Here is a 442,309-nt window from a genome sequence, read left to right as displayed (position 1 = left end):
GCCGTGGAGTTGGTAGTCTTCTGGGCGATCAACGCCTACGTCGTGAGCCTCGACCTCGACATCTCGACGGCCGCCTCGGAGGCGGCGGCGGGGCTCGGCTTATAAGGGGCGGCGAGATCGCCTGCGCCGTTCTCGCGGCCTCCGGCGGCTCGTCTGCCCGGTGCGGCCTACCGCGGCCGGTAGTCGGAGAGCGTCCCGGCGTAGACGCTCACGTCGTCGAACCGACCCTCGTAGGCGACGTTGGTCGGGAGCGTCGGCTCGTCGCCGGAGAGGAACTGTCGGTCGACCTTCTCCCAGGTGTTCTCGTACGCGAGGTGCGCGAACTCGACGAGCCCGCGGAGTTGGTGGCCGGCGCCGCCGCGGTGGACCACGGTCCGCGGGCGGCGCTCGCGGAAAGCCGCAACGACCTCGTCGACGCCGTCGAACGCGCCGTCGAACTCGGTCCACGCCTCGCCGACGGTGCCGGAGAGGTGCGCGTACGACGAGCCGAATCCCGGCTGGCCGGTGGCCGCGGCGATGCGACGCATTCGGGCGTTCTGGTGCGGGAGGAGTTTCGTGTTGTACGTCTCTATCGCGTCGATCCGCGCGCCGTGCGCGTCGATCTCCGGGCGGGTGAGCGAGATGGTCGCGAAACTCGGGTGCGGCGCGAGGACGGCCGCATCCTGTCGGTCGACCTCGGCCATCGCCGCCTCGAAGGTGATGTAGTCGGGGACGGGTTCGTCTAAGCCGAGAACGAGGATGTGTCGCCGGTTCCCCCAGTCGCCGGTGAACACCTCGCGGGCGGGGACCACGGTGAGGTCGTCGTCGGAGAACCGGGCCGCGCGCTCGCGGATCGTCGGCAGCCGGGTGAAATGTGGCGCGTACACGAGCGCGTCGATCCCCCGTTCCTTCGCGAGGGCCACGACGTCGTCGTCGAGCACCTTCACGTGGGCGTCGACGCGCGTTCTCGATCGGGTCACGGATACGCGTTCTTCGTCGCCGAGCAAAGGGGTATCGTTCGACGGCGAGCCGCCGAGGGCCGACGGTCGGGACGGCGTGACGGACGGTCGCCGGGGGAAACGGTTAATCCCCCGCGGCGGCGACGGGTTCACATGCCCCGTTGGACGTGCGGAATCGGCGATTGCGACGCCGCCTTCGACGACGTGGAGTCGACTATCGTCCACCAGACGAACGAGCACCAGCGCCACGAGTGTAAGGTGTGCGGCACAATCGTCCCCGACGGCTACTTCGCGATCCGGCACGCGTTCGACGAGCACACGCGCGCCGAGTTCGTTCGCGCGTACGACGCCGACTCCGCGGCGGTCCGAAAACGCGAGGAGATCAAAGGCGAGGTAGAGCGCGAGGCGGACCTCCAGCGGATCGTCGACCGGCTCGACCGGAGCCCCTGAGCGCGCCGTCGGGTCGAACGCACCGGTCGTTCTCAGAGGACGCGCTTTCCGAACGCGCTCGCCGCCAACTCGGTGGAGAGCTCCGCCGTCTCGTTGTGCTGGTCCAGCGTCGGATTCACCTCGACGAGCTCCATCGACCGGACGGAGTCGGTCTCCGCCACGATCTCCATGGCGCTGTGAGCCTCCCGGTAGGTGACCCCGCCGCGGACGGGCGTCCCGACGCCGGGGGCCTCCTTGGGGTCGAGCCAGTCGAGGTCTAAACTGACGTGGACGCCGTCGACGCCGTCGGCCGCCTCGGCCATCGCTTCTTCCGTCACGGCCGTGATACCCCGTTCGTCGATGTCGGTCATCGTGTACGCCGAGAAGCCGTGGTCGCGGATCACGTCGACCTCCGCGTCGTCGACGGAGCGGAGCCCGACGAGCGCGACGTTCTCCGGGTTGAGCCCCGGCGCAGTCGCCCAGTCGGAGCCCGCGAACTCGCCGAGCCCGAGGGCGGCCGCGAGCGGCATCCCGTGGACGTTCCCCGAAGGCGTCGTCGCGGGCGTGTTGAGGTCGGCGTGCGCGTCGAACCACACCGCGCCGATCTCCGCGTCGCGAGCCGACCCGACCAGCGAGCCGATGGCGATGGAGTGGTCGCCGCCGAGCGCGAGCGGGACGTCGCCCGCGGCCAGCGTGTCGCCGACCTCGTCTGCCAGCCGGCGAGAGACGTCCGCCGTCTCCCGGAGGAACTTCGCGTCACCCTCGCGCGGGGCCTCCACGTCGGGGTCGCGCTCTTCTGCACGGGGGACGGCGAGGTCGCCCGCGTCGACCGTGTCGACGCCGGCGCCCGCGAGCTGTTCGGCCAGTCCCGCATAGCGGATCGCCGACGGTCCCATGTCCACGCCGCGTCGGTTCGCGCCGTAGTCCGTCGGTGCGCCGATGATTCTGACGGTAGTCACAGTAAACAGAGCAGCCCGCCGGCGCTTGAAAGGTGGGGTTGCCGGCCGGAACGGTGGCTGTTTTCACGACCGCCCGCCTACGGAGGGTATGAGCGGCGGGAACTCCTTTGAACCGGCTGATCTCGAACCGATCGGCGCGATGATCGCCGTCGCGTTCACCGGGGCCGTCATCGGGCTCGTCGGCGCCGCCCTCGCGTTTTTCGTCGGCGACCTCGGAATCGCCCTCATCGGCGTCGGCGTCGTCGTGGCCCTCACCAGTCCGATCGCGTATATTCGGCTTCGTCGACTCCGCGAATCGTGAGAACCCACACGATCATTTATAACGAGTTTCCATCGCATTTAAGCGGTACGGCCATCTATTCGTGTCCATGTCATCCATCGAGCTTACGTCAAGTCAGAAGAGCATACTCACGGCGCTGATCAACCTGTACGGCGAACAGGAGGACGCGGTCAAAGGCGAGGCCATCGCCGAGGAAGTCGACCGCAATCCGGGGACGATCCGCAACCAGATGCAGAGCCTGAAAGCCCTCCAACTGGTCGAGGGCGTACCGGGGCCGAAAGGCGGGTATAAGCCCACCTCGAACGCGTACGAGGCGCTCGACATCCAGCGCATGGACGAGCCCGCCGACGTGCCCATTTCGCACGAGGGCGAGGAGGTACCGGGCGTCAACGTCGACGGCATCGACCTGTCCAGCGTTCACCACCCCGAGCTCTGCCGCGCCGAGATCCACGTTCAGGGGTCCGTCCGTGACTTCCACGAGGGCGACTCCGTGACGGTGGGGCCGACGCCCCTCTCGAAGCTCGTCATCGACGGGACCGTCGACGGGAAAGACGACACCGCGAACATCCTCATCCTCCGGATCGACGACATGCGCGCGCCCGACGAGCCCGCCGAACACTGAACGCGCCCGCCGCGACCGGCAGTTTTCTCTCCACTCGACCGTGAGCGCAGACGACGCCGCGGCTATTTAAATAGCGATCGGAGAACGGGGAAAGTCGCGCCGCAGCCGGGTTTTTCGGCCGACGTTACATGTCGCCGAACGCGCTCACGCCGCGTCCGGCCGAGGAGACCTTCGCGATCCACCGCACCGCGATCGACTTCTTCAGCAGCTTCGCCGGGGTGCCGCCGAACGTCTTGATGGGCATGCCGACCACGTCGTGGGCGACCGCCTTCTCGCCCACCGAAATGACCGTGCCCTTGTCCGAGTGCTGCCACGACTGCAGCGGCGCACCGCGGGCGGCGCGGGCGAGGTTCTCGCCGGCGACCTCCGCGGCCTGCCAGGCGGCCTGTGCCGTCGGCGGCGCCACGTCGTCGTCGCCCTGCTCGACGAGCGCGGTGTCGCCCAGCGCGAACACGCGGTCGTCGCTGGTCGCGAAGTCGGAGCCGGCGTGGACGCGGTGCGAGCGCTCGTCTTTGTCGATTTCGACGTCCTCGATCTCGGGCTGGCCCGTGATGCCGCCGGTCCAGATCAGCACGTCGTAGCCGAGCTCCTCGGGCGCTTCGTCCTCGCCGCCGCCGAGGTAGACCGCGTCCTCGTCGGCCTTCGAGATGAAGTCGCCGGTGAGGATCTCCACGTCGGCGTCCTGGAGTCGCTGGCGGAGCGCGCCCTGGATCTGGGGGTCGTTGCCGGGGAAGACCTCGTCGAGCCCCTCGACGAGCTTGATGTTGATGGGCGCGCGGTGTTTGTCGCGGTACTCCGCGATTTCGCCCGCGGTCTGGATACCGGAGAGCCCGGCGCCGCCGACGATGACCTCGACCGGGTCGGACCGGGTCGCCTCGGCGGCGGCCGACCGCACGTCCTCGTGGATCGCCTTCGCGTCGTCGAGGCTCTTGAGCTGATGTGCGTGCTCTTTGAGCCCGTCGATGCCGAAGAAGGCGGTCGTGGAGCCGACCGCCAAGAGGAGGTAGTCGTAGTCGACGGTGGTCCCGTCGCCCGTCTCGACCACGCGCTCGTCGGTGTCGACGTTGACGACGCGGCCCTGCACGAAGTCGGACTCGGGCGATTTGATCTCGTCGACCGGGATGGTGATCTTGTCGGCGACCGCCGGGTTTCGGATCGCGCGATGGACCTCGTGGAGAACGAGATGGTAGTCGTGTTCCGCGACCCACGTGAGTTCGGCCTCGCCGTCGCCGACCTCGTCTTCGAACGCCTTCACCGCCCCTGCGCCGGCGTAGCCGGAGCCGACGACGACGACCTGTGTACTCATACGTTCTGGTCTGCGGTCCGCGGGTAAAATCGCTTTGGAACGTCCCTCAGCCGGCCGTCGGCGAGCCGACACGTACGGGGGAAAGCGGGTCGGTCCGGGGGCGTTACAGCGAGAGTCCCGCGTGCCAGCGGTCGGCGCCCGCTTCCTCTTTGACCTCGTCCATCCGAGCGAGGAGGCGGACGGCGAGGCTCGCGGTCTCGGCCGCTCGCGACTCGCCCTCGGTCCGGAACTCGCCCGTGACGCGGTTCGCGTAGACGGAACAGACCGCGCCGGCCCGGAGCCCGTACACGTTCGCGATGGTCAGGATGGCCGACGACTCCATCTCGATGTTCTTGACGTTCGCCTCCTGCAGTTCGGCGACCAGTTCGTCGGAGCCGGCCGCCTCGAACCCGTCGAGGCCGGGACGCCCCTGCCCGGCGTAGAACGAGTCGGCGCTCATCGTCACGCCGGTGTGGTAGTCGTACCCGAGTCGCTCCGCGGCGGCGACGAGCGCCGAGACGACCTCTCCGTCGGCGGCCGCCGGGTAGTCCTCCCGGACGTACTCGTCGCTCGTCCCCTCCTGTCGGACCGCGCCGGTCGTGATCACGAGGTCGCCGACGTCCATCTCGGGCTGGATGGCGCCACAGGAGCCGACCCGAATGAACGTGTCGACGCCGACGCGCGCGAGTTCTTCGACGGCGATGGCGGCCGACGGCGAGCCGATGCCGGTCGACGTCACCGATATCGGGGCGTCGTCGTAGGTGCCGGTGGCGGTTCGGTACTCGCGGTGGTGGGCGACCTCGTCGTGGCCGTCCCACAGGGCCGTGACCTTGTCTACGCGGTCTGGGTCGCCGGGGAGCAAGACGGCGTTCGCGACGTCTTCGGCGGCGACCTCAAGGTGGTACTGCACCTCGTCGTTCGGGTCTTCGCTCTTCGCGCTTTCGTCGGTCATGTCTTCGCTCTTCGCGCTTTCGTCGGTCATGTCTTCGCCCTTCGGCGAGCCGTTTCAAAGCAGTTCCGTCTCGGCGGCTTCGGGCGGCCCGCCGCCTCAGGCGTTGCGGGCGTCGTCGAGCGTCCCCTCGGAGATGGTGTTCGGGAGGAGCTCGCCGAGCGTGTACTCGCTCGTCTCCCCCTCGCCTTCGTCACAGACGACGACGAGGTCGTCGGCCGCGAACTCCGCGAGCGACTGGCGGCACATCCCGCAGGGGGTGACGCCGTCGCGGACCCCGGAGGCCACGGCGATGCGGTCGAACTCGCGGTGGCCGTTCTTCACCGCCTCTGCGAGCGCGACCTCCTCGGCGTGGAGGCTGTTGGAGTAGTTCGCGTTCTCGATGTTACAGCCGGTGTAGACGGTGCCGTCGGCGGTCCGGAGCGCGGCGCCGACGCGGTAGTCGGAGTACGGGACGTGCGCGTCGGCGAGGGCGTCGCGCGCGGCCTCGATCAGGTCTGCGTCCATACGGTGGCGTTGCTCGGCAGGCCGATAAGCGGTCGGATCACGGTCGACTCGCGGCAGGCGTCGTCGCGCGCCGGGCGCGGCTATCGCCCGGTGTCGTACTTGTACGTGGCCGACTCGGGGTCGATGCCGAAGTCCTCGGCCGACTCGGTCGTGTCGTCGGCGCCGGCCGCGTCCGCCGGCTCTGCCGATTTAAACGCCTCGCGGAACCGGTCCGCCATCTCGAAGTCGTCGACGGCGAGTCGGAGGCCGACCACGTCGCCGCCGAGGAACTCGCGTTTCTCCGTGAGCCGGTCCGAGAGCGCCTGCGGGAGGTCGTCGGTGTCGACGCGCTCGAAGCCGAACTGCGTCAGGTACTCCGGCTGGTCGGTGAGCACGTACACCGTCTCGAACCCGTCCGCGGCCGCGGTGTCGACGAGCCGTTCGACGACGTGCGCGCCGACGCCGCGGCCGCGCCACTCGGGGAGGACCCCGATACCGGTGAGTTCGATGCGGTTCGGCGCGTCCTCGTCGTCCGCCCGATGCAGGCGAAGCCGCCCGAATCCCGCTCTGTCGCCCGACTCTTGGTCGACCGCGATCACGTAGTCCCGTGACCGAAAGGCGACGTCGTCGAGCCCGAGCCGCTCGATCGCGTCCAGTAACCACGCCTCGTCACGGTTCTTGGCGTCGCGGGCGTACATACCTACGCCTACGCCGGGCGACGTAAAAACGGTTCCCCGCGCGGCGCCCGGTTAAATACCCTGTCCCATCAGGTGGCTGCGCAGCACGTCGGGCGTCTTCAGCCCGGCGTCGCTGTTCACCAGGACCACCGTCTCGTCGCCGTCGAAGAAGCCCGCCTCCTTGAGCGCCCACGCGCCGGCCGGCGCGGCCCCGCCGGTGGCGCCCATCTCCATGACCTCGTTTTGCGCGACCGCGACCGCGCTCGCGAGGATGTCCTCGTCTTCGACGGTCACGGCCGTCCCGCCGCTCTCCGTGACGGCCTCGACCGCCGCTGCGCCGCCAGCGGGGTCGGCAATCTCGAGTTCGCCGCAGATGGTGTCCGGCGTCGACCACGGCTCCGGCTCGTCGAGGTCGCGCTCGACCGCCGCCGCGATCGGCGCGCAGCCGGCGGCCTGGGCGGCGACGATCTTCGGAACCGACTCGATCGCGCCGACGCGCTCCAGTTCGGTGAACCCCTTATAAACGCCGGCGACGACCTCGCCGGAGCCGGTCGGGACGACGACGACGTCGGGCGCCGCGCCGAGGTCGGCGACCAGCTCGAAGGCGAGCGTCTTCACGCCGTCGTGGCGGTACGGCGTCGTGAACTCGCCGAGGTCGGTGTACTCCGTCTCCAGCTGCTCGTCGACGGCGTCGGCGGCGTCCGGGAAGCGACCGCCGACCACGCGCATGTCGCCGCCGTGGACGTTCGTCATCGCCTTGTTCGAGAACGCACAGCGCGAGGGGACGAACGCGTACGAGCGCAGGTCGGCCCGGCCCGCGTACGCCGCCATCGACTGCCCGGCGTTGCCGGGGCTCGCGCAGGCGAGCGGCTCCACGTCCTGCCCCTCGGCCGCCCGCGCGGCGACGGCCGTCAGCGCGACCGAGAGCCCGCGGTCGAACACGGTGCCGGTGGGGTTCCGCCCCTCGTCTTTGACGTACACCGCGTCGACGGCCAGCTCGTCCGCGAGGCGCTCGGTGGGGACGAGCGGCGTGGCGCCCTCGCCGGCGGAGATGGCCGACTCGGCCGGGAAGGGGAGCAGCGCGTCGAAGCGCCAGTGACCGCGGCCCGCTCCGGCCGGCCCGTCCGCCGGGGGGGCGAGCAGCGACTCGGGGTCGACCGCGTCGTAGTCGTAGGCGGGGTCGAGCCCGCGCGCCTGCTCGTCGGCCGGCACGGTCGTCGGATCGGCCGTCTCGTGGACGCGACCCGACGCGCGACTCTCCAGCCCGCGGAACGCCGTCGTCGTCTCCGTCGTCTCCATACCGACCCTTACGGCGGCGGCGACTAATCGCTTCCCTCTCGCGGACCGCGGCGGCCGAGGCCCCTCGCCGCCGCGCCGCGGCCGCTTATAAACCCGCAACCCGATACTCCGCGTATGAACGGAGACGTCACCGTCGTCGGCGGCGGGATCGCGGGGCTCGTCGCGGCGACTCGGCTCGCGGAGGCCGGCGCAGACGCGACGCTTCTCGAACGACGACCGGATCTTGGCGGCCGCGTCCGGACCGAGACGGTCGACGGGTTCACCCTCGACCGCGGCTTTCAGGTGCTCTTCACGAGTTATCCGGCCGTCGCGAGCGAACTCGACGCCGACGCCCTCGACCTCCGAACGTTCGCGCCCGGCGCGACGATCTGTCGCCCCGGCTCGCGCGCGACGCTTTCGGACCCGCTGCGCGACCCCCGCGGGGCGATCCCCTCCCTCCTGAACCGCGAGGTGTCGGTCTCGGATAAACTCCGGACGCTCGCGCTCCGGTACGACCTCGCGCAGCGCGAGGAGGCGTCGTTTTTCGGCGGCCCGGACGCCTCGATCCGCGAGTACCTCCGCGACTGGGGGTTCGCCGACGACTACATCGGCAACTTCGTCGAGCCCTTTTACGGCGGTATCACCCTCGATCGGAGCCTCTCGACCTCGAAGCAGGTGTTCGAGTACACCTTCCGCGCCATGAGCCGAGGGGCGATAGGCGTCCCCGCGGCCGGGATGCAGGCCATCCCCGAGGCGCTCGCCGCCCGCGCCCGCGACGCCGGCGTGGACGTCGAGACCGGCGCCGACGTGGAGACCGTCCGAACCGCGGGGCAGGGCCGGATCCCCTTCCGGACCGGGAGCGCCGACGCCGAGGGCGCCACGGTCGAACTCGCCGACGGGTCGACCCGCGAGGCCGACGCCGTCGTCGTCGCGACCACGCCGCCGGAGGCCCGCCGGCTCACGGGCGTCGAGTCGATTCCCACGGAGGCCGTGCCGAACGCGACCGGCTGGTACACGCTCCCCGCGGGCGAGTCGTTCGAGACGGGGAAGCGCATCCTGCTCAACGCGGCCGAAGCGTCGCCGAACGCCGTGATCCCGATGTCGGAGGTCGCGCCCGAGTACGCCCCCGACGACCGCGCGCTGCTCGCCGCGACGTTCCTCGGCGAGGCGGCGCAGGACCGGCCGGCGGACGCCCTGCGCGAGGACGTGCGCGACGCGCTTGCGGCGTGGTATCCGAAACGCGAGTTCGGCGGCCTCGAAACGGTCGATGTCCACCGGATTCCGTTCGCGCAGTTCGCACAGCCGCCGGGCGTCCACGACCGCCTTCCCGACCCGGACGACCCCGAGGGGCCGGTGGTTCTCGCCGGCGACTACACCGAGTGGTCGTCGATTCAGGGCGCGTTAGCGAGCGGGCGAGAGGCGGCGACCGTCGCGACTGAGTATTTATAAATAGAGTTGCTCACGGCCGCGGGGTCACTCGTCGCGGACGAACGCGTCGTCGCCGTGTTCCGCGACCATCCCGAGCAGTTCGTCGCGCTGGCGACGGATCTCGGGCGGGATATCGTCGTACGCGTAGTCGAACATGTCGCTCGGGTCGGCCGTAACCGACTCGGCGGCGTCGATGGCGTCGGCGACGACCTCGTCGGCGTCCTCGCGGATCGCTTCGACGCCCGCGTCGTCAATCCGACCGGTCTCCCGTAAGAACGTCTCCATCCGGTCGAGGGGGTCGAGCGCGCGCCACGGTTCGACCGCGTCGGCGTCTCGGTACGCGGTCGGGTCGTCGGCGGTCGTGTGCGCGCCGAACCGGTACTCGACGAACTCGACGAGAGTCGGTCGAGGGGAGCCGGTGTCGTCGGCCGCCGCGTCGGCTCCGCCGCGGGCGCGCTCGGCAGCCTCGCGCGTGACGGCGTAGCTCGCGAGCGGGTCCATCCCGTCGACGCGAACGCCCTCGAAGCCGTAGGCGGTCGCCTTCCGCGCGAACGTGTCGCTCGCGGTCTGTCGCCGCTCGGGGATCGATATCGCCCAGCCGTTGTTGTGACAACAGAAGACGGTCGGGGTGTCGAACACGCCCGCGAAGTTCAACGCCTCGTGGAAGTCCCCCTCGCTCGTCGCGCCGTCGCCGAAGTGGGCGGCGACGACTCGGTCCTCGTCCCGGTAGTCGAACGCCCACGCGGCCCCGACGGCGTGGGGGAGGTGCGCGGCGATACCGATGTTCAGCGGGAAGACGTTGCCCTCGGCGATGGCCTCGGTCCCCGATTCGTGTCCCAGCCAGTACGGGAGGTAGTCGGCGAGGAGGTCGCGGACGACGACCGCGCCGTGCTCGCGGTACTGGTAGCTTATCAGGTCCTCGTCCGCGAGCGCGTGGGTCGATCCGACCGCGGAGCCCTCTTGGCCCGCGCAGGGCGCGTACGTCCCGATACGCCCCTGTCGCTGGAGGCTGACTGCGCGTTCATCGAACCGGCGCGTGATGACCAGATCGCGGTAGATCGCGCGGAACTCCTCGTCTGACAGGTCAGGGACCGTCGCGTCCGGCAGCGGCGACCCGTCCGGCCCCAGCACGCGGTAGACGTCCTCGTCGGCGAGAGGGTCGGTCGCGGCGTCGTCGGACTCGGGGGAGTCGTCCTCGTCGGCGCCGTGCTCGTCCATACCGTCTGTGTGGCCCACGATCACAAGGAGTTAGCGGTCGCGTCGGCGTCCGACCGCACCCGGCTCCGCCGGCGGACGAAGGTGAACGGAAGTCCGACGAGCACGCCCGCGACGCCGACCGCGCCGAGCACGAAGCCGACGAGCAGCGGGACGGGGCCGGCCGTCAGCATCTCGACGCTCCAGACGGAGACGAACCGAGCGGTCCAGACGCCGCCGGTGAGCAGCGCGGTGAGTAGCCCGAACGCGGCCCCGCGAGGGTAGGTGGCTGTCTCCCGCCGCTCGACGAGCGTCCACCAGACGCCCGCGCCAACGATCAGCGCCGGCGTCGCGAGAAGCGGCAGCGCGACGGCGGCCGGCAGTCCGATCACCTCCGCGAAGAGGCCGAGCATCCCGGAGAGCGCGAACGCCGTGAGGGTCGCACAACCGAACGCGTAGACGCCGGCGAGCAGCGACCACTGCCGGGCGGTGAACGGGCCGAGTTCGGCGGCGCGAGAACTGTCCATGAACCAACATCAGCCACGCCGGGTAAAGTCCTTGTCGTGGCTACAGTCCCGACTTGTCCCTCACAGGGCGTGATCACGGCGCGGCCGTCGGTCTCGCCGCGTTCGAGCCCCTCCGCGACGGCTTTCACGGCGCCGAGGTCGTAGCGACTGGTGTGGAGGTCGACGACCCCGACCCGTCTCGGCGAGCGGCGGCGTTCGAGTCGCGCTCGCGTTATCGGCCGAAGCCCGTCTGCGGGTCGGCGCGGTCGGATCGCGTGGCCCGAGCGGCCGGGCCGCCTCGTCCGACGCCGCCGTCCGCGTCGCCGGTGTGGTTGCGAGCGGTCGCGTACGCCTCGCGGACGCGTTTAAACGACTCCTCGTCGCCGCCCTGGTCCGGGTGCGTCTCCTTGACGCGCTCGCGGTAGGCGCGTTTCACCTCGGCGGCGTCGGCGTCGCGGGCGACGTCGAGTTCCGCGAACGCGGCGGCGACCGGATCGCGGCCGCCGCTCCTGGGCGGTCGAGACGGCCCCCAATCGGGTTCGGTCACGTCGAAGGGGAGCCGCCGACCCAGCCCGCGGCCGGGCATCTCGTGTTCACAGAGGACGGTGTAGACGCCCTCGCCTTCGAGTCTGAAGTAGTCGTGCGCGTCGAAGGTGATGGCGACCCCGCGCTCGGGGAGATAGAAGGGAACCGTCACGCTCCCGAGCCCGTGGTCCTCGTGGAACCGCTCGCCGATAGCCGTCAGGTACTCGCGAAGCTCTCGGCGCCGTCGCTCGTCGCCGGTCGCGCTGCCGGCGCCCTGCCCGCCGGCGTTGGGGGCCTGGTCGACGTAGCGGTCTCCGAGGTAGAAGGCGAGCGCGACGAATCCGGACGCGACGGTGCCGAGCGCGAGGCCCAGCGCAACCCACGGCGGCAGGAGACGGATCAGTTCGACGACCACGAGCGTAGTAACGGCTCCGAGGGTATCAACCTCTCGCCGGGGACATCGCGAGTACTCACCAACGCGTTCGGCGAGCGGAGAACGGAGCGCAGTTGCGGCCGCCGTTTCAGAGCATGCCCTTCGCTTCGAGCCCGTCGATGATGTCGTCGACGAGCGCCTCGGCGGTGTCGTAGGGGAACTCCTGTTCGCTGCCGAGCTTCGCGGCCATCTCCATCGCGGTGAAGCTCACGTCGCCGGCCTCGAACTTCGTGCCCGGCCCGTCCGGGAGCGCGGGGACGAGGTCCATCTGGTTATCGACGGGGAAGTCGGCGCCGCTGAACGCCTCCATGAACTGTTCGCGGAGTTCCGCTTTAACGTCTGACATACACACACTTCCCGCAAGCGACCGCAAAAGCGTTGCGGAACAACGACAAACCGGTTGAGGGTTTTAAAAGACCGATCCGCCGATGCGGGCACGGGGCGCGCCGACGACCGCGACCGACGCCGAGACGGCGTGCCGGATCGCGTGAATCTTTGTCGACGGGGCCACGAGAGTGAGGCATGTCGTTCGATTTCGCGTACGACCTGTTGCGTGAACTGACCGAGGCCCGAGGCGTTCCGGGGTACGAGGACGCGGTGCGGGCGATCGCTCGCCGCGAGTTCGCGGAACACACGGACCGGGTTCGGACCGACGCGATGGGCAACGTCGTCGGCACCATCGAGGGCGACTCGGACTACTCGGTCGCCGTCGCGGCCCACATGGACGAGATCGGCTTCATGGTCCGGCACGTCACCGAGGACGGGTTCGTCAAGGTGGACCCGCTCGGCGGGTTCGACCCCCGCGTCCTGCGAGCCCAGCGCGTCACCGTCCACGGCGATGAGGACCTCACCGGCGTCATCGGCTCCGTGCCGCCGCACACGCTCACCGAGGAGCAGCGCGAGAAGGCCGACGCGGTCTCGGACGTGTTCATCGACCTCGGCCGCGACGCCGAGACGGTCGAGGAACTCGTCGGCGTCGGCGACGTCGTCACCCTCGATCAGACGACGACGCGCATGGGCGATCGGATCACGGGGAAGGCGCTCGACGACCGGGTCTGCCTGTTCGCGGCCATCGAGGCCGCAAAGCGGATCGAGGACCCGGACGTGACGATACACTTCGCGGCGACGGTCCAAGAGGAGGTCGGACTCCGGGGCGCGACCGCGCTCGGCGTCGACATCGACCCGGACCTCGCTCTCGCCTTGGACGTGACCGTCGCGAACGACGTTCCCCAGATCGGCGACGCCGCCGACGCGGTGACGAAACTGGGTGAGGGGACGGCGATCAAGCTGAAAGACGCCTCCGTGATCACGAGCCCGAAGGTTCACAAGCGGCTCACGGCGGTGGCCGAGACCGAGGGGATCGACCATCAACACGAGGTGTTGCCCGCGGGCGGCACCGACACCGCGGGGTTCCAGAACACCGCGGGCGCGAAGCCGGTCGGGGCCATCTCGATTCCGACGCGCTACCTCCACACCGTCACCGAGACCGCGGACGGCGACGACATCGCCGCGACGATCGATCTGCTGACGGCGTTTCTGACCTCCGAGACCGGCGAACACGACTACACGTTATAAAAGAGACCGTCGAGGGTTGCGGCCCGCGGGACCCTTACCGCTCGTCGATCGGCGTGATCGTCGCGTCCTCGGCGCCGGTGTAGCGCGCTCGCGGACGGATGAGGCGGTTTTCGCTCTGGTACTCGACGACGTGGGCGATCCAGCCCCCGGCGCGGCTCATCGCGAAGATGGGGGTGTACATGTCGACCGGAATCCCGAGCGAGTCGTAGACGGAGCCGGAGTAGAAGTCGACGTTCGGCGCGATGCCCTTCTCTAAGAGCCCCTGATCCGTGAGGTACGACTCGATCGCCGAGGTGTACTTGAGCCACTTCGTGTCGCCGGACGACTCGGAGAGGTCGCGGAGCTTCTCTTCGAGAATCTTCGCGCGGGGGTCTTTCACCTTATAAACGCGGTGGCCGAAGCCGGGGATGCGCCGCCCCGCGTCGCGGGCGTCCGTGACCCACTCGACGGGACCTTTGTCCGAGGCGTCGACCTCGTGGAGCACCTCCATGACGTCCTGGTTCGCGCCGCCGTGAAGGGAGCCGGAGAGCGCGCCGATACCGCCGGTGACGGCCGAGTACACGTCGGCCATCGTCGAGCCGATGACCATCGCGGTGAACGTCGAGGCGTTGAGCCCGTGGTCGGCGTGGAGCGTCAGCGCCATGTCGAACGTCTCGGCGCTCACGTCGTCCGGCTCGGTCCCGGTGAGCATATACAGGAAGTTCGCGGCGTGCGAGAGGTCCGGGTCGGGAGCGACCGGCGCTTCGCCCTGCCGGGCGCGCTCGAAGGCCGCGAGAACCGTCGGAACCTTCGCCGTGATCCGGCGTCCCTGTCGGCGCGTCGCGTCGAGATCCTCCGGGTCCGCGTCCGGTTCCGGCTCGTACGCCGAGAGCATGGAGACCGCGGTTCGCAGCGCGGCCATCGGGCGCTCGCCCGCGTCGGCCAGCGTCTGAACGGTCGCGAGAACGTCGTCGTCGACGTCGCGTTCGGCCGCGAGGTCGGCCGAGAACGCGTCGAGTTCGTCGCGCGTCGGCAGCGAGCCGTGCCACAGGAGGTACAGCACCTCCTCGTAGCTCGCCTCGCGGGCGAGGTCCTCGATGTCGTATCCACGGTATACGAGCTTGCCGACGGCGCCGTCGACGTAGCTCAGTTCCGACTCCGCGACGAGGACGCCTTCGAGCCCGCGCTTTAACTCGTCTGACATGCAGTCACCTTCCGACCAGCGCCAAAAAAGCGTTATCTTTCAGGAGGAATACGCACGACGATCGTCGAGCGGCGTCGCGTCGAACGACGCTGCCGCCGTCCGTCGGTTTTCGGCGCGTCGGTCGGCGCAAATTCGAGTGCGACGCGCTGACAGGGCGCAAAAAGCGACGATCAGCGAGCCGGGACGACCGTCACGGTCCGTTTGCGGTCGATGGCGTCCTCTAACTCCTCGGCGATGGCGGAGCCGCGAGACACCTGCACTTCGCCGCCGCGGCCGACGGTGGCCGTAAAGAGGTACTCGCCGTCGGCGCGCACCTCCACGGTCTCGCCGACGCCGGCGTCGACGCCGATGACGACGTGTCTGGCGGTGATCTCGGGCGTCACGACGGTGCCGCGCTCCTCGCCGACCTGCCCGCCCTGCCCGCCGGCGTGTCCGTTCGTCTCGCGGCCGGACCCGCCGCCCGGCTGCTCGTCGTGCGTGCGGACGTCGATTTCGATCCCGAGCCGGTTTTCGATGTCGCTGATGCGGCCGCCGCCCTTGCCGATGACGGTGCCGATGTCGCCCTCGGAGACGTACACTACGGCCTCGTCGTTCCCTTTGAGTTCGACGTCGACGCGCCCGTGTGCGACCGACTTGATCTCGCGTTCGATCTCCTGTTTCGCGATCCGACCGACGCCGGTCTCCGTGTCGGCCTCGTCCTCGTCGTTGAGGGGCACCGTGACGACCTGCCGGTTGAACGTGTAAATCTCGTACTCCGGCCGGCCCGTCTCGAAGTTCGACACCTGGATGACGGGGCGCGCGAGGTCCTCGGCGGTGAGCCCCGCGGGCACCTTCACCTCGGTGGTCACGTCGTAGACGGTGTGAACCTCGCCGGCCTCGATGTAGACCACGGTGTCGACGATCTGGGGGATCATCCCGAGTTCGACCCGACCGACGAGGCGCTGGAGCGCGTCGATGGCGCGGGAGGCGTGGACGACGCCGACCATCCCGACGCCGGCCATCCGCATGTCCGAGAACACCTCGAAGTCGTTCGTCTTCCGGACCTCGTCGTAGATTGTGTAGTCGGGCCGGACCAGGAGGAGGGAGTCTGCCGTGTTCTCCATCTCGCCGCCGAGCGCACCGTACTGAGTGATCTCCGGACCGACTTGGAGGTCCCGCGGCTTCTCCATCGTCTTCACCGCATAGTCGCTATCCGAAAGGAACTCCGCGACCGCCTGCGCGAACGTCGACTTCCCGGCGCCCGGTGAGCCGGAGATGAGCACGCCGCGCTTCCGCTCGGTGAACCGATCGCGAAGTTCGTCGGCGAACTCGTAGTCGTCGAGCGTCGTCTTCGCGATGGGCCGCACCGCGGTGATCTCGATCCCGTCGGCGAACGGCGGCCGCGCGACCGCGATCCGGTAGTTCCGGAACTGGACGATGTCCATCCCGTCGTTCGACAGTTCGATGAAGCCCTCGTTGGACTGGCGGGCCAGGTCGACGATGGCGTTGGCCCACTCGCGCATCTGCGTCTCGTCGGTCTCCGCGTCGTCGATCTCGACGTACCGCATCTCGCCTAAGGCGCCGCGTTTGGCCTTCGGCTTCGTCCCCGTCTTGAGGTGGACCGACATCGTCTCCTCGGTGAAAAACTCCTGTATCGGCAGTTCGTCGACGACGCCGCGGGCGACCGGCTCGACGTACTCCACGTCGATACCCTTCGCGCGGGCGACCTCCGCCTGCACGATGTCGCTGGAGAGGAGCGTCGCGTCGCGGTCGTCGGCGACCTCCCGGATGAGCGCGTCCACGTCGCCCTCGTGGGCGTTCGAGCGCGCGTCGCCGTCGGCCCGCTCGCCGACGTACACCAGTTCGATCGTCCCCTCGTCCGAGTAGTCGGCGAGGCGTTTCAGTTCGCTCAGGCCGTCCCACCCCGACTCGAGGCCGTCGTTGGCCTGCGACTCCAGTTCGCCGACGACGGCCTCCGGGACCAGCACCGTCGCCGCCGCGTAGGTCCCGTCCTCGACGCGTTCGGACACGCGGCCGTCCACGACCGCACTGGTGTCCGGTACTACGTTCATACGCAGGAATCGGTCGGGAAGCGTATAAGCGTGTTCGACCCGAGCGACCGCGTCAGTCCCCGGCCGCCGCGGACGGCTCCCGGTCGGCCTTCAGCCGACGGGCGTACTCGGTGAAGTTGTCGAACAGCGACTTCGCCTCGCAGGCGGCGTCGTGCGCCTCGGGCGTGGCGTCCGCCAACACCGCGTCGACGCGAGCGTCGCCGAGTTTCTCGCGTTTGCCCTCCGCGACCTCGCGTGCCGTCTGGAGGTCGTACTCCGGGTGGAACTGTACGCCCCAGCAGTGCCCGTCGCGGAACGCGTGCAGGCCGTGGTCGTTCTCCGCGAGCGGCGTCGCGGTCGGGGGGAGTTCGACGACGGTGTCGCCGTGCGTCGTGAAGACGGTGAACGACTCGTCTATCCCCGCAAACAGATCGTCGCCGCGGTGGCGCACCGTGTTGTATCCGATCTCGAAACCGTCCATCCCGGCGACGCGACCGCCGAGCGCCTCGGCGAGCACCTGGTGGCCGTAACAGACGCCGAGGATCGGGAGGCCGGCGTCCGCGGCCTCGGCGACGTAGTCGACGAGCGCCGGGATCCACGCCTCGTCCCAGTAGACAGAGGAGCGCGACCCGGTGACGACCACGCCGTCGAACCGGGTGTGGTCGGGGAGGTGCCCGTCGGTGGCCGAGAACTCGACGAGGTCGGCGTCGATCTCCCGGCGGAAGTTCCGCCGGGTGTTCGCGTCGTCGTGGGCGGCGTTCAACAGTGCGAACCGGAGCCGTGTCATTGCTCGGTGAGAGGCGTGACGGCGCAAAAACGGTTGCGACGGCGAGCCGCGTGAACGAGGGGATGACGCAGCGGCGCCGCCGACCGCGACCCCCTCACCCCGAGAACGGGTCCGTGGCGTGTTCCGCGAGCCAGCCGACGAGGGCGTCGTTGACCGCGGCGGACGCCTCCACGCCGGCGAGGTGGCGCGCGCCGGGGACCGGATGGAGCTCCCCCCGCGGGAGCCCGTCCGCGAGCCCCTCAGCGGCCGACTTCGGACAGACCGCGTCTTCGGTCCCGTGGACGACGAGCGTCGGGGTCGTGAGCTCGTACAGGGTGTCGGAGCGGTCGAACCCCTCGACCGCGGCGCGGTGTGCCTCGAAGGTCTCGCGGCCGGCGTCCTCGCCGACCCGCCAGTCGGCGATCCGAGCGAGCACGTCCGGATGGCCCTTGCGAAACGACGCCGAGAGCAGGCCGTTCAGCGACCGCTCGACGGCCGCCGGCGTCGCCGGGTCGGCCCACACGCCGTCGGGGTTGTACGCGTCGCCCGCGGGCGGTGTGCCGACGACGGTGAGACTCGCCGGGCGCGACGAGGCGAGCGCGTACGCGAGCGCGACCATCCCGCCGAGCCCGTACCCGACGAGGTGCGCGTTTCGGAGCCCCTCCGCGGCACACACCGCGTCCACGTCGCTCGCCAGCTCCTCGACGGTGTACGGCCCCGGCGGGGCGTCCGAACGCCCGACCCCGCGCGTCTCGGGCGTCACGACCGTGTGCGGGCCGGCGATCGCGGCGTGTTGCCAGCCGAACTGCCAGGCGCCGAGCCCCACGTCGCCACAGAAGACCACCGCCTCGTCGTCGGGGCCGGCGTTGGGGGCGTCGACCTCGTACCGGATCTCGACGCCGGCGTTGTTCGCGTGTGGCATGAAAGGGGGAGTCGGGTTCGTTACGCCTCCTGGAGGCTGCGAAGCACGTCCGGGGCCGACGCGAGCGCGTCGTCGAGCGCCTCGGCGTCGGGGCCGCCCCCCTGCGCGAAGTCCGGCGGCCCGCCGCCGCCGCCGCCGACGCGGCCGGCGAGTTCGGAGACCACCTGTCCGGCGTTCACGTCCACGCCGTCGGGGACGCCGACGACGAAGGACGCGGAGCCGTCGGCGCCGCTGCCGACGACCGCCACCTTCCCGTCGTCGACGTGGGCGTTGGCCGTCGCGCGCAGTTCGTCGGCGTCGCCGTCGAGCCGCTGGATCACGGCCGTGGCGTCGCCCAAGTCGACCTCCTCGGCGTCGGCGCCGCCGGAGGCCCGCGCGGCCGCGAGCTCCTCTTTCAGCGACTCGACCTCCTTGCCCCGCGCCTTCCACTCCTCGAAGAACCGCTCCGCGGTCTCCGGCACGTCGAGCGGGTCGACGTCGAGCGCCTCCGCGGCGTCGTACAGCGCGTCCTCGGTGCGCTGTGTCGCCTCGACGGCCGCGCCGCCGGCGGCGAACACGATCCGCTCGACGCCGTCCTGGACCGGCTCGGTTTTTAAGACCTTTATCGCGCCGATGTCGCCGGTGCGGTCGACGTGGGTGCCGGCGCAGGCCTGCACGTCGGCGTCGCCGACGTGGATCAGTCGGATGTTCGTTCCCGGCGGGACGCCGCCCTGGTACAGGTCGAAGCCGTGTTCGGCCTCGGCCGCGTTCCGGTCGGGCCACTCCTGTCGCACCGGGACGTTGTCGCGGACGAGGTCGTTGGCGACGCGTTCGATCTCTTTGACCTGGTCGCGGCTGATCCGATCGAAGTGGCGGACGTCGAGCCGCGAGGAGTCGATCCCCTTCTGTGCACCCGCCTGCCGGACGTGCTCGCCGAGGACCTCTCGGGCCGCGTGCCCGATCAGGTGGGTCGCCGTGTGGTGCGCGCGCAGTCGGTCGCGGCGGTCGCCGTCGAGCTGTCCGCGCACGAACTCGCCTTTTCCGGGGTCGGCGTCGGTCCGGTGTAAGACGACGCCGTCGCGCTCCTGTACGTCGACCACGTCCACGACCGTCTCGCCGGCCGCGAGCTGTCCCCTGTCCGCCGGCTGGCCGCCCCCTTCGGGGTAGAACATCGTCTGGTCTAAGACGACGTCGTACCCCTCCTCGCGCTCGAACACGTCGAGGACGACGGCCTCGAACTCGGTTCGGCCCTGGTTCTCGTAGAACAGTTTCTCCGTGTCGGGGAGGTCCGCGACCCGGTCGTCGCGGTCGGCCACGGTCTCGTCGCCGTCCTCCTCTTCGTGTCGGTCGGCGACGAGCGCGTAGAAGTCGTCCGGCACGTCGACGGTCGCGCCGCGCTCGGCCGCGATGTCGGCGACCATGTCCGGCTGGATCCCGTGGGAGTCGTACAGCTCTAAGAGCGCCTCCGTGGGGATCGGTTCGCCGGTGCCGGCGTACTCGTCCGCGAGCGACTCCACCTTGCGGGAGCCGCGTTCGAGCGTCTTGCGGTATTTCCGCTCTTCGGTGCGGACGATCTCGCGGATCGTGTCGCGGTTCTCGTAGCCGAGCCGTTCGGCCTGCATGTCGACCAGTTCGTCGAGCGGGGCGTCGACGCCCGCCTCGTCGACGAGCCGCTTCGTGCGTCGCAGCACCATCCGCGCGAGGTAGCCCGTTCCGACGTTCGAGGGGACGATGCCGTCGCCGAACATGTACGCGAGCGTTCGCGAGTGGTCGGCGATGGCGTAGATCGATTCGAGCGGCTCGACGAGTTCGCGGAGCCGGTCGACGTCGACGTCGAGCCGGTCGGCGATGTCGCCGCGGGCGGCCTCTACGTCGTCGACGTCGTCGATGTCGAGCCGTCCGGAGAGCTTCGCGGCGCGGTGAACGATCGTGCGTTCGGTCTCGGTGTGTTCGATCCCCGCGTTCTCTTTTAAGAAGTCGATCGCGTCGGGGTAGACGGCCTCGTACACCGTCGCCGTCCCCTGGCTCATCCACGTCCACCGTTCGAGCCCGTACCCGGTGTCGACGATGTACGTGTCCATGAACGAGTACGTGTTCCCGTCTTTCATCTCGTAGTCGCCGTCGGGGTCCCGCTCCATGCACATGAAGACGAGCGTTGCCAGCTCGGCGCCTTTATAAATGACTTCGATGGCCGGTCCGGCGTTGCCGCCGCCGACCCACGGGTCTTCGATGTACGTGATCTCTTCGAGGTCGGCGCCGAGACTCTCGAACAGTTCGTCACAGTACTCGACGGTCTCGTCTTTCCAGTACACCTCGCCGTGGTAGGCGTACTCGTCCTCGTCGACCTCCTCGCGCGTGTTGAACGCGTGGTGGGCCATCATCTCGAACGCCATCGTGTGCCGGCCCGTCTTCCCCACGTTGTCGATGTCCTGCATCCGGATACAGGGCTGGGAGATGGTAAGGGGGTTCGCAGGCGGCGGCGTCTGTCCAGAGGTGACGAGCGGTTGGAAGTCGTAGATCGACGCCTGTGTCAGAAGGACGTCGTCGCGCCAGCGGTTCGCGGCGACCGGGTACGGCTCGATCCGCTCGTGGTCGTGATCCTCGAAAAAGGAGAGGAACGCCTCTCGCATCTCGGTCAGCGAGTGCGGCTCGGGAAAGCCCGGATCGTCGATGAAGCTGTAGTCCGCACAGGGCGGCTCGCCGCACAGTTCGCGGTCGGCGTCGCGGGTCCAGAAGTGCGCGCCGCAGTCGGGGCACTCCTTGCGCTCGAACCCCTCCTCTTCGAAGTAGTCAAGGCGGTACTCCGCTTCGAGATCGCTCATTACTGAAACGTGGCCCGTGTTCATCCAAAAGGGTTCCGGGGTACCGCGCGACCCGGTTTCCGCGCTCAGTACGACGGTTCTTCGCCCGCGCGACCGATATCGAGGTGGCACGGTCGTTGAGGAAAATTTATGCGCATGCGAACAGTTATCAAATGTATCGTGGAGTCTGAGTCCGAAGCGCGGCCGTCCGTTCTCGTTCTCGCCGGGGACGCGGAGACGGCGAGCGACGTGGCCGGCGCGATACCGTCCGCCGAGGCCACTGCCGCGGCCGCCGCCGACGTTTCGCCCTCGCGTTCTCCCGGCGACGGCGACACGGACGTCGGGAGGGCGGACGTCGTCGTCGTGGTCGACGCGGAGGGACTCGACTCCGTCAGGGGGCAGAGCCGAGCGTGCCGAGTGGTCGCGCTCGTCGACGACCCCACCGGGGCGACGGCCACCGACCCGCTCGTCGACGCAGTCGCGACCACCCGCGCCGAGTTGGACGCGACGGTCCGCTGGCTCGCCGCCAGAGGCGACGCCGACCGGAGACACGACGAACCGGCGCGGACGCCGTCACGGATCGAGCAGTTGAACGCCGAGATGACGCGGCTCGCGTCGGTGCGGTCGACCGAGGAGGCCCACCAAACGGCCATCGACGTCGCAAGCGAGGTGTTCCCTCGATACCACTGCGTCGTCGGCGTGCGCGACGAGGAGTGGGTCGAACCGAGCGCGGCGTCGGCCGAGGTCGCGGTCGAAGACTGCGAGCGGGTCCGCGTCGGCCGCGGCTCGGCCGGCGCCGCCATCGAGGACGGCGAACCGGTGATCGAGTCCCGGTCGAGCGACGAGAGCCCCTACGACTCGGTCCTCTCGATTCCGGTCGGCAGCGACACCGTGTTCCAGCTCGCGACCGACGAGGACGGGTTCGACGCGGGCGACCGGCGACTCGCGGCGCTGCTCGCGTCGCACGTCGAGGAGACCCTCGACCGGATCCGCGTCGACGAGGCCCTCCGGACGGAACACGAGCACTTGCTCGCGCTGTTCTCGAACATCCCCGACCCGGCCGTCGCCTACGATTACGTCGACGGCGAGCCGGTCGTCTACCGCGTCAACGAGGCCTTCGAGGCGACGTTCGGCTACGACGCGGAGACCGTCGTCGGCGAGTCGATAGACGACTACGTCATCCCCGACGAGACGACGGCGGTCCAAGAGGTCGCCGAGATCAACACCCGGCTCCAGCGCGGCGAGAGCGTTCGGTGCGAAGCGGCCCGAAAAACGGCCGACGGCGCCCGCCACTTCATCGTTCACGTGGTCCCGGTCCGGCTCGACGAGGACAACGGCTCGGGGTACGCCATTTATACCGACGTCACGGAGCAACGCGAGCGCGAAGCGAAACTCAGGGAGCAAAACGAGCGGCTCGACGAGTTCGCGAGCATCGTCTCACACGACCTCCGGAACCCGCTGTCTGTCGCCGAAGGGTACGTCGACCTTGCGAGCGAAACCGGGGAGACGGCCCATCTCGCGACGGCCGGCGAGGCGTTGGGTCGGATAGACGAGCTCGTCGGCGACCTGCTCTCGCTGGCCAGGCAGGGCCAGTCGGTCAGCGACACGGAATCGGTCTCGCTCGCGGCGGTCGGTCGAGAGGCCTGGCAGAGCGTCGACACCCCCCGCGCCGACTTGGTCGTCGCGAACGACGTGGCGCTCACCGCGGACCCGGCCCGGACCCGTGAGCTGTTAGAGAACATGTTTCGGAACAGCGTCGAACACGGGCAGCCGGCGGGCGATGAGCCCGAGTCTCCCACAGAGGAGTGTGCGGGCGACCGCCTCACGGTGCGCATCGGCGGCCTCGGCTCCGAGACTGCGGACGGCGACGGCGAGGGGTTCTTCGTCGAAGACGACGGCTGTGGGCTCCCGGAAGAGGCGCACCGCGTGTTCGAGAGCGGGTTCACGACCAACGAGGAGGGGACCGGGCTCGGGCTCGCGATCAGCGAGCGCATCGCCGAGGCCCACGGGTGGGAGGTTCACGCGGTGGCCGGCGAGTCTGGCGGCGCGCGCTTCGAGTTCAGAACATCGTAACCGAATCGAGGACTGCAATCGCGGCTCCGAGTCGGTCCGAAACGACCTTACGACACGCGCTCGCGTCTCTGATATATGGTCGAGAACGTCGTCTATCCAGCGTACTTCGACGCCGATCTGTCGCGGTCCGCGGGGCGTCGCGTTCCGATGGACCTCGCGATCGAGGAGCCGACCGTCGACGAGATCGCGAAGGCGGTCCAGCAGGTTGGGTACGACGCGGTGATCGAACGCGAGAAAGCCTACTCGCGGGAGTTCGAGCCCCGCGGCGCGGTGGTCGTTCGGGGAACCGAAGACACCGCGAAAAACGACCTCGTGCAGGCGGTCGGGGCCTACCTCGGCGTCATCCGAGAGTGACGATGCGCCGCGTCGGCACCGTCGTCCGCACCGCCGGCGGCCTCGCCATCGCGCGCACGGCCTCGGAGACAGAGCCGCCGCGCATCGGGTCGTCCGTCGTCGACGAGTCGCTGGCGACGGTCGGCCGCGTCGTCGACGTGTTTGGTCCCGTCGAGCGGCCGTACGTGGCGGTGACGCCGAACGACGACGACCTCGCGGCGCTCGTCGGCGGCAAACTGTACGCCCGGTAACGCTGCTCGGCGCTATTTGAGCGCGGGCGACTCGCCCGGCTCGCCGTCGGCGCCCTCGTCCGGCGCGCCACTGTCGACGATTTCGAAGTCGGCGAGCGTCTTCGTCGAGCGGACGAGCCGCTCTGCGACGACGAGCTTCTCCATTTTGTCGAGGCGGTTCCACTCGAACTCCGGCGGCGGCGACTCCTCGAACGACTGAAACCGTTGGTACACCGCCTCGTTGACGAACCGCTCGAACGAGTCGCAGTTCGGGCACGTCACCGAGAGGTGCGAGGTGTCGAACTCGCGGCTCACGGTGTGTTCGAGACAGTTCAGACAGCGGTACGTCCGAGTTCGACTCATACCGAATGGTGGGACCGAACGCGCTAATACCTGCGGATAGCGGTACCGAAGGCCCGTATAAAACGGCGAAAAACGGAGCCGGCGCGTCAGAACAGCGCCGACGCGGCGGCCTCGGCGGTCTCGATGACCGGGCCGAAGCCGGGCAGGAGCAGCACCGTCGCGACCGCGGCGAAGACGACCGCCGCGTACAGGCCGGTCGGCCGCACGTCGATCGCGTCGAGCGCGCTCGACGACGCCGGATCGTCGATGAACAGCGCCTTCACGACCCGACTGTAGTAGTACAGCGAGATGACGCTGTTGACGGCGCCGACGGCCGCCAGCCACAGGAAGCCGTTGTCGATGGCGCCCATGAACAGGAAGTACTTCGAGAAGAACCCGGCGAAGGGTGGCAGGCCGGCGAGCGAGAACATGAACACGGCCATCGCCGTGGAGGCGACGGGCGCGCGCTTGGCGAGCCCGGCGTAGTCCTCGAAGGTCCGGCCGACACCCCACCGCTCCGCCATCGCGACGAAGAGGAACGCGCCGGTGTTCATAAAGCCGTAGACGAGCAGGTGCGCCATCGCGGCGCCCATCACGGCACCGTTCCCGCCGGAGCCCTGCGAGAGGGCCGCGACGCCGATGAGCACGTAGCCCGCGTGCCCGATCGAGGAGTACGCGAGCATCCGCTTGACCTCCTCTTGGACCGCCGCCGCGAAGTTACCGAGCGTCATCGTCACGGCCGCTAAGATCCCGAACGCGAGCACCCAGTCGATGGCGGGCGCTGCGCCCACCGGGAACGCCTCGGTGAAGAGGCGGAACGCGACCACGAACCCGGCCGCCTTCGAGGCGGACGAGAGGAACGCGCTCACCGGTGCGGGCGCGCCTTCGTACGCCTCCGGCGCCCAGAAGTGGAACGGCACGGAGGCGGTCTTGAACGCGACCCCGCCGACGATCATCACGATGCCGATGCCGGCGACGCCGGCGAGACCGTCGAGCGAGCCGATCCCTTCAGCGACGTCGGCGAACAGGAGCGACCCTGTCGCCGCGTACACGAGCGAGATGCCGAACAGGAATATCGCCGACGAGAGCGCGCCGACGAGGAAGTACTTCATCCCCGCCTCGACGCTCCCGCGGTTCTCCTTGAGGTAGGCGACGAGGACGTACGACGGCAGCGACACCATCTCTAAGGCGACGAAGACGACCGCGAGGGAGTTCGCGGCCGCGAGCAGCGCCATCCCGGTCGCCGCGAACACGACGAGCGAGTAGAACGCCGCCGGGCTCGGGTGGTCGTGGAAGTAGTCGTGGGCCGCGACGACGACGAGCGCCGTCACGGAGGCGAAGATGGCGGTGAAAAACAGCGCCATCGTGTCGACTTTGATCGCCTCGGCGAGCAGCGTGATCGGCTCGCCGCTGCCGGCGACGACCAGCCAGACGCTCGCCGCGAGCGCGGCCAGCGATCCGACGGCGCCGACGATCGCCATCGAGGTGTTCGACCGCGCGTCGGGACTGATCGTGTCGACGAGCAGCAGCGCGAGCCCCGTGAACGCGAGCAGGAGGACGGGGAGCAGCGCGACCAGGTTCGGTAGCGTGCTATCCATCGACGGTCACCCCCTCGACCACGGGGACGGCAGCATCACGGATCATCTCGAAGAAGATGTCGGGCGCGACGCCGAGCACGATGATCGCCACCAGAAGCACCGCGAGCGGGGCGACGTCGTGGAACGGCGCGGGACCGATGTCGTAGTCCGTTTCGATCTCGAAGGGTCCGAACAGCGTGCTCTGCATCGCCGACAGCAGGTAGCCGGCGACGATGACGATACCGAACATCGCGAGTGCCGTGAACACCGGCGCGTACGGCAGCGTCGGCGCGGCGAAGGAGCCGACGAAGATGAAGAACTCCCCGGCGAAGCCGGCCATCAGCGGGAGTCCCATGTAGCCGAACGCCCCGGCGACGAGGATGCCCACGGCGATGGGCATCCGGTCGGCCATGCCGGACATGTCGCCGACCATCCGGGTGTGCGTCGCGTTGTAGATGACGCCGACGGCCATGAACATCAGCCCCGAGATGAGGCCGTGTGCGACCATCTGGAAGGTCGCGCCGCCGACGCCGTACTCGGTGAACACGATCAGGCCGAGGATGACGTAGCCCATCGAGGAGACGGACGAGTACGCGACGATGCGCTTGAGGTCTTTCTGTGCCAGCGCCAACATTGCGCCGTAGATGACGCTGATGACGGCGATGGCCGCGATCGGCACCGCGAGCGCGGACGCCTGCTCGGGGAGCATCGTGAAGTTGAACCGGAGCAGCGCGTACGTCCCCATCTTCAGGAGGACGCCCGCCAGGAGCACCGACACCGGTGTCGGCGCCTCGACGTGGGCGTCCGGGAGCCACGTGTGGAACGGCACGATCGGGACCTTCACCGCGAACCCGAGGAACATCGCGAGGAACGCGAACAGCGCGATCTGTCCGCCGGCGATGCCGAAGAACTCACCGAGTCCGCCGTTGGCGATGGCCCCCGTGATCTCCGGCAGCGCGAACGAGCTCACGGAGTCGCCGAGCGCAAAGGTCAGCGACATGAACCCGATGAACATCAGCAGCGACGCCGCGTTCGTGTACACGAAGAACTTGATCGCGGCGTACTTCCGGCGCGGACCGCCCCAGACGCCGATGAGGAAGTACATCGGGACGAGGACGGCCTCCCAGAAGACGAACCACAGGAAGAAGTCCAGCGCGGTGAACACGCCGAGCAGATTCGCCTCCATGAACAACATGAGCCCGTAGAACTGACTCTGCCGGGCGTCGATCGGCGTCCACGCGCTGACGATTGCGAGCGGGACGAGGAAGGTCGTGAGGACGACGAGCGGGAGGCTGATCCCGTCCAGCCCGACGAACCACGACACGGTCCGTCCGCCGACTTCCAGCCACTCGACCTGCGTCGCGTACGCGATGTCGCCGCCCTTGAGTGCGTTGCCGGCGGCGTCGAAGCCGGACCAGAGGTACAGCGACCCGGCGAACGGGAGCAAACTTAACACGAACGCCAGCCGGCCGGCCCACGCGTCCGGGGCCAAGAGCACGAGGAGCGCGGCGACGAACGTCACGCCGATGAGCGCTTCAAGTATCATAGGAACCCTCCTTCGGTCAGGCCGAGGACAAGGATGAGCGCGACGAGCCCCAGCGTAAGCAGCATGGCGTACTGCGACACCACGCCGTTCTGGAGCCGCCGGACGCGACTCCCTCCGAAGAGGCTCACCGACGAGACGCCGTTGACGACGCCGTCGATGATGCCTTGGTCGAAGGTGTTTGCGCCGCCGGCCACGTCCTCAGTTCGATACGCGAGCCATACCTGCAGTTCGTCTAAGTAGTAGTTGTTGTACAGCACGTCTTTGATCCCGCCGAGCTTCGCCGTGTGTTCCGTCGGCGACGGAACGTTGTAGAGCCGCCAGGCGACGCCGAGGCCGGCCAGCGCCAGGCCGAGCGAGACGGCCGCGCCGGCGAGCACCGTGCCGACCTCGCCGCCGACGAGGTACTGGCTGCTGTACGGCCCGATGTCTCCGTAGTGGTGCGAGGAGAGTCCCTCGATCCCGCCCCACTCGTTGTCGAGCCACAGGTGGAGGAAGTCGATCCCCTCGAGTCCCAGGACCTTCTGGACCGGCACCATGTTGATGAATCCGGTCACGACCGCGAGCGACCCGAGGACCGTCAGCGGCCCCTTCACGTTCCAGCGAACGGGTTCGGGGTCGCGTGCGGTGTCGCTCCGGGCCTCACCGTGGAAGGTCAAGAACACCATCCGGAAGGTGTAGAAGGCCGTGACGGGCACCGCGAGCAGCCCCATCAGGTAGCCGCCGAACAGCAGCGGTTCGCCGGGCGCGTGAACGAGCGCCTCGTAGAGGATCTCGTCTTTCGACCAGAAGCCGGCGAACGGGAAGATGCCGGCGAGCGCGAGCGACCCGGCGAGGAAGGTGTAGTAGGTGACGGGCATCTTCGATTTGAGCCCGCCCATGTCCCACATGTTCTCGTTGTGGTGCATGGCGATGATCACCGCACCGGCACCGAGGAACAGCAGTGCCTTGAAGAAGGCGTGCGTGGTCAGGTGGAAGACCGCGGCCACGTACCCGCCCGAGCCGAGCGCGAGCATCATGTAGCCGTACTGCGAGATGGTCGAGTACGCGAGCACCTGCTTCAGTTCGTCTTTCACGAGCCCCATCGTCGCCGCGAACAGCGCGGTAAAGCCGCCGATGAAGGCGATTACCGCGAGCGTCGTCGGCGTGAGGGCGTAGAACCCGTACATCCGCGCGACGAGGTAGACGCCGGCCGCAACCATCGTCGCGGCGTGGATGAGCGCGGAGACGGGCGTCGGGCCCTCCATCGCGTCGGGGAGCCAGGTGTGAAGCGGGAACTGTGCGGACTTCCCGACGACACCGCCCAACACGAGGAGCCCGACGACGGTGAACCACGTTTGGACGCCGACGCCGCCGGGAGTCCATGCGAGCGATCCCTCACCGGCGAGCGCCGCCTCGGCGAGCGCCGGGAACGATTCCGGACCGCCGAACTGCGCCGTCCCGAACGTCGCGAGGACGGCGACGACGCCGATAAGGAAGAAGTAGTCACCGAAGCGGGTGACGAGGAACGCCTTCTTCGCCGCCGACGGCGGGCCGGGCTCGCGGAAGTGGAACCCGATGAGCAGGTACGAACAGAGTCCGACCAGCTCGAAGAACATGAACGCCATCAGCAGGTTGTCGGCGACGACGAAGCCGAGCATCGACGCCGTGAACAGGCCGAGTCCGGCGTAGTACCGGGGGAGCCCGGTCTCGCCCTCGTCGTTCATGTAACCGAGCGAGAACACGTGGACGAGCATCGCCACGAGCGTAACGATGACGAGCATGAGCGCCGACAGCGGGTCGATCAGGATGCCGAAGGACAGCTCCACGTCCGTCGGGCCGATCCCGCCGCCGCTTGCCCACGTGTAGAGCGTGCGGTTCGCCGCCTCCCCGCCCGCGACGGACGCGAGTACCCACAGCGAGAGCAGGAACGAGCCTGCCGTCGCCGCGATACCGCCGAACGCGCCGCCTTTCGGGAGGTACTTCCCGACGCTGAGAGCGACGAGGAACGAGAAGAACGGGAGGAGAACGATCGCCGGAACGTACGAAAACACATCAATCATGTTACCATCTCATCTCCGTTGGAACGGTGACGTCGGTGACGCCGAAGTTGCGGTACAACACCAGGATGATGCCGATCCCGATCGCGACCTCGGCAGCCGCGAGCGCGATGACGAACAGCGCGAACACCTGCCCCGTGAGGTCGCCGTAGTACAGCGCGAACGCGACGAAGTTGATGTTCGCGGCGTTCATCATGAGTTCGACGCTCATGAGGAAGTACAGCGCGTCACGACGCGTGAGCACGCCGAACAGACCGATACAGAACACCCCAGTGGCGAGCAGCAGGTACCACTGGGGCGGGATCGACGACGCGACGGCCGTCATTGCCGGTCACCTCCGTCGCGACCGCCGTCGGTGAGGGCGGCACTAACTGCAGAGACGATGGAGCCGTCTTTCTCGCGTTTCGCCAGGTAGACCGCGCCGTCAACGGCCACGTCGAGCGCGACCGCCGCGATCAGGAACGCCGCGAGGAACCCTTCGGACGGCACCGAGCCGAGTTCGTACTCGCCGAGGTTGAACAGGGCGTACCCGATGTTGTGGACGATAGACGCGTCCGCCGGGAACGCCGCCATCTCGGCGCTGAACTCGGCCGAGAGGACGGTAAACGCCATCACCGCGAACAGGAGCCCGACCGTAAGTGCGGGTACGAGACGCCCGCCGCGCCGCGTTTCATCGTCACTCATGCACTATTCACCTCCGTTTTCGTGTCCGATCGCGTGAGCATCACGGCGAACGTGACGAGAATCAGCACCCCGCCCACGTAGACGAGGATCTGCATGGCGGCGATAAACTCCGCCTGCAGCATCACGTAGTGAACCGCAACGCTCGTGAGGGCACCGCCCAGAAGCAACGCGGCGTGGAACACGTCGCGCGCCAGGACGACCCCGAGGGCGAACGCCAGCGTGACCGCGGCGAACAGCCCGAACGCGATGGTAGGATAAACCATTGTGTTTGTCTCCTATGAGAACCCCTTTGAAGATTTCGAGACGCGCCCGCTACTGGTAGTCGACCTCGCCGTCTCCCTCCCCGATCCACGCGCCGCGATCGGGGTTCCGGGACTCCAGCGGGTCGATTCCCTTGTACCACGGGACGTTCTTGAGCTGTTCTTTGTTGAACACGAAGTCGTCTTTCGTGTCCGCGGTGAACTCGAAGTTCTGCGTCAACAGGATGGCGTCGACGGGGCAGACCTCCTCACACAGCCGACAGTAGATACACTGGCCGATGTGGAGGTTGTACTGCTCGCCGTTTCGCTGGTCGTCTTGGACGATCTGGATGGTGTCGTTCGGGCAGACGTTCTCACACTGCCGACACCAGATGCACCGTTCCTGGCTGAACTTGTGAACGCCGCGGAACCGCGGGCTCACGTCGGGCGCGTCCTCGGGGTATTCCACCGTGAACGTCGTCCCGTCCAGCGCGTGTTTCATCGTCGTCGCCATGGATTTCATCAGTCCAATCATATTACGCGATCACCCCCACGATTACGGCCGTGAGCACCAGGTTCGCGAACGACAGCACCAGCATTCCTTTCCAGCCGATCTCGATCAGCTGATCGATCCGGACGCGGGGAATCGCCGCGCGGGCCCACTGCGTGAACAGGAAGAAGCCCCAGACCTTCACCACGAACCAGATGAAGCTGATGCTCTCCGGACCCGGACCGGACGCCCCGCCGAGGAACACCACGGAGAGGATGGCCCCGCCGAGGAAGATGTGGACGAACTCGCCGAGGTAGAACAGCACGAAGTACGCCGAGGAGTACTCGGTCTGGTACCCGCCGACAATCTCGGTCGGCGCCTCGGGGATGTCGAACGGGTTCCGCCCGATCTCCGCCATGTTCGCCGTGAGGAACAGCACGAACGCGAACGGGTTCACGAACGCGTACCACGACGGGATGTCGAACCCGGCGATCGTCACGAGCGTCTCGGTCTGTGCCCCGACGACGCCGCTGATCTGGAGCGTCCCCGCGAAGATCACGACCGACATGGCCGTGACGATGAGGGGGATCTCGTACGCGAGGTTCTGTGCGACCGCGCGGAGCCCGCCGAGAAGCGAGTACTTGTTGCTCGACGCGTAGCCCGCCATCACCAGCGAGACTGAGGCGATGGAGGCGAACGCGAACACCAGCGCCAGCCCGACTTCGGGGTCCGCGAGGTGGATGTTCAGCGGGCCGATCTGTCCCATCGGAATCACGGAGAAGCCGAGCAGCGCCGACGCCGGGAGGATTATCGGGGCGATGTCCCACGTCGGGCGGTCGACGCCTTCGGGGATGATGAGCTCTTTCGCCAGCAGCTGAACCGACGCGGCGGGGATGATGAGCAGCCCGAACGGCCCGATCCGGTCGACCGCGATGCGGTCGGTGAACGCGGCCGTGATCTTCCGTTTCGCCCACGGTCCGGCGACGCCGGAGAAGGCGAGGATGATACTGGCGACGACGGTCGCTCCGATAAGGGAGCTGACGATCTCGGCGAGGAGCCCCTCGACGCCGACCGCGTTAGCGAGGAACTCGGGGAACAGCTGTGCGGGCACCGCGCCCATTAGCGGTCCACCTCCCCGAGAACGATGTCGAGGCTACCGAGGGCGGCGACCACGTCGGGGATGTACTCCCCGTTCGCCATCTCCGGCAGCGTTTGGAGGTTCGAGAAGCAGGGCGACCGGATCTTGAACCGCGCCGGCTTGTCGGTGCCGTCGGCGCGGATGTAGATACCGAGCTCGCCCTTTGCGCCCTCGACGGCACGGTAGATTTCGGTGTCGTCGTCCGGGCGGAGCGTGCGGGGCACGTTCGCCTGGATGTTGCGCTCGTCTTCGGGCCAGTCTTCGAGCAGGTCGATGCACTGCTCGATGATCTTCGCGGACTCTTCGACCTCGCGCATCCGGACGAGCAGCCGGCTGAAGTTGTCACAGCCCTCCTCGGTGACGACGTCCCAGTCGAGTTCGTCGTAGTAGCCGTACGGGTCGTCACGACGCAGGTCGTAGTCGACGCCCGAGCCGCGGGCGACGGGGCCGGTCGCACCGTAGTTTTTCGCGACATCCGGCGGGAGCACGCCGGTGTCGATCGTCCGCATCTGGAAGATCTCGTTCGAGGTGATCAGGTTGTGGTACTCCTCGACGGACTCCGGGAGCTGGTCGAGGAAGTCGCGCGTCTTCGAGAAGAACTCCTCGCGCGGCTCCGGCAGGTCCCAGACGACGCCGCCGAGCCGGAAGTAGTTGAACATCAGGCGCTGACCCGTCAGGTCCTCTAAGAGGTCCTGTACGCGCTCGCGGTCGTTGATGGCGTACATGAACGTCGCCGTGAAGTCGCCGTTGATGTCGAGCGCGAACGTGGCGAGCGCGAGCATGTGCGCGGCGATCCGGCACATCTCCGCGCCCATCGTCCGGATGACCTGCGCGTACTCGGGGACCTCGATGTCTGCAAGGTCCTCGGCCGCGCGGGCGTACGCCCACTCGTTGAGCAGCCCCGCCGAGATGTAGTCCCAGCGGTCCGGGTACGGCATGATCTGGTGGCGGTAGGTCCCGGACTGTGCCATCTGCTCTTCGCTCCGGTGGAGGTAGCCGATGTCGGGCTCGACGTCGACGACCTGCTCGCCGTCGAGGACCGTCTTCAGGTGGAGCACCCCGTGAGTCGCCGGGTGGTGCGGCCCGATGTTGAGGAACATCGTGTCGGACTCGGCGTCCTTGTGGTGTTCCTCGAGCGGGTTCGCGTGCTCCGGCAGCGTGGCGATCTGCGGCCGGTCTTTGTCGTAGTCCATCGACAGGGGGTGTCCCTGCCAGGTCTCCGGCAGCAGGATCCGGCGGAGGTCGGGGTGGTCGTCGTACTCGATGCCGATCAGGTCGTACGCCTCTCGCTCGTGCCAGTCGGCGGTACGGAAGACGGGCTCGGCCGACTCCGAGACCGGGTTGTCCTTGTCGGCGGGCACGACGATGCTGACCTCTTGGGTCGGGTCGTCGTACTTTTTTAAGTGGTAGATCGACTCGTACCGGTTTTCGTACTCCTGTGCGGACACGACCGAGAGGTGGTCGTAGCCCGCCTCCTGTTTCAGCGTCGAGAGCGTCTCCTGGACGGTGTCCGGGCGGATGACGAAACCGGGGGCGTTCAGGTGGTCGTCGCGGTCGACGACGAGGTCGCCCAAGAGCGCCTCCAGTTCGTCCGGAGTGCGCTCGAGGGCGCCGTCGTCGACGGGGTCTTGTCGTTCGAGGCTCATGGCGAATCAGCGAAGTTGTACCGCATGACGAGTTCGTCGTCGTCTATCTGGTCGGCGAGCTTGTCGACGAGCTCGTCGCGTTCGAGGTCGGAGAACTCCTCCAGTTCGTACGGCTTGACCGTCACGGGGGCGGCCTCGCCGTTGGCGACGCGCTCTTGCAGCTTCACGACGCCGTAGACGAGCGCTTCCGGACGGGGCGGGCAGCCGGGGACGTGAATGTCGATCGGGATGACCTCCTCGGCGCCTTTGATCACGTTGTACCCCTCCTGGAACGGGCCGCCGGAGATGGTACACGAACCCATGCCGACCACGAACTTCGGCTCGGGCATCTGGTCGTAGACGCGCTTCATCCGGGGGGCGAACTTCGAGACGATCGTCCCCGGAACGATCATCACGTCGGCCTGTCGCGGCGAGGCGCGGGGGACCCCCGACCCGAAGCGGTCAAGGTCGTGTTTCACCGCGTAGGTGTGCATCATCTCGATGCTGCAGCAGGCGATACCGAACTGCAGCATGAACATCGAGGAGCCGCGACACCAGTTCAGGAACTTGTCGAACTTGGTGAGGATGAACGGCGAAGAGCCGAACGCCTCGCGGAGGCGGGAGTTAAACCGGTCTCCCTGCCCGGTCATCCGGGCGTCCCGCGTCTCGGTCACGACTTGCGATTCGTCGGTGATGAATGGTTGATCGCTGCTCATTAGTTGAGGTCACGCTCCGTCTTTCGGTTTGTCGCGCGCGGACTCCGCGCCCAGCTGATGGCGCCGGAGCGCCACGCCCAGACGAGTCCGACGGCGAGGATGCCGACGAACGCCAACATCGGCCACAGCAGGTCGATCATCGGGACGCCCGCGCTGATGGCCGGGCGGTAGATGACGGCCCACGGGAACAGCAACACGGTCTCGATGTCGAACACGACGAACAACAGCGCGACCATGTAGTACTGAATGTTGAACCGGATCTTCGTCCCGCCGGTCGGGGTTTCGCCGGACTCGTAGGTGGTACTTTTACCGGTCTCAGGCACGCTTGGTCGGAGCAACGCCGACACTGTCATCATCGCTATCGGGATGAGCAGGCCGACGACCGCCAAGGCGCCAATCGCTATCCAATCGCTCATATAGGTCTCCGTAACGTCCGAGGGTTTGAACCGCCCCCTCATAAGCGTTGAGTCTTCACCGCAACGAACCCAACGTCACCGAAAACGGCACCGAACGGGACGGCGCGTCGGTCACCGCTCGCCGCCCCGGTACGCTCGCCCGGAGTTACGCGTCGTCGCGCTCGCTGAATCCGGCGAGCCCGCGGTCGTGGAGGGCCGCCGAGACGTCGGCGACGCCGGCCTTCTGGTCCTCGTGGAGGGCGACCAGTCGGTCCTCAACGGTATCGTGTTCGCGCGCGATGACCTGCGCCGCCGACAGCGCGGCGTTGTACGATTTGCCGGCGTCGACCGCGACGATCGGGGCGCCGGTCGGCATCCCGATCACCGAGTCGACCGACTTCTCTTGGACGGGGACGCCGATCACCGGGATCGGGTACGCGATCGACGCGGTCATGTTCGGGAGGTCGGCCGACTTCCCACCCGCGCCCGCGATCACGATATTGAGCCCCCGAGCCGCGGCGGTCTCCCCGTACGCGTACATCAGATCGGGCGTCCGGTGTGCGGAGACGACGTAGCTCTCGTAGGTGAATCGCTCAGCGGGCGCCTCGTCGAAGTCGGTCTGCTCTGCGAACCCGAGGTCGTCGAGCGCGTCGTACGCCCCCTCCATGACGGGGAGATCCGAGTCGGACCCCATGATGATCCCCACGTCGGGGGTCGTCGCCGGGTCGGCGTCGGCCGCCGCCTCTGCGTCGAGTCGATCGATAAGATCCTGAACCGTGGTCATGGACGTGAGTGACGCGAGCGAGGGTGTAAATCGTGACGGTCTGTGAGTCGGCCGGCTACTCGCTGATAAATGTCAACTCGTCACGGAGGGCCCGCGCTCGCGAGAGCAGCGCGTCGCGGTCCGACTCGCCGGCCGTACCAGCATCGCTGTCGTCCACGAGCGTCGCCGTCAGATGCCCCATCTTCCGGAGCGGTCGCACGTCGGCTTTGCCGTACCAGTGGAAGTCTGCCTCGGCCGCCTCCAACACCGCGTCGACGTTTCGCAGCGTCGCGGACTGGGTCTCTTCGACGTCTCCGAGCACGTTCGCGGTGACCGAGGGCGCGACGAGGTCGGTCGGTCCGAGGGGCCACCCGAGCACGGCGCGAACGTGGTTCTCGAACTGGGAGGTGCGCGCCCCCTCGATCGTCCAGTGACCGGAGTTGTGCGGGCGGGGGGCGATCTCGTTGACGAGCACCTCGCTGTCGCGGGTCTCGAACAGCTCGATCCCGAAGACGCCGCGGCCGTCGAGCACGCCGAGCACGTCGCGAGCGACCGACTCGGCCTCGGCGACGATGGCGTCGTCGGTGCGGGCCGGCGCGACGCTCTCGCGGAGGATCTCCTCCCGGTGGATCGTCTCGGTGACGGGGTAGGTCCGGATCTCGCCGTCTGTCCCTTTTAACCCCATCACGGCGATTTCGCGCTCGAAGTCGAGGAGTTCCTCGGCCATCGCGGCGCCGCCGATCTCGTCGAGCGCGTCGGCCGCGTCGTCGGGGTCCTGCACCGGAACGTTTCCGCGGCCGTCGTAGCCGCCCTCGCGGGCCTTCAGCATGACGCCGCCGTACTCTTCGACGACTCGTTTGAGCCCATCGGCCGTGGCGGTAGCGACGAACTCGGGGACCGGGATTCCCGCGTCGACCAGCGCCTCCTTCTGGACGAGTTTGTCCTGGATGGTGCGGAGGGTGTCCGGGTCCGGATGGACCGGCACGTCGTGGTCGGCGGCCGCCTCGGCCAGCAGATCCGGGTCGGCCAACTCGATCTCGAATGTGAGGGCGTCGACTCGGCTCGCCAACTCGCGGATCGCCTCGGGGTCGTCGAACCCCCCGACGATCTGGTCGCTGACGACGGGACTGGCCGGGCAGTCCGGCGTGGGGTCTAACACGACGACTTCGACGCCGAGCCGCGCGACCGACTCGCCGATCATGCGCCCGAGTTGGCCGCCGCCGACGATACCGAGCGTGGGTCCCGGCAGGGTGACACTCATGCGCGCCGCTACCGGACGTTACTGCATAAATATTCCCACATTGGGCGGGTGAATGTGCACATTCGTGGACAACAGCGCCGCCACCGGCTCCCTCAGGGAGCGAGTTCGACCGCCGCGAGATCGCTTTCTACCTCCGCGACGAACTCGTTGTACGCCTCGATGAATCCCCGGACCGCGTCGGCGTGTTCGCGCACGTCGACGGCCGACGGGGCCTCGTACTGCGAGAGCAGGTAGAGCCCGCCGGAGCCGCCCACCCGGAGGTACGAGACGGCGCCTTCCTCCCACTTTAACTCCCACCGGTCGCCGTCGACGCGGGCGGTGAAGGTGCCGTAGTCGTCTCCCTCGTATCGGTAGATCTCGCCGGCCATGACCGAGGCGGCCTCGCGGATCGCGTCCAGCACGCGGTCGCGCTCGGCGACGAGGCCGTCCGTCGAGGCGGGCTCGGGGAAGTCGACGTGGACGTCGTCTAAGACGCCGGACAGCGAGTCGACCCACTCGTTCCACGCCGCGACGAAGTTCGCGTAGTCGCCGAGCGCGGCCGACAGGTCCGCTGGCTCGGGCGGCTGTTTCGTCGAGATGACGTACACGTCGGAGCCGGATTTCGGTGAGAACAGCAGGAACTCCAGTTCGCCCGCCTCGTGTTTGACCGTCCAGGTCCCGCCCGGCGTCGACAGCTCCTGGCGGCCGTAGTCGCCGCCCTGCAGCCGCGCGAGTTGGTAGGCGATCGTCCCGGCGTGGTCCCGGACGGCCGCGACGAGGTCGTCGCGTCGGTCGGCGACCGCGTCCGTGTCGCGCACGTCGAGATCGAGTCCGAGGTCGGCGGATGTCACGGGCGTACTGGGCGCCTCATCCGGTTAACGAGTTCGGGTCGGAACCATGGTGGACCGTCGTCGCTCCTCACGCGATCGACGACCGAATCTCCCGGATTCGCGGCGGCTCGTCGACCCCCGATCGCACGACCACTGCAAACACCTCGTCGCCGTCCGGGACAGGAGCGTCGCCGCTTAGGATCGCGCCCGATCCGGTCTCGTCGGCGAGCCACCGCCGGCCGTCGGCGATCGCCTCGCGGTTGAGCCACGCCGGCGGGCCGCCGACAACGAGCAGGGTCCGATCGGCTCGGCCCTCGGGGACTTCGCTCGTGTTCTTCCCGCGAGCGGCCTTCCGGATCGTCGTCTCTATCGCCGAGACCGCGGCGCTCGTGTCGACCTCGGCCGGCTCCGAGGAGCCGAACAGTCCGAGGCCGAACCGAGACCCGGAATCGGGGGGTTCGACCGCCTGCGTCGCATGACCGATGACCGCGATCTCCCCGTCCGACCCCACCGCGCGGGCCACGTCGCTCGCGTCGAGCACCTGCTGGGGCGTCGAGTCCGCGTCGTCCGCCTCGCCGGCGCCGAAGAGCGCCGCGAGCCGCGTCGCGAGGACGCCGTTCAGTCGGTCTCGGGCGTCGGCGATGTCCTCGCCCGGCCGGATCCACGCGGCGTTGTCGAAGGGAAAAATCGCCGCACAACGGTCAGAGAGCGCGTTCAGCGTCCGGGCCGCGTTCTGCTCGGCCAGCGGGCGGTCCGGGGTGCGACGCTCGGGGTCGTCGCCCGCGGACCGCGGCGCGTCGGGGTCGTCGGGCGCAGACTCGTCCGGGGTCGGCAGGAGGCCGACGGCGTAGACCGGCGTGTCGTACAGCCGGGTCAGTTCGTCCGCCAGCGCAGGCGCGACTCCCGCGCCCGCACCCCCGCCGACGCCGACGACGAGCACGAACGCCTCCGCGAGCGACGGCTGCTGGTCGTCCATCGCCCGGCTGAGTTCGCCGGCGTGCGCGTCGCCCAGCCGGCGGGCCGCGTGGAGGTCCCCGTCGAGTCCGCTCCCGGCGGCCGCGTCGCCGAAGCGGTACCGCCGCGACTCGCCGACCGACTGGAGCGCGTCGAGCGCGGCGGCGTCGGTGTCGAACGCGTTGACGCCGTGCAGGAACCGGTCCCCGTCGCGGTCGGCGGCGAGTCGGTCGACGACCCGGCCGCCGGCGCCGCCGAGACCGATGACGTGTACACGCATACGTCACCCCGGTCGTCGAGCGAGGGTTTATATATTCGCAAAGCCGCCACCGCGGGCCGAGTCGGTCGTCGCGTCGGGCGGGGGGTCGGTCAGAACTCGTCGAGTTGCCGCTGTCCCCGCGACAGTTCTGGGCCGGGGTCGTCGACGTCGCCGCCGAGGAGCCGTATCAGGGCGGTGTTGGCGAAGGTGAGCGCGAGCACGAGGATGATCGGCGCGAGGAACAGCCCGTGGAAGCCGAAGACGACCGGCCCGAAGATGTACGCGAGCATGAGCAGCCCCACGTGAGTGGCCTTTCCGCTGAAGTACGGCCGGAGGACGATATCGGGGATCGTGTCAACGACGATGGCGGCGACGACGAGGAACCCGGCGACGTAGACGAGTCCGGTGAGTTCGTTGCCGAGGACCGAGGGAACCGCGGTCGCCGCCGCGAGCGGGATGTACACGATCTTCATCCCGATGACCGGAATGAGGCTGGCCACGCCGGTGAGCGCGCCCGCGAGCGCCGGGTACGGCACCTCCACGATTTCGGGCGCGATCATGTTGTAGCCGGTGTACGTCACGACGGCGATGATCGAGATGGCGATGACGTTGAGCAGGTTCCCGTACAACACCGCCTCCAGCTCGTCGTCGGCCGTCTCGAGGTACTCGCGGACGACCGCGTCGTCGTCGAAGGTCAGGAGCCACTCGTGGAACTTCGAGCCGTCGAGAAGCAGGTAGTAGGTGACGACGACGGTGATCACGAGGTTCAGCGTGAGCCCGGAGAGGGTACTCGCCAAAATCGACGCCTGTTCGGACACGAAGTCGATGAGCGGGTCGAGCTGACCGGACCGGTAGGCCTGCAAGACGCCGTCGAAGGTGGGGTTCGAGAGTTCGGCCAAGTCGCCGACCCACGAGTTTTCGGCGCCGACCGTCTCTGCGACCGGATACTGCTCGATGAACCGGCGCGCTTCCACGATCAGAAGCACCACGGTGTAACTCAACAACGCGATGAGCGGAACCCCGACCAACGACAGCGAGACGGCCGCCCTGACTCTTGCGGGGAGCCGGAAGCGTTCGAGCCGGTGGTAGAGCCGTCGCGTGGAGTAGTAGAGGAAGACCGCGACGGTGAGCGGGGCGACGAACCGGTAGGCGATGAACCCGACGAGCGCCGCGATGACGAGTCCGAAGAGGGCGATGACCAACCGCTTTTCGTCCATAGCGGCCTCTCTCAGTGATTCGTCATAAACTATGTGGGCTCGATCCGCGCGAGCGAGCGCGTCACTCGGCCTCCTCGGCCGTTCCGGCGTCGTCGACAGAGGGACCGGAGCCGGTCTCGGCCGCCCCCTCCGCGTGCCGGTCGACCGCGCGCTCGAAGCGCGCGACCTGCTCGCGGTGGAGCGAGTGGATCATGTCGGCGAGGAAGCCGAAGATCAGCAGTTGGATGCCGAGGATCGCCGACCCCACGGCGCCGATGGCGATTATCTCGTGGGTGGCGCCGAACACGAGCCAGCGGTAGAGGACGTACGCGGTCAGGGCCGCCCCGGTGGCCGTCGAGAGGACGCCGAGGCTCCCGAAGTAGAACAGCGGGTTGTTCGTCTTCGCCTTCCGGTACAGTTCGATGAAGATGACGCCGCCGTCGCGAACGGGGTGGAGGTTGGTGGCGGAGCCGCCGGGCCGCTCGCGGTAGGTTATCGGGACGACCGTCACCGACTGCTGGTTTTTCACGCACTCGACTGCCATCTCCGTCTCGATGCCGAACCCGTCGGCGGTGAGGTGGAGCCTGTCGAACGACTCGCGGGAGAACGCGCGATACCCGGAGAGGATGTCTCGGTAGGACTCGCCGTGGATGACGCGGAACGAGAGGTTGATGATCCGGTTCCCGATCTGGTTCAGTCGCGTCATGGCACCCGGCCGCATGTCGGCGAACCGGTTCCCGATGACGTGGTCGGCCTCGCCGTCGACGAGCGGCGCCAGCATGGCGTCGACGTCGCTCGCGTCGTAGGTCGCGTCGGCGTCGGCCATCACGACGTACGGCGCGTCGATGTGGCTCCGAACCGCCTCCCTGACGGCCTGTCCCTTGCCGCGTCCGGACTGTTCGACCACGCGCGCTCCCGCCTCGCGGGCGGCCGCCTGCGTCCCGTCCGTCGAGCCGCCGTCGATGACGAGAATCTCGTCGAGGCCGACCTCGCGGAACGACTCGACGACGCGCGCGACCGTCTCGACCTCGTCCATCGTCGGAAGCAGGACGCAGACGTCGTCGTAGTCGCTCATTACCGGGGTGATATCAGGCGAGTCGCTAAACTCTGTCCCTCTGTGTCGTGGCGGTCCGTCGAAACCGACGGACGCGCACAGCGCGTGAGGGCCGCGGACACCCATACGCTCATGTAGCAGACGGTCGATCGTGATAGCATGGCACATCCACTCGGGGCCGACGGCGACGAACTGCTCAGCGCGGCGCGAACCGCCACGGGAGACGAGCTGCGGAGCCTCACGTACTTCACGGAGGAGGCGGTCGAACAGCTGTACCTCCGAAACGACCTGAGCCGGACGGCCGACCTCGTCGGCTTCGCGGAGAGCGAACGACACGGGTTTCACGCGCAGTCGCTGTACGCCGACACCCAGCTTGGCGCGTACAAGTTCACCGTCCGCGTGTTCGAGAACGGGTACCTCACGCGCGTCATCGCCAACGGTCACGGCGTGTGGGTGACCACCGATTCGATGGACATCGACCGCTTCGAGGAGTTGGCGAGCGCGCTCGCGGCGATACTGCGCTCGTTCGACCCAGCGTAGTCGACGGCAGTCGCCCTCGCGCCGTCGACGCCGGTTGTTTCGGCGACGCTGATGTCGGCCGTCTACATCGGCGACGCTGATGTCGGCCGCTTCGGCGTATCAGAGCCGGGCGATTAGGTATTTAAACCGGCAATGAGGAGTTAAAAGCGAACCGCTCGGTATTCAAACCGGACCTCCTCGTCGAGCGCGGTCGGCGTCGACCGCGAGGCTCACTCGAAGTGGCTCTGCATCTCGGGCACCAGCTTGTCGGGGTCGACCGGCTTCGTCACGTAGCCGTTTGCGCCGGCTTTCACCGCCTCCATCATCTTCTCCTGTTGGTCCACGCTCGTACACATCACGATCACGGCGTCCGGCCAGCGCTCTTTGATCGCGGCGGTGGCCTCGATACCGGTCATCTCCGGCATGACGACGTCCATCGACACCGCGTCCGGCTCGTACGCCTCGAAGAGTTCGACTGCCTCCGCACCGTTTTCTGCCTCGCCGACCACCTCGAAGGGGCCCTCCAGCGCGTCCCGGACGACGGTCCGCTGGAACGAGGAGTCGTCGACGACGAGTACCCGTTCGGTCATGTCAAGCGCTCGGGCGCTGACCGGCATAAGCCCCCGGATCGATCACGTGTCCCAAGTCGGCTCCCCGTCGACCGCCATACACCTTGTATATCGAGCGAGACGTATAATGAACATAGGAACAACGTTAAGGTGTGTCCAGCGGTACTGGCGGTCATGGAAACGCGGAAAGTCCAGCGGTTAGGGCCATCGACCCTGGCGATGACCCTCCCCGCCGAGTGGGCGAAGGAGCACGGCGTCAACAAGGGCGACGAGGTGTCTCTGCGGATGGGCGGAAAAGGGACGCTCACGGTGCTTCCGGAGTCCGTGAGTACCGAGGAGTCGGAAGCGGTGATCAACGCGGACGGCCTCGACGCGCAGTCCCTCGAACGCGCCGTCGTCGCGCAGTACGTCCTCGGCCGGCGCGTGATCCACGTCCGAAGCGAGGGGACGCTCGACAGCGCACACATCAACGCGGTTTATAAAGCCGAGACGCAGTTGATGGGGCTCGGCGTCATCGAGGAGACGCCTTCGGACATCTCGATCCGGTGTTCCGTCGACCCGGAAGACTTCACCCTCGACAACCTGCTCGAACGGCTGGAGAACACGGGCTCGACCATGCGCGGGGAGGCCGTGAAGGCCCTCGCGCACGGCAACCCGGACCTGGCACAGCGCGCGCTCAACCGGGAGCGGCAGGCGAACAAGATCTTCGTCCTCCTGCTCCGGCTGATCTTCACGGCGTACCAGAACCCCAACCTCGCCCGTGCGGTCGGATTAGAGGAGGGGTTCCCCCTCATCGGCTACCGCTCGGTCGCGAAGAACCTCGAACTGACCGCCGACAACGCGGAGGACATCGCCGACATCGTGATGGAGGCGGACGGCCACACCCTCGACGTCGACAGCGCAACGATGCGCCAGATTCGGGAGTTCACCGACCAAGTCGACGACCTGACCGCTCTCGCCGTCCGGGCGGTCGTCGAGCGGGACTACGACCTCACCGTCGAGTGTCGGGAGCTGTTCGCGCGGCTCGAAGACCGCGAGCAGGAGATCCTCGGGGAGCTCCCGAGCGAACTCGACAACGACACGCTGCTGATGACTCGCGAGGTGCTTGTCAGTCTCCAGCACACCGCCGAGTACGCGATGCGGAACGCCGAGATCGCGGCGAACCTCGCCCTGAACGAGGAGTCCGAACACGTCGAGATCATCTGAGGCGCCGCCGCGCCCCCGCGTTCGTATGAACTAAGTGGCCACCCGCTAAGCGTCAAGTATGAGCGAGGCATCCATCGAGTCTGACAAGGAGATCGGCGTGGCGCTCGCGTTGGGCGCGGTCGCGGTCGTCGGCGCCGTCGTGATGTTCGGCCACCCGGAGCAGTTAGGGAAAGCCTGGGGGTTCGGCGCGGCGCTCGTGTTCGCCCTCTGTTCGGTCGTCGCGGTGCAGGTTTTCGACTGAGCGCGGGTCGGACGAGAAACCGTTAATAACGTTTGTCGCGTACCTTCTGTGTATGAGCGAGTACACCGAGGAAGAGCAGCGCATCCTCGCGTACCTCACGGACAGCGTCACCCGTGGCGAGCGGTACGTCCGCTCGAAGACGATCGCCGACGCCATCGGCCTCACCGCCAAGCAGGTCGGCTCCAGACTCCCGCGACTCGCCGAGAAGTCCGACGACGTGGACATCGAGAAGTGGGGTCGCGCGCGGTCGACGACGTGGCGCGTGACGCCGCAGGGCTGAGTTCGACGCGACTCCCGGCGATTCCGGTTTTGCTTCGACCGTTCTGTGGTTTCCGAGCGATCCGCGGCGGCCGCGCTCGCGCGACTCGCGTGGTTTTAACCCCCCCAGTCCCAACAGGAATCGTATGACCGTCCGAGTCTCCCGGACGTTCGAGTTCGATGCGCCCGCAGCGGACGTATGGGCGTTCATCTCGGACGCCGAGCAGCGCGCAGGGGCGATAAGCGTCGTCGACACCTTCGAGGTACACGGCGACGGACGAGCGACGTGGCACGTCGCGCTCCCGATCCCGATGATCCGGTCGACCATCTCCGTCGACACCGAAGAGATCGAACGCGACCCGCCGCGCCGCGTGAAGTTCGTCGGGAAGTCGCGCGCGTTCCGCGTTACCGGAGAACACACGATCACCGAGAGCGACGACGGCTGTCGGCTGGCAAACGAGTTCGTGGTCGACGGGCGGCTTCCGGGCGTCGAGTCGTTCTTCAAGAGCAACTTCGGCGAGGAGTTGGACAACTTGGAGGCGGCCCTCCGCGCGTCGCTCGGACGCACGGCATGAGGCTCGCCTGCGTCCAGCTCGGCGTCGAGGGCGGTGCCGTCGCGAAGAACGTCGCCGCCGCGCTCGACGCGGTGCGCGACGCGGCCGCCGCGGGAGCGGACCTGGTCGTCCTCCCGGAGCTGTTCGACGTGGGATACTTCGCGTTCGACGCCTACCAGCGCGCGGCCGAGAGCCTCGCCGGCGACCGACTCGGCCGCTTCGCCGCGGTCGCCGCCGAGGCCGGCGTGAACGTGCTCGCGGGGACCGTCGTCGAGGACCTCGCCGCATCGGCGGCGGACGGGATCGCGGTCCCGGCCGACGACGGGCTCGCGAACACCGCGGTGCTTTTCGACCGAGACGGGGAGCGCCGGCTCGTCTACCGGAAGCGCCACCTGTTCGGCTACGGCTCCGAGGAGACCGACAGAATGGTCCCCGGCGACCGGGTGCCAGTGACGGAAATCGAGGGGGTGTGCGTCGGCGTGACGACCTGCTACGACCTCCGGTTCCCGGAGCAGTTCCGGCAGATGGTCGACGCCGGCGTCGAGTGCGTGCTGGTGCCGAGCGCGTGGCCGTACCCCCGCGTCGAACACTGGCGGACGCTCGGGCGGGCGCGAGCGATCGAGAACCTCTCGTACGTCGCGGCGGTCAACGGGAGCGGCGCGTTCGACGGCGACGCGCTCTGCGGCCGGACGACCGTGTACGACCCGTGGGGAACGACGATGGCGTCGGCGGGCGAGGCGCCGGCGACGGTGACCGCAGAGGTCGACCCCGCCGAGGTCGCGACGGTGCGCGAGGAGTTCCCCGCGTTGCGGGACCGACGGTAACGCCGGACCGTCTCATTTATACCGGAGAAGTGTATAGACAAACTTGCCGAAGTCCGACGCTTTTCTCGTTGGGGTTCGGTGACAAAACCACGCGCCCGTCCCGACCACTCGGGCGGCGACGCCGGTGACAGCCTGGGGGTCCGCTGTTCGGCCGCCGCCCGCCCGCCTCCCGTCGTTCGAAGTTCGCTTCGCCTTCGCCACAACCGTCGTCCGCCTCTCTTCGCCGCCTCCCTTTCCGTGCGCTCTCTCGAACGCCGCCTGCATCGACCGAGCGGCGTCGCCAATCGTCGCGCGTGCCGATGGAGACGACCACCCGCCCGCCGGACGAGAATCAATCGCGATAATGTGAGCGATAGCTACTTAGGCCGATCGGGACTGCAATCACACGCCGCGGACGAAGTCGGCCGGCCCCACCCCGTTCTCGGACGGGCCGGCCGGAGACTCGCTTCCACCGTCCGTCGTCCGTTGGCGTTCGGGCTCGGGTAACCTGCTCCCACACCGTACCCGATCCCCATTCTACGACGCGACCGACGTTCGCCGAGAGGCGTCGCCGCCCGCCCGAGGCGAAGCGCAAGGACAAAACCCTCGGATATCGAACCGACGGTCGAATGTTCCCCCGCGAGTACCGCGGCGTCGCCTTCGTCGTGGGCCTCTTCCTCGTCGTCCAACTGGGCGCGCTGGCCCTGGTGCCGGAGTTCGCCGAGAGCGGCTATCAGGCGGTCGAAAACCCCGATAATCCGACGAACAGCGTCGTCTACATCCTCGCGATCATCGCCATGACCGGGGTGATGCTCGCGGCGTTCCGCTACGACCTCGATCAGGGGATCAGGCTGCTCATCGTCGGGGTCTCGGCGTGGCTCTCGTGGTACGTCTTCTCCGCGCTCGTCTCGCCGCTCGCGGCCGCGGTCCCGGCGGCGGCGGTCGGCGTCGCCCTCCTCGTCTACCCCGAGTGGTACGTGATCGACGCCGCGGGCGTGCTGATGGGCGCCGGCGCGGCGGGGCTGTTCGGCATCTCGTTCGGGCTGTTGCCAGCGCTGCTCCTGTTGGGCTTTCTGGCGGTGTACGACGCGATATCGGTGTACGGGACCGAACACATGCTGTCGCTCGCGGAAGGCGTCATGGACCTGAACATCCCCGTGGTGCTCGTCATCCCGCTTTCGGTGTCGTACTCGCTGCTCGACGCGGAGCCAGACGACGGCGAGTCGGGAGCGGGCGACGCGGTGGCAGACGGCGACTCCGCAAGCGACGATGCCGGCGACGCGGACAGCGACGTCACGGATCCGACCGACATCGAGGACCGCGACGCGTTCTTCATCGGCCTCGGCGACGCCGTGATCCCGACGGTGCTGGTGGCGAGCGCGGCGACGTTCTCGCCCGCGGCCGCCCTCTCCGTCCCCTTCATCGGCCTCAACCTCCCGGCGCTGCTCGCGATGGTCGGCAGCCTCGGCGGGCTGTTGGTGCTGATGAGTTGGGTGATCAAAGGGCGGCCACACGCCGGGTTACCACTCTTAAATGGAGGCGCGATCGGCGGCTACCTGATCGGTTCCGTCGTCGCGGGCGTCCCCCTCGTCGAGGCGGCCGGCATCGCGGGCTTCCTCTAGGGGACGCCTCCTAGAACAGACCCGTTCCTCACCCGAGTCGCTTCAAAGAGACCAGCGCCGTCGGGATCACGATCGGAATCGTGAGAATCGCGCCGGTGATCACGACGAACGGCGCGACTGCGCCGACCGGGTACGCGAGCACGTCCACGGCCAATAGGTTGATCGTGTTCACCGCAACCGCGTACGCCACCAGCGTGAGCGTCACGATCGTCGCGAACACGCCCCCGACGACGACCGCGGGATGTGGATCGCCGCCCGCGTGCGCCGCCGATTCCCCGTTCATCCGCCATCAGCCACCATATAGTATTGTATATATTGCGTATTAGTATAACTATTACTTTCGCCGTTGCACGACCGACAGGAGCGAAAAACAGCGACTCGGGCCGCTGTCGGCCTACTCGAAGTCGGCACGCGCAAAAGGAGGAGCCGACCGTGAATCCGGACGCCGCGGTCCATCGTTCGAGGTCGCCCTCGTCGAGATCCTCGGGGTCCTCGTCGCGTTACTCGCCGTCTCCGTCCCGACGCACGTCCATGCCCAGCGTCTCCATCGTCTCGAAGAAGTCGGGGAACGAGACGTCGACGTGTTCGCCGCCGCGGATCGTCGTCGTGCCGTCGGCGACCAAGGCGGCCACCGCGAGCGACATCACGATCCGGTGGTCCGCGCGCCCGTCGACGCTCGCTCCCTGAAGTTCGCTTTCAGCGCCGTGAATCGTCAGCGTGTCCGGCTCCTCGGTCGTCTCGGCGCCCAGCGTCGCCAGCTCCTCGGCCATCGCCGAGACGCGGTCCGTCTCCTTGTACCGGACGTGTTCGCAGTTCGTAATCGTGGTGTCGCCGTCGGCGACCGCGCCGAGGGCCGCGATGGTCGGGAGCAGGTCCGGCGTGTCTCCCACGTCGACCTCGACGCCGGACAACTCGGAGCGACGGACGGTGATGACGCCCGCCTCGCGGTCCCACTCGATATCCGCGCCCATGCGCTCCGCGATGTCGACGATGGCGGAGTCGCCCTGCGCGCTCGGCACGGCGCCGTCGATTCGAACCGGCTCGCCGGGCTCGGCGGCGACCGCGCCGGCGGCGACGAGATAGGAGATCGAAGAGAAGTCGCCGGGGACGGTGTACTCCCCGTCTGCCGGCGCGTACGACTGGCCGCCCTCGACCACGAATCCGGCCGCGCCGGCCGCGCCGTCGAGCGCGTCGCCGTCGCCGTCGACCGGCGTGGCCTCGACGCCGAAGTCGGCGAGCAGTTCGAGCGTGATGTCGACGTACGGGGCCGATTTGAGCGGCGTCGTCAGGTCGATCTCGACGCCCGACTCGGTGACAGCGCCGGCCATCAGCAGCGCGGTGACGTACTGCGAGGAGACGTCGCCGGGGATCGAGACCTCGCCGCCCGCGAGCGGCCCGCCCACGACGAGGGGGGCCTGCCCGTTCCCGCGAGTGGACTCCGCGCGCACGCCGAGGTCGTCTAAGGCTTCCAGAAGCGGTCCCTGGGGGCGCGAGCGGAGCGACCCGTCCCCGGTCAACACGGTCGTCCCGTCCGCGAGCGCCGCGGCGGCGGTGACGAGCCGCATCGTCGTCCCGGAGTTCGCGCAGTCGATCACGTCGTCGGGGACGGCGGGGCGGCCGCCGAAGCCGTCGACTGTGAGTTCCGCGGCGTCGTCGAGACTCGCTCCAGACGCCGGGTCGACCGCGCCGCCGAAGGCGCGCACGGCGCGAGCGGTCGCCTTCGTGTCGGCCGAGACGAGGGGTGAGCGCACGGTCGCGCCGTTGCTGTACCCCGCGGCCAGCAGCGCGCGGTGCGTGTAGCTCTTCGAGGGCGGCGCGCGGGCGGTGCCGCGCACGGTCGAGGTGGTGACGTGAACGTCCATACCCCCACTGCCGGCCCCGACGACAAGTGGGTACCGGCCGCGGCACGATTCTGCGGGACGCCGCTCTCGCCCGGCCGGCCTACGGCGCGGGCCGGCGGCCGCCGTGAGCCGCCGGCGCACCCTTTATACCATCGGGAGCGTTACCGACGCGTATGCCCCAGTGTGAGATGTGTGGCGCCGAGCAGGCCTCGCTGACGACGACGAAGGTCGAAGGCGCCGAGCTGGAGCTGTGTAGCTCGTGTACGGACTTCGGCACCGAGGTCCGCGACGAGTCCACCGGCTCCGGTGGCAGCAAGTACTCCACGAGTTCGAGCACCGGGAAGTCCTCGGGGTCGTCCTCCTCGTCCGGCTCCAGCGGCTCGTCCGGGTCCGGCGGCTCGACCCGTCGCCGCGACATGTTCGACGACATGGACGAGATCGCCACGGACTACGACGACCGGATCCGCACGGCCCGCGAGTCGCGCGGACTCAGCCAGGAGGAGCTGGCCAACCAGCTCAACGAGAAGGCGAGTCTCATCCGGAAGCTCGAACGCGGCGACACCCTCCCGACCGACGATATCCAGCGGAAGTTAGAGAGCGAACTCGACATCACGCTCGTCGAAGGCGAGTCGGTCGACGACGCGGATTGGGACAGCGGCGACGCCGGGACGATGACCCTCGGCGACGTCGTGAAACGAAAGGACTGATCGGTCGGCGCCGCTCGGAAATCCGCCGTTTCTCGCCGGTCGTCGTCGGTTACTCCCGCACCCGGGCCACGACGAGCAGCGCCGCGATCGTCCCGAACGCGACGAGAGAGACGTTCGGAATCGAGAGCCCGAACACGGGGCTCCGCCAGAGCACGGTCACGCACGAGCCCCCGAGCGTGCACGCCGTCATCGTCGCCTGCAGGTAGGAGTGGTAGGCGGCGAGCCCCAGTCCGAGACCGACGAGCGGCAGCGCGGTCCGGGAGACCGCCGCTCGCCGCTCGAACGTCGCGACGCTGAGCACCACGACGAGCGGATACATGAAGATACGCTGGTACCAACACAGATCGCAGGGCGTGAGCCCGAGCCCGAGGCTGAACCAGAGGCTCCCCGCGGTCGCGACCGCCGCGACGAGCGTGGCGGCCGAGAGGCACAGCGTCGTCGCCGAGGGCCTGGCCGTCACACCGTGGCGCCGCCGTCGTCCGTCGGCTCCGACTCGCCGTACTGTTCTCGCAGGTACTCGATGATCGAGTCGACCGTCTCGGGGTCGTAGCTCCAGAACCCGTAGAACTCGCCGGGCGCGCGCTCCTCCGCGAGCAGGGCGCACTTCGCTTGGTCGTAGCCGCCGCCGTCGTAGGCGACGAACCACGTTTCCCGTATCTCGGCCGTCTCGCCCACGTGAACGGTGTAGTGTTCCACGCTGGGCGCGGCGCCTTCCGCGGCGGCGTAGGCGTGAACGTCCAACTCCTCTTTCCCGCCGAGCAGGTCGTAGGTGTCTGTCTCGCCGGTCAACACGTCGAGCGTCTGGAACCCGGCGTGGAGTTCGCCGTTGCCGACGCGCCACGCGCGGTCCTCGATCTCGCGGGAGGCGGCGACCATGTCGTCGCGGGAGTACGAGGTGAACATCGTCTCGTCGAGGTGGTCCAAGACGGGCTCCCCGACGCGGCCGTCGCTCGATCCGCCGCCTTCCGACGCGGTCGACCCCCCCTTTCCGCCGTCCGATCGGGGCAGCAGGTCGCCGACGGGGACGGCGGTGACGAACCCGCCGTCCCGCGCCAACACCGCGAACTCCTCGGGCCCGGAGGCGGTCTGCTCGTCGACGATCCGGATGTTCCGGTCGGCGAAGTACGCCCGGAGTTCGTCGGTGACAGACGGCTCGGCGTTGAACACGGTCAACGTGGCCTCGTGAGCTTCCACGCCCGCGATGAGCTCGATGAGGGACATTCCTTGTCGAACCCACAGCAGCGGGGTATAAGGTCGTTTCTGCTCCCGGAGTCCGGCGGATCGGGGAGGGGGACCGAGGAGGATCGGCCACTGGGCGGCGGGGAGCGGCCACGTGACGCCGACCGTCTGGCCCGCCGAGGCGCGGTGAAGGCGTTGCTCGGGAGGGTGTAAGCGTGGCCGAGGCGTCGCTCGGGAGGATGCAAGCGTGGCCGAGGCGTTGCTCGGGAGGATACAAGCGTGACCGAGGCGTCGCCCAAGCGTCGCCGAAGCATCAACCTATTTGCGCCCCCGTCCCTCACGTCGGGTATGTTCATCCTGGTGAATCTCAAGGCGTACCCGTGCGATCCGATCGAAGTCGCGACCGCCGCTCGCGACGTCGCAGAGGCGTCCGGCGCGCGGATCGCGGTCTCGCCGCAGGCGGCCGACATCGCTCGCGTCGCCGAGACGGGCGTCGAGACGTGGGCCCAACACGTCTCGCCGAACGCGCACGGCTCGCACACGGGCTCGACCCTGGCCGAGGCCGTCGCCGACAACGGCGCCGAGGGGACCCTGATAAACCACTCCGAGAACCGGCTGAAGCTCGCCGACATCGACGGCTCGGTCCACGCGGCCGAGCGCGCCGACATCTCCACCGTCGTCTGCGCGAACAACCCCGCACAGATCGGCGCCGCCGCCGCGCTCGGTCCGGACGCGGTCGCGGTCGAGCCCCCGGAACTCATCGGCGGCGACGTCTCCGTGGCGACGGCCGATCCCGGCATCGTCGAGGACGCGGTCGCGGCCGCCGAGGCCGTCGACCCCGACGTCGACGTGTTCTGCGGCGCCGGCGTCTCGACGGGCGAGGACGTGGCCGCCGCCGGCGACCTCGGCGCTGCGGGCGTCCTGCTCGCGTCCGGCGTGGCGAAAGCCGACGACCCGGCGGCCGTGCTCGAAGACCTCGTAAGCGGGATCTGAGCGCCGACGAGATCGCATCCGAGTTGGCATTTTTCTACGACGAGTACCTGTCCGGGCGTCAGCGACGGCCACACGGCCGCGGCCGTCTCCCGAGTGACGCCCCCGTCGAACCGGAAGCGGGGTGCTGCGATTGCGGATCGGTATAAATACACCGATGTTATGCGTTCACACGATCGCGGAAATCGCACGACTGCGCCGGGATCGGTGCGCGCCGGAGATCGCGCCGTCTAGTAACCTTTAACCGACACAAGCCGCTACCTGTGGGCAAGATGGCGAGCAACAAGATCCTCGGTATCGACCTCGGTACCACCAACTCCGCGTTCGCGGTGATGGAGGGCGACGAGCCCGAGATCATCGCCAACGCAGAGGGCGATCGAACCACTCCCTCGGTCGTCGCCTTCGCCGACGACGACGAGCGACTCGTCGGCAAGCCGGCCAAGAACCAGGCCGTGCAGAACCCCGACCGCACGATCCAGTCGATCAAGCGGCACATGGGCGAAGACGGCTACACGGTCGATATCGGCGACGAGGAGTACACGCCCGAGCAGGTCTCGGCGATGATCCTCCAGAAGATCAAACGCGACGCCGAAGAGTACCTCGGTGACGACATCGAGAAGGCGGTCATCACCGTCCCCGCGTACTTCAACGACAAGCAGCGGCAGGCGACGAAAGACGCCGGCGAGATCGCCGGCTTCGAGGTCGACCGCATCGTCAACGAGCCGACCGCCGCGTCGATGGCGTACGGCCTCGACGACGACGCCGACCAGACCGTGCTCGTGTACGACCTCGGTGGCGGCACCTTCGACGTGTCCGTCCTCGACCTGGGCGGCGGCGTCTACGAGGTCGTCGCGACCAACGGGGACAACAGCCTCGGCGGCGACGACTGGGACGAGGCGCTCATCGACCACCTCGCCGACGAGTTCCAGAACAACCACGGCATCGACCTCCGTGAGGACCGACAGGCGCTCCAGCGGCTGAAAGACGCCGCCGAGGAGGCGAAGATCGAGCTGTCGAACAAAAAGGAGACCACGGTCAACCTCCCCTTCATCACCGCGACCGACAGCGGTCCGGTCCACCTCGAACAGTCCGTCACGCGCGCGACGTTCGAGAAGCTCACCTCGGACCTGATCGACCGCACCGTCGACCCGACGAAGCAGGCCCTCTCGGACGCCGGCTACTCGGAGTCGGACATCGACGAAGTGATCCTCGTCGGCGGGTCCACCCGGATGCCGCAGGTCCAGGAGAAAGTCGAGGACCTCGTCGGCCAGGAGCCGAAGAAGAACGTCAACCCGGACGAGGCGGTCGCGCTCGGCGCGGCGGTCCAGGGCGGCGTGCTCTCCGGCGACGTCGACGACATCGTCCTGCTCGACGTGACCCCGCTCTCGCTCGGTATCGAGGTGAAGGGCGGCCTCTTCGAGCGACTCATCGAGAAGAACACCACGATCCCGACCGAGGAGTCGAAGGTGTTCACCACGGCCGCGGACAACCAGACCTCCGTTAACGTCCGCGTCTTCCAGGGCGAACGCGAGATCGCGGAGGAGAACGAGCTGCTCGGCGCGTTCCAGCTTTCGGGCATCCCGCCGGCGCCCGCCGGAACCCCGCAGATCGAGGTCTCGTTCAACATCGACGAGAACGGGATCGTCAACGTCGAGGCCGAAGACCAGGGCTCGGGCAACGCCGAGTCGATCACCATCGAGGGCGGCGTCGGCCTCTCCGACGACGAGATCGAGGAGATGCAGGAGGAAGCCGAGAAACACAAAGAGGAGGACGAGGCTCGCCGCGAGCGGATCGAGGCCCGGAACGAGGCCGAGACGACGATCCAGCGCGCCGAGACGCTCTTAGAGGAGAACGAAGAGGAGTTGGACGACGACGACCTCGTCGCCGACATCGAGGCGGCCATCGAAGACGTCGAAGAGGTCCTCGAAGACGAGGACGCCGAGACCGACGAAATCGAGGCCGTCACCGAGTCGCTCACCGAGGAGCTCCAAGAGATCGGCAAGCAGATGTACGAGGGACAGCAGGCCGCGCAGGCCGGACCCGGCGGTGCCGGCGGCGCTGGCCCCGGCGGCATGGGCGGCATGGGCGGCGCGGCCGGTCCCGGCGGTGCCGGCCCCGGTGCGGACGCCGACGACGAGGAGTACGTCGACGCCGACTTCGAAGACGTAGACGACAAAGACGACGCGTAACGCCGCTCGGGTCTCGGACCACCATTTACAACCAACACACCGAACGTAACGCATGAGCGAGAACTTCTACGACGTCCTCGGGGTATCGCGGGACGCCAGCGAGGAGGAGATTAAGCAGGCGTACCGCAAGCAAGCCGCCGAACACCACCCGGACGTCAGCGACGACGACGACGCCGAGGAGCGGTTTAAGAAGATACAGAAGGCCAAGGAGGTGCTCACCGACGAGCAGAAGCGACAGCAATACGACCAGCTGGGTCACGACCGCTTCACCGAGGCCGACAAGCGCGGCGCGACCGGCGGGGGCGGCCCCGGCGGCGCGGGCGGTCCCTTCGGCGGCGCCGGCGGTGCGGGCGGCGCCGGCGGCTTCGAGGACATCTTCAACCAGTTCTTCGGCGGTGGCGGCGGCCGCGGCGGTCGCGGCGGCGGTGGCGGCAACCGCCCCCGGCAGGGACAAGACCTCCGAACCGGGCTCTCAATCGACCTCGAGGAAGCGTTCGAGGGCGCGACCAAGGAGGTCACGCTCACTCGGCCGACCGCCTGCGACACCTGCGACGGCGCGGGACACCCCCCGGACGCCGACGTGGAGACCTGTCCGCAGTGTAACGGACAGGGGCAGGTCCAGCAGGTCCAGCAGACCCCGCTCGGTCGCGTCCAGCAGACCTCGACGTGCCCGCGGTGCGAGGGCGAGGGCGAACTGTACAGCGAGGACTGCGCCGACTGCGGCGGCGACGGCGTCGTCCGCGAGGAGGCGACGCTCTCGGTCGAGATTCCGGCCGGGATCCGGTCCGGACAGAGCCTCCGGATGGAGCGCGAGGGCGCCCCCGGCGAGAACGGCGGCCCCAACGGCGACCTGCTGATCGAAGTCGACGTCGACGTCGGCGACCGGTTCGAGCGCGACGGCGACGACCTCCGCGTCAACGAGGCCGTCTCCTTCCCACAGGCCGTCTTCGGCGACACGATAGACGTCGAGACCGTCGACGGCACCGTGGAGATGGACGTTCCCGGCGGCACGCAGAGCGGGGAGACGTTCCGGCTCAAAGGGAAAGGGATGCCGCGGCTCCGCCGGCGGGGACGCGGCGACCTCTACGTGAAGGTCGGCGTCGTGATTCCGGACTCGCTCAACGACGAACAGCGCGAGGCGCTGGAGGCGTTCGCCGAGGCCGGCGGCGAGGACGTCGACGTCGGCGGCGGCTTCTTCGAGAAGCTCAAAAGTTCCTTTTAAGAACTGACGGGTTCCGAAGCGACCGAGCCGCCCTCTCGGCCCCGCGGGGGCCTGCGGCGTCGACGCCCGCTTACCACCCCCGACCTTTTCTTCGCGCCGGCGTGTGGTACCGGCATGGGCTACGACGCGACCGCCTACGACGACGTGGAACCGCGCGCTCCGGGCATGTACTTCCTCCGCGACGCGCTCGGCTGTGAGGGACTCGGCGTGACCGTCGTCGAGGCCGACGACGGCTGGGAAGGCATGGAACACGACCACGGCGAACAGGGCCACGAGGAGGTGTACGTGCTGCTTCACGGGGAAGCGACGCTCACCGTCGACGGCGACGCCGTCGCACTCGGCCCCGGCGACGCGGTTCGGGTCGATGCCGATTCGACGCGCGACCTCGCCTTTACCGCAGACGGGTCGAAGATGGTCATCGCCGGCGCGCCCTGAGTCCTCCGCGTTTTTAAGTCTCACCCGCTCCGAGAGCCGGGTATGGATGTCGTCGGGGACCTGCTGGCACGCGAGAGACGGAGCCGCGACGCCGCGCTCGTCACGGCCGACGGACGCGAACGGACGTACCGCGACCTGATCACCAACGCGTACAAGGCCGCCAACGTGTTGCGGTACCTCGGCGCGCGCGAGGGGTCGACCGTCGCCGTCGACGCGACGCCGCGGCTCCACACGACGCTCGCCTTTTTAGGGGCCGCGGGGGTGGGCGCGCCCGTCCGCTTCGACCCCGCGGCGGGAATCGAACGGGGCGACCGCGTGGTCCTCGTCGACGTGGCCGACGAGCCGACGACCGAGCCGGCGCCCGGAACCAACCTCGCCGTCTTCGGCGGGCCGCCGGAGCGACCCGAGACGACCCACTGGGAACAGGAGCTGTGGAGCGAGAATCCGGGGATGCCGCCGAGCGGCGTCGGCCCTGCCGACCCGGTCGTGCGCGAGGGCGACGCGCCCGTCACCCACCGTGCCCTCCTCGCGGCGGCCGCCGCGGTCGTCGAGCGACACGGCATCGACGCCGAGACGCGGGTCGTCCTCCGGGGCGACTTCGCGGACGCGCGGGCGCTCGCGGCCGGCGTGGTCGCCCCGCTCTCCGTCGGCGGAACCGCCGTACTGACCGCACGCGCCGACGGCGAGCCTGCCGAGCGTCGCGGCGACGTGGCGGTCGTCGCCGCCGACAGCGAGGCCACGGTTCCGGAACCGGTCCGGGCGACGTTGCCGTCGTTCGCTGGCGACTGACCGCGAGCACGCCGCCGGAGCCGGCGAGCGCGAGACCGGCCCGCGGCGACCGACGCCAAGGAGCCGGGAGGACGGATCCCAAAGCCACTAAGCCGCGCCGATGAACGTACCGACATGACCGAGATACATCCGCACCAGCGCGTCGCGGTGCTCGCCGACTCACAGAACCTGTATCACTCCGCACAGAGTTTTTACTCCCAAAACATCGACTACTCCGGGCTCTTGTCGGCCGCGGTCGACGACCGCTCGCTGGTCCGGGCGATAGCGTACGTGATCCGCGCCGACTCGCCGGAGGAGGAGAGTTTCTTCGAGGCGCTCCGCGACATCGGCTTCGAGACGAAAATAAAGGAGATAAAGACGTTCGCCGACGGCTCGAAGAAGGCCGACTGGGACCTCGGGATGAGCCTCGACGCCGTGTCGCTCGCGAGCCACGTCGACACCGTCGTCCTCTGTACCGGCGACGGCGACTTCGCGCGGCTCTGCTCGCACCTCAGACACGAGGGCGTCCGCGTCGAGGCGATGGGGTTCGGGAACTCCGCGGCCGACGAGCTCATCGAGGCCGCGGACGACTTCGTGGACCTCGCCGAGGACGAGGAGACCTTCCTCTTATAGGTAGTCGGCCGTCCGGTCCGTCAGCGCCCCGCGGCGAGCAGCGCCGAAACCGCACGCGAGACCGTCTCCGCGGCCGCTTCGACCTCCGAGACGCGGACGTACTCCCGCTCGGCGTGGGCGACCGCGCCGGCGTCGTCCGCCAGGTCGCCGGGGCCGAACACGACCGTCGGCGTCGGCGCGAAGTACGAGGCCTCCGTCGCCGCGCCGAAGGGACGCACGCCGGCGCCCCGGTCCGCCGGGAGACCGGCCGACTGGCCGGCGGTCCGGGCCGCCTCCGCGACCGCGCCGACGAGGTCGTGGTCCGGGTCGGTCGAGAACGCCTCGAAGAACGGCGACGCCCGGTCCGTCAGGGCGACGTCGACGCCGACCGCGGCGGGCGTCGACTCGCGGACCGCGGCCGCGAGCGCCGACCGGAACCCCTCGGCCGACTCCGGCGGGACGCTCCGCCGGTCGACGGTGATCGCGCAGCCGGCCGGCACCTGGTTCGTCGCCCCGCCGCCCTCGATGACGGTCGGGGTGAGCTTCGGGGGGCCGAGTTGCGGGTGCTCGTCGGCGCCGTCGTCGAACGCGCGTATCGCGCCGAGCGCGCCCTCGGCGGCCGCAACCGCGTTCGCGCCCGCGAACTCCGCCGCGTGTGCCGCGGTCCCCGACAGTTCGACCGTTCCCTGAAACCGTCCTTTCGCCGCCGTACAGACGTCGAGTCCGGTCGGCTCGCCGACGAGGAAGAGGTCGGCGTCGAGTCGGTCCGCCGTGTCGGGCAGCCGGCCGGTCAGCTCGGCGGCGCCGAGCGACAGCGCCTCCTCGTCCGGCGTGAGCGCCAGCGTGAGCCGACCGACGTCCGGGTCGGCCGCGAGGAAGCCCGCCAGCAGCGCCGCCAGCGGCCCCTTCGCGTCGCAGGCACCCCGGCCGCGGATCACCTCGGTCTCGGCCCCGTCCGCGCCGCGCTCGTCGTCGGTGGCCGCGCCGCGCTCGAAGGGCACGTGCGGGGTCACCGTGTCGAGGTGCGTATTGAAGACGAGATGGGGGCCGTCGGCGGGCGCGGGCGAGCGTTTCTCTGCAAGTAGGCAGCCGCCGGCGACGACCTCGGCGTCGGCCCCGAACCGGTCGAGCGTCTCGACGACGAACTGCCGCATGGCGTCGACCGACTCGTGGGACGGGGTCTGTACCGCCGTTTCGAGGAACGACACCGGGTCGAACGCCGGGTCGCTCATCGCGGGTCGACGGGGAGCGTCCCCTCGTACTCGCGGGCGACGGCGCCCGTCAGGGTCGCGTGCCCGCGGTCGGGCACCGTGATCTCGAGATCGCCGCCCGGCGGGCGACTGACCGCGGACTCGCCGGCGATCAGGCCGAGGCGGCGCGCGACCGCGACGACGGCGACCGCGCCGGTGCCACAAGAGCGCGTCTCGCCCTCGACGCCGCGCTCGAAGGTGCGCTGGTCGATGACGGCGGGCCCGTCGCCGCGCCCGTCGTCGACGACGCTCGCGAGGTTCACGTTGGCGCCGTGGGGGAAGACGTCGGCGTTGCGGACCGGCGGCGCGACCGCGTCGAGGTCGACGGAATCGATGCCGGCGGGGTCGTCGCGGCCGCCCTCGACGAACGCGACGGCGTGCGGGACCCCGGTGTTGACCGCGGTGACCCTCAACCCCGCGACCGACTCGTCTATCAGCGGCTCGTCGCGTGCGAGGGGGACGCGAGCCGGGTCGAACGTCGGCTCGCCCATCTCGATGGTGGCCGCGGTCGCGTCCGCGTTCACCGAGGCGCGCCGGGTGCCGGCCTGCGTGTCGATCATGAACTCGCGGTCGCCGGTCCGGTCGTGGGCCCACCGAGCGACCACGCGCGCGCCGTTGCCGCACATCGTCGCCGTGGAGCCGTCGGGCTGGACGAGCGTCATCACGACGCGAGTCGGGTCGAACCGCTCCTCGATACTTAAAAAGAGGACGCCGTCGGCGCCGCGTCGTCCGGTTCCGCCCGCTCGTTCCGCGTCGTCGAGGAAGTCCGCGCCGTCGACGCCCGTGTCACGATCGCAGTGCGCGCGCGCGAAGGCCGCGCGGTCGCCGACGGCCTCGGCGGCCGCGTCGACGACGAGGAAGTCGTTGCCCGTCCCGTGGTACTTCTCGAACGGGACGGCGTGGGTGCTCACCGGTCCACCCCCGAGCGCGCGGAGCGGTCGGCTCCCGCCTCCCGCTCGACCGTCGTCAGGTCGTCGAGTGTCTCTCGGCGGCGGACGACCGTCGAGGTGTCGCCGTCGAGTGCAATCTCCGCCGGTCGCGGCCGCGAGTTGTATTGGTTCGCCATCTCGTATCCGTACGCGCCCGCGATCCCGACCGCGAGGAGGTCCCCCCGAATCGGGTCGGCGAGCGCTCGGTTCCTACAGAAGACATCTCCGGTCTCACAGATAGGTCCGGCGACGGTGACAGGGGTTGCCGGTCGGTCGTCCGGGGCGGGTGCGTCCGAACCGTCGCCGCCGAGGTTGCGGATCGGGTGGTACGCGTCGTACATCGCCGGGCGCAACAGGTCGGTCATCCCGGCGTCGACGCCGACCACGCGCTCGTCGCCAGCCGGCTTCACCGTGTTGACGCGCGTCAGGAGGACGCCGGCGTCGGCGACGACGTACCGGCCCGGTTCGATCGCGAGGGTCGCGTCCGCCGGGAGCGGGGCGACCGCCTCGCGCGTCGCTTCGGCGACGGCGGGCAGGTCGAGCGGCGAGTCGGCCGGTTCGTAGGGGACGCCGAACCCGCCGCCGACGTCGACGTACTCGATATCGATGGGTGCCGCATCACCGTCGGGCGACGCCAGCTCGCGTGCCAGCTCGCCCATCCGGGCGACCAGTTCGCGGTGGCTGTCCAGTTGGTCCGAGTCGATCCCGGAGCCGGCATGGGCGTGGATCCCGACCACGTCGAACCGCTCGGCCGCAGTTCGCGCCGCCTCTGCGGCCCGGTCGTAGGGGATCCCGAACTTCGCGGCGCCGCCGGTCCGGACCTTCTCGTGGTGGCCCGCGCCGACGCCGGGGTTCACCCGGACACAGACCCGGCCGTCGTACCCGCGCTCGGCCAGTCGGTCGAGGGTGTCGACGGCGCCGACGGTGACGGTGAGGTCGGGTTCGGCCGCGGCGACGCCGACGACGTAGTCGAGGTCGCGAGCGGGCGGGTTGACCGCGGTGTAGTGGAGTCGTTCGCCGTCGAATCCGGCCGCGAGCGCGCGGTCGAGTTCGCCGGCGGAGGCGCACTCGGCGTCGAGGCCGGCGGCCCGGACCGCTTCCAACACGGCGCGGCCGGTGTGTGCCTTCACCGCGTACCGCACGTCCGCGTCCGGGAAGGCGTCGGTCAGGCGCTCGCAGTTCTCCCGGACCCGATCGAGGTCCTGGACGTACAGGGGGGTGTCGTGGTCGGCGGCGAGGCGCCGCAGTCGGTCGGCGTCCCAGTCGGTCACGCGACGGACCGGCTCGGTTACCGGGGCGTCCGCGTCCGCGTCCCGCGCGTCGCGTTCGCTCATTCCCGGAGCGCGTCCTCGCGCTGTGTCGCCTCCAGCGTCTCCTCCTCGACGTGGGTGGCGACGACCGCGGGCTTGTACGCGCCGCCGTCGAACAGCTCGTGGTCCCCGACGGACGACTCGACCATCCGGGTGAACGCGCGGCGCTCGGCGGGCAGGTGGCCGTAGATGACGTCCTCCTCGACGAGATCGTAGACGGGAATTCGCGGGGTGAGGAGCGTGTTCTCGCCGACGATGGAGTGCTCGCCGACCCGGAACCCCGAAGTGACTCGGCAGCCCGCGCCGAGCGAGACGCCGTCTTCGATCACGACCGGCGCGTCCTCGACCGGTTCGAGGACCCCGCCGATCAGCGTGTTGGCGCCGAGTTTGACGTTCTCGCCGAGTTGCGCACAGGAGCCGACCGTGTCACAGGAGTCGACGAGGGTGCCGTCGCCGACGTACGCGCCCATGTTGACGAACGAGGGGCTCATCATGATACAGTCGCTGCCGAGGTACGCCCCGCGACGGATCGCCGTGCCGTCCGGCGTGTTTCGGGTGCCGCGCTCGCCGAGGTCGGCGGTGTCACGCAGGGAGAGCACGTCGTGATAGGTGACGCCGCCGTACTCGCGCGGCTCGGTCTCGCGCAGGCCGAAGTTGAGCAGGATGCCTCGTTTGACCCACTCGTTGGCCTCCCACGAGGTCACGTCGTCGCCGGTCTTCTCGGCGGCGCGGACCTCGCCGGCCTCCAGCGCGGCGAGGAACTCGTCGATCACGGCTGCGTCCGCGTCGGTCGCGTCCGCGGTCGTCAGTCCCTCCTGGTAGCGGTCCCACAGATCGGAGACGTCGGCTTCGAGTGTCATTGGCTAGTGTATCGCAGGGTGTCGGTATTTACTCGTCGATGTCCCGACACGCGTCACGCGTCCGCATCCGCGTCCAGCACGTCGCCGAACCCGTACCAGCCGGGGTCGCGGTCGGCGAGCCAGTCGGCGGCGTCGAGCGCGCCCTCGGCGAACACCCCCCGGTCGCCGGCGCGGTGCGTCAGTTCGACGACCTCGCGGTTCCCCGCGAGGAGGACCTCGTGTTCGCCGGTCACGTCGCCCGCACGCCGCGCGTGGACGCCGATTTCGCCCGCCTCGCGCGGCGCGTCGCCCTCGCGACCGTGAACGCGCTCGTCGAGGTCCTCGCGGACGGACTCCACGTCGTCGAGGATCGACGCCGCGGTGCCCGAGGGGGCGTCCCGCTTGGCGTTGTGGTGCGTCTCGGTCACTTCCACGTCGTAGCCGGGGAGCGCGGCGGCGGCCGTCCGGACCGCGCGTCGGAGCGCCGCGACGCCGCGCGCGAAGTTCGGCGCCTTAAGAACCGGGATCGACTCGCTCGCGGCGGTGAGGGCGTCGCGCTGCGGCTCGGAGAAGCCGGTCGTCCCCGTGACCATCGGCACTCCCGCGTCGGCGCAGGTCTCGGCGTACGAGACCGCCGATTCGGGGCCGGTGAAGTCGACGAGCACGTCCGGCTCCGCGGTCGCGATCAGTTCGTCGAGACGGTCGGCGTCCTCGACGGCGACGCCCGCCACCGGGTCGGTCGGCGTGCGGTTCACCGCGACCGCGACCGCGACCCCCTCGCGGTCGGCGGCCGCCGCGATCACTTCCTGCCCCATCCGGCCGCCGGCGCCCGTGACGGCGAGAGAGAGGGGTTCGCCGCTCATTCGGCGCCCCCGGAGACGCGTTCGGTTTCGGCCGGCTCCGGCGTGCCGTTCTCGTACTCGGCCAGCAGGGCGCGGAGCGACTCGCGGCGCTCCTCGGAGAGTCGGCTGAGCGGCGGGCGCACGTGCGGGCCGCCGCGGTCGCGGAGGTGCATCGCCTCCTTGACCGGAATCGGGTTCGTCTCGGCGAACAGCTCGCGGATCAGCGGCGCCAGCTCGTGGTGGAGCGCGCGGGCGCGGTCGTAATCGCCCGAGAGCGCGGCGCCGACCATCGCACAGGAGCGCTCCGGTTCGACGTTGGCGACGACGCTTATCGTTCCGGTGCCGCCGATAGAGAGGACGGGGAGGGTGAGCCCGTCGTCGCCGGACAGCACGGAGAACTCCTCGTCGCGCGTGCGCTCTATCACCTCGCTGATGAGGTTCAGATCGCCGGAGGCGGCCTTGTACCCCTGAATGTTCGGGTGGCTCGCGAGTTCGACGCTCACGTCGACGGGGATCGACTGGCCCGTCCGACTGGGGACGTTGTAGACGATCTGCGGGAGGTCGACCGCGTCGGCGATGGTCCGGTAGTGGGTCAAAAAACCCTCCGGCTCCGGCATGTTGTAGTACGGGGAGATGAGGAGGAGCCCGTCGGCGCCCGCGTCGGCCGCGCGCTGGGACAGCGAGAGCGCCTCCTCGGTGTTGTTCGAGCCGGTGCCCGCGATGACCGGCACGTCTTCGACGGCGTCGCGGACCGTCTCGATCACGTCGATGTGTTCGTCGTGGGTCATCGTGGCCGACTCGCCGGTTGAGCCGACGGGGACGACCCCGTCGACGCCGGCGCGTTCGAGGTAGCGGGCGTTGGCGGCGAGCTGGTCGTGATCGACCGCGTCGTCGTCGGTAAAGGGGGTCGTCATCGCGGGATAGACGCCCTCGAAGGGCTCGTCTGTGGTCTCTCGATCCGTCTCGTCGGTCGTGTACGGCGTGGTTGTCGTGGTGTCCGTCATGGTGTGGGAGTCGTCGCAGCGAAGGTCGGTCGTCGAGTACGCGCTCGCGCGGTCGGGGGTCGTCCGGGACGGGGATGCCACTCCCGCCTCCGAACAGGTCACGCGCGTTTTTTCGAGAAGAACCGCGTCGCTGCCGGCGTTCGCGAGCAGCGTACTGACGCGGGGCGGGTCACACCAACCAGTGTGACCGACGCGCGCTTATAGATTATGCCTCGGGTCGAAACTGCCGGTCGCCGCGCCCGGCTCGCGCATTTATCCGTATCGAGCGTCTCTGCAGGATCCATGAGCGACAGCACGGACGACGTGGAGGCTGAAACCGACAGCGACCGCGCGCTTGACGACGCCGTCGACGTCGACCGCGAAGTCGACCCCAACCCGGACGCCGACCGCCACGAGTTCCACCCGGACGGCGACCACGCGTTCCCCGACGACCGGCTCAGAGCGGTCCTCGACCGGATCGAGTCGGACCCGGAGATCACGGCGTACCTGGAGGCACAGAACGTCAACCCCGTCGACCGGAAGGGGTACAACGACCACGGCGCGAAACACGTCGAGATCGTCCGCGACCGGGCGCTCCGCCTCTACGATCTCTTAAAAGCCGGCGGCGTCGAGTTCAACGGCGCCCGCCAGCAGGGGCTCGACGAGGCCGACGAGTCGGTCATCATCGCGCTCGCGGCCACCCTCCACGACATCGGCCACGTCGTCCACCGTGACGACCACCCGTACTACTCGATTCCGCTCGCGGCCGACCTCCTCGACGACTTCCTGCCCTCGTTTTACGACGTTCCGGAGCGGGTCCGGATCAAAGCCGAGGTGTTACACGCCATCCTCTGTCACCACACCGAGGAGCGTCCGCTGACGCGCGAGGCGGGCGTCGTCCGGGTCGCCGACGGCCTCGACATGGAGCGCGGGCGCTCGCGGGTCCCCTACGAGGAGGGCGGTCGCGGCATCAACACCGTCTCCTCGCAGTCGATCGAGCGCGTCTCGCTGCGTCAAGGCGAGGAGACGCCGGCGCAGGTCGTGATCCGGATGAACAACGCGGCGGGGGTGTACCAGGTCGACTCCCTGCTCAAAGCGAAGATCGACGGGTCCCTGTTACAAGACCAACTCCGGACGGTCGCGATCAACACCCACCGGGACGGCGACGGGTCGATCGTCGACCGCATCGAGCTGTAATCGAAGCGCGCCGCCCGCCGCCCGTGGGCGTCTCGCGTCTTCGCGGCGCGTCACCGAGCGCGCCGGGCGGCGTGTCGCAACCGCTTTGCGGGTGGCCCCGATAGCCGGTGTATGAGCGACGTAGCGGCCTTCGCGGACCTGCGGACCGGCGCCGACTACCAGTTCGGTGCGGGCGCGGGCGACGCGCTGTTTCCCCCGGACGAGACGCTGACGCTGCGGCGGTCGAGCGGCGGCCGCCCCCGACAGGTGATCGTCGGCGACGTGGACGACGACCCCGGCAGCCCGGAGGGCGACCGTCTCGTCTCCTACGGAACCGACGGGCGATTCACCCTCGGGGTCGCCGGCGGGCGCCGGCTCCGCGGGGCCTTTCCGGCCCCGCACCACCGAATGGTCGTCGGCGAGGAGAGCGAACCGTTCGTCCGCGAGGGGCGCAACGCGTTCGCGAAGTTCGTCACCGCGGCCGACGACGGGATCCGCCCCGGCGACGAGGTGCTCGTCGTCGACGAGGACGACGCGCTGTTCGCGGTCGGGCGGGCCGAACTCTCCGGCGCCGAGGCCGAGCAGTTCGCGAGCGGCGTCGCGGTCAAGGTGCGGAACGGCGCCGGAAGCGACTGAGCGTCGGCGAGCCGGTCGGTGGGGTGGCGGTCGTGCAGTTCCTTATAACTGGCCAGCCCAGATTCATCTGTATATTTAAATGCGGAAGAAGGGCGGTAGAGCGCCTTCGGACGCTGTCGTCGGGCTGCAGGTCGCTGCCGCCGGTCCCGCTGGTCGCTGTCGTCGGGCTGCTGGTCGCTGTCTGCGGTCCCGCTGACCGCGCCCTGCCGGTCGCCGTCGATTTTTGTGCCCGTGTGAGGTACGCCGGCCGAGTGGGGGGAACAGTGAAGTCACCGACGCGAGTCCTCCGGGTATGTCAATCGTCGAGGCGTCAGGCGCTGCCGTCGTCTTCCTGCTCATCCTCGCCGTGTTGGTCGCGTTCGTCACCGAGGTGGTCCCCAACGACGTCACCGCGATCAGCGTCGTCGCCGCCCTCGTCGTGCTCGAACCGTGGACCGGCGTCGGCGCCAGGGCGGCCATCTCCGGGTTCGCGAACCCCGCGACGGTCACCATCATGGCGATGTACATGCTCAGCGCGGGCGTCCAGAACACGGGCGTCGTCGAGCGGCTCGGCCTGTACCTCGCCGATTTCACCGGCGGGCGCGACTACCGCGCGCTCGTCGCCACCGTCTGTACGACCGGCCCCATCGCGGGGTTCGTGAACAACACGCCCGTCGTCGCCGTCTTCATCCCCATGGTTACCAGCCTCGCCGAGGAGTCCCGCGTCAGCCCCTCGAAGCTCCTGCTCCCGCTCTCGTACGCCGCCATCCTCGGCGGGACGCTCACGCTCATCGGCACGGCGACGAACATCTTGGCCAGCGACCTTGCGCGCCTCCTCATCGACGGCCGGGACGGGATCGGGATGTTCGAGTTCACGGGGCTCGGCGCCGTGTTGCTGGTCGTCGGAACCGCGTACCTGCTGACCGTCGGCTGGCGGCTCACGCCGGCCCGCGTGCCCGTCGACAGCGACCCCGTCGCGGAGTTCGACCTCGACGACTACCTCACTCACCTGTACGTCAGACCGGGGTCGCCCGCGGCCGGCCAGTCGGTCGAGGCGTTCGACGACGCGCACCCGGACGTCCGCATCCTGCAGATCCGGCGCGACGGCGGGGCGTACGCCGGCCCGCACTCCGACCGGATCATCGAGACGGGCGACGGCGTGATCGTCCACGGCCCCCTCCAGGCCGTCACCCGGTTTCGCGAGGCGGCGACGCTCGGGCGGCGGCCTCGCGAGACCGTGACCGAGGAGACGTTCGAGTCGACGGCCACCGACGGGATGCTCGCGAAGGCGGTGGTCACAGACCAGTCGCCGTTCGTCGGCGAGACCGTCGCCGAGACCGGCCTCCACGACTACCACGAGACGAGCGTGCTCGCCCTCCGTCGGGGTGGCGACCTGTTCCGGACGGAGTTCGGCGACCGCACGCTCGAGGCGGGCGACCTGCTTTTGGTTCGGACGACGCCGGCGGCCGTCCGGTACTTCACGGACACCGGCAGTCTCGTCGTCGCCGACGAGCGCGCGCTCGACCGGCTGGCCGACGCCGACATCGACGACATCGCGCCGCTGTCGCCGAAGACGCCCGTCGCGGTCGGCGTCCTCGTCGGCGTAGTCGCGCTCGCCGCCCTCGACGTCCTCCCGATCGTGATCGCGGCGCTGGCCGGCGTCGTCGCGATGGTCGTCTCCGGCTGTTTGACGACGAGCGACGCCTACGACGCCGTCTCCTGGAACGTGATCTTCCTGCTGGCGGGGGTGATCCCCCTCGGGATCGCGTTGGAGTCGACGGGCGGGGCGGCCCTCGTCTCAGAGTTCCTCGTCGCGACGGACAGCGTCCTCCCGCCGGTTGGCGTCATGTTCGTCCTGTACGCGGTCGCGGGCGTCCTCGCGAGCGTCATCACGCCGGTCGCGACCGTCGTGTTGATGATCCCGGTCGGCGTCAACGCGGCTGCACAGCTCGGTGCGAACGAGTTCGCGTTCCTGTTGACGGTGATGTTCGCGTCGGCGACGTCGTTTATGACGCCGGTCGGCTACCAGACGAACCTCATGGTGTACGGCCCCGGCGGGTACGAGTTCACCGACTTCCTGCGCGTCGGCGGCCCGCTCCAGTTGCTCCTCGCCGTCGTCGCGACAGCGGGCATCGCCGTCATCTGGGGGGTTTAAACGGCGCGGCAGGGGTGGAACGACGGGCGCCGCGGCCGGCAACGCGGACGCGGCCGGAGCGCCGGGACGAACCGGGACCGACGGGTACACAAGCGGGCCGCACCCACGACCCGGTATGGACGATATCGACGTCGAGCCGGTCGATCGCGTCGAGGACGCAGCCAGCGACGAACGCGCCGACGCCGCGGGCGCCGAGTCGGACCTCCCGACCGAAACCGACGTGACCACGCAGCTCCCGGTGGGCGTCGACGCCCCCGAATACGTGCTCTACGGCGGGAAAGGCGGCGTCGGGAAGACGACGATGGCGGCCGCGACCGGGCTGTCCTCGGCGGCCGGCGGGATCAACACGCTCGTCGTCTCCACCGACCCGGCCCACTCCCTCTCTGACACCTACGAGACGGAGATTCCGGCGGAGCCGACGCGCATCCGCGAGGACGTCCCGCTGTACGCCGCCGAGATCGACCCCGACGACGCGATGGAGGAGGGGATGTTCGGCGCCGACGGCGACCCGCTCGGCGGTATGGGCGAGATGGGTGACGCGATGGGCGGGATGATGGGCGGCGCGGGCGACGCGGACGGCCCCGGTGAGGACGAGGGGGGCCTCGGCTCGCTGCTCGGCGGGACGATGCCCGGCGCGGACGAGGCGGCCGCGATGCGCCAGCTGCTGGAGTACTTAGACGACCCGCGCTTCGACCGGGTAATCGTCGACACCGCGCCGACGGGTCACACCCTCCGGCTGCTCCAGTTACCGGAGATCATGGACTCGATGATCGGTCGCGTGATGAAGCTCCGCAACCGCTTTTCGGGGATGATGGACGGGATCAAAGGGATGTTCGGCGGCGACGACGACCCCGACCCCTCGGCCGACTTAGACGAACTCCGCGACCGGATCGAGCGGCTCCGAAACGTGTTGCGCGACCCCGCGAAGACCGACTTCCGCGTGGTAACCATCCCCGAAGAGATGAGCGTCGCCGAGTCCGAACGCCTCGTCGCGCGCCTCGACGAGTTCGGGATTCCGGTGAACACCCTCGTCGTCAACCGCGTGATGGAGGGCGTCGGCGACGTGACCGAGCCGGCGGACGGCGAGGACGCGCCGCGGATCGACCCCGACTGGATCGTCGAGCCGAACCCGGACACCTGCGAGTTCTGCGCCCGGCGGTGGGAGGTCCAGCAGGCCGCGCTGCGCCGAGCGACCGACCTGTTCCGCGGCCGCGAGGTAAAGCGGGTGCCGCTGCTCGCGAAGGAGGTTCGCGGCGAGGACGCGCTGCGGGTCGTCGCCGCCTGCCTGCGTTAGGCCCGGTCTTCGGACGTTCCAAACAGGGCCTCTCGGACGGTCTCTGCGACTCCCGAGAGGTGCGCCTGCCCGAAAATCGCCACGAGCAGCGCCCCGACCGAGTTGTACATCAGGTCCGCGACGGTGTCGTCGAGGCCGAACTGCGCGAGCGGCATCGAGATTCCCGTCTCGTCGGCGACGATGTCGAGGCCGAACTCGAAGAGCTCCCAGACCACGCCGAACGAGAGGACGACGACGAAGATGAACACGAACGCGAACCGCGAGGGGATGTAGATGTCGTCGCTGTGAAGGTCGATGGCGCGGAGCGTCGTGTACCCGGCCCCGGCGATGAGCGACGCCGACAGCGCGTGCGTGAGGTGATCCCACCAGGATATCTGCGCGTAGAACCACGCCGACCCAAGCGTGTGGAGGAAGACGGCCGACGTGATCCACACGCCCAGCCACGGGTCGAGCGGGATGTTGTAGTTGCGTTCGAGCAGCGCCGGCACGAAGGTGACGAAGAGCCCGAGCCCGCCGTTCGTGATCGCCTTCGGCTGGCCGAAGACGACGCCGTAGAGGACGATACCGACGAGCAGGACCTGCATCACTCTGGTGAGGCGACGCTGCGTGCGCAGCGACGGGCGGAGGCGGACGACCCCGCGGAGGTTCATCGGCTCACCACCCGGCGGATGGCCCGGCGGAGCCGCAGCCCGCGCCGCCGGAAGTACGCGTCGAAGAGGACCCCGGCGACGAGCCCGGCCAGCGTCACGTAGAGCCACTCGATCATCAGCGCCTCGTTCGTCGTCAGGAAGGCGGTGTCGAGCAGGCGGTCGGCGTTCCATCGGAGGATCGTCCACGCGGCCGCCGTCGCCATCGTCGTCAACACGACGAAAAGTACCGCGAACCAGTGCGTGACTCGCAGCGAGGTGAACATGTGGAGTTCGACGGTGACGATGAGCGCGAACGCGGCGATCGCGAGGTACGTCGCGAACGTCCCCAACTCCCCGCCGAGAAGCGTCCGCACGAGTATCGGCAGCAGCGCGAGCCCGAGGACCTCCCACGGGAGCATCACCTGCGGGTTCCGCGCGGCGACCGCCGGTGCGACCACGACGGCGGCGACGGCGGCGACGAGGACCATCGGAAGGATGTCGAGACCCAGCAGGCTCTCGACGAACACGCCGGCGAGGACGGCGACCATCGACCACGCGATCACCGCGTTGGTCCGCCCGCTGCGGAACAGCCGCGCCAACCGGTCCTCGATGGCGTCTCCCTCCGGGAGGTCGGGGTCGGGAGCGGCCGGATCGGCGTCGTCACCGGACTCACGCTCCGGGGGATCCGCCGCGGATCGGTCGGTGTTCATACCACTACCAGGCCGTCGCCGGCTAAATGGGTTGTCTCCGCGACTCGGCGAACGGACGCGCTTTTATCCGTCACGCTCCTCCGTGGAGTATGAACTGTCGGCGGTGTGGGACCCCGCTTCGCAAGCCCGGAGACTACTGTCTCACGTGTAACACCGCCAACGCCGACGCGGTCGTCGTCGAGTTCGGCGAGCGCCGCGCGCGGCTGACGATGCTCGACGACGAGGAGGTCGTCGGCGAGACGACCGTGACGACTCGCCCCGAGACCGACGAGCAGCTCACCGAGATACAGCTCCGCAACTTCGCCGGGCGCGTCGCCGACGAGATCCGCCGAAAGCGACCGGACACCGTCTACGCCGCCGGCGACCGAGAGCCGCTCCGCGAGACGCGCGCGCAGGTCCACCACGAGTTCTACCGCGTTCCCGACGCGGGCGTCGACGGGGAGTCTGCCGACGACGAACACGCGAGCCCCGTCGTCGCGTGGGTCCTCGACCGTCGCGGCGACCGCGCGTTGGAGGTGATCGAGACGCCGCCGAGAGAGAAGATCGGCGGGTCCCACTCGACGCTCATCGGCGACCGAAAGGGTCGAAAGGCGGTCAGCACGGTCGCGAACCACCCGCACGTAAAGAAGATCGTCCCCGGTCCGATAGACGCCGGCGGCACCGGGTCGCGGACGGGGCTGCGCGCGAAGGCCACGCGCGCCGGGACGAACGGGAACGTGCGGCTGCTCTTGCGAGACGGCTCCAGCGTTCAGGAGAACCGCATCGTCACCACCGCGATGGACCGCGAGACCGGCGAGCGCGTCCGCGAGGACCTCAACGAGGCGCTGCGCGAGGCGGAGCTCCAAGACGAGTAACCCGGTCGTCGACGGCCGTTCACGGCTCACACATCGCCGTCTCCCGGTAGGTATTTCAGCCGGCGTCCGCGATCGTTTATAAATGCTGAGCGACGTGATGGAGGACTATTTAAAAGCAATATACGTCCTCCAGTCCGAACAGGACCCGCCGGTTTCGACCTCGGCGATCGCGGAGTACCTCGATAAGACCGCGCCCTCGGTCACGGACATGCTGGGCAAGTTAGAGGAGCGCGGGCTCGTCGAGCGCGAGCCGTACCGCGGGGTGGAGTTGACGGCGGACGGCGAGGCCGTCGCGTTGGAGATCGTCCGCCACCACCGGCTGTTGGAGGCGTTTCTCGCCGAGCGGCTCGACTACGACTGGAGCGAGGTCCACGACGAGGCGGACGCCCTAGAACACCACATCTCCGAGGCGTTCGAGCGCCGCGTGGCGGAGGCGCTCGGCGACCCCACCGTCGACCCCCACGGCGACCCGATCCCCGGCGCGGACCTCGAACCCGTCGACGAGGGGACCGGCGCGCGCCTCGCGGACCGGACCGAGGGCGACCGCGTGGTCGTCAGTCGCGTCTCCGACCGCGACGAGGACGAACTCGCGTACCTCGCCGACGCCGGGATCACGCCGGGAACGAAAATCGAGGTCACCGACGTCGCCCCGTTCGGGATGGTGACGGTGACGACGCCGACCGGCGAGCAGAGCCTCCCGGCGGAGATCGCCCGGTCGATCCGGGTCGAAGACGCCGACTGATCGGCGCGTGGCGCCTCGCGCGGACGGCCCTCATCGACTGCGCACCCACCAACGCACGGCACCCACAATCGTACATCGATGCGGGTTCGTCGGCCGTGACGCCCACGGTTTGTTCGCGAGTTTTTTCACGAAACCAACCCTCTGTTCCCGTGTGACTCTGCTCGTAACGCTGGGTGCCGGCGTCGTCTTCGGGCTGGCGCTCGCGGCCCCGCCGGGACCGATGAACGCCGTGATCGCCGAGGAGTCGGTGTTGCGTGGCCGACTCGCCGGCTTCCGGGCCGGGCTCGGCGCCGCGACCGCCGACGCGATATTCTTCGTCCTCGCGTACCTCGGCGTCGTCGCGGTCGTGGAGGCGTTCCCCCTCCTCCGCGGCGCGATGATCGCGGTCGGCGGCGTCCTCATGCTGTACTTCGCCGTCGGCGCGGTCCGCGGCGCGCGGGCGTCGTTCCGGCCGACCGCCGGCGACGAGCCGCTCGTCTCTGAGGGGAAGGGGTTCCAGAAGGCGCTGGTGCTCGCGCTGACGAACCCCTATCAGGTCCTCTTCTGGCTGACGGTCGGGGTCGGGCTCCTCCGACCCGGCCAGCTCGACGTCCTCGCCAGGCTCCCCGTCGTCGGCGACGACCTCGCGGGGACGCTCGTGGTCGCCACCGGATCCCCGGCGCTCATCGGCGGCTTCTTCCTCGGCGTGTTGACGTGGATCGTCGGGTTCCCGACGGGGCTCGTCGCGGCCGAGCGCCGGATCGAGACGTTCGCGCCGTTCGTCGCGGTCGGCTCCGCCGTCGTCCTCGCCGGGTTCGGCGTCTACTTCCTGTACGACGCCGCGACGACGCTCGCGGCGCTTGGGGTCTGACGCTCGGCGGCGACGCGGCGACGGTCGCGTCGGGCTACGCACCGCCGGCATGGACAACGGCTTTCACGCCCGCGGACGACCGGCCGGTATGTTCGAGAAGACCACGTGGATCAAGCTCCCGCGAAACGTGCTCGTGGGACACGGCGTCCTCGACGACCTCGGGGAAGCGGTCGGCGAACTCTACCTCACCGGGCGGCCGCTCATCGTCACCAGCCCGACGCCGAACGACATCGCCGGCGACCGCGTCCGGGCGCAGTTCGACGACCCCGCCACCGCCGTCGTCGAGGAGGCCTCCTTCGACGCGGTCGAGGACCTGAAAGCGACCGCGGAGGCGGTCGACCCCGGCTACCTGATCGCCCTCGGCGGCGGGAAACCGATCGACATCGCGAAGATGGCGGCCGACCACCTCGGCGTCGGCTTCGTCTCCGTCCCGACGGTCGCCTCGCACGACGGGATCGTCTCGGGGCGCTCGTCGATCCCCGAAGGCGACACGCGCCACTCGGTCGCGGCCGACCCGCCGCTCGCGGTCGTCGCGGACACGACGCTGATCGCGGACGCCCCGTGGCGGCTCACCACCGCGGGCTGTGCGGACATCATCTCGAACTACACCGCGGTGAGAGACTGGCGGCTCGCCCGTCGGCTGCGAAACGTCGAGTACAGCGAGTACGCCGGAGCGCTCTCGGAGATGACCGCGGAGCTGCTCGTCGAGAACGCCGACATGATCCGCCCCGGCTTAGAGGAGTCGGCGTGGGTGGTCGTGAAGGCGCTCGTCTCCTCCGGCGTGGCGATGTCGATCGCCGGGTCGTCTCGGCCCGCTTCCGGCGCGGAGCACCTCATCTCACACCAGCTCGACCGGATCGCGCCGGGGAAGGCGCTCCACGGCCACCAGGTCGGCGTCGCCTCGATCCTGACCGAGTACCTCCACAGCGGCGAGAACGGGGAGTGGGCCGCGATCCGCGACGCGCTCGCCGAACTCGACGCGCCGACGACCGCCGCCGAACTCGGCATCGACGACGCGGAGCTGCTCGCCGCGCTCACGAGCGCCCACGAGATCCGCGACCGATACACGATCTTACAGGGCGGCATAAACGAGGAGGCGGCCATCGAGGTCGCGACCGCGACGGGCGTCATCGAGCGATAGCGCGGACACGACCTCGATTGCACCCCGGCGACGACCCGCGTGCTCCCCGAGCCTCGAAAGCGAAATAACCGTCCCGCGACAAGCGTTCGTATGTCCACCGCCAGCGTTCGCGACCGGGCTAAGGGTCGGGCCGGCGCGATCACCGTACTCCTCACGATCATCGGCTACGGCGCCGTCGGCGGCGTGTTCCTCGTGCCGCAGTTTCAGGCGCTCTTCCCGGACCTGACGCGGGACACCGTCGACCTCCTCGCGCACGCCATCGCGGCCGTCAACTCCGTCACGATACTCACGCTCTCGCTCGGGTGGTACTGGATCCGAAACAACGAGGTGAAGAAACACGCGGCCGCGATGACGACCTCCTTTACCCTCATCCTCGTGTTCTTGGGGATGTACCTCCCGAAGGTCGCCGGCGGCGGAACGCGGGAGTTCGTCCTGGAGTCGTCGTACGGCTGGGTCCCCCTGTGGGACTGGGTCTACCCGGCGTACCTGCTGATGCTCGCGATCCACATCATCCTCTCCGTGGTCTCCGTCCCGGTCGTCCTCTACGCCATCGTCCTCGGGCTCACGCACACCGAGTCGGAACTGCGCAACGAGACGCCGCACCGCCGCGTCGGCCGGATCGCCGCGAGCGCGTGGCTCCTCTCGCTGGTGCTCGGCGTCGTCACGTACCTCATGTTGAACCACGCGTACAGTTCGACGTTCGCGGCCGCCGAGGCCGCGACGCTCCTGCTCCCGCTCGGGAGCGGCGTATAATCCCCGGCCCCGCCGGCCGCCACCGAAACCCTTGACTCGCCGCCGCCGAACCGACACCCCATGACCGACTGGATCGGTGAGACGTTCACCAGCGACGCCGGATGGGACCACCTCGAAGCGCTCGTCGACGTCGGCGACCGGATGGCGGGGTCCGAGGGCGAGCGCGCCGGTCTCGAACTGACCCGCGACGCGCTGGCAGACGCGGGCGCGCGCGACGCCCGGATCGAGGAGTTCGAGATCCAGGGCTGGACGCGCGGCGACAGCGAGATCCGGCGGGGCGACGAGGTCCTCGCCGCCGGAGGGAACGCCTGTATCGCGCTCCCCCGAAGCCCGAGCGACGAGGCGACCGGCGAGTTCGTCGACCTGGGGTACGGCGTCCCCGAGGACTTCGAGCGCGACCTGACCGGAGCGGTCGTGATGGTGTCGTCCGACACGCCCGACTCGGTCGACCGCTTCATCCACCGCCGAGAGAAGTACTACCACGCGGTGGAGGCGGGCGCCGCGGCGTTCGTCTTCGCGAACCACGTCGAGGGAACCCTGCCGCCGACCGGAAGCGTCGGCACCGAAGACGCGCCGATAGGCGAAATTCCGGCGGTCGGCGTCTCCAAGGAGACCGGCGCGCGCCTCGCGCGTCGTTACGAGGGCGAAGAGGTGACCGTCGCCGTCGACTGTGAGACTCCGGACGCGACGAGCGGGAACGTGGTCGCCGACGTCGGCCCCGACACGGACGAGTACGTCGTCGTCTCCTCGCACGTCGACGCCCACGATCTGGCAGAGGGGGCGATGGACAACGGCGCCGGCACCGCGACGGTCGTCGAAATCGCCACGGCGCTCGCCGCCCGCGAGGGCGACCTCGACACGAGAGTTCGGTTCGTCGGCTTCGGCGCCGAGGAGGTGGGGCTGGTCGGCTCCGGGCGCTTCGCCGAGGGCGTCGATCCGGATCGGGTCAAGGCCGTCGTCAACGTCGACAGCAACGTGTTCGGTCGCACGCTCAGGCTCGACCACCACGGGTTCGACGCGTTGGAGGCCGCCGGCGAGCGCGTGAGCGAGCGGTTCGACCACCCGATCGCGCTCGCCGGCGCGCAGGTTCCTCACAGCGACCACTGGTCGTTCGTCCAGCGCGGGATCCCCGGCTACATGGTCTCCGGCGAGACGGCGGGGCGCGGGCGGGGGTGGGGACACACCGGCGCCGACACGATCGACAAACTGGAGTCGCGGACCCTCCGCGAGCAGGCGATCCTCCTGACGGCGCTCGTCGTCGACCTCGCCGGCGACGACGTGTCGACGGAACGCCGGCCGACGGCCGATATCGCGGCCGCACTCGAACGGGAGGGGAAGGCCACGGGGATGAAGATCACCGGCGACTGGCCGTTCTAGGGGAGTCGGCCTGTCGCGAACCGGGAGGTTTTCACGCTCGCCGGTCGCACCGTCGGACATGGAAGCGTCGGAACGCCGCGTCGCCGTCGTCGGTGACGACGGGCGCGCGTCGACCCTTCGGGACGCGGTCGAGGGCGCCGGAGCCGACCTCACGGACCTCGCGAGCGCGAGCGACGCGGCCGAGGCGCCCATCGTCGTCGCGCTCGGCGACGAGGCGATCCGCGACGCCGCCGTCTCGGCGCCCGACGGGACGGTGATTCCGGTCGGCGACCGGCGGCTCGCGTTCGATCGCGACGGCGCGGTCGCGGCCCTCCGGGAACTGCTCGACGCGGCGGCGGCCGGCGAACGCGTCGCGCGCGTCGAACACCCGGTGATGGCGGTCACGGACGGCACGGCCCCGCCGGCGAAAGCGCTGTTCGACGTGGCGCTCGTCACCAGCGAGCCGGCTCGGATCTCGGAGTTCGCCGTCGAGTTCACCGAGCGACAGACCGAGTCGGTCCGCGCCGACGGCGTCGTCGTCGCGACGCCGCTCGGCAGCGACGGCTACGCGAACGCCGTCGGCGGACCGATCGTCGAGCCGGGTGGCGGGTTCCCGGTCGCGCCGATCGCTCCCTTCAGCACGCGGACGGACACGTGGGTGACGCCCGACCGGGTTCGGCTCACGGTCGAGCGCGAGGGCGAACCGGTCGCGATCGTCGTCGACGGGGAGCGGCGCTCCGTGGTCGCGCCGCACCGACCGGTCGCGATCGAACCCGTCGATCGGGTCGCGTTCGCGGCACCCGTGGCGGCTCGCGAGCGCGCCGATCGGAAACACTCTAATAACTCGTAACCGGATGGATCGGTATGGACCCACTGCAGTTCCTCGTTCCGCTCGGCTGGCTGTCCGAAGTCGGGCCGATGCTGCCATACGCGCTGCTCGTGATGGCGGTCGCGAACCTCGCGACCAGACACATCGCGCACCGGCGCCACGTCGAGCAGGGAACGGACGGAGAGAGCGTCGAGCCGTACACGCCTCACGCGTTCACGAACATCGGGCTGGTGCTCCTGTCGTTTCTGTTCACCCTCGATGCCCCGGTCAGCGGCGTGATCGTGGCGGTGATCGTGATCACCATGCTGATCGCCGACCTGTTCGAGCTGGAAGCGCGTAACGTCGAAGCGCGCAACGACATGCCGATCGAGGCGCCGAAGAGTTCGATCGCCGCCTCGCTCGTGTTGATGGTGTTCGTCGGCTACTACTCGCTTTTCTTCCTCGTCTCGGGGATCTGGAACCAGTTCGTCGTCGCGTGAGGTGAGCCGCCCGGCGAACCGGGTTCCCGCTTGAATATCGATCGCGAAACCGAGCGCCGCCCGTCGTCGACGCGGCGCCGCCGTGTGCATTTTTAACTAGTGCGTATGTGAGCCTGTGCGCCGTCGTCGAGACGGGACACAGACCGGAGCGCGCGATGACGGCCGATGCGCTCGCGAGTTCCGAAGGCGACGGCGCACCGGCAATCCAGCAGTCGCGAACGGCTAGCGGGCGCGTCGTCTATCCGAGCCGATAAGACGGAGCGAGCGCAGACCGCAACACGCGAAGCGGCGTCGTCGCTCAGCGGGGAAGGAAGGCAGAGGAGAGAGGCGACGTTAGTTCGCGGTTTCTGCGTCGTCGTCGAGCATGTCGCGAAGCTCGCGACTCGCCGGGATGAGCACCCAGAACGTGAGTGCGCCGAGGATCATGATCCAGAACGACGCGTCGCCGGCGATCAGACCGATCTCTCCGTACGCCGTGTTGACTCCCTCGGCCGGGTTAACGAGCTGAACGATCTCGTAGTACGAGGGCGTCCGGTACCAGCCGCCGAAGGTGAGCCATCCGAGACCGCCGAGCGTGAACAGGGTGAACCCCTTCATGAACTCGTCTGCCATTACCTTACTGTTCGCTGGAGTCACCTTGAGCCTTTCCCATCCCTTGCCCGCGGAACCGCGTCCCGAGAACGTACACCGTCGTTCCGGCGACGAGGAACGCGATCCCGGTGATCACGAGGGTCGCGACCAGCAGGTCGTTCGACGGGAACAGCCCGGCGCTGTTGAGCAGGTAGACGATGGCCGTCCGCACGAAGCTGATCTGCAGCGTCGCGGCGTCGATCAGCGTGAAACCGATCAGGTAGGCGACGACCGCGGCGAGCGTCGAGAAGACGGTAACGGCCTTATAAAGCCGGAAGGGGACGACGACCTCCCGACCGTCGGGACCGACACGCGGCCCGGTCGGTTCGTCTCGCGGGTCTTCTTGATCGGCTTTCGCGACCGGATCTCCGGTCTCGTCGAACGCCTGCGTGTCGTTGGTGTCTGGTGATGGTGACATCGGGAAACGGGTACCGCAAAATCGGTGGTCGGTCGCCTTACTTCGGGGGCCGCAGCATGTAGTACCGGCGGTTCAGGTCGTACATGTATCCTTCACGCATGGTCTTCAACACCGCGTAGGTGAGGATGCCGCCGAGGACGGGCAGCATGAACGTGAGGGTGAGCAGCAGGTCGAGCGAGATCGGGAAGAAGTTCTGGATCGCCAGCGCCGCGAGCGTAAACGCCAGGATGACGCCCGTCACGCCGACGGCGGCCCAGAACGGCTGCTCGACGGGACGGCGCGCGCTCCCCTTGTTGAGGAACGGCACGAGCCCGATGATCCCGAAGATGATCCCGTGAGCGACGATGCCGAGCAGCTCGTTCGACATCACGATGTTGCCGCCGAGAACGGCGAGCTGGGGGTTGAGCGGGTTCAGCTTCAGCAGCCCGAACGACCAGTAGAGGTACCAGTCGGGGAGGATGATGGCGGGCGTCGCGCCGGGGTTGGCGGGCTCACCGAAGTGAGCCGGCATCAGCGCCGCGACCAGGATCATGATCCCGACGAAGAAGCTCGTGATAGCGAAGTTCCGGAGCGTCTCGTGGGGCCAGGTCGGGAACCCGAGGACGTCGCGCTCGACGTACGTCGACTCGGCGCGTAAGTCCTCGTCCTCGCGGCGCGACCGCTCGAAGTACTGGTACGTGAGCTGTGCGAGCCCCTGAGAGTGCTCTTTACGCTCCGTCCAGGTCGGCGTCTCGTCGTCCGGCGGCACGGCGGCGGGCGGGCCGCCGTCCGTCCGCGCGTCCGCGTCGGTGCCTCCGTCCGTCATGGGAGTGGTGTCGTCAGTCATTGGATTAGTGCGGTTCCGCGATGCCCTGCACCCAAACGATGCCGACGTGGAGGGCGATGAGGCCCGTCACCACGAACGGCAACACGAAGACGTGCAGGATGTACATTCTCACCAGCGTCGCCTGCCCGAGGGTGAAGCCGCCGAACAGGAGCTGTGCCGCCCACTCGCCCACGAGGGGCGTCGCGAGCGCCATCTCGACGCCGATCTGCGCCGCCCAGAAGGACAGCTGCTTCCACGGGAGGACGTACCCGGAGAAGCCGAACAGCAGCGTCAGGCCGATGAGGACGATCCCGAGGATCCAGTTGACCTCACGGGGCTCCTTGTAGGAGCCGGTGAAGTACACACGAAGCATGTGCAGGAACACCGCCGCCACCATGAACTGGGCCGCCCAGCGGTGGATCGAGCGGAGCATGTACCCGAACTGGACGTCCTTCATGATCATCACGAGGGAGTCGTACGCGGCCGTCGGGTCGCCTTGCGCGGCGGCGCCGGCGGTGGACGGGGCGTAGTAGAACCCCAGGAGCGCCCCCGAAACGGCGGCGACGAGGTACGCGATGATCGAAAGGGACCCGAGCGAGTACAGGGGGTACCAGTACCAGAACTTGTTGTCGAGGTCGTACTGTTCGGTGTGGCTCTTCGGCATCTGGAGGTTCGCGCGGTAGTACATCGTCTCCAGCAGCTCGAGGTAGTCGACGATGCGAAGCCGCTTGTCGAGCCAGATGAGCGTGGTGAGGAACGCGGTCTCGATGACCGTCAGATCCTGGTTTTTGAGCCACGCGTTGTGGTCCATCTCGTCTTGTTTTTTAAGACTCATTGTCAGATCACTTCTTGTAGTACGGGTAGACGGCCCGTTTGAGCGTCTCGGTCAGGTTGTCGGTGTCAACGGTGGTGCCGTCTTTGTCCTCCTCGCGGATGTACAGGTCCTCCCACTTGCGGCGGCGCTTCTTCACGATCATCACGTCAGGCAGGAACTCCTTGCGGTACAGCAGGAGGATGAAGGCGAGATCGATGAAGATCATCGCCAGGAGCGCGCCCGCGAACATGTTGCCGGCCTCCGTCGACGCCCACGCCGACATGAGCCCGTACACGAAGAGCGCGACGAACACGACTTCGATGACGGTGAGCAACACGATCGCGATCGCCGCGGCCGTGCTCTCTCGAGCCGGTTCGTACCGGTGGATGTCACCGTACGAGGAACCGCCGGAGCTCATTGTGCACCCCCGTGGCCGGTGTGTGCCGACTCACCGTACTTCAGGAGGTAGAACGTGAACACGAACGTCAGCGCGATACCGAGGATCGCGGCGATACCGACCCAGTGGGCGTGCAGCGGAACGCCGACGTGGGCGATGTTCTCCGGCCACCCGGTGTTGCCGCCGCCCGTCTCGACGGTGGGGACGTCCCCGCCGACGGCGATGCCGGCGTGCATGCCGACCGCGGTGTGGGGCACGCAGTGGTAGTGGGTGATGCCCGCGTCTTCCTCGGTCACCTCGTACTCGTAGGTGTACCCCTCTTCGCCGACGGGGTCGCCGCTGTCGAGGCTGGCCGGCCCGCCACCCTCGACCGTCTGGACGTTGTGGGCGCCGCCGGCGCCCGTCCACTCGAAGGTGATCGTCGTGCCGGTGTCGACCCACAGCTGTGTCGGAGCGAACGCGAGCCCGTTGCCGCCCGCGCCGACCTCAACGGTCACCTCACTTTCGCCGCGGGCGTCCTGGTACTCTCCGAGATTCCCGTCGGTGACCCCGCTCGGCCAGTCCGGTTTCGCTTCCTGTGCGGCGGCCGTTCCGGTCGCCCCGGCCGAGGCCGCGACCGCGGCGCTGGCACCGCCGGCCGTCCGCACAAATTCCCGCCTTTTCATACAGGTTCACTCGGGACGGCGTGCGCTTAAACCCACCGACTGAATCCGTCGACGTGGAGGGGTTTACAAGGCCTCTATCTATCGATATCGACGGTTTACTCGTCCCGCTCCTCGTCGTTTATGACCCCCCCTTCGACCGGCACGAAGTCGGGGCGCTCTTTGGCCTGTCGGAGGGCCCGCAGACGCTCGCGATACTCCTCCGATCGGAACCGGTCCGAGAGGCGGGCGTTCGCGACCATCACGAAGAGCAACAGCCCGATTATCAGGAACACGATCCCGATCGCCGGGGCGACGATCGTGTTCAGGTCCATGACGAACGACGCGACGAGCAGCGCGGCGCCGGCGAGCACCTGTACGGCCGCGATCACCTGTACCATCAGGTTGCCGAACTCGCCCGTGCCCTGCGGGACGGTGTCGGGATGCGGGAGCGACCAGTCGTCCGGGGGCTCCGGCACGTCGTACGCCTCCATCGCCGCCAGCGCGACGATCGGCTCGATGTCGCGGAGGACCGTCCCCTGCCCGCTCACCTCGCCCGACGGACGGACGATGGCGTACCCCTCGTCGGAGTAGACGAGGATGCGCTCTTCGCCGTCCTCGCGGACGCGCTCTAACACGCCGAACACGTCCCGGCGGGCGATACGGGTCTTCAGCTCCGCCTCCGCGCGGTCGAGGAGTCGCCGACCGGTGATCCACGAGTCCGGGTCGAACGCGGCGTCCCACTCTTCGGCGCTCATCCGCGCCATGTCGGAGGGCCCGAAGTCGTCGAAGTCGTACTCCTCGTCGACGCGCTGGCGGAGCGCGGCGAGGTCGTCGTCGCCCTCGGCGTCCGTTTCGCGGGCGTCGCCGTCACCTCCCGCGTCGCCGGCGGCGTCCGTGTCGCCGTGAGACGCGTCGGCTCGTGGGCCCTCGCCGTCGCCCGCGGACTCGTCCGGCGCCCGGTCCGGCCGCGGCTCCGGCTCCGGTTCCGTCGAGGTGTCCTCCATTGTTCCCCGATATGTGCTCCGGACGCTAACTGTTTTCGTCTACGGTCGCGCCGAGCCGCGACGCCGGGCCGCCCGCTGCGAGGCGGGAGCGTCGCGGCGGTCGCGAGTCGCGCGCGCCGCGGACCGCGGGACTTTACGCGCCAGAGACCTAACTCACCGATAATGGTCGACGAGTCGGTTATCGCGGCGGCTGCCGGGCTGTCGGTGACGGCGAGCCTCCCGTTTCTGCTGTACGGGGCCTGGATAATGATCGACACCGAAACCGTGACGTGGACCGTGCTCATGCGTCACCTGCGATACATCGCCGTCGGGCTGGTCCTCACCACCGTCCCGATCGTTGGGTGGATGATCCCGCGGCTCTTCGTCGATCTCATCAACCTCTCCGGAATCGCCGTGATCCACGCGTTCTTCGGCGTGCAGGCGTACGCGCTGCTGGCGTTCGCGCTCACGGGCATCGTGCGCATCCTCCAGGCGAAGCGCAACGCGGACGCCTACGAGGACCCGAGCGTCGACATCGACGAGATCCACGAGGACATGGGCCACTGGCGCTCGCGGCTTCGGGCCGGCGTGGCCGGATTCATGGTCCTGTGGCTCTGTGCGTGGGTGACCGGCCTCTACCGGCTGTACTCGCTGCACCTGGCGCCGCTGCTCTGAGGACTCCGGACCGGCCGAGCGCGAGCCGGGAGACAGCGGCATCGACCGCGCCGACCGACAGGTTCAATCCCGTTTTCGTCGTAGTGTGCGTATCGTGGCAGTCACATTCGATCTGTTCGGGACGCTCGTCGACGTCGAGTACCCGTCCGACCCCGCGGAGATCGTCGCCCGCGAACTCGAGTCGCGCGGCGTCGAGGTGCCCGACGACTGGCACGCCGCGTACGGCGAGCGACACGTAGACGCCCCGGTGGGCGCGGAGGTCCCGCTGCCGGCCCACGTCGCGCACGCGCTCAACTCCCGCGGCGTCGACGCGGCGGACAACGTCGTCAGACACGCCGTCGTCGCGGCGTTCGACCCCGACGTAACCCGACGAGACGGCGCGTTAGCGGCCGTCCGCGACGTGAGCGAGCAGGGCCCCGTCGGTCTCCTCTCGAACTGCGCGGTGCCGGAACTGGTGCCGAAGACCCTGATCCGCGCGAGGCTCCGCGGCGAGTTCGACGCGGTGACGACGAGCATCGGCTGCGGGTGGCGAAAACCCCACGCGAAGGCGTTCGAGACGGCGGCCGAGTCGCTCGGCGTCGACCCGGCGTCGCTGGTCCACGTCGGCGACGACCCCGAGACGGACGGCGGCATCGAGGAGGTCGGCGGCCGGTTCGTCGACGTGACGGAGACGCCGCTCGACGGGTTAGCGGCGCAGCTCGAAGCCGAACTCTGAGTTCGGACGACGAGCGCGCAGTTGAGCGGACTGATTACTCGAAGCGACCGCCGATGAGGACGTATCCCACCCCGAGCGTCACGCCCCAGATCCCGTGCGACAGGAGACCGATCCAGGGGAGGTTCGGCAGCGTCGCCAGGATTCCGACAGCCCGGAGCCAGATCGGCATGACCAGTCCGGCGGCGACTAACCAGAGCAGCACTCCCCACGCGAGACCGGCGACGCTCGCTGCAAGCGGGCGGTGCGTGCGGTCGCTGAGGGGGGATCGCGACACCCCGGCGACGAACAGCAGCGCGAACACGACGCTGTGGAACTGGTGTGTTATCCACCCGATAGCGGCGCTCTCGGCGCCGTAGAGCGCACCGATCACCGGGAGCGTGCCGCTCGCCGTCAAGAACAGGCCGCCCATGGCGATACCAGCGGCGAACCCTGCGGTGATCGCACGAACCAAGGACGGGTACTCAACGCCGACCGCGGCCACTGCCGCGTCAGCGCTTTTTAATGGGAGCCGAACAACGACTCGCGTTTCCTCGCCGCGCTCGACGCGGATCGTTCCCTCGTACTCGCCGACGAGGAGGGAGGCCGCCTGCAGTTCGAACCCGTTCGTCGGGTCGTCGAACTCGGGGAACGACCCACGCTCGAGAACGCCGCGCTGTCGGTCGGACGGCAGGGAACCGTCGTCGATCATCGTCACGGTGGCCGCGTGTCGCTCAACCGTCGTCTCGATCCGGACAATCTCGGCGCCACGGACATCCACAGCGTGCTCGATCAACCGCTCGAACACGATTGAGAGCCGGTCGTCGGCGTCGACGCGCACCGAGTCGGCGGTGGCGCTGCCGACATCGATCGACACGTCGCGGTCATACCTCCCGCCGTCACCGACCGAGTCGACCGCAGTACGGATCATCTTCGCGAGCGAAACCGCGTTTCTCGTGCGGTCTTCGGCGATCGTTCCGACCCCGTTGATCGTCGACTCGATCCGAGCGGCGCCGCGGCGGATGGCGCCGACGGACCGCTCCCGGTCTCCGCCGTCGTCGCGAAGCAGGTCGGCGTGTCCGTCGATGATCGTCGCGGCGTTCAACACCTCGTGACGCAGCAGCCGATTAATAAACCGAGCCCGGTTCGCGCCGCGCATGACCGCCGCCCGCCGCTGGCGGAGGAACGCCTTGCGATAGCCGTTGACCATGCCGCCGATGGCGCCCGCGAGGAGGACGTTGGCGACGAGCAACTGCGTGCCGACCGCCGCATCGATCATGCCAACGCTGGTCGCCGCAATCGTGATGGCGATGGCGGCCGCCGTCGCCCCGGTTCCGAGCAGACACCCGCGGCTGACATCGGCGACGAACGCCGAGGTGAACGCGCCGACTGCGAGCCCGACGCCCGCGACCGTGAGGGAGAGTCCGACCACCAGCGACCCGGCGGTGGCGGCGACGGCGATCGGTTCGCCGGAGAGGGTGACCGCCTCCGCAACGAAAAAGCGCGTGATGACGAATCCCAGCCCGGCGACGATCGGTCCGCCGTACCGACCGAGGAGCCGTGTCGACATCGACGGATCGCCGGAATCGTCTCCCATACCCCGTCCATTCCGGTGGACCTGATAAAACTACATCGACGGATCGGGGTCGGATTCCCCGCTCCACGTCTCGTCGATCCGCCCCTCCGCGACCAGTTTCTCCAGATGCGCGACAACCGTTGCCCGCGCGAGGTCGGCGACGCCCGTCAGATCCTTCTCGTAGGCGGCGTCGACCACGGCGTCGACGTCGCGTGCGCCGGCTTCGACCGCCGCGAGAACCGACCGCTCGCGGTCGAGCCGGTGATCTCGCAAACGGGTACAAACCTGCTCGGGGTCGTCGATCGGCGGGCCGTGGCCGGGATACAGCCGGTTGACGCTCAGCTCTCGGACGCGTTCGAGGCTACTTAAATAGTCGTTGAGATCGCCCTCTGGAGCGCCCACGACGACGCTTCCCTCGGCGACGGCGAGATCACCACAGAGGAGAGCGAGCGAGCCGTCCTCACCTGTTTCTGGCTCGCGCTCGTCGCGCTCGGTGCCGACCGCGAACGCAACGTGATCGGGTGCGTGGCCGGGGGTGTCGACCGCGCGGACGGGCGTCGGTCCGATTCGGTCGCCGTCGCGGAAGGTTCCGTCCGGATCGACGCCGGTCGCCGCCGCGAACCGATCCGTGTGGTCCGCGTGCGCGAAGACCGGCGCGCCCGTCAGTTCGGCGTACTCGGCGACCGCGCCGACGTGATCCGGATGGGTGTGCGTGACCGCTATCGCGCCGACCGGACTGGTCGCTGCGTCGGCTCCGTCCCCCTCTTTTAAACCGACAGCCGCGTCGAGCGCGTCCGTCCGAGCCGCCGGGTCGACGAGGAGGCCGGTCGCGAGGTACGCGTTCGTCGTTCCGCCGGGAGCGCGGGTGTCGACCGACACGTCGACCCGAGTGACGGTCGGGTTCGTCGCCGGCGCCGGCATCGGCTCAGTCCCCGCGTCCGACCGAGGATTCGTCCCGCCGGTCGAGCAGCGATCGCGCGGCGGGGCCGGGGCCGGACCCGGCGCGTTCGCGTCCCGGAATCGAGACGTCGGCGGCGTCGGCGACGGCGAACCGCGAGATGTCGGCGACGCCGGCGTCGACCTCCTCGACCGACCCGTACGGGCGCCCGACGACGATGTCGCCCGCTTTGCTCCGGTTGATACCGGGAATCGCCGTCAGTTCGGCCATCGATGCGGCGTTGACGTCGAGAGGGTACGGAACCCCCGTCACCGAGCGGTAGCCGTGGTCGGTGATCGCCACGTCGATGGCGGTGCCGAGCTCTCGTTCGCCCGGCACGGCGACGAGGAGCGCGTAGGTGCCGAGCTGCCGCCCGAACGTCTTGCCGTCCTGATGGTACTCCAAGTGCACGTCGGGGAGGACCGTCCCCGGCGGCACGACCCGGTCGAGCATCGGGTTGTCGACCGTCTCGCGGACCTCGCGTTTGTACGCCTGGAACTGGTCTTTGTGCTCCTGTGCGATGTCGGCGCCCGTCTCGGCCATCTCCGTGCCGGCGAACGCCATCACCTGCCGGACGTTTATCCGGCGGAGCATCAGCCCCTCGTCGTAGACGCGCCGGAGGAACCGCTTGTTGTGCTCGTAGGTCTCGGGGCGCTCGCCGGCGAGCCCGTGGACGAGGTTGATTCCGGGGAGGAGCTTCGGGAGCCGGGGCGAGGCGTCCGGCCCGGTCGAAGGACCCATGACGCGGTCATCGGCGCCGGGCGTCGTTTCGGCCGTGTCACCCGGCCGCCACCCGCCCTCCTCGTTGACGACGCGGACCGCCTCCAAACACTCCTCGGCCGTGACGAGCAGGTTGTTCTGCTCCTGGACGACCGGATCGGCCGATTCGAGGCCGAACGCGGCCGTGTCGCCGGGCGTGTTGTGCGCGGCGATGACGCGGATCGCCTCGCGGGAGGCCTCGGGGTAGTCGGTGATCGTCACCGGGTTCATGTTGTCGAGGTGGAGCGTCCGGAGGTCGGGCGCGACCTCGCGGATCCCGCCGTACAGCTCCCTGAGCGCGTCGGGGTTCGGTGCCTCGCCGTCGCCGCCGAACGCGAGGATGTCGGCCTGCCGGCCGAGTCGGAAGTGTCTGACCCCCCTGTCGGAGAGCGCGTCCACCTCGTCGACGACGGACTGCGGCGCCCGGAAGGCGGGGTCGCCGTACAGCGGCTCCGTGCAGAACGAGCACCGATACGCGCACCCGCGAGAGGTCTCCATCTCGCAGATGAGGTAGTCGGGGTGGTTCGGGTGTTGCTCGACGACGAACGCCCCCTTCTCGGCCCATCGGTCGATCTCGGCGTTCTCGCGCATCCGGTTGCCGAACCCCTCTAACCCCTCGCGAACGAGGTCGTAGGCGGCCGCCTCCACGTCGCCCATCGCGACGAAGTCGTAGTCGAGGTCGTCGCGCTCCGTCTCCGTCGCGCCCGCGTTCTCCTCGCCGACCCCGAACCGAACCGGGCCGCCGAGCAGGGTGACGCCGTCGGCGGTCCAGCCCAGTTCGCGCACCTCGTCCGGTTCGGCGGGGGTCCCGCCGACGTACTTGCCGGGGACCGTCATCCCGCCGACGTACACCATGAGGTCGGCGTCGGCGACGTCGGCGTGTTTGCTCCGGTCGTCCCGCAGTTCGTCGATCGTGTGGTAGGTGATCTGCGATTCGGGGACGCCCGCATCGACGAGCGCACCGGCCGTGTACCGCGGATACGTCGAGACGTAGGGCGGCACGCCGAAGTGCGCCGGCTCGTCGACGTAGCCGTCGACGATGGTGACAGCGAGGTCGTTCGGGTCGGGCGGGAGCGAACCCCGGCCCGACGCGGGCGAGTCAGTCATGTTGCCCCACCGTAGTCGGCCGAGACGGGAAAAGCGTGCGGAACGGTGGGGGATCGCTGTTCGTCGCCGCGAGCGCCGACGCGCCGCCACGCCGTTTAAGCCCTCGCCGATCCAACGGATGGACATATGCCAATGACCATGGAGGTCAAGTGCGAGTCCGACGACTGCGAACTCGACATGTTCGAGAACCACTACACCTACGACGTTCCCGACGACCACGCGGTCGAGGACCTCTCGTGTCCGTACTGCGGCGGAAGCGACCTCGCCGAAATCGAGGTGTAACCCGTGAGCGAACTCGTCGAGACCGGCCGGTCGGTCGTCCGTCGCGCGCTCGAACGCGTCGGCCGCGGCTGGAGCAAGATGCAGGAGCGCCGACCGCTCTCGTACGACCTCCTCGAGAGCGACGACGCGTACCTCGTCGTCTTCGACGCCCCCGGCGTCCGGGGCGAGGACCTCAACGTGACGTTCCTCGACCACACCGTCGAGGTCGAACTGGACCGATTCCGGGAGTTCTACGACGGCTACGAGATGCTGTTCCCCGGTCGCGGCGTCACGCTCTCGGGACAGGCCGACCTCCCCCGCGACGCGAACGTGACGCCGCAGGGAGCGAACGCGACGCTCACCCGGAACGGCACGCTCCAGGTCGAAATCCCGAAAGAAGACGACGGTCGCGACGTCGCGGTGGTCGAAGAAGACGAAGCCGACGACGACGAGTAACCGAGACGCGATCCATCTGTTATCAGCGCTCACTCTGTCTGCCGCCGCTCGACCGACATTCCCTCGACGATCTCGAACGTCTCGTCGCCGTCGAAGCGGTTGGGATCGAACGCGTCGATCCACGGTGAGTCTGCGCGCCCCGCAGAGACGCCAGTGAGCGACGCCAACACGCCCTCGGCCAGTAGTTCACCGATCGCCGGCGCGCGCATGAATCCGTGTCCCTGCCAGCCGGCGGCGACGAACACGCCGTCCGCCGGGTCCCCGACCGGCCCCACGAGCGGGTCGCCGTCGGGCGTCGCCGTGCAGAGCCCGGCCCACGCGCGCTCGACTGTCGGACCCCCCGCACCCACCGCGTCCAGTCGCTCGCGCAGCGTCGCCGAGACCGACTCGACGAACCAGTCGTCGCCCGACTCGTCGTACGCGTCCGGATCGGCCGGGACCGGCTCCGTCCCGTCGCCGGCGAGCAGCCCGGTCGGGTGCGGGCGAGCGTACACGCCCGCGGTCGCGTCGTACACCATCGGGCCGTCGTAGCCGGTCGAAGTCGGACTGTCGAACCCCGTCGAGTCGTCACCGAGTCGAGCCGTCAAGGCCTGCACGCGATACGGAACGACCGGCACGTCGACTCCCGCGCCAGCGAGGAATCGGGCCGTGTGCGCGCCGGCGGCGACGACGACGGCGTCGAACGCGCGGACGCCGCCGCGATCCGCGCCGTCGACCCGCAGTTCCGAGCCGCCGCCGGTGAGCGAGACCGAGGTGTCGGTCTCGACGGCGACGCCTTCTCGACGCGCGCGATCACCCATCGCGGCGACGTAGCTCGCGGGGGCACACCACCCGGCGCCGTCGGCGACCCCGGCGACCGCGAGGTCGTCGGTCGCGAGGGGGTATCGCGCGCCGAGCGCCGCCGGGTCGACGAGCGAGACCGCGCGGCCGTGGTCGCGCATGCGGTCGACCATCGCCGGCACGGCCTCGGCGTCGGCGTCGCCCTCGCGGACGGCGATGACGTAGGGGCACGGGGTGAACGAGAATCCGGGGAGCGACCGATCGAACGCGCGGAACCGCTCCATCGCGCGGGCGGCGATCGCGGCGTCGACGTCCTCGGCATAGGCGTCATACAGCACGCCCGCGGCGCGTCCCGAGCTCTCCGCGGCGAGGTCGCCCCGGTCGTACAGGGTCACGTCGGCGCCGCGAGCCGCGAGGTCGGCGGCCGCGGTGACGCCGACGGCGCCGCCGCCGACGACCGCGACGGATGGCGCGTCCGCGTCGGTCGCGCCGCCGCCGGCTACCGACGCGTCTGTGCGGGTCATACGCTGCCGTTTCGCGGGCGTGGTTTAAAAGGCGGCGACGGCGCTTATACGAACTCGGCCAGCCCGCGTGCGGGGTAGCCGACGATGTGATCGACGCCGACCTCGCGCAGCGCGTCGACGCGCTCGCGGACCGTCTCGGGGGACCCGACCAGCGCGAAGTCCCGCGCGGCCGCCGAGAGGACTTCGCGCGTGCGACCGGTGGCTGAGGCGTCCGTCGAGGGGGCGTCGGCCTCGCCGCCGTCCGGAAGCGCGCGAGCGACCGGGCGGCGGCGGGCGACGTACGCGCCCACGGCGTCGAGGACCGCGTCCTCGTCGTCGGTGAGGACGGTCGGGGCGTACACCGCGACCTCGCCCTCGAACCCGGCGGCGCGGAGCCCGCGCACGTCCCGGTCGGTCGACCGGGAGAGCAGTTCGAACTGGGTCCCGCCCGCCGCCAGCGCGACGCGCTCGATTCCCTCGGTGCCGACCCACGCGCCGGAGGCGTTCCGTTTCGCGGCCCCGAGCCGCGGCGCGACGGCGCGCGACGACTCCTCCTCGGAGAGGTACGCGCCGTGTCCGGCGACGAGGACGCGACGGGCCGCGTCCGGGATCCGGTCGACCAGCGAGTCGTCGCCGAGCGGGTCGAATCCGTCCGCCCGGACCGGCGTGGTGACGTACAGGTCCGTCTCGTCGGCCAGGCGGTCGAGCGTCTCGTCGTCCGGGAGGTGTTCGCGGCCCTCGTAGTCGATCGTCACCCGGTCGATCGGGAGGTCGACCGCCCGCGACACGTCGCACTCGGCGGGTTTGAGCGCCACGGCGTCGATACCGGTTCGGGCGACCGCTTCGCGACCGGTCAACATCGACCGATCGCCTCCGTTAGCGACCCGGCGGGAGCCCGTGCGCCGACTGGGTCGCCGACTCCGACGGCTCGCGGCCTGTCGGCTCGGCGCCCGGAGGCGTCGGGTCGGTGGGCAGTGTCGATACTCACGGAAAAGACCTCATCACGATCGCGGAACGCGATCTATCGCCTGTGCGGCCATAACTGTCAGTCGGTATTCGCGTGCGTCTCATAAACCCGTCGCGAGCCGGCAATATTCCGGTCGGTGCCGACGGGAGGCCGGCGGGCCTCTTGCGGCGGTCGAACCCGGTGACATGCGCGTCCCCGGCCACGTTATGAGGCTCCCGCCCCTCCGATCGCGTATGAATCAACTCGTCGACGGCGAGTGGCGGACGGACACCTACGAGGCGACCGACGAGGACGGCTCGTTCCAGCGCGGGGAGACCACGTTCCGGAACTGGATCGCCGGCAGCGACATGCCCGACCACGTCGACGCCGAACCGGACGAGCGGTTCCAGCCGGAGGCCGGCCGGTATCACCTGTACGTCTCGTACGCCTGTCCGTGGGCGCACCGCGTGCTGCTCGCCCGGTCGCTCCTGGGGCTCGAAGACGCTATCGGCGTGTCGGTCGTCGACCCGTACCGCGGCGAGGGGGGCTGGCAGTTCTCGCCGGAGAAGGACGGCTGTACGCCCGACCACCTCCACGACAGCGACTACCTGCGCGAGCTGTACGTCGCGGCCGACCCCAACGCCACCTGCCGGGTGACCGTCCCCGTCCTGTGGGACACCGAGGAGGAGACGATCGTCAACAACGAGTCACGCGAGATTCTGCGGATGCTCTCGACGGCGTTCACGGAGCTCGGCAACGGCGTCTCGCTGCTGCCCGACGCGGGCGACGACGCGACCGTCGCGGCGGTCGACCAGGTGATAACCGACATCTACGAGCCGATCAACAACGGCGTCTACCGCGCCGGCTTCGCGACCTCGCAGGAAGCCTACGACGAGGCGGTCGCCGACCTGTTCGGCGCGCTCGACCGCTACGAGGACCGCCTCTCGGACCAGCGCTACCTCGTCGGCGACTCGCTCACCGAGGCCGACATCTGCATGTTCACCACACTGGTCCGCTTCGATCAGGTGTACCACACCCACTTCATGTGCAACCGGAAGTTCATCCACCAGTACGACGCCCTCTGGCCGTACCTGCGCGACCTCTACCAGACCGACGGCGTCGCTGAGACGGTGGAGATGGACCACATCAAAGAGCACTACTACACCACCCACCCGGACGTGACGCCCACGCGAATCATCGCGCGCGGCCCCGACCTCGACTTCGCGGCCCCCCACGACCGCGACCGACTCGACGGCGAGGCGCCGACGCCGGACGCGGCGGACTAAAGGGGACCGGCGTAACGCGACGACGAGAGCGGCGCACCCGGCGAGAGTACGGACCGACGGGCCGAGGCGGTCGGCCTATCCCTCCATCCCGCCGAAGGAGAGGCCGTCCTCGACCGACCGCTGGGCCGCGAAGTAGACGATCGCGACCGGCAGCGCGAACAGGTTCGCGAACGCCGCGAACCGCGTCCACGGCGTCGAGAACCGTCCCTCGGTCGCGATGTTGTACAGCTCGACCGAGAGCGGGTAGTTCTCGGGACGCAGCAGCGTCTGCGCGATGATGAACTCGTTCCAGCCGGCCAGCCACACGAAGATGAGGACGACCGCGAGCCCCGGCTTCGTGAGGGGGATGATCACCTCGCGGATCGTCTCTAAGAAGCTCGCGCCGTCGACCATCGCCGCCTCCTCGTAGGAGACGGGGATGTTGTCCATGTACGTCTTCAACAGCCACGTGTTGAACGGGATCGCCGACGCCGCGTAGAACAGCCCGAGGATGAACAGGTTGTTCGTGAGCCCGTAGGAGCTGAAAAGCGAGTACAGTGCCACGAGCGTCGCGATCGACAGCCCGGCGCCGATCTGGGTGAACAGCACGTAGCCGTAGAGGATGCGCTTGCGGCCCACGAACTGCCGGCGCGAGAACGCGTACGCCGCCGGGACGATCATGCCGAACCCGGCCGCGAGCGTCACGCTGACGATGTACAGGCTGTTGAACACCGCGCCCGGCCCGGTCTCGGTGCCGGCCCACCGGAAACCGATCAGTCCGTCGGCTCCCCCGAGGACGAGTTGGGGGTACCCCCAGTCGCCGTCGACGAAGAAGAAGTCGGACTCGAAGATCACCCACCGGTACGCGCCGAGGTTGTACGTCGACGGGTCCGGGAAGATGCCGCTCGTGTTGAACAGCCGCGACCCTTCCGCGAGCGACGCCGTCGTGATCCAGAACAGCGGGAACAGCAGCACGAGCACCATCGCGAGCCCAAACAGCGTCATCAGGACGCTCTTCGAGACGTCCCACACGCTGCGTTTCCCCGTGCGAACGTCGTAGATCGCTCGCTGGATCAACACGGCGAGCCGCTTCGGCGCGGTCGCGAGGCCGACGAGTTTCGCGCGAACCAGCCCGACCGCGGAGGCGACCAGCGCGACCGCAGAGTCGAGGGGGCTCATTCGTCACCCACCCCCTCGGCGAGGCCGCCGTAGCGGACGGCGACGTACATGAACAGGCCGACGAACGCGATCCCGACGATCAGGATCGCGGCCGACAGGCCGAACTGGTTGAACGTGATCGCCTCGCGGTAGCCGTACACGATGATCAGTTCGTTCTGTCTCGACGGCCCTCCCTGATTGAACACCCACGGGATGAGGAACTGCTGGAAGGACGTGGCGGCCGTGAGGATCGACGCGAACAGCACCGGGCCCTTGATCGCGGGCAGCGTCACGGTGCGGAACCGCTGGAGCCAGCCGGCGCCGTCGACCATCGCGGCCTCGTGGAGCGACCGGGGCACGTCCTGTAAGGCGCTCACGATGATGATCACCATGAACGGGTACGCCAGCCACACCTCGGTGGTGACGTACGCGAAAAAGGCCGCCCAGCGACCGCTGAGGAAGCCGATCGGCACGTCGAAGAGCAGGGCCTGCGGCGCCGACAGCGACACCAACAGATCGTTGAACCGGCCCAAGATCGTGTTGAACACGCCGTAGCGCGCGTCGCTGAACATCCCGCGCCAGACGGTGATCGTGAAGATGCCGGGGAAGCCCAGCGGAACGATCACCGCTGCGCGCATGTACCGCTTGCCGGCGACGCGCACGTGGTTCAACAGGAGCGCGATCCCCACCGCGAGGATCACTTTGAAGACGAGCGAGACGGCGACGAAGAGCCACGTCGTCAGCATCGACGTCCTGAACTGCGGATCGGAGAGGAGCTGCGCGTAGTTCGACAGCCCGATCAGCTCGGCGCCCCCGCCGATCACCGACCCCGCGAACGTCGCGTCGGTGAGCGAGATGTAGAAGAGGTAGAAGATGGGGTACAGCATGAAACTCGAAAAGAGGATGACGCCGGGCGCGACGAGGAGCAGCCCCCAGTCGCGACTGGAGAACGGCAGCACCGAGCGGAGGCGTGCCAGCCCGCTCACACCTGTTCCGGTTTGCGAAGAGGCCATCGGTCCGAGGGGTGCCTACAGCGCCTCCCGGATCTCGGAGGCGGCCTGGTCGAGCGCGGCGTCGCTGTCCTGCTCGTCGTTGAAGACGCGCTCTAACGCGTCCGTCACGGGCGTCCAGACGCTGTTCATGTCCGGGTGCGTCGGGATCGGGACGCCGTGGTCGACCTGCTGAGCGAACGCCTGGACCTCGCTGGAGAGGTCGTCGTTGCCGACCACGTCGGTCAACACGGGGATGTACCCCTGCTCTGCGGCGTTGGTCTGGATGACCTCCTCGTTCGTCGTGTACCACTCGGCGAGCCCGGTCGCGGCGTCGACCCGCGACTGGTCCGCGTCGGCGAGCATCGACGAGAAGTAGAACAGCTGGATGCCGGAGTACGAGCGCGGGTGGTTCCCGTCGACGGTCGGCAGCGTCGTGACGCCGAGGTTCTCGACCGCGCCGTCGAGGTTGCCGAGCTCCCACGGCCCGTTGATCGCGAACGGCGCCAGCCCGTCCGCGAACGCGACGATCTGCGATTCGTAGCCGGGGTCGGCCGGAACGTACTGCGACAGCGTCTCGAGCGCGTCCATGCCCCGCTTGCACGCGTCGCTGTCGACGCCGACCTCGCGGCTCTGTTCGTCGAAGATGTTCCCGCCGTACGCCTGGATGAAGCCGCTGACGAAGTAGGGGTCGGTGACGGGGTACGAGAGGCCGTACTCCCCGTTTTCCGGGTCGTGGTACTCGTCCATGACCGAGACCATCTCCTCGAAGGTCTCCGGCGGCTCGTCGACCATGTCCTCGTTGTAGAACAGCGCGACGGTCTCGGAGGCGAACGGGAGCCCATACAGGGAGCCGTCGAACTGCGCGGCCTCGCGGGCCGCCTGCGTGTAGCTGTCGAGCGAGACGTCGACGTCGTCGCTCGCGTCGTAGAGGAAGGACGGGTCCTCGCGGACGGCGAACCGGCCGACCCAGTCGTGCGCCCAGACCCACGAGTCGGGGCCGTCGCCGGCCGGGATGGCCGTCTCCAGCTGCTGGTCGAGCTCGCCACCGGGCGCCTCCTTGTTGATCGTGTCGCCCGTGTCGGACTCGTACTGGTCGATGTACTCCGAGATCGCCTCGTCCTCGGCGTCGGAGAGGTCGACCCACAGCCGCGCGGATCCGGTGTCTCCGCCGCCGGATCCGTCAGAACCGTCCGAACCGTCGCTCCCGCCGGACCCGTCCGAGCCGTCGCCGCCGGTGCTGATACAGCCCGCGAGCCCCGCGAGCGCAGTCGATCCCCCCACCGCCTTGAGCAGCGTTCTACGTTTCTCGTTCATGTGACTGGAACAAGTGATGAATTATATTTTCATACATTTAGTGTTTGGGATACCTCCCGATCGATCAGGATTGATGCGGGTCGATCCGGACCGATTCGCCGCCGAGGATCCGGCCCCGGTCGCGCGATATATTTGAGAAGAGATTATTCACCATCTATCAGTAAAACAGCAAAGGACTCATATGCCATCGGACCCGTCATCAGGGAAATGGCACGCGTCACGCTCGATACGCTCCGGAAGGAGTTCGACCGAGGAACCATCGTCGCCGTCAACGATCTGGATCTCGAGATCGACGACGGGGAGTTCGTGACCGTGGTCGGGCCGTCCGGTTGCGGGAAGACGACGACGCTCCGGATGGTCGCCGGCCTCGAAGAGCCGACCTCGGGGACCGTCGCCTTCGACGACGAGGACGTCACCGACATCCACGCGAAGGAGCGCCCGGTCGCGATGGTGTTCCAGAACTACGCGCTGTACCCGCACAAGACGGTCCGAGAGAACATGGCGTTCGGGCTCAAGATGAGCACCGACATGACGACGGAGGAGCGCCACGAGCGCGTCCACGAGATGGCGGAGATGATGGGGATCGAAGACCTGCTCGACGACAAGCCGGACGAGCTCTCCGGCGGGCAGAAGCAGCGCGTCGCGCTCGGTCGGGCCATCGCGCGCGAGCCCGAAGTGTTCCTCTTCGACGAGCCCCTCTCGAACCTCGACGCGAAGCTCCGCACCGAGATGCGCGCGGAGATACAGAAGCTCCAGAAGGAGTTCGGCGTCACCGCGATGTACGTCACCCACGACCAGGAGGAGGCGATGACGATGGGCGACCGCCTCGCCATCTTGAACGACGGCGAGCTCCAGCAGGTCGGGGAGCCGACCGAGGTGTACCAGAACCCCGTCAACGAGTTCGTCGCGGGCTTTATCGGCTCGCCGTCGATGAACTTCGTCGACGTCGACGTGGCGACGGACGGCGCCGGCGCGACGGTCCGGAACGAGGACGCCGGCCTCGAACTCGACCTCTCGGCGGAGTACGTCCGGGGCCACGACCTCGGGAGCGGTCGGTACACGCTGGGCGTTCGGCCGGAGAACATCGCCGTTGAGGAGTCGCCCGGCGGGACCGAGACCCTGCGCTCGACGGTGGAGGTCGTCGAGCCCATCGGCTCGGACAACTACGTCCACCTCACCGTGACCGACGACTTCCTCGCGCGCTCGCCCGCGGACGTGAAGCCGGCGGCCGGCGACGCGGTCGGCGTCTCGTTCAAGGAGGAACACATCCACCTGTTCGACCCCGAGACCGGCGAGGACGTGTTCTTGACCGACGAGGAGATCGCGGCCGCGGTCGCGTAAGAAGAACCGATTCCGGGAGGCGGCCCCGACGTGTGAACCGATCGTTCGTCCTTTCTCGCCGGATCGGGATCGGGAACGGTCGGGGTGTCGTTCACGAGACCGGAAGCCGCTGCCGCCGCGGTGAACGCTTCCACAGCCCCAACTGTTCGCTTATAAATGACGGACGGAGGAACGGCGGTGGACACTCCCAAATCTCCAGCCGCGAGGCGGGCCCTTTGAGTCTCTCCCCGCTCCGCACAGCACCTCACACCTCGTCAGCCGGCGGCTCTGCCGCCGGCGACGCCACCGCACCGCGGTGTTACTTATCAATGACAGTCCGTGAGAGCCGGACCGACCTCGCGTCGCCGCCGCCGACAACGGCTTGAAGTGCGCGCTCGTCCGATGTGCCACGAATGGAGCCGCCAGACATCGAGCGGTTGGACGAACGGACCGTCCAGCGGATCGCGGCCGGCGAGGTCGTCGAGCGCCCGGCCAGCGTCGTCAAGGAGCTGATCGAGAACAGCCTCGACGCGGGCGCGAGCCGCGTCGCCGTATCGGTCGAGGCCGGCGGCGCCGAGGGGGTCCGCGTCCGCGACGACGGCGTCGGTATCCCGGAAGGCCAGTTGGAGGCGGCCGTCGCGGAGCACGCCACCTCGAAGATCGGCGACATCGAGGACCTCGACCGCGGCGTCGGCACCCTCGGCTTCCGCGGCGAGGCGCTGTACACCGTCGGCGCCGTCTCGCGTCTCACGGTCCGATCGCGCCCGCCGGACGCAGCGGCGGGCGCGGAGATACGCGTCGACGGCGGCGACGTGGGCGAGGTCCGTCCCGCCGGCTGTCCGACCGGGACGACCGTTGAGGTCGACGACCTCTTTTATAATACGCCGGCGCGCAAGAAGTTCCTCAAACAGACCGCGACCGAGTTCGACCGCGTGAACACGGTGGTGACCGGCTACGCGCTTGCCAACCCCGGCGTCGCCGTCTCGCTGGAACACGACGGTCGAGAGACCTTCGCGACCGAGGGGAACGGCGACCTCCGGTCGGCCGTGCTCGCCGTCTACGGCCGCGAGGTCGCGGAGGCGATGATCGACGTGGACTGGACGCCGCCGGGCGACGAGTCACTCGCCGAGAACTCGCCTCCCGAGGACTCGCCTCCCGAGGACTCGCCTCCCGAGGACTCGCCTCCCGAGGACTCGCCTCCCGAGGACTCGCCCGTCCGCGCCGTCAGCGGCCTCATCTCGCACCCCGAGACGACGCGGGCGAGCCGCGAGTACCTCGCGACGTACGTGAACGGCCGGTACGTCACCGCGAGCGCCCTCCGCGAGGCCGTCCTCGAGGCGTACGGCGGCCAGCTCGCGCCCGACCGATACCCCTTCGCCGTGCTGTTCGTCGACGTGCCGCCCGGCGACGTGGACGTGAACGTCCACCCCCGCAAACTCGAGGTCCGGTTCGACGAGGAGCCGGCGGTGCGGGCCGCCGTCAAGGAGGCGGTCGAGGCCGCGCTGATCGACCGCGGCCTGATCCGCTCGACCGCACCGCGGGGCCGGTCGGCGCCGGAGCAGACCGAGATCAGACCCGAGTCGGCCGAGACCGAGGCCGTCGGCGGCGCCGGAACTGACCACGAGCGCGCCGCACGGCGCGATCGGGATGACGACGACGCGAGCGAGTCGGGCGACGCGGACGAGTCGGCCGAGTCGGGCAGCGCGACCGGCGAGGCGAACGCGACGACCGCCACGGAGTTGGACCCCGCGGACGAGTCGGCGTGGGCGGTCGGCGACGTGACCGCGGACGACGGCCCCGACCCGAGCGCGTCCGCGACCGATCGGTCGGTCGAGACGGTCGATACCGGCGGGTCATCGGATTCCGCGGCTGCCGCCGACTCCGCCAACGCCGCCTCCGCCGATTCCGAAACCGCGACCCCGCCGTCGCGAACCGGGCGGCCGTCACCCGCGACCGGCGAGAGCGAGGCGGGCGACGACAGAGACGCCGACGCGACGCGCCCCGAGACGGACGCCGAATCACCGGACGGCCGCGACCGATTCGGGGCGTCGGCCGCGAGCGACCAGCACACCCTCGCCGGCGAGCCCACGAGCGCGGAGCGCACCTACGACTCGCTCCCGTCGCTCCGGGTGCTCGGCCAGCTTCACGAGACGTACGTCGTCGCCGAAGCGCCCGACGGGCTGGTGTTGATCGACCAACACGCCGCCGACGAGCGGGTGAACTACGAGCGCCTGCAGCGCGTGTTCGCCGACGGCGCGGACGCGCAGGCGCTCGCCGAGCCGGTCCGGATCGAACTCACCGCGCGCGAGGCGGCGCTGTTCGAGGAGTTCGGAGACGACCTCGCCGCCGTCGGGTTCCGGGCCGAGCGCGCGGGCGAGCGCGAGGTCGTCGTGAAGTCGGTCCCGGCGGTCTTCGACGCCGCGTTCGACCCGTCCCTGCTCCGCGACGTCCTCTCCGCGCTCGTCGGCGACGCCGGCGCGGGCGAGGAACCCGTGACGGACGTGGTGGACGAGCTGCTCGCGGATCTCGCGTGTTACCCGTCCGTGACCGGGAACACGTCGCTGACCGAGGGGTCGGTCGTGGACTTACTCGACCGGCTCGACGACTGCGAGAACCCGTACGCCTGTCCGCACGGCCGGCCGGTCGTGATCCGCCTCGACCGCGAGGAGATCGGGTCGCGGTTCGAGCGCGACTACCCCGGTCACGCCGGACGACGCGCAGAGTGATCGCGGGGGCGGCGGCCTGGGCGGCCTCCCGCGCTCCCAGAGAGGTACGTTTTAGGCGGGCGCCGTGGACCCACGCGTATGGAACGCGTAGCAATCATCGGCGCGTCGATGACCCAGTTCGGGCAGCGCGACGCGTGGGTCCGAGAACTGCTGGCCGAGGCGGGCGCAGCCGCCCTCGACGACGCCGGCATCGACGGCGACGACCTCAATCACCTGTACGTCTCGAACATGGCGAGCGGCGAGTTCGAGGGCCAAACTGGGGTCCCGAACGCGCTGGCACACGATCTGGCGGCGACCCCGGCGTACACCGCCCGTATCGACCAGACCTCCTCGTCGGGCGGGGCGGGCGTGTACGCGGCGTGGCAGTCGATCGCCTCGGGCGCCTCCGACCTCACGATGTTGGTCGGCGGCGAGAAGATGACCCACCGGACGACCGCGGAGGCGACCGACGTGATCGCCTCGCTCACCCACCCGGTCGAGTACAAGCAGGGCGTGACGCTCCCCTCGTTCGCGGGGCTCACCGCGCGGCTCTACCTCGACACGTACGACGCCCCCCGCGAGAGCCTCGGGAAGGTCGCGGTGAAGAACCACCGGAACGGCGTGGACAACCCCCACGCGCAGTTCCGGAAGGAGGTCGACCTCGACACCGTCCTCGAATCGCCGATCGTCGCCGACCCGCTCCGGCTGTACGACTTCTGTCCGATCACGGACGGCTCTGCGGCGCTCGTCTTCTGTCCAGAGTCGGTCGCCGAGGAGTACGTCCCCGAAGACGAGTACGCGGTCATCTCCGGTATCGGCGGCGCGACCGACACCCACGTCGTCCACGAGCGCGCGGACCCGACGACGATGGGCGGGGTCGCCGACTCCTCGGACATCGCCTACGAGATGGCCAGCATCGGCCCGGACGACATCGACGTGGCGGAGCTCCACGACATGTTCACCATCCTCGAATTCCTCCAGAGCGAGGACCTCGGCTTCTTCGAGAAGGGCGAGGGGTGGAAGGCGGTCGAGGAGGGCGTCACCGACCGCGACGGCGACCTCCCGATCAACACCTCCGGCGGCCTCAAATCGAAGGGCCACCCGCTCGGGGCCAGCGGCGTCGCGCAGGTGTACGAGATTTATAAACAGGTCACCGGCGACGCCGGAGCCCGACAGGTCGACGCCGAGACGGGGCTCGCCTGCAACGTCGGCGGGTTCGGGAACTGCGTGACCACCGCGATTCTGGAGGGCAACCAATGAGCGACCACGAGACCGACGACGCGACGGGGACGAACCGCGACGAGGAGCCGACCTTCGCGGCCGCCGAGTACGCCGACGGCGCCGTCACGTACCCGCCGCACACCGTGAGCCCGACCGGCGCCGAGCGCGTCGGGACGGTCGACCTCCGGGAGTACGAGGGTCACGTTCTCACCTGGACGACCTCGACCGCGACCCCGCCCGGCGTGCGCGAGCCGAACACCCTCGCTATCGTCGAGTTCGACATGGGGCCGGCGTACGACGGCCCGGCGGTGCGCGCGCTCGGGCAGATCGCCGAGCGCGAAGACGGGTCCGAGGAGGCGTTCGACGTCGACATCGGCGACCGCGTCGAGCCGGTCTACGCGACGGAGCTCCGCGAGCCGGGCGCCGGGATCAGGGAACCGGAGAGCCAGGCGTGGGACGGGTTCCGGTTCCGACCGGTCGACGAGTAGAGGCGTGTTTTTAACCGGCTCACATTTGTAACCGGCTCACACCCGACGGAACGCGCCGAGTCGCGTCCCGTCCAGCAGGTACGCGTCACTGTCCGGGAGCGCCGCCGGAAGGAACGGCGCGAGAAACGACTGGCCGTCGACGTTGACCCAGGTCCCGCCGGAGCGCTCGTTGAACGCCGGGAAGACGACGAGTTCGGGCGGGTCCGCGGCTTGTTCTGTTGTCACGGTGCCGCCCTCCACGAACGCCGCCGGGTCGAGCGTCCCGCGGAGCCACGCGCGCTCCACCCGCGAGCCGCCGACCGCGTCCTCCAGCCGGACCTGCGGGTGTTCGTGACCCATACATATCACGTCGACATCGAGGAGATCCGGGGTCGGCCACGTGTGGCCGTGGAGGACGCCGACCGTCGGCCCGTCTCCCTGCCGCGAGCCGCCGAGAACGCCGCCGGCGGCACCGATCACGTCCAACTCGTCGGCGAACGCCTCGGCGACCCCGCCGTCGTGGTTGCCCTCGACGAGCGTCATCGGAACGCGGTCGGTGACCGCTTCGATCAGTTCGACCAGTTCGTCGCGCTCGTCGCCTTCCGGGGCCGCGATGCGGTGTGCGAGGTCGCCGAGGACGACGAGTCGGTCGGCGCCGGTCTCAGTTATCAACCCGCAGAGCCGTTCGCGTCGCTCGGCGGCTCGGCTGTCGAGTTCGACGCCGCGCTCGTACCGGAGCCCGACCTCGATGCCGGCGTGGACGTCAGCGACGAGCAGCGCCCGTTCGTCGCCGAGGTCGGCGACGGCCGCCGGCTCGTCGACCACGGGCTCGACGGCGAGCGGTCCGCCAGCGGCCATCAGATCGGCTTGAGCACGCCCTCGCCGGGCTCGTAGCACTTCCCGCTCATCAGCGCGTCCTGGATCGCGTCCTCGACTGCCTCGGCGTCGACGCCGTGGTCGTCGACGACCGCCTCAACCACCGCCTCGCGGTCGGCGCCGTCACCGTCGTCGAGCGAGCCCATCGCGTCGACGGCCGCGGCTTCGAGGTCGACGTCGGCGGCTGCGCCCTCGTCGGCCGCCGGCTCGTCGGCGGGCGTCGCGTCGGCTTCCGGGGCGACGGGCTCGTCCGCGCCCTCGTCTGCAGCGCCCGCGGGCTCCTCTGTCGGCGCCTCTGCCATCTCCTCCGGGTCGGGCACGTCGATGTCGGCCTCGCCGGGGTCGTCGACCTCGGTCCCGGTCGCGAAGTCGGTGCCGAACTCGGACTCTATCTCCTCGCGCTCGGCGTCGTCGAGTTGGTACATCTCGTCGGCGTCGCTCGCCGACTCCTCGACTGCCGGCTCGTCGGCAGCGGGCTCGCCGTCTGCGGAGTCGGCCCCCGCGTCGTCCGGGCCGGCGTCGAAGTCGCCGAGGCCGACGCCCTCGTCGTCGGCTGCAGACGCGTCGGAGGCGGCGGGCTCGGAGGCAGCCGGATCGGAGGCGGCCGGGTCGGAGTCAGAAGCGGTTTCGATCGGATCGGAGTCGTCCGCGGCTGCCTCCGTCTCGATCGTATCGCCGGCGTCGGCTCCGGTCGTTTCGACCGGGTCGGTCTCGGTCGACGCGGTGGAAGCCGACTCGCTTGCGGACATCTCGCTCGCAGGCGGTTCGGCCTCAGACGACTCGGCATCGAGCGACTCGGCCCCAGTCGGTTCGGCCTCAGCCGGTTCGGCGTCGAGCGACTCGGCCTCGGCCGAGTCGGTGGAGTCGTCCGCGGTCGCTGTGGACGCCGACTCGTCGGTGGGATCGGTCGCCTCGGAGACGGGGTCCGCCTCGGAGACCGACTCGCTCGGCGGTTCGATCGTCACGTCCGTCTCCGGGAGGGCGCCGATGACGGCCTCGCCGCCGCCGTCAGGCGCGATCTCGGGCGATCGGACCTCGTCGCGGTCGCCGGCGATCAACTCCAAGGCGTCGACGGCGAGCCGGCGGACCGCCTCGACGTAGGCCGTCGAGGTGTCGTAGTGGGCGATCGCCTTCGGGATGCCGGCCGCGAGCGACGCGGACGCACCGCCGGCTTCGAGGGCCGCGCGGAGGTCCTCGCCCCGGAGGTCGGAGTCCAGCGCCTTCGCGAACACGGCGAGGCGGTCGAGCGTCGCCTCCGCGGCGGTGACGACCGACCGATCGCGGGTGTCGGCGTCGACCTCGTTGAGGCTCTCGGGGCGGACCGAGGTGAACACGCGGTCGGAGTCCTCCGGCTCGAAGGTCCTCGCTTTGCCCGTGAGCGCGACGAACGACGGCGGCTCCGCGCGTTCCAAGAACGCCTGCGCCTCGGGCTGGTACTGGCCGGCGTAGGTGACGAACGCGCCGGAGGGGTCGACGACCCGGCCGCGTCGCGTCTCGTCGTTCACGCGCTCGACCTCGGTGAGCACGCCCGCGACGAACAGTCGGTTCACGCGCGCGCCGGTCGGCGTGACGACGTAGTTCGGGGCGCGCTCCTCGTCGCTCTCGGAGTACGAGAGGGAGGCGTCGTCGAACTCGGCGGCGAACAGCCGGTGGGCGACCTCGCGGGTGCCCGGCCCGTCGTCGCTCATTCGCTCACCTCCGCGAGCGCGGCGCGGGCGGCGTCGGCCGGCGCGTCGTCCGCGAGCGCGAACTCGGTGGCGTCGAGGTTCGCGCCGTAGTCGTCCACCGAGAGATTCCCGCGGACGCGGTACGCGTGGCCGACGACCGAGTCGGCGATCGCGTCCGCGACAACCTCCTTGTCCATCGCCGCTTTCGCGGCTTCGAGGGCGTCGTCGAGTCCGCCGCCGTACACCTCGGCCGTGAGCTCGTCGTCCAAGACGACGGTGACGGTGTCGGTGCCGTCGTCGACGATGGCCTTCACCCGGAGGTCGTCCTGACCGTCCACGTCGCCGTGGCTCCGACACTGGCCGTTCTGGACGACCCGGCCGCACTCCGGACACCGCTCGATGAGCCCCGAGCCGTCCCGGATTTCGAGGACGTTGCCGACCACCTCCACGTCGAACATCCCGCCGGAGCCGACCGCCTCGGCGATCGACAGGCGGGGCGCGTCCTCGGCGACCTCGACGGGGTCGGGGAGGGGCGTCACCGCCGAGAACTCGGTGAGGTTGATCGAGGGGACGCCGCGGAACTCGCGGACGTACACGTCCTCGATCCGCAGGTCGGTCCCCGGCGTCAGCTCCGACCGCGGCTGCCAGTCGGTGAAGGGGAGCTTCGCGGTGGCGTCGCCGACGACGCCCTCCAGTATCTCCGTCTCGCCGTCGCGCCCGGAGATCGTCTTCTCGTCGACCTCCAACACCCGGACCTCGACGTTTCGCCCGCGGTCGCCCGCGTCGATGTCGACCAGGCTCCGGTCGCCGCCGACCTCGTGATCGACGTCGACCGGCTCGTCGGCGATGGCGACGGTGGTGGAGTCGTTGAGGTTGAGCTCCGGCTCGCCCTCCCACTCGCGGACGCCGGCGTTACCGATCGTCAGCGAGTCGCCCGCCTCGAACCCGAAGTCCTGCCACGCGGTGTAGGAGATGACGCCCGTCTCGTCGGCGACCTCTCCCTCCCGGATCGTGAGGTCGTCCCCCTGATACCGGATCGTCCGCGTCCCCTGCGTGAGCACCCGGACGGTGACCGTCACGCCGCTGTTTTCCGTGGTTATCTCGCCCACGTCGACCGCGTCCGGGGTCGGCGACGAGCCCCCGCCTCCGCCGCCGTGTTTCCGGCGGACGCTCTGTTTGGCCTCGTCTATCGGGACGCTGTACTCCAGTAGGTTCTGCAGGTCTGCGATGACCTCCTCTTTGTCGACGCCGAGGTCGGAGGCGAGCTCCTCGGCATGGCTGTTGACGTCCATCGGCCCCAACTTCGATGCGGCCGCACAAAAGGATTCACCACCCCCGGAGAGAGGCCGGGCACGACCGAACGGAGCGCGGGCGCGGCGCGAGCGCGGCGACCGCCGGTAGTGCTAAACCGTCCCCGGTCACAACGTGGGGCATGGACGAGATCGACATCGACACGCGCGTCACCGACGACCGGACCGTCATCGACGTGACCGGCACCCGCGACGTCGCCGTCGTGGTGCGCTCCGCGAGCGGCGAGCGGATCTACCTCCCCCCGGAAGACTTCGACGAACCCGTCTCCGAGTCACCGTACACCTCGCCGTATCAGGGCGGAAGCGGCGTCGACGGCGAAGAGAGCCCGTACGGCGGCGCGTCCGCGAGCACGCGCGGCGTGATAGAGACCGCAGAGGGATTCCGGATCACGCACCCGGAGCCGACGACCGAGTTCGACGTGTACCGCGGCGCCGAGTAGACGGGGCCGAGTAAACGAGGCAGAACGGTCGAGCGCGCACAAATAACTGACAGCGGCCGCCTACGCGACGTCTTCGTACAGCGCCAGCGTGTCCTCACAGACGTCCGACCACTCCCGGCGCTCGAACGCGGGCGGCTCCTCCCGGTCGAGGGCGGTCGCGATCCCGTCGGCGATCGACTCAGAGTCGGTCTCGACCTCGACGAGACACCCGTCCGGTAGCACCTCGGCGACGCCCGACCGCGTCGCGACGACCTGCGTTCCGGCTTCCAGCGCCTCGGTGATGGTGATCCCGAACGGCTCGGCGTACGACGGCGAGACGAACACGTCGGCGGCGGCGTAGTAGTCGCCCAGTTCCGCTTCCGGCACGTACCCCACGAACTCGATGCGGTCGTCGATGCCGAGCAGTTCGGCGAACCGCTTCAGCTGGTCGGTCTGGTGGCCCGACCCGCCGACCACGAGCGTGACGTTGGGTCGACGGAGTTTCTTCAGCGCGTACAGCAGGTGCGAGATGCCCTTCTGGTCGGTGTGTCGCCCGACGAAAAACAGCATCTCGCCGTCGATACCGAGGTCCTCGCGAACGTCCTTCCCGGAGAACGTCGGCGTCGAGAAGCCGTTGTAGACGACCCGCGAGTCGGCGTCGTACAGCTCTTTGATGTCCTCGCGGACGAGTTCGCTGACCGCGATGTTGGTGTCCGCGGCGTTCGCGAGGCGGCGCTCGGTTTCGACCTCGCGCGTCGGCGGGTCGATGTTCCGGTCGCTCGCGAGCGAGTGGAACGACGACACCCACGTCGCGTCCGAGGCGCGGGCGGCCTGTCGGCCGGGGCCGTAGCCGAACCAGTCGTGCGTGTGGATCACGTCGTGGTCGGGAGCGAGTTCCGCGAACCGGTCGCTGAGTCGGTCGACGCGCGCGGCGACGTCGCCCTCGCCGGTCTCGACCGGTTCGATACCGTCCTCGTCGTCGGGCGCGAACTCTGCGGGCAACACGAGGGTGGCGTCGACCCCGAAGTCGTCGCGGAGCCCGGAGAACAGTTCACCGACGTGAACGTCGAGGCCCCCGGTGATGTTCGGCGGGTAGCCCCATCCCAGCATGAGTACGCTCGGTGGCATACCACCCCGTTTCGGGAGTCGCCACTTAGGTATGCCCCTCGCCCGCGCGGTCGCGACTCGCGAGCGTCGGCGAGCAGCGCGAGCGAAAGCGAGGAAAAAACCGAGTGAAAGAGACGCCCGCGAGGTCAGGCCGCCTGCACCGCGTCGCGCAGCGCGTTCGTCCGGTCCGTGATCGACGCCGCGGCGTCGGCGAGCACGTCGAGCGGGTCGCCGGACTCGGCTTTCACCGTCAACACCGGCTCCGTCTGGCCGCCAGACTGCTCGGGGTTCATGTCGTAGGTCGCGGCCGCGACATCGTCGGTCTCTAAGAGGACGCCCTTCAGCACGTTCATGAACGTGTGGTCTTCGCCGGCGATCTCGATGCGGAGTTCCGTGTCGGTCTTCTCGATGACCCGCAGTTCCATACGCCTCGATTCGCCCGAGGCGCGTTTCAAGGTTTCGTCTCCCGGATATCGGCGGATGCGGACCGTCCGCACGCCACGACAGGCCTTTTAAGCGACGTGGACGCAGGCGACGACATGGCGATCCGACGCCTCCCCACCGACGACGAGTCCCTCCGCCGCTACGCGGCCGAACTGTGGCTCCCCTACCACCGGGGTCTCGCGACCGAAGTCGACGCGCACGCGCTGGCCGACTGGCCCGACGAGCGGTTCGTCGAGCGCAACGTCGAGTTCACCCGAAACCGGCTCGAAGACGAGGGGAACCGGGGGTGGGTGGCGGTGAGCGGCGCGGACGACGCCGAGGTCGACCCCGCAACCGCGCCGGTCGCGGACCCAGCCCTCGAACTGACGGGCCTGCTGTTGACGAGCGTCGACGAGTGCCCCGACCCGTTCGACCGCTCGGACCGGCTCGTGGTCGGGGAGATATACGTGACGGAGCCGCACCGCGGTACCGGCCTCGCAGACCGCCTGCTGGACCGCGCAGCGGCCGACGCCCGCGAGCAGGGCTGCGGCGAGATCCGGCTCGACGTCGACGTCGACAACGAGCGCGCTCGGGCGTTCTACGCGAAGCACGGGTTCGAGCCGTATCGCGAGCAGTTGACGCGGGACGTGGAGTGAGGAGGTGCGTGATAGCTATTTAAAACTGAGTCGGCGGGAGACCCCGCCCAACGCCCAGTCAACGGCGCCGCCGCTACGCGATTTATAAACGGGAAAACGGCGGTGCGCTCGGCGAGGTTACTCGTCGGCGTCGACGGCCACTTCGTCGGCGTCGACGTCGACGGCGGTCTCCTCTTCGGCGGCGACCTCGGACGGGCGCGCCTCGAGCGTCAGTTTCTGGACCTCGACGCGGCGGAGCGGGTAGATGAGCTTCGCCTCGCCGTAGATGGCCGACGAGAGGTTCCCCTCGACGATGGCGTCGACGAACGACTCGAAGGTGCGGTCCTCGGCGGCCGCGTGGACCTTGTCGATCATGACGCGACGGATCGCCTTCTCCTGGGACCGGTCGGCCTTCTTCGTCGTCAGCGCGACGGGCTGGACGCGGATGCGGTAGTCGTCCGTCGTCAGCACCGTGATCGACGCCTCGACCTTCGAGGCGCCGCGGCGGACGAGCGAGCGCAGGTAGTCCCGCGTGAGCTCGTACGTGATGAACTCGGTGTAGGCCGTGTCGCTGCCCACGTCGGTGATCTTGAAGGTTAGCTTCGTGTTGTTCGCGCCGGAGTCGCCGGTGAGCTCGCCGAGCGTCGTCGTAATCGTGCGGCCGACGACCTGGTCGGGCTCCTCGGCGAGGGTCTCGCCGATCTCCTGCCGGTCGAACTGTTCGGGCGCCAGCACGGTGTACCAGCGCTTCTGTTCTCTGCTCTTGGATACGGATCGTTCGCTCATGTGTTGGTGTCTGTGTCGCCGTTGGTGTCGGAGCGGCGCGCTCCGTCGTCGGTCGCGAGGTGCGTCCTCGCGCGCTCGACGATTCGGTCTGCGACGCGGAGGTTCACGACATGGTCGTCCACGGTCGACCGCAGCCCGCCGGTCGTGGGACGCTCGACGACGCACTCGATCGCGTCGCCGTCGACGCGGGTGGTCATCGAGTCGGTCTCGTCCGGAGCGAGCGCGGCGGCGACGAGGGGGGCGTCGGCGTGACGCGTCCGGACGGTCGCCGTCCGGTGGGTCGCGTCGCCGTGAGCGACCTCGCGTTCTGCGGTGTCGTCGCTCATAGCGCCTCCCTGAGCGCGGCGAGCGCGCTCGTGATGTCGCCGTCTGTCGCACTGTTTCCCGTGGTATCGTCCGCATCGACTGCGATCCCGCCGCGGTCGGTCGTCCCCCAGCCGTCGGCGCCGACCTCGCTCGCCGCCGAGCGGCAGGCGTCGCCGAGACCGACGGGTTCGGTCGCGGCGGCCGCCAGTTCGCCGGCGCTCTCGTCGACCGCGACGGCGACGGGCTCTGGCGACCGGAAGTCGCGGGCGAGCCGGGCGACCGTCGGGAGGGCGGCGAGCGCGTCTGGCGCGTCGTCGCCGCCCGTGAGGTCGTCGCCTGCACGGTCGACGCGCGCGACGAGACAGCCGTCGTACCGGCCGGTCGTCGCGTCGTCGAGCGCTCGGTGTGCGGCGAGCCCGTGGGCCCGCCACGCGTCGAGCGCGGCGGTGCGAAGGGCGTCGCTCGGGTCGGCCGCGAGCGCCAGCGCGACCCCCGTTCCGGGGGCCTCGCGGGCCAGCGCGTCGAGGACGTCGGCGTAGCCGCCGACCGTCTCGAACGGCGACGCGTCCCCGACCGTCTCGTACGGGCGGAGCGCGCGCTCGACCGTCGAAGCCGCTCTGTCGCTCGCGTCCTCGGCGTCGGCGACGTCGACCGCGACCAGCGAGGCGAGCGTCCGGTGCGCGTCGTCGTCGAGGTCGGCCGGCAGGCCGAGCGCCGCGAGCGCCTCGCTCGTGGCCTCGGGGTCGCCGGAGTAGAGCGTCCGCACGAGCGTCGAGGCCGCGAGCCCGTCCGCCACGTCAGCGGTCGGGAGCGCGACGCCGGGGCGCCGGCGGATGCTCTCCGAACTCTCGGCCGCCGCCATCGCGTCGCCGGAGCCGTCCGTTCCGGGGACCGAGCCCGCCGCGACGACGCCCGCGAGGGCGACTATCGGGTCGGGATCGGCGCCGAGCGAGCGCGCTATCGCGAACGCGGTCGTGCTCGCCGGGCGTCCGGCGCCGGGGATGGCGTGCGGCCCGCGGTCGGCGCCGACGGTCAGCGCGACGGCGTCGTCGCCGGCGTCGGGGACCGGATCGCGGGCCACGCGGACCTGGAACGGCGTGTCGACCGCCCGGAGCGCCGCGGCGATCAAGCCGGCGGCTGCGACTGCGTCGCCGTCGTCGGTCGCGACGAGCCGAACGAACGGCGCGTCCGCGAGGACGTCGGCGACGGCGTCGGGGGCGGGCGTGGCGGATGTCGCTTCGGTCATGGTGAGTCGGTCGTGGGTCGGTGTGGGGTCGATGCGTCGTGCGTCGGTGCGTCGCGACTCGGTGTCGCGTCAGTCGTTCGTCGGCTCGGTGCGCGGCGCTACTCGTCGTCGAATCGTTACTCGTCTTCGAGCAGCTCGGCGGCGAGCTCGTAGGTGTACGTGAACTCCTCGTCGAGCTCGTCGCCGCGGTAGTAGTTCACGAGGCGACGGATCTTCGACTCGGTGTTCTGGAGCGCACGCTTGTTCTGGTGGTCCTGTCCGTTCTCCGCCATGTGCTCGCGCAGGCGGACGGCCTGGGACATCAGGTTGCGCAGGTCCTCGGGGAGCTCGGGCTCCGCGTCGTGTTCGTCGAGGATCTCGGTGACCTTCTTGCCGGTGGCCAGCTTCACGTCGGGCACCGGGACGCCCTTGACGCCCTCGTCACGGAGTTTGAGTCCGATGACGCTGGGGTCGTGGCCCTGCTCTGCCAGTTCGACGACGCGGGACTCGATGTCCTCGGCGTCGACGTCGCTCCACTCCGGGTTCTCGTCCGTCGCCGGCTTGTCCGAACCGGACGAACCGCGACGGCGCGTGTGCATTCGTGCCATTGTGTATCTGGTTGGAACGGCACAACCGCAACGTGACCGCGACTCCGCGTGACGCGGCTGACGGACGGCTCGCGAACGCGAGCGATCCGACCGGACCGGCCGCGTGAACGGCTCGTCCGACCGCGACGCCGGAGGCGTCGGCGCACTGCTACATTCCCAAGCCGTGGGCGAAAAGACCCCGGCGCGTCGGATCTGCAGCTGTGCTGTTCCCGTTCGAACGGTCGGCGTGGGGGTTCTTAAGCGTGTTCGTGTGGCCCGCTCGGCCGGTTCCGGTGGGATTGCGTCGGTGACGCCGGCGGGGCGGAGTCGGGACAGAGACGGGCAGCGACCGAGCGCCGACCGCAGGAAGACAGGAGGGTTTACGTAGGTCGTGGGACACTGAGCCCGTGGGAAAGACAGATGATCGACGACTCCGACGGTGACCCGATCGATCGGACAGGCGACGAACCACCAGACGGTGCGACACCCGGCGGGTGTCGGGGCGGGCGAGGAGGCTCCGGGGCGTCCGACGGCGGGTCCGCGGTGGGAGACGAAGTCGGTGCCGGCGACGGGGTCGCGGGTGACGGCGAACTCGCGACCGACGGCGGCCTCGACGCCGAGACGGGCTCGGAGCCGCGCATACAGTTTTACGGCGGGAAGTGGGCCAGCACGATCCCGATCGCGTTTTTTATCGTCTGGGCCATCTTCCAGAGCGGCGTCCTCGGGATCGGCGACACCAACGGGCTGGTGATCGGGGCGCTGCTCGGGACGATTCTCGGGATGTTCTTCGTGCGCGGGGACTGGAAGGCGTACGCCGACACCATCTTCGAGGGGATGACCCAGCGCGTCGCCGCGACGGCGATCGTCGCGTGGCTGTGGGCCGGGATGTTCGCGGAGACGCTCCAGGTCGGCGGCTTCGTCGAGGGGCTCATCTTCGCGGCCGACGCGCTGAACGTCGGCGCGGCCACCTTCCCGGCGGCCGCGTTCGTCCTCTGTGGCCTGCTCGCGACCGGGATCGGGACGGGGTACGGCGCCACCGTCGCGTTCGTGACCCTCTTTTTCCCGGCGGGGGTCCTCATCGGCGCGAACCCCGTGCTGCTGTTCGCCGCGATCCTCTCGGGCGCCGTCTTCGGCGACAACCTCGCGCCCGTCAGCGACACGACCATCGTGAGCGCGGTGACGCAGGACGCCGACATCGGCGGCGTGGTCGCTTCGCGGTTTAAATACGCCATTGCGGCGGCGATCCCGGCGTTCATCGCGTACCTGGTGATGGGGTCGGTGCTTTCGGGCGCGAGCCTCGACGGGTCGGCCGCGCTCCGCGAGTCGGCGACCGCGATCGGGTTGGTCCACCTGATCTCGATGGGCGTCGTCATCGCGACGGCGGTCGCGGGCCGCCACATCGTTGAGGCGATCTCGTGGGGCCTCGTCGTCGCCGTCGGCTTCAACCTCGTCTTCGGGCTCTCGTCGGTGAGCGACGTGCTCGTCTTCACCGTCACCGAGGCCGGGACGTTCACCTCGCTCCCGTTCGTCGCGGTCGGTGAGACGGCGAGCGTCGGTGGCAGCCTCTACTCGGGAGCCATCGGCTTCTTCCCGCTCATCGTGTTGACGCTGCTCATCGTGTCGATGGCGCAGATCATGATCCGCGGCGGCGGGTTCGCCGCGATTCAGGAGTTCCTGCTCGACTCCGTCGCGACCACCGTGCGCCGGGCCGAGCTGACGATGGTCCTCGGCACGGCGACGATCAACGGGATGATCACGATCAACACCGCCGCGGAGATCGCGATCGCGCCCTACGTCGCGCGCATCGGCGAGAAGTTCAACATCAACGGCTACCGGCGGGCGAACATCTTAGACGCCAACACCTCGGCGCTCGGGTACATCTTCCCGTGGGCCGGCGGCGTCCTCGTCGGCTATCAGGTGATGGTCGGCCCCGAGGGGCTCGGCGCCGAGTACGGCCCCGAGATGGTGGTCAATCCGATAGCGGTCGTGCCGTACGTCTTCCACGGCTGGTTCCTCGTGATCATCTTCCTGCTCGCCGCGGTCACCGGCTTCGGGCGGGAGTACATTCCCGACCGGACCTCGGAGGAGGTGTCGCGCGCATGAGCCGCTTCGAGAAGTTCCTCGCGGGCCTGTCGTTCCGAGCGTCGACGCCCGACTACGAGCCCGGCGACGTGATCGAGGTGATGGTGACGGGCGTGGAGGGCGGCACGGCCGTCGCCCGCATCGGCGACTCCGTCCTCCGGATCGAGGACGCGCCGAGCGACGCCGTGAACACCCGCGTGCTGGTCGACGTGTCGTCGTGGGACGCGAGCGACCACCGCGGGACGGGAACGTACCGCGAGACGGTCGGCGAGAGCGCGTTCTGACCGATCCGAGCGGTTCGCTTTTATAAGTAGTCTCGGTCGCACGTGACCGACTCCTCGAACCTGAATCCCTCCAAAGCCCCAGCCTCGCGGCTCACTTCGTTCGCCGCCTCCCTCGCGGGCTCCTCGCGGCCGCCGGGGGCGGCCGCTCGGCGGCGCGCCCCCGCACGTGTCTGTGTGAAGAGCGCATCGCCGGCGACAGAGTTGTGTCGGGGGGCCGGACCAGACCGAACCGGAGCGGAGCGGACCGAACTGGCGCGGACCGGGGCGCTTTTTAAGTCGACTCTCGAAGAGAGAGGCGTGCTATCGGTCGAACTGCACGCGCACTCCGCGCTGTCCTACGACGGGCGCGACCCGGTCGACCTCCTCTTGGAACAGGCGGCCGGAGTCGGGTTAGACGCGCTCGCCGTCACGGACCACGACGAGATCGACGCCAGCATCGAGGCGGCCGAGAAGGCCCCCGAGTACGGGCTCGTCGGCATCGTCGGCATGGAGGTGACGTGCGCGGCGGGCCACGTTCTCGCGTTCGGCATCGACGAGCGCGTCGAGAGCGGGCTCCCCTTCGACGAGACGCTCGACCGGATCCGCGATCAGGGCGGGATCGCCGTCGTCCCCCACCCCTTCCAGAAGTCCCGCCACGGGGTCGCCGCCCACATCAGCGACGAGCAGTTGGCGAGCGCCGACGCCCTCGAAGTGTACAACTCCCGGCTGTTCACCGGGCGCTCGAACCGCCAGGCCGAGAAGTTCGCGATCCGAAACCGGCTGCCGATGACCGCCGGCAGCGACGCCCACATCTCGGAGATGGTCGGCCAGGCCGTGACGGAAGTCGGCGCCGACGACCGCTCGGCCGCAGCGATTCTCGAGGGCATCGCCGACGGGCGCACCAGCGTCGTCGGAAAACGCACCCCGTGGCGCGTCTCGTTCCGCCAGTTCGGCGGCGGCGCCAAGCGTCGCGCGCTCCGGACGATCAAGGCGCTCTTCTGACGCCGATGGACCCCAATACCACAGCCGACCTGCGCGGCGCGTCCCCCGAACACGTCCGCAACGCCATTCGCGACGGCGACCCGCTTCCCGGCGGTCGCGGCTTCGCCGGACGCCTCCGTGACCCCCCGAACCGCAAGGGGCCGGTCCTCGTTCGCGACGTGCTCGGCCGCCAGCCGCTGTTCGTCGAACGCGACCGAACGCCCCTCGACGCGTGGAGTTTCGACCGGACCGACCTCGACGACCCGGAACCCGTTCCGGCCGGGAGCGTCGTGTGGGGGACGGGGACCGAACGCGTCTGGTCGCTCCCCGAGGACGGGCCGGTCGAGCCGGACGCAGGACAGGCCGCAGTCGACCGCGCGCTCGATTCCGCACTCGGCGACGTGGACCCCGACGGGCCGGGAGGCGACCTCGCAATCGCCTTCTCCGGCGGCGTCGACTCCGGGGTCGTCGCCGCCGCGGTCTCAGACACACCCTGTTACGTCGCCGGGTTCGAGGGCTGTCACGACGTGACGGCCGCCCGCGAGGCCGCCGCGGAGATGGAACTCGAACTCCGGGTCATCGAAATCACTCACGAGGACCTCCTGCGCGCGGTCCGGGCCGTCGCCGCGGCGACCGGCCGCCGAAACCCGATGGACGTGGCCATCGCCGTCCCGCTGTACCTCGCCGCGGAAGCGGCGGCGGCCGACGGATTCGACCGGCTCGCGGTGGGGCAGGGCGCCGACGAACTGTTCGGCGGCTACAGCAAGGTCGTCGCTCCCGCCGGCGACGACCGGGTCGCGGCGGAGACGGTTCGGGGCGCGCGGACCGAGACCGTCCGGAGCCTCCCCGACCAACTCGAACGCGACGTGCTCGCGCTGCGTGCCGCCGGGGTCGAACCGGTCGCGCCGCTGCTCGACGACCGGGTGGTTGCGGCCGCCCTCGCCCTGCCCGGCGAACTGCTCGCGGCCGACGGCGACCGGAAAATCGCGCTCCGCCGGGCGGCGCGCGGCCGGGTTCCGGAGTCGGTCCGGACGGCGGACAAGAAGGCGGTCCAGTACGGCACGTACGTCTCGCGGGAACTCGACCGGCTCGCGCGGCAGGCGGGGTTTAAACGGCGGATGGACGACCACGTCGGGCAGTATCTGGACGCGCTGCTGGAGGAGTCGGGGGCGCCCTGAAAAACGGCCCGTGAGGGCCGAAGCTGACCAAGCCGCCGTATGGAGTACCAGTCCTACGGCCGACGCCCGAACGCTCGGGCGTCTACTGATTGCTTACCGGGGATGATATAAAATACGGGGAGTAGCGACAAATATCACACCCCCGTCCGGCGGAGACGTGACGTTCGCACAGAAATCGTTCCGGGCGGCTTCGAAAGCGCCGATCGCAGCCGCGCAGCGCCCGCGGAACTCCACATCCATCCGACCTCACCTGACGAGGTAGGGGTCGCTGCCCGGAATGAAGCGGCCGAGGTCGCTTTCGCGCCGGAAGTCCGTCGATTGGAGGTCGCGGAGCGCCGCGACCAGGCGGTCGGCGTCGGCGTCGGTCCACTCGCCGGGGTCTTTGATCGGGAGGACGAGCCACCCGGAGCCGAGCAGTTCGGTGGCGTGGAGCGCGTCCATGTCCACGGGCGTCTTGTGCGCCCGCGAGGTGTACTGTCGGAGGACGTGGGCGGTCGCCCGAGCGCCGACCGGGAGGAGGACGTGGGCGGCGATCGCGCGGAGTTCCGCGTCGAAGAACCGCTCCATGTCGGCGTACGCCGCCTCGTCGGGCGCCTCGTCGGTGACGCACATGTGGAGGTACGACGCGAACGTCCGGTCGGTGACGAACGGGTCGCTCCCGTCGGCGGTCGACTCGGCGCTCGGCTCGGCACTCAACTCGGCACTCGACTCGGCGCTCGACTCGTCGAGGGGATCTATCAGTCCGCCGTCGGCCAGCGCCTCGAAGAAGGTCGGCGACCACGGCTCGCCGGTGAAGGGGACGCCGGCGTCGACACCCCCGTGGACGCCGGGATGGTCGCCGACGAGGTGGAAGTCGGCGTTCGCGTCGCCGTAGCCGGGGACGAACGACTCACAGTCCGGGCGCATCCCGAAGGGGTTCCGCGTTCGGTCCGTAACGTTCTGCACGGGCATCCGTAGGCGCCAGCCCGATTAAATCACGTCGGTCCGGCGCGGGCGGCGGCGGGACGAAAAGCGCCGAGGGCGAGGGCGGACGGGCACCGAGGGCGGGGGCGGACGAGCGCCAACGCGAAGCGCACGAGTCCGCGTGAATTCTCATAAGTTATGTGAACGAGCCGCGTTCGACGCCTCGTCGATATGCCTGGATCGGCCGCGCCGGCGATATGTATCAGGAAGATTAATTTACAACCGGAAACCGCACGACTGCGGCGGGGTTACTTCGAACTCGACGACACAAGATTCTTATACCCCTCGCTGTTGGGGACGTTCGAAGACCCATGTTCGACCGCATCCGCACGGCGGCCCTGTTCGGGCTGCACCAGGCGACAGTCGCCATCGGCATCTCGCTGCTCCCGGTGGCCGTTTTCGCTCGCGATCAGCTCGGCATCACCGTTCCCGTCGGTCGGCTCGTCGAGACCACCGGCGACGTGTACGAGGCCGCCGAGGAGTGACGACGCCCGAGGCCGTCGCGGCGGGGCGGCGATCGATTCGACACGGAGAGGCGGTCCGGCGACACCTTTTATAAACAACTGCTATCGGGAGCGGGCGGTTCGGCCACGCATAGACCCGTCGGAACCGGCGGTCGGTCCCCGAAGGGTTGCCTTTATCAGCGCGCCGGGCTTACGACGGCGTAATGCGAACACCGACTGGCGATCTCTCCGACGGACCGGCCGAAGAGTTGGGCCGCGATCAGCCCGTCTTCGGACCGGAGATCGGCGAGTTCGAACACAGCGAGCGCCGCGCGGCGCAGGCCGACGGCGAAGGCGAGATGAAGACGGGCACCACGACGGTCGGCATCAAGACGGCCGACGGCGTCGTGATGGCGACCGACATGCGCGCCTCGCTCGGCGGGATGGTCTCCTCGAAGGACGTCCAGAAGGTCGAGGAGGTCCACCCCCGCGGCGCGCTGACCATCGCCGGGTCCGTCTCCGCCGCCCAGAACCTCATCTCGACGCTGAAAGCCGAGACGAGCCTCTACGAGACCCGCCGCGGAAAGGACATGACCATGGAGGCGCTGTCGACGCTCACCGGTAACCTCCTCCGCTCCGGCGCGTTCTACATCGTCCAGCCGATCCTCGGCGGCGTCGACGACGACGGCGCCCACATCTACTCCATCGACGCGCTCGGTGGCACCACCGAAGAGGAGTACACCGTCACCGGCTCCGGCTCCCAGTACGCCCTCGGTGTCTTAGAACAGGAGTACCACGACGACGTGACCGTCGACGAGGCGACCGAGATCGCGGCGAAGGCGATCCAGTCCGCCGTCGAGCGCGACCTCGCGTCCGGCAACGGGATCAACGTCGCCGTCGTCACCGACGATGGCGTCGACATCACCCGCTACAAGGACTTCGACGACCTGCTGTAGACGGAGACGCGGCGTCGACCCTTTTTATTTTCCACCGCGTGCCGCGCCCGGCCAGTGACTTCGCTTCGGCTAGTGACCTCGCTCCGAACCCTCGCGTCGACGCGGTCGCTCGCGCACGGAAGCCAGCGGTTCCGACACCCGCGTCGAGGCGATGGTTCAGGCGCCGCGGTCACCGACGTCGGCGGCGTCGCCGTCGGTCGCCGCCGTCGGTGACCGGATGCCGTCGCCCCAGTAGAAGCGCGGGCCGAGGACGAGGTAGCCGACGGCGAGGAAGAGCAGGGCGAACGCGAACCCCTCGCCGATCCACGCCGGAAGCATCGAGGTGACCGCGTGAGCGAGCGGCGTGAGTATCACGGCCGCCTGCACGACGCCCATCACCAGCGCGTCCTGCGCGTGGAGGTCGGGGTACGTTACCGTCGACCCCATGAGCAGGGCGAAGACGGCCGTCGCCGCGACGAGGAGCGCGGGCGCGGTGTAGCCGGCGATGACCGCGGCGGCGAGGACGGTGGCTGCGAGCGTCGTCGGGACGCCGACGGTTTCGCGCTCGTCGGCGTCGTAGGCCGTGTACAGGCCGAGGCGGGCGACCGCCATCGAGACGAAAAGCGCCGCGACGCCGACGCCGACGCCGACGAACGCCGGGTCGGCCGCGAACGACCGCGCGTCGAGGAGGACGAACGCCACGAGGGCGGCCGGCGCGACCCCGAACGACGCCACGTCGGCGAGCGAGTCGAGGTACGGGCCGGCGTCGGTCGACCCGCGGTGGCGCGCCACGACGCCGTCGAGCCCGTCGGCGACGGCGGCGACCAAGATGAGCCGGGCCGCGAGCCGCACGTCGACGGCGGCAGCGACGACGGCGAGGAAGCCGACCGCGGCGTTCGCCACCGTCACCGCGTCGGCGAGCCCGAGCCGACCGACGAACCGGAAACGCATATCGGATCGGTCGACGAGGCGTGATTTAGGGTTTGTTATCTGCCCGGCGGCCGGCGGCGCGGAGCGTCGCTGGAGCCGCCGTCGGCGGCGCGTCGGCCCCGCCGTCACGGGGGGGTCGTCCGGCGGTGAGGGGTCCGGCGGATCAGTCGCGCGAAACAATCACTAAGCCAACAGGTGCGCGACGGGTCACGCGGACGCACACGAACGCCTACGCCGGCGCCTGCCCGAGCCGACGGCCGACTCGTCGGTTCGGGTTCGGGAGGCGCGTGCGAGATCGCCTGACGAGGGCGGTGTGTCGCGCTCGGTCACACAGGTCGGCGGCGGCGTCGTCACGGGCGTCCGCGTCGGGACGGACGGGCGTTTATCGAACATGACACCATACGTTTGTGTACGCTTTCCGTGGTATCTGATACCATCAAGCCTTAATTCGTTGGCCGACGAATCGGTTGCTATGTCGGGTTCTCGGGCACTGTTGGTCCACCCCAAAGAGGGGAGTGATCGGATCACGTCGGCGCTCAGCGCCGCCGGGTTCGACGTGACGACGGTCAACAACGCCACCGCTGCCGTCGCGAAGGTGACCACGAGTGAGTACGACTGTATCGTGAGCGAGTACTCGCTCCCAGGAGACGACGGTATCGCGCTGGCCGAGGCGATAGCGGAGTCGGACGCTCGGGTCCCCATCGTGATGTTCTCCGCGGTGGACGACGACGCCGTCTTGGAGGCCGCCTTCGACAGCGGCGTCGACGAGTTCCTCCACAAGAACGGCTCGGCGTCCATCGACCGGCTGGTGACCGACGTGTCGACGGTGTGTTCGGTCGAGGGGGCGTCGGGAACCAAACAGGACATCTCGGGCCACGAGCCGGCCGCGGAAGGGGTCAGCCGAGCCGTCAGCGAGGCGCCGGTCGGGATCAGCCTCAGCGATCCGGACCTCCCCGACTACCCGCTCGTATACGTCAACGACGCCTGGGAGGACCACACGGGGTATTCGGTCGAGGAGGCGCTCGGGCGAAACCCGCGGTTCCTGCAGGGACCGGGAACGGACCCGGAGACCGTCGAACGGCTCTCGACGGCCATCGCCAACGAGAACCAGGTGACGGTCGGCATCCGGAACTACCGGCGGGACGGGACCCCGTTCTGGAACGAGCTGACGGTCGCGCCCGTGTACGACGACGACGACGAGTTGGCGCACTACGTCGGGTTCCAGAACGACGTGACCGACCGGAAGCGGGCCGAGCAGCTGGCCGAGGAGCGCGCGGAGAAGCTCGCGACGGAGCGGCAGGCGCTCGACCGGGTTCTCGGCCGGGTGAACGGCCTGCTCAGCGAGATCAGCCGGATCCTCGTCGAGAGCCGCGACTCGGAGACCATCGCCGAGCGCGTCTGCGAGGAGATCGCCGACGAGCCGGGGTACATGGGCGGCTGGATCGCCGAGGTCTCCTCGGCGACGGGGCGGCTGGACATGACCGCGACGAGCGGGATTCCGATCGAGGCGGGCTCCTCTTTCGCCGTCAGCGAGACGCCGCGGGAGGTCCAACAGACCATCGAGACCGAAGAGGTACACGGCCGGCCGGCCGGGAGCGGCTCCGACGGCGACCTCGCGCCGAGCGCGATCGGCGCGGCGCGCCTCCTCGTCGTCCCGATCACTTACGGCCACCGGCGGTACGGCCTGCTCGGCATCTACAGCAGCGAGGGGAACGCCCTCGACCGGCGCGAGCGGAAGGTGTGTGAGTCGGTCGGGAAGATGATCGCCAACGGGCTCCACTCGGTCGAGACGACCCGCATCCTCACGACGGACCGGGTCATGGAGCTACAAGTGGAGATCGGCGACCCCTCGGTCTCGCTCTCGCGGGTCGCGGACGCGATCGGCGGCCCCATCGAACACCTGGGGACGACGCGCCTCGACGACGACGCCTGCGAGCTGTACCTCAGGGCGACGGACCCGGACGAGGACGCAAGCGCCGTCGAGGCGCTCCCGTTCGTCGAGTCGGTTCGGCAGGTGTCCGAGACGGCCGGCGACGTCACCATCGCCGTGACCGCCACCGAGTCGCCGCCGCTGACGCGGCTTGCGGAATACGGCGGCGTCGTCGTCACGGCCACCGCGGACGCGTCGAGCGCGAGCCTGACCATCGAGGCGCCGCCCGAGCAGGACGTCAGAGCGATGCTCGACGTGTTCCGGGCGGTGTACGACGGGGTCGAACTCCGGTCCCGCGTGGAGCGTGAGAGCCGCGACCGGAGCCTGACCGAGTTCGCGTCCGCCGTGGACGACAAGCTCACCGACCGGCAGCGTTCGGCGCTGAAGACGGCCGAGCTGAACGGGTACTTCGAGTGGCCCCGACCGGTCGACGGCTCGGAGATCGCCGAGCGGATGGGGATCACGCGACAGACCTTCCACCAGCACCTCCGGGCGGCCGAGCGCAAACTGGTCGAAGCGTACGTCGACCCGCGGTCGCCGGGCGACCAGGACTGAGCCGTCGGACGGAACGCCCGTCAGACGGACGACCATCGCCGGAACGACACACAGAGCAGATGTTCACCGCACGAGATGCCGCCGAGATCGACGCCCCCGTCGAGCGGGTGTTCGCCTTCCTCGACGACCCGCACAACCACGCCGCTGTCACCCCGCGGCTGGAAGACGTGAGAGACGTCCGCCGGCTGCCGAACGGCGGGAAGCGCCTCGCGTACACCTATCGCATGGCGGGCGTGGGGATCGACGGGGAGATCGTCCAGACCGTCCACGAGCCGAACGAGCGCATGACCTTCGACCTGCGCGGGCGCCTGACCGGGACCATCGATCTGACCTTCGAGTCCACGACCGACGGGACCGAGCTGACGTACGCGGCCGAGTACGACATCCCCGAGAACGCGCTGACCGCCCTCGGCGCGCCGCTGGTGCGCCGATTCAACGAGCGACAGGTGCGCGCGACGCTCGCTGCCGTCGCGGATCGAGTCGGGGGCGACGCGGGCTGACTCGCGTACGGCGCGCGACGCTCCGCGGAAAATCGGCGGATACGGCGGCGGTTCGGGCGAAGTATTAACAACGGCTTAGCCCGAAGAGAACGTCATGGATATGATAGCCCTCCAACTCGGTTTCGGCCTCGTGAGCGTCGGGCTGCTCTTCTTGCTGCTCGTGGTCGTCACGCTCTGGCAGTCGTTCGAGATCGTCGACGCCTACGAGAAGAAGACGCTCACCGTCTTCGGCGAGTACCGGAAACTGCTCGAACCGGGTATCAACCTCATCCCGCCGTTCGTCTCCCGAACGTACCCGTTCGACATGCGGACGCAGACCCTCGACGTCCCGCGACAGGAAGCGATCACACGGGATAACTCGCCGGTGACCGCCGACGCGGTCGTCTACATCAAGGTGATGGACGCGAAGAAGGCCTTTTTGGAGGTCGACGACTACAAGAAGGCCGTCTCGAATCTCGCGCAGACGACGCTCCGCGCCGTCCTCGGCGACATGGAGCTCGACGACACGCTGAACAAGCGCCAGGAGATCAACGCGAAGATCCGCAAGGAGTTAGACGAGCCCACCGACGAGTGGGGGATCCGCGTCGAAAGCGTCGAGGTCCGCGAGGTCAACCCCTCGAAGGACGTCCAGCAGGCGATGGAACAGCAGACCTCCGCCGAGCGTCGCCGCCGCGCGATGATTCTCGAAGCGCAGGGTGAGCGTCGCTCTGCGGTCGAGCAGGCGGAGGGTGACAAGCAGTCGAACATCATCCGCGCGCAGGGTGAAAAGCAGAGCCAGATCCTCGAAGCGCAGGGTGACGCCATCTCGACTGTGCTCCGCGCCCGCTCCGCCGAGTCGATGGGCGAGCGCGCCATCATCGAGCGCGGCATGGAGACCCTAGAGGAGATCGGGAAAGGCGAGTCGACGACGTTCGTCCTCCCGCAGGAGCTCACCAGCCTCGTCGGGCGCTACGGCAAGGCGCTCTCCGGCTCCGACGTCCAGGAGATGGAGGGGCTCGAAGGCAAGGAGTTCGACGGCGACACCCGGAAGATGCTCGGGCTCGACGACATCGACGAGATCCTCGGCCAGATCGAGGAGTCCGCGGAGATGGACGTCGAGGAGTTAGAGAAGGAGGCGGAGGCGGTCAAGGCGGGCGGCGCCGGCGCGGACATCAAGTCGGCCGACGAGGTCATCCAGGAGATGGACGACGAGGGCGTCGAAGGGGAAGTCGAGACCGAACGCGAGTGACCGGGTCGGCCCGTCCCGTCGGACCGGCGTCACGGTTGGAAACAGGGTAGAGCGTCCGGGAGCGACCCGAGCGAAGTGTTTTTCTCGATACGACGAGTATCATCGGTCGTGACAGACGGAATCGACGGACGGAAGCGCGAGACGCTCCGGCGGTTCGCCGCCATCGGAGCCGCCGCGCCGTTCGTCGGAACCGCGAGCGCCGACACCGGGGACGGAGGGGAGGCCAACGAGACGCGCGAGGCCATCCGCGGGTACGTCCCCACCACCCCCGGCGCCCACTTCTCGAAGCTCCGCGACGACCTCCACCTCGGGACCGGCGAGGCCCAGTACCACCTCCGAAAACTCGAGGAGGCGGGCGAGGTCGAGTCGCTCAAGGACGCCGACTACCGCCGCTTTTTCCCGGCCGGTCGGTTCGACGAGCGCGACAAGCGCGCGCTCGGCTACCTCCGCCGGGACACCCCCCGCGGGATGATCCTCGCGCTCTTGCGCGACCCGACGGCGACCGGCGCGGAGTTGGCCGCCGAACTCGGCGTCTCGCGGCCGAGCGTGAGCGCCGCCGCCGCCGACTTGGCCGCCGCCGGTCTCCTCGACCGGACCGACGGCTACGCGCTGACCGAACCGGAGCGGCTGCTCACGCTCGTGGTCCGATACGCCGACTCCTTCGACGCGGCCGCCGTCGCCTTGGCGGACGACGCGGCGTCGCTGGTCTCGTACGACCCCTGAAAAGCGGCCGGCTGCGACCGTCCGCGCCGATTACGCCGTGACCATCCAAGTCGTTCCCGAGGAGTAGCCCCACTTTTCGACGTCGATGCCGCCGGCGTCGGCGACCGCGCTCATGTTCGCTCCGACCTCCTTCGCCGAGAGGCCGAGCTCGTCGGCGATCAGTCGCGATTTGAAGTACGTCTGCTCGCCGGCGTTCTCGCGGAGGTACCGCAGAATCTGCTCTTGTTTCGGCGAGAGGCCGGTCGGCTCGGCGACGACCGCATCGGAGTGTACCATGCTCATACGTCGTACACGACGTATCGGCACTTAACCGGGTTGGTAGACCGGGTTAACAGCCCGCAGTCGTGCGATTTTTCCCCGAGAGGGCGGTCACGACGAGCGGCTCACGCCGGGTTTCGGTACGATCCGTGAACGGCGAGTCGGTCGGCGAACGGACCGAAACAGGCGCGCCGGTCAGCCGTCGACAGAACCGAGGCGACGAAGGCTCAGTAGAGGTCGGAGACGAACGGGCCGAAGGCGCCGGCGACGGCGGCCGCGAGGGCGTCCGCGCGGTCCACGCGTCCGTTGGTGAGCGCGCCGGCGGCGCCGCCGCGTCTGGCGACACCCTCCGTGTCGAGAAGATCATCCATCACCGGGCCGAGTTCCTCACCGCTGGCGATCCGCGCGGCGATGTCGGTCGGGAGTTCGAGGCTGGGGCCCGCCCCGCGACCGACTTGGGACCCGTCCGAGGCTACCGCCCACATGACGAGGAAGAACCCATCCGCCCCGTCGAACCGCGCGACGCCGCCTTCGATACCCACGCCGAGGTCGTAGGCGTCCGGCTCCGAGTCGAGGACCGCCGCGGCGCGGTTCTCCGCGCCGGCGATGGTCTCCGCGTGACCCGTCGGCTGTTCGCTCACGCCGGAGGGGACCGGGACGGCATCCACCGCGACCGTCGACGGGTCGCCGGCGAGCCCGTCGAGGACTGCGGTGTCGCCGTCGGTCCGGTCCGCCTCGGAGTCGGGGTCGCTCGCGGTGCCGAGCGCCTGTTCGACCGCGCGTCGCTTCACCGGGTTCCCGCTGCCGACGCCAACTCGCATACCCGTACTCGGGGAACGGCCTACGAATACGTCTCGGTCTCGGGATGGAACAGCCCCGCCAGCCGTTCGACCCCGTCGATAAGGGCGGGGCTCGGCTGGTTTAACAGCGAGTCGTCGATCACGTGGACCGGCGCGTCGACGGCCCAGTCGCGGCTCGCGATGGTTTCGGGGTCGACGCGGTCGCCGTGGCCACAGACGTGAACGATCACGTGGTCGGGGTCGGCGCGCTCGACGGCGGCGAGGTCGACCTCGCGGGAGCGCTCGCCGGGGTCGACGAAGGGGTATCGGCCGCCGGCGGCGCGCACGGCGTCGGGGACCCAGTTCCCGGCCGCCATCGGCGGGTCGGACCACTCTTCGCAGTAGACCGTCGGACGGGGGCGGGATTCGACCGCGCTGGCAACATCGTCGAGGCGTCGCCGGGAGTCGGCGGCCAGTCGCTCCCCGGCCGCGGGGCGCCCAACGTCGGCGCCGCGGGCGGCGAACGTCTCGACCGCCTCGTCGAGGGTCGCGGGGGCGCGGTGGCGGACGTCGAACCCGCGCTCGCGGCAGTCCTCGGCCAGGTCGCTCTGGAGGCCGTCGCTGGTGAGAACCACGTCGGGGTCGAGATCTGCAACCCGGTCGAGGTCGGGGTTCAGCCACCCGCCGATGGCGATTGGGAACTCCTCGCCGTGCGCCGACCCGATGTCCGCGGGGCGGTCGCAGTGGTGGGTGACGCCGACGAGGAGTTCGGCGGCGCCGAGGGCGGTCACCGTCGCTGTCGCGCTCGGGGCCAGCGAGACGACGCGGGGAGCAGTCATCGGTGTCGACTCGGAGCGCCGGTAGCCCAAGCGTTTCGGTCGGCGGCAGTAGTAGCAGCTATTCGACTACACGCGCTCGGCCTCGAACCTATACAGTCATTGACATCCTCCTCCGCGTAAACGCGGAGGAATCCTGAGCGTTGGAGATTTCAGGTTTGCAGTTCCACCGAACCCCAGCACGGTGAGAATCCGTGCGGGGTTCACGGACTGTGGCGGGTGGGACTGCTGGGAGTGCCAAGCCCCCGGTACTCCTATCCTCCATCGTGTTCGGACTCCCAGAGTTGTTTGTGCCTCGGGGAGTCCGGCAGATGTCGACGGACTTGGAGTTACTTTCTGTGGTGCGTACGGCAGTCGGGCACTGCATCGGTTCATTGTAGGAACCGACCGTTCACCCGACTGGTTCCGATTACTGTCTCATTGCTTGAGGCGGACAGGCCGCCATCGTAGGACTGATCGGAATCGCTCTATTTCCGGTCTGATTCCTGTCTGTATGTAGGGCTGCCTGTCACTTTAAGCCACGGATTGTCAAATCTCTGATCGGCTATCACTACGTGGACAGGCTCAGAATTGTCGGATTCATCCTGCGGCTGAAGCCGCAGGTATTCTCCTTGATACTCTATAAACATGAATAAGTAGGCTACAAATCAGGTACCACTATGAGTGATGTATCGTGTGTCGTTTGCGGATCGGTTTCCAGCCCTGACGGGATGGCGTACCGATGCGCATACTGCGGGGATCCGGTCTGTCCGGACCATCGGCTTCCGGAAAACCACAGCTGTACCGGTGAACGGCTTCCTGCGGACGAAACGCCAGAGAACCGAAGTCCACAGCCGATGGATCCAGAAGATGTGACTACGATGGGGACGACACCGGACGACATTGGTCAATCATCGCCGGACGTAGCTCTCGACGGTTCAATCGCCGGAACCCAACAGAATGATTCGAAGGAGGAAACTACAGAAGCATGGTGGCGAAGGCTCCTCCCGTGGTGATCTCGTGGTTCCCGTAGCGAGAGGCGTCTGCTGTGTGGCCCAAGAGCGCGAGACGCCCGAAAACCCGTGATAGATCGTGTTCTTTTGCCGGCTTTTCGCCGATGCGTTCCGGTCGTTTTAAGTTTAGTTCTACCCTCTTTGAGGTAAGATCGCTCTCGGGCCGTGTTCAGTTACCGAGAGGGGGTTTAGCCATGAGTGAACGAATACACACGCGGGGGAGTCGCTCCCGAACGGAGACGACGGAGACGGAATCGGAACAGACTGACGAGACGTTGAGTTGTCCTGAGTGCGACGGCAACGTCATCAACGACGAGGAACACGGCGAGAGCGTCTGCGCCGACTGCGGGCTCGTCGTCGAGGCCGACTCCGTCGACCGCGGGCCGGAGTGGCGCGCGTTCGACTCTCGCGAGAAAGACGAGAAGAGCCGCGTCGGCGCCCCGACGACCAACACGATGCACGACAAGGGGCTCTCGACGAACATCGACTGGCGCGACAAGGACGCGTACGGCCGGTCGCTCGGCGCGCGCCAGCGCCAGAAGATGCAGCGCCTCCGCAAGTGGAACGAGCGGTTCCGCACCCGCGACTCGAAGGAGCGCAACCTCAAGCAGGCGCTCGGCGAGATCGACCGCATGGCCTCGGCACAGGGGCTCCCGGACAACGTCCGCGAGACCGCCTCCGTCATCTACCGGCGCGCGCTCGACGAGGACCTGCTCCCCGGCCGCTCCATCGAGGGCGTCTCGACCTCCTGTGTGTACGCCGCCGCGCGGATGGCCGGCGTCCCCCGTTCGCTCGACGAGATCGCCGACGTCTCCCGCGTCGAGAAAGCCGAGATCGCCCGGACGTACCGCTACGTCGTCCGCGAACTCAAGCTCGAAGTGAAGCCGGCCGATCCCGAGCAGTACGTTCCCCGCTTCGCCTCCGACTTAGAGCTCTCCGAGGAGTCCGAGATGCGCGCGAAGAGCCTCCTGCGTAACGCCAAGGAGAAGGGTGTCCACTCCGGCAAGTCGCCTGTCGGCCTCGCCGCCGCCGCCGTCTACGCCGCCGCCCTCCTCACGAACGAGAAGACGACCCAGGCCGCCGTCAGCGAGGTCGCCGACATCAGCGAGGTCACGATCCGCAACCGGTACCACGAGCTGTTAGAGGCCGAAGACGGACTCGTCGCCTGAACCGACGACGGACGCCGTTTTGCCGCGAGTCGGACCCGTTTTTCGCCGGACGCGTACACCTAAGTCCCCGGCCGCGGAACGCCCGCGTATGTTCGACGAGTTCGTTCTGACCGCGAGTACGGCCGACCTCTCGGAGGAGCCGGCCGCCCGCGAACACGCAGACGCCGTCGAGTACCGAATGGACCTCGCGAGCGACCCGCTCGACCAGCTGGAGGCGTACGACGGCGAACTCCCGCTGCTCGTCACGAACCGGGCGTCGTGGGAGGGCGGCGAGGCCGAGGGGCTCGGCCGGTACGACGCGCTCTCGACCGCGATCGGTCACGAGGCGGTCGCCGCGGTGGACGTGGAACTCGCCGCGCTGCACGGCACGCACCCGGACCCTGCGGAGGAGTCGCACGCGGCGGCGCTTCGCGAGGCGGCCCGCGAGGCGGGCGCGAGCGTGGTCGCCTCGGTTCACGACTTCGAGTCGACGCCCGAGCCCGCGGCCCTCGTCGACCTCCTCGCCGACGCCGCGAGCGAGGGGGACGTGGGGAAACTGGCGACGACGGCGACCGCGCCGGTCGACGCGCTCGCGATGCTGCGGGCGACCCACGAGGCGACCGCGGCGGGCCACCGCGTCGCGACGATGTGCATGGGCGAGCCGGGGCGGCACACGCGCGCCGTGGCGCCCGTCTACGGGTCGAAAATCGGGTACGCGCCGGTCGACCCCACGAACGCCACGGCGCCCGGACAGTACCCGCTCGCGACGCTCAGAGCACTCGTCGACGGACTGCGGGAGGACGGAACGGGTAAGTGACCAGATATAAATCGTCGATCACCGACCGCGACGGCCGGTTATAAGTGAACGGGCGGTGCGGTGGCGCGTGCCTGCGAGGCCGCTTCGCGGCCGAGCAGCACCGCGCGAGGGACGCCGCGAACGCCCGCAGGGCGTGAGCGGCGAGGCTGGGGAGGCGTGAGGTGCAGGGCTGTGCGGTCGGGTGGGGCTTTGGCGGTGTTCTCCGGCGAGTCACCGACTATCGGTCATAAACCGCCACGAAGGCCGGCGACTGCCTGTTAAAGGACCACGGATAGAGCCAAACCGCTTTACCACCGCCCCCGTAAGTGGCGACAATGGCGACGTGTGACGTGTGTGGGGAGTACGAAAACCTTCCCTACCAGTGTAAACGGTGCGGCCAGACGTTCTGTGCCGACCACCGCCTTCCCGAGAACCACAACTGTCCGGGGCTCGCAGAGTGGGACGACCCCGGCGGGGTGTTCGACAGCGGCTTCGACGACAGCGTCGAGGCCAACGCCGGGTCGAGCGGGGGCGGTTCGGCAGGCGTCACCGATCGAATTAAGCGACGGATCGACCGCGAGACCAGCACCGGCGGGCTCGTGAGTTACTTCCGCGGGAACGCGACGTACGCGCTCCTGCTCGCGATGTGGCTCACGTTCGTCGCGCAGTGGGTGGCTCTCACCGTCGGCGGCCGGCCGCTCCACAACACCCTCTTCGTGCTCCAGTCGGAGGCGCTCGGGAACGTCTGGACGTGGGTGACCTCGGTGCTGTCTCACTCCCCCGTCGGCCTCTACCACATCATCGGGAACAGCGTCGTGCTGTTCTTCTTCGGCCCGCTCGTCGAGCGCGCGGTCGGCTCGAAGCGGTTCGTCGGGTTCTTCTTCGCCGCGGGGGCCATCGCTGGCCTCGGCCACGTCCTGTTCGCGATCGCGACGGGCGCGCCGCCGACGGGTGTGCTCGGCGCCAGCGGCGCGGGCTTCGCGATCTTGGGCGTGCTCACCGTCTGGCGGCCGAACATGCAGGTGCTCCTCTTCTTCGTCGTCCCGATGAAGATCAAGTACCTGACGTGGGGGATCGCGCTCGTCTCGGCGGTCCTCGTGATCCAGAGCGGGACGGGCGGCGTCGGCGGTATCGCACACCTCGCGCACCTGATCGGCTTCGCCATCGGGCTCGCGTTCGGCAAGCGATACGAGGGGCTGTCGCGCTCCGCGGGCGGCATGGGCGGCGTCTCGATGGGCGGCGCGAGCGGTCCCCGCGGGCCGGGCGGTCCCGGTGGTCCGGGCGGGCGCTTTTAAATGTCGTCGCCCGTGGACCCGGACAGCATCGCGCGCCCTGAGTTCCTCCCGGACCCCTCGCTCTCCCGCGCGGAGATGGAGTCGCTCCAGCGCGACCTGGCGGCGGCGGCGACGGAGGCCGACGACCACGACCTCGACCCGGCGAGCGTCGCGATCGACGAGCCGGCGGACCTGACCGACGGCCTGCCGGAGGCACGGACCGATACGAGTCCCGACCAGTCAACGCCCGACGCGCCGGTCGTCGTGGGGGTCGACCAGGCGTTTCTGACGCCCGACGAGGGGCCGGAGCGGGCCGTCTCCGCCGCGGTCGCGTTCCGCGCCGGCGACGTGATCGAGTACGCGAGCGCGGTCACGCCGCTGTCGATTCCGTACGTGCCGGGCCTGCTCGCGTTCCGGGAAGGCGGGCCGATACGGGCGGCGCTCGCCGCACTGGACGCCGAGCCGGATCTGTTGGTGTGTGACGGCTCCGGCCGGATCCACTTTCGCGAGGCCGGGCTGGCGACGCACATCGGCGTGCTGGTGGACGCACCGAGCGTGGGCGTCGCAAAGCGCCTGCTGTGCGGGGAGCCGGACGAGTCGACAGACGAGCGGCCCGCGGGCTGGCGAACGCCGATCCGCGCCGACGAGCGCGTGACGACCGCCGAGCCGGGAACCGTGATCGGGCACGCGCTTCAGTCCCGACAGTACCCGAACAGCCGGCGCGTCAATCCCCTGTACGTGAGCCCCGGACACCGGGTGTCGACCGGGACGGCGACCGACCTCGTCGAGGCGCTGTGTGCGGGGTACAAACTCCCGGAGCCGACCCGACTGGCCGACGCGTACGCCGACGCGGTCAAACGAGAGGCGCAGGCGGCGGGGAGCCGCTGACGCGGTGTGCCAGGAACTGACATAGGCAGGCGGTTTATATATGCTGGACTGCGAACGCGAAGGTATGGCAGACGAGGAGATGGAAGGCCCGATGTCCGCCCAGGAGTTCCGCTCGCTGACAGACGGACTGGTCCGGCAGAGCTCCGGGGGCGGGACGACCGTTTATAAGAACGCCGCGGGCGTCGGCTGCCCGAACCCCGACTGCGACCGCGGGGTGTTCCAGACGCTGTTCGTCAGCGACCACGGCTGGCAGCAGATCGGCGCGACCCGCGACGGGATCGACCTGTGCCTGTGTAACACCGAGTCGAAGCGACTCGTGTTCATCCACGACGACTGACGTGATCGGGATAGACCAGTGAGCGACGATTCCGACCCGCTCGCGGCGTTACACGACCACCTCGCGGCCACCGAGGAGCTGCCGGTGGAGCGCGAGGCCGGTTGGCGACTCGGCGAGGCGCAGGCGCTCGCCGCGGAGATCGCCGACGGCGGGGTCGACGACGCGACGGTCGTCAGGCGAGCCGACGAGATCCGAACCCTGCTCGCGGCGGTCGACGGGACCGGCGATCCGGAGGCCGACGACCACGTCGCCGCCGCGCGGGAGCTCGCGAGTCGAATCGCGGACCGAGCGGACGGCGGCTGACCGCGGGCGCTCGGATCGGTGCGTCTCTCTGTTCGACGCGGAGCGACCGCCACGGGCTGACGACCCCGACGACCGAGATATCAGTCGTCCGCGGCGGGCTCCGCCCCGGCGTCGGCGGCACACCGGTTCGGACCCAGCTCTAGCTCGATGGCCGCGACCTCGTCGGGCGGCGACTCGACGCCGCGGTTCGCCGCGATGACGGCCTCGTAGTTCGGCGGCTTCTCCGGGAGCGTCGCCGTGATGCGCTCCACGAACGCCCCGCGGTCGAGGTCGAGCACGTCGAGCCCCCGTCGAGCCGCGCCGACCGTCGTCGTCACCGGCTCGCCGGGCGTGACGTCGCCGGTCGTCCCGTCGTTCGCGACCGCGAAGTGCCCCGGACAGACGACGATCCGGTCGGGCTCCGCGAGCAGGGTTCCGTGGAGCGACTCGTAGAGCCGCTCTGCGCCGGTCGCCGCGCCGGCGGTCGCTTTCTGGTCGTCGCCCGCGTCGTCGTCCCCGCCGTCGCCGCCAGCCGCGAACTGCAGTTCCGTCCGCCCGACGCTGTCGGTGAACAGCGTGTCGCCGGTGAGCAGCGCGGACCGCCCGACGAGGTAGCTCGCGCCGTCGTCGGTGTGGCCGGGGGTCGCGAGCGCCTTCACGTCGACGCCGCCGACGTCGAGCGTCTCGTTGCGCGCGAGCGACTCGAACGCGTACGCCACGTCGCGCGCTTCGGCCGCCGCCGGGAGGTAGTACGGGACGCCGAGTTCGTCGGCGAGGTCCCGGCCGCCGGAGAGGTGGTCGGCGTGGACGTGCGTGTCGAGGACCGCGGCGATGGACGCGTCGCGTGCGGCCGCCGCCTCCCGCCACTCGTCGCCGTGTCGGGAGACGTCGATAGCGATGGCGACGCGGTCGGAGCCATCGGAATCAGCGATAGCGAGGCGGTCGGAGCCGTCGGGATCATCTCGTTCACCGTCGCCCCCGGACGACCGCCCGCCCACCACGAGGTAGCCGAGACAGCCCTTCGCGCGCCGCTGGATCTGGACGACGTCGAGGGGTTCGTCGCCCGCGTCGGGGAGCGGGACCGCGGTCCGGTCGTACACGGCAGACCACCCACGCATCCCGTCCGCGAGGACCGTGACGTCGTCGTAGCCCGCCGCCTCCAGCTCCTCGGCGAAGTCGAGCGAGGCCTTCCCCTTCGCGCAGGTCGTCACGATCGCGTCGCCGGGACCGACGCCGGTCTCCGCCTCGAAGTCGTCGACGTCGAACTCGTGAAACGGCTTATAAAAGTAGTGGACGGAGTCGGCAATCTGCCAGCTCTCGTAGCTCTCCGCCGGTCGCGTGTCGACGAGGGCGAACGACCGCTCGCCGCGTCGGCGCTCGTCTATCATGTCGCGGAACGCGTTCGCGTCGATGACGGTTGGCATAGGTGGTAGTTGGCACCGAGGGGCAAAACGCTGTGCAGTGGAATCGACTCCCGACCGCTCCGTCGCCCGCCCGGCGGCGCCCGCGATGGACAGGTTTTAGCCGAGCGGTCGGTCAGGTGCGCGCATGGTCGAGGCGTTCGCGGTCGCCAGCGGGAAGGGCGGCACGGGCAAGACGACGAGCACGCTCGCGCTCGGGATGGCGCTCGCCGAGGAGCACGACGTCACCGTCGTCGACGCCGACACGGGGATGGCGAACCTCCTCTTTCACGCCGGACTCGACGACGCGGCCGTCACGCTCCACGATCTGCTCGTCGCCGAAACCGCGACGACCGTCTCGGAGGCGACGTACGACCGGTTCGGGCTCTCCGTCGTCCCCTGTGGCACGTCGCTCGCCGGCTTCGAGGCCGCCGAACCGGAGCGGCTCCGCGACGTGGTCGCCGAACTCGCCCGCGACACCGACATTCTGCTGCTCGACTCGCCGGCCGCGCTCGGCTCGAAGTCGGCCGTGTTACCGGTCGTGTTGGCGGACCGCATCGTCGTCGTCGTGGAACCGACGATCCCCGCGCTCTCCGACGGGCTGAAGGTACAGGAGTACGCGCGCTCGTACGGCACGGGCACGGCGGGCGTGCTGTTCAACAAGGTCCGCGACGACGCCGCCGACGTGACCGAGCAGGCCGAACGCCGCTTCGGCGGCCCGGTGCTCGCGACCGTGCCCGAAAGCGACGCCGTGAGAGACGCGCGACGCGCCGGCAAGCCGCTGCTCGCGCACGCTCCCGAGAGCGACCCCGCCGCCCGCTACCGGCGGGCCGCCGCGCGGCTCGACGTCCGCGACGGGGACGAAGGGGCCGTCGCCGACCGCTTCCGAAGCGCGGTCGTCCCGGACACGCCATGACCGAGAGCGCCGGGAGCACGGCGCTTCGCATTCCGCGCGGGGACCTGTTGCGCTCCCGCGTCGTCTCCGACGTGGGGACGACGCTCTCGCGGGCGCTCGACCGGGAACTGACCGGGTACGCGACGCTCGTGCCACAGGAGACGCTCCTCTTGGAGGGCGACGCCCGCGGCGTCGTCACCTTCGCCGACGGCGTCCCCGTGCTCGCGTACAACACGGTGAGCGACAGCGGCGGCCCCGACGCGCTCGCCGAGCTCGCGGTTCCCGGCCCCTACCGCGTCGAGCTGTACGCGGTGGCGGACGCCGCGCTCGAAACCGCCCACGAGGAGGAGACGCTCCGCGTCGCGCCCGGCGCCGCGGCGACGGAACTGGCCGACGACCCCGCGCTCGCCGACCGCACCCGCGAGGCCGCCCCCGACGAGCGACTGGACGACGGCGACGACGACGGCGACGCGGTCGCGGCGTTCCTCGAAGACGACGAGCGGATCGAAGCGATCCGCGAGCAGGCCCGCTCGGAGGCGGAAGAGCGAGCGGCCGAGTGGGGGCTCGACGACGCGCTCGCCGGCGACGACGAGGCCGAGGCCGACGCGGAGTTCACCTGACGGGCGACGCGGCGGGCCGGCTCGGCGGAGTCGCCGACCGGAGCGTCACAGCAGTTAGGTCGATGCGACTCCTACGGAGGGTATCACCGTCCTCCACCTTCTCCGTCTGACGACGCCGACCGACTTCGCCGACTGGTACGACGCGAGCCGCGCGTACACCCGCCACGTCGCCGCGGGAATGGGGTTCGACGGCGCCGACGCGCTCGACGGCGCAGGGGTCGCGGCCGCCCTCCGAGAGAACCCCTCAGAACTGTCCCCCGCGGCGGCCCGGTCCGTCGCGGCGACGTTGCTCGCCGACGGCCGGTTCTCCGAGCCGTACTGCGAGTGGCTCCCGGCGTGGTACGAACTCGGCCTGATAGCGCCGGTCCGCTACGGGGAGTGGCGGCTCCGACGCGTCGCCGGCGCGGTCGCAGACGCCGCGGACGTGACCGTGACGGCGCCGCAGTTCTCCCGGCCGAGCGACGTGACCATCGACGGGAAGCCGGCGCTGGCGCGGGTCTCCGGCTTCCGAGAGCGGTTTCTGCTGGCCGACGCGCTGTTGCACCTGGAGTGGTTCGAACACGCCGCGGCCGCCGACGGCATCGAGGTCCCGGCGGGGCTCGTCGAGCAGACGCGGACGGAGTCGCTGTCGTACTACGGCGGCGTTCGCGACGAGTTATCGCCGCCGGTGCGACGCTTCCAGCGGCTGCTGTTCGCCGACGACGCGTGGGTCAGGCGGGTCGACGAGCGCTACGGGCTGAACAGTCGGCTGTTCGGGTTCTGGGAGCGACTGCTGTCCGCGGAGCGAGAGCGGCTGGCGGCGGGCGCGGGCGCTTCGGGGGCGCAGGCGGGCGCGAGAGGTGACTGAACGGGCACCCGCGGGAGGCGACTGAGCGATCGGAGGAGAGACGGTATCCTGCGGCCGGCGTTGGCTCGCGCGCTGTTACAGACCCTGTAACATGTCTTCGGGTGTGTGGTTCTCGCGGGAGGTAAGTATTCCAATAGACGGACCGTTTGTGGTGATACGAGCCGGATGTCGGTTCGTCTTTCCCCGCCTCGGCCCTCTCTGACGGTTCCAGCGTCGCACCGGGCGAGACTGCGGTCACTCCACGGCCGGTCGCGACGCTGTTTCGATTCGATCACTCGTGGGCGAGTAATCTTTTATTCACCGTTGCGTATGCCGGAACCTTCATAGGGTGCCTCCCGAATCCTCCGGACATACGAATGGCAGTACTCTGGCTCGAGGATGTCAACGCCGACGACGTCGGGACCGTCGGCGGCAAGGCGGCTTCGCTCGGTGAACTCATCGGCGCTGGGCTTCCGGTTCCGCCGGGGTTCACCGTCACGGCAGGTACGTACCGCACGTTCATCGAAGAGGCGGGGATCGACGAGGAGCTGTTCGCCGCGGTCGACGTCGACCCGGAGGACTCCGTCGCGCTGCGAGAGGCCGAGCAGACCGCCTCGGAGCTCATCATGGAGACGCCGCTCCCCGACGACGTGCGCGAGGAGATCGTCGAGCGATATCGGTCGATGGGCGAAGACGGCGCGGAGGCGTTCGTCGCGGTGCGCTCGTCGGCGACGGCCGAGGACCTCCCGGACTCGTCGTTCGCCGGCCAGCAGGAGACGTTCCTCAACGTCCGCGAACAGGCCCTCATCCGGCGGGTGAAGGAATGCTGGGCGTCGCTTTTCACGCAGCGCGCGATCTACTACCGGCAGCAGCGCGGGTTCCCGCACGCCGACGTCGACATCGCGGTCGTGGTCCAGCGGATGGTCGACGCCGAAAAGTCCGGCGTGATGTTCACCAGCCACCCCTCGACCGGCGACCCGCAGATTACGATCGAGGCGGCGTGGGGGCTCGGCGAGGCGGTCGTCTCGGGGACGGTGTCGCCCGACAACTACGTCTACGACCGCGAGGAGGGCGTCGTCGACAAGGTGACGGTCGCGGACAAGAAGGTGGAGATGGTGAAAGACCCCGAGACGGGCGAGACCGTCGAACTCGACGTCGAGGGCGACCGCCGCACCGCGCGCGTCCTCAGCGACGAGGAGATTGATGACCTCGTCGTACTCGGCGAGCGCGTCGAGGAGCACTACGGGACCCCCCAAGACGTCGAGTGGGCGATCCACGAGGGGGAGATATACATGCTCCAGTCGCGCCCGATCACGACGATTCAGGAGACCGATGACGGCGCGGAGGCGACCGGAACCGGCGGCGACACCCCACGGAAGTCCACCGCCGGCGACGCGTCCTCGGGCCAGCCCGGCGCGGGGAGCGTCTCGAACGGCGGCGACGACGAAGACGTGCTCGCCGACGGGCTCGGCGCGAGTCCGGGCGTCGTCTCCGGCGCGGTCCGGATCGTCCACAAACTCGACCACCTCGATCAGGTCCAGGAGGGCGACGTGATGGTGACGGAGATGACGATGCCGGACATGGTCCCGGCGATGAAACGCGCCGCGGGCATCGTCACCGACGAGGGCGGGATGACGAGCCACGCCGCGATCATCTCTCGCGAACTCGGCGTCCCGGCCGTGGTCGGAACCGGAAACGGGACGCGGCTCCTCGAAGACGGCCAGCAGGTCACCCTCGACGGCGACAAGGGAACCGTCCGCGCCGGCGCCGACGACGAGGCCGAGGCCGGCGAGGAGTTCGAACCCGTCGAGGCGGCGCGGCCCGAGACCCCCGTCAAGCCGATGACGGCGACGGAGGTCAAAGTGAACGTCTCGATTCCGGAGGCCGCCGAGCGCGCCGCGGCGACGGGCGCCGACGGCGTCGGGCTGCTCCGGATCGAACACATGGTGCTGTCGCTCGGGAAGACGCCCGAGAAGTACATCCAGGACCACGGGGCCCGCGCGTACCAGGACGAACTCATCGAGGGGGTCCGCCGCGTCGCCGACGAGTTCTACCCCCGGCCGGTGAGGGTCCGCACCATCGACGCGCCGACAGACGAGTTCCGGGAGCTGGAGGGCGGGGACGGCGAGCCGGCGGAGCACAACCCGATGCTCGGGTGGCGCGGGATCCGCCGGAGCCTCGACAAGCCGAACCCGTTCCGGCAGGAGTTGGCCGCGTTCGCCCGCCTCTTCGAGATGGGCTACGACAACCTCGAAGTGATGTTCCCGCTCGTCAACGACGCGAGCGACATCGAGGGGATCAAAGCGCACATGCGAGAGACGGGGATCGACCCCGACGCGCGCCGGTGGGGCGTCATGATCGAGACGCCGGCGAGCGCCTTACAGATCGAAGAGCTCGCGGCCGCCGGCATCGACTTCGCCTCCTTCGGAACCAACGACCTCACCCAGTACACGCTGGCGGTCGACCGCAACAACGAACACGTCGCCGGCCGCTTCGACGAGTTGCACCCGGCCGTGCTCAAGCTCATCGGCGACACGATAGAGACCTGCCGCGAACTCGGCGTCGACACGAGCATCTGCGGGCAGGCCGGATCGAAGACGGAGATGGTCGAGTTCCTCGTCGACGAGGGGGTCTCGTCTATCTCGGCGAACATCGACGCGGTGCGGGACGTCCAACACGAAGTGAAACGGACCGAACAGCGGCTCCTCCTCGATTCGGTCCGCTGACGCGGGCGAGGAGCGGCGACTCGGTGTCACGGAGCGGAACGGGTAAGACCCCGCCGCGGCAATGGGTGGTCAAATGCAGCAGCCCGAGCCGCAGTCGTTCGACCGGGTCCTCTCCTCGATGTGTACGGAGCCGCATCCGGCGGCTCGGGAGGCGGCGGAGCGATACCTCGCGACGAATCCGGGCGATCCGGCCACCTACGAGTCGATAGCGGCGCTGGAAGCACGCGCGGTCGAACTGCTCGCCACGGTCACCGACCACCCGACGCCGACCGACGCCACCGGGTACGTCACCTCGGGCGGGACGGAGGCGAACGTGCAGGCGGTCCGGTCCGCGCGAAACCGCCACGACGCGGGCGACGTGAACGTCGTCGTGCCCGAGAGCGGCCACTTCTCCTTTCATAAGGCCGCGGAGCTGCTCGACGTGGAGCTCCGGACCGTACCCGTCGACGACGAGTACCGGGCCCGGACCGATGCCGTCGAGGCGGCCGTCGACGAGACGACCGCGCTGGTCGTCGGCGTCGCCGGAAGCACGGAGTACGGGCGCGTAGATCCGATTCCGGCGTTGACGCGGATCGCTCACGACGCCGGGGCCCGGATGCACGTCGACGCCGCGTGGGGCGGCTTCGTGTTACCGTTTACCGACGCAGACTGGTTGTTCGCCGACGCCCCCGTCGACACGCTGACCATCGACCCGCACAAGTTCGGACAGGCGCCGGTGCCGGCCGGCGGCCTCCTCGCGCGTGACGCCGCGGCGCTGGACGCGCTCGCGGTCGACACGCCGTATCTCGAGACGCGGTCGCAGGCCACGCTGACGGGAACGCGGAGCGGCGCGGGCGTCGCCGGCGCGGTCGCCGCGATGGAGGCGCTGTGGCGGGAGGGGTACCGGGAGGCGGCCGACCGCGCGGCCGCCAACGCCGAGTGGCTCGCGGCCGCCCTCGACGAGCGGGGGTACGACGTGGTCGACCCGGAGCTCCCGCTCGTGGCCGCCGCGGTCCCGGAGCCCGAGTTCGACGCCCTCCGGGAGGCGGGCTGGAAGGTGTCGCGCACGGCGAGCGGCGAGCTCCGCGTCGTCTGTATGCCGCACGTGACGCGGGAGGCGCTGCGGCGGCTGGTGGCCGACCTCGACCAGATCCGGCGATAGTCCGCCGGCGAGCGACACGGCCACGACGCCGGACCGTCAGATCGAACCGCCTCCGCCATCCCCCCGCTTTTCCGCCGAGCCGCGGCCAGACGCACCGTGACACCCTTCAGCGACCTCGCTCGCGCGGCCTACTGCCCGCGACAGCTCTACTACGCGCGCCGCGACGGCGACCGAGACGTGCCCGAGACGACGCGGGCTCGGATGGACCTCGCCTATCGGTACCCGACGCTCGCCGGCGCGCCGGACGCGACGCTCCGCCGGCTCCCGATCCGACGTTCGCCGGCGGCGTACCGCCGGAACCTCGCGCGACTCAGCGAGCGGGACGACTACGCCCGCCTCGTCGACCCGGAGTTCGAGCGCGTCGGGCGGGCCGGGAAGGACTGCCGCGGAACCGTACACAAGATTCTCGACGACGGCGACGGCCCACCGGTTCCGACCGTCGTCTCACCGGGCGAACCGCCCGAAAACGGCGTCTGGGAGCCACAGACGGTCAGGGCCGTCGGCGTGGCCAAGGCGCTCGCGTGGGAGCGAGAGCGGGAAGTGCCGCGCGCGCTCGTCGAGTACCCGAGCGTCGGCGTCGTGCGCGAGGTGCGGCTCACGACGCGGGCGAAGGCGGCCTACCGGCGGGCGCTTCGGGCAGCGCGAGCCATCGACGGGCCGCCCTCGCGCGTCGACGACGACCGATGCACCGCCTGCGACTACCGGGACCGGTGTGGGACCGGGCGGCGAACGCTCCGGTCGCTTCTGGGGTGAGCCGGCGACCCGGACCGACGCAGAGCGGACGACAGCCTCACGGCGAAAACGACGTGCCGCACTCGGTGCAGGTGAAGCGGAACCGTCCCGCGTCGGTCAGTTCGGTCGCGTGGACGCGCTCCGCGTCGCACTCGCGGCACTCGATCAGCGACTCGATCTGGTCCCAGTCGTGACGCGCGCCGGGCGCGCCGAACGCCCACGCGACCACGTCCTCGTCGGCGTCCTCGCGCACGAAGCCGGACTGGAACTCGCCCGGCGCAAAGCGGATCAGCTCGCCGGCCTCGACGTCGACGCGCTCGTGGTCTCGCCCCACCTCGAAGGTGGCGACCCCCGAGAGGACGTAGAACACCTCTTCTTGATCGCCGTGGGTGTGGAGCCCGCCCGCGAACGCCTCGCCGGGCGCGAGTTCGAAGTAGTTCATCGCGACGTGTTCGGTCCCGAGCGCCCTCGAGACCGGCTTTCGCACGTCGTGGACGCCCATCGGGTTCGCGACGACGTCGACGTCGTCGATAGCGGCTTTCTGCATACCGGGTTGTCCGACGGCGGCCGTATAACCGTGTCCCCGCGGCGAGCGTCGGTCCTGTCGGCATCGAACGAACACACGGCGCGCCCGGCCTGCGTATTGCTGTCACGACCCGACGATTTTATCAGTGTGTGATACGTCGGCACGGATACGAATGACACGAGACGCTCGTGATCGTTCGGAGGATAGAGGAAGTCGCCTCACGGCGGCTGGCCGCGAAATTCTCCGACGATAACGACTCCGGGGCGCGGCCGCCCCGCGGCGGTACCGGTCCCGAACCTACTGACAAGCCGACGGACTCTCTTTTGACCCGAACACCACTCACCACACTCGACGAGGTACAGCTGTTAGACACCACGCTGCGCGACGGCGAACAGATGCCGGGCGTCTCGCTCACGCCGAGCGAGAAGGTCGACATCGCCCGCGAACTCGACGCCGCCGGGATGCACCTGATCGAGGCCGGCTCGGCGTGCACGTCCGAGGGCGAACGCGAGGCCATCCGCCGCGTGGCCGACGAGGGGCTCGACGCCACCGTGACGAGTTTCGCCCGCGGCGTGCAAGCCGACATCGACCACGCCCTCGACTGCGGGGTCGACGGCGTCAATCTGGTCGTGCCCGCCTCCGACAAGCACGTCGAGACGAAGGTCGGCTCGACCCGCGAGGCGGTCGTCGAGACGACCGTCGAACTCGTCGAGTACGCGAAAGACCACGGCCTCTGGGTCGAGGTGCTCGGGGAGGACGGCTCGCGCGCCGAACTCGACTACCTCGAACGGCTGCTGGGCGCCGGGCTCGACGCCGGCGCCGACCGGATCTGCTACTGCGATACCGTCGGCGCGGCCGATCCGGAGCGGACCGCCGAAGTCGTCTCGCGGCTCGCCGACCTGGGCCCGACGAGCCTCCACACCCACGACGACCTCGGGTTCGGCGTGGCGAACGTCCACGCCGGGCTGAAGGCCGGCGCCGACACGGTCCACGGGACCGTCATGGGCGTCGGCGAGCGCGCCGGCAACGTCGCCTTAGAGGAGGTGGCCATCGCGCTCAATCGCTCCTACGACATCGACACCGTCGATCTGGAACGGCTCTACCGGCTCTGCCGGACCGTGAGCGAGGCGACCGGCGTCGCGCTCCCGCCGAACAAGGCGGTCTGCGGCGCCAACGCCTTCGCGCACGAGTCGGGCATCCACACCGACGGCACGCTGAAAGACGGGACGATGTACGAGCCGTATCCGCCGGAGCGCGTGGGCCGCGAGCGACGGCTTGTCCTCGGGAAACACGCCGGGCGCGCGGGCGTCAAGGCGGCCCTCGCCGAGCACGACGTGGCGGTCGACGACGACGAGTTGAGCGAGGTCGTCCGCCGGGTGAAAGAGCTCGGCGACCGCGGGAAGCGCGTCACCGACGCCGACCTGCTCGCGATCACCGAAGACGTGCAGGGCCGCGAGCGCGACCGACACGTCGAACTCGTCGACCTCTCGGCCACCTCCGGCGGGAACCTCCCGACCGCGTCGGTCCGGCTCCGCATCGGCGACGACAAGCGCGTCGCCTCCGGCACGGGCGCCGGGCCCGTCGACGCCGGACTGGAAGCGGTCCGGGCCGCACTCGCGGACGACGCGGCGGGAGAGGGCGTCTCCTTCGAACTCGACTCGTACCACGTCGACGCGATCACGGGCGGGACCGACGCCGTCGTCACGGTCGAGGTCGACCTCTCGCGGGGCGACCGCTCCGTGAGCGTCTCCTCGACGGACGCGGACATCACGCGCGCCAGCGTCGTCGCGATGGTGGACGGGCTGGACCGCCTGCTGGCGGCGGAGGCAGACGCCACGGACGCGGACCCCGACGCGGTCGCGGACGACTGACGGGGACGCGCGTCTCACGTCTGACGGGGTTTTTAAGCGATGCCGCCCGAACGTGACCCGTGAGCGTCGTCGTCGCGGTGAAACCCTCTGCGCGCAAACGCAACGCGAAGGTGGGCCGGCTCGTCTTCGAGGACGGCTCCCGCCACGCGTTCGAGAGCCGCGCCGCCGCGGAGCGCTGGGCCGACGACCTGTCGGCGGGCGACGGCCACGTCTGGGTCGCGAGCGCGCACCCCCGAGACGACGACGAGGCCGACCTCTACCTGCTCTCGCGGGCGACCAACGCGAAACTGGAAGCCGCCTACGACAAGCGCCGCCGTCGGCTGCGCGGCGATTCCGGCTCCGAGCAGGAACTGCTCGGCGGGGAGCCGTAGGGGTCACCGCGAGTCCTTTTAAGTAGCGCCGTCGGAGAATTCGCGGCGAGACCGGTCGCTGGTCGGTAGAGTCGTCGAGAGAAGCGCCGAGGCGGAGATTTGAACTCCGGTGTCCGAATGGACAGTAGATTTCGAATCTACCGCCTTGGCCAGGCTAGGCTACCTCGGCTCACTTTCGGGTTGGCCGGTTCCGCTGTTATGCGTTTCGATCGTCCGCGACGATTCGTCGGCGGGCGGCCCGCGGACCCCGACCGCTGACAACGCTTTTTGCGGCGGATCGTGTGCACTCCGTATGAACGTCCCCGAAGCCGCGGCGGCCTGCTCGCGGGTCGTCGACGAGGTCGGCGGCGCGGTCGTCGCCGACCGCGAGTTCCTCGACCGCGTCACGCTGGGCATTCTCGCCCGCGGTCACGTCCTCTTGGAAGACGTCCCCGGCACCGGAAAGACCCTCTCTGCGCGCTCGTTCGCGGCCGCGCTGGGACTGGAGTTCTCGCGGGTCCAGTTCACGCCGGACCTCCTCCCCAGCGACGTGACCGGGACGAACGTGTTCGACGAGGGCGACGGCTCGTTCGTCTTCTCGCCCGGCCCGATATTCGCGAACGTCGTCCTCGCCGACGAGATCAACCGCGCCCCGCCGAAGACGCAGGCCGCCTTACTGGAGGCGATGGAGGAGGGACAGGTGACCGTCGACGGGGAGACCCACGACCTCCCCGACCCCTTCTACGTCATCGCGACGCAGAACCCGGTCGAAAGCGAGGGCGCGTTCCCGCTCCCAGAGCCCCAACTCGACCGGTTCACGATCAAGACTGCCATCGGCTACCCGGACGAGGCGGGCGAGGTCGAGCTGCTGCGCCGGCGCGCGGGCCGGGTCGCACAGGCGCCGACCGTCGACCGCGTGCTCGATGCGGACGCCGTCGCCGACCTCCGTGCGGTGCCGGAGTCGGTCCGCGTCGACGACGACCTGCTCTCGTACGCGGCCTCGGTCGCCCGCGCGACGCGGGAAGACCGCCGCGTCGAGGTCGGCGTCTCGCCGCGGGGGACCCAGCGGCTCTTCGAGACGGCGCGGGCCGCCGCGGTCGTCGCCGGCCGCGAGTTCGTCACGCCCGACGACGTGAAACGCGTCGCGGAGCCGGCGCTCGCGCATCGGCTCGTGTTGACGCCGGACGCCGCCGTCAACGACGCCGACAAGCGGGACGTGATCGCCGACGTCCTCGATCGGGTCGCGGTGCCGACCGTGGAGACGACCGAGGCGTAATCGCGGGAGAAAGGCTACTCCGCGTCTCGCTCCGCCAGCAGTTCCGTCGCCGTGAGCAGCGACTCCAGTTCGATATCGTGGTCGGCGAGGAGGTCGGCTGCGCCCTCCTCGCGGTCGACGACGACCAGGACGCGGTTCACCGTCGCGCCCGCCTCACGGAGCGCCTCGACCGCGTCGACGGCGGACTGGCCGGTCGTGGCGATGTCTTCTAAGACGATGACTTCCTCGCCCTCGTCGAGTCGCCCCTCGATGCGGTTGCCGGTGCCGTACTCCTTCGCCTGCTTGCGGGCGATGACGTACGGGCGGCCCATCTCGGCGGCCGTGACGGCCACGAGCGGGACCGCGCCGAGCGCGACGCCCGCGAGCGTCGCGTCGGTGTCGGCGAGTCGGTCGGCAAAGGCCGCGGCGATCAGCCGGAGCGCGTCCGGGTCGGTCTCGAAGAGGTACTTGTCGACGTAGTAGTCGCTCGTGCCGCCGTGTGAGAGCTCGAACTCCCCGTACTGGACCGCGTCGGCCGCTCGCAGCGCGGCGATGAGTTCGGCCCGCCCCTCGTCGTCTGTCATACTCGCACGGCGTGCGGCGGCGATTATAAACGGGTCGAAACGCGAGCGACCGCGACGATTGCGACCATCGCGGCGATTGCGACCATCGCGGCGGCGCGCGAGTCAAGGGCCCGCCCTCGGATCAACATATTCACTACAGGCCGTCACGAACCGGGGTGTATGAGCACGGACGACGTCTCTCGGCGCACGTTCATCCGGACCGCCGGCGGCGCGGCCGGCGTCGCGGGAGCGACGGCGGCGACGACGGGGACCGCGGCGGCACAGGAGGAACAGCCGGTCTGGCCGAGCGGGGCCAGCAGCGGGAACGTCGGGTCGTATCAGGACGCTCGCGGCGAGAGCGAGGTCACGGTGCAGGTCGGCGCCGGCGACCAGGGGCTCGCGTTCGACGCGACGCTGCTTTGGGTCGACCCCGGCACGACGATCACCTTCGAGTGGACGGGCGCCGGCGGCGCCCACAACGTTCAGACGGTCGAGGGCGGCGGCCCGGCCGCCCTCGACAGCGGCGACCCGGTCGGCGAGGAGGGCGCGACCTACGAGTACGAGACGAGCGAGGACGATGTTGGAATCACCCACTACCACTGTGTCCCCCACACCGCGGTCGGTATGCACGCCGGCCTCGCCGTCGGCGGCGACATCGAGACCGAATCGACGGGCGGTGGCGGCGGCTCCGACGCCGTGTTCGTCCCGCAGGGCGCCCGCGCGCTCAGCGTCGCGACGTTCGTCGCGATGGTGAGCACGCTGGGGCTCGCGTTCATCTTCATGAAGTACGGCGGCGACATCACCGACGAGGAGTAGTCGGCCGGCCGCCGCGCCTTACGATTCGTCTCGCAAGTCCCGATAGAGGTTCGTCACTCGGTCGAGCACCGCCTCGTGGTCGTAGTCGGCGAAGTCGCGCTCGACCGACTTCCGGTCGAGGTCGGCGACGGCGACGAACTCGTCGGCGAGTTCCGCCGGGCTCGTGACGAGTCGCCCGCGTCGACGCCCCTCCACGAGCTCGTGGGCGCTCGAATCCGCCTGATACTCGACGAGCGCCACGCAGCCGCACGCCAGCGCCCACAGCAGGTCCGTCGGGAACGTCTCCCACGTCGCCGTCGCGGCCACGACGTGTGTGCCTTTAAATAGTTCGACCCGCTCGCGCAGCGGCACGTCGCCGAGGAACGACACCCGGTCGGCGATCCGGAGGTCGCTCGCAGCCGCCTCGATCCGCGCGCGCTCGGGGCCGTCGCCGACGACGGCGGCGGTCCAGTCGCGGCCGCGGAGTTCCGCGAGGCCGAGCAGGAACGTCTCGACGTTGGCGTGGCGGTCCAGCCGGCGCGCGTACACGGCGTCGAACCGGTCGTCGACGCCGGCGCTCTCGACGAGGTCGAAGTCGATGCTCTCCGGGACCACTCGCACGTCGTCGCCGGCCGCGCCGTGTTCGCGCACCAGCGTCTTGGTCGTCCGGGAGGGGGCGGTGACGGCGTCGGCCCGGCGAGCGAGGAGCCCGTACCGCTGCCGAGAGTCCGCGGGGTGGTCGCGCCACCAGTCGACGACGACGGGCGTCCGCGAGAGCGTGCCCGCGACCGTGGCCGCGAGTCCCGGCGTCGGCGGGGTGTTGACCGCGTGGACCACGTCGGGGGCCACGCGCCGGAGCGCGAAGGGGAGGCGGGCGGAAAACGTCGCCGGCGACGGGTCGGCGGTCACCGAGCGGTACGCGATACCGTCCTCCTCGAAGGCGTCGTGGTCGCCGCCCCACCACCGAGCGCAGAGCCAGACCACGTCGTGGCCGCGCTCCGCGAGCCCCGCGGCGATCCGTCGCGTCCGCGACCGCGCCGGCGTGTCGCCGTGACCGGGAGCGAAAAGCGAGACGAACGCGACGCGCATACGCCGACCGGACGGCAGGGGTAACCAAAAAGACACGGCATCCGGACGGCGCGGGTCGACGGACGGCCCGTCCGGTGGCGCGTGTCCCACGTTGTCACCCGAAACGGTTTCCCACTACGCCGGGAATCGAAGCGCATGCACCGGTACGACATCGAGCGATACCTCAACGTACGGAACGCCGGCGGCGCGGACCTGGGTCCCGACGGTCGCCTCTCCTTCCTCCTGAACACGACCGGCACCGGACAGGTCTGGTCGCTGACCGAGCCGCTCGGATGGCCCGAACAGCACACCTTCTTCGACGAGTCGGTCTCCGCTATCGACTCCTCGCCGAAGCGCGCGGAGGCCGTCTTCGCGATGGACGAGGGGGGCAACGAGCGCGCTCAGCTGTACCTGCTCAACTACGAGTCGGGCGTGATAACCGACCTCACGGCGCGACCCGGCGCGAAACACCGCTGGGGCGGGTGGGACAGCGAGGGCGACCGCTTCGCGTTCGCCTCGAACCGCCGCGACGAGGCCGTCTTCGACGTGTACGTGCAGGCCCGCGACGCGACCGGCAACGACGCGGAACTGGTGTACGAGGGCGACGGCTGGCTCTCCGTGGCCGGCTGGTCGCCGAGCGACGACCGGCTGATCGTCCACGAGGCGCACTCGTCGTTCGACCACGACGTGTTCACCCTCGACATCGCCTCCGGCGACCTGACCCACCACACGCCCCACGAGGGCGACGTGCGGTACGGGAGCCCGGAGTGGGGGCCGGACGGCGACGCGCTCTACCTCGTCACCGACCGCGACAGCGACACGCTGCGCTTAGAGCGGCTCGACCTCGACACGGGCGAGTTCGCCGTCGTCGCCTCCGGAGCCGACGAGGACGCCGACGAGGACGCCCCCGAGACGCCCGGCGGCGACGACGGCTGGAACGTGGACGGCGTCGCGATCCACGAGGACTCCCGCCGCGTCGTCTACTCGCGTAACGTCGACGGCCGCACCGAGATAACCGTCGGCGAACTGGTCGAACCCGACCGAGTCGACCCGTACCCGGCGCCCGACCTCCCCGACGGCGTCGCCGGCGGCGTGAGCTTCGGCCCCGACGGGGACCGCTTCGCCATCACCGCGACCGGCAGCACCCACAACGCGAACGTCTACGTCGTCGAGACGACGACCGGCGAGACGACGCGCTGGACCGCCGCCTCGACCGCGGGTATCCCGCGGGACACCTTCGTCGAGCCCGAACTGGTCCACTACCCGACCTTCGACGACCGGAAGATCCCCGCCTTCTTCTCCGTCCCGGAGACTGAACCGCCGGCCGACGGCTACCCCGTCGTCGTCGACATCCACGGCGGCCCCGAGTCGCAGCGCCGGCCGTCGTTCGCCTCCGTCAAGCAGTACCTGCTGAACAACGGGTACGCCGTCTTCGAGCCGAACGTCCGCGGCTCGGCCGGGTACGGGAAGGCGTACGCCGCGCTCGACGACGTGGAAAAGCGGATGGACTCGGTCGCGGACGTCCGGGCCGGCGTCGAGTGGCTCCACGACCACCCCGAGGTCGACCCGGACCGCGTCGTCGCGATGGGCGGCTCCTACGGCGGGTTCATGGTGCTCGCGGCGCTGACGGAGTACCCCGAGCTGTGGGCCGCCGGCGTCGACATCGTCGGTATCGCGAACTTCGTGACGTTCTTAGAGAACACCGGCGAGTGGCGCCGCGAACTGCGGGAAGCCGAGTACGGCTCGCTCGACGCGGATCGTGAGTTCCTCGAATCCATCTCGCCGATCAACAACATCGAGGCCATCGAGTCGCCCCTCTTCGTCCTGCACGGCGCGAACGACCCGCGGGTTCCCGTCGGCGAGGCCGAACAGATCGTCGAGCAGGCGCGCGAGCAGGGCGTCCCCGTCCGGAAACTGATCTTCGACGACGAGGGACACGGCTTCTCGAAGCTGGAGAACCGCCTCGAAGCGTACCGCGGGGTCGTCGATTTCCTCGCCAAACACGTCTGAGACGGGACCGAGACGGGCGGGATCCTTATCCGTCGTCGCAAGGAAGGTGGAGGCCGATGGAACAGTCCGAGCAACTCGGACTCCTGCTCGATCGGACACAGGACAAGATCGCCCTCCTCGACGAACGGGGAACGTTCACCTACGTCAACGAGGCGGCCCGGCGGATCCTCGGCTTCGCCCCGGACGACCTCGTCGGCGAGTCGGCGTTCGCGTACGTCCATCCCGACGAGCGCGCGTTGGTCCGGCAGTCGTTCGCCCAGGCGATAGAGAGCGACGGCTTCGCCGAAGAGGTCGTCGAGTACCGCCACCGGAGCGCGGACGGGTCGTGGGTGTGGGTCGAAAGCCGCATGTCGAACCTCACCGACGCCGCGCTCGACGGCTTCGTCGTCAGCTCTCGGGACATCACCGACCGGGTCGAAGCCGAGCGGGACCGTGCCGAAAGCGAGTCGCACCGCAAGGAGGTCGCGGCCGTCTCCGGCGACGTCCTCTGGATGTTCAACGACGACTGGTCCGAGCTGTTGTTCGTAAACCCCGCCTACGAGGAGATATACGGGACCTCGCGTGAAGCCTTACAGGAGGATCCGACGGCCTTCTTCGAGTCGATCCACGACGCCGACGCGCCGAGAGTCAAGGAGGCGATGGACCTCCTCTCGGCGGGCACCGCCGTCGACATCGAGTACCGGGTGAGCCCGAGCGAGGGCGACCACAGCTGGGTCTGGGTGCAGGCCGAGCCGATCACGGTCGACGGCGAGGTGGTCCGCATCACGGGGTTCACGAGGGATGTCACGAACCGCCGCCGGCGCGAGCGCCAACTCGTCGTGATGGATAACCTCCTCCGGCACAACCTCCGGAACGATCTCAACGTGATCTTCGGGAAGACGGACATCCTCGAGTCCGAGGTGCCGGGCGCGGCCGAACACACCGCGGTGATCCGACGCGTGGGCGAGGCGCTCCTCGAGACCGCCGAAAAGGAGCGGGGAATCATCAAGCTCATCACCGAACAGCAGGACCGCGTGCGCATCGACCTCGAGCAGGTGGTCGGCGAGTGCGTGGCGGACATCCGGGACCGCTACCCGAACGCCACAGTCGAGGTGTCGGCCCTCGAATCGGTCACGGTCGAGGCCTGCACGGAGCTACAGCTCGCGGTCGTCGAACTGATCGAAAACGCGATCAAACACGCCGCCGACGGCGAGCCGAGCGTCCGCGTCGCGCTCCGAGCGACGCCGACCGAGGCCGTGGTCGTCGTCCGAGACGACCACGCGCCGATACCCTCGGCGGAGACGGACGTGCTCACGGGCGACCACGACATGAGCAGCGTCTACCACAGCACGGGGCTGGGGTTCTGGCTGGTGTACTGGTGTGTGGACATCTCCGGCGGGAGCATCGCGGTGTCGGCGGACCCCGACGACGGCAACGAGATCACGATTCGGCTGCCGAGAGTGTCAGACTGAGGCCCTGCCATTCCCTGTCGCGCGTCACGCAGGGAGACTCCTCAGTCCCAGTCCGGGCCGAAGTCCGGGTCGACTCGGCGGTCGGTCCGGTCGATGGCGTCGACCGCTTCGATGTCCTCCGCGTCGAGTTCGAGGCCGAGACTCGCCCAGTTGTCGGCGATGTGAGACTCGCTCGTCGCCTTCGGGATGGCGGTGACGCCCTTCTCGCGGAGCCACGCGAGGCTCACCTGCGCCGCGCTGGCGTCGTGTTTCTCGGCGATGTCGGTAATCTCGGGCGCGTCGAAAACGTGGCCGCGGGCGAGCGGCGAGTAGGCGACGAGTTCGATGTCGTTGGCGTCGGCGTACGCACGCAGGTCGTCCTGCTGGAGCATCGGGTGCATCTCGACCTGGTTCGCGAACGGCGTCTCGCCGAGCGCATCGGTCGCGGCGTCGAGGTGTTCGGGCTCGAAGTTCGAGACGCCGATGCGGTCGATCAGGCCGTCGTCGCGAAGCTCCGCGAACGCGGGCAGCGTCTCGGCGGGGTCGTACGCGCCGGCCGGCCAGTGGACGTACAGCAGGTCGACGTACTCGGTGCCGAGCTTTTCGAGGCTCTCGCGGGTCGACGCCGCCACGTCCTCGGGCGCGAGCTGGTCGATCCACACCTTCGTCGCGAGGAACACGTCGTCGCGGTCGACGTCGGCGTCGGCGATACCGTCGCCGACCGCGGCCTCGTTCCCGTAGATCTGTGCGGTGTCGACGTGGGTGTAGCCGGATTCGAGCGCGGTCGTCACCGACTCGGTACACTGCGCGGGGTCGTCGTTTTCCCACGTGCCGAGGCCGAGGACGGGCATTCCGTCGCGGGTCGGAACGTCGAAGGACTGCTGTCGCTGTGACATGGCCAGCAGTACTCGCGTGACGGGAAAGTCGCTTGCGGTCGCGGCGGGCCTGGGTGGCGACCTACTCCTCGCCGAGCAGCGGGCGCGAGGAGTTCGTCACGACGAGGAGGCTGGACGCCCCCATCGCGACCGCGGCGAACAGGGGGTTTAAGAATCCGGTCACCGCGAGCGGGATGGCGACGGCGTTGTAACAGAACGCCCAGCCGATGTTCCCCTTCACGCGCCGCCCCGCGGCCCGCGACAGGTCGAAGACGGTCGCCACGGAGTCGAGGTTGTCGTCGACGATGGCCACGTCGGCCGCGTCGGCCGCCATCGCGGTGCCGCCGCCGAGCGCGACGCCGAGGTCGGCCGCGGCGAGCGCCGGCGCGTCGTTGGTCCCGTCGCCGACCATCACCGTCCGGCCGCGCGTTTTTAAGCGCTCGACCGTCTCGGCTTTGCCCTCGGGGGGCACGCCCGCGAACACCGACGAGACCGCGTCGTGCTCGCGGAAGACCGTCGCCGCCCGCGCGTCGTCACCGGTGAGAACGACCACCTCGACGCCCGAATCGCCCAGCGCGGTCACCGTGTCGTCCCACCCTTCGCGAAGTTCGTCGCCGACCACGATGACCCCCTCCGCGGCGCCGTCGCGGCCGACCGCGACCGGGACGCGCCCCACTTCGCGGGCCGCCGCCACCTCCTCGCGGATCGCGTCGGAGACCGACCAGCCGCGCTCGTCGAACAGGTCCGGGTGGCCGACGACGACCGAGACACCGTCGACGACCCCGGAGACGCCCCGCGCGTGGCTCTCGAAGTCGGTGACTGCGAGGCCGTCGTTCGCGGGGGCCGCCGCCGTCTCCCCGCCGTCGGCGACCGCGGGGGACGCGCCCTCGGCGTCCGAAGCCGGGTCACCGGCGAGGCGCCCGTCGTCGGCGCGCGCCGCGGCGATGGCCTGCCCGACCGGGTGCGCCGAGCGCTCCTCGACGGCGGCGGCGAGCCGGAGCAGGTCGTCGTCGACATCGGCTGCGACCAGCTGCATCTCGCCGGTGGTGAGTGTCCCCGTCTTGTCGAAGACGACGGTGTCGGCGCCGCGGAGGCGCTCGAAGACGGTGTCGTCGAAGATGACGATGGAGCGTTCGAGCGCGTCGCGAATCCCGGCCGCCACCGCGAGTGGGGTCGCGAGCCCGAGCGCACACGGACAGGAGACGATGAGCACCGTGAGGCCGACGAGCATCGCCTCGGTCACGCCGTTGCCGAGCGCGAGGTTGGCGCCCGCCGCGAGGATCGCGAGCGCGAGGACGACCGGGACGAAGACGGTCGCGAGCCGGTCGGCGAGTTTTTGCACGCCGTGGTTCCCGCTCTGGAGGTCCCAGACGAGTTCGGCGACGCGGTCGAGACTGGAGGTGGCGTCCGGCCCGACCGCGACCGTGATCGACCCGTCAGCGACCACCGAGCCGCCGACGACGGCGTCGCCGGGGGTCTTCCGGACCGGCATCGACTCGCCGGTGATGACCGACTCGTCGACCGCGGCGTCGCCGGCGATCGCTTCACCGTCGACCGGGACCCGCTCGCCGGCGCGCACGAGCAGCCGGTCGCCGGGTTCGAGGGCGTCGAGCGGCACCTCCTCCGTCTCGCCGTCGCCGCCGTCGCTCACCAGCCGTCTGGCGCTGTCGACCTGTACCGCCGTGAGATCGGAGAGGAGTTCGGTCGCGCGCCGTTTGATCGAGTCCTCGTAGTGGTTGCCGACGGTGACGATCACGATGATCGCGACGGTCACGTCGTAGTAGATGGACGGCGACTCGACGAAAATCACGGCGAGCGTGCTGTACGCGTATGCGCTCAGCGCGGCGAGCGCGACGAGGAGGTCCATGTTCGGCGAGCGCGTCTTCGCGCTGACGTACGCGCCCCGGAGGATCGGCTTCCCGGTGACGAACAGGACGATGGTCGTCAACACGGCGATGACGATGAAGAAGTACGTCCCCGAGGTCGAGGCCATCGCCTGGTTGAGGTACTCCAAGGTGCGCTCGTTGTAGAAGGGGAACGCGAAGTACGTCGGATAAATGATGACGATGTACTGGAGCATGATCGCCATCCCGACGAGGACGCCGACCGCGAGCCGCGCCGTCGCCATGTTGTTCGCCTGACGGCGCGAGAAGGCGTCTGCGCGGTCGTACGCGCTGTAGCCGAGCCCGCTCACCGCCTCCGAGAGGTCGGCGGCGCTGACCGTCTCGGGGTCGTGGTCGATACGTACCGTATCCGTGACGTAGCTGGCGCTCGCGGCGCTGACCCCGTCGGTCTGCGTGGCGACCGTCTCGATGAACGCCTCGCAGGTCGCACAGTGCATCCCGTCGACCTCCAAGAACGTCGCCTCGTGGCCGGCGGGAACCGTCGCGGCGTCGTCCGGGTCGTCGTCGCCGTCCTGCCGACGCTCGCGGACCGCGTCGGCGTCGACGTCGACGTCGCCGAGCGTCTCGTACACGTCGCGACAGCCGGTACAGCAGAAGCGGTTGCCGTCGCCGTCGGTCACGTCGACGCCGGCGGTCGGTAACTCGCAGAGGGTACAGCCCGGCGCCTCGTCGGCGCTCCGCCCCGACGGCGTCGGTGCGCCCATCTCACATCCCCCCGTGGCCGGCGGCCGCGACGTCGAGCGGGTTCCAGAAGGGGAACATCGGGTGCGGCACGTGGATGCCGACCGCCATCAGCCCGTGGGCGAACAGGACGTAGCCCAGCGCCACGAAGGCGACCCCGAGCAGCCGGTGGACCCGCCGGCGGTGGACGGCGTCGATGCTCTCGATGACGGTTCCGTACAGGAAGACGGCGGGCATCGTCCCGATGCCGAGCGCGCCGAGCGCGACCGCGCCGCCGACGGCGGAGCCGCTGGCGAACGCGTAGAGGTACGCCGGGTAGAGGATCGGGCAGGGGAGCAGGCCGTGGACCGCGCCGAGGCCGACGATCCCCGGCCCGTTGGCGAGGCGGTCGACGTGGCCGGTGAGCCAGCCGGTGACCCGCTGGAGTCCGGGCAGGTGAACGCCGCCGGTCGCGCCGCCGAGCGCGTACCGGACCCCGATGAGGATGACGGCGGCGCCGACGCCCAGACCGACGACGCCCCGGACCGCCTCCGCCGCGCCCGTCAGCGTGGCGGTCGTCACGAGGACGGCGCCGCCGAGCGCGCCGAGCGCCGCGCCGATGGTCGCGTAACTCACCGCGCGGCCGAGGTTGAACAGCGCGTGCTGGCGGACCTCGTAGGTCGTGAGGTGGCTGTCGCGGCGAGCGGCCCCGGTCGCGTCGGTCGCCGTGCTCCCGCCGTCGGCGCGTTCGGTCCCCTCGCGCATCCGACCGGCGTACACCGTGACGAGCGGGCCGCACATCCCGATACAGTGGGCGCCGCCGAGCAGGCCGATGGCGAGGAACAGCAGGACGTCGGTCCCGAGGAGCGACGAGAGGGTCATCGAATCAATCACGCCCCGTTCGGCGCCCACGCACGAATGGGTTTCGTCGGGTCGCGCTGGACCGTCGGTCGGGTCGTTTCAGGCCCCCTCGCGACGACCCTCGCGACCGGCGAGAGAGACACGTCACGGGCGAGTCACTCCTCCACGACGACGGTGCCGTACATATTGCCTTTCCTGTGCGGAATACAGACGTACTCGTAGACGCCGGGGACCGTGAACGTGTGTTCGAATCGGTCGCCGCTCTCCAAGATCCCGCCGAAGTCGGCGTTCCACGCCGCCTCCGCGGACGCGTAGTCGTCGAATCCGCCGGAGGCGAAGAACTCGGCGTCGGACGGGATCCCTCCTTCAGTCGCGGTGACCGTGTGCGCCCGAGCGCTCGTGTTCTCCCAGACGACGGTGTCGCCGACGGCGACCGTGATCTGCCGCGGGCGGTACCCGCTGGCGACCATGCCGACGTCGTGGTCCGGTTCGCCGCCGACGGCCGCACAGCCGGCGAGGCCGATGGCCGCCGCCGCGCTCCCGACGGCGCCGCCCTTCCGAAGGAACCGTCTCCGATGCATACCGTATCTGAGGGCCTGAGCGGTTTCAATATCGCGGTCGGCACCGTCGACTGAGAACGAGTCGCCGGCGGTCGGTCGGTGCGCGGCGAGGCCCCGCGACGGCGGCGCACGACACCGACAGGAGCCGTCGAACGCCGTGAGACGGCGCACGGACCGGACGAGAGCCGCGAGAAAAACCAACACGAATAGTCACTTATACGCAAAAATACGGCATAAATGAATGAGAATATCGGTAATAACGTGGATCTTCTAGAGAACCTTACTGGTAAGGTTAGTACGCTTAAGTTGTCGGACACGTACACCTAGGTGTTGTATGATTGAAACAGCAGCGGCTGGCCTGATCACGCAGGGAACCGTCCCGCTTGAAATGACCCAAACCGAGATATTCCAGTACATCCAGGCGGACTCACTGTTGAGCGCGTCGCTCTGGGTGAACATCGCCCTCGCGGGGCTGTCGATACTCCTCTTCGTCTATATGGGACGTAACATAGAGGACCCCCGCGCGCAGTTGATATTCGTCGCCACGCTGATGGTACCGCTGGTGTCGATTTCCAGCTACACCGGGCTCATCTCCGGAATCACCGTCGGCTTCCTCGAAATGCCGGCCGGTCACGCGTTGGCCGGGCAGGAAGTGTTCACGCCGTGGGGTCGGTATCTCACGTGGGCGCTGTCGACGCCGATGATCCTCATCGCGCTCGGTCTGCTGGCCGGGACGAACATGACCAAGCTCTTCACCGCGGTCACGGCCGACATCGGCATGTGTATCACGGGACTCGCGGCGGCGCTGACCACCTCCTCCTACATGCTTCGGTGGGTGTGGTACATCATCAGCTGTGCGTTCTTCGTGGTCGTCCTCTACATCCTGCTCGCTGAGTGGGCACAGGACGCCGAGATCGCCGGCACCGCCGAGATATTCAACACGCTGAAGATCCTCACGGTGGTCCTCTGGATCGGCTACCCGGTCTTCTGGGCGCTCGGCGCCGAGGGCTTCGCGGTGCTCGACGTCGCGATCACCTCGTGGGCGTACAGCGGGATGGACATCATCGCGAAGTACCTCTTCGCGTTCCTCCTCCTGCGGTGGGTCGTGGAGAACGAGCGCACGGTTGCGAAGATGGCGTCGGGGCTCGGTGCCGCCTCGGGCGGCGGCGCGGCGCCGGCCGACGACTGAGGACGCGCGAACCCGACCGTCGACGGGAGCCGATCGGCCGCGGTCGATAACGCGGTCGCGGCCCGCCGTCGGGGATTTTTATGCGTCTCGACACCCGCTAGCCGCCGGCACGGGAGCCGAGAGACAAGCGCTAAACCCGCGGCGGCGGTGAACCCTCTATGAAGCAAGCGATCGTCGCGCGGACGGACATCGGCATGGGCGAGGGGAAACTCGCCGCGCAGGTCGCACACGCGTCGCTGTCGGCGTACCAGGACGCGGGTCGGCGGGCGCGCAAGAAGTGGCAGGGCGAGGGCCAAAAGAAGGTGGTTTTAAAAGGCGACTCCGAGAGCCAGCTGTTCGCGCTGGCCGACAAAGCCGAGACGGAGGGGATCCCGTACGCGATCGTTCGCGACGCCGGCCACACCCAACTGGAGCCGGGCACGGTGACGGCGCTCGCGGTCGGTCCCGCCCGCGACGACACCGTCGACCGCGTGACCGGCGACCTCTCGCTGTATTAAATGGCGCCGTCAGACACGCTCCGAGAGGCGCACCCGACCGAGCGCGCGGCGGGCATCGACTACTACGTCAGCGACGCCGACGGCATCGGCGGCCGGCTCCGCGAGACCCCCGAGGACTTCCGCGTCCGCGAACTGGAGGCGTTCGATCCGGAGCCGCTCGGGGCGGACACGGGGAGTTACCCCGAACTCGTCGTCCGCGTCACGCTCCGCGACTGGGACACGAACGACTTCGCGCGACGGATCTCCGACGCGCTCGGAATCAGCCGCGAGCGCGTCTCGTGGGCGGGGACGAAGGACAAACGCGCCGTCACCACCCAGCTGTTCACCCTCCGCGAGGTCGACCCGGGCGACCTGCCCGCGATCCGCGGCGCCGACATCGAGCCGCTTGGGCGGGCCGGCCGGCGCCTCTCGTTCGGCGACCTCGCCGGCAACGCCTTCGACATCCGAGTCACCGACGCGGTCGACGAGGCGCCGGAGCGCGTCGCCGACGTGGTGAGCGACCTGCGGGCGTTCGGCGGCGACGCCGGCGGGGCGGAGGACGGCGCGGCCGTCGGCGTCCCCAACTACTTCGGCCAGCAGCGGTTCGGGAGTCGCCGCCCCGTCACGCACCGCGTCGGGCTCGCGGTCGTCCGCGAGGACTTCCGCGAGGCGGTGCGGCTGTACGCCGGAAACCCCTCGGAGACCGAACCGGACGACACGCGGGCCGCCCGCGCTCGCGTCGACGACGCGTTCGGGGTCGCCGGAGGCGACGCGGGGGACGACGCAGGCCCCGCCGACGGCACCGGCGACGGCGACTGGGCGGCCTGCCTCGACGCGATTCCGGGCAAGCTCCGCTTCGAGCGGTCGATGGTCCACCGGCTCGCCGACCGCGGCGTCTCCCCGGACGCGCCGCCGGACCACGACGACTGGCGGCACGCGCTGGAGGCCGTCCCCTCGAACCTCCAGCGGCTGTTCGTCAACGCCGCGCAGTCGTCGCTTTTCAACCGAATGCTGAGCGAGCGGCTCCGCCGCGGCCTCCCGTTCGACCGGCCGGTCGCCGGCGACGTGGTCTGTTTCGCCGACGGCGACGCCTCGGAGGAGCTGTACGCCCCGGACACGGACCGCCTCCAACGGGTCGACGCTGACCGCGTCAGCGTCGTCACCCGGCACTGCGAGCGCGGCCGGGCGTTCGTCACCGCGCCCCTGATCGGGACCGAGACCGAACTCGGCGACGGCGAACCCGGCGCCATCGAGCGCGAGGTGCTCGACGAGGCGGGCGTCGAACCCGGCGACTTCGCGCTCCCCGGCGAGTTCGACTCGACTGGGACGCGGCGAGCGATACTCCTCCGGACCGATCTGGACGTGACGGTCGACGACGGCGACCCCCGGTTCGCGTTCGCGCTCCCGAGCGGCTCGTACGCGACGGTGCTCCTCCGGGAGTTCACCAAGTGCGGCCCGCTCGACCTCTGATCGATCCGCGTTCGTGCGTACTTGTCGCGTTTCGGCGGGCAAAACCACCACGATACTGCGCTCCATTCCGAGCCGTTTTTGTGCGAGAGTCGTCAATCGGCGCCATGACACGGATCGTCGTTATCGACCTCCACGGTCAGTTCACCCACCTCGAACGGCGGGCGCTCCGCGACGTGGGCGTCGACACGGAAATCGTCTCGGCGGACACGGACCCCGAAGCCCTCGACGCCGACGGGATCGTTCTCTCGGGCGGCCCCGACATGGACCGCGTCGGCAACGCGCCCGCGTACCTCGATCTGGACGTCCCCGTCCTCGGGATCTGTCTCGGGATGCAGCTGATCGCGGTCGAGCGCGGCGGCGCGGTCGGCGGCGGCGACTACGGGGGCTACGCCGACGTCGACGTGGAGATCGTCGACGACGAGGACCCGCTCGTCGGCTCGCTGGCGCCCGAGACGCGCGTCTGGGCCTCCCACGCCGACGAGGTGACCGAGGTCCCCGAGGGGTTCGTCCGAACCGCGACCTCCGACGTGTGCGACGTGGAGGCGATGGCGAACACCGACGAGAACCTGTACGGCGTCCAGTGGCATCCGGAGGTCGCCCACACCGAACGCGGCGAGGAAGTGTTCGAGAACTTCGTCGCGATCTGCGAGTCGGCGTAAGAGCTCCTGCGAGCCGGTACACTCGAATCTGCTTTTCGTGCTACTCGTACTGGGGTAATCGAGACCGCAAAAGCCGGCGCGACGCCTTACGCGCCGAACAGTTCGTCGACAGCCTCGCCCGCGGTCTCGGCCGCCTCGCGGGCGACCGCGTCGGGGTCGGGGTCGTCGGGGGCGTTCAGATAGACGTCGACGTCGAGGACGCCGTCGTCGAACGTGACCGTCACGTCCAGGTCGGTCACCGCCGACTGGTCGTAGTTGGCGAAGACGACGCCTTCGGCCGCCTCGGCGGCGGTCCGGACGACCTCCTCGTCCGACGGTTCGTCGCCGGCGGCTTCGGAAGTCACGTCACGCGATTCGTCGCTCAGTTCGTCGGCCATCGACGCTTACGCGCCGCCCGCGCCCGGACCGCCCGGACCCATCGGGCCGCCGCCGGCGCCGCCCTGGAGCATCTGCTGCAGCTCGCCCTGCAGGTCATCGAACTGCTCTTGGACGCGCTCCTCCTGCTTTTCGAGCTGCTCGGCGCGCACTTCGAGGGAGTCGACCTTGTTCTCGAGGTCGTCGTAGGCGGACTCGTAGTCCGTCTCGACGAGCACTTCGCCGATCTCGCGGTACATTCCGGCGTCCTCGTCGACGTCTTCGAGGGCGTCGAGCGCCGTCTTGGACTCGTTGAGCGCGGACTGGGCCTGCTCTTTCTGCTCGGCGACCTGCTGTGCGGTCTCCTGCAGCTCCTGCAGCTCCTCGATCTTCTCCTGTGCCTCGGGCGGCATGTTCCCTTGCATAGGCGTCACGAAGCGACCCGGACGGAAAAACCCCCGACTTCTCCGACGACGAGCGATTCTGACGATTTGGACACAGACAACGCCGCAATCGGCTGTTTAGCCGACTAGGGACGGTGGCCAACGCCGACTCGCTCGGCCACCTCGACGAGTCGCGACCAGCTGTTGATCCCGGCGCGGAGCGCGACGAGGTCGTCGGCAACGACGCGGACGCGGACCGCGTCGCCGTCGCGGGAGACGGTCGCGCCGGAGCGGGCGTCGTCTATCTCGCCGACCTCGGGGTCGAGGGCGTCGCCGACGAGGCGAGCGTGTCGCTCCGAGGCGTACTGAAAGGAAAGAACCGTCTCGTGTGTCCGGTCGGCCGTCACGGTCGGAGCGCGACGTTACTCGACGTTGACTTCCTTCACGTCGCCGCCGCGCTCTTTTAAGAGGACGCGGTGGCCGCAGTACGGGCAGCGCACGCCGCCGTACTCGTCGAGGGTGACGTCGCGTTTACAGCGGGAGCACTTGTAACTCATCGCCTTACTCCTCGTCGGCGAGTGCGGCGCGGATGGAGCGGCGGACGGTGCGACCGCCGGGCGTCTCGGGGCGGTACGCGCCGCCGGTGAACGTCTCGCCGGTCTCTTCGTTGACCCAGATGCCGGTGCCAACGCGTTTCACGTCGTCGCCGTCGACGGTGGCGTTCTGCATCTCCTCTTCGATGTCCTGGACTCGCTTGCGGGAGACCCGGCCGTAGCGGGCGCCGAATCGGCCCGCGCTGCCGGTGCTTCGTGCCTTGTCCTCAGCCATAGTGAGTCCGTCTACCGCCAGCGCGGGTAAAAAGGCTACGAGTCGAGGTGGTCGCCGAGGCGCGCCGCAGGACCATCACGAACGTTCACTCAGTGGCGACTCAACCGTGTGGCTTTTTCCGGTGCTGCGCCGAATCCGGCGATATGCGAAACGCCAAGATCGTCTGTACGATCGGTCCCGCCTCGGACGGCCGGGACACGATCCGCGAGCTCGCGAACGCGGGGATGTCCGTCGTCCGGTTGAACGCCAGTCACGGCACGACGGCCCACCGCGAGGAGGTCATCGAGGACGCCCGCGCCGTCGACGACGAGATCGACGACCCGCTCGCGGTGATGGTCGACCTGAAGGGCCCGGAGGTCCGGACCGCCGAGCTCGACGACCCAATCACGCTGCCGACCGACTCGGAAGTGACCTTCGTCGAGGGCGACGACGCGACGCCGGAGCGCGTCGGGCTCACTCACTCGATCGCGGCCGCCGGACCGGGCGACACGGTCCTCCTCGACGACGGCCGGATCGAGTGTCGCGTCGAGCGGGTCGACGGCGAGTCGGTCGTCGCCACCGTCGTCTCCGGCGGCGAACTCAGCTCGCGAAAGGGGGTCAACCTGCCGGGCGTCGCCATCGACGTCGACCTCATCATCCCGGCTGACGAGGCGGAACTCGACCTCGCGGCGCGGGCGAACGCCGACTTCGTCGCGGCCTCGTTCGTGCGCGACGCCGCCGACGTCTACCAGATCGCGGACGCGCTGGAGGCCCGCGACGCCGAGGACATCCCGATCATCGCGAAGATAGAGCGCGCGGGCGCCGTCGAGAACCTCGAAGGGATCGTCGACGCCGCCGACGGCGTGATGGTCGCGCGCGGCGACCTCGGCGTGGAGTGCCCGCTCGAAGACGTGCCGGTGATCCAAAAGCGGATCATCCGCACGTGCGTCAACGAGGGCGTACCCGTCATCACGGCGACGGAGATGCTCGACTCGATGATCTCGTCGCGCCGGCCGACGCGCGCAGAGGCGTCCGACGTGGCGAACGCCGTCCTCGACGGGACGGACGCGGTGATGCTGTCCGGCGAGACGGCCATCGGCGAGGACCCGGTCAACGTCGTCGAGACGATGGACCGGATCGTCAGGGAAGTCGAGTCGAGCGACGAGTACGCGGAGACCCGCGAACAGCGCGTGCCGACCGCCGCGGAGGGGTCGCGAACCGAGGCGCTGGCCCGGTCCGCGCGCTACCTCGCGCGCGACATCGGCGCCTCGACGGTCGTCGCCGTCTCCGAGTCCGGGTTCACCGCCCGCAAGACGGCGATGTTCCGGCCCGGAGTCCCCGTGGTCGCGACGACGCCGAACGACCGCGTTCGGCGACAACTGGCGCTCTCGTGGGGAGTTCGACCCGTGATAACGGAGTACGCGCACGACATGGAGACGGTCCTCGACAACGCGGTCGACGCCGCGCTCGGGACCGGGGGCGCCGCCTCCGGGGACACCCTCGTGGTCCTCTCCGGAATGTTGACGGAGTTCGAGGGGACGAACACGACGAACACGCTCAAGGTCCACGTCGCCGCGGAGACGCTGGTGACCGGGAAGGCGGCGGTCGCGGGCCACGTCGCCGCGCCGGTGTACCACACCGACACGGGCGATCTGACCGAGATTCCGGACGGCTCCATCGTCGCGCTCGGCCCCAACTTCGAGGGCGAGTTCACCGGCGACCTCGACGCGGTGGTCGGGATCATCGACGCGCGCGAGGGGATGACGGGGTATCCGGCCGTCGTCGCCCGCGAACTCGGCGTGCCGATGGTGTCGGGCGCCCGGCTCCCGGAGCGCGTGAGCGACGGGAGCGTGGTGACGGTCGACGGCGAGCGCGGCATCGTCTACGACGGCGACGTGATCGCGGCGGCCCGCGAGCGGTAAGCCGTCTCGCCACCCGCCAGTCATATACAACCGCGCCGCGTATTCGGCGATATGAGCAGCGACGACGACCGCGGCGAGACCGGTCGTGACGACGTTCGGAGTCGGGCGAACGAGGTCGAGGCCGACGACGACACCGACGACGAGCGTCAGTGGCGGTTCGCCGTCGACGAGGTCGGGCCGGGCGGCGTCACCGAGAACACCCACACGCCGGAGAGCGAGCCGATAGAGCCGGGGGCGATAGACGCCGAACACGCCGTCTTCGTGGCGCTCGGCGTCGCGCTCACCGTCGGCGTGTTCCTCCTCGGCTTCTAGTCGACCGGTTCCTCCGTGCGCTGATCGCTCGGCGCGGCGCCGTTCCGCACAACCACTTATACCGACGCAGCCGTACCTCCGAGCATGAACGCGCTCGCGCAGTCCGGGCTCCTCTCGCCGGACACGCTCCCCCTGCTTCTGTTGACGGCCGGGCTGTTGCTCTCGATGGCGGAGGCGCTCGCGCCGGGTGCGAACTTCATCGTGGTCGGCATCGCGCTGATCGGAGCGGGGCTCGGCGGCCTCCTGCTGTCGACGCTCATCGCTGGTGCCGGGCTGATCGTGGCGATGGCGCTCCTGACGCTCGTCATCGGCGCGGCGGCGTTCTACGGCTACCACGAGTTCGACCTGTACGGCGGGAAGGGCCAACAACAGACGAGCGACAGCGACGCCTTAAAAGGGAAGACCGGGACCGTCACCGAGGCCGTGACTACCGCCGGCGGCGAGGTGAAACTCGCCGGCGGCGGGTTCAACCCCTACTACTCGGCGCGCTCGATAGAGGGGACCATCGAGGAGGGCGAGGAGGTGATGGTCGTCGACCCCGGCGGCGGCAACGTCGTCACCGTGGAGTCGATGGGGTACGTCGAAGACGACATCGACAAGGAACTCGCCGCGGACCGGGCGCGGAAAGACGCACAGCGTGCGGCGGACGAGACGACAGAAGAGACAGCCGGCACCGTCGAGCGAGAGACCGAAACCGAACGCGGGTAACCACGACTACTTATAAAAAGCTTCAAACGCGCTGCGGGCCACAACTGCGTATGGACGCGGACCGCAGAATCGCCGCGGTCGAGGAGGTTCCGGAGGACAGCACGCTGCTCGTGACGCTGCGGCCGGTCGACGCGGACGACGTCGACGAGGGCGAAGGCGACGTTGGCGAAGCCGAGGACGGCACCCCGGAGGCGGAGGCGATTCTCACGCGGGCGGCCGGCGAGGTGCGCGCGTTCCGCAACTACTGTCAGCACTGGACCGACGTGCGCCTCGACAAGGACGACGGGGCGTTCGTCCGGAACGGCGAGGTGTTCTGTCAGAAGCACGGCGCCACCTTCGAGGCCGACGGCGGCTACTGCAACTTCGGTCCGTGCGAGGGCGCCGTGTTGGAGGGCGTCGACGTCGCCGTCGACGGCGACGACGTGTACCTCGCGGACGACGCCTACGAGTTCGTCCGGCGCGGCCACGCGAACCGCGACGGCGACAGCGGCGACTCGCGGATCGATTTTACCGGGAACTGAGACCGAGACCTGACGGCTCGTCGGTCCTACTTAAAAGCGCGTGCGTCCGCTCGCCCCGCCGGCGTCGTCGCGGCCGAGCGCCTTTTTTAAGAAGCTCATCCAGCGCTTGCGGTCGGCGGCCTCCTGTCGCTTCGCTTCGGTCTCGGGGTCGGCCGCGTCGAGCCCCTCTAACGCCTCAAGCGCGCGGTCGATCCCGATTATTGACGCCGCGAGCGCCTCGCCCTCCTCGTAGCTCACCTCGTTCTCTTCGATGGGTTCGAGCCGCGCTAAGCGCTCTCGGCGGAGGTTTCGTTTCGCCTGTTCGACGCGGTCGCGCTCGCCGGGCGGAATCGTGTCGCGCCGCTTGATCTCGAAGACGAACGACCGGAGGTCGATCGACTCCCCCTGGACCTCGATCTCCTCGGGGATGTCCGCGCCCACGGTCGCGGCCTCGCGGTTCACCCGTTCGAGGAGCCCCTTCCGTTCGTACTTCTTCACGCCCGATCGATGGGCCCGTTCGCACTTTGCTCCTTCGGCGCGAGCGCGTCCGTGGCGGATCGCGCGCTACGACCCGGACGAGGGCGGGTCCCCCGGCCGCCGCTGCGGCGGGAGGTAGAACCGAACGCGGTTCCCCCGCGGTTCGCGCCGCTCGAAGGTCAGCTCCCCGCCGAGCGACTCGATACACCACTGCATCACGAACAGGCCGACGCCGGTGCCGTGACGCGTGGTCGTCAGCTCGGAGACGGTGTCGAGCGCGTCGACCTCGACCTGCGGGATGTACGGGTTCGTGTCGGAGACGCGGATCTCGACGCGACCGGTGTTCGGAGACGGGCCGACCGTCACCTCGACCGTGGGGTCGGACTCGTCGGCGTGACAGACGGCGTTTTCGAGCGCGTGACGGAGCGCGTGGTCGAACGCGGCGTCGACGCGTATCCACATCGGCCGCCGCTCTTCGAGGAGGAACGTGGCGTCGGGGTAGGAGGCTTCGAGAACGGCGATAACGTCTCGAACGGCGTCGGCCGCCGGCCGGGGCGGCCGGTGCGTTTCGGACTGTGCGGCGGCCTGCTGGATCTCCTTGACCGAGGTCGCGATGGTGCCGAGGTCCAGGGCGGTCGCGCGCGCCTTCTTTCCTGCCTCGCGGAGGCCGTCGCGGTCGGTCTCGCGCATGACCGCTTCGGCGTAGCCGACGAGCTTGTTCGCCTCGTTGCGGAGGTTGTGCCGGAGCACGCGCCAGAACAGCGTCTCCCGCCGGCTCGCCGCGTAGTGGTCGGTGATGTCGCGGACCTCGGCGAGGACGTGCGCGTCCCGCCCGCCGTCCCACGCCGAGAGCGACACGCGGACCCAGGTTAGCTCGCCGTCCGCGCGCTTGATGCGCCACGGGAACTGCTGTGGGTCCCCGCCCGCCGCGTCGCGGAGCCGCTCGGCGAAGTCCGCCTCCGAGAACCGATACGTGTTGGCGGTGTACCGACCCGGCGACAGCGTTCGGAGCTCCTCCGCCGCGTAGCCGAACAGCGACTCGAACCGGCCGTTCGTTCGCTCGATCCTCGCGTCCTCGGCGTCGTACATCGCGATCGCCAGAGAGAGCGCGTCGTACTCCGGCGGGAAGGGAGTGTGTTGTTCCGCAGCCATACGTGTGCCACTCGCGAGGGACCGGACATGGCTCTTGGTAAGAGCCCTATATACCGCTCTATCTTCTCGGGAGGCGCCGGGCGATCGAAGAGAGGGGTTATGACCGTCGCGACGCAACGCAGCCCATGAACTCGCTCGAAACCGACCTCGACCGCGCCCGCGACCTCGACGCCGCCGAGCTCGCCGACGCCATCGAGTCGATCGGCTTCGAGTGTACGCGCTGTGGCGGCTGCTGTACCGGCTACGCCCCGGACGAGCCCGGCGGCGCGCCGGCGGGAGCGGGGTCCAGCGACGAGGACGCGTCCGGGTGTCACGAGACCGACCGCGAACCCCACACGGCCACCGTCTTCCCCGGAGAGGTCCGCGAGGTGGCCGACGCCGCCGAAGACCGATTCGGCGAGGCGTACGACTGGCGCGATGTCGCCCGCCCAATGCCATTCGGCCTCTCCGAGGGCGACGACGGCGAGCCGGCCGGCGAGACGTTCGAGTGGGCGCTCGCGACCGACGACTGCGGCGACTGCACCTTTTATGAGGAGACGGACGGGCGGGGCGCCTGCGCAGTCCACGACTCGCGGCCGCTCATCTGTCAGACCTACCCGTTCAGCGTCGCGCTCGACGGGACGAGCCAGCCGATGGGCGAGGCGGTCGACGAGTCGGGCGCCGTCCGCGCCCACGAGTGCGAGGGGCTCGGCCGCGACATCTCGCGCGAGGACGCCGAGGCGCTGGCGGCCGCGCTAAAGGAGCGCGCGGTCCGCGAACTGGAGGAGGCGATCGGTGTCCGCGACGGCTACGACCCGGCCGCCGCCGACCGGGCCGCGGGCGACGCCGTCGTCTTCGACTCCGAGGGCCCGAAAGAGGTCGACGGGACGCCGGTCGACGGCGACTGAGAGGAGAGCGGACCGCCGGACGGAGATCCTTTTAAACGGCGTCGAGCGCCGCGTCCACGTCGGCGGCGATCGCCTCGCTCGCCGACTCGTCCGGGAGCGTGAGCGGCGGGCGGACGCGGGGGTGCGGCACGAACCCGCGGTGTGCGGCGGCGACTTTCGTCGCGGGCGCGAACCCGTGGTCCGCACAGCGCTCGAAGAGGGGGGTTATCGCCCGGCGGTGGAGCGTTAGCGCGCGGTCCTCGTCGCCGGCCCGCAGCGCCTCGCCGAGCGCGACGAACGCCTCCGGGATCACCTGCGAGAGCGCGTGAATTCCGCCGTCGACGCCGAGCGACGCGCTCGGATACAACAGCGCGTCGACGCCCTGGAAGACGGTGAAGTCGTCCGGCGTCCGGTCGACCGCAGCGTCGACCGCCGAGAGGTCGCCGCTCGTGTCTTTCAGCCCGACGATCGACTCGCGCTCCGCCACGGCGGCGAGGACCTCGGTGTCGATGGGCTCGCCGACCGTCATCGGGATGTCGTAGAGGAGGAACGGGAGGGGCGCGTCGTCGGCGACCGCTTCCAAGAAGGCCCGCTGTCCGGCCGGCGACGTCGAGCCGTGATAGTACGGGAGCGTGACCAACCCGGCGTCGGCACCGGCCGCGTCGGCGGCTCGGAGCCGGTCTAACACGCCCGAGACCGTCGTATCCGCGGCGCCCGCGATCACCGGCACGTCGCCGCCGACCGCCTCGACCGTCGCCTCCACGACCGCCCGGCGCTCGGCGTCTGTGAGGCTGGCGAACTCGCCGGTCGTTCCGCAGGGGACCATCCCGTCGAGCCCGGCGTCGACGAGCGTCGAGACGTGGCTCGCGAGCGCGTCGGTGTCGACGTCGCCGTCGGCGTCGAACGGGGTCACGATCGGGGGCGAGACGGCGGCGTGTCGGAACTCGGGTGGGGTCACGTGGCCGGGTTCGACGGCCACGGAGAAGGGCTTTCTCCCCACGCAGACGGCAGGGCGCCCCGCAAGAGAGCCGAACGCGAGAGGGACGCGCCCGTCAGTTCGGGCGCGAATCGGCGGCTGGCAGGTCGCGGCCGCACCGACGCCAACGGTACAACTATACTGGTTCGTCGCCATAATATGATGGAGTCTACTATGGAGATCTCAGAGAAGCTCCTTTGTCTGTTCAGCGCCGACGTTCGTGAGGAAGACGACGAGTACGTCGTGACGGTCCCGCGACGCGAGATCGAGACCGGATCGGTGGAGCCGGGCGAAACGTACCGGGTCGCGCTGATCGAACGCGGCGAGCCCGACGGCGAGGGAACGGAGGCCGCCGTCGACACCTCGGCGTCCCGCGCCGACGACGGCCCGCAGCCGCCCGTCGAACCCGGCGAGATGCGCTACGTCGAGATCGAAGACCTCGGGAAACAGGGCGACGGGATCGCCCGCGTCGAGCGGGGGTACGTGATCATCGTCCCCGACACCGAGGTCGGCGAGCGCGTGAAGATCGAAGTGACGGAGGTCAAGTCCAACTTCGCGGTCGGCGAGGTCGTCGAGGAGTCGGCGTAACGCCGGCCCCCGGTCGCGTCCGGATCCCCCCGGACGCCCTCGCGTCGGAATCGTCGTGGCTTCTATGTGCGATCCGCCCCTACCGATCGGTATGGATCGCACGACCGTCGCCGGCGAGGCAGTTACCCGACCATGCCGCGCATGAGCGTCCGGCTCCCCGTCGTCGACGGCCACGCGTCGACCGGGGACCGCCGCGTCGGTCTCACCCCGTCGGTGCTGACGGAGCTCGGCGTCGAGCCCGGCGGGACCGTCGCCGTTCGCGGCGGTCGAACGACGGCCGCGGTCGTCTCGCGGGTCGACGCCGACGCCGGCGGCGCCTGTCTCTCCGAACCGCTACGCCGGAACGCGGCCGCCGACATCGGCGAGACGGTCACGGTCGAGCCGGTCGACGCCCCGCCGGCGGCGACGGTCACGCTCCGCCTCGACGAGACGATGGAGCTCACTCGCGCGGCGGCGGCCCTCAAGCGGCGCCTCGACGGGACGGCCGTCTCCGCCGGCGACGAGGTGGGCGCCACGCTGCTCGGCGGCGCGCTGTCGCTGACGTTCGTCGTCGAGGACGTGCTGCCGTCGTCGCCGGGAGTCGTCGGCGCGGAGACCGACATCGACATCGTGACCGAGAGGACGGACGATGTCGTGAGCGAGCCGACCGGAGACGGGGACGACCCCGTGCCGGCGGCGACGTTCCGGGAGTTGCGCGAGGCGGCATCGACGCGGCTCGACGGCCGGGAGGCGTTCGCCGCGGCCGGGCGACCGACGACGCTCGGCCTGCTCCTCCGCGGGCCGCGCGGCGCGGGGAAGACGACGCTCGTCGAGTCGGTCGCGGCCGCGGTCGACGCGAGCCTGGTGACGGTCTCCGCCGCACAGCTGCGCGGCGAGAGTCCTGGTGACCGCGAGCGACGGCTCAACCGGGTCGTCGGGGCGGCCGAGGACGCCGACCGAGCGGTGGTCCTGCTCGACGACCTCGAAGTGCTCGGCGAGGACGGCAGCGGGGCGCTCGGCGACCGCTTCAGGAAGACTCTGGACGATCTGCGGGCCACGGACGGGACGGTCGTGGTCGGCGTGACGACCGACGCCGAGCGCGTCCCCGAGGCGCTCCGGCGGGGCGGGCGGTTCGACCGCGAGGTCGACCTCGCGCCGCTGAGCGTCGAGGACCGCCAGACGGCGCTCGAACGCGCGACGCGGAACGTCCCCCTCGCGATGGACGTCGACTTCGCGGAGACCGCGACCCGCATCAACGGGTTCGTGCTCGCCGACATCGGGGTCCTCGTCGACGCCGCCTTGGAGCGCGCCGTCCGGCGCGAGGGGCGGCTGGCGGTTCGGCAGGCCGACCTCGACCGGTCGATGGAGTCGATCGACCCCGGCGGCCTGCGAGACGTCGCCGTCGAGTTCCCGTCGGTGTCGTGGGACGGGGTCGGCGGGTTGGCGGCCGCGAAACGCGAGATCGTTCGGGCGGTGTACTGGCCCCTGGAGTACGCCGACCGCTTCGAGCGCGCCGGCATCGACCCGCCCTCCGGCGTGCTTTTGTACGGGCCTCCCGGCACCGGGAAGACGCTGCTCGCGCGGGCGGCCGCCAGCCTCAGCGACGCCAACTTCATCTCAGTGAACGGCCCGGAGCTGCTGAACCGTTACGTCGGAGCGAGCGAGCAGGCGGTCCGGGACCTGTTCGCGACGGCCAGGGAGAACGCGCCGGCGGTCGTCTTCTTCGACGAGGTCGACGCCATCTCGCCGAAGCGACGCGGCGACGATACCGGCGCCGGCGAGCGCGTGGTCTCGCAGTTGCTGACGGAACTCGACGGGCTCGAACCGCTGACGAACGTGGTCGTCGTCGCCGCGACGAACCGGCCGGACTCCATCGACAGCGCCCTGTTGCGGCCAGGCCGGATCGAGAAGGCCGTCGAAACCCCGCTGCCCGACGAGGCGGCGCGTCGGGAGATCCTCGCGATCCACACCCGGAACACCCCGACGGCCGCCGGGGTCAACCTCGGCGCGCTGGCCGCGCGGACCGAGGGGTACAGCGGCGGCGACATCGCCGCCTTGGTCCGGGAGGCCGCGATGCTCGCGATAGAGGAGACGATAGTCGACGGGAGCGCGGCCGCGAGCGACGACATCGCCGTGAGCGCCGATCACTTCGAACGCGCCCTCGCCGAGACCACGCCGTCGGTGGCCGCGCGCGAGGAGGCGAGGCCGCCGCGGGAGTGACGTCGACGTCGCGGTCGGTGGGACACAAAGGCGGCTGTGACTGAGAGCGGTGTCGGGGTTTGCGTGGCGAACGCGCCGGGAGAGTCGGCTGCGTCTCGTGATCGCCGCCGGCGGCTCGGGACCGAACTACCCGCGTTCCTCGTGTAAGTTGAGGATGAAGTAGATGATCCCGAGGGCCGTGAACAGTTCGACGGCGGAGACGGACCAGAACGCGACGGTGAAGCCGACACCGTAGCGCTGCAGCGTCGGCAGCGCGAACAGCGCGGCTGCCGCGAGTACGAAGCAGACGACGATCCCGACGACGGAGCCCGTGTTCAGTACGGCAACGGTTTCGTTTGCGTCGTCGGACATGTGTTGGAAACGTCGGAAAACGGTGATCGCAGTTCGAGTAGTCGGTGCGAGGGAGGGAGGGATCCCTTAGTCGGCGGCCGACGGCTCGGCGGCAGACGGTTCCGGCGCGTCGGTGTCGCCGAGGATGGCACGGCTGCGGAGGAGGATGAAGCCGAATCCGACCTTCGCAGTCACGTCGAGGACCATGAAGCCGAGCGTCTCGACGCCGAGGCCGACGACGCCCGCGCCCTCAGTCCCGATGATCCACAGGATGGGGTACGCCGTCCAGAGGACCGCGACCAACACGGTGAGCGTGTTGAACGTGGTCTGCACCTCTTTGGAGCGTTGTTTCGCCGCGCTGCGGAGGCTCGTGAGGAGGTAGTACAGCACGAAGATGAACGCGATGGTGCTGAACAGCCACCAGGTGTACCGCGCCAGCATCGTCTGCGACAGGGCACCGATGAGGCCGGTGACGATCATCAGCGCGTCGACGCCGATGAGCGTGCCGGTGGTGACCCGGTCGACCTTCGCGAGGAGCGCGAGGTCGAGCAGGAGCAGCGGCGTGGTGAACAGCCAGTCAGCGTATCGTGCGTAGTAGATATCGAGCGTTCCGCGGCCGACGACTTCGACCTCTGAGAGCCCGATACCGAAGAACATCGACAGGTACGCGGCCGACGCGATGCCCGGCACGAGGATTGTGATCGCGTAATACTCACGGGCCTCTTTGTCGGTGACGCCCCACCCTTTGGCGATGAAGTAGAAGGTCCCGATGAGCATAAGTAGCGTCCCGATGCCTAGCCACAACGTTTCGGGTCGACCGTCGTTGAGGAGGTCGAACCCAGCCTGTAGTACTGTCGGATCCATGCGCACCTTATCGTATGGACTATTGAATCATCAACTTCGACACAGCATAGTAAGGTATCCGCCGCCGATTCGTCGTCGGGGGGCCGCACTCACCGACCGCCAGAGGGGCTCCCGGGTCGCAGGATCTGCCATCGATCGGCCAGTACGAGCCTTCTTGCCGACCGATCGCTCGTTAGGGTGCGGGCACATACCTTACTAGTGACCCGAAAGCAAACCACCCTGGAATCCGTAGGGACTGTATGGCCAACGACAAGACCGAGACCGAGACCGAGACGACCGAGGAAAGCGACGCCGCGACCGAACTCGAAGCGGAGACCGAGGCGGCGGCCCTCGACGTGGAGGCGCTCGACACGTACGAGGACCGAGTCGAGGAGCTCGCGTCCGCGGTGGAAGAACGCGAGGAGACGATAGCCGAGCTCGAGTCGGTCGTCGAAGAACAGTCCGAACAGATAGAGACGCTCAAAAATCAGTTCCTGGACCTGTCGGCCCGCGTCGCCGACGGTCGGAACCTCGGCGTCTGTCCGGAGTGTAACGGCCCGACGGAGAAACAAGAGCGGCTCTTCCGGAGCGACACGATCGAATGCCTGCGGTGTGGCGAAGTCATCCACACGTACTGATCCGAGCGATTTGGGCCGAACGGCGCGGGAGCCACCGACCGAACGCAGAATACGAGGCACGGATGCCGGCCGTGAGGACCGACCCGCAGCGCGACTGCGCCGTTGTCTACGACGCGACCGTCGCTATCTGACCGTCGCTATCTACACTACGTCTCGTCGCTCGCGGGGACGCGCGCGTCCCAGTAGGAGACGGACGCCACGTAGTCGCCGGGGATCGTGTTGCCGATGCAGCTGTCGACCAGCCGGAACGGCTTCGCGACCGGGCCGGGGAGTTCGCGGTAGAAGCCGTACGGCAGCACGAAGTCGTGGTTCTCGCCGGCGAGCGTCATGTCGGCCGCGCAGAGCATGTCGACGACCTGCTCTTCGGCGTAGAGCCGGGACCCCATCGGGAGCAGCCACGTGTACAGCGTCCGCAGGCTGCGGCTGTTGAACGTGTCGAAAAACACCTGATTCGCGCTGACGCGACAGAGTTCGGAGAGGAACGGGATCGGATCCTCCATCAGGTGGAAAAACCGCATCGCGACCACCGAGTCGAAGTGATCGTCCGGGAACGGGAGCCGAGAAGCGTCGCCGCGAACGAACTCCACGGTGCCCGAGAGCCCTGCGTTCGCCGTCTTCTGCCGGCCCTGTTCGAGCATCTCGCGGGAGATGTCGATGCCGACGATGTCGGCGCCTCGGTCCGCGAGCATCGTCGTGAACCGGCCGGTCCCGCAGGCGACCTCCAGCACGCGGTGGCCCTCCTCTATCGGTCCGAGCGCGGAGAGGACCGCCTCCTTCTCGCGCTGGTCGATGAGCTCACCGCCGCCGGAGAACCGTACGTCCTCGTACTCCTCCGCGACCTCGTCGGCCTGGTACCAGTCCTGTCCCTTCACGTTATCCGTACTGAACTCCCGACCGACAAAACCGTACTGGATGCGGTCGGGGAAGACACGGTCGCGGAGGCGGACCCGAACGCCGTCGGCGACCCGAGCGCGCAGTCGCGTCGCGAGGTGGCCGGCCGACCGGCGCCCCGGCGGTCCGAGTCGTGATATTAACACATTATATTATCCCAATCGGATTGCCCAATATGTAGCCAACCTTTACCAATAAGCCAAGGGTGACACAAGAGTATGAGTACCAGTCCCGCGGAAACTGCTGACCAAGACCGTCTCTCAGAGTCCGAGTACCGCGACCGCTTACGCGAACTCCCCCCGAGCGCCAAACTCGTGGCGAAGGTGCTCGAAGGCGACGCCCCGCTCTCGCAGGGCGGCCTCGCCGACGAGTCGCTGCTTCCCGACCGCACCGTCCGCTACGCGCTCAACCGCCTCGAAGAGGAGGGTCTCGTCGACTCCCGCTACAGTTTCAAGGACGCGCGCAAGCAGGTGTACTACCTGACCGTCTGAGCGACCCCCGAACCGACGGGCCGTCCGAACGACCGCTCGTCGGGTGAACCGCGCTCCGGCGACCGATAGCGCTGCGGCCAGCACGGAGCCCTTTTTAATCCCTGGACCCGACACTCTGTCACATGGACCTCTCGGTCGTCGTTCCCACCCTCAACGGGCGGGACCGGTTAGCCGGCTGCCTCGACGCGTTGGCAGCGCACGCACCGGAGGCGGAGGTGATCGTGGCCAACGGCCCTTCCGCTGACGGCACCACCGGGATGGTGCGGGACCGCGACGACGTGGACGTGTTGGTCGAGATATCGGATCGCACGGTCAACGTCGCCCGCAACGCCGGCATCGAGGTCGCCAGCGGCGACGCGGTCGCGCTCGTCGACTACGACAACCGGATCACCGCCGAGTGGCTCGACGCCGTGCGGGCCGGCCTCGCCGAGGCGGACGCCGTGACGGGCCCGGTGACGCCGATCGAGTCGCCGGAGGCGGCCCGTGACGACGGCGCGCCCGCCACCGAAAAGGCGCCCGCCGCCGATGGCACGCCCACAAGCACCGAGCGGGCGCGCGACGGCGAAGGGCGAGACGCCCCCGAGCGCCGGACGATAGCCGGCACCGACGTGACCTACTTCGAGGGCGGAAACGTCGCGTTCCGTCGCGAGACGCTCCGGGACCTCGACGGCTTCGACGAGTACCTCCACACCGGCGGGGCGCGCGACGCGGCCCACCGTCTGGCACAGATGGACCACGGCGTCGCGTGGCGCGACGGGATGGCGGCCGACAAGGCGCTCGTCGCCGCGAAGGCCGCCGACGGCGGGCGGACGGCGAGCGAGTGGGGATGGAAGTACCGGGCGCTCGCGTACCGCCTTTTAAAGAACTACGGGGTTCGCCCGACCGTCGTCGCGCGCGCGGGGAGCCACGCGGCGACGGACGCGGTGGGCGCCGCCGGCGACGTGGTCCGCGGCGACTCGACCCCCTCGCGATGGGTCGCCACCGGCCGGGACGTGCTGTTCGGCCTCGTCGGCGGGAGCTCTGACGGGCTCGTGGCGCGGAGCCGCGACCGAACGCCGGCGCGGAACCCGAACGGCATCTCGAAGCGCGCCGACCGGGCCGTCGCGAAGTACGACCGGCGGACGGGCGAGGAGTGACGACCGAACTTAAACGCCGCCGGGAGCGTCTCCCCCGGCCGCGACCCCACGGCTTTTAACCTCGGTCGTCACGAACGGGTCGGTAACGAATGGGACTCACGAAGCGGATCATCCCCTGTATCGACGTCGACCTCGACGACGACGGGGACGCGGCGGTGTACACGGGCGTGAACTTCGAGAATTTGGAGTACACCGGCGACCCGGTCGAGTTGGCGAAAAAGTACAACGCCGCGGGCGCCGACGAGTTCGTCTTCCTCGACATCACCGCGAGCGCCGAGGGCCGCGAGACGATGCTCGACGTGGTAAACGCGGTCGCCGACGAGTGTTTCATCCCGCTGACGGTCGGCGGCGGCATCCGGACGAAAGCCGACATCAAGGAGACGCTTCGCGCCGGCGCGGACAAGGTCTCGATCACGACCGGCGCCTTAGAGCGCCCCGAGCTCATCGAGGAGGGCGCCGCGGCGTTCGGCAGCCAGTGTATCGTCATCTCCGTCGACGCGCGGCGTCGACACGACGACGAGGGCGAGCACTTCTACGAGGACGACGACGGCGAGACGGTGTGGTTCGAGTGTACGAAGAAGGGCGGCCGCGAGGGGACCGGCATCGACGCGGTCTCGTGGGCGAAGGAGGCCGAGGAGCGCGGCGCGGGCGAACTGTTCGTCAACTCCATCGACATGGACGGGACGAAGGACGGCTACGACATCCCGCTGATGACGGCCGTCTGCGACGCCGTCTCGACGCCCGTCATCGCCTCGTCCGGCTGCGGCAGCCCGGAGGACATGCGCGAGGTGTTCACCGAGGCGAACGCCGACGCCGGGCTCGCGGCCTCCATCTTCCACTTCGGCGACTACTCCATCGAGGAGACGAAAGAGTACCTCGACGAGCACGGCGTCCCCGTCAGGCTGTAAGCCGAGCGAAATCGCCCGGCGACCGTGCTCGTGGCGACGAAAACGCCCCGGCGGCGAGGACGGTTGTTTCGCCGATCCCGAACTGAAACCAACACTTATTATTCGATCGGGGACGAACCGTGACGTATGTCCACGTCATCGACGCGCGTCCGGGCCGAACGGCCTGAGCTCGTCTGTAAGCGGACCGACGACGGCGACTCTGACGGCGGCGAGGTGACGTTTTTCGAACGGGCGTTGGCGCCCGACGAGCGGACGACGCGCTGGATCACGGTCAGCGAAGCGGACTGCGTGCCGATGTCCGAGTGGCGCTGACGCCGGCGTCGTTACGCCGGTCCGGGCGTGCGTGTCGTCGTTCGCTGTCGATTGCTGCGTGCTGAGACACAGCCGCGGCTCCCGTCAGTCGTCGGCCGCGACCCGGCCCGCGGTCTTCGGGAGTTCGTCGTCGAGCAGCGCCACGGTCGCCAGTCGGATCGCGTGGGGCCACCCGAGCGGGGTCGCGCTGTCCGGCGTCCCGTCGTCGAAGAACTGCTCGGGGAGGTACGTCGTCGGCTCACAGAGCGATCCGCCCGGCGAGACGTGTCCGAGCAGGTCGCGGGCGCGCTCGGCCATCGCCGTCGCCCGCGGGTCGTCGCGGTCGGCGAGCAGCACCGCGAGTTCGGCGCAGGCGTTCGCGCCCCACGCCGTCGAGACGGTCCACACCTTCTCGGAGTACTGGCCGGCCCGGCGCCAGCCGTCGCCCTCGTACCGGATCAGGCCCTCGATCTCGTCGCTCTCGTGTGCGAGCCCGTCCACGACCGTCTCGACGTGTGACACCAGTCGGTCGAGCCGGTCGTCGTCGACCGTGCCGGCGTCGCCGCCGAGCGCGTCGAACGACCGATGCGCGCTCGCCAGCGCCAGCGTCGAGGAGTCGAGCCGGTCGTCGATCTCCCCCTCGGGCGTCTCGCGGAGCGCGTAACAGCCCCGCTCCGGCACCCACAGGTCGTCGAGGGCGTCGTACACGCGCGTCGCCTGGTCGCGGGCGTGCGCCGGGAGGTCCGCCGGGAGCGCGTCGGTGTCGACCGCGCCGTCGTCGAGGGCGTCGGCCGTCAGCCCGTCGCCGTGGAGCGCGAGTTCGCTGTACGCTTCGAGGAACGTCGCGGTCGTGTGCGCGAAGCGGCCGGCGCTGTCCTCCCACGCGTTCTGACAGACGACGGGGCGCCCGTCGGCCGCGAGGGTCTCGTCGAGCCCGGCGAGCGCCGCGACGAGCGTCCGGTCGAGCCCTTCTACCTCGACGCCCGCCTCGCGGGCCTGCGCGAGGAACGCGATGACGCTGCCGGTCTGGTCGGCCTGGTAGTCCACGTCGGGGCCGTCCTCGATGCGCGCGTTGGCCCAGCCGGGAGCGAGCGCCCCGTTCCGCGGCCACACGCGGTGGGGCCACGAGCCGTCGGGGCGCTGGGTGGCGACGTACATCTCGGCCGAGCGCGCGTGCCAGTCGTCGAGCCCGAGTCCCAGCCGGTCGTCGGCGCCGAGCGCGAACGTCGATATCTCGGCGTCGTCGCGGAACCACGTGTAGCCGTAGCCGCCGGAGGTCGCGTAGAAGGGGTCGAAGTCGGGGCCGGCGATCCGGAGGCCCGACTCCGCCGAGAGCAGCGAGAGCACGCGGAGGTCGGCGACGACCGACTCCCGCGACGGGACCGACTCGGGGGGCGACGGGATCGTGTCGCCCGCGGCCGCGGCGAGCGCGTCGGGGGTGTCGAGGTCCTCGAACAGCGCCGCGAGCAGGTCGCGGGCGTCGTCGCGGCTCGTCTCCGCGCGGTCGGTCAGCAGGCTGCCGACGGTCGCGACGCCGTCTTCGAAGGGCGCGTCGACGATGACCTCGCCGGAGAGCCGCTCTTCCTCGTAGCGGTCGCCGTCGCGGTCCCGCGGGAGGTCGGTGGGCGCGTCGTCGAGCAGTTCGGGGAACGTCGCCGGGAGCTGGCCGCGCAAGTCGGTGAAGCCGGTGGCGCTCGCGAGGAAGTCGTGCTCGTCGGCGTGGTACACCTCGATGGCGTCGTCGTATCGGAGTTGGCCGACTCGGTCGTCGCGTCCGTCCGGCGCGAACCGGGCGTAGACGACGAGCGAGAGCTCCTCGGGGTCGACGTTCGAGTGCCCGTCGTCCGCGTCGATGCTCGCGCGCGTGAGGTGCGCGTCGCCGATGGTCGCGTCGTACCGCGTCACGGTCCCCCAGTCGGTGTCGTGGACGGTCTCTATCAGCGTCGTGTCGTCGACGTAGCGCTGCTCGGTCGCCGCCTCGTCGAGCCACGTGACGTCGTTGCCGACCGCGAGCCCGATCCGAGAGCGGACCAGCCCCGTCTGCCCGGTCAGCGGGTAGCCGAAGTCGCGCAGTTCGCCGTCGGCGTCGACGTGAACGAGTCGCCCCTCACCGCCCGAAAACCGTCCCGTGACGGTCCGGCGTTCGCCGGGGAACCGGGTGGCGTGCCCGGTGTTGCGCTTGTAGTCGTCGAGCGCGTCGCGGAGTTGCATTACGGGGACACACGACACCGCTATGTATGAAGTTTTGGTGTAATTATTATTCATTTATTGTACGGACGGAAACGCTCAAGCCGGGTCGCCGTCGGAGGCAGGTATGCACGAACCCGGCCCGCCGCGCGCGACGAGCGTCGGCGAATCGGTCGAGCTGGCGCCTCGAAACCCCGATCCGGAGGGAACCTACGAGTGGACGCTTCGGAGCGCGCCGCCAGAGAGCGACGCGGGCGCCGGGGACACGCCCGAGAGCGACGCGAGCGCCGGGGACGACCCCCGAAGCGCGAGCGCGGCCGACGAGCCGGTGCTGCTCGCCGGGGAGACGAGCCGCGACGACGCCCCGGTGGTCCACCTCCGCCCCGACGCCCCCGGCACGTACGTCGTAACTCTCGACGCGCCCGACGGGACCCACCGACAGCGGGTGCGCGCCTTCCCCGACGAGCGGCGACCGGTCGAACTCCGCGTCCCCGCGACGGACCTCCCGGTCGACGACGCCGACGTGGACCGCGTCTCCCTGCTGTGGCCGCACAACGACCGCCTGCTCGCGCGCGACCGCCCGACCCGCGACGGCGACGACTGGGCGTGTGACGTGCAGATCCCCCCCGGACGCCACGGGTTCAGTTTCGTCGCCAACGACGACCTCGGCAACGGCCACCGCGACGAGGTGACGGTGCCGGGGCCGGGGCGACCGCGCCTCTCGCTGTCGGCGACCGTCGACGAGGGCGACACCGCAGCGCCGGTCGTCCGGATCGCCGCCGACGCGTCGGCGCCGCCGTCCCTCAACGACGAGTCGGGACGGACCGGCGGCGCGTCCCCGGTCGACGTGGAGTACCTCGTCGACGACCGCGACGCGTCCCCCGAGACGGTCGAGCGGATCGAGTCGCTGGCGGCGGAGGGCGGCCTGTCGATCCCGCTCTCCGACCTGCCCAGCGACGGCGCGCTCCGCGTCCACGCCGTCCCGCACGCGGACCGGTACGGGGCGGCGGAGACGGTGGCGATCGAACGCGACGAGGCGGGCAACGTGACCGTCTCCGACCCCCACGCGCTCCCCGACTGGGCCGACTCGCCGACGATCTACGAGGCCTTCGTGCGCTCGTTCGCCGGCGACACGCTGCCGACGACGTTCCGCGAGATCGAACGGCGGGTCCCCTACATCGAGAGCCTCGGCGTCGACGCCCTCTGGCTCACCCCTGTGCTCGCCTCGCCGACCGAGCACGGCTACCACGTCACCGACTACTACGACACCGCCGCCGACTTGGGCGACCGCGAGGCGTTCGCGTCGCTCGTCGAGGCCTGCCACGAGGCGGGGATCAAGGTTATTTTTGACCTCGTCATCAACCACACCTCCCGCGACCACCCCGCCTTCCAGATGCACGCCGCCGGCGTCGACGCCTACGCTGACCACTACCGGCGGACGGACGGCGCCTTCGACGTGACCGACACCGACTGGGCGGAGCTCGAAGACGGCGACATGCCCGAGTACTACTTCAACTGGCGGCGGATCCCGAACCTCAACTTCGACAGCCCGGCCGTCCGCGAGTGGCTCTTAGACGTGGTCGACGAGTGGAGCGCGGTCGTCGACGGCTTCCGCGCCGACGTGGCGTGGGGCGTCCCGCACGGGTTCTGGAAGGAGGTGGCCGACCGCGTCCCCGACGACTGTCTCCTCCTGGACGAGACGCTCCCCCACGACCCCTTCTACGGCGAGGGGCAGTTCGACATCCACTACGACACCTCGGTGTACGAGGCGCTCCGGGCCATCGGCGCCGGCGACGCGCCGGCGGACGCGCTCGCCGACGCGTTCGACCGCGCGGCGTGGCTCGGCTTCGGCGACCCGACCCGCCAGATGCGATACGTCGAGAACCACGACGAGGAGCGCTACCTCGCCGAGTACGGGCGTGCGGCCCTTCTCGCGGCCGCCGCGGCGACGTTCACGCTCCCCGGCGCGCCCCTGGTCTACGCCGGACAGGAGCGCGGCAACGAGACGTACCGCGGGCCGATCCGGTGGCACGACGGCGACAACGGTCTCACCGACTTCCACCGCGCCCTCGCCGCGCTCCGCGAGCGCGAGCCGCTCCTCCGCGACGGCGCCGTCGACTTCGAGGGCCGCGCCGCCGACGTGTCGGTCGTCGACGGCGACGCCGAGCGCGTGGCGGCGTACGAGCGAACCGCCGCGGAACCGGTCACGGAGCCCGGAGATCAAAGCGTCGACGCCGGTGGCGATTCAGACTCGCTGCTCGTCGTCCTCAACTTCGCCGACCGACCGGCGACCGTGACGGTACCGGCGAGATACGAGACCGTCCTGTTCGCGGACGGACGCGGCGCGCCGGCGGACATCGAGGCGGCCGACGAAACGGTCGCGCTCGACGGCGTCGCGGTACTCCGATAACGCGGGCCCCGGCGCGCGGTCGGTCCGCCTCTTATAAGTGAGTGCCTGACCCAGTGCCGGTATATGGACGATCGGACGCTGAACGACCTCCTCCGCCGGTTCGGACTCTCTGATAAGGAAGTCGACACCTACCTCAGTCTGTTGGCCCACGGCGAGGCGAAGGCGAGCACGGTCGCCGACGCCGCCGGCGTGTCGAAACGCTACGTCTACAGCGTGAGCGAGTCGCTGGCGGAGCGCGGCTTCGTCGAGGTGAACGACCACGTCGTACCGACGACGATCCGCGCGAACCCGCCCGACGAGGTGATAAACCGCCTCCGGTCGGACGTGGACGCGATCCGGCCCGGCCTGGAAGAGCGGTTCTCGCGGACCGAGCGAGAGACGGAGCAGTTCGAGGTCATCAAGTCCCGCGTCACCGTGATGAAGCGGATCCGCTCGCTGCTCGCGGACGCGGACTCCGAGGTGGCGCTTTCGATCGCCGGAGAGCACCTCCCCGAGATCCGCGAGGCGCTCGCCGCGGCCGTCGACCGGGGCGTGCTCGTGCTCCTCATCGTCTCCGGCGACGACGTGCCCGACGACGTGGAGGGCGGTGTCGACGGCGTCGCGAACGTGGTTCGGGCGTGGGGAGAGGCGATGCCGACGCTGCTCACGGTCGACTCCGCGACCGGCGTCGTCGCGCCCCCGGCGCTCCTGCGCCGGGCCGACACCGACCGACAGGCGATCCACTTCGCGCAAGAGCAGCTCGCCCCGGTGATCGTCGGGTCGTTCCTCGGGAACTACTGGCCGGCGGCGACCGAAGTCGCGACCGCCGCGCCGGCCGCGCTCCCCACCGAGTACGCGAACTTCAGACACACCGTCTTTCAGGCCACGCTGCGGCTCCGCGACGGGGAGACCCCCCGCGTCACCGTCGGGGGGCGGTGGACGGCCGCCGACGAGCCGGTCGAGATCACCGGGCGCGTCGTGGAGTCGAAACAGGGGATGGTGGAGCCGACGACGAACGAGTTCCCCGTCGAACACTCGCTGGTCGTCGAGAGCGACGAGGGCGAGCGCGTCACCGTGGGCGGGCAGGGCGCCTTCGTGGAGGACGTCGAGGCCGACCTCGTCCGGATCGAGGCGGCCGACGAGCGCGGGGATGCCGATGGCGACGGGCGGGGAGATACCGAAGGCGGTGAGCGCGGGGACGCCGAGGGCGACGAGTAGCGTCGGCTCGTTTTTAAATAAAGACTCACTCCTCGACGCTCGGATGCGTCTCCTGCGGGTCGGGGTGGGGCGCCGCGAACCGCTCGCGCATCGCCTCGCGGGAGGCCGCTTCGCGTTCGCGGCGCTCGTCGGCGTCGATCTCCTCACAGCCCGGCGGGACCGGCCGGTCGCGGTCGGTGAAGTACCCGTCCGGCGCGACCCAGTCGTGGTAGAAGCCCCGGTCGGCCGCCTCCAGGATGGTGACGCCGACCTCGGCGCCGTGACCCGCACACACCGCCGCCTGATGCGGTTTCTCCGCGAGCCGCCCCGCCGCGTACAGTCCGTCGACGCCGGTCCGACCGCGCTCGTCCGCGTCGACGTACGACTTTCCGCGGTCGAGGATGCCGACCCCGTCGATCCCGTCGAGGTAGCCCACTTCGTTTTTCGTCGCGGCGACGGCGAACCGGGTTCGAATCCGGTCGCCGCCGTCGGTGTGGACGACGAACCGAGGGCCGTCGGTCGCGTCGTCGCCCGAATCAGCAACGGTGGCGAGTTGGGTGACCCGCGCGTCGAGCCGGTCCGCGCCGGCGTGTTCGGCCTGTTCGCCACACAGGTCGAGGAGTTGGCGCGCGTTGACGCCGAGCGGGAACCCCGGAACGTTCTCCAAGTGCGCGTTCCGCCGGAGTATCGACTCGCCCGAGTCGACGACGAGCGTGTCGAGCCCTTGTCGAGCCGTGAACACGGCCGCCGAGAGGCCGGCGACGCCCCCGCCGACGACGACCACGTCGCGTGACTCGTACGAGTCGGGGTCGCCGTCGGTCGGGGACGCGACGCGCGTTGGCGCTCCGTCCTCGCTCATCGGTCGTCCCCCCGTCCGAGCCGCGAGTCGTCGCTGTCGATAGCCATACCGGTCGGGGGCCGCGAACCGTGGTAGTCGCTTCGGTCCGCCGTCGGCCCGGCTCCGGCCGGTTCCGCCGCCTCGTCACCGAGCCCGAACGCGCTCACCGACGCACCCGGACCGGCTTCTCCGCCGCGATGAACGGCTCGTCGCTGTCGACGGCCGCGAACGCGAGGCCGTCGTCGCTCCGTTCGACCCGCAACGTCCGGAGGGTCGGCAGGTCGTACGCCTCCGGGTCGCCGTACCTCGCCGCGACGGCCCACTCGCGGGCGCGCATCTACAGGTCCCCGTTGATGGCGTCCGCGACGCGCTGGCGGTCGAACAGCCGTTCCGCTTCGGGTATCTCCGGGTACGGCCCCTCCTCGTAGCGCGGCCAGGCGCCGAACTCGTCGGGGTATAACTGCTTCGCGGTCATCTCGAGTTGGAAGAGATTCAGGACGGGGCCCTGATACCGGGCGCCCTGTGGGTGCATCCGGTCGTTCTTGATCGCCGTTATCTCCGAGCCGACCGGGTCTTCCTCGAAGGCCGCCCGGCGACCGGCCATGTCGGTTCCCGGTTCGAAGCCGCCGAGGTAGAGGATGACGTCCGGGTCGGCTTCGAGCATCGTCTCGAAGTCGACGATCGTCCCCGACTCGACGCTCCCCTCGAACGCGTCGTGCGGGCCGAGCGGGCGCGTGTGCGACGTGAGGAAGCCGGGGTTGCTCAGGGTGTACGCGTAGATGCTCTCGATGTCGTGGGCGGCGATCATGACCGCGGTCGGGCGCTCCGACTCCGGCGGCAGGCCCTCCTCGATCGTCGCGAGGAGGTCGTCGTGGACCGCCGCGAGCGCCTCGTAGCGCTCGCGCTCTCGGAACGCGTCGGCGACGATCTCGAACTGCTCCCAGAGCCCGTAGTACTGGTAGTCGCCCGCCCACTCGCCCGTCGGGTCCTGGTGGCGGTCGGACAGCGAGTTGCCGAACCACGGCGAGACACGCTCGGCGATCTCGTCGATGTCCTCGGGGCTCCACGCGTCCTGCCGGGTGATCCACGCGGGGTCGGCGAGGTGGACGTCGCTGTCGAGCGCGTAGAGCTTCTCTTTGTCCGGCTGCCACGAGGAGTACAGCCCCGACCAGTCGAGCGAGACGCCGGGGAGCCGCTCGACAAACTGGTTCCAGAGGCCGTCGTAGTAGTCGGGGGCGTGGAGCGCGGTCACGTCGTCTCCCCGCCCCAGCGCGAACGCCATGCCCGCGTGGTGGGTCAGACGCGTGAACACGGTCTCCGGCGCCGACTCGAACGCGACCTCGCCCATGGGCGAGATGGACGCCGTGTACCGCTCGTCCGCTGCGTCCTCGCTCTCGCCCGACGAACCGTCCGAAGAGTCGCCCGAACCGTCGTCTGCGGGTGCCGACTCGTTTTCGTCGGCGTCCGGCGAGTCGGAGCCGGAACCGCCGGAGCAGCCGGCGAGGAGGCCGCCGAGGGCGACCGAGCCACCGTACTTCGCGAACGCTCTGCGGGTCGACGCTGCGGGTACTTCGTCGTTGGGCATATTTTTAGGCTACCCTAAAACAACTTAACGGCTCCGATTTTTAGGTCTACCTAAAGACTGGCGGCCCTGAACGGCACCGGGCGCCGAACTGCGTCACTCCCCGTGTCTGGCCCGCAGCGGCGTGACGCGCGGCCCCTGGTCGGTGTCGACGACGTGGGCGTCGACGCGGAACACCTCGGAGAGGAGGTCCTCCGTGACGACCTCCTCCGGCGGGCCGCGCGCTCGGATCTCGCCGTCGTTGAGCGCGACCACGCGGTCGGCGATGCGGGCGGCCTGTTCGAGGTCGTGGAGCACGACGACGACGGTGACCTCGCTGTCCGAACGCAGCGTCTCGATTATCTCCATCACCTCCATCTGGTGGTGCAGATCGAGGAACGTCGTCGGCTCGTCGAGGAGGAGCACGTCGGTGTCCTGCGCGAGGACCATCGCGATCCAGGCGAGCTGTTTTTGCCCGCCGCTCAGGCTGCCGACCTCGCGGTCTCTGAGGTGGCCACAGCCCGCCAGATCGATCGCGCGCTCGACGGCTCGGGTGTCCGCCTCGGTCGTTCGCTCGAAGAACCCCCGGTGTGGGTATCGCCCGTGGTAGACGAGCTCTTCGACGGTGATGCTGTCGGGCGAGGTGCTCTCCTGCGAGAGCAGCCCGAGCTTCCGGGCGAGCGCCTTCGTGTCCATCGAGTGAACGTCGCGCCCGTCGAGCAGCACGGAGCCGTCGTCGGGCGCGATCTGGTTCGCGAGCCCCTTCAAGAGGGTGCTCTTCCCGGACCCGTTCGGCCCGACGAGCGCCGTCACCGCGCCCGGCTCGGCCGCGATCGACTCGCCGTCGATCACGGGCTCCGGGGCCGACGGATAGCCCAACACGAGCGACTGGCCGTCGAGGTCGCTCGCGTCCGTCGCCGCGTCGTCCGGTCCGTGAGACCCTGCGATGTCGTTCGAGCCGCCCGATTCGTCCCGGTCCGTCGCGTTCACGCGTTCTATCGACATTCAGAGGTCACCTACGTTCTGCTGTCGCCGCATCAGGTACAGGAAGTACGGGCCGCCGACCAGCCCGGTGACGATTCCGACCGGAACCTGCGCGTCGGCGCCCGTAATCGCGCCCATCCCGAGGCGCGCGCCCACGTCGGCGCCGACCAGCAGCGCCGGGCCGACGAACAGGCAGCCGACGATCACCCGCTTGTAGTCGCTCCCGACGAGGGTCCGAACCACGTGCGGGACGATGAGCCCGACGAAACTGACGATACCCGCCACCGCGATGCTGGCGGCCGCCGCGAGCACGGCGACCCCCGAGAGCGCGAACCGCACTCGCTCGATGGACATCCCCAGCGCCTTCGCCGTCTGCTCGCCGAGGAGGAGGAGGTTCAGCTGCCGTGAGCCCGCGAGCGACAGCACGAGCGCCACGAGCGTCCACGGGAGCGCCATCCGCACCTGCTCCCAGTCGGTCCCCGTGAGCGATCCGGTGGTCCACTGGATCGCCGACTGGACGACGCTGATGTCGTCGGCGAAGAAGAAGAGGCCGGTTTGGAGGCTGTTGAAGACGGTGCCGACGATGACGCCCGCGAGGACGAGGCGGACCGGGCTCGTCCCGTTCTTCCACGCGATGGCGTACACGAGCAGGAACGCGACTGACCCGCCGACCGCCGCGATCAGCGGTAGGAACGCCGAGAGCCCGCCGAACACGACGAGCGTGAGGAGGATCATCAGCCCGGCGCCGGAGGAGACCCCGAGGATGAACGGGCTCGCGAGCTCGTTCCGCGTCACGGCCTGGAAGATGGCCCCGGAGACGGCGAGGTTCATCCCGACGATGGCCCCGACCAGCACCCGCGGCAGGCGGATGTTCCAGACGACAAGCGTCTCGCGGGTCAGTTCTGGCAGCGCGCCCTGAAAGCCCGTGATCGCGCGCATCAGCTCTTCGCCGACGAGGAAGTTGAGCAGCCACCGCGGATCGAGTAGCACGGCGGGGTCGAGGACGGCCCGCCACGCTTGGCCGACCGTCATCGAGTACGTCCCGAAGCTCACCTGGACGAGTCCGGCGAGCGCGACGACGGCGACGCTCCCCCCGGCGACCAGCAGGAGCCGCGGGTCGAACAGCCACCCGAGTCGCCCCCCTTCTGCCGGTCGCCGAGCCGAGCCCCCGTAGTCGACCGACCCCGTCGCGCCGCCGGCGGTCGGCTCGTCGCCGCTCATCGCGTCGCCTCCTCGTCGCGCTCGACGGTTCGCCCGCCGGCGGCCGCGTGCGCCGCGACCGCCTCGTCGTCCATCGCGTCGAGCAGCGCGTCCGCCCCGTGCGCCGCGACGACCGCTTCCGGATCGAGGTGTGCGGCGAGGGCTCGGTGTCCGGCCGCCGCGCGGGCGGCCTCCTCGTCTGCGTCGACGTGCGAGGAGCGTTCGGCCTCGACCGCGGCATCGCGGACCCGTGCGAACCGCTCCGAGTCCGGGTCGACCGGCCCGTCGGCGTGGGTGGCGTCGAACCACTCGACCCACCGCTCGCGGTCGCTCCACTCGTCGCCGAGTTCGGCTTCGCGGCGGACCCAGTCTCTTCCCTCCGCCGCCGCGGGCCACCAGCCCTCGTCGACCCGCGCGTCGGCGACGACCCGCTTTCCGACGCGGGCGCCCTGTCCCGCGGCCGTGATCGCCTGCCGGTCGGCGTCGGACGGCGAGGCGACGTAGAGCCCGTCGATAGCGGTGGTCCCGTCGCGGTCGGCGTACTCGCGGTCGAACGTCTCCTCCGTCTCCTCGCCGCGGTCCCGACGTGCGAACAGCGCGTCGTCGTCGTCGAGGCCGCGGAGGTACTCGCCGTCGTAGCGCGTCGCGGCGACCACTCGGGCGGCGGTGACGGGTGCGCCCTCCTGGGGGGTGACGACGAACCGCCCGCTCTGATCCTCGGGGCGGTCGGCGTCGTCCCCCGCGCGGTCGACCGATTCGACGAGGTCGTCGACGACCGTACACCCCGCTCGCTCGGCCTGTTCGCGCATGAGGTCCGACAGCGTCCCGACGTCGATGCCGGCGGGGAAGCCCGGATAGTTCGACAGGTGCGCACAGCGCGCGAGCGACGACCGACCGCGGTCGAAGACGACGACGTCGAGGCCGTCGCGCGCGGCGAACACCGCGGCCGCGCAGCCGGCGGGCCCCGCGCCGACCACGACCACGTCGCTTTCGGCGCCGCTCACGCTTCTCCTCCGATGGCGACGGCAGCGACCGGATCGCGACGCGTGCCGGCGAGTCGGTCGGCCTCTCGGTCCATACGGTTTAGGCCACCCTAAATGATTAAGAGGGTTTCGAATCTTAGGCAGCCCTAAAACAATTCGAGAGGCAGTGGTGGTCAGAGAGCGCCACGGAGACGCCGTGGCGGCGAAAGGCGGGTTCGGCGAGCGGGAGACGTTACGCGAGCAGCGGGGTGGCAGTTTCGTATCGCGCTATACGATTTACTCCGCGTCGAACGACCGAACGCTGTCGAACGTCCCGTCGGCGATAGCGGCGGCGATGCCTTCGATGTCGGCGTCTCGCGAGACTTCGTGCGGGTACTTCCGTCCGAAGTAGCGCAGGAGGTTCCCCACGTCGCGTTCGAGGAACTCGCGGGCGTTCTCGTGGTCGACCGGGACCGCCTGCGGCCAGTCGAAGATGGTGATCCCGCCTTCCGCGACCGCGACGTTGTGTTCGGACATGTCGGCGTGGACCCAGCCGAGGTCGTAGGCCGTTACCAGTTCGCGGAGGACCAAGTCGAGGACGCCGACGGCCTGCTCCGGGTCGAGTTTCGCGCGCGACAGCTCGACGCCGTCGAACTTGTCCATCACGATGGCGTGGCGATTGTGATCGACCGGCCGGGGGACCGAGACGGTGGGGTACAGCTCCTCGATGGCTTCGTACTCGCGTTCGGCCGCCTTGCGCGCGGTGTAGAGCCACGAGACGTGGTCGCGGTCGGCGGTGTACTCGCGCTCGCGGTTCACCTCGCGGAAGTTGGTGTACCCCTCGCGGTGGTATTTCAAGGCGAGCGGCTTGAACGACTGCGCCTCGTACACGTCGCCTTCCTTGCCGAACCCCAGGGGTGAGCCCACGCCGTCGATGGTCTCGCGCTCGGAGAAGGTGCGGAGCGCCAGCGCGTCGTACCCCTCGAAGGTGAGCTGATACCCCTCGTACTGGATCGTCTTCCGCTGGATGAGTTCGCGGTCGAGACACCGGTCGATCCGGTAGTCGACTTCCTCGCGCGTCAGGTTTGCGTACTCCGGGATCTTGTCCCGCCGGACCCACTCCGAGAAACGCATCCCCTGCTCGACGCCCGAGAGGAGATAGAAGTCCTCGGGGTCGAGCGCGGCCATGTCGCCGGCGACGTTTCGAACCATACGCGCCCCTACTCCGGGGATTCCTAAAAGGGACGCGCGTTCCGAACGCCCGTTAATAAATTGCATACCGCGATAGCAAATGTGGATATCGGGGCGACACGCCGAATCGGCGTCGCATCACGGACGCAGCCGAGTGCGGATGTGCGCTCGGGCGAGTGGGACGAAGAAGAGCAGCGGGATGGCACCGAGGAGGATCCCGTGCGAGAGCGTGTTGCCGACGAGACTCAGTGCGGCCTGTCGCGTTCCGGCCGCCGGTTCGAACAGGAAGAAGGCGAAGCTCTCGAAGAACGCCTGGACGAACGCGCCGAGAATCGCTGCGACTGCGAGCCCGCGCCGGGACGACGGGTCGTCCGCGACTCGGTGGAGGTACCACCCGAAGATGACGAACCCGAGGACGTATCCGACGAACCCGACGGGGTCGTCGAGTTCGTAGCCCTCGAAGACGTCTAACACGCCTTCTCCGACGGCCGCTCCGAACCCCACGGCGAGCGTCGGGAGACCGAACCGGACCGCTGCGATGAGCAGATACGGGATGAAGAACGGTTTCAGGTCGATGTCGGTCCCGATTTCGCCGAACCACTCGGTGACGAGGAGCCCCCCGGCGAAGGCGAGTAAACTGACACCACACAGAAGTACGAGCGAACGCGACGGCCACGGCGTGTCTTCGGACATGGTCGGCGGTACGGGTGTCGAGGTCACACGACGGACTGCTTGGCAAAAAGCGATAACCGTTGCTATGACCCCCGTCCCCTCCTACGGAGACGTATATATCAATCATAGTAATGATAAACACCGCCTCGGTCGATCCGCCAACCGGGTAGGATGCACAACGATCACCAACCGCCGATTTCTACGACGCGACTGATGGGTGGCTTGTGCGGCGTGTTCACGCTGGCGTACCTCGTCTTCTTCTACGTGTTTCAGGATGCGCGCGAGATCGCGGACTCGAACCTCGATGGCTACCTCGAAGTGCTGCTGTTGGCGATCCCGATCGTGGTCCTGCTGGCGGCGACGCTGTGGCTCTCCGAGTCCGACACGGAAGCGGACCTTCGTCTGCCCGTCGTGGCGTGGACGGTGGGCGGTGCCCTGCTGTTCGCGATCGCGATGAACACCGCCCTGTTCGTTATCGAACCGGAGTTCGACCGGGGAGAGCAGTGGTTGATACTCCTCCTTTCGACCGGGTTCGGCGCATCGGCCGGGTCGGTCACGGGCGTCATGGGTCTCATCTCGAAGCAACGCGAACGCGAGCGGAACCGGAAGAACAAGCTCGCACAACGGCGAAAACGCGAGCGAGAGCAGCTGGAGTATCTCAACCAGTACCTCAGACACGAGGTGCTCAACGAGGTCACGAAGATCAACGGATACGCGGGCCTCCTCGAGGACCGCTTCGACGTGGGTGGGGAAGACGCGGGCTATCTCGACATTATCCGTCACAGTAGCGACGACATCGCCGTGTTCATCGAATCGATCCGCGAAATCCTCGATGCGACCGACCACGACCCCCAACTCGAACCCGTCGACGTCGTTAGCGCCGTCGAGACGGAGCTCGGCTGGTTGCGACGCTCGAACCGAGATGCGACGCTCGAACGGCGCGGCGACGAGGATGCCTATGCGTTGGCAGGTGGGCTCCTCGATAGAGTCGTCGTGAACCTGATCGAGAACGCACTGGAGCACAATTCCGGTCACGTCTCCATCTCGATCGATATCTCCGCCGGCGACCAGTGGACGACACTCGAGATCTGTGACGACGGCGGTGGTATTCCGGAAGCGAAACGAGCCCGGCTCTTCGAGCCGCCCAAGTCGGGCGATCACGGGTACGGCTTGTTCCTGACCCACAACATCGTGGAGCTGTACGGCGGGCAACTAATCCTAGAAGAAACGGGTCCGGAGGGAACCACCTTCCTGGTACAGTTGCGCCGAGCGACCAAGGCGAACCGCACGTCTCGGGTCACCCCGGCCGTGCTTCGTGGCGCCGCGGCGTCGCAAGCGAGCGACTGAGACGCCGGCCCGACGCCGCCCGCGGAGCGTCACCACCTGCTGTCGGACGACTGCGCGTGTTCACAGCTGGTTGATATATAAGAAATATACTCCTTTGTCGAGTGTGTCGTTCGAAATCGATCCGGATATGTGCGGTACTGAGAGAGTCACCTGGGTCGAACCTCGGCGGAAATTGTGAGACCAATATATCCCAATATAGCCGTATGACGTATTTATAGGCGATATCAGGGGATATAATTTGAGCGCTGCAAATTAATCGGCTCCTGTCAGAGGCCGACACAGATGCTAGATTCAGTCGCTCCGGCGGCGGTCCGACAGAGCATTTTCAGAAAGTTCCTTATTCTGACAGTCTTTCTCGCGTTGCTCGTCGGTGGAGTCGGATTCTACGCCGATCAGCGCGTCTCGGGCCTCGTACAGGAGTCTGTCGAGTCCCAACTGACGATGCAGGCCGAACAGCAGGCACAGGAGACGGCCTCGTGGATCGGGACGTACAAGCAATCGGCCCAGATGGTCTCACAGCGGAGCCTCCTGACCGACGGGGCGGCGGCTCAGGGGATCATCACGAGCGACTTCCACTCGCTGCCGCCCGACGCACGAGCCATCCACGTGGTCGACCTCTCGAGCGGACGGTACATCGCGAGCACGAACCTGTCGGGGAAGGGTACCACGTTCGACCGCGGTCAGTATACGTGGGCGCAAGGGTCGAGAGAGACGGAGCGGCTGGCGTTTTCCGATTGGACGAACGTCGCCGTCTCGGAGGTGTACGAACGGAACGGGGTCGAGCAGATCGCCTTCGCGACCCCGACCAAGCAGATGACGACCGCGGTCGTCATCACGGTCAACGTTACGAAACGCTCCGCGATGTTCGAGACCGCCTCGGACTCGTCGTACGTGCAGGTGGTGAACGAGGACGGGAGCGTCGAACTCTCGCAACGGACGGCCGAGGTCGGCTCTGCGTATTCGTACGGAGGCGACGCGACGCACCTGCGACGCGGGCTCAACGGGACGGTCGGGCTCTCCGAGACGGCCGACGGTGCGGTCGTCGCCTACGCGCCGGTCGAGGGAACCGAGATGGCGGCGCTCATCCGGCAGCCCAGATCCGAGGCGTACGCCGTCTCGCGTGCCGTGAGACAGAGCCTGATACTGATAACGGGCGTCTCGCTTCTGGGATTCGCGCTGTTCGGGCTCACCTTCGGCCGGTCGACGATCGGGTCGCTGCGGCGACTCCGAGACCGAGCGACGGCGCTCGCGGACGGAGACCTCGATGCGACCCTTTCGACCGAGCGGAGCGACGAGGTGGCCGACGTCTACGACGCCTTCGACGAGATGCGCGTCGCCCTCCGGGAGCGAATCGAACGCTTGGAGTCCCTCTCGGCGTCGTTAGAGGCCAGCGCCGACGAGTACGGACGGGTGATGGACCGGGCTGCCGACGGCGACCTGACCGCCCGGATGGACCCGGAAACCGAACACGAGGCGATGGCCACCATCGCCGAGCAGTTCAACGAGATGATAGCGGAGATGGAAGCGACCGTCCTGGAGATCCAGCGGTTTGCCGCCGCCGTCGACGACGAGACGCAGACCGTCGTCGACAGGACCCGCGACGTCGAGGCGGCCAGTCAGCGGGTCAGCGACTCCGTACAGGGTATCGCGACGACCAACACGAGACAGACGGAGCGTCTGGAAGCGGTGTCAGACGAGATGAACGACCTCTCGGCGACCGTCGAGGAGGTCGCGTCGGCGGCGGACGAGGTCACGAAGACGGCCACGGCGGCGGCCGGCCGCGGTCAGACCGGGCGGGAGAACGCCACCGATGCGATCGCGGCGTTGACCGAGATCGAGGCGGCGAGCGAGCAGACCGCGGCGGAGATCGAATCGCTCGACGCGCAGATGACGGCGATCGGTGAGATCGTCGACCTCATCGACAGCATCGCCGAACAGACGAACCTCCTCGCGTTGAACGCCTCGATCGAGGCGGCTCACGCCGGCGACGCGGGCGACGGCTTCGCCGTCGTCGCCGAGGAGATCAAGTCGCTCGCGAGGGACGTCGGCGAGGCGACCGAAGAGATCGAAGACCGGATTTCGGAGGTGGAGTCGGCGACGTCCAGCGCCGTCGGGGAGATCCACGGGATGCGGTCCGAGGTGAAAGGCGGTGCGGCGACGATCGAACGGAGCGTCGAAGCCCTCGAAGACGTCACCGAAGATGTCGAATCGATCGCCGACAGCATCCAAGAGGTCAGTCGCGCCACGGACGAGCAAGCCGCCTCGGCACAGGAGGTGGTCACGATGGTCGACGAGGTGGTGGTCGACAGCCGACAGACCGTCGAGGAGGCCGAAGAGGTGTCGGCGGCCACCGAGGATCAGACGGCGTCGCTCGGCCACGTGACGAACAGCGCCGACGGGCTCGCCGACCGGGCGTCGGAACTGGCGGACCACCTCGCGACGTTCGATATCTCGGCTGAAGACGGCGGCGGGGCACCGACGCCGGACGGGGCCGTGACCGGCGCCGGCGGCGAGCGTACCGCGGCCGACGGCGGGAGCGACGCTGACGCCGCGTCCGACTGAGCAGTCGACGTGTCGGCGAAGGGTGCCGCGTTCGACCGGGGCCGCGACGCGGCCCACCGTCGGCAGCCTCACCGCCCGAGCGCAACCGCTTTCGGATCGGCGAGCGGAGGGCGACCATGACCGCACCCGCGGGCGACTGGCGACTGATCCGCGAGGAGTCGCGGCCCGGCCCGATGCAGATGGCGCTGGACGAAGTCGCAGCGGAGACCGCGGCCGCCGGCGGCCCGGCCACCGTGCGAACGTATCGGTGGGAGCCGAGCTGTCTCACCCTCGGCTACCGGCAGGACCCGGCGACCGTCGACTGGGGGTTCTGCGAGCGCGAGGGGATCGACGTCACCCGGCGACAGACCGGCGGCGGGGGGATCTACCACGACGCGCACGGCGACGTGGCCTACTCGATCGCGGTCCCGGCCGCCGACGTGCCGGGGGCGCTCATGGACTGTTATCACCGCCTCTGTGAGCCGGTTCTGGACGCGTTCGAGCGCCTCGGCGTCGACGCCGACTACGTCGACACCGCGGTTCCGGAGCTGTACCACCCGGCCTGCTACCTGCGGGAACTCCACCCGGCACACGACGTGGTGGCGGGCGACGCCGGCGAACCCGACGCCCGCCGGAAGATCGCCGGCAACGCCCAGTACCGGAAGCGAGACGCGGTGATCCAGCACGGGTCGCTCTCCTTTTCAGTGACGCCAGAGCGACACCTCGGGACGTTCGCGGACCCGCCCGTGACGCCCGCCGCGTTCCGCGACCGGGTGGTCGGCATCGACGAACTGGCCGCCGTCGACCGGGCAGACGCGGTGGCCGCGCTGGAGGCCGCGCTCGCCGCGTGGGTGGTCGGGGACGGCGAGGCGACCGACCTCGACCGCGACGGGTCGTGGACCGAGGCGGAACTGGCCCGAGCCGAAGAGCTCGTCGAGACGAAGTACCGAGCCGACGAGTGGGTCCGGACCCGTCCCGGAGCGAGCGACTGACGCCGGCGCGCGGTTCGGCTCGGCGCGTGCACGTTCCGGCGATAACCGGGCGGTTCCGAAGGGGCTTTTTCCGACGCTCGCGTGAATCGGCTATGAGTCTCAAGGTCGGCGCGCACGTCTCCATCGCGGGCGGCGTAGACAACGCGGTCGAGAACCAGGTCGAGGTCGGCGGCAACTGCGGACAGATATTCACCCACTCGCCGCAGGTGTGGCAGGACCCGAACATCGGCGACGAGGAGGCCGAAAGGTTCCGTGAGGGGACCGAGCGCGACCTCGACGGGCCGTGGGTGATCCACACCTCCTACCTCGTGAACCTCTGTACGCCGAAAGACGGGCTCCGCGAGAAGTCGCTCGACTCGATGCAAAAGGAGGTCGACGCGGCCGCGAAGCTCGACATCCCCTACGTCAACGTCCACCTCGGCGCCCACACCGGCGCGGGCGTCGAGGGCGGCCTCGACAACGCCGCCTCGGTGATAGACGACATCGACGTGCCGGAGGGCGTCACGATCCTGATCGAGAGCGACGCGGGCGCGGGGACGAAACTCGGCGGCGAGTTCGAACACCTCGCGGGGATCATCGACCGCACGGAGACCGACATCGACGTCTGCGTCGACACCGCACACGCCTTCGCGGCCGGCTACGACCTCTCGACGCCCGAGGCGGTCGACGAGACGCTCGCGGAGTTCGACGACGTGGTGGGGTTAGAACACTTGGCGTACGTCCACCTCAACGACTCGAAACACGCCTGCGGCACCCACAAAGACGAGCACGCCCACATTGGCGAGGGCCACATCGGCGAGGCGGGGATGGAGCGGTTCCTCAACCACCCGGCGCTCGCGGACGTGCCGCTCGCGCTGGAGACGCCCACCGAGGACGGGAAGAGTTTCGCGTGGAACATCGACCGCGTCCGGGAACTTCGCGCCGACTGACGCGTGACTGACGGGCGCCCGACGGAGCGGCCCAGCGTCCGACGCGCTTTTATATACGTCGGCGTCCGATCCACGAACATGACCACCACGGAGGCGCTACTCATCGGCCAACGGCGCCGGTTGGCGCTCACGATGGTCGGCGGGTTCGCCGGCGTCGTGGCGCTGTCGCTCGTGGTCGCCATCGTCGCCGACCTCGCGGACGTCCAGTCCGCGGCGGCGCTGACCGACCGGCTCGTCCCGCTCTTGGTGTTTTACGCCCCGGCTCCCGTCGCGGCGGCCGGCGCGTACGCGCGGTGTGGCGGCCCGGCGTGTCTGACGGTGGGCGTCGTGCCCGCCGGCGTGTTCGCCGCGCTCGTCGCGGTCGGGTCCGTCTTCGGCGTCCCCGGCGTCGGCAGCGGCGGCGATCCGCTCGCCGGGGTGACGTGGTCGTTCGCGCTCATCGGGCTGAGCGGGGCGTTCGTCGGCTACTGCGCCGGCGTCTCGGCGGCACTCCTCGCGGACGTTGCCGGGTTCGGCGGCGACGGCGAGGGCGACGACGAGGACGACGGCGACGACGAACTCTGAGTCCGGTCGGTCCGAGTCCCGCACGTTTATTCGCGCCTGTGTCGAACCCGGTGGCGTGCGACGCTTCTCCGCGGAGTACCTCGAACACACCCGCCGCGGGATGTGGAACGACGACCGGGAGGCGCTCGACGGCCTGGAGTTGGCGGACCGCCGCCGCGTCCTCGACGCCGGCTGCGGCACCGGCGAGTTGACCCGCGTCATCGACGCGGAGACGCCGCCGGACGCGACCGTGGTCGGCGTCGACGCCGACCCGACGCTGCTCGGCGTCGCCCGCGAGGAGACCGGGCTCCCGTACGCCGTCGGCGACGCGACGCGGCTCCCCGTCCCGGACGACGCCGTCGACCTCGCGGTGTGTCAGGCCCTCCTTATCAATCTCCCCGACCCGACCGCCGCGGTCCGGGAGTTCGCGCGGGTTTCGTCGGGATTGGTCGCCGCGGTCGAACCCGACAACGCCGACGTGACGGTGACCTCGACCGTCGACGCCGAGGAGCGCTTAGAGCGGGAAGCGCGGGCGGCGTACCTAGAGGGGGTCGACACCGACGTGGCGCTCGGCGACCGGGTCCGCGAGGCGTTCGCGGCGGCGGGGCTCAAAGGGATACAGACGCGGCGGTACGTCCACGAGAAGCGCGTCGCGGCGCCGTACGCGGAGCCGGCGCTGACCGCCGCGGCGCGGAAAGCCTCTGGGGCGGGGCTCGCCGACAATCGTGAGGAACTCATCGCGGCGACCTCCGAGAGCGCGTACGACGACCTGCGCCGGCGCTGGCGCGCGATGGGTCGCGACGTGGTCGCGGCCATCGACGACGAGTCGTACGAGCGCGTCGAGCGCGTTCCGTTCGACGTGACCGTGGGTCGGGTCGAGACCGAGGCCTGACGAAAGGATCCGCCGTGGCAGGGACACCGAAATCGATTTGGACCAATCGATCTGGATCGATTCTGCGTGGCACACCAGCGGAAACGCATGGACTGGTGGTTTTTAAGATACGGTTAATACCTCAGCGAACGTATATGAAAGGTAGGAGCTGAACAATCATGCAAAAAAATGTAGGCGGATACGACAGGAGCGTACGGTTCGTACTCGGTCCGATACTGATTCTCGTGGGCATCGCCGCGTTTGGCGGATTCGTCACGTTGTCAGCAGGGACCCTCGGCCTCGTCCTCGCCGGAGCGGCAGTCGTGGTCGGGGCGGTATTCACAGCCACCGCCACGACGCAGAAATGCCCGCTCAACGCTGCCATCGGCATGAATACGTACAAGGAACGCCTGGGCGGCCAGTCGCCGCCTGAAGAGACGAAGCCCAGCGCGAAGTAATTCAGGTGACGCCGCCCTCAGGGTCTTCGATGACCGAGGGACGTTTTTTCCGTATTTTTCCGAACGGTCCGACACGACCGCAACGAATAGCGAGGCACAGCCGAGAGCCCGGCAGACGCCTACACCATGTCGCCGCGGACGGACGGCCCCTCCTGTTCGGCGCGCTGTCGTTTGAGCACGTCGGCGGCCTCGTTTGCCACGTTCTCGTCGGCGCCGAGCATCCCGAGCGCGGCGGCCAGCGTCGGCATCGCGAGCGAGGCGTCGCGGAGGCGGTCGAACGCCTCCGTGTCGCGGGTGCCGTCGACCCACAGACAGACGCCGCGCGGGTCGAGCACCTCCTCGTAGGCGTCGCGGGCCAGCGCCCCTTTTAAGCGCTGGCGCACGTTGTCCTCGAAGCTCGCGTTACACACTTCGAGGTGGATCGGCTCGTCGGCGGCGACCAGTTCGGCGGCGAGACACTGCTCGGGCGCGGCGTACCCGTTGTCGCTCGCTCGCACGCGGTCCGGGTGCGCGTTCGCCCACTCGGCGCGGACGGAGGTGCCGACCCCCTTCACGCCGTACTCGGCGGCGAAGTCGGCGGCCGCGTCGGCGTCGCCGCCCATGATCACGTCCTTCGTGAGGTACACGTCGAGGCGGTCGACGGGGTCGAGCCCGAGCGCCACGTCGCCGAACGCCCACACCTCGCGGACGGGGACCGGCATCGGCTCGGTCTCGACGCGGTCGACGAGGGTTTCCAGCCGGTCGACGGCCTGCTCGCGGTTCATTACCGGCTCGTAGGAGCGTCCCGGCCAAACCGATTACGCTCGGCGGGTGCGGGTCGGGGGTCGAAGACCGGTCACAGGTCATCGAGCCGCGCCGCCACCGACTCCCAGTGGCCGCCCTTCCAGAACCAGCGTCCGCAGTCGCGACAGCGCCACGCGGGTCGGGGCTCGGCGTCGCCGTCGCTCGCGGGCGCCGCGCCAACGTCGTCGGGCACGTAGTCGGGTCGGGCGCCCGGTGGCACGGCGACCCCGCCCTCGCCGACGCGCTCGACCGGCCCGTTACAGTCGCCGCAGCGCGTCGGCGTCGCGGCGAGTTCGACCGGCAGTCCCGCCGCCGCGACCTCGCGAAGCTGGTCGAGCACGTCGCGCTCGGTGAGGAGGACCGCGCCGGAACCGTCGCCGTCGGCCCGGCTCGCGAGCTCGCGGTCGCGCGTGAGCAGGAGCCGCCCCTCGTCGGCCGCGAGCGCGAGGAGCCGGTCGTCGGCCTCGATTCCCCGGTCGAGCGCGTACGCCGCGTCGTACCCGCACATCCGGAGGTGCGTCGCGAGCGACCCGCACATCACGTCCACGAGGACGCGCGGCGGGTCGGGGGCGGCCGCGTCGCGCGCGCTCTCGGGCCGTGCGCTCTCGTCGACGAGCTCGTCGCCGCGGGCGTCGACGCCGTCGTCGTTCGGCGGCATCACTCGCGGAGGAACGCGGCGAGGTCGGCGACCGAGCGCGCGTTGAGCACGTCGGCGACCTCGGCCCAGCCGCGCCGGGCGGTGTGGACCCCGTAGCGGGCGTATCCGAGTTCGCGGGGCGCGTGTGCGTCGGTGTTTATCGCGATACTCGCGCCCGCGTCGACGGCGGCGCGGACCGCGTCGCCGTCGGCGTCGAGCCGGGCGGGGTTCGCGTTCACCTCGATGGCCGTGCCGGCGGCCGCGGCCGCCTCGACCACCGCCGTCACGTCCGGGTCGAGACCGGGGCGGCTGTTGATGAGCCGGCCCGTCGGGTGGCCGAGCACGTCGACGTGCGGGTGTTCGACCGCCCGGATCAGTCGCTCGGTGGCGGCCGCCGAGTCCTGTCCGAGCGCGGAGTGCGGCGACGCGACGACGACGTCGAGGGCGGCGAGCGTCTCGTCGTCGGTGGTGACCGCGCCCTCGGCGTCGATGTTGGCCTCGATCCCGTGGCACACGACGAGGTCGGCGTCGGCCGCGTCGGCCGGCTCGCCCGCGTCCTGTACGTCGCCGAACGCGACTGCCCCGTCGATCTGGCGGGCCGCCGCCGCGACCGCCTCGGCCTGGTCGGCGATTTCGGCCTCGTCGAGGCCGGTGTTCGCGACGACGCCCGGCCCCGCGGCGTGGTCGGTGATCGCGTACAGGTCGTCGCCGCGCGCCGCGGCCGCCTCGATCATCTCCGCGATCGAGAACCCGCCGTCGGACCAGTCGGTGTGGGTGTGCAGATCGCCGTGGAGATCGCTCATCTCGACGAGATCCGGCAGGTCGCCGGCCGCGGCCGCCGCGACCTCCCCGGTGTCTTCGCGCAGCTCGGGCGGGACGGGCGCCATGTCGAGCGCCTCGTAGACGCCGTCCTCGGTCGCACCGGCGACGCGCTCGCCCACGCGCCGGCTGTCGGCGTCGGCCGCGTCGGGTTCGGCGGCCGCCTCGTCGACCTCGCTCACGTCGAAGAGCCCGTACTCGTTGAGCTTCAACCCGCGGTCGATGGCCCGGTTGCGGACCGCGACGTTGTGCGCGCGCGATCCCGTGAAGTACTGGAGCGCAGCGCCGAACTCGTCGGGGTCGACGATCCGGAGGTCGACGCGGGTGCCGTTCGCGCGGACGCTCGCCTTACCGGTGCCCGCCTCTATCGTCGCGTCCGCCTCGGGCCAGTCGGTGAACGCCTCGACGATGGGCTCGCGCGCCTCGCTGGCGACGAGGATGTCGATGTCGCCGATGGTCGCCTTCCACCGGCGGATCGAGCCGCACACCTCGACCGACGCGACCGCGTCGACCGCGTCGAGGTGCGACAGCGCGGCGTCGGCGACGGGCCGGGCGTCGCCGAGGCGGGTTCGCTTCCGGGCCTCGCGCGCGAACGGGATGTTCTCCAAGATGTTCGTTTCTGTTTTTGCGCCGAACCCGGAGACAGTCTGAATCTCTTCCGCCTCCGCGGCCGCCTCCAGTTCGTCGAGGGTGGTTATCTCCAGCGCCTCGTAGAGGCTCCCGACCGTCTTCGGGCCGACGCCCTCGACCGCGGTCAGCGCGCCGATGTCGACGGGGAGCTCCTCGCGCAGCGATTCGAGCTCCTCGATTTCGCCGGTCTCGACGTACTCGACTATCTTCGCGGCGATGGCGTCGCCGACGCGGTCGATCTCGGCGACCGCGGCCTCGCCGTCGGCCGCGAGGTCCTCGACCGGCGCGGTGTGTTCGCGGACGTTCTCGGCGGCGCGGCGGTAGGCCGTCGGCTTGTACTCGACGCCCGTCGCTTCGAGCCGGTCGGCGAACTCCTCCAAGCGGGCGGCGACCTCGTCGTTTCGGCTCATTTGGTAGCCGTTCGGGCGGACGCTACTAATAAGTGAGAGCGAGAGTGGTAAACTATTTGTCCGTTGTGGCGAACGGTCGGCCATGCCCTCCCCACTTGCCGCGTTCGCTAGCGCGGTCGCCGGACTCCTCGACCGCTCGCGCGCCGGTTTCGACCGGCTCGACTCGGGCCGGCAGGCGCTCACCCTCGGCGTCGTCGTCCTCGTCACGTTCGCGTCCGCGTTCGGGATCGTCGCCCTCGGGTCCGTCTTCGACGCGACCATAGACCGCGAGGTAAGCGTCGAGAACCCGGAGCGACCCTCCGAGGCGACCTGCGAGACGTTCGGCGACGACGACGAGTCGGTGTTCGCCGACCGGTGTGACCAGCCCGCGATGGTCGACATCGACGTGGGCACAGAGCTCCAGCGCACGACCGGCGAGTACGTCGGATACGGACTGTTAGGGGTCCCGATTTGGTGGGCGCTCTTCGCGCTCGTCCTCCACGGCGGGACGCGGCTCGCGGGCGGAACCGGATCCCTCCGGGACTCGTTCGCCATCGCGGCGTGGGCCATCGCCGTCGAGGTGGTCCGGCTGGCCGCCGGGGTCGCCGTGGTCTGGTACGCGCTTTCGACGACGACGGTCGGCGGGGCCACGATCGGCGCCGTCACAGACGAGCTCATCGCCGCAATCTCGGCGACACGGGGGCCGCTGCTGCTCGCGTCGGCCGTCGTTATCGCGATACAGTGGGTCGTTGTCGTCGGCGGGCTGGAGGCGTATCACGACCTCGACCGCGGGGTCGCCGGCGTCGTCGGCGGGATATTCGGCGCGTTCGGACTCCTGCTCGCGGCGGTGTGAACCGCGCCCGCGGAGTTGGGAGTTTTTATCCCGGTCGGGACCGCCTCTCCCGACATGATCCTGTCGGATGCAGATATCCTCAACCGCCTCGCGGAGGGGGACCTGGTGGTCGAACCGCTCGACGATATCGACCAGCAGGTCCAGCCCGCGAGCGTCGACCTGCGGCTCGGCGAGCGCTTCTTGGAGTTTCAGCGCACGAACATCCCGTGTATCCACCCGACCGAGGCCGACGAGGTCGGCGAGTACGTCACGGAGACGCGCGTCCCCGAGGGCGAGGAGTTCATCCTCCACCCCGGCGACTTCGTTCTCGGCACCACGACGGAGCGCGTCGAGATTCCGCCGGACCTGCTCGCGACCGTGCAGGGCCGGTCCTCGCTCGGCCGGCTCGCCATCGTCATCCACGCCACGGCCGGCATCGTCGATCCGGGGTACCACGGCCAGATCACGCTGGAACTGTCGAATCTCGGCACCGCCCCCGTCGCGCTCACGCCCGGCATGCGCGTCTCACAGCTCATCTTCACGGAACTCAAATCGCCCGCCGATCGCCCCTACGGCGTCGAGCGCGGCTCGAAGTACCAAGACCAAGACGGCCCGCAGGCCTCTCGGATCGGCGCCGATCCGGAGTTCGAGCGGTCGTCGCCCGCCGAGGACGAGCGATGAGGTTCATCGAGGAGGTCGTCGTCGACGAGTTCCTCCCGACGGTGCGCTCGATGCTGGCCGAGGACCTCCGCGAGCGCGGCTTCACCCAACACGAGGTCGCCGAGGCGCTCGGCATCTCTCAGTCGGCCGTCTCGAAGTACGCGCACGGCGACGTGGCTCGCCACGACCGGATCGTCGCCGACGAGCGCGTCCGCGAGCTCGTCGAGCGCGTGGGCGAGGGGCTCGCGACGGAGGAGCTGACGCCGGTCGCCGCGCTCGTCGAGATAGAGGTGCTGATCCGGCGGCTCGAAGAGGGCGACCTCCTCGCGGACCTCCACGAGGAGGCGATGCCCGCGCTCGCCGACGCCGACGTGGAGTTCGCCGTCCACGACCCGGACAGCGGCCTCCGCGAGCGCGAGCGGGTCCGCTCGTCGGTCCGGCGCGGACTCCGGACGCTCACGAACGCCTCCGGCTTCGCCGGGCTCATCCCGAACGTCGGGGCGAACGTCGCGGAGTGTCTCGACGACGCACGGACGATAGACGACGTGGCGGCCGTCCCCGGTCGCCTCGTCGACGTGAAAGGGCGGGCGATGGTGCCCGGCGAGCCCGAGTTCGGCGTGAGCGAGCACGTCGCGAGCGTCCTCCTCGCCGCCCGCGAGGCCGGGGCGTCCGCCCGCGGTGCGGTGAACGTCCGGTACGCGCCCGAAACCGTCGAGGCGCTCGCCGCCGACCACCCGACGGTCGCGTTCGACCCCGAGCGCTCGACGCGCGAGGCGGTCGCGGCGGCGGTCGAGAGCGCCGAGGAGACGGGCGGGGACACCCTCGTCCTGTACCAGACGGGCGCCGTCGGCGTCGAACCGATCGCCTACGTGCTCGCCCCGACCGCGGCCGACGCCGCGGACATCGTCCGCGAGCTGATCTGAGACGACACGACGGAGCGACCGCGTCGGGGTCGGCCCCCACTCGCTCGGCGCGGGCCCTCAGTCCGTCGCCTGCTGGTCGACCGGCACCGAGCAGATGTCCAGCTCGGTCTCGACGTCCGCGCCCGGTTCGGCGACGTCTCGCGTCTCGACGCCCGTGACCTCGAACCGCGCCCCGTCGCCCGTCCCCTCGGCGACGGCGATGGACCAGCCGTGCGCCTCCACGATGTCGCGGACGATGGAGAGGCCGAGCCCCGTCCCCTCCTCTCGGGTGGTGTAGCCGACGTCGAACACCTGATCGCGGTCCGCCGGCGAGATGCCGGGGCCGTCGTCCTCGACGTAGAAGCCGTCCGCACAGGGGCCGATCGTCAGCGAGACCGCGCCGTCGACGTGGTCACAGGCGTTGCGACACAGGTTGTCGAGCACCTGTCTGAGCCGCGCTCGGTCGGCCGTCAGCCGCACGTCGTTGGCGACCGCGACCGTCAGGTCCGGGTCCGCGATGGCGTCGCCGACGTCCTCGGCGACGGCCGTGAGCGACACCGGCTGGAGGTCGGTCACCGTGTCGCCGCGCTGGGAGAGCTGGAGCAGCTCTTCGAGGAACTCCTGCATCTGTGCGGCCGTGTCCTGGATCACGTCGATGTGCGCGGGGTCGCCGGTGTCGCGCGCGAGGTCGGCGTACCCGTCGATGACCGCGAGGGGGTTCCGGAGGTCGTGTGAGACGACCGACGCGAACGAGTCCAGCCGCTCGTTTTTCCGTTCGAGCTCCCGGCGCTGCCGTTCGAGTTCCGTCACATCCCGGAGGAGGACGGCGTGGCCGTACTGGGTCCCGTCGCGGTCGAGCGGCGAGCGCGTCAGCTGGAGGTGCGCCTCCTCGCCGTCCGCCTCGACCGTCACAAGCGTCGAGCCCGCCACGTCGAGCCCCGCGTACTCGGGGACGTGGTCCGAGAGCGGGGTGCCGATCAGCGCGTCGCGCCCGCCGAGGAACCGCTCCGTCGCCGGGTTCACGTCGACTATCGACCCGTCGGTGTCGAGGACGACGACCCCGTCGCCGATCTGTGTCAGGACGACCCGCGACGCGATGGGCGTCAGGTCGAGCAGCCGGTATCGGAACACCGCGACGCCGAAGAACACCGTCGAGACCACGAGCGAGACGGGCGTCAGGTTCACCTCGCCGACGGCGCCGAACGGGCCGAGCGAGAAGAGGTGGAGGAAGCTCAGGGCGAGCGGCACGACGGCCCCGGCCGCCATCAGCCCGGCCTGTCGCCGGACCCGGCCGCCAGACTGAATCGACTCGCCGATGACGAGCGCCGCGCCGCCGATGACGAGGAGGTAGGTGTACGCGAGGTTGAGCTGGTACAGCGGCCCGCTGCCGGTTGCGAGGAACGCGGTCGAACCCGACGTGACCAGCGACACGTCGGTCAACACCAGCGACGCGGGGTTCGTCGGGAACGCGACGAGTAGCGCCACCGGAACCGCGAGCAGCGCCGGGACGGTGGTGCGGGTGAGGTACGAAGAGCGGCCGGTGTAGCTCAGCGCGAACGCGAGCCAGATCGGGCCGACGAACGCCGCACCGAGGTGTAAGGCCCCGTACGCCGCGATCTTCGCGTCGAGCGTCGGCGCCGCGATCTGGACGGCGTACGTGCCCGCCCACAGCGAGCCGGCGGCACAGAGCGCGATGAACGTCCGGACGGTCGGCGTTCGGTCGCCCCGACCGACCGCGGCCACGGCGTACAGCCCCGACGCGAGCGCCGTCAGCGAGGTGAAAAAGAGGAGGAAAACGTACGGGGTCGTCTGCCAGTGCATTCGTGTTCGCTCGGACGGTCGCCCGCTCGTTATTTAAAAGACGGGTCGAAGTCACAGCGAGTGATAATTCGAGGGCCGGCGTCGTCGCACAGGCTGGTCCGAAGCGCTCGGGGCGCGTGCGCCGCGACGGGGGCGAACCAGCGGGCTTTAGGCCTGTATCCACACACCTCGATACACACGACATGAGCCACGACGACTTCCCCACCGACGACCCGGCGGTGGTGACGTGTGGACTGCCGTACGCCAACGGCGACCTCCACATCGGCCACCTCCGCACCTACGTCGGCGGCGACGTGTACAGCCGCGCGCTCGAACGGCTCGGGCAGGAGACCGCGTTCGTCTCGGGGTCCGACATGCACGGGACGCCCGTCGCGGTCAACGCCGAGCAAGCGGGGGTCTCCCCCGAGCAGTTCGCGCTCGACTGGCACGAGCAGTACGCCGCGACGTTCCCCGAGTTCAACGTCGAGTTCGACAACTACGGCCACACCCACGACGAGACGAACACGGCGGTGACCCAACAGCTCGTCCGCGACCTCGACGAGGCGGGCCACCTCTACGAAAAGGAGATCATGGTCGCGTACGACCCCGTCGACGACCAGTACCTCCCCGACCGCTACGTCGAGGGGACCTGCCCGTACTGCGGCGAACACGCCCGCGGCGACGAGTGCGACGAGGGGTGTCAGCGCCACCTCGAACCCGGCGAGGTCGAGGACCCCGAGTCGACGATCACCGGCAACCCCGCCGAGTACCGCGAGCGGACCCACAAGTTCTTCGCGGTCTCCGAGTTCGCCGACTACCTCTCCGACTTTCTCGACCGCCTCGAGGGCACCTCGAACGCCCGGAACCAGCCCCGCGAGTGGATCGAACAGGGGCTCCAAGACTGGTGTATCACCCGCGATATGGACTGGGGGATCGACCTGCCGGGGGAGAACCCGCAGGATCTGGTCTTGTACGTCTGGGTCGACGCGCCCATCGAGTACATCTCCTCGACGAAACAGTACACCGAGCGCGTCGGCGCCGAGACCTTCGACTGGGAGGCCGCGTGGAACGAGGGCGCGAGCGACGACCACCCCGAGGGCGGCGAGATCGTCCACGTGATCGGCCGCGACATCATCCAACACCACACGATCTTCTGGCCCGCGATGCTGGAGGCGACGGGCCACACGGAGCCGCGCGCGGTGATGGCGAGCGGGTTCGTCACCCTCGGCGGGAAGGGCTTTTCCACGAGCCGCGACCGCGCCGTCTGGGCCGACGAGTACTTAGACGAGGGGTTCCACCCCGACCCGCTCCGCTACTACCTCGCGACCAACGGCGGGTTCCAGCAGGACGTGGACTTCTCGTGGGAGAAGTTCCGCGACCGCGTCAACACCGAGCTGGTGGGGACGGTCGGCAACTTCCTCTACCGCTCGCTGCTCTTCGCGCACCGCAACTACGACGAGGCGCCCATCGCGGACGCGACGAGCGAGGAGGTCGCCGAGCGGATCGACGAGGCGATCACCGACTTCGAGGCCGCCGTCAACGACTACTCCGTCCGCGAGGTCGGCGACGCCGTGACCGACCTCGCGCGGTTCGGGAACGAGTACATCCAGCGGAGCGAGCCGTGGAAGCTCGTCGACGACGACCCCGAGGAGGCCGCGCAGGTCATCCACGACTGCGTCGCGGTCGCGAAGGCGATCGCCGTCCTGTTCGAGCCGATCGCGCCGCAGAAAGCCGAGCGGCTCTGGAACCAGCTCGGCGAGGACGGTTCGGTCCACGAGGTCACGGTCGAGGCGGCCCGCGAGGGGCCGACGGGCGACCTGGCCGAGCCGACGGAGCTGTTCGCACAGATCGAAGACGAGCGCGTCGAGGCGTTAAACGAGAAGCTGGAGGCCCGCGTGAAGGCGGCCGAAGCCGACGAGGGCAGCGAGGCGGACGACGAGGACAGCGAGGCCGAAGGCGCAGACGACACCGACGACACCGACACCGACATGACCGACATCGAACCTCTCAGCGACGACCGCATCAGCTTCGACGACTTCCAGGAACTGGACATCCGGATCGGCCGGATCGAGGCGGCCGAGGGCATCGAGGGCGCCGACGACCTCCTCAGACTCAGCGTCGACCTCGGCGCGGAGACCCGGACGATCGTCGCGGGGCTCAAACAGCTCCACGACGTGGACGACCTCCCCGAGACGAAGGTCGTCGTCCTCGCGAACATGGAGAAGGCGGAGCTGTTCGGCGTCGAGTCCAACGGGATGGTGCTGGCCGCCGGCGAGGAGGCCGACCTCCTCACGACCTACGAGGACGCCGGGCCGGGCACGAAGGTGAAGTGAAGCGGAGTGGAGTGAAGTCGAGTGAAGTCGAGTGAGGTGAACTGACCGGGGCCGACCGCCTCAGGCGTCGAGCACTTCGATCAGGTTCCCCTCCGGGTCCCTGACGAACAGGATCGTCGTCCCGCTCTCCGTGGTTCGCGGCGGGCTCAGCGTCTCCACGTCGTCGTCGAGGTCGGCGTGGAAGGCCGCCACGTCGTCGACCGAGAGGCCGAGGTGCGTCGCGCCCCGATGGTTGAGTTCGGGGGCCTCGCCGGGGGCGGCGGGGTCGTACGCGACGAGTTCGAGGACGATGTCGCCGGCGTCGAGGTGCGCGAACGCGGCCGACGCGTCGTCGACGGCGACCGCCTCGGCGAAGGCGTCGCCCCCGACCGCGAACTCGGCGACGATGTCGAACCCGAACGTCTCGGTGTAGAAGTCGACGGCGCGGTCCAAGTCGGCGACCGTGATCCCGACGTGGTGGGCGCTTGGATCGGACACGATCAGCCGGTCGGGCGGCGGCCGAAAAACGGTGTCGGCCGCGACGGGGGCGGTCGGCGACCGGTAGCATCCGGGCGGTTCCAGCTGTTTGGATCCACTACCATAATCGCTTACTGATGTTTTCTCGCATCCGTGCTGCAATACAGGGTGCGTGCCCTCCGGGGAATTACTTCGAACCTCTACTCCGAGCCGTACCTGCCGATTGCCGCCGCAGTCAACAACAGTAGGAGCACGACGGGCGTGTACCCGATCTCGCCGGTGTATGCCATAACCCCGACGAACATCGCGGCGATGAAGATGACAACGTTCTTCGAGCGTACATCGGTGATCCGATGAATTTCTGGACTCATGTACGCATTGCGGGTGATCAACTATTAGTTGTTACTCCGATCTGCTCTATAGGAGACTGTAACGCCTATCGGAATACGGTGTTCGCCGCCGCGCTCACTCGGCCGCTCGGCCGTGGAGCTTCCACATCGTGGTCTCCAAGTTCCGGATGGCCGTAGCCCGTTGCCCGTTCACGAGATCCGTCCAAGACGCGATCCCTGGGAAGACCAGCGGCGTCGTATGCACGGGGATTTTGGTCCAGTCGACGTCGGCTGCAGCGGTCGCGGGCTCAACCTCGTGAGCCACTAAGGGCGGCGGAAGGTCTGCCGTCCGTTCGGGAGTCACCCCGAGACCGAGCCGGTGGGCGTAGCCAGCCCAGTGCCAGCGCTTCCCGGCGCCGTGGTGAATCGCGGGTGCCCACAGGTAGATCTCGCCCGGAGACAGCTGCGTTGTGTCCGAGGGGGTATCGGTTACCAACGGACGTGACATTGTGACGACCCACTCGTCTCCGGTCCACGTGCCCGAGGCGGTCCAATCGGCGGCACTTCCGGTGGGCTCGCGGACGGGGCGGCGTGGAATCATCGCCCCCTCCCACTCGGCCACACCGGGGTCGAACGGGACCGTCACGTCCGGTGTAAGCGCGTACGTTCCCGAACCCTGTGCCGGGAACTCGCCGGCAGAGACGGCGTGGTAATCGAGTGCGCCCCCGTCGACGACATCCGGATCAAACATCAGCTCCGGCCCCGCGTCCGATGTCCACTCCTGGCTCGTGTAGGTTCGACGGCCGTCGTCGGCGTGCCGGTAGTCGAGAACGTGAGCATCGGTCCCGTATCCGACCGGGTCGGACCGGTGTGCGCGCCACATCGGCAGGTCGAGAAACTCGCCGTGGGCCTTCATCGCCTGTAGTTCGCCGGGGGAACGCACCTCTCGCCAGTCGCCTTCCCACCACTCGCCGGCACATGCCTGTGGAAGGAACTTCCGGATATCGGACTTCCCGAGACGGTCGCCGTAGTGGGGGTGGGACGTGACATCGGCGACAGACGCTGCGCTCGGCAGCGAGCGCATCCCCTCGTGAGCCGTCAGCCATCCGGCGAACTCCTCGAACCCGCGAACGCTCCCGTCGTCGAGGAAGAAGCTCAGACGGTCCTCGTAGAACCCGGTGTGCCCGTCGTCGCTCACCCACGGTGACGGGTCGGCAAACTGTCGCCACTCGCCTTCGTGGTAGGCCAGCATATCGTGGATCCAGCCGCCGGGGTCGGGTTGATCCCACCGAAACTGGAAATGCAATCGCTCTCGGTCGTGTGCCACCCGCGTTCGAAGCTGTTTCTCTTGTTCGGCTGGCATCCAGTCGTCGTTCATCGACCCAACTCATCGTACGGTGGGCAGCTTACTTGGCTCGTGCTACGTTGTGGTAAGGTAGCATACATACATAGCGGGCGCGCACCTCACAGAGAGTCATCTTCCGGCTTGGTCGGGAACCGCTCAGCACGGTTCACGTGTGAGTTAAATTGGCTCGTTCTGATTCGAGAGTTCTCTGAGCGCTTTCGCTACGGCCTCGACTTCTATGGTAGACTCAAACTTGTTGAACCCATCAAGCACACTGTCCGACCAATCACCTGTGCTCTTTTTCTCTTGAATGAACCCCTCAAGAAAGACAGCGGCACGGTATGCTTCCTTTGGGGAGAGGGTAGCAGGCACATCTGACGGGGTGATTAAATTGAGGTCGGCGTGATATTCTTGAATTTCAAACGACCATTCACCATCATCATCACGAAATGACTCATACCGCTTCTCAAAATTGGAAGGGTCTATCTGGCTTCTCATATATATATATAGTGTTATGTCCCCATCCAATAAACAACTTTCTGTGCGCTCAAATGGGCGTGCGAGATACAGCGCGGAGTTTGGTATACACACCAGATTCACTCAACTCCCGAGCCTCCCCTGCCCGTACTCTTGACGAAGCCGTCGCAGCCTACCTCGGCGCCGGGGAGTCGCCGAGCGACGAGGAACTCTGTATGACGGAGAGTAACCCGGTCCCGCTACGCGACGAGGTTAAGAGGTCCGTCGGTAGGCATTCAACAGCCGCACTGAGCTGGTCGAATGCCTCTCGACTGGTTAGTTGTGTGCTGACAGGAATCCGTCGTCATGAGAGAGGGCACCGTCCGGGAGCCACGTATCCTCGAGATCCGTCCACTCCTCCGTCGGAAGTTGCTGATGACGTTCTTGGGGGATGACGATTTCAGTAGCCGCAGAAACGATCCCGTACTTTCGAATCGCCGTCTTCGGCTCATCAAGCTCATGTTCCCGGAGATGAGCTTTTGCCCGCGAGAACAGGTCCTGTCTGGAGTACTCGTTCCGACGGCCTTCGAGTGCGAAAACAGCGTCACAAAGCGAACATCTGAGCAGGACTGCCGACTCCATGTTTAATAGGTATGACGCTATCAAGAAAAAACCCGAGTGATAGTAGTATACAGCAATATATATTCAAACGAGTTCGCCGGCTGCGTCGGCGATTGCTGACTGATCAATGTACTCGAGACCGTTTCCATACACCACCAGCACAGGTTTGTCTTGGAACCGACCGATTTGGCGAGACCTGACAGCCTCTATCGCAACGTACGTTCCGCCTGGGAGTGTCGGCGCGTCGGCGTACGCCGCCGGAAGGTCGTCTCTGTGCACGGCCGCCAGCATGTGACCAGGGAGGATCACCATCGCAGTTCGGTAGTTGAAAATCGGTTGTGAGAGCAGTCCGACCAGTAGAAACGTGAGGTCCTCACAATCACCGCACCCATCGACCAAAGTCTCCTCAACAGAACGGACATAATCCGGCGCACCGGTCGACTCTGCGTCTGTCACGTATTCGAGCGAGTGAACGAGCCCGATCACCGCTTCAAAACGGACCGACTCGGGAAGCGATCGCCAGGCACTCTCACCTCCCGTACGTGCGTCGGCGAGTGCTTCCGTGAGTCGTTCGGCATGAGCACTCGCCTTCGCCGCTTCAAACCCACTCAAGTAACCGTGTGTCTCGTCAGCCGCCTCTCGGTGCACGGATCGATCGATAGGGAACTCCAGACGCCACTCGCGCCCGGATCGGTCCGTCCACTCGTACGTCATCGCGTAGCCGTCCGGGGTCAGTTCGCGGGCAACGACCCCTCGGTTGTCTGTGGGCGTTGATTGCGTTGGTTCACTCGCAAAGAGGGACATCGACGCAGACCACAGATCGAACAGTTCGAGGACAGAAGAGACAGCAGCCCCGAGCACGGCGCGGTGCAGGGTGGTACTAAGGAGTTCACGTCGTTTCATATTGCCCGAGAGATCACCTCGGTTGCAGACAGCACCGACAGCGGCACCCCCGCCGATGTCGGCATGAATATCTGAGTTGGCGCCGATGGAGGCAGTCGGGCTGATCCGACTTGCCAATGTCGGGCCCGGCGGCGGAGTCGCTTGATGCGGCCGCCCCGTATCCGGATACCTATCGGAAGCATTCGGGTTTGACGACGGAGTCGACGTCCACCGTCATCCACGTTGAAAGCCGTTCGTCGTCGGTGGCGTTAGCCGGGTACACTGTAACCCGGTCGGGCCCTGACGGACGATTGTCAACTTGATGTACTAAGCCGGTGTAGGGAGGGCCCGTCGACCTTCGACCGGTCGTCTCGCCGCTTGCCGACGTCCAGTTGGCATCTGTGGTCATCTCTTACTCAATAGAGTGATTCGGCGACCGCCCCTTGAACGCTTATAATAGGAGAATAGAAGCGTCAGAAGTCCACTAGTGGAATATATAGTTCAAGTCTACGCCGTGGTACTCCGCTTCGCTCCGCGGGCGTCAGTTATATTGACAGAGCGCTAATTCCGGAGGCCAACTGACGCGTGTGATCTCGAACCGTGGACTGCTTCAGCGCGCTCTGGTTCTCTCGATAGCGCTCCGGACGGGTCGGGATAGAAACGGTGTCATAATATATAATATTTGATAAGAATGAATAGGCGTCGACCGTCACCCGAGGTATGGGACGTGATGAATCACCGAACGTATTGCTCGTTGTGTTGGATTCGGTCCGTGCGAAGAACTGCTCGCTGTACGGCGCTGCCCGTCCCACAACGCCGTTCTTGGAGTCACTCGCAGCGGAATCGATCACATACACCCAGGCTCGAGCACCGTCGAACTGGTCGCTACCGAGCCACGTGAGCATTTTCACCGGCTTCGAAGCCCACGAGCACAGGCTGACTGTCCACGACAGGCTCCGTCCGGGCAACACCGTCTTCGAGTCGCTCGCCGAGGCCGGGTACGAGACCGGTCTGTTCACCGAAAACGGGTTTCTGAACGGTCGCAGCTCGGGAATTCAGGAGTGTTTTGAGACGGTCACAGGGGTCCCGGACGAGTATGACGAAACGTACGACACGGCGTCGCTCAACCCTGGCCCCGACGGGTTTTACTATGCCGACCAGCTGCTCGACTGGACGGCCGAGCAGGACGGAGAGTGGGCGGCGTGTCTCAACGTGATGGACAGCCACCGACCGTTCGAACCGCGCGAAGAGTATGATATGTGGGGCGACGAGCAGGCCCGACAGCTGCAGGCGGACCTCGATGTTCGTTGGGAGTGGCAGTTCTATGGCGATACACATCCGTACTGGCGTCTTGCCGGGCTCGAATCCCTCTACGATGGCGGAATACGGCAGGCCGACGCCGTCGCCAAGCGGACGATCGAAACACTCCGGCAACGCGGCGAACTCGACGACACCCTCGTCGTCGTCTGCGGCGATCACGGCGACGGATTCGGTGAGCCCGGCCGTCTGCCCGACGAACCGAATGCCGTCTCGCACATCATCCCGATGCACGAGGAACTGCTTCACGTCCCACTCCTTGTTCGGCCGCCTGGCGGCACGGCGGGGGAGATGTGTCACGAGCCGGCCGCACTGACTCAGTTCCCAGCTGTGGTTGAGGCGTACGTGGACGGCGATCCGTCGGGAGCTGCATTCGCCACGGAGCGAGTGGTATCGTCAAAACAGCCAGTCACCGCGGATCTGCGTGATCGGTTCGAAGATGCTTGCGGAGACGTCACCCCATTTACGGCCGCGAGCCACGCCGTCTACACGAACGAGGAGGGGAGAGCGGTTCGCAAGCGATATCACTGGGGCGACGAGGGGTTGGAGGCGTCCATCTCCGGGGCGGGTGATTTCAGGCTGCTTCGAGAGATCGATCCGACAGCGGTCACCGGCGCGTTCGACGCTCCCGAGGCTGGCGTCAGAGAGCCGATGGGCGGTCGACAGGCCACTGAGCAAGCCAAAGAACAGCTCGCGGCGCTCGGATACTACTGACGCCGGTGCCGGGAGGTGAACTACCCACTCTGCTCGCTCGCAGTTTTCGCCATCTGCCGTTTGCGCGGGGTCCAGAGTCAGTCGTCAAGTAATCGGTTGGGAATCGCTTTGAAAACGCACCGATTCACCGTTCGATCCGTATCTGGACACCGCCATTCCAACAGAGCCGGTCATTTATAACCGTCACCGGGGTAGCCACGAGCGATGAACCTCGGGCGGGCCAGGGAGTACGACGTGCTAGTGCTCACGTCGCTGGTCTGGTTTCTCGGGAAATTCGTGCGGTACGCGTTCCCCCCGCTCTTCGAGCCGCTACAGGCGAGCTACGGCGTGAGCAACGCCGCCGTCGGCGCGGCGTTCTCGGGATTCATGGCCGTCTACGCCCTGCTGCAGTTCCCGAGCGGCGCCGTCGCCGACCGGGTCGGCGCGGTCCGGGTGATCGCGACCGGGGCGGCCGTGGCGGGTGCGGGCGCCCTCGCGCTGCTCTTCGACACCCCCTTTGCGGTGCTGGCGGTCGCGATGCTCGTGATCGGCGCGGGGACGGGCGCGCACAAGACGGTCGCGGTGCGGCTGCTCTCGCGGATGTACCCGGCGCGGACCGGACGCGCGCTCGGCGCCTACGACACGTTCGGCGCGCTCGGCGGCGTCGCGGCGCCGGCGGCCGTCACCCTCGTTCTCGCCGCGCCGCCGGCGCTCGAAGCGATGCTCTCGCGGCTGCCGGGCGCGGACTGGCGCGGGCTGTTCGTCGTCACGGGCGCCGCCGCGATCGGGCTCGCCGCGGTCTTCGTCGGACACGTCCCAAAGCGACTCCCGGAGGGCACCGACCGCGGGCCGGAGCGCGAGGGGCCGGAGCCGAGCGCGCGCGACTACCTCGGGCTGTTCGAGGACCGCCGGCTGGCGGCGTTCGTCCTCGCGACGATCGCCTTCTCGTTCGCCTACAACGGGGCGGTTGCCTTCCTCCCGCTGTACCTCTCGCGGGCGGCCGACCTGTCGACCGCGACCGCGAACCTGCTCTATTCGGGGCTGTTCGCGGTCACGTTCGTCCAACTCGTCTCCGGCGACCTCTCCGACCGGCTCGGGCGGTTCCCAGTGATGGTCGCGGCCCTCTCGCTCGCGGCGGCGGCCCTCGTCGGCGTCGTCGCCGGCGCCGGCTCCGGGCCCGTCGTTCTGGGGGCCCTCGTCGTCGCCTTCGGGCTCGGATCGCACGGGTTCCGCCCGGTTCGGGGCGCGTACCTGGTCGAGGCGCTCCCCGAGCGGCTCGCGGGGGGTGGCCTCGGCGTGACTCGGACCCTGCTGATGGGCGCCGGGGCGCTCGCCCCCGCGACGGTCGGCGCCGTGGCCGACGCGACCGGGTTTCGGCTCGCGTTCGGGCTGCTCGCCGCCGCGCTCGCGCTCGCGGCGGTCGTGGCGGCGGGGCTGTGGGCGACCGAGTGAGACGTCGACCGCCGCGACCGAAACGACCATTTCCCGCCCGTACGACCGGCTCGTATGCACGTCGTCGTCAACGCCGCACAGAGCGTCGACGGGAAACTCGCGACGCGTCGCCGGGAGCAGCTACGGATCTCCGGCGCGGAGGACTTCGACCGCGTCGACCGGGTCAGGGCGGCCGCGGACGCGGTGTTGGTCGGGGTCGGGACCGTCCTCGCGGACGACCCGCACCTCACGCTCGACGAGGAGGCCCGGCGCGTCGAACGCCTGCGAAACGGACGCGCCGGCAACCCCGCTCGCGTCGTCGTCGACTCGACCGGGCGCACCCCGACCGACGCCCGCATTCTCGACGACGCCGCGACGACCTACCTGCTCGTCTCCGAGGCGGCGCCCAACGCCCGGCGCGAGGCCCTCGCCGACGCCGGCGCGGAGGTGGTGGTGGTCGATGAGCCGACCGGGAAGGGGGGGTCCAGGGGCGACCACGTCGACCTCGCGGCCGGCGTCGACGCGCTCGCAGCGCGGGGCGTCGGCCGGCTGATGATCGAGGGCGGCGGCGAGATCATCTACTCGTGTTTCGACGCCGGTCTTGTCGACGAGCTACACCTCTACGTCGGCTCGATGGTTATCGGCGGGCGCGACGCCCCGACGCTCGCCGACGGCGAGGGGTTCACGGAGTCGTTCCCGCGGCTCGAATTAGTCGACACCGAGCGGCTCGACGACGGTATCGTGCTCTCGTACGCGGTTGGCGAGTCGGCGGGGTGAGTCGTGAACGCGTCGGGCTGCGCGGCGGCGTGACCTGCGAGCGGTCGGTTGTCGGCTCGCTACTGACGGGTTGGTATGTGATCGGTGATCACGGATCGGGGAGTAGACGGCCCGTGCTACCGTCTTACACCCGATCCACCGAAGTATTTATATGTCGGCCTGCGGTATCGTTTGATACCAGAACGCCTCCGGCGCTGGTGGGATCGCACGCTGAAATGAACGGGAGCTCTTGTGTACGGCTTGACGCACAGTGGCGAGCGCCCGCTACCCCCGGAGCGGTGATGGAGAGATAAAAAATGGTAACGAAAGAAGAAGTCATCGAACAGTACGATATCGAGGCGATGGACGGAGCGGACAACGTGGACCTTTCTGAGGACGACCTTGAGAACGGGTCGAAGGGCCAGCTCATCAAACGCGCCGGACAGCTGCGAGACCGACGCAACGAGCTGAACCAGATGGCCTCCGAGCGCGCCTCCAAGCGCGACGACCTCAACGCGAAGACGCGCGAGAAGGTCGACGAGGCCCAGGAACACCGCGAGAAGCGCGACGAGCTCAACGAGCAGGTCCAGGAACACAAGGACAAGCGCAACGAGCTCAACGCCGACGCCAACGAGCTGTTCGACGAGGTCGAGGAGCTCAAACAGGACATGGAGCTCGGCTCCGGCAAGTCCATCGAGGAGCTCGAATCCGAGATCGAAGACCTCGAATTCCGCCAGCAGACGGAGGTTCTCGACGCCGAGGACGAGCGCGAACTCATCGAAAAGATCGACGAGAAGCGCGAGAAGCTCGCCGAGAAGAAAGAGAAGGTCGACGACACCAGCGAGCTCGACGACCTTGTCGAGGAGGCCGAGGAGGTTCGGTCCGAGGCGTCCCAGCACCACCAGAAGGTGACGGAGCTCGCGGACAAGGCCCAGGAACACCACAACCAGATGATCGAGGCCTACCGCGAGGCCGACGACATCCGCGACGAGGCCGACGAGATGCACGAGCTGTTCGTCGAGGCCCAAGAGGCCGCCGACCAGCACCACGAGGACTTCGTGCGCGTCCAGAAGCGCCTGCGCGAGCTCGACAAGGAAGAGGAGAAGGAGCGCAAAGACGAGCGCGCCGAGAAGCGCGAAGAGGAGAAGGAGGAAGCCGAGGAGATCTATCAGAAGTTCAAGGAGGGCGAGACCCTCGACACCGAGGACCTGATGAAGCTCCAGAAGACCGGCCTGCTGTAAGTTCGGACGCCAATTTTCCTCTGCGGTTGCGGTTTTCGCAAAGTCCCCAGCGACGGCCCCGCCGACGCCCGCAGCGATAGCATATAAACCGCCGGGCCTCCATTCGACGGTATGGCAAGCGATGCGCGGTCGGACGGGCGGGCTCTCCTCGCGGCCGCCGTGGTCGGCGCGACGGCGACGGTGGCGGGCGGGCGAATCGTCTCGCGGCTCACCCGCGGGCGGTTCGGCGAGAGCGAGGAGTACAACGTCGCGAAGGTACGCGTCTCCGGACCGATCCGGCGCAACAGCGGTCGTCCCTCGCCGCTCTCGGGCCCCGGCGGGACGACCGCCGACGACGTGGTCGAGCAGATCGAGGCGGCCGACGACGACGAGGACGCGGCGGCGCTCGTCGTCGAGCTCAACACGCCGGGCGGCGAGGTGCTCCCGAGCGACGACATCCGGCGCGCGGCGGCCGACTTCGACGGCCCGACGCTGGCGTACGCCACCGACACCTGCGCGTCCGGCGGCTACTGGATCGCGAGCGGCTGCGACGAGCTGTGGGCGCGCGACGCGAGCCTCGTCGGCTCCATCGGCGTCGTCGGCTCTCGCCCGAACGCGGCCGGGCTGGCCGACAAGCTCGGCATCTCCTACGAGCAGTTCACCGCCGGCGAGTACAAAGACGCCGGGGTGCCGCTCCGCGAGATCGAAGAGGAGGAGCGCGAGTACCTCCAGGGGATCATCGACGGCTACTACGAGCAGTTCGTCGAGACCGTCAGCGAGGGGCGAGACATGGACCCGGACGCGATCCGGGAAACCGAAGCGCGGGTGTACCTCGGGACCGACGCCGCCGAAATCGGCCTCGTCGACGAGCTCGGGACGGAGGACGACGTGGAAGACCGACTCGCGGAACTGATCGACGCCGAGCCCGAGATTCGCGAGTTCACGCCCGAGCGGGGGCTGGCGGAGCGGCTCGGCATCGGCGCCGAGCGCGTCGCCTTCGCGGCCGGCAGCGGCGTCGCGAGCGTGTTCACGAACGAGGGCGGCGACGTGGACATCGAACTGCGGTGAGCGGCGACGGCCTCGGGTGACGGTGAGCGACGGGGAACTTTTTATCCGGTCGGATCGAGTGTCGGCACGTGACGACGCTGGTCATCTGTATCGACCGCTCCGGGGCGATCGGCCGGGCCACGAACGTCCCGATGCCGGTCGCCGGCTGGGAAGCGGTCCGCTCGCTCGTCACCGACGCGGGCCTGAGCGACCCCGAAGACGCCAGCGTCAACTGTCTGCTCGAATCGCTGCGAGTCGCTCGCGACCTCCGCGACGAGCGCGAGGAGTCGGTCGTCGCGGTCGTCTCGGCGGAAAGCGACAGCGCGGTCGGCGCCGACCGCTCGATCGCCGCCCAGCTCGACGACCTCGTTGACCGCTACGACCCCCGAGCCGCCATCGTCGTCGTCGACTCGGCCGAAGACGAGCGGGTCCTCCCGATCGTGGAGTCGCGTATTCCCGTCGACTCGGTCGACCGGGTGGTGGTGCGGCAGGCCCGCGACATCGAATCGACCTACTACCTGCTCAAGCAGTTCCTCGCCGACGAGCAGCTCCGATCGACGATCCTCGTCCCGTTCGGGATCGCGCTCCTCTTGGTGCCCGCGCTGTTCTACTGGTTCTCCGCCGGCGAGGCGATCGCGGGCGTCGCCGGGCTGCTCGGCGGGGCGCTCCTTTATAAGGGACTCGCGATCGACCGCGCCGTCGCGGGGATGCCGGAGCGGATACGCGAGGCGCTGTACGCCGGGCAGGTGTCGATCGTGACGTACGTGGTCGCGGGCGGACTCGCGCTGGTCGGCGGCTTCTTCGGCTTCCTCGCCGCGTCGGGATTAACCGACACGCCGGCGCTGGTGGAGGCGGTCGAGTTCGTCTACACCGCGGTCCCGTGGTTCGCCGTGGCCGGTGTGACCGCGGCGGTCGGGCGACTGCTCGACGAGCTGATCCGCGACGAGGGCATTCGCACCCCGTACCTCAACCTCCCCTTCGTCATCGCCGCGGTCGCGCTCGTCGTCCGCGGGTTCGCCGGCTACTTTCTCGCACAGGAGTCGATCCTTCCCGCGTTCGAGATGGGGAGTCTCACCGTCAGTCCGGTCCAGCAGCTCACGGCGTTCATCGTCGGCGGCATCGTGGTGTCGCTCGTGGGCGTCAAACTCGCGAGCGACGTGGGCACGGAGACGCTCGAAGACGTGATCGACACGGACCGAGAGACGGACGGCAAGTGACGCGTCCGACCGACCACGCCGCTTTAGTCGGTCGCGGCCGCCTGAGCGGGCATGGACGTGTACGGACTGATCGGGAACCCGGTCGGCCACTCGCTGTCGCCGCCGATGCACGAGGCCGGCTACGGGACGCTTGGAATCGACGCGCGCTACCTGACGTTCGAGCCGGCCCCGGACGACGCCGTCGCCGCCATCGAGGGCGCCGGCGCGCTCGGCGTCGCCGGGCTCAACGTCACGGTCCCTTTTAAACAGGACGCGCTGACGGCGGTCGACCCCGCGCCGCTCGCCGAGCGGATCGGCGCGGTCAACACGGTCGATTTCGAGCCGGTCCGGTCCGGCGACGCCGACCGCCCCCGCGGCCACAACACCGACGCCGCGGGCGTGAAACGCGCGTTCGCCCACCACGGCGTGGAGTTGGACGGACGAGAGGCGGTCGTGGTCGGAGCCGGCGGCGCGGGGCGGGCGGCCGCGTTCGCGCTGGCCGACGCGGGCGCGGCGATCCACGTCGCGAACCGCACCGCCGAGCGAGCGGTCGAACTCGCCGAGGCGGTCCCCGGCGCAACCGGCTCCGGCCTCGACGACCTCGGCGAGCGCGTCGCCGGCGCCGACGTGTTGGTCAACGCGACCAGCGTGGGGATGGACGCCCCCGAGACGACGCCGGTGCCGGCCGACCACCTCCACGGCGACCTCGCCGTCCTCGACGCCGTGTACGCGCCCATCGAGACGCGGCTCCTCCGGGAGGCGGCCGAAGCCGGCGCGACGACGATAGACGGCGCGTGGATGCTGCTGTTTCAGGGGATGGAAGCGTTCGAGATCTGGACCGGCGCCGACGCGCCCGTGGAGGCGATGAACGCCGCGCTGCGGGCGGAGTTGGAGTAGTCGGGCGCGGTCGCGGGCCGCAACCGAGTTACAGCAGCGTCGGGCTCGCGAGGAGGCCGGCCGTCACGACGAGCGCCACCGAGAGCCCGGCGGCGCCGTAGAAGAAGGGTTTCGCGTCGCGGGCCGGCTCGCGGAGTTTGCCGGCGTCGAGACCGTCTGTGAGTTTCCCGCTGCCGGCCTCAACGAGGCCGGTTATCAGGAACCACAGGCCGATCATCGTCAAGACGAGGTGACCGCGGCCGGTGCTCGTGAGCGACTCGACCGTGTAGAGGGTGCCGGCCATGTGGCCGCCGGAGGCGAGGAACGCGAGCGCGGCGATACGGGTGATCCACCGGAGTCGGTCGACCATCGAGCCGAGCGCGTCGCCGTCGATTTCGCCGCGGAGCGCGGGGGGAAGCACCGCCGTCGCGACGAAGAACACGCTGCCGGTCCACAGCACCGCGAAGCCGACGTGGACCGACCACATCACCGGATTGAGAGCGTCCATGCCGGTCGTTCGCGCCGGTGACGCTTATAAGCCGGCGGGACGGCCTCGCCGGGAGCGGGCGGCAGCCGGACGCGACGCGGCGAGGCGTTTCGCGGCGGCGACGGCTTTTAAATATCCCACGGTCGTACCTTCGCGTAATGGCCCTACTACAGAAGATCAAAGCGAAACTCGGCATCGGGAGCGACCCCGCAGAGCGCGAGGAGACAGACCCGGAAGTGACCGTCGAACGCGAGTCCGAGCGCTCCGACGCGGGCGACGACGAGGACGCGGACGAGGCGGCAGTCGAGGAAACCCCCGCCGCCGAAGACGAAGCGGAGGACGCGGGCGACGAGAGTGAGTCGATCGATGACGAGCCTATCGACGACGAGGCGGCCGATGACGAGGCGGCCGAGCCTGCTGACGACGAGTCGGCCGACGAGACCGAACTCGCAGACGAGACCGAGGAAGCGGCCGACGACGAGCCGGCCGCCGCGGAGAGCGAGGAAGTAGCCGACGACGAGAGCGATGCACCCGCCGCGGAGTCGGGCGTCGGCGTCGAGGAGATAAAGGGAATCGGCCCGGCCTACGCCGAGCGACTCGCCGACATCGGCATCGAGACCGTCGCGGACCTCGCGGCGGCCGACGCCGAGGCGGTCGCCGAGGGAACGAGCGTCGGCGAAAAGCGGGCCGCGACGTGGATCGACCGCGCCGGCGAGTTCTGAGCCCCCCGACCGCAACTGTTTCGTCCGCGCCGCCGAACCGGGAGACATGCAGCGATCGGTACACACCGACCGGGACCGATTCCGCGAGGTCGCCGCCGCGGCGCCCGCGGGCGCCCGCGTCCCGGTCGAGCGCCGGGTCGCCGTCGACGACCCCTTCGCGGCCTACCGGCGCGCTCGCGACGGCCCCGGCGGCTTCTGTTATGAGACCACCGGCGGCCAGCCCGGCTGGGGGTACTTCGGCGTCGACCCGGTCGAGCGACTCACCGTCTCCGACGAGGCGGCGATGGCGACGCACGAGGCCGACACCGGCGACTACCGACGCCCGAGCCCCACGCTCGCGGCCTTGGAGGGCCGACTCGACGGCGAGACCCTCGCGCGCGGCGACTGTGCGGTCCCCTACCCCTGCGGCGCGTTCGGGTGGCTCTCGTATGACGTGGCCCGCGAACTGGAGACGTTCCCGGCGTCGGCGCCGGCGGGTCCGGGCGCGGTCGACGACCGAGGGCTCCCCCGGCTCGCGGTGGGCCTGTTCGACCGCGTGGCGGCGTGGGAGTGCCCGGTTTCGTCGGGGAGCGGCGAGCCCGTCACACTCCGGGTGACGGCCTGCCCGCGCGTGCCCGAGGGGCTCGACGACCCCGCGGGCGACCGCGACGCGCTCGACGCGCTGTTCGACGACGGGGCGGCGCGGGCGGGCGCGCTGATCGATCGGATCGAGTCCGGCGACCCCGCGGTCGGCCCGGCTCCCGACCCGGAGGCCGAGACGGCGACCTTCGAGAGCGACGCGGGCCGCGAGGCGTACGCGGAGGCGGTCCGGCGGGTGAAGGGGTTCGTCCGCGACGGCGACACCTTCCAGGCGAACGTCTCACAGCGGCTTCGCGCCCCGGCCGCGGTCCACCCCGTCGAGGCGTACGACGCCCTCAGGAGCGTGAACCCGGCGCCGTACTCCGGGCTGATCGAGTTCTCGCGGCGGCCGACCGGAGTCGACCTCGTGAGCGCGAGCCCGGAGTTGCTCTTAGAGCGGATTCCAGCCGAGGAAACAGGCGAAACAGGTGGCGACGAGGAGACAGCCGAGGCCGGCGCGCGACTCGTGACGGAGCCCATCGCCGGCACCCGACCGCGCGGCGAGAGCCCCGCAGAGGACGCCGAGATGGAGGCGGAGCTCACCGGCGACGCGAAAGAGCGCGCGGAACACGCCATGCTCGTCGACTTAGAGCGCAACGACCTCGGGAAGGTCTCCCGGTTCGGCACGGTCGACGTGGCCGAGTACCGCCGGGTGGACCGGTACAGCGAGGTGATGCACCTCGTGAGCCTGGTGGAGGGAGAGGCGCACCGCGACGTCGGGCTCGCGGACGCCGTCGCGGCGTGTTTCCCCGGCGGGACGATCACCGGCGCGCCGAAGCCCCGGACGATGGAGATCATCGACGAGCTGGAGGCGACGCGGCGCGGCCCCTACACCGGCTCGATGCTCGCGGCCGGCTTCGACGGCCGGGCGACGCTCAACATCGTCATCCGGACGCTGGTCCGGTGGGCGACCGAGTACCACCTGCGCGTCGGCGCCGGTATCGTCCACGACTCCGAGCCGGACGCCGAGTACGAGGAGACGCTCGCGAAGGCCGGCGCCCTCGTGACCGCGGTCGACGAGGCGCTCGCGGCCGGCGGGATGGCCGTGGAGGAGGAGCGATGACCGACGAGACCGACCGGGCGGCAACGGGGGCGGCCGCCGGGTGGCGGCCCGGCGCGGGCGACTCGGACGTTCGGATCCTCGTCGTCGACAACTACGACTCGTTCGCGTACAACCTGGTCCAGTACGTCGGCGAGGTCGCCGGCGCGGTCGCGGTGCGGCGCAACGACGCGGTCGGCGTCGAGGAGATTCGAGCCCTCGACCCCGACGGCGTCGTCGTCTCGCCGGGGCCGGGGACCCCCGCGGCGGCCGGGGTGTCGATCGACGCCTTCGAGCTGGACCGGCCCGTGTTCGGCGTCTGTCTCGGCCACCAAGCGCTGTGTGCACACGGTGGGAGTCCGGTGGGCCACGCCCCGGAGGTCGTCCACGGGAAACCGTCGACTATCACCCACGACGGTGCGGGCGTGTTCGCCGGTCTCCCCGACCGGCTTCGCGTCGGCCGGTACCACTCGCTCTGTGTCGAGCGCGAGGACCTCCCCGACGAGCTGGTCGAGACCGCGCGCACGGAGGACGAACGCGAGGTCGTCATGGGCGTGCGCCACCGCGAGAAGCCGCACGTCGGCGTCCAGTTCCACCCGGAAAGCATCCTGACGCCGCGGGGAAAGGCGATGGTCGCGAACTTCGTGGAGGTGTGTGAGGATGTCTGAAGGCGACGGCGACGAGCCGCGGTACCACGTCGACGGCGAGGTGGTGCCCGCCTCGGCGGCGACCGTCTCCGTCGAGGACCGCGGGTTCGCCTACGGCGACGCCGCCTTCGAGACGATGCGCGCGTACGGCGGCGAGGTTTTTCGGTGGGACGACCACGCGGCGCGGCTCGCGGACACCTGCGAGACGCTCGGGCTCGATCACGGGCTCGCGGATACGGCGTTAAAATCGCGGGTCGACGAGACGCTCGCGGCCAACGACTTCGAAGACGCCTACCTGAAACTCTCGATCACTCGCGGCGTCCAGCCCGGCACGCTCGACCCACAGCCCGAGGTCGACCCGACCGTCGTCGTGATCGCGAAGCCGCTCCCCCGCGGCGGCGTCGGCTCCGAGCCGGTCCACGACGGGCCCGCTGCGCTCCAGACGACGAAGACCCGGAAGCCGTCCTCGCGGGCGCTCCCGGCCGACGCGAAGACGCACAACTACCTCAACGGCATCCTCGCGCGACTGGAACTGCGCGTGACCGGCGCCGACGAGGCACTCCTGCTCGACCCCGAGGGCAACGTCGCCGAGGGAGCGACCGCGAACCTCTTTTTCGCCGACGGCACCGCCCTCAAGACGCCCTCGCTCGACGGGCCGATCCTCCCCGGCGTGACGCGGCGCACGGTGATCGAGATCGCCGAGGAGGAGGGGATCCCGGTCGAGGAGGGGACCTACGCGCCAGACGCGGTGCGCGAGGCCGACGAGGTGTTCCTCACCAACTCGACGTGGGAGGTCCGGCCGGTCGCCACGGTGGACGGTATCGCGGTCGACGGCCACGGCGAGGGCGTCGCGGGCCCCCTGACCACGCTGCTCTCGCGGCTGTTCGATCGACGGGTGGAAAAAGAGTATTACGACGGCGAGCGCTTATAAACGGCTGATGGAGGCGAACGCGCCTTCGTTCCCGCCCGCCCAGAGGAGCGCGCCACCGCGGTTTATTTATAAATCGATCTACCGGTCGATCCCACCCGCGCCGTCGACGACGCCCTCGACGTCGTCGGGCGTGACCACCGCGAGGTCGCCGTCGACGGTGCGCTTCAGCGCGGCGGTCGCGGCGGCCCACTCCAAGGCGTCTGGCACGCTCCCCCCGTCGATCCGCTTCGTCAGGTACCCGGCGACGAACGCGTCGCCGGTGCCGATCGCGTCGAAGGTGTCGGCCTCGAAGACGCCCTGCTCGTGGACCGCGCCGTTCCGGAGGGCGACGGCCCCCTCGGTCCCGCGGGTGACGACGACCGTCTCGAAGTCGAACGACGACGCGAGCCCGTGGGCGACGTCGATTGCACCGCCCTCGCGACCTAACACCTCGCGAGCGTCCCGCAGGGGGACGAAGAGGGTGTCGACGTGTTCGAACAGGTCTTCGTACGCGGCGCGGGCGGTCGCGGGGTCCCAGAGCTTCGCCCGGTAGTTGAGGTCGAACGAGCGCGTCACGCCGGCCTCGCCCGCGGCGCGGAGCAGGGCCGTCGTCGTCTCGGCGGCCCGGTCCGAGAGCGCTGGCGTGATCCCCGTGGTGTGGAACCGCTCGGCCGCCTCTAAGGCTCCGGTCGGGAGCTCCGCGGGCGTGACGGCGGTGATCGCGGCGTCCGCGCGGTCGTAGATCACGTTCGTCCCGCGCGGCTCGCCGCCGTGTTCGAGGTAGTACGTGCCGAGCCGACTCGTCTCCGGGTCGGCCCACGAGACGCCCATCCGGACGCCGTGGCTCCGGAGTTCGCCGACGACCCGCCGCCCGAGCGGCGAGTCCGGGAGCCTGGAGAGCCAGACGGCGTCGGCGCCGAGCCGCGCGGCGCCCACCGCGACGTTGCTCTCTGCGCCGCCGGCCTGCACGCCCAGGCTGTCGGTGGTCTCCAGTCGCTCGCCGCGCGGCGGCGAGAGCCGGAGCATCGTCTCGCCGAACGTCACGAGATCCGTCACGCGGACCACCGCCGGGAGAGCGAGGGGGCCGGGGCGGTTCGGGCGAGACGGGAACGCTGGGCGGTCCGGGCGGTCGGCTCCGGCGCTTCGAGGTGCATACCGAAGCGTCGGCGAGAGGGCTTAAAAGCGTCCGCGATCGGTGGTGGGTCGCCGAGGCGTCCTCACCGGAGCGCCGACGCCAGCGCCACCGCCCCGAAGAGCAGCAGCGCGAGCGCGGCGATCGGCTGGTTCCCCGCCGCCGTCAAGTAGGTGCCGTAGACGACCGCGACCGAGAGCCCGCCCGCGAGCAGGTTCGTCCCGGCGTGGACCGCGACGTTCCGGCGCGTCCGGGCCTCGCGTCCCACCTGCCTGCCGAGGGTGATCCCGTGGTCCGCGAGGTCCCACGCCAGCGCGAGCCCGACGCCGGCCGCGAGCAGGGGCTCGACCGCGCCGCCGCGGTACCCCGCGACCACGAGGCCGACGACGCCGACGCCGACGCCCCACGAGAGGAGGCGATGCGCCCGTCGGAGCGAGCCGGCGAGGAGGGCGACCGCGGCGAGCCCCACGACCGCGCCGCCGAGGGGATCGGCGAGCGCCGCCGCCAGCGACGCGACCGACCCGGCGACGAGGCTGCCGAGGACGGCGGCGGTCGGGGGGCGGTCGTCCCGCTCCGGTCGGCTCACCGCGACCACCGCCCGGTAGCGCGCGCGACAGCGACCGGGAACGACCGGTCGCCCCACTCGATAGCCCGGATCCCCGACCCGCGGAGGTTGCGGAGTCGCTCGCGACGTTCGAACGCGGCGAGTCGCCGGCCGAGGGTCCCGCCCGTAGTCACGTCCGGTGAGAGGACGGTGACGAGGTGGCCGTGGACGTCGATCCGACGCGCGAGCGACGCGGCCACGTCGTCGACAAGCGGGGTGAAGAAGAGCACCTGCGCGTCGCCCGGCAGTCGCCGCCGGAACCGCCGGAGCCACAGCGACCGGTAGAACGACCCGTCGCTCGGCGTCGGCGCCAGCGCGGGGTCGGTCGCCAGCGTGTCGCGGGCGCGGGCGGCGTGTGCCGTCCCCGACCCCGGCGAGAGCCAGCAGTCGCGGGGGCCGAGCGCCGCGATACCGACCCGGTCGCCGGCGTCGACCAGCGCGGAGAACGCCTGCCGGGCGGCCTCGACGCTCGCCTCGACGGCGGTGTCGGCGTCGGGGTCGCTGGCGGCGTACGCCGACTCGCGGGCGTCGATCAGGAGGACGACGGTCGCGGCCCGCTCCTCGCGGAGTTCGAGCGTCGCCAGGTCGCCCGTCCGCGCCCACCGGTTCCAGTCGATTCGCTTGACCGGGTCGCCGCGGCGGTACTCGCGGGTGGCGTGGAACTCCACGCCGGACCCCCCGATGTCGGTCGGGAGGCGGCCGTGAGACACCGTCGTCAGCCCGCGCAGCGGGAGGTCGCCGCCGGCCGAGAGCGTCGGCGTACAGACGATCCGCGTCGGCGTCGCAAGGGCGGTGGTCCGCTCTTCGGTGCCCGCCGCGTCCCGCGTGACCGCGAGCGCGGGTTCCCACTCGTGGGCCCCGCGGCTCGCTCGGACGGTGTAGTCGAAGGCGGCCGTCGCCCCCGGTCGGAGCGCGGTCGCGATCCGCGCCGGCCCGTCGACCACGGCCAGTCCGGGGGGGACCCCGTCGACGAGCCGGAGGTCCGGGATGGCCTCGTCGCCGACGTTGCGGGCGCGGACGGTGACGACCACCTCGTCGCCCGGTTCGGGGTCGTCGTCGCTCACGCGTCGCTCGAGGTCGAGCGTCGCCGCGGGCGCCGACCCGATCCGAGCGTACACCGCGTAGCCGACGCCGACCGCCCCGACAACCACGAGCGCCGGCTGTCTGGTGACCACGCCCGCGCCGACGAGCGCGAGGGCGACGCCGGCGACGCCGCGCCAGCGCTCCGTCTCTGCTCGTCTGCGGTGGGTCCGTTCGGTCGGTGGGCCGTCCGCTGACGCCTCGGTCGGCGGGCCGTCCGCTGACGCCTCAGTCGGCGGGCCGTCCGCTGACGCCTCAGTCGGCGGGCCGTCCGCTGACGCCTCAGTCGGCGGGCCGTCAGACGACGTATCGGTCATCGGGTCGCCTCCGACGACTCGGCGGTCGTACCCTGCGGTGCGCCCGCGTCGGCCGGGTCGGTTGCCCCAGCCGAGTCGGTCGCGTCGAGCCGGTCGATCGCGTCGACGGCGGCCCGGAGCCCGTACCGGTACCGCGAGCGCCCTCGAACCGCGGCTCGGAGGCGGACCCGGACCGGGTAGGCCGCGTCGTCGTCGAAGAACGCGACCGCCGCCGGGTCGTCGGTCCACGCCCCCGTCGCGACGACGCGCTCGGCCGCGGCCGTCGGGCAGTTCCGGGTGCGAGCGACGGCCGCGACCGCGACCCTCCGCACTCGCTCGCGGAGCGTCCGGCGGGTGGAGTGGCGGCCGATCGAGGCGTTCGTCGCCTGCGCGATCTGCTCGTCGAGGTCGGTGCCGGGCACGGTCGCGGGCGTCCGGCGCTCCGGCTCCCCGAGGGCGGCGATCCGCCGGTCGCGACCCCGGCGCTCGGTCGCGTATCGAACCCCCTGGACGACGGCGAGCACTCCGACGAGCGTGACGACGGTCGCCGAGGGGTCGATGGCGGCGGCGATCGAGCGGTTCACCACGGCGACGAACCCGACCGCGACCGCGACGACGCCGGCGAGGGCGGCGAGGCGCACTACCGATCTCCCCCGGACTCGTTCGGGTCGCCGTGGCGCCGTTCGATCCGGCGTAAGGCCTCGACCGCGCGCCGCTCTCGGTCGGCGGTCGGCGCCTCGCCGCCGTATCGGACGCGCTCGAACACGTCCGTGAGCGCGGCGACCGGCTCCTCCTCGACGCCGGCCGCGACCGCGGCGCTCGCGAACTCCGCGGGCGTCGAGGAGGCGGGGCGGTCGACGTCGAGGACCGCCGTCATGTCGCGCCAGGCTCGGTACACCTCGTTGTCGGCGTCCGACGACTCGATCCGATCGGCGGCCGCCCCGGCGGTCCGTCCGACCGCGGCGAGATCCGGCGGCGACTCGTCGGGGTCGTCGTCAGCGGCCGGGGCCGCGTCGGTCGCCTCGTCGTCGCCGCCGGCGAGCAGCAACACGGCGACGCTCGCGACGAGGGCGGCGATCACGACAACCACGAACAGCAGTTCCGACGCGGTGGCCGCCCCCTCGCCGCTACCGAGGCCCGCGCCGCCGGCCGCACCCTCGGAGAGGAGTCCCTCGGCCGCGCCGACGATACCGAAGGTCAGCGGCTCGCTCTCAGACGCCGACCCGCAGGTGGCCAACCCCCACCAGATGACGCCGATCGGGGCGCCGATCGCGGCGGTGGTCGCGACCGCCGCGAGCGACGAGCGCGTGTCCCAGTAGACGACCGCCGCGAGCGCGGCGAACGCGGCGAACAGCGCGAAAAGCGCCGGCGGTTCACCGAGGAACGCATAGCAGATCGGTCGGGTCGCGAGCGACAGCTCGCCGCCGGGCGACGCCGAGAGCCCGGAGTCGGCAGCGTCGGTGCCGGCGCTCGGCGCGTCGCCCCCGGCGCCGCCGAACCCGCCGCCGCCGAGGGTGACCGCCGAGTCGAGCGTCGCGGCGGCGACGCCGAGCGCGACGACCGCGAGGAGGGCCAGCGCGACCGCGAGGAGGGTCTCCCGTTTCACGTCCGTGGATACGCCGTTCGTCGGGAATAGTTTTCGGCGGGGCGGGAGAGAAACGGGGGCGGTCGCCGCTTCGGGGTTATGCGCTCGCGCCGTCGACGGCGTCGTCGAGCGGCGTCGTCGGGAACAGCGCGTCGACGTCGGGGTCGTCGTCGATCAGGCGGTAGGCGGTTCCGTCGCGTTCGACGACGCCGGCGTCGGCGAGGTGATCGAGGTGCGCGAACGCCTCGCCGGGGCCGTGGAGGGTGTGGATCTCGGTGAGGTCGCCGAACAGCGCCGCCGAAACGTCCCACGCGGTCGCGGGGCCGGCATCGGCGAGCACGTCGATCACGCGGCGGGTGCGGTGGCGGTGGTGGTCGAGGATCGTCGCGGCCCGGAGACTCGGCTCGTCGATGCGCTCGCGGTGGCCGGGGTGGGCGGCGTCGAAGTCGCGCTCGACGATCCGCGCGAGGCTCTCGGCGTAGGCCGCGAGCGGGCCGTCGACGCGGACGTCCGCGCCGCCGACGTTCGGGGTGTACCGCGGCAGGAGGGCGTCGCCGGAGAATATCTCTTCGGTCGCGTCGGCGCCGGCGACCGGGTCGTGGTCCGGGACCTCGCGGGGGTCGACGACGAACCCCGTGAGCCCGGCGGTGTGGCCCGGCAGGTGCATCGCTTCGAGGGCGACGCCGCCGACCGCGACCGTCTCGCCGGCGCCGAAGGTCGTCACGTCCGCGGGGCGTCCCCCGAGGTCGGCGCTCACCGACTCGAAGAAGCCCATCAGCCGCTCACGGTCGGCCGCCGGCATCCCCCACCGGTCGAAGGTCTCGCGCTGGAGGTCTGGGTCGGTGAAAAGCGGGGTCTCGCTGCCGTCGACTAAGCCCGCGTCCGCCTCGTGGACGTACACCTCGGCGTCGCCCGCGGCCTGAATCTCGCCGGCGAGCCCCGAGTGGTCGGGGTGCCAGTGCGTGAGCGCGACGGCGTCCACGTCGGCGAACGCCAGCCCGTGCTCGGCGAGGCCGGCCTCCAGTTCCTCGCGCACCGCCGGGAGCGCGACGCCGGTGTCGACCAGCGCGGTCGTCTCGCCGTCGAGTAAGTACACGTCGTTTTCGCCCTCGAAGACGGTGTTTCCGAGCTGTATTCGTTTCACGGACGAACGGTCGGGGGGCGTCCTTTTCAGCGTTGCCACCGCGGAACGGCGTTCCGGGTCGCGGGGCGCGGGGCGCCGTCAGTCGAGCACGTCGACGCCGGTGAACTCGAAGCGGGCGCCGCCGTCCGTGGCGTCGGTGACGCACACGTCCCACCCGTGGGCGGTCGCGATGGCCTCGACGATTTCGAGGCCGAGGCCGGTCCCCTCGGCGGTCGTCGAGTACCCCGCCTCGAACACCCTCGTGCGGTCGCTCTCGGGAACTCCCGGCCCGTCGTCGGCGAGGAAGAAGCCGCCGTCGACATCGCCGACCGTCACCGTCACGTCCTCGCCCGCGTGCTCGATGCTGTTCCGCAGGAGGTTCTCGAATATCTGCCGGAGCCGGCTCCGGTCCGCGCGGATCGTGCGGTCGGTCTCGACCCGAAGCGCGGCCGCGCCGGTCTCGACGCCCTCCCAACACGCCGTCGCGAACTCGTCGAGCGCGACCGTCTCGGTCACTTCGACGCCCTCGCCGTCGCGGGCGAGCGTCAGCAGGTCGTCGATGAGTCCCGCCATCCGCTCGTGGGCGCGGGCGACCGCGTCGAGGTGGTCGGAGTCGTGTTCCTCGCGGGCGAGCTCCAGTTGGCCCTGCGCGACGTTGAGCGGGTTCCGGAGGTCGTGTGAGACGATGCTCGCGAACTTTTCGAGCCGGGCGTTCTTGCGGCGAAGCGTCTCCTCGCGTTGTTTGCGCCCGCTGATGTCGCGGATGACGCCGACGCGGTTCAGTTCCTCGCCCGCCTCGCCGGTCAGCCGGGTGAACCGCATCTCGACCGGAAACCGCTCCCCGTCGGCCGTGAGGAACTGGTACTCGATGGTGCCGACGTCGCGGTCGCTCGACGCCATCTCGCGGCGGGCCTCCCTGGCCTTCGCCGCGGTGTCTTCGGAGACCCAGTCGTAGATCTCCGTCCCGAGCAGCGACTCACGGCTCACGCCTTTCATCTCCGCGTAGCGCTCGTTGACGTACGCGATCGTGCCGTCGGGACGCACGGCGTAGACGGCGTCGTCGAGCGAGTCGAGGATCCGCTCGTAGCGCCGCAACTCGTCGTCCCGAGGTGGCCCTTCCGTCATGGAACTACTTGGACGGAACTACCGGCCGTTCGGTATTAAAAGGACCCGTCGCAGGGCGGCGGCGAGGGCGTGCGGATCCGGTGTGTTTTCGTCGCCGCGGCCCCACCCGAACGCATGGAGTATCAACCGGGCGTGTGTAACATCGGACCGGCTCAACAGCGACGGCGACTCCTCCTCGGCGTCGGGTCGCTGCTGCTCGCCGTCGTCGCCGTCGGCGCGATCGTCGCGACGGAACTGCCCCGCTGGACGCTTTTCCTCTCGCTTTTCCCGCTGTACGGCGCCGCGATGGGGTACTTCCAGTACCGCGAGCGGTTCTGCGTCGGCTTCGCCGGCATCGGGGTCTTCGACGTCGGCGACGGGACCAATCAGGTACAGGACGCGGAGGCGCTCGCGGCGGACCGCCGACGCGCCGTGCGGCTGAACGCGAAGTCGCTCGCGGTCGGCGTCATCGGCGCGGCGGTCATCTACGGCGCGCTGCCCGCTCTTTTTTGACATCCTCCCCGCCCTGAAGGGCGAGGATTCCCGAGCGTTGGGATATTATGGTTCACAACCCGCCTGTTCGCTCGGTGCGAAACGCCCCGAGGTTTGGTTGAACAAGCGAACTGCTGGCCGTGCCAAACGACCGTTACTCATATCCACCGATGGGGGATTCTGAGTTATCTTTCTGCGAATATTCACCGCACCATTCACGTCTGCGTTCATCGTCGCACCGCACGACTCACAGACGTACAAGCCACGCTCCACTCGATTCGCGTCACGCTTCCGACCACAACACGAACACGTCTTGCTCGTATCTCGCTCGCTCTTTCGGTCAACAAGGATTCCGTGTTCCTCTGCTTTGTACTCCAAGAGCGTCGTGAAGCGGTCAAACTCCCAGCCGTGGAGTTTCTTGTTCCCGCTTCGACCCCAGTTCCGTGACTCTCCGTTCTCGTCTTCACGAATCTCGCTCAAGTCACCGATGGCAATACGACCGACTTCGTGGCCGATACACTGCTTTACAATGTGCTTGGCGAGCGAGTGTAGGAAGTGGTCTTTCCGACGCGAGAGTTTCTGCCGGGCGCGAAGCGCACGATGTGACGGGCCGTTCTCGCCCTCTGTATCGTACTCGTCGCGGGTGAAGTAGTGCTTGTCTTGCTTGAGCACGTTCCCCGGATACAACTCGGCGTCACCGTTGTCGTAAGCGATGGTGAGGTAATTCTTGATGCCGAGGTCGATTCCAGCGGTGTTGTCGCCGGGAGCATCATCTACGGGAATTTCGACTTTACAGACGAGGTGAAGTTCCCAACGATCGCCGTTCCACACGGCTCGAACCTGTTGGATGTTCTCTACGGCCACGTCTGGGCGTGTTTCGTACTCTGCGAGGATGAAGTCAGAGCGGTGGTTTTTCAGGTTGAAACCCTTGCTCAGACGGAGTTGGTTGTGCTTGGGGTCGTGCTTGATGCCGTTTTGCTTCCACGTCACGGTGGAGCGTGGGTGATTGTCGCCTCGCTTCCGGTATCCCGGTGGATTCGCGTCTGTGTCGCTGTTCTTGCGTTTTTTGAACCAGCCGTTGAACGACTCAGCAAGCTCTTCTAGAACTCGCTGACTTGACTGAGAATGTAGGTCACTGTATCGTTCGTGGTCTTTTAATTCGCGCTTGAGGTCGGCTTCGGACGGAATCTCGCCGATGTCGTCCCATTCTTCTTGGATGTGGTAGCGTGCGACGTTCCACAGTTTCGATGCTGAGTGCCCGCAGTCATCGAGGTCGTCACTCACCTGTTGGTGATTGACGATTTTCGCTCGATATGTTCGGGTGGTTTCCAACATCGGACTGTGTTCATAAATGCTTATGAGTATTAGTATGTTAAAAATAACGGCTACAGCGTGGAATATCCGGCAGTGCCATCGACGGTGGGTTGTGTAGGAGTTGTCGGCTGTATCCCCGCCCTGAAGGGCGAGTTTTTATCCTTGCAACTTCCATAAAAGCCGTCGCGCAGCGGCCCGCCGATAACTCGCGGCCGGGCGACAGGTCGAGATCCGAGCGGCTCGCCGGCTCGCCGACTCGGCGGCCGGCCCCGAGAAACCACACGAACATGCACATAGAAAAGCATTAGAACGGGCTCGATAACCACGTAAGTGAATGAGTCTGTCCGATCCGGACCACGAGCTCGTCGTCGGGGAGCTCGGCCGGGAGCCGACGGCGGCCGAGGCCGCGCTGTTCGAGAACCTCTGGAGCGAACACTGCGCGTACCGCTCCTCGCGACCCCTGCTGTCGGCATTTAAAAGCGAGGGCGACCAGGTCGTCGTCGGCCCCGGTGACGACGCGGCAGTCCTCGCCCTCCCCGAACCGGACGCCGCCGACGTGCCCGCGGCCGACCGCTCGGCCGACGACTACGGCGACCAGTACGTCACCTTCGGCGTCGAGAGCCACAACCACCCCTCCTTCGTCGACCCGTTCGACGGCGCGGCGACCGGCGTCGGCGGCATCGTTCGCGACACCATGTCGATGGGGGCGTACCCCATCGCCTTGCTCGACTCGCTGTACTTCGGCGGCTTCGACCGCGAGCGTTCCCGCTACCTCTTCGAGGGCGTCGTCGAGGGCATCTCGCACTACGGCAACTGCATCGGCGTGCCGACCGTCGGCGGCAGCGTCGCCTTCCACGACGGCTACGAGGGGAACCCCCTCGTCAACGTCGCCTGCGTCGGTCTCACGAACGAGGATCGGCTGGTGACCGCGACCGCACAGGAGCCGGGCAACAAACTCCTCCTCGTCGGCAACGGCACCGGCCGGGACGGGCTCGGCGGCGCGTCGTTCGCGAGCGAGGACCTCGCCGAGGACGCCGAGACGGAAGACCGGCCCGCGGTGCAGGTGGGCGACCCCTACGCCGAAAAGCGCCTGATCGAGTGCAACGAGGCCTTGGTCGACGAGAACCTCGTGCTGTCGGCCCGCGACCTCGGCGCGGCCGGGCTCGGCGGCGCCTCCTCCGAACTCGTCGCGAAGGGCGGGCTCGGCGCCCGCATCGACCTCGATAGCGTCCACCAGCGGGAGCCGAAGATGAACGCGATGGAGATCCTCTTAGCCGAGAGCCAAGAGCGGATGTGCTACGAGGTCGCGCCCGAGGACGTGGCGCGCGTCGAGGCGCTCGCCGACCGCTTCGACCTCGGCTGCTCCGTCATCGGCGACGTGACCGACGGGAACTACGTCTGCGAGTTCGCGGGCGACGGCGACGCCGAAAGCGAAGTCGTCGTCGACGTCGACGCCGAGTACCTCGCCGACGGCGCCCCGATGAACGACCTCCCGAGCGAGACTCCCACGCAGGCAGAGCGAGACCTGCCGGAGCCCGAACCGCCCCTCGACGAGGCCGTCGAGGCGGTCGTCGCCGCGCCCTCGACCGCGAGCAAGCGCTGGGTGTACCGGCAGTACGACCACGAGGTCGGCGTCCGGACGGCGATGAAACCCGGCGACGACGCCGCGATCATGGCGATCCGCGAGACCGCGGACTCCGACGCCGCCGGGCTCGACGCCGACGCACAGGGCGTCGGCCTCGCGCTGTCGTCCGGCGCGAACCCGAAATGGACCGAGAGCGCCCCCTACGAGGGCGCTCGCGCCGTCGCGCTCGAAAACGCGACCAACCTCGCCGCGAAGGGCGCGGTCCCGCTGGCCGCGGTCGACTGTCTCAACGGCGGCAACCCGGAGAAACCCGACGTGTACGGCGGGTTCAAGGGCATCGTCGACGGGCTCGCCGACGCCTGTGACGCGCTCGACACCCCCGTCGTCGGCGGCAACGTCTCGCTGTACAACGACAGCGTCGAGGGGCCGATTCCGCCGACGCCGACGCTCGCGCTGATCGGCACTCGGAAGGGGTACGACGCGCCTCGCGCCGCCCTCGACGCCGACGCCGCGGGCGACTCCGAACTGCTGGTCGTCGGCGAGGGCGGGGCCGACAGGGGCGCGCTCGGCGGCTCCGAGTACCTCGAACACGCCGGCGGGACGGACCGGTTCCCGACGCTCCCGGACGCGGAAGGCGAGCGACTCGCCGACCGCGTCGCGTCGCTCGCGGCGGTCGCCCGGCACGAGTCGACGCTCGCGACCCACGACGTGAGCGACGGCGGCCTCGCGGTCGCGCTCGCCGAACTGGTGACCGACGAGGCGGGCGCCGACGTGCGCCTCCCCGACCGCATCGCGGCCTTCGAGGAGACGCCGGGGCGGCTCGTCGTCCAGACGACCGACCCCGAGGCGGTCGCCGACTGCGCCGGCGAACTGCCGGTGTTCACGCTCGGCGAGGTGACGGCCGACGGGACGCTCTCGCTTTCGGTCGGCGACGAGACGGTCGCGATAGACGCCGACGCGATCCGCGAGCGTCGCGGCGTCATCGAGCGCGAACTCGCCTAAGGCGGGTCACGGCCGGCGACGACAAGCGTTCACGGACCCGACCCGACCCGACACGGCGCGGCCGCGCCCTCTCGCCGCGAGGGATCGAGCGATATGTTTTTAGGTTTTCCTAAAATAAGAGATTGCAGCAACGGGACGCCGGTCACTTCGGCGCCCGACACACCGATGGCTCACACGCAATCACTCGAACGGACGGAGTCGCCCCGAGACGGTGACGGACCGCACGTAGACGCGACCGGCACGTCGGCCGACTCCGTGCTGTCGCTTTCGAACGTGACCAAGGCGTTCGGTCCCGAGACCGCCGTCGAGGGCGTCTCGCTCGACGTGAAGCCGGGAGAACTGCTCACGTTCCTCGGCCCCTCGGGCTGCGGGAAGACGACGACGCTCCGGACCATCGCCGGGTTAGAGGAGCCGACCGAGGGCGAGATCACCCTCGGCGACGAGACCGTCTCCGGTGACGGCGTGTTCGTCCCGCCCGAGCAGCGCGACGTGGGGATCGTCTTCCAGAACTTCGCGCTGTTCCCGCATCTCACCGTCAGAGAGAACATCGCGTTCGGGCTCTCGGACGCCGACGAGGCGGCCGTCTCGGCCCGCGTCGACGAACTGCTCGACCTCGTGAGCCTCCCCGAACACGGCGAGAAGACCCCGGACCAGCTCTCCGGCGGGCAGAAACAGCGCGTCGCGCTCGCCCGGTCGCTCGCGCCCGAGCCCGACGTGCTCCTCTTAGACGAGCCGTTCTCGAACCTCGACGTGCGGCTCCGCGTCGAGATGCGCGAGGAGGTCCGGCGCATCCTGAAGGCGGCCGGCGTCACCGCCGTGAGCGTCACCCACGACCAAGAGGAGGCGCTCTCCATCTCCGACCGCGTCGCCGTGATGAACGACGGCCAGATCGAGCAGGTCGGGCGCCCCGAGGCCGTCTTCGAGCGCCCCGAATCGAAGTTCGTCGCCTCCTTCCTCGGGCGCGCGTCGTTCCTCGAAGGGGAGCTCCGCAACGGGAAAGTCGAGACCGGCATCGGTCGGTTCGACGCCGTCACGCTGGAGGGGTACGACACCGTCTACGACGGCGCGCCCGTCGACGTCTTGGTGCGCCCCGACGACCTCCGGGCGACGCCCGCGAGCCCCGAGTTGGCCGACGGCGTCATCGTCTCGCGGCAGTACGTCGGCCCCTCGTTCGTCTACCGGGTCGAACTCGACTCCGGCGACGTGGTCCACTGTCTCCACAACCACGTGGAGGAGTTCGACCTCGACGAGCCTGTGAGCCTGGAGCTCACCGCCGACCACCCGCTCGCGTGGTACCCGCGCTGACGGGAGGGATTTATCCGGTCTCGTGGCGACGGTCCGCTATGGGCGGCATCGAACTCACCGATCGCGGGCTCGTCGTCGACCGCGCGCCGAACCGCCTCGACGAGCTTGCGGCCGAGTTCTCTGCGATCCTCTCTCGACTCGAGATCGACCACGTCTTCGTGGCCGGCTACGTCGCGATCCTCGCCGGGCGATCGCGGTCGACGGAGGACATCGACGTGTTCATCGAGCGGTGCTCGGCCGATCGGATCGACGACCTCGTCACCGAACTCGAGGCGGCGGGCTACTGGGGGCCGGGGATGCCGCTCTCGGAGACGTACGACAACCTCGCTAACGGGACGAACATCTGGGTCGCACCGGACGGTGAGATGGCTCCGCACGTCGAAGTGAAATTTCCGAGCGACGAGTTCGACGAGGCGTCGCTCCGGAACGCCATCGGCGCACACGTCGGCGACGAGACGGTGCCGATCGGTCCGTTGGAGCTCCAGATAGCGTACAAACTCTCGCTCGGCGGGCGGACGGACCTCGAGGACGCCGCACACCTCTACACCGTCTTCGGAGAAAGCCTTTCTAGCGCCCGGCTCGAATCGTGGGTCGAACGACTCGACGTCGAAGACCGGTATGAACGACTCAAGTCCCTCTAACTCGGATCCGACCGCCGCAGACGACGCGGCGCGGGCGCCGCGCTACGAGCAGGTAGTCCGCTGGGCCGAGTACGTCCGGGACACGCCGGCGGCGGTGTGGGGGCCACAGCAGAACGCGGTGGTGAACGGCCAAGTCGACAGCGCGCGCGCCGTCGGCGTGTCGGCCGCCGAGCGAAAGCGGATCCGAGCGTTCGCGGACGCGGAACTCCGAGCGTCGGACGAACGCGACGAGAGCGACTGACTGGTCCCGACTCTGTACTACTACCGCTCGGGTTCGTAGTGTTTCGACCGACAGCGGCGCCGCTCGCTGAGCGGCTATTCGTGAAGTCAGGGTATCGGTACCGACGGTTCAGAACGTGAACAGGAACGGGATGACGTACGCGACGAGCAGGCCGACGAGGGTGACGGCCGCGCCGATGCCGACCTCGCGGCTGCCGAATCCCTGCATTGGAGAGGTCACGCGTTCGTCCGGGTCGGGCTCGTGTGAGTGGTCGTCCATGCTCGTTGGTAGGTTCGGGGGACACATAAGGGCATCTGAATGGGGGCGGTCGAACTCGATTCGTAGTCGACATGGACCACCCTTTACCGCGACCGATTCGAGCTTCGGTCGAACGACTCAGGGTTAAGAACACTTCGGGTCTCCGCTGGCGTATGAATTTATATAACCACGGGCGTAACACAGATGTATGGCTGAGACGGGTACAAACGACGCTGGCGTCGACGACCCTGAAACAACGACGATCAACGTCCGCGTTACCGAGCGCCAGCTGGCGGAAATCGACGCAGTCTGGAAGGAGGAGGGATACACGTCGCGGAGCGAGTTCCTTCGGCATGCGATCCGAGACGCGACGGACCACCCCGGCGCATCTCGCAGTATGCTGGCGAGCATCGCGGCCGAGGAGTACTCGATGCGGAAGAGCGAGAGCGAGGCCATCTCTCGCGCCGAGGTCCTCGAGATGATCGATGACGAGGCGTGACGACTGGACGTGGGAGTTCCGGCCGCCCGCTGCGCGGGCGTTCGAGGGGCTCGACACGCAGATACAACAGCGTCTCGTCTCGAAGCTCGACGACATCGTGACCGACGAGTGGCGGGATCCACCCGAATATATCGAACCGCTCTCAGGCGTCCCGCACGGTAAGATCCGCATCGGTGACTATCGGTTGGGTGCCGCTGCGGATCGCAATCGAGGGGTCATGGTGATCTACGACATCGAGCATCGCTCGGGCGCGTACCATCCGGGTGACGACTGAACCTGATGAACGACTCACGGACGCCTGCGGAGGACTCGACCGGAGCCGACGACAACCCCGAGCGACCGCCCCGCTACGAGCGGGTGACCCGGTGAGTCGATCAGAGAACAGCCGTCCGAGGCCTGGGGACCACAGTAGAACGCGGTCGTGAACGGCCAAGTCGACAGCGCACGGGCGGTCGACGTGAGCGTGAGGGAAGTACGCGAGTTCAGGAGTTCGCGGACGAGACGTTGCGGGCGGAAGGTGAGACCAATGAGGAAACTACCAACGAGGAGTAGATCGACGCCCGAACTCAGCCGTAGAGTATCTGGTCGATGTCTGCTTCCTCGGTCGCGACCCCGGAACTGACTCGCCCGCGCCGCATTCGTTCTTTTTCCTCCTCCGATAGCGGGAGCGACGATGCCATATCGGTGTCTCTCTCACGAACTGTGATAGTCGTTACTCGAACGACTCCAACTTCTCGACGATTTTCGTGTACACGTCCGGCGCGACGTACCAGCCGCGATCGATCATCGCGTCGATGGCGTCACGGCCCTCCGCCGTCGACAGCGCGCCGTCTCTCACGGCGGCGAGAATGAGGTATGCGGTCCCGCGCGTCTCGACATCTTCCACCTCGGCGGCGGAGCGTCCAGCGGACTCGTCCATCACAGCGATCGCATCGCGGGCGTCCGCGCAGGCCAAGACCGCGGCGTCGGCGTCGCTCAGTCCCGGATGCCGCGCGAGTCGCGTCGCGACCGGCGAGTCGTCGGTGTCGACCGCGACGACATCGATCAGGCCGTCCTCCACGGCGCGCTCGATCCGGCGCGCGTCGTCGTACCCCTGTTCAACGCCGGCCGTCACGACTTCTCGGTAGACGGCCTCCGGGACGACCCGCGGCTCGTCCAACGGCTCGACCACATCGAGCCGCTCCACCTTCGCGAGGTAGATCAGCGGCGTCGCGTCGAAGACCCAGCTCACAGCTCGTCGAGGTCGGCTTCGAGATGGTCGGCCGAGATCCACGCGTCGTCGGCCTCCTCGACGAGGTCGGCGAACTCCCAGACCGACAGGTCCGCGAGTTCGGCACCTTTTATAAGTGAAACGTCACCGTCGGCGAAGCGTTCGAGCGCGCGCTCCGTCCGCCACGCTTCGAGCCCTTCGGAGAGGAGCTTTCGGACCGCCGTGCTCCGGTCGAGGCGCTCCTCGTCGAGGTACGCCTCGAGTTCGGCTTCGAGGTCGTCCGGGACTCGAGTGGAGATGGTAGGCATAGTGTATGCTATGTGTACGATGTATTCATAGGTTTCGACGATTTGTGCCTCTCGGCATGCTTCATCAAATGGGAACCACTGGTCGTAGGCTATGACCGCTCGAAAACAGTCCCACCGATCACGACTCGTTCGATCGCGTCGTTCCCTCCTTCTCCGCCACTTCGTGGGTGAAGAACGGCTCTCTCGTCCGGATCTGCGGCCCCTCCATTCGATTCCGTGGTCCCACTCCCATTGTTCGATTTCGATGAGATGGTGCGGTCTACCTCTGTGTCGTTCTTGAATACGACCGTCACAGGTAGGTTAGTAAACTCGCCTTTGACCACGGCATTTCCGTTATCTCCATTGAACCTGACGTCGAGACATGACACCCTGAACTGCCGGGTCGCCTCAACAACTGCACCGCCGGCAGTACCCTCAAGCGACAGCGTCAGTCGTCCATCTCCGTTCGTATCACACGTGACGGCGACGAACGCCTCATCACCGACCCCCAGTTTGTTGCCGCCTTTGGGTACGTCGTCGACGCTGATGTCTTCGTCATCGACGACGCCACCAGTAGACTCCACGTCCACTGTCAGATCGAGCGGGTCGGAGAACTGGTTTTTCACTTGGACGGTATCGGTTGGACCGTAGTCTACCGAATCGGTCGTTTGCGTGGTAGAGCTGGTCGGAAGATAACGGTTCACCTGTTTCAGCCCCAGATACGCGTCCTCGTCGTCTTCCACGCTCACCTCCACCCCGCGCTCGGCCTCGACGCTGCTGAACGCGCCGGTGTCGACGCTCATCGCACCGGAACTCGCGCCGCCGAGCAGCAGGATCGCGTGTCGTCGTTTCATATTCAAATACGATCTCGTCGATCAGTCGCCACGACGCGTTCCGACCCTAAGGTTATGCGGCGCCGGAACCCGCGTAGGCACCGCTTGAAACCCTGCACTTACGTCAATTCCGGCGGCTCTTCCGGTTCGCCGACCTTCATTTCCGCGGTGTAGTACTTGTGCGCCAGCGCGGAGAACAGGAACGCCACGACGATGGCGACCGTCCACGCGAACTCCGGGAGTAGCGTGAACGGCCACGCGTCGAGCCACACCGCGCCGGCGAGCGCGGCGGCGACGGCCGAGAGCCCGACGTAGTAGGTGCTCCAAGGAATCTCTCTCCCCTCGACTACGTCCATATATAAATCGATGTCCTGCAGCGCGGGCGTCGGCTCCACGACGCCGCGGTCCTTGTTGAACCGGACGACGCCCGCGTCGTCCATCATCGGTAGGTGTGACTGCTGGAGCGCGGTGTACACGCGCTTGCGTTCGCTGCCCGTGATCTCCGTCGTGTCGATCCCGTTCTCCCAAGCCGCGATCTGTTCGGCCATGTCGCCGATCGCGATCGTCTCGTCGCCCTCCTTTTTCAGGAGGTGTAACGCGAACCGCCGACGCTGATTCGCCAGCACGTCGAACAGCTCGTCTTCGGACACCTCCCGTGTCGGTTCCGCCCCTCCCCCCTCGACCTGCTGGACCGACGCCATTACTGTCAGACACATATGAACACGCCAACATAAACCCCGCGGTTATGATAACTATCTAAACTTTCTCGCCGTTCAAATACACAGGCTTTTGAGTTCCCAAAACGGCACAGCAGCGGCTAAAAGCGCATAAATCGGGGTTCGAGGGGGAGGAGAGAGTACGACCTGCTCGTCGATGTTATCAGCTCGCATCAAACAGGGAGGCATCTCAGCAGCAACGATTGCCGCTTCAGGGCGGCCCTGAACGCGTCGCGAGCGAGTCTCAGGCCAAGCCTGAAGCGATCAGGTCGGGATTCAGGCGGGGTCAGAATCGGTCGACCGGGTTTTCAGCCCCGCCCGGAAGTGTTTCTGCAAATTCATAACGATATGGGATAGGCCCCATGGATATCGTAGAGCGACCCCGGATGACGCGGGATGTCTCGCGTCGGCGGCCCGCGGGTCGTGTGCGGACAACAACGAGGTTACACAACTATGGCAAACCGACGTAAGTTCCTCGCCGGACTAGGCGCATTGGCTTCAGGTAGTGCAGCTGCGATGGGTACGGGTGCCTTCAGTCAAGCATGGGCTAATCGCGATGTCACTGTCAGTGTTACGGGTGATGCTAATGCCTATCTCGGATTTGAGGTTAAAAAAACAGATTACGCAACGTACGACGGAAATCAATTTGAACTAGATATTGACCAACTAAACGAGAATGCTAATACTCGGTTCTATAACGTTTTCTGGATCCGAAATAATGGAACCAACGACATCTCTGTTGAAGCCCATGAACTTGATGCAGATGGAAACATTAATGGCTGGAACCAAGATGCTCTTGCCCTCTATTGGTCAGAGAATGCGCTTTCAGAGGGCGGTTCCGAGTTCGGATCGGAGGACGGTCTAATGCATAATGATGGTGAATTTGATTCAATTGGAACCCCGAGTCCTACTGAGAATATCCCCCGTCTTTCGCCTGGCGAGGCGATCTCGGTCCACCCTGCGGTTCTCGCTAAAGGGGACACCTCTGATGATGGAGTGGGTCAGATCCCAGACCAGATATCATTCTACGCAACAGTCACAAACCTCTAACCTCGTAATCAATCTAATCTAATCTATTCAAATTTAATATAAATTATATTATTTTTGATTGTTCCGAAATTTAGTATATACCGAGCACAATACAACTAACATATATATGTTTCCACATCGCCGCGCCCTAACCCTCGCCCTCCTCCTCGTAGCGGCGAGTGCGCTGATCCTCACCACGGGCGCGGCGGTCATCGAGGGCCCGGCCGACGCCGTCGATGAAGACCTCGCGGTCCAACCGGCCGACGGCCCGAACGGGAACTACTCCTATTTAACTGACGACGACGAGATCGCGATCGACATCTCGGCGTCGAACCCGAACATCAAGGACCCCTCGTTCGAGGGCGTCAACGTCGGATCGACCGGGCGGATAGACGGCATCTTCCAGATCACCTACACGGGCGACCGGTACGCGGAGGTGTGGATCGGCTACCCGAACGAGTCGGTCACCTTCGTCGCCGACGGCGACTCGGTCGAGGGCAGGGCCAACAACGTCACGCTCGCGCCGAACCAGACGGTCGCGGTCGGGCTCGAATTCGACACGCGCGGCGCGGAGGCCGGGACGCAGTTGGGCGCCGACGAGTTCGCGATCGAGGCCCGGATCGCGGACCCCGAAGGCGCCGATGACGTGCCGACCGCGACGACCAGCAACGCGCAGGCGACGGGCGACGACGGGGCGACGATCACGGTCACGGCGCCGAACGCGACCGCCCGCGAGTTCGACGCGTGGGGCGTCGGGTACGGCGACACGGTGCGGTTCGACGCCGGGGGGATGCACCTCGCCGGCGGGAACGTCACCTTCGACGGGTTCGATCTGGCGGGCGTCCGAACCGACAACGTCGACGTGACCGCGGTCGGGAGCCCGGACCCGACCGGAGACGCAAGCGGGCTGACCGCGCCGACCGACCCCCGGCCGGTCGGGTACCTCTCTCTCGAACACGACTTCGCGCCGGACGCGGTCGACGAGATGACGGTCCGGTTCAGCGCGGACCGCGGCCACCTCGACGCGACCGGGACGGACCCCGCGGACGTGACGCTCTACCGCCGGACCGCCGCCGGCGACTGGGTGGAGGTGCCCGTCTCGGTCGTGGACGAGGAGGTCGCCCGGATACAGGATCTGCCCGAGGACCGCGTCCACTTCCGCGCGACGACGAGCGCGTCCTCGACGTTCGCGGTCGCGGCGCACGAGCCCCGGTTCGACGTGGCGACGACGGACCTCGACCCGCAGGCGATCGACCCCGGCGAGGAGGCGACAGTTCGGGTGACCCTGCGGAACGGCGGGGGCGCGGCGGGCGAGCGGCGGGTGACGCTGACGGCGAACGGCGATCCGGTCGCGAACCGGACGGTCGCGCTCGCGCCGAACGAGACGAAGACGGTGGCGCTCGCCGGGACTTTCCCGGACGCCGGCGAGTACGACCTCGCGGTGGCGGGGGCCGACGCCGGGACGCTGCTCGTCGGCGACCCGACCGGTGAGGGGAGCGAGTCTGACGGCACGGACGCGGGGACCGACACGGGAGCGACAGCTGACGAGAACACGCGGGGGAGAGCGAGCAGCGTCGACGGCGGTGACGAGCCGAGCGCGGGGGCGGGCAACGAACCGGGTGCGGGGCCGGGCGACGCCCAGACCGAGGAGCCGAGCGCAATCGACCTCGTCGAACTCGGGGGGTTGCTCGCGGGGGTGACGCTCTCGCTCGCCGGAGTCGCGCTCGTCCGACGCCTGCGGCGGTCGTGAGCGCGGCTCCGTCGACAGGTCTTACTCGCTGGTCGACGAGGGTCGGAGCGTGACGGCCTCCTCGACCCAACGGAGCGACGAGACCGGTGCGAACCGGAGCGCCGACGGCTCCGGGCTCCGACGCGACCTGGCCGCGGGGATCCGACTCGCCGACGTGCTCGTGCTCGCGGCGGTCCCCGCGCTGCTCGGCGCCGTCTTCACCCTCCCCGAGTCCACGCGTCGGTCGCTCGCGTTCGCGTACACCGACCCGACGCTTCTCACGGCGTTTACCGCCCACTACGTCCACCTCGCTCCGGGCCACCTCGCCGGGAACGTCGCGGGGTACGTGCTCCTCGCCGGGGCCGGGTACGCGCTCGCGGTGGCGGCCGGCTATCGGCGGTTCTTCATGATCGCGCTGGCGACGTTCCTGTTGGCGTTCCCGTTCGTCCTCTCGGCGCTGAACCTCGCCGTCCCGCGGAACGCGATCGGATTCGGCTTCTCCGGGATCAACATGGCGCTTTCGGGGCTGCTCCCCCTGCTGCTCGGCGCGTACGCCCGCGAGCGCATCGTTCCGGGCGCGTCGATCCGCGCGCTACCCGCGGTCTTCTTCGGACTGGTCGGCTGGATCGCGCTGCTCGCCCTCCCGCTCTCCGCGGCCGACCTCGGCGTGGCCGGCATCGCGACGGGGGTCGCGGGCGCGCTCCTCGCGGTGCTGTACGCGTCGAGCGCCGGGATATCGATCCGAGCGAGCGCCGCCGACATCGCCCGCGCGGTCGCGTCGCGCCCCGGCGACGGGGAGCTGTTCGTCGTGGGCGCGATATTGGTCGTCGGCTACCCCGTCGTCGGATTCCCGACGGACCCGGCCGTCGCCGGCGGCGTCGTGAACCTCTACGTCCACTTTTTGGGCTTCTGTCTCGCCTTCATCGGCCCGTTCGCCCTCCTCGCGACCGGGACCTTCGAGGAGGGGTGAGCCGAGAGTCACGGAGCGGTCGGGCCTCGGCCGCGCGGTATCGTCGCAATCTGCTCGGACCCGCGCATTTATTACGTGTCGTTTGCGTTTCATAATCGAAGTCACACGCCGGGGCGCGACGGGCACGCGCGCCCCGAGAGTCGCCCCATCCACGAGTATGTCACCGAAACGCACCCTCACGCTCGCGCTGCAGGTCGCGGCCGTCGTGGTCGTCGTCGCGCTGATCGCCGGGCAGCTGCTCGGACAGCCGGTGCTTCTCAGCTTCGTCGAAACCGGGAGCATGCAGCCGACGCTCGATCCGGGCGACGGGTTCGTCGCGATTCCGACCGCTCTCACGGGCGGGTTAGACGCCGGAGACGTGGTGACGTTCGACGCCCAGGAGATACAGGGCGGCGGGCTGACCACCCACCGAATCGTCGACGAGACGGAGCGCGGGTACATCACGCGAGGGGACAACAACCCCTTTACCGACCAGGACGGCGGCGAGCCGGTCGTCCAGGAGGCCGACGTCGTCGCGAAGGCGCTCACCGTCGGCGGGAGCGTGGTGGTGATCCCCTACCTCGGGACCGTGGCCATGGCGGTCCAGTCCGGGATCGGTTCCGCCCAGACGTGGCTCGCGGTCACGTTCGGCGTCCGGTCGCTGCAGGGGACACAGGGGCTCGCGTACATCCTCTTTGGCCTCTCCGCGGTCGCGTACGCGGTCGACTGGTTCCTGACTCGAAACTCGCGCGGGACTCGCGAGCGCGACCGCTCCCGCGAGGACGGCACCTCCGTGCTCGCCATCGTCGGCGTCCTCGCGCTCGTGTTGATGGCGACGGCGACCGCGGCCATGGTCGTCCCGGCGGGCACACAGGAGTACGGCGTCGTGAGCGCCGAGTTCGAGTCCGACAATCCCACCGTCATCGAGCGCGGGACGAGCCAACAGCTGGAGTACGTCGTCCCCAACGCCGGACTGGTGCCGGTGTACGCCTACGTCACCCCGGCGAGTCCGGGCGTCGAGGTGTCCCCCCAGCGACTCGCGGTCGGGAGTCGGGGCGAGGCGTCGACGACGGTGACGCTCGCCGCGCCCGACGAGACGGGGTACTACCGGCTGTTCGTCGTCGAACACCGGTACCTCGCCGTGCTGCCGCCCGGCGTGATAGACGAGTTGTACGGGCTCCACCCGTGGGCCCCGCTGGTCGCCATCAACGGCCTCCTCGGCGGTGCCATCGCCGGGACCGGGGTGGTGCTCCTCCGCGGGGAGCCGGCCCGGATACGCTCGCGAGAGTCGCGCGCCAAACCGCCGCTGCACCGCCGCATCCTCCGCGAGATATACAAGTGATCACATGAGTCAGCCAGCGTCGTCCGACACTCGGCTCCGCCTTCGGGCGGTACTGAACGCACAGTTCGCCCTGCTTCTCGCGGTCTGTCTGCTCGCCGCGGCGGCCGGGGGCGCGCTCGTCTACACGGTTCACGTGGACCCTGGGACCGAGACGCAGACGCGGACGGTTTCGTCGATGACCGTCGAGACGGAGTACGTCCACTCGGCCGAGGTGACGGAGCCGAACCCGGTGTTCGACATCGGAACGGTGCTCGACGGACGGAACACGTACTTCACGCGGGTCGCGCCCGTCCTCGACGTCGCCGTGGAGACGAGCTACGCGGCCGACGCCGCGAGCGACGTGGCGGTCTCCTACGAGTCGGTACTCGTCGTGCGCAACGTCGACGGCGACGGCGAGACGGTCTACTGGCAGGAGCGTGAACCGCTGACGACCGAGACGGTCTCCGGGGTCGCACCCGGCGAGACGGCGGCCGCCTCGTTCGCGCTCAACAGCTCCGCGATCAGCGCGACGGCGGATCAGATCGAGTCGGATCTCGGGGCCTCCCCCGGCGAGCGCGAGACGTTCGTCACGACGACCGTGACCGTCGACGGCACGATCAACGGCGAGCAGACCTCGTACACGCGGACGGTCGACATGACGCTCACGCACGGCGGCGAGACGTACAGCGTCTCGGAGCCCGGCGTCCAGTCGGACACGGTCGAGCGAACGGAGCCGGTCACGGTCGAGCGGCGCTACGGGCCCCTCCGTTCGCTCGGCGGGCCGCTGCTGTTCCTCGCGGGCGTCGCCGGGGCCGGCGGGCTGTTGTACGCCCGCCGCGAGGTCGGACTCGCGCTCTCTCCGGCCGAGCGGGCGTACCTCGACTACCGGGACGACCGCTCGGAGTTCGCAGAGTGGGTCACCGAGATCCGCCTCCCCGAGTCGGCTCACGACCGCCCCGAGGCCGAGGCGGCGACGCTCAGGGACCTCGTCGACTTCGCCATCGACAACGACACCGGCGTCGTCGAGGACCCGATGACCGGCGCGTACCACGCCGTGACCGACGATTTCGTCTACACCTACGTTCCGCCGACGCCGGCAGCCGGCGGCGACGCGGCGGGGAAAGCGATCGGTGGCGACGGGGTCGCAAGCGCGGGCGGCGGCGAACCCGGAAGCCCAGATCCTCTGGATGGACCGACGCGGATAGACGACGACGTGTCGCTCGACGAGGCGTGGCGGCGGGCCGGTTTCGACCCCGGAACCGTCCCGATAGATCGGCTGCCGAACGGCCCGGCGGCGGCTCCCGTGTCGGCGGCCGAGCGCGACACCGACGACACGGGAGGCGACTGAAGCGAGTGACACTCGGCGCCCGGTTCGGTCGTCCGGAGCGCAGCAGGCGAGCGGTCGATTGGAGCGTGTGGGGGTGGTCGCTCCGCCCGTCGCGGGGTGTGAAAAGTAACCTACTTGAGTGCGGGCGGAAAACCAACGAATGGAGTCCCGTGGTGTAGTGGCCAATCATAATGGCCTTTGGAGCCATTGACGGCGGTTCGAATCCGCCCGGGACTATCCTGCGGCGAGCAACTCCGCGAGCCGCAGGTATCTCCAGCGGTTCGAACCCAGAGGACGAGAGGATTCGAGTCCTCGCGGTTCGAATCCGCCCGGGACTATTCTCCGAACGAAGTGAGGAGCATAGTCGCAACGAGGATTCGAGCCCGGAAGACGAGAACAGTCGCCTCACGGCGTCATCGGCGGAACCGTCACGATCAGGACGTTCCCGTCGTCGTACGCGAAGCGGATGTCCGCGTGCAGTTGTTGGACACACCAGTAGACGATCCAGAGCCCGATCCCCTGACCGTGTTGGAGGGGTGTCTCCTCGCCCGCACGCAGCGTTTGGATCTCTTGGTCCGGGATCGGATCGTTCTGGTCGCGGATCTCGAACCGGGCGGTGTCGTCGGCGCTCGCGGATCGCGTGACCGTGATCGTCACGGTCGGATCGGGCGTCTCGGCGTGGACGACCGCGTTCTGGACGAGGTTGCGCAAGAGCAGCGACAACACCACCTCGTCGGTCCGGAGCCGGAGCGAGGGCGGCGTGACGGTCCAGTCGACGGTCGCGTCGTCGCCGGCCGCGGCGGTCTCGGTGACGACGTCGGCCAACACGTCGGCGACCGAGAGGGCCGCGGGCTGTGTGGTGCGCTGTTGGACCTCCTCGAAGGTCCGCGCCTTCTCGGCGATGGCGTTTAACCGGTCGCTCGCGTCGACGATGGTCTTCGCCTGCGTGACGTGCGTCGGGTCGGTGGCGTTCGATTCGAGCAGTTCCGCGTAGCCGCTTATCACGGTCATCTCGTTGCGGAGGTTGTGTCTGAGGACGCGGTTGAGCACGCCGAGCTGCTGCTCGCGCCGCCGTTGCTCGGTGATATCGTACAACACGAGCATGCTCCCGACCGAGTCGCCGCTCGGATCGGTCAGCGGGGTGTACGAGAGCGCGAACGTCGCGCCCCCGTTCGCCTCCGGCGACAGTTCGCCTCGCTCGCGGAGCGTCTCCAGCGGCGCCCCGAGGACGGCCTCCAGCGAGGCGGGGAACGAGTCCAACGCCGGGGCGGAAAACAGCGCCCTCGCGCGGTCGTTGGCCTGGACGATCTGTCCTTCGGCGTCGAGGACCAAGACGGGGTCGGAAAGCGAGTCCAGCCCGGTGCGTTCCGCGGTCCGCTGTGTCGCCGGGTTCGTCTCGAACATGTGCGTGCCGACGAACGCGTACGCGTCGAGCGCGACGTGGACGAGCATGAACGGCGCCATCAGGTGTAGCTGTGGGACCGGCCCGACGCTGAACAGCCAGAGCGACCCGCCGACGGACGGGGGGACGGTGCTCAGGATGATCGCCGTGGCCTCGCGTCGGTAGAGGGCGCCGTAACTGAGGATGGCGCCGACCAGCAGCAGCGAGCCGACGGCGGCCGTCCCGAGCGAGAACAGGAGCGCGAAGACGCCCCACGGCTGAACCGTGTACGTGACGGTCGCCAGCCCGAACACCGGGTCGATCTGGAAGTCGGTCCACACGAGTCCGTGAACGGCGTTCGTCGCGGTGAGCCCGGCCGACAGGACGGGAACGGCCATGCTGGCCCCGAAAAGCGGCGTCCGAATGAGGTCTCCCCGGCCGGTGTAATCGAGTCCGAAGGCGAGGAAAAACGGCCCCATGAACGTGAGACAGACGAACACGACGGCGGCGAGCGCGGCCCGCACCGTGGGATCGAAGACCAAGAGCGCGAGTCCGTAGGTCAGACAGAACACGGCGACGGAGGCCATGTTCCCCATGAACCAGGCCGCGCCCGGATTCGCCCGCTGTGTGTACAGGTACTGCACCAGCGACAACGCGCCGACGGCGGCGCCGAACGAGGCGACGACGAACCCGACCCCGAGAGCCCCTGGCACCATGGGTGTCTGCTTTGCCGAACGACGATAATAGCGTTGCGGGACGAGTCCGCTCACGCGGGAACGCGATCCGGTCTGTTTGCTGTTGTTCGATGCTGCTCAATGCTGCTTGCTGCTGCTTGCTACTGCTCGGTGTTGTCCGATACTTGTTCGATACGACCCGCGGTGATGTGTGTCATTTTTTACCATGCGGTTCGTGCGGGTGTACATGGAGACAGCTCAGTACCACGATGCGGTCGTCGCGAACCGGCGCAAACACGACTTCGAGGCGGTAGATGTCGAGACGAACGGCTTCGAGGCGGTGTGGGAGGCGTACGACAACGACGCCACGGTGGGCGCGGTCCGAATTTTCGCGACACTCGTCCGCGAGGACGCGGTCAGCGCCCCCGACGACATCGTGTCGACCGCGGACGAGTTCCGAGACCTCCTCATCGCCAACACCGCGGAGGGCGAGCGGACGACGCCGCTCGGCTACGTCGTCTTCGCGGTGCCGAGTCCCGATCCGTCGATCGTCGAGGCGGCGAAGTCGTACACGGTCGCGCAGCGCCGGACGAACGTCTTCCCGCTCGTGTACGACTGCGAGGCGGAGACGCTCCACCGACACGAGGTCCCCCGACTGAAGGGCCGCGGAATCTACAAACGCCAGGCGGCGGACGTCGAGCGCCTCTTCGAGGTTTAAACGGGAAGTCGAGAGTGTATAAAAGGCTCCGAGGATGTTTATAAGCGGGTTCTGAGAGAGTATATAAAAGAACGTTCGTAGACGCCGCACAGATTGGCCGCCCAGACCAGCCGCTCAGATCAGTCGCTCGGCGATCCGACCGGCGCCCTCGGCGGCGGCCGTCGCGGGGTTGTCGGGGGAGACGACCTCCACGTCGCGGTCGAGTTCGGCGGAGAGCCGCTTTTCGAACTCCTCGGTGAGGCCGGGGATACAGGCCATCCCGCCGGTCGCGGCGATGGGGCGACCTAACGCGAGTTGGTACGGCTTCATGTGGTCGTTCGCGAGCTCCGGGAGGAACTCGTTGGCGACGATGTCGACCGCTTCGTCGATGTACCGATCGACCGGCTCCCGAACGCCGCGGTCGACGGTGAACTCGTGGCTCCCGCCGCCGGGCTGTTGGATCACGTCCGTGAACGGCTCGAAGTCGTACACGTCGGCGTGCTCTTCTTTGTACTCGCGGGCGGTCGTCCGGTCGATGTGGACGCGGCCCTGACTCTCCTCTTCGACCGCGGCGACGATCCGCCGGTCGACCTCGTTGCCCGTCACCGAACCGGTCGAGAACGGCGAGAGCTGTTCGCCGCGCCGGTAGGCGCAGGCCTCCAGCGTGGTCGAACCCATGTTGATCGAGACGAACACCTCGTCGATGGCGTCGAGGTCGTCGCCGTACGCGGGGATGGCCCCGCACAGCGACTCGGGGTAGCTCCGGGTCTCGACCTGCCCGATCGACGACCCCTCGATCACCGACTTGAGGTTGTTCACGCCCGTCTCGTTGTCGATGGTCGGCACGGCGTAGACGACGGCGCTGTCTTCGGGCACGTCGTGTGCGTCCACGACGGCCTCGAAGAAGCGCTCCGCGTCGGCGACGCTCTCGTCGTCCTCGGGGAGCCCGGACCGGAGCATGAATCGCACCGTGTCGGGGTACTCGATAGCGGCCTCGTGGCCGAAGAGGACCTTCTCGTCGCCCGTGATGGCGTCCTCGTAGGTCGCCAGACACGTCAGCGTCGAGTGGCGCTCGCGCCCCCCGCGTCCGTCGGGGAGGTCGAACACGGTCCGCGTGCTGCCGAGTTTGACGCCGACCGCGTCGGGGCCGTCTGTACTGTTGATGTCCGTGGATTCGTCGTCGTCCTCGCTCATGATGTACTCGCACACGAAGCGATCCGGACGATGGAGACGAGACTGATCCGATGGTCAGCAGGAGTAAAGGGCCGGTCGTAACGGGGGGCGTCGAACCCCTCCAGCCGGCGCCGGAGGGCGGCGACGGTCCCGTCGTCGATCCAGCCGAGTTCGGCGTAGTACGCCAGCGCGTCGCGGCTCCGCACGTGGCCGCCGACGTCGACGAGGTAGCCGAGCCACTCGCCGAGTTCGTGTTCCGCGTCCGTCGAGGCCGGGATGCCCGTCAGGTACGGTCGGCTGCCGGCGTCGGATCGGGTCCCGTCGCCGGACAGCCGCTGCCCGCGTTGACGCTGGAGCAGTTCGGTGAACGCGGCCGAGCGCGCCGCCTGTTCGGCTCGGTTCCGGTTCGGCTGACGAAGCGGCCGCTCCCGAGGCCCCTCGTCGGCACCGTCTCGCGGCGCGTCCGCGATCCGGCGCAGCTCCCGTACGTCGTATTGCCGTGGATTCAGACTCATATTCCGTCCGTCGTTCGCGTCCGTACGGGACACCTCGCAGGCCAGATATATGATAGTTGCTGCGTGGTTCTCACGGCTGAGAACCGCCGGATCGGCGGCCCGCGAGCCTACTCTATCGTCTCCCGGCCGACGACGGCCTCCATCTGCAGTTCGTACAGCGTGAACCCAACGTTCTCGATCGCCTCGTCGAACAGCCGAAACGCGGGGAACCACTCGTTGATCCGCTCCTCGTCTGCGTCGCCCTGCCACTCGCGGAGCGGGCCGCGGATCTGGACGCTCCACGACCCCGAGTCGGTGGCCCCGTAGCACACGAACGTGGCGGTCTCGGTCGCCTCGATGAACCCGCGCTTCTCGCTGTGGCCGTCGTGGTCGCTCACGCGGAGGAGGAAGGCGTCGCCGTCGTAGTGGTAGCTCAGCGGGACCGCGTAAGCGTCGTCGCCGTCCGCGAGTCCGAGGACGCCGTGATCGCCCGACCGCAGGCGCTCCTCGACGGCTTCCTGGGACAGTCCACCGGTGTATACGTACGCTGCGTGTTCCATGGCCGACCAGACGCGGCGCGGGCACAAATAGACACCCCGGTCAGCGGCGGGAGAGGAGGTGTTCGATCCGAGCGTGACGACGACGGCGAAAAGCGATTATTCGGCGTCGTTCCACGGGAGCGGCTCGGTACACCAGTGACAGAAGTCGAGTTCGGCGTCGGTCTCCTTCCCGCAGTTCGGGCACTCGACTCGCATGGGGTCGCCGTCCTCGCCGACCGTCTCGGCGACGGGGGCGCCGGCGGCGGCCCCGTCGTCGTCCGCGCTCGCGGCGCGGCGCCGGACCGCCTCGGCCGTGGCGTCGACGCGTTCGCGCGCGACCGCGTCCGCTCGTCCGACGATGTACGCGTCGATGGAGGAGAGGACGGTGATAAGCGCGATCGGGACGGTCACTTCGCTCGGGAAGGCGGCGGCGGCCTCCGCGGCCTCGACCGGCGTCGCGAGGCCCGAAGACGTCTCGACGTCGTAGAGGGTGAGAAGCGCCACGCCGCCGCCGACGATGGTGAGATGCCACAGCAGCGCCCGGCCCCATCGCCGCAGGATTAGGTGTCCGAGCCCTGGGAACACCAGCGCCAGCACGGCAGCGAGGACGGGACGCAACTGGTCTCGCATACGCCTCGAATTCGAGTGGGGGCTATTTACCGCCTGCGGTGTCGACGGCCGCGCCGCGGCGGATAACAACCGTTAATCGCCGCCCGGTCGTCCGGTCCGGCATGAGCAGGCAGCGGGCGACCGCGTTCGTCCCCGGACACGTCACCGCCTTCTTCAGCGCGCACCCGGCGGACCGGCCCGCGGCCGCCGGGTCGCGGGGCGCCGGCATCGCCCTCACCGACGGGGTGACGGTTCGGGTGACGACCGCAGCCGACGCCGACCGCGCCGACGCCGCCGGCTCCCGGACGATCGACGGGGAGTCGGGAACGATCGGAGCCGTCGAGGACGTGCTCGCGGCGTTAGACAGCGGCGGCGTCGACGTCGCTATCGACACCGAGATACCGATCGGCGCCGGCTTCGGCGTCTCCGGCGCCGCGGCGCTCGGCGCGGCCCTCGCGACCAACGACGCCCGCGGCCTGGGGCGGTCGGAGAACGAACTGATACGGATCGCTCACGAGGCGGAGGTGGGCCGCGGCACCGGCCTCGGCGACGTCGTCGCGCAGGCGCGCGGGGGGGTCCCGATTCGGGTGGCGCCCGGCGCACCCGGCATCGGCGACCTCGACGGGGTGCCCGGAACCGCCCGCGTCGAGTACGTCACCTTCGGCGAGCTGTCGACCGAGGCGGTCCTCGGCGGCGACACGGCTCCCCTCTCGGCCGCCGGGGCGACCGCGCTCGACCGGCTTCGCGCCGACCCCCGGCTCCCGACGCTGCTGGCGGCGGCACGCGAGTTCGCTGGCGAGGCGGAGCTGCTCGTCCCGGAGGTCGCGGAAGCGATCGCGGCGGTTGACGCGGCGCGGGACGAGTCCAGCGACGCCGTCAGCGACGCCGGCGCCGCCATGGCGATGCTCGGCCGCACCGTCTTCGCGCTCGGCACCGGGCTCTCCGACGCGGGCTACGATCCCGAAGTCTGCCGGATCGACGCCGCCGGCGGGCGGATCGTCGACCGGCAAGCGCGCCCCGAGTAGCCGGCGCCGGCGAGCGGCAACGAGAAACCGTTTTGTCTCAGTACGTCGTATTTTTGCCATGAACACCTCGCTCCGATCGTTTTTCGACGACCTCGCGTCACCGAGACGGAGCCTCGTCGTGTTGAACCGATCGTCGCCGGACCCCGTGCGAGGCCTGATCGATTCGCTGCTCGACGGACAGCCGGTCGAGGTGAGCGAGGTCGAGTCCGAAGCCGAGGGCGACGACGTCGTCGCGCTGGTCGAAGACGGCGAGGTGATAGCCCGGTCCGAGATGGACGAACTGCTCGAATCGGTGCTGCTCATCAACTCGGACCTGTACAAGAGCGGCGCGATAGGGCTCGACGACGTCGTCCTCCCGGACGTGTTGTACGGGCTCGAAGAGGTGCCGTTTCGGGTCCGCGGGTACCCGGCCTCGAACAAGGAGAAGGTCCTGTTGATCGTCATCTCGCGGGTGATAGAGCGGATCGCCGCCGAACACGGCGAGGGGACGCTCCGGGCGTCGTTCCAGCGGCTCTCGCGGATCAACGACGAGCGGGGGACGAACGAGGTGTACGAACGGGTCGCCGCCACCGGCGTCGACACCCACGTCTACGGCGTCGGCGACGCCGACGAGCTCGGGACGCTGCCCGTGACGGTTCACACCGGCACCTCCTACCCGTACCGGCGGTCGTGGTTCGTCGTGTTCGCGCCGCCGGACGGGGCCGACGGCGACCACGTCGCGCTGCTGGCGCTCGAAGACGAACCGAACGTGTGGGACGGGTTCTGGACGTTCAGCCCGGACCTCGTCACCCGACTCGAAACGTACATCGCAACGGCGGTCTGAGGCGGGGGAGCCGCCGGCGAAGCCCGCGCCGCCCTCGCGCCGCCGACGAACAAAGTTTTACCGCGTCGACCGCCTATCTCCGGCAAATGGTACTCGACGACCTCGGTACGTCTCTCCGGAGCAGCCTCGACAAGCTCCAGGGGAAGTCTCGACTCTCCGAGAGCGACGTCGAGGAGATCGTCAAAGAGATCCAGCGGTCGCTTCTCTCTGCCGACGTCGATGTCTCCCTCGTCATGTCGCTGTCGGACTCGATCAAGACCCGCGCGCTCGAAGAGGAGCCGCCGGGCGGGACGACCGCGAAAGACCACGTCCTCAAGATCGTCTACGAGGAGATGGTCGAGCTGGTCGGCGACTCCACCGAGTTGCCCCTCGAAAACCAGACGATCCTCCTGGCCGGCCTGCAGGGGTCCGGGAAGACCACCTCCGCGGCCAAGATGGCGTGGTGGTTCTCGAAGAAGGGGCTCCGGCCCGCCGTGATCCAGACCGACACCTTCCGGCCGGGGGCGTACGACCAGGCCAAACAGATGTGCGAGCGCGCGGAGGTCGACTTCTACGGGAACCCCGACAACGAGGATCCGGTCGACATCGCGCGGACGGGCTTAAAAGAGACCGAGGACGCCGACGTGCACATCGTGGACACGGCGGGGCGACACGCGCTCGAAGACGACCTCATCGCGGAGATCGAAGAGATCGAGTCGGCGGTCGACCCCGACCGCTCGCTCCTAGTGCTCGACGCCGCGATCGGCCAGGGCGCCAAAGATCAGGCCCGCCAGTTCGAGAAGTCGATCGGCATCGAGGGCGTGATGATCACGAAACTCGACGGGACCGCGAAAGGTGGGGGCGCGCTGACGGCCGTCAACGAGACCGACTCCTCCATCGCCTTCCTCGGGACCGGCGAGACGGTCCAGGACATCGAGCGCTTCGAGCCGTCCGGGTTCATCTCCCGGCTGCTCGGCATGGGGGATTTAAAACAGCTCTCCGAGCGCGTCGAGCGCGCGATGCAGGAGACCCAGGCGGAGGACGAAGACTGGGACCCCGAGGATATGCTGCAGGGCGAGTTCACCCTGAAGGACATGAAAAAGCAGATGGACGCGATGAACAAGATGGGTCCCTTAGACCAGGTGATGGACATGATCCCCGGCCTCGGCGGCGGGATGATGGACCAGCTCCCGGACGACGCGATGGACGTGACCCAAGACCGGATGCGACGGTTCGAGCGCATCATGGACTCGATGACCGAGGAGGAGCTGATGAACCCCCGCGTGGTCGGGCAGTCGCGCACGGAGCGGATCGCCCGCGGCTCCGGCACCGACGCGGAGACGGTCCGGCAGCTGCTCGAACAGCACTCCATGATGGAACAGACGATCAGTCAGTTCCAGGGGATGGGCGAGGGCGACATGCAGCGCATGATGAAGAAGATGGGCGGCGGCGAGGGCGGCGGCCTCGGCGACATGATGGGCGGCGGCAAGGGGCCTTTTTAAGCGGATAACCGAGAGCCGCGTTTTTCCGTCGCCGGTCGAGTTACTGTCGTGAACGCGAGCGTCGACGCGATGCCGTCGACGCTGCAGCCGCTCGCTTATAAGTTCGTGTCCGTCTCCATATCCTCGGTCGCCGCTTCGAGCCCGTCGTTTCGGGCGGTCTCCGCGTGTGAGCCCTCGATGTCCGCGTCGGTGAGGAGGTCGCGGAAGCCGTCGCGGAAGCGGTCGTTGGCTCGGATCGACGTCAGATCGACGCGCGCGATCCGAGCGTACTTCGCGACGGTGTCGGGGTCCGCGCCGAGCGCGTCGGCGCACTCGACGATGGAGCGTCCCGCCGCGGTCAGTCGCTTTATCTCGGCGTACTCGAAGGGGGCGTCGCCGGTGTCGCGGTCGCGGTCGCAGACGAGGTGGAGGGACAGGCGGGCGTCGCGGACGGTCGCCGCGTCGACAGTGGTGGAGGGTGCGTCAGCCTCCTCTGACTCGTTGACGGCGGCCGCGATCGCCTCGTCGTCGTCCGCCTCGAAGCGCCCGCGGGCGATCCGCGCGTAGGTCGCGTCGTCGAGGTCGGCCGAGAAGTCGTACCGCTCGCGCATCGCGGCGACGAGGTCGCGAACCTGCGCGTCGACCGCCGCCTCGTCGCGGTCGGTGAGCGAACCGCGCGACGCCGCCTGTCGCTCGGTGACGGTCTCGGCGCCGGTGGTCTCGACGAAGAGATCGCGGAGTTCGGAGGTCTTCTCGTCCATGGCAGGGAAGATAGGCGCGCCGACAGATAAGCCTCGCGTCCCGTCGGGGGCGTTTCCGGCGGTCTCGCCGCCGGTCGCCGAGCGCCGCCCCGAGTCGTAAACCAGTATTTTCAAGTTGGTTTACGAGCGTGTCGAGGGTATGGCAACCAACACGGAATCCGTCGACCTCGTGGGCGACGAGGCCGCGACGAACCTCGTCCGCGCGGCGCTTTTCGCCGCGCTCGTCGGCGCGTTCGCGTACGTGACGTTCCCGAATCCGGTCTCGCCAGTCTCCGTGACGCTACAGGTCCTCGGCGTGTTCCTCGCCGGAATCTACCTCGGTCCGGTGTGGGGGACCGCCTCTATCGGGCTCTACCTCGCGGCCGGCGCGCTCGGCGCCCCGGTGTTCCAGGGCGGCTCGGCCGGCGTCGGCCAGCTCGTCGGGCAGTCCGCGGGCTACCTCTGGTCGTACCCGCTCGCGGCCGGCGCGGTCGGCGCGGTCGTCCACCGGGGCGTCGCGCTCCGAGACCTCGACGCGGTCGGGCTCCCGACGCTCGTCGGCGCGATGGTCCTCGGCACCGTCATCATCTACGGGTTCGGCGTCGCCGGCCTCGCCATCGTGCTCTCGCTCGGCCCCGTCGAGGCGGTGACGGTCGGCGCCGCGGCGTTCCTCCCCGCGGAGGCCCTGAAGATCACCGCCGCGGTCGGGATCGTGCGCTCGGACGCGATCGCGGCCGCGTGAGGTGCGGGCGTGATCGAGGTCGACGGCGTCACCTGCCGGTACGACGGCGGCACTGACGACGACGCCAGCGTCACCGCGGTCGACGACGTGTCGCTCTCGGTCGGCGACGGGGAGTTCGTCGTCGTCGCCGGCGCGAACGGCTCCGGGAAGACGACGCTCGTGCGGACGTTCAACGGGCTCGCGACGCCGGACGCCGGGGCGGTCGCGGTCAACGGGACACCCGTCGAGGCCGACCTCGTCGCCGCCCGGACCGCGGTCGGCATGGTGTTTCAGGACCCGCGCGACCAGCTGGTCGCGGCCACCGTCGGCGCCGACGTCGCGTTCGGGCCGGAGAACCTCGGGCTCTCGCACGACGAGATCGACCGCCGGGTCGCGGCGGCGCTCGCGGCCGTGAACATGACCGGCCGCGAGGCCGACCGGATCGCGTCGCTGTCGGGCGGCGAGCGCGAGCGCGTCGCGATCGCCGGCGCGCTGGCGATGGAGCCGGACCACCTCGTCTTAGACGAGCCGTTCACCGGCCTCGACGAGCCGGCGCGGCGGTCGGTAGTCGAGCACTTGCGCGAGCGCCACGCGGCGGGCACGAGCGTGATCGTCGTCACCCACGACCTCCGCGACGTGCTCGGGCTCGCCGACCGCGTCGTGGGGCTGTCGGACGGGCGCGTCGCGGTCGACGCGGGGCCGGACGCGGCGACGACGGCGCTGGCGGAGCTGGGCGTTCGCGTCCCGAAATCGGTCGCGAGCGACGACGCGAGCGAGGCGGGGCGGTGACGCTGTCGTACGTCCCCGGCGACTCGCTCGCACATGAGGTGGACCCGCGAGCGAAACTGCTCGTCCAGGTCGGCTTCGCGGCCGCGGCGTACGCGTACACCGCCCCCGCGGGCTCGCGGCGCTCACGGTCGTGGCCGTCGCCTGCCTGTGGCTCTCGGGGGGCGGCCCGCGCGACCTGTGGTCCTACCGGGCCGCGTTTCCGGTGCTCGCCCTCGCGCCGCTCGTCGCCGGGGCGACGCTCGGCGCGCCGTGGTTCCGGCTCGACCGCGCCGCGACCACGGGGCTCGCGAGCTACCGGGTCGTCCTCCTCCTCGTCGTCGCGGCCGGGTACGTTCGCTCGACGCCGGTCCGCGAGTCGCGGGCGGCGCTCCAGCGCTCGGTGCCGGGAAAGCCCGGCCAGTTTCTCGGCGTCGGCGTCGCGCTCGTGTTCCGGTTCCTTCCGCTCTTAAAACGGGACCTGGTGACGGCGCGGGCGGCGGTCCGGGCCCGCGGCGGCGGCGCGCTCCCGGTCCACGAGCGGATGCGCCTCGTCGCCGTCGCGGGCGTCAACCGGGCGTTCGGGCGGGCCGACCGGCTCGGGACCGCGATGAACGCGCGCTGTTTCGCGTGGAACCCGACGCTGCCGCGACTGGCCTTCGGCTGGCGCGACGCGGGCGCGGCGGCGGTCGGCGGGGCGTTGCTGGCGGCGGCCGCGGCGACGGCGGTGTGACGCGGCCGAAAACGCGCGACGACAGGCACAAGCGTTGTGGCAAGTTTTAACCGCGCAGTATCCGCCTAATCTATCATGACACCCCTGCAGGCGGCCACCCGAGAGACCTTTTGGACGATCGGTCCGATCGGGAAGGTCGCGTTCTACTGGCTCGCCGCGGTCGCGATACTCGTGTTCCTGTACGGCGTGTACGCCCGGTTCGCGGCGTACGCGCGCGGAAGCGCGGACCCGCGCGACCGACTGTCGAACCTCGCCGGCCGGACGGTGAGCGCGACGAAGACCGTCCTCTCCAACGAGAACCAGTTCGACCGCGACCTGTACGCGGGCGTGATGCACACCTTCGTGCTGTGGGGCTTTCTCACCCTGCTCGTCGCGACGACGATCCTCGGGTTCGACATCGACGTGTACCGCCCGCTCACGGGCGAGTCGTTCTGGGTGGGCGACTTCTACCTCGCCTACCAGTTCGCCGTCGACGCCTTCGGTCTGCTCTTCGTCGTCGGCGTGGGGATGGCGATGTACCGGCGCTACCGGAACCGCGAGGGGCGGCTGTGGGGCAAACACACCTCCTTCGAGGACGACGCGTTCGTCTGGACGCTCTTCCTGCTCGGCGTCGGCGGGTTCGTCGTGCAGGCGCTCGGCATCGTCGGCCAGCCGGCGCGCGCCGACGAGACGGTGAGTTTCATCGGGATGGCGATGGCCGCCGGGTTCCGGTGGGCCGGGCTGACGGCGGCGGGCGCCGAGGCCGTCTACGGCGTCGTCTGGTGGAGCCACTCGCTGCTCGCGTTCGCCTTCGTCGCGTGGATCCCGTACGCGAAGCCGTTCCACATGATCTCCTCGTTCGCGAACGTCGTCGCCCGCGACGAGAAGGCGGGCGCGCGCCTCCCGAACGTCCCGGCCGACCTCGATCACACCAACGCGGAGTCCCTCGACGACTTCACCTGGAAGGAGCTGCTGGACGGCGACGCCTGCACGAAGTGCGGGCGGTGTACCGACGCCTGCCCGGCCGACACGGTCGGGCGGAACCTCGACCCGCGGAACGTCATCCTCGATTTAAAAGCGTACCGCGAGTCGGTGAGCGACGATCCGGTGGCTGGTTCGGGCGGGGCGGACACAGTCGCAACTGATGGCGGCACCGTCCCCATCGTCGCCGACGAGGGCGGCGTGATCGACAGCGAGTCGATGGAGTCGTGTATGTCGTGTATGGCCTGTATGGACGCCTGTCCGGTCGACATCGAGCATCTCACCTCGTTCACCAAGATGAACCGCCAGCTCGTCGACGAGGGGGCCGTCGACTCGAACCTCCAAGCCGTGTTCCAAGACGTGATGCAGAAGGGGAACACCTTCGGCGAGTCGCAGTCGAGTCGCGCCGACTGGGCCGACGAGTTGGAGGACGTCAAGGTCCCGGACGCCCGCGAGCGCGAGGTCGAATACCTCTGGTACGTCGGCGACTACCCGAGCTTCGACGACCGGAACAAGAAGGTCGCTCGCGCGCTCGCCCGACTGTTCGACGAGGCCGGCGTCGAGTTCGGCATTCTCTTCGACGACGAGAAGACGGACGGCAACGACATTCGCCGGATCGGCGAGGAGTTCCTCTACTTAGAACTGGCGGGCCACCACGTCGAGACGTTCGCGGACTGCGAGTTCGAGACCATCGTCTGTACCGACCCGCACTCGTACAACACCATCAAAAACGAGTACCCCGAGGTCGACTTCGCCGAGTTCGCGGACGATCCGATGATGCCGTTCGACAGGGAGGAGCCGTGGAACGCGGATGGAAAAATCGACGTGCGCCACTGGACGCAGGTGGTCGAGGAGCTGGTCGACGACGGCCGGCTCGGACTCACAGGCGACGAGCTCGACTACACCGTCACCTACCACGACCCCTGTCACCTCGGGCGGTACAACGACGAGTACGAGGCGCCCCGCGAGTTAATCCGCGCGACCGGCGCCGACCTCTACGAGATGCCGCGCTCGCGGAACGACTCGTTCTGCTGTGGCGGCGGCGGGGGCGGGCTCTGGACCGAACACGACGAGGACGTGAAGCCGAGCGAAGAGCGGCTCCGCGAGGCGGTCGAGGACACCGACGCGGGCGGCGCGGTCGAGAAGTTCGTCGTCGCCTGCCCGATGTGTACGACGATGTTCGAGGACGGCCGGAAGACGGGCGACTTCGAGGACGACGTGGAGATCGTCGACGTCGCGGAGCTGTTGATCGAGGCGATCGAGGCGGGGAGATAGGTCTCGCCGGATTTTCTATATAACCTATATATAGAAACATAGCCGTACCGGGCCGTACGCGCCCCCACATACTCCTCATAGCATACTACTTAACCGGAACTCGCACATTCCGATGTAATGGCTTCCAGCCACGACGCGGACACAACAGGGATCACGCGGCGGCAATCGCTTGCGGCGCTCGGCGGCGCCGGGACGCTGGCGCTCGCCGGCTGTACGCAGAGCTCCGGAGACGGCTCGGACGGTTCCGACGGTTCGGATGGCTCGGACGGCTCCGACGGCTCGCTCTCCGGCGCGATCAACATCGCGGGATCGAGTACGGTGTTCCCCCTGATGACCGCGGTCGCAGAGGACTTCGCCGAAGACCACCCCGACGTCCGGATCGACGTCAGTTCGACCGGCTCCGGCGGCGGCTTCGCGAACTTCTTCTGTGTCGGGGAGACCGACTTCAACAACGCGAGCCGGCCGATCAAGGGCGAAGAGGAGGATCTGTGCGCCGAGAACGGCGTCGAGTACGTCGAGCTCATCGCCGCGACCGACGCGCTCACCGTCGTCGTCAACCCCGAGGCCGACTGGATCGACTCGCTCACCGTCGAGGAGCTCGCGACGATCTGGGAGTCCGACTCCGTCGAGACGTGGGACGAGGTTCGCGACGAGTTCCCCAACGAGGAGATAGAGCGGTTCGGCGCCGCAGACACCTCGGGAACCTACGACTACTTCATCGAGGCGATCCTCGGCGAGCGCGGCCACACGAGCGACTACCAGGCGACCGAGCAGGACAACACGATCGCACAGGGCGTCTCGGGCAGCGAGTACGCCATCGGCTACTTCGGCTTCGCGTACTACTTCCAGAACCCGGACCAGCTGAAGGCGCTCGGCATCGACGACGGCGACGGCCCGGTCGAGCCGAGCCTCGAGACGGCGGCAAGCGGCGAGTACACGCCCCTCTCGCGGCCGCTGTTCACCTACCCGTCCATCTCCTCGCTCGGCGAGGAGCACGTCGCCGAGTTCGCTCGCTACTTCGTCGAGCAGACGACGAACGAGGACCTCGTCGCCGGCGACGTCGGCTACGTGCCGGCCACCGAGGAGACTCAGGAGGAACAGATGAGTATCCTCGAAGACGCGATCGAGCAGGCGCAGGGCTAACTCGGTAAGATGAACCGGTGTATTGATTTGCGACTGCGTGTGATACCCCATCGTTCGTGACTGACAGCACAGAGAGTCCCGACCTGTCCCGGCAAGGCGGGCTCACACGACTGAAGGAGGGAACCTACGGTGGGTTGTTCGCCGTATGTGCGGCCGTCACCCTGCTGACGACGGTCGCGATCTTCGTAACGCTTCTGTTGGACGCGGTGGTGTTCTTCTCGACTATCCCGATCACCGAGTTCCTGACGACGACCAACTGGAGCCCGAACCCGGCCGGCGGCGGGCAGGCGTTCGGTATCATCCCCCTGCTCATCGGGACGTTCGTCGTGACGGTTACGGCGGCGTTCATCGCGCTCCCGACCGGCACGCTCACAGCGATCTACCTCAGCGAGTACGCGACGTCGAACGCGCGCTCGATCCTGAAACCCCTCTTAGAGATCCTCGCCGGCATCCCGACCGTGGTGTACGGCTACTTCGCGCTGGTGTACGTCACCCCGGCGCTGAAGGCGACCCTGTTCCCCGAGATGAGCACCTTCAACGCGCTGTCAGCGTCGATCATGGTCGGCATCATGACGATTCCGATGGTGTCGTCGATATCGGAGGACGCGATGAGCGCGGTCCCCGACGACCTGCGGCAGGCCGGCTACGGGCTCGGAGCGACCAAGTTCGAGGTGTCGACGGGCATCGTGGTGCCGGCCTCCATCTCCGGGATCGCCTCCTCGTACATTCTCGCCGTCTCCCGCGCCATCGGCGAGACGATGATCGTCGTCGTCGCGATGGGCGCGCAGGCGCGGATGCCGGCGGTGCAACAGGCCTTCGGCATCCCCTTCGTCAACCCCGCCGACGTGCTCTTGCAGTCCGGGATGACGATCACCGTCGCGATGGTGCAGATCGCCGGCGGCGACCTGACGGGCGGGACGACGCCGTACGACTCGATGTTCGCGCTCGGACTCGCGCTGTTCGTGGTGACGCTCGTAATGAACGTGATCAGTGACATTATCGCGGAACGCTACCGGGAGGAGTACTGATGGCGACAGAGAACGCGACCGCGGACGGTTTCGGCGAAGTCAGCCGGATTCGCGGGATCATCTTCGAGTACCTCTCGTTCGGCGCGAGCGTGTTCGGGTTGGTCGCGCTCGGCGTCCTGCTCGTGTACGTCGCGGTCGACGCCTTCGACCTGGCGAGCGCCAGCCCCGAGTGGCTGTTGACGTACTTCGCGACGCTCGTCGTCCCCTACCTCGGATTCTGTCTGTACAGCGCAGACGACGCGGAGATCACGCGTCGCGCGCTGGCGGCGCTCGGCGGCGGGTTAGTCGTCGTCGCCGCGCTCTTTACCGGCATCGAGGCCCTCGTCGGGATGATTCCGCGCCTCAACTGGCAGCTGGCGTACCTCTTCGTCGTCGTCGCTCCGACGGCCGCGTACCTCACCTACGTCGGAAGCCGCGGTCGGGTCGGCGCGGTCGGCTTCGGGCTGGTCGGTCGGCTCGTCGGCGGCGTCGCGATCGGGCTCGCGGTCGGAACTCTGTTCTTGGTGTTCGATTCGCTGGTGTGGTTCCTCGCGTACACGCTCGGCGTGGTGCCCGCCATCGCGCTGTACGCGATCGGTCGGCGGCGGGCGGGGTCGCGGCTGACGACCGCGGCGGTACCGGTCGGACTCGTCGGCGTCGTCGCCGCGGCGGTGCTTCGGGAAGCGGTTCAGACGTACCCCTCCGACCTCGTCATCTACCTCTGGACGATCGCGATTCCGGTCGCAGCGGCGGGGGCGCTCGTTGCCGCCGACCGTAACGGTCGGATCGCCACCGGACTCGTCGGGGGCGTCCCGCTCGTCATCGCGGCGGCCAGTGGCTTCCTGGCGACGGGAGCCGGACTGCCGGGCGAGACCGTCCTGCTCGTCGTCATCCTCGCCGCCGTCCCGACGGCGGTGTACATCTCTCGCGTGGTGGCGTCCGGCGACGGGTTCGTCGGCCTCGCCTTCCCGCTCCTCATGGCCCTCGGGGTGATCGCCGGAGCGCTGATCGTCGAGTCGATGGGCTTCCCGGCGCCCGACCCGTGGCTCGACACCTCGTATCTCACCGAGGCGCCGTCCCGGACGCCGGAGGAGGCCGGGCTCTACCCGGCCATCGTCGGCTCCGTGATCATCATCGCGCTCGTCGCGGTGCTGTCCTTTGTCCTCGGCGTCGGGACCTCCGTCTTCTTAGAGGAGTACATGCCCGAGAGCGGGCCGCTCGGCTCGCTGACTCGCCTGCTGCAGATCAACATCGCGAACCTGGCCGCCATCCCGTCGGTCGTCTACGGGCTGCTCGGGCTGGGGCTGTTCGCGAACCTGCTAGGGTTCGGGTTCGGGACGGCGGTGACCGCGTCGCTGACGCTGTCGCTTCTCATCCTCCCGATCACGATCATCTCCGCACAGGAGGCGATCCGGTCGGTGCCGGACGACCTGCGCCGCGGCTCGGACGCGATGGGCGCGACCCGGTGGCAGACGACGAAGAACGTCGTCCTCCCGGAGGCGCTTCCCGGCATCCTGACCGGGACGATCCTCGCGCTCGGGCGGGCGATCGGCGAGACCGCGCCGCTCATCATGATCGGCGCGGCGACGACGGTGTTCAGCGCGCCGAGCAGCCTGTTCAGCCGGTTCAGCGCGATGCCGATGCAGATCTACGCGTGGGCGAACTTCCCGCAGGCGGAGTTCCGGTACGGGGTCGTCGCCGCCGGCGTTATCACGCTGCTTATCATCCTCGTCGGTATGAACGGGACGGCGATACTACTGCGAAACCGCGCGGAGAGGAACTAACATGAGTAACACAGAGACGAGCGACTCGCTCATCACGACGGACGTAGAGACCGGATCGAACGACCGAACGACCGAATCACAGGAGACGGCGGTCGCCGCGCACAACCTGAACGTCTACTACGGCGACGACCAGGCGATAGACGACGTGTCGATGGAGATCCCGGAGAACCGGGTGACCGCGCTTATCGGTCCCTCGGGCTGTGGGAAGTCGACGTTCCTCCGGTGTATCAACCGGATGAACGACATGATCGAGATCTGTCGCGTCGACGGGAGCATCGAGTTCGGCGGCAAGAACGTCTACGACGGCGACGTGGACCCGGTCGCGCTGCGCCGGAAGATCGGGATGGTGTTCCAGAAGCCGAACCCGTTCCCGAAGTCGATCCGCGACAACGTCGCGTACGGACTGAACATCCAGGGGTTCGACGGCGACGTCGACGCGCGCGTCGAGGAGTCGCTGAAAGGCGCCGCGCTGTGGGACGAAGTGAAAGACCAACTCGACTCCTCGGGGCTCGAACTGTCCGGCGGACAGCAGCAGCGGCTCTGTATCGCCCGAGCGATCGCACCCGATCCGGAGGTCATCCTGATGGACGAGCCGACCTCGGCGCTCGACCCCGTCGCGGCCTCGAAGATCGAGGACCTCATCGACGACCTGGCGGAGGAGTACACGGTCATCATCGTCACGCACAACATGCAGCAGGCGGCCCGGATCTCGGACCGGACCGCGGTGTTCCTCACCGGCGGCCAACTCGTCGAGTACGACGACACGACGAAGATCTTCGAGGACCCCGAAGAGCAGCGCGTCGAGGACTACATCACCGGAAAGTTCGGATAGGCGGCTCGCGGCCGGCGGTGGCGCGGCCGGCGTGACCCCGTCGCCGAAACTACCTGATTTTCCGTTAGAATCAAATCGGCAGGCGACGGACAGTCGGGTATGAGCGCCGAACAGGAGACACAAGCCGTCCGCTGTCTGGTCGCGAAGGTCGGTCTCGACGGCCACGATCGGGGAGCACACGTGATCGCACGGGCGTTTCGGGACGCCGGGTTCGAAGTGGTCTACTCCGGGCTCCACCGCGCGCCAGACGAGATCGTCCAGGCGGCGGTCCAAGAGGACGTGGACGTGCTTGGCATCTCCATTCTCTCGGGGGCACACAACACGCTCGTACCGAAGGTGATCGAGGGGCTCAAAGAGTACGACGCGTTCGAGGACACCCTCGTGTTGGTCGGCGGGATCATCCCCGACGACGACGAAACCGAACTCAAGAAACTCGGCGTCGCCGAGGTGTTCGGGCCGGGAACGCCGATGGAGGAGACGATCGAGTTCATCCGGAACAACCTGCCGGAGCGAGCGTAGATGGACGGGCCGGACGCAACCGCGCTCGGCGACGACGACGCCGAACTCGTCGGCGACCTCCTCGACGGGAGCCATCGGGCGCTCGCGCGCGTCATCACCCGCATCGAGAACCGTACCGCCGGCTACCGGGGAATCGTCGCCGCGCTCCACGAGCACACGGGCGGCGCGGACGTGATCGGGATCACCGGCGCGCCCGGCGCCGGGAAGTCGACGCTCGTGGACAAACTCGCCTCAACCTACCGCGACCGGGGCGACACCGTCGGCGTGGTGGCGGTCGATCCGTCGTCGCCGTACACCGGAGGGGCGGTCCTCGGCGACCGGATCCGGATGGCCTCGAACGTCGGCGACATGGACGTGTTCTTCCGGTCGATGAGCGCTCGCGGCCAGCTCGGCGGCCTGTCGATGGCGACGGCAGACGCCGTGAAGGCGCTCGACGCCTTCGGGAAGGACGCGATCATCATCGAGACGGTCGGCGCCGGACAGAACGAAGTGGACGTGGTCCGCACCGCCGACACCGTCGCGGTGCTCGTCCAACCCGGCTCGGGCGACGACGTGCAGACGCTGAAGGCCGGCATCTTGGAGATCGGCGACGTGTTCGTCGTTAACAAAGCGGATATGGACGGCGCAGAGCGAACCCTCGCCGAGTTAGAGGAGATGGTCCACCGGCGCGAGGGGCCGACGAAGGGGCTCGACGGCGGCCACCACGGCTTCGAGGTGCCGGAGCACCCGGACGACGAGAGCGACGGGGACGCGGACGGCGCGGCGGAGTGGAGCCCCGAGGTCTGTCGGACCGTCGCGAACACCGGCGAGGGCGTCGATTCGCTGATCGAGACGTTCGACGCCCACGCGACCCACCTCCGCGAGTCGGGGGCGATCGAGGCGACGAAACAGCGGCGCTACGCGGAGGAGATCCGGACGCTGGTGCGCTCAGACGTCGGCGCGCTCGCGACCGCGGAGATCGACCGGCATGGCGGAATCGACGCGCTCGCCGCGTCGGTCCGTCGCCGAGAGACCGATCCGTACAGCGTCGCCGCGGAGATCGTCGGACCGATCGCGGAGTGCGTGGAGGCCGACGCGGACGGCGCCGAGCGTCCGGAGTCGGCGACCGAGCGGTGAGAAGGAACCAGTAGGCCGCCTCGCGCCACGAGGTATAAGTCGCCAGCGGACCAACACGTTGCTATGAAACTCAGGAACCTCGCCGGGACCGCCCTCCTCGGCGTCGGCGCGCTCGCCGCCCTCAACACCGGACTCCGATACGAAGGGGAGTTGGAGTCGCCCCTCGACGGCGACGACGGCACGTTCCGTTGGCGCGGGATGAACGTGGCCTACACCGAGGCCGGCGACCCGGACGCCCCGGACGTCGTCCTCTTACACGGGGTCAACGCCGCCGGCTCCGCCGGCGAGTGGCGCGAGGTGTTCGACGCGTTGGCCGCCGACTACCACGTCGTCGCGCCCGACCTGCCGGGGTTCGGCCGCTCCGACCGGCCGCCGCTCCGCTACTCCGCGGCGCTGTACGAGGACTTCGTGCAGGACTTCCTCGCCGACTTCGACGAGCCCGCCGTCGTCGCCTCCTCGCTGTCGGCGGCGTACGCGGCCGCGGCGGTCGACACCGGCGACTCGGCGGCCGGAGGCGTCGACGTCCGCGGGTTCGTCGCCGTCTGTCCGACGACCGTCGCCGGACCGAGTCCGCCGAAGTCGTGGCTCAGAGAGCTGATCCGGGCGCCGCTCGTCGGCGACGCGATATTTAACGTCCTCACCTCGAGACCCTCGATCCAGTATTTCAACGCCGACCACGGCTACGACGACCCGGCGAACCCGAGCGAGGAGTGGACCGACTACGAGTGGCGGACCGGCCACGTCGAGAACGCGCGGTTCGCGCCCGCCTCGTTTATTTCGGGGTACCTCAACAGCGACCTCGACCTCGCGGCGGCGTTCGGGGCGATGGACGCGCCGCCGACCATCGTGTGGGGCCGCGAGGCCGAGGTGAGCCCGCTGTCCGACGGCCGCGACCTCGCCGACGCGGCCGGCTCCCGGCTCGTCGTCTTCGACCGAGCCAAGCTGCTGCCGCACGTCGAACACCCCGAACGGTTCGTCGAGACCGTCGAGGAGACGCTCGTCGCCGGCCTCGCGGCGTAACGGACCGGTATCAGTTCTGAGCATCGGGAGGAAACTGCTTTATCCGGAACGGTTCGAGTCCCGGTATGACGGACGCACCGCGGCGAGTGCTCTGTGTCGACGACGAGCCGGGACTCGCAGAGTTGGTCGCGGCGTTCCTCGAACGCGACGAGCAGATCGACTGTGAGACGGTCGTCGAGACCGACCCGGCGGCCGCGCTCGACCGGATCGAGCGCGAGGAGTTCGACTGCGTGGTCAGCGACTACGACATGCCCGGCCGGACCGGGATCGAACTCCTCTCCGACGCCAGAGAGAGCCGCCCTGACCTGCCGTTTCTGCTGTTCTCCGCGACCGAACCGGACACGATCGCGGCCGAGATGATCCGGGCGGGCGTCAGCGACTACGTGACGAAAGCGGACGGTGCCGACGGGTACACCGCCCTGCTGCGCCGGGTCGAACACGCGGTCGAAGGCGACGACGGGGGGTTCAGATCGGACCCCGAGGGAGCGGCAACCCCGGACGGCCTGCCGGGTTCGGTCGCGTTAGACGGCTTCTGTACGGTGGCGCCCGACGGGACCTTCGAGTTCGTCGGCGAGGAGTACGGCGCGTTGTACGGCTACGACCCGGAGGAGCTCGTCGGGGAGCGGTGGCAGCGGCTCCATCCGACGGAGGAGGTCGACCACATCCGGAGCCACATCATCCCGGCGGTCATGGAGGGCGAGCGGTGGACCGGCACGAGCACCGGGCTCCGCGCGGACGGGACGACCTTCGCGGAGTCGAAGATGGTGACGACGACGAGCGACGACCGCCTCGTCATCTCCGTCTCGAAGTTCGAGGACGTTGCGGCGCGAGCGCGGGCGGACGACTGAGTCGGTCAGGTCGTCTGCGAGAGTCGTCGGGTCGACACCGGCAGCCGTCGGGCGGACGCCGTCACTCGTCCCGCCGGACGTACACCGTTTTCTCACAGGCCGCGTGGACCGTCCCCGTCTCGTCGACCAGCGACACGAGGTACTCGCGGTCGACCGAGTCGCCGGGGGCGAGGTCCTCGCGAAGCGTCTCGATTTCGTCGTCCGCGAGGGTGAACTCCGCGTACAGGGTGTCCCGGCCGGGTTCGATGAACTCGATCGCGGCCGACTTGTCCCAGACGGTGAACCGATCGCCGAGGATCCGGCGGAGCATGATCATATACACCGGGTCGACCGCGCCGTAGAGGCTGCCGCCGAACGTCGTGCCGACGGCGTTTCGCGTCCGCCAGTTACAGGGGAGTCGGACGCGGACGTACCGCCAGTTTGCACCGATGTGGTCGACGCGGGCGCCGGTACCGCGGTAGGCGGGCAGGAGGTTGAACCCGTGGCGCAACAGCCGGGTTCGAAGGCTCTCGGCCGGCGGGTCCGACTGGAGCGGCCTGGGGGCGGGGTTGCGGTCGACGCCGGTCGGAGACTCGGTCACAGACAGATGGAGGCGGCCCCGCGGGCAAACCCGTGTCGGAACCGGCGACAACGCGCCCGCGGTTGTCCGTGAGAAGAGCCCACACGAGAGACGCCCCAGCGCGGCCCGAAACCGGTATCAGCGCGCGCCTGTAACCCGACATCGATGGAGTGTGACAGGTGCGGAGACGACGCGATCCACCACGCCGCGTACTCCGGCGCGCATCTCTGTGGCGCGCATCTCCGCCGGTCGGTCGAGAAACGCGTGAAGCGCCGCGTCCGCGAGGACTCGCTCCTCGATCCCGAGGCGACACCCGAAGATCCCGACCGCTGGGTGATCGGCCTCTCGGGTGGCAAAGACAGCGTCGCGCTGACGCAGATCTTAGACGACGTGTTCGGGACGGACCCCCGCGTCGAGATGCTCGCCCTGACGATCCACGAGGGGATCGAGGGGTACCGCGACGAGAGCATCGACGCGACGATCGAACTCGCCGAGGAGCTCTCGCTCCGCCACGAGGTCGTCTCCTACGAGGAGGAGTTCGACGTGCAGATGGACGACGTCGTCGAGAGCGACCCGGAGAACATGGCCGCCTGCGCGTACTGCGGCGTGTTCCGCCGCGACCTCTTAGAGAAGTACGCCGCCGAGTTCGACGCCGACAAACTGCTCACCGGCCACAACCTCGACGACGAGGCCCAGACGGCGATGATGAACTTCCTCGAAGGCGACGTCCGACAGGTCGCGAAACACTTCGACGCCTCGCTCGGCCCCTTCGACGAGCGCGCCGGGACCGACGCGTTCGTCCCGCGCGCCAAGCCGCTGCGTGACGTGCCGGAAAAAGAAATCGCCCTCTACTGTCACGTCCGCGACCTGCCGACGCATATGGCCGAGTGCCCGCACTCGTCGGAGGCGTACCGCGGCGAGATCCAGTCGACGATCCACGAGTTAGAGGAGAACCACCCCGGCGCTCGCCACTCGATCATGGCCGGCTACGAGGAGTTGTCCGCGCTGGCCGCCGAGCGCTACCGCGAGGGCGGCGAGGCCGCCGCCGACGCTCCCGACCTCGGCGAGTGTGAACGCTGCGGGTCGAAGACGAGCCGCGACGTCTGCCGGAAGTGCCGGCTCTTGGATTCGATCAAAGCGGTGTGACCCGCGAGCGGCGGGCAAAAAACAGCGCACGAACACCGCAGTCAGCAGATCGATTCGATACGGTCCGAGTCGGGCGACGCCTCAGCGGATGACGTCGAGCCCGTTGTTCTGTTCGGTCGGATCGCTGCCGCCGTCAGACTCCCACGCGCCCTGGTCGGTGCCGCCCGACGTCATCGCGGTGTTTCCGTTACCGTTCGCCTGAGCCGCCCGCGAACGCGAGTCACCGAGATCCTCGCTGTCGACGGCCGCACGGGACTTGTCGGCCTGCTTTTGCGTCGAGGGGCCGAGCACCTGCGCGCTCTGGACGCCCGTCATGATCGCCATGACGCGGACCTTCCCCTTGTACTCGTCCTGGATGCGGGCGCCCCAGATCACGTTGGCGCTCGCCTCCAGCCGTTCGGTGATGTTGTTCGCGATACCCTCGGCCTCCTTGAGCGTGAGGTCCGGGCCGCCCGTGATGTGGACGAGTCCGCCGCTCGCGCCGCGGTAGTCGACGTCCAACAGCGGGTGGTTCATCGCGTCGTTGACCACCTCTTGGGTCTTGTTCTTGTCTTGGGTCTCGCCGACTAACATCACGGCCACGCCGCCCTGGTTCATGATGGTGGACATGTCGGCGTAGTCTAAGTTGATCAGGCTCGGCTGGGTGATCGTCTCGGAGATCCCCTTGACCGTCTCCGCGATGATCTGGTCCATCACGGAGAACGCCTTGCCGATCGGGAGGTTCGGGACGTAGTCGAGCAGGCGGTTGTTGTCGAGGACGATGATCGAGTCGGCCTCGTTCCGGAGGGATTCGAGCCCCTCCTCGGCTTTCACCGTGCGGGCGCGCTCAACGTTGAACGGCGTCGAGACCATCCCGACGACGATGGCGCCCTGTTCTTTGGCGATTTTCGAGACGACCGGCGCCGCGCCGGTGCCGGTCCCGCCACCCATGCCGGCGGTGACGAAGACGAGGTCGGCGTCGCCGAGGACCTCTTTGATCGTCCCCTGGGCCATCTCGGTGGCGCGCTCGCCCATCTTCGGGTCGCCGCCGGCGCCGAGCCCCTGCGTGAGCGACTTGCCCACGAGGATCTTGGTGTCGGCTTCGACCATCTTCAGGTGCTGTTTGTCGGTGTTGATCGCGACCGTGTCGGCGCCGTCGACGCCGATGTTGTAGAGTCGGTTGACGGTGTTGTTGCCGGCGCCGCCGGCACCGACGATGACGATTCGGGGGTCGCCGAACTCGTCGTCGTCCATGCTGACATCCATGTCGCGCTTCTCCGCTTCCGCGTTGTCGAGGGCGTCTTGTACGAGATCTTGCATGAATTTACACCTTCGCCCAGTTGCGGTTGCGGCCGCGCTCGTCGCGTTCGCCATCCTGTTCGTTCAGCATGTCGCGGACGGCCGACCGGATCGCTTCGCTCCGGTTCGGGAACTCGCCCGTTTCCACCATCTGTTCGACTTCGTCGATCTGCTGTTTCGGTATTCGTAGTGTCACACGCTCCATTGGTATTCCCCCGGTAAGACGGCGACCACGCGACGCGTGTGTCCTACACCGACGAATCGCCCGACGACGGGGGGATGCCCCGCCTCGGACGGCCGCTGTAAGACGACCGTCTTACGCAGTTGTAGTCACTGAGGCAACTAATATAAAAGTATCGGTGGATGTAAGACAGAGCGTGAAAACGCCGGAATTCGGGCGTATACGGCGGTCGAGAGTCGGTTATCGATCTTTCAAAACGTCGGCGGCGGGGGTCCGACGCCCGCAACCGGGACAGAACGCCCAGTCGGTTCGGAGCTCGTCGCCGCACTCACAGAACGCTCGGTGCGACTGCTTCGTGCCGCAATTCGGGCAGTAAACGTGGTCTCCGGGCACGTTTTCGCCACATCCGCCGCAGGCGTTTTCGGGCGTTTGCACGTCCGGATCGGTCGGCGTCTTACGCGTCGTCGGCTCGGCGTTCGCCGTCGTCTCACGTGTGACGCGGGCGTCGTCCTCCGCGGCGCCCGGAGCGTCGAGAGTGACGTTTACGTTGATCTCGCCGGCGTTTCCGGGCGTATACGCCGTCGAAGGTGTCCCCGAATACGCCTGCGGATCGCCGAGCCGCTCGTCTAACGCGACATCGAGTCGCTCGGCGATGAGTTCGTCGACCCGATCGGCCAGCGCGGCGTCGACCGTCTCGTCCGACGCGTCGACATCCTCGTCGACGGCGCCGTCGAGGTGCGTCCGAAGGGCTTCCCGCATCACCTCGCTTTTCGAGGCGTCACACGCTTCCAGCCGCTCGACGAGGTCGTCGTCGGCACGGAAGGTGATCTTGCTCATACCCGTTCGGTACCGACTCTCAGTACAAGAACCTTCGCCTCGTGTCCGACAATCGACAGACACATATCAAATATCAGTTATATTCGGAGCGCGACCGATCTGTGCCATGTGGACACATATGTCTGACGCAGATTTATACGGCCCGCGTGGGCATACGTGTGTATATGAGTAACCGTGTCGAGGACCTCGAACGACAGGTCGCGGAGCTACAGGCGGCGGTGAACGGGCTGACCGAAGAGCTCGTCGAGATGAAAGAGCGCGTCCGACAGGTCGAGGACGCACAGGAGGTGTCCGTCACGGCCGAGCAGCCGACGCCGGCGTCGGAGGAGGCAGCGGCCGACGAGACCGACGAGGCGCCCGACACCGAGCGCCGCACGCACTCCGACGACCACGTCGAAGTCGTCGAGCGAACCGGCGACGGCCCGACGGCCGGGACGGGCGCCTCGGCCGGGGACTCCGGCGCTTCCGAAGGAGAAGCGGCCGAGGCCGAGTCGGCCGACGAGGCGGACGAGGCGGGCACCGAGGAGTCCGACAGCGACATCATCGTCGCGTAATCCGCGAGCGTCCACCCTCCGCGACACATGCACATCACAGAAGTAGTGTTAGACGGGTTCAAGAGCTTCGGACGAACGACGAGGATCCCTTTTTACGACGATTTCACGGTCGTGACCGGGCCGAACGGCTCCGGAAAGTCGAACATCATCGACGGCGTCCTCTTCGCGCTCGGGCTGGCCCGGACCCGCGGGATCCGAGCGAAGAAGCTCACGGACTTGATCTACAACCCCGGCCACGACGGCGGCGAAGAGTCCGACGGCCCAAAAGAAGCGTCGGTGACGGTGGTGCTCTCCAACGCGGACGGCACGCTCGATCGCTCGCAGGTCGTCTCCGCCGCCGGGACGGACAACGTCGGTGACGTCTCCGAGATAACGATCAAGCGGCGCGTGAAAGAGACGGAGGACAACTACTACTCGTACTACTACCTCAACGGGCGGTCGGTGAACCTCTCGGACGTGCGAGACCTGCTCGCGGCCGCCGGCGTGACGCCGGAGGGGTACAACGTCGTGATGCAGGGCGACGTGACCGAGATCATCAACATGACCCCCTACCAGCGACGGGGGATCATCGACGAGATCGCGGGCGTCGCGGAGTTCGACGAGAAGAAGGAAGCCGCCTACGAGGAGTTAGAGACGGTCGAAGACCGGATCGAGGAGGCTGACCTCCGGATCGGCGAAAAGCAGGACCGGCTCGACCAACTCGCCGACGAGCGCGAGACCGCCCTCCAGTACCAGGAGTACCGCGACGAGTTGACCGAGTACCGCGGCTATCTCAAGGCCTCCGAGCTCGAGGAGAAGCGCGAGTCGCTCGCGGGCGTCGAAGGCGACATCGACGACGCCGAGGTCGAACTGGAGGACCTCCGCGCCGAACTCGACACCAGACAGGGGAAGCTCACGCGCCTCCAAGAGGAGTTGGCCGACCTCAACCACGAGATAGAGACCAAAGGCGAAGACGAGCAGATCGAGATCCGGTCCGAGATCGAGGAGGTGAAAGGCGACATCTCGCGGCTGGAAGATCGGATCGAGGCTGCGGAGGAGCGCGTCGCGGAAGCCGAGACCGAGCGGCGCGACGCGTTCGTCCAGATCGACCGCAAAGAGGAGGCGATAGCGGAGCTCGAAGCCGAGATCCGCGAGGTGAAAGTCGAGAAGGCCTCGGTGAAATCGGAGATCGCGACGAAACGCTCCGAACTCGCCGACGTCGAGGCCGAAATCGAGGGCGCGGACACGGAGTTCGACGAACTGAAAGCCGACCTCGCGGAGAAGAAGGAGGCGATGGAGTCGCTGCGCGAGGAGAAAAACGAGCTCCAACGCGAGAAAGACCGGCTGCTCGACGAGGCGCGGCGGCGCTCGAACGCGGTGAGCGAGACGCGCGCCGACCTGGAGGAGGCCCGCGAGTCGATCCCGGACCAGAAGGCGCGGCTCTCGGAGCTCCACAGCGAACTCGACAAGGCGCGGAAAAACGAGGAGACGATAGAGGACGCGGTCGCCGACCTGTTCGCGGAGAAGGCCGAAGCGAGCGAGCGGTTGGAGGAGGTCGAAGAGACCCTCCGCGAGAAGCAAAACGAGTACGCCAAACTCGAAGCGGCGGCCGACGAGCGCGGCGACGCCTCGTGGCCGCGCGCGGTGACCGAAGTGAAGAACGGCGGGATCGACGGCGTCCACGGCGCCGTGGGCGAACTCGGGTCCGTCGAGGCCGAGTACGCCGAGGCCTGCGAGACGTCGGCTGGCGGTCGGCTCGCGAACGTGGTCGTCGACGACGACGGCGTCGGCTCGACGTGTATCGACTACCTCAAGCGACGCAACGCGGGCCGGGCGACGTTCCTCCCGATCACGGAGATGGACGATCGGAGCCTCCCGCGGACGCCCTCGATGCCGGGGGTCATCGACTTCGCGCGCAACCTCGTCGACTACGACGCCGAGTACGAGGGGATCTTCTCGTACGTCCTCGGCTCCACCCTCGTCGTCGAGGACATGGCGACCGCGCGCGACCTGATGGGCGACTACCGGATGGTCACCCTCGACGGCGATCTCGTCGAGAAGTCGGGCGCGATGACCGGCGGGTCGGGCGGCGGCTCCCGGTACGCCTTCACGAAGTCCGGCGGCGGGAAACTGGAGCGCCTCGCGACCGAGATATCGGGGCTCGAAGACGATCGGCAGGCCCTCCAGTCCGACATCGACGCGCTCGAAGCCGACATCGACGACGCTCGCGACCGGAAGGCCGACGCCGCGGAGCGGGTCCGCTCGCTGGAGGCCGACATCGAGCGCGCCGACGAGGAGCTGGCCGCGTCAGAAGAGCGGATCGCGGACCTCGAAGACGAACTCGACGAGTTAGAAGACGAACGCGAGTCGGTCGACACGGAGATGACCGACCTCGACGACGAGATCGACGCGCTGAACGCGGAGATAGACGACCTCGACGGCGAGATAACGGACATCGAGACGGAGCTCGCCGACTCGAAGATCCCGGAACTCTCCGAGCGCGCGGACGAGATCCGCGCCGAGATTTCGGATCTGGAAGACCGGATGAACACGCTCGACGGGCGGCAAAACGAGCGGGAACTCGAGAAGGGGTACGCCGAAGACGCGGTCGACGACCTCCACGACACGGTCGAGACGGCCCAAAATCGGAAGGCGGAGGCCGAGAAAGCGATCGCGGACTACGAGAGCGAAATCGAGGAGCGGGAGGCGATCTTAGAGACGAAACGCGAGGCGATAGCCGATCTCGAAGAGGAGCTGACGGAGCTCAAAGCCGACCGCGAGGACCTCAGGGAGTCGATCACCGAGGCGACGCGCGAGCGCGACGAGCAGCGGTCGGAGGTGTCGGCGGCGGAGTCGGATCTGGAGGATCTCACCGACCGCCGCGACCGGTTGGCGTGGGAGATAGACGAGTTGGAGTCGCAGGTCGGCGAGTACGACGCCGACGAGATTCCGGACCTCGACGCGGTGGAGTCGCGGATCGAGGAGTTAGAAGGCGAGATGGACGCGCTCGAACCCGTCAACATGCTCGCCATCGACGAGTACGACGAGGTCGAGGAGAAGTTAGACACGCTCCAGGAGCGCCGGGACGTGCTCGTCGAGGAGCGCGACGCCATCGAAGAGCGCATCGAGGGGTACGAAGCCGAGAAGAAGCGGACGTTCATGCAGACGTTCGAGTCGATCAACGACCAGTTCGAGGACATCTTCGCGCGCCTGTCTGCCGGCAGCGGCGAGCTCCTCTTGGAGAACCCCGAGGACCCGTTCGAAGAGGGGCTGACGATGAAGGCGCAGCCGGCGGACAAGCCGGTCCAGCGGCTCGACGCGATGAGCGGCGGCGAGAAGTCGCTGACGGCGCTCTCCTTTATCTTCGCCATCCAGCGGCACAACCCCGCGCCGTTCTACGCGCTCGACGAGATCGACGCGTTCCTCGACGCGGTCAACGCCGAGCGCGTCGGCGAGATGATCGAGGAGTTGGCCGAGGACGCGCAGTTCGTCGTCGTCGGACACCGCTCGGCGCTGTTGGAGCGCTCCGACCGCGCGATCGGTGTCACGATGCAGGGCGACAACCTCTCTGCGGTGACCGGGATGCAGTTCGGCGACGACGGCGAGCGCGACGAGGAGGTGACCGCCGATGACTGAGCCGCCGGAGTCGGGAAGCGGTGTGCCCGACCTGGACCTGACGAGCGAGCGCGACGGAGCGCTACCCGACTCGCCCGGCACGGACGGGCCGGCCGAGCCCGCCGCCGAGGGCGAGGGAGCGAGCGACGAGTCGGAGGGCGACGACGAGAAGGTCGAGCCCGTCGAACTGCTCGTCCAGCTCGCCGAGGAGGGCGAAATCGAGCCGTGGGACATCGACATCGTGCAGGTGACGGACGCGTTCTTAGAGAAACTCGACGAGACCGACCTCCGGACGACCGGGCGCGCGCTATTTTACGCCAGCGTCCTGCTCCGGATGAAAAGCGACGGGATGTTGGCCGACGACGACGGCGAGGACGACGAGCCCGAACCGGAGCCGTGGGAGGTGGCGATGTCGTCCGGCGCGGCCGATCCGGTCGACGGCGACGGGTTCGACCCCGTCGACAAGCTGGAAGCCGAGATGGATCGGCGGCTCGACCGGAAGAACACCCGCGGGTCCCCGGAGACGTTAGACGAGTTGGTCCGGGAGCTTCGCGAGGCCGAGCGCGGGTCGTGGTGGAAAGACTCCCGGAAGTACGACACCTCGGAGTCGCCGCACGGGTACGCGCGCGGGACACAGACGCTCGATTACCACACCGGCGACGAGTTCCGGCGTGACGGCGAGCCGACCGCCGGCGAGGCGACGGACCGAACGCACGACGAGGACATCGAGGAGGTGATAGTGGAGATCGACAACGCCCTCCGGACCCACTTCGACCGCGGGCGCACAGAGGTGTTGTTCGGGGAGATCGAACGAGCCGGCGGGCGGCCTTTCATGACGTACCTCGCCCTGCTGTTCATGGCGCACCGCGGCACGGTGCGGCTCCAGCAGGACGACCTGTTCGGCGACCTGTGGGTGAAAGACCCGTCGGCGATGGTCGGCGAGTCGGAAGCGATAGCGGACTGATAGGATTCCGGTTATCGTTTGCGGGTCGGCACACGCGCCGCCAAAGGCCCAGCCGCTCACTGATACGTAGTTGGCCTAGTTGAGCTCGGAGCGACGATGGATACCTCCAAAGCCCGCCCTCCCCAGCATCGCAACCTCACGCCTCCCCAGCACCGCAACCTCACGCCTCCCCAGCCTCGCGGCTCGCGCTTGTCAGCGCTCGCCGCGTCCCTCGCGCATGCTCCTCACGCCCTGCGGGCGTTCGGAGGCACACGCCACCACACTGCCGCAGATGTTTATAAGTAGTCGCCCAGCAGCGGCTCGACGCGCTCGCGAGTCTCGTCGGGAATCGCTTCGGTCGGCGTGTTGATCGTGCCTTCGAGGGAGGTGTGCGCGTCGCACTCCAGATCGTCCGGGAGCGTGCGCACGGCCTCCTCGACGGCGGCTTTGATCGCCTGCTGGTTCTGCTCGGCGTTTTCCAGTACCTCTTCGAGCGTCACCTCGCTGTCCGCCTTCCAGACGTCGTAGTCGGTGACGCCGGCGATCGTCGCGTACGCGATTTCGGCCTCGCGGGCGAGCTTCGCCTCCGGGATCGCGGTCATCCCGACCAGATCCCACCCCTGCGCCTTATAAAACTCCGACTCGGCGCGCGTCGAGTACTGGGGGCCCTCGATACAGACGTAGGTGCCGCCCTTGACGACGGTCGGGCCGTCCGACTCGTCGTCGCCGACGACGGCCGAGTCCGCGGCCTCGGTGAGGTGGTCGACCAGTTCGGGGCTGTACGGGTCCGCGAACGGCTGGTGGACGACGACGCCGTCACCGAAAAAGGAGAGGTCGCGGCGTTTCGTTCGGTCGTAGATCTGATCGGGGACGACGAGCGTGCCGGGTTCCAGCTCCTCTTTTAAACTCCCCACCGCGTTCGACGCGAAGATGTGCGTGACGCCCGCCTGCTTTAATGCGTACATATTCGCGCGGTACGGGAGGTCGGTGGGCGACACGCCGTGGTCCGAGCCGTGCCGCGGGAGGAAGGCGACCTCTCGACCGGTGTCGGCGAACTCGCCGATGGTGATGGCGTCGCTCGGCTCGCCGTAGGGGGTGTCGTACTCAACTTCGCGCACGTTGTTCAGCGGGAGGGCCTCGTAGATGCCGCTGCCGCCGATGAATCCGATAGTGCTCATACACGGAGTGTGCCCGCTCGCTACTTATAAGGACTGAAAAAGGGGCTACAGCAGCCACCGCACCGCCGCGAGCGCGAGCGCGCTGACGACGAGCAGGTGGACCAACACGGCGCCGACGGCCGCCCCGCCGACCTCGCGCATCTCCCGGACCCGGATCGAGAGGCCGAGGCCGACGAACGCGAGCGTGAAGAGCGCGTCCGACACGCGACCGATCGACTCCAGCGCGGCCGGCGAGAGGAGCCCGCTGTTCGCGACCGCGGCGACTACGAGGAAGCCGAGCAGGAACTTGGGGAACTCGGCCCACAGCCGTCGCACGCCCGGCTCCGTCGCCGAGCGCGCGGTGTACGCCAGCGAGTAGGCGATGGCGACGCCGCCGAGAAGCGAGTTGCGCGCCAGCTTCGTCACGGTCGCCCACTGGCCCGCCTCCGGGGAGTGCGCGAACCCCGCGGCCGCGACGGGGCCGGTCGAGAACATGCTCACGCCGGCCCAGACGCCGAACTGTCGGCCGGTGAGCCCGAGCCACTCGCCCGCGACGGGGAACGCGACGAGCGTGAGCGCGTCGAAGAGCAGGACGGTCGCCGCCGCGAACGTGATCGCCGACCCGCGGGCGTCAAGCACCCGCCCGATGGCGACGACGGCGGAGACGCCGCAGATGCTCGCGCCCGCGGCCAAAAGCGAGGGCGTCGTCCCGTCGAGCCGGAAGAGAACCCGAGCGATAAGCTCCGCGAGCAGCAGGCCGCCCGCGACGGCGACGACGACGAGGCCGAGGACGGTCGGCCCCGCGGCGAGGAACTCCTCGACGACGACCGCCGCGCCGAGCAGGACGATGCCGGTCTCCAAGAAGAGCTTGTCGACGCCGACGCCGGGCTCGGCGGCGTCCGGCGTGCCGACGGTGTTGCCGACGAGCGCACCGATCGCGACCGCGACGACGAGCGGCTGCAGCCCGTCGACCGCGCCGGCGACGAGGCGGGCGGCGAGCGCGCCGACGGCCAGCAGGGCGAGGCCCGGAAGGTACGGGCGGGCGGCGGCGACGACGCCCATCAGAAGAGCCCCGCGGCCTGCCCCGCGAGGTGGGCGCCCACGACGGTGATGCCGAGCGCGAGGGCCTGCCAGCCGCGGTCGAGCGCGAGCCACCGGGCGGCGAGCGGGGAGTCGGTCGCGGCGTCCGGCCGCGAGTCCGCGTCGTCGGTGGCGTCCGATACCATACGCGTCGGTTACCGCGCTCGCATTTATACGGTGTGAATCGGGGGTGGGTGAGCGAGCGCCGAGACGCGCCGGTCACAGGAGCGAGGACCGAAACAGGCAGGTCGCGGGAGCCACTCGTCTCCACAATCGATGCCCACCACGCAGATCAAAGACGCCGTCCACGGGTACGTGGAACTGCCGGACGCGCTCGTCGAGGGCGTCGTCGACACCCGGCCGTTTCAGCGGCTCCGCCACGTTCGTCAGCTCTCGGCGACCCACCTCGTCTACCCGAGCGCGAACCACACCAGATTCGAACACTCGCTCGGCGTCTACCACCTCGGCCGCACCGTCTTCGAGAACCTCCGGAAGCAGTCGTACTTCACGCGGGACGCCGCCCTCGACGAACTCGAAGAGATCCAGCGCACCCTGGAGTGCGCCTGCCTGCTCCACGACGTCGGGCATCCGCCCTTCTCGCACCTCTCCGAGGGGTTCCTCGACGAAGGCGTGCTCCGAGAGCGAGTCGCGGAGACCGGACTGGTCGACGCCTTCGACGACGCCGGCGTCGGCGGCGCGCCGCTCCGCTCGGCGAGCCCACACGAGCTGCTCGGCTGCGTGATCATCGTCGAGGAGTACGGCGACGCCCTCCGCGCGTTCGACGTGGACCCCTTCGAGGTGTGCGCGTACGTCCTCGGCTACAGCCTCGCGTACGAGCGCGGGGAGCCGTGGCAGTACGGCGTCGGCGCGCAGCTGCTCCACTCGCCTATCGACGTGGACCGGCTCGACTACATCACCCGAGACAACTACATGACCGGCGCGGGCGTGTTGAGCTTCGACGTCGAGCGCATGGTCGACGCCTACACCGCCCACCCCGAGGAGGGGCTGGCGCTCTCGGAGAAGGCGCTGTCGACCATCGGCAACTACCTCGAAGGCCGGATCGCGTTGTACATGTGGGTCACCCAACACCACAAGTCGGTGTACGCGAACCGGCTCTTACAGGAACTGCTCGGGGAGTACGCCGCCGAGACCGGCGAGAGCCCCGTCACGGTCGACGGCATCTTAGACCGCGAACTCGACGACAACGCGGTGCTCGAACGGCTCCGAAACGCCGCCCGCGAGCGCCCGGACTCGGTGCTGGCCTCGATGTACGACCGCTTCCGCGGGCGGCGCTTCCCCACCACGTGCTGGAAACACCGGATCGCTCTCGCCGACCGGATCGGGAACGACTTAGACGCCGACCTGGGCGGTGAGGGCGCCCCCCTCGAACGGTTCACGACCTGGCTCACCGAGGGCGACGACCGGCTGGAGCGGCTCCTCGCCGACGCCCTCGACGTGCCGGTCCACGAGGTGTGGGTCGACCGGTCGTACGTGCCCGCCTACGACCCCGACGAACTGGAGGACATCCCCATCGCGTACGGCGGGACGACGCGCTCCGTCGGCGACTGGGGGCTGTACGGCGACCGCGCGTTCGACGTGCCGATCCCCTTCGTGTTCGTCCCCGACGGGCTGAAACGCCGGGCGATTCGCGTGCTTCGGGAGGCGTTCGAGCGCGAGGTCGGCGTCGCGTCGGAGACGTAGGTCGGACGGCGCGTCGGAGGCGTAGATCAGACGGGGGTGCCGCAGGCGAGCGCGCCCACGAGGTATCGCTGCGGAAGACGTATGCCCGCCGCTGCGGAAGACGTATGCCCGCGGAGTCGGACACCCAACGAACGCATGACCCGCGACACGAAGGAGACGGCCCGGCGACTGCTCCTCGGGAGCCCCTCGGCGCCGAGACGGTCGGGCGCCGCGGCAGGGGCGGGGCTGTTCGCCGCGACCGGACTGTTCGCGTTCGTCTCGCACGCCGCCTTCGACGCGATACCCGAGGCGGTGCTGTGGCTGTTCGTCCTGCTCGGCGCCCTGCTCGCGACCGGTGCCGCGTACGGCGGGAGCGGGCTCCTCGTCAGCGCCGGGCTGGTGTTCGGACCGGTGTACGGGCCGGTGACGTTCTACACGTGGCTGATCGCGACGGGAGACGCGGCGCCCGTGGCGTTCGTGCTGTCGTTCTACGGACACGGAGCGCCGGCGCTTTGGGGGCCGATAGCGGTTGCGCTCGCTGGCGGCAGCCACGCGCTCGGGGCGCTCTGTCGTCGGGCTCTAAACGGTCGCAAGGGTTAGTGAACGGAACCGGGTCGGCGACTCGGCGCGCCGCGTCAGTCGTCGGCTTCGGCGGCGACGCGGTCGTCGTCGGTCTCGCCGGCGTCCGCCGCGGTCGGCTCCGCCTCGGCGTCGGCGCGCGGGAAGTTCTCGATGGTCGCGTCGCGGAAGGCCGCCTCGTCGAACTCGTAGTCCGCGTCGAAGAAGTCGAGGACCGTCTGCACGTCGGTCATCGCGTTTTTCAGTGCGGTCGAGGCGCCCGGCGAGGGCGTGATGTTAAACAGGATGCCGTCGCCGGTGATCTTCGCTTCGCCCATGTCGAGTTCCTTGTTCTTCGTGTCGACGATCTGCGGGCGCACGCCGCCGTACCCCTTCGCGCGCTCGATGTCGTCGACGTCGACCGTCGGGACCACCTTCTGGACGTTCGGGAGGAACGCGCGCTTGCCGACCTCGGGGAGGTCGTACACGAGGTTCCGAACGACGTAGGGGAACAGGATCCGGTCGGAGAGGATGTTGGCGTAGCTGAGGACCGACGCCGGCGAGAAGCCGAACACGTCGGCGAAGTCGCTCACGGTGGAGAGCCGGCCGCGTTCGAGCGCCGGAACGAGTTTGGCCGTGGGACCGAAGCGCGTGACGCCGTCGTCGTGAACGTCGGCGTCGCCGTGGACCGCCGCGAACGGGAGTTTCTTCATCTGGAGCGTGTACACCTTCCCGTTCAGCAGGTCGTCCGCGAGGAAGAAGCTGCCAGCGACGGGCAGAAGCGACATGTGCTCACCGTACCCCATCTCCTTGGCGAACTGGAGGCTGTGGGAGCCGGCGGCGACGACGACGGCGTCGGCCTCGAAGTCGCCGTCGTCCGTCTCGACGGTGAACCCGTCGCGCCCCTCGTCGACGTTCTCGACCGCGGTGCCGAGGTGGACGCCGACGCCCGCCTCCTCGCGGGCGGCGTCGACGAACGACTCCGCGACCGCGCCGTAGTCGACGACGTAGCCGTCGGGCGTCTGGAGCGCTTTGAGCTCCGTGGACCGGTCGCGGCCTTCGACGACCTTCGGCTCGAGGTCGGCTATCTCCTCGCGGCCGATCTCGCGGAGCTTCGGGAAGAGGTCGCCGAACCCCTCGTCGTGATACCGCTCTTCCAGTTTGGTGACCTCCTCGTCGCCGACGCCGAGGACCATCTTGCTGCGCTTGCTGTGCATCTCCCGGTCAGGGTCGGTTCCCTCGAGATAGCCCGCGAGCAGTTCGGCGCCCTCCTTGACCTCCTCGGCTTTTTCTAAGGTGTAGTTCGTCTCGATGTCGCCGAAATGCAGCGTCTGGGAGTTGTTCGTTCGGTCGGAGTTGATCGCGGCGATCTCCCGCTCTTTTTCGATCAGCGTCACGTCGTCGACGTCGGTGAACTTCGCAACCGTGTATAAAAGCGACGCCCCGCTGATTCCCCCGCCGACGATGATCAGGTCAGTGGTCTCGGACATGCGTGGTGAAAGCTCTCAGTGCCCGAAACGAACTCATCCGTTAACGTTCTTGCTATCTCTCGCCGCAGATCGGCCGTGAGAGGACCCACAGCCGTCGTTTAAGCGTTTCGACGAACGTCGTACCCTGTGCCGGAGCGCGGGTATCTCGGGGCGGACCGGTCACCCCTCGTCGCGCGCGGCGTGATACCGATCCGAGAGGCGGTCGAACAGGTCGCGTCCGGTGTCGGTCCGGAGGCGAGCGGCCGTCGTCGCGAAGAACTCGTCTAGGTCGTCGTACTCGCGGAACGCGTCCGGGTCGCCGGCGGCGGGGTCGTAGCGGTCGTCGCGCTCGTAGACGACCGCCTGTAGACAGACGTCGAGGAGGTCACACTCCTTGACGAGGAGCGCCTCCGGCGAGTCGCGGGCCTCGTACGCCTCCCACGCGTCGCGGACCCGGTCGGGGAGCGGCCCGGCGAGCGACTCCATCGCGGCGCGCTCGGCGGCCTCTTTCGCGGTCGAGTCCGGCGTTTCGACGGTTTCGTCGGCGCGGGTCGCCACGTCGCCGGTCTCGGCCTCGGCGACGTCGTGGACCACGGCGAGCCGGAGCGCGCGGTCGAGGTCGAGGCCGGGCAGGTCGTCGCGGAATCGGTCGCCGAGCGCCAACACGAGGTACGCGACGCCCCACGCGTGTGCGGCGACCGACTCCGGGTCGTCGACGCCGCGGAGCTGCCACCCCGTGCGCCGCTCGTCTTTTAAGTCGTACGCGGCGAGGAGGGCGTCGATAGCGGCGGCGTCGGAGTCTAGATCGTCCGTCGAGCCCGAGTCGTCGCCGGACATCGGAGTCGTTACTCGGCGAGCGTCCACGCCTCGTCGCCGGTCCGGTCGGCGACGTCGCGACGGACCATCTCGTCGAGGACTTCGTCGAGGCGACCGGGCTGGGCGACTTCCATCTCGATGCGGCCGATGCTGTGGTACTCTTCGAGGTAGTGTCGAACGTCGTCGCGCTCGAAGACGGTCTGGTCGGCGCGCTCCATCGCGCCCTCGGTGAGGTCGATCATGTCTTCGAGGAAGTTCCACGGGTAGACGACCCACGTCCACTGTTCGAGGCGCTCGCCGACGAAGTCGGGCTGGAACTCGGAGGTGCCGAGCAGTTGGAGCGTGGCGGTGCGCACGTCGCCCGCGTCGCGGTCCAAGACGTACTCTTCGGCGCGGCGGATCGAGCCGCCGGTGTCCGCGATGTCGTCGATGATGAGGACGTTTTTCCCCTCGACGCTGCCCTCCGGCATCGGGTAGCGGATCTGGGGCTCGTCGGTCTTCTCCGCGGCGCCGACGTAGTGTTCCATCTTGAGGCTCGTGAGGTCGTTGAGCCCGAGGAAATCGCAGATACACCGGCCCGCGAACCAGCCGCCGCGGGCCAGCGCGACCACCACGTCGGGCTCGAAGTCGGCGCGTTTCACCGCGTTCGACACGTTGCGGCAGAGCCCGTAGATGTACTCCCAGTTGGTGAGGGTACAGTCGAAGTCGTCCGGGAGATCGCTCATACGACCGTCTCTCTCACCCCCGCGGTCATAAGGGTTTAGCAACGGTCCCAGAGCGGGCTCGCCCGCGATGAGTGGGCACAGATCCACGCCGTACCGGTCCCGACACGATTTAGGTGGCCGGCTCACAACGGGTCGGTAATGAGCACTCAGGCCGCGACGGAGGAGCGGACGGTCGTGATCGGGCTGGAGGTCCATGTCCAGCTCGAGACCGACACCAAGATCTTCTGCGGCTGCTCGACGGAGCCCGGAGACGACGAGGAGCCGAACACGCGCACCTGCCCGACCTGTCTCGGGCTGCCGGGCGCGCTGCCGGTCCTCAACGAGGCCGCCGTCGAGGCCGCCGTGAAGGTGGGGAAAGCGATCGACGCCGACATCCCCGAGACGACCACGTTCCACCGGAAGAACTACTACTACCCCGACCTGCCGAAGAACTTCCAGCTCACCCAGTACGACGCCCCGATCTGCCAGTCCGGCGAGCTCGAGGTCCGCGCAGACGACGAGACCCGAACGATCGGCATCACCCGCGCGCACCTCGAAGAGGATCCGGGGAGCCTCCAGCACGCCGGCGGCTCCATCGAGTCGGCGACGCACACGTTGGTGAACTACAACCGCGCCGGGACGCCGCTGATGGAGATCGTCACCGAGGCGGACTTCCGGTCGCCGGCGGAGACCCGCGCGTTCCTCGCGAAGCTCGAGGAGGTCTTGGAGTACCTCGGCGTCTTCGAGCCGACCCGCGACGGGAGCCTGCGCGTCGACGCCAACGTCTCCTTGGTCCCCGACGACGCCGTCGCCGACGACGGGACGATCACCGAGGAGGCCCTCGCGGAGGCGAACCGCGCGGAGGTCAAGAACATCTCCAGCCACAAGGGCGCAGAGCAGGCGCTCGCCTACGAGGTCACTCGACAGCGAAACGTCCTCCGGCGCGGCCGCGAGATCGAACAGGAGACCCGCCACTGGGACGAGGCCCGCGGCGTCACCGTCTCCATGCGCTCGAAGGAGGCCGAGAAGGACTACCGCTACTTCCGAGAGGCCGACCTCCCCGCGCTGGAAGTATCGGACTGGAAATCGCAGATCCCGATCCCGGAGCTTCCCGACGCTCGGCGCGAGCGCTTCCGCGAGGAGTACGGCCTCGACCGCGAGTCCGCCTCGAAGCTCACCTCGACGAAGGCGGTCGCCGACTTCTTCGAGGACGTGGCCGAGCAGTTCGACCCCGAACTCGCCGCGACGTGGGTCGCCGACAACCTCCTCGGCGAACTGAACTACCGCGAGATGGAGATTACGGACGTCGAGGACCGTCTCGACGAGTTCACGCGGCTGATCGAACTCGTGGCCGACGACGAGCTCACCGTCAAAAACGCCGAGGAGGTCGTCCTCCGCGAGATGCTCGACGCCGGCGACGACCCCGAGACGGTCATCGATCGCGAGGGGCTCGGCGTCGCCGACTCCGGCGAGGTCGAGGCCGCCGTCGCCGCCGCCATCGACGACAACCCCGACGCAGTCGCCGACTACCACGACGGCGACGCGGGCGCGATCAACTTCCTCGTCGGCCAGGTGATGCAGGCGACGGGCGGGAGCGCCGACCCCGGCGAGGTGAACGGTCTGCTCCGCGAGGAGTTAGACGGGTGATCGACCCGCGCCGGGAGCTAGAGCAGTGACCGTCACCGTCGACGTCGTCGGCGAGGGGACCCAGACGGTCGACCTCCCCGACGACGCCACCTACGCCGACCTGATTCGCGAAGCCGGCTATCACCCGCAGGAGGCGTCAGCGCTCGTCGACGGCGCCCCGGTCCCCGGCGACCGCGTCGTCGACGCCGACGAGGTCCAACTCCTTCGACTGATAAAGGGCGGGGCGACAGCCGACTCCTCGTGACCGGCGACGGGTCCGCGGGCGTTCCCGACGGGGTCGCTATCGAGCCCGCGACGCCAGAGGACCGGCTCGACAGCCTCCGCGTGCTCAACGCCGCGATGCTGGAGACGGATTCGGCGCAGGTGGCCGAACGGATCGACGCCGGCGACGCCCTCGTCGCCCGGTTTAAAAAGACCGGCGCGGTCGTCGGCGCGCTGGTCGCGACGCGTCCCGAGCCGTCGCGATACCACGTCGACGCCGTCGCCGTCAGACGGGCGCGTCGGGGGCGGGGGATCGGCTCCGCGCTCGTCGCCGCCGCGGTCGAACGCGCCGAGCGCGAGGAGGCGGTCGCCGTCGTCACCGCCGCGTTCGACGCGAAGCTGCGGGGCTTTTATACCGATCTCGGGTTCGCAGTCGTTCCCGACACCGAGACACAGGGGGCCGGACGGCTCCGCGGTCGCCGGGCGGTCGACGGTGGGGCAGGCGCCGACGACTCCGAATCCGGCGAACGACGCCGATAAACGGCCGGACGGTCTACGAGGGCGCAATGAGCGGCAAAGACGAGTACTACAACCGATCGAAACAGCAGGGGTACCGCGCCCGGTCAGCCTACAAGCTGAAACAGCTCGACGAGGAGGCGAACCTCTTCGAGCGCGGCGACACCGTCGTCGACCTCGGGGCGGCGCCGGGCGGCTGGCTGCAGGTCGCGGCCGAGGAAGTGGGCGAGTCGGGCACGGTCGTCGGCGTCGACCTCCAGCGCATCGAGGACCTCGAAGAACACGACGTGGAGACGCTCCGCGGCGACATGACCGACGAGCGCACCCGTCACTACCTCCGCGAGGCCGTCGGCGAGCGCGGCGCCGACGTGGTCGTCTCCGACATGGCGCCGAACATGACCGGGGAGTACGCCTTAGACCACGCCCGGTCGGTCCACCTCGCGCGGCAGGCGTTCGACGTGGCCAAGGAACTGCTCGCGCCCGGCGGCGACTTCGCGGTGAAGGTCTTCCAGGGCGAGGACCTCGACGCCTTCCGCGAGGACGTGCGCCCCGAGTTCGAGTACATTCGGACCGTCGTCCCGGACGCCTCGCGCGACTCCTCTTCCGAGGTGTACCTCGTCGCCAAGGGGCTGAACACGGCCCCCGTCGCGGCCGGAGACCGGATCGAAGTGACCGTCGAAGAGCGCGGCGACGAGGGCGACGGCATCGCCTACGTCGAGGGGTACTCGCTCTTCGTCGCGGACGCCGCGGTCGGCGAGACGCTCACCGTCGAGGTCGACGACGCCAAGCCGCGGTTCGGGTTCGCTTCGCGCGTCGCCGACGACGATGCCGGGGAGTCCGCCGAGTCAGCCGAATCAGCCGAATCAGCCGAAGCCGACGAGTCCGACGAGTAGCCGACTGTCGCGCTCGCGACGCGGCGGGTGGGCGGTGGAATTATTATCTGAGATAATTCGTCTCGTGCGGTTAAGTAGCCCCGCGCGAAACGGGCGGCAAATGGATCGCAACGGGCTGAGTGACCGAGCGACCGAGCCGGAACCGCACCGCGAGAACGGCGCGCGAGCGAACGGCGAGGAACCACACGAGACAGCGACGGGAACCGCAGGCGAGGAGGTGCCGGTCGAGGCGTTCAGGGAGGTCGCCGCCCGCCTCGCCGACGGCGACCTCGGTGCCCGGTTCCCCGAGGCGACCGGCGACGAGGCGACCGCCGCGCTCGCGAGCGACCTCAACGCGTTCGTCGAGGGAGTCACGGAGACGCTGTCGGCGGTCGAGGGGTTCGGCGACGAGGTCGCCGGCGCCTCCGAGCACGTGCGGTCGAACGTGTCGCAGGCGAAGCGCCGGAGCGACGACGTGTACGAGGCGGTCGACGGGATCGAGTCGTCGGCGACGCGCCAGCGCGACGACATCGCGGAGGCGACCCAGGAGCTACAGAGCGTCTCGGCGGCGACCGAGGAGGTCGCGGCCTCGGCGGAGGAGGTCGCGACCACGGCCGCGAACGTCGCCGCGCGCGCCGACGAGGGGAACGAGGCGGCCGCCGCGGCGATCGCGGAGCTACAGGAGGTCGACGAGCGGACGGAGACCGCGCTCGACCGCGTCGAGGAGCTGGAGGCGGAGGTCGCCGCGATCGAAGACGTCACCGACCTCATTCGGGACATCGCCGACGAGACGAACATCCTCGCGTTGAACGCCTCCATCGAGGCGGCGCGGGCGGGCGAAGCCGGCGCCGGCTTCGAGGTCGTCGCCGAGGAGGTCAAGAGCCTCGCCGAGGAGTCCCGCGACGCGACGAGCGAGATCGAGGAATCGATCGGGTCGGTGCGCGACGAGACCGACGCGACGGTCGCGGAGATCACCGACATGCGCGAGCGCGTCGGAGAGGGGATAGACACCGCAGAGAGCGCGCTCGAAGCGTTCTCCGACCTGACCGACGACATCGAGGACACGACGAGCGGCGTCGAGGAGATAAGCGACGCGACCGACGACCAAGCGGCCTCGGTCGAGGAGGTCGTCGACATGGTCGAGTCGGTCGGCGCCTCGGCCGAGGACACCGCCGCGGACGCCGCCGAGGTGACGACGATCGCTCACACCCAGAAGACGTCGCTGACGGAGGTGGCCGCGGGCGCGTCGACGCTCGGCGATCGCACCGGGACGCTCGACGACCGACTCGACGCGTACGACCTCGCCGGGGGCGACGCGAGCGACGCCACCGTCGTCGAGTTCTGGCACGCGCTCGGGGGGCGAAAGGCACGGCTGCTCGAAGACCTCGTCGAGGAGTTCGAGTCGGTCGCCGACGGGGTGTCCGTCCGACCGTCGTCGAAGGGCAGCTATCGGGGGGTCCTCGACGCGACCCTCGCCGCGGCCGAGCGCGGCGACCCGCCGACGATCGCACACCTCTACGAGATCGGCACGAAGCGCGCGCTCGACAGCGGGGCGTTCGCGCCGATAGCGGGTCTGCTCGGGGAGACGCCGCTCGACCCGGACGACCTCCTCGACCCCGTCGCGGACTACTACCGGACCGACGGCCGGCTCCACTCGCTCCCGTTCAACGCGTCGACGCCGGTGTTGTACTACAACCGGGCGGCGTTCGAGCGCGCCGGGCTCAACCCGGACGACCCGCCGACGACGTTCGACGAGGTGCGCCACTGCGCGGCCCAGCTGGTCGACCGCGGCGGGCTCGACGCCGGGATCACGTTCGCGAACTACTCGTGGTTCGTCGAGCAGTGGTTCGCCGAGGCGGGCCAACCCCTCGTCGACGCCAACAACGGGCGGGGGGGGACGCCGACCGAGGCGCACTTCGACACCGAGACCGGCCGGCGGGTGTACGAGTGGATCGCCGACATGGCGGCCGACGGGCTGTACCACGATCCGGGCATCGAGGCGCGCGGACAGGCCAGAGAGGCGTTCCACGACGGGCGCGCCGGCATGCTGATCGGGTCGACCTCGGCGATGGTCGGCGTTCACGAGGGCGCGTCGTTCCCGGTCGAGACGGGGTACTTCCCGGTGGCCGACGAGCGCCACGGCGTCGTCGTCGGTGGCGGCTCGCTGTGGGTCGCCGACGAGGCGCCGACGGACGAACAGCAGGCCGCCGCCGCGTTCCTCGCGTGGCTCGCGGCGCCGGACCAGCAGGCGCGGTGGCACCGGGAGACCGGCTACTTCCCGGTCCACGACGGCGCCGTCGACCGGCTCGCGGGGGCGGGCTGGTTCGACGAGAACCCCGGTTACCGGACGGCGATAGACCAGCTCCTCGACACCGAGCGGTCGCCGGCCACGACCGGCGCTCGGATCGGGCCGTTCGACACCGTCCGGACGCTGGTCGCCGAGGCGTCGGTCGAGGCCCGCGAGTACGGCGTCGATGCGGCACTCGATCGACTCACCAAGAGCGCGGAGTTACAGCTTCAGTCGTACGCCGAGGACGCGGACGCGAAGTAAGCGGGGCGACCGACGGCGCCCGGCGATCAGAACCTGTCGCCGTTGCGAACCCACTCCCGGAGCGTGAACCGGTCGAAGGCCGTCTCCGCCGCGACCGACCACTCGCCTGCGTCCCACGCCGGATAGAACGTGTCGCCCTCGTAGACCCCCTCGACGTGGCTGAGCGCCATCCCGTCGAGGTGGGGTTGGAACAGTTCGTATATCGCGCCGCCCCCGAGGACGTAAACCGGTTCGCCGCCGTCGGTGATCGCCGCGGCCCGTTCGAGCGCCTCGTCGGCGTCGTTCGCGACGACCGCGGTCGGGACGTCGACCGACTCCACGCTCCGGCTCACGACGATCTGTCGGGAGCCGGGGAGGTCGTCGCGCATGGAGTCGAAAGTGCGGCGGCCGAGGATGACGGGCGAGTTCGCGACGCGCTCGCGGTACTGCCGCACGTCGGCCTCGATGTGTGGCCACGGCACCTCGCCGTCTCTGCCGATCGCTCGGTTCTCCGCGAGTGCCGCGACGCTGACGAGTTGCACGGGTAACGTACGGGCGCGGGCGACAAAAGTCGGTCGGCGCTGCTAGATCGGGGCGCGCTACTCCGCGAGTCCGAGGAGGTCGAAGGGGTACCCGTTGTCGTTGGCGTCGGCCTGCTCGTAGACGACGCGGGCGGCCGCCACGTCCTGGATGGCGAGCCCCGTGGAGTCGAAGACGGTGACGCCCTCGATGCCGGCCTCGCCGTCGGTTCCGGCGCGTCCGGGGCGGTTCCCCACGACGATTTCTCCGATCTCGCCGTAAATGTCCGCGTCGGTGAGGGTGCCCGCCGCGTAGGGGACGTTGATCTCGCCGGAGTGGGTACACTGCTCGTGGTCGTCGATGACGACGGTCGCGTCTGAGAGGAGGTCGTCGGCGAGCTCGTGTTTGCCCTCGGCGTCGGCGCCCATCGCGTTGATGTGCGTGTGCGCGCCCACGTCGTCGGGGGTGACGACGGGGTCCTCGACGGGCGTCACCGTCGAGAGCACGTCACAGTGGCCGGCCTCGCTGATGGATCCGGCCCGCACGTCGAACTGATCGTCGAAGGCGTCGATGAAGTCGGCGACGCGCTCCTCGTCGAGGTCGCTCACGACGACCTCCTCGATATCGCGGACCGTGGCGATCGCCTCCAGTTGCGTGTACGACTGGACGCCGGCGCCGACGATGCCGAGCGAACTCGCGTCGGGGACCGCCAGTTCGTCGGTGGCGACCGCGGCGGCCGCGCCCGTGCGCTTCATCGTGAGGGTCGTGCCGTCGAGGATCGCCAGCGGGAACGCCGTCTCGGGGTCGGAGTAGATCATCGTCCCCATCACGGTCGGGAGGTCGTGGTCGGCGGGGTTGTCGGTGTGGACGTTCACCCACTTGATCCCGGCGGCGTCCCAGCCGTCGTCCTCGTCGGTGTCTTCGGTGCGGACGTCGAGGTAGGCCGGCATCGAGCGGAAGTCGCCGTTGTACTCGGGGAGGTCGATGTACGACTTCGCGGGCATCTTGGCGTTGTCGCGCTCGTAGGCCGTGAACGCGCCGCGAACCGCATCGATGACCCGGTCCATCCGGGCGTTCTCGTCGACGTCGTCGTCGTTCAAAAGCAGCGTCTGCATGTGGCGACGTTTGCCGGAGGGGTACTTGAACCCTATTGAACGGGCGGGAGACTGCGGGACTGCTCCGGGGCGGCGACGCCGCGACCAGACGGACCGCCGGTCGGAAGCCACGCGCCGGCGAGCGGGAACACGGTTATACCGGCTCACCGCCCACCACAACCCATGAGTCTCTCGCTCGACGCCGACCAACTCGACCGGTACTCCAGACACGTCATCATGGACGAGGTCGGCCCGGAGGGGCAGAAGCGCCTGCTCGACGGGCGGGCGCTGGTGGTCGGCGCAGGCGGTCTCGGGGCGCCCGTCATCCAATACCTCGCGGCCGCGGGCGTCGGAACGATCGGCGTCGTCGACGACGACGTGGTCGAGCGATCGAACCTCCAGCGACAGGTGATCCACGCCGACGCCGACGTGGGTGAGCCTAAAGTCGAGTCGGCGGCCCGCTACGTCGAGCGGCTCAACCCCGACGTCGACGTGAACGCCCACGAGACGCGCCTCGACGAGGGGAACGCCCGCGACCTGCTCGGCGAGTACGACATCGTCGTCGACTGTGCGGACAACTTCCGGACGCGGTACGTCGTCAACGACGTGGCCCGGATCGAGGGGATGCCCGTCGTCCACGGCGCCATTTATAAGTTCGAAGGCCAGGCGACGACGCTCGTCCCAGAGGGCCCGTGCTACCGGTGTCTGTTCCCCGAGGCCCCGGAGCCGGGGACGGTCCCCGACTGCGCGACGACCGGCGTGCTCGGCGTCCTGCCCGGTACGGTCGGCTGCATTCAGGCGACCGAAGCAATCAAACTGCTCCTCGACGCCGGGGATATCTTGGAGGGGCGCGTCCTCTTTTATGACGCGATGGACATGACGTTCGAGACCGTCCCGTATCGGCGCAATCCCGACTGTCCGGTCTGTGGAGCGGACGGCATCGAGACGATAGCGGGGATCGACTACTCGGGCGGCTGTCGCGTCGACGGCGACTGAGGGCGTCCCGGCGGGCGCATCAAAGCGAGCGGTTCACCATCGGGCCGTCGGCGGGGCCGCCCGCGGCGTCGTCGGCGAAGCCGGAGCGAACGCACCAGCGGCAGTACCGGTACGTCGGCCGGTTCGCCGCGCCGCAGTGACGGCAGACGACGGTCTCACCGTCGACGTCGAGCGGCGGCGGGTCGGCGGTCGTGCGCTCGGAGCCGGCCGGCGCCTGCTCCGCGGGGCCTCCCGCCGACCCGAAAACGTCGGCCGGGTTCCGGTCGCTCCGCGCGAACAGCCACGCGAACCCGAGGTTGACGAGCGTCACCGCGCCGATGATCGCGACGAGCGGACCGATTTCCACCCCAGTCATACGTGAATAGTTAGCACTCGACAGATATATGTGCAACGGTGGGGTCGCGCGCGGCGGGGCGGATCGTCGCCCGGCGACCGACCGCGTTCCCAGGGACTCTTAGGAGCCCCCGCCGAAGGGGACGCATGAAAGAGACGGTTCACACGGACGCGGCTCCCGCCGCGGTCGGCGCGTACAGCCAGGCGACGACGAACGGCGACCTCGTGTTCACGGCCGGGCAGATCCCCCTGACGCCGGAGGGCGACCTCCTCGATGAGGCGTCGATCGCGGCACAGACCGAGCAGGCCCTCGACAACCTCGTGGCGGTCCTCGAAGCGGCCGGCGCCGAGCCGAGCGACGTGCTCAAGACGACCGTCTTCCTCGCGGACATCGACGACTTCGACGAGATGAACGAGACGTACGCGAGGTACTTCGACGAGTCGCCGCCCGCCCGGTCGGCCGTGCAGGCCGGCGCGTTGCCGAAGGGCGCCGGCGTCGAGATCGAGGCGGTCGCCGTCGTCGAGTAGATGGCCGACGGCAACGGGGACGGCGAGAGCGCGCACGTCGGCGATCGCGAACCGACCTCGCCCGAGGTGCCGTCGGCCGCGTCGCGGGCACAATCTGCAGCCCTGTGGGGACTCGTCGGGGGGTTCGCGTTCCTCGTCGTCGCGCAGGGGTATCGGCTCGTCGAGGGGTCGCTTCCCGTCGGCTACGGCGGCCTGTTCGCGCTCGCGGGAACGATCGCCGTCGCGTCCGGCGGGATCACCTACGCGACGGAGCATCGACTCCACGCGAAAAGAAGGACTTAACAGTCCCACCGGATTACCTCAGACCGAGCCAGGATGGCCGAGTGGTAAGGCGCACGCCTGGAAAGCGTGTTCCCTTCCGGGATCGGGGGTTCAAATCCCTCTCCTGGCGTTTTCGTTAGTACACAACGAACGAGGAGCGATAGCGAAGCGAGCGGGGGCTCGACGCCCTTGTCGGTACGCCTTATCCAAACACCCACACCGAAAAGCGGCGCAGCGACCGGTTCGCACACGAGTGAACGTACGAGCCGCCGCAACACTCATATGTGTGGGTAGTGTTAGCACGGATACCGATGCCAGACACGAAAGCGGGCCGCGAGCGGAAGGGGCGGAACAAGCGCCGGCAGTTAGAGAGCCACCTGAATCGCCGCGAACTCAACGCTGCCGACGAACCGCCGGAGCCGGCGGCCACGGCGGCCGACTCGGAGTACCTCACCGAAACGGAACCGGAGTACCGTCTCGACGCCGACGAGTTCGGTCAGTGAGTCGGCGACGACGCTCGCTTTTGCCGTTCGATTCGTTCTGACGCGGAGACGCGTTCCCGTCCAGAGTCCGTTCGGTAGTGACGGCGCTCTCCGACGGCAGGAGCGGCGTGCGGTTCGTTCAGTATATAAATGACCACATTCCCGGTGTTCACGTCTGACGAAGACCCATGCTAACAATCCGCACAAATTTCGGTCAGAGGGCGCTACGTACTGCGGTTTCGACGGCGGTTTGGCGGTGTGAGACGGCGGCGTGAGGACGCCATTCAACGACGCATTTATATAGAATCACAATCAATCAACCAGTGTATGAGCCAGCGAATGCAGCAGGGTCAGCCGATGATCATTATGGGCGACGACGCCCAGCGCGTCAAGGACAAGGACGCACAGGAGTACAACATCTCCGCGGCACGCGGCGTCGCCGAATCCGTACGCTCGACGCTCGGGCCGAAAGGGATGGACAAGATGCTCGTCGATTCGATGGGCGACGTCACCATCACCAACGACGGGGTCACCATCCTGCAGACGATGGACATCGACAACCCGACCGCTGAGATGATCGTCGAAGTCGCCGAGACCCAAGAGGACGAGGCCGGCGACGGCACGACGAGCGCGGTCGCGATTGCCGGCGAACTCCTCAAAAACGCCGAGGACCTTCTGGAGCAGGACATTCACCCGACAGCCGTCATCAAGGGCTTCAACCTCGCGAGCGAGTACGCCCGCGATCAGATCGACGAGGTCGCCACCGCCGTCGACCCCGACGACACGGAGACCCTGAAAAGCGTCGCCGAGACGTCGATGACGGGGAAGGGCGCGGAACTCGACAAGGACACCCTCGCCGACCTCGTCGTCCGCGCGGTTCAGGGCGTCACGGTCGAGGCCGACGACGGCTCGCACGTCGTCGATCTGGCGAACCTCAACATCGAGACGCGCACCGGTCGCGCGGCCGGTGAGTCCGAGCTCCTCTCGGGCGCCGTCATCGACAAGGACCCGGTCCACGACGACATGCCGACCGACTTCGAGGACGCGAACGTCCTCCTCCTCAACGACCCGATCGAGGTCGAAGAGGCCGACGTGGACACGGCCGTCAACGTCGACTCGCCCGATCAGCTCCAGAAGTTCCTCGACCAGGAAGAAAAGCAGCTTCGCGACAAGGTCGACCAGATCGTCGAGAGCGGCGCCGACGTCGTCTTCTGTCAGAAAGGCATCGACGACCTCGCCCAGCACTACCTCGCGAAGGAGGGCATCCTCGCGGTCCGCCGGACGAAGAAGTCCGACCTGAGCTTCCTCAAGAACGTCCTCGGCGCGCCCATCGTCAGCGACCTCGACTCGCTCACGGCCGACGACCTCGCGGTCGGGACGGTCTCCCGCGACGCCGAGGCGGAGCTGTTCCACGTCGAGGGCGAGGACGCCCACGGCGTCACCCTCCTCATCTACGGCACCACCGAGCACGTCGTCGACGAGCTCGAACGCGGCATCGAAGACGCCATCGACGTGGTCTCGACGACCGCCTCCGACGGTCGGACGCTCCCCGGCGGCGGCGCAATCGAGGTCGAACTCGCCAGCCGACTGCGCGACTACGCCGACTCCGTCTCGGGTCGCGAGCAGCTCGCCGTCGAGGCGTTCGCCGACTCGCTCGAACTCATCCCCCGCGTGCTCGCCGAGAACGCCGGGCTCGACGCCATCGACCTGCTCGTCGACCTCCGCGCGGCTCACGAAGCCGGCGACACCGAGGCCGGACTCAACGTCTTCTCCGGCGAAGTCGAGAACACGACCGAAGCCGGCGTCGTCGAGACGGCTCACGCGAAAGAGCAGGCCATCGCGTCCGCCGCCGAGGCCGCGAACCTCGTGTTGAAAATCGACGACATCATCTCCGCGGGCGACCTGTCGACCAGCGGCGACGGCGACGAGGGCGGCGCCCCCGCCGGCGGCATGGGTGGCATGGGCGGTATGGGCGGTGCGATGTGAGCTTCGGTTAGGTCACAACTCACTCCCACCGCACGCCGTACTGCAGTCGAACACGCACGCTCGCGTTCCCCCGGTTTTATTTTTAAACAGTACTCCTGAGAGCCGCGAGGGTAATCGCTCGGGTACTCAGAGACCAGTACAACGAGAGCGCCGCTGCTCGGCGGTTAATAAATGAAAGAAGTCGGTCGCGACCGCAGTCGGCTTACTTGCCCTGTCGGTCGTTGCCGGTGACGCTCGGGCGAGTCTTCTCGGTGCCCTTGCCACGCGTGCGCTGACCGCGGCCCTTCGTGCCGGCCGAGGTGAGCCCGCGGAAGGCGCGCCCGCGGTGGTCGTCCGAGGTGATCCACCCGAGATCGTCGTCGTTCTCGATCGCGGGGTGAGCGGGATCAACGAGAATCACTTCGTGCCACTTCTGGGAGCCGTCCTCACCGACCCAGTAGGAGTTGAGCACGCGGAGGTTCCGGTACTTGCGCGAGGCGCGCTCCTCGGAGATGCGCTGGATCGACTTGCGCCGCGAGAGGCGGTTGACACCCTGTCGCTTCGAGCGCCGACCGGCCTTATGGCGCTGCTTGCGCGAGCCGCCCTTGCGGACGCTCACGCGAGCGACGATGACGCCCTGCTTGGCCTTGTAGCCAAGCTCGCGGGCCTTGTCCAGCCGGGTGGGGCGCTCGATGCGCTCGATGGCGCCCTCGTCGCGCCACTCCTGTTTGCGCTGCCACTGTAGCTCTGCCAGTTTCCCCTCCTTGGGGGACCGCCACGCCTCCTTGATGTGCGAGTAGAAGCTTCGTGCCATATGTTGTCCGCGGACGGTTGCGATTCAGCCGCGAGGCGGCCACATGTCGTCTCGTCCCGAGACGCGAGATCAACGGTGACCCTGGTCTCGGCGGCGAGTGCCCGCTGTGTCCGCACCAGCGAGTTATCGAATGTACCTGTGGTTCGCCCTTAACCGCTTCGCTACGGCGTTCGTGTGCGTGTGCGTGACAGAGCGCGGTGTGGCCAGGGTCTCGCTTCGCGTAGCGTTCGACAGTGTCGAGAAGAGCGACGCAGAGTGTGTCGGACAGATAGTCACGGCCGACCGCGACGGCTGTCGCTAGGTGAGTTGGGTCTGATAAAGAAAGCCGCGAAGGAGTCGGCCCGCGAGGGCCGATGGTTGATTAGTGACCTATCGCTGCTGCGTTACTCGTTACGCCGCGTAGCGAGGAGCGCAGCCGCGATGAGGGCGACGAGTGCGACGATGGCACCGAAGCCGGGCGTTCCGTCTTCAGAGCCGGAGTCGTCGGACTCCTCAGCTTCAGCGGTGGGCGAGCTATTCACTTCGTCGTCGCCGGGTCGCTCCGCACGACGCTGTCCGGCACCGGCGGCGCGCTCGCCGGCAGTATGCTCACGACGGCGCTCGGGACGGGCGCGCTGGCGCTGGCTATCACGCCCGTCCTCGGTGACTTCGGGCTGCTGATCGCGTTGAGCGTCGTGTACTCGTTCGTCCTCTCGGTGGTCGCGCTCCCGCCCGCGCTGTTCCTGTGGGACCGGTACCAGAACGGCGGTTCCGGCAGCGCCGGCGCCGCGAGCGCCTGAGAGTCGGCTTTCGTTGTTGACTCGGATCGGCCGGGGTCGTGTTCGATATTCTTCAGAGAATCTCCGAATAAGAATACTCTTATAAATACGACGACGACGAGTCGGTATGCCCAAGATAAGCGTCGAGATTCCGGGCGAACTGCTCGACGACCTCGACGAACACGTCGGCGACGACGGCAAGTTCGTGAACCGCAGCGACGCCGTTCGAGCGTCCATTCGCAAGACGCTCGACGTGCTCGACGAGATCGACGCGCGCCACGACCGGCTCGACGCCGACGACGAGGGGCCCGATGAGTAGCCGAACCGGGCGCGGCGAGACGGACGGTCCGTTCGCGGCCGACCCGCTCGACCGCTCTGCGGTGGCGGTGGTGGGGCTCATCACCCTGTTCGTCGTCGCGCTCGCGACGGCACAGCTCACCGCCTCGAAGGTCCTCGCGCTCCCCCTCCCGTTTAGTCTCCCGGTCGTCGGCGCCGAGGTCATTCTGCCGGGCGCCGCGCTCGCGTACGCGCTCACGTTCCTCGCGTCCGACTGCTACGCCGAGCTGTACGGCCGGCGCGCGACGCAGGTGGTCGTCAACGTCGCCTTCCTCGCGAACTTTCTCGTGCTCGCCTTGGTCTGGTCGACGCTCGCCGCGCCGGGCGTGAACCCCGAGGTCTCGGCCGCCTTCCAGACGGCCCTCGGTCCCGCCGGCAACGTCGTCGCCGGGAGCCTGCTCGCGTACGTCGTGAGCCAGAACTGGGACGTGTTCGTCTTCCACGCGATCCGCGACCGCACCGGCCGCGGCATGCTGTGGCTGCGCAACATTGCCTCGACGGCGACGAGTCAGGCCATCGACACCGCCATCTTCGTCGGCGTCGCCTTCTACGCGGCCCCGCTCGTCCTCGGCTCCGGCGACCCGCTCCAGCCGGGAGTGCTGCTCGCGCTCGGACTCGGCCAGTACCTGCTCAAACTCGCGATCGCCGTCCTCGACACGCCGATCGTCTACCTCGTCGTGGGCGCGGTCCGCGAGTAGACGCCGCGAGCGGCGCAAGAGACTTATCTGCCGCGTCCGTGTGAACTGTACGCATGGATCTCCGCGTACAGGGTGACGTTCCCCCCGACCCGTTTCTCGGTGCCGCAGACTTATTCGAGACCGAGTGCTCGCTCGCCGACCCCGTCCACGTGAAGGTGCGCGAAGACCCCGACGAACGAACCTGGGCCGGCCACTACGACGGCTACCACGTGTTGAACGTCTCGAAGCGCGCCGCCACCAGCGCGATGGCCCGCGAACTCGCGGTCCACGAACTGTCGCACATGGCCCGATACGAGGAGGGGCACGCCTCGCACGTGCAGTCGACCGAAGAGGCGCTGTACCTGGGACTTACGGGCGAACAGGTGGAACGCCGCAAACTCGCACACTGCTACCAGATCGCGAACCACATGAAAGACATCTACGCCGACGACATCACGCTCTCCGTCGCGCCCGCGGACAAGCTCCTCGGCTTCCTCGAGTCGACGCTCGCGGCGGCGGTCGCCGACCGGCCCCAGGTCTCGCGTGACGGGACACCGCCGGTGACGGGCGGCGCGGACCCGGAGATAACGGCGGTCAACGCCGCGTTCGCGCTCGCGTTGGTCGAGCGCCACGACATCGCCGGCCCCGACCACCGCATCTACGACCTGGCGCGGGCGGCCGCCAGCGACACCGACGCCGTCGACGTCGACGAGTTCAAAAGTCGGTTCCTCGCGCTCGGTCCGGACCCCTCGGAGAGCGACTACCGGAAGGCGCTCGTCGACGCCGCTCGGGCCTACGCTATTTAAGTATCAGAAGTTCCGCGCAGCGCCCCGCTCCGTGCCGACTCAGTCGACGTCGTTCGTCGTCGCGCCGGCGTCCGCGCCGGAGCCGACCACGCCCGCCTCGTCGGGCGACTCGGCCGACTCGGCCCCCTCCGGCGTCGACTCGTCGTCGAGGACGGTGACGCGCGCGGACATGATGCGGGTGTTGTCCACGCGCTCGATCCGGATCCGGACCCCGTCGAACTCGATCTCTTCGCCCTCCTCGACGAGCCGACCGGCGCGGTTGAACACGAAGCCGGCGAGCGTCTCGAACTCCTCGCCCTCGGGGAGGTCGATGTCGAGAATCTCGTTGACCTCGTCGATGTTCACCTCACCCTGCACGACGGCGACGTTGTCCGCGAGGAACTCCACGGGCGCCTCCTCGTCGCCTTCGAGGATCTCGCCGACGATCTCTTCGACCATGTCTTCGAGGGTGATGATCCCCTCCGTGGTGCCGAACTCGTCGATGACGGTGACCATCTGGAGGCGGTTGTCCTGCATCTCCGCGAGCAGTTCGTCCGCGTTCTTCGACTCGGGGACGTGGAGCGTCGGTTTCACCACGCGCTCCAGCGAGGGTTTCCCCTCGGAGTAGCGCAGTTCGCGGACCAGATCGCGGACGGTCACGACGCCGATGATGTTGTCGAGGTTCCCCTCGTAGACGGGGACGCGCTCGTGGTCCGCCTGGATGCACGTCTCGATCGCCTCCTCGACGCTCGACTCCTTCGCGACCGCGGTGACGTCGAGGCGGGGCGTCATCACCTCCTTGGCGATGGTGTTGTTGAACCGGAAGATGCGGTCGAGCATCTCCCGCTCTTCTTCTTCGATGACGCCCTCGCGCTCGCCCGTCTCGATGATGTCTTGGATCTCGTCGCGGGTGACGTACGTCGACTCGATGGCGGCCGAGCCGCCGATCACCTTGTTGACCCCTTTGACGATGTAATCGAAGAGGACGACGAGGGGGTAAAGCGCGTACTCGGAGAGCTTCAGCGGGCGGGCGATCCGGAGCGCCCACGACTCAGTGTGCTCGACGGCGTACGACTTCGGCGCGCTCTCGCCGAATATCAGCACGAGCGTCGTGATACCGAACGTCGTCGCCAAGACGGCCTCGCCCCGCGAGAGGTAGATCGCGAACAGCGCGGTCGCGATGGAGGTCATCGCCACGTTGACGATGTTGTTGCCGACGAGGATGGTCACCAACAGCCGGTGGGGGTTCTGTTTCATGTCGCGGATCGTCTCCGCGCCTTTCACTCCCTCGTCGACGAGGCTGTCGACGCGGTGTTGCGGCAGCGAGAACATCGCGATCTCCGACGAAGAGAAGAACGCCGAGAGGCCGACCAACACGAGAATTGCGGCGACGCCGAGGATGGTGACGACGCTGTCGCCGGGCATCGGTAGTTGGAGGACATCGGCCATCGACACGCTAGACCACAAACCCATATTCACTTGTGTTCTGTCGCCGCGCGATTAAAGCGTTCCCTTCGGACACCCGACGGGCGAGGCAATCGCCGGCGCACTCGGCCGATCGCCGACGCGTCGTCGGGCGGCGTCGCCGGCCCGGCTACCGCACAACGCGCCGCCGCCGACACGATTACCCGTCTCGCCGCCGAACGCCGGAGCATGAGCGAACCGCCGATCACCCTGTACCGACTGCAGGCCTGTCCGTTCTGCGAGCGCGTCGCCCGGACGCTGACCGAACTCGACGTGGCGTACCGGTCGCGGTACGTCGAGCCGATGCACTCCGAGCGCAACGTCGTCAAGCGCGTCTCCGGCGCGCGCAGCGTCCCGGCGATAGTCGACCGCGACACGGGCGTCACGATGTCCGAGAGCGCGAACATCGTCGAGTACCTGCGTGGGACCTACGGCGAGGGAGGGGCCTGAGATGGTCGATTTCGACGTCGTCTCGCTGCCCGAGACGGACCACGTCGCCGAGGGAGACACGGCCCCGGACTTCGCCCGCCCGCTCGTCACCGACGAGTACTGGGAGGACCGCGCGCTCAGCGAGGTCGTCGACGGACCGACGCTGCTGCTCGTCCACCCGATGGACGGCGCGTTCCAAGGCACGTACCTCTACAACACCGTCGACGACCACGGCTGGGGACAGCGGGTCGACGTGCTCGGCCTCTCCATCTCGACGCCGTACGCCCACAAGCGACTGCTGGCCGAGCGCGCGGACGGCGTTCGGATCTTCTCGGACCCCGGCGCGGGCGTGATCGAGGAGTACGGCCTCGCCCACGACATCGACGGGATGACGGGCATCACCGAGGCGCGTCCGGCCGTGTTCCTCCTCGACGCCGACCGAACCGTCGAGTACGCGTGGGTCGCGAGCGAACACCCCGAATTCCCCGACGCGGAGGCGATAGACGACGCGATCGGCCGGCTGGTCGACTGAGAGCGCAGGGTCGACTGAGAGCGGGGAAGCCGAACCGGTCACGATGCGGGCTCCCGGTCGCGATGCGGCCTCCCCCCGGTCGATTGCGATGTCGGCTCCGGTCCGCACGCGGTCGTTCTACCGCCGGCGAGTTGTCCCTACTCGGTACCGATTTGTATCGCCGCCACGAACACACGGCTGTGACAACGGACAGCGATTCCCTCCGACGCGCGGCCACGGCAGTCGCGAACGGCGACCTGGTGGTGTACCCGACCGAGACGGTGTACGGCCTCGGCGGCGACGCGCTCGACGCCGACGCCGTCGAACGGGTGTTCGACTTAAAAGGCCGGGAGCGTTCGAACCCGCTCTCACTCGGCGTGCCGAGCGTGGACGCCGCGTTGCGCCACACGCGGCCCACCGAGTTCGCGGTCGCGTTCGCTCGGGCGTTTCTCCCCGGTCCGGTGACCGTCGTCGTCGAGCGCGCGGCGACGGTCCCGGACGCGCTCACGGCCGGCCGCGACCGGGTCGGGATCCGCGTGCCCGACCACCCCGTCGCCCGCGAACTGCTCCGGGAGACCGGGCCGCTCACCGCGACGAGCGCGAACGTCTCCGGTCGCGGGAGCGTCACCCGTCCCGACGACCTCGACGACCGGATCCGCGAGGGGGTCGCGGTCGTCGTCGACGACGGCGAGACGCCGGGAACCGAAAGCACGGTCGTCGACCCCGAGGCGAAGACGATTCACCGACGCGGCGCGATGGCCGGCGCGATCGAGGCGTGGCTGGACGACCCGCCGGTAGACGGATAAAAGAGCGTAGCGGTCAGACCGACAGTTCGCCTTTGGCGCTCAGCACTTCGAGCTCCTCGGCGTCGACGGTGTCGACGTCGAGCCAGTGGGGGACGTACGTCCGTTTGTCGTAGGCTTCGCGCTCGGATTCGGTCCCGACGGTACACCAGAGTTGGGGCTCGTCGGGGCCGTGCCAGCCGCCCTGCACGTTGATACCGAAGCAGACCAGCTCCTCGCCCTCGTACTCGATCACCGCGTCCCGCCGGATTCCGGGGTCGCCGCGAATGATGAGGTGTTGCATATCTTGTCGTTCGCGGCTTCCCGCTTAATCGCTTCGATACCGACGATTGGGCGGGACACAAAGAACGCAGGAGAGCAGCCAGCGAACGACGTTACGTCGAGTAGTAGTACTCGCCGTCGCGCTTCTGTTGGCTGTCGAGCTGCGAGCCCGGCTTGTTGATCCGGGGGCGACCGGTCCGCTCGTCGCGCCGGAAAGTGATGTCTAAGTCGGCGAGGAACTCGTTCATGCCCTCGCGCATCTCCTGGGGCGGGGTCGCGTGCCCGCGCTCGGCCGGCTCGCCGTCGAACACCATCAGGCGGTCGGCGAGGAGATCGATCATGTAGATGTCGTGGTCGATCACCATCACGGTCGCGTCGTGGTTCTCCGCGTACCGCCGGATCGCGGTCGTCGCGCGCACCCGCTGTTCCACGTCGAGGTGCGCGGAGGGCTCGTCGAGTAAGTACAGCTCGGCGTCCTCGGAGAGACACGCCGCGATCGCGACCCGCTGTCGCTCCCCGCCGGAGAGGTCCGAGAGGTTCTGCTCCATCACGCGGTCGAGTTGGAGCGGCTGGGCGATCTCGGTGTTCCAGTAGGAGCTCCCGAAGTCGTCGGTGATCGACGCGAGGAACGCGTCGACGCGCATCGGCTGGTCGATCTCGATGTACTGCGGCTTGTAGGCGATGTCGAGCGCGAAGTCGAGCGATCCCGTGTCCGGCTCCAGCGAGCCCGCGAACAGCTTCGCGAGCGTCGATTTCCCGATCCCGTTCGGCCCGACGATCCCGAGGACTTCGGAACGGTTGATCGCGCCGCCCTCGACGTGGAGCTCGAACTCGCCGTCGCCGTAGGACTTCGATAAGTCGGGGTACTCAATCAGCGTCTCGCTCCGCGAGGCGACGCGCGGCGCGTGCTCCTCGAAGGTGATAGCCGAGGGGCGGATCCGCATGTTCTCGTTGTCGAGGTACCCTTTCAGGTACTCGTTGATCCCGTTTCGCACCGACTTGGGGCCGGTGATGACCCCGTACGCGCCCGGCTCACCGTACGCGACGTGGAGGGTGTCGGCGAGCAGGTCGAGGATGGCGAGGTCGTGTTCGACGACGAGCATCGAACGGTCGGCGGCGTCGTCGTCCGCGAGCTCGCGGATGAGTCGGGCGACGACCATCCGCTGGCCGATGTCGAGGTACGGCGTGATCTCGTCGAGGAAGTAGAAGTCGGCGTCGCGGGCCAGACACGCCGCGATGGCGACGCGCTGGAGTTCGCCCCCGGAGATGGAATCGATGTTCTGGTCCATCACCGGCCGGATGTTGAGGCGGTCGATGAGGTCGTCGAGCGCGCCGCGCTCGTCGGTTCGCTCCAGCAGTTCGCGGGTGTTCCCGTCGAACTGGTTCGGAATCTGGTCGACGTACTGGGGCTTGCGGGCGACCGTCACGTCGCCCTCCTTCAGCGAACTGAGGTAGTTCTGGAGCCCGGTGCCGCGGAACCGGTCCAGCACGCGGTCCCACTCGGCCGTCGCTTCGTGGTCGCCGAGGTTCGGAATCATCTCGCCGGCGAGGCCGTGAACCGCGGTCGACTTCCCGATCCCGTTCGGCCCTAAGATACCGGTGACGTTGCCCGGTTCGGGAGTCGGCAGCCCGTACAGCGAGAAGGCGTTGTCGCCGTAGCGGTGAACCGGGTCCTCGTCGAGTTCGGAGGGGAGGTTGATGATCTCGATGGCGTCGAACGGGCACTTCTCGACGCAGATACCGCAGGTCTCACCGAGACAGATCTCTTCGGAGATGTGGATCTGGTCGGGGTCGCCCTCGACGGCGTCCTCGCCGCGCTCGGTGATGCACTCTTTCCCCGTCCGGTTCGGGGGGCAGTAGTTCGCACACTCGTAGTTACAGCGGTCGGGTTGACACCGATCGAGGTCGACCACGGCGATACTGTCGTCGGCCATCTCAGATCACCAGTTCGACGCCGGAAGTCGCGAGCACCGTGTAGGTGATGAACCACAGCGTGAACGTCAGAAACGCCACGTAGAGGTTGTCCTTCGCGCCGAAGTCGCTGACGCCGATCAGTTTGTACAGCGGGTACTGGACGAGCACGAACGCGCCCATCACCAGCACGATAGTAGTGCTTTCGGCGTCTACGGGATCCGTCCCGACGTACGCGGCCGAGACGACGCCAGCGACGATCCCCGCGAGACAGCAGATCGTCGTGACGACCACGCTTCGGGTGTGGCCCGATATCCCCGAGTCGTCGCTCATATCAGTCGATCCGCGAGCGCCCGTGAAAAGCCGTTCGTTCCGGTCGTCGGCCGGTTCGGTCCGGTCGACGGCGAGCTCTATCCGACCGTCGACCAGTTTTCTCCGGGCTTCGGCCAGCCCCGAGAGCCGGACGGGCGGAGCGCGCGCGAGCCAGAGCGCTGACTGACTGGTCAGTCTGCCGCCGTGAAACCAGCAATCGTTGCTGGTTCGCGTGGTAGAAAGCGGCTGGAATTGCTGGTTAATGCGCGTGAGAGGCCGATCGAGGCCGGTCGCCCATCAACATTTATCATGATGTGTAGTTTCGGTTTCATCGATGGAAGGAACTCAAACGGAGGGGCTCGACGACCTCCCGCCGAGCGCCAAACTCGTCTTCAAGGTGCTCGAATACAACGGCCCGTTGACCCAGAAGGGGATCGTCCAGGAGTCGATGCTGTCGGCCCGTACCGTTCGCTACGCGCTCGAGCGGTTGGAAGGCATCGACGTCGTCGACGAAGACGTCTACTTCGCGGACGCCAGACAGAACCTCTACGAGTTGACCGAACCCGCACAGGAGTTCACGAGCGACGAGCGCGACGCCTCCTGTACGGCGGACTGACTGCGACGACTGCGGTCGCTATCGGTCGTTCGGCTCCGGAATGTCTTTTGCGCCGCGCACGGCCTCGGCGATGGTTAACGCGACCGCGACGAGCAGCGCGAACGTCGCCGCCAGCACGAACGCCAAGAGCAGAAACCACACGTCGGGGCCGAAGAGCGGGTAGTCCCGCGTGTCGATGACCGGCCCGAGCAGTTCCAGCGTCCGAGTCGCGTACAGGAGGACCGCGAGGCCCGCGCCGGCGACGAGCCCGACGCGGACGTTTCGGTAGAACGCCAGCGACTCTAAGAGGACGAGCATCGGCGGTTTGGTCGATCCCTCGACCGGAGTGTCGTCGCTCACAGGCTGTGTAGCCGGCGCGAGCGCAAAGAGGCATCGAAAGGGCGAACGCGGTGACGATAACGATCGAATATGGGTGTCTCAGCTCCTGAAAAACCGAGAAAGCCGTCAAGTAACACGAGCGACAAGGGCGTGTATGACCAGAGTCGTGCTGTCTGACTTTCCGATGATCGACCCGGAGACCTACCGGGACGTACTCGAGGCGGCCGTCGACGAACCCGTCGACATCGAGGTCGCCGAACTGGACTCGACCGAGAACCTGATCGCGGCGGCCGAGGGGGCCGACGCGGTCGTGACCGACATCAACACCCCGGTCACGGCCGCGGTGCTCGACGAGTTGGACCTCCGCGTCGTCGTCCGGTCGGCGGTCGGCGTGGACAACATCGACGTCGCCGCGGCCGCCGACAACGGCGTGACCGTCACGCGCGTCCCCGACTACTGCACCGACGAGGTGGCGACCCACTCCGTCTCGCTGCTCTTCGCCTGCCTGCGGTCGCTGACGGAGTACGACGACCACGTCGCCGGCGGCGGGTGGAGTTGGGAGACCGGGCGACCGATCCGCCGCGTGAGCGCGTCGACCATCGGGTTCGTCTCGTTCGGCCCGATCGCACAGCGCGCGGCGGAGCAGCTCGCCGGCTTCGACGCCGACCTCGTCGCCTACGACCCGTTCGTCGACGCCGACGAGATGGCGTCGTACGGCGTGGAGAAGGCGTCGTTCGACGAGCTGTTCGACCGGGCCGACCACGTCGGCGTCTACGCGCCCCTGACCGACGCGACGCGAGGGATGGTCGACGCCGACGCGCTCGACCGCCTGCAGGAGAACTCGGTGGTCGTCAACGTGAGCCGCGGGCCGGTCGTCGACGCCGACGCGCTCCTCGACGCGCTCGAATCGGGGTCGATCAAGGCCGCCGGGTTGGACGTGCTCGCCGAGGAGCCGCCGGAAGACGACCCGCTCGTCGGCCGCGAGGACACGGTCGTCACGCCGCACGCGGCGTGGTACAGCGAGGAATCGCGCGACGATTTAAACCGCAGCGGCGCCGCCGACGTGGCGGCGGTGCTCAACGGCGAGACGCCGGACGGCCGAGTCGACCCGGACGCCGACTGGCTGTAGGTAAAAGGGAAACAGGCGGTGTGCGACCGTATTTATAAGCGATCGAGCGCGTCGAAGTCGTCCGCGTCGTCCGTCGGCTCGCCGCTCTTCTCGTCGGCCTTCGCCGCATCGAGCGTGCCGTCGTCGAGCCCCGCCGCGATCCCGAGCCCGAGGTCGTAGGTGTCGCGGACCGTCTGGGCCAACACCCCGTCGCGGTCGAAGACGACGTAGACGGCGACAAACTCGTGGGCGGCGGGCCGGAGGACGAACACCTCGCGAGGGTCGTCGTCCTCACGCGACTCGTTGACGCGCGCGACGAGCGGTTCGACCGGGAGCCGACCGGCACGGAGGTCCTCGAACGCGCTGCTTCCGGGAGCGTCCGCGAACAGGTACAGCGCGCCGTTCGGCTCGCCGTCGTTCGACCGCGTCGTGATCGAGCCGACCGCCTCGCCGTCGGCCCGGATCTGGTCCCAGGCGTCGACGGCCGCCTCGAACATCCCCTCCACGTCGTCCGCGAAGCGGAACCGGCTCTCCCGGACGACCTCGGCGGTGGTGAAGCGGGCCGTACCGTCGGTCCACGACAGCGTCGCGTCGACGACGAACCCCGGCTCCAGCGACGCGAGCCGGTCCGCGAGAGCGCCGTCGTACCCGTCCGCGGCGGCGTAGAGGGGGTCGAACCGGCTCTCGGCGTCGGGCGCGCTCGGGTCGATGGGGTCGTCCGGATACTCGACGAGGACGAACTCCTCGGGCGGGTCTGCCGGGTTGGTCCCGTCGATGTCGGGACGCGGGCGGCGGTCGTGGACGCGGAAGCGGCCGCTCGTCGTCGGTTCCATACGATCCGGTTGGGCGGCAGGCTGAAAAGCCGGTCGGAACCGACGAACGGGTCGTATCGGGGAGGTCACGGACCGCACCGGATCCGTGTCGTTATGGGGACGGCAACCCTACCAAGCGGTAAATGGGGATCCTCGAGGACAAGTCGAACGCCCGGTTGTTCTACAAGTACCTCTCGAAGGTGTACGACACGATCAACTGGGTCAACTGGAACGAGGAGATGCGCTCGGAGGCGCTCTCGTGGCTGGAGTTCGGCGACGACCCGAAAGTGCTCGACGTGGGGTGTGGCACCGGATTCGGCACCGAGGGCCTGCTCGAACACGCCGACGACGTACACGGGCTCGATCAGAGCGTCCACCAGATGGAGAAGGCGTTCGCGAAGTTCGGCAAACACGACACGGTGAACTTCTACCGCGGCGACGCCGAGCGGCTCCCGTTCGGCGACGACACGTTCGACGTCGTCTGGTCGTCGGGGTCGATCGAGTACTGGCCGAACCCGATCGAGGGGCTCCGCGAGCTCCGACGCGTCGCGAAGCCGGGCGGGCAGGTGCTCGTCGTCGGCCCGGACTACCCGCACAACCGCATCCTCCAGCGCGTCGCCGACGCGATCATGCTCTTTTACGACGAGGACGAGGCCGACCGGATGTTCGAAGCGGCCGGCTACGAGGCGTACGAACACCACATCCAGCGGTCGACGCCGCGGAGCCCGCGGGCGATAACGACGGTCGCGCGCGTCCCCGACGAGTAACGCCGCGGGACCCGGCGCGTCACGCCGGTTCGACGACCGTTTCGAGTCTCGCGACCGGCAACCCGTCGGCGGAGACCGTGACGGCGACCGTCCGACCGGGTTCGAGGGCCGGGTCGTTCGTCGCCGCGACCCGGAACGAGGCCGACTCGCCGACGGCGAAGTCGCCGGCGGTCGCGGCGTTGAACGCTCCCGTCGGGCCGGGATGGAACCCCTTCGCCGAGAAGAACGGCACCGGCGGCTGCCGGTCCAGCGGCTCGCCGTCGACGCGCACCCGGACCGACAGTTCGTCCGCGTCGAGCGCGTCGCCGGCCTGATTCGTGATCGTGATCCGGTCGTCGGTCGCCGACAGCGACAGGGCGGTGGTCGGTGCCGGCTCCGGCGGCGCACCGATCGCCACGGTCACGACACTCGCCGCGAGCACGACGGTGATAGCGAGCAGCAGGACCCCGGCGACGGGCGTGAGCGCGCGACACTTCTCGCCCCCGATCGAATCGGTTCGAGACGGCGCACGTACAGAGAGGAACTCGGTCGACACGCGTCGACTGCCGCGGTATCTAATAAATGCGTTCGGGGGCGACGCCGGGTGTCTGGTCCCCGCCGGCGACGCGCAGACGGCGGGGGACGCAGCCGTTTAAATAACTCCGCGCGGCCGCCGCGTCAGTCGTCGTCGACGGGGCGCGGCGTGGGGATCGGCTGGAGGTCGTCGAGGAAGATCGCTCGCGGCTCGTCGACGACGGTCACTCGGTACGACCCCGCCGGCGAGAGCGTCCGGACGACGCCGTCCGCGTTTGTGGTGCCGATCGCCTGGCTGTTGCTGTCACCGACGCTCTTCGTGACGGTGACGTCGGGGAGGGGCTCGCCGGTCTCCGCGTCGCGGACGGTCACGGTCACCGGACCGCCGGCGTAGCTGCGGTCGACGGTGATGTTGAAGCCGTCGCCGGCCTCGGCGACGGGCACGCTGTCCGGGAACGCGTCGAGCGCGACCCGCTGGTGTTCGACGAACACCTGCTGTGTGCCCCCGCTGACGAACGTGCGCAGGGTGCCGAACTGGTGGGGGATGGTGATCCGCTGGACGGACCCGGCACCGAACGCGTCGGGCTGACGGAGCGCGGCCGTCTCGGGGTAGCTCGCGGCGGTCACGTCTATCGCCTCGTCGTTGCTGATCGAGCCGCCGCCGCGGTCCCAGCGGTCGAGCCGGACCACTTCGCGGACGTAGTCGCCGTCGGCGACGGTCGACAGCACGATCGACCGCTCGCTGGATTCGACGTACACCTCGGTCGCGGGCACCTCGCCGCGCGCCGCCGAGAGCGCGTACTCGCGGACGGGACCCTCGTACACCTGGAGCGCGACTTGGATCTCGTCGAGCCGGGTTGGAGAGCTGAACCCGTCCGTCTCCGCCGCGAGCGTGTCGATCCGTTCGAGCCGCTCGTCGTACTCGCGGGCGGTCGCGGCGATACGGACGAGCTCGTCGAGGAGCTCCCGGTCGGAGAGGTTCCCGGAGGCGTGCGCGCTGAACGCGCGCGCCTGGCGGCTGTTGAGCGTCAGTTCGTCGCGCTCGACGCGGTTGATGGCGGCGAGGATCCGGCGCTGGCGCTCCACGCCGCTCTCGGCGGCCTCGATCTGCTGGACGACCGCCGCGGTCTCCATGGCGGCGTCCGTGCCGTCGACGGCGAACCCGATGGACGAGCCCAAGTTCGCACCGCGGACGGACGAGCCGGCGCGGGCCTCGACGCCGCCCGGCGTGCCCAGCGTCCGGAACGTGCGGTTCGCCGGGTCGACTTGTGAGCGCTCCGGATCCTCGTCGGCGTCGTCGACCGCGGCGGGCACGCGCTCGGGCGTCGAAACGGTAGGAGCAGCCGTTGAGTCGGCACCGGACGGTACCGCGGCGTCGCTCCCGGCGCCCAAGTCGGTGGGCGCCGCGGGGGCGGCGACCGCCGGCGACACCGCGCCGGCGACCGCCGCGAACAGCAGCAGCACGGCAAGGGAGATCGGGAGGGCTCTCATACACCGAAGTTCACCTCGGAATATAAAAAAGCCACCTCAACGAGTCGGAACGAAGTGTGCTGACCGGACTCCGGCGGTCGCCCGCCGACGCGCGTCTGACGGCGGAAGTGGCCGATGGAAAGCGTTTTGCCGGGCGGCTGAGTGCCCTGAAATGTATGCGGAATGCCCCGTCCCGCGTGTTCCTCGTCGGGTTACTGGTCGTCGCGCTCGTCGCGAGCGGCGTGGCCCCCGTCGCGGGAGACGCGCCGTCGCCCTCGCCCTCCATCGACGCCGACCGCGCGACCGTCGCGGCCGAGACCACGACCGCGGATTCCGACCCCGTCCGACAGATCGACGACCCGTACGAGCCCACCACGGCGACGCGGATCCTGATCGAGCCGACGCCGGACCGCGACGCGCGGTGGACCGTCTCGGTCCGATACGCGCTGACCGGCGAGACCGACCGCGCCGCGTTCGACGCGGCCAGCGAGCGGTTCCTCGACGGCGAGATCGGCCCCGACGCGACGCTGTTCGAGGGCTTCGCCCGCGAGGCCAGCCGGAACGTCGACCGTCGGATGCAGATCCAGGAGGTGAACCGCGAGGTCGTCGTTCACGAGGACCCGTCGTCGTTCGACGTGGCGGACGGTGAGACGACGGCGGTCGGCGAACTCCGACTGACCTTCGTGTGGACCGACTTCCTGGCACAGGACGGCGAGAACCTGCTCTTGGGCGACGCGTTACGGACGCCCGACGGCGGCACGTGGCTCGTCTCGTTGGCGGAGGGACAGACGCTCGAAGTGGCGACCCCAGAGGGGTACACCGTGACCGGGACCTCCGACGCCACGGACCGGCTGAGCGACAACGCCGTGATCGTCGAGGGGCCGCGAACCTTCGGCGACGACGAGCGCGTCGCGGTCGTGTACGCGCCGGCGGCGACGACCGCCCCGCCGTGGACGATGCTCACCGCCGCGATCGTCGTCGCGGCGATGCTCATCGCCGGGAGCATCGTCGGCTACCGCCGGATGGGCGCCGACGCCGCGGCCGAGCCGAACGGGAGCGTCGCTGCGGGGGGCGTCGCCGACGACGGCGGTCGGGTCGGCGGGGGGACGAACAGCGGCGAGCCCGCATCCGAGACCGCCGGTTCGGGCGCGCCGAGCGACGAACCGGCGGGCGACGGCGCCCCGGAGGGAGACGGAGAGCCCGAGGAGGACCTCTCGCTCCTGTCCGACGAGGAGCGCGTCGAACGCCTCCTCGACGGCAACGGCGGACGGATGCGGCAGGCCGACATCGTCGCCGAGACCGGCTGGTCGGACGCGAAGGTGTCGCAGCTGCTCTCCGCGATGGCCGATTCGAACCGGGTCGAAAAGCTTCGGCTGGGGCGTGAGAACCTGATTTCGCTCCCGGACGACGGCGACGGAAACGGCGACGGCGAGCGCGACGGAGACGACGAGCGCGACGGAGACGACGGCGACAGCTGAGAGCCGGCGCCCGCCGGCCGGGGGCGACGAAACTACCGGCCGTGCGGTGTGGTGTTCCGAAAGCTCTTACAATCCGAGCGACGGAGTATCGATCATGAAAGTTCTGGTGACTGTCAAAGAGGTCGCTGAGCCCGACGACGATTTCGCGATCGAGGGCACGGACATCGCCGAAGCCGACCTCGAATACGATCTCAACGAGTGGGACGACTACGCGGTCGAGGCGGCGGTACAGCTCGCCGAGGCTGGGATCGCCGACGAGGTCGTCGCCGTCACCATCGGCCCGGAACGATCCGAGGAGACGATTCGGATGGCGCTCGCAAAGGGCGCCGACCGCGCCGTTCGGGTGTGGGACGACGCCTTCGAGGCGGGGTTCGCCGACGTGGCCGCGAAGGTGACGACGTTTGAGGCGGTCGTCGAGGCGGAAGAGCCGGACCTGATCCTCGGCGGCGTACAGGCCGCAGACACCGGGTTCGGCGCGACGGGCGTGGCGCTCGCCGAGCGCATCGGCTTCGAGCACGCCGCCGTCGTCAACGACCTCGACATCGACGCGGACGCGGGCGTCGCGCAGGTTCACCGCGAGCTCGAAGGGGGCGTCGAGGAGCTGACCGACGTCGACCTGCCGGCCGTGTTGACCGTCCAGACCGGACTGAACGAGCCGCGGTACGCGAGCCTCCGCGGGATCCGACAGGCACAGCGGAAGGAGATCGACGCGACCGATCTCGCCGACCTCGGGCTGACCGCCGACGACGTGGCGAGCGCGCTCGAAATCACTTCGATGTACGAGCCGGAAAGCGAGTCCGACGCGGAGATCCTCGAAGGCGACGCGGGGGAGAGCGCCGCGCGCCTCGCCGAGGTCCTCCGCGACAAGGGGGTGAGCGCGTGATGAGTGACGTGCTCGTCGTCGCGGAACACCGGCGCGGAGAGATCCGAGACGTGTCGTACGAGGCGATAACCGCGGGACGCGAGCTCGCGGACGCCCGCGACGGCGACCTCCACCTCGCGGTCGTCAGCGGGGACGTCGAGCAGTTCGCCGACGACCTGAACCGCAAGGGCGTCGACGCGATCCACACGGTCGCCAACGGCGAGGAGTTCGACCACAACGTCTACCAGGCTTCGGTCGAGCGGCTCCTCGGCGAGACCGACGCGGGCGCCGTGGTGATCCCGAACTCGGTCAACGGGCTGGACTACGCGCCCGCCGTCGCCGAGGCGAGCGATCTCCCGCTGGTGACCGACGCGGTCGGCTTCGAGTACGACGACGGGATGACCGTCACCCGCGAGATGTACGGCTCGAAGGTCGAGACGACCGTCGACGTCACCGGAGACCGCTTCGTCCTCACCGTCCGCGGCGGCGAGTGGGCGCCGGCCGAGGGGGTCGGCGACGCGGCGGTCGGGGCCGTCGACGTCGATCACCCCGAGTCCGGCGCGCGCGTCACGGGCTTCGAGGAGGTCGCCGGCGGCGACGTCGACATCGCCGACGCCGACGTGCTCGTCTCCGTCGGTCGCGGCATCGACGAGGAGGAGAACCTGGAGGTCGTCGAGGAGCTCGCCGACGCGCTCGGCGCGACGCTCTCCGCGTCGCGACCGATCGTCGACAACGGCTGGCTGCCGAAAAACCGCCAGGTCGGCCAGAGCGGGAAGGTGGTGACGCCAGACGTGTACATCGCCGTCGGTATCTCGGGCGCGGTCCAGCACGTCGCCGGGATGAAGGGGTCGGACACGATCGTCGCGATCAACACCGACCCGAACGCGCCGATCTTCGACATCGCCGACTACGGAATCGTCGGCGACCTGTTCGACGTGGTCCCCGAGCTCGTCGACGAGTTCGCGTAAGCCGCGCGACCAACCCGACGCAACGCTCTTTATCGGGGGTCGAGTACCGGACCTCTCGACGGCCGCGGCCGTCGTTCACGATGATCCCGATACGCGCGACCGTCCCGACGGCGACCGAGGCGAGAGCGCTGCTCACCGGGATCGTCCGATCCGCCGAGATCGACGCCGAGACCGTCGCGACAGCCCTCGCGGACGACGCGCCGGACGAAACGCTGCTCGGCCACGTTTCGACCCCGTTTTCGTCCGTCGCCGACGTGGCCGAGCGACTGGCCCGAACCGAGGCGTATCTCCGCGAGCGCGGCGACCCCCGCGCGGTGTTTCTCACGGTGTACAGCCGCATGACGGCGGCGGTCGGAACTGCGATCGACGACGGGGCGTTCCTCGATCCGGCGTGGGCCGCGTCGTACCTCGTCGCCTTCGCGGACCGCTACCGCCGGGCGCTGGTCGCGTTCGAGCGGCGAGCGTTCGAGTCGGTCCCCCGCCCGTGGCTGATCGCCTTCGCCGCCGCCGCCCGCGGCCGGACGCTCGTCGCGCAGGACGCGCTCCTCGGCATCAACGCCCACATCGCCTACGACCTCACGTACACGCTCGGCGACATCGGCATCGACCCGGACCGCGACCGGAAGCGCGCCGACCACCAGCGGATAAATGCGATCCTCGCTCGGCTCATCCAGACGATGCAAGACGTGCTCGTCGAGACGTACGACGCCGTCGGAATCGCCGGTATCGACCGCCTGCTCGACCCCTTCGACGACCGGGTGGCCCTCGTCGGGCTGCGGGGGAGCCGCGAGTTCGCGTGGCGGAACGCCGTGCTGCGCGCCGACAGCGCCGGCGGGCTCGTCGAGCGATACGTCGACTGGCGGACGGAAACCGTCTCGACGGGCGCCGCGGCGCTCATCCTCGCGCCGGATATCGACGCGGCCACGAGCGAACGGCTGCGAACGGCGGAGTCGGGCGTCGACGCGGCGCGCGCGTTCCGCGAGGCGATCCGGCGGCGGCTGTAGAGCGGGGGTGGGCTGCTCGTCCTCGGGGCGTTTATCACCCCGCCCGCCCTCCGATCCGCCATGAGCGAGGCCGACGAGCAGACGGCTGCGACGGCGACCGGTCGGAAGATCTGGATCGAGAAGTACCGACCGCAGTCGCTCGACGACATCCACGGACAGGAAGCCATCATCGAACGGCTCCAGACCTACATCGAGCAGGACGACATCCCCCACCTGCTCTTCGGGGGACCCGCCGGGGTCGGGAAGACGACCGCCGCCACCGCCATCGCCCGTCAGGTGTACGGCGAGGACAACTGGCGCGGGAACTTCTTGGAGCTCAACGCCTCCGACCAGCGCGGCATCGACGTGGTGCGCGACCGGATAAAGGGGTTCGCGCGCTCGTCGTTCGGCGGCGACTTCCGGATCGTGTTTCTTGATGAGGCCGACAGCCTCACGGATGACGCCCAGTCAGCGCTTCGCCGCACGATGGAGCAGTTCTCCGACAACACGCGCTTCATCCTCTCGTGTAACTACTCGTCGAAGATCATCGACCCGATCCAGTCGCGGTGTGCCGTCTTCCGCTTCTCGCCGCTCTCGGACGAGGCGGTCGCCGCACAGACGCGCGAGATAGCCGCGGCGGAGGGGATCGAGGTGACCGACGCGGGCGTCGACGCGCTCGTCTACGCGGCCGACGGCGACATGCGCCGCGCGATCAACTCGCTGCAGGCGGCGGCGACGACCGACGACGTGGTCGACGAGGAGGCCGTCTACGCGATCACGGCGACCGCCCGGCCGGAGGAGATCGAGTCGATGGTGACGAACGCGTTGGAGGGAGACTTCTCGCGAGCGCGAGCGACGCTCGATCAGCTCCTCACCGAGACGGGGATGGCGGGCGGCGACGTGATAGACCAGCTCCACCGCTCCGTCTGGGAGTTCGACCTGAGCGAGCGCGAGGCGGTCGCGCTGATGGAGCGGATCGGCGAGGCCGACTACCGGATCGCCGAGGGGGCAAACGAGCAGGTGCAGTTGGAGTCGCTGCTCGCGTCGCTGTCGATCGATTCGTAACGTCTTTCGAAAAAACGGGAGCGCGAGCCCGGTCGCAATTTACGCCAACACGGAAACGGCGAGGAGCATCCCGACAGCGGCGGCCGGCGAGATGGTGAGGTTGTCGTCGACGGCGACCCCGCGGACGATCGGCGGGAGCCCGTCGGCGACCGCGGCGGGAACCGCCCCGGCGAGCGCGACGGCGACCCCGACGCGGGACCCGAACGCCGGGACGGTAAAGAGAAGCGCGAGTCCGAGACTGACGAGAAACATCGCGATCCACGCAGTGGGCCGTTTCGACTCGGTGGCGGCGTTGTCGCCGAGCGCGCCGCTGACGGGGTCGCCGAGCGACACCATCCAGATGGCGGGGACCGCGAGCGTCGGGGTCATGCCGGGAATCGCGAGCGCGGGGACGGCGGCGACCGCGACCGCGGTGGTGCCGACCATGTACAGCGCGTAGCCGGCGACGCTGTCGGACTCGTACTCGCGGGTGAGGTGCCGGTAGACGGCGTGGTCGAGCCCGACGACCAGGCGGAGGTACTCCAGGAGTCCGACGGTAGCGACCCCGAGGGCGAGGAACGCCGCCGTCTCGGTCCACGAGACCCATCCGAGCAGGTACGGGACCGGAAACAGCGTGCCGCTCGCGTGGACCAGCCGCCGCTCGAACTCCACGCTGGCTCGCCACTCCGCCGCGGGAAGGGGCACGGGTCAGTTGGTCTCGACGTCGGTCGCGACCGTTTCGTACCGATCGACGAGCGCGTCGAACTCGCCGCCGGCGCGGAGCGCGGCCAGCTCCGCGGCCAGTTCGTCGGCCGGAACGCGGACCTGGGCCGCGGAGTCGCGCTCGCGGACGGTCACCGTCTCGGGGCCGTCGCCCTCGATGCCGTCGCGGTCGACCGTGACGCAGAACGGGGTGCCGATCTCGTCTTGACGGCGGTACCGCCGCCCGATCGAGCCGGAGTCGTCGTACGCGACCGCCAGCCCGGCCTCGCGGAGGTCGGCGGCGACGCGGTCGGCTAAGTCGGTGAGTCGCTCGTCGTTGGTCACGAGCGGGAAGACGGCCGCGTCCTGGGGCGCGACTTCGGGTTCGAGCGAGAGGTACGTCCGCGCCTCGCCGTCGACCTCGTCTTCGCTGTAGCCGTGTGCCAGCAGGGTCTGGACCGTCCGGCCGACGCCGAACGACGGCTCGACGACGTGCGGCGTGAGGTGTTCGCCGTTCTCGGTCACCGTCTCGACCGAGAAGTTCGCCACGTCGGTGTCGACGGCGTGCGTCTCGCCGGCAACGTCGACGGAGACGCTCTCGCCGTCGAACGCGTCCGGGTCGCGCTCGGCGAGGGTTCCGAGCGCCTCGGCGACCGCGGCGGCGTCCCCGCCGAACTCGGGCCCGAGGACGGACATGTCGGGGTCGACGGTGGCGCGTTCGACCGACTTCGGCTCGTCGTACCGTTTGAATACGGTGAACGAATCGTCGCCGTGAGCGCCGTGTTTCGAGAGGTCGTAGTCGGCGCGGTACGAGAAGCCCGCGATCTCGATCCAGTCGCCGTCGACCTCGCTCTCTGCGTCCCAGCAGTCTGACGCGTAGTGGGCGCGCTCGCCGGCGAGATGCTGGCGGAAGCGGAACCGGTCGAGGTCGACGCCGATCCGGTCGTACCACTCCTTCGCGACGCCGAGGTAGTAGCCGACCCACGGGGAGCCGATGGTGCCGTCGTCGACCGCCTCGCCGACCGTGGTCTCGACGTAGTCGCCGTCGTCGGCCTGCTGTTCTGCGGCCGGGTACAGCCGGACCGACACGTCGCGCACGCGGTCCAGCGGCGGTTCGTCGTCCTCGGGGTCGATGAACTGTTCGAGTTCGGCCTGCGTGAACTCGCGGAGGCGGAGCAGCCCGCCGCGCGGCGAGATCTCGTTGCGGTACGCCGGACCGATCTGGGTGATCCCGAAGGGGAGGTTGCCGCGGGCGTACTCTTTCAGCCGCGGGAACTCCACGAAGATGCCCTGCGCCGTCTCCGGGCGGAGGTAGCCGGGCTGGGCGTCGCCGGGGCCGATGTCGGTCGCGAACATGAGGTTGAAATCCTCGACCGTGACGCCGGCGAGCGCGGTGCCGCAGGACGGGCAGGTGATGTCGTTGTCGGCGATGAGGGCTTCCACGTCCGAACCGGGCAGCGCCTCGGCGTCTTCGATATCGGTGACGGCCTCGACGAGGTGGTCGGCGCGGTGGGACTCGCCGCACTCGGGACACTCGACGAGCATGTCGTCGAACGTGTCGAGGTGGCCCGAGGCCTCGAAGACGGGCTCCGGCATGATCGTCGGGGCCTCAATCTCGCGGTTCCCCTCGCGGATGGTGAACCGGTCGCGCCACGCGTCCTCAACGTTCTTTTTTAAGGCCGCGCCCTGCGGGCCGAACGTGTAGAAGCCGGCGGTGCCGCCGTACGCGCCGTTCGAGCCGAAAAAGAACCCCCGCCGCTTGGCTAACTCGACTATCGCCTCCGACGCCATTTATAAGCCCTCCAGCAGGTCGACGTCTCGCACGATGCCGTCGAGGTCGGTCCCGTTGACCAGCGGCACCTGCTCGATGTCGTTGCTGATGAGCTCCTGTGCGACCTCCTTGGCGGTTCGGGTACTGTTGACGGTGATGAGGTCCTCGGTCATGAAGTGACGGACCGCCTCGGCGGGCAGTTCGACGTTTCGGGTCGGGAGGTACCGAGCGCCGGTGGCCTTGATGCCCTCCCAGGACCACTCGGAGTCCTGTTCGGCGATGGAGTCGCCCGTGCTGGCCTCGCCCTCGACGACGCGGGCGACCGCCAGGATATCGACTTCGGTTACCATTCCAGCGAGGTCGGCGTCGTCGTCGAGGACGACGGCGTAGGGGACGTTCGCCAGCCCGATCTCGCGCTCGGCGACCGGCAGCGGCGTCTCCGTGTGCGTCGCGTTGACCGCGGTAGTCGCGAGCCCGCCGACCTCGGTGTCGCCGGCCATCTCGCCGCGGGCGATGGCCCGAATCACGTCGGTGACGGTGAGGATGCCGACGAGCTCGTCGCCGTCGACCACGGGGAGCCGACGCGAGCCCTCGGCGACGATTGTGGCGGCGGCGTCGTCTATCGACTCCTCTGCGCCCACGGTGGGCACCTCCCGCATCAACAGCGCGAGTTGGTCCTCGTCCGGCTGTTCGATGAGGTCGTCACGGGTGACGAGACCGCGGTACACCTCGTCGCCGTCGACGTCTTTCACGACCGGCACCGAGGAGAAGCCGTACTCTTGGATGTACTCCAGTACGTCGTTCCGGCTCCCTGGGATCTCGACGACGACGAGATCCGAACGCGGCGTCATGGCGTCTGATACGTTCATACACCGCCTTACTCCGTGGCACCTCTTGTATACTGCGAAGGTGGTCCACGAGCGCTCGCCGAATGCGCCTCGTCTCGCGTGGGTCAGCCGGTGGGTGCGTCGGCTTCTGTGGCGATTCGAACCGACGCATGACAACGGACCTGATATTCCGTCGGATCGACGGTCGAATACGTCGATCACCGGATGATCGACGCTTGACAGGGCCTCACGTCCCTGATATTCCCCTCAAAACACGGATTCGCCGACGGCGGACGTACGTGGTCCGGAACGCTTATACGTACTGTGAACAATTAACAATCATGTCACGGAGTTCCACTCCATGGGACGACCCGGACCCCGATCACCGTCGGACGGCGCTGCCAACGGATCCGACGCTCGACGCCGGCGACTCGCCGGACATCATGGCGTCGATTGACTCCTCATCGTCGCGATCGGAACTCGTAATCGCAGACCTCTCTCGGGAGAACGCGTGGGTCTCGGTCGACGAGACAGACGCTACCATCCTTGAGGAGTGGTGTTGACACGGCCGGAAGCCAGTCGTCCCGTCCTCGGCGGGTGAACTCCGTTTTTCGCGAGTACCCCTCGCCAGTGTAACGCTCACTCAGTCGCCGCTCCGTCGTCATCGGCCGCCGGACGAACGCCGGCCCCGACCTCCCACCCGCGGATCAGCGACGCGATCGTCCGACACGTCGGCGCGGGCACGCCGAACTGGTCGGCGCGGTCGAGCGCGGCCCCGTAGATCGCATCGACCTCGGTGCGCCGCCCCGCGGTCACGTCCTCGCACATCGACGACCGGTTGGCGGCGGTGTCGGCCGCGACGCGCTCGACGGCGTCGACGGCCGCCGTCTCGCCGAGCGCAACCCCGTCGGCTCGCGCGACCCGCGCCACCTCGCGGGCCGCCTCGCGGGCCGCCTCCCCGCCCGGCCCGGCGAGCGCGTCGCCGTTCGAGAGCCGGACGAGCGCCGACGGGCCGTTGATGGCCGCGTTGACCGCGAGCTTCTCGTATCGCCGCCGAGGCATGTCGGTGGCGACGGTCGTCTCGATCCCGGCCTCGTCGAACGCGGCCCCGACGCGCTCTGCGACCGGGTCGCGCCCCCCGGACAGCGCTCCGAGAACGACCTCCCCGACGCCGGTACAGGTGACCCGACCCGGCTCGACGAGTCGGGCGCCGTAGCTCGCGGTGCCCGCGAGGACGGTCGGGTCGAGCGCCGCGACCAGTCGCTCCTCGGTGAGGCCGTTCTGGAGCGAGCAGACCGCGTCGTACTCGCCGGTCGCGAGCGCCGCCGCGGCCGCGTCGGTGTCGTACGCCTTCGTCGTGACCACCGCGAGGTCCGCCGAGCGGTGGGTTCCGTCGGTGAGCGCTCGCGGGTGGACGTGGGCGTCGATCGCCCCGTCGATCCGGAGCCCGTCCGCCCGAACCCGTCGCATGTGCGGGTCGCGCCCGACGAGCGTGACCTCGTGTGTCCGTGCCAACAGCCCGCCGACGAGGCTCCCGAGCGCGCCGGCACCGTAGACGAGGACGTCCATGGGAGACCGAATGCGCCGGTGTTCAAAAGGGGTACCGGTGGTGCCGAAAGGGATACCGGTGGTGCCGAAAGGGATACCGGTGGTGCCGACGCCCGGCCGGGGCGGTCACCCCTTCAGTCCGCTTCCGGTCAGGGGGACCACGACGTCGTCGCCGGGCGCAACGTCGCCCCGTTCGCGGAGCCTCCGGAGCGCCGCCGGGGCCACGGCGCAGGTCGGTTCGGTATAAAAGCCCGCGGCGTGGAGCCGGTCCAGTTCGCGCTCGGTCGCCGCCTCCGTGATAGCGACCGCGTCGCCGCCGGTGTCGGCGATGGCGTTGCGAATCTCTCCCATGCGGACAGGCTCGGCGATCTGGATTCCGTCTGCGGCCGCGTTGTGTTGTCCCTCTGGGTCGGCGGCGTCGGCGCCGTGGAGCGCGCGGACGACCGGCGCGATGCCGGCCGCCTGCGCGCCGTACAGCCGCGGGACCTCGTCTATCCACCCCGCGCGCTGCAGGCGGCGGAAGCCGCGGTACGCCCCGAGGAACAGGGTCCCGTGGCCGAGGGGGGTCACGACCGCGTCGGGGGCGTTCCACTCCCGCTGGGCGGCGATCTCGTAGGCGACCGTGGCGGTCCCCTCGAAGAACGCCGGGTTCCAGGCGTGGCTGGCGTACCACGCGGAGTCGGCGTCGTCACCGTCCCCGAGCGCGGCCACGCACGCCTCGGTCACGTCCGCACGCGACCCGTCGATCCGGACGGGCTCGGCGCCGGCTCGGCGGATCGCCCGGAGTTTCGACGCCTTGGCGTCGGCGGGAACGTACACCGCGGCGTCGATGCCCGCGCGGGCCGCGTACGTCGCGATCGCGGCGCCGGCGTTGCCGGAGGAGTCCTCGACGACGCGCTCGACGCCCAGCTCGCGGGCTCGCGTGAGCGTCGTCGTCGCCCCGCGGTCTTTAAAAGAGCCGGTGGGGAACACGTACTCCAATTTAAAAGCCGCGTCCCAGTCGTCCGCGTCGCCGGCCGCTCCCGCGTCCGCGTCGACGAGCGGTGTCAGTCCCTCGCCGAGCGTCACCCGGTCCGCCGGGTCGTCGCCGACGGCGAGGAGCGACTCGAACGCCCAGAGCCCGTTGCGAGCGTCCCTCGCGTTGCTGACGGCCGCCGCGTCGGGGTCGGCGGCCACCAAGGTCGGCGCGTCGCCGTCCGGGATCGGTGGGTCGGCGAACTCCAGCGGGGCGCCGCACGCGCATCGCCATCGGTCGCCGACGGTCGCGCCGCAGTCAAGACAGCGGAGGGCACGGGGGCGACCGGGGGCGGCCGCCATCAGTACCGGTCGACGTTGGTGCCGACGGAGCAGACGTACTCGCCGGCGGCGACCTGCGGGAGCCGCCGCGTGCGCCAGAAGATTCCCTCGTCGTCGGCGGTGACTCGGCCCTTCAGCTCGCCGAACACGTCGGTCACCTCGTAGAGCACGTCGCCGGCCGAGACGCGGTCGCCGAGTTCGCAGTCGAACTGCACCAGCCCGCCGGCCGGCGCGCCGTACTGGTCGAAGCCGCGCGCTCGGACCTGGCGGTCGAGGTCGACGTCGCCGTCGAGGAAGCCGTAGTGTCGGAGGACGTTGAACACGCCGTCGACGCCGTAGCGGATCGACTCCTCGTCCCAGCCGACACAGCCGCCGAGCTCGGGGTCGATGGTCGGGATGCCGTGTTCCGGGCCGGCACGGGCGAGCTGGCCGTCCGGCCCCTTGATGTCGAGCACGTGGCCGCAGCCGAACACCTTCGCCAGTTCGAGGCACTCGCCGTGCAGTCGGTGCCGGATCCCGCACCGAACGCGGGTCTCGTTTATCATCCGGCTCGTCGACCCCTGGTGGAGGTCGAGGATGTAATCCGCCCGCTTTGCGGCCTGAAACGTCGCGTGGGCGATGCGCTCGCTCGTCGTGCCGTCCTCGTTGCCGGGGTAGCCGCGATTCATCTTCCGGTCGTCGACCGGATTCCGGTGTTCGGCGACCTGAAACGCGAAGTAGTTCACGACCCCGACCACGAGAACGGTGCCCGACAGTTCCGCCGGATCGAGGCGGGGAACGACGCGGTTGACGACGCCGAGCCCGTTGAGTTCGTCGCCGTCGCTGACGGCCTGCAGATACAGCGTCTCGCCGTCCTCGGCGCCGTTGATGACGGCCACCGGCAGTCGGACGGGGCTCCCGTCTCGCGTCTCGCCGACTTCGAGACGGCCCGTGTCCGTCTCGCCCGGCGAGGCGCGGGCCGTTCCAAGCGTGATCATTACGCGAATGTGGGCCGGGCGCCCCTTTATCCGTTCGGTCCGCGGCGATCCCCCGACACAAGGTTTATCGCCGCATCGGTACAGGTACGCACAATCACGGCCGCGTCGCCCGCCGGTCCGAGGCAGCACCGGCCGGCCGCGGTCGCCCCTCATGAGCATCGACATCGACCCGCTCCCCGACGCCGCCGGGCTCACCGTCACGGACCACATCGAGAACACGCAGTTCGAGCTGTACACGGACCGGCCGGTCGAGCCGGCCGCGGCCCCCGAGACGGCACACTACTTCCCCGTCGACGCGAGCGTGACCGTCGAGACCGGGGGGATCGAGATCCCGCGCGTCGCGGTCGTCGAGGCCCGCTCCGGCGACGGGACGCTGCTCACTCGCGGCGACGACTACGCGCTGCCGGCGGGCGAGTACCATGTCGGAATCGACCCCGCCCCGACGAAGCTGTACCTCTCGTTCAGTTCCCCCTTCTCCGTGTCGACGACGGACCGGACGACCCGGATCGACCTCAACGCGCCCGCCGAGGTGACGCTCGGGTTCCGGTCGCTCCACCAGGTTCCGGCGGGAACGATCGAGACGCCGACGGACCCCGAGTCGCTGATGGACGCCGTCTCGCTGCTCGGCTCCGCGCTCCAGACGACGAGCCCGGAGCGGTCGTTCCCGACGCTCCGCGGGCACCCGCCGCTGATCGAACCGGGCGAGCGGCTCCGGGTGCCCGACCGAGTCGAGCCGACCGACTCCGGGGTGCGGATCGTCGTCCCGCCGGAGTACCGCTACCTCTACCCGGTGGTCTCGCTGGCGTACTACTTCGCCGCCAAGGTGGTCCCCGGCGACCCGCCGCGGATCGAAGGCGACGGGTGGACGCACGCGCTCGAACCCGACTTCGAGCGGCGGGCGGCCGAGGCGCTTCGGCAGGCGTTTCACTTCGACTGTCTCGCCCGCACCGAGGGGTTCTACCCGGTCGACCTCCACGAGCGCGAGACCACCGCGCTTGACCTCGACTGGGGGCGGCTGTACGACCTCCCGCTCGCGACGCGGCTGGGCGAGTACCTCGCGGTCCCCTTCGAGCGCGTCGAGTCGGAACTCCCCCAGTGGACGCTGACCACGGACGTGCGCCCCGAGCCGGAGAACGTCGAACTGCTCCCGTTCGTGGCCGGCGAGCTGTCGATCGTCCGCGCGCCCGAGACGGTCACGCCCGCGACGGCCGGCGCGGACAACGGCCTCGGATTCTTCCGCGGACCGGGGACCGAGGCGGCGGCGCTCGGGCCGAACGAGTTCGTGCGGGGAGCCGCCGAAGCGCCGCCCGCCACACCGACCCGCGGCGCCGACGCGTCGGGAGAGCGCGGCGCGGTGGCGGCCGACACCGAGTTCGTGCAGCCGGAGCCGGTCGACACGGTCGAGCACGCGTGGGTCGGCGCCGGCGTCCCGCTCGACGCCAACAAGGCCACGCTCGACGCGTACCACCGCCGGTTGGAGGCGGGCGCGGTCGAGCAGTCGCGCATCTCCGTCCTCGTCGTCTGCAACGACGAGCAGATGCGCGCGGAGGGGGAAGTGGCCGACCTCTACGGCCTCCGCGACATGGTCCAGTTCGACATCGACGTGCGCCACGACCTCACCCGCGAGGAGATGCGCGAGGCGCTCGCCTCCGACGTCGACTTCCTTCACTACATCGGGCACGTCGACGACCGCGGGATGCAGTGTACCGACGAGTACCTCGACCTGACGAACGAGGACCTCGCGGTCGGCGTCAGCGCGTTCCTCCTCAACGCCTGTCAGTCGTACCACCAGGGCGAGGCGCTCGTCCACCGCGGCTCTCGCGGCGGCATCGTCACCCTCACCGACGTGGCGAACTCGCCGGCGACCCAACTCGGCCGCATCATCGCGCGGCTGATGAACAGCGGGTTCAACCTCCGAACCGCACTTCACGTCGCGAAGCGGGAACTGATCACCGGGCATCAGTACATCGTGGTTGGCGACGGAGCAACGACGATATGCCAGAATAGGAGCGGCATCGCCGTTGTCGCCGATCTTCAAAAGCAGGCCGATAACCGTTGGACGGTGTCTGCCGAGGTATTCCCAAATAGAAACCACGGAGTTGGCTCCCTCGCTGCGCTCAATCTAGAGACAGTCGAAGAGGATTATTACGTTCCATCCAAGATAACCTCTGAGGACATTCCTAGGGGTGACATAACTGCATTTTTTGACCTAGAAATGCTCCCTGTTTTTATGAACGATCAGCTACACTGGACCGATCGATTAAGTATTGATTAAGGGCCGGGGTTTCCAACTGCTGCGTTCGCCGCCGCGGGCGCCGCCTGCGTCAACAGGAGGAGCGCGGTGAACAGGACGCCGGCCATCTTCGGGTGCTCTGCCACGTAGTCTGCAACACTTTCGTGCATATTACACAAGAAATCGCGTGATAATAACATCTAACCCGTTTTGCGCTAACTAATCTAGGATATTTGAATACTAATAAATAGTAAATTAATATCGGTGTGTAGATCGCGACTTCGGGGGGATTCCCCACAGACAGCGCCGTCTGGAGTCGAAATCGTGGGGCCACCGACCGGCCGTCCGTTTTTTCTGCTCTGCCGACGGAGTCTACGGTACGACCGACATCCAAGCGGCGATCCGCGACGCGTTCGAACACACCGACTACGACCTCGGCGACGTCGCCGTCAACCGACAGCAGGTCCGCGTACCGGTGTTACAACAGGGCGCCGACTCCGAGGCGCTCACGGCGGTGATAGAGGAGGCGCTCGGCGCCGACGCGGTCGTCTCCCCGACCGTAACCACTGAGGGACTCGACGGGGAGGACACGATCGGCACCGTCGTCTCGTTCCGGCACCGGGGGTGAGCGAGTCGGTGCAGGCGGGCGGGTGGGGACGAGCGAGTGCGGAAATCGACGAGGAAAACGCCAGGCGACGGCGTCACGCGATATTATTAAGCGTGTGGTGTTCATACGCGGATACTGAATGAGAAGCGACGAGGACGGACACGGCGGCGCACAGTATCTCGCCGGGTCAGCCGTCCGGGTCGCCATGCTCCGGGCGCTCCGCGAGGACCCGCGCCGTCCGGCGGGGCTCACGGCCACGGTCGACGCGACGCGAACGACGGTGCAGCGCATTCTCTCCGGCTTCCGCGAGCGAGACTGGGTCGTCAAACGCGGCGGGGCCTACCGCGTGACGCCGACCGGAAAACGGGTCCACGACGCGTACGAGGCCCTACTCGACGAGGTCGAACTCGCGGAGCGGCGCGGCCAGTTCGCCGCCGACCTCGAACGCGTCGGCGCCGACTTCCCGACCGAGGCGGTCGACGCCGGAGAGCTGACCGTCACGACCGACAGGAACCCGCTCGCCGCGGTGGACCGGCTCACGGAACTGCTCCGGGAGGGCGCGGGGTCGACGATCCGCGCGGTGTCGCCGATCGTCATCCAGCAGTTCAACGAGGCCGCGGCGGGCGCGCTCGACGACGGGGCGTCCGTGACGCTCGTCATCGACCGCGACGTCGTCGAGGAGTCGATATCGACGTTCGGCCCGGCGACCGACAGGGCCCTGCAGGACGACGACGCGGTGGTGTACGTCTCGCCGGAGCCGATACGGTACGGCGTCTTCCGGTACGACGACATCGCCTGCGTGACCGCCTACGACCGGCGGAACAACCCACGGTGCGTGCTCGAATCGACAGACCGGACGGTCGTCGACTGGGTAGACGAAAGACTCGACTCGTTCATCGCGGAGGCCGACCCCCTCGCTTCGGTCGTCGAACGCGCGTGAGTCGGCTACTGCTCGGCACCGCGGGGGGCCGAGCGGCCCTGCTCGTCCGCGTTGCTGTCCTCGGGGCGGCCGTCACCGGCGTCGGCCGCCTCGGCGCTGAAGTTGGTCGGGACGACCGTCGGGTGGTCGATACCGACGGTCGGATCGGTGTGTGCGCTCATGGCTCTGACTGTACGTAAGCGACACACGCTCTAAAAATTACCCATAGGCATAACGCATCCCGGAGACGGGCGCGCATGTTCGAGGGTTATCGACGCGGCGAAACAGGTGTCGAGTTGCGCTTCGATCCGACTACTGGAACTCCTCGTCGTACAGGTCCTGTGCGTGTTCGATGGCGTCTTTCGCGGCCTGCTTGTCCTCCCAGCCGAGCGTTTCGACTTCCTTGCCCGCTTCGAGGTTCTTGTACGTCGAGAAGAACTCGTCAATCTCGTCGCGGATCTGATCGGGGATGTCCGCGAGGTCGTCGATGTGGTCGAAGCGCGGGTCCTCGGTCGGCACCGCGATCACCTTGTCGTCCTGCTCGCCGTCGTCGTCCATCTTCATCAGCGCGACGGGGCGGGCCTCGATGATGCAGCCGGGGAACGTCTGGTCTTCGACGAGCACCATCACGTCGAACGGATCCTCGTCGTCGTAGTACGACTGGGGGATAAAGCCGTAGTCGTACGGGTAGTGGACGTTCGAGTGAAGTACTCGGTCTAAGACGACGCCGGGAACGTCCTTGTCGTACTCGTACTTGTTCCGCTCGCCCTTGAGACACTCCACGACGGCGTAGATTTCGTCGGGCGCGTTCGGACCCGTCTCGAGGTCTTCCCAGAGGTTCACCATGTGGGAGCTACTCGGTCCATCGCTCGCAAAATCCTTTCGGGTTTCCGACGGTCGCTCGCCGGCAGCGAGGCAGATGCGTCCGTCCACGTGCCGCTGTCGGAGGACAAGCGTTCGGAGAATACCCCGAGATTCTTCAGATAATATTTGGTGCGTCCTCGGGGAAGACCCGGCGCGGTTCCGGCAACGTTGGCTGACAGCCCGGATCAATCATTCCGGCAGATCCCGCCGATATTCCGAGGATACGTCAGAAAATCATCGAATATGTTCGTGAATCGCTAATCTCGGTCGAGATCAAAAATTCGACTCTGAGGGGCCGCAGTGCGCCCAGAGTAAGCAAATTCTATCGGTTACTGCAGATTGAATAACAACATAGTTGGGAACCTTGAGAAAGGTTATAAGTTCGGGTACCCTTCAGATTACCATGTCAGAGGCACAATCGGTCACTGACGACCCACAGACACGAACGGCGGCAGACTTGACCGCATTCCAGCAGAATATCCTTGCAATCCTCTCGGAAGAGGCCATGTACGGGCTCGCAATCAAACGGGAGCTGGAGTCGTACTACGGTTCGGAAGTCAACCACGGCCGACTCTACCCGAACCTCGACGACCTCGTCGAAGACGGGCTCGTCGAGAAGAGCGAACTCGACAAGCGAACCAACCAGTACGAGCTCACCGAGGCTGGCAGCGACGCGGTACTGGAGCAGTTAGAGTGGGTCCTCGACCGGTTCGTCACCGACGAGACGAGAGCGGACGAAGTACGCGCCCTGCTCTCCGAGTAACGACACCGTATCGGCGTCCCGTGCGACAACCGCACCATTTTGGCACACGCGCGCGGTGAAAACCGCGCTTTCGCTCACTCAGCGGCTGCTCGGTCGATCCGACGCCTCCGAGGGGGCCGGGCCGTCCACGTCGGCCGCGACCGACTCGATCACCGAAAGCGACTCCTCGAGGACGGCGAGTTGGTCGTCGCTCGGCCACCCGTTTCGGGGGAGGTACTCCGTGCGAAACTCCTCGCGCATGTCGGGCGTCGCGTCGTCGACCGCGCGCACGTAGTGGTTGCTCATGAACGCCGCGAAGCTCTCCGCGGTGTCGGCGTGGACCGCGTCGCGAGCCTCCGCGACCGCGTCCGCGACCGCCTCGTTGTACGCGGCGATCGCCTCGTAGCGGTCCGCGTCGCCGGGACCGGACAGCGACACCTCGACGGCCCGGTCGGTCGTCTCGATCCGGTCTAGTTGGACCGTCCCGTCGTCCATCCACTCGGCGGGGTACAACACGAGCGTGTCGTCCTCCTCGCGGAGCCGCGGGACGTACTCGTGGGCTTCGACGAGTTCGTCGCGGCGCTCGCGGTAGAACGCGGCGGCCGCGTCGTCGTCGGTCTGCCGGGCGAGCCGCGTCAGTCGCTCCGCCTCGTCGACGATGTCGGCGGGAACGTCTGGAACCCGCTCGTCGGTCGACTCGTCCGGGTCGTCCGGTTCCTCGGTCGTCGTCTCCGCGGCCATCACCTCTCGTGCGCGCTCTTTCGCCCACTCCGGCGGTTCGTCGTCGTTAGTTCGCGTCATCGAGTGCCTCGTTCGCTAGATCGTCGGCGCGTTCGTTTATCTCTCGCGGAACGTGGCCGAGCGACCACCGATCGAACTGCTCGAGGAGTTCGCGGACCCGGACCCGTCGCTCGCGGAGTTCCGGGTCGTTGGCGTCCCACTCGCCGCGCACCTGTTTGACGATCAGTTGGGAGTCGCCCCGGACGTCGACTTCCTCGAAACCGTACTCGTCGGCGGCCTCCAGCGTGCGTATCAGCGCGGCGTACTCGGCCTGGTTGTTGGTGGCGCGGCCGATTCGCTCGCCGCCCTCGGCGACGATCCCGTCCGCGGTGACCAGACACCACCCGACCGCTGCCGGGCCAGGGTTGCCGCGCGACGCGCCGTCGAAGTAGACGTGCGCGCGGCCGCCGCCGTCGGCCAAGAGGGCCGTCAGTCGAGTGGGGTCGCTCCCCTGCACGACGACCTTGTCGTCGTACGCGACGGCGACGGCGCCGTCTCGCTTCGCGCGCCACCGCTCGTGGGCGGTGTTCCCGTCGTCGATGCGGACGCCGGCGTCCGTCAAACGGGCCCGCGCAGTCGCCGGATCGCAGTCGATCGTCGGCATTCGGTCGGAGTCGGCGCTCGCGGGACAAAGGGCTGTCCGTCCCGTGTGGCGAGCGCGGTGACCACATCGTTCGGCTGGCGGGGTGAGGACGCGGGGACGACGGCGTGCGACACCTTCCCACGTTCACGAACTTTTAAGTTGACACATTCGATTAGCATATAAATGCGATGACACGGCCAACCCGGCAACGGGATCACGACCGGCAGCGTGTGCGCGACGAGGATGCCGACGAAACCGAGACCGACGCCGAGGGGGTCGACGCCGACGAGCTAGACCCCGAGGAGTTCGACCCGGAAGAACTCACCCGGACGGCCGACGGGGAGCTGATACACGAGGAGACCGGACTCATCGTCGAGGAGGAACAGATCGATCCCGGCCCGGAGTGGCGGGCGTTCAACCACTCGGAGCGCCAGTCGAAGTCCCGCGTCGGCGCCCCGACGACGAAGACGATGCACGACAAGGGGCTGACGACGACCATCGACTGGAAGGACAAAGACGCCTACGGCCGTTCCATCTCGTCGAAAAAGCGGTCGCAGATGCACCGGCTGCGGAAGTGGCAAGAGCGCATCCGGACGAAGGACGCCGGCGAGCGCAACCTCCAGTTCGCGCTCTCCGAAGTCGATCGGATGGCCAGCGCGCTCGGCGTCCCCCGGTCGGTACGGGAGGTCGCCTCCGTCATCTACCGACGCGCGTTGAACGAGGACCTGATCCGTGGGCGGTCGATCGAGGGCGTCTCCACCGCCGCCCTCTACGCCGCCTGCCGGAAGGAGGGGATTCCCCGGTCGCTCGAAGAGATATCCGACGTGTCGCGGGTCGAGCGCAAGGAGATCGGTCGCACGTACCGCTACATCTCACAGGAACTCGGATTAGAGATGCGGCCGGTCGACCCGAAAAAGTACGTCCCGCGCTTCTCCTCGGAGCTCGAACTGAGCGAGGAGGTCCAGTCGAAGGCCAACGAGATCATCGAGACCACGGCCGAACAGGGGCTGCTCTCCGGGAAGTCCCCGACCGGCTACGCCGCGGCGGCGATCTACGCCGCCTCGCTGCTCTGTAACGAGAAGAAGACCCAACGAGAGGTCGCCGACGTGGCGCAGGTGACGGAGGTCACCATCCGGAATCGGTATCAAGAGCAGATCGAGGCGATGGGGATCCACACGTAACCGCGAACGACCGCCGGCTCCTCGCCGCCAGCAAGTTCAAGCCGGCACGGACCCAACCCCGTTTCGAATGCGGCTCGACGAGTTCATCGAGTTCGAGGCGAACGAGCGCGCCGAGCGCCGACGTCTCGCGAACGAGAAAGACTACGCGATCCTCGATCACCTCGACTCCTTCGAGCGACGCTTCGAGGAGCACGTGTCCGACGACGCCGTCGTCGGCAGCGTCGCGCCCTCCATCTTCGTCGGCCGCACGAACTACCCGACCGTCTCGACCGGACTGCTCTCGCCGGTCGGCCGCGAGGAGCGCGCCGCGAGCTTCGAGACCTCTGCCGGCTGGTACGACGAGGGCGTCTCCATCGGTGACGTGTTCGACCGACGGACGAGCCTGCTCAACTCGACCCGCGGCGTCGACGTGGCGGACGCCGGAGCGACCGGGAACGCCACCGTCACCGGGGGCGGCCCGGCCGAGAGCGTCCACGACGCGTGGGACGGGTGGCTCGGGGTGCAGCGCGAAGTCGCGATCGCCGACCGCCCGGTCGACGTCGAGATCGGTCTCGACGGGTCGCCGGACCTCGATTTCGAGGTGGGCACGGAGGACATCAAGACGCCGACCGGCCCCCGCGCGGCGGCCCGGACCGCCGACTTGGGAGAGAACCCGCACGTCCCGCGGCCGGTAAAAAAGACGCTGGAGGACGACGACTGGCGAGCCGAGGGAGCGATGACGTACCTCTACCGGCGCGGGTTCGACGTGTACGACATCAACACGATCCTCTCTGCGGGCGCGCTCGGGCGCGGAGAAGACCGCCGACTCGTCCCCACGCGCTGGTCGATCACGGCCGTCGACGACACGGTCGGCCAGTACCTCCGCGGCTCGATCCGCGACGCCCCGACCGTCGACCGAATCGAGGTCCACCGCAACGAGTACCTCGGGAACGCCTTCTGGGTGATACTGGTGCCGGGCCGGTGGGAGTACGAGCTCGTCGAAATGAAGGCACCCGGCTCGATATGGAACCCCGACCCCCAGGCGGGCGTCTCCCTCTCGGCCGCCAGCGAGGGGCGAGAGGGGCGCACCGGCTACGTCGAGGAGACCGCGGGCGCCTACTACGCGGGTCGCCTCGGCGTGTTGGAACACCTCCACGACCGCGGCCGGCAGGCGAAGGCGCTCGTGGTGCGTCACGTCTCGGACGACTACTGGGGGCCGGTCGGCGTCTGGCAGGTCCGCGAGGCGGTCCGAAACGCCTTCGAAGGCGAGTTCGGAACCGCCGAAACCTTCGGAGAAGCGGTCCGCGGCGTCGCCGGTCACCTCCCGATATCTCTGGGTCGCCTCCGGCGGAAATCGACGCTCGCGGCGGGGTTGCAGGCGAACCTCGGCGACTTCGTCGACGCCGGGTAGCCGACGGGCGCCGCGGAGCGGTCTCGCCCCGAGCGTTTTTGCCGCACCGCCGAGTGGGTAGCGCATGGTGTCCGTGGTCCCCGCGTTCGGCGGCATCCCCGCCGGGCCCGAACTCGTGATCATCCTGCTCATCGCCGTCCTCCTCTTCGGCGTTCCCCTCGTCGTCATCGCGGGAGCGGTCCTGCTGTTTACACTGCGCTCGGACGGCGAAGGGACGGACGCCGACCGCATCGCGGAGTTGGAAGCCGAGGTCGAACGGCTCCGCGAGAAGGTGGACGACGAACCGGCGGAACGCGACGAAGAGGACGGATTATAAATGAACGATGCGCTCGGCGTGCGCCTCAGTCCTCCGCCCAGTAGTACAGTTCCTCGCGAGGCGCGTCGCAGCTCGGGCAGTTCTCGGGGAGCGCGGAGCCGATCTCGCCCATCTCGCCGCACTGCCAGCAGCGCCACATCACGTAGGCGGTGCCGAACACGTCGCGGGCGTCGGTAAGCGTCAGCGACTCCGACCCGGACGGCGACGAGACGTAGAAACCGTCGTCGTCGACCCCGCGAACCGTCCCGAGCGGGTCGCCGTTCTCGTCGTAGACGGACTGGCCGATGCTCACGTCGATGAATACGGGCTCTTCAGAGTCCATGTGCGGGGGATACGCGCCGCTAACCCATAAGAGTGGTATGTGAACTTAACACACGAAAACGAGGAGTCGCCGCCGACCGGCACGGAGGCGGGGAGAACACGTCCGAGTTACGCGACCGGCGTCCGCTCGACGACGGTGCCGTTCACCGTCGGGTACTGCTCGACGATTTCGCCGTCAGTCAGGTCGCCGTCCTCGACCATCTCTTCGAGGAGCCACCACGCCACCTCGACGTGGTTCGATTTGACGGCGTAGAACTCGTCGGGGACGCCGAGCGCCTCGAAGCGCTCGGGGTCGGCGAAGGCCTTCCCGTAGACTAAGGTTCCGTCGTCCGTCACCTCGTCGAACTCGCGTCGGATGTTCTTGGCCATCCGCTTGAGCCGGTTCCGGTGTTGGGCGGCGTCCTTGAACACGGAGGTACAGAAGTACACCTTCTCGTGGCTCGCCATCTCGGAGACGATGGCGTCGTCTTTCGACCCCTCGACGGCCGACATGTGGCCCTCTTGGAGTTCGAACCCCTCCTCTTGCATCCGGCGGTAGTTCCCGTCGGACATCTCGAACTCGTTGATGTTACAGAACTCCGCGGCGCCCTCGTCTAAGAACTCGAGGAACTCCGGTTCGGCGCGGATGCCGGGGATCTCGAAGGCGGGCGTGAGCCCCTCTTCGCGGGCGATGTGGAGGATCTCCTCCCACTCGGTGCCGTGCATATCGCCCCACATCTCCAGTGGCGGGTGGAACCGGATCTCGTCGAGGCCGGCCTCAGAGAGGCGGCGCATGTTCTCGCGCCCGCCCGTGATCCCGGTGTAGAGGTGGGTGTGGTGGTCCTCGCCGAACTCGTCTTTCAGCAGTTCGAGGTAGCGACACGTCTTCGCCATCGCCTCCTGCGGTTCGCCGCCGGTGATGGAGGTGCCGAGCGCGCTCATGCGCTTTGCCTCCGCGATCACGTCCTCGTCGGACTCGACTTTCCGCTCGTTCGCGTACACGTCGGTGACGTTCTTCCGGTTCTCTCCGAGGGGGCAGTAGAAGCAATCTCGCTGATCGCAGTAGCCGTAGACGAAAAGCACCATCTTGCCGCCTTTAGCGCACTGTTCACAGCCCTTGGAGATCATCTACCTCCCTATATCGGCCGCGGCCTCAAAAAGCGTCCGAAGCGGATCCGCCCGTGAGACGGGTAGCCACGGCGCGTGACGCCCCGGAGTTCGAGCCGGCCGCGGACCGCGGCCCGAACACAAAGTATGTACCGCGGCCGCTCGGACCGGACGGCCATGACGACCGAACAGTCTGACGAATCCGCGGCCGAGAACCGTTCCGGACAACGCGCGACGACCCGCCGGCAGGCGCTCGCGGCGGTCGGTGCGGTCGGGGCGAGCAGCCTCGCCGGCTGTACCGCGCTCGACGTCGCCACGGGCGACGAGCCCGCCGAGTTCAGCGCGGGAACGGCGACCGTCGCCGACGCGACCCTCTCCGAGACGGCGTACGAGCTCAACGAGGTCACGGACCAGACCGTCAGCCGGGAGTTCGAGGTGGCCGGCTCGACGCGCACGGTCGAGGTGACGAACACCGTCGCGGAGTACGACAAGGCCGTCGAACTGTTCGACGAGCGCTATCAGGCAGCCGTCTTCGCCGCGGTGGCGACGCCGCAGGTCGAGGTGCTCGGCGAGGCGTTCAACCCGATCGCCGACTTCGACGCCGACGAGCGCGCCGAGCTGATCGCCGACCGCTACGAGAACGTCAGCGACCTCGAACGCGGGTCCGAGTACTCCACGGAGGTGCTCGGCGCCGACGCCGAGGTCGTCGTGTACACGGCCGACGCGGAGATCGAAGGGACCGGCGTGGCCGTCGAACTCGAGTTCCACGTCGGGGAGACGGTCGAAGCCGGCAGCGACTTCGTCCTCCCGCTGGCCGCGTACCCGGCGGTGTTCGGCGACGGGGAGAACGTCCGCGCCATGATGAACGGGATCGAACACGAGCAGGCGTGACGCCGGCCGGATTGCCGGCGATGAGATTCCGTCGACGCGACCGCGACGCCAGCGCCGGCGCGGTCGACGAGTTCCGGGGCAGACACCGAGCCGAAAACATATGCCGACCCCTCGCGTAGCCTCGGACGATGCTGCTCGTCCTCTGTGTCGACCTCGATGACGACCTCGGTCGGAAGACGGGGATCCCCACCCCCGTCATCGGCGCCGACGACGTCACCGAGGCCGCGGTCGCGCTCGCGACGGCCGACCCGGAGGACTCGGACGTGAACGTCTTATTTCAGGGCGTCAACGTCCACGACGAGCTGGCCGCGAGCGGCGAGGCCGTCGAGGTCGCGGCGGTGACCGGGGTCGACGGCTCCGACGTGAAGGCGAACCGCGCGGTGGGACAGGAGGTCGACCGGGTGCTCGCGGAACTATCGACCGGCGAGGAGGTCTCCGCGGTCGTGATCACGGACGGCGCACAAGACGAGTCGGTCCTCCCGGTGATCCGCTCGCGGATGCCCATCGACGGGATGCGCCGGGTGGTCGTCCGGCAGGCGCAGGACCTCGAATCGCTCTACTACACCATCAAGCAGGTTCTCGGGGACCCGGAGACGCGGGGGACGATCCTCGTGCCGCTCGGCGTCCTCCTCCTCATCTACCCGCTGGTCGTCGTCGCGAACCTGTTCGACGTTGCGGGCGCCGCCGTCCTCGGCGTGCTCTCCGGTATCGTCGGCCTCTACTCGCTGTTCCGCGGCCTCGGCCTCGAAGACACGGTCGACGGCGCGGCCGCGTCCGTTCGCAACGTGCTCTACACCGGCCGGGTGACGCTCGTCACCTACGTCGTCGCGCTGGCGCTGGTCGTCGTCGGCGGGGTTCAAGGGGTCGAGACGGTCGAGTCGGTCAGGGCCGTCCAGGCGGGCGCCGTCACCGCCGGCGTCGCCTTCGCGGCGTTCGTCCACGGGTTCGTACAGTGGATCGCGGTCGCCGGCGTCACCTCCAGCCTCGGACAGATCACCGACGAGTACCTCGCCGGGCGATTCCAGTGGCGGTACCTCAACGCGCCCTTTTACGTGCTCTCGATCGCGGTCGTGTTGTACGCGGTCTCCGGGTTCTTCCTCCCGGCGGCGCCGGGCGTCACGTCGCTCGGGCTCTCCGACCTCGCGATGGCGCTTGCGGCCGGGACGCTCACGGCGGTGTTGAGCACGCTCGTGTTCGCGGTTGCGGAGTCACAGCTTCCGGCGGCGGACCCGAACTAATCGGCGAAAAAGGAGGCGGCTCAGCGTCGGGAGCGACTCACCGCGGCGTCCACTCGTCGCACGCGTCCATGTCGTCCATCAGTTCGTCGTGGTGACCGCAGTACGGCTGCATCCCCTGTTCCGTGCGCACGTAGTCGAACTGCGCGCAGTTCCCGCAGTACGTGTCGCCGGGGCCGTCGCGCGCGGCGGCCGAGACGCCGGGGGTGACCGGGCCGCCCGGTCCGGCGGGAGCGTCGGACCCGGCCGACCCAGCCGACCCGTCGGCGGCGTCGAGCGGGGACCGGATGTCGGTCGTCGTCGAGCCGCCGTCGCTCACGCCGGCCGGGGTCGGTCCCGTCGCCCCCGCGCCGTCGCTCGACTGCGACCCCGAAGGAGCCGACCCGTTCGACGAACTGGACGACGGCGCCGCGCGAGACGGCGTCGACGCCGCCGAGTCATCGGTTCCCTGTCGGTTCGTCTGGGTCTCGACGTTGCCGTCGGGCGTGCCGCCGAGGAGGCCGACGCCGCCGGCTCGGTTGAGTTCGGCGCGGTCGACTTCGATCACCTTCGTCTCGCCTTTGTGCGTCACCTGCATCGTGACGGTGCCGCCGGGGTTGTTCCGGGTCTTGAAGTTGGCGACGCCGACGAACACGCTCCACAGCGTCGTCGCCGCGCCGACGAAGTACAGGCCCGCGGTCGGCAGCGTCAGGTCCCTCAGATCCGGTCGCGGCCCGCCGACCCACTGCGTGGGGTACGCGTGCGCGAACAGGGCGACGCCGAGACACATCACGGCCGCCCCGACGACGGCGGCGACGCGGGTGTTACGGTCCGCCGGCAGGACGGTCATTACGCCGAGCAACACGAGAGGGACGCCCACGCCGCCGAGCACGCCGCCGAGTTGTCGCGCCTCGCCGGAGGTGTAGCCGCTCGGGAGAACGACCTCCGCGGCCACGACGATTCCGGCGACAAGCAGGAGTGTGCCGGCGACGAACGACCCCACGCCCAAGTACAATCGACGCGGGTCGACCTCGGAGCGCCCCCGCCCACCGTACGCCTCCGAGAGACTGGTCATATGCGGCCTACGTCGTCCTCCCTGAAAACAGTATGTCAGACGTTCGCCCGCGGCGGGGGACGGAAGGCGGGTCGGCGGGGTGGGCGCGTCGCTCAGACCAGCGCGTCGACGTCGACGTTGGCTTCGAGGAGTTCGCCCATCACGTCCACGGTGCGCGCGTCGCGGGTTCGCCCGCCGCGGACGACGCCCTCGGCGCGGTCGATGGTCGTGACCGTGTCGGTGTTGACCGCGAGAACCGGCGTCCCGGCGTCGGCCGCCTTTCCGAGGACGGCGCCGGAGGGGCGATGCCCGCCGGTGAGGACGAGACAGGCGACGCCGGACGCCTCAAGCGCCGCGGTCTGGACGTCGGCGCGGTCGCCGCCGGTGATGACGGCCGCGTCGCGGGCGCGCCGGAAGTAGCGCAGCGCCTCGTCGCCGCCCATCGCCCCGACGAGGAAGCGCTCGACGAAGCCGTCGGTCGGGGCGTCGGTGAGCAGTTCGGCGCCGAGCTCGTCGGCGAGTTCCCCGACGGTGACGCCGGCCAGCTCTTTTTCGGACGGGATGGCGCCGAAGACGGTGATTCCCCGCGACTCGAGGAACGGGATCCCGTCCTGATCGAGCGACTCGAACGCGTCGTCGGAGACCTTGTTGAACACGACGCCGGCGAACCGGTCGCCGAAGGCGTCTGCGGCCGCCATCACCTCGTCGAGGTCGTTCGGCGACTCGTACCCGGCGACGAGGACGACCCGCGCGTCGAGCAGTTCGGCCACGTCGACGTCGGTGAGGTCGACGACGCCGCCGGTGGTCCAGCGACCGCCGCCCTCGACGAACATCTGGTCGTGGTCGGCGGCGAGGTCGTCGAACTCCTCGCGGACGCGGGCGTGGAGCGCGTCGACGTCTTGGGTGCCGCGGATCGCCCCCTCGACGAAGGTCGGCGAGTACACGACCGGCTCCATCTGGTGCATCTCGGCGTCTAAGCCGAGCACCTCGCGGGCGAGCATCGGGTCCTGGTCGAGCGTCTTCCCGACGTTCGACTGGAGCCGCGTCCCCTTCGGCTTCATGTAACCGACGCTGCGGTCGCGTTCGGCGGCGAGCCGCGCGAGGGCGACGGTGATCGCGGTCTTTCCGGCGCTGTCTCCGGTCGCGGTGACGAGTGTCGTGGGTGTGTCTGTCATGAGTCGAGTTCCTCCGGGTCAACAGTAAGTCTCACGTCGACGGCGGCGGCGTTCGTGTCGCCGTCGGCGTCGGGCAGTGCGACGAGGGGGTTGATGTCGAGTTCGAGGATGGCCGGGAAGTCGGTGACTAACTGCGAGAGGCGGCCGATCGTCTCGACGACGGCGTCGACGTCGACCGGGTCGCGGCCGCGGGCGCCGCGCAGCAGGGGCGCAGACTGGATCTCTTCGGTCATCTCGCGAGCCTCGGGTTCCGAGACGGGCGCGACGCGGAAAGTAGTATCTTCCATCACCTCCACGAAGATGCCGCCGAGCCCGAACATCAGCAGCGGGCCGAACTGCGGGTCGCGGTTCATGCCGACGATCGTCTCGACGCCGTCGTCGAGGTCGACCATCTCCTGTACCTGCACGCCGAGCACGGTCGCGTCGGGCTGGTAGTTGCGGGCCCTTGTGATCAGGTCCTCGTAGGTGTCCGCCACGTCGTCGTCGCCGACGCCGACGGCGACGCCGCCGATGTCGGACTTGTGGAGGATATCCGGCGAGACGATCTTCATCACCACGTCGCCGTCGATGTCGGCGGCGACCTCGGCGGCGCGTTCGGGCGTGTCGACGATCTCGCCGGCCGGCGTTGAGATCCCGTACGCGTCGAGCAGTTCCATCGCCTCGACGCCGAGGCGGTTGTCGTCGCGGTCGCGCACCGTCTCGAGTATCTCGCGGGCGCGCTCCCGGTCGACGTCGAACGACATCGGCTCGGCGTACTCGCGCTCCTTGATGTCGCGGTACCGCGCGAGCGTCGCGAGGCTCTCGATGCCGCGGGCGGGGTCGAAGTAACAGGGGATCCCCCGCGCCTGCAGCTGCTGTTTCGGCTCGCGGGTCCGGTCGCCGCCCATCAGACAGGCCGCGACGGGCGCGTCCATCTCCTCGCTGACCGCCTCGATGGCGTCCGCGAGGTCGGCGAAGTCGATCGTCGCCGTCGGCGCGGCCAGCACGAGGGCGGCCCCGACGTTGTCGTCGGCGACGGTGATCTCGAGCGCCTCGCGGAACCGCTCCACGTCGGCGTCGCCGATCACGTCGACCGGGTTGTGGATGTTCGCCTCGTCGGGCATCGACTCGCGGAGCGCGTCGCTCGTCTCGCTGGTGAACGACGCCATGTCGAGCGACGCGTCCCCGACCGCGTCGGTCGCCATCACGCCGGGACCGCCGGCGTTGGTGACGATAGCGACGCTGTCCGTGTCGGGGAGCGGCTGGCTCCCGAGGATGCCCGCGGAGTCGAACAGCTCGTCGACCGACTCGGCGCGGATGACGCCGGCCTGATCGAGGCCGGCCTCGTACGCCTTGTCGGAGCCGGCGAGGGTGCCGGTGTGCGAGGAGGCGGCCTGCGCCCCGGCGCTGGTCCGACCGGACTTCACGGCGACGATCGGCGTGTCTTGGGTCGTCTCGCGGGCGGTCTCGATGAACTCGCGGCCGTCCTCGATCCCCTCCAGGTAGCCGATTATCACGTCGGTCTCCTCGTCCGACCCCCAGTGGTCGACGAAGTCGGTCTCGTCTAAGACCGCCTTGTTCCCGAGCGAGACGACGTCTTTGAAGCCGATTCCGTTGTCGTTGGCCCAGTCGAGGACCGCGGTGACGAACGCGCCCGACTGGCTCATAAAGGAGAGCCCGCCGGGGAGCGCGTTCTCCGGGCCGAACGTCGCGTTCATCCCCGAGGGCGTCGACATGATGCCGAGGCTGTTGGGGCCGACGACGTTCAGGTCGTACTCGTCGGCTAGCTCCGCGAGGCGTCGTTCCCTCGCGGCCCCGTCCTCTCCCGTCTCGCCGAACCCGGCGGTGATGACGACGACGTTCTCGACGCCCGCCTCGCCGCACGCCTCGATCGCGTCTAACACGATCGACGGCGGCACGACGACCACGGCGACGTCGGCGGCCGCCTCGGCCACCTCGTCGACGCAGGGCGTCCCCAGCACCTCGTCGTAGTTCGGGTTGACGGGAACCGTTTCGCCGTCGAAGTCGTCGAGTAAATTCGACGTGACGGCGCGTCCGACGGCTCCCTCTCGGGCGGTCGCGCCGACGACGGCGACCCGCTCCGGGTCGAACATCTCATTGAGCGTTCCCATCGGTACGTGAGTATTCACACCGACGGCTTAAGATCCGCGGGACCGTTCTCATACCCTGAACACTAATGAACGATCGTTCGCGTTGCCACGGATTGACTTGCCGATCAGGAAGATGGTCGGGGGGATCTGGGCTCGAAGTTGCGGAGTAACTACCGGAGGAATGTAGGGAGGCGTGGCGCCGAGTTCGCCGGCGATCGCCGTCGCCGGTTCGCCCGTGGACGCCGGCGGGGGGTCACAGACGAGCGACGCCGTCAGTCGCGTTCGTCCGTCGGCTCGGGGTCCGAGAGCGAGGACCCGTCGGTCCGGATCCGGGTGTTCGGCTCCCCGACGGTGACGGTCCGGGGGCGGTTCGAGGCGCTCGCGTGCCGCTGGTGCTCCTCGGTCCCGTCGGCGTTCGCGCTCGGGACGGAGAGCGTCACGACGTTCCCGTCGGCGTGCGTGTCGAAGGTGAGGTCACCCCCAGAGCGGTTCGCGACCCAGTAGACGAGCCACAGGCCCATGCCGCCGGTGTGCCGGAGGTCGTCCATCTCCCAGCGGTCGGTGATGACGTACCGCTCTTCGACCGGAATGGGCGGACAGTTGTCACGGATCGACACCTCGATCGCGTCGGTCGTCGCGGACACCTCGATCCGGATCTGCGGCGTCGACTCCGCGTGTTCGAGGGCGTTCTCGACGAGTTCCGCGATGGCGTAGTCGAGTTCCGGGTGCGTGAACGCTCGCGCGTTCGGCGGATACGACACCGACACCTGTGGCCGCGACGAGTCGCCGTTCGCCGTCGCGTCGGCGGCCGTCCCGTCACCCGCGATCCAACTCTCGTAGCGCGACGCGTCGCGCTCGTCGGGCGACGTCGCCTCGTCGGCGTCGGGCTCGCGGTAGGAGATGCGGATCGGCCTCGCGCAGTCGTCGACGACCATCCCGAGCGCGTCCTCGACCACGGGGGCGATCTCGACGGCGCGAGGCGACCCGCGCTGCCGCAACAGATCGATCACGCCGCGCTGCTTCTCGGCGGTCGTCAGCAGGTCGGAGGCGACGCGGCGGATCGTCTCGGCGTGGTCGCGGAGGTCGCCGCCGAGTTCGGCGAGCGCAGTCGGGTCAAGCGCCTCCGAGTCGAACGCTTCGTCGTCGGACGTCTCCGGGTCGAGCGCCTCCGCGTCGGCGACGCGGTTCGCGATCTGCTCGGCGGTGCCGTCGACGATGTTCATGTCGTTGCGGATCGTGTGCCGGAGGAGGTTGTCCATCACCGCGAGTTGTCGCTCGCGGCGGTACTCGTCGGTGACGTCGCGAGCGAACCCCGTGACCGCCGTGACCTCGCCGTTCTCGACCACCGGTTCGCCGGAGACGCGGACCCACTTCGTCACCCCGTCGGCGGAGCCGAGCCGGTAGTCGATCTGCGCCCCTTCGCCGTCCGAGAGCCGCTCCATCGCCCGCTCGACGTACGGGAGGTCGTCGGGGTGAACGGCGTCGAGGAACAGGCTCGGCTGCTCTTTGAGTTCGTCCGGGTCGATACCGAAGACGTCGGCGACGGCGTCGTTGATAAACAGGAGCGTCTCCCAGTCGTCGGAGAACATCCAGAACACGTCGGACGAGGCCGACGCGATGGTCTCCAGCCGACGCTGCGACTCGACCTCGGCCGTGATGTCTCGCGAGATCAAGACGTAGCCGTCGACACCCGTCTCGTCGGGGAGGTGTACCCGCGTCCGGAGCCACACCCAGTCGCCGCTGGCGGTCCGATACCGATACTCCATCGGATCGTCCGGCGGTCGTCCTCCGGCGATGATCCGGGTGAACTCCGCTCGCAACTGCTCCGCGTCGTCCGGGTGGACGAGGGCGAAGGCGTCGGTGCCGACGAGCTCGTCCGGACGGAATCCCAACGTGTCCGTGATGGTCGCGTTGAGGTGCCGGAACATCCCGTCTCCGTCGAGGACTGCGACCTTGTTATCGACAAGATCGAGGAGGGTATCGGGGTCCGGCGACTCGGCCATGTGCTATCGGTTCCCGGTCCGGGTAATAAGCCTGATCGCCTGATTATCACGCGAGAAATCTTGCGGGGGAAGCCGAAGGGATCGTGAGACGGGCGGTTAGTCGGCCGAGACGCCGGCCGTGTCGAACGCGGCCGACAGCGGGTCGGTCGCCGACCCGTCGACGGTGAGCGTGACGCCGGCGTCGCCGAGTTCGACGGTGGCGTCGGTTGCGCCGCGCGTGTATTCGGCCGCGTGGTCGCCGTCGGGGTCGAACCTGACGCCTTCGACCAGCAGGGGCGTCTCGCTCAGCTGTTCGACTTTGCGGTAGGCGGTCGAGAGCGCGAGATCGCACGCGTCGGCCAGTTCGCTCGTCGTCATGGCGGTGTCGGCGGCGCTGAGGATCGCCCGACAGTCGGGGTCGGCAAGCGCGTCGAACGTGTTGTCGAGCGTCTCGTCGCCATCCGTCACGGTCGTGGGGCCGGTCGATTGCGGCGCCTTTCGCTTCATGGATGTAGGTATGGGCGCGGGCCCCCCAAACGTCGGCCCTGTATATGTGGGGTGTTTTATAAGGAACCGCTCGGTGACCCGACGCGCGACCGGGAGGAGAACGACGGTCCGGTGTCGGCGAGAGAACGACGAGTCCGGTGCCGGCGAGCGCGCGGCGTCAACGTTTTGCCCGGCGGCGGCAACCAACGCACGCAGATGGGACCAGGGATCAGAGCGGAGGTGTCGCTCTCGGCGGCAGCGCCGTCTCCGTTCGACGGGGTGATCGACGGGACGACGCCGATATACAGCGTCGCGCGGTGCGCGTCGAACGGCGACTCGGAGACGGTCGTCCTCGAGTTCATCGCCGACGCGGACCTCCCGGCCCTCGACGAGGTCGAGGTCGTGTTCGACTACGGCGCCAAGGCCGCGTATCGGTTCGAGGCGCCGTGCGTCGAGGAGTCGCCGTTCGCGATACTCGACCGACACGGCGTCCCCGTCTCGGAGACCACGATCCGAGACGGACGCCTCCTCGTCACCTTCCACGCGACCGACCTGCCGACGCTCCGCTCCGTCCTCGACGAGTTCCGAGAGTGTTGTGCCGACATGCAGGTGTTGCGGCTGCTCCAGTCGTCGTCGACGCCCGAGGAGTCGGACCTGGTCACCGTCGACCGGAGCGAGCTGACCGAGCGCCAGCGCGAGGTGCTGACCGCGGCCCACGACGCCGGCTACTTCGACCATCCGAAAGGCGCCAACGCCGGCGAAGTCGCCGCGTCCCTCGACATCGACCGCTCGACGTTCTCGGAACACATCGCGGCGGCCCAACGGAAGCTTCTCTCGACGATACTCGACTGACCCGCCGGGCCGGCCGACCGGATTCCTGTAGGTTCGGAATGCGAAGCACCTTTCATGTGGTGTAGTGTCGTACTTGCAGTCATGACGAGCCCACAGACACACACCTTCGTCTGCCCGGAGTGTCGCCGGTCGATCGAGGTGGACGACGCGATGCGGACGACACTGCTCGAGGCGGGCTGTGTCGTCTGCGGCGCCCCCATCAGCGAGGCGCACATCGCCGCCTCGCCGACCGCGTAACGAGCGGTTCGCGAACCGCTGCCGCGTCCGGTCTCGTGCCCTTTATACCCGCGTACGCAGTGAAATGGGGTATGGCGACGAGAAGCGAGGTCGAGATGTCGGACGCCGCGGTCGACGCACTCCTGTCTCGACACGAGACAGGGGTGTTGTCTCTCGCGCAGGATGAGACCCCGTACGCGATTCCGATCTCGTACGGATTCGACGAGGAGTCCCGGAACGCCTTCCTCCGACTCGTTTCGACCCCCGACAGCGAGAAGCGAGCGTTCCTCGCGTCGGACCCGCAGGCCCGGATCGTGGTGTACGAGGAGGGGACCGACAGCGACGACGAGGAGTACGCCAGCGTCGTCGGCGTCGGCACCCTGTATCAGGTCGATCTCGACGATCTCACGCCCGAGACGATCGCGCAGTACGGCGAGACGCGCCGCCCGTTGTTCGAGATCTGGGCCGACGGGAAGTCCGAACTCGACATCGAACTGTATCGGTTCGAACCCGACCGGCTCACGGGCCGGACGGTCACCGTCGACCGCGACGACTGAGAAGCGGTCGATTTGCTCTCGGGATTTATAAGGAGTCGTCAGCGCCGCCGACGGCGATCAGTCGTCCGCGGTCGCGGCGTCGACCGCGGGTTCGTACAGCTCGCCGGCGCGCTCGCGCTCGGTGAGGTACTCGTCGGCGTCGAGCGCCGCTTTCACGCCCATGCCGCCGGCGGTGGCCGCCTGCTGGTAGTGGAAGTCCACCACGTCGCCGGCGCCGAAGAGGCCCGCGACGCCCGTGGCCGTCTGGTTCCCGCCGCGGCCGCCCTCGGTGATGAGGTACCCCTCGTCGTCGGTCTCGACGCCGAGCCCCTCCAAGTAGCCCGTATTCGGCGTGTGGCCGATGGCGAAGAAGACGGCGCCGACGTCGAAGTCGTATTCGTCGACCGCGTCGGCGGTGGCCGGGTCTTCCAGCTTCTCCGTCGGGTGCCCGTCCGGGTGCTCGACGAGCGTCACACGGTCGATGCCGTCCTCCGGCGTGCCGTGGATCTCGGTGAGCTCGGTGTTTAAGAGGAGTTCTATCTCGCCGTCCTCGACCTTCTCCATCGTGCGGTCGATCCAGACGTCCTCGGCGCGGAACTCCTCGCGGCGGTGGACGATGTACACCGTGTCCGCGAACTTCGTGAGGAAGTTCGCCTCCTCCATCGCGGCGTCGCCGCCGCCGACGACGACCATGTCCTCACCGCGGAAGAACGCGCCGTCACAGGTCGCACACGTCGAGAGCCCGTATCCCATCAGTTCGTCTTCGCCGGGGACGCCGAGCGTTCGGGCGCTCGCGCCGGAGGCGGCGATCACGGCGTCCGCGGTGTAGACGTCGCCGTTCGAGAGTTCGACGCGGAAGTGGCCCGCGGGCGCTTTCGAGACGTCCTCGATGATCCCGTTTCGGGCGTCGGCGCCGAACTTCGTCGCCTGCTCTTTCATGTTGTTGATGAGTTCGGGCCCGGAGATACCCTCGGGGAAGCCGGGGTAGTTCTCCACGTCGGTGGTGAGCGTGAGCTGCCCGCCCGGCTCGTCGCCCTCGATGAGAAGCGGGTCGTTGTTCGAGCGCGCGGCGTAGATGGCGGCCGAGAGGCCGGCGATACCGGTGCCGGCGATGATCAGTCGACGATGGTCGACAGTATCGTCAGTCATGGATATGGATTCGCCGTCGCGAAGTATGTAGGTTGCGACTGTTGCGTCTTCGCTGCACGACCGCCGAACGCTCGGGGGGTCCGCCGGCGACGACGACCGCCGGCGACGCGTCTCCGAGCGGCCGAGCCGCCTCAGTCCGTCGGGTACTCCGGGAGCCCGCCCGTCGGCGGCGAGGGGGCGTCATCGATCGCTTCGAAGAACCGGCCGGCGACGAACGCCTGGACCACGTTTTCGAGCGACTCGTCGTCGGACACCTCCTCTAAGAGCCCGAGGGGGACCTGCGCGCCGGCCATGGTGGCGTGCCCGCCGGCGGAGCCGACCGGGTCGAGCGCGTCGCGGAGGAGTTCGCCCACGTCGAGGTCGGCGCCGCGAGCGCGCGCGGAGCCGTAGATGACGCCCTCCATGTAGCCGAACACGAACGTCACCGCGATGCCGTCCAGATCGAGGAGGCGCTCGGCGGCTTGCGCGAGCGTGTCGCGGTCGCCGATCTCCCCGACGCAGGAGGCCACGGTCGAGCCGCGAACGTCGCGGCCGTTGATGGCGCGGGCGAGGACCCGGAGCGTCTCGGGACTCACGCTCGGGCTCTCGACGCGCCGGAGCGTCGACTCGTCGGCGAGCGCCGACAGCGACGCCGCCGCCTCGAAGTCCGGGATCGACGTCGACCGCGTGAAGTCCTTCGTGTCGATCCGGATGCCGTACAGGAGGGCGGTCGCGAGCGAGCGGTCCGGCTCGATCCCGAGCCGAGAGAGGTAGCCGTGGATGAGCGTGCTCGTCGCGCCGGCGTCCGGGCGGATGTCGACGAACTCGCCGGCGACGGGACCGCGCGGCGGGTGGTGGTCGACGACGATGTCGACCGGGTGGCCCTCGGGGAGGCTGTCGTTGATCCCGGCCCGCGAGTGGTCGACGAGGGCCACCCCGCCGTACCCGTCGAGGTCGAGGTCGTCGAAGGTCCGAAGCGAGAGGTCGAGGAGGTTCATCATCGCGCGGTTCTCCTGGTGGGCGATCTCGCCCCCGTAGCAGGCGTCGGCCGGGACGCCGACCGACTCGGCCGCCCGCGCGAGGCCGAGCGCGCTCGCGATGGCGTCGGGGTCGGGGTTGTCGTGGGCGACGACCAAGAGCGGGCCGGAGAGCGTCCGGAGCGTGGACACGAGGCGGATCGGCTCCTCGTTGGCGTCGGCGCCGGTCGCCTCGCGGACGCGGGCGGCGATCGCCTCCACGGGGTCGACGAGGCGGTCGGCGGTCTCGCGGAGCGTCGCCTGCTGTTCGTCGGTCGGATCGTCGCCGACGTGCGCGACGATCATGGCGTCCGGGTACGTGCGGCGCGCGGCGACCGCGGCGGCGACGTTCCGGGCGGCGTCGTCGCTCGCGATCAACACGACCTCGGCGCTGTCGGGGTACGTCGCAGGGTCGGTCGGGTCGGCCTCCACGGTGGCGACGTTGCGGTCGCGCAGGGTCGAGACCCACCCGGTGTCGTCGGTGACCGCGACGAGGTCGCCGTGTGACTGGCGGGTGCGCTCGACGAGGGTGTTCCCGACCGCGCTACAGCCGAGCAGCAGACGCCGGGCCATACCCACGCGAGGGCATCCCGACGCAAAACGCTGCCGTCATTCCGCCGGGTCGTGCTCGGTCGGCTCCGCGTCGGCGCGCTGGGAGCCGTTCACCGCGGCGGCCACGTCGACGGCGGCGCGGTTCTCCGCCACGTCGTGGACCCGGACGATGTCGGCCCCGCGGTCGGCGGCGAGCGCGGTCGCGGCGACCGTGGCGTGTTCGCGGTCGTCCGGATCGCGGTCGACGGCCGCGAACAGCGACTTGTGCGAGTGGCCGATCAGCACCGGGCAGTCGAGCGCGGCGAACTCGCCGACCCGGTCGATCAGGTCGAACGACTCGCCGGGCGAGGTGCCGAACCCGATCCCCGGATCGACGATCACCCTGTCGCGGTCGATGCCGGCCGTGTCGGCGAGCGCCAGTCGCTCGCGCAGCGACGCGATCACGTCGTCGACGACGTCGTCGTACTCGGGGTCGTTGGTCGGGTCGACGGGCGCGTCGAGGCTGTGCATCACCACGACCGGACAGCCGGCGTCGGCGACGACCTCGCGCATCGCCGGGTCGGCCAGCCCGGTCACGTCGTTGATGATGTCGGCGCCGGCCGAGAGCGCCGCCGCCGCGACTTCCGGTTTTCGCGTGTCGACGGAGACCAGCACGTCGCCGTCGGCGACGGCCGACACCGACTGGACCGCCTCGATGGTCGGGACGACCCGGTCGATCTCCTCGTCGACCGGAACGGGGTCGGCCCCCGGCCGAGTGGACTCGCCGCCGACGTCCACGATGTCGACGCCGGCCCCGACCATTCGCTCGACGCCGGCGACCGCGTCCTCCATGGCGGCGTGTCGCCCGCCGTCGTGGAAGGAGTCGGGCGTGACGTTGAGCACGCCCATGACCGCGGTGCCGTCGCTCCAGGGGTACGCCGCGTCGTGAGGCGTCCGGTCTCCGGGTGAAGACGACCGCTCCCCGTCGAGGCCGACCCGATCGGCGATGTCGGCCGCGATCCCCGCGAACGCCTCGCGCTCGGCGAGCCGGTCGCAGAGCGCGCGGTACGTCGCGACCGTCCCCGCGAGGGTGACGGGGACGCGCTCGCCACCGGAGGCGCGCCCGTCGCCGGCGCCGAGACCGCCGAGCGCCGCCTCGCCGCCGACCTCGCGGAGGAGGGCGGCGATCCGCTCCGCGCGGTCGCCGCGAAGCCGGAGCGAGAGGACTCGGTGGTCGAACGCGTCTGCGCGGTCGGCGGCCGCGTCGGATGCGAGCCCGCCCCTTTTAAGTGTGCGAGTCGCGCTCGCGGTGGGGTCGGTGCCGGTTGGGGAGCGCGGCGTGACGGTCCGCATCCGCGCCGCGCGGGCTTCCGCGACCGCGAACAGCGAGCCGACGAGCAGCACGCAGTCAGCGTCGTCGGCTCGCTCGACCGCGGCGTCGAGCGCGGCGGCCACGTCGCTCCCGGCGGTCACGTCGTCGACGCCGGCGGTTCGGAGCGCGGCGGCCAACACCTCCGGATCTTCTGCTCTGTCGAGGTCGGGGCGGCAGGTGATCGCCGAGGCCGCCGGCGGGAGCGCGCTCACGGCGGCCGCGTGGTCCTTGTCGTGCATCGCGCCGTAGACGAGGTGGAGGTCGTCGTAGTCGTACTCGGCGAGCGTACCCGCGAGCGTCTCGCAGGCCGCCGGGTTGTGCGCGCCGTCGAGGACCGTCAGGGGAGCGGTCTCGACCACCTCGAACCGGCCGGGCCACGTCGCTCGCGCGAGGCCGTCGCGGACGGCGGCCTCGGAGACCGACGCGTCGGACGCGTCCGCGGCCTCGGTCGACTCGCCCCCGTCGTCGAGCGCCGTCGCGGTGCGGCGAGCGAGCGCGGTCGCGATTCCCGCGTTCGTCGCCTGGTGGTCGCCGACCAGCGGAATTCGGAAGGTCCCGTCCAGTTCGCCCGAAAACGCCACTTCGGCATCTGTCGGACTCACGCGACCCTTATAAGCGACGGAGAGAGCGGGTTCGTCGGTCGTCGCGTCGGCTGCGTCGGCCGCGTCGTCGGACGCATCGCGCTGGCCTGCCCCGGCAACCGTGGCGACCGGGGCACCGGCGTCGGCGGCGACCTCGCGCACGACCGACAGGGCCTCGCCCTCGCAGGCGGTGACGAGGGGGACACCCCCGCCCGCGATCCGAGACTTGGTGCGGGCGATTTCCGCGACCGTGTCTCCGAGGACCGCCGTGTGTTCGAGCGAGACGTTCGTGACCGCGGTCGCGACGGGGTCGACCGCGCTGGTGGCGTCGTACTCCCCGCCGAGGCCGACCTCCAGGACCGCCACGTCGACCTCGCGGCGCGCGAACTCGTGGACCGCCATCGCCGTCACGACCTCGAAGAAGGTGAGGGGCTCGCCGGCGGCCGCGCGCTCGACGAGCCACGGCTTCACCTGCTCGACGAAGTTGGCGATCGCCGCCTCGGTCATGGCCAGCCCGTCGACGCGGACCCGTTCGGCGAGCGCGGAGAGGTGCGGAGAGGTGTAGAGGCCGACCGAGAGCCCGGCTTCACGGAGGATCGACTCGGTCATCCGCGCGGTGCTTCCCTTCCCGTTCGAGCCCGCGACCTGCACGAACGACACGTCCGCCTCCGGGTTCCCGAGCCGGTCGAGCAGGGCCGCAACGCGCTCGGTCCCCGGCTTCACCGAGAAGCGGCGGAGGTCGAAGAGGAACGCCGCCGCCTCGTGGTAGTGCATACGCTTTGGGTCGGCTCGCCGTCGCTTAGGCGTAACGGACCGGGAGCGACGCGAGGCGCCGACCGGGCGGTCGGGGTCGCGCTCGAAGAGCAACCCTTACGCGCGCGGCACCCCGATTCGTTCGCATGAACGAGACCGCGGCCGCGTCGGCGCCGGACGCCGAGACGGAGGGGCCGGATCGCCGCGCTGCCGGCACCGACCCGGTCGTCGTTGGCGACGGCGTCCGCAAGTCGTACGGCGACGTCGTCGCGCTCGACGGCGTGGAGGTCCGGGTCGAACCCGGCGAGGTGTTCGGGCTGATCGGCCCCAACGGCGCGGGGAAGACGACGCTCGTCCGCGCGCTGACGGGCACGACCGACGCCGAGGGCGTCCTGGAGGTGTTCGGCGTCCCGCCGACCGAGGTCGACCCGCAGCGGGTCGGACTGCTGCCGCAGTCGTTCGACCCGCCGGAACGGCTCACGGCGACCGAACTGGTCGACTACTACGGCGGCCTGTACGACGCGGCCCGCGACACCGGGTCCGTCCTCCGGGATGTGGGGATGGCCGACGACGCCGACGCGTGGTACGAGACGCTCTCTGGCGGGCAAAAGCGGCGGACCTGCGTCGCCACCGCCATCGTCAACGACCCCGACCTCCTCTTTCTCGACGAGCCGACCACGGGGATCGACCCGGCCGGGCGGCGGTCGATCCACCGCCTCATCGAGCGGCTCGCCGACGACGGCACGACCGTCTTCCTCACGAGTCACGCGATGGACGAGGTCGAGCGGCTGGCCGACCGGGTCGCGCTCCTCCGCGACGGCGCGGTCGTCGCCGTCGGCGCCCCCGACGACCTCATCGCCGAACACGGCGGGGACCCGCGGCTTGAGGTCGCGCTCGGCGAGGCGGCGGCGGAGGCGGACGCCGAGGCGGTGACGGCGGCGCTCTCCGGACGCGCCGCGGTCGAGTCCACCCGCAAGGGGCTCCGGATCGTCGGCGTCAGGCCGGAGGATATCGGCGACGCCGTCGACGCGCTAGAGGCGGCCGGCGTCGCCTTCGAGTCGCTCGCGTGGTCCGAGCCGTCGCTTGAGGACGTGTACCTCCGACTCACGGGCGAGGAGTACTCGCCGCGGGCGGGGGGCTTCGACGAAGCCGAGACGGAGGAGGGCGACCGATGACCCGCGCGGGGCGGATCGCGACCGAGGCGAGCGCGGCGGCGCGGTCGTTCCTCCGGCGGCGGACGGCGGTGTTCTTCACCTTCTTTTTCCCCGTCATCCTCGTGGTCATCTTCGGCGCGTTGGTCCAGACGCAGCCGACCGGCGGCGGGCTGTTCGCCGAGCCGGCCGGCTACTACATCCCCGGCTACCTCGCGGTCGTCGTGCTGTTCACGCCGCTGTCGCGGGTCGGCTCGGAGATCGCCAGGCACCGCGACGGCGGGCGGTTCGAGAAGCTGGCGACCACGCCGCTCTCGCGCACCGAGTGGCTGCTCGCGCACACCCTCGTCAACATCGCGATCATCGGCGCGGCGAGCCTGCTCATCTTGGGGCTCGTCCTGGCCGTGACCGACGCCGAGCCGGTCGTCTCGCCGGCGCTCGCGGTGTTGCCCGTCTTCGTGGTCGTTGCCGTCGCGCTCTTCTGCGGGCTCGGCGCGCTGCTCGGCGCGCTCGCGGACTCACAGGACGGGGTGATCGCCGCGAGCAACACGGTCGCGCTCCCCCTCCTCTTCCTCTCCGAGACGTTCGTCTCGCCGGCGCTGCTGCCGGAGTGGTTCCTGCCGGCGGTGGCGGCCTCGCCGCTGACGTACTTCGCGCGGGGGACCCGAGCGATCGTCTTCGAACCCGGCCCGTGGCTCGGCGACCTAGCGGTGCTGTCGGTGCTCGCCGTCGCGTTCCTGGCGCTCGGTGCGTACGCGGTGCCGCAGACCGACTGACGGGGGGTTTACGCCCGACACGGCGCCGGCGACGCGGAAGCCGGTCATTTATATCGTCTGATACCCTCCCCGACAACGAGAGGGAAAGCGTTGCCCACCGTTCAATTCACCTGCTCGGACTGCGCACAGACCATCGAGGTCAACGACGAGATGCGGGAGACGATCCTCGACGTGGGGTGTCCGGTCTGCACGACCGCGGCCGCCACGGACGACTTCGAGGACGAGTAGCGGCCGTACCGCCGGGAGCGCCCGCGTGGCTATTCATCCGATCGGCTCGATCACGAGAGAATCTCGACCACGTACCCGTCCGCTTCGAGCGCGTCGACGATGTCGGCGGCGTGGTCGGCGTCGTCGGTCTCCAATTCGAGTTCCAGTTCGGCGGCGTTGACCGCCACGTCCCGCGAGGTGCGGTCGTGGTGGACCGCGTAGACGTTCGCGCCGGTCCGGGCGACGATACTGGAGACGCGCTCCAGTTCGCCGGGGCGGTCTTTTAAATCGATCGTGATCTTCAGGTAGCGGCCCATCTGGACGAGGCCGCGCCGGATCACGGTCCCGAGGCGGTTGAGATCGATGTTGCCGCCACAGAGCGCGGCGACGACCGTCTCGTCGTCGTCGTACGCGAACGCCTCGGAGAGGACGGCCGCGAGCGCGACGGCGCCGGCCCCCTCCACGAGCGTCTTCGAGCGCTCTAAGAGCAGCGTGAGCGCCAAGGCGATCTCGCGGTCGTCGACCGTGACGACCTCGTCGACGTACTCGGCCATGACTTCGAGGGTCTGTTCGCCGACCGACCGCGTGGCGATCCCGTCGGCGATCGTGTCGACGCTGTCGATCTCGGTGACCTCGCCCGCCGACAGCGACGCGGCGGCCGAGGCCGCCCCCTCGGCTTGGACGCCCACGACCCGCGCGTCGGGGAGTTGCTCTTTGATCGCGACCGCGACGCCGGAGATGAGCCCCCCGCCGCCGATCGGGACGACGACGGTGTCCAAGTCGGGACAGTCGTCGACGATCTCCAAGCCGAGCGTCCCCTGTCCCGCCATCACCACGGGGTCGTCGAACGCGTGGACGTACGTCCGGCCCTCCTGGCGCTCCAGCTCGTGGGCGTACGCCTGCGCCTCGTCGTAGTCGACGCCCTCCAGCCTGACGCTCGCGCCGTACCCGCGGGTGGCCTTCACCTTCGAGACGGGCGCGAACTTCGGCATCACGACGGTGGCGTCGACGCCGGCGCGGTCGGCCGCGAGCGCGACCCCCTGCGCGTGGTTGCCCGCGCTCGCGGTGACCACGCCGGCCTCGCGCTCGGACTCGGAGAGGGTGGCGATGCGGTTCATCGCGCCGCGGATCTTGAACGCGCCGGTGCGCTGGAAGTTCTCCAGTTTGAGGTGGACGTCGGCGCCGCTCATCTCGGAGAAGGTCCGCGACCGCTCTAGCGGGGTGTGGCGGGCCACGTCGTCGACGCGCTCTCGCGCCTCGCGAACGTCGGAGAGACTGATCATACGCCGTTTTGACCGGGCCGAGCGCTAATCGGTTCCGGTCCGGGGCGGCGTCCGACTGGACGAAGCGAGGACGGCTCGAAACCGAGCCGCGGGCTCGCCGTCTGTGAAAGGGGGAATGCACGCGTGTGACGTGCAAGTGAACGAAGATGAGCCGAATACAAAAAGGTGCGGCTAGCGGAGTGGAAGTGAAACCGCACGACTGCGGCGCCGTCATCGCTCCGTCAGACGGGATCGCGGGTGTTCAGGCCGACCCGAACGGCCGCTCGGTCGACGTACCGATCGACCCGAGCCGCGAAGCCGAGGTCGGTGGCGGTCCCGGCGCCGGGGCCGTCGGCTCCGCCCGGCCACGTCGCGTCCGCGTCGAGGCGGTCCGGGTCGCCGACGTACACCGCCGCCTCGTCGGGGTGCCCCTCCGGCGCGTCGAGCGGGACCGACACCCGTCGGTACAGCCCCGTCTCGACGGACTCGTAGGCGTCGAGCGCGGCCGACTCGTCGGTCCGGAGGAGGCGACCGCCCGTCTCGCCGCCCGGCGCGAGCGTCGGGTACCGCCCCTCGACGAGGTGAAGCCCGAACAGCGTCGCCGAGCCGACGTACACGTACGAGTCGAGCACCTCTGCGGCTCGCTCCGGTTCGGTCAGCGTGCCGTACACGAACACGTCCATAGCCCGTGTGAGTCGTTCGCGTGCTTTAACGTTCGGGCACGGAACCCCGATCGCGACCGGCGTCGGTACACGGCCGCGCTCGGAGCGGTGATGCCCCGTCGCGGCCGGCGTCGGCTCCGACATATAAATGCGGAGGGGCCGTCTCTGTGGTGACAGATGGACCTCTCGCGGCTGCGACGCGTCTGGACGCGGGTCTTTTCGCTCGCGTGGCCGGTGATGGCCGAGCAGACGTTCCGCACCGCGATGCGGACGACCGACGTGCTCGTCACCGCGCTGTTCTCCCCGGCGGCCGTCGTCGCGATCGGGCTCGCCGACCTCTACGCGCGGTTCCCGCTCCGGATCGGCCTCGGCCTCGGCGGCGGCGCGATCGCGCTCTCCTCGCAGGACACGGGGGCGGGCGCGACCGGCACGCGCGACGAGGCGGTGACGCAGGCGATCCTCGTGGGCGCGCTGGCGGGGACGCCCTTCGTGCTCTTCGGCTTCCTGTTCGGCGAGCACGCGATCGACCTCTTCGGGCGACTCGTCGGCAAGCGGACGCCCGCGGCGGTCGTCGCGCTCGGGTCGACGTACCTCGCGATCGTCTTCGCGACCGCCCCCGCGCGCCACGTCGCGTTGATCGCCGCCCGCGCGCTGCAGGGGACGGGCGACACCCGCACGCCGATGTACGTCAACGTCGTCGCCAACTCGGTCAACATCGCGGGGTCGATCTGTCTCGGGCTCGGGCTGTTCGGCCTCCCGCGGCTGGAGGTCGTCGGCGTCGGCCTCGCGACCGCCGGCGCCAACGTGCTCACGGCGGGGCTCCTGTGTCTCGCCATCTGGGGGCCGTGGACCGCCGCCTCGTTCGCCAGACCCCGCGACCCGACGATCGCGAGCCAGCTCCTCCGGGTGAGCGCGCCCCGCGTCCTCGAAGGCATCGGCTCGGAGGTCGCCGAATTCCCGTTCAACGCCCTGCTCCTCGGGTTCGGCGAGGCGGTCAACGCCGGGTTCCAGATCGGCCGGCGGGTGTACCAGCAGGTGACGGCTCCCCTCTCGCGGGGGTACAACGTCGCCGCCTCGGTGCTTGTCGGTCAGTCGCTCGGCGCGGGCGACGCCGAAGAAGCCCGGTTCAACGGGTGGGCCGTCGCGGGCCTGGGCGTGGTGACGGTCGGGACCATCGGGCTCGGACTCGTCGCGCTCGCTCCGCGCTTCGTACCGCTGTTCACCGACGACGCGCCCACGATCGCGTACGCGGTCGACTTCGCTCGGGTGTACGGCGTCGCCGGCGCCGCCTTCGTGTCGTTTTCGGCGCTCTCCGGGGCGTTACAGGGCGCCAGCGAGACCAGAATCCCCTTCGTCGCTCGGGTGTCAGCGATGTTCGGTCTCTTTCTCGGCGCGTCGTGGGCCCTCGGGAGAACGGCCGGATTCGGCCCGCAGGGCGCCTACGTCGGCGTGTCCCTCGCGTACGTCTGGATGGCGCTCGTCGTCGCCGCCGGCTTCCGCTACTCGGGGTGGGCCGACCGCGCCGCCGCGATGATGGCCGAGCGAACGAGCGAGCGCGACGCCAACGCAGCGGGAGACGACGCGCCGTCGTCTACGGAGGCGTCTCCGGAGTCGCCGCCGGACCGCCCCTCGAAGTGATCGACGCGGCGACTCCGTTTTTAAGTATCCGACGACCGAACCCGAGCGCATGGACCTATCAGCCGCCGTTTCCGCCACCGCGGCGACCCTCCGACGGCGCCCCGCCGATCTGCTCCCGTTTTACCTCCTCGGGACCGCGATCCCTGTTATCGCCCGGATGGGCCTCTTCGTGGCGCTCGCCGGGACGTACCTCCACTTCGAGTTGACCGGACGACTCGCCGACGCGCGTCGCGCGCTCGCCGAACTCGACGTGACGCCCCCCGAGACGCAGGACCCGGAGGCGCTACAGGCGTGGGCCGAGAGCATCGGGCCGGCGCTCGAACCCCTCGCGTCGCCGACCGCGGTCCTCCTCGTGACCGCCGGGACCGTCGCCACCCTGCTGTTGGCCGTCCTGACGTACGCCGCGGTCTCCGCCGGCCAGATGTCGGCGGTGGCGGGGCGGATTCGCGGCCAGCGAGGGCTCACAGCCGGGATCGACGGCGTGCGACGGCGTTGGGTCACGTTCCTCGGGCTCTACGTCGCCGAGTTCGTGGTGTGGGCGGGCGTGGTGTCGCTCGCGGCCGTCGCCGTCGGCGGGGCGTTCCTCGTCAATCCGTTCCTCGGGGCCGCCGTCGCGCTCTTCGGCCTGCTCGTCGTGTTGGTCGTCCTGCTCGCCGTCCGCGCCGTGTTCGCGTTCGCCCCGTCGGCGGTCGTCATCGACGAGACGGGCGTCGTCGGCGCCGTCGAAGGCGCCGGCGGGTTCATCCGTGCGAACCCGGTCGACGCGCTCGCGTACCTCGTCGTGGCCGTCGGCGTCCTCGTGGCCGTCTCGTCGGTCACGTCCGCGCTCGCGTTCCTCGGCGGCGGGGCCGTCGTCGCCCTCGGCAGCGCGGTCGTCGCCGCGCCCGCGCTCGACCTGCTCAAGACCGCGCTGTACGGCGACCACCGCGGCGTGCTCGCTCCCGTCGAGCCGGTCGGCGCGTCGCTCCGCGCCCAGTTCGTCGGCGGGGTCCGCCGCGGGTGGCGCGAGATGCGGACGTTCGTCCGGGACACGCCGGGCCTCCACGCGGTCGCCGTCCTCGTCGGCGTGGCGTTCGGCGCGGTCGGATGGCTTGCCGTCGACCCCTTCGTCGGCGCGGTTACCACCTCGATCGAATCGCGGCTGGTCGGCCATCTGCCGCCGGCGGCCGCGCTGAACTTCTTCGGGAACAACTGGTCGGTCGCCATCGCGACCGCCTTCGCGGGCACCGCGCTCGGTCTCCCCGCGCTCTCGTCCGTCGCGTTCAACAGCGTCGCGCTCGGCGCCATCGCGGCGCTCGAAGAGAACCTCGCCGCGCTGCTCGCCTTCGTCGCCCCGCACGGAATTTTCGAACTCCCGGCGCTTTTCATCTCCGGCGCGCTCGGGATCCACCTCGGAATCGCCTCGTGGCGAGCGTTTCGCGGGCGTCTCTCGCGTGAGAGGTTCGCCGACGCGCTCGAACGCGCGTTCTGGGTGTCGATCGGCGTCGGCGTGTTGATCGCGGTCGCCGCGGTCATCGAAGGGTTCGTGAGCCCGTACTACTGGCGGCCGTTCCTCTGACGCGGCGGCTCGCTCGTCACGCGCGACAGCCCCTCGGCCGTCGGGTTCCGCACTTCGCCCGTACGTTCAAGTCGCTGCGCCACCAATCCTGACCTGTATGACACGACGCGATCCATTCACCGAGATCGAAGACCTGCTCGAACGGATGGGACGGGAGTTCGAGGAGCTCGGCGGCACGCTCGACACGCCGGGCGGCGGCGTCCCGCGACTCCCCGGCGCCGGCGGCGTCCCCGTGGACGTCTTCGAAGATGACGAGGCGGTCACCGTACGGGCCGACCTCCCCGGCTTCGACGCCGACGAGGTCGAGGTGGAACTCAACGACGAGACGCTGTCCATCGCCGCGACTCGCGAGGAGGAACACGAGGCCGAAGCGTCCGCGGAAGACGACGAGGTCGCACCCGACGACGACACCGACGTTCGGTACCACCGTCGCGAGCGTCGTCGACGGAGCGTCTCGCGCCGGGTCCAGATCCCCGCCGCCGTCGAGCGCGACGGCGCGACCGCCTCGTACGACGACGGCGTCCTCACCGTCACGCTTCCGAAGCGGTCCTCGGAGGGCGCCGGCCACAGCATCGACGTGAACTGAGCTACGGCGACACCGCCGACCGGTGACGAAACCGGCGGACGCGAGCTATCACGTGTCTGTGCGTATTTAATAGCTCAGCGGCCGAATATAGGGGAGAACCATGAACAGAACCAACCCCTTCGACGAGATCGAGCAGTTCTTCGGCCGCGCGCCCTTCGGCGGCGACCGCGCGTGGGGGCGTGACCTCCGGACGACCGACATCGACCTGGCCGAGTACGACGACGAGTTCGTCGTGATGGCCGACCTCCCCGGATACGACCGCGAGCACATCAGCGTGCGGGTGTCGGACGGCCGGCTCACGATCACCGCCGACCGCGACGCGGAACGCGAGGACACGGACCGACAGTACCTCCGACGCGAGCGGCGCCACGAGTCGATCAGCCGGTCCATCGACCTGCCGGGCCGCATCGCCGACGAAGACGCGAGCGCGACGTACCGCCACGGCGTGCTGACGGTCACTCTCCCGAAGGCCGCCGACACGGAAGCGGACGGCCACCGGATCGACATCGCGTAGCCGGCGGAGCCAGCGCGGGACAGACGGCGAAGCGCCATTTATCAGCGGAATTCGATACTTTATAAATCGAGACTGACTATTTATAAACGGCAGTTCGTCCGACCGCACGCGACGACGCTCGGCGGCCGCTCGCCGACAGCCTCACCACACGTCGCGTGTTAGAGGGACTCATGGACACAGCCGACGACGAGGCGGCGCGTCAGCGGCTCGTCGCGAGCCTCCGCGAGCGGCTCGACGTGTCGGAGCGGACGCTGGCGGCGATAGCGGCCGTCCCGCGACACGCGTTCGTTCCCGACCGCTATCGGTCGCGCGCCTACGACGACCGACCGCTGCCGATCGGCCACGAGCAGACGATCAGCGCGCCGCACATGGTCGCGGTCATAACCGACCTCCTCGACCTCGACTCCGGTGACAGGGTGTTCGAAGTCGGGACGGGATGCGGGTACCACGCGGCCGTCGTCGCCGAGATCGTCGGGCCGGGAAACGTCTACAGCGTCGAACGCGTCCCCGCGCTGGCCGAGGCGGCCCGCGAGCGACTCGACCGGCTCGGATACGATGTGACCGTTCGGGCCGGCGACGGACGGGACGCGTTCGCGGAGCGTCCGGCCTTCGACGCGGCGTACCTGACTTGCGCGCCGGCGGACGGCGTGCCGGCCGGGATCGTCGACCGGGTGCGGACGGGCGGTCGGATCGTCGCGCCGGTCGGTCGAGAGGGCGCACAGCGGCTCGTCAGGCTGACCGTCGGCGAAGCCGGCCTCGAACGCGAGGACCACGGCGGCGTCCGGTTCGTTCCGATGCGGTAGAGCAGAACGGCGGAGGCGGCGGCGCGGGCGGGGGACGACCGAGCGAGCAGTTTTAGAGGGCCGAGTGCCGAGTCGGGCTATGGACGAGGCGTCGCTTCGAGCCGACATGATCGAGGGGCTCGAACACCAGATCGGCGAGACGCTCGACGGGACCGTGCTGACGGCGCTCCAGCGCGTCTCCCGAGAGCCGTTCGTCGAGGACGCCTCGGCGACGGTCGGAGACGATATCGGTGCGAGAGCGCAGAGCGGAGAGAGCGACGACCGATCGCTCGAACTCGCGACGGTGGTCCGGCTGCTCGCCACGCTCGACGCCGACGAGGGCGACGAGGTCCTCGTCGTCGGGGCGGGCGTCGGGTACTCGGTCGCGCTGATCGCCGAAATCGTCGGCGCGAAGCGCGTCCACGCGGTCGACATCGACCGGGAGGCGGTGGCGATCGCACGGTCGAACCTCTCCGCGACGGGATACGACGCCGTCCTCGTCGACCGGCGCGACGGGGTCCACGGGCTCCCCGAGTACGCGCCGTACGACCGGATTCTCCTCGAAGCGGGGGTCGTCGAGCCGCCGCGCGCGCTCCGCGAGCAGTTGGCTTCGGGAGGCCGGATCGTCTATCCGCGCGGCACGACGGTACAGACGATCGCCGCGATCGAACGGCCGACAGACGGCGAGACGGCCGTCGACGACGACGACGCCCCTGCGGGGTTCCAGACGGTCGAGACGGCCGGACCGACACGGGTGCAGCCGATGCTCGCCGACGGCGAACAGCGCGGGGTCGAACGGAACCGGACGCGCCGCGAAGACGCCGAGCGCGCCGAGCAAGGCCACTTCGCGCGCCACGGCTGGGAGCAGGACTGGATCGACTGGGACGACCAGGTCTGATCACTCTTCGACCACCAGCACCTCCGTGTTCCCGCGCTCGTCGACGTAGTCGCCCTCGGCCGGCGGTTTCACCTCAACGGTGAGCGTCCCGTCCGGCTGGTTCGGTCCGAGTGTCGGGTCGACGTCGACCGTCGCGGTTCCGTCCGATCCGGTGGTTCCGGTCGCGACGCCGTCGATCTGTGCCGAGCCGCTCCGGACGATGACCGTCGCGTCGGCGACGCGAGAGCCGTCCGGGTCAACGACGGCGACGTCGATCGACTGCTCGCCCGGCGTCGTCACCTCGGGCTGTGGCTGCGCGTCGACCTCCGTCGCCGCCAGGCCGTCGATGTCGCCGATCATCCCCATCATCACGCTGAGGCTCGCGACGCCGACGACCAGCGCGATGACGAGCCTGACGGGAAGGCCCTCGATAGCCCGGCGGTCCGTGCGAAACGATCGGTCGTTCCTGGTGCGTCCGTCGTGTGTCGTAGGCGGCATACGGTCGGTGGTCGCGGTATCGGGGATAAATGGTGGGGCGGGATTCGGGCGGAGGGCGGACGAACGAGCCGTCGCGTCTCCCGTCGCTTTTGTACGAGACCGCGGCCACTCCGCGGCGATGTACGTCCTCGGACGCGACACCGATTCGGCCGGCGGAGCCGACACCGCCGGAACGAGCGACGCGAGCGGGACGAGCGACGACGGACGGCTACCGACGGTTCGGCTCGGGTCGTTCCGTGCGCGTGACGGCAGCGCCGGCGCCGCGGTGGGCCTCGACGCCAACGGGCCCCACGCCGGCGTCGTCTTCGGCAAGCGGGGGACCGGAAAGTCGTACACGCTCGGAGTCATCGCGGAGGGACTCGCCGCGAACCGCGGCGTCGCGCCGGTGGTAATCGATCCGATGGGAGTCTTCGGTGGGCTCCGGGCGGTCGGCGGGCGCGTCGTCGAACCGCGCGTTCGCCCGGCGGCCATCCCGCCCGACGCGTGGCCGGATCTGCTCTCGCTCGACCCGGCCGGCGGGCCGGGGAGCCTCGTGTGGCGCGTCGTCGCCGACGCGTTCGACGCCGCCGGAGACGGGGGCTCGGAGCAGGCAACTGGGTCGCCGTCGCTCGCGACGCTCCGCGAGCGGGTCGACGCCGCAGACGCTCCCGCGGCTGACCGGCGGGCGGCCGCGAACCACCTCCGACTCGCGGCGTCGTGGGGGGTGTTCGACGCCGATGCGCCACCGATCGCGCGGGTCGCCGCCGACGGCAACCCGACGGTCTTGGACCTCGCGGGAGCCCCCGAGCCGGCCGCGGCCGCGGTCGTCAGGGCGGTCGCCCGCGCGCTCTACGACGCCCGGATCGACGGGGAGATCGATCGGCTCCCCTGGCTGCTCGTCGACGAGGCGCACGCCTTCTTCGGCGGCGTCGCCGACCCCGCGCTCCGGACGCTTTTGACCCGCGGCCGCGCGCCGGGCGTCTCGCTCGTCTGTGCGACGCAGCGACCCGGTGCGGTCCCGAGCGTCGCCGTCTCGCAGGCCGACCTCGTCGTCGCCCACCGGCTCACCGCCGAGCGCGACCGCGACCGACTCGCCGAGGCGGAGGCGAGCTACCTCGCCGGTGACCTCGTCTCGCGCCTGCCGACCGGTACCGGGGAGGCGCTCGTCGTGGACGACGCGACGGAGACGGCACACACCGTCCGGGTCCGCGAGCGACGGACTCCGCACGGCGGCGGGAGCCCGCGGGCGAGCGAGGCGGCCGCGCCGAAGCCAGAAGACCCAAGATAAGCGCCGGTGAGTCGTCGGTATGGAACGGACGGCGTTCGGGTACCTCCTCGTCGCGCTCGGCGGCTGCGCCGGTGCCGTCGCGAGGTACGGGGTCGACGTCGCCGTCGGCGACACGACGGGCGTCGGGACGCTGCTCGTGAACGTCGGTGGCTCGTTCGCGCTCGGCTTCCTCCTCCCTCGCATCGCGCGCCGACGAACTCGACTGTTCGTCGGCACCGGCGCGCTGTCGTCGTTTACGACCTACAGCACCTTCGTCGCTGACGCCGTGTCGCTCGGAACGACGGTCGGCGCCGCGTACGTCGCCGCGAGCTACGCGGCCGGGTTCGCCGCCGCGGCCGCCGGGCTGATCGCGGGGGAGCGGCTGTGACCGACCCGCTGATCGCAGCCGCCCTCGTCGGCGTGGGCGGAGCGGTCGGCGCCGCCGGGCGACACGCGGTCGGCCTCCGAATCGAGGGGCGGCGGTCCGTCGTGGCGGTCAACGCCCTCGGGAGTTTCGCGCTCGGCGCCGTCCTCGCCGCGCCGACCGGTTCCGGCGCGACGCTGGTGGCGGCCGTCGGGTTCTGTGGCGCCTTCACGACGTTCTCTTCGTTCGCCGTCGAGACGGTCTCGATTGCGGCCGACGGCGACGGGCGAACCGCGGCCGAGTTCGCGGTCGTAACCGCCGTGACCGCGCTGTTCGCCTTCCTCGTCGGCGCGGGGGTCGGCGGCGTCGTCCGCTGATCGGGCTGGAAAAAACGACAGGTACAGGCGGATCCGGCCCGTACCTGCTCGCGTGACCGACGACGCCGAGAGCCGGGGTGACGCCGACGGGACCGTCGCCGAGCGCGCGCGCTCAGATGCACCGCCCGACGAAGGCACCGCCCCGACCGATTTCGGGGATCTCACGCTGCCACAGCGCGCGTTCGTCGCGGCCGTCCAGAACCCGACCCGCGGCGTCGTCATCGTCGGACTACTCGCGTTCGCCTTCTCGTTTTACGTCGCGTTCTGGCTTATCTACCCGCTCGTCGCGGCGTTCCTCTCCGCTATCGGGCTCATTCTGGTCGGAATCGTCGTCCTCGTCTACGTCGTTTCCGATCGGTTCGCTCGGTGATCGGGGCCGGAGCGTCGTCGCGGTCGTGACGGAACCCGCGAGCGACGCGACTCGGGCGTCGAACCGGCTCACGGGTGCGGCTCGTAGAATTCTCGCAGCGGCACCCCGAACGCGGGCGCCAGCGTCGCCACCGCGTCGCCGACGAGCACATCGCGGTCGGCGAACTCCCGCTCGACGTGCGCGCCGAGCGCCACGTCGGTGGCGGCGTCGCTTTCGAGGAACCCCCGGACCGTCGTGAACTCCCGTTCCCGCTCGACGACGTAGCGGTTCCCGTCGATGAAGGGGCCGTACGTCTCGGGGTCGACGTCGTCGGCGTACGACTCGTAGAAGCTCGCCGCGTGTTTCCGCACCGCGACCGGCGGCCCCTCGTGGCGCGTGACCGCCGGGCGGGCCGCGACTTCCAACTCGGCGTACAGCGCGGCGCGCGTCGCCCCGTTGCCGGCGGTCGAACTGGCCTCGCGTTCGGCATCGGGACCGCTCGCGTCCGTCATCGCTCGCGCGCGGAGTACGTCGAACCCGCGGTCGTTCAGTCCTCGGACGACCCCGTCGAGGGACCGGCGGAGCTGCGGCCACAGCTGGTCGTCGACGAGGTCCGGGGCGTCGAAGGTGACGGCGACGGGCGTCGTCTCCCGCCGGTCGAGGTGGGCGCGCACGTCGGCGGGCGCGAGCGGCGTCGACTGCGCCGGCTCGAAGAGCCCTTCGCGCGGCGCCGAGAGGAGTTCGCGCGCGTAGTGTTGGAACCGCGCGAGGTTCCCGGCCGAGAGGACGGCCGCCACGTTCCGCGTCGGGTCGGTCGGGTCGACCACGACGAGCGGGTCGTCGAAGGTCCGTTCGGCGTGCCCCTCGGGGTCGAACTCGACGGGCGGGTGCCAGCTCCGCGCGGACTCGACGAGGGGGACAAACCCGCCGAGTTCCAAGACGAGCAGTTCGGTCAGATACCCCGAGAACCCCTCGGTCCGGAGGTCGCTGCCGTACGCGCCGATCGCCTTTAAAAACGCCTTCGCCAGCACGACGTCGGCGGCGAGGTCCTCGTCGAGGCGCGCGGAGAGGTACGCGTCGTGAAACGGGGTGCGGTCGACGGCAGACACCAGATCCCCGGCGGTCTCCACGTCGTGGCAGGGGACTAAGTCGACGTCGAACCCCTCGTGTGAGCCTTTCACGTACGGGTGTTCAGCGTACTCCTCGTGGCCATCCGGGAGGACGGCGTGCCCGACGGCGAGGCCGTACTCCTCTAACTGCTCGCGGGAGAGGTCGGCGCCGAACCGGACGAACAGATCGATATCGCGGTCGCCGGAGACCCACGTGCCGCGGGCGGTCGACCCGACCTGCACCACGTCGGCCTCGACCGGGAGGTCGGCGATCGCCTCGTGTGCCCGATCGGTGAGATCGGCCGCGACTGCGCGCAGGCGGTCGCGCTCCGCGGGCTCCGGGAGCACCCGGTCGCGGACGCGCGACAGCACCGACTCGAGATCGTCCATGCTGTCGGGTTCTCGCGGTTCCGCCGAAAGCGTGTCGGTCGCAGGGGCGCGAGACGCCCGGAACGCGGCCGGCGACGAGCCGACGCGGTCGGACTGCCCGCCGCGCCCGAGTCGGGCGGAAACGAAAGCCATATCAAAACGACGCGAGTACGCTGAATCGAGCCGAAGTAGCTCAGTTGGTAGAGCGCCTCGCTGTTAACGAGGCGGTCCCAGGTTCGAGTCCTGGCTTCGGCGCCTCTCCGAACGTCAACCCACGTAGCGCCGGCTCTGCATCTGTAGCGAACGCCGACGCTGCCCCCGTACCGCACCCCGCTCCCCGCCGGTCGCGTCCGGCGATCGGTCGGATTCGGTACCCTAAAGGGTTCGTCTCGTCTACCCGAACTCACCGGGCCTTTAGCTTAGTCTGGTTAAAGCGACTCGCTCATAACGAGTTGATCGCCGGTTCGAATCCGGCAAGGCCCATCTTCTGCCGAACCGACCCCGCGAGCGACGGGTGGCGCCGCGTTACGACAGCAGTTCGACCAGTTCGTTCACGTCCTCGACCACCGCGTCGACGCCGACCTCGGTGTACGCCCGTCGCCCGTCGTCTCCGGTCAGCCCGCCGGTGAGAACGCCGACCCCGTAGTAGACGCGGCTGTCGTCCTCGTCGTCGGCGTTGCGCGCCGTCCGCACGTCGTCGAGGGTGTCGCCGGCGAAGGCGACGCGGTCGGCGTCGAACCGCTCCGCCAGCGTGACGAGCGCCCGCGGGTGCGGCTTCCCCTCCTCCCAGTCGTCCATCGTGAATCGGCGGTCCTCGGGCACGTCGAGGCCGACGCGCTCTAAGGCGATCTCCGCCTCCGCGGCGGGCCGCCCGGTCAACACGCCCACGTCGAACCGGTCGGTGAGGTCGGCGACCGTCGCGGGTTCGATCAGCGTCGGCTCGTCGTGGATGTACCCCGGCGTCGAAAGCGGGGGCGCTCCGCCCTCCAGTTCGCGATACAGCTCCTCGCCGAGATACAGCGCCTGAAACGTCTCGCGGAGGCGGTCGGTGTCCCACTGGTCGCGGACCCGCGCCTGAGCGACGCTCGGGAGGTCGCGGGCGACCGCTTTCGCGGCGTCGATCCCGCCACCGCCGGCGGCGATGCGGTCCGTGAACGTCTCGACGTCCATATCGAGCCCCTCGCGGCGGGCCAACACGTAGAGGGCGGCCGCGTTCGTCAGCTCCCAGTCGTTGTTGAACCCGCCGGCGTTTTTAAATGACTGAATCGCGGAACGGTCGATCGTCTTGCCACACACTCGCTCGACGGACTCGAGGATCGCCCGTCGGTAGGAGTCGGCCACGTCGACCAACACCCCGTCGATGTCAAGAACGACTGCGTCGACCTGCATACCCGTACCCCGACAGGCGCGGGAAAGAACGTTCGGGTTCGCGTCGGCACGGCGCGCCCGCCGGTAAAAGCGTCACTCGCGGTCGGACGCTACCCCTCCGGGCCCGTCGTCCCGCGCGACGTACACCACGGCCTCCCCGAGCGCGCGGCGCGTGACGGGGACGACCGGCTCCTCGAACCCCAGCGTGGTGAACGCGCAGGCGGCGCCGAGACGCCTCGCGAACTCGACGGTCGGGCGCTGGAGTTCGGCGGGGAGGTGACAGGCGTACACCGCGTCGACGGCGACGCCATCCCCGTCGGCGAGGGGGTCGTCGGTGGCGTCGTCGATCACCGCGTCCGGGGCGTCGTCGGCGAGCGCCAAGACGTCCCCGCGGCGAACGCGGAGCGAGCCCGGAACCGCCGTGTCGCGGGTCTCACGCGCCGCCGCGAGCGCGTCCTCGCCGGGGGAGACGTCGACGGCGACGACGTGGCAGCCGCGTCGAGCGAGCGCTCGCGCGACAGACGGGCGGTCGCCGATACCGACCTCGACGAGGCGGTCGTGGGTCGCGAGCGCATCGACGAGCGCGCGACGGGAGGGTGCGATCACGTCGCGGGCTTTATGATTGCGGCGGTCATAAACCGTGCTATGCTCGTGGACATCGTCCCAGTCGGGGAAGTTGCCCCCCGCGTGAAACGCGAAGCGTCGGCGGCGCTCCGTTCGGTGTACGACTGTGACGTGACCGTCCACGACGACCAACCGATCCCCGAGACGGCGTTCGACGAGGGGCGCGACCAGTACCGCGCCGAGGACTTGATCGAGACCGTCAGCCGCGTCGGCGGCGGCGAAAAGAACATCGGGATCACCCCCCGCGACCTGTACTACCGGCGCCGGAACTACGTGTTCGGCCTCGCGTACCTCAACGGCAACGGCTCCGTGATCTCGACGCACCGCCTCCGCACCTCCTCCGACGGCGGCGTCTCGACGCGGCCTGCGGTCGACGTGTTCGCCGACCGAGTTCGGAAGGAAGTCGTCCACGAAATCGGCCATACGCTCGGATTAGAGCACTGCGACAACAGCAAGTGCGTCATGTCCTTCTCGCCGACGGTCCGCGAGGTCGACGTGAAAGAGGAGAACCTCTGTGGCACCTGTTCCCGGCTCGTTCGGTGAGCGGCCGGTCGAGGACGGCCCGGATCGCCGGTAGACGTAAACCCCGTCCAGTCCAACAGTCTCGTATGGCCGCAAAGCCGGAGTACCGCGACCGGCCGGACGTTGAGGTCGCGCTGTTGGACGCGCTCGTCGACCGCGGCGACGAGGGGATGACGGTGCTGGAACTGCGCGCGGCCGTCGACGCCGACATCGACGCCATCGAGGAGGGGTTGTCGACGCTGAAGGCGGACTCGCTCATCACCGTCGAAAGCGAGGAGCGAGTGCGCGTGTATCCCCACGACCGCGTCGTCCCGGACCCCGACGCCGAGACGGACGAGGACCCGGCATCGTTCGTCGACGTCGTCCGCGACCGGCTCGGACTGTAGCGCCACGGCGCGAACAGGGCGCCCGCACGGGTTGCGGGTGAAGCCAGCGACCTTTTGCCGCTCGCTCGACTCCGTTCGAGTATGACACTCGTCTCCGACACCCACGACGCACACGGCGCGGTGTACCGCGACCGCGGCGGCCGGCAGGTGGTCGACCACTACGGCAAGCCGGAACGCGTCGGGAAGGCGGTTCGCAACGTCGTCGGCGCGATAGAGATGGGATACGGGATCCTCACCGTCCGCGGCGAGGACCGCGTCGAGTTCGTCGACAACGCCGTCTCGAACCGCGTGCCCGACGAGGACGGGCAGGGCGTGTACGCGCTCTTGCTCGACCCGCAGGGCGGCATCGAGACGGACATGTACGTGTACAACGCCGCCGAGCGCCTGCTCGTCTTCCTCCCGCCGGAGCGGGCAGAGGCGGTCGCCGAAGACTGGGCGAGCAAGGTGTTCATCCAAGACGTGACGATAGAGGACGTCTCCGCCGACCTCGCGGTCTTCGGGATCCACGGGCCGAAATCCACGGAGAAGGTCGCCTCGGTGCTCGGCGGACCGGGCGCCCCCGAAAAACCGCTCTCGTTCGTCCGCGGATCGATGGTCGACGCCGGCGTCACGGTGATCGCGAGCGACGCGCCGCTCGGCGAGGAGGGGTACGAGGTCGTCTGTGCGGCCGACGACGCGGAGGCGGTCCTCGACACCCTGATCAACCGCGGACTCAACGCGCCCCCGTTCGGGTACCGGACGTGGGACGCGCTCGCGACGGAGGCCGGCACGCCCCTCTTCGAGTACGAGTTGGCGGGCACGGTGCCGAACGTCCTCGGACTCCGGAACGCCCTGGACTTCGAGAAGGGGTGTTACGTCGGCCAGGAGGTCGTCTCCCGCGTCGAGAACCAGGGGCGACCGAGCCGCCGACTCGTCGGCCTCGACCTCGACGGCCTCGCCGACGCGACCGCCGCCATCGACGGCGACGCCGACCCTGAGGGGTACGACGCGGTCCTCCCGGCGTCCGGTGCGGCCGTGTTCGACGGCGACGAGGCGGTCGGCGAGGTGACGCGGGCGGCGGTCGGACCGGACGCCGGCGACCCCATCGCCCTGGCGCTGGTGCAGTTCGACGCCGCCCTCGACGGCCCGACCGTGCGCGTCGACGGCGAGGAGGTCGCGGCGACGCGCGTCGCCCTCCCGTTCCCCTCCGTCGACGGTAGCGCACGCTCCGCGCGGCTGCCGACGTATCCGGACGAACGGTAGGCGGCGGGGATCCGCTCGGTCGACGGTTGAACTCTTTTATAAGCGAGCGGCACCGCTCACAGCGCGAACTGCACGACGGTGTAGGCGGTGAACCCGAGCGCGAGCGATCCGACGAGCGAGCCGATCCACGCGAACACGGTGTAGCCCATCTTCGCCCGACTCACGCCCGCGTCGCCGGCGGCGTAGCCCGCGCCGACGATGGCGGAGACGATGATCTCGTTGAACGAGACGGGGATGCCGAAGGCGACCGCGGTCTGGGCGATGGCGAAGGAGGGGATGAGCGCCGATATCGACCGACGCGGCCCCATCGAGGCGTAGTCCTGTGAGATCGCTTTGATCATCCGCGGCGCGCCGGTCCACGACCCGACGAGCAGCCCCGTGCCGCCGCCGACGAGCAGCGCCCACAGGGGCACCCCGACCTCGCTGAATATCGGGACCAGCGGACCGATCGCGAGCCCGACCTGCGAGCCGCCGGCCGAGAAGGCGACGAGCCCGCCCATCGCGAGGAGGAACCGACGCTGGGCGGCCGCCTGGTCCCGCCCGAGGTCGACGTACACCGCGAGGGCGACCGCCGTCGCCACCGCGACCGTGACGAGGGGCGTGCCGATCCCCCCGACGCCGAGTTCGGGCCCGAGCGCCTGCGACATCGACGCCTGCTCGCCGGGCGGGCCGAGCAGCGCGAACCCGACGTTCGCGACGAGCGCGCCGACGAGCCCCGCGAGCGCCGCGGTGAGCGGCCGCTGAGGGAGCGCGTCCCCGATGAGCAGCCGGGCGACGACGTAGGCGACGCCGCCGCCGACGAACGGAGTGAGCACCCAGAGCGTGAGGATCTCGGTGTACTTCGGCCACGCCGGATCGCCGCCCATCGCGAGGCCGACGCCGACGACCGCGCCGGTGACGGTGAACGCGGTCGCGATCGGATACCCCGCGAACACGCCGGTCGCGACGAGCGCGGCCGCGGTGAGCAGGGCGATGATGGCCGCGCCGGCGGTGAGCGTCACGCCGCCGATCAGCTCGGTCCCCACCGCCTCGGTGACGTTCGCGCCCTGGAGGATCGCGCCCGAGAGTCCCAGGACGCCGACGACGAGCCCCGCCCGCATCACGGAGATGGCGTTGGCGCCGACCGCCGGGGCGAACGGTGTCGACCCGGAGGAGCCGGCCCCGATAGACCACGCCATAAAGAGGCTCGCGGTGGCGGCGACGCCGAGGGTGGCGACAGTTGCGACGACCATGTTACTCCTGCCCGTCCTCGTACCCTTCGCGGAGCCCGGTGAGGGTGCGCCGGACGAGGAGGAACGCGAAGAAGAAGAACACGAGGAGGCCGGTAAGAACGATGACAAACAGCGGTTCGACCGGGAGCATACACCTGAATCCGTCGGCACGGTGTTAGGCGTTTCGGCAGCCGGCTCGCACGGGATTTCGGAGACGGGCGGCGGCCGCCGACCGACCGATGACTAAAACGCGAGTTTGTGCCTAAGCCACGTATAAGATGTCACCGCCGAAAGGTAGTAATGCGACCCCCGCTTCGGCCCTCCCCGAGTTCGGGTCCCCACCGATCAGCCGCAACGGCACGTACTGTCGGCGGCGGTTCCCCGCTGCCCTCCCCCCTCCCACCCCTCCGGTGCCAGTGCGGTCGAACACTGGGGCGTCGCATCCGCCCGCCGCCTCCCGCTTCCTCTCCCCCTCCCCCTTCCGGCGGGCGTCACACCTCCGAACAGGGCCCCGCTCGGGCGTCGCTTACGCCTCGATACGGAACGTTTCGAACACCTCGCCGTCGGGCGTGACGAGACGCCCGTCCAGCGCGTCTTGCGGGCCGTCGACCGGGTCGAGCTCCGCGTGAGCCGCGCGGTTCCCCCGCGGTTGGGCGTGGCTGCCGGGGTTCAGTATCGGAACCGACCCCGTGTCGTCGAACCGGGGGCGGTGGCTGTGCCCGCAGATCACGGCGTCGGCGCGGCGCTCGCGCGCGAGCATCACGAGGCCGGTGTCGCCGTTTCGGTGTCGGTGCGTGACCGCGAACCGAACGCCGGCGTACTGGACCGTTCGCACCTCCGGGAGCCGGTCGCGGATCGCCGCGTCGGCGTTGTTCCCGTAGACGGCCCGCAGGCTCCGAGCCGCCGACTCGAAGGCGTCGAGCACCGGCTCCCGGTAGAAGTCTCCCGCGTGGACGACGAGGTCGGCCTCGCGGACCGCCTCCGCGGTCCGCCCCTGCAGTTTCGGCTCCGTTCGTCCGTGGGTGTCGGAGACGACGACGAGCATACCCCCGCTCCGCGCGCGGCGAGGTTAAACCCGCGGCACCGGAGCGCCGTCGCAGGCGGTCCGGGGGCGAACGGTTCAGTCCCAAAACGACTGCGTCCGGGCGTACTCGCGCTCTTGGCGGAGCACGTCGCGGTAGAACTCGTCTTCGTCCTCGCGGAGCTTGTTGATTATCCGGGCGGCGTTGTGCGGTCCCACGCCGCGGGCCGCCAGCGCGACCACGGCCCGCTTCCCGTGCGTCTGGACGAGGCTCGCGGCGCGGTGGGCGCGCTCGGTGCGCCGCTCCTGTTCGTCGTCCTTCTCGGTCGCTCGGACCGCCGTCACCGTCTCGTCGTCCCACGGGTTCAGGGCGGCGACGCGCGTCGACCCGCAGTCGGGGCATTTCGGCTGGTCGGCGACGCGACGCACCTTCGTCGTGTGCCGCCAGTCGGTACAGTGGAGACAAAAGAGGATCACGCGGTCGTTCTGGATGCGCTCGCGGATCGTCTCGATCACGTCGGCGTCGGCGTTCTCGGGGACGAGGAACTCGGTGCCCGCGGAGCGACCCGCCGTGCCGAGCGGGGTGCGCTCGCGGGCGATGGCGAGGTCGATATCGCCGTCCTGTATCGCCGTCAGCACCGCGGCCGTCTCCGCGACCGCGAGGTCGGCGTGGAACACCTCGCGGAGCGCCTCGTCGTAGACGGGGGTCCCCTCCAAGGCCGCGAGCAGGCGATCGCCGCCGAACCGACCCCGCCCCTCGCGGTAGCGCTTGACCGAGCCGAACTTCGCGGCGACCTGCGCGAGCGTGAACTTGAGCGCGTCCGACTTTTTTAAGGCGAGTTCGAGGTACGCCTCCAGCCGGTCGGGGTCGGTCGTCTCCAACACCTCGCGGAAGGTGCTCGGATCGACATCGTGTGGCACCTCGAACTCGACCCGGTACGGGTCCACGTCCATCCCGATCGACGAGCCCGCGCGCTGGCCGACGAGCGCCGCGAGGAGGCGCGCGAGCGTCTCGTTCACCTCGTGGCCGAAGGCGGCGTTGACCGCGACGGTGCGGGCGCTCCCCTCGATCACGACGCGGCGGTCGGTGGGGACCGGGTGGTCCGCCTCGACGTGGTCGACGACCGGTTTCAGGGCGCTCGCGATCGTCCCCTCGTCGGCGGGGTAGCGCTCGGCGAGGTCGCCGGCGACGGCCTTCGGGGTCGCCCCCGCCGCGAGCGCCTCGGCGGCCTCGCCGCGGATCCGGCCGACCTCCTCGGCGACGGGTTTCGGGACCGGGATCTCCTGGCCGATCCACGAGGGCACCTCGCCGGCGGGGTCGGCGATGGGCGTGACGTTCACGCGCTCCTCCTCCTCGTCGACCTCGGTGATCCGCCACATCTCGCCGCGCTGGATGAACGTCTCGCCCGGCCCGGCGAAGTTGACGACGAACCGCTCGTCTAAGGTGCCGATTCCCCGCCGCGAGGACATGTCGTACACCTCGTAGGTGGACTCGTCGGGGATCATCGAGAGGTTCGCGTAGAAGTACTGCCACGTGCCGCCGGACTTCTCTAAAGTGTCCGACTCCTCGTCGAGCCAGAGCAGTCGGTTCCCGTTGAGTTCGCGGACGACCTCCTGGAACTGCGGCTCCGAGAGGTCGGCGAAGGGGTACGCGCTCGTGACGACCTGATACGCCTCGCGGGCGTGGACCTCGCCCTCGTCCATCACCACGCCGACGATCTGGTTCGCGACCGTGTCGAGGCTCCCGTGGTGGATCGCGGCCGGCTCGACGAGTTCGTCGCCGGCTCGGCGGGCGATCGCCAGCGCTTCGAGCGTGTCGTCGCCGCCCTGCGTCACGACGGTGCCCTCGGAGACCAGATCGCGGCGGTGCCCCGCGCGGCCGACCCGCTGGAGCAGCCGAGCCACCTCGCGGGGGCTGCCGTACTGGACCACGTGATCGACGCGCCCCACGTCGATCCCGAGCTCCATCGAGGAGGTGCAGACGAGCCCGTCGAGCGACCCCGATTTAAACTGGTCTTCGACGTCTATCCGCACGTCCTTCGACAGCGAGCCGTGGTGGACCTCGATCTCGGTGGGGTCGCCGACCGCCTCGCCCGTCTCTTCCCGATCGGCGAGCGTTTTAAACCGCGAGCCGAGCGCCTCCGCGGTCTGTCTCGTGTTGACGAATATCAGCGTCGACTCGTGGTTGGCGACGATCTCACGGATCGTCCGGACGTGGCTCGCGGTTGTCTCGTCGACCGCCAGCTCGCCGGCGAGCGTGGCGTCGCGGTCCGTGATCTCCGGGTCGAGCACGCGCACGTCCGTCCGTGTCCCCGCCGCGACCTCGACGGTCTCGAACTCGCGGTCGCCGGGGCGCTCGGGGTCGCGTTTCCCCGACCCGACGAGGAACCTCCCGACCTCCTCGGGGGTCCCCACGGTGGCCGAGAGGCCGACCCGCTGGAACGGGCCGGAGACGCGTCGGAGGCGTTCGAGCCCGACGGTCAGCTGGGCGCCGCGCTTCGCGGAGGCGAGCTCGTGGACCTCGTCTATCACGACGTGGGCGACGTCTTCGAGCGCGACCTGCATCTTCGAGCCAGTCAAAATCGCCTGGAGGCTCTCCGGCGTCGTGATCAACACGTCCGGGGGGTCGTCGGCCTGCTTGCTGCGCTCGTACTGCGTGGTGTCGCCGTGGCGCACCGCGACCTCGACGCCGAGGGTCTCGCCCCACCACTCCAGCCGGTCCATCATGTCGCGGTTGAGCGCGCGCAGCGGCGTGATATACAGCGCGGAGATCCCCTCGCGGGGCTGGTCGCCCGGCGCGTCGCGGGCGGCGACGAGCGTGTCGAAGACGGGGAGCATGGCGGTCTCCGTCTTCCCCGTGCCCGTCGGCGCGAGGACGAGCGCGTTCTTCCCGCTCGCGAGCGGCGGGATCGCCTCGCGCTGGGGCTCGGTGGGGGTGGAAAAGCCCTGCTCGGAGAGCGCCTCGCGGACCTCGCGCCCGAGGTGCGCGAACGCGTCCATCCCGGACGGTTCCGCCATACGGTGATCGTCGGAGGTTGGGCACACGGCCGATTAAGCCCGTCGCTACGCGAGATCCGAGCGTCGACGGCCGGTGCCGGAAGCGGGCGGTCATTTAAAAAGGACCGGTACCGCAGAGCGGGCGCGCCGGCGGCCGCGGTCTCACTCGGCGACCGGGAGTTCGACGACGAACACGCAGCCGGTCGGCTCGTTGTCTTCGACCCACACGTCGCCGCCGTACTTGTCGACGAGCGTCTTGACGAGGTACAGCCCGACCCCCGTCCCGCCGCTTTCGAGGCCCTTCTCGCCCTCCTGGAATATCTGTTCTTTGTGGTCGTCGGCGATGCCGGGGCCGTTGTCCGCGATCGACACGCGCACCGTGCCCTCGGAGACGCCGGCCGCGACCGAGACCTCGGCGACCTCCTTGTCGTTGTGGACGACCGCGTTCGTCAGCAGGTTTCGGAACACCGCCTCCAGCAGGTCGTCGGCCAGCACGGTCACGTCGGGGATCGACCCGTCGACCGAGATCGCCACGCGGTCCTGATCGGACTGGACGCTCTCGATCTGTCCGGTGAGTTCGGTCCGGAGGCTCATCGGCGAGCGGTCGGCGTCGACCCGGAGCAGCACGTCGGTGACGTCTTTGGCCGTCTCCGTGATGTCTATCGCCTGTCTCGCGGCGCCTTTGACCGTTTGGGCGTACGTCCGGCTCCGGTCGTCGGAGAGCAGCTCTTCGAGCAGTTCGGTGTACGACTCGACGACCATCAGCTGGTTCCGGATGTCGTGGCGAACGACCTGATTCAGCAGTTTGAGGCTGTCCCGCTGCTCTTCGAGCGTCCGCTCGTACTCCTTGAGTTCGGTCACGTCGCGGGCGTACCCCAAGACGGCGTCTTCGTCCGTTTCCGATATTTTGTAGGGGATCTTCACCGTCTGCAGGATGCGCGTCTCCCCGGTCGCCGTGGTGAGCGTCTCCTCCGGAATCTCCTTCGGCTCGCCCGACTCGATCACGGCGAGATCGTCCTGTCGAAACTCCTCGGAGTCGTCGCGGTCGGGAATGATCTCCGCCTCCGACTTGCCCTCGATCTCCGCCGGCGTCTTCCCGTACGCCCCCGCGGTCGCCTCGTTCGCCAGGAGGTACTCCCCCTCGCGGTTCTTCACGAAGACGAGGTCGGGCACGAGGTCGATGATCTGCCGGAGCTCCTCGCGGGTCGATTCGAGGGCCATTTCGTACTCCTTCCGCTCGGTGATGTCCTGGAACAGCCCCAGCGCACCGACGACGTTCCCCGCGTCGTCGAACCGCGGGTCGGCGATCGTTCTGACCCACCGAACCCGGTCCGCCGCCGTGACGATCCGGAGTTCGAGGTCGTACGACTCGCCGTCCGCGACCAGGCGGTCGAAGGCGTCCTCGATGACGTCGCGGTCGTCCGGGTGGTAAAAGGCGATCCCGTCGGCGACGTCGACCGACTCGTCCGTCGGCACCTCGTGGATGTGGTACACCTCGTCGCTCCACGTGAGCGACTCGTCGACCAGATCGACCTCCCACCAGCCGATCGACGCGCTCTCTTGGGTCTGCTCGATGAGCGTGCGGGTGCGTTCCAACTCCCGCTCCCGGCGCTTCCGGTCGTCGATGTCGAGGTGGATGCCGACCCCCCGGACCGGCTCGCCGTCCGCGTCGCGCTCGACGACCTTCCCGACGTCGCGGATCCACTTCCACCCGCCCGACGCGGTCCGCATCCGGTGTTCCGCCTCGTAGTACTCGGTCTCGCCGGCCATGTGGGCCGAGAGGGCGTCCTCGACCGCTTCGAGGTCCTCGGGGTGGACGCGCCGCTCCCACGCGTCGAGGTGCGGCTCAATCTCGTCGAGCGAGTGGCCGAGCATCTCCGCCCACTGGTCGTTGAACTCGACCTCGTCTGTGGTCATGTCCCAGTCCCAGACGCCGATCTGTGCGCCCTCCACCGCGAGTTCGAGTCGGTCTTTGATCCGCTGGATCGTTCGCTCTCGGGCCTTCTGTTCCGTGATGTCGCGAGCGACGCCGACGACCCCCGCCACCGAGCCGTCCTCCATGATCGGGGTCAGCCGGGTATCCCACTCCCGCCGGCCGCCGGGCAGCGCGAGCGACTCCTCGTACTCGATCGTCTCGCGGCGCTCGACACAGCGGCGGTAGTTCGCTTCGACCGCCGCCCCCTGCTCGTCGCCCAGCAGTTCCCGCGGCGTCTTGCCGCGAATCTCCTCCAGCGAGATACCGGTGAGCCGTTGGTGCGACGCGTTCGTCCGTCGGAAGCGAAAGACCGGCTCCTCGGCGTCGCCCTCGACATCGATGAGGAAGACGGCGTCTTCCATCTCACAGAAGACCGTCTCGTAGATGCCTCGGTCCTCGTCGCCGACCGCGGGGTCGGGTACCGAGTTTGGCTCCCGCCAACTGTCCATACGGACGAATTAGCGAGTCGAAATATAAGCACTTCCGATCGGGAACCCTGCGAGCGCTCCGTCACCGCGCCATCGGGTAAGCGCTTCCGGGCCGCGAACCCGGCGAAAAGGCGTCCGAGCCGCTACTCGGTGATGTCGATCGCCGGCCGGCCGGGTTCGGCCTTCCGGACCACCGACTCGTCGGCGTCGGCCGCGCGCTCGACGCTGACCGGAGCGTCGAACTCGCGTTCGATCAGCCACGAGGCCGCGCGAAGCGCGGCGTACTCCGCGTCGCCGGAGAGGGTGTACTGGAGCGCCTCGCGGTTCGCCTGCAGGTCCTGTCCGTACGAGGCGGCGGCGTCGCCCTGCTCGCGGATGTGCGACTCCTGCATCAGCTCGGAGATGAGGTTGTCGGCGTCGCTGTCGATCGCGAGTTCGAGCGCGTCGTACTTCCAGTCCGGCGCGACGACCACGTCGATCTGCTCGGGGTCGTCGATCCCCGCGACATCGACGATATCGCGCACGTCCTCGCGGGTGTTCGCGACCAGCCGGCGACGCCGATCGACCGTCTGGCGGTCGACCGTCGCGGTCGGCCAGTCGGCGTCGACGACGAACCCGTCGCGTCCGAGCGTCTCCCACAGCTCTTCGGCGAGGTGCGGGACGACCGGGGCGAGCAGCCGAACGGCCGCGTCGAGCCCGCGCTCGTACGTCTCCGGGTGCGGGTCGGCGTGGCCCCGATAGCTCCGGAGCGTCCCCACGAGGTCCTGGGCCTCGCGGAGGGCGACGTTGAAGGTCAGGTCGTCGTACTCCCCGCCGGCGATGGCGACCGCGGCGTCGATCTCGTCGGCGACGTAGTCGTCGATGGTGTCGCGGTCGGCGTCGTTGGCGTCGCCAGCGAGCGCGACCTCCCCGACCGCGTACGCCTCGACGAGCTCCGTCAGCCGCGCGAGGAAGCGATGCGTCGATTTGACCCCCTCCTCGGACCAGTCGAAGTCGCGCTCGGGCTGGGCGGCCTGCATCATGAACAGCCGGGCCGTGTCGGCGCCGTACTCGTCGACGATTCGCTGCGGAGAGACGGTGTTCCCCTTCGATTTGGACATCTTCTCGCCCCCCAACTGGACCATCCCCTGCGCCAGCAGGTTCGTGAACGGCTCGCGGTGGTCCAACTGCTCCTCGTCGGCCAACACCTTGGTCACGAACCGCGAGTACAGCAGGTGCATCACGGCGTGTTCGATGCCGCCCACGTACTGATCGACCGGCATCCAGTCGTTCGCGCGGTCCAGATCGAAGGGCACGTCCGCGGAACCGGGCGAAACGTAGCGCAGGAAGTACCACGAGGAGTCGACGAACGTGTCCATCGTGTCGGTCTCGCGGGTGGCCGGGCCGCCGCAGTCCGGACAGGTCGTCGCCTTCCACTCGTCGGCCGCGTCGAGCGGGTTCCCGGTCGTGTTGATGAACTCCGGCAGTTCGACCGGCAGGTCGTCTTCGGGCACCAGCACCGAGCCGCAGTCGTCGCAGTGGACGACCGGAATCGGGGTCCCCCAGTAGCGCTGGCGGGAGATGCCCCAGTCGCGCAGGCGGTACTGGGTGGTCAGCTCGGCGCTGTCGATGTCTTCGGTGAGACGTTCGCGGGCGGTCTCGCTGTCGAGGCCGCTGTACTCGCCGGAGTTGATCACGACGCCGTCGTCGGTGAACGCCGCCTCGCTCACGTCGGGGGCGTCGGGGAGCGTCTCGCCGTCCCAGTCGTCGGGCTCGGGGGCGATCACGGGCTCGATGTCGACGCCCATCTTCTGGGCGAACGCGTGGTCGCGCTCGTCGTGGCCGGGGACCGCCATCAGCGCGCCCGTCCCCACGTCGGAGAGGACGAAGTCGGCGACGAAGACGGGTATCTCCTCGCCCGTGGCGGGGTTGGTGGCGGTGAGGTCGGTGGCGACGCCGTTCGGCTCGTCGCCCTCGGGGTCGGCCTCCTCCTCGATGAACCGGCGCACCTCGGGGTCCGCGTCGGCCACCGACTGGCTGATCGGGTGGTCGGGCGCGAGCGCGAAGAACGTCGCCCCGTGGATGGTGTCGACGCGGGTGGTGAACGCCTCGACCGGGCCGTGATCGGAGACGGTGAACTCCAGCGTCGTCCCGTACTGGCGGCCGATCCAGTTGCGCTGCATCTGTCGGACCGAGTCGGGCCAGCCCTCCAGCCCGTCGATGGCGTCGAGGAGTTCGTCGGCGTACTCGGTGATCTCGAGGAACCACTGGTCCAGATCGCGGGTCTCGACGGGGGTGTCACAGCGCCAGCACAGCTCGTCGTCGCCCTCGACCTGCTCGTCGGCGAGGACGGTCTCACAGGAGGGACACCAGTTCACCTCGGCGTCGCGGCGCTCGACGAGCCCCGCCTCGTGGAAGCGGCGGAACAGCCACTGGTTCCACTGGTAGTACTCGGGGGTGCAGGTGGTGACCTCGCGATCCCAGTCGTAGCCGAACCCCATCGACTGCATCTGCCCGCGCATCGTGTCGATGCAGTCGAACGTCCAGTCTCGGGGGTTGGTGTCGCGCTCTTTCGCGGCGTTTTCGGCCGGGAGCCCGAACGCGTCCCACCCCATCGGGTGGAGCACGTCGTCGCCGCGCATCCGGCGATAGCGGGCGTACGCGTCCGTGATGGTGTAGTTTCGGACGTGGCCCATGTGGAGCTTCCCGGACGGGTACGGGTACATCCCCAGCACGTAGGTGGGGTCGTCCACCTCGTCCGGCGTGCGATACACCGAGGCGTCGTCCCACGCCTCCTGCCAGCGTTTCTCGACCGCTGTGTGGTCGTAACCCTCCTGAGACATCTGCTTATATACCCGTGGTGGGGTCGGCGTCGTATAGTTTTCCATCCCGTGATGGCGCGTGTCGCCCGTCAGCGGGCGGCAGGCGAAGGTGAAAGGCGCGTCCGGCATCGGCGCGCAGGCCGGTTTAAAAGGAGCGCAGCGACCGGCCTACAGTTTCTTGGCGTTTTGCGCCTGCTCGACGCGCCGCGTCGCCTGTTCGACTCGTTTCCCGGCGGCGTTCGCGAGACCGGGCGGGAGCCCCTCGCGGGCCGCCGCGATGCGCTCTTCGATGCGGGCGATTCGGTCCAACACGTTCGCCAGTTGGCGCTCGGTGCCCGCGCCGTCGCCCTCGCGGGCCCGTTCAGCCGCCCGTTCCGCGGCGTCGACGGCGGCGGCGAGGGCGCGTTCGAGACCGTTGACCGCGTTCGAGGGGCCCCCAGAGCCGCCGTTTCCGTTCGCACCGCCGCCCTCCTGCGCCGCGGCCGCGACCGCGGCCCGCGTCTCCTCGGCCACGTCGGCGACGTAGTCGGCGAGAGAGGCCGCCCCGGTCTCCGGGCGCTCGATCCGAATTGGGGCGGGCTCGGCGTCGCCGTCGTCGCCGTCGTTCCCGTCGTCTCCCCCCGCACCCGGCGGCTTCGGGTTGACCCGGTACGCGCCGATTTCGTCGTCAGCGTCGCGCACTTCGGTCGTGTAGGCGCCGCCGGCGTGGACGTACACAGCGTCGCTCCCCTCGACCGCCGACTCGTAGATCCGGCCGGCGAAGTCATCCTCGATGGCGGTCCGGGTCACGTCGGTGTCGGTTTCGGCGTCAGATATCTCCACTTTCTGCGCGTTCTCGCGGGCGACGAGGGGGATTTCTGCCTCGACGCCGGCGGCCGTCACAGGCTCGTCCGCGGCGACGGTGAGCGTCTCGCTGTGGGGGGCCTGTCCCGCGCCGTTGACGGTAAGGCGGTGATCGCCCGGCGGGACCCCGTTCGCGACGGCGACACCGCCGCCGAACGTGGGAATCGCCTCGGGGTCGCTTTCGATCAACACGACCGACTCGGTGACGGCGTCGGTCGTGGTCAGCCCCTCGCCGTCCGGCGCCTCGTCGGTCTCGACCGCGCGGGTGACGCGGGCGACGACGCCGTCGAATCGATCTGCCGCCGCGTCAGCGAACGACTCCCGCTCGGCGATAGCACCGTATCGGTCGGCGAGCTCCGAGCGGTGGTTGCCCGCGCTCACGTCGAGGGCGGGGTTCTCGTAGCGGGGCTGGTCCCACGGGACGCCGGTGGTCGTGATGTGGCCGGCGACGGCGTTTTCGACCGCCTCGGGGACCGCGAACTCGAAGCTGAGCTGCGGGCCGGTGAACGCGGAGATGTGTTCGAGCGCCGCGCTCTCGACGAGATCGTAGGCGATCACGGAGTCGGCCGTCTCGGCTGCGACCGGGTCGTCGCGCTCGGCGTGGTGGAAGGCGACGCCGGTCTCCCGGAGGGGAAGGTCGGTCGGAGGCGACGCGAGGGCGTCGAGCGACCGGATGGCGAGCGCGTCGTCGATCAGGGAGTCGGCCGAGACCGACGGGAGGTCCGGGTGGTCGTAGATCGGCGCTCCCTCGTACTCGGGCACGACGAACGGCAGTCGCATCCCCTCGTCGCGGGGGAGCCCGTACGCGATGGGGATGCCCAACAGGTCCTCGACGGTGTCTATCGTCGTGTTCGTGATGTCCGCGAGTAGCTCGTCCTGGCCGACCCGGCGGAAGCGGTCGGGGACCTCGTTGACGGAGAGGGTGCTGGAGTGCGAGCCGAGTTCGGTGAGGATCCGCGGAACCGTCTCCGGGTCGGGGTCGAGGAACTCGTTGTTCGGCACGCTCCGGGAGTGCGAGCTGGCGACGTACAGCTGCGGGTCGCCGGTGTCGAGGTCGACGAACACGTGGAGGACCTCCCAGTCGTGCCAGTGGAAGTTGGTCGTGAACTGGTCGAACGCCGAGTACAACCAGAACTGGACGACCGCGAGCGGCGAGTTCGCGTATCGGACGCCGTTGTAGAAGACGGTCGGGTCCGGCGGCTCGCCGGCCGCGTCGTACCGCTCGTGGTAGCCGTCGAACGCGGCGAACCCGTCGACGACCGTCTCGCCGTCTTCTTCCGTCGCGTACGGGCGCGGGTCGGTCGGGAACCACGGCTCCGCGGCGTCGAAGTACAGGGTGGGCGCGAACCGAGCCGCGAGTTCGTCGAGCCGCTCCGCGTCGAGGGCGCGCGTCTCGGCGTCGTCCGGCGTCGAGTCGGAGTCGGAGTCGGTATCCGAAGCGGAGTCGGTATCCGGGTCGGAACCGGGCCCCGAATCGGAACCGCACCCGGCGAGCGCGGCGCTCCCGGCCCCCGCGAGCGCGCCGAGAATCGTTCGGCGGTCGACGCCGGAGCCGGCACGCTCCGCGACGGCATCGACGGGATCGGTCACTGACGGGCCTCCGGTCCGTCCGTTCGGGGGCTCGCTGTCGAAACCCGTGGAGCCGAATGCATTGCAGTAGCACACGACCGCAGCGCCGAATAAGTCTTCTGACGGTGCGAGGGTCTCAGCGCCGGTCGAGGCGTCGTCGAGCCGGCGTGGGCTCGGCGAGCGCGCCGCCGACGCCACCGGGAGAAGGTATTTGCGCCCCGACGCGTCATATCCGGTCGATGGCTCTCAAGAAGGCGCTCTACTACGGCGCCGTCGCGGTCGCGATCCTGATCGGCGTCAGCATCGTCGTCTCGGTCGTGTCGGCGCTCGTGAGTCTCGCGTGGGCGATCGTCTCCGGGATCGTCTCGCTCGCCGTCCTCGTCGGGATCGTCTACGTCGCTTATAAAGCCGGATCGTGGATCTTCGGCGGCGAGGGGGACGAGCGCGCGAGGGAGTCGCTCGGCGGGTCGCGGTCGGGACCGGGGTCGGTGTCGGAGTCGCCGGGCGACGCCGCGGAGAGTCGCCAAGACCGGCTCCGCCGCCAGTACGTCGAAGGGCAGATCAGCGAAGCGGAGTTCGAACGCCGGATCGAAGCGGAGTTGGAGGCCGAACCGGCCGACGACATCGAGCGCGAACTCGAACGCGAGCGGTAGTTAAAACCGGGTTCGCAGCTCGTCGCGCAGGTCGTCGAGGTCGATGTCCTTCATCGCGAGCAACACCAGCAGGTGGTAGACCAGGTCGGCGCTCTCGGCCGTGAGCTCCTCGCGGTCGTCGTCTTTCGCCGCGAGGATGGCCTCGGTCGACTCCTCGCCGATCTTCTCTAAGACGGCGTTTTCCCCCTTCTCGTGGGTGAAAAGCGAGGCGGTGTACGACCCGTCCGGCAGGTCCGCCTTCCGCGATTCGATGGTCGCGAACAGCTCGTCGAGGACGGCCTCGTCGACCGCCTCACCGCCTGCGTCCGGGTCGCTCACGCGACCACCTCGCGTTCGGGGAAGAAGGCGAGGTCGTGGATCCGGGAGTCGTCGGTGAGCTCCGGGTGGAAGGCGGTCGCGACGACGGGGCCGTCGCGAACCGCGACCGGACGGCCGTCGACAGTCGCGAGCGTCTCGACGCCGTCGCCGACCGCGTCGATGAGCGGCGCGCGGATGAACACGGCGTGGAACGGGTCGTCGAGCCCGTCGACCGGAATCTGCGCCTCGAAGGAGTCCTTCTGTCGGCCGAAGGCGTTGCGGTCGACGGAGACGTCGACGAGGCCGAGCGGGTCGACGCGGTCGTCTTTCGCGTCCCGCGAGCAGACGATGAGCCCCGCACAGGTGGCCAAGACGGGCTTCCCGCTCGCGACGTGATCGCGGATCTCCGCGTCGATTCCCTCGCGGCGGATCAGCCGGGAGATGGTCGTCGACTCCCCGCCCGGCATGAGAAGCACGTCGCAGTCGGGGACGATTCCGGAGTCCCGAACCTCGACGACCTCGGCCGGCTCGTCGTGCGCGGCCGCGGCTCGCTCGACGGCGGCCGCGTGTTCGGCAACGTCCCCCTGGACGGCGATGACGCCTGCTTGCATGGCTCTCCGTCGGTCCGGGACAGGCAAAAAGGGCGCGCTACGGGACGGAAAACGAGTGCGTCGGTGCGGGGAGAGCCGACGTTACGCGACGGTCAACGCGAGGATCTGCACGAAGACGCCGAACAGGACGCAGAACGCGAGTACCGTCTTCGGATTGATCGTGATCGCGTCCCGGTCCTCCGTGTCGAAGTAGCGGACGAGCCCCGCGCTGGACATCAGTCCGCCGGAGTTGGAACCACTGCTCATACCCCGACGTGCGTCTCGCGGTATGCTAAACGTTTCGTTCGGCGCTCGACGCTCGGGGCCGCGAGGCGGCGCTGTCGGGGCGCTCGCGGTCGGCGGCGGCGCCGACGGCGACGCGCCTGCTGACGAACCGTGCACGAGTGGGAAACCCTTATGCGCGGCCCGGCGGTACGTTGCGTCGGATAATGACTGTTCGACTGCTGGATTTTCACGCTGACTGGTGCGGCCCGTGTAAGACACAGGATCCGATCCTGGAGGAGATCCAGGAGGACCTCGGCGACGCCTTCGAGCTGCAGAAGGTGAACGTCGACGAGGAACAGGACGTGGCCAACCAGTATCAGGTTCGGTCGCTGCCGACCCTCGTGGTCGAGAACGACGACGGCGTCGTCGACCGGTTCGTCGGCGTCACCCAGCGAGAGGACATCGAGGCCGCGCTCTCCGAAGCGGGCGCGTAAAAATCGGACACGCGGCACACCTACATACCGACACTCGGGACGCCCGAGGACACCGGCCTCGGCCGCGCCGCGTCTCGCAACCTTTTACAGCGTCGGCCCGACAGTAACGGTATGGCCAGTTTCGACGCCGCGGAACGCCGCAACCTCGACCGACACATCTGCATGCGCTGTAACGCCCGTAACTCCCCGGACGCGGACCGCTGCCGCAAGTGCGGCTACACGAAGCTCCGGCCCAAAGCGAAGGAACGCCGCGCCGCGTAGATCGGTCGCCGACCACTTCGATTCTTTTCCCCCAACCGCGTTGAGCGACCGCTACGCGCTGGCACCGTCTCAAAACGAGCCTCGCACGCGGCGGCGGAGGTAAGCGAGTAACGAACCCGTCGTCGTCGCCGCGGGTCCCCTCCTACTCGTCCGGGTACTTCGGCTCGCGGCGTTCGGCGCGCTCGGTCGCGCGCTCGATGACCGCCCGGACCGTGTCGGGGCCGTCGCGCTCGCGGTAGGCGTCGCCGTGGCCCGGATACATCGAGTCGACGGTGTCCGGGAGCGCGTCGAGAATCGCGTGGAGGCTCTCGATCAGCGTCTCGCGGGACTGCCCGGCCATGTCGGTGCGGCCGAACGAGCCGTCGTCGAAGGCGCCGTCGTTGTAGACGACCACGTCGCCGGAGTAGAGCCGCTCTTCGCCGACGAGCGCGATGTGATCGTCGGCGTGGCCGGGCGTCTCGACGACCGTGCAGGTCTCGTCGCCGACGCGGACCTCGTCGCCGTCGCCGAGGGCCGCGTCGCGTCGCGGGTGGTCGGCGTTGGCGTAGAGCGGCGCGTCGAAGCGGTCGAGGACCGCGTCGAGTTCGCCGACGTGGTCGCGGTGCTGGTGGGTGACGACGACGCGGTCGAGGCCGTCGACGCCGGCCTCATCGAGCGCGTCCGCGATGACCTCGTCGACGCCCGGCATCGTGCCGGCGTCCACGAGGGTCGGCGACTCGCCCAAGACGAGGTACGCGTTACAGGTGAACACGTCTGCGTCCGCGGTGACGGTGATCGGCTCCATACGAGTACGACGGGCGCGCGACTGGTAAAAGGCTGCAGTCCGAGTCGGGTCCGACCCGCACCGACCGGGGATTTATCACTCGCGGCGTGTTAGTTGTACTCACATATGGGCTTCGGAAGCTACGACGAATCCGAACAGGAGAATCAGGACCTGGATGCGGATTTCGACGACGAGGACGGAGTCCGAGCCGCAGAAGAGGTACACGACGGCTCCGTGGACTACGAGCCCGGCGCGTCGAACGACGAGCTCCTCGACCGGCTCCAAGACATCAAGTCCGAGGAGACCTGACCGGGTGACTGCGCCGAGTCGGACGCTCGGTATCGCGTTCTCCGACGGGGATCGAACCAGCCACGTAGCCGGGGCTGTACTCAGAGCCGACGGCACGCTCGACGGCCTCGGGTTCGAGACCTGCACGGTCGGGGGGACCGACGCGACCGACGCGGTGATCGCGCTCTTCGACCGACTCGGCCGCGCGGACGTCCGCCACGTCGCCGTCGCGGGGATCGCCCCGGCGTGGTTCAACCTCCTCGATCTCCGCCGGCTACACGAGGCGGTCGACCGCCCGGCGTACGCCGTGAGTTACGAGTCGAGTCCGGGGCTCGAACCGGCGCTCCGCGAGGCGTTCGACGGGGAGGCCCTCGCCGACCGGCTCGATATCTACCGGGATGTGCCGCCGCGCGTTCGGGTGGACAGGGCGTCGGCGGACTCTGATGAGGACGGTTCCGAGACGAGCGAGTCGCGCGTGCCCGCCTCCCGAGCGCCGCTGTTCGTCCGCGCCGCGGGCATCGACACCGGAGAGGCGGCCGAGGCGGTCCGCGGGCTGGTCCGAGAGGGGTTTCGGCGCCCGGAGCCGCTGCGAGTCGCCGCGCTCGCGGCGAGCGCCCACCGGGAGGCGAGCAGCGGCGAGTAGCCGCCCGCGTCTCCGCGCCGCCGGCCGCGTCCGCGGGCGAAGCCGACCGCTCGCGTCGGATATATGCCGCTGCGCCGACATCCGCCGGTATGACCGCCGACCACGGCGTGACGTTCCGCGACCGCGAGCGACTCTCCCGGACGCCGGCCCACGAGACGGCGCTCGACTGTCTTAACGCAGGCATCGAGGCGGCGCTTCCCGAGCGACTGATCCGAACGGCCGTCTCGGTCGACGACGGTAGGCTCCGGATCGAGGGCGTCGACGGCGCGGTCGGCACGTACGAGCTCGCCCCCTACGACCGGATCGTGCTCCTCGGCGCCGGCAAGGCGGCCGCGGGCGCCGCCGGCGCCCTCGAAGGCGTTCTCGACCGAGCGGGCCGGGGCGTCGACGAGGGCGTCGTCGTCACCGACGGCGCGACCGACGAAGCGGGCGAGCGGCCCCCCGACGCTTCGTCACCGACCGCGATCGACGTGTGTCCGGGCGACCATCCGTTGCCGAGCGAGCGGGGCGTCGAGAGCACCCGGCGGGTCTTAGCCGCCGCCGAGCGCGTCACCGAGTCCGACCTCGTTCTCGCGGTCGTCACCGGCGGGGCGAGTGCCCTGCTAGCGGCGCCGGCGGACCCCCTCGCGGTCGACGACCTCCGGGCGCTCACCTCCGGGCTGCTCGCGTCGGGGGCGTCGATCGAGGCGATCAACGCGGTCCGGAAACACTGCTCGGCGGTAAAGGGCGGCCAGGTGGCACGGGCGGTAGCGCCCGCGACGACCGTCACGCTCGCGGTGAGCGACGTGATCGGCGACCCGCTGGAGACGATCGGGAGCGGCCCGACCGTCCCCGATCCCTCCACGTACGCCGACGCGCTGGCGGTGCTCGACCGCTACGCCCTCGACGCCCCCGCCGCGGTGCGTGACCACCTGCAGGCAGGGCGCGACGGGCGGGCCCCGGAGACGCCGACCGAGGGCGACCCGGCGTTCGACCGGAGCGCGACGTTCGTCGTCGGCAACGGGCGGAGCGCGCTCGACGCGGCCGCGAACGCGGCGGCGGCGCGGGGGTACGAGCCGCTGGTGCTTTCGGCGAGCGTTCGGGGCGAGGCGCGCGAGGCGGGGACGGCACACGCCGCGATCGCCGAGGAGTGCGTCGCTCGCGGGTCGCCGGTCGAGCCGCCGGCCGTGCTGCTCTCGGGGGGCGAGACGACCGTGACCCTCGAAGACGCGCCCGATCCGGGGACCGGCGGGCCGAACGCGGAGTTCGCCGCCGGCGCGGCGCTGGCGCTCGCGACGGGGCCGCTCGGAGACGAGAGCGAAGCGCGTGACGGCGAGACGAAACCAGAGGCGTCGGCGTCTCGGGTCGTCGTCGCGAGCGTCGACACCGACGGGCGCGACGGGCCGACCGACACCGCCGGGGCCGTCGCGGACGCGACGACGCTCGACCCCGAACGCGCCCGCGACGCCCTCGACCGCCACGACGTGTACCCGTGCTTCGACGAGGCGGGGGCGCTCCTGCGGACCGGGGCGACCGGGACGAACGTGAACGACCTGCGCGCGGTCGTGGTGGAGCCGGAGGACGCCCCGACGCGGCGCTACTCGAACCGGTAGGTCGCCCCGTCGGAGCCGTCTTCGATCTCGACGCCGACCTCGCGGAGCGCGTCGCGCAGGTCGTCGGCGCGCTCGTAGTTCCCCGCCTCGCGTTCGGCCTCGCGGACGTCCAAGACGAGTTCGACGAGTTCGCCCGCAAGATCCACGTCGCCGTCGGTCTCGGTTTCGAACTGGAGGCCGAGCACGTCGCCGCCGAGTTCGTCGAACGCCTCGACGGCCGCGCGAAGCCCGCGGTAGTCGTACCGGGCGGCCGCGTCCTCGACCGCGTCGAGGTGTCGGTTCACGGCGTCGGTGAGGTCCAGCAGGGCGGCGGTCGCCTCGCGGAGGTTTAAATCGTCGTTCATCGCCGCGGCGAACGCCTCGCGGGTCGCCTCGACGGCGTCGCGGAGGTCGTCGTCCGCGGACTTCGCGCGGGCCGCCGTGGAGTCGAGCGCGTCGACCGCGCGGTCGTAGGTTCGCGAGAGCCGGTCCCAGCGCTCCTCGGCCTCGGCAATCGTCTCCTCGGTGAGCGCCTGCTCGGAGCGGTAGGCGGCCCCGGCGTAGAAGGTCCTGACGACGTTGACGCCGAGTTCGTCTAAGGCGTCGGGGACGGTCCAGAAGTTGCCGATCGACGAGGACATCTTCTCGCCGTCCATCGCGAGGAGGCCGACGTGGAGCCAGTGGCGGGCGAACGTCTCGCCGGTCGCGGCTTCGGACTGGGCGATCTCGTTTTCGTGATGCGGGAAGACGAGGTCGCGACCGCCCATGTGGATGTCGAGGGTGTCGCCGAGGTGCGTCGTCGACATCGCCGAGCACTCGACGTGCCACCCCGGCCGCCCCTCGCCCCACGGCGATTCCCACGTCTCGCCCTCGGGGGCCGAGTCGCCGTGGTCGTGTTTCGCGTGTTCGCGGGCGGCGGTCTCGCTGACGCCGTCGGCCTTCCACAGCGCGAAGTCCGAGGGGTTGCGCTTCTCCGACCGCTCGTCCGGTTCGCCCTGCGCCTCCAGTTCGTCGACGTCTTGGTTCGACAGCTTCCCGTACGCCTCGAAGGTCGTGACGTCGAAGTAGACGGAGCCGTTCGACTCGTAGGCGTACCCCTTCTCGACCAGCGTCTCGACGAGGTCGCGGATCTCCGGGAGGTGTTCGGTGACGCGGGGGTACACCTCGGCGCGCAAAAGGTTCAGTCCGCGCATCGCGTCGAAGGTCGTGGCCGTGAACGTCTCGGCCACGTCGCGCTCGGCGGCCCAGGCGTCGCGCTCGCCGACGCGGGCCGTGATCTTCTCGTTGACGTCGGTGACGTTCTCGACGTGGCGCACGTCGTACCCGAGGTGGGTCAGCCAGCGGTGGAGCACGTCGGCGTGGAACCACAGCCGCGCGTGTCCGAGGTGGGGGTCGTCCGACACCGTCAGCCCGCAGACGTACAGCGTGACGTCGCCGTCGGCCGTGAACTCGACGCGCTCGTCCGCCAGGGTGTCGGTAACGACGAGACTCATTAGCGGGTCGTATCCGCTGAGATCGTTTTAAATCGTCGGATCGGACGGGAGCGGGGACGGAAGCGCTCCGGCGCCTCGCCTGCTCACTTATAAACGGCCAATACCGACGTAGATCCCCGCCGTCGACGCGGCGCTCAGAGCGAGGCCGGCGACGAGCGTGAAAACGCCGGTCGGGTCAGGGCTTCCGACGAACGCGACGGAGCTCCCGACGAACAGTCCGAGTAAGAGGGAGAGGAGGCCCCGAACGAACCGATGCACGCCTCTCGGTCGCGTCGGAGACGGCATAAGATCGTCGGCCCGGAGCGGCCCTTGATCGCGGTCGGGGGCGGTCGCTCACAGGCGTGCGCCACCGCAGTTGTTTATAAGTAACCGCCGCTCACCGCTTCCCGAGCGCCTCCTCGAAGACGCGCTGCGCGCGATCGTACCCCTCGTTCCGGTCGACGATCGGGTGCGGGTAGTCGGGCGCGAGGTCCTCGCGCTCGCCGTGCGAGAGCGTCGGCCAGTCGACGATTTTCCCGGCGGGTACGTCCCGGAGTTCGGGGACGTACGCCTTCACGAAGTGGGCGCCCTCGTCGTACTTGCTCATCTGGCTCACCGGGTCGAAGATGCGGACGTCGACCGAGTCGGTGCCGGTCGAGGCGGTCCACTGCCACGCGCCGTGGTTCGAGGCGTAGTCGTGGTCGATCAGCTGTTTCGTGAAGTAGCGCGCGCCCCGCCGCCAGTCGATCAGGAGGTGTTTCGCGAGGAAGCTCGCGACCACCTGCCGCGGGCGGTTGTGGATGTACCCCTCCGCGTTCAGCTGCCGCATCCCGGCGTCGACGAGGGGGTAGCCCGTCTCGCCGCGCGTCCACGCCTCGAAGTCGGCGTCGGCGTCGCGCCACGCGATCGCGTTCGGGAACGACTTGTAGTTCGACACCCCCAGGTCGGGGGTGTAGTACAGCAGGTGGTACATCTGCTCGCGCCACGACAGCTCGTAGCGGTACTTGTCGACGTTGCGGCGCTCGCCGCCGGTGACGGCCTCGTAAACGTCGCCCGCGCCCGCCCACACCTCGCGGATCCCGATCGCGCCGGTCGCGAGGTACGGGGACAGGCGCGAGACCGCGTGCGTGGGCGCCTCGGCGGCGCGCCGGAGGTCGTCTCGCGTGTCGTTGTACGAGGTGATCCCGTAGTCGAGGAAGTCGTCGAACCGCTCGCGGGCGGCCTCGTAGCCCGCGTCCGGGAGGTCGATGTCGGCGTCCGGCTCGGGGACCGTCTTCCCGTCGCGCACGTCAGCGAGCGACGACGGCTCGGGCTCCGGATACGGGCCGGCTTTGGGGACCGCCTCCCAGTCGTCGTGGAACCGGCTGTGGTTCTCGTAGCGCGCCTCCAGCCGGCCCGGATCGACCAAGACGGCGTCGGTCCGCGAGTCCGTCGCCACGCCGGCGCCCGCGAGGGCGTCCTCGACCGCGCGCTGGCGGTTGCGCCGGGCCGGCCGGTAGTACTCGTTGTAAAAGACGGTCTCGGCGTCGTGCTCGTCTGCGACGTCGACGAGGACCTCGTCGGGGGCGCCCGCGCGGACGACGAGGTCGCTGCCGAGGTCGCGGTAGCGCGCCTCCAGCCGCTTCACGTGCCGGAGGAGGAACGCCCGCTGGCGCGCTCCCATCGTGCCGAAGAGGTCGACGTCGTAGACGAAGACGGGGAGGACGGTTCCCGCCCGCGCCGCCGCCGCGAGTCCGGCGTTGTCCCGCGTTCGCGGGTCGCGCCGGTGCCAGAATACCTGCATACGTAGCGTACGGGCTCCACCGAATAGTGTCCTTCGACGGTCGAGCGCCCCGTGTGTTAAATTCGCCGAGCCCGAAGCGGTCGTATGCAACCGTTCGTCGCCGTCATCCTCGTCGGCGTCCCGCTCCTCTGGCTCGCCGGCTTCGCGGCCTACGCGTACGTCGACGCACCGAACCACGACATGGACCCCCGCAAGTGGGCGCTCATCTCGTTTTTCGTCCCGCTCTTCGGCTTCTTCGCGTACGTGTTCGAGCGCGGCGAGCGCGACTACGACCCGTCTGAAGACCCGTACGCACAGGGGAGCGACGCGCGGACGGCCGGCCTCGCCGTCCACGAGCGACGCCGGGGCGAGAAGGGACTCGGTCCGGCCGGGACGGAGGCGGAGAGCGAGGAGGAAACCGAGGAAGACGAGTGGAACGATCCGGACGGGATCGACATCGACGACTGAGCCACGCGACGGCTACACCATGTCGAGCAACGCGGATCGCCGCCGTTCGAGGTCGAACGCGGCGTCGGGGGCGTCGAGCCGGTCGAAGAAGGCGAACGCGTCCGCGCCGGAGCGCTCCGCGTGTTCGACGAGCGCCTCGATCGACGCGCGGTTGAGCGCGAGCGATTCGAGGTGCCCGCAGACGAGCGCCAAGGCGACGCCCCCCTCGCCCGTCGGAAACGCGGGGTCGACGTCGGAGAGAGCCGGCTCGGCCTCGGTCGCTGCGACCGCGTCGGCGCTGGCGGCCGCGAAGGTTCGCAGACAGCGGGTGCAGATCGCCGCCTCGGCCGCGGGAGCGTGGTCGCGAATCGCGACCGGGACCGCGAACGCGACGACGGCGGCGTCACACTGAGGACAGGACATACCCGACACGTCGCTTGTGGCGGGCATGAATGTAGTGCCGACCGCGACGAGAGAGACGCCGCGGAACCCGCTACCGGCGGGCTACTCTGCCGCCGGGGACGCGCGACTGCGGGTCGCCCGGAGCGACCGCAGCGTGGTGAAGACGATCGCTGCAGCCACGACGACCGCGGAGCCGATCACCAAGACGAGTCCGACCAGCTCCAGCGTCTCGTTGCCGAGGTACGACCCGATTTCGCCGATGCCGACCGCGACGGATCCGGCGAGGAGCATCCCGCCGAAGTACACCTTGATGTCGTCGGCGTCGACGACGGCGGTCGCCGCGGAGCCGATCCGGGCGCCGAGCGCGCTGCCGAACAACAGCGGAGCGACGATGCCGAGGTCGACGCCGCCGCTCTGTCCGTAGAGGTAGCTACCGATCCCGCCCGAGAAGACGATCTCGAAGAGGTCGGTCCCGACGGCGACCGGGGTGGGAACGCCGATCGCGTAGATCATCGCCGGCATTCTGATGAACCCGCCACCGACGCCTAAGAACCCGGAAAGCACGCCCGTCGAGAAGGCGACGGCCGTGATCACCCACACCGAGACGCGCACGTCGCCGCGGAGCGTGACCATCGGCGGGATCCGAACGGTCTGTTGGATCCGCTTTGCGATGTCGGGAATCTCGTAGTCGCTTAAGTCCTCGTCGGCGGCCGCCTCGTGGTCGATCCCGCCGCCGTCGCCGTCGCCCGAGAGGGCTTCGCGGGTGATCATGAGCCCGATACCGCCGAGTAAGAACACGTAGACCACGCTGATGATCCCGCCGGCGAGGCCGAGCTCCTCCAGGTAAAACACGCTGGCCCGGCCGACCTCGATGCCGACGGTCGTCCCCGCGATCATGATCGCCCCGAGTTTGTAGTCGACCTGTCCGAGGTCGTGGTGTTTCAGCGTCGCGATCACCGCCGTTCCGAAGACGAACGCCATCCCGCTCCCGACCGCGACGGACGCCGGGTACCCCAACATCAACAGCGCGGGCGTCACGAGGAAGGAGCCGCCCATCCCGAAGAAGCCGAAGAGCAGGCCGACGACCAGCCCGAAGCCGATGAAAAGCGCCAGCATCTCCGGCGAACTGTCGAGGACGCCGGTGAGGCTACTGAGCATCGCGTGCCCCTCCAACGAGCAGCTTCATCAGACGAGGACCGACGACGCGTTCGAGCCCCGCGTAGCCGACGTACAGCAGGACCGCCTCAAGCAGGATGCTCCCGATGAGCATCGCCGTCTGTGGGTCCCACGTGGGTATTTCGAGTCCCGCCATCACTGTGCCTCCCGATTGTTGCGGACAGTCGTTTGCGTTTCGTACATTTCTGCTCACTACACGGTACCGCGTTCATAGGTAAAACAGTTTTGTATATTCTACACAATTCTATATCTCGATAACCTCCCCGCGACCACAGATAACTTATGGGTGAGTTTCGCGCCGATCTGGCGACCGAGAAGAACTCCGGCCGGGCGCGTGACGCAGTCGCCGAGTCGGCCGCGCGTCGGGACAACCCGCTAACGTGTCGGAAGCCACCCGAATGGACGACTCCGGTACGGTCGCTCGCGGCGCGCGACTGCACGGCCCGCGATGAGCGTCTCGCGTCGGTTCGGACGGCTGCCCGCCGGCCGCCGGCTGCTCGGGCCGTCGAGGCCGTTCGGCGCTCCGACGCTCGACGGTGGCCGGCGAGCAACGGCCGGTAGTCGTGGGGTGCGATGGGAGTCGTCTACACGACGAGACGTGCGCACGTTTATATACACGACGAGACGCATGCACATCTCAGCGGAACGAAAACAGAAACAGACTACGGAGACGCCGCGAGAGAAACGCAACCGACGGTCGGCAAGCAGACGAGAGTCTCAGAGTGTACGGCGTCAGTCGGCGGGTTCGGGGTCTTCGACCGCCGCGGCCTCGGACTCGGCGGCCGCTTCCTCTTCGGCCTTCTCTTCGGCTTCCTTCTTCGCCTTGATCTTTTTCAGGCGGAAGATCTCTTCGCGCTCCTGCTCTTCGAGCTTCTGCTCGATGTACTCCTGGTTCTCGTAGAGCCGCGGGAGGAGCGTGAACTCCAGCGCGTTCACGCGTCGCTTCGTCGTTTCGATCTCGGTGAGCATCTTCTTCATGGCCGTCTCGACCTCGGCCGCGAGGATGATCTTCTCCAGCAGGTCCTCGTAGGCGTCGGCCGCCTCGTCGATCCGGGCGGAGGAGCCGAGCAGCCCGTAGCCGCGCTCGTCGATGCTCTTTCGTACCTTCGACGACTCGATCTGGGGAACGACCACGCCCATAATGTTCTTCGACTGCGTGGTGATCTCCGGGTGTTCTTTCAGCGCTGCGGCCGCGCCGCGGACGGCGACGTCGCCCTCCATCGCTCGGGCCATGTCGATCTTGCGCTGGGCCGTGTCGTAGGTCTCGGACACGTCGGACCGGACGTCCTGCGCCTGATCGAGGATGTCCATGAACTCCATGATGAGGCCGTCACGCTTCTGTTCGAGGGTGTCGTGACCGCGCTCGGAGAGATCGATGCGGTCTTCGATCGCCATCAGGTTCTTCCGCGTCGGTTTGACGTCCTTGGCCATCTTATTGGGGAAACGTTCCGCACCAAAGCGGATAATTCTTTTCAGTCGTGACGTGCCCGCTCGACCGCGCCACGCCGGACGACCGTCGTCAGACTCGAAAGAGAGGGGTCCTCGGTGACGGGGCGTACCGTCACTCCGTCGGGATCGCTCGGCAGGCTGGCCGGGGGGTGAAACTGCGAAAGAAGTGATCCGGAGCGGTGAGGTTAGTCGGCGGCTTCGACGACTTCGCGCTCGGAGTCGTCCTCGCGGTAGTACTCCTCGATGAACTCCTCGTCGATCCGGTTGAGGGCGTCCTTCGGGAGCATCGAGAGCAGGTCCCAGCCGATCTCCAGCGTCTCCTCGATGGTCCGATTCTGGTCGAAGCCCTGGTCGACGAACTCCGACTCGAAGTCGTCGGCGAAGTCGAGGTACTTGTTGTCGAGCTCCGAGAGCGCCTCGCGACCGACGATGTTCACGAGGTCGCGCAGGTCCTCGCCCTCCGCGTACGCCGCGAACATCTGGTCTTTCACGTCGGCGTGGTCCTCGCGGGTGAGCCCTTCGCCGATCCCGTCGTCCATCAGCCGCGACAGGCTGGGGAGCACGTTGATCGGCGGCTGCAGGCCCTGACTGTTGAGGTCGGGGTCGACGTAGATCTGCCCTTCCGTGATGTAGCCGGTCAGGTCAGGAATCGGGTGGGTGTCGTCGTCGCCCGGCATCGTGAGGATCGGGATCTGGGTTACCGAGCCCTCACGGCCCTGGATCCGCCCGGCGCGCTCGTACAGCTGCGCCAGGTCGGTGTACATGTATCCGGGGTAGCCACGTCGACCGGGGACCTCCTCGCGGGCCGCCCCGATCTCACGGAGCGCCTCGCAGTAGTTGGTCATGTCCGTCAGGATGACGAGGACGTGGTAATCCTTCTCGAAGGCGAGGTACTCGGCGGTGGTGAGCACCATCCGCGGGGTGACCGTCCGCTCGACGGCGGGGTCGTCCGCGAGGTTCATGAAGACGACGGAGCGTTCCAGCGCACCGGTGCGCTCGAAGTCCTCCATGAACTCGTTGGCCTCCTCCTGGGTGATCCCCATCGCGCCGAAGATGACGGCGAACTCCGAGCCCTCCTCGTCGTCGTCGCCCTCTTCTTCTTCCGGCACGCTCGCCTGTCGGGCGATCTGCATCGCCAGTTCGCTGTGCGGCTGGCCGGAACTGGAGAAGATCGGGAGTTTCTGTCCGCGCACTAGGGTGTTCATCCCGTCGATGGCGGAGACGCCCGTCTCGATGAACTCCTCGGGGTACTCGCGGGAGTACGGGTTGATCGCCGCGCCGACGATGTCCTGACGCTCCTCGGGAACGATCTCGGGGCCGTCGTCGATCGGGCGGCCGGAGCCGTCGAGAACCCGTCCGAGCAGGTCCTCGGTGACGGGCATCTTCATCGTCTCGCCTAAGAAGCGAACGGACGCGTTCTGGTCGATACCGGAGGTGCCCTCGAACACCTGGATGGCGACGACGCCTTCCGAGGATTCGAGCACCTGTCCGCGCAGCGTCTCGCCCTGTGCCGTCTCGATCTCGACGATCTCGTCGTAACCGATCGCCTCGTCGACCTCGGCGTACACGAGGGGGCCGCTGATCTCGGTGATTGTCTGATACTCTTTCATGTTAGTACATGCTCCGGAGTTCCTCGGTGATCTCCGCTTTGAGCTCCTCGACGTACTCCTCGTAGTCCTCTTGGACGCCGATCCGGTTGATGCCGGGGGCGGCCTCGGTATCGACGATCTCTTCGACGGGGACGCCGGCTTCGAGGGCGTCGAACGCCTCATCGTTGAACGTCTCGATCGTCGTCAGCATGAGGTACGTCTTCTCCGGGGGACAGAACGTGTCCACCGGGTGGAACGCGTTCTGCTGGAGGTACGCCTCCCGCAGGTAGCGGGCGACCTCCAGCGTGAGCTGCTGGTCGTCCGGAAGGGCGTCCTTCCCGACGAGCTGAACGATCTCCTGTAGCTCGGTCTCCTCGTCGAGCACGTCGACCGCCCACTGGCGCTTCTCGGCCCAGTCGTCGGCGACCTCGTTCTCGAACCACGGGTCGAGCTGGTCTTTGTACAGCGAGTACGACTCGTTCCAGTTGATCGACGGGAAGTGGCGTCGTTCCGCCAGGTCCGCGTCGAGCGCCCAGAACGTCTTCACGATGCGCAGCGTGTTCTGCGTGACCGGCTCCGAGAAGTCGCCGCCGGGCGGCGACACCGCGCCGATAGCCGAGACGGAGCCCTCCGTCCCGTTGACGTTCTCGAAGTAGCCGGCGCGCTCGTAGAACTGCGCGAGCCGGGCGGCGAGGTACGCGGGGTACCCCTCCTCACCGGGCATCTCCTCCAGTCGGGAGGAAATCTCGCGCATGGCCTCCGCCCACCGCGAGGTGGAGTCGGCCATCAGCGCCACGTCGTACCCCATGTCGCGGTAGTACTCGGCGATCGTGATGCCCGTGTAGATACAGGACTCACGCGCCGCGACGGGCATGTTCGAGGTGTTCGCGATGAGCGAGGTGCGGGCCATCAGCGGGTTGCCGTTGGCCGGGTCCTCAAGCTCGGGGAAGTCCTCGATGACCTCGGTCATCTCGTTGCCGCGCTCGCCGCAGCCGACGTAGACGATGATGTCCGCGTCGGCGTACTTCGCGAGCTGGTGCTGGGTGACCGTCTTCCCGGAGCCGAACGGCCCCGGAATCGCGGCCGTCCCGCCCTTCGCGATGGGGAACAGGCCGTCGAGGATACGCTGGCCGGACACGAGCGGCGTCCGGGGCGTCTTCTTGTTCGCGGAGGGGCGCGCCTCGCGGACGGGCCACTCCTGGTGCATCGAGACGTCCGTGCCGTTCGCGAGCTCGGCCACCGTCTCGGTGACGTCGAACGAGCCAGACTCGATGGCGGTGACCTCGGTGGTCTCGCCCTCGTCGAGCGCGTCCGGCGGCACCATCACCTTGTGGTCGATGGTGACCGTCTCCTCGACGACGCCGACCACGTCACCGCGGCCGACCTCGTCGCCGACCTCGACGGTGGGTTCGAACTCCCACTCCTTGTCGAGGTCGATGCCGGGCGCGTCGACCCCGCGATCGAGGTACGGACTGCCCATCTTGCCCTCCAGTACGTCCAGGGGACGCTGGACACCATCGTAGATGGCGTCCAGCATTCCCGGACCAAGGTCCACCGACAGCGGCTCGCCCGTGTTCTCGACGGGTTCGCCGGGGCTGACCCCGGAGGTCTCCTCGTACACCTGAACCGTCGTGATGTCGCCTTCGATCTCGATCACTTCCCCCATGAGGCCTTCGTCGCCAACGTAGACGACGTCGTTCATGCGGGCGTCGAGGTCGCGGGCGCTCACGACCGGACCGCTCACGCTTTGGATTACACCGTGTTCCGTGGTGGTCTCCGTGGATTCTGCTTTACTCATATTAGTCGTCCTCCTCCATCAAGTCGATCCCGATGGCTCGTTTGATCTGGTCGCGCAGCCCGCCGCTGCCGGCGCCGGACCCGCCGAGCGTCACGAGCACGGGCTCGATGCTCCCCTCCACCGCCTCGCGGGTCCCCCGCGAGAGGTGGTCGAGGTCGTCGGTGTGCATCACGATGATGCCCGTCTCCTCGTCGTCGAGGGTTCGTTCGACGGCGTCGTCGAGCCGCTCGTCTTTCTCGTCGTCCGGTACGTCCTCGAACTTCCGCACGCCGGCGAGCCGGAACCCAGTCGTAAAGTCGGGGCTCCCGACGACGGCGATCTCCTGGCTCATGTTATCACCAGCTCCGATTCGATCTGGTCGACCGGCAGCCCGGCCTCCTTCCCGCGGGCGATCGCGCGGATGTTCTCGACCTCGCGCTCCTTGGCGAGGATGTACGAGATGATCGGCGTGATCGACACCGGGTGGATCGTTCCGAGCTGGTCGCCGTACGCCAGCAGGGCGGCGTCGGTCGCGTGCTCGAACGCGATGAGGCTGTCCGCCTCCTCGAGTTCGCGCAGCGCGGGACCGAGTTCGTCGGCGTACTGGCTGTCTCCGATGTACTCCACGAGGTCGTCGAGGTTGCGCGCGAGCCGCGCGAGCGTCCCGCGAGTGAACAGGTCGCCGCCCTCGATGAAGTACTCCGCCGGGTCGATGTCCGCGCCCGACCGGGCGAGCCGGAGGGCGTTCGCGGCGTTTCGGAAGTCGACCTCCGCTTTCAGGAACGCCTCGTACTGGCGGGTCGGCTCGTTGCCGCCGAGTCCCGACAGGAGCCGTTCGTAGAACGCGCGGTCGACGGCGTTCTCGAGTGGCACCAACACGTTCGTCTCCTCGTACTCGGCGTACGCCGCTTCGAGCGGATCGCCGTAGATGGTGTCTTCGAGCACCTCGACGATAGCGTCGATCGAGTCGGCCTCGAGCAGGCGCCGAATCCGGCGGTCGTCGAACTCGCCGGCGCGGATGAGGTCGACCTCGATGGCCGCCTGATCCGCGTTCGTGTAAGCGCCGCGGATGACCGTCTTCACGTTCCAAGCGTCGAACTTCCGGAGGTACCGGGCGATGAGGCCGTACAGCGACCCGTCGCTCCAGTCGAGGATGTCGTCGAACTGGTCGGCGAGGTTGCGGTTCAGCGCGTACTCGATCAGATCCACGCCGTCGTGGCGACTGCCGAGCGCGTTGATGTCCGCGCCGTAGCTCGACTCCTCCATGAACCGGGCGATCTCGGCGGGGCCCATCCGCGTCAGCTTCCGGTACTCTTCGTCGCCGTACAGGCTGCCACGGCGGGCACGAACCCGCGCGACCACGTACTCTGGGTTCGAGCTCCCGGCGGCGCTCATTGGTCGAACAGTCGCTCCGAGATGTTCTTCAACTCGTCGTCCCAGACGGAGTCCAGGATCGAGTCGAACGTGTTGTTCACGCGAACGCGAGAGGTGTCGCTCTCCGCGACGATCCCGCCGAGGCACTCGACTTCGCCGTCGACCGTGGCGTCACGGTCCGCGACGAGCTCCTCGACGAGTTCGACATCTTCGGCGCGGGTGTAGATGGCGACGTCATCGTCGTCGAACTCCGCGAGGGTCGCGTCGAGTAGCGTTTCGGTGAGCTCGCGGCGGTCGTCGCCGTCGAGCCCCTCGATGGCGGCCTCAACGTCGTCGTGGACGTCTTCTAAGACGTCACGGCGGGCGCCGAGTCGCTCTTGTTTGGCCTCGAGCTTGGCCGAAGAGAGCGTCTGCTCGCGCTCTTGGTCGATCTGACGGTCGACCTCGGCGAGCCGCTCCTCACGGATGCGCTCGGCGTCGGCCTCCGCGTCGGCGACGATCTCGTCGGCCTCGGACTCGGCGGCCTCGCGGATCTCCTCTGCACGCGCGCGGGCTTCGTCTCGAACGTCCTCAACGACAGTGTCCAAACTCATTGGTGTGAAAGGAAGTGCCGCTCAGACGATGAAGACGACGACGAGTGCGAGGATGACAATCGTCTCGGGAAGCACCGTCAGGATGAGCCCGTTGACGAAGAGGTCGTCGTCTTCGGCCATCGCACCGACGGCGGCCGAACCGATGCCACGCTCGGCGTAGCCCGCGCCGAGTGCCGCGAGCCCGACGGCGAGGGCTGCTGCGGCGCTAGGATCAGTCAGCGTTCCACCAGTGGACAGTACGGCATTCCCGAGTTCGTTGGTAGCTTCAAGCATTGGTAGTAGTTGCGGTTGCTCGTCTCCGAACAGTTGCTAGTTGCCTCCACAGTGGTCATAAAGCTTCCCAAAACGACCGAATAGCGCGGGAAAAGCGAGCGAAAAAGTAACAACTGGCGAAACGGTCTCCGCCTCGAAACGTCGGGCGACGGAGTCGAACGGTCGGCGAACCGACAGGACTGCCGAGCCGGACGAAGCCCGGACGGCGTCAGTCGTCGTTCGTGGTGTACTGGCGGTCGTAGCCGAACGGCAGGTAGCTGTCGCCGCCGCCCTCGTAGAAGTTCCCGAAGAACTCCACGTACTCGAGACGCACCGCCTGAATGCCGGCGGACGTGACGCCGAGCAGCAGGACGACGATGTGCCCGACGACCGCGACGACGATACCCGCGACGAGCGCGAGGATGCCGACCGCACCGGCTTCCGGGGTGAAGGCGGTCGTCATGCCGGCGAACACCAGCTCCTTGCTGGCCTCCGCTTGCACCTCGTTGACGAGGTAGTTGTTCGTGAAGATGAAGTGGAAGCTCCCTTCGCCGCCCTCGTCGATGTAGGCGCCGAACGCGAGCAGGTTCACGGCGAGCGCCATCCCGCCCTTCGCGAGCAGCACGGCCATGATCCGAGCGTACGAGATGACGTTGACGACCGGCGAGAGCACCTCGGCGAGCTCCGGCGGCTCACCGATGGCGAGCAGGACGATGCCCAAGAGGATCGCTACGATGGCGGCGTACCCGACCGCGACCGGGAAGCCGCCGAACGACACCGCTCCGAAGGTCAGAATCGAGAACGACTCAAACAGGAAGTCCGGCTTCGGACCGGGGACGTGCTGGCTGAAGATCCAGATCCACGCGCCGTTGAGGATCAGCAGCCACGAGCCGCCCTCGTACAGCGCGTGTTTCAGGTCGTGCTGCTGGTAGTTGCTCACGAACGAGAGGACGTGTCCCACGTTCAGGTGTGCGAGCCCGAACAGCACGCTCACGACGAGGAACGACAGCGCCCAGTCGATGTCGGCCGGGGACAGCCCCTTCCCGTCGACGGGCCAGTGGATGTCACCGGGCAGCAGCTGGTAGGCGTGGTAGCCGAACACGTCGATCCCGAAGTATATCCCAAAGAGGATCGTGAAGCCGCCCGCCCACATCGCGACGGCGCCAAGTTCGCGGAACGTCCCCTCGTATCGGCTGTACAGGAACACGCCGATGGCGGCGTACAGCACGCCGTACCCCACGTCGCCGATCATGAAGCCGAACATGAGCGGGAACGTGAGGAAGACCAGAAGCGTCGGGTCGAACTCCGAGTACTTCGGTCGGCCGAACCCCTGTACGAGCAGTTCGAACGGGCCCGCCGCGCCCGCGTTGTCCTGGACGACCGGCGGGTCGTCGTCGCCCTGTGCCGCGTGGCCGCCGTCGGTGGCGGCCTTGGGGCCCGCTCCGCCGTCCGCGACCGCCTCGGTGTGGTGGTCGCCGTCGGGCGTGAACGACGCGCGCTCGAGCTCTTCGACCTCGGCGTGGTCACCGACCGCCTCGGTGATGGCCGTCTTGAGGTCGCCGAACGTCGACGTCGGAACCCAGCCTTCGGCGATGAAGGCGTTCTCTGTGGTCGCAAACGAGAGGGGCGCCTGCTTCTTTTCGGCCTCGATAGTGAGCTGTTCCTCGGCGCGCAGGAGGAAGCCGGCCGCCTCCTCTTTGACCGCGTCGAGCTCGGCGGTCACGTCGTCGAGGTCGTTCTGGAGCGCGTCGCGTTCGCGTTCCAGTTCCGCGACGTACTCGCTCGGGCTGGCCGTCGCCGACGGGACCTCCAGCAGCGCGATGTCGACGCCGACGAGCGAGTCCTGTAAGACCCCGTCGTCGGCGCCGTCTGCGGGTCGCGCGAAGATGGCGACGACGTCGCTGCCGGCGAACACCTCGAACGAGTCGATGCCGTCGGCGTCCGCGAGCGTCGCCTCGACGGCGTCCGGCTTCGCCTCCCCGACGACGACTTCGAGCGAGTCGTAGCCGCCGAGCAGGTCGAGTTCGATGCCCAGATCCGCGAACGGCTCCATCCGGTCGATCTCCTCTTCGCGGTCGCGGATGTCGCTTTTCAGGTCGTCGCGCCGGTCGTTGAGGTCGTTGACCCGTTCGCGCACGTCCGCGAGTTCCGCTTCGAGCGCCTCGTCGTCGAGGTGGCGGGCCGCGTCGGCCTCGCCGCCCTCGACGCCGAGGATGCTCTCCAGCGAGCGGACGGTGACGAGCTTCTCGTTGACCGTCTCCGCGCCGTCGAGCGACTCGCCGGGCTCGAACCCCTCGTAGCGCTCGTCGTAGTCGGTGACGTGCAGGGAGTGGTGTTCGTACGTTGCTTCGATCACGTCGTCGATGACGCGCTTCGAGCCCGTCACCGACACCTTGCTCATCCGCTCAGGCCTGAGCATCCACCGCCTCCTCGGCCTGTTGGTTCACCGCTTCTTCGAACCGTTCGACGGCGTAGTCGACGGCCGTGTCCACGCGGTCGCGGGCCTCGCGTTCGAGCTCGTCGCGGTCGGAGCGACCCGATTCGAGGATCTCCTCGCGGCGGTCCTCGATTTCGTCGCGGGCCGTCTCGAGTCGCGTCTCGGCCTCGGACTCCGCCTCCTCCTCGGCCTCGGCGCGGATCTCGTCCGCGCGCCGTCGAGCCTCTGCGAGGCGCTCGTCGGCGTCCGATTCCGCCTCCGCGATGATCTCGTCCGCCTCCCGTTCAGCCTCCTTGATCCGGTCGAGCACCTCTGGTCTCGCCATACTACTAATCGCCTGAAACTCTACAAGCGATGTATAAGGTGTTTGCGAAAGTGCGCGGGTGATTCGCCCGGATCGAGCAGTCGCTCGCGCCGAAACGCCGCCTCGATCGGTCGATTGCCGCCTACATTTAAGTAGCAGTCGCCGGTCCGTCACCGTATGGTAACGGTGTATGCGGTCGCGTCAGCGAAAGGTGGGGTCGGAAAGACCACCACGACCGCGGCAATCGCGACGATACTGGCCGATTCCGGCGCGGACGTCGTCGCAATCGACGCCGACCTCGGCATGGCGAACCTCGCGGAGGCCTTGGGCGTGAGCGTCGAGGGAGTCACCCTCCACGACTTGCTGGCGGGCGAGGCGTCGCCTCGCGAGGCGGTCCACGAGGGGCCCGTGGGGCTCCGCGTCGTCCCCGGCGCCGTGGCGCTCGACGCGTACGCGGCGGCCGACCCGTCCGGACTCCGCGAGGTCGTCGACGCCTTCGAGGACGCCGACTTCGTGTTCATCGACGCGGGCGCGGGGCTCTCACACGACTCCACGCTCCCGCTCGGCCTCGCGGACGAGACGCTCCTCGTCTCCACGCCCGAGCGGAGCGCCCTCGGCGACACCGAGAAGACCCGACAGCTGACCGAACGGCTCGGCGGCAGCGTCGCGGGCGCGGCGATCACCCGTCTCGACCCCGCGACCGCCGCGAGCGACGCTCCGATCGACGCGGTCGAGCAGTGGCTCGACGCCCCGGTCGTCGGACGGATTCCGGAAGATGTCGCGGTGTTGCGCGCGTCCGAGTCGAGCGACCCCCTGCCGCTTCTCGCCCCCGACTCCGCCGCGACCCGCGCCTACCGCGACCTGACGCGGACGCTCACCGGCGCGACGATACCCGGTCCGGGCCTCGATTCCGTCGACACGGAAGGGGAAGACGAGACGCCGACCGAGAGCGAATCGAGCGACGAGGGGGTTGCGTCGGCCGACGAAGCGGCTGCGTCGACCGACGACCCAGACGAGCGTGAGACGGATGAGGGCGCTGACGCCGCCGAACCGGACGAGCCCGAGGACACCGACGACGCAGGCGATGAGCCCGACGACGCCGACGACGACGACGCCGAGGACGGCGAGGACATCATCGTCGCCGAAGCCGAACGGGCTGGCCTCGGCGAACCGGGCGACGAGGAGGACATCATCGTCGCCGCGGAGTCGCCCGTCGAGACCGACGAGGAGTCGACGAGCGACCCCGAGGCCGAAGCGGTCGACCCCGAGGAGGGGACCGACGCGGGGGTCGACGACGCGAGCGACGCGGAATCCCCGGCGGTCGACGCCGTGGACGGCGAGACAGAGACGGTCGGAGAGGGGCACGTCGACGGCGACGACCTCGAAGCGATGATCGAATCGGACCTCGAACCGGACGCGTTCGACGACGAAACGGAGTCTGCGGCGGCCGAGTCCGAGGAGTCCGACGACACCGAGACGGACTCGGCGACCGGCCGCACGCCGGAGCAGTCGGACATCGACGACGAACTCGCCGGCAGCGTGCCGTTCCGTGACGACGACACCGGAACCATGAACACCGTCCTCTCGGATGACGACGCGGAGGGCGACAAAGCCGACGACGACGAGCGCGACGAAGACGACGACGACGGCGGCTTCTTCAGTCGGCTCCTCGGCCGGTAGCCGGCCGGGCGGCTCCCGAGTAGGTGAGTAGGTAAGTAGGTGAAGAGAGCGCGATCCGTCCTCGCTCAGGCTTCGGACGGCTCTTCCGCGCGGTCGCGAATGAGTTCGCGAATCTCCGCCGGATCGGAGATACCGGCGAGCTCCTCACAGGAGACGAGTGCGGTCCCGTCGACCGACTCGCGTTTCGCGTCCTCCTCGGTGAAGTAGACCGAGCGAGTGCCGGCCACCTCCCCGATTGAGGACATGATGCGCGCGCGCTTCTCCGCCGCCGGCGTGAACGTCGAGTGGCCAGTGAGCACCCGCGTCACCGCGCTCCCCTCGTCTTCGGAGACGGCTTTAAAAGGCGCGCGGGCCGTCGGGTGGACGGTGAAGCCGGCGTTCGTCAACACGTGGAGGACGTGCTCGTCGTCCGGGTCGGTCTCCGGCGCCTTCGGCGTCGGGTCGGCGTCGCGCACGTCGCTCGCACCGCCGAGCACGTCGACCGGGCTGGAGAACGGCTCGTTGAACAGCTCTTCGAGCTGGATCGCCACTTCGATGGAGGCGTTCATCCCGTCCTCGTACTTCGAGACGGTGCGCCGCGAGACGCCCAACTCGGTCGCGAGGCGCCCGAGCGACCAGCCGCGGTCCTCTCGCTCGTCGGCCAGCAGGTCGCCGTCGAGGCTGACGTAGAGGCCGCCGGGCGCGGCGTAGATGAGCGGCGGCATCCCCTCGACGAACAGGTCGTAGCCGGTGTCGGGGTTTATCACCGGGACGCCGTGACGGAAGTAGACGACGCCGGGTTTGAGGTCTTCGTCGCGGGTGCGAACGCCGATGACCATCGGCGTCGCCTGCAGGTACTCCCCGAGTCGGCGCATCTCCGCGCCGGTCTCCGCGTCGAGCGCGTCGACGTTGCCGAGGATTTTCAGCAGCACGAGGTCCTCGCCGCGGCGCGCCGCCACGTCGAAGCTCTTGGGCCGGATCGCACACCGGTCGCTGACGAGGAACCCCGCGTCCTCCAACATCGCGGTGATGTTCTCGATCAGCGCAGTCCGGGTCATACCCGCAGATAAGCCGCTCGCCGTATATATGCATTGTGTCGCTTGCGTCCACACGAAACCGCCGCACGCTTGCGGTTTTCGCGGTTCTCGGTGTCGGCATACTTATATAACGTCGCGGTGCCGCCCGCCGGCGCACGCGCGCCGAAACCGGTTTGTCCGGGTGTCTGAAATGGCGCGTATGCTCATCGTCGCCGTCGACGACACCGACTCCCGCGAGCAGGGGATGTGTACGACCTACGTCGGCGCGCGGCTGGCCGAGCGGCTCGCTGCGACCGGGGGACGCGTCCGTCGCCGCCTCCTCGTCCGGCTCAACCCGGCGGTGAAACACAAGACGCGCGGCAACGCCGCGGTCGCGCTCCACGTCTCGGGCGTCGACCCCGACGCGGCGTTCGAGCGCGCCGCCGAGACGGTCCGCGAGTTCGCGGCGGTCGACGACCCTCGAACGTCGCCCGGCGTCGTCGTCGCCGACCTGGGCGCGGCCGCGACGACCGCCGACCCGCGCGACCCGGACGGCGAGTGCGTGCCAGATACTCTCCTCCCGGAGGGGGTGACGGTTCCGGACGACGTGGCCGCGTTCGCCCGGCGCGCGCTCCGGCATCGGCTCTCGCTCGACGACGCGCTCGACATCGCCGACGGACACGGGTACCGACACGCGGCGTTCGGGACCGGCGGGGAGACCCCCGAAACGGCGGTCGCCGGCCGCGGCCGGATCGGCGCGCTCGCAGCGGTCGGCGCCGCGGGCGCGTTCGGCGACTGGACCGTCGAGCGCATCTCGTATCGCGAGCTGGACCGCTGCGGGACGCCGCGCGACGTCGACGCCGAGAGCGTCTTCGCCGCCGCCGACCGGGGGTACCCGGTCGTCTGGGACACCGTCGACCGCGACACGGGCGAGACGGTCTGTGTCCCGAACGCCCCCGGACCGATCCTCCACGGTATCCGCGGCGACGACGCCGCGGCGTGTCGCGAGGTCGCCGCGGCCATCGAGAGCGAACCGGTCGAGCGCGCCGCGACCTTCCTGACGAACCAGGGGACCGACGCCCACCTCGCGGCTGGTGTCATCGGCGACCTCCGCGACGGCGCCGGGTACCGCGTCGAGGGGGTCGTCGCGAGCGACCCGGAGACGAAACGCGGGGGACACGTCCACGTCGACGTGGCGGCGCCGGACGGGGCGCCCGACGACGACCCGGCGTCGCGGCTCCGGTGTGTGGCTTTTAAACCGACCGGCCGGTTCCGCGACCGCGTTCGGGCGCTCCGCCCCGGCGACCGGGTGACGCTCTGTGGCGAACACGAGGTCCGCCCGGCCACGGGCGACGCCGGAGGCGACGAGGCAGGTAGCGGCGAGACGGCGACGTTGAAAGTAGAGAAGTTCGCCGTACGCGACCTCCGCGAGACGGAACGCGTCGTCCCGACCTGTCCCGACTGCGAGCGGTCGATGTCCTCGGCCGGTCGGGGACAGGGGTACCGCTGTCGCGACTGCGGCACCGACGCGCCGGGGAAGGTCGCGGTCGGCGTCGACCGCGACCTTGCGCCCGGCTGGTACGAGGTGCCGCCGAGCGCCCGGCGCCACGTCGCGAAGCCCCTCGTTCGCGGCGGCTTCGACGGGCCGACCCACCCGGAGCGGTGAGGTCCCGCCCGCCCGAGGGGGCGACCCGGAGAGCGGTCGTCAGTCGCTCGCGACGAGTTTGTAGCACAGCCCCGCCTCGTCGGTGGCCTCGGGGGCGCGCTCGGCGTAGTAGATCCCGTCGTCGGTCACGAGCGGCGCGCTGGTGACTTCGCCGCGATTGGCCACGGACCAGGTGACGGAGCCGTCGTCGCGGTCGAGCGCGTACAGCTTCGTGTCGTACGAGCCGACGAGCACGTGGTCGTTCGTGGCGACGGCGTTCCCGGTGACCCAGCCGTCCGTGGGGGTCGCCCACACCTTCTCGCCGGTTTCGAGGTCGATCGCGTAGACGTTGGTGTCGTGGCTGCCGACGTACACCTCGCCGTCGGCGACCGCCGGCGCGCACATGACGCCGCCCGTCGCGATCGGGTCGGGGCTCCCCTTCGCGGTCTCCCCGCCGTCGGTCTCGAACTCCCACAGCACCGAGCCGTCCTCGACGTCGAGTCCCGTGACGGTTCCCGCCCACGAGGGGACCACGGCGACCCCGTCGCTGATGGCCAGCGGGAGTTTGATATCGCCGCCGGTGTCGTAGGCCCACTCGCGTTCCAACGACGGGAACGACCACGCGTAGCAGTGGCCGTCGTTCGACCCGAAGATGAGGCGGCCGTGGCTCCGGTCGATCGCGACGGTCGAGTGCGGGTGGTCGGTGGGGCGGCGGTCGCGCCACTCGATCTCACCGCTCGCCGCGTCCATCATGACGAGGCTCCCGTCGGGCGGCGAGTGTTCGACCGCGACGTAGAGCTCCCCCGCGAGGTAGGTCGGGCTGGCGGCCGCGGCGTCGCCGACCTCGGTCTGCCAGAGGATCTCGCCGTCCGCGAGCGCCAGCGAGGAGACCACGCCGTCGTAGGTGCCGACGTACAGCCGCCCGTCCGCGATCGCGGGGGTCCCGTGGCTGCCGCGCGTGGCGTCGCTTATCGAGGTCGCCCACGTCACCGAGCCGCCGGGCGCGATCGACTGCACGCGGCCGGTGTCGTCGGCGAGCAGGATCTGGCCGTTCGGCGCCGCCACCGGGCTCCCCTTCGTCGCCGAGTGCTCGCCGCGGTTCGCCGGGAGTTCCCACGCGGTCTCGACGGCGTCGGGTATCGTCGCGTCGACGTACCCGGTGTTCCGGAGGCCCTGGCGGAACTGCGTCGACACCTCGTCGGCATCGGCGGGCACCGTGGGCGCCCCGTCTGCCGGCGGCTTCGGCGGATCGGAGCCGGCACAGCCGGCGAGCCCGGCGGCGCCCGCGGCGCCGAGGACGCGCAGCCAGTCGCGGCGGGTTCGGTCGGTCATGACGGCTCATACCGCAGGGAGGACAAAAAGCCACGCTCCTCGGTGTGCCGCAGTCGAGTCGACGCGAGCGCCCCGCCCGGTGCCGTGAAGTGCGTCGTCTCCCAAGGGCGGGTCATGGCCGGCATCGCCTTCTACGCGACCGAGCGACACGACGAACTCGTCGATTTCTACCGCGACACGATGGGTGCGACGGTGCGGCTCGAACAGCCCGACTGCACGATTTTGGGGTTCGACAACATGCTGTTCGGCTTCTGTGAGCGCGACCGCACCGACGACTGCGGGACGCTCACGTTCGTCTATCCGGACCGCGAGGCGGTCGACGCGGCCCACGACCGCCTCGCGGCCGCGCCGGGAGCGAGCGCCGTCGAGACGCCGCACCGAAACGATCGGTACGACATCTACCAGTTCTTCGCCGCGGACCCCGACGGGCGGGCGGTCGAGTGTCAGGCGTTCCTCGACGACTCGGTGTCGCTCTCCTGACCGGACGAGCCGGCGGTCGCGTCCCGGTCAGTCGATGTCGCGCGCGTCGCGCCACGCCTTCGCGCGTTCGAGCGCGGCCTCGCGGGTGTCGAACCGCTCGCGCTTATAAACAGACTCGTCGACGGCCTGTTCCATCACGTCGAGGCGGGCGACGAACCCGCCGTCGCCGCGCTCGCGGAGCCGAACCGTCGCGTAGCCGTCGGAGCGCTCCCACTCGGAGATTACGTCGTCGTCGCGTCCCAGAGACCAGGGCATACCGGAGAGGGCGCGCGGCGCGGCTAAAACGGCGCGGTTCGCGGCCGGGAGGCGCGTCTCAGTCGCCGGCCCAGTTCCACTCGGTCGCCGGCGCCGTCGTGTACGAACAGGCCGGGCAGATCGCGTAGCCGAGCGGGTCGTACGGAACCGACGACGAGGGGACGGTCTCGTTACATTCGGCACAGTCGAACATCGACTCTTGGTTGATGTCCATGGACAGTATGTGAACCCATTGCATGTAGTTATGCGATCCCTACCGCCGCCGATCCGACGCCGCATATATAAACGGACGGCGGTCCGAGCCGACCGTGATGGAAGACAGCCACGCGGACCAAGACGTCCACGCGGACCGCCGAGCGAGCGCGGCGGCGCGACTCGGAGCGACCGGCGCCGACGGACTCGTCTGTTTCCCCGGTCGAAACCTCCAGTACCTCACCGGCTTCGACGAGGCGCCCGCCGAGCGGCACCTGTTCCTCGTCGTGCCGGCGGCCGACCGCGAGGGCGACGCGACCGTCACCGACCCGACCTTCCTCGTCCCGTCGCTCTACGAGACGCAGGTCCGAGCGGATACCAGCGTCGAGTCGGTCCGGACCTGGGACGACGGCGACGATCCGACCGCCGCCGTCCGGGCGCTGCTCGGCGACTGCGGGCTCCGGGAGGGCCGACTCCTCGTCGACGACACGATGTGGGCCACGTTCACGCAGGACCTCCGGACCGCCGCACCCGAGGCTTCGTGGGGGCTCGCGAGCGAGGCCCTCGGCGCCCTCCGCGTCAGGAAAGACGCGGCCGAACTGGACGCGATGCGCGCGGCCGCGGCGGCGGCGGACCGAACGGTCGAGGACCTCCGCGAACTCGGCGCCGACGCCGTCGGGATGACGGAACGCGAACTCGCGGACTGGGTGGCCGACCGGCTGGCCGCCCACGGGGGGTCGGGAACGTCGTTCGACACCATCGTCGCCGCCGGCCCGAACGGCGCGAAGCCCCACCACGGGTGTGGCGATCGCGAGGTTCGGGCGGGCGAGCCCGTCGTCCTCGATTTCGGCACGCGGGTCGACGGCTACCCCTCGGACCAGACGCGGACGCTGGTGTTCGACGGCGAGCCGCCGGCGGCGTACCGGCGCGTCCACGAGGCCGTCCGCGAGGCGCAGGCCGCCGCCGTCGAGGCGGTCGAGCCGGGCGTCACCGCCGGGTCGATCGACCGGGCGGCGCGCGCGGTCATCGAGTCGGCCGGCTACGGCGACGCGTTCGTCCACCGGACCGGTCACGGCGTGGGGCTCGACGTGCACGAGGAGCCGTACATCGTGGCCGACAGCGACCGGACGCTGGAGCCCGGAATGGTGTTCTCGGTGGAGCCGGGCGTCTACCTCGACGGAGAGTTCGGCTGCCGGATCGAGGACCTCGTCGTCGTCACGGACGACGGCTGCGAGCGACTCAACGACACCGATCGCGGCTGGCGGTAGGGGCTGGCGCGGCCGGCTGCGAGGCGGGCGGGCCGAGAGCGCGGGCGAGCGGTCCGTGGACCGCATCGAAACCATTACTGTCGCCGGAGCGAAAGCGCGGGGTATGAGCGACACCGACGAGGCCGAAGCCGAGGAACCGGCCGTCGAACTGGGCGAGGGGCCGGACGTGGCGGGCGAGCCGATCGCTCGCGTCGCGTCCCGGCTCACGTGGCCCGCGACGTGTAGCCACCTGCTCGCACAGGAGGGCGACGCGACGATCCGGACGCCCGACGGGCCGCAGAATCTGGACGACGTGCTGGCCGACTCAGAGGTTCCCTTGTTCGAGAGCCGCAGCGAGTTCGTGACCGAGGTCGAAGAGCGCGTCGGGCGCGGCCCGGTCGCGACCGAGTAGCGGACGAATCCCGTCGGCGCGGCGACCCCGTCGCGCCGGTTCTCCGCCGGCGCGAGTTTTTTGTCCCGCGGACGCAGATTTACGCTATGTCGATTCCGTTCGATCCACAGGAGCTCGACCCTTCGGAGTACGGCGAGACGCAGACGACGCTCGAAACCGACCACGAGTCGGCCATCGAACGCGTCCGCGAGGTGTGTCTCGACGCCGGCTTCGGGATACCCGTCGAGTTCTCCCCGTCGGACATGCTCAACGAGAAGGTCAACGCCGACCGCGATCCGTACTACGTCCTCGGCGCCTGCAACCCGGCGGTCGCCGACCGCGCGCTCGACGCGACCGACGGTCGGATCGGCGCCCTGTTCCCGTGTAACATGGTCATCCGCCAGGAGGCGCCGAACGAGCAGGTCGTCTACCACGTCTCGATCATGAAGATCGCACGGCTGCTCGGCCTCCCGACCGACGACGAGGAGATGGACGCGATCATCGCCGACACCGGCGAGTTGGTCGACGCCGTGTTCGCGGAACTGGACGAGTGAGCGTCGTCGATCGCCTGCGAGCGCGGTAGCAGATCCCGGAGCGCCGTAGCCGACCCCGGAGCGCGGTCGAGTCGGTCGGCGGCCGGTGGAGACGCGCGTTCAACACGAGGGGAGATGCACCCTCTCGGCGGACGGATCGTCCCCCGTCTTTTCTGAGCCAACCTATAGTCGACTCCGTACTGCTCTATAGCGGTCAATTGCGTTCTGAAGTAACGATTATGGTCGCACCTCTCGCATAGCGTGTCGTGAGCCACCACAACGGTCGACCGGAGCGTCGGATCGCCCTCGTGTGCGTCCAGAACGCGGGCCGAAGCCAGATGGCGGCGGCGTTCGCCGAGCGGGAACGCGACCGACGCGACGCCGGAGACCAGATCGAGATCGTCAGCGGCGGAACGCGACCGGCCGACCACGTTCACGGCGTCGTCGTCGAGGCGATGCGCGAGGTGGACATCGACCTCGGCGACCGGGAGCCGCGCGAGGTGACCCCCGAGGAGCTGCAGTCGGTCGACCTCGTGATCACGATGGGGTGTTCGGCGTCGGACGTCTGCCCCGCGACGTGGAACGGCGAGAACCGCGACTGGGACCTCGACGACCCGCACGGCCGCCCGCTCGCGGAGGTGCGCGAGATCCGCGACGAGATCGAGGAGCGCGTGGGCGCGCTGTTCGACGAGCAACTGTCGGCGCTCGCAGCGACGGAATGACGGGCGCAATCGGAGGCGACCGGCGGTCGAGCGAAGCCGGTCGGGGGCGTTCCCGGCCGAGCGCGGCTCCCGTCGCCCGCGGGCCGGCGGCGACCCCGCGACACGCGAGCGAGCCGAAGGCGACGGGAACACGCCGACGAGCCGGGGGCGCGGACCGATGACCGACGAGCAGCCGACCGAGGCTCGAACCGACCTCGACGGCCTCTCCATCGACCGGGCGGTCGACGCCGTCGCCGAGGGCGCTGGCGACGCTGGCGAGCTGCGGGAGACCCTCGCGATCGTCGCGGAGGACGGCGTCGTCCGGCGGTCGGCCGTCGACGACGCGGTCGCGAACGCGTCGATGGTCGCGACGACCGCCGAGACCCGAACGGAGCTGGCGGGAGGGCAGTTGAGCGACGTGCGCGAGACGGCCGCGCCGGTGGCCGATCTGCCCCTCGTGTCGGCGCGGCTCGACGACTACGAGGCGCGCCTCGACGCGGTCGAGGACCGGTCCGCGGCCCTCGGCGACGCGATTCAGGAGATACTCGATAGCAAGGCCGACGGCGACCTGTACGAGATCGCCCGGCAGATTAGGCGGGTCACGAACGCGGCGAGCGACGTGCAGCGCGCCGCCGACGACCTGCAGTTCGAACTCGACTCGTTTGAGGGGTGGCTCACCGACGCCGACCAGCGCACCGAGGAGCTCCGCGGCGACATCGACGCCCTCGCGGAATCGGTGGACGAACTCGACGACACCGCCGACGCGCTCGACGACGACGGAACCGGGCCGGACCGCGACCCGGCGTCGACGTGGGTCGCGGCGACGACGCAACACCGCGTCGCCGGCCTGATGATAACCGACCTCCGTGCGGAGCTGGCCGCCCTTCGGACGTGGGCCGCGCGGGAGGACGGAACCGAGAGCCCGCCGGACGACGTCGACGCGCGGCTCGACGCGGTGGAGTCGACCCACGAGGCCGTCGGGGACCGGCTCGCGGCCTGTGCCGACCCCGAGTGGACCGCGGCGTTCGACGACCGACTGGCGTCGCTAGACGAGCGGCTCAGCGCGATGGAGCCGCCGGTCGAGTGGGGCGAGGTCGAGGCCGTCGTCGCGGAGCACCGTCCCGCGGACGGACGGTAAACTCAGGCGGAACGCGGATTTCTGGAGATAAGTAGCGCGACGCCGCGAGCGCCGCGGCGACGCTCACAGGTCGACGTTCGCGTCTCGGATGGCCGCCCGCGTGGCGATGTCGGCCACGGACTGCCCGCAGTCGGCCACTCGCCGCAGGTTCGAGAGCGTCTCCGACAGCGCCGCGGCCGCCGGCACCGACCCGGTGAGCGAGCCGTCGTACAGTCGGTCTTCGAGCGCGTCGAGCGCGTCGAGCGCGTCGTCACACCGGCGTCTCGCTTGCCGCGCCTGCCCCGCGTCCTCCGAGAGCACCGCGGTCACGGCGTCGTCGACGCCCTCAGCCGCGTCGTCCGAGACGGCCCGCAGTTCGGTCCCCGTCTCCGCCGCGGGCGGCTCGGAGAGGCGCGCGCCGGCGGTCGCGATCCGGACCGCGTGGTCCGCGACGGTACCGAGCCGGTTCGCGGTCGCGTAGTAGGCGAACAGCTCGGCCCGAGAGACGTCCAGCGCGTCCAGCTCGGCGTGCGAGACCAGCGACCGACAGAAGTGTCGCGTGACCATCGCGACCGACCGGTGTGCCTCCGCGGCGCGTTCGCGGATGCGCGTGCCGGCGTCTGCGGCGTCGAAGAACGCCTCGACCGCGTCACAGAGCAGCGAGACGACGACGTACTGCAGCTGGACGATAGACTGACAGATCGAGACCGACGACGTGTCCAACAGCTGTCTGACCGTGATCGCTCGGTCGGCCTCGGCGGTGACGTTGGTGCCGACGAGGTCTCTGGCCGCGGCTCTGGCGGCGTTTCGCTCCGCGTCCGAGAAGGGCTCGTCCCGGCGCAGCGTGATCGTCTCGAAGCCGAGCTCGTGGGTGAGCCGGACGAGCCGTCCCACCGCGTCCGGACCCCCCTCGTCGACGGTGACGGTCGCGTCGTCGAGCCGGGAGACGTCCGCCTCCGACGACCGGATGAGTATCGACCCGTCGCGGTGGGTGTACAGCTGTAGCTGCATCCCCACCTCGAAGCTGTGTTCCGTCGCCCACTCCTTCGGAATCGAGACCGTGAACGTGCCGCCGCCGACCTCCTGCAGCTTTCTGGTCTCCATGGTCAGTAGATGAGGTCCGGGTCGCCGTCGCTCATGTACAGCGTCCGCGCGGCGATGTTGACGGCGTGGTCGCCGACGCGTTCCAGGTCGCGGATCGTGAGCAGCAGCCGCGACACGTCGTCGAGCAGCTGTTCGACGTCCCAGCGATCGGTCTCGCTGGCGATGAGTTCGCGGACGACGGTCTCGCTCGCGTGCTGACACGCGGCGTCGAGTTCGTCGTCTCGATCGGCGATATCCCGACACGCCGCGGGGTCGGCGCGCGTGTACGCGTCGACGGCGTCTCCGAGTTGGGCGGACGCGAACTCGCCTATCGTTTCGACCTGGACCTCGGGAGCGATCTGTGGGCTGCCGGCGAGGGCGTACCGGGCGAGGTTCGTCGCGAGGTCGCCGATCCGTTCGAGGTCGGTGAGGATTTTAAACGAGGCAGCCACGAACCGGAGGTCCGAGGCGACGGGCTGTTGGAGCGCGATCAGGTCGATACAGTCGCTTTCGAGGTCGAGGTACTGCTGGTTGATGCGGTCGTCGCCGTCTATCACCTCGCGAGCCAGGTCGTGGTCGCCGCGTTCGAGCGCGTCGAGCGCGTGCCGGAGCTGGTCTCCCACGTCGTCGGCCATCGCCTCGACGTCGCGCTCAAGCTCGTCGAGCGAGTCGCGATAGTCCTCACGAGGCATGGGCGGTCACCCGAACTTCCCGCTGATGTAGTCCTCGACGCGCTGGCTCTCGGGGTTCTCGAAGATTTTGTCGGTGTCGTCGTACTCGACGAGTTCGCCGCCCGTCAGGAAGACGGCGGTCTGGTCGGACACGCGGGCCGCCTGCTGCATGCTGTGGGTGACGACGACGACCGTGTAGTCCTCCGCGAGGTCTTCGATCAGGTCCTCGATCTTCGAGGTGGCGATCGGGTCGAGCGCGGAGGCCGGCTCGTCCATGAGGATGACCTCCGGGTCGACGGCGAGACACCGAGCGATACACAGGCGCTGCTGTTGCCCGCCGGACAGGCCGAGCGCGTTGTCGTCCAGCCGGTCGCTCACCTCCTCCCAGAGCGCGGCCCGTTCGAGCGACCGCTCGACGAGGTCCTCCTCGCGCTCGGGCTCCGCGCGGCCGGTGAGCCGCGCGAGGAGCCCCGTCTCGATGTCGCCGTGCTTCCGCGGGCCGTACGAGACGTTCTCGCGGATCGACTTGGGGAACGGGTTCGGGCTCTGAAACACCATCCCGACCCGCTTGCGGAGCTCGACGAGGTCGACGCCGTCCTGATAGATTTCCTCGCCGTCGAGCTCGACGCTCCCGTCGACGCGAGCGGCGCGGATACGGTCGTTCATCCGGTTGAGACACCGGAGGAACGTCGACTTCCCGCAGCCGGACGGCCCGATGAACGCCGTCACGCTCTCTTCGGGGATGTCCATCGAGACGCTCTTCAGGGCGTGGTCGTCGCCGTAGTGAACGTCGAGGTCGTCGACGGCGAGTTTCGTCTCGCCGCCGGCCTCGTAGTTCGTCCACTCCGGGCGCGTCGTCTCGACGGTCTCGCCGGCGGTCGTGGAGATCCCTTGGTCGTCGGTGCGGTTCGCGGTCGTCTCTGTGGTGTCCGTCTGGCTCATTGGTGGAGTTTCTGTCTGAAGTAGTAGCGCGTCGCGATACCGCCCGCGTAGAAGACCAACACGACGAGGAGCAGCGTCAGGGCCAGCCCCCACGCGTACTCCTGTGGGTTCTCGATGTTCCCGCTCAGCCCCGCCGTGATGAGCGCGTACAGCTGGTACGGCAGCGCGCTCGTCGCTTCCAACAGCGCGGGGTTGCTGACGAACGGCGGCGACGTGCTCAGCTGGAAGCCGCTCAGCACGTTCGGGGCCGCCGACTTCGCCGGAAGGACGCCCCCGCCCATGGTGAGGAGGATGGGGGCCGTCTCGCCCGCGATGCGGCCGACGCCGAGGATGACGCCGGTGGTGACTCCCGGAATCGCCGCGGGGAGGACGACGCTCCGGATCGTCTGCCACTTCGAGACTCCGAGCGCCGCGCTGGCGTCGCGGTACTCGTCGGGCACCGCGAGGATGGCCTCCCGACTGGTGATCAGGACCAGCGGCAGCAGCATGAAGCCGAGCGTCAGCATCCCGGCTATCAGCGACTTCTGGTTGCCGAAGCGGGGGATCAGGAACGCGGCGCCGAACAGGCCGAACACGATGCTCGGGGTGCTCCAGAGCCCGTTCGTCGCCACCTCGACGACGCTCGTGAACCGGCCCTGCTCGGCGTATTCGCTGAGGAACACGGCCGCGCCGACGCCGGTTGGGACGGCGAAGAGGACCGCCCCGATGACCAGCCAGATCGTCCCGACGAGCGCGGGGAACACCCCCGCGATGTCGGCCAACAGCCCGGCGCCGTTGGTCAGGAACGGCCAGCTGACGAGCGTCGACCCTCCGAGGGAGACCCCGTTGAACAGGCCGGGGATCCCCTTCGCGGCGACGAAGGCGACGAGCCCGACGAGCACCGTCAGGATGGAGCCGACGATGAGGTAGATGAGGACGTACGCGCCGACGTTGCGGCCGCGGGCGCCGAACCCGCCGTACGCCTTCGCCGCGCTCCAGCCGACGACCAGCGAGGCGAAGAGCACCACCGCGGGGACGACGACGTCGCCGAACAGCGTCGCGTTGTACCCGGAGAGCGGCTGGGTCCACGACGGGCCGACCGCGCCGGAGACGAGCAGCGCCCCGGCGAGGCCGCCGACGAGGCCGGCGGGGACCGTCGAGCCGATGTCCTCGCGCGGGAACGCCGTCGCGGCGAACGCGACGCCGCCGACCGCCGTGCCGGCCCCGAGCCGGGCGACCGTCCCGAGCCCGAAGGCGCCGGAGACGACCGCGCCGATGGCGAACCAGATGGCCGTGAACGCCCCCGCGGCGACGACGCCCGCGCTGGACTGGGGAGCCGTGTCGACGTAGCCGAACCGCGACGCGACCCCGAAGCCGACGACGGCCCCGCCGAGCGCGAGCAGCAGCCCGCCGAACACCACCGACAGGGAGACGCCGGCGATGGGATCGCCGATGCCGACGACGTCGAACAGCGCCGCCAGCGCGAGCGTGAACGCGACGCCAGAGAGCCCCACGGTCAGCCCCGCGACGGCCTCGTAGACCGTGCGGTCGTCGCGGACGAGCGCGGTCTGGGTGGAACGGCTCATTCCGCACCTCCGAGGCGGCGCCGCATGCGCGCCTCGATGTACTGCGACGCGAGACTTAGACACAACACGGTCACGAACAGGACGACGCCGGCAGCGAACAGCGCGCTCTCGTGTACCCCGTTCGCGCTCCCGTAGCCGCGCGCGATGAGCGAGGTGAGCGTCTCGTAGCCGTAGAAGACGTTTATAAGCGGCTCGCTGATCCGCGGGACGCCGGCCAGCATCACCGTCGCGGCCATGGTCTCGCCGATGGCCCGTCCCACGCCGAGGAGGACCGCCGCCGAGACGCCTGAAAAGGCCGCGGGAAGCGTGATCGCGGTCATCGACTGCCAGTCGGTCGCCCCGAGCGCGAGCGACCCGTCTTTCATCACGTCCGGAACGCTCGTCAGGGCGTCTTCAGCGACCGAAACGACGGTGGGCAACGCCATCAGCCCGACCACGATGCCCACGAACAGGTACGTCGACCCGCCGTTGAGGGCGAACGCGCCGCCCGCCCACGGGTTGATGACGGTAAATCCGATGAACCCGTAGACGATGGAGGGGATGCCCGCCAGCACCTCGATGCCGGGCTTGACGAGCTCGCGGACCCGCGGCGGGGCGATCTCGGCGATGAAAAGCGCCGCGGAGACGCCGAGCGGAGCCGCCACGAGCGTCGCGATGCCCGTCACCATCACCGTTCCGTGGATCATCGGCAGCAGGGAGTAGCGGACGGGGTCCGAGACGGCGTCCCACCGGGCCTGCGTGAACATGCCGAGCCCCGGGACCGAGACGCCGAACACCCGCGCCGACTCGTACTGAAACGCCGGGATGGATTCGGCGAAGATGAACACGACGATGAGGCCGAGCGTCACGAGCGTCACCGTCGTCATGGCGAACGTGACGGCGCGCGCGACGAGCGCCTGGTGGCGCACCCAGCCGTAGCCGCTGGCGACGAGGAACGCCCCGAGCGGGACGGCGGTCCACGGCGACGCGAGGAGGAATCCGACGAAGGCGGCCAAAAGCGACCCCATCGCGACGGCGACCACGGCCAGCGCCGCCGGGTCGGTGTCGTCGATGAACTCCTGTGTTCTCGTCAGCCGTCGGTCGATGCTATCGCGCCAATCAGTTTTGGGGGTAATGGATGACATAGAATGGGGCCGGGCCGCGAAGCGAGCGTCCGCGAAGCCGAGGTGGTTACGCCTGGTCGGGGAGCTTGGCGCGCTCGGATTCGATGTCGGACGTCGGCAGCGTGATGTAGTTGACGTCCTCGACGAACGTCTTCTGGCCGAACTCGGTCAGGAACATGTTGAGGAACGCGGCCTCACGCATGTCCGTCCCGCTCGGCGTCTCGTCGTTGATCCGGGTGTACATGTGCAGGTCCCGGTTCAGCGGGTACTCGGAGTCGAAGATGGTGTTCTCGGCGTCGGCATCGGGACGGTAGACGGTGCCCTCGAAGTCGATGGCGATCGCCTGAATGCCCGAGCCCGCGAACGCGAGCGCCATGTAGCCGATGGCGTTGTCGTTGTCTTGGAGGACCTGTTGGACCTGCTGGTTCTGGCCGAACCGCGAGTCGACGTCCATCGGCGCGTCGGCGTCGCCAAGCATGTTCAGTCGGAACGAGGTGTCGGTTCCCGAACCCTCGGCGCGGCCGACCACGAAGATCTCCCGGTCGGGGCCGCCGACGTCGCTCCAGTTGGTGATGTCGCCCTGGTAGATGCCGCGGATCTGATCGCCGGTGAGCTGTTCGACGCCGGCGTCGTAGATCTCCTGGCTGACGAAGACGGGCTGGCCGTCACGCCCGACGACGTGGTCGACGTAGTTCTCGTCGCGCTCCGACTCGCTGATGTCGAGCTCCGCGGTGATCGGTCCCGAGGAGTTCCCGATGTCGACGAGGCCGTCGCGGACCGCCTCACAGCCGGTCCCCGAGTGGCTCAGCGCCACGCGGGTGGCGAAAGGCGGGTTCGACCGCTCGCCGCTCGGCTCGAAGCCGTACAGGCTCGCGAAGTAGTCGGCGATGTTCATGTCGGTCTCGATCTGGTCCCAGCCGGCGACCGATCCTTCGCTGTTGGAGCCCCAGTACTCGCCGTCGCTCGCGGGCGAGTTCGAGTTCCAGTAGGAGCTCCCCTTGTTCGAGATGGGGTACACCGTCGACGACCCCTCGGCGGTCACCGTCGCCGGCGCCGACGACTCGGATTCGATCGTGTTGCTGCTGTCGCTGCCGTCGCTGCCGTCGCTGCCGTCGCTTCCGTCGCCGCCGTCGCTTCCGTCGCTTCCGCTGTTACCGCTGCACCCTGCGAGGCCGGCCGCCCCGATGGCGGCCGACGAGAGGAGATACTTTCGGCGTGATACCGCGCCAGCCTGACGGCCCGAATTACCAGACATCAGGTGTGAACAGGCGGTTTTCTATTAAACACGTTTATAATAGGGGGCTGTACCGCTACTGCATACTACGCCCGTACCAGTACCGGATCGGTGCAGTCGGGACTGCTACGAACCAATATATATCACTCCCGAGCGGCGGCGCTCTGCGCGGGAGCTCAGTCCGCGGTCTGGCCGCCCTCCGCCGGCGCCGAGCGCTCCAGCCACGCGGTCGCGACCGACTCGAACGGGCCCGAGTACTGCATCAGCGTCGTCCCGAGGATGGCCATCACGAGGACGTAGCCGACCGCGAACGCGTTGATCGTCTCCGCGAGCGCGGGGTCGAACGCGCCGGCCTCGCCCGCCGTCACCGCGACCGTCGCGATGATGAGCGAGAACTCCCCCCGGGTGGTCATGCCGAGCGCCACCCGCGTCGACCGGCGGGCGTCCAGATCGAACGCGCGGCCGGCGAGGTAGCCGGTGACGAGCTTCGTCGGCGTCGTCACGACCACCGCGAGCGCGATCAGTCCCGCCACGCCCCCGAACAGGGACGGGTCGGTGACCAAGCCGATCCAGAAAAAGAACACCGCCGCGAACGTGTCGCGGACGGGTTCGAGCAGCGCCTCGATGTCGTGAGCGCGGTCGGTCGAGGCGAACGCCATCCCGACGAAGAAGGCCGCGACCGCTTCGCTGACGCCGAGCGCGAGCGCGCCGCCCGCGACGACGACCACGGCGGCGATAGACCGGAGCGCGACGAACTCGCGGTTGTCGGTCTTGACGAGTCGCTCGAACGCGGGCGTGCCGAACCGGACGAGCGCGAGGAGGCCGAGGATGAACCCGACGGCGATCCCGATGTCGGTGAGGGCCGCGCCCACGTCGCCGCCGCCGAGCGCGAGCGCGGCCGCGACCGCGAGGTACACCGCGATGAACAGGTCCTCGTAGACGAGCGTGCCGAGCATCGGCTCCGCCTCGTCGTTGGCGATCCAGCCGAGGTCGATGAGCGACTTCGTGATCACCGCCGACGAGGAGATGTACACGATGCCCGCGATCAGGAACGCCGGCAGGAACGCGCCGAAGACGAGCCAGCCGAGGACGAAGCCGACGCCGAAGTTCGCCAGGTCGATCGTTCCGGCGGTGCCGATCTCCGTCCGCCGCGCGAGCAGTCGGTCGAGGTTGAACTCTAAGCCGAGGAAAAAGAGGAGAAAGACGATGCCGAGTTCGGCGCCGACCGTGATGAACTCCGAGGCGGCGATGTAGGCGGTGCCGACGACCGGGAGCGCGACCTGCCCCAAGACGAACTCGCCGAGCACCATCCCGGCGACGATGTAGAAGGGGATCACTGACTGGCCGAGCCGGTCCGCGAGCGCACCGACCCCGGCGATCGCGACGAACATCACCCCGAGTTCGAGGAGGGCGTCAGCCACCGACGCTCACCTCGGCGCCGCGCGGCCGGCGCGCGCTGAGTCGCTCGCTCATTCGGTGAGGATCGCTTCGAACGCCTCGCAGTCCGCCGGCGTTCCCACGCCGATCAGCGTGTCGCCCTCGCGGAGCGTGGTCTCGGCGCCGGGGCTGTCGATCACGTCGTCGGCGCGCTGGATCGCGACGACGGCGAGGCCGGTTCGGTTCCCGATGTCGGCGCCCTCCAACGTCTCGCCGACGAGGGGCGACCCTGGCGGGAGTTCGTACCACTCGAGGAGGATACCGCCCGGCAGCGTCGTCTCCTGGGTGTCCGGCTCGACCGGCTGGAAGTAGGCGCCCTCGATGATCGAGCCGATCGTCCGGGCGAGGTCGTCGCTGAACTCGAACACGCGCTCGGAGTCGGCGCTCGGGTCGGCGCGACGGAACACCTCTCGTTTGCCCGTGTTGTGGATGACGACGACCATCTCGCCGTCGTCGAGTTCGATCTCGAACTTCTTGCCGACGCCCGGAAGGTCGGACTCTGTGATCGTCATGTCTCCCAGAAGCGAGGCCACCGTATTAGTCCTGTAGTTCAGCCCGGCGCCAGAACGGGACGCGGCGGGCCGTCCGACGAGCGTCTGCCGCGCACCAAACGCTAAGTGCGCCCGGTTCGAGGTGCAGAGTATGTGGCGCGCCCGGAAAAACCGGGACCGGCGGACCGTGATCTGTATCGCGTGCGGCGACTCGGTGCTGCGCGAGGACGCGCGCGAGTACGACAAGGAAGGGGACCGCTGGAACCGGCGCGACAAGGAGTTCGAGCACCTCTGTACCGACTGTGACGACGACATCTGTCACCAGCCGCGAGACGGGCTCGAATCGCTTATCCTCTCTATCGAATCGGACGGGCTCTCTCGCGAGGAGTTCCTCGACCGCTACGCCGACGCCGTCGGCGACGCCAGCGAGTCGCCCGAGCGCTCGGAACGCGATCGGTAGCGCACCCCCGACCGCTGGACCCGCCGCAGCCGACGCCGTCGCCTCGCCTCCCCGACAGGCCTTTCTAACGGACCCGCGTTAATCGCAGTATGTCAGACGACGAGCCGAAACCGGGGTCCGCAGAGGACCAAGGTCCCGTGACGATCACGCCGGAGTTGGCCGACCGCCTCGCCGAAAGGCGGACGGAGCTGTTCGAGGAGTTCGAGATCCGCGACGAGTTCCCGAGCGAAGTGCTCCGGGAGGCCGAGGCGCGGACCGAGGGCGTGTACGACGAGATCGAGTCGGAGATCGACGAGCGCGCGGACCTGCGGGACCTGACGACGTGGACCACGGACCCGGTCGACGCGCAGGACTTCGACGACGCCATCTCGATCGAACGCGAGGAGGGCGCCTACCGGCTGTGGGTCCACATCGCCGACGTGACCCACTACGTCACGCCCGACACCGCGATGTGGGAAGAGGCGGTCCAGCGGTCCAACACCGTCTACCTCCCCGACTACACCATCCACATGCTCCCGCCGGTGCTCGCGGAGACCGTCTGCTCGCTCGTCCCGAACGAGGACCGGCTCGCGCACACCGTCGAGATGGAGATCGACGACGAGACGCTCTCCTTCGAGAACATCGATATTTATAAATCCGTCATCAACTCGGACGAGCGGCTCACCTACAAGCAGTGCGAAGAGCGGCTCGAAGACCCCTCGCTCCCGCTCGGCGAGGAGAACGAACTCGCCTTCGAGCTCGCCGACCGGATGCACGAGCAGCGCAAGGAAGACGGGTCGCTCGTGTTGAACCCCCGCCGGGACCGCGCACACACCATCATCGAGGAGTCGATGCTGAAGGCGAACAAGGCGGTCACGCACACCCTGATGTGGGACCGCGGCGTCGAGGCGATGTACCGCGTCCACCCGCAGCCGACCCCCGACCAGTGGAACGAGGCCTTAAAAGAGATCCAGGAGCTCGACTCGGTGTCCATCCCCGGCGACGCGTGGGGCGACGACCCGCGGAAGGCCGTCAACGCCGCCTTAGAGGAGTCGCCCGGTCGCCAGCTGAACAAGATCCAGCGCGCCGTCCTGAAGGTCATGCCGCGCGCGAAGTACATGAACGACCCGTTCGGGGGCCACCACGCGCTCAACTTCGACATCTACGGGCACTTCACGTCGCCCATCCGGCGGCTCTCGGACACGATCAACCACTGGATCGTCCACGAAAACGACGTGCCGGAGACGCTCGTCGAACTCTGCGATCACGCGAGCGACAAGCAAAAGGACGGCGAGACGGCGGAACGGCTCTACAAGCAGTTCCTCCAGGAGGTCGGACTTGACCCCCACGCCGTCAACAACCGCGGCGTCGAGGTCGTCGACGACCCCGAAGAAGCGAAACACACCGTCTGAGCGACCGACGCGCAGCACGGGCCGATGGCGCTCCGCGTCGCAGCAGGCGCTTCGACTGCGGCGACGACCAGCGAGTCGGTCGCGGGCCGCGACGCACCGATCAGACGAAGTTGACGGCCGTGTACCACAGCAGACCGACGGCGACGACGGAGACCAGCAGTATCCACCCGACCATTATCACGCCCATCTGCCGGTGCGAGAGGTTCTCTCCTTCGAGGATTTCAGAGACGCTCATACCGGAATCGACTCACTCAGAGTATTTAACCGCTTCCCACGGGCGAGACGACCGACAAGAACGTGAGGTGACGCGGTCGAGCTGCGGAAGTGGACTCGCGGGGATGTTTGAACCAGAGCCAGACGTACTCGCTCACGGTGTTCGCTGCGCGCGGCTGGCAGGGTTCAAACATCACTCAACACCGACGCACCGGTGAAGAAATATAATTTAATTTATAATTATTGAGTACGCCAATATACAACTTGTCGTCAGAATTATTACTAAGTCACACAGTTACATTTACACTATAAATGACGTTCACTACTGGGTACATCGCCACCACGGCAGGCGATGTAAGCAAGATCTCCGATCATAAAGATACAACGCAGAAACAGGAGTTCAAGCTGGACTCCGTAATTAATACACGTCATGAGTTGATAAGCCTCCAGCAAAACTCAATCGCCCACCAAGGGCAAGCCGCGGAGCAACAGCTGGAAAGGAAAGAAACGCCAAACGTGGACAGCTCTGGAGAAATTCGTATAACGAACTCTCATGAGCCAGAATGGCATGTTACAGACTTCTGGGCTGTTTCGCGCCCAGACAGTGATGACCTAATTGTCGTCAAAAACTCAGGTGGGACATTCGCTTTTGATCTGATTGCTGATGCAATTGGCATGAATATCAAACGAATTAGATTTGATCTACATCAAATATTGGCTGATTTTGATGGCCACTGGGTAGGGGGCTTTGACGAACGATCAGGACGAGTCGAGTCCGGTCTGCTCTACGGTGAGGACATAGAGAACGATGTGGAGATGGGCGACCCGTTTAAGCGAACTTCAAATAAAAGCGTAATCGGACCAAAGATCGATTACAATGGAGACTCTCTTAAGCTCAAAATTGGCCGCGACGGTTGGGTGCAGGTTGTTTCTCCCGGTACCTATCCACAGGAAGCCTACCTAAACTTCGTCAACGACGTGATGCTCAGTTACGCAAGGTGAGCGGTTGGAAGTACCGCCGAATCCCCCGTGTGAGTTGGTTCGGATTATCCAGGTTAAATGTCATTGTAGAATCCTCAAACCTAGCACGCATTCCTAGTTCGCGGTCATTGACATCATGACGTTTGATCGGAACTCTGGTGTCTAATTCCCCAGTTACAAATGACTCTGTCGGATCATCACCAGCAAAACATGTTTTTCCGACCTGTTTAGCAATGTTATCTGAGATATACTCAAATTTGCTCAGGTCATCGTATGTCCGGTATCCAAAGCTCATTGAAGGCTCTGTTTCTACAATAACCTTGTAGCCCACCTTCTCGCCTACCTGACCAGGGAGAGCAGCCATACTGGGATCTATATCTAAGTCTCTCTCAACCAAGACATCGATCGTAGCGTTGATTTCGGGTACAGTGATCCTGATTTTATCCTCAGAAATGCCTTCGATTTTAAGCCCGTCTACGTTACTCTTCAGATCCTCGAAAACGCTGTGATCTGGAGTCTTGGAAGGGTCAGACTCATATCGATCAATTCGACGGATCTTGATACTAGCCCGAGTATCGAAGAGGTAGTGATAGCCTCGGAGAATAGACCGCCAAATTCTGTGTCGGAAGAATACAACCAAACCCGTTGCGAGCAGGGATGCAACTATTCTGAAAAGGGAGGTTGTGACGATACTCCAGACATCCACAATCATATTCTACTCGTCAATTTATCTATTTCACCACTCTTGCAAATACCTTGTGACGGTGAGCTATCTAGTATATAAGTTAACTCCAGTGCGAGATGCACCAGTAATAGAGTTTGTTTCAGTAGCTCTGTCGGTCAGACCACAAGTGTACAAACGGTTCGTCGTAAGAGGGCGGATAATAGAGGGCTGCCGTGTCGTCACCGTTGGAGACTTTCTGGAAAACGCATGATTACCCACCCATAACCTCTCTACTGAATCAAATGTTGGCGGTAAGCTCGGGCGTTAGACCAAATCATAGGTATTCAATAGAAGAGCTAGAACACGGGGGTGAAGCAGGAGACCAGCTAAGTCAATAATACAGTCATTCGGCGGCTTCACGAAGTGAATGGACTCGCGGGGATTTGAACCCCGGGCCTCTTCCTTGCGAAGGAAGCGATCTGCCGCTGATCTACGAGCCCGCATCCGGAAGCAATCGCCGTTCGTATTTGTACCTTACCTTTCGGCGAGGCGCACGCGGGTCCTTCGCACTCGATGAGCGGCCGACGCGACTCCCGACCGCCGGGACCGACGGCGTTAGGTAGCGGGGCGAACAACGGCTGATCGACTGCGGGCTCGTCGAGCGATCGTTCCACTGCAAACGTGAATAACGTTTCTGGAACGCATCTCACATCCGTTACCCTTTTGCGTGCGGACGACCCAGTTTTGCGTATGGCAGAAGCGACGGCAGCGACGGATCCCGACCCGGCCGCCATCGCGGCCCTGAAACACGTCGGGCTCGTCGGCGGCCTGACCGAAACGAAGGTGTCGTGTGCGGCGCTCGGCGACCGGCTCGACGCCTCGACCCAAACCGCCTCGCGGCGGCTCCAAACGCTCGAAGCGGCGGGGTTCATCGAGCGCGACGTGGTGAGCGACGGCCAGTGGGTCCGCGTCACCGACGCGGGCGAGGCCGCCCTCCGCGGCGAGTACGCCGACTACCGCCGGCTGTTCGAGCGTGACGTGGAGCTCGTCCTCCGCGGCGCGGTCACCGGCGGCATGGGCGAGGGCCGCCACTACATCACCCTCCCCGGCTACGCCGAGCAGTTCCGGGCGCGACTCGGCTACGAGCCGTTCGCCGGGACGCTCAACGTGGACCTCGCCGCGGAGAGCGTCCGCCGGCGCGGCGAGATGGCCGGCATCGACGCGGTCCCCATCGACGCGTGGGAAGGCGACGACCGCACCTACGGCGCGGCGTCCTGTTACGGCGTCACGCTCGTCGCGGGCGAGGAGCGCTACGAGACGGTCCACGCCATCGTCCCGGACCGGACCCACCACGACGACGACCAGCTCGAACTGATCGCCCCGGAGCGGCTCCGCGACGTGCTCGACCTCGATGACGGCGACGCGGTGGAGGTCAGAGTGACCGCCACGAGCCGCGCGGACGCCCCCGACGAGCAGGGGGAGCCGGAGACGGAGGTCGCCTGATGCGCGCCGACACCGACGGCGACGACGGGGCGAGCGCGGACGCCGACTCGGTCACGCGAGCGCTGGAGGCGTTCCGCGCCGGCGACCCGGTCTGCGTCCACGACTTCGCCGACCGCGAGGGCGAGACCGACATCGTGTATCCGGCCGGCGCCGTCGACGAGGCGGCCGTCGCGCACATGCGCAACGACGCGGGCGGGCTGATCTGCGTGGCGGTGAGCGACGCGGTCGGCGACGCGTTCGACCTGCCGTTCCTCGCCGACGCGCTCGATCACCCCGCGGTCGACGACGACCCAGACTACGACGACCGCTCCTCGTTCTCGCTGCCCGTGAACCACCGCGAGACGTTCACGGGGATCACCGACGCGGACCGCGCGCGGACCATCGTGGAACTCGCGGGCGCGGCCGCGGCCGTCGACGACGACCCCGCGGGGTACGGCCCGGAGGCCTTCGCGTCGGAGTTCCGCGCACCCGGCCACGTGCACGTCCTGCGAGGCGACCGCGACGGGCTCGCGGGCCGGACCGGCCACACGGAGCTCGGGCTCGCGATGGCCGAGGCGGTCGGCGCCGCCCCCGCCGCCGTGGTCTGTGAGATGCTCGACGACGAGACGGGCGACGCGCTGGCGCCCGCCGACGCCGAGGCGTACGCGCACCGACGCGGAATTCCGTACGTTGAGGGGTCCGACCTCGTCCAGGCGCTTACATAAACGAGCGGAACACCGGCTGCCGGCGCGCGCCTCCGAACGGTCGCCCCCGGCGACCGCGAGGAGCGCGTGCGAGGGAGTCGCGACCGAAGGGAGCGACGAGGCTGGGGAGGCGTGAGGTGCGGTGCTGTGCGGTCGGGTGGGATTCGAAGGGGCGGCCGCGAGGACGAAGCACACCGACGTAAGGACCGCAAGGAGCGAACGAAGTGAGCGACTGCGGACCGCAGCGAGGTGCGCGAGTCCTCGCGGCTGGGGCTTCGGCGGTGGTCACCGCCGATCCGCCAGCGACGAGTTATAACCGAGCGGCTGGGGCTTCGGCGGTGGTCACCGCCGATCCGCCAGCGACGAGTTATAACCGAGCGGCTGGGGCTTCGGCGGTGGTCCCCGTCGCTCACGTAGCAACGATTTGTCAGCGAACGGCGGGGACCCCAGCGACACGTGGCACGTAACAGTCGCGTTCTCCGCATGTCACAGATTTAAGCCCGACCGCCGCAACCTCCGCGTATGGGATTTGACGAGATGGACGTCGACACGATCTGGAAGAACGGGGAGTTCCTCGACTGGGAGGACGCGACGACCCACGTTCTGACCCACGCGCTCCACTACGGGAGCGGCGTGTTCGAAGGCGTCCGCTGTTACGAGACCGAGAAGGGACCGGCGATCTTCCGCTGGGAAGAACACCTCGACCGCCTGTTCGACTCCGCGAAGATGTACGACATGGAGATCGAACACTCCCGCGAGGAGATCACCGAGGCGGTCCTCGAACTGCTCGACCGCCAGGACCTCGAATCGGGGTATATCCGGCCGATCGCCTACTACGGGTACGACTCGCTGGGCGTCTCGCCGAAAGACTGCCCGACGGATCTCGTGATCGCGGCGTGGCCGTGGGGCGCGTATCTCGGTGAGGAGGCGCTCAACGACGGCGTCGACGTGATGGTCTCCTCGTGGCGGAAACACGCCTCCTCGCAGGTGCCGACGAACGTGAAGACCACGGGGCTGTACGTCAACTCCATGCTCGCGGGCGAGGAGGCCCGCCGGAACGGCTACGTCGAGGCCATCGTCTTAAATAAGGAGGGTAACGTCGCCGAGGGGCCGGGCGAGAACATCTTCATGGTCAACGACGGCGAGATATACACGACCGGCCTCGCGCAGTCGATCCTCGAAGGGATCACTCGCGACACCGTCATCCAACTGGCGGAAGAGCGCGGCTACACCGTCCACGACGAGGCCATCATCTCGCGGGGACAGCTGTACACCGCCGACGAGCTGTTCTTCACCGGCTCCGCCGCCGAGGTCACGCCGATCCGGTCGGTCGACGACACGGAGATCGGCGCGGGCACGCGCGGCCCGGTCACGGAGGAGTTACAGAACGCCTTCTTCGATCTGGTGGAGCGGGAGACGGACGACCACGACGACTGGTTCACCTACGTTTAAAAACGTCGCCGCCGGCTACGGGCGTGATCCGGTCCCGTCGTCGCCCCCGTCCGCCGACGGGCGCTCCGTTTCGCCCGGCGCCCCGTCGGTGTGGATGTCGCCGATGCCGCCCGGTCGCCGAGAGGCGCCATCGGACGGCCCTTCTTCTTCGACGGGAACCTGGTGGGCCGACTCGGCGAAGCCCGCCGAGAGGACCCGCGTCATCCCCTCTTCGACGGTCTCGCCCGTCTCTTCGACGCGCTCCGGTTCAACCTCGATGACGAACCCGGTGGTGATGTTGGGTGCGGTCGGCATAAAGAGGACAATCTTCCCGTCGCGCGTCTTCTTGCCGGTCCGGAACGCCGTCATGCGGATCCCCGGCCACGTCTCGATGTAGACCGGGCTCTGCAGTTCGTCGGTGCCGGAGACGGCCGTTTCGATCGCCAGTTTCGACGCGTTGTACACCACGCGAAGCGCCGGGATCCGGTTTATCGCGCCGTCGACGGCGGACTCAGCCAGCCGTCCGAGCGTCGTCCGCATGAAGTAGCCGACCGCGAGGACGACCGTCACGAATACGGCCATCGCGATGACCACTCGCGAGGCGGGTTCGAGCCACGCGGGGATGACCGTGGGCTGGAGCGCTTCGATCAGCGGGATCGACGCGATATACCGGTAGATCCACTGGAGGACGAGGAGGAGGACGAGGAGGGGCGCCAACACGATGAGGCCGCTGGCGAAGTCGCGTTTCCACGTGGACATCTATCGAATCGTCATCTGTCGGCGACGCTTAAATGGGCTTCTACGCCGCGATCCGGGATTTATAAACCCGCCACGGGCGCAGGTGCGGGTATGATCGGTTCGCTCGTCGCGACCGCGTTCTGGGCGATGTTGCCCGCGTACGTGCCGAACAACGCCGCCGTGCTCGCGGGCGGCGGCCGCCCAATCGACGGCGGCCGCGAGTGGCGCGGCGCGCGCCTGCTCGGCGACGGCAAGACGTGGCGCGGCACCGCGGTCGGAACCCTCGCCGGCGTCGCCGTCGCGCTCGCGCTCAACCGCCTCGCCGCGCCCGCGAGCGCCGCCCTCGGCGTCGACCTCCCGACGTTCGCGCTCCCGGCCGCCGTCGCGCTCGCGTTCGGCGCGATGTGCGGCGACATCGGCGCCTCCTTCCTCAAGCGTCGGTCGGGGCGAGAGCGCGGCGCGGCGTTTCCCGGACTCGACCAGCTCGACTTCGTCGTCGTCGCGCTCGCCGCCGTCTTCGTCGTCGACACCGACTGGGCGCTCGCGGTGTTCACCCCGGCCGTCCTCGTCGTCGTGGTAGTGATGACCCCGGTCCTCCACGTCGTCACGAACGTCGGCGCCTACGCGGTCGGCGTAAAAAACGAGCCGTGGTAGCCGCCCGCCCGCGCCGCCCTCGCCGAACGGTCACACATCGCGTCCGCTAGCTGTGGGTTTTTGCGGCGACGGCCACTACCGACCGAGAGATGACGCCAGCACTCGACGACATCGACCTCGATACGGTCCCGCTCGGTCGGACCGGCCTCCGGACCAGCGAGCTGCAGCTCGGCACGTGGCGGTTCGGCCGCGTGACCGAGGCGGGCAACGTGGAGATAGACGAGGCCCGCGCACACGAACTGCTCGACGGGTACGAGGCCGCCGGCGGGCGCTACATCGACACCGCCGACGTGTACGGCGGCGGCGACTGCGAGCGCTGGATCGGCGACTGGCTCGCCGAGCGCGACCGCGAGCGCTACACGATCGCCTCGAAGGTGTACTGGCAGATCCGCGACGGCGACCCGAACAGCCGCGGGACGAATCGGAAGAATATCCGGCACCGCGTCGACGCCCTCTTCGACAGGCTCGACACCGACTACCTCGACGTCCTCTACATCCACCGCTGGGACGACGAGACGCCGGCCCGCGAGCTGATGAAGACGCTCAACGGGCTCGTCGAGTCCGGCAAGGTCCACTACCTCGGCGCCTCCACGCTCCGCCCGAACGCGTGGAAGGTCGCCCGCGCCAACGAGATCGCCCGGAGCGAGGGGTGGGAGCCGTTCACCGTGCTCCAGCCGCGCTACAACCTCGTCGACCGCGAGGTCGAGGGCGACTACCTTGAGTTCGCGCGCCACCAGAATCTGGCCGTCTCGCCGTGGAGCCCGCTCGGACAGGGCTTTTTGACCGGAAAGTACGACCGCGACGCGGACCTTCCCGAGGAGTCGAAGGCCGTCGAGTCGAGCCGCTTCCAGGAGGCGTACCTCACCGAGGCGAACTTCGACCTCCACGACGAACTCGACGCCGTCGCCGACGAGGTCGACGCGACCCCCGCTCAGACCGCGCTCGCGTGGCTCGCCCACCGCGACGGCGTCACCGCGCCCATCGTCGGCGCGCGCACGACCGACCAGCTCGCGGAGAACCTCGCGGCCGCCGAAATCGACCTCGCTGACGAGCAGGTCGACCGGCTCACCGCCGCGAAGCCCGGCCCGTACGACGGGCTGTAACTCTCGACGACAGTCTCCGTCGTAGACGCCGCCGCCTACTGCTCCGCGCAGTACCCGACGAAGTTTCGCAGAATACGGAGCCCCGTCTCCCCGCTCTTTTCCGGGTGGAACTGAGTGCCGAACACGTTGCCGGCCTCGTTGGCGACGACGGCGGGGAAGTCGACGCCGTAGTCCGCGGTGGCGACCACCGCGTCCGGGTCGTCTGGCTCGGCGTAGTAGGAGTGGACGAAGTAGGCGTACTCCCCGTCGACGCCCTCGACTATCGGGTGGTCCCGCTCGACATCGAGTTCGTTCCAGCCCATGTGAGGGACCTTCCTGTCGACCTCGAACCGGACGTTGGTGCCGGAGACCAGATCGAGCCCCGTCACCTCGCCTTCGCCCTCGTGGTCGGCCTCCTCGCTGGACGTGAGGAGCATCTGCATCCCGAGACAGATCCCGAAGAGCGGGCGGCCCGCCTCGGCGTGGTCCGTCAGCGCCTCGCGGAGCGGACCGGCGTTTTCCATCCCCTCGCGGAACGCGCCGACGCCCGGCAGGACGACGCCGTCGGCGGCCGCGAACGCCTCGGGGTCGTCGGTTATCTCGACCGCGGCGCCGGCGCGTTCGAGCCCGCGGGTCGCGGACCGCAGGTTGCCGAGGCCGTAGTCGACCAAGACGACGTCCGCCAGCGTCTCCGCGGGCGGTTCGAAGGTGCTCATACCTCCCCTGTGAGGGGGACGGAAAAAGCGGTTTCCCTTGTGACGGTCGGGCGCCGGTCGCGGGGCGGTGCCGGGCGTGCGAGCGACGCACCACGGCGGACGCGGAGCGCCCGCGTTCAGTGCGGCGGCCGCGTCACTTCAGCGCCGCCTCGGCCATGCGCTGCGGGAAGCCCAGGAGTAGCGCCACGAGCCCCTGCGCCTCGTCGCCCTCGCGGAGCGCGGAGCGGATCCGCTGTGAGAAGACCTCCACGGAGATGATCAACACGAGGATGACGAGGATCGTCGCCATCATGTTGGTGAACGCGAACAGCCCCTGCTGGACGGAGAGCACGTTGCCGAGTCCGCCGCCGCCGATGATACCGAGCGAGACGGCGATCCGGACGTTGATCTCGAAGATGTATAGCGTCCAGGCGATGTACGGCGTCGTCACCTGCGATAACATTCCGAAGGTGATCGTCTGCGGCTTGTTCGCCCCGGTCGTCTCCATCGCCTCGATGGGGCCGTCTTCGATCTCCTCTAGCTCGTCGGTGAAGAGGCGACCGAGGTTGCCGATGGTGTCGGTCGCGATCGCGAGCGTCGCGGTGACGGGGCCGATCCCGCCGAGCGGGATGTAGATGAGCCCCCACACGAGCGCGGGGATGGCGCGGATCGACGACATGAGCCCGCGGAAGATGAAGTTAAAGGGGAACGGCGTCACGCGGCCCGAGCCCAGAATGCCGAACAGCAGCGCGAGCGGAAACCCCATGACGGTGCCGGCAAAGCCCATCGCGAGGGTGATCCCCGCCTCGCCGAGCAGCGGCGTGTCGCCGCCGAACCCGCCCCAGATGAGGTTCCGTTCCTCGATGAACGCCCAGTAGTCGAGGAACCCGGTCGGGTCGATGAACGGGAACGAGGGCGCTAAGAAGGGGAAGAAGTCGCGGAGCGCGTTGAGGAAGTTCGGGAAGTACTCGGGAATGTTGGCGGCGAAGAAGCCGACGGAAGTGAGCGCGTAGTAGAACACCGCACCGAGCACGAGCAGCCCAACTCCCATCACGAGCGCCTTGACGCGGCGAGCGAGGACGATGGCCTCGTAGCGCTCGCGGACGGCGTCGTCGAAGCTCACTGTTCGGTCCCCCCGTCGGAGACGACCGTCGACGACGCCTCGTCGGCGGTTCGGTCGGCGTCGGGCGCGAACATCCCCTCGGTGTCGATGTCGCCGTATATCTCGTCTATCACGTCCATGTCGAACTCGTCGCGGTAGCCGTCGAACACCTTCTCGCCGTCGCGGAGGCCGATGAACCGCTCACCGAACTTCCGCGCGAGGTTCACCTGGTGAAGGCTGATGACGGCGGTCAGGTCGCGCTTTCGCGCGGCGGTCCGGAGGTACCCCATGACCTGCTGTGAGGAGCCCGGATCGAGGCTCGCGACCGGCTCGTCGGCCAGCAGAATCGTGGGGTCTTGAACCAGCGCACGGGCGATGCCGACGCGCTGCTGTTGCCCGCCGGACATGCGCTTTGCGCTCTGTTGGGCCTGATCGAGCAGTCCCACGGTGTGAAGCGCCTCCAGCGCCTGGAGTTTGTCTGCTTCGTCCTGACGCTGGAACAGCGAGTCGATGAACGTGTTCCGGTTGAGCGACCCGGTGAGCGCGTTGGAGTACGCGGTCATCTGGTCGATGATGTTGTGTTGCTGGAAGATCATCGCGATGTCGTCGCGGGGACTGGTCACGGGCTCGTCGCCGACGCGGATCTCCCCCTCGGTGGGGGTTTCGAGCGCGTTCATACACCGGAGCAGCGTCGACTTCCCGGAGCCGGAGACGCCGAGGACGATGACGAACTCGCCCTGAGGGACCTCGAACGAGACGTCGTCGAGCGCCACGGTGTCGCCGAACCGCTTCGCGAGCCCGTCGACTGTGATGCGACTCATTAGATGTAAAGAGGGGTTGTGAGGTGTTTACGAAAGGTCTTCGAATTCGAGGCCGAGCTGGTCGAGCACGTCCCGAATCGGCTCGTAGTCATCGATGCTCCCCTCTTGGACGCCGGTGAACCAGAGCGGCTCGCCGTCGTAGTCGTCGCCGTGGCTGAGGTCGTCTTCGGTCACGTTCAGGATGGCCTCCTCGATGTCGGCCTTGACCGGGTCGTCCCAGCTGGCCCGCGTCGCCAGCGGTGCGCGCGGGATCGGGTCGGACACCGCGAGCAGCTGGAGCTCCGTCCCGGACGACTCGATTTCGTCGCCGGCGCCCTCGTACTCCGCCGAGATGTCGACGAAGTCCTGCGACATCTCCTCGAACTGCTCCTGCGGGATGTACGGGGCCGACGAGAACGCGCCGGTCGTCGCCGCCATCACGTCGTCGCGCTGGACCATCTGCTCGCGCGCCGTGGTGTGATCGGAGTACTCCGCGTCGAAGTCGACCGCGTCGCCGTCCGGGGCGTTCCCGATGTCGAGCCCCGCGTTCTGCAGCATCGTGAGGGGAACGAGCGTCCCGGAGACGGAGAGGATGTCCCCCATGTAGATCAGTTCGCCTTCGAGGTCGGCGAGCGACTCGATCCCGCTGTCGGGCGTCGTCGTGGTCGTCGAGAAGTACCGCGCCGCGCCGTACGCGATCCGGACGCCGACGATGTCGAGGATGTCCTCGCCGGCGATGACGGCCGACGGCGAGATGTCCGCGATCTCCCCTTGATCGTTCCGCATCGCCTGCAGCGTCGCGGTGTAGCTCGCCGCGCGGTCGGATTCGATCTCGACTTCGACCTCGGATTCGAGGTACTCGAACATCGGCTGGTACTGCTGTTCGATCTCCACGTCGGCCTCGGCCGGGTTCAGGATGAACTGCGCGGAGGGGACGTCGTCCGTCTCGCCCGCGGAAGCGCCGTTACTCCCGTCAGAGCCGTCGCTCCCGCCGGAGCCACCGCTCCCGTCGGACCCGTCGCCGCCACCGCCAGAACAACCCGCCAACGCGACCACACCGCCCGCGCCCGCCGTTTTAACGAAGCTTCGCCGGTCCGCCGACCACCTGTTGTCGGACATACGGATGGTACTGTGAGCGACGCGACTAATCGTTTTCTATGTGTACTATATATATCATTATTGATCAGCGTCGTGGCGAGGCGTCTCGGCTCACAGAGCGGGCCGCTGCGGCCGATCCGCGATCGCCCCGGCGCTCAATAGTCCCCGAGTCGCGACTGCCCGTCGCCGTCGGTCACTCCGCCCGCGCCGCTCAGTTCGCTCGCGCTCGCGATGGTCTCGAAGAACCCGTCGCGTTGGCTCCGGTCGTACAGCGTCGCGGCCGGGTGGACGGAGAGGAGGACGCGGCGCGCCGCGCCGCCGATCCGGGCGTCGACCACGTCGCCCGATTCCGAGGTGATCGCCACCGACCGGTCGAGCAGGTGTTCGCTCGGGACCTTGCCGAGCGTCACGATCAGTTCGGGGTCGAGCCGGTCGATTTCGCTTTCGAGGTGCCCGCGGCAGTTCGCCAGCTCCTCGGTCGTGGGGTCTCGGTTGTCCGGCGGGCGGCACCGCACGCAGTTGGTGATTCGCACGTCGGAGCGCGCGAGGCCGGCGTCGCGGAGCGCGTCGTCGAGCACGTCGCCGGAGCGTCCGACGAACGGTTCGCCCCGCTCGTCTTCGGTTGCGCCCGGTCCCTCGCCGACGAACAGCAGGTCGGCGTCGGCCCGGCCGACGCCGTCGACGATCCGGCTCCGCGACTCGACGAGCGCCGGACAGCGCTCGCAGGACGGCACTCTGAGGTCGGCGTCGAGCGCGTCCCCGTTCTCGGTCATGGATCGAGGTGTGAGCGGCGCAAATATAAGTCCGTCCGCCTCGCGGCCCGCGTCGCTCTCGGCGTCCGGTTTTTAAACGGAGCGACCGGCGTGGGGAGCGCCGGGCGCGGTTCCCTGCGGTTACTTATAACTGAGAGCCGGGTCGCGGTCGCCAGTCACTCGAGCACATGCTCGGTGTCGTACGACCCCAGCACGCGCACCCACCCCTTGTCGGCGATGGCCTCGATATCTCCGACCGCCTTCGCCATGTGGGCCTCGTAGAGGCCGGCGTCGACGTCGAAGTGGAACAGGTAGTCGCCGAGTCGCTCCCCGCTCGGCCGCGACTCGATCCGCGAGAGGTTGAGGTTGCGGTCGGCAAAGGCCTCCAGCAGTTCGAGGAGGAGGCCGGGGTAGTTCGCGTTGGGATAGACGATGAGGGTGGTCTTCCCGCCCGCGTCCGAGCGGGCGGACTCGGGCGCGACGACGAGGAACCGGGTCGCGTTCGAGGTGCGGTCCTGGATGTCCTCGGCGAGGATAGAGAGGTCGTCGCCGGCGTTGTCCGGGTGGCCGATGCCGGCGACGCGGGCGTCGTCGCGGGCGCGTTCGACGCCGCGGGCGGTGGACGCGACCGCTTCGAGCCCCGCGTCGGGGTACTCGGCTTCCAGCCAGTTGCGACACTGCGCGAGCGCCTGCGAGTGGCTGGCGACGACCTCGAACTCCGGCCCCTGCGCGAGGAGGGCGTGGCGGATCGGGGTGACGACCTCGCGGGTAACCGCCACGTCGTGATTAGCCAGCGCGTCGAGGCTCTCCGTGACGGAGCCCTCGATGCTGTTCTCGATGGGGACGACTCCCCGCTCGTACTCGCCGGCCGCGACGGCGTCGACGATGGCGGTGACCGACTCGCGGAACGACACCTCTGCGGCGACGGCCCGCGCCGCACGGTGTGAGTACGTGCCGGCGGGACCGAGCGTGACGGCGTTCATCGACTGTACGTATCAGACCGCATTAAAAAAGCGTGCGGGGTCGGGCGGTCGCGAGGAACGGGAGATTGGCTGGAGGCGCGCGAAAAATAAGTCCCGACGGCGTTCCCGGATTCCGACGCTCACGGCAGCCGCAGCGTCCCGGCGTATCGGTGCCACCCGCCGACCGTCTCGACGTACTCGTACGCGTCGGGCGGTTCGATCCCCCACGCGCGGAGCCGGTCGTCCACGCCGTCGACGTACGTCGTGAGGAACGAGCCGCGGTCCCGGAGGGTCGGCGGCGTTCGCGTGTGCTCCGTCTCGAATCGGCAGCGCGCGGTCCCCTCGTCGACCCGGTCGATCCGAAGGCGGAGGTCCGAGCGAAGCCGCTCTCGGACCGGCGGGGGGTCGCCGCGGAGGTGTCCGTCGCCGAACGCGTCGAGCGCCGCGAGCGCGTCGTCGGGAACGTGGTTCACGGGACTGATCGCGTCCGCAGACACCTCACTCGTTCGGCGCCGCGGCCAGCGCGTCCTCGACGACTCGGACCGCGGTCGCGCCGTCGCGCCGTCCCACGACGACGATGAGCGCGTCTCCGGCGACCCCCGCGGCCGCGACGGCGACGTCGACGGCGCCGAGGCGGCGGAGAACGGTCGCGAGGGCGCCGGCGTCGACGTCGCCGGTGGCGAGGATGGCCGTGTCGCCCCCCTCCGAGACGACCGCGGCGCCGCCGACGCGGAGGAGGGGGGCGGCGTCGCCGAGTCCGCCGGCGTCGACGACGCCGACCCCGCTGCGCATCGACACGCTGGCCGTGCGCGCCGCGGTCGCGTAGGCGGGCAGCTCCTCGCGGAACCGGCGGAGCGCGGTCGCGATGGCCTCGGCGTCGGCGTCGCCGTCGTCGCCGAGGTCGGCCGCGTCGGCGAGCCACGCGGCGGCGGCGCTGTGGTTCAACACCCCGGCGCGGAGCGCGTCGAGGACGAACGGCCGGGCCCGGACCGCGTCGCGGGTGTCGGCTGCGAGAGACATGGCCGGACCTGCGGGCCGGGTCGTCATGGCGATTTCGGTCGGGATGGGTGTCCGGCGTCGCAGGGGGAGCGTCGAAGGGGAGAGACGAGTGAGGCGAGTGAGACAACTGAGACGAGTAAGGCGAGTGAATTCCCGCGTCCCCGCACGCTCCGAAGTCCATAAGAGCGGCGCGCCCCCAGCAAAGATATGCAGTCGCTCGTCATCGTCGCACACGGCTCGCACCTCAATCCGGAGTCGAGCGCGCCGACGTACGACCACGCGGACACCATCCGCGAAACCGGCGCGTTCGACGAGGTGAAAACCGGCTTCTGGAAGGAGGAGCCGCACTTCCGCGAGGTCCTCCGCACCGTCGAAGGCGACGAGGTGTACGTGGTCCCGCTTTTCATCTCCGAGGGGTACTTCACCGAACAGGTGATCCCCCGCGAACTTCGGCTCGACGGCTGGGACGTGGCGGAGTGGGACTCCGACGGCCTCTCCGCCGACCAAGCGACCCTCGTCGCCGAGGACATCGACCGTGAGGTCCACTACTGCGGGCCGGTCGGGACCCACCGCGCGATGACCGACGTGATCGTCCGGCGGGCGGAGTCGGTCACCGGCGACCCCGACGTGGGCGACGACTTCGGCCTCGCCGTCGTCGGCCACGGCACCGAGCGCAACGAGAACTCCGCGAAGGCGATCGAGTACCACGCCGACCGCATCGCCGAGCGCGACCGCTTCGACGAGGTGCGGGCGCTCTACATGGACGAAGACCCCGAAGTCGACGACCTCCCCGAGTTCTTCGAGAGCGACGACGTCGTCTTGGTCCCCCTCTTCATCGCCGACGGCTACCACACCCAGGAGGACATCCCGGAGGACGTGGGGCTCTGTGAGGACCACACGCAGGGGTACGACGTACCCACCGAGGTCGACGGCACCCGGATCTGGTACGCGGGCGCGGTCGGCACCGAGCCCCTGATGGCCGACGTGATACTGGAGCGCGCCGCCGACGCCGGCGCGGACATCGGCACCGCACTTGACGACGTGCGCGAGACCACCCGCGTCGCCGCGGGGGACTGACCGTGTCCGAAACCGCTCCGGACGCCGGGCGAGACGACGAGTTCGCAGTCCCCGACATCGACCTCCCGAGCGACGCCTTCGACGCGGTCCTCGACGCGCTCGCGGACCGCGACCCCGGCGACCAGATCCGGTTCGAGGGGTTCGCGGTCGGCGTCGACGACGACGGCTACACCGTCGACCCCGCCGGCGGCGACGCGCGAACCGGGCTGAGCGAACGCGACCTCCACGCCGCGCTCGTCGAACGCGCTCCCGCGGTGACGGACTGGTACGCCTTCGAGCGCGTCGTCGGCGAGTTCGGTCCGCGTCGCGCGTTCCTCCGGTGGATCGAAGACGCCGACGGCGAGACGGTGGCGAGCCGGTACGCCGCCCTCGCCCAGGGGATCGAGCGCGCGTGGGGCGAACTAAAGGTTACGGCCACGATAACCGACCGGGGCGAGCGCCGGTACGACGTTCGCCACGAGGCGGACGCCGGGACGCCCGTCGGCGACCTCGACGCCTACGACGACCCGCTCGACGCCCGCGACCTGGTGACGCTCGACGAGCGGGGGCGGTACCGACCGCTCAAGACGGCGCCGACGCTGGCCGGTGGCTGGGTGTTCCCCGACCTCGGCCCGCGCGACGCCTACGAGACGATCGAGACCATCTACCCCGCGACGGTCGCCAACTGGCACCGCGAGCGCGAGGGCGAGCTCGACGTGACCCACTGGCGCGAGACGATGGAGCGGCAGTCCGGCATCTACGGCGTCGTGAAGACGTGGGACCGCGGCGAGGGGTACGAACACGTCAACTGGGTCGCGGAGGCCTGCTGTGACGACTCGCAGTGTCTGAAACGCCGCGAGTGGCAGTACGACGACGAGACCGACCTTGACGTCGACGGCGGCGACGGGGCGTTCCCCTGCCGCGAGCCCTGTTCGGTCGTCGTCTCGGCCGCGCGCAAGTGGACGCGGCTGGAGAGCGAACAGCCCCGGACCTACGAGTTCGACCTCACCCCGAGCGAGAAAGAACAGGTCGAATCGATCATCGACGCCGTCGCCGACGGCCGGACCGACGAGATCCGCGAGGCGGACACGAAGGAGGGGGCGAACCGCTACCGGACGCGCTTCCTCCGCGCGAAGCTGTTCGACGAGGACGGGAACCTCGGCGGCGTCCCGACCGAGCCGGACGAAGACGCCGAGGAGTGAGTCGCTGACTGGCGCGCACAACCGCGCGTGCGGGCGATCTTATACTATATCACGAAACCTTTAGACGGGGGAACGGCGTATCTCGTGGCAATGAGTCGCGGCCCCGAACTGATAATCACGGAGAAGGACAACGCGGCGCGTCGCATCGCCGACATCCTGAGCGGCGAGTCCGCAACCGCCGAGCGGGAGAACGACGTGAACGTGTACAAGTGGGGCGGCAAGCGGTGTATCGGCCTCTCCGGTCACGTCGTCGGCGTCGACTTCCCCGCCGAGTACAACGACTGGCGCGACGTCGAGCCGGTGGAACTCATCGACGCGCCGGTCACGAAATCGCCGACGCAGGAGGGAATCGTCCGCGCGCTCCGGAAGCTCGCGCGCAACGCCTCGCGCGTCGTCATCGCGACCGACTACGACCGCGAGGGCGAACTGATCGGGAAAGAGGCGTACGAACTGGTCCGCGAGGTCAACGAGGACGCCCCGGTCGACCGGGTCCGATTCTCCTCGATCACCGAAAACGAGGTGACGGAGGCGTTCGCGAACCCCGACGAACTCGACTTCGATCTGGCCGCCGCCGGGGAGGCGCGGCAGGTGATCGACCTGACGTGGGGCGCGGCGCTCACCCGCTTCCTCTCGCTTTCGGCCCGCCAGCTCGGCGACGACTTCATCTCGGTGGGGCGGGTCCAGGGCCCGACGCTCAAACTGATCGTCGACCGCGAACGCGAGATACAGGCGTTCGACCCCGAGGCCTACTGGGAGCTGTCGGGGAGCCTGACCAAGTCCGGCGGCGACCCGTTCGAAGCGCAGTACTTCTATTTAAACGACGAGGGCAACGAGGCCCAACGCGTCTGGGACGGCGAGGTCAGCGAGGTCCTCACGGAAGCGCTCGGGGCGGCCGACGAGGCAATCGTCGACGACGTGCGCCGCCGCACCCGCACCGACGAGCCGCCGACGCCGTTCAACACCACGGCGTTCATCCGGGCGGCGGGGTCGCTCGGCTACTCCGCCCAGCGCGCGATGTCGCTCGCGGAGGACCTGTACACCGCCGGCTACGTCACCTACCCCCGGACGGACAACACGGTGTACCCCGAGGACCTGGAGCCGCGAGAGCTGATCGAGGAGCTCTCCGCGGCCTCGGCGTTCGGCGACGACGCGAAGCAGCTGCTCGATCAAGACGAGATAGCACCCACCGAAGGCGACAAGCAGACGACCGACCACCCGCCGATCCACCCGACCGGAGAGCTCCCCTCCGCGTCCGACCTCTCCGAGGACGAGTGGGAGGTGTACGAGCTCGTCGTGCGCCGCTTTTTCGCGACCTGCGCCGAGCCCGCGACGTGGGAACGGCTCCGCGTCGTCGCGCTCGCCAACGGCGAGGCGACCGAGATCGCCCGACGCGCGGACGGGGTCGCCGCCCTTCGCGATCCGGACGAGGCGAGCGGTGCCGGGGACCTCGCCGCCGACGGCGGGCTCCGGCTGAAGGCCAACGGGAAGCGCCTCCTGGAGGCGGGGTACCACGACGTGTATCCGTACCGCTCCAGCGACGAGCGGATCGTTCCGGACGTGGAAGTCGGCGAGACGCTCGCGCTCACCGACCGGCAGACGGACGCCAAGGAGACCCAACCGCCGCGCAGATACGGCCAGTCCCGGCTCATCGAGGAGATGGAGAAGCGCGGGGTCGGCACGAAGGCGACTCGCCACCGCACCCTCGAAAAGCTGTACGATCGCAACTACATCGAGAGTGACCCGCCGCGCCCGACTCGTCTCGCGGAGGCGGTCGTGGAGGCCGCCGAGGAGTTCGCCGAGCACATCGTCAGCGAGGAGATGACCGCCCAGCTCGAACGCGACATGCAGTCTATCGCGGCCGGTGAGAAGGGGTACGACGAGGTGACGGCTGCCTCGCGCGAACTCCTCGACCGCGTGTTCGAGGATCTCACCGAGTCCCGCGAGGCCGTCGGCGACCACCTCCAGAAGTCGATGAAGGCGGACAAGACGCTCGGTCCCTGCCCCGAATGCGGCGAGGACCTGCTCGTCCGGAAGTCGCGACAGGGGTCGTACTTCGTCGGCTGTGACGGCTACCCCGACTGCGAGTACACCCTCCCGCTCCCCTCGACGGGGAAGCCGCTCATCTTGGACGAGACCTGCGAGGACCACGATCTCGGCCACGTGAAGATGCTCGCGGGCCGGAAGACGTTCGTCCACGGGTGCCCGCAGTGCAAGGCCGACGAGGCCGACGAGAAGGAAGACGAGGTGATCGGTGCGTGTCCCGACTGCGGAGAAGAGCACGGGGGGGAGTTGGCTATCAAGCGCCTCCGCTCCGGCTCCCGGCTCGTCGGCTGTACGCGCTACCCCGACTGCGACTACTCGCTGCCGCTCCCCCGCCGCGGCGAGATAGAGGTCACCGACGAGACCTGCGAGGAGCACGGCCTCCCGCACCTCCGGGTCCACTCCGGCGACGAGCCGTGGGAACTGGGCTGCCCGATCTGCAACTACCGCGAGTTCAGCGCCCGGCAGGCGGGGTCGGAGTTAGAGACCGTCGACGGCATCGGCGAGAAGACCGCGGAGAAGCTGAAAGATGCCGGCGTCGACGGCGTCGACACGCTCAAATCGGTGGACCCAGACGACCTGGCCGCCGACATCGACGGCGTCGGCCCCGACACGGTTCGCGACTGGCAGGCGAACGCCGACTAATCTGTCTCGTGGCGAACAGTCCTCGCTGTTTATATGTCCCGAGTCCGTCGGCCGGGGTACAAGATGGATCGTGACGGCGAGACGACACCAGACGTGGTGCGGGCGTTCGTAGACGCGGTCCCGACCCCGACGCTGGCCTGCGATCCGGCGGGACACGCGATCCGAGCCGTGAACGCGCCGGCGGCCGAGTTGCTCGGCCAGGACCGCGGGACGCTCACCCTGA

The 442,309-nt window shown here is 69.0% G+C and carries 461 protein-coding genes, 6 tRNA genes and 4 pseudogenes (2 of these 471 only partly in view); 235 read left to right on the top strand and 236 right to left on the bottom strand.

Annotated elements, in window-relative coordinates; genetic code table 11:
* Window positions 1-105 carry the final stretch of a metal-dependent hydrolase gene (locus tag DOS48_RS17405; protein ID WP_127116958.1) on the top strand. The gene continues 399 nt to the left of window position 1, outside the view, so 105 of the gene's 504 nt are visible here — the last part of the coding sequence; its start codon lies beyond the left edge, outside the window; the stop codon is at window positions 103-105.
* Between the two features lie 62 nt (window positions 106-167).
* On the opposite strand, the gene DOS48_RS17400 is transcribed toward DOS48_RS17405, so the two are convergent.
* The gene (locus DOS48_RS17400) at window positions 168-986 is read right to left on the bottom strand and encodes a PHP-associated domain-containing protein (RefSeq protein ID WP_127116957.1); all 819 of its coding nucleotides are present in this window, start codon (window positions 984-986) and stop codon (window positions 168-170) included.
* Window positions 987-1,091: 105 nt separating this feature from the next.
* Between DOS48_RS17400 and DOS48_RS17395 the strand changes: the two genes are divergently transcribed.
* Window positions 1,092-1,388, top strand: coding sequence for a hypothetical protein (locus DOS48_RS17395; RefSeq protein WP_127116956.1), 297 nt, complete (start codon window positions 1,092-1,094; stop codon window positions 1,386-1,388).
* A 32-nt stretch (window positions 1,389-1,420) separates the two neighbouring features.
* Here the strand turns inward: DOS48_RS17395 and rocF are convergent, their stop codons facing one another.
* The gene (gene rocF, locus DOS48_RS17390; protein WP_127116955.1) at window positions 1,421-2,326 is read right to left on the bottom strand and encodes an arginase; all 906 of its coding nucleotides are present in this window, start codon (window positions 2,324-2,326) and stop codon (window positions 1,421-1,423) included.
* 88 nt (window positions 2,327-2,414) lie between these two features.
* On the opposite strand from rocF, the gene DOS48_RS17385 reads away from it, so the two are divergent.
* Together DOS48_RS17385 and DOS48_RS17380 are read left to right on the top strand one after the other, a co-directional pair.
* Window positions 2,415-2,627 carry a hypothetical protein gene (locus DOS48_RS17385; protein ID WP_127116954.1) on the top strand — a complete coding sequence of 71 codons (213 nt, stop codon included), beginning with the start codon at window positions 2,415-2,417 and terminating at the stop codon, window positions 2,625-2,627.
* Window positions 2,628-2,694: 67 nt separating this feature from the next.
* A complete protein-coding gene (locus DOS48_RS17380; RefSeq protein WP_127116953.1) occupies window positions 2,695-3,228 on the top strand; it encodes an Rrf2 family transcriptional regulator in 534 nt (177 codons plus the stop codon).
* A gap of 124 nt (window positions 3,229-3,352) precedes the next feature.
* Here the strand turns inward: DOS48_RS17380 and DOS48_RS17375 are convergent, their stop codons facing one another.
* The 5 genes from DOS48_RS17375 to DOS48_RS17355 form a co-directional block, all read right to left on the bottom strand.
* Window positions 3,353-4,534: an NAD(P)/FAD-dependent oxidoreductase gene (locus DOS48_RS17375; RefSeq protein WP_127116952.1), complete on the bottom strand. Its 1,182-nt coding sequence runs from the start codon at window positions 4,532-4,534 to the stop codon at window positions 3,353-3,355.
* 103 nt (window positions 4,535-4,637) lie between these two features.
* On the bottom strand, window positions 4,638-5,465 hold the full coding sequence (locus tag DOS48_RS17370) for a nucleoside phosphorylase (protein ID WP_127118831.1): 828 nt from the start codon (window positions 5,463-5,465) through the stop codon (window positions 4,638-4,640).
* Window positions 5,466-5,561: 96 nt separating this feature from the next.
* Window positions 5,562-5,969 carry a cytidine deaminase gene (cdd, locus tag DOS48_RS17365; RefSeq protein ID WP_127116951.1) on the bottom strand — a complete coding sequence of 136 codons (408 nt, stop codon included), beginning with the start codon at window positions 5,967-5,969 and terminating at the stop codon, window positions 5,562-5,564.
* An 80-nt stretch (window positions 5,970-6,049) separates the two neighbouring features.
* The gene (locus DOS48_RS17360) at window positions 6,050-6,646 is read right to left on the bottom strand and encodes a GNAT family N-acetyltransferase (RefSeq protein WP_127116950.1); all 597 of its coding nucleotides are present in this window, start codon (window positions 6,644-6,646) and stop codon (window positions 6,050-6,052) included.
* Between the two features lie 51 nt (window positions 6,647-6,697).
* The gene (locus tag DOS48_RS17355; protein ID WP_127116949.1) at window positions 6,698-7,924 is read right to left on the bottom strand and encodes a pyridoxal-phosphate dependent enzyme; all 1,227 of its coding nucleotides are present in this window, start codon (window positions 7,922-7,924) and stop codon (window positions 6,698-6,700) included.
* Between the two features lie 114 nt (window positions 7,925-8,038).
* On the opposite strand from DOS48_RS17355, the gene DOS48_RS17350 reads away from it, so the two are divergent.
* Window positions 8,039-9,352 carry an NAD(P)/FAD-dependent oxidoreductase gene (locus tag DOS48_RS17350; RefSeq protein WP_127116948.1) on the top strand — a complete coding sequence of 438 codons (1,314 nt, stop codon included), beginning with the start codon at window positions 8,039-8,041 and terminating at the stop codon, window positions 9,350-9,352.
* Between the two features lie 24 nt (window positions 9,353-9,376).
* Here DOS48_RS17350 and DOS48_RS17345 read toward each other — a convergent pair whose 3' ends face one another.
* The 5 genes and pseudogenes from DOS48_RS17345 to DOS48_RS17325 form a co-directional block, all read right to left on the bottom strand.
* Complete coding sequence (locus DOS48_RS17345) at window positions 9,377-10,549, bottom strand: thiamine pyrophosphate-dependent dehydrogenase E1 component subunit alpha (RefSeq protein WP_127116947.1); 1,173 nt, start codon at window positions 10,547-10,549, stop codon at window positions 9,377-9,379.
* A 20-nt stretch (window positions 10,550-10,569) separates the two neighbouring features.
* Complete coding sequence (locus DOS48_RS17340; RefSeq protein ID WP_127116946.1) at window positions 10,570-11,052, bottom strand: hypothetical protein; 483 nt, start codon at window positions 11,050-11,052, stop codon at window positions 10,570-10,572.
* A gap of 65 nt (window positions 11,053-11,117) precedes the next feature.
* Window positions 11,118-11,222, bottom strand: a pseudogene (locus DOS48_RS29595) (NAD(P)-dependent alcohol dehydrogenase); the annotation flags it as partial.
* 41 nt (window positions 11,223-11,263) lie between these two features.
* Complete coding sequence (locus DOS48_RS17330) at window positions 11,264-11,971, bottom strand: J domain-containing protein (RefSeq protein WP_127116945.1); 708 nt, start codon at window positions 11,969-11,971, stop codon at window positions 11,264-11,266.
* A gap of 106 nt (window positions 11,972-12,077) precedes the next feature.
* Window positions 12,078-12,335, bottom strand: coding sequence for an MTH865 family protein (locus DOS48_RS17325; RefSeq protein WP_127116944.1), 258 nt, complete (start codon window positions 12,333-12,335; stop codon window positions 12,078-12,080).
* A 176-nt stretch (window positions 12,336-12,511) separates the two neighbouring features.
* Between DOS48_RS17325 and DOS48_RS17320 the strand changes: the two genes are divergently transcribed.
* Window positions 12,512-13,564 (top strand): M42 family metallopeptidase, encoded by a 1,053-nt coding sequence (locus DOS48_RS17320; RefSeq protein ID WP_127116943.1) that lies wholly within the window; start codon window positions 12,512-12,514, stop codon window positions 13,562-13,564.
* 34 nt (window positions 13,565-13,598) lie between these two features.
* Here DOS48_RS17320 and citZ read toward each other — a convergent pair whose 3' ends face one another.
* The 5 genes from citZ to alaS form a co-directional block, all read right to left on the bottom strand.
* Window positions 13,599-14,747, bottom strand: coding sequence for a citrate synthase (citZ, locus tag DOS48_RS17315; RefSeq protein WP_127116942.1), 1,149 nt, complete (start codon window positions 14,745-14,747; stop codon window positions 13,599-13,601).
* A gap of 170 nt (window positions 14,748-14,917) precedes the next feature.
* A complete protein-coding gene (locus tag DOS48_RS17310; protein ID WP_127116941.1) occupies window positions 14,918-16,798 on the bottom strand; it encodes a PINc/VapC family ATPase in 1,881 nt (626 codons plus the stop codon).
* 52 nt (window positions 16,799-16,850) lie between these two features.
* On the bottom strand, window positions 16,851-17,564 hold the full coding sequence (locus DOS48_RS17305; RefSeq protein ID WP_127116940.1) for a type 1 glutamine amidotransferase: 714 nt from the start codon (window positions 17,562-17,564) through the stop codon (window positions 16,851-16,853).
* A 94-nt stretch (window positions 17,565-17,658) separates the two neighbouring features.
* A complete protein-coding gene (locus tag DOS48_RS17300; RefSeq protein ID WP_127116939.1) occupies window positions 17,659-18,465 on the bottom strand; it encodes an alpha/beta fold hydrolase in 807 nt (268 codons plus the stop codon).
* 20 nt (window positions 18,466-18,485) lie between these two features.
* Window positions 18,486-21,266: an alanine--tRNA ligase gene (gene alaS, locus DOS48_RS17295; RefSeq protein ID WP_127116938.1), complete on the bottom strand. Its 2,781-nt coding sequence runs from the start codon at window positions 21,264-21,266 to the stop codon at window positions 18,486-18,488.
* A 159-nt stretch (window positions 21,267-21,425) separates the two neighbouring features.
* Between alaS and DOS48_RS17290 the strand changes: the two genes are divergently transcribed.
* From DOS48_RS17290 to DOS48_RS17280, 3 genes are all read left to right on the top strand, one after another.
* Entirely contained in the window at window positions 21,426-23,318 is a 1,893-nt protein-coding gene (locus tag DOS48_RS17290) for an ATP-binding protein (protein ID WP_394353602.1), read from the top strand.
* A gap of 75 nt (window positions 23,319-23,393) precedes the next feature.
* On the top strand, window positions 23,394-23,672 hold the full coding sequence (gene srp19, locus DOS48_RS17285) for a signal recognition particle subunit SRP19 (RefSeq protein WP_127116936.1): 279 nt from the start codon (window positions 23,394-23,396) through the stop codon (window positions 23,670-23,672).
* A 2-nt stretch (window positions 23,673-23,674) separates the two neighbouring features.
* Window positions 23,675-23,902 (top strand): Gar1/Naf1 family protein, encoded by a 228-nt coding sequence (locus DOS48_RS17280; protein ID WP_127116935.1) that lies wholly within the window; start codon window positions 23,675-23,677, stop codon window positions 23,900-23,902.
* Between the two features lie 12 nt (window positions 23,903-23,914).
* On the opposite strand, the gene DOS48_RS17275 is transcribed toward DOS48_RS17280, so the two are convergent.
* The 18 genes from DOS48_RS17275 to aglJ all read right to left on the bottom strand — a co-directional run bounded on the left by DOS48_RS17275 (window position 23,915) and on the right by aglJ (window position 40,986).
* A complete protein-coding gene (locus DOS48_RS17275) occupies window positions 23,915-24,244 on the bottom strand; it encodes a hypothetical protein (protein ID WP_127116934.1) in 330 nt (109 codons plus the stop codon).
* An 86-nt stretch (window positions 24,245-24,330) separates the two neighbouring features.
* Entirely contained in the window at window positions 24,331-25,821 is a 1,491-nt protein-coding gene (locus tag DOS48_RS17270) for an NADH-quinone oxidoreductase subunit N (protein ID WP_127116933.1), read from the bottom strand.
* Window positions 25,814-27,346: a NuoM family protein gene (locus DOS48_RS17265; protein WP_127116932.1), complete on the bottom strand. Its 1,533-nt coding sequence runs from the start codon at window positions 27,344-27,346 to the stop codon at window positions 25,814-25,816. Before DOS48_RS17265 ends, DOS48_RS17270 begins: the two co-directional genes overlap by 8 nt.
* On the bottom strand, window positions 27,343-29,385 hold the full coding sequence (nuoL, locus tag DOS48_RS17260) for an NADH-quinone oxidoreductase subunit L (protein ID WP_127116931.1): 2,043 nt from the start codon (window positions 29,383-29,385) through the stop codon (window positions 27,343-27,345). Before nuoL ends, DOS48_RS17265 begins: the two co-directional genes overlap by 4 nt.
* 1 nt (window position 29,386) lies before the next feature.
* Window positions 29,387-29,707 (bottom strand): NADH-quinone oxidoreductase subunit NuoK, encoded by a 321-nt coding sequence (nuoK, locus tag DOS48_RS17255; protein ID WP_127116930.1) that lies wholly within the window; start codon window positions 29,705-29,707, stop codon window positions 29,387-29,389.
* Window positions 29,704-30,066, bottom strand: coding sequence for an NADH-quinone oxidoreductase subunit J (locus DOS48_RS17250; RefSeq protein ID WP_127116929.1), 363 nt, complete (start codon window positions 30,064-30,066; stop codon window positions 29,704-29,706). The genes nuoK and DOS48_RS17250 overlap by 4 nt, the downstream gene beginning before the upstream one ends.
* On the bottom strand, window positions 30,063-30,329 hold the full coding sequence (locus DOS48_RS17245; protein WP_127116928.1) for an NADH-quinone oxidoreductase subunit J: 267 nt from the start codon (window positions 30,327-30,329) through the stop codon (window positions 30,063-30,065). Before DOS48_RS17245 ends, DOS48_RS17250 begins: the two co-directional genes overlap by 4 nt.
* A gap of 49 nt (window positions 30,330-30,378) precedes the next feature.
* Window positions 30,379-30,840, bottom strand: coding sequence for an NADH-quinone oxidoreductase subunit I (locus DOS48_RS17240; protein WP_127116927.1), 462 nt, complete (start codon window positions 30,838-30,840; stop codon window positions 30,379-30,381).
* Window position 30,841: 1 nt separating this feature from the next.
* A complete protein-coding gene (locus tag DOS48_RS17235) occupies window positions 30,842-31,915 on the bottom strand; it encodes an NADH-quinone oxidoreductase subunit H (RefSeq protein WP_127116926.1) in 1,074 nt (357 codons plus the stop codon).
* Window positions 31,915-33,579, bottom strand: a complete 1,665-nt coding sequence (locus DOS48_RS17230) for an NADH-quinone oxidoreductase subunit D (RefSeq protein ID WP_127116925.1) — start codon at window positions 33,577-33,579, stop codon at window positions 31,915-31,917. The genes DOS48_RS17235 and DOS48_RS17230 overlap by 1 nt, the downstream gene beginning before the upstream one ends.
* Window positions 33,576-34,274, bottom strand: coding sequence for an NADH-quinone oxidoreductase subunit B (locus DOS48_RS17225; RefSeq protein WP_006113007.1), 699 nt, complete (start codon window positions 34,272-34,274; stop codon window positions 33,576-33,578). The genes DOS48_RS17230 and DOS48_RS17225 overlap by 4 nt, the downstream gene beginning before the upstream one ends.
* A complete protein-coding gene (locus DOS48_RS17220; protein WP_127116924.1) occupies window positions 34,274-34,690 on the bottom strand; it encodes an NADH-quinone oxidoreductase subunit A in 417 nt (138 codons plus the stop codon). Before DOS48_RS17220 ends, DOS48_RS17225 begins: the two co-directional genes overlap by 1 nt.
* A gap of 145 nt (window positions 34,691-34,835) precedes the next feature.
* Window positions 34,836-35,453 carry a 5-(carboxyamino)imidazole ribonucleotide mutase gene (gene purE, locus DOS48_RS17215; RefSeq protein ID WP_127116923.1) on the bottom strand — a complete coding sequence of 206 codons (618 nt, stop codon included), beginning with the start codon at window positions 35,451-35,453 and terminating at the stop codon, window positions 34,836-34,838.
* Window positions 35,454-35,508: 55 nt separating this feature from the next.
* A complete protein-coding gene (locus tag DOS48_RS17210) occupies window positions 35,509-36,693 on the bottom strand; it encodes a 5-(carboxyamino)imidazole ribonucleotide synthase (RefSeq protein WP_127116922.1) in 1,185 nt (394 codons plus the stop codon).
* A 92-nt stretch (window positions 36,694-36,785) separates the two neighbouring features.
* On the bottom strand, window positions 36,786-37,523 hold the full coding sequence (locus DOS48_RS17205) for a hypothetical protein (protein WP_127116921.1): 738 nt from the start codon (window positions 37,521-37,523) through the stop codon (window positions 36,786-36,788).
* A gap of 67 nt (window positions 37,524-37,590) precedes the next feature.
* A complete protein-coding gene (locus tag DOS48_RS17200; RefSeq protein WP_127116920.1) occupies window positions 37,591-38,736 on the bottom strand; it encodes a cell division protein FtsZ in 1,146 nt (381 codons plus the stop codon).
* Between the two features lie 89 nt (window positions 38,737-38,825).
* A complete protein-coding gene (locus tag DOS48_RS17195) occupies window positions 38,826-39,932 on the bottom strand; it encodes an AI-2E family transporter (RefSeq protein WP_127116919.1) in 1,107 nt (368 codons plus the stop codon).
* Window positions 39,933-39,993: 61 nt separating this feature from the next.
* Window positions 39,994-40,986, bottom strand: a complete 993-nt coding sequence (gene aglJ / locus DOS48_RS17190) for an S-layer glycoprotein N-glycosyltransferase AglJ (protein ID WP_127116918.1) — start codon at window positions 40,984-40,986, stop codon at window positions 39,994-39,996.
* A 138-nt stretch (window positions 40,987-41,124) separates the two neighbouring features.
* On the opposite strand from aglJ, the gene DOS48_RS17185 reads away from it, so the two are divergent.
* Window positions 41,125-41,505: a hypothetical protein gene (locus DOS48_RS17185; protein WP_127116917.1), complete on the top strand. Its 381-nt coding sequence runs from the start codon at window positions 41,125-41,127 to the stop codon at window positions 41,503-41,505.
* A 209-nt stretch (window positions 41,506-41,714) separates the two neighbouring features.
* On the opposite strand, the gene DOS48_RS17180 is transcribed toward DOS48_RS17185, so the two are convergent.
* Window positions 41,715-42,074 carry a response regulator gene (locus DOS48_RS17180; protein ID WP_127116916.1) on the bottom strand — a complete coding sequence of 120 codons (360 nt, stop codon included), beginning with the start codon at window positions 42,072-42,074 and terminating at the stop codon, window positions 41,715-41,717.
* A gap of 153 nt (window positions 42,075-42,227) precedes the next feature.
* Between DOS48_RS17180 and DOS48_RS17175 the strand changes: the two genes are divergently transcribed.
* From DOS48_RS17175 to DOS48_RS17155, 5 genes are all read left to right on the top strand, one after another.
* Window positions 42,228-43,259 carry a phosphate uptake regulator PhoU gene (locus DOS48_RS17175; protein ID WP_127116915.1) on the top strand — a complete coding sequence of 344 codons (1,032 nt, stop codon included), beginning with the start codon at window positions 42,228-42,230 and terminating at the stop codon, window positions 43,257-43,259.
* 58 nt (window positions 43,260-43,317) lie between these two features.
* Window positions 43,318-43,500: a hypothetical protein gene (locus DOS48_RS17170; protein WP_127116914.1), complete on the top strand. Its 183-nt coding sequence runs from the start codon at window positions 43,318-43,320 to the stop codon at window positions 43,498-43,500.
* Window positions 43,501-43,552: 52 nt separating this feature from the next.
* A complete protein-coding gene (locus tag DOS48_RS17165; protein WP_007998354.1) occupies window positions 43,553-43,780 on the top strand; it encodes a hypothetical protein in 228 nt (75 codons plus the stop codon).
* Between the two features lie 124 nt (window positions 43,781-43,904).
* Window positions 43,905-44,333, top strand: a complete 429-nt coding sequence (locus tag DOS48_RS17160; RefSeq protein WP_127116913.1) for a CoxG family protein — start codon at window positions 43,905-43,907, stop codon at window positions 44,331-44,333.
* Complete coding sequence (locus DOS48_RS17155) at window positions 44,330-45,136, top strand: nitrilase-related carbon-nitrogen hydrolase (RefSeq protein ID WP_127116912.1); 807 nt, start codon at window positions 44,330-44,332, stop codon at window positions 45,134-45,136. The genes DOS48_RS17160 and DOS48_RS17155 overlap by 4 nt, the downstream gene beginning before the upstream one ends.
* Before the next feature lie 12 nt (window positions 45,137-45,148).
* Here DOS48_RS17155 and DOS48_RS17150 read toward each other — a convergent pair whose 3' ends face one another.
* Window positions 45,149-45,400, bottom strand: coding sequence for a hypothetical protein (locus DOS48_RS17150; RefSeq protein ID WP_127116911.1), 252 nt, complete (start codon window positions 45,398-45,400; stop codon window positions 45,149-45,151).
* A gap of 344 nt (window positions 45,401-45,744) precedes the next feature.
* Here DOS48_RS17150 and DOS48_RS17145 point away from each other — a divergent pair, with 344 nt between their 5' ends.
* Window positions 45,745-46,737 (top strand): presenilin family intramembrane aspartyl protease PSH, encoded by a 993-nt coding sequence (locus DOS48_RS17145; protein ID WP_127116910.1) that lies wholly within the window; start codon window positions 45,745-45,747, stop codon window positions 46,735-46,737.
* Window positions 46,738-46,765: 28 nt separating this feature from the next.
* On the opposite strand, the gene DOS48_RS17140 is transcribed toward DOS48_RS17145, so the two are convergent.
* Together DOS48_RS17140 and aroA are read right to left on the bottom strand one after the other, a co-directional pair.
* Window positions 46,766-47,020 carry a hypothetical protein gene (locus DOS48_RS17140; RefSeq protein WP_127116909.1) on the bottom strand — a complete coding sequence of 85 codons (255 nt, stop codon included), beginning with the start codon at window positions 47,018-47,020 and terminating at the stop codon, window positions 46,766-46,768.
* Between the two features lie 217 nt (window positions 47,021-47,237).
* The gene (aroA, locus tag DOS48_RS17135; RefSeq protein WP_127116908.1) at window positions 47,238-48,599 is read right to left on the bottom strand and encodes a 3-phosphoshikimate 1-carboxyvinyltransferase; all 1,362 of its coding nucleotides are present in this window, start codon (window positions 48,597-48,599) and stop codon (window positions 47,238-47,240) included.
* A gap of 152 nt (window positions 48,600-48,751) precedes the next feature.
* Here aroA and DOS48_RS17130 point away from each other — a divergent pair, with 152 nt between their 5' ends.
* Window positions 48,752-49,285 (top strand): multiprotein bridging factor aMBF1, encoded by a 534-nt coding sequence (locus DOS48_RS17130; protein WP_127116907.1) that lies wholly within the window; start codon window positions 48,752-48,754, stop codon window positions 49,283-49,285.
* A gap of 49 nt (window positions 49,286-49,334) precedes the next feature.
* On the opposite strand, the gene DOS48_RS17125 is transcribed toward DOS48_RS17130, so the two are convergent.
* Window positions 49,335-49,745, bottom strand: coding sequence for a disulfide bond formation protein B (locus tag DOS48_RS17125; RefSeq protein ID WP_127116906.1), 411 nt, complete (start codon window positions 49,743-49,745; stop codon window positions 49,335-49,337).
* Window positions 49,742-50,506 (bottom strand): DICT sensory domain-containing protein, encoded by a 765-nt coding sequence (locus DOS48_RS17120; RefSeq protein ID WP_127116905.1) that lies wholly within the window; start codon window positions 50,504-50,506, stop codon window positions 49,742-49,744. Before DOS48_RS17120 ends, DOS48_RS17125 begins: the two co-directional genes overlap by 4 nt.
* A 306-nt stretch (window positions 50,507-50,812) precedes the next feature.
* Between DOS48_RS17120 and tpiA the strand changes: the two genes are divergently transcribed.
* The 6 genes from tpiA (at window position 50,813) to DOS48_RS17090 (ending at window position 56,701) form a co-directional block, all read left to right on the top strand.
* On the top strand, window positions 50,813-51,457 hold the full coding sequence (tpiA, locus tag DOS48_RS17115) for a triose-phosphate isomerase (protein WP_127116904.1): 645 nt from the start codon (window positions 50,813-50,815) through the stop codon (window positions 51,455-51,457).
* 269 nt (window positions 51,458-51,726) lie between these two features.
* Window positions 51,727-53,643: a molecular chaperone DnaK gene (gene dnaK / locus DOS48_RS17110; RefSeq protein WP_210755399.1), complete on the top strand. Its 1,917-nt coding sequence runs from the start codon at window positions 51,727-51,729 to the stop codon at window positions 53,641-53,643.
* A 52-nt stretch (window positions 53,644-53,695) separates the two neighbouring features.
* Window positions 53,696-54,865 (top strand): molecular chaperone DnaJ, encoded by a 1,170-nt coding sequence (gene dnaJ, locus DOS48_RS17105; protein WP_127116902.1) that lies wholly within the window; start codon window positions 53,696-53,698, stop codon window positions 54,863-54,865.
* 114 nt (window positions 54,866-54,979) lie between these two features.
* Window positions 54,980-55,300 carry a cupin domain-containing protein gene (locus DOS48_RS17100; protein ID WP_127116901.1) on the top strand — a complete coding sequence of 107 codons (321 nt, stop codon included), beginning with the start codon at window positions 54,980-54,982 and terminating at the stop codon, window positions 55,298-55,300.
* A gap of 42 nt (window positions 55,301-55,342) precedes the next feature.
* Complete coding sequence (locus DOS48_RS17095; RefSeq protein WP_127116900.1) at window positions 55,343-56,089, top strand: AMP-binding protein; 747 nt, start codon at window positions 55,343-55,345, stop codon at window positions 56,087-56,089.
* Between the two features lie 114 nt (window positions 56,090-56,203).
* On the top strand, window positions 56,204-56,701 hold the full coding sequence (locus tag DOS48_RS17090) for an NYN domain-containing protein (protein WP_127116899.1): 498 nt from the start codon (window positions 56,204-56,206) through the stop codon (window positions 56,699-56,701).
* Between the two features lie 20 nt (window positions 56,702-56,721).
* On the opposite strand, the gene DOS48_RS17085 is transcribed toward DOS48_RS17090, so the two are convergent.
* Genes DOS48_RS17085 through dapA form a run of 6 tightly spaced genes read right to left on the bottom strand, consistent with a single transcriptional unit; the run spans window position 56,722 to window position 62,854 of the window.
* Window positions 56,722-57,912: a M20/M25/M40 family metallo-hydrolase gene (locus tag DOS48_RS17085; protein WP_127116898.1), complete on the bottom strand. Its 1,191-nt coding sequence runs from the start codon at window positions 57,910-57,912 to the stop codon at window positions 56,722-56,724.
* Window positions 57,909-58,841 carry a diaminopimelate epimerase gene (gene dapF, locus DOS48_RS17080; protein ID WP_127116897.1) on the bottom strand — a complete coding sequence of 311 codons (933 nt, stop codon included), beginning with the start codon at window positions 58,839-58,841 and terminating at the stop codon, window positions 57,909-57,911. Before dapF ends, DOS48_RS17085 begins: the two co-directional genes overlap by 4 nt.
* Window positions 58,838-60,193, bottom strand: a complete 1,356-nt coding sequence (lysA, locus tag DOS48_RS17075; RefSeq protein ID WP_127116896.1) for a diaminopimelate decarboxylase — start codon at window positions 60,191-60,193, stop codon at window positions 58,838-58,840. Before lysA ends, dapF begins: the two co-directional genes overlap by 4 nt.
* Window positions 60,190-61,029: a 2,3,4,5-tetrahydropyridine-2,6-dicarboxylate N-succinyltransferase gene (locus DOS48_RS17070; RefSeq protein WP_127116895.1), complete on the bottom strand. Its 840-nt coding sequence runs from the start codon at window positions 61,027-61,029 to the stop codon at window positions 60,190-60,192. The genes lysA and DOS48_RS17070 overlap by 4 nt, the downstream gene beginning before the upstream one ends.
* A 53-nt stretch (window positions 61,030-61,082) precedes the next feature.
* Window positions 61,083-61,871: a 4-hydroxy-tetrahydrodipicolinate reductase gene (gene dapB, locus DOS48_RS17065; protein WP_127116894.1), complete on the bottom strand. Its 789-nt coding sequence runs from the start codon at window positions 61,869-61,871 to the stop codon at window positions 61,083-61,085.
* Entirely contained in the window at window positions 61,868-62,854 is a 987-nt protein-coding gene (gene dapA / locus DOS48_RS17060; RefSeq protein ID WP_127118830.1) for a 4-hydroxy-tetrahydrodipicolinate synthase, read from the bottom strand. The genes dapB and dapA overlap by 4 nt, the downstream gene beginning before the upstream one ends.
* 282 nt (window positions 62,855-63,136) lie before the next feature.
* Here dapA and DOS48_RS17055 point away from each other — a divergent pair, with 282 nt between their 5' ends.
* The 4 genes from DOS48_RS17055 to DOS48_RS17040 all read left to right on the top strand — a co-directional run bounded on the left by DOS48_RS17055 (window position 63,137) and on the right by DOS48_RS17040 (window position 68,073).
* The gene (locus tag DOS48_RS17055; protein ID WP_244629358.1) at window positions 63,137-64,030 is read left to right on the top strand and encodes an HD domain-containing protein; all 894 of its coding nucleotides are present in this window, start codon (window positions 63,137-63,139) and stop codon (window positions 64,028-64,030) included.
* A 111-nt stretch (window positions 64,031-64,141) separates the two neighbouring features.
* Complete coding sequence (locus DOS48_RS17050) at window positions 64,142-64,645, top strand: PUA domain-containing protein (RefSeq protein WP_127116893.1); 504 nt, start codon at window positions 64,142-64,144, stop codon at window positions 64,643-64,645.
* Between the two features lie 292 nt (window positions 64,646-64,937).
* Window positions 64,938-66,779 (top strand): SLC13 family permease, encoded by a 1,842-nt coding sequence (locus tag DOS48_RS17045; RefSeq protein WP_127116892.1) that lies wholly within the window; start codon window positions 64,938-64,940, stop codon window positions 66,777-66,779.
* Between the two features lie 115 nt (window positions 66,780-66,894).
* Window positions 66,895-68,073: a TRC40/GET3/ArsA family transport-energizing ATPase gene (locus tag DOS48_RS17040; RefSeq protein WP_127116891.1), complete on the top strand. Its 1,179-nt coding sequence runs from the start codon at window positions 66,895-66,897 to the stop codon at window positions 68,071-68,073.
* Here DOS48_RS17040 and DOS48_RS17035 read toward each other — a convergent pair.
* Window positions 68,070-68,657 (bottom strand): hypothetical protein, encoded by a 588-nt coding sequence (locus DOS48_RS17035; protein WP_394353605.1) that lies wholly within the window; start codon window positions 68,655-68,657, stop codon window positions 68,070-68,072. The two genes, DOS48_RS17040 and DOS48_RS17035, sit on opposite strands and share 4 nt — an antisense overlap.
* A gap of 62 nt (window positions 68,658-68,719) precedes the next feature.
* The gene (locus DOS48_RS17030; RefSeq protein WP_193310039.1) at window positions 68,720-69,412 is read right to left on the bottom strand and encodes a hypothetical protein; all 693 of its coding nucleotides are present in this window, start codon (window positions 69,410-69,412) and stop codon (window positions 68,720-68,722) included.
* 89 nt (window positions 69,413-69,501) lie between these two features.
* On the opposite strand from DOS48_RS17030, the gene DOS48_RS17025 reads away from it, so the two are divergent.
* The 8 genes from DOS48_RS17025 to DOS48_RS16990 all read left to right on the top strand — a co-directional run bounded on the left by DOS48_RS17025 (window position 69,502) and on the right by DOS48_RS16990 (window position 76,416).
* Window positions 69,502-70,266, top strand: coding sequence for a DUF2103 domain-containing protein (locus DOS48_RS17025; RefSeq protein WP_127116889.1), 765 nt, complete (start codon window positions 69,502-69,504; stop codon window positions 70,264-70,266).
* An 82-nt stretch (window positions 70,267-70,348) separates the two neighbouring features.
* On the top strand, window positions 70,349-71,008 hold the full coding sequence (locus DOS48_RS17020; RefSeq protein ID WP_127116888.1) for a metal-dependent transcriptional regulator: 660 nt from the start codon (window positions 70,349-70,351) through the stop codon (window positions 71,006-71,008).
* Between the two features lie 151 nt (window positions 71,009-71,159).
* Window positions 71,160-71,858: a LysE family translocator gene (locus DOS48_RS17015; protein ID WP_127116887.1), complete on the top strand. Its 699-nt coding sequence runs from the start codon at window positions 71,160-71,162 to the stop codon at window positions 71,856-71,858.
* Window positions 71,859-71,946: 88 nt separating this feature from the next.
* Entirely contained in the window at window positions 71,947-72,999 is a 1,053-nt protein-coding gene (locus DOS48_RS17010; protein ID WP_127116886.1) for an NAD(P)-dependent glycerol-1-phosphate dehydrogenase, read from the top strand.
* 90 nt (window positions 73,000-73,089) lie between these two features.
* Window positions 73,090-73,752, top strand: coding sequence for a DUF420 domain-containing protein (locus DOS48_RS17005; protein ID WP_127116885.1), 663 nt, complete (start codon window positions 73,090-73,092; stop codon window positions 73,750-73,752).
* Between the two features lie 60 nt (window positions 73,753-73,812).
* Entirely contained in the window at window positions 73,813-75,129 is a 1,317-nt protein-coding gene (locus tag DOS48_RS17000) for a M28 family peptidase (protein WP_127116884.1), read from the top strand.
* Between the two features lie 58 nt (window positions 75,130-75,187).
* Entirely contained in the window at window positions 75,188-75,958 is a 771-nt protein-coding gene (locus tag DOS48_RS16995; protein WP_127116883.1) for an NAD(+)/NADH kinase, read from the top strand.
* Window positions 75,959-75,972: 14 nt separating this feature from the next.
* Entirely contained in the window at window positions 75,973-76,416 is a 444-nt protein-coding gene (locus DOS48_RS16990; RefSeq protein ID WP_127116882.1) for a hypothetical protein, read from the top strand.
* A 333-nt stretch (window positions 76,417-76,749) separates the two neighbouring features.
* On the opposite strand, the gene DOS48_RS16985 is transcribed toward DOS48_RS16990, so the two are convergent.
* From DOS48_RS16985 to DOS48_RS16955, 7 genes are all read right to left on the bottom strand, one after another.
* Complete coding sequence (locus DOS48_RS16985) at window positions 76,750-77,028, bottom strand: hypothetical protein (RefSeq protein ID WP_127116881.1); 279 nt, start codon at window positions 77,026-77,028, stop codon at window positions 76,750-76,752.
* Between the two features lie 4 nt (window positions 77,029-77,032).
* A complete protein-coding gene (locus tag DOS48_RS16980; RefSeq protein ID WP_127116880.1) occupies window positions 77,033-77,464 on the bottom strand; it encodes a hypothetical protein in 432 nt (143 codons plus the stop codon).
* Window positions 77,465-77,501: 37 nt separating this feature from the next.
* Entirely contained in the window at window positions 77,502-78,290 is a 789-nt protein-coding gene (locus tag DOS48_RS16975) for a cytochrome bc complex cytochrome b subunit (protein ID WP_127116879.1), read from the bottom strand.
* Window positions 78,291-78,294: 4 nt separating this feature from the next.
* A complete protein-coding gene (locus tag DOS48_RS16970; protein ID WP_127116878.1) occupies window positions 78,295-79,104 on the bottom strand; it encodes a cytochrome bc complex cytochrome b subunit in 810 nt (269 codons plus the stop codon).
* A gap of 7 nt (window positions 79,105-79,111) precedes the next feature.
* Window positions 79,112-79,501 carry a hypothetical protein gene (locus DOS48_RS16965; protein ID WP_127116877.1) on the bottom strand — a complete coding sequence of 130 codons (390 nt, stop codon included), beginning with the start codon at window positions 79,499-79,501 and terminating at the stop codon, window positions 79,112-79,114.
* Complete coding sequence (locus tag DOS48_RS16960) at window positions 79,498-80,145, bottom strand: plastocyanin/azurin family copper-binding protein (RefSeq protein WP_127116876.1); 648 nt, start codon at window positions 80,143-80,145, stop codon at window positions 79,498-79,500. Before DOS48_RS16960 ends, DOS48_RS16965 begins: the two co-directional genes overlap by 4 nt.
* Window positions 80,146-80,240: 95 nt before the next feature.
* Window positions 80,241-81,128, bottom strand: coding sequence for a DUF308 domain-containing protein (locus DOS48_RS16955; RefSeq protein WP_127116875.1), 888 nt, complete (start codon window positions 81,126-81,128; stop codon window positions 80,241-80,243).
* Window positions 81,129-81,290: 162 nt separating this feature from the next.
* On the opposite strand from DOS48_RS16955, the gene DOS48_RS16950 reads away from it, so the two are divergent.
* On the top strand, window positions 81,291-81,782 hold the full coding sequence (locus DOS48_RS16950; protein ID WP_127116874.1) for a hypothetical protein: 492 nt from the start codon (window positions 81,291-81,293) through the stop codon (window positions 81,780-81,782).
* A gap of 94 nt (window positions 81,783-81,876) precedes the next feature.
* Window positions 81,877-82,497, top strand: coding sequence for an HAD family hydrolase (locus DOS48_RS16945; RefSeq protein ID WP_127116873.1), 621 nt, complete (start codon window positions 81,877-81,879; stop codon window positions 82,495-82,497).
* A gap of 34 nt (window positions 82,498-82,531) precedes the next feature.
* Here the strand turns inward: DOS48_RS16945 and DOS48_RS16940 are convergent, their stop codons facing one another.
* The 3 genes from DOS48_RS16940 to DOS48_RS16930 are packed head-to-tail and all read right to left on the bottom strand — an operon-like array spanning window position 82,532 to window position 86,852.
* Entirely contained in the window at window positions 82,532-84,070 is a 1,539-nt protein-coding gene (locus DOS48_RS16940; protein ID WP_127116872.1) for a hypothetical protein, read from the bottom strand.
* Between the two features lie 30 nt (window positions 84,071-84,100).
* Complete coding sequence (locus DOS48_RS16935; protein ID WP_127116871.1) at window positions 84,101-84,970, bottom strand: MBL fold metallo-hydrolase; 870 nt, start codon at window positions 84,968-84,970, stop codon at window positions 84,101-84,103.
* A gap of 4 nt (window positions 84,971-84,974) precedes the next feature.
* Window positions 84,975-86,852 (bottom strand): radical SAM protein, encoded by a 1,878-nt coding sequence (locus DOS48_RS16930; RefSeq protein ID WP_127116870.1) that lies wholly within the window; start codon window positions 86,850-86,852, stop codon window positions 84,975-84,977.
* A 126-nt stretch (window positions 86,853-86,978) separates the two neighbouring features.
* On the opposite strand from DOS48_RS16930, the gene DOS48_RS16925 reads away from it, so the two are divergent.
* Both DOS48_RS16925 and DOS48_RS16920 read left to right on the top strand, forming a co-directional pair.
* Complete coding sequence (locus DOS48_RS16925; protein WP_168654244.1) at window positions 86,979-87,134, top strand: hypothetical protein; 156 nt, start codon at window positions 86,979-86,981, stop codon at window positions 87,132-87,134.
* Between the two features lie 3 nt (window positions 87,135-87,137).
* Window positions 87,138-87,569, top strand: a complete 432-nt coding sequence (locus DOS48_RS16920; RefSeq protein WP_127116869.1) for an Hsp20/alpha crystallin family protein — start codon at window positions 87,138-87,140, stop codon at window positions 87,567-87,569.
* 29 nt (window positions 87,570-87,598) lie between these two features.
* Here the strand turns inward: DOS48_RS16920 and DOS48_RS16915 are convergent, their stop codons facing one another.
* On the bottom strand, window positions 87,599-88,873 hold the full coding sequence (locus tag DOS48_RS16915) for an FAD-binding oxidoreductase (protein ID WP_127116868.1): 1,275 nt from the start codon (window positions 88,871-88,873) through the stop codon (window positions 87,599-87,601).
* Window positions 88,874-88,917: 44 nt separating this feature from the next.
* On the bottom strand, window positions 88,918-89,712 hold the full coding sequence (locus DOS48_RS16910; protein WP_127116867.1) for an LLM class flavin-dependent oxidoreductase: 795 nt from the start codon (window positions 89,710-89,712) through the stop codon (window positions 88,918-88,920).
* Window positions 89,713-90,052: 340 nt separating this feature from the next.
* Here DOS48_RS16910 and DOS48_RS16905 point away from each other — a divergent pair, with 340 nt between their 5' ends.
* Window positions 90,053-91,084, top strand: coding sequence for a glutathione S-transferase family protein (locus DOS48_RS16905; RefSeq protein WP_127116866.1), 1,032 nt, complete (start codon window positions 90,053-90,055; stop codon window positions 91,082-91,084).
* A 75-nt stretch (window positions 91,085-91,159) separates the two neighbouring features.
* Here the strand turns inward: DOS48_RS16905 and DOS48_RS16900 are convergent, their stop codons facing one another.
* Genes DOS48_RS16900 through DOS48_RS16890 form a run of 3 tightly spaced genes read right to left on the bottom strand, consistent with a single transcriptional unit; the run spans window position 91,160 to window position 94,527 of the window.
* A complete protein-coding gene (locus DOS48_RS16900; RefSeq protein WP_127116865.1) occupies window positions 91,160-92,242 on the bottom strand; it encodes a sugar ABC transporter permease in 1,083 nt (360 codons plus the stop codon).
* Window positions 92,239-93,234, bottom strand: a complete 996-nt coding sequence (locus tag DOS48_RS16895) for a carbohydrate ABC transporter permease (protein ID WP_127116864.1) — start codon at window positions 93,232-93,234, stop codon at window positions 92,239-92,241. The genes DOS48_RS16900 and DOS48_RS16895 overlap by 4 nt, the downstream gene beginning before the upstream one ends.
* 15 nt (window positions 93,235-93,249) lie before the next feature.
* A complete protein-coding gene (locus tag DOS48_RS16890; RefSeq protein ID WP_210755398.1) occupies window positions 93,250-94,527 on the bottom strand; it encodes an extracellular solute-binding protein in 1,278 nt (425 codons plus the stop codon).
* A 207-nt stretch (window positions 94,528-94,734) separates the two neighbouring features.
* On the opposite strand from DOS48_RS16890, the gene DOS48_RS16885 reads away from it, so the two are divergent.
* From DOS48_RS16885 to DOS48_RS16870, 4 genes are all read left to right on the top strand, one after another.
* Window positions 94,735-95,868: an ABC transporter ATP-binding protein gene (locus tag DOS48_RS16885; protein ID WP_127116863.1), complete on the top strand. Its 1,134-nt coding sequence runs from the start codon at window positions 94,735-94,737 to the stop codon at window positions 95,866-95,868.
* Window positions 95,869-96,260: 392 nt separating this feature from the next.
* Window positions 96,261-98,573: a DNA mismatch repair endonuclease MutL gene (gene mutL, locus DOS48_RS16880; protein WP_127116862.1), complete on the top strand. Its 2,313-nt coding sequence runs from the start codon at window positions 96,261-96,263 to the stop codon at window positions 98,571-98,573.
* A 78-nt stretch (window positions 98,574-98,651) separates the two neighbouring features.
* A complete protein-coding gene (locus DOS48_RS16875; protein WP_127116861.1) occupies window positions 98,652-99,812 on the top strand; it encodes a thiolase family protein in 1,161 nt (386 codons plus the stop codon).
* Window positions 99,809-100,261: an OB-fold domain-containing protein gene (locus tag DOS48_RS16870; RefSeq protein WP_127116860.1), complete on the top strand. Its 453-nt coding sequence runs from the start codon at window positions 99,809-99,811 to the stop codon at window positions 100,259-100,261. Before DOS48_RS16875 ends, DOS48_RS16870 begins: the two co-directional genes overlap by 4 nt.
* A 36-nt stretch (window positions 100,262-100,297) precedes the next feature.
* Here the strand turns inward: DOS48_RS16870 and DOS48_RS16865 are convergent, their stop codons facing one another.
* The 3 genes from DOS48_RS16865 to DOS48_RS16855 are packed head-to-tail and all read right to left on the bottom strand — an operon-like array spanning window position 100,298 to window position 104,075.
* Window positions 100,298-101,098: a metallophosphoesterase gene (locus tag DOS48_RS16865; protein WP_127116859.1), complete on the bottom strand. Its 801-nt coding sequence runs from the start codon at window positions 101,096-101,098 to the stop codon at window positions 100,298-100,300.
* Window positions 101,098-102,804: a hypothetical protein gene (locus tag DOS48_RS16860; RefSeq protein WP_127116858.1), complete on the bottom strand. Its 1,707-nt coding sequence runs from the start codon at window positions 102,802-102,804 to the stop codon at window positions 101,098-101,100. The genes DOS48_RS16865 and DOS48_RS16860 overlap by 1 nt, the downstream gene beginning before the upstream one ends.
* Window positions 102,801-104,075, bottom strand: a complete 1,275-nt coding sequence (locus tag DOS48_RS16855; protein WP_127116857.1) for a Single-stranded DNA binding protein — start codon at window positions 104,073-104,075, stop codon at window positions 102,801-102,803. Before DOS48_RS16855 ends, DOS48_RS16860 begins: the two co-directional genes overlap by 4 nt.
* Window positions 104,076-104,215: 140 nt before the next feature.
* On the opposite strand from DOS48_RS16855, the gene DOS48_RS16850 reads away from it, so the two are divergent.
* Window positions 104,216-104,533 carry a hypothetical protein gene (locus DOS48_RS16850; protein WP_127116856.1) on the top strand — a complete coding sequence of 106 codons (318 nt, stop codon included), beginning with the start codon at window positions 104,216-104,218 and terminating at the stop codon, window positions 104,531-104,533.
* Window positions 104,534-104,593: 60 nt separating this feature from the next.
* On the opposite strand, the gene DOS48_RS16845 is transcribed toward DOS48_RS16850, so the two are convergent.
* On the bottom strand, window positions 104,594-105,622 hold the full coding sequence (locus tag DOS48_RS16845; protein ID WP_127118826.1) for a glycosyltransferase family 4 protein: 1,029 nt from the start codon (window positions 105,620-105,622) through the stop codon (window positions 104,594-104,596).
* A 143-nt stretch (window positions 105,623-105,765) separates the two neighbouring features.
* Window positions 105,766-106,044, bottom strand: coding sequence for a DNA-directed RNA polymerase subunit L (locus DOS48_RS16840; protein ID WP_127116855.1), 279 nt, complete (start codon window positions 106,042-106,044; stop codon window positions 105,766-105,768).
* A 114-nt stretch (window positions 106,045-106,158) separates the two neighbouring features.
* On the opposite strand from DOS48_RS16840, the gene DOS48_RS16835 reads away from it, so the two are divergent.
* Entirely contained in the window at window positions 106,159-106,698 is a 540-nt protein-coding gene (locus DOS48_RS16835; RefSeq protein WP_127116854.1) for a GNAT family N-acetyltransferase, read from the top strand.
* 117 nt (window positions 106,699-106,815) lie between these two features.
* Here the strand turns inward: DOS48_RS16835 and DOS48_RS16830 are convergent, their stop codons facing one another.
* The 4 genes from DOS48_RS16830 to DOS48_RS16815 form a co-directional block, all read right to left on the bottom strand.
* Window positions 106,816-107,463 (bottom strand): 30S ribosomal protein S3ae, encoded by a 648-nt coding sequence (locus tag DOS48_RS16830; RefSeq protein ID WP_127116853.1) that lies wholly within the window; start codon window positions 107,461-107,463, stop codon window positions 106,816-106,818.
* On the bottom strand, window positions 107,460-107,789 hold the full coding sequence (locus tag DOS48_RS16825) for a KEOPS complex subunit Pcc1 (RefSeq protein WP_127116852.1): 330 nt from the start codon (window positions 107,787-107,789) through the stop codon (window positions 107,460-107,462). The genes DOS48_RS16830 and DOS48_RS16825 overlap by 4 nt, the downstream gene beginning before the upstream one ends.
* Complete coding sequence (locus tag DOS48_RS16820) at window positions 107,786-109,015, bottom strand: exonuclease RecJ (RefSeq protein ID WP_127116851.1); 1,230 nt, start codon at window positions 109,013-109,015, stop codon at window positions 107,786-107,788. Before DOS48_RS16820 ends, DOS48_RS16825 begins: the two co-directional genes overlap by 4 nt.
* Before the next feature lie 116 nt (window positions 109,016-109,131).
* Window positions 109,132-109,602 (bottom strand): 30S ribosomal protein S15, encoded by a 471-nt coding sequence (locus tag DOS48_RS16815; RefSeq protein WP_127116850.1) that lies wholly within the window; start codon window positions 109,600-109,602, stop codon window positions 109,132-109,134.
* A 399-nt stretch (window positions 109,603-110,001) separates the two neighbouring features.
* Between DOS48_RS16815 and DOS48_RS16810 the strand changes: the two genes are divergently transcribed.
* From DOS48_RS16810 to DOS48_RS16795, 4 genes are all read left to right on the top strand, one after another.
* Entirely contained in the window at window positions 110,002-111,684 is a 1,683-nt protein-coding gene (locus tag DOS48_RS16810; RefSeq protein ID WP_210755397.1) for a Na+/H+ antiporter NhaC family protein, read from the top strand.
* The gene (locus tag DOS48_RS16805; RefSeq protein WP_127116848.1) at window positions 111,681-111,947 is read left to right on the top strand and encodes a hypothetical protein; all 267 of its coding nucleotides are present in this window, start codon (window positions 111,681-111,683) and stop codon (window positions 111,945-111,947) included. The genes DOS48_RS16810 and DOS48_RS16805 overlap by 4 nt, the downstream gene beginning before the upstream one ends.
* A gap of 297 nt (window positions 111,948-112,244) precedes the next feature.
* Window positions 112,245-112,928, top strand: a complete 684-nt coding sequence (locus DOS48_RS16800) for a PHP domain-containing protein (protein WP_127116847.1) — start codon at window positions 112,245-112,247, stop codon at window positions 112,926-112,928.
* Between the two features lie 5 nt (window positions 112,929-112,933).
* Window positions 112,934-114,085 carry an asparagine synthase C-terminal domain-containing protein gene (locus DOS48_RS16795; protein WP_127116846.1) on the top strand — a complete coding sequence of 384 codons (1,152 nt, stop codon included), beginning with the start codon at window positions 112,934-112,936 and terminating at the stop codon, window positions 114,083-114,085.
* A gap of 246 nt (window positions 114,086-114,331) precedes the next feature.
* Here the strand turns inward: DOS48_RS16795 and DOS48_RS16790 are convergent, their stop codons facing one another.
* A complete protein-coding gene (locus tag DOS48_RS16790) occupies window positions 114,332-115,030 on the bottom strand; it encodes a uracil-DNA glycosylase family protein (RefSeq protein ID WP_127116845.1) in 699 nt (232 codons plus the stop codon).
* Window positions 115,031-115,359: 329 nt separating this feature from the next.
* Here DOS48_RS16790 and DOS48_RS16785 point away from each other — a divergent pair, with 329 nt between their 5' ends.
* Both DOS48_RS16785 and psmB read left to right on the top strand, forming a co-directional pair.
* A complete protein-coding gene (locus DOS48_RS16785) occupies window positions 115,360-115,533 on the top strand; it encodes a hypothetical protein (RefSeq protein ID WP_168654243.1) in 174 nt (57 codons plus the stop codon).
* Between the two features lie 182 nt (window positions 115,534-115,715).
* The gene (gene psmB, locus DOS48_RS16780; RefSeq protein ID WP_127116844.1) at window positions 115,716-116,447 is read left to right on the top strand and encodes an archaeal proteasome endopeptidase complex subunit beta; all 732 of its coding nucleotides are present in this window, start codon (window positions 115,716-115,718) and stop codon (window positions 116,445-116,447) included.
* Window positions 116,448-116,603: 156 nt separating this feature from the next.
* Here psmB and DOS48_RS16775 read toward each other — a convergent pair whose 3' ends face one another.
* A complete protein-coding gene (locus tag DOS48_RS16775) occupies window positions 116,604-117,377 on the bottom strand; it encodes a protein sorting system archaetidylserine synthase (protein WP_127116843.1) in 774 nt (257 codons plus the stop codon).
* Between the two features lie 451 nt (window positions 117,378-117,828).
* Here DOS48_RS16775 and DOS48_RS16770 point away from each other — a divergent pair, with 451 nt between their 5' ends.
* The 4 genes from DOS48_RS16770 (at window position 117,829) to DOS48_RS16755 (ending at window position 122,292) form a co-directional block, all read left to right on the top strand.
* Window positions 117,829-119,841: a bacterio-opsin activator domain-containing protein gene (locus DOS48_RS16770; protein WP_127116842.1), complete on the top strand. Its 2,013-nt coding sequence runs from the start codon at window positions 117,829-117,831 to the stop codon at window positions 119,839-119,841.
* A gap of 59 nt (window positions 119,842-119,900) precedes the next feature.
* Entirely contained in the window at window positions 119,901-120,341 is a 441-nt protein-coding gene (locus DOS48_RS16765; RefSeq protein WP_127116841.1) for an SRPBCC family protein, read from the top strand.
* A gap of 94 nt (window positions 120,342-120,435) precedes the next feature.
* A complete protein-coding gene (locus DOS48_RS16760) occupies window positions 120,436-121,569 on the top strand; it encodes an SPFH domain-containing protein (RefSeq protein ID WP_127116840.1) in 1,134 nt (377 codons plus the stop codon).
* 108 nt (window positions 121,570-121,677) lie between these two features.
* Window positions 121,678-122,292, top strand: coding sequence for a MarR family transcriptional regulator (locus tag DOS48_RS16755; protein WP_127116839.1), 615 nt, complete (start codon window positions 121,678-121,680; stop codon window positions 122,290-122,292).
* 30 nt (window positions 122,293-122,322) lie between these two features.
* Here DOS48_RS16755 and DOS48_RS16750 read toward each other — a convergent pair whose 3' ends face one another.
* The 3 genes from DOS48_RS16750 to DOS48_RS16740 all read right to left on the bottom strand — a co-directional run bounded on the left by DOS48_RS16750 (window position 122,323) and on the right by DOS48_RS16740 (window position 124,168).
* Window positions 122,323-122,574, bottom strand: coding sequence for a hypothetical protein (locus DOS48_RS16750; protein WP_127116838.1), 252 nt, complete (start codon window positions 122,572-122,574; stop codon window positions 122,323-122,325).
* 203 nt (window positions 122,575-122,777) lie between these two features.
* Window positions 122,778-123,371, bottom strand: a complete 594-nt coding sequence (locus DOS48_RS16745) for a DUF84 family protein (RefSeq protein ID WP_127116837.1) — start codon at window positions 123,369-123,371, stop codon at window positions 122,778-122,780.
* A 20-nt stretch (window positions 123,372-123,391) separates the two neighbouring features.
* Window positions 123,392-124,168, bottom strand: a complete 777-nt coding sequence (locus DOS48_RS16740; RefSeq protein WP_127116836.1) for a cobalamin-binding protein — start codon at window positions 124,166-124,168, stop codon at window positions 123,392-123,394.
* A gap of 656 nt (window positions 124,169-124,824) precedes the next feature.
* Between DOS48_RS16740 and DOS48_RS29625 the strand changes: the two genes are divergently transcribed.
* The 7 genes from DOS48_RS29625 to DOS48_RS16705 all read left to right on the top strand — a co-directional run bounded on the left by DOS48_RS29625 (window position 124,825) and on the right by DOS48_RS16705 (window position 129,903).
* Window positions 124,825-125,160, top strand: coding sequence for an AN1-type zinc finger domain-containing protein (locus tag DOS48_RS29625; protein ID WP_127116835.1), 336 nt, complete (start codon window positions 124,825-124,827; stop codon window positions 125,158-125,160).
* A 191-nt stretch (window positions 125,161-125,351) separates the two neighbouring features.
* On the top strand, window positions 125,352-126,326 hold the full coding sequence (locus DOS48_RS16730; protein WP_127116834.1) for a transcription initiation factor IIB family protein: 975 nt from the start codon (window positions 125,352-125,354) through the stop codon (window positions 126,324-126,326).
* Between the two features lie 88 nt (window positions 126,327-126,414).
* A complete protein-coding gene (locus DOS48_RS16725) occupies window positions 126,415-127,122 on the top strand; it encodes a type I 3-dehydroquinate dehydratase (RefSeq protein ID WP_127116833.1) in 708 nt (235 codons plus the stop codon).
* 314 nt (window positions 127,123-127,436) lie between these two features.
* A complete protein-coding gene (locus tag DOS48_RS16720) occupies window positions 127,437-128,396 on the top strand; it encodes a rhomboid family intramembrane serine protease (protein WP_127116832.1) in 960 nt (319 codons plus the stop codon).
* The gene (locus DOS48_RS16715) at window positions 128,397-129,263 is read left to right on the top strand and encodes an endonuclease V (protein WP_127116831.1); all 867 of its coding nucleotides are present in this window, start codon (window positions 128,397-128,399) and stop codon (window positions 129,261-129,263) included.
* Window positions 129,264-129,327: 64 nt separating this feature from the next.
* Window positions 129,328-129,600: a hypothetical protein gene (locus DOS48_RS16710; protein WP_127116830.1), complete on the top strand. Its 273-nt coding sequence runs from the start codon at window positions 129,328-129,330 to the stop codon at window positions 129,598-129,600.
* An 18-nt stretch (window positions 129,601-129,618) separates the two neighbouring features.
* On the top strand, window positions 129,619-129,903 hold the full coding sequence (locus DOS48_RS16705) for a hypothetical protein (protein ID WP_127116829.1): 285 nt from the start codon (window positions 129,619-129,621) through the stop codon (window positions 129,901-129,903).
* Between the two features lie 80 nt (window positions 129,904-129,983).
* On the opposite strand, the gene DOS48_RS16700 is transcribed toward DOS48_RS16705, so the two are convergent.
* Window positions 129,984-131,306 carry a rhodanese-like domain-containing protein gene (locus DOS48_RS16700; RefSeq protein ID WP_127116828.1) on the bottom strand — a complete coding sequence of 441 codons (1,323 nt, stop codon included), beginning with the start codon at window positions 131,304-131,306 and terminating at the stop codon, window positions 129,984-129,986.
* 124 nt (window positions 131,307-131,430) lie between these two features.
* Between DOS48_RS16700 and DOS48_RS16695 the strand changes: the two genes are divergently transcribed.
* The 6 genes from DOS48_RS16695 (at window position 131,431) to DOS48_RS16670 (ending at window position 138,243) form a co-directional block, all read left to right on the top strand.
* Entirely contained in the window at window positions 131,431-132,198 is a 768-nt protein-coding gene (locus DOS48_RS16695; RefSeq protein WP_127116827.1) for an AAA family ATPase, read from the top strand.
* Window positions 132,195-132,797: a hypothetical protein gene (locus tag DOS48_RS16690; RefSeq protein WP_127116826.1), complete on the top strand. Its 603-nt coding sequence runs from the start codon at window positions 132,195-132,197 to the stop codon at window positions 132,795-132,797. Before DOS48_RS16695 ends, DOS48_RS16690 begins: the two co-directional genes overlap by 4 nt.
* A 178-nt stretch (window positions 132,798-132,975) precedes the next feature.
* Window positions 132,976-133,644, top strand: a complete 669-nt coding sequence (locus tag DOS48_RS16685) for a hypothetical protein (RefSeq protein ID WP_127116825.1) — start codon at window positions 132,976-132,978, stop codon at window positions 133,642-133,644.
* 356 nt (window positions 133,645-134,000) lie between these two features.
* Window positions 134,001-136,349: a phosphoenolpyruvate synthase gene (ppsA, locus tag DOS48_RS16680; protein WP_127116824.1), complete on the top strand. Its 2,349-nt coding sequence runs from the start codon at window positions 134,001-134,003 to the stop codon at window positions 136,347-136,349.
* Window positions 136,350-136,422: 73 nt separating this feature from the next.
* A complete protein-coding gene (gene mfnA / locus DOS48_RS16675; protein ID WP_127116823.1) occupies window positions 136,423-137,490 on the top strand; it encodes a tyrosine decarboxylase MfnA in 1,068 nt (355 codons plus the stop codon).
* 96 nt (window positions 137,491-137,586) lie between these two features.
* Window positions 137,587-138,243 (top strand): hypothetical protein, encoded by a 657-nt coding sequence (locus DOS48_RS16670; RefSeq protein WP_127116822.1) that lies wholly within the window; start codon window positions 137,587-137,589, stop codon window positions 138,241-138,243.
* A gap of 37 nt (window positions 138,244-138,280) precedes the next feature.
* On the opposite strand, the gene DOS48_RS16665 is transcribed toward DOS48_RS16670, so the two are convergent.
* Window positions 138,281-138,769, bottom strand: a complete 489-nt coding sequence (locus DOS48_RS16665) for a cupin domain-containing protein (RefSeq protein WP_127116821.1) — start codon at window positions 138,767-138,769, stop codon at window positions 138,281-138,283.
* A 302-nt stretch (window positions 138,770-139,071) separates the two neighbouring features.
* Between DOS48_RS16665 and DOS48_RS16660 the strand changes: the two genes are divergently transcribed.
* Both DOS48_RS16660 and DOS48_RS16655 read left to right on the top strand, forming a co-directional pair.
* Window positions 139,072-140,619, top strand: a complete 1,548-nt coding sequence (locus DOS48_RS16660) for a (R)-citramalate synthase (RefSeq protein WP_210755396.1) — start codon at window positions 139,072-139,074, stop codon at window positions 140,617-140,619.
* Between the two features lie 59 nt (window positions 140,620-140,678).
* The gene (locus DOS48_RS16655) at window positions 140,679-140,990 is read left to right on the top strand and encodes a hypothetical protein (RefSeq protein ID WP_127116819.1); all 312 of its coding nucleotides are present in this window, start codon (window positions 140,679-140,681) and stop codon (window positions 140,988-140,990) included.
* Window positions 140,991-141,074: 84 nt separating this feature from the next.
* Here DOS48_RS16655 and DOS48_RS16650 read toward each other — a convergent pair.
* Window positions 141,075-141,159: transfer RNA gene (locus DOS48_RS16650), tRNA-Ser, on the bottom strand.
* A 123-nt stretch (window positions 141,160-141,282) separates the two neighbouring features.
* Here DOS48_RS16650 and DOS48_RS16645 point away from each other — a divergent pair.
* Entirely contained in the window at window positions 141,283-142,245 is a 963-nt protein-coding gene (locus tag DOS48_RS16645; protein ID WP_127116818.1) for a MoxR family ATPase, read from the top strand.
* 14 nt (window positions 142,246-142,259) lie between these two features.
* Here DOS48_RS16645 and pyrE read toward each other — a convergent pair whose 3' ends face one another.
* Entirely contained in the window at window positions 142,260-142,808 is a 549-nt protein-coding gene (gene pyrE / locus DOS48_RS16640; RefSeq protein ID WP_127116817.1) for an orotate phosphoribosyltransferase, read from the bottom strand.
* A gap of 159 nt (window positions 142,809-142,967) precedes the next feature.
* Between pyrE and DOS48_RS16635 the strand changes: the two genes are divergently transcribed.
* Window positions 142,968-143,603, top strand: coding sequence for a plastocyanin/azurin family copper-binding protein (locus DOS48_RS16635; protein WP_127116816.1), 636 nt, complete (start codon window positions 142,968-142,970; stop codon window positions 143,601-143,603).
* Window positions 143,604-143,621: 18 nt separating this feature from the next.
* On the opposite strand, the gene DOS48_RS16630 is transcribed toward DOS48_RS16635, so the two are convergent.
* Window positions 143,622-144,671 carry a glycosyltransferase gene (locus tag DOS48_RS16630; RefSeq protein WP_127116815.1) on the bottom strand — a complete coding sequence of 350 codons (1,050 nt, stop codon included), beginning with the start codon at window positions 144,669-144,671 and terminating at the stop codon, window positions 143,622-143,624.
* 135 nt (window positions 144,672-144,806) lie between these two features.
* Between DOS48_RS16630 and DOS48_RS16625 the strand changes: the two genes are divergently transcribed.
* Both DOS48_RS16625 and DOS48_RS16620 read left to right on the top strand, forming a co-directional pair.
* Window positions 144,807-146,660, top strand: coding sequence for a S9 family peptidase (locus DOS48_RS16625; RefSeq protein ID WP_127116814.1), 1,854 nt, complete (start codon window positions 144,807-144,809; stop codon window positions 146,658-146,660).
* A 56-nt stretch (window positions 146,661-146,716) separates the two neighbouring features.
* Window positions 146,717-148,111 (top strand): PAS domain-containing sensor histidine kinase, encoded by a 1,395-nt coding sequence (locus DOS48_RS16620; protein ID WP_127116813.1) that lies wholly within the window; start codon window positions 146,717-146,719, stop codon window positions 148,109-148,111.
* Window positions 148,112-148,152: 41 nt separating this feature from the next.
* Here DOS48_RS16620 and DOS48_RS16615 read toward each other — a convergent pair whose 3' ends face one another.
* The 4 genes from DOS48_RS16615 to DOS48_RS16600 form a co-directional block, all read right to left on the bottom strand.
* Window positions 148,153-148,941 carry an aldo/keto reductase gene (locus tag DOS48_RS16615; RefSeq protein ID WP_127118825.1) on the bottom strand — a complete coding sequence of 263 codons (789 nt, stop codon included), beginning with the start codon at window positions 148,939-148,941 and terminating at the stop codon, window positions 148,153-148,155.
* Between the two features lie 106 nt (window positions 148,942-149,047).
* Window positions 149,048-151,573: a cation-translocating P-type ATPase gene (locus DOS48_RS16610; RefSeq protein WP_127116812.1), complete on the bottom strand. Its 2,526-nt coding sequence runs from the start codon at window positions 151,571-151,573 to the stop codon at window positions 149,048-149,050.
* Window position 151,574: 1 nt separating this feature from the next.
* Complete coding sequence (locus DOS48_RS16605) at window positions 151,575-152,411, bottom strand: sulfite exporter TauE/SafE family protein (RefSeq protein WP_127116811.1); 837 nt, start codon at window positions 152,409-152,411, stop codon at window positions 151,575-151,577.
* A 134-nt stretch (window positions 152,412-152,545) separates the two neighbouring features.
* Window positions 152,546-152,971 (bottom strand): plastocyanin/azurin family copper-binding protein, encoded by a 426-nt coding sequence (locus DOS48_RS16600; RefSeq protein ID WP_127116810.1) that lies wholly within the window; start codon window positions 152,969-152,971, stop codon window positions 152,546-152,548.
* A gap of 367 nt (window positions 152,972-153,338) precedes the next feature.
* Here DOS48_RS16600 and DOS48_RS16595 point away from each other — a divergent pair, with 367 nt between their 5' ends.
* The 4 genes from DOS48_RS16595 to DOS48_RS16580 all read left to right on the top strand — a co-directional run bounded on the left by DOS48_RS16595 (window position 153,339) and on the right by DOS48_RS16580 (window position 156,744).
* Window positions 153,339-154,139 (top strand): bacteriorhodopsin, encoded by an 801-nt coding sequence (locus tag DOS48_RS16595; protein ID WP_127118824.1) that lies wholly within the window; start codon window positions 153,339-153,341, stop codon window positions 154,137-154,139.
* A gap of 158 nt (window positions 154,140-154,297) precedes the next feature.
* A complete protein-coding gene (gene pth2 / locus DOS48_RS16590; protein WP_127116809.1) occupies window positions 154,298-154,636 on the top strand; it encodes a peptidyl-tRNA hydrolase Pth2 in 339 nt (112 codons plus the stop codon).
* A complete protein-coding gene (gene truD / locus DOS48_RS16585) occupies window positions 154,637-156,085 on the top strand; it encodes a tRNA pseudouridine(13) synthase TruD (RefSeq protein ID WP_127116808.1) in 1,449 nt (482 codons plus the stop codon).
* A 104-nt stretch (window positions 156,086-156,189) separates the two neighbouring features.
* Window positions 156,190-156,744, top strand: coding sequence for a GMP synthase subunit A (locus tag DOS48_RS16580; RefSeq protein ID WP_127116807.1), 555 nt, complete (start codon window positions 156,190-156,192; stop codon window positions 156,742-156,744).
* Window positions 156,745-156,830: 86 nt separating this feature from the next.
* On the opposite strand, the gene DOS48_RS16575 is transcribed toward DOS48_RS16580, so the two are convergent.
* The 5 genes from DOS48_RS16575 to DOS48_RS16555 all read right to left on the bottom strand — a co-directional run bounded on the left by DOS48_RS16575 (window position 156,831) and on the right by DOS48_RS16555 (window position 158,309).
* On the bottom strand, window positions 156,831-157,121 hold the full coding sequence (locus DOS48_RS16575) for a DUF3194 domain-containing protein (RefSeq protein ID WP_127116806.1): 291 nt from the start codon (window positions 157,119-157,121) through the stop codon (window positions 156,831-156,833).
* A gap of 6 nt (window positions 157,122-157,127) precedes the next feature.
* Complete coding sequence (locus tag DOS48_RS16570; protein ID WP_127118823.1) at window positions 157,128-157,511, bottom strand: prefoldin subunit beta; 384 nt, start codon at window positions 157,509-157,511, stop codon at window positions 157,128-157,130.
* 116 nt (window positions 157,512-157,627) lie between these two features.
* The gene (locus DOS48_RS16565; RefSeq protein WP_127116805.1) at window positions 157,628-157,888 is read right to left on the bottom strand and encodes a KEOPS complex subunit Pcc1; all 261 of its coding nucleotides are present in this window, start codon (window positions 157,886-157,888) and stop codon (window positions 157,628-157,630) included.
* A gap of 15 nt (window positions 157,889-157,903) precedes the next feature.
* Complete coding sequence (locus DOS48_RS16560; RefSeq protein ID WP_004049526.1) at window positions 157,904-158,038, bottom strand: DNA-directed RNA polymerase subunit P; 135 nt, start codon at window positions 158,036-158,038, stop codon at window positions 157,904-157,906.
* Between the two features lie 4 nt (window positions 158,039-158,042).
* Window positions 158,043-158,309 (bottom strand): hypothetical protein, encoded by a 267-nt coding sequence (locus DOS48_RS16555; RefSeq protein ID WP_008849122.1) that lies wholly within the window; start codon window positions 158,307-158,309, stop codon window positions 158,043-158,045.
* 143 nt (window positions 158,310-158,452) lie between these two features.
* Here DOS48_RS16555 and pyk point away from each other — a divergent pair, with 143 nt between their 5' ends.
* From pyk to DOS48_RS16535, 4 genes are all read left to right on the top strand, one after another.
* Window positions 158,453-160,210 (top strand): pyruvate kinase, encoded by a 1,758-nt coding sequence (gene pyk, locus DOS48_RS16550; RefSeq protein WP_127116804.1) that lies wholly within the window; start codon window positions 158,453-158,455, stop codon window positions 160,208-160,210.
* 51 nt (window positions 160,211-160,261) lie between these two features.
* Window positions 160,262-160,522, top strand: coding sequence for a hypothetical protein (locus DOS48_RS16545; RefSeq protein WP_127116803.1), 261 nt, complete (start codon window positions 160,262-160,264; stop codon window positions 160,520-160,522).
* An 84-nt stretch (window positions 160,523-160,606) separates the two neighbouring features.
* Complete coding sequence (locus tag DOS48_RS16540) at window positions 160,607-161,230, top strand: NfeD family protein (RefSeq protein ID WP_127116802.1); 624 nt, start codon at window positions 160,607-160,609, stop codon at window positions 161,228-161,230.
* A gap of 50 nt (window positions 161,231-161,280) precedes the next feature.
* Window positions 161,281-161,751, top strand: coding sequence for a Rieske 2Fe-2S domain-containing protein (locus DOS48_RS16535; protein ID WP_127116801.1), 471 nt, complete (start codon window positions 161,281-161,283; stop codon window positions 161,749-161,751).
* A 30-nt stretch (window positions 161,752-161,781) separates the two neighbouring features.
* On the opposite strand, the gene DOS48_RS16530 is transcribed toward DOS48_RS16535, so the two are convergent.
* Complete coding sequence (locus tag DOS48_RS16530) at window positions 161,782-162,228, bottom strand: DUF5788 family protein (protein WP_127116800.1); 447 nt, start codon at window positions 162,226-162,228, stop codon at window positions 161,782-161,784.
* Window positions 162,229-162,294: 66 nt separating this feature from the next.
* Window positions 162,295-163,359, bottom strand: a complete 1,065-nt coding sequence (locus DOS48_RS16525; RefSeq protein ID WP_127116799.1) for a PAS domain-containing sensor histidine kinase — start codon at window positions 163,357-163,359, stop codon at window positions 162,295-162,297.
* Window positions 163,360-163,484: 125 nt separating this feature from the next.
* Here DOS48_RS16525 and DOS48_RS16520 point away from each other — a divergent pair, with 125 nt between their 5' ends.
* Window positions 163,485-164,246: a YkgJ family cysteine cluster protein gene (locus DOS48_RS16520; protein WP_127116798.1), complete on the top strand. Its 762-nt coding sequence runs from the start codon at window positions 163,485-163,487 to the stop codon at window positions 164,244-164,246.
* Window positions 164,247-164,277: 31 nt separating this feature from the next.
* On the opposite strand, the gene DOS48_RS16515 is transcribed toward DOS48_RS16520, so the two are convergent.
* On the bottom strand, window positions 164,278-165,183 hold the full coding sequence (locus tag DOS48_RS16515) for a dihydrodipicolinate synthase family protein (RefSeq protein WP_127116797.1): 906 nt from the start codon (window positions 165,181-165,183) through the stop codon (window positions 164,278-164,280).
* A gap of 192 nt (window positions 165,184-165,375) precedes the next feature.
* On the opposite strand from DOS48_RS16515, the gene DOS48_RS16510 reads away from it, so the two are divergent.
* Both DOS48_RS16510 and DOS48_RS16505 read left to right on the top strand, forming a co-directional pair.
* Window positions 165,376-165,789 carry a TRAM domain-containing protein gene (locus DOS48_RS16510; RefSeq protein ID WP_127116796.1) on the top strand — a complete coding sequence of 138 codons (414 nt, stop codon included), beginning with the start codon at window positions 165,376-165,378 and terminating at the stop codon, window positions 165,787-165,789.
* Between the two features lie 141 nt (window positions 165,790-165,930).
* Window positions 165,931-167,988: an AAA family ATPase gene (locus tag DOS48_RS16505; RefSeq protein ID WP_127118822.1), complete on the top strand. Its 2,058-nt coding sequence runs from the start codon at window positions 165,931-165,933 to the stop codon at window positions 167,986-167,988.
* A gap of 126 nt (window positions 167,989-168,114) precedes the next feature.
* Here DOS48_RS16505 and DOS48_RS16500 read toward each other — a convergent pair whose 3' ends face one another.
* Window positions 168,115-168,339 carry a hypothetical protein gene (locus DOS48_RS16500; RefSeq protein ID WP_244629357.1) on the bottom strand — a complete coding sequence of 75 codons (225 nt, stop codon included), beginning with the start codon at window positions 168,337-168,339 and terminating at the stop codon, window positions 168,115-168,117.
* A 66-nt stretch (window positions 168,340-168,405) separates the two neighbouring features.
* Window positions 168,406-169,182 (bottom strand): bacteriorhodopsin, encoded by a 777-nt coding sequence (locus DOS48_RS16495; protein ID WP_127116795.1) that lies wholly within the window; start codon window positions 169,180-169,182, stop codon window positions 168,406-168,408.
* Between the two features lie 239 nt (window positions 169,183-169,421).
* Between DOS48_RS16495 and DOS48_RS16490 the strand changes: the two genes are divergently transcribed.
* The gene (locus DOS48_RS16490; RefSeq protein ID WP_127116794.1) at window positions 169,422-169,799 is read left to right on the top strand and encodes a hypothetical protein; all 378 of its coding nucleotides are present in this window, start codon (window positions 169,422-169,424) and stop codon (window positions 169,797-169,799) included.
* A 146-nt stretch (window positions 169,800-169,945) separates the two neighbouring features.
* Here the strand turns inward: DOS48_RS16490 and DOS48_RS16485 are convergent, their stop codons facing one another.
* Entirely contained in the window at window positions 169,946-170,671 is a 726-nt protein-coding gene (locus DOS48_RS16485; protein ID WP_127116793.1) for a class I SAM-dependent methyltransferase, read from the bottom strand.
* A gap of 237 nt (window positions 170,672-170,908) precedes the next feature.
* Between DOS48_RS16485 and DOS48_RS16480 the strand changes: the two genes are divergently transcribed.
* From DOS48_RS16480 to DOS48_RS16465, 4 genes are all read left to right on the top strand, one after another.
* On the top strand, window positions 170,909-171,181 hold the full coding sequence (locus DOS48_RS16480; RefSeq protein WP_008004753.1) for a helix-turn-helix domain-containing protein: 273 nt from the start codon (window positions 170,909-170,911) through the stop codon (window positions 171,179-171,181).
* Window positions 171,182-171,303: 122 nt separating this feature from the next.
* Window positions 171,304-172,317: a glycosyltransferase gene (locus DOS48_RS16475; protein WP_127116792.1), complete on the top strand. Its 1,014-nt coding sequence runs from the start codon at window positions 171,304-171,306 to the stop codon at window positions 172,315-172,317.
* A gap of 89 nt (window positions 172,318-172,406) precedes the next feature.
* Window positions 172,407-173,225, top strand: a complete 819-nt coding sequence (gene hisF / locus DOS48_RS16470) for an imidazole glycerol phosphate synthase subunit HisF (RefSeq protein ID WP_127116791.1) — start codon at window positions 172,407-172,409, stop codon at window positions 173,223-173,225.
* Between the two features lie 126 nt (window positions 173,226-173,351).
* Entirely contained in the window at window positions 173,352-173,537 is a 186-nt protein-coding gene (locus tag DOS48_RS16465; protein WP_127116790.1) for a hypothetical protein, read from the top strand.
* Window positions 173,538-173,621: 84 nt separating this feature from the next.
* Here DOS48_RS16465 and DOS48_RS16460 read toward each other — a convergent pair whose 3' ends face one another.
* Window positions 173,622-175,727, bottom strand: a complete 2,106-nt coding sequence (locus DOS48_RS16460; protein WP_127116789.1) for a glycoside hydrolase family 15 protein — start codon at window positions 175,725-175,727, stop codon at window positions 173,622-173,624.
* A gap of 103 nt (window positions 175,728-175,830) precedes the next feature.
* On the opposite strand from DOS48_RS16460, the gene DOS48_RS16455 reads away from it, so the two are divergent.
* Window positions 175,831-178,113, top strand: a complete 2,283-nt coding sequence (locus DOS48_RS16455) for an alpha-amylase family glycosyl hydrolase (RefSeq protein WP_127116788.1) — start codon at window positions 175,831-175,833, stop codon at window positions 178,111-178,113.
* 63 nt (window positions 178,114-178,176) lie between these two features.
* Window positions 178,177-179,310: a TrmB family transcriptional regulator sugar-binding domain-containing protein gene (locus tag DOS48_RS16450; RefSeq protein WP_127116787.1), complete on the top strand. Its 1,134-nt coding sequence runs from the start codon at window positions 178,177-178,179 to the stop codon at window positions 179,308-179,310.
* Between the two features lie 25 nt (window positions 179,311-179,335).
* Here the strand turns inward: DOS48_RS16450 and DOS48_RS16445 are convergent, their stop codons facing one another.
* The 8 genes from DOS48_RS16445 to DOS48_RS16410 all read right to left on the bottom strand — a co-directional run bounded on the left by DOS48_RS16445 (window position 179,336) and on the right by DOS48_RS16410 (window position 186,745).
* A complete protein-coding gene (locus DOS48_RS16445) occupies window positions 179,336-180,148 on the bottom strand; it encodes an FAD-dependent oxidoreductase (RefSeq protein ID WP_127116786.1) in 813 nt (270 codons plus the stop codon).
* A gap of 142 nt (window positions 180,149-180,290) precedes the next feature.
* Window positions 180,291-180,464, bottom strand: coding sequence for a hypothetical protein (locus DOS48_RS16440; protein WP_168654242.1), 174 nt, complete (start codon window positions 180,462-180,464; stop codon window positions 180,291-180,293).
* Complete coding sequence (locus DOS48_RS16435; RefSeq protein ID WP_127116785.1) at window positions 180,465-181,712, bottom strand: ABC transporter substrate-binding protein; 1,248 nt, start codon at window positions 181,710-181,712, stop codon at window positions 180,465-180,467.
* Between the two features lie 93 nt (window positions 181,713-181,805).
* Window positions 181,806-182,693 carry an ABC transporter ATP-binding protein gene (locus tag DOS48_RS16430; protein ID WP_127116784.1) on the bottom strand — a complete coding sequence of 296 codons (888 nt, stop codon included), beginning with the start codon at window positions 182,691-182,693 and terminating at the stop codon, window positions 181,806-181,808.
* Window positions 182,694-183,893, bottom strand: coding sequence for an iron ABC transporter permease (locus tag DOS48_RS16425; RefSeq protein ID WP_127116783.1), 1,200 nt, complete (start codon window positions 183,891-183,893; stop codon window positions 182,694-182,696).
* A complete protein-coding gene (locus tag DOS48_RS16420) occupies window positions 183,890-184,876 on the bottom strand; it encodes an FAD-dependent oxidoreductase (RefSeq protein WP_127116782.1) in 987 nt (328 codons plus the stop codon). The genes DOS48_RS16425 and DOS48_RS16420 overlap by 4 nt, the downstream gene beginning before the upstream one ends.
* A 255-nt stretch (window positions 184,877-185,131) precedes the next feature.
* Window positions 185,132-186,046 carry a serine/threonine-protein kinase RIO2 gene (locus tag DOS48_RS16415; protein WP_127116781.1) on the bottom strand — a complete coding sequence of 305 codons (915 nt, stop codon included), beginning with the start codon at window positions 186,044-186,046 and terminating at the stop codon, window positions 185,132-185,134.
* A 117-nt stretch (window positions 186,047-186,163) separates the two neighbouring features.
* A complete protein-coding gene (locus DOS48_RS16410; protein ID WP_127116780.1) occupies window positions 186,164-186,745 on the bottom strand; it encodes a hypothetical protein in 582 nt (193 codons plus the stop codon).
* Window positions 186,746-186,910: 165 nt separating this feature from the next.
* Here DOS48_RS16410 and DOS48_RS16405 point away from each other — a divergent pair, with 165 nt between their 5' ends.
* From DOS48_RS16405 to DOS48_RS16375, 7 genes are all read left to right on the top strand, one after another.
* The gene (locus DOS48_RS16405) at window positions 186,911-188,044 is read left to right on the top strand and encodes a HAMP domain-containing sensor histidine kinase (RefSeq protein ID WP_158283833.1); all 1,134 of its coding nucleotides are present in this window, start codon (window positions 186,911-186,913) and stop codon (window positions 188,042-188,044) included.
* A 282-nt stretch (window positions 188,045-188,326) separates the two neighbouring features.
* Window positions 188,327-190,606 carry a methyl-accepting chemotaxis protein gene (locus DOS48_RS16400; protein ID WP_127116778.1) on the top strand — a complete coding sequence of 760 codons (2,280 nt, stop codon included), beginning with the start codon at window positions 188,327-188,329 and terminating at the stop codon, window positions 190,604-190,606.
* A 116-nt stretch (window positions 190,607-190,722) separates the two neighbouring features.
* Window positions 190,723-191,577, top strand: a complete 855-nt coding sequence (locus DOS48_RS16395; protein WP_127116777.1) for a biotin/lipoate A/B protein ligase family protein — start codon at window positions 190,723-190,725, stop codon at window positions 191,575-191,577.
* Window positions 191,578-191,669: 92 nt separating this feature from the next.
* Entirely contained in the window at window positions 191,670-192,506 is an 837-nt protein-coding gene (locus DOS48_RS16390; RefSeq protein WP_127116776.1) for a deoxyribonuclease IV, read from the top strand.
* Window positions 192,507-192,584: 78 nt separating this feature from the next.
* The gene (locus DOS48_RS16385; RefSeq protein ID WP_127116775.1) at window positions 192,585-193,070 is read left to right on the top strand and encodes a hypothetical protein; all 486 of its coding nucleotides are present in this window, start codon (window positions 192,585-192,587) and stop codon (window positions 193,068-193,070) included.
* 55 nt (window positions 193,071-193,125) lie between these two features.
* Window positions 193,126-193,941 (top strand): class I SAM-dependent methyltransferase, encoded by an 816-nt coding sequence (locus tag DOS48_RS16380; RefSeq protein ID WP_127116774.1) that lies wholly within the window; start codon window positions 193,126-193,128, stop codon window positions 193,939-193,941.
* Between the two features lie 158 nt (window positions 193,942-194,099).
* On the top strand, window positions 194,100-194,378 hold the full coding sequence (locus DOS48_RS16375) for a DUF2892 domain-containing protein (RefSeq protein ID WP_127116773.1): 279 nt from the start codon (window positions 194,100-194,102) through the stop codon (window positions 194,376-194,378).
* Between the two features lie 119 nt (window positions 194,379-194,497).
* On the opposite strand, the gene DOS48_RS16370 is transcribed toward DOS48_RS16375, so the two are convergent.
* The 3 genes from DOS48_RS16370 to DOS48_RS16360 all read right to left on the bottom strand — a co-directional run bounded on the left by DOS48_RS16370 (window position 194,498) and on the right by DOS48_RS16360 (window position 197,657).
* On the bottom strand, window positions 194,498-195,142 hold the full coding sequence (locus DOS48_RS16370; protein WP_127116772.1) for a hypothetical protein: 645 nt from the start codon (window positions 195,140-195,142) through the stop codon (window positions 194,498-194,500).
* Window positions 195,143-195,213: 71 nt separating this feature from the next.
* A complete protein-coding gene (locus DOS48_RS16365; protein WP_127116771.1) occupies window positions 195,214-195,819 on the bottom strand; it encodes a Mut7-C RNAse domain-containing protein in 606 nt (201 codons plus the stop codon).
* Entirely contained in the window at window positions 195,819-197,657 is a 1,839-nt protein-coding gene (locus DOS48_RS16360; protein ID WP_127116770.1) for a helix-hairpin-helix domain-containing protein, read from the bottom strand. The genes DOS48_RS16365 and DOS48_RS16360 overlap by 1 nt, the downstream gene beginning before the upstream one ends.
* An 82-nt stretch (window positions 197,658-197,739) precedes the next feature.
* Here DOS48_RS16360 and DOS48_RS16355 point away from each other — a divergent pair, with 82 nt between their 5' ends.
* Genes DOS48_RS16355 through DOS48_RS16345 form a run of 3 tightly spaced genes read left to right on the top strand, consistent with a single transcriptional unit; the run spans window position 197,740 to window position 200,051 of the window.
* Complete coding sequence (locus DOS48_RS16355; RefSeq protein ID WP_127116769.1) at window positions 197,740-198,489, top strand: YIP1 family protein; 750 nt, start codon at window positions 197,740-197,742, stop codon at window positions 198,487-198,489.
* 54 nt (window positions 198,490-198,543) lie between these two features.
* On the top strand, window positions 198,544-199,149 hold the full coding sequence (gene dcd, locus DOS48_RS16350; RefSeq protein WP_127116768.1) for a dCTP deaminase: 606 nt from the start codon (window positions 198,544-198,546) through the stop codon (window positions 199,147-199,149).
* On the top strand, window positions 199,146-200,051 hold the full coding sequence (locus DOS48_RS16345; protein ID WP_127116767.1) for a thiamine-phosphate synthase family protein: 906 nt from the start codon (window positions 199,146-199,148) through the stop codon (window positions 200,049-200,051). The genes dcd and DOS48_RS16345 overlap by 4 nt, the downstream gene beginning before the upstream one ends.
* A 57-nt stretch (window positions 200,052-200,108) precedes the next feature.
* Here the strand turns inward: DOS48_RS16345 and DOS48_RS16340 are convergent, their stop codons facing one another.
* A complete protein-coding gene (locus DOS48_RS16340; protein WP_127116766.1) occupies window positions 200,109-201,851 on the bottom strand; it encodes a histidine kinase N-terminal 7TM domain-containing protein in 1,743 nt (580 codons plus the stop codon).
* Window positions 201,852-202,033: 182 nt separating this feature from the next.
* Here DOS48_RS16340 and metG point away from each other — a divergent pair, with 182 nt between their 5' ends.
* Window positions 202,034-204,163, top strand: a complete 2,130-nt coding sequence (gene metG / locus DOS48_RS16335; protein WP_127116765.1) for a methionine--tRNA ligase — start codon at window positions 202,034-202,036, stop codon at window positions 204,161-204,163.
* Between the two features lie 60 nt (window positions 204,164-204,223).
* On the opposite strand, the gene DOS48_RS16330 is transcribed toward metG, so the two are convergent.
* The 6 genes from DOS48_RS16330 to DOS48_RS16305 form a co-directional block, all read right to left on the bottom strand.
* Window positions 204,224-204,640 (bottom strand): VOC family protein, encoded by a 417-nt coding sequence (locus DOS48_RS16330; RefSeq protein ID WP_127116764.1) that lies wholly within the window; start codon window positions 204,638-204,640, stop codon window positions 204,224-204,226.
* A gap of 179 nt (window positions 204,641-204,819) precedes the next feature.
* Window positions 204,820-204,990 carry a hypothetical protein gene (locus DOS48_RS16325; protein WP_158283832.1) on the bottom strand — a complete coding sequence of 57 codons (171 nt, stop codon included), beginning with the start codon at window positions 204,988-204,990 and terminating at the stop codon, window positions 204,820-204,822.
* A 94-nt stretch (window positions 204,991-205,084) separates the two neighbouring features.
* Window positions 205,085-206,326 (bottom strand): ethylbenzene dehydrogenase-related protein, encoded by a 1,242-nt coding sequence (locus tag DOS48_RS16320; protein ID WP_127116763.1) that lies wholly within the window; start codon window positions 206,324-206,326, stop codon window positions 205,085-205,087.
* A gap of 144 nt (window positions 206,327-206,470) precedes the next feature.
* Window positions 206,471-206,791, bottom strand: a complete 321-nt coding sequence (locus DOS48_RS16315) for a hypothetical protein (protein ID WP_127116762.1) — start codon at window positions 206,789-206,791, stop codon at window positions 206,471-206,473.
* A 294-nt stretch (window positions 206,792-207,085) separates the two neighbouring features.
* Window positions 207,086-207,391 (bottom strand): hypothetical protein, encoded by a 306-nt coding sequence (locus tag DOS48_RS16310; protein ID WP_127116761.1) that lies wholly within the window; start codon window positions 207,389-207,391, stop codon window positions 207,086-207,088.
* A 63-nt stretch (window positions 207,392-207,454) separates the two neighbouring features.
* Entirely contained in the window at window positions 207,455-208,273 is an 819-nt protein-coding gene (locus DOS48_RS16305; RefSeq protein WP_127116760.1) for a hypothetical protein, read from the bottom strand.
* A 699-nt stretch (window positions 208,274-208,972) separates the two neighbouring features.
* Here DOS48_RS16305 and DOS48_RS16295 point away from each other — a divergent pair.
* The 7 genes from DOS48_RS16295 to DOS48_RS16265 all read left to right on the top strand — a co-directional run bounded on the left by DOS48_RS16295 (window position 208,973) and on the right by DOS48_RS16265 (window position 216,809).
* A complete protein-coding gene (locus tag DOS48_RS16295; protein ID WP_127116758.1) occupies window positions 208,973-210,283 on the top strand; it encodes a sulfatase in 1,311 nt (436 codons plus the stop codon).
* A gap of 204 nt (window positions 210,284-210,487) precedes the next feature.
* Window positions 210,488-211,714 carry an MFS transporter gene (locus DOS48_RS16290; protein ID WP_127116757.1) on the top strand — a complete coding sequence of 409 codons (1,227 nt, stop codon included), beginning with the start codon at window positions 210,488-210,490 and terminating at the stop codon, window positions 211,712-211,714.
* A 54-nt stretch (window positions 211,715-211,768) separates the two neighbouring features.
* Window positions 211,769-212,470: a 2,5-diamino-6-(ribosylamino)-4(3H)-pyrimidinone 5'-phosphate reductase gene (locus tag DOS48_RS16285; RefSeq protein WP_127116756.1), complete on the top strand. Its 702-nt coding sequence runs from the start codon at window positions 211,769-211,771 to the stop codon at window positions 212,468-212,470.
* A gap of 296 nt (window positions 212,471-212,766) precedes the next feature.
* The gene (locus tag DOS48_RS16280) at window positions 212,767-213,690 is read left to right on the top strand and encodes a coiled-coil protein (protein ID WP_127116755.1); all 924 of its coding nucleotides are present in this window, start codon (window positions 212,767-212,769) and stop codon (window positions 213,688-213,690) included.
* Between the two features lie 111 nt (window positions 213,691-213,801).
* The gene (gene sppA, locus DOS48_RS16275) at window positions 213,802-214,737 is read left to right on the top strand and encodes a signal peptide peptidase SppA (RefSeq protein WP_127116754.1); all 936 of its coding nucleotides are present in this window, start codon (window positions 213,802-213,804) and stop codon (window positions 214,735-214,737) included.
* 68 nt (window positions 214,738-214,805) lie between these two features.
* Window positions 214,806-215,933: a DUF373 family protein gene (locus tag DOS48_RS16270; protein ID WP_127116753.1), complete on the top strand. Its 1,128-nt coding sequence runs from the start codon at window positions 214,806-214,808 to the stop codon at window positions 215,931-215,933.
* 51 nt (window positions 215,934-215,984) lie between these two features.
* Window positions 215,985-216,809 carry a shikimate dehydrogenase gene (locus tag DOS48_RS16265; protein ID WP_127116752.1) on the top strand — a complete coding sequence of 275 codons (825 nt, stop codon included), beginning with the start codon at window positions 215,985-215,987 and terminating at the stop codon, window positions 216,807-216,809.
* Between the two features lie 28 nt (window positions 216,810-216,837).
* Here DOS48_RS16265 and DOS48_RS16260 read toward each other — a convergent pair whose 3' ends face one another.
* On the bottom strand, window positions 216,838-217,296 hold the full coding sequence (locus tag DOS48_RS16260; protein WP_127116751.1) for a transporter: 459 nt from the start codon (window positions 217,294-217,296) through the stop codon (window positions 216,838-216,840).
* A gap of 137 nt (window positions 217,297-217,433) precedes the next feature.
* Between DOS48_RS16260 and DOS48_RS16255 the strand changes: the two genes are divergently transcribed.
* The 4 genes from DOS48_RS16255 to DOS48_RS16240 are packed head-to-tail and all read left to right on the top strand — an operon-like array spanning window position 217,434 to window position 221,232.
* Window positions 217,434-217,997: a helix-hairpin-helix domain-containing protein gene (locus tag DOS48_RS16255; protein WP_127116750.1), complete on the top strand. Its 564-nt coding sequence runs from the start codon at window positions 217,434-217,436 to the stop codon at window positions 217,995-217,997.
* Window positions 217,998-218,043: 46 nt separating this feature from the next.
* Window positions 218,044-219,678: an anthranilate synthase component I family protein gene (locus DOS48_RS16250; protein WP_127116749.1), complete on the top strand. Its 1,635-nt coding sequence runs from the start codon at window positions 218,044-218,046 to the stop codon at window positions 219,676-219,678.
* Entirely contained in the window at window positions 219,675-220,322 is a 648-nt protein-coding gene (locus DOS48_RS16245; protein WP_127116748.1) for an aminodeoxychorismate/anthranilate synthase component II, read from the top strand. The genes DOS48_RS16250 and DOS48_RS16245 overlap by 4 nt, the downstream gene beginning before the upstream one ends.
* Window positions 220,315-221,232, top strand: coding sequence for an aminotransferase class IV (locus DOS48_RS16240; protein ID WP_127116747.1), 918 nt, complete (start codon window positions 220,315-220,317; stop codon window positions 221,230-221,232). Before DOS48_RS16245 ends, DOS48_RS16240 begins: the two co-directional genes overlap by 8 nt.
* A gap of 78 nt (window positions 221,233-221,310) precedes the next feature.
* On the opposite strand, the gene kdgK1 is transcribed toward DOS48_RS16240, so the two are convergent.
* The 7 genes from kdgK1 to DOS48_RS16205 form a co-directional block, all read right to left on the bottom strand.
* Window positions 221,311-222,276, bottom strand: coding sequence for a bifunctional 2-dehydro-3-deoxygluconokinase/2-dehydro-3-deoxygalactonokinase (gene kdgK1 / locus DOS48_RS16235; protein ID WP_210755395.1), 966 nt, complete (start codon window positions 222,274-222,276; stop codon window positions 221,311-221,313).
* A 152-nt stretch (window positions 222,277-222,428) separates the two neighbouring features.
* The gene (locus DOS48_RS16230) at window positions 222,429-222,929 is read right to left on the bottom strand and encodes a hypothetical protein (RefSeq protein ID WP_394353601.1); all 501 of its coding nucleotides are present in this window, start codon (window positions 222,927-222,929) and stop codon (window positions 222,429-222,431) included.
* A complete protein-coding gene (locus DOS48_RS16225) occupies window positions 222,926-224,344 on the bottom strand; it encodes a DUF58 domain-containing protein (RefSeq protein ID WP_168654227.1) in 1,419 nt (472 codons plus the stop codon). The genes DOS48_RS16230 and DOS48_RS16225 overlap by 4 nt, the downstream gene beginning before the upstream one ends.
* Window positions 224,341-224,964, bottom strand: a complete 624-nt coding sequence (locus DOS48_RS16220; protein ID WP_244629356.1) for a hypothetical protein — start codon at window positions 224,962-224,964, stop codon at window positions 224,341-224,343. The genes DOS48_RS16225 and DOS48_RS16220 overlap by 4 nt, the downstream gene beginning before the upstream one ends.
* Window positions 224,964-225,929 (bottom strand): DUF4129 domain-containing protein, encoded by a 966-nt coding sequence (locus DOS48_RS16215; RefSeq protein WP_127116744.1) that lies wholly within the window; start codon window positions 225,927-225,929, stop codon window positions 224,964-224,966. The genes DOS48_RS16220 and DOS48_RS16215 overlap by 1 nt, the downstream gene beginning before the upstream one ends.
* Before the next feature lie 76 nt (window positions 225,930-226,005).
* Window positions 226,006-227,052: an MBL fold metallo-hydrolase gene (locus tag DOS48_RS16210; RefSeq protein WP_127116743.1), complete on the bottom strand. Its 1,047-nt coding sequence runs from the start codon at window positions 227,050-227,052 to the stop codon at window positions 226,006-226,008.
* A gap of 78 nt (window positions 227,053-227,130) precedes the next feature.
* Complete coding sequence (locus tag DOS48_RS16205; RefSeq protein WP_127116742.1) at window positions 227,131-228,156, bottom strand: PAS domain-containing sensor histidine kinase; 1,026 nt, start codon at window positions 228,154-228,156, stop codon at window positions 227,131-227,133.
* Window positions 228,157-228,270: 114 nt separating this feature from the next.
* Here DOS48_RS16205 and DOS48_RS16200 point away from each other — a divergent pair, with 114 nt between their 5' ends.
* Complete coding sequence (locus tag DOS48_RS16200) at window positions 228,271-228,648, top strand: hypothetical protein (protein ID WP_127116741.1); 378 nt, start codon at window positions 228,271-228,273, stop codon at window positions 228,646-228,648.
* Between the two features lie 45 nt (window positions 228,649-228,693).
* Here the strand turns inward: DOS48_RS16200 and DOS48_RS16195 are convergent, their stop codons facing one another.
* Window positions 228,694-229,962 (bottom strand): RNA-guided endonuclease TnpB family protein, encoded by a 1,269-nt coding sequence (locus tag DOS48_RS16195; RefSeq protein ID WP_127116740.1) that lies wholly within the window; start codon window positions 229,960-229,962, stop codon window positions 228,694-228,696.
* Window positions 229,963-230,275: 313 nt separating this feature from the next.
* Between DOS48_RS16195 and purL the strand changes: the two genes are divergently transcribed.
* From purL to DOS48_RS16175, 4 genes are all read left to right on the top strand, one after another.
* Window positions 230,276-232,528 carry a phosphoribosylformylglycinamidine synthase subunit PurL gene (purL, locus tag DOS48_RS16190; RefSeq protein ID WP_127116739.1) on the top strand — a complete coding sequence of 751 codons (2,253 nt, stop codon included), beginning with the start codon at window positions 230,276-230,278 and terminating at the stop codon, window positions 232,526-232,528.
* A 165-nt stretch (window positions 232,529-232,693) separates the two neighbouring features.
* Complete coding sequence (locus tag DOS48_RS16185) at window positions 232,694-233,833, top strand: ABC transporter ATP-binding protein (RefSeq protein WP_127116738.1); 1,140 nt, start codon at window positions 232,694-232,696, stop codon at window positions 233,831-233,833.
* A gap of 38 nt (window positions 233,834-233,871) precedes the next feature.
* Window positions 233,872-234,474 (top strand): hypothetical protein, encoded by a 603-nt coding sequence (locus DOS48_RS16180; protein WP_127116737.1) that lies wholly within the window; start codon window positions 233,872-233,874, stop codon window positions 234,472-234,474.
* On the top strand, window positions 234,452-234,715 hold the full coding sequence (locus DOS48_RS16175) for a hypothetical protein (protein WP_127116736.1): 264 nt from the start codon (window positions 234,452-234,454) through the stop codon (window positions 234,713-234,715). The genes DOS48_RS16180 and DOS48_RS16175 overlap by 23 nt, the downstream gene beginning before the upstream one ends.
* 108 nt (window positions 234,716-234,823) lie before the next feature.
* On the opposite strand, the gene DOS48_RS16170 is transcribed toward DOS48_RS16175, so the two are convergent.
* Complete coding sequence (locus tag DOS48_RS16170; protein WP_168654241.1) at window positions 234,824-234,973, bottom strand: hypothetical protein; 150 nt, start codon at window positions 234,971-234,973, stop codon at window positions 234,824-234,826.
* A 187-nt stretch (window positions 234,974-235,160) separates the two neighbouring features.
* On the opposite strand from DOS48_RS16170, the gene DOS48_RS16165 reads away from it, so the two are divergent.
* Together DOS48_RS16165 and DOS48_RS16160 are read left to right on the top strand one after the other, a co-directional pair.
* Window positions 235,161-235,451, top strand: coding sequence for a ribbon-helix-helix domain-containing protein (locus DOS48_RS16165; RefSeq protein ID WP_127116735.1), 291 nt, complete (start codon window positions 235,161-235,163; stop codon window positions 235,449-235,451).
* Window positions 235,438-235,725: a type II toxin-antitoxin system RelE/ParE family toxin gene (locus DOS48_RS16160; protein WP_127116734.1), complete on the top strand. Its 288-nt coding sequence runs from the start codon at window positions 235,438-235,440 to the stop codon at window positions 235,723-235,725. The genes DOS48_RS16165 and DOS48_RS16160 overlap by 14 nt, the downstream gene beginning before the upstream one ends.
* 438 nt (window positions 235,726-236,163) lie before the next feature.
* Here the strand turns inward: DOS48_RS16160 and DOS48_RS16155 are convergent, their stop codons facing one another.
* The 4 genes from DOS48_RS16155 to DOS48_RS16140 form a co-directional block, all read right to left on the bottom strand.
* Window positions 236,164-236,682 carry a DUF3368 domain-containing protein gene (locus DOS48_RS16155; protein WP_127116733.1) on the bottom strand — a complete coding sequence of 173 codons (519 nt, stop codon included), beginning with the start codon at window positions 236,680-236,682 and terminating at the stop codon, window positions 236,164-236,166.
* Window positions 236,679-236,969, bottom strand: coding sequence for a hypothetical protein (locus tag DOS48_RS16150; protein ID WP_127116732.1), 291 nt, complete (start codon window positions 236,967-236,969; stop codon window positions 236,679-236,681). The genes DOS48_RS16155 and DOS48_RS16150 overlap by 4 nt, the downstream gene beginning before the upstream one ends.
* A gap of 89 nt (window positions 236,970-237,058) precedes the next feature.
* Complete coding sequence (locus DOS48_RS16145; protein WP_168654226.1) at window positions 237,059-237,751, bottom strand: hypothetical protein; 693 nt, start codon at window positions 237,749-237,751, stop codon at window positions 237,059-237,061.
* 149 nt (window positions 237,752-237,900) lie between these two features.
* Window positions 237,901-238,482, bottom strand: coding sequence for a hypothetical protein (locus DOS48_RS16140; RefSeq protein WP_127118820.1), 582 nt, complete (start codon window positions 238,480-238,482; stop codon window positions 237,901-237,903).
* A gap of 468 nt (window positions 238,483-238,950) precedes the next feature.
* On the opposite strand from DOS48_RS16140, the gene DOS48_RS16135 reads away from it, so the two are divergent.
* The 6 genes from DOS48_RS16135 to DOS48_RS16110 all read left to right on the top strand — a co-directional run bounded on the left by DOS48_RS16135 (window position 238,951) and on the right by DOS48_RS16110 (window position 245,089).
* Window positions 238,951-239,547: a hypothetical protein gene (locus tag DOS48_RS16135; RefSeq protein ID WP_127116730.1), complete on the top strand. Its 597-nt coding sequence runs from the start codon at window positions 238,951-238,953 to the stop codon at window positions 239,545-239,547.
* 106 nt (window positions 239,548-239,653) lie between these two features.
* Window positions 239,654-241,276 (top strand): CARDB domain-containing protein, encoded by a 1,623-nt coding sequence (locus tag DOS48_RS16130; protein ID WP_127116729.1) that lies wholly within the window; start codon window positions 239,654-239,656, stop codon window positions 241,274-241,276.
* 49 nt (window positions 241,277-241,325) lie between these two features.
* Window positions 241,326-242,225: a hypothetical protein gene (locus DOS48_RS16125; RefSeq protein WP_127116728.1), complete on the top strand. Its 900-nt coding sequence runs from the start codon at window positions 241,326-241,328 to the stop codon at window positions 242,223-242,225.
* A gap of 157 nt (window positions 242,226-242,382) precedes the next feature.
* On the top strand, window positions 242,383-243,546 hold the full coding sequence (locus DOS48_RS16120) for a signal peptidase I (RefSeq protein ID WP_127116727.1): 1,164 nt from the start codon (window positions 242,383-242,385) through the stop codon (window positions 243,544-243,546).
* Window positions 243,547-243,550: 4 nt separating this feature from the next.
* A complete protein-coding gene (locus DOS48_RS16115; protein ID WP_158283831.1) occupies window positions 243,551-244,873 on the top strand; it encodes a DUF5305 domain-containing protein in 1,323 nt (440 codons plus the stop codon).
* A gap of 143 nt (window positions 244,874-245,016) precedes the next feature.
* Window positions 245,017-245,089: transfer RNA gene (locus tag DOS48_RS16110), tRNA-Gln, on the top strand.
* 168 nt (window positions 245,090-245,257) lie between these two features.
* Here DOS48_RS16110 and DOS48_RS16105 read toward each other — a convergent pair.
* Complete coding sequence (locus tag DOS48_RS16105) at window positions 245,258-246,949, bottom strand: histidine kinase N-terminal 7TM domain-containing protein (protein ID WP_127116726.1); 1,692 nt, start codon at window positions 246,947-246,949, stop codon at window positions 245,258-245,260.
* Between the two features lie 205 nt (window positions 246,950-247,154).
* Here DOS48_RS16105 and DOS48_RS16100 point away from each other — a divergent pair, with 205 nt between their 5' ends.
* On the top strand, window positions 247,155-247,625 hold the full coding sequence (locus DOS48_RS16100; RefSeq protein ID WP_127116725.1) for a hypothetical protein: 471 nt from the start codon (window positions 247,155-247,157) through the stop codon (window positions 247,623-247,625).
* 114 nt (window positions 247,626-247,739) lie between these two features.
* Here DOS48_RS16100 and DOS48_RS16095 read toward each other — a convergent pair whose 3' ends face one another.
* The 4 genes from DOS48_RS16095 to DOS48_RS16080 form a co-directional block, all read right to left on the bottom strand.
* On the bottom strand, window positions 247,740-248,798 hold the full coding sequence (locus tag DOS48_RS16095; protein WP_127116724.1) for a hypothetical protein: 1,059 nt from the start codon (window positions 248,796-248,798) through the stop codon (window positions 247,740-247,742).
* Window positions 248,795-249,292 (bottom strand): FlaD/FlaE family flagellar protein, encoded by a 498-nt coding sequence (locus DOS48_RS16090; RefSeq protein ID WP_127116723.1) that lies wholly within the window; start codon window positions 249,290-249,292, stop codon window positions 248,795-248,797. Before DOS48_RS16090 ends, DOS48_RS16095 begins: the two co-directional genes overlap by 4 nt.
* 107 nt (window positions 249,293-249,399) lie before the next feature.
* Complete coding sequence (locus DOS48_RS16085; RefSeq protein ID WP_127116722.1) at window positions 249,400-249,831, bottom strand: pyridoxamine 5'-phosphate oxidase family protein; 432 nt, start codon at window positions 249,829-249,831, stop codon at window positions 249,400-249,402.
* Window positions 249,832-249,927: 96 nt separating this feature from the next.
* The gene (locus DOS48_RS16080) at window positions 249,928-250,440 is read right to left on the bottom strand and encodes a zinc ribbon domain-containing protein (RefSeq protein ID WP_127116721.1); all 513 of its coding nucleotides are present in this window, start codon (window positions 250,438-250,440) and stop codon (window positions 249,928-249,930) included.
* A 101-nt stretch (window positions 250,441-250,541) separates the two neighbouring features.
* Here DOS48_RS16080 and DOS48_RS16075 point away from each other — a divergent pair, with 101 nt between their 5' ends.
* The 3 genes from DOS48_RS16075 to DOS48_RS16065 all read left to right on the top strand — a co-directional run bounded on the left by DOS48_RS16075 (window position 250,542) and on the right by DOS48_RS16065 (window position 253,748).
* On the top strand, window positions 250,542-251,444 hold the full coding sequence (locus tag DOS48_RS16075; RefSeq protein WP_127116720.1) for a pantoate kinase: 903 nt from the start codon (window positions 250,542-250,544) through the stop codon (window positions 251,442-251,444).
* A 58-nt stretch (window positions 251,445-251,502) separates the two neighbouring features.
* Complete coding sequence (locus DOS48_RS16070) at window positions 251,503-252,267, top strand: DICT sensory domain-containing protein (protein WP_127116719.1); 765 nt, start codon at window positions 251,503-251,505, stop codon at window positions 252,265-252,267.
* Between the two features lie 86 nt (window positions 252,268-252,353).
* Window positions 252,354-253,748: a signal recognition particle protein Srp54 gene (locus DOS48_RS16065; RefSeq protein ID WP_127116718.1), complete on the top strand. Its 1,395-nt coding sequence runs from the start codon at window positions 252,354-252,356 to the stop codon at window positions 253,746-253,748.
* Window positions 253,749-253,843: 95 nt separating this feature from the next.
* On the opposite strand, the gene DOS48_RS16060 is transcribed toward DOS48_RS16065, so the two are convergent.
* Window positions 253,844-254,488 carry a hypothetical protein gene (locus tag DOS48_RS16060; protein ID WP_127116717.1) on the bottom strand — a complete coding sequence of 215 codons (645 nt, stop codon included), beginning with the start codon at window positions 254,486-254,488 and terminating at the stop codon, window positions 253,844-253,846.
* Between the two features lie 139 nt (window positions 254,489-254,627).
* On the opposite strand from DOS48_RS16060, the gene DOS48_RS16055 reads away from it, so the two are divergent.
* The 12 genes and pseudogenes from DOS48_RS16055 to DOS48_RS16000 all read left to right on the top strand — a co-directional run bounded on the left by DOS48_RS16055 (window position 254,628) and on the right by DOS48_RS16000 (window position 267,190).
* On the top strand, window positions 254,628-255,209 hold the full coding sequence (locus DOS48_RS16055) for a biotin transporter BioY (RefSeq protein WP_127116716.1): 582 nt from the start codon (window positions 254,628-254,630) through the stop codon (window positions 255,207-255,209).
* A gap of 9 nt (window positions 255,210-255,218) precedes the next feature.
* Window positions 255,219-255,977 (top strand): energy-coupling factor ABC transporter ATP-binding protein, encoded by a 759-nt coding sequence (locus DOS48_RS16050; protein ID WP_127116715.1) that lies wholly within the window; start codon window positions 255,219-255,221, stop codon window positions 255,975-255,977.
* Window positions 255,974-256,686, top strand: a pseudogene (locus tag DOS48_RS16045) (energy-coupling factor transporter transmembrane component T family protein). Before DOS48_RS16050 ends, DOS48_RS16045 begins: the two are co-directional and overlap by 4 nt.
* Before the next feature lie 75 nt (window positions 256,687-256,761).
* Window positions 256,762-258,921, top strand: coding sequence for a (Fe-S)-binding protein (locus DOS48_RS16040; protein ID WP_127116714.1), 2,160 nt, complete (start codon window positions 256,762-256,764; stop codon window positions 258,919-258,921).
* A gap of 117 nt (window positions 258,922-259,038) precedes the next feature.
* Window positions 259,039-260,064: a PstS family phosphate ABC transporter substrate-binding protein gene (locus tag DOS48_RS16035; protein ID WP_127116713.1), complete on the top strand. Its 1,026-nt coding sequence runs from the start codon at window positions 259,039-259,041 to the stop codon at window positions 260,062-260,064.
* Between the two features lie 56 nt (window positions 260,065-260,120).
* On the top strand, window positions 260,121-261,092 hold the full coding sequence (gene pstC / locus DOS48_RS16030) for a phosphate ABC transporter permease subunit PstC (RefSeq protein WP_127116712.1): 972 nt from the start codon (window positions 260,121-260,123) through the stop codon (window positions 261,090-261,092).
* Window positions 261,092-262,855: a phosphate ABC transporter permease PstA gene (gene pstA, locus DOS48_RS16025; RefSeq protein WP_127116711.1), complete on the top strand. Its 1,764-nt coding sequence runs from the start codon at window positions 261,092-261,094 to the stop codon at window positions 262,853-262,855. Before pstC (DOS48_RS16030) ends, pstA (DOS48_RS16025) begins: the two co-directional genes overlap by 1 nt.
* Before the next feature lies 1 nt (window position 262,856).
* The gene (pstB, locus tag DOS48_RS16020) at window positions 262,857-263,687 is read left to right on the top strand and encodes a phosphate ABC transporter ATP-binding protein PstB (RefSeq protein WP_127116710.1); all 831 of its coding nucleotides are present in this window, start codon (window positions 262,857-262,859) and stop codon (window positions 263,685-263,687) included.
* Window positions 263,688-263,786: 99 nt separating this feature from the next.
* Entirely contained in the window at window positions 263,787-264,206 is a 420-nt protein-coding gene (locus tag DOS48_RS16015) for a cobalamin B12-binding domain-containing protein (protein WP_127116709.1), read from the top strand.
* Window positions 264,207-265,322: a methylmalonyl Co-A mutase-associated GTPase MeaB gene (gene meaB, locus DOS48_RS16010; protein ID WP_127116708.1), complete on the top strand. Its 1,116-nt coding sequence runs from the start codon at window positions 264,207-264,209 to the stop codon at window positions 265,320-265,322.
* 63 nt (window positions 265,323-265,385) lie between these two features.
* Window positions 265,386-266,342: an alpha/beta fold hydrolase gene (locus DOS48_RS16005; protein WP_127116707.1), complete on the top strand. Its 957-nt coding sequence runs from the start codon at window positions 265,386-265,388 to the stop codon at window positions 266,340-266,342.
* A gap of 65 nt (window positions 266,343-266,407) precedes the next feature.
* Complete coding sequence (locus DOS48_RS16000) at window positions 266,408-267,190, top strand: response regulator (protein WP_127116706.1); 783 nt, start codon at window positions 266,408-266,410, stop codon at window positions 267,188-267,190.
* A gap of 61 nt (window positions 267,191-267,251) precedes the next feature.
* On the opposite strand, the gene DOS48_RS15995 is transcribed toward DOS48_RS16000, so the two are convergent.
* The gene (locus DOS48_RS15995; protein WP_127116705.1) at window positions 267,252-267,770 is read right to left on the bottom strand and encodes a DUF4442 domain-containing protein; all 519 of its coding nucleotides are present in this window, start codon (window positions 267,768-267,770) and stop codon (window positions 267,252-267,254) included.
* 144 nt (window positions 267,771-267,914) lie between these two features.
* On the opposite strand from DOS48_RS15995, the gene DOS48_RS15990 reads away from it, so the two are divergent.
* Window positions 267,915-268,895, top strand: a complete 981-nt coding sequence (locus DOS48_RS15990) for a TIGR00269 family protein (RefSeq protein WP_127116704.1) — start codon at window positions 267,915-267,917, stop codon at window positions 268,893-268,895.
* Window positions 268,896-268,976: 81 nt separating this feature from the next.
* Here DOS48_RS15990 and ftsZ read toward each other — a convergent pair whose 3' ends face one another.
* From ftsZ to DOS48_RS15975, 3 genes are all read right to left on the bottom strand, one after another.
* Window positions 268,977-270,194, bottom strand: a complete 1,218-nt coding sequence (gene ftsZ, locus DOS48_RS15985; protein WP_127116703.1) for a cell division protein FtsZ — start codon at window positions 270,192-270,194, stop codon at window positions 268,977-268,979.
* 4 nt (window positions 270,195-270,198) lie between these two features.
* Window positions 270,199-270,378, bottom strand: a complete 180-nt coding sequence (locus tag DOS48_RS15980; protein ID WP_004595187.1) for a ribbon-helix-helix domain-containing protein — start codon at window positions 270,376-270,378, stop codon at window positions 270,199-270,201.
* A gap of 216 nt (window positions 270,379-270,594) precedes the next feature.
* Entirely contained in the window at window positions 270,595-271,191 is a 597-nt protein-coding gene (locus DOS48_RS15975; RefSeq protein WP_127116702.1) for a zinc ribbon domain-containing protein, read from the bottom strand.
* 164 nt (window positions 271,192-271,355) lie between these two features.
* Here DOS48_RS15975 and DOS48_RS15970 point away from each other — a divergent pair, with 164 nt between their 5' ends.
* Genes DOS48_RS15970 through DOS48_RS15960 form a run of 3 tightly spaced genes read left to right on the top strand, consistent with a single transcriptional unit; the run spans window position 271,356 to window position 276,303 of the window.
* Complete coding sequence (locus tag DOS48_RS15970; protein ID WP_127116701.1) at window positions 271,356-271,745, top strand: bZIP transcription factor; 390 nt, start codon at window positions 271,356-271,358, stop codon at window positions 271,743-271,745.
* A 27-nt stretch (window positions 271,746-271,772) separates the two neighbouring features.
* Entirely contained in the window at window positions 271,773-275,360 is a 3,588-nt protein-coding gene (gene smc, locus DOS48_RS15965; protein ID WP_127116700.1) for a chromosome segregation protein SMC, read from the top strand.
* The gene (locus tag DOS48_RS15960; RefSeq protein ID WP_127116699.1) at window positions 275,353-276,303 is read left to right on the top strand and encodes a ScpA family protein; all 951 of its coding nucleotides are present in this window, start codon (window positions 275,353-275,355) and stop codon (window positions 276,301-276,303) included. Before smc ends, DOS48_RS15960 begins: the two co-directional genes overlap by 8 nt.
* A gap of 275 nt (window positions 276,304-276,578) precedes the next feature.
* Here the strand turns inward: DOS48_RS15960 and mtnP are convergent, their stop codons facing one another.
* From mtnP to DOS48_RS15945, 3 genes are read right to left on the bottom strand one after another with little or no spacing between them, the layout of a single operon-like run.
* The gene (mtnP, locus tag DOS48_RS15955) at window positions 276,579-277,460 is read right to left on the bottom strand and encodes an S-methyl-5'-thioadenosine phosphorylase (RefSeq protein WP_127116698.1); all 882 of its coding nucleotides are present in this window, start codon (window positions 277,458-277,460) and stop codon (window positions 276,579-276,581) included.
* Between the two features lie 45 nt (window positions 277,461-277,505).
* Window positions 277,506-278,501, bottom strand: a complete 996-nt coding sequence (locus DOS48_RS15950) for a YeiH family protein (RefSeq protein WP_127116697.1) — start codon at window positions 278,499-278,501, stop codon at window positions 277,506-277,508.
* A complete protein-coding gene (locus DOS48_RS15945) occupies window positions 278,501-278,665 on the bottom strand; it encodes a hypothetical protein (protein WP_168654240.1) in 165 nt (54 codons plus the stop codon). Before DOS48_RS15945 ends, DOS48_RS15950 begins: the two co-directional genes overlap by 1 nt.
* Window positions 278,666-278,795: 130 nt before the next feature.
* Between DOS48_RS15945 and DOS48_RS15940 the strand changes: the two genes are divergently transcribed.
* Complete coding sequence (locus DOS48_RS15940; protein ID WP_127116696.1) at window positions 278,796-280,220, top strand: HD domain-containing protein; 1,425 nt, start codon at window positions 278,796-278,798, stop codon at window positions 280,218-280,220.
* A 135-nt stretch (window positions 280,221-280,355) separates the two neighbouring features.
* Window positions 280,356-280,799 (top strand): hypothetical protein, encoded by a 444-nt coding sequence (locus DOS48_RS15935; protein ID WP_127116695.1) that lies wholly within the window; start codon window positions 280,356-280,358, stop codon window positions 280,797-280,799.
* A gap of 35 nt (window positions 280,800-280,834) precedes the next feature.
* Here DOS48_RS15935 and DOS48_RS15930 read toward each other — a convergent pair whose 3' ends face one another.
* The 3 genes from DOS48_RS15930 to DOS48_RS15920 form a co-directional block, all read right to left on the bottom strand.
* Window positions 280,835-282,247, bottom strand: coding sequence for an FAD-dependent oxidoreductase (locus tag DOS48_RS15930; RefSeq protein WP_127116694.1), 1,413 nt, complete (start codon window positions 282,245-282,247; stop codon window positions 280,835-280,837).
* A 159-nt stretch (window positions 282,248-282,406) separates the two neighbouring features.
* The gene (locus DOS48_RS15925) at window positions 282,407-283,063 is read right to left on the bottom strand and encodes an HD family hydrolase (protein ID WP_127116693.1); all 657 of its coding nucleotides are present in this window, start codon (window positions 283,061-283,063) and stop codon (window positions 282,407-282,409) included.
* Between the two features lie 8 nt (window positions 283,064-283,071).
* Window positions 283,072-283,767, bottom strand: coding sequence for a phosphoribosyltransferase (locus tag DOS48_RS15920; RefSeq protein ID WP_127116692.1), 696 nt, complete (start codon window positions 283,765-283,767; stop codon window positions 283,072-283,074).
* Window positions 283,768-283,905: 138 nt separating this feature from the next.
* Here DOS48_RS15920 and gatB point away from each other — a divergent pair, with 138 nt between their 5' ends.
* From gatB to DOS48_RS15895, 5 genes are all read left to right on the top strand, one after another.
* Complete coding sequence (gene gatB / locus DOS48_RS15915) at window positions 283,906-285,393, top strand: Asp-tRNA(Asn)/Glu-tRNA(Gln) amidotransferase subunit GatB (RefSeq protein ID WP_127116691.1); 1,488 nt, start codon at window positions 283,906-283,908, stop codon at window positions 285,391-285,393.
* Window positions 285,394-285,418: 25 nt separating this feature from the next.
* Window positions 285,419-285,637, top strand: a complete 219-nt coding sequence (locus tag DOS48_RS15910) for a ubiquitin-like small modifier protein 2 (protein ID WP_127116690.1) — start codon at window positions 285,419-285,421, stop codon at window positions 285,635-285,637.
* Complete coding sequence (locus DOS48_RS15905; protein ID WP_244629355.1) at window positions 285,634-286,134, top strand: GNAT family N-acetyltransferase; 501 nt, start codon at window positions 285,634-285,636, stop codon at window positions 286,132-286,134. Before DOS48_RS15910 ends, DOS48_RS15905 begins: the two co-directional genes overlap by 4 nt.
* A 26-nt stretch (window positions 286,135-286,160) precedes the next feature.
* Entirely contained in the window at window positions 286,161-287,003 is an 843-nt protein-coding gene (locus DOS48_RS15900) for an RlmE family RNA methyltransferase (RefSeq protein WP_127116689.1), read from the top strand.
* 100 nt (window positions 287,004-287,103) lie between these two features.
* Complete coding sequence (locus DOS48_RS15895) at window positions 287,104-289,533, top strand: extracellular solute-binding protein (protein WP_127116688.1); 2,430 nt, start codon at window positions 287,104-287,106, stop codon at window positions 289,531-289,533.
* Between the two features lie 26 nt (window positions 289,534-289,559).
* Here the strand turns inward: DOS48_RS15895 and DOS48_RS15890 are convergent, their stop codons facing one another.
* Complete coding sequence (locus tag DOS48_RS15890; protein ID WP_127116687.1) at window positions 289,560-290,054, bottom strand: dihydrofolate reductase; 495 nt, start codon at window positions 290,052-290,054, stop codon at window positions 289,560-289,562.
* A gap of 57 nt (window positions 290,055-290,111) precedes the next feature.
* The gene (locus DOS48_RS15885) at window positions 290,112-291,146 is read right to left on the bottom strand and encodes an ornithine cyclodeaminase family protein (RefSeq protein WP_127116686.1); all 1,035 of its coding nucleotides are present in this window, start codon (window positions 291,144-291,146) and stop codon (window positions 290,112-290,114) included.
* A 162-nt stretch (window positions 291,147-291,308) separates the two neighbouring features.
* On the opposite strand from DOS48_RS15885, the gene DOS48_RS15880 reads away from it, so the two are divergent.
* Window positions 291,309-292,121, top strand: coding sequence for a molybdopterin-synthase adenylyltransferase MoeB (locus DOS48_RS15880; RefSeq protein ID WP_127116685.1), 813 nt, complete (start codon window positions 291,309-291,311; stop codon window positions 292,119-292,121).
* 19 nt (window positions 292,122-292,140) lie between these two features.
* On the opposite strand, the gene DOS48_RS15875 is transcribed toward DOS48_RS15880, so the two are convergent.
* The gene (locus DOS48_RS15875; RefSeq protein WP_127116684.1) at window positions 292,141-292,476 is read right to left on the bottom strand and encodes a zinc ribbon domain-containing protein; all 336 of its coding nucleotides are present in this window, start codon (window positions 292,474-292,476) and stop codon (window positions 292,141-292,143) included.
* Between the two features lie 125 nt (window positions 292,477-292,601).
* Between DOS48_RS15875 and DOS48_RS15870 the strand changes: the two genes are divergently transcribed.
* The 5 genes from DOS48_RS15870 to thsB all read left to right on the top strand — a co-directional run bounded on the left by DOS48_RS15870 (window position 292,602) and on the right by thsB (window position 295,711).
* Complete coding sequence (locus DOS48_RS15870) at window positions 292,602-292,982, top strand: Rid family detoxifying hydrolase (RefSeq protein ID WP_127116683.1); 381 nt, start codon at window positions 292,602-292,604, stop codon at window positions 292,980-292,982.
* A complete protein-coding gene (locus tag DOS48_RS15865) occupies window positions 292,983-293,264 on the top strand; it encodes a hypothetical protein (RefSeq protein WP_127116682.1) in 282 nt (93 codons plus the stop codon).
* 27 nt (window positions 293,265-293,291) lie between these two features.
* Window positions 293,292-293,373: transfer RNA gene (locus tag DOS48_RS15860), tRNA-Ser, on the top strand.
* A gap of 181 nt (window positions 293,374-293,554) precedes the next feature.
* Window positions 293,555-293,746 carry a hypothetical protein gene (locus DOS48_RS15855; protein ID WP_127116681.1) on the top strand — a complete coding sequence of 64 codons (192 nt, stop codon included), beginning with the start codon at window positions 293,555-293,557 and terminating at the stop codon, window positions 293,744-293,746.
* A 318-nt stretch (window positions 293,747-294,064) separates the two neighbouring features.
* A complete protein-coding gene (gene thsB / locus DOS48_RS15850; RefSeq protein WP_127118818.1) occupies window positions 294,065-295,711 on the top strand; it encodes a thermosome subunit beta in 1,647 nt (548 codons plus the stop codon).
* Between the two features lie 202 nt (window positions 295,712-295,913).
* Here the strand turns inward: thsB and DOS48_RS15845 are convergent, their stop codons facing one another.
* Window positions 295,914-296,504, bottom strand: a complete 591-nt coding sequence (locus DOS48_RS15845) for a 50S ribosomal protein L15e (protein ID WP_127116680.1) — start codon at window positions 296,502-296,504, stop codon at window positions 295,914-295,916.
* 130 nt (window positions 296,505-296,634) lie between these two features.
* On the opposite strand from DOS48_RS15845, the gene DOS48_RS15840 reads away from it, so the two are divergent.
* Window positions 296,635-296,805, top strand: coding sequence for a hypothetical protein (locus tag DOS48_RS15840; RefSeq protein WP_158283830.1), 171 nt, complete (start codon window positions 296,635-296,637; stop codon window positions 296,803-296,805).
* Between the two features lie 82 nt (window positions 296,806-296,887).
* Here the strand turns inward: DOS48_RS15840 and DOS48_RS15835 are convergent.
* Window positions 296,888-296,977: pseudogene (locus DOS48_RS15835) on the bottom strand (PGF-CTERM sorting domain-containing protein); the annotation flags it as partial.
* A 63-nt stretch (window positions 296,978-297,040) separates the two neighbouring features.
* Between DOS48_RS15835 and DOS48_RS15830 the strand changes: the two are divergent.
* From DOS48_RS15830 to DOS48_RS15815, 4 genes and pseudogenes are all read left to right on the top strand, one after another.
* Window positions 297,041-297,283 (top strand): annotated as a pseudogene (locus DOS48_RS15830) (MMPL family transporter); the annotation flags it as partial.
* Between the two features lie 106 nt (window positions 297,284-297,389).
* The gene (locus tag DOS48_RS15825; protein WP_127116679.1) at window positions 297,390-297,581 is read left to right on the top strand and encodes a type II toxin-antitoxin system ParD family antitoxin; all 192 of its coding nucleotides are present in this window, start codon (window positions 297,390-297,392) and stop codon (window positions 297,579-297,581) included.
* Complete coding sequence (locus DOS48_RS15820) at window positions 297,574-298,296, top strand: queuosine precursor transporter (protein WP_127116678.1); 723 nt, start codon at window positions 297,574-297,576, stop codon at window positions 298,294-298,296. Before DOS48_RS15825 ends, DOS48_RS15820 begins: the two co-directional genes overlap by 8 nt.
* Window positions 298,297-298,349: 53 nt before the next feature.
* Window positions 298,350-299,081, top strand: coding sequence for a DUF5781 family protein (locus tag DOS48_RS15815; protein ID WP_127116677.1), 732 nt, complete (start codon window positions 298,350-298,352; stop codon window positions 299,079-299,081).
* Window positions 299,082-299,120: 39 nt separating this feature from the next.
* Here the strand turns inward: DOS48_RS15815 and DOS48_RS15810 are convergent, their stop codons facing one another.
* The gene (locus tag DOS48_RS15810) at window positions 299,121-300,509 is read right to left on the bottom strand and encodes a hemolysin family protein (RefSeq protein ID WP_394353604.1); all 1,389 of its coding nucleotides are present in this window, start codon (window positions 300,507-300,509) and stop codon (window positions 299,121-299,123) included.
* A 204-nt stretch (window positions 300,510-300,713) separates the two neighbouring features.
* Between DOS48_RS15810 and DOS48_RS15805 the strand changes: the two genes are divergently transcribed.
* The 3 genes from DOS48_RS15805 (at window position 300,714) to DOS48_RS15795 (ending at window position 302,270) form a co-directional block, all read left to right on the top strand.
* Complete coding sequence (locus DOS48_RS15805) at window positions 300,714-300,974, top strand: glutathione S-transferase N-terminal domain-containing protein (RefSeq protein ID WP_127116675.1); 261 nt, start codon at window positions 300,714-300,716, stop codon at window positions 300,972-300,974.
* Window position 300,975: 1 nt separating this feature from the next.
* Window positions 300,976-301,485: a redoxin domain-containing protein gene (locus DOS48_RS15800; RefSeq protein WP_127116674.1), complete on the top strand. Its 510-nt coding sequence runs from the start codon at window positions 300,976-300,978 to the stop codon at window positions 301,483-301,485.
* A 179-nt stretch (window positions 301,486-301,664) separates the two neighbouring features.
* On the top strand, window positions 301,665-302,270 hold the full coding sequence (locus DOS48_RS15795) for an L-threonylcarbamoyladenylate synthase (RefSeq protein ID WP_127116673.1): 606 nt from the start codon (window positions 301,665-301,667) through the stop codon (window positions 302,268-302,270).
* A 13-nt stretch (window positions 302,271-302,283) separates the two neighbouring features.
* Here the strand turns inward: DOS48_RS15795 and DOS48_RS15790 are convergent, their stop codons facing one another.
* The 3 genes from DOS48_RS15790 to DOS48_RS15780 form a co-directional block, all read right to left on the bottom strand.
* The gene (locus DOS48_RS15790; RefSeq protein WP_127116672.1) at window positions 302,284-302,550 is read right to left on the bottom strand and encodes an HAH_0734 family protein; all 267 of its coding nucleotides are present in this window, start codon (window positions 302,548-302,550) and stop codon (window positions 302,284-302,286) included.
* A 91-nt stretch (window positions 302,551-302,641) separates the two neighbouring features.
* Window positions 302,642-304,462 carry a ribosome biogenesis/translation initiation ATPase RLI gene (locus tag DOS48_RS15785; RefSeq protein ID WP_127116671.1) on the bottom strand — a complete coding sequence of 607 codons (1,821 nt, stop codon included), beginning with the start codon at window positions 304,460-304,462 and terminating at the stop codon, window positions 302,642-302,644.
* 1 nt (window position 304,463) lies between these two features.
* A complete protein-coding gene (locus DOS48_RS15780; protein ID WP_127116670.1) occupies window positions 304,464-304,772 on the bottom strand; it encodes a hypothetical protein in 309 nt (102 codons plus the stop codon).
* A gap of 313 nt (window positions 304,773-305,085) precedes the next feature.
* Between DOS48_RS15780 and DOS48_RS15775 the strand changes: the two genes are divergently transcribed.
* Window positions 305,086-305,367: a helix-turn-helix domain-containing protein gene (locus tag DOS48_RS15775; RefSeq protein ID WP_127116669.1), complete on the top strand. Its 282-nt coding sequence runs from the start codon at window positions 305,086-305,088 to the stop codon at window positions 305,365-305,367.
* Window positions 305,368-305,385: 18 nt separating this feature from the next.
* Here the strand turns inward: DOS48_RS15775 and DOS48_RS15770 are convergent, their stop codons facing one another.
* Window positions 305,386-305,664 (bottom strand): hypothetical protein, encoded by a 279-nt coding sequence (locus tag DOS48_RS15770; RefSeq protein WP_127118817.1) that lies wholly within the window; start codon window positions 305,662-305,664, stop codon window positions 305,386-305,388.
* Between the two features lie 175 nt (window positions 305,665-305,839).
* Between DOS48_RS15770 and DOS48_RS15765 the strand changes: the two genes are divergently transcribed.
* Entirely contained in the window at window positions 305,840-306,814 is a 975-nt protein-coding gene (locus DOS48_RS15765) for a C-terminal binding protein (protein ID WP_127116668.1), read from the top strand.
* Window positions 306,815-306,846: 32 nt separating this feature from the next.
* Here DOS48_RS15765 and DOS48_RS15760 read toward each other — a convergent pair whose 3' ends face one another.
* Window positions 306,847-307,626, bottom strand: coding sequence for a DUF6663 family protein (locus tag DOS48_RS15760; RefSeq protein WP_127116667.1), 780 nt, complete (start codon window positions 307,624-307,626; stop codon window positions 306,847-306,849).
* A 122-nt stretch (window positions 307,627-307,748) separates the two neighbouring features.
* Between DOS48_RS15760 and DOS48_RS15755 the strand changes: the two genes are divergently transcribed.
* Window positions 307,749-308,372: a methyltransferase domain-containing protein gene (locus DOS48_RS15755; protein WP_127116666.1), complete on the top strand. Its 624-nt coding sequence runs from the start codon at window positions 307,749-307,751 to the stop codon at window positions 308,370-308,372.
* Window positions 308,373-308,391: 19 nt separating this feature from the next.
* Here the strand turns inward: DOS48_RS15755 and DOS48_RS15750 are convergent, their stop codons facing one another.
* Together DOS48_RS15750 and DOS48_RS15745 are read right to left on the bottom strand one after the other, a co-directional pair.
* Window positions 308,392-308,859, bottom strand: a complete 468-nt coding sequence (locus DOS48_RS15750) for a type IV pilin (protein ID WP_127118816.1) — start codon at window positions 308,857-308,859, stop codon at window positions 308,392-308,394.
* Between the two features lie 170 nt (window positions 308,860-309,029).
* A complete protein-coding gene (locus tag DOS48_RS15745) occupies window positions 309,030-310,376 on the bottom strand; it encodes an Ig-like domain-containing protein (RefSeq protein ID WP_127116665.1) in 1,347 nt (448 codons plus the stop codon).
* 155 nt (window positions 310,377-310,531) lie between these two features.
* On the opposite strand from DOS48_RS15745, the gene DOS48_RS15740 reads away from it, so the two are divergent.
* The 5 genes from DOS48_RS15740 to DOS48_RS15720 all read left to right on the top strand — a co-directional run bounded on the left by DOS48_RS15740 (window position 310,532) and on the right by DOS48_RS15720 (window position 315,711).
* Window positions 310,532-311,833, top strand: coding sequence for a hypothetical protein (locus tag DOS48_RS15740; RefSeq protein ID WP_127116664.1), 1,302 nt, complete (start codon window positions 310,532-310,534; stop codon window positions 311,831-311,833).
* 94 nt (window positions 311,834-311,927) lie between these two features.
* Window positions 311,928-312,716, top strand: coding sequence for an electron transfer flavoprotein subunit beta/FixA family protein (locus DOS48_RS15735; RefSeq protein WP_127116663.1), 789 nt, complete (start codon window positions 311,928-311,930; stop codon window positions 312,714-312,716).
* Window positions 312,716-313,663 carry an electron transfer flavoprotein subunit alpha/FixB family protein gene (locus DOS48_RS15730; RefSeq protein WP_127116662.1) on the top strand — a complete coding sequence of 316 codons (948 nt, stop codon included), beginning with the start codon at window positions 312,716-312,718 and terminating at the stop codon, window positions 313,661-313,663. The genes DOS48_RS15735 and DOS48_RS15730 overlap by 1 nt, the downstream gene beginning before the upstream one ends.
* A gap of 80 nt (window positions 313,664-313,743) precedes the next feature.
* A complete protein-coding gene (locus DOS48_RS15725) occupies window positions 313,744-314,667 on the top strand; it encodes a DUF5995 family protein (protein WP_127116661.1) in 924 nt (307 codons plus the stop codon).
* 60 nt (window positions 314,668-314,727) lie between these two features.
* Window positions 314,728-315,711 carry a replication factor C small subunit gene (locus DOS48_RS15720; RefSeq protein ID WP_127116660.1) on the top strand — a complete coding sequence of 328 codons (984 nt, stop codon included), beginning with the start codon at window positions 314,728-314,730 and terminating at the stop codon, window positions 315,709-315,711.
* Between the two features lie 39 nt (window positions 315,712-315,750).
* Here DOS48_RS15720 and DOS48_RS15715 read toward each other — a convergent pair whose 3' ends face one another.
* The 3 genes from DOS48_RS15715 to DOS48_RS15705 are packed head-to-tail and all read right to left on the bottom strand — an operon-like array spanning window position 315,751 to window position 319,032.
* The gene (locus DOS48_RS15715; protein ID WP_127116659.1) at window positions 315,751-316,395 is read right to left on the bottom strand and encodes a dolichol kinase; all 645 of its coding nucleotides are present in this window, start codon (window positions 316,393-316,395) and stop codon (window positions 315,751-315,753) included.
* A 3-nt stretch (window positions 316,396-316,398) separates the two neighbouring features.
* Window positions 316,399-318,183, bottom strand: a complete 1,785-nt coding sequence (gene glyS, locus DOS48_RS15710; RefSeq protein WP_127116658.1) for a glycine--tRNA ligase — start codon at window positions 318,181-318,183, stop codon at window positions 316,399-316,401.
* Entirely contained in the window at window positions 318,184-319,032 is an 849-nt protein-coding gene (locus DOS48_RS15705) for a CBS domain-containing protein (RefSeq protein WP_127116657.1), read from the bottom strand. It abuts the gene before it with no gap.
* 299 nt (window positions 319,033-319,331) lie between these two features.
* Between DOS48_RS15705 and DOS48_RS15700 the strand changes: the two genes are divergently transcribed.
* Complete coding sequence (locus tag DOS48_RS15700) at window positions 319,332-319,553, top strand: hypothetical protein (protein WP_127116656.1); 222 nt, start codon at window positions 319,332-319,334, stop codon at window positions 319,551-319,553.
* A 76-nt stretch (window positions 319,554-319,629) separates the two neighbouring features.
* Here DOS48_RS15700 and DOS48_RS15695 read toward each other — a convergent pair whose 3' ends face one another.
* From DOS48_RS15695 to DOS48_RS15685, 3 genes are all read right to left on the bottom strand, one after another.
* Window positions 319,630-320,559: a ketopantoate reductase family protein gene (locus DOS48_RS15695; RefSeq protein WP_127116655.1), complete on the bottom strand. Its 930-nt coding sequence runs from the start codon at window positions 320,557-320,559 to the stop codon at window positions 319,630-319,632.
* A gap of 105 nt (window positions 320,560-320,664) precedes the next feature.
* Complete coding sequence (locus tag DOS48_RS15690; RefSeq protein WP_127116654.1) at window positions 320,665-321,855, bottom strand: pyridoxal-phosphate dependent enzyme; 1,191 nt, start codon at window positions 321,853-321,855, stop codon at window positions 320,665-320,667.
* Window positions 321,855-322,811 carry a succinylglutamate desuccinylase/aspartoacylase family protein gene (locus tag DOS48_RS15685; RefSeq protein ID WP_127116653.1) on the bottom strand — a complete coding sequence of 319 codons (957 nt, stop codon included), beginning with the start codon at window positions 322,809-322,811 and terminating at the stop codon, window positions 321,855-321,857. Before DOS48_RS15685 ends, DOS48_RS15690 begins: the two co-directional genes overlap by 1 nt.
* A gap of 151 nt (window positions 322,812-322,962) precedes the next feature.
* Between DOS48_RS15685 and DOS48_RS15680 the strand changes: the two genes are divergently transcribed.
* Complete coding sequence (locus tag DOS48_RS15680) at window positions 322,963-325,086, top strand: caspase family protein (RefSeq protein WP_127116652.1); 2,124 nt, start codon at window positions 322,963-322,965, stop codon at window positions 325,084-325,086.
* On the opposite strand, the gene DOS48_RS29530 is transcribed toward DOS48_RS15680, so the two are convergent.
* Complete coding sequence (locus DOS48_RS29530; protein ID WP_256370865.1) at window positions 325,083-325,214, bottom strand: hypothetical protein; 132 nt, start codon at window positions 325,212-325,214, stop codon at window positions 325,083-325,085. The two genes, DOS48_RS15680 and DOS48_RS29530, sit on opposite strands and share 4 nt — an antisense overlap.
* A gap of 218 nt (window positions 325,215-325,432) precedes the next feature.
* On the opposite strand from DOS48_RS29530, the gene DOS48_RS29590 reads away from it, so the two are divergent.
* Window positions 325,433-325,672: a hypothetical protein gene (locus tag DOS48_RS29590; RefSeq protein WP_127116651.1), complete on the top strand. Its 240-nt coding sequence runs from the start codon at window positions 325,433-325,435 to the stop codon at window positions 325,670-325,672.
* Window positions 325,673-325,790: 118 nt separating this feature from the next.
* The gene (locus tag DOS48_RS15670) at window positions 325,791-326,591 is read left to right on the top strand and encodes a winged helix-turn-helix domain-containing protein (protein ID WP_127116650.1); all 801 of its coding nucleotides are present in this window, start codon (window positions 325,791-325,793) and stop codon (window positions 326,589-326,591) included.
* Window positions 326,592-326,596: 5 nt separating this feature from the next.
* On the opposite strand, the gene DOS48_RS15665 is transcribed toward DOS48_RS15670, so the two are convergent.
* Complete coding sequence (locus tag DOS48_RS15665; RefSeq protein ID WP_168654239.1) at window positions 326,597-326,752, bottom strand: hypothetical protein; 156 nt, start codon at window positions 326,750-326,752, stop codon at window positions 326,597-326,599.
* Between the two features lie 130 nt (window positions 326,753-326,882).
* Window positions 326,883-327,416: an inorganic diphosphatase gene (locus tag DOS48_RS15660; RefSeq protein ID WP_127116649.1), complete on the bottom strand. Its 534-nt coding sequence runs from the start codon at window positions 327,414-327,416 to the stop codon at window positions 326,883-326,885.
* A gap of 421 nt (window positions 327,417-327,837) precedes the next feature.
* Between DOS48_RS15660 and DOS48_RS15655 the strand changes: the two genes are divergently transcribed.
* Entirely contained in the window at window positions 327,838-328,197 is a 360-nt protein-coding gene (locus DOS48_RS15655; protein ID WP_127116648.1) for a PadR family transcriptional regulator, read from the top strand.
* A 78-nt stretch (window positions 328,198-328,275) separates the two neighbouring features.
* Here DOS48_RS15655 and DOS48_RS15650 read toward each other — a convergent pair whose 3' ends face one another.
* Complete coding sequence (locus DOS48_RS15650) at window positions 328,276-328,977, bottom strand: hypothetical protein (protein ID WP_127116647.1); 702 nt, start codon at window positions 328,975-328,977, stop codon at window positions 328,276-328,278.
* Window positions 328,964-329,560, bottom strand: a complete 597-nt coding sequence (rnhA, locus tag DOS48_RS15645) for a ribonuclease HI (RefSeq protein WP_127116646.1) — start codon at window positions 329,558-329,560, stop codon at window positions 328,964-328,966. Before rnhA ends, DOS48_RS15650 begins: the two co-directional genes overlap by 14 nt.
* 167 nt (window positions 329,561-329,727) lie before the next feature.
* Here rnhA and DOS48_RS15640 point away from each other — a divergent pair, with 167 nt between their 5' ends.
* The 3 genes from DOS48_RS15640 (at window position 329,728) to DOS48_RS15630 (ending at window position 332,426) form a co-directional block, all read left to right on the top strand.
* Window positions 329,728-330,720, top strand: coding sequence for a transcription initiation factor IIB family protein (locus DOS48_RS15640; RefSeq protein WP_127116645.1), 993 nt, complete (start codon window positions 329,728-329,730; stop codon window positions 330,718-330,720).
* Between the two features lie 67 nt (window positions 330,721-330,787).
* Window positions 330,788-332,110, top strand: coding sequence for a DNA repair protein NreA (nreA, locus tag DOS48_RS15635; protein ID WP_127116644.1), 1,323 nt, complete (start codon window positions 330,788-330,790; stop codon window positions 332,108-332,110).
* A gap of 64 nt (window positions 332,111-332,174) precedes the next feature.
* Entirely contained in the window at window positions 332,175-332,426 is a 252-nt protein-coding gene (locus DOS48_RS15630) for a preprotein translocase subunit TatA (RefSeq protein ID WP_127116643.1), read from the top strand.
* A 25-nt stretch (window positions 332,427-332,451) separates the two neighbouring features.
* Here the strand turns inward: DOS48_RS15630 and DOS48_RS15625 are convergent, their stop codons facing one another.
* Window positions 332,452-332,748, bottom strand: coding sequence for a hypothetical protein (locus DOS48_RS15625; protein WP_127116642.1), 297 nt, complete (start codon window positions 332,746-332,748; stop codon window positions 332,452-332,454).
* Between the two features lie 107 nt (window positions 332,749-332,855).
* Window positions 332,856-333,854 carry a radical SAM protein gene (locus tag DOS48_RS15620; RefSeq protein WP_127116641.1) on the bottom strand — a complete coding sequence of 333 codons (999 nt, stop codon included), beginning with the start codon at window positions 333,852-333,854 and terminating at the stop codon, window positions 332,856-332,858.
* A 156-nt stretch (window positions 333,855-334,010) separates the two neighbouring features.
* On the opposite strand from DOS48_RS15620, the gene DOS48_RS15615 reads away from it, so the two are divergent.
* Window positions 334,011-334,724 carry a DUF6517 family protein gene (locus DOS48_RS15615; protein ID WP_127116640.1) on the top strand — a complete coding sequence of 238 codons (714 nt, stop codon included), beginning with the start codon at window positions 334,011-334,013 and terminating at the stop codon, window positions 334,722-334,724.
* Between the two features lie 128 nt (window positions 334,725-334,852).
* A complete protein-coding gene (locus DOS48_RS15610) occupies window positions 334,853-335,962 on the top strand; it encodes a DUF373 family protein (protein WP_127116639.1) in 1,110 nt (369 codons plus the stop codon).
* 37 nt (window positions 335,963-335,999) lie between these two features.
* On the opposite strand, the gene DOS48_RS15605 is transcribed toward DOS48_RS15610, so the two are convergent.
* The 5 genes from DOS48_RS15605 to DOS48_RS15585 all read right to left on the bottom strand — a co-directional run bounded on the left by DOS48_RS15605 (window position 336,000) and on the right by DOS48_RS15585 (window position 342,746).
* Window positions 336,000-337,013, bottom strand: a complete 1,014-nt coding sequence (locus DOS48_RS15605) for a hypothetical protein (RefSeq protein ID WP_127116638.1) — start codon at window positions 337,011-337,013, stop codon at window positions 336,000-336,002.
* 92 nt (window positions 337,014-337,105) lie between these two features.
* A complete protein-coding gene (locus DOS48_RS15600) occupies window positions 337,106-338,167 on the bottom strand; it encodes a phosphotransacetylase family protein (protein WP_127116637.1) in 1,062 nt (353 codons plus the stop codon).
* Window positions 338,164-340,278, bottom strand: coding sequence for an acetate--CoA ligase family protein (locus DOS48_RS15595; protein WP_127116636.1), 2,115 nt, complete (start codon window positions 340,276-340,278; stop codon window positions 338,164-338,166). Before DOS48_RS15595 ends, DOS48_RS15600 begins: the two co-directional genes overlap by 4 nt.
* A gap of 251 nt (window positions 340,279-340,529) precedes the next feature.
* Window positions 340,530-342,260 (bottom strand): PAS domain S-box protein, encoded by a 1,731-nt coding sequence (locus tag DOS48_RS15590; RefSeq protein ID WP_127116635.1) that lies wholly within the window; start codon window positions 342,258-342,260, stop codon window positions 340,530-340,532.
* Between the two features lie 96 nt (window positions 342,261-342,356).
* A complete protein-coding gene (locus DOS48_RS15585) occupies window positions 342,357-342,746 on the bottom strand; it encodes a helix-turn-helix domain-containing protein (RefSeq protein ID WP_127116634.1) in 390 nt (129 codons plus the stop codon).
* Window positions 342,747-342,941: 195 nt separating this feature from the next.
* On the opposite strand from DOS48_RS15585, the gene DOS48_RS15580 reads away from it, so the two are divergent.
* The 3 genes from DOS48_RS15580 (at window position 342,942) to DOS48_RS15570 (ending at window position 344,350) form a co-directional block, all read left to right on the top strand.
* Window positions 342,942-343,577 carry a helix-turn-helix domain-containing protein gene (locus DOS48_RS15580; RefSeq protein ID WP_127116633.1) on the top strand — a complete coding sequence of 212 codons (636 nt, stop codon included), beginning with the start codon at window positions 342,942-342,944 and terminating at the stop codon, window positions 343,575-343,577.
* A gap of 81 nt (window positions 343,578-343,658) precedes the next feature.
* Window positions 343,659-343,814: a hypothetical protein gene (locus tag DOS48_RS15575; protein WP_168654238.1), complete on the top strand. Its 156-nt coding sequence runs from the start codon at window positions 343,659-343,661 to the stop codon at window positions 343,812-343,814.
* Window positions 343,815-343,885: 71 nt separating this feature from the next.
* A complete protein-coding gene (locus DOS48_RS15570) occupies window positions 343,886-344,350 on the top strand; it encodes a pyridoxamine 5'-phosphate oxidase family protein (RefSeq protein ID WP_127116632.1) in 465 nt (154 codons plus the stop codon).
* 57 nt (window positions 344,351-344,407) lie between these two features.
* On the opposite strand, the gene DOS48_RS15565 is transcribed toward DOS48_RS15570, so the two are convergent.
* From DOS48_RS15565 to folP, 3 genes are all read right to left on the bottom strand, one after another.
* Window positions 344,408-345,478 (bottom strand): NAD(P)/FAD-dependent oxidoreductase, encoded by a 1,071-nt coding sequence (locus DOS48_RS15565; protein WP_127116631.1) that lies wholly within the window; start codon window positions 345,476-345,478, stop codon window positions 344,408-344,410.
* 131 nt (window positions 345,479-345,609) lie between these two features.
* Window positions 345,610-347,046, bottom strand: coding sequence for a bifunctional oligoribonuclease/PAP phosphatase NrnA (locus DOS48_RS15560; protein ID WP_127116630.1), 1,437 nt, complete (start codon window positions 347,044-347,046; stop codon window positions 345,610-345,612).
* A gap of 36 nt (window positions 347,047-347,082) precedes the next feature.
* Complete coding sequence (folP, locus tag DOS48_RS15555) at window positions 347,083-349,731, bottom strand: dihydropteroate synthase (protein WP_127116629.1); 2,649 nt, start codon at window positions 349,729-349,731, stop codon at window positions 347,083-347,085.
* 125 nt (window positions 349,732-349,856) lie between these two features.
* Between folP and DOS48_RS15550 the strand changes: the two genes are divergently transcribed.
* The 3 genes from DOS48_RS15550 (at window position 349,857) to DOS48_RS15540 (ending at window position 351,865) form a co-directional block, all read left to right on the top strand.
* Window positions 349,857-350,885 (top strand): ABC transporter ATP-binding protein, encoded by a 1,029-nt coding sequence (locus DOS48_RS15550; protein ID WP_127116628.1) that lies wholly within the window; start codon window positions 349,857-349,859, stop codon window positions 350,883-350,885.
* Window positions 350,882-351,637: an ABC transporter permease gene (locus tag DOS48_RS15545; protein ID WP_127116627.1), complete on the top strand. Its 756-nt coding sequence runs from the start codon at window positions 350,882-350,884 to the stop codon at window positions 351,635-351,637. The genes DOS48_RS15550 and DOS48_RS15545 overlap by 4 nt, the downstream gene beginning before the upstream one ends.
* 90 nt (window positions 351,638-351,727) lie before the next feature.
* Window positions 351,728-351,865: a zinc ribbon domain-containing protein gene (locus tag DOS48_RS15540; protein WP_127116626.1), complete on the top strand. Its 138-nt coding sequence runs from the start codon at window positions 351,728-351,730 to the stop codon at window positions 351,863-351,865.
* Window positions 351,866-351,915: 50 nt separating this feature from the next.
* Here DOS48_RS15540 and ilvA read toward each other — a convergent pair whose 3' ends face one another.
* Window positions 351,916-353,127, bottom strand: a complete 1,212-nt coding sequence (gene ilvA / locus DOS48_RS15535; RefSeq protein ID WP_127116625.1) for a threonine ammonia-lyase — start codon at window positions 353,125-353,127, stop codon at window positions 351,916-351,918.
* Window positions 353,128-353,348: 221 nt separating this feature from the next.
* Window positions 353,349-353,789, bottom strand: a complete 441-nt coding sequence (locus tag DOS48_RS15530; protein ID WP_127116624.1) for a gamma-glutamylcyclotransferase — start codon at window positions 353,787-353,789, stop codon at window positions 353,349-353,351.
* Window positions 353,790-353,945: 156 nt separating this feature from the next.
* Between DOS48_RS15530 and DOS48_RS15525 the strand changes: the two genes are divergently transcribed.
* The 6 genes from DOS48_RS15525 to DOS48_RS15500 all read left to right on the top strand — a co-directional run bounded on the left by DOS48_RS15525 (window position 353,946) and on the right by DOS48_RS15500 (window position 359,744).
* Window positions 353,946-355,406: an MATE family efflux transporter gene (locus DOS48_RS15525; RefSeq protein ID WP_127116623.1), complete on the top strand. Its 1,461-nt coding sequence runs from the start codon at window positions 353,946-353,948 to the stop codon at window positions 355,404-355,406.
* A gap of 49 nt (window positions 355,407-355,455) precedes the next feature.
* Window positions 355,456-356,964 (top strand): stage II sporulation protein M, encoded by a 1,509-nt coding sequence (locus tag DOS48_RS15520; RefSeq protein WP_127116622.1) that lies wholly within the window; start codon window positions 355,456-355,458, stop codon window positions 356,962-356,964.
* A 97-nt stretch (window positions 356,965-357,061) separates the two neighbouring features.
* Entirely contained in the window at window positions 357,062-357,550 is a 489-nt protein-coding gene (locus DOS48_RS15515; protein ID WP_127116621.1) for an Hsp20/alpha crystallin family protein, read from the top strand.
* A 100-nt stretch (window positions 357,551-357,650) separates the two neighbouring features.
* Window positions 357,651-358,064 (top strand): Hsp20/alpha crystallin family protein, encoded by a 414-nt coding sequence (locus DOS48_RS15510; RefSeq protein WP_127116620.1) that lies wholly within the window; start codon window positions 357,651-357,653, stop codon window positions 358,062-358,064.
* Between the two features lie 170 nt (window positions 358,065-358,234).
* On the top strand, window positions 358,235-358,867 hold the full coding sequence (locus DOS48_RS15505; protein WP_127116619.1) for a protein-L-isoaspartate(D-aspartate) O-methyltransferase: 633 nt from the start codon (window positions 358,235-358,237) through the stop codon (window positions 358,865-358,867).
* 79 nt (window positions 358,868-358,946) lie between these two features.
* Window positions 358,947-359,744 carry a protein-L-isoaspartate O-methyltransferase gene (locus DOS48_RS15500; RefSeq protein ID WP_127116618.1) on the top strand — a complete coding sequence of 266 codons (798 nt, stop codon included), beginning with the start codon at window positions 358,947-358,949 and terminating at the stop codon, window positions 359,742-359,744.
* Here the strand turns inward: DOS48_RS15500 and DOS48_RS15495 are convergent, their stop codons facing one another.
* On the bottom strand, window positions 359,745-360,221 hold the full coding sequence (locus tag DOS48_RS15495; protein ID WP_127116617.1) for a carboxypeptidase regulatory-like domain-containing protein: 477 nt from the start codon (window positions 360,219-360,221) through the stop codon (window positions 359,745-359,747).
* 118 nt (window positions 360,222-360,339) lie between these two features.
* On the opposite strand from DOS48_RS15495, the gene DOS48_RS15490 reads away from it, so the two are divergent.
* Genes DOS48_RS15490 through DOS48_RS15475 form a run of 4 tightly spaced genes read left to right on the top strand, consistent with a single transcriptional unit; the run spans window position 360,340 to window position 362,578 of the window.
* A complete protein-coding gene (locus DOS48_RS15490; protein ID WP_127116616.1) occupies window positions 360,340-361,488 on the top strand; it encodes an ATP-binding protein in 1,149 nt (382 codons plus the stop codon).
* A 19-nt stretch (window positions 361,489-361,507) separates the two neighbouring features.
* The gene (locus DOS48_RS15485; protein WP_127116615.1) at window positions 361,508-361,855 is read left to right on the top strand and encodes a CrcB family protein; all 348 of its coding nucleotides are present in this window, start codon (window positions 361,508-361,510) and stop codon (window positions 361,853-361,855) included.
* Window positions 361,852-362,208: a CrcB family protein gene (locus tag DOS48_RS15480; protein WP_127116614.1), complete on the top strand. Its 357-nt coding sequence runs from the start codon at window positions 361,852-361,854 to the stop codon at window positions 362,206-362,208. Before DOS48_RS15485 ends, DOS48_RS15480 begins: the two co-directional genes overlap by 4 nt.
* Window positions 362,209-362,260: 52 nt before the next feature.
* Window positions 362,261-362,578, top strand: coding sequence for a hypothetical protein (locus tag DOS48_RS15475; protein WP_127116613.1), 318 nt, complete (start codon window positions 362,261-362,263; stop codon window positions 362,576-362,578).
* A 68-nt stretch (window positions 362,579-362,646) separates the two neighbouring features.
* Here DOS48_RS15475 and cca read toward each other — a convergent pair whose 3' ends face one another.
* The gene (gene cca, locus DOS48_RS15470; protein ID WP_127116612.1) at window positions 362,647-364,056 is read right to left on the bottom strand and encodes a CCA tRNA nucleotidyltransferase; all 1,410 of its coding nucleotides are present in this window, start codon (window positions 364,054-364,056) and stop codon (window positions 362,647-362,649) included.
* Between the two features lie 161 nt (window positions 364,057-364,217).
* On the opposite strand from cca, the gene DOS48_RS15465 reads away from it, so the two are divergent.
* Window positions 364,218-364,290: transfer RNA gene (locus DOS48_RS15465), tRNA-Asn, on the top strand.
* A gap of 153 nt (window positions 364,291-364,443) precedes the next feature.
* Window positions 364,444-364,518, top strand: a tRNA-Ile gene (locus DOS48_RS15460).
* Window positions 364,519-364,560: 42 nt separating this feature from the next.
* On the opposite strand, the gene DOS48_RS15455 is transcribed toward DOS48_RS15460, so the two are convergent.
* Window positions 364,561-365,424: a TIGR01548 family HAD-type hydrolase gene (locus tag DOS48_RS15455; protein ID WP_127116611.1), complete on the bottom strand. Its 864-nt coding sequence runs from the start codon at window positions 365,422-365,424 to the stop codon at window positions 364,561-364,563.
* Window positions 365,425-365,496: 72 nt separating this feature from the next.
* Window positions 365,497-366,009: a UPF0146 family protein gene (locus DOS48_RS15450; RefSeq protein WP_127116610.1), complete on the bottom strand. Its 513-nt coding sequence runs from the start codon at window positions 366,007-366,009 to the stop codon at window positions 365,497-365,499.
* Window positions 366,010-366,048: 39 nt separating this feature from the next.
* Here DOS48_RS15450 and DOS48_RS15445 point away from each other — a divergent pair, with 39 nt between their 5' ends.
* The 3 genes from DOS48_RS15445 (at window position 366,049) to DOS48_RS15435 (ending at window position 368,177) form a co-directional block, all read left to right on the top strand.
* Entirely contained in the window at window positions 366,049-366,570 is a 522-nt protein-coding gene (locus DOS48_RS15445) for an archaemetzincin family Zn-dependent metalloprotease (RefSeq protein WP_127116609.1), read from the top strand.
* Between the two features lie 65 nt (window positions 366,571-366,635).
* Window positions 366,636-366,935: a DUF6432 family protein gene (locus DOS48_RS15440; RefSeq protein WP_127116608.1), complete on the top strand. Its 300-nt coding sequence runs from the start codon at window positions 366,636-366,638 to the stop codon at window positions 366,933-366,935.
* Between the two features lie 81 nt (window positions 366,936-367,016).
* Window positions 367,017-368,177 (top strand): aminomethyltransferase family protein, encoded by a 1,161-nt coding sequence (locus DOS48_RS15435; RefSeq protein ID WP_127116607.1) that lies wholly within the window; start codon window positions 367,017-367,019, stop codon window positions 368,175-368,177.
* A gap of 56 nt (window positions 368,178-368,233) precedes the next feature.
* On the opposite strand, the gene DOS48_RS15430 is transcribed toward DOS48_RS15435, so the two are convergent.
* The 7 genes from DOS48_RS15430 to DOS48_RS15405 form a co-directional block, all read right to left on the bottom strand.
* Complete coding sequence (locus DOS48_RS15430; protein WP_127116606.1) at window positions 368,234-369,409, bottom strand: inorganic phosphate transporter; 1,176 nt, start codon at window positions 369,407-369,409, stop codon at window positions 368,234-368,236.
* A gap of 1 nt (window position 369,410) precedes the next feature.
* On the bottom strand, window positions 369,411-369,539 hold the full coding sequence (locus DOS48_RS29525) for a hypothetical protein (protein ID WP_256370864.1): 129 nt from the start codon (window positions 369,537-369,539) through the stop codon (window positions 369,411-369,413).
* A 375-nt stretch (window positions 369,540-369,914) separates the two neighbouring features.
* Entirely contained in the window at window positions 369,915-370,433 is a 519-nt protein-coding gene (locus DOS48_RS15425) for a metallophosphoesterase (protein WP_127116605.1), read from the bottom strand.
* Window positions 370,434-370,508: 75 nt separating this feature from the next.
* Window positions 370,509-373,427, bottom strand: coding sequence for a DEAD/DEAH box helicase (locus DOS48_RS15420; protein WP_210755392.1), 2,919 nt, complete (start codon window positions 373,425-373,427; stop codon window positions 370,509-370,511).
* Between the two features lie 141 nt (window positions 373,428-373,568).
* Window positions 373,569-375,830: a PAS domain-containing protein gene (locus tag DOS48_RS15415; protein WP_127116604.1), complete on the bottom strand. Its 2,262-nt coding sequence runs from the start codon at window positions 375,828-375,830 to the stop codon at window positions 373,569-373,571.
* A gap of 122 nt (window positions 375,831-375,952) precedes the next feature.
* On the bottom strand, window positions 375,953-378,631 hold the full coding sequence (leuS, locus tag DOS48_RS15410) for a leucine--tRNA ligase (protein WP_127116603.1): 2,679 nt from the start codon (window positions 378,629-378,631) through the stop codon (window positions 375,953-375,955).
* Window positions 378,632-378,778: 147 nt separating this feature from the next.
* Window positions 378,779-381,043, bottom strand: coding sequence for a hypothetical protein (locus tag DOS48_RS15405; RefSeq protein ID WP_127116602.1), 2,265 nt, complete (start codon window positions 381,041-381,043; stop codon window positions 378,779-378,781).
* Window positions 381,044-381,261: 218 nt separating this feature from the next.
* On the opposite strand from DOS48_RS15405, the gene DOS48_RS15400 reads away from it, so the two are divergent.
* A complete protein-coding gene (locus DOS48_RS15400) occupies window positions 381,262-381,675 on the top strand; it encodes a hypothetical protein (protein WP_127116601.1) in 414 nt (137 codons plus the stop codon).
* On the opposite strand, the gene hisE is transcribed toward DOS48_RS15400, so the two are convergent.
* The 3 genes from hisE to DOS48_RS15385 form a co-directional block, all read right to left on the bottom strand.
* Window positions 381,676-381,993, bottom strand: a complete 318-nt coding sequence (gene hisE, locus DOS48_RS15395; RefSeq protein ID WP_127116600.1) for a phosphoribosyl-ATP diphosphatase — start codon at window positions 381,991-381,993, stop codon at window positions 381,676-381,678.
* Entirely contained in the window at window positions 381,990-382,583 is a 594-nt protein-coding gene (pdxT, locus tag DOS48_RS15390; RefSeq protein WP_127116599.1) for a pyridoxal 5'-phosphate synthase glutaminase subunit PdxT, read from the bottom strand. The genes hisE and pdxT overlap by 4 nt, the downstream gene beginning before the upstream one ends.
* An 81-nt stretch (window positions 382,584-382,664) precedes the next feature.
* Window positions 382,665-382,829 carry a preprotein translocase subunit Sec61beta gene (locus tag DOS48_RS15385; protein ID WP_127116598.1) on the bottom strand — a complete coding sequence of 55 codons (165 nt, stop codon included), beginning with the start codon at window positions 382,827-382,829 and terminating at the stop codon, window positions 382,665-382,667.
* 182 nt (window positions 382,830-383,011) lie between these two features.
* On the opposite strand from DOS48_RS15385, the gene DOS48_RS15380 reads away from it, so the two are divergent.
* Window positions 383,012-383,281 carry a co-chaperone YbbN gene (locus DOS48_RS15380; RefSeq protein WP_127116597.1) on the top strand — a complete coding sequence of 90 codons (270 nt, stop codon included), beginning with the start codon at window positions 383,012-383,014 and terminating at the stop codon, window positions 383,279-383,281.
* 111 nt (window positions 383,282-383,392) lie between these two features.
* Window positions 383,393-383,542 carry a 50S ribosomal protein L40e gene (locus DOS48_RS15375; protein ID WP_004049145.1) on the top strand — a complete coding sequence of 50 codons (150 nt, stop codon included), beginning with the start codon at window positions 383,393-383,395 and terminating at the stop codon, window positions 383,540-383,542.
* Window positions 383,543-383,684: 142 nt separating this feature from the next.
* On the opposite strand, the gene DOS48_RS15370 is transcribed toward DOS48_RS15375, so the two are convergent.
* Window positions 383,685-384,326 carry an MBL fold metallo-hydrolase gene (locus tag DOS48_RS15370; protein WP_127116596.1) on the bottom strand — a complete coding sequence of 214 codons (642 nt, stop codon included), beginning with the start codon at window positions 384,324-384,326 and terminating at the stop codon, window positions 383,685-383,687.
* 105 nt (window positions 384,327-384,431) lie between these two features.
* Here DOS48_RS15370 and DOS48_RS15365 point away from each other — a divergent pair, with 105 nt between their 5' ends.
* The 3 genes from DOS48_RS15365 (at window position 384,432) to DOS48_RS15355 (ending at window position 386,828) form a co-directional block, all read left to right on the top strand.
* Window positions 384,432-384,614, top strand: coding sequence for a DUF5786 family protein (locus tag DOS48_RS15365; protein ID WP_127116595.1), 183 nt, complete (start codon window positions 384,432-384,434; stop codon window positions 384,612-384,614).
* 4 nt (window positions 384,615-384,618) lie between these two features.
* On the top strand, window positions 384,619-385,236 hold the full coding sequence (locus tag DOS48_RS15360) for a DUF99 family protein (RefSeq protein ID WP_127116594.1): 618 nt from the start codon (window positions 384,619-384,621) through the stop codon (window positions 385,234-385,236).
* Window positions 385,237-385,325: 89 nt separating this feature from the next.
* Window positions 385,326-386,828, top strand: coding sequence for a glycerate kinase (locus tag DOS48_RS15355; protein ID WP_127116593.1), 1,503 nt, complete (start codon window positions 385,326-385,328; stop codon window positions 386,826-386,828).
* On the opposite strand, the gene cysS is transcribed toward DOS48_RS15355, so the two are convergent.
* Both cysS and DOS48_RS15345 read right to left on the bottom strand, forming a co-directional pair.
* On the bottom strand, window positions 386,813-388,300 hold the full coding sequence (gene cysS / locus DOS48_RS15350) for a cysteine--tRNA ligase (protein WP_127116592.1): 1,488 nt from the start codon (window positions 388,298-388,300) through the stop codon (window positions 386,813-386,815). The two genes, DOS48_RS15355 and cysS, sit on opposite strands and share 16 nt — an antisense overlap.
* A gap of 376 nt (window positions 388,301-388,676) precedes the next feature.
* Window positions 388,677-390,062, bottom strand: a complete 1,386-nt coding sequence (locus DOS48_RS15345) for a deoxyribodipyrimidine photo-lyase (RefSeq protein WP_127116591.1) — start codon at window positions 390,060-390,062, stop codon at window positions 388,677-388,679.
* 84 nt (window positions 390,063-390,146) lie between these two features.
* Between DOS48_RS15345 and DOS48_RS15340 the strand changes: the two genes are divergently transcribed.
* Window positions 390,147-390,509: a PLD nuclease N-terminal domain-containing protein gene (locus tag DOS48_RS15340; RefSeq protein ID WP_127116590.1), complete on the top strand. Its 363-nt coding sequence runs from the start codon at window positions 390,147-390,149 to the stop codon at window positions 390,507-390,509.
* A gap of 12 nt (window positions 390,510-390,521) precedes the next feature.
* On the opposite strand, the gene DOS48_RS15335 is transcribed toward DOS48_RS15340, so the two are convergent.
* From DOS48_RS15335 to ahaH, 12 genes are all read right to left on the bottom strand, one after another.
* Complete coding sequence (locus DOS48_RS15335) at window positions 390,522-390,911, bottom strand: DUF6276 family protein (protein WP_127116589.1); 390 nt, start codon at window positions 390,909-390,911, stop codon at window positions 390,522-390,524.
* A gap of 81 nt (window positions 390,912-390,992) precedes the next feature.
* Window positions 390,993-392,048, bottom strand: coding sequence for a sulfite exporter TauE/SafE family protein (locus DOS48_RS15330; protein WP_127116588.1), 1,056 nt, complete (start codon window positions 392,046-392,048; stop codon window positions 390,993-390,995).
* Window positions 392,038-392,259, bottom strand: coding sequence for a hypothetical protein (locus DOS48_RS15325; RefSeq protein ID WP_168654225.1), 222 nt, complete (start codon window positions 392,257-392,259; stop codon window positions 392,038-392,040). Before DOS48_RS15325 ends, DOS48_RS15330 begins: the two co-directional genes overlap by 11 nt.
* Before the next feature lie 539 nt (window positions 392,260-392,798).
* Window positions 392,799-393,497 carry a V-type ATP synthase subunit D gene (locus DOS48_RS15320; protein ID WP_127116587.1) on the bottom strand — a complete coding sequence of 233 codons (699 nt, stop codon included), beginning with the start codon at window positions 393,495-393,497 and terminating at the stop codon, window positions 392,799-392,801.
* Between the two features lie 203 nt (window positions 393,498-393,700).
* Window positions 393,701-395,125: a V-type ATP synthase subunit B gene (locus tag DOS48_RS15315; RefSeq protein ID WP_127116586.1), complete on the bottom strand. Its 1,425-nt coding sequence runs from the start codon at window positions 395,123-395,125 to the stop codon at window positions 393,701-393,703.
* Between the two features lies 1 nt (window position 395,126).
* Window positions 395,127-396,902, bottom strand: a complete 1,776-nt coding sequence (locus DOS48_RS15310; RefSeq protein WP_127116585.1) for an ATP synthase subunit A — start codon at window positions 396,900-396,902, stop codon at window positions 395,127-395,129.
* A 1-nt stretch (window position 396,903) separates the two neighbouring features.
* Window positions 396,904-397,233 (bottom strand): V-type ATP synthase subunit F, encoded by a 330-nt coding sequence (locus DOS48_RS15305; RefSeq protein ID WP_127116584.1) that lies wholly within the window; start codon window positions 397,231-397,233, stop codon window positions 396,904-396,906.
* On the bottom strand, window positions 397,230-398,276 hold the full coding sequence (locus DOS48_RS15300; RefSeq protein ID WP_127116583.1) for a V-type ATP synthase subunit C: 1,047 nt from the start codon (window positions 398,274-398,276) through the stop codon (window positions 397,230-397,232). Before DOS48_RS15300 ends, DOS48_RS15305 begins: the two co-directional genes overlap by 4 nt.
* Entirely contained in the window at window positions 398,273-398,848 is a 576-nt protein-coding gene (locus DOS48_RS15295) for a V-type ATP synthase subunit E (RefSeq protein WP_127116582.1), read from the bottom strand. Before DOS48_RS15295 ends, DOS48_RS15300 begins: the two co-directional genes overlap by 4 nt.
* 21 nt (window positions 398,849-398,869) lie before the next feature.
* Complete coding sequence (locus tag DOS48_RS15290) at window positions 398,870-399,121, bottom strand: hypothetical protein (RefSeq protein WP_127116581.1); 252 nt, start codon at window positions 399,119-399,121, stop codon at window positions 398,870-398,872.
* A gap of 208 nt (window positions 399,122-399,329) precedes the next feature.
* Complete coding sequence (locus tag DOS48_RS15285; RefSeq protein ID WP_127116580.1) at window positions 399,330-401,519, bottom strand: V-type ATP synthase subunit I; 2,190 nt, start codon at window positions 401,517-401,519, stop codon at window positions 399,330-399,332.
* Window positions 401,506-401,862, bottom strand: a complete 357-nt coding sequence (gene ahaH, locus DOS48_RS15280; protein ID WP_127116579.1) for an ATP synthase archaeal subunit H — start codon at window positions 401,860-401,862, stop codon at window positions 401,506-401,508. The genes DOS48_RS15285 and ahaH overlap by 14 nt, the downstream gene beginning before the upstream one ends.
* Before the next feature lie 156 nt (window positions 401,863-402,018).
* On the opposite strand from ahaH, the gene DOS48_RS15275 reads away from it, so the two are divergent.
* Window positions 402,019-403,521: a P-loop NTPase gene (locus tag DOS48_RS15275; protein ID WP_127116578.1), complete on the top strand. Its 1,503-nt coding sequence runs from the start codon at window positions 402,019-402,021 to the stop codon at window positions 403,519-403,521.
* Window positions 403,522-403,586: 65 nt separating this feature from the next.
* Here the strand turns inward: DOS48_RS15275 and DOS48_RS15270 are convergent, their stop codons facing one another.
* Entirely contained in the window at window positions 403,587-404,558 is a 972-nt protein-coding gene (locus DOS48_RS15270; RefSeq protein ID WP_127116577.1) for a transcriptional regulator, read from the bottom strand.
* 178 nt (window positions 404,559-404,736) lie between these two features.
* Between DOS48_RS15270 and DOS48_RS15265 the strand changes: the two genes are divergently transcribed.
* Complete coding sequence (locus tag DOS48_RS15265) at window positions 404,737-406,182, top strand: tRNA(Ile)(2)-agmatinylcytidine synthase (protein ID WP_127116576.1); 1,446 nt, start codon at window positions 404,737-404,739, stop codon at window positions 406,180-406,182.
* Window positions 406,183-406,221: 39 nt separating this feature from the next.
* On the opposite strand, the gene DOS48_RS15260 is transcribed toward DOS48_RS15265, so the two are convergent.
* Window positions 406,222-407,493 (bottom strand): PQQ-binding-like beta-propeller repeat protein, encoded by a 1,272-nt coding sequence (locus tag DOS48_RS15260; protein WP_127116575.1) that lies wholly within the window; start codon window positions 407,491-407,493, stop codon window positions 406,222-406,224.
* Window positions 407,494-407,607: 114 nt separating this feature from the next.
* On the opposite strand from DOS48_RS15260, the gene DOS48_RS15255 reads away from it, so the two are divergent.
* Complete coding sequence (locus tag DOS48_RS15255) at window positions 407,608-407,973, top strand: VOC family protein (protein ID WP_127116574.1); 366 nt, start codon at window positions 407,608-407,610, stop codon at window positions 407,971-407,973.
* Window positions 407,974-408,000: 27 nt separating this feature from the next.
* On the opposite strand, the gene DOS48_RS15250 is transcribed toward DOS48_RS15255, so the two are convergent.
* Together DOS48_RS15250 and DOS48_RS15245 are read right to left on the bottom strand one after the other, a co-directional pair.
* Window positions 408,001-408,228, bottom strand: a complete 228-nt coding sequence (locus DOS48_RS15250; RefSeq protein WP_127116573.1) for a hypothetical protein — start codon at window positions 408,226-408,228, stop codon at window positions 408,001-408,003.
* Between the two features lie 58 nt (window positions 408,229-408,286).
* The gene (locus tag DOS48_RS15245; protein ID WP_168654237.1) at window positions 408,287-408,442 is read right to left on the bottom strand and encodes a hypothetical protein; all 156 of its coding nucleotides are present in this window, start codon (window positions 408,440-408,442) and stop codon (window positions 408,287-408,289) included.
* Window positions 408,443-408,539: 97 nt separating this feature from the next.
* Between DOS48_RS15245 and DOS48_RS15240 the strand changes: the two genes are divergently transcribed.
* The 5 genes from DOS48_RS15240 to DOS48_RS15220 all read left to right on the top strand — a co-directional run bounded on the left by DOS48_RS15240 (window position 408,540) and on the right by DOS48_RS15220 (window position 412,430).
* Window positions 408,540-409,688: a Xaa-Pro peptidase family protein gene (locus tag DOS48_RS15240; RefSeq protein WP_127116572.1), complete on the top strand. Its 1,149-nt coding sequence runs from the start codon at window positions 408,540-408,542 to the stop codon at window positions 409,686-409,688.
* A 103-nt stretch (window positions 409,689-409,791) separates the two neighbouring features.
* On the top strand, window positions 409,792-410,079 hold the full coding sequence (locus DOS48_RS15235) for a DUF5789 family protein (RefSeq protein ID WP_127116571.1): 288 nt from the start codon (window positions 409,792-409,794) through the stop codon (window positions 410,077-410,079).
* Between the two features lie 86 nt (window positions 410,080-410,165).
* Complete coding sequence (locus tag DOS48_RS15230) at window positions 410,166-410,612, top strand: DUF302 domain-containing protein (RefSeq protein WP_127116570.1); 447 nt, start codon at window positions 410,166-410,168, stop codon at window positions 410,610-410,612.
* Window positions 410,613-410,890: 278 nt separating this feature from the next.
* Complete coding sequence (locus tag DOS48_RS15225; RefSeq protein WP_394353603.1) at window positions 410,891-411,313, top strand: low molecular weight phosphatase family protein; 423 nt, start codon at window positions 410,891-410,893, stop codon at window positions 411,311-411,313.
* A gap of 157 nt (window positions 411,314-411,470) precedes the next feature.
* Window positions 411,471-412,430, top strand: a complete 960-nt coding sequence (locus DOS48_RS15220) for a halo transducer protein (RefSeq protein WP_127116568.1) — start codon at window positions 411,471-411,473, stop codon at window positions 412,428-412,430.
* A gap of 63 nt (window positions 412,431-412,493) precedes the next feature.
* Here the strand turns inward: DOS48_RS15220 and DOS48_RS15215 are convergent, their stop codons facing one another.
* The 8 genes from DOS48_RS15215 to DOS48_RS15180 form a co-directional block, all read right to left on the bottom strand.
* The gene (locus DOS48_RS15215; RefSeq protein ID WP_127116567.1) at window positions 412,494-413,513 is read right to left on the bottom strand and encodes an AbrB/MazE/SpoVT family DNA-binding domain-containing protein; all 1,020 of its coding nucleotides are present in this window, start codon (window positions 413,511-413,513) and stop codon (window positions 412,494-412,496) included.
* A gap of 2 nt (window positions 413,514-413,515) precedes the next feature.
* Window positions 413,516-414,184: a phosphate signaling complex protein PhoU gene (phoU, locus tag DOS48_RS15210; protein WP_127116566.1), complete on the bottom strand. Its 669-nt coding sequence runs from the start codon at window positions 414,182-414,184 to the stop codon at window positions 413,516-413,518.
* 6 nt (window positions 414,185-414,190) lie between these two features.
* Entirely contained in the window at window positions 414,191-415,105 is a 915-nt protein-coding gene (pstB, locus tag DOS48_RS15205; protein ID WP_127116565.1) for a phosphate ABC transporter ATP-binding protein PstB, read from the bottom strand.
* The gene (pstA, locus tag DOS48_RS15200) at window positions 415,102-416,670 is read right to left on the bottom strand and encodes a phosphate ABC transporter permease PstA (protein WP_127116564.1); all 1,569 of its coding nucleotides are present in this window, start codon (window positions 416,668-416,670) and stop codon (window positions 415,102-415,104) included. Before pstA (DOS48_RS15200) ends, pstB (DOS48_RS15205) begins: the two co-directional genes overlap by 4 nt.
* Window positions 416,667-417,794 (bottom strand): phosphate ABC transporter permease subunit PstC, encoded by a 1,128-nt coding sequence (gene pstC / locus DOS48_RS15195; protein WP_127116563.1) that lies wholly within the window; start codon window positions 417,792-417,794, stop codon window positions 416,667-416,669. The genes pstA (DOS48_RS15200) and pstC (DOS48_RS15195) overlap by 4 nt, the downstream gene beginning before the upstream one ends.
* A gap of 46 nt (window positions 417,795-417,840) precedes the next feature.
* The gene (locus tag DOS48_RS15190; RefSeq protein WP_127116562.1) at window positions 417,841-419,028 is read right to left on the bottom strand and encodes a substrate-binding domain-containing protein; all 1,188 of its coding nucleotides are present in this window, start codon (window positions 419,026-419,028) and stop codon (window positions 417,841-417,843) included.
* Between the two features lie 155 nt (window positions 419,029-419,183).
* Window positions 419,184-420,398, bottom strand: a complete 1,215-nt coding sequence (locus DOS48_RS15185) for a cation:proton antiporter (RefSeq protein ID WP_127118814.1) — start codon at window positions 420,396-420,398, stop codon at window positions 419,184-419,186.
* Between the two features lie 78 nt (window positions 420,399-420,476).
* Window positions 420,477-420,956, bottom strand: coding sequence for a cation:proton antiporter regulatory subunit (locus DOS48_RS15180; protein WP_127116561.1), 480 nt, complete (start codon window positions 420,954-420,956; stop codon window positions 420,477-420,479).
* Between the two features lie 130 nt (window positions 420,957-421,086).
* Here DOS48_RS15180 and DOS48_RS15175 point away from each other — a divergent pair, with 130 nt between their 5' ends.
* Window positions 421,087-421,395 carry a hypothetical protein gene (locus DOS48_RS15175; RefSeq protein ID WP_127116560.1) on the top strand — a complete coding sequence of 103 codons (309 nt, stop codon included), beginning with the start codon at window positions 421,087-421,089 and terminating at the stop codon, window positions 421,393-421,395.
* An 89-nt stretch (window positions 421,396-421,484) separates the two neighbouring features.
* The gene (locus tag DOS48_RS15170; RefSeq protein WP_127116559.1) at window positions 421,485-422,786 is read left to right on the top strand and encodes a ribonuclease catalytic domain-containing protein; all 1,302 of its coding nucleotides are present in this window, start codon (window positions 421,485-421,487) and stop codon (window positions 422,784-422,786) included.
* A 100-nt stretch (window positions 422,787-422,886) separates the two neighbouring features.
* On the opposite strand, the gene DOS48_RS29520 is transcribed toward DOS48_RS15170, so the two are convergent.
* Window positions 422,887-423,021, bottom strand: coding sequence for a hypothetical protein (locus DOS48_RS29520; RefSeq protein ID WP_256370863.1), 135 nt, complete (start codon window positions 423,019-423,021; stop codon window positions 422,887-422,889).
* Between the two features lie 290 nt (window positions 423,022-423,311).
* Here DOS48_RS29520 and DOS48_RS15165 point away from each other — a divergent pair, with 290 nt between their 5' ends.
* The gene (locus DOS48_RS15165) at window positions 423,312-424,001 is read left to right on the top strand and encodes a hypothetical protein (RefSeq protein ID WP_127116558.1); all 690 of its coding nucleotides are present in this window, start codon (window positions 423,312-423,314) and stop codon (window positions 423,999-424,001) included.
* Here the strand turns inward: DOS48_RS15165 and DOS48_RS15160 are convergent.
* Window positions 423,985-424,692, bottom strand: a complete 708-nt coding sequence (locus tag DOS48_RS15160) for a hypothetical protein (protein WP_127116557.1) — start codon at window positions 424,690-424,692, stop codon at window positions 423,985-423,987. The two genes, DOS48_RS15165 and DOS48_RS15160, sit on opposite strands and share 17 nt — an antisense overlap.
* A 380-nt stretch (window positions 424,693-425,072) precedes the next feature.
* Window positions 425,073-425,144: transfer RNA gene (locus tag DOS48_RS15155), tRNA-Ala, on the bottom strand.
* Window positions 425,145-425,394: 250 nt separating this feature from the next.
* On the opposite strand from DOS48_RS15155, the gene DOS48_RS15150 reads away from it, so the two are divergent.
* The 3 genes from DOS48_RS15150 (at window position 425,395) to DOS48_RS15140 (ending at window position 428,282) form a co-directional block, all read left to right on the top strand.
* The gene (locus tag DOS48_RS15150) at window positions 425,395-426,147 is read left to right on the top strand and encodes a DUF120 domain-containing protein (RefSeq protein ID WP_127116556.1); all 753 of its coding nucleotides are present in this window, start codon (window positions 425,395-425,397) and stop codon (window positions 426,145-426,147) included.
* On the top strand, window positions 426,147-426,851 hold the full coding sequence (ribB, locus tag DOS48_RS15145; protein WP_127116555.1) for a 3,4-dihydroxy-2-butanone-4-phosphate synthase: 705 nt from the start codon (window positions 426,147-426,149) through the stop codon (window positions 426,849-426,851). Before DOS48_RS15150 ends, ribB begins: the two co-directional genes overlap by 1 nt.
* 501 nt (window positions 426,852-427,352) lie before the next feature.
* Entirely contained in the window at window positions 427,353-428,282 is a 930-nt protein-coding gene (locus DOS48_RS15140) for a branched-chain amino acid transaminase (protein WP_127116554.1), read from the top strand.
* A gap of 15 nt (window positions 428,283-428,297) precedes the next feature.
* Here DOS48_RS15140 and DOS48_RS15135 read toward each other — a convergent pair whose 3' ends face one another.
* Window positions 428,298-429,020, bottom strand: coding sequence for a DUF502 domain-containing protein (locus tag DOS48_RS15135; protein WP_127116553.1), 723 nt, complete (start codon window positions 429,018-429,020; stop codon window positions 428,298-428,300).
* A gap of 90 nt (window positions 429,021-429,110) precedes the next feature.
* On the opposite strand from DOS48_RS15135, the gene DOS48_RS15130 reads away from it, so the two are divergent.
* Together DOS48_RS15130 and DOS48_RS15125 are read left to right on the top strand one after the other, a co-directional pair.
* Window positions 429,111-429,653, top strand: a complete 543-nt coding sequence (locus tag DOS48_RS15130; protein ID WP_127116552.1) for a CDP-2,3-bis-(O-geranylgeranyl)-sn-glycerol synthase — start codon at window positions 429,111-429,113, stop codon at window positions 429,651-429,653.
* A gap of 89 nt (window positions 429,654-429,742) precedes the next feature.
* Window positions 429,743-430,756 carry an aldo/keto reductase gene (locus tag DOS48_RS15125; RefSeq protein ID WP_127116551.1) on the top strand — a complete coding sequence of 338 codons (1,014 nt, stop codon included), beginning with the start codon at window positions 429,743-429,745 and terminating at the stop codon, window positions 430,754-430,756.
* A 35-nt stretch (window positions 430,757-430,791) separates the two neighbouring features.
* Here the strand turns inward: DOS48_RS15125 and hisH are convergent, their stop codons facing one another.
* The 8 genes from hisH to DOS48_RS15085 all read right to left on the bottom strand — a co-directional run bounded on the left by hisH (window position 430,792) and on the right by DOS48_RS15085 (window position 437,164).
* Window positions 430,792-431,451 (bottom strand): imidazole glycerol phosphate synthase subunit HisH, encoded by a 660-nt coding sequence (gene hisH, locus DOS48_RS15120; RefSeq protein ID WP_127116550.1) that lies wholly within the window; start codon window positions 431,449-431,451, stop codon window positions 430,792-430,794.
* Between the two features lie 133 nt (window positions 431,452-431,584).
* Window positions 431,585-432,553, bottom strand: coding sequence for a phosphonate ABC transporter, permease protein PhnE (gene phnE / locus DOS48_RS15115; RefSeq protein WP_127116549.1), 969 nt, complete (start codon window positions 432,551-432,553; stop codon window positions 431,585-431,587).
* Window positions 432,550-433,353, bottom strand: a complete 804-nt coding sequence (gene phnC, locus DOS48_RS15110; RefSeq protein WP_127116548.1) for a phosphonate ABC transporter ATP-binding protein — start codon at window positions 433,351-433,353, stop codon at window positions 432,550-432,552. Before phnC ends, phnE begins: the two co-directional genes overlap by 4 nt.
* Before the next feature lie 27 nt (window positions 433,354-433,380).
* Window positions 433,381-434,451 (bottom strand): PhnD/SsuA/transferrin family substrate-binding protein, encoded by a 1,071-nt coding sequence (locus tag DOS48_RS15105; protein WP_127116547.1) that lies wholly within the window; start codon window positions 434,449-434,451, stop codon window positions 433,381-433,383.
* A gap of 134 nt (window positions 434,452-434,585) precedes the next feature.
* A complete protein-coding gene (locus tag DOS48_RS15100) occupies window positions 434,586-435,203 on the bottom strand; it encodes a uracil-DNA glycosylase family protein (protein ID WP_127116546.1) in 618 nt (205 codons plus the stop codon).
* Between the two features lie 155 nt (window positions 435,204-435,358).
* Window positions 435,359-436,165, bottom strand: coding sequence for a prephenate dehydratase (pheA, locus tag DOS48_RS15095; protein WP_127116545.1), 807 nt, complete (start codon window positions 436,163-436,165; stop codon window positions 435,359-435,361).
* 119 nt (window positions 436,166-436,284) lie between these two features.
* Complete coding sequence (locus DOS48_RS15090) at window positions 436,285-436,617, bottom strand: hypothetical protein (RefSeq protein ID WP_127116544.1); 333 nt, start codon at window positions 436,615-436,617, stop codon at window positions 436,285-436,287.
* Window positions 436,618-436,642: 25 nt separating this feature from the next.
* Window positions 436,643-437,164: a hypothetical protein gene (locus DOS48_RS15085; RefSeq protein ID WP_127116543.1), complete on the bottom strand. Its 522-nt coding sequence runs from the start codon at window positions 437,162-437,164 to the stop codon at window positions 436,643-436,645.
* Between the two features lie 186 nt (window positions 437,165-437,350).
* Between DOS48_RS15085 and DOS48_RS15080 the strand changes: the two genes are divergently transcribed.
* From DOS48_RS15080 to DOS48_RS15065, 4 genes are all read left to right on the top strand, one after another.
* Window positions 437,351-438,220 (top strand): CbiX/SirB N-terminal domain-containing protein, encoded by an 870-nt coding sequence (locus DOS48_RS15080; protein WP_127116542.1) that lies wholly within the window; start codon window positions 437,351-437,353, stop codon window positions 438,218-438,220.
* A 2-nt stretch (window positions 438,221-438,222) separates the two neighbouring features.
* Window positions 438,223-439,401: a DR2241 family protein gene (locus DOS48_RS15075; RefSeq protein ID WP_127116541.1), complete on the top strand. Its 1,179-nt coding sequence runs from the start codon at window positions 438,223-438,225 to the stop codon at window positions 439,399-439,401.
* Between the two features lie 90 nt (window positions 439,402-439,491).
* Complete coding sequence (locus DOS48_RS15070) at window positions 439,492-442,086, top strand: DNA topoisomerase (RefSeq protein WP_127116540.1); 2,595 nt, start codon at window positions 439,492-439,494, stop codon at window positions 442,084-442,086.
* Between the two features lie 63 nt (window positions 442,087-442,149).
* Window positions 442,150-442,309, top strand: the 5' end (the start) of a protein-coding gene (locus DOS48_RS15065; protein ID WP_127116539.1) for an ATP-binding protein. Its footprint extends 1,253 nt past the window's final position; 160 of the gene's 1,413 nt are visible here — the first part of the coding sequence; the start codon lies at window positions 442,150-442,152; its stop codon lies off the right edge, out of view.

This window comes from Halorubrum sp. PV6 (assembly GCF_003990725.2).
In the GTDB taxonomy this organism is placed as follows: domain Archaea; phylum Halobacteriota; class Halobacteria; order Halobacteriales; family Haloferacaceae; genus Halorubrum.
The sequence above is the reverse complement of the archived record's forward strand: the minus strand, read 5'-3'. Positions and strand labels throughout refer to the sequence as shown.

Bases quoted from the DNA above. Each gene is read 5' to 3' on its own strand.
- DOS48_RS15805 (WP_127116675.1), top strand. From the start codon at position 300,714: ATGAGCGAACCGCCGATCACCCTGTACCGACTGCAGGCCTGTCCGTTC.
- DOS48_RS16100 (WP_127116725.1), top strand. From the start codon at position 247,155: ATGGAGACAGCTCAGTACCACGATGCGGTCGTCGCGAACCGGCGCAAA.
- pth2 (WP_127116809.1), top strand. From the start codon at position 154,298: ATGAAGCAAGCGATCGTCGCGCGGACGGACATCGGCATGGGCGAGGGG.
- DOS48_RS15340 (WP_127116590.1), top strand. From the start codon at position 390,147: ATGCAACCGTTCGTCGCCGTCATCCTCGTCGGCGTCCCGCTCCTCTGG.
- DOS48_RS16085 (WP_127116722.1), bottom strand. From the start codon at position 249,831: ATGGAACACGCAGCGTACGTATACACCGGTGGACTGTCCCAGGAAGCC.
- DOS48_RS16745 (WP_127116837.1), bottom strand. From the start codon at position 123,371: ATGCGAGTTGGCGTCGGCAGCGGGAACCCGGTGAAGCGACGCGCGGTC.
- DOS48_RS15725 (WP_127116661.1), top strand. From the start codon at position 313,744: ATGATCCCGATACGCGCGACCGTCCCGACGGCGACCGAGGCGAGAGCG.
- DOS48_RS16415 (WP_127116781.1), bottom strand. From the start codon at position 186,046: ATGGTTCGAAACGTCGCCGGCGACATGGCCGCGCTCGACCCCGAGGAC.
- DOS48_RS16170 (WP_168654241.1), bottom strand. From the start codon at position 234,973: ATGGACGACCACTCACACGAGCCCGACCCGGACGAACGCGTGACCTCT.
- DOS48_RS15130 (WP_127116552.1), top strand. From the start codon at position 429,111: ATGATCGGTTCGCTCGTCGCGACCGCGTTCTGGGCGATGTTGCCCGCG.
- DOS48_RS15920 (WP_127116692.1), bottom strand. From the start codon at position 283,767: ATGAGCGATCTCCCGGACGACTTCGACTGTACCCTCACCAACTGGGAG.
- DOS48_RS17225 (WP_006113007.1), bottom strand. From the start codon at position 34,274: ATGAGCAGCGATCAACCATTCATCACCGACGAATCGCAAGTCGTGACC.
- DOS48_RS17005 (WP_127116885.1), top strand. From the start codon at position 73,090: ATGTCCACCGCCAGCGTTCGCGACCGGGCTAAGGGTCGGGCCGGCGCG.
- hisH (WP_127116550.1), bottom strand. From the start codon at position 431,451: ATGAGCACCTTCGAACCGCCCGCGGAGACGCTGGCGGACGTCGTCTTG.
- DOS48_RS16610 (WP_127116812.1), bottom strand. From the start codon at position 151,573: ATGGGCGCACCGACGCCGTCGGGGCGGAGCGCCGACGAGGCGCCGGGC.
- DOS48_RS15565 (WP_127116631.1), bottom strand. From the start codon at position 345,478: ATGACTGACGATACTGTCGACCATCGTCGACTGATCATCGCCGGCACC.
- meaB (WP_127116708.1), top strand. From the start codon at position 264,207: ATGGACGGGCCGGACGCAACCGCGCTCGGCGACGACGACGCCGAACTC.
- DOS48_RS16700 (WP_127116828.1), bottom strand. From the start codon at position 131,306: ATGCCAACCGTCATCGACGCGAACGCGTTCCGCGACATGATAGACGAG.
- DOS48_RS16480 (WP_008004753.1), top strand. From the start codon at position 170,909: ATGAGTACCAGTCCCGCGGAAACTGCTGACCAAGACCGTCTCTCAGAG.
- DOS48_RS17240 (WP_127116927.1), bottom strand. From the start codon at position 30,840: ATGATTGGACTGATGAAATCCATGGCGACGACGATGAAACACGCGCTG.
- DOS48_RS15505 (WP_127116619.1), top strand. From the start codon at position 358,235: ATGGACACAGCCGACGACGAGGCGGCGCGTCAGCGGCTCGTCGCGAGC.
- DOS48_RS15840 (WP_158283830.1), top strand. From the start codon at position 296,635: ATGTACCTGTGGTTCGCCCTTAACCGCTTCGCTACGGCGTTCGTGTGC.
- DOS48_RS16055 (WP_127116716.1), top strand. From the start codon at position 254,628: ATGGCAACCAACACGGAATCCGTCGACCTCGTGGGCGACGAGGCCGCG.
- DOS48_RS17155 (WP_127116912.1), top strand. From the start codon at position 44,330: ATGAGGCTCGCCTGCGTCCAGCTCGGCGTCGAGGGCGGTGCCGTCGCG.
- ftsZ (WP_127116703.1), bottom strand. From the start codon at position 270,194: ATGCAAGATCTCGTACAAGACGCCCTCGACAACGCGGAAGCGGAGAAG.
- DOS48_RS16560 (WP_004049526.1), bottom strand. From the start codon at position 158,038: ATGAGTTACAAGTGCTCCCGCTGTAAACGCGACGTCACCCTCGACGAG.
- DOS48_RS16495 (WP_127116795.1), bottom strand. From the start codon at position 169,182: ATGGATCCGACAGTACTACAGGCTGGGTTCGACCTCCTCAACGACGGT.
- DOS48_RS17100 (WP_127116901.1), top strand. From the start codon at position 54,980: ATGGGCTACGACGCGACCGCCTACGACGACGTGGAACCGCGCGCTCCG.
- DOS48_RS16390 (WP_127116776.1), top strand. From the start codon at position 191,670: ATGAGTCTCAAGGTCGGCGCGCACGTCTCCATCGCGGGCGGCGTAGAC.
- DOS48_RS15255 (WP_127116574.1), top strand. From the start codon at position 407,608: ATGGCCGGCATCGCCTTCTACGCGACCGAGCGACACGACGAACTCGTC.
- DOS48_RS16090 (WP_127116723.1), bottom strand. From the start codon at position 249,292: ATGAGTCTGAATCCACGGCAATACGACGTACGGGAGCTGCGCCGGATC.
- DOS48_RS16570 (WP_127118823.1), bottom strand. From the start codon at position 157,511: ATGCCGCCCGAGGCACAGGAGAAGATCGAGGAGCTGCAGGAGCTGCAG.
- DOS48_RS15275 (WP_127116578.1), top strand. From the start codon at position 402,019: ATGGTAACGGTGTATGCGGTCGCGTCAGCGAAAGGTGGGGTCGGAAAG.
- DOS48_RS17150 (WP_127116911.1), bottom strand. From the start codon at position 45,400: ATGCAGGCGGCGTTCGAGAGAGCGCACGGAAAGGGAGGCGGCGAAGAG.
- DOS48_RS15525 (WP_127116623.1), top strand. From the start codon at position 353,946: ATGGACCTCTCGCGGCTGCGACGCGTCTGGACGCGGGTCTTTTCGCTC.
- DOS48_RS16135 (WP_127116730.1), top strand. From the start codon at position 238,951: ATGGCAAACCGACGTAAGTTCCTCGCCGGACTAGGCGCATTGGCTTCA.
- DOS48_RS16725 (WP_127116833.1), top strand. From the start codon at position 126,415: ATGTTCGACGAGTTCGTTCTGACCGCGAGTACGGCCGACCTCTCGGAG.
- DOS48_RS15865 (WP_127116682.1), top strand. From the start codon at position 292,983: ATGGCCGACGGCAACGGGGACGGCGAGAGCGCGCACGTCGGCGATCGC.
- DOS48_RS16870 (WP_127116860.1), top strand. From the start codon at position 99,809: ATGAGCGACCACGAGACCGACGACGCGACGGGGACGAACCGCGACGAG.
- thsB (WP_127118818.1), top strand. From the start codon at position 294,065: ATGCAGCAGGGTCAGCCGATGATCATTATGGGCGACGACGCCCAGCGC.
- DOS48_RS15175 (WP_127116560.1), top strand. From the start codon at position 421,087: ATGTGGCGCGCCCGGAAAAACCGGGACCGGCGGACCGTGATCTGTATC.
- DOS48_RS17085 (WP_127116898.1), bottom strand. From the start codon at position 57,912: ATGAGCGACCCGGCGTTCGACCCGGTGTCGTTCCTCGAAACGGCGGTA.
- DOS48_RS15925 (WP_127116693.1), bottom strand. From the start codon at position 283,063: ATGTCCGGCGACGACTCGGGCTCGACGGACGATCTAGACTCCGACGCC.
- DOS48_RS16605 (WP_127116811.1), bottom strand. From the start codon at position 152,411: ATGACCCTCTCGTCGCTCCTCGGGACCGACGTCCTGCTGTTCCTCGCC.
- DOS48_RS15245 (WP_168654237.1), bottom strand. From the start codon at position 408,442: ATGGACATCAACCAAGAGTCGATGTTCGACTGTGCCGAATGTAACGAG.
- DOS48_RS16430 (WP_127116784.1), bottom strand. From the start codon at position 182,693: ATGTCGATAGAACGCGTGAACGCGACGGACCGGGACGAATCGGGCGGC.
- DOS48_RS16320 (WP_127116763.1), bottom strand. From the start codon at position 206,326: ATGAACGACGACTGGATGCCAGCCGAACAAGAGAAACAGCTTCGAACG.
- DOS48_RS16440 (WP_168654242.1), bottom strand. From the start codon at position 180,464: ATGCGCGCCCGCGAGTGGGCCGTCGCGGCGAGGTACGGCGACCCGGAG.
- DOS48_RS15660 (WP_127116649.1), bottom strand. From the start codon at position 327,416: ATGGTGAACCTCTGGGAAGACCTCGAGACGGGTCCGAACGCGCCCGAC.
- DOS48_RS16935 (WP_127116871.1), bottom strand. From the start codon at position 84,970: ATGCCGGCGCCGGCGACGAACCCGACCGTCACTCGGGTCGACGTGTCG.
- DOS48_RS16785 (WP_168654243.1), top strand. From the start codon at position 115,360: ATGTTCGACCGCATCCGCACGGCGGCCCTGTTCGGGCTGCACCAGGCG.
- pstB (WP_127116565.1), bottom strand. From the start codon at position 415,105: ATGAGCCAGACGGACACCACAGAGACGACCGCGAACCGCACCGACGAC.
- nuoK (WP_127116930.1), bottom strand. From the start codon at position 29,707: ATGACGGCCGTCGCGTCGTCGATCCCGCCCCAGTGGTACCTGCTGCTC.
- DOS48_RS17090 (WP_127116899.1), top strand. From the start codon at position 56,204: ATGACCGAGATACATCCGCACCAGCGCGTCGCGGTGCTCGCCGACTCA.
- DOS48_RS16260 (WP_127116751.1), bottom strand. From the start codon at position 217,296: ATGGACGCTCTCAATCCGGTGATGTGGTCGGTCCACGTCGGCTTCGCG.
- DOS48_RS17045 (WP_127116892.1), top strand. From the start codon at position 64,938: ATGTCAATCGTCGAGGCGTCAGGCGCTGCCGTCGTCTTCCTGCTCATC.
- DOS48_RS16360 (WP_127116770.1), bottom strand. From the start codon at position 197,657: ATGAGCCGAAACGACGAGGTCGCCGCCCGCTTGGAGGAGTTCGCCGAC.
- DOS48_RS15080 (WP_127116542.1), top strand. From the start codon at position 437,351: ATGCAGTCGCTCGTCATCGTCGCACACGGCTCGCACCTCAATCCGGAG.
- aroA (WP_127116908.1), bottom strand. From the start codon at position 48,599: ATGGACGTTCACGTCACCACCTCGACCGTGCGCGGCACCGCCCGCGCG.
- srp19 (WP_127116936.1), top strand. From the start codon at position 23,394: ATGGTCGAGAACGTCGTCTATCCAGCGTACTTCGACGCCGATCTGTCG.
- psmB (WP_127116844.1), top strand. From the start codon at position 115,716: ATGCGAACACCGACTGGCGATCTCTCCGACGGACCGGCCGAAGAGTTG.
- DOS48_RS15990 (WP_127116704.1), top strand. From the start codon at position 267,915: ATGGAGTGTGACAGGTGCGGAGACGACGCGATCCACCACGCCGCGTAC.
- DOS48_RS15265 (WP_127116576.1), top strand. From the start codon at position 404,737: ATGCTCATCGTCGCCGTCGACGACACCGACTCCCGCGAGCAGGGGATG.
- DOS48_RS17165 (WP_007998354.1), top strand. From the start codon at position 43,553: ATGAGCGAGTACACCGAGGAAGAGCAGCGCATCCTCGCGTACCTCACG.
- DOS48_RS15515 (WP_127116621.1), top strand. From the start codon at position 357,062: ATGACACGACGCGATCCATTCACCGAGATCGAAGACCTGCTCGAACGG.
- DOS48_RS16435 (WP_127116785.1), bottom strand. From the start codon at position 181,712: ATGCCCAACGACGAAGTACCCGCAGCGTCGACCCGCAGAGCGTTCGCG.
- DOS48_RS16645 (WP_127116818.1), top strand. From the start codon at position 141,283: ATGAACGTCCCCGAAGCCGCGGCGGCCTGCTCGCGGGTCGTCGACGAG.
- DOS48_RS15270 (WP_127116577.1), bottom strand. From the start codon at position 404,558: ATGACCCGGACTGCGCTGATCGAGAACATCACCGCGATGTTGGAGGAC.
- DOS48_RS15295 (WP_127116582.1), bottom strand. From the start codon at position 398,848: ATGAGTTTGGACACTGTCGTTGAGGACGTTCGAGACGAAGCCCGCGCG.
- DOS48_RS16950 (WP_127116874.1), top strand. From the start codon at position 81,291: ATGGTCGACGAGTCGGTTATCGCGGCGGCTGCCGGGCTGTCGGTGACG.
- DOS48_RS15430 (WP_127116606.1), bottom strand. From the start codon at position 369,409: ATGGTCGTCGCAACTGTCGCCACCCTCGGCGTCGCCGCCACCGCGAGC.
- DOS48_RS17395 (WP_127116956.1), top strand. From the start codon at position 1,092: ATGCCCCGTTGGACGTGCGGAATCGGCGATTGCGACGCCGCCTTCGAC.
- DOS48_RS15720 (WP_127116660.1), top strand. From the start codon at position 314,728: ATGAGCGAGGCCGACGAGCAGACGGCTGCGACGGCGACCGGTCGGAAG.
- DOS48_RS16600 (WP_127116810.1), bottom strand. From the start codon at position 152,971: ATGCATCGGAGACGGTTCCTTCGGAAGGGCGGCGCCGTCGGGAGCGCG.
- DOS48_RS16630 (WP_127116815.1), bottom strand. From the start codon at position 144,671: ATGCGCGTCGCGTTCGTCTCGCTTTTCGCTCCCGGTCACGGCGACACG.
- DOS48_RS15485 (WP_127116615.1), top strand. From the start codon at position 361,508: ATGGAACGGACGGCGTTCGGGTACCTCCTCGTCGCGCTCGGCGGCTGC.
- DOS48_RS16940 (WP_127116872.1), bottom strand. From the start codon at position 84,070: ATGGGAGACGATTCCGGCGATCCGTCGATGTCGACACGGCTCCTCGGT.
- DOS48_RS16130 (WP_127116729.1), top strand. From the start codon at position 239,654: ATGTTTCCACATCGCCGCGCCCTAACCCTCGCCCTCCTCCTCGTAGCG.
- DOS48_RS15845 (WP_127116680.1), bottom strand. From the start codon at position 296,504: ATGGCACGAAGCTTCTACTCGCACATCAAGGAGGCGTGGCGGTCCCCC.
- DOS48_RS16290 (WP_127116757.1), top strand. From the start codon at position 210,488: ATGAACCTCGGGCGGGCCAGGGAGTACGACGTGCTAGTGCTCACGTCG.
- sppA (WP_127116754.1), top strand. From the start codon at position 213,802: ATGGCAAGCGATGCGCGGTCGGACGGGCGGGCTCTCCTCGCGGCCGCC.
- pheA (WP_127116545.1), bottom strand. From the start codon at position 436,165: ATGAACGCCGTCACGCTCGGTCCCGCCGGCACGTACTCACACCGTGCG.
- DOS48_RS15760 (WP_127116667.1), bottom strand. From the start codon at position 307,626: ATGGAACCGACGACGAGCGGCCGCTTCCGCGTCCACGACCGCCGCCCG.
- DOS48_RS15970 (WP_127116701.1), top strand. From the start codon at position 271,356: ATGAGTAACCGTGTCGAGGACCTCGAACGACAGGTCGCGGAGCTACAG.
- DOS48_RS16490 (WP_127116794.1), top strand. From the start codon at position 169,422: ATGGCCAACGACAAGACCGAGACCGAGACCGAGACGACCGAGGAAAGC.
- DOS48_RS16240 (WP_127116747.1), top strand. From the start codon at position 220,315: ATGTCTGAAGGCGACGGCGACGAGCCGCGGTACCACGTCGACGGCGAG.
- DOS48_RS15980 (WP_004595187.1), bottom strand. From the start codon at position 270,378: ATGGAGCGTGTGACACTACGAATACCGAAACAGCAGATCGACGAAGTC.
- DOS48_RS15570 (WP_127116632.1), top strand. From the start codon at position 343,886: ATGGCGACGAGAAGCGAGGTCGAGATGTCGGACGCCGCGGTCGACGCA.
- DOS48_RS17050 (WP_127116893.1), top strand. From the start codon at position 64,142: ATGAGCGACGTAGCGGCCTTCGCGGACCTGCGGACCGGCGCCGACTAC.
- DOS48_RS17320 (WP_127116943.1), top strand. From the start codon at position 12,512: ATGTCGTTCGATTTCGCGTACGACCTGTTGCGTGAACTGACCGAGGCC.
- pdxT (WP_127116599.1), bottom strand. From the start codon at position 382,583: ATGCAAGCAGGCGTCATCGCCGTCCAGGGGGACGTTGCCGAACACGCG.
- pstA (WP_127116711.1), top strand. From the start codon at position 261,092: ATGGCGACAGAGAACGCGACCGCGGACGGTTTCGGCGAAGTCAGCCGG.
- DOS48_RS17140 (WP_127116909.1), bottom strand. From the start codon at position 47,020: ATGAACGGGGAATCGGCGGCGCACGCGGGCGGCGATCCACATCCCGCG.
- DOS48_RS15420 (WP_210755392.1), bottom strand. From the start codon at position 373,427: ATGGCGGAACCGTCCGGGATGGACGCGTTCGCGCACCTCGGGCGCGAG.
- DOS48_RS15590 (WP_127116635.1), bottom strand. From the start codon at position 342,260: ATGGCCGAGTCGCCGGACCCCGATACCCTCCTCGATCTTGTCGATAAC.
- ilvA (WP_127116625.1), bottom strand. From the start codon at position 353,127: ATGATCAGTCTCTCCGACGTTCGCGAGGCGCGAGAGCGCGTCGACGAC.
- gatB (WP_127116691.1), top strand. From the start codon at position 283,906: ATGAGCACTCAGGCCGCGACGGAGGAGCGGACGGTCGTGATCGGGCTG.
- DOS48_RS16035 (WP_127116713.1), top strand. From the start codon at position 259,039: ATGGCTTCCAGCCACGACGCGGACACAACAGGGATCACGCGGCGGCAA.
- DOS48_RS15105 (WP_127116547.1), bottom strand. From the start codon at position 434,451: ATGTCCGACAACAGGTGGTCGGCGGACCGGCGAAGCTTCGTTAAAACG.
- leuS (WP_127116603.1), bottom strand. From the start codon at position 378,631: ATGTCTCAGGAGGGTTACGACCACACAGCGGTCGAGAAACGCTGGCAG.
- DOS48_RS15825 (WP_127116679.1), top strand. From the start codon at position 297,390: ATGCCCAAGATAAGCGTCGAGATTCCGGGCGAACTGCTCGACGACCTC.
- DOS48_RS15615 (WP_127116640.1), top strand. From the start codon at position 334,011: ATGACGACCGAACAGTCTGACGAATCCGCGGCCGAGAACCGTTCCGGA.
- DOS48_RS16715 (WP_127116831.1), top strand. From the start codon at position 128,397: ATGTCGTCGCCCGTGGACCCGGACAGCATCGCGCGCCCTGAGTTCCTC.
- DOS48_RS16510 (WP_127116796.1), top strand. From the start codon at position 165,376: ATGGAGATCTCAGAGAAGCTCCTTTGTCTGTTCAGCGCCGACGTTCGT.
- cdd (WP_127116951.1), bottom strand. From the start codon at position 5,969: ATGGACGCAGACCTGATCGAGGCCGCGCGCGACGCCCTCGCCGACGCG.
- DOS48_RS17355 (WP_127116949.1), bottom strand. From the start codon at position 7,924: ATGGAGACGACGGAGACGACGACGGCGTTCCGCGGGCTGGAGAGTCGC.
- DOS48_RS15320 (WP_127116587.1), bottom strand. From the start codon at position 393,497: ATGGCCAAGGACGTCAAACCGACGCGGAAGAACCTGATGGCGATCGAA.
- DOS48_RS15770 (WP_127118817.1), bottom strand. From the start codon at position 305,664: ATGCTCGTCCTCTTAGAGTCGCTGGCGTTCTACCGAAACGTCCGCGTC.
- DOS48_RS15235 (WP_127116571.1), top strand. From the start codon at position 409,792: ATGAGCGACACCGACGAGGCCGAAGCCGAGGAACCGGCCGTCGAACTG.
- DOS48_RS16980 (WP_127116880.1), bottom strand. From the start codon at position 77,464: ATGTCACCATCACCAGACACCAACGACACGCAGGCGTTCGACGAGACC.
- DOS48_RS17280 (WP_127116935.1), top strand. From the start codon at position 23,675: ATGCGCCGCGTCGGCACCGTCGTCCGCACCGCCGGCGGCCTCGCCATC.
- DOS48_RS16815 (WP_127116850.1), bottom strand. From the start codon at position 109,602: ATGGCACGAATGCACACGCGCCGTCGCGGTTCGTCCGGTTCGGACAAG.
- DOS48_RS16465 (WP_127116790.1), top strand. From the start codon at position 173,352: ATGTCCACGTCATCGACGCGCGTCCGGGCCGAACGGCCTGAGCTCGTC.
- DOS48_RS16040 (WP_127116714.1), top strand. From the start codon at position 256,762: ATGACACCCCTGCAGGCGGCCACCCGAGAGACCTTTTGGACGATCGGT.
- DOS48_RS15495 (WP_127116617.1), bottom strand. From the start codon at position 360,221: ATGCCGCCTACGACACACGACGGACGCACCAGGAACGACCGATCGTTT.
- DOS48_RS15140 (WP_127116554.1), top strand. From the start codon at position 427,353: ATGGGATTTGACGAGATGGACGTCGACACGATCTGGAAGAACGGGGAG.
- DOS48_RS17310 (WP_127116941.1), bottom strand. From the start codon at position 16,798: ATGAACGTAGTACCGGACACCAGTGCGGTCGTGGACGGCCGCGTGTCC.
- DOS48_RS16395 (WP_127116777.1), top strand. From the start codon at position 190,723: ATGACCGCACCCGCGGGCGACTGGCGACTGATCCGCGAGGAGTCGCGG.
- DOS48_RS16750 (WP_127116838.1), bottom strand. From the start codon at position 122,574: ATGAGCATGGTACACTCCGATGCGGTCGTCGCCGAGCCGACCGGCCTC.
- DOS48_RS16970 (WP_127116878.1), bottom strand. From the start codon at position 79,104: ATGAGTCTTAAAAAACAAGACGAGATGGACCACAACGCGTGGCTCAAA.
- folP (WP_127116629.1), bottom strand. From the start codon at position 349,731: ATGCACTACCACGAGGCGGCGGCGTTCCTCTTCGACCTCCGCCGCTTC.
- DOS48_RS16855 (WP_127116857.1), bottom strand. From the start codon at position 104,075: ATGGACGTCAACAGCCATGCCGAGGAGCTCGCCTCCGACCTCGGCGTC.
- DOS48_RS16280 (WP_127116755.1), top strand. From the start codon at position 212,767: ATGGTAACGAAAGAAGAAGTCATCGAACAGTACGATATCGAGGCGATG.
- DOS48_RS17160 (WP_127116913.1), top strand. From the start codon at position 43,905: ATGACCGTCCGAGTCTCCCGGACGTTCGAGTTCGATGCGCCCGCAGCG.
- DOS48_RS15790 (WP_127116672.1), bottom strand. From the start codon at position 302,550: ATGCAACACCTCATCATTCGCGGCGACCCCGGAATCCGGCGGGACGCG.
- DOS48_RS16580 (WP_127116807.1), top strand. From the start codon at position 156,190: ATGACACGGATCGTCGTTATCGACCTCCACGGTCAGTTCACCCACCTC.
- DOS48_RS16685 (WP_127116825.1), top strand. From the start codon at position 132,976: ATGGGGTTCGACGGCGCCGACGCGCTCGACGGCGCAGGGGTCGCGGCC.
- DOS48_RS15070 (WP_127116540.1), top strand. From the start codon at position 439,492: ATGAGTCGCGGCCCCGAACTGATAATCACGGAGAAGGACAACGCGGCG.
- DOS48_RS15700 (WP_127116656.1), top strand. From the start codon at position 319,332: ATGTCACGGAGTTCCACTCCATGGGACGACCCGGACCCCGATCACCGT.
- truD (WP_127116808.1), top strand. From the start codon at position 154,637: ATGGCGCCGTCAGACACGCTCCGAGAGGCGCACCCGACCGAGCGCGCG.
- DOS48_RS17180 (WP_127116916.1), bottom strand. From the start codon at position 42,074: ATGACCGAACGGGTACTCGTCGTCGACGACTCCTCGTTCCAGCGGACC.
- DOS48_RS16205 (WP_127116742.1), bottom strand. From the start codon at position 228,156: ATGACGGAAGGGCCACCTCGGGACGACGAGTTGCGGCGCTACGAGCGG.
- DOS48_RS15290 (WP_127116581.1), bottom strand. From the start codon at position 399,121: ATGCTTGAAGCTACCAACGAACTCGGGAATGCCGTACTGTCCACTGGT.
- DOS48_RS15380 (WP_127116597.1), top strand. From the start codon at position 383,012: ATGACTGTTCGACTGCTGGATTTTCACGCTGACTGGTGCGGCCCGTGT.
- DOS48_RS16475 (WP_127116792.1), top strand. From the start codon at position 171,304: ATGGACCTCTCGGTCGTCGTTCCCACCCTCAACGGGCGGGACCGGTTA.
- DOS48_RS17325 (WP_127116944.1), bottom strand. From the start codon at position 12,335: ATGTCAGACGTTAAAGCGGAACTCCGCGAACAGTTCATGGAGGCGTTC.
- mtnP (WP_127116698.1), bottom strand. From the start codon at position 277,460: ATGAGCACTATCGGATTCATCGGCGGCAGCGGCATCTACGAGGCCCTC.
- DOS48_RS16960 (WP_127116876.1), bottom strand. From the start codon at position 80,145: ATGAAAAGGCGGGAATTTGTGCGGACGGCCGGCGGTGCCAGCGCCGCG.
- DOS48_RS15455 (WP_127116611.1), bottom strand. From the start codon at position 365,424: ATGCAGGTCGACGCAGTCGTTCTTGACATCGACGGGGTGTTGGTCGAC.
- DOS48_RS17095 (WP_127116900.1), top strand. From the start codon at position 55,343: ATGGATGTCGTCGGGGACCTGCTGGCACGCGAGAGACGGAGCCGCGAC.
- DOS48_RS16620 (WP_127116813.1), top strand. From the start codon at position 146,717: ATGGAACAGTCCGAGCAACTCGGACTCCTGCTCGATCGGACACAGGAC.
- DOS48_RS16065 (WP_127116718.1), top strand. From the start codon at position 252,354: ATGGTACTCGACGACCTCGGTACGTCTCTCCGGAGCAGCCTCGACAAG.
- DOS48_RS16250 (WP_127116749.1), top strand. From the start codon at position 218,044: ATGCAGCGATCGGTACACACCGACCGGGACCGATTCCGCGAGGTCGCC.
- DOS48_RS16995 (WP_127116883.1), top strand. From the start codon at position 75,188: ATGGAAGCGTCGGAACGCCGCGTCGCCGTCGTCGGTGACGACGGGCGC.
- DOS48_RS16730 (WP_127116834.1), top strand. From the start codon at position 125,352: ATGAGTGAACGAATACACACGCGGGGGAGTCGCTCCCGAACGGAGACG.
- DOS48_RS16720 (WP_127116832.1), top strand. From the start codon at position 127,437: ATGGCGACGTGTGACGTGTGTGGGGAGTACGAAAACCTTCCCTACCAG.
- DOS48_RS15880 (WP_127116685.1), top strand. From the start codon at position 291,309: ATGAGTCTCTCGCTCGACGCCGACCAACTCGACCGGTACTCCAGACAC.
- DOS48_RS16765 (WP_127116841.1), top strand. From the start codon at position 119,901: ATGTTCACCGCACGAGATGCCGCCGAGATCGACGCCCCCGTCGAGCGG.
- DOS48_RS15425 (WP_127116605.1), bottom strand. From the start codon at position 370,433: ATGCTCGTCGTCGTCTCCGACACCCACGGACGAACGGAGCCGAAACTG.
- DOS48_RS15510 (WP_127116620.1), top strand. From the start codon at position 357,651: ATGAACAGAACCAACCCCTTCGACGAGATCGAGCAGTTCTTCGGCCGC.
- DOS48_RS17130 (WP_127116907.1), top strand. From the start codon at position 48,752: ATGCCCCAGTGTGAGATGTGTGGCGCCGAGCAGGCCTCGCTGACGACG.
- DOS48_RS15800 (WP_127116674.1), top strand. From the start codon at position 300,976: ATGGTCGATTTCGACGTCGTCTCGCTGCCCGAGACGGACCACGTCGCC.
- DOS48_RS15765 (WP_127116668.1), top strand. From the start codon at position 305,840: ATGACCAGAGTCGTGCTGTCTGACTTTCCGATGATCGACCCGGAGACC.
- rnhA (WP_127116646.1), bottom strand. From the start codon at position 329,560: ATGCCGACGATCGACTGCGATCCGGCGACTGCGCGGGCCCGTTTGACG.
- DOS48_RS16850 (WP_127116856.1), top strand. From the start codon at position 104,216: ATGGACGAGATCGACATCGACACGCGCGTCACCGACGACCGGACCGTC.
- DOS48_RS15940 (WP_127116696.1), top strand. From the start codon at position 278,796: ATGCCCACCACGCAGATCAAAGACGCCGTCCACGGGTACGTGGAACTG.
- DOS48_RS16245 (WP_127116748.1), top strand. From the start codon at position 219,675: ATGACCGACGAGACCGACCGGGCGGCAACGGGGGCGGCCGCCGGGTGG.
- DOS48_RS17070 (WP_127116895.1), bottom strand. From the start codon at position 61,029: ATGACACTCGAAGCCGACGTCTCCGATCTGTGGGACCGCTACCAGGAG.
- DOS48_RS16070 (WP_127116719.1), top strand. From the start codon at position 251,503: ATGAACACCTCGCTCCGATCGTTTTTCGACGACCTCGCGTCACCGAGA.
- DOS48_RS16770 (WP_127116842.1), top strand. From the start codon at position 117,829: ATGTCGGGTTCTCGGGCACTGTTGGTCCACCCCAAAGAGGGGAGTGAT.
- DOS48_RS16625 (WP_127116814.1), top strand. From the start codon at position 144,807: ATGCACCGGTACGACATCGAGCGATACCTCAACGTACGGAACGCCGGC.
- DOS48_RS15180 (WP_127116561.1), bottom strand. From the start codon at position 420,956: ATGACGATCACAGAGTCCGACCTTCCGGGCGTCGGCAAGAAGTTCGAG.
- DOS48_RS16175 (WP_127116736.1), top strand. From the start codon at position 234,452: ATGAACGACTCAAGTCCCTCTAACTCGGATCCGACCGCCGCAGACGAC.
- DOS48_RS16915 (WP_127116868.1), bottom strand. From the start codon at position 88,873: ATGACCCGCACAGACGCGTCGGTAGCCGGCGGCGGCGCGACCGACGCG.
- DOS48_RS16895 (WP_127116864.1), bottom strand. From the start codon at position 93,234: ATGGCCTCTTCGCAAACCGGAACAGGTGTGAGCGGGCTGGCACGCCTC.
- DOS48_RS16445 (WP_127116786.1), bottom strand. From the start codon at position 180,148: ATGAGCGAGGACGGAGCGCCAACGCGCGTCGCGTCCCCGACCGACGGC.
- DOS48_RS15605 (WP_127116638.1), bottom strand. From the start codon at position 337,013: ATGACCAGTCTCTCGGAGGCGTACGGTGGGCGGGGGCGCTCCGAGGTC.
- DOS48_RS15680 (WP_127116652.1), top strand. From the start codon at position 322,963: ATGAGCATCGACATCGACCCGCTCCCCGACGCCGCCGGGCTCACCGTC.
- DOS48_RS15240 (WP_127116572.1), top strand. From the start codon at position 408,540: ATGGAAGACAGCCACGCGGACCAAGACGTCCACGCGGACCGCCGAGCG.
- DOS48_RS16775 (WP_127116843.1), bottom strand. From the start codon at position 117,377: ATGCGTTTCCGGTTCGTCGGTCGGCTCGGGCTCGCCGACGCGGTGACG.
- DOS48_RS17175 (WP_127116915.1), top strand. From the start codon at position 42,228: ATGGAAACGCGGAAAGTCCAGCGGTTAGGGCCATCGACCCTGGCGATG.
- phoU (WP_127116566.1), bottom strand. From the start codon at position 414,184: ATGCCTCGTGAGGACTATCGCGACTCGCTCGACGAGCTTGAGCGCGAC.
- DOS48_RS16150 (WP_127116732.1), bottom strand. From the start codon at position 236,969: ATGCCTACCATCTCCACTCGAGTCCCGGACGACCTCGAAGCCGAACTC.
- DOS48_RS15900 (WP_127116689.1), top strand. From the start codon at position 286,161: ATGAGCGGCAAAGACGAGTACTACAACCGATCGAAACAGCAGGGGTAC.
- pyk (WP_127116804.1), top strand. From the start codon at position 158,453: ATGCGAAACGCCAAGATCGTCTGTACGATCGGTCCCGCCTCGGACGGC.
- DOS48_RS15550 (WP_127116628.1), top strand. From the start codon at position 349,857: ATGAACGAGACCGCGGCCGCGTCGGCGCCGGACGCCGAGACGGAGGGG.
- DOS48_RS16255 (WP_127116750.1), top strand. From the start codon at position 217,434: ATGGCCCTACTACAGAAGATCAAAGCGAAACTCGGCATCGGGAGCGAC.
- DOS48_RS16500 (WP_244629357.1), bottom strand. From the start codon at position 168,339: ATGTCCGACGACGCAAACGAAACCGTTGCCGTACTGAACACGGGCTCC.
- DOS48_RS16975 (WP_127116879.1), bottom strand. From the start codon at position 78,290: ATGACTGACGACACCACTCCCATGACGGACGGAGGCACCGACGCGGAC.
- DOS48_RS15150 (WP_127116556.1), top strand. From the start codon at position 425,395: ATGGCAGAAGCGACGGCAGCGACGGATCCCGACCCGGCCGCCATCGCG.
- DOS48_RS15695 (WP_127116655.1), bottom strand. From the start codon at position 320,559: ATGGACGTCCTCGTCTACGGTGCCGGCGCGCTCGGGAGCCTCGTCGGC.
- DOS48_RS17020 (WP_127116888.1), top strand. From the start codon at position 70,349: ATGCTGAGCGACGTGATGGAGGACTATTTAAAAGCAATATACGTCCTC.
- DOS48_RS16875 (WP_127116861.1), top strand. From the start codon at position 98,652: ATGGAACGCGTAGCAATCATCGGCGCGTCGATGACCCAGTTCGGGCAG.
- DOS48_RS16965 (WP_127116877.1), bottom strand. From the start codon at position 79,501: ATGAGCTCCGGCGGTTCCTCGTACGGTGACATCCACCGGTACGAACCG.
- citZ (WP_127116942.1), bottom strand. From the start codon at position 14,747: ATGTCAGACGAGTTAAAGCGCGGGCTCGAAGGCGTCCTCGTCGCGGAG.
- DOS48_RS17195 (WP_127116919.1), bottom strand. From the start codon at position 39,932: ATGGACGAAAAGCGGTTGGTCATCGCCCTCTTCGGACTCGTCATCGCG.
- DOS48_RS16140 (WP_127118820.1), bottom strand. From the start codon at position 238,482: ATGGCGTCGGTCCAGCAGGTCGAGGGGGGAGGGGCGGAACCGACACGG.
- glyS (WP_127116658.1), bottom strand. From the start codon at position 318,183: ATGGCGTCGGAGGCGATAGTCGAGTTAGCCAAGCGGCGGGGGTTCTTT.
- DOS48_RS17345 (WP_127116947.1), bottom strand. From the start codon at position 10,549: ATGGACGAGCACGGCGCCGACGAGGACGACTCCCCCGAGTCCGACGAC.
- DOS48_RS15100 (WP_127116546.1), bottom strand. From the start codon at position 435,203: ATGACCGAGAACGGGGACGCGCTCGACGCCGACCTCAGAGTGCCGTCC.
- cysS (WP_127116592.1), bottom strand. From the start codon at position 388,300: ATGAGTCTCGTCGTTACCGACACCCTGGCGGACGAGCGCGTCGAGTTC.
- DOS48_RS15685 (WP_127116653.1), bottom strand. From the start codon at position 322,811: ATGATCACGCTTGGAACGGCCCGCGCCTCGCCGGGCGAGACGGACACG.
- cca (WP_127116612.1), bottom strand. From the start codon at position 364,056: ATGGACGATCTCGAGTCGGTGCTGTCGCGCGTCCGCGACCGGGTGCTC.
- DOS48_RS17360 (WP_127116950.1), bottom strand. From the start codon at position 6,646: ATGTACGCCCGCGACGCCAAGAACCGTGACGAGGCGTGGTTACTGGAC.
- DOS48_RS15650 (WP_127116647.1), bottom strand. From the start codon at position 328,977: ATGACGCGAACTAACGACGACGAACCGCCGGAGTGGGCGAAAGAGCGC.
- DOS48_RS17010 (WP_127116886.1), top strand. From the start codon at position 71,947: ATGTTCGAGAAGACCACGTGGATCAAGCTCCCGCGAAACGTGCTCGTG.
- DOS48_RS17265 (WP_127116932.1), bottom strand. From the start codon at position 27,346: ATGATACTTGAAGCGCTCATCGGCGTGACGTTCGTCGCCGCGCTCCTC.
- nreA (WP_127116644.1), top strand. From the start codon at position 330,788: ATGCGGCTCGACGAGTTCATCGAGTTCGAGGCGAACGAGCGCGCCGAG.
- DOS48_RS15960 (WP_127116699.1), top strand. From the start codon at position 275,353: ATGACTGAGCCGCCGGAGTCGGGAAGCGGTGTGCCCGACCTGGACCTG.
- DOS48_RS16195 (WP_127116740.1), bottom strand. From the start codon at position 229,962: ATGTTGGAAACCACCCGAACATATCGAGCGAAAATCGTCAATCACCAA.
- DOS48_RS15820 (WP_127116678.1), top strand. From the start codon at position 297,574: ATGAGTAGCCGAACCGGGCGCGGCGAGACGGACGGTCCGTTCGCGGCC.
- DOS48_RS15170 (WP_127116559.1), top strand. From the start codon at position 421,485: ATGTCAGACGACGAGCCGAAACCGGGGTCCGCAGAGGACCAAGGTCCC.
- DOS48_RS15575 (WP_168654238.1), top strand. From the start codon at position 343,659: ATGACGAGCCCACAGACACACACCTTCGTCTGCCCGGAGTGTCGCCGG.
- DOS48_RS17040 (WP_127116891.1), top strand. From the start codon at position 66,895: ATGGACGATATCGACGTCGAGCCGGTCGATCGCGTCGAGGACGCAGCC.
- DOS48_RS15975 (WP_127116702.1), bottom strand. From the start codon at position 271,191: ATGAGCAAGATCACCTTCCGTGCCGACGACGACCTCGTCGAGCGGCTG.
- DOS48_RS16665 (WP_127116821.1), bottom strand. From the start codon at position 138,769: ATGCAGAAAGCCGCTATCGACGACGTCGACGTCGTCGCGAACCCGATG.
- DOS48_RS15895 (WP_127116688.1), top strand. From the start codon at position 287,104: ATGGATCGCAACGGGCTGAGTGACCGAGCGACCGAGCCGGAACCGCAC.
- DOS48_RS16115 (WP_158283831.1), top strand. From the start codon at position 243,551: ATGAGTCAGCCAGCGTCGTCCGACACTCGGCTCCGCCTTCGGGCGGTA.
- dnaJ (WP_127116902.1), top strand. From the start codon at position 53,696: ATGAGCGAGAACTTCTACGACGTCCTCGGGGTATCGCGGGACGCCAGC.
- DOS48_RS17220 (WP_127116924.1), bottom strand. From the start codon at position 34,690: ATGAGCGATTGGATAGCGATTGGCGCCTTGGCGGTCGTCGGCCTGCTC.
- DOS48_RS16555 (WP_008849122.1), bottom strand. From the start codon at position 158,309: ATGGCTGAGGACAAGGCACGAAGCACCGGCAGCGCGGGCCGATTCGGC.
- DOS48_RS15580 (WP_127116633.1), top strand. From the start codon at position 342,942: ATGGGACCAGGGATCAGAGCGGAGGTGTCGCTCTCGGCGGCAGCGCCG.
- DOS48_RS15945 (WP_168654240.1), bottom strand. From the start codon at position 278,665: ATGGTATCGGACGCCACCGACGACGCGGACTCGCGGCCGGACGCCGCG.
- DOS48_RS15215 (WP_127116567.1), bottom strand. From the start codon at position 413,513: ATGGAGACCAGAAAGCTGCAGGAGGTCGGCGGCGGCACGTTCACGGTC.
- DOS48_RS15545 (WP_127116627.1), top strand. From the start codon at position 350,882: ATGACCCGCGCGGGGCGGATCGCGACCGAGGCGAGCGCGGCGGCGCGG.
- DOS48_RS16900 (WP_127116865.1), bottom strand. From the start codon at position 92,242: ATGAGCCCCCTCGACTCTGCGGTCGCGCTGGTCGCCTCCGCGGTCGGG.
- DOS48_RS17370 (WP_127118831.1), bottom strand. From the start codon at position 5,465: ATGACCGACGAAAGCGCGAAGAGCGAAGACCCGAACGACGAGGTGCAG.
- DOS48_RS17200 (WP_127116920.1), bottom strand. From the start codon at position 38,736: ATGCGTGTACACGTCATCGGTCTCGGCGGCGCCGGCGGCCGGGTCGTC.
- smc (WP_127116700.1), top strand. From the start codon at position 271,773: ATGCACATCACAGAAGTAGTGTTAGACGGGTTCAAGAGCTTCGGACGA.
- DOS48_RS16930 (WP_127116870.1), bottom strand. From the start codon at position 86,852: ATGACTGACTCGCCCGCGTCGGGCCGGGGTTCGCTCCCGCCCGACCCG.
- DOS48_RS15610 (WP_127116639.1), top strand. From the start codon at position 334,853: ATGCTGCTCGTCCTCTGTGTCGACCTCGATGACGACCTCGGTCGGAAG.
- DOS48_RS15705 (WP_127116657.1), bottom strand. From the start codon at position 319,032: ATGAACGTATCAGACGCCATGACGCCGCGTTCGGATCTCGTCGTCGTC.
- DOS48_RS17275 (WP_127116934.1), bottom strand. From the start codon at position 24,244: ATGAGTCGAACTCGGACGTACCGCTGTCTGAACTGTCTCGAACACACC.
- DOS48_RS16985 (WP_127116881.1), bottom strand. From the start codon at position 77,028: ATGGCAGACGAGTTCATGAAGGGGTTCACCCTGTTCACGCTCGGCGGT.
- DOS48_RS16795 (WP_127116846.1), top strand. From the start codon at position 112,934: ATGGACCCCAATACCACAGCCGACCTGCGCGGCGCGTCCCCCGAACAC.
- DOS48_RS16810 (WP_210755397.1), top strand. From the start codon at position 110,002: ATGATCGACGACTCCGACGGTGACCCGATCGATCGGACAGGCGACGAA.
- dnaK (WP_210755399.1), top strand. From the start codon at position 51,727: ATGGCGAGCAACAAGATCCTCGGTATCGACCTCGGTACCACCAACTCC.
- DOS48_RS16865 (WP_127116859.1), bottom strand. From the start codon at position 101,098: ATGGCCGCTGGCGGACCGCTCGCCGTCGAGCCCGTGGTCGACGAGCCG.
- DOS48_RS29520 (WP_256370863.1), bottom strand. From the start codon at position 423,021: ATGAGCGTCTCTGAAATCCTCGAAGGAGAGAACCTCTCGCACCGGCAG.
- DOS48_RS15285 (WP_127116580.1), bottom strand. From the start codon at position 401,519: ATGCTCAGGCCTGAGCGGATGAGCAAGGTGTCGGTGACGGGCTCGAAG.
- DOS48_RS15260 (WP_127116575.1), bottom strand. From the start codon at position 407,493: ATGACCGACCGAACCCGCCGCGACTGGCTGCGCGTCCTCGGCGCCGCG.
- DOS48_RS16385 (WP_127116775.1), top strand. From the start codon at position 192,585: ATGACCACCACGGAGGCGCTACTCATCGGCCAACGGCGCCGGTTGGCG.
- DOS48_RS16000 (WP_127116706.1), top strand. From the start codon at position 266,408: ATGACGGACGCACCGCGGCGAGTGCTCTGTGTCGACGACGAGCCGGGA.
- DOS48_RS16200 (WP_127116741.1), top strand. From the start codon at position 228,271: ATGGAGTATCAACCGGGCGTGTGTAACATCGGACCGGCTCAACAGCGA.
- DOS48_RS15355 (WP_127116593.1), top strand. From the start codon at position 385,326: ATGACCGCCGACCACGGCGTGACGTTCCGCGACCGCGAGCGACTCTCC.
- DOS48_RS29625 (WP_127116835.1), top strand. From the start codon at position 124,825: ATGAGTGATGTATCGTGTGTCGTTTGCGGATCGGTTTCCAGCCCTGAC.
- DOS48_RS15250 (WP_127116573.1), bottom strand. From the start codon at position 408,228: ATGCCCTGGTCTCTGGGACGCGACGACGACGTAATCTCCGAGTGGGAG.
- DOS48_RS16690 (WP_127116826.1), top strand. From the start codon at position 132,195: ATGACCGAGAGCGCCGGGAGCACGGCGCTTCGCATTCCGCGCGGGGAC.
- ppsA (WP_127116824.1), top strand. From the start codon at position 134,001: ATGGCAGTACTCTGGCTCGAGGATGTCAACGCCGACGACGTCGGGACC.
- DOS48_RS15665 (WP_168654239.1), bottom strand. From the start codon at position 326,752: ATGAGCGCACACACCGATCCGACCGTCGGTATCGACCACCCGACGGTC.
- DOS48_RS16075 (WP_127116720.1), top strand. From the start codon at position 250,542: ATGAGCAGGCAGCGGGCGACCGCGTTCGTCCCCGGACACGTCACCGCC.
- DOS48_RS16450 (WP_127116787.1), top strand. From the start codon at position 178,177: ATGGACGATCGGACGCTGAACGACCTCCTCCGCCGGTTCGGACTCTCT.
- DOS48_RS16345 (WP_127116767.1), top strand. From the start codon at position 199,146: ATGAGGTTCATCGAGGAGGTCGTCGTCGACGAGTTCCTCCCGACGGTG.
- DOS48_RS16925 (WP_168654244.1), top strand. From the start codon at position 86,979: ATGCCAATGACCATGGAGGTCAAGTGCGAGTCCGACGACTGCGAACTC.
- DOS48_RS15595 (WP_127116636.1), bottom strand. From the start codon at position 340,278: ATGGGAACGCTCAATGAGATGTTCGACCCGGAGCGGGTCGCCGTCGTC.
- DOS48_RS16455 (WP_127116788.1), top strand. From the start codon at position 175,831: ATGCACGAACCCGGCCCGCCGCGCGCGACGAGCGTCGGCGAATCGGTC.
- DOS48_RS17030 (WP_193310039.1), bottom strand. From the start codon at position 69,412: ATGAACACCGACCGATCCGCGGCGGATCCCCCGGAGCGTGAGTCCGGT.
- DOS48_RS17210 (WP_127116922.1), bottom strand. From the start codon at position 36,693: ATGAGTGTCACCCTGCCGGGACCCACGCTCGGTATCGTCGGCGGCGGC.
- DOS48_RS15415 (WP_127116604.1), bottom strand. From the start codon at position 375,830: ATGGACAGTTGGCGGGAGCCAAACTCGGTACCCGACCCCGCGGTCGGC.
- DOS48_RS16225 (WP_168654227.1), bottom strand. From the start codon at position 224,344: ATGACCGATACGTCGTCTGACGGCCCGCCGACTGAGGCGTCAGCGGAC.
- DOS48_RS15490 (WP_127116616.1), top strand. From the start codon at position 360,340: ATGTACGTCCTCGGACGCGACACCGATTCGGCCGGCGGAGCCGACACC.
- DOS48_RS15530 (WP_127116624.1), bottom strand. From the start codon at position 353,789: ATGGACGTGTTCGTGTACGGCACGCTGACCGAACCGGAGCGAGCCGCA.
- DOS48_RS15375 (WP_004049145.1), top strand. From the start codon at position 383,393: ATGGCCAGTTTCGACGCCGCGGAACGCCGCAACCTCGACCGACACATC.
- DOS48_RS17385 (WP_127116954.1), top strand. From the start codon at position 2,415: ATGAGCGGCGGGAACTCCTTTGAACCGGCTGATCTCGAACCGATCGGC.
- mfnA (WP_127116823.1), top strand. From the start codon at position 136,423: ATGCAGCAGCCCGAGCCGCAGTCGTTCGACCGGGTCCTCTCCTCGATG.
- DOS48_RS15870 (WP_127116683.1), top strand. From the start codon at position 292,602: ATGAAAGAGACGGTTCACACGGACGCGGCTCCCGCCGCGGTCGGCGCG.
- hisF (WP_127116791.1), top strand. From the start codon at position 172,407: ATGGGACTCACGAAGCGGATCATCCCCTGTATCGACGTCGACCTCGAC.
- DOS48_RS15690 (WP_127116654.1), bottom strand. From the start codon at position 321,855: ATGGCGGCCGCCCCCGGTCGCCCCCGTGCCCTCCGCTGTCTTGACTGC.
- DOS48_RS16375 (WP_127116773.1), top strand. From the start codon at position 194,100: ATGCAAAAAAATGTAGGCGGATACGACAGGAGCGTACGGTTCGTACTC.
- DOS48_RS15165 (WP_127116558.1), top strand. From the start codon at position 423,312: ATGACGTTCACTACTGGGTACATCGCCACCACGGCAGGCGATGTAAGC.
- DOS48_RS16120 (WP_127116727.1), top strand. From the start codon at position 242,383: ATGTCACCGAAACGCACCCTCACGCTCGCGCTGCAGGTCGCGGCCGTC.
- aglJ (WP_127116918.1), bottom strand. From the start codon at position 40,986: ATGAGCGACTACGACGACGTCTGCGTCCTGCTTCCGACGATGGACGAG.
- DOS48_RS16910 (WP_127116867.1), bottom strand. From the start codon at position 89,712: ATGTTGACCGGTCGCGAAGCGGTCGCCCGAACCGGTATCGACGCCGTG.
- DOS48_RS16890 (WP_210755398.1), bottom strand. From the start codon at position 94,527: ATGAACGAGAAACGTAGAACGCTGCTCAAGGCGGTGGGGGGATCGACT.
- DOS48_RS15330 (WP_127116588.1), bottom strand. From the start codon at position 392,048: ATGCTCAGTAGCCTCACCGGCGTCCTCGACAGTTCGCCGGAGATGCTG.
- dapA (WP_127118830.1), bottom strand. From the start codon at position 62,854: ATGACGGACACCACGACAACCACGCCGTACACGACCGACGAGACGGAT.
- DOS48_RS15365 (WP_127116595.1), top strand. From the start codon at position 384,432: ATGGGCTTCGGAAGCTACGACGAATCCGAACAGGAGAATCAGGACCTG.
- DOS48_RS16760 (WP_127116840.1), top strand. From the start codon at position 120,436: ATGGATATGATAGCCCTCCAACTCGGTTTCGGCCTCGTGAGCGTCGGG.
- DOS48_RS16325 (WP_158283832.1), bottom strand. From the start codon at position 204,990: ATGAGTCCAGAAATTCATCGGATCACCGATGTACGCTCGAAGAACGTT.
- DOS48_RS16860 (WP_127116858.1), bottom strand. From the start codon at position 102,804: ATGAGCGACGACGGGCCGGGCACCCGCGAGGTCGCCCACCGGCTGTTC.
- DOS48_RS15135 (WP_127116553.1), bottom strand. From the start codon at position 429,020: ATGTCCACGTGGAAACGCGACTTCGCCAGCGGCCTCATCGTGTTGGCG.
- DOS48_RS15315 (WP_127116586.1), bottom strand. From the start codon at position 395,125: ATGAAAGAGTATCAGACAATCACCGAGATCAGCGGCCCCCTCGTGTAC.
- DOS48_RS16835 (WP_127116854.1), top strand. From the start codon at position 106,159: ATGGCGATCCGACGCCTCCCCACCGACGACGAGTCCCTCCGCCGCTAC.
- DOS48_RS15445 (WP_127116609.1), top strand. From the start codon at position 366,049: ATGCTCGTGGACATCGTCCCAGTCGGGGAAGTTGCCCCCCGCGTGAAA.
- DOS48_RS16540 (WP_127116802.1), top strand. From the start codon at position 160,607: ATGAACGCGCTCGCGCAGTCCGGGCTCCTCTCGCCGGACACGCTCCCC.
- DOS48_RS16955 (WP_127116875.1), bottom strand. From the start codon at position 81,128: ATGGAGGACACCTCGACGGAACCGGAGCCGGAGCCGCGGCCGGACCGG.
- DOS48_RS17245 (WP_127116928.1), bottom strand. From the start codon at position 30,329: ATGGTTTATCCTACCATCGCGTTCGGGCTGTTCGCCGCGGTCACGCTG.
- pstC (WP_127116563.1), bottom strand. From the start codon at position 417,794: ATGTCATCCATTACCCCCAAAACTGATTGGCGCGATAGCATCGACCGA.
- DOS48_RS16305 (WP_127116760.1), bottom strand. From the start codon at position 208,273: ATGAAACGACGTGAACTCCTTAGTACCACCCTGCACCGCGCCGTGCTC.
- DOS48_RS17000 (WP_127116884.1), top strand. From the start codon at position 73,813: ATGACCGACTGGATCGGTGAGACGTTCACCAGCGACGCCGGATGGGAC.
- DOS48_RS16370 (WP_127116772.1), bottom strand. From the start codon at position 195,142: ATGAACCGCGAGCAGGCCGTCGACCGGCTGGAAACCCTCGTCGACCGC.
- DOS48_RS15620 (WP_127116641.1), bottom strand. From the start codon at position 333,854: ATGATCTCCAAGGGCTGTGAACAGTGCGCTAAAGGCGGCAAGATGGTG.
- DOS48_RS15670 (WP_127116650.1), top strand. From the start codon at position 325,791: ATGAGAAGCGACGAGGACGGACACGGCGGCGCACAGTATCTCGCCGGG.
- DOS48_RS16460 (WP_127116789.1), bottom strand. From the start codon at position 175,727: ATGCAACTCCGCGACGCGCTCGACGACTACAAGCGCAACACCGGGCAC.
- DOS48_RS16830 (WP_127116853.1), bottom strand. From the start codon at position 107,463: ATGAGCGAACGATCCGTATCCAAGAGCAGAGAACAGAAGCGCTGGTAC.
- DOS48_RS17170 (WP_127116914.1), top strand. From the start codon at position 43,318: ATGAGCGAGGCATCCATCGAGTCTGACAAGGAGATCGGCGTGGCGCTC.
- DOS48_RS15950 (WP_127116697.1), bottom strand. From the start codon at position 278,501: ATGGGCGTCGTCGCCGCCGCCCGCCCGTACCTTCCGGGCCTCGCCCTG.
- DOS48_RS15185 (WP_127118814.1), bottom strand. From the start codon at position 420,398: ATGTTCGTCGCGATCGCCGGGGTCGGTGCGCTCGCGGACCGGCTCGGC.
- DOS48_RS17340 (WP_127116946.1), bottom strand. From the start codon at position 11,052: ATGGACAGTTCTCGCGCCGCCGAACTCGGCCCGTTCACCGCCCGGCAG.
- DOS48_RS16165 (WP_127116735.1), top strand. From the start codon at position 235,161: ATGGCTGAGACGGGTACAAACGACGCTGGCGTCGACGACCCTGAAACA.
- alaS (WP_127116938.1), bottom strand. From the start codon at position 21,266: ATGAGCGATCTCGAAGCGGAGTACCGCCTTGACTACTTCGAAGAGGAG.
- lysA (WP_127116896.1), bottom strand. From the start codon at position 60,193: ATGAGCGAACGCGACGCGCGGGACGCGGACGCGGACGCCCCGGTAACC.
- DOS48_RS16825 (WP_127116852.1), bottom strand. From the start codon at position 107,789: ATGAGCGACGACACCGCAGAACGCGAGGTCGCTCACGGCGACGCGACC.
- DOS48_RS17305 (WP_127116940.1), bottom strand. From the start codon at position 17,564: ATGACACGGCTCCGGTTCGCACTGTTGAACGCCGCCCACGACGACGCG.
- tpiA (WP_127116904.1), top strand. From the start codon at position 50,813: ATGTTCATCCTGGTGAATCTCAAGGCGTACCCGTGCGATCCGATCGAA.
- DOS48_RS16695 (WP_127116827.1), top strand. From the start codon at position 131,431: ATGGTCGAGGCGTTCGCGGTCGCCAGCGGGAAGGGCGGCACGGGCAAG.
- DOS48_RS17145 (WP_127116910.1), top strand. From the start codon at position 45,745: ATGTTCCCCCGCGAGTACCGCGGCGTCGCCTTCGTCGTGGGCCTCTTC.
- DOS48_RS15385 (WP_127116598.1), bottom strand. From the start codon at position 382,829: ATGAGCAGTGGTTCCAACTCCGGCGGACTGATGTCCAGCGCGGGGCTC.
- DOS48_RS15435 (WP_127116607.1), top strand. From the start codon at position 367,017: ATGACACTCGTCTCCGACACCCACGACGCACACGGCGCGGTGTACCGC.
- DOS48_RS17350 (WP_127116948.1), top strand. From the start codon at position 8,039: ATGAACGGAGACGTCACCGTCGTCGGCGGCGGGATCGCGGGGCTCGTC.
- DOS48_RS16575 (WP_127116806.1), bottom strand. From the start codon at position 157,121: ATGGCCGACGAACTGAGCGACGAATCGCGTGACGTGACTTCCGAAGCC.
- DOS48_RS15755 (WP_127116666.1), top strand. From the start codon at position 307,749: ATGGGGATCCTCGAGGACAAGTCGAACGCCCGGTTGTTCTACAAGTAC.
- DOS48_RS16615 (WP_127118825.1), bottom strand. From the start codon at position 148,941: ATGCCCGTCCTCGGCCTCGGCACGTGGGAAAACGACGACCCCGCGCAG.
- pyrE (WP_127116817.1), bottom strand. From the start codon at position 142,808: ATGACAGACGACGAGGGGCGGGCCGAACTCATCGCCGCGCTGCGAGCG.
- DOS48_RS15600 (WP_127116637.1), bottom strand. From the start codon at position 338,167: ATGACAGACACACCCACGACACTCGTCACCGCGACCGGAGACAGCGCC.
- DOS48_RS16400 (WP_127116778.1), top strand. From the start codon at position 188,327: ATGCTAGATTCAGTCGCTCCGGCGGCGGTCCGACAGAGCATTTTCAGA.
- DOS48_RS16145 (WP_168654226.1), bottom strand. From the start codon at position 237,751: ATGAGCGTCGACACCGGCGCGTTCAGCAGCGTCGAGGCCGAGCGCGGG.
- metG (WP_127116765.1), top strand. From the start codon at position 202,034: ATGAGCCACGACGACTTCCCCACCGACGACCCGGCGGTGGTGACGTGT.
- DOS48_RS15630 (WP_127116643.1), top strand. From the start codon at position 332,175: ATGGTGTCCGTGGTCCCCGCGTTCGGCGGCATCCCCGCCGGGCCCGAA.
- DOS48_RS16545 (WP_127116803.1), top strand. From the start codon at position 160,262: ATGAGCAGCGACGACGACCGCGGCGAGACCGGTCGTGACGACGTTCGG.
- nuoL (WP_127116931.1), bottom strand. From the start codon at position 29,385: ATGATTGATGTGTTTTCGTACGTTCCGGCGATCGTTCTCCTCCCGTTC.
- DOS48_RS15815 (WP_127116677.1), top strand. From the start codon at position 298,350: ATGGATCTCCGCGTACAGGGTGACGTTCCCCCCGACCCGTTTCTCGGT.
- DOS48_RS16365 (WP_127116771.1), bottom strand. From the start codon at position 195,819: ATGCCGCCGAACGACGACGGCGTCGACGCCCGCGGCGACGAGCTCGTC.
- DOS48_RS15885 (WP_127116686.1), bottom strand. From the start codon at position 291,146: ATGCAGACGCTGCTTTTGAACGACGACGACGTCGACGAGAACGCCCGG.
- DOS48_RS16310 (WP_127116761.1), bottom strand. From the start codon at position 207,391: ATGGAGTCGGCAGTCCTGCTCAGATGTTCGCTTTGTGACGCTGTTTTC.
- DOS48_RS17185 (WP_127116917.1), top strand. From the start codon at position 41,125: ATGGCACATCCACTCGGGGCCGACGGCGACGAACTGCTCAGCGCGGCG.
- DOS48_RS16710 (WP_127116830.1), top strand. From the start codon at position 129,328: ATGGCAGACGAGGAGATGGAAGGCCCGATGTCCGCCCAGGAGTTCCGC.
- DOS48_RS15625 (WP_127116642.1), bottom strand. From the start codon at position 332,748: ATGGACTCTGAAGAGCCCGTATTCATCGACGTGAGCATCGGCCAGTCC.
- ahaH (WP_127116579.1), bottom strand. From the start codon at position 401,862: ATGGCGAGACCAGAGGTGCTCGACCGGATCAAGGAGGCTGAACGGGAG.
- DOS48_RS17270 (WP_127116933.1), bottom strand. From the start codon at position 25,821: ATGGATAGCACGCTACCGAACCTGGTCGCGCTGCTCCCCGTCCTCCTG.
- DOS48_RS15935 (WP_127116695.1), top strand. From the start codon at position 280,356: ATGACCCGCGACACGAAGGAGACGGCCCGGCGACTGCTCCTCGGGAGC.
- DOS48_RS16845 (WP_127118826.1), bottom strand. From the start codon at position 105,622: ATGCTGGGATGGGGCTACCCGCCGAACATCACCGGGGGCCTCGACGTT.
- DOS48_RS16180 (WP_127116737.1), top strand. From the start codon at position 233,872: ATGGGCGGCATCGAACTCACCGATCGCGGGCTCGTCGTCGACCGCGCG.
- purE (WP_127116923.1), bottom strand. From the start codon at position 35,453: ATGACCACGGTTCAGGATCTTATCGATCGACTCGACGCAGAGGCGGCG.
- DOS48_RS17035 (WP_394353605.1), bottom strand. From the start codon at position 68,657: ATGCAGGTCCTGCTCGTCGGTATCGTCCTCTACGGCGTCGTCTTCGGC.
- DOS48_RS15740 (WP_127116664.1), top strand. From the start codon at position 310,532: ATGCGGAATGCCCCGTCCCGCGTGTTCCTCGTCGGGTTACTGGTCGTC.
- DOS48_RS16095 (WP_127116724.1), bottom strand. From the start codon at position 248,798: ATGAGCGAGGACGACGACGAATCCACGGACATCAACAGTACAGACGGC.
- DOS48_RS15780 (WP_127116670.1), bottom strand. From the start codon at position 304,772: ATGAGCGACGACTCGGGGATATCGGGCCACACCCGAAGCGTGGTCGTC.
- pstB (WP_127116710.1), top strand. From the start codon at position 262,857: ATGAGTAACACAGAGACGAGCGACTCGCTCATCACGACGGACGTAGAG.
- dapB (WP_127116894.1), bottom strand. From the start codon at position 61,871: ATGAGCGGCGAACCCCTCTCTCTCGCCGTCACGGGCGCCGGCGGCCGG.
- DOS48_RS15855 (WP_127116681.1), top strand. From the start codon at position 293,555: ATGCCAGACACGAAAGCGGGCCGCGAGCGGAAGGGGCGGAACAAGCGC.
- DOS48_RS17235 (WP_127116926.1), bottom strand. From the start codon at position 31,915: ATGGGCGCGGTGCCCGCACAGCTGTTCCCCGAGTTCCTCGCTAACGCG.
- DOS48_RS16425 (WP_127116783.1), bottom strand. From the start codon at position 183,893: ATGAGCGGCGACGAGCCGACCGCCGGCGGCGCGACGGGGTCGGTCGAC.
- DOS48_RS17250 (WP_127116929.1), bottom strand. From the start codon at position 30,066: ATGAGTGACGATGAAACGCGGCGCGGCGGGCGTCTCGTACCCGCACTT.
- DOS48_RS15875 (WP_127116684.1), bottom strand. From the start codon at position 292,476: ATGACTGGGGTGGAAATCGGTCCGCTCGTCGCGATCATCGGCGCGGTG.
- DOS48_RS17055 (WP_244629358.1), top strand. From the start codon at position 63,137: ATGAGCGACAGCACGGACGACGTGGAGGCTGAAACCGACAGCGACCGC.
- DOS48_RS16060 (WP_127116717.1), bottom strand. From the start codon at position 254,488: ATGGACGAGAAGACCTCCGAACTCCGCGATCTCTTCGTCGAGACCACC.
- purL (WP_127116739.1), top strand. From the start codon at position 230,276: ATGAGTCTGTCCGATCCGGACCACGAGCTCGTCGTCGGGGAGCTCGGC.
- DOS48_RS15560 (WP_127116630.1), bottom strand. From the start codon at position 347,046: ATGGCCCGGCGTCTGCTGCTCGGCTGTAGCGCGGTCGGGAACACCCTC.
- ribB (WP_127116555.1), top strand. From the start codon at position 426,147: ATGCGCGCCGACACCGACGGCGACGACGGGGCGAGCGCGGACGCCGAC.
- DOS48_RS15930 (WP_127116694.1), bottom strand. From the start codon at position 282,247: ATGTCCGAGACCACTGACCTGATCATCGTCGGCGGGGGAATCAGCGGG.
- DOS48_RS16105 (WP_127116726.1), bottom strand. From the start codon at position 246,949: ATGGTGCCAGGGGCTCTCGGGGTCGGGTTCGTCGTCGCCTCGTTCGGC.
- DOS48_RS15775 (WP_127116669.1), top strand. From the start codon at position 305,086: ATGGAAGGAACTCAAACGGAGGGGCTCGACGACCTCCCGCCGAGCGCC.
- DOS48_RS15305 (WP_127116584.1), bottom strand. From the start codon at position 397,233: ATGAGCCAGGAGATCGCCGTCGTCGGGAGCCCCGACTTTACGACTGGG.
- DOS48_RS16505 (WP_127118822.1), top strand. From the start codon at position 165,931: ATGAGCGTCCGGCTCCCCGTCGTCGACGGCCACGCGTCGACCGGGGAC.
- DOS48_RS15640 (WP_127116645.1), top strand. From the start codon at position 329,728: ATGACACGGCCAACCCGGCAACGGGATCACGACCGGCAGCGTGTGCGC.
- DOS48_RS16295 (WP_127116758.1), top strand. From the start codon at position 208,973: ATGGGACGTGATGAATCACCGAACGTATTGCTCGTTGTGTTGGATTCG.
- DOS48_RS15440 (WP_127116608.1), top strand. From the start codon at position 366,636: ATGGCCGCAAAGCCGGAGTACCGCGACCGGCCGGACGTTGAGGTCGCG.
- DOS48_RS15345 (WP_127116591.1), bottom strand. From the start codon at position 390,062: ATGCAGGTATTCTGGCACCGGCGCGACCCGCGAACGCGGGACAACGCC.
- DOS48_RS16355 (WP_127116769.1), top strand. From the start codon at position 197,740: ATGCCCTCCCCACTTGCCGCGTTCGCTAGCGCGGTCGCCGGACTCCTC.
- DOS48_RS16525 (WP_127116799.1), bottom strand. From the start codon at position 163,359: ATGGCTGCGGAACAACACACTCCCTTCCCGCCGGAGTACGACGCGCTC.
- DOS48_RS29525 (WP_256370864.1), bottom strand. From the start codon at position 369,539: ATGCTCCCGGTCGAACCGCTGTTTGTCATCGTTCTTACCGGCCTCCTC.
- DOS48_RS15190 (WP_127116562.1), bottom strand. From the start codon at position 419,028: ATGTCTGGTAATTCGGGCCGTCAGGCTGGCGCGGTATCACGCCGAAAG.
- DOS48_RS17230 (WP_127116925.1), bottom strand. From the start codon at position 33,579: ATGAGCCTCGAACGACAAGACCCCGTCGACGACGGCGCCCTCGAGCGC.
- DOS48_RS15745 (WP_127116665.1), bottom strand. From the start codon at position 310,376: ATGAGAGCCCTCCCGATCTCCCTTGCCGTGCTGCTGCTGTTCGCGGCG.
- DOS48_RS15730 (WP_127116662.1), top strand. From the start codon at position 312,716: ATGAGTGACGTGCTCGTCGTCGCGGAACACCGGCGCGGAGAGATCCGA.
- DOS48_RS17025 (WP_127116889.1), top strand. From the start codon at position 69,502: ATGAACTGTCGGCGGTGTGGGACCCCGCTTCGCAAGCCCGGAGACTAC.
- DOS48_RS16635 (WP_127116816.1), top strand. From the start codon at position 142,968: ATGAGCACGGACGACGTCTCTCGGCGCACGTTCATCCGGACCGCCGGC.
- DOS48_RS15300 (WP_127116583.1), bottom strand. From the start codon at position 398,276: ATGAGCGCCGCCGGGAGCTCGAACCCAGAGTACGTGGTCGCGCGGGTT.
- DOS48_RS15230 (WP_127116570.1), top strand. From the start codon at position 410,166: ATGTCGATTCCGTTCGATCCACAGGAGCTCGACCCTTCGGAGTACGGC.
- DOS48_RS16005 (WP_127116707.1), top strand. From the start codon at position 265,386: ATGAAACTCAGGAACCTCGCCGGGACCGCCCTCCTCGGCGTCGGCGCG.
- DOS48_RS16805 (WP_127116848.1), top strand. From the start codon at position 111,681: ATGAGCCGCTTCGAGAAGTTCCTCGCGGGCCTGTCGTTCCGAGCGTCG.
- DOS48_RS15400 (WP_127116601.1), top strand. From the start codon at position 381,262: ATGGCTCTCAAGAAGGCGCTCTACTACGGCGCCGTCGCGGTCGCGATC.
- DOS48_RS15220 (WP_127116568.1), top strand. From the start codon at position 411,471: ATGACCGACGAGCAGCCGACCGAGGCTCGAACCGACCTCGACGGCCTC.
- DOS48_RS16405 (WP_158283833.1), top strand. From the start codon at position 186,911: ATGGGTGGCTTGTGCGGCGTGTTCACGCTGGCGTACCTCGTCTTCTTC.
- DOS48_RS16520 (WP_127116798.1), top strand. From the start codon at position 163,485: ATGAACTCGCTCGAAACCGACCTCGACCGCGCCCGCGACCTCGACGCC.
- DOS48_RS15125 (WP_127116551.1), top strand. From the start codon at position 429,743: ATGACGCCAGCACTCGACGACATCGACCTCGATACGGTCCCGCTCGGT.
- DOS48_RS15520 (WP_127116622.1), top strand. From the start codon at position 355,456: ATGGACCTATCAGCCGCCGTTTCCGCCACCGCGGCGACCCTCCGACGG.
- DOS48_RS16160 (WP_127116734.1), top strand. From the start codon at position 235,438: ATGACGAGGCGTGACGACTGGACGTGGGAGTTCCGGCCGCCCGCTGCG.
- DOS48_RS15335 (WP_127116589.1), bottom strand. From the start codon at position 390,911: ATGTCCTGTCCTCAGTGTGACGCCGCCGTCGTCGCGTTCGCGGTCCCG.
- DOS48_RS15655 (WP_127116648.1), top strand. From the start codon at position 327,838: ATGTCAGAGGCACAATCGGTCACTGACGACCCACAGACACGAACGGCG.
- DOS48_RS16015 (WP_127116709.1), top strand. From the start codon at position 263,787: ATGAGCGCCGAACAGGAGACACAAGCCGTCCGCTGTCTGGTCGCGAAG.
- mutL (WP_127116862.1), top strand. From the start codon at position 96,261: ATGGAGCCGCCAGACATCGAGCGGTTGGACGAACGGACCGTCCAGCGG.
- DOS48_RS15785 (WP_127116671.1), bottom strand. From the start codon at position 304,462: ATGGCCGACGACAGTATCGCCGTGGTCGACCTCGATCGGTGTCAACCC.
- DOS48_RS15085 (WP_127116543.1), bottom strand. From the start codon at position 437,164: ATGTCTCTCGCAGCCGACACCCGCGACGCGGTCCGGGCCCGGCCGTTC.
- DOS48_RS16990 (WP_127116882.1), top strand. From the start codon at position 75,973: ATGGACCCACTGCAGTTCCTCGTTCCGCTCGGCTGGCTGTCCGAAGTC.
- DOS48_RS15160 (WP_127116557.1), bottom strand. From the start codon at position 424,692: ATGATTGTGGATGTCTGGAGTATCGTCACAACCTCCCTTTTCAGAATA.
- DOS48_RS16905 (WP_127116866.1), top strand. From the start codon at position 90,053: ATGAATCAACTCGTCGACGGCGAGTGGCGGACGGACACCTACGAGGCG.
- DOS48_RS15735 (WP_127116663.1), top strand. From the start codon at position 311,928: ATGAAAGTTCTGGTGACTGTCAAAGAGGTCGCTGAGCCCGACGACGAT.
- DOS48_RS17380 (WP_127116953.1), top strand. From the start codon at position 2,695: ATGTCATCCATCGAGCTTACGTCAAGTCAGAAGAGCATACTCACGGCG.
- DOS48_RS16820 (WP_127116851.1), bottom strand. From the start codon at position 109,015: ATGACCGAAGCGACATCCGCCACGCCCGCCCCCGACGCCGTCGCCGAC.
- DOS48_RS29530 (WP_256370865.1), bottom strand. From the start codon at position 325,214: ATGCACGAAAGTGTTGCAGACTACGTGGCAGAGCACCCGAAGATGGCC.
- DOS48_RS17300 (WP_127116939.1), bottom strand. From the start codon at position 18,465: ATGCCACACGCGAACAACGCCGGCGTCGAGATCCGGTACGAGGTCGAC.
- DOS48_RS15310 (WP_127116585.1), bottom strand. From the start codon at position 396,902: ATGAGTAAAGCAGAATCCACGGAGACCACCACGGAACACGGTGTAATC.
- DOS48_RS17375 (WP_127116952.1), bottom strand. From the start codon at position 4,534: ATGAGTACACAGGTCGTCGTCGTCGGCTCCGGCTACGCCGGCGCAGGG.
- DOS48_RS15500 (WP_127116618.1), top strand. From the start codon at position 358,947: ATGGACGAGGCGTCGCTTCGAGCCGACATGATCGAGGGGCTCGAACAC.
- DOS48_RS16740 (WP_127116836.1), bottom strand. From the start codon at position 124,168: ATGACTGCTCCCCGCGTCGTCTCGCTGGCCCCGAGCGCGACAGCGACG.
- DOS48_RS15585 (WP_127116634.1), bottom strand. From the start codon at position 342,746: ATGAAGCGAAAGGCGCCGCAATCGACCGGCCCCACGACCGTGACGGAT.
- DOS48_RS16340 (WP_127116766.1), bottom strand. From the start codon at position 201,851: ATGCACTGGCAGACGACCCCGTACGTTTTCCTCCTCTTTTTCACCTCG.
- DOS48_RS16840 (WP_127116855.1), bottom strand. From the start codon at position 106,044: ATGGAACTGCGGGTCATCGAGAAGACCGACACGGAACTCCGCATCGAG.
- DOS48_RS16185 (WP_127116738.1), top strand. From the start codon at position 232,694: ATGGCTCACACGCAATCACTCGAACGGACGGAGTCGCCCCGAGACGGT.
- DOS48_RS16315 (WP_127116762.1), bottom strand. From the start codon at position 206,791: ATGAGAAGCCAGATAGACCCTTCCAATTTTGAGAAGCGGTATGAGTCA.
- DOS48_RS15810 (WP_394353604.1), bottom strand. From the start codon at position 300,509: ATGGCCGATGTCCTCCAACTACCGATGCCCGGCGACAGCGTCGTCACC.
- phnC (WP_127116548.1), bottom strand. From the start codon at position 433,353: ATGAGTCGCATCACAGTCGACGGGCTCGCGAAGCGGTTCGGCGACACC.
- DOS48_RS17120 (WP_127116905.1), bottom strand. From the start codon at position 50,506: ATGTCCCTCATCGAGCTCATCGCGGGCGTGGAAGCTCACGAGGCCACG.
- DOS48_RS16080 (WP_127116721.1), bottom strand. From the start codon at position 250,440: ATGCGAGACCAGTTGCGTCCCGTCCTCGCTGCCGTGCTGGCGCTGGTG.
- pstA (WP_127116564.1), bottom strand. From the start codon at position 416,670: ATGAGCCGTTCCACCCAGACCGCGCTCGTCCGCGACGACCGCACGGTC.
- DOS48_RS16595 (WP_127118824.1), top strand. From the start codon at position 153,339: ATGACCCAAACCGAGATATTCCAGTACATCCAGGCGGACTCACTGTTG.
- DOS48_RS16285 (WP_127116756.1), top strand. From the start codon at position 211,769: ATGCACGTCGTCGTCAACGCCGCACAGAGCGTCGACGGGAAACTCGCG.
- DOS48_RS16535 (WP_127116801.1), top strand. From the start codon at position 161,281: ATGGACGCGGACCGCAGAATCGCCGCGGTCGAGGAGGTTCCGGAGGAC.
- DOS48_RS16265 (WP_127116752.1), top strand. From the start codon at position 215,985: ATGGACGTGTACGGACTGATCGGGAACCCGGTCGGCCACTCGCTGTCG.
- DOS48_RS16885 (WP_127116863.1), top strand. From the start codon at position 94,735: ATGGCACGCGTCACGCTCGATACGCTCCGGAAGGAGTTCGACCGAGGA.
- DOS48_RS15370 (WP_127116596.1), bottom strand. From the start codon at position 384,326: ATGGAGCCGATCACCGTCACCGCGGACGCAGACGTGTTCACCTGTAAC.
- dcd (WP_127116768.1), top strand. From the start codon at position 198,544: ATGATCCTGTCGGATGCAGATATCCTCAACCGCCTCGCGGAGGGGGAC.